The sequence below is a fragment of the Paenibacillus sp. WC2504 genome, from assembly GCF_052682475.1.
On the sequence record NZ_JBQZFH010000001.1, the window covers coordinates 3,614,358 to 4,075,730 of the forward strand.

407 protein-coding genes, 14 pseudogenes, 3 riboswitches and 1 other annotated feature (2 of these 425 running past the window's edge) are annotated in these 461,373 nt (G+C 44.4%); of the genes and pseudogenes, 341 read left to right on the plus strand and 80 right to left on the minus strand.

What is annotated here, in order from left to right; genetic code table 11:
• The 10 genes from ACUN27_RS16150 to ACUN27_RS16195 form a co-directional block, all read left to right on the plus strand.
• Positions 1 to 1,128 carry the 3' portion of a PAS domain-containing sensor histidine kinase gene (locus ACUN27_RS16150; RefSeq protein ID WP_326060038.1) on the plus strand. It extends 282 nt beyond the left edge of the window, so 1,128 of the gene's 1,410 nt are visible here — the last part of the coding sequence; its start codon lies beyond the left edge, outside the window; it ends in the stop codon at positions 1,126 to 1,128.
• Positions 1,129 to 1,347: 219 nt separating this feature from the next.
• The gene (locus ACUN27_RS16155; RefSeq protein ID WP_315950922.1) at positions 1,348 to 3,684 is read left to right on the plus strand and encodes a helix-turn-helix domain-containing protein; all 2,337 of its coding nucleotides are present in this window, start codon (positions 1,348 to 1,350) and stop codon (positions 3,682 to 3,684) included.
• A gap of 96 nt (positions 3,685 to 3,780) precedes the next feature.
• Positions 3,781 to 4,758, plus strand: coding sequence for an ABC transporter permease (locus ACUN27_RS16160; protein WP_315950921.1), 978 nt, complete (start codon positions 3,781 to 3,783; stop codon positions 4,756 to 4,758).
• A gap of 12 nt (positions 4,759 to 4,770) precedes the next feature.
• Positions 4,771 to 5,667, plus strand: coding sequence for a carbohydrate ABC transporter permease (locus ACUN27_RS16165; RefSeq protein ID WP_326060036.1), 897 nt, complete (start codon positions 4,771 to 4,773; stop codon positions 5,665 to 5,667).
• Between the two features lie 46 nt (positions 5,668 to 5,713).
• Positions 5,714 to 7,267 carry an extracellular solute-binding protein gene (locus ACUN27_RS16170; RefSeq protein ID WP_315950919.1) on the plus strand — a complete coding sequence of 518 codons (1,554 nt, stop codon included), beginning with the start codon at positions 5,714 to 5,716 and terminating at the stop codon, positions 7,265 to 7,267.
• An 80-nt stretch (positions 7,268 to 7,347) separates the two neighbouring features.
• Positions 7,348 to 9,060, plus strand: a complete 1,713-nt coding sequence (locus tag ACUN27_RS16175; RefSeq protein WP_326060032.1) for a hypothetical protein — start codon at positions 7,348 to 7,350, stop codon at positions 9,058 to 9,060.
• Between the two features lie 25 nt (positions 9,061 to 9,085).
• Positions 9,086 to 10,198 carry an oligogalacturonate lyase family protein gene (locus ACUN27_RS16180; protein WP_326060029.1) on the plus strand — a complete coding sequence of 371 codons (1,113 nt, stop codon included), beginning with the start codon at positions 9,086 to 9,088 and terminating at the stop codon, positions 10,196 to 10,198.
• Positions 10,199 to 10,280: 82 nt separating this feature from the next.
• Positions 10,281 to 10,703, plus strand: a complete 423-nt coding sequence (locus ACUN27_RS16185; RefSeq protein ID WP_445559195.1) for a MarR family winged helix-turn-helix transcriptional regulator — start codon at positions 10,281 to 10,283, stop codon at positions 10,701 to 10,703.
• 54 nt (positions 10,704 to 10,757) lie between these two features.
• Entirely contained in the window at positions 10,758 to 11,588 is an 831-nt protein-coding gene (locus ACUN27_RS16190) for an alpha/beta hydrolase (RefSeq protein WP_445559196.1), read from the plus strand.
• A gap of 58 nt (positions 11,589 to 11,646) precedes the next feature.
• A riboswitch (cyclic di-AMP (ydaO/yuaA leader) is annotated at positions 11,647 to 11,784 on the plus strand.
• Between the two features lie 86 nt (positions 11,785 to 11,870).
• Positions 11,871 to 12,254 (plus strand): hypothetical protein, encoded by a 384-nt coding sequence (locus ACUN27_RS16195; RefSeq protein ID WP_315950914.1) that lies wholly within the window; start codon positions 11,871 to 11,873, stop codon positions 12,252 to 12,254.
• Between the two features lie 51 nt (positions 12,255 to 12,305).
• On the opposite strand, the gene ACUN27_RS16200 is transcribed toward ACUN27_RS16195, so the two are convergent.
• Complete coding sequence (locus ACUN27_RS16200; protein WP_315950912.1) at positions 12,306 to 13,169, minus strand: alpha/beta fold hydrolase; 864 nt, start codon at positions 13,167 to 13,169, stop codon at positions 12,306 to 12,308.
• Positions 13,170 to 13,344: 175 nt separating this feature from the next.
• Between ACUN27_RS16200 and gudD the strand changes: the two genes are divergently transcribed.
• Positions 13,345 to 14,712, plus strand: coding sequence for a glucarate dehydratase (gene gudD / locus ACUN27_RS16205; protein ID WP_445559197.1), 1,368 nt, complete (start codon positions 13,345 to 13,347; stop codon positions 14,710 to 14,712).
• A gap of 91 nt (positions 14,713 to 14,803) precedes the next feature.
• Here the strand turns inward: gudD and ACUN27_RS16210 are convergent, their stop codons facing one another.
• On the minus strand, positions 14,804 to 16,303 hold the full coding sequence (locus ACUN27_RS16210; RefSeq protein ID WP_326060023.1) for a glycoside hydrolase family 26 protein: 1,500 nt from the start codon (positions 16,301 to 16,303) through the stop codon (positions 14,804 to 14,806).
• Between the two features lie 325 nt (positions 16,304 to 16,628).
• On the opposite strand from ACUN27_RS16210, the gene ACUN27_RS16215 reads away from it, so the two are divergent.
• From ACUN27_RS16215 to ACUN27_RS16280, 14 genes are all read left to right on the plus strand, one after another.
• Positions 16,629 to 17,660, plus strand: coding sequence for a LacI family DNA-binding transcriptional regulator (locus ACUN27_RS16215; protein ID WP_326060021.1), 1,032 nt, complete (start codon positions 16,629 to 16,631; stop codon positions 17,658 to 17,660).
• A gap of 5 nt (positions 17,661 to 17,665) precedes the next feature.
• The gene (locus ACUN27_RS16220; protein ID WP_315950904.1) at positions 17,666 to 18,490 is read left to right on the plus strand and encodes an ABC transporter permease; all 825 of its coding nucleotides are present in this window, start codon (positions 17,666 to 17,668) and stop codon (positions 18,488 to 18,490) included.
• A 35-nt stretch (positions 18,491 to 18,525) separates the two neighbouring features.
• Entirely contained in the window at positions 18,526 to 19,557 is a 1,032-nt protein-coding gene (locus ACUN27_RS16225) for an ABC transporter ATP-binding protein (protein WP_445559198.1), read from the plus strand.
• A 24-nt stretch (positions 19,558 to 19,581) separates the two neighbouring features.
• Complete coding sequence (locus tag ACUN27_RS16230) at positions 19,582 to 20,763, plus strand: extracellular solute-binding protein (RefSeq protein ID WP_315950900.1); 1,182 nt, start codon at positions 19,582 to 19,584, stop codon at positions 20,761 to 20,763.
• Positions 20,760 to 21,605, plus strand: a complete 846-nt coding sequence (locus tag ACUN27_RS16235) for an ABC transporter permease (protein WP_326060017.1) — start codon at positions 20,760 to 20,762, stop codon at positions 21,603 to 21,605. The genes ACUN27_RS16230 and ACUN27_RS16235 overlap by 4 nt, the downstream gene beginning before the upstream one ends.
• Before the next feature lie 36 nt (positions 21,606 to 21,641).
• The gene (locus tag ACUN27_RS16240; protein ID WP_326060015.1) at positions 21,642 to 22,490 is read left to right on the plus strand and encodes a DUF6454 family protein; all 849 of its coding nucleotides are present in this window, start codon (positions 21,642 to 21,644) and stop codon (positions 22,488 to 22,490) included.
• Positions 22,491 to 22,719: 229 nt separating this feature from the next.
• Entirely contained in the window at positions 22,720 to 23,289 is a 570-nt protein-coding gene (locus ACUN27_RS16245) for a TetR/AcrR family transcriptional regulator (RefSeq protein WP_315950895.1), read from the plus strand.
• Between the two features lie 87 nt (positions 23,290 to 23,376).
• Entirely contained in the window at positions 23,377 to 23,700 is a 324-nt protein-coding gene (locus tag ACUN27_RS16250) for an NIPSNAP family protein (protein WP_326060013.1), read from the plus strand.
• Positions 23,701 to 23,730: 30 nt separating this feature from the next.
• Positions 23,731 to 24,276, plus strand: a complete 546-nt coding sequence (locus ACUN27_RS16255; RefSeq protein WP_315950891.1) for an NAD(P)H-dependent oxidoreductase — start codon at positions 23,731 to 23,733, stop codon at positions 24,274 to 24,276.
• Positions 24,273 to 24,902 carry a DsbA family oxidoreductase gene (locus ACUN27_RS16260; protein WP_326060011.1) on the plus strand — a complete coding sequence of 210 codons (630 nt, stop codon included), beginning with the start codon at positions 24,273 to 24,275 and terminating at the stop codon, positions 24,900 to 24,902. The genes ACUN27_RS16255 and ACUN27_RS16260 overlap by 4 nt, the downstream gene beginning before the upstream one ends.
• A gap of 48 nt (positions 24,903 to 24,950) precedes the next feature.
• Complete coding sequence (locus ACUN27_RS16265) at positions 24,951 to 25,691, plus strand: SDR family NAD(P)-dependent oxidoreductase (RefSeq protein WP_445559199.1); 741 nt, start codon at positions 24,951 to 24,953, stop codon at positions 25,689 to 25,691.
• A gap of 70 nt (positions 25,692 to 25,761) precedes the next feature.
• Positions 25,762 to 25,998 (plus strand): tautomerase family protein, encoded by a 237-nt coding sequence (locus ACUN27_RS16270; RefSeq protein ID WP_127450801.1) that lies wholly within the window; start codon positions 25,762 to 25,764, stop codon positions 25,996 to 25,998.
• 273 nt (positions 25,999 to 26,271) lie between these two features.
• The gene (locus ACUN27_RS16275; protein ID WP_157320977.1) at positions 26,272 to 26,415 is read left to right on the plus strand and encodes a hypothetical protein; all 144 of its coding nucleotides are present in this window, start codon (positions 26,272 to 26,274) and stop codon (positions 26,413 to 26,415) included.
• A 187-nt stretch (positions 26,416 to 26,602) separates the two neighbouring features.
• Positions 26,603 to 27,475, plus strand: coding sequence for an NAD-dependent epimerase/dehydratase family protein (locus tag ACUN27_RS16280; protein ID WP_326060009.1), 873 nt, complete (start codon positions 26,603 to 26,605; stop codon positions 27,473 to 27,475).
• Positions 27,476 to 27,537: 62 nt separating this feature from the next.
• On the opposite strand, the gene ACUN27_RS16285 is transcribed toward ACUN27_RS16280, so the two are convergent.
• On the minus strand, positions 27,538 to 28,191 hold the full coding sequence (locus ACUN27_RS16285) for a FusB/FusC family EF-G-binding protein (protein ID WP_326060008.1): 654 nt from the start codon (positions 28,189 to 28,191) through the stop codon (positions 27,538 to 27,540).
• 534 nt (positions 28,192 to 28,725) lie between these two features.
• Here ACUN27_RS16285 and ACUN27_RS16290 point away from each other — a divergent pair.
• The 8 genes from ACUN27_RS16290 to ACUN27_RS16325 all read left to right on the plus strand — a co-directional run bounded on the left by ACUN27_RS16290 (position 28,726) and on the right by ACUN27_RS16325 (position 45,883).
• Positions 28,726 to 33,654: a chondroitinase-B domain-containing protein gene (locus ACUN27_RS16290; protein ID WP_326060007.1), complete on the plus strand. Its 4,929-nt coding sequence runs from the start codon at positions 28,726 to 28,728 to the stop codon at positions 33,652 to 33,654.
• Between the two features lie 120 nt (positions 33,655 to 33,774).
• On the plus strand, positions 33,775 to 34,902 hold the full coding sequence (locus ACUN27_RS16295; protein ID WP_315950879.1) for an alginate lyase family protein: 1,128 nt from the start codon (positions 33,775 to 33,777) through the stop codon (positions 34,900 to 34,902).
• Between the two features lie 85 nt (positions 34,903 to 34,987).
• Positions 34,988 to 37,312 (plus strand): helix-turn-helix domain-containing protein, encoded by a 2,325-nt coding sequence (locus ACUN27_RS16300; RefSeq protein ID WP_315950878.1) that lies wholly within the window; start codon positions 34,988 to 34,990, stop codon positions 37,310 to 37,312.
• Between the two features lie 205 nt (positions 37,313 to 37,517).
• Complete coding sequence (locus ACUN27_RS16305; protein WP_326060005.1) at positions 37,518 to 39,158, plus strand: ABC transporter substrate-binding protein; 1,641 nt, start codon at positions 37,518 to 37,520, stop codon at positions 39,156 to 39,158.
• Between the two features lie 115 nt (positions 39,159 to 39,273).
• Positions 39,274 to 40,206 (plus strand): ABC transporter permease, encoded by a 933-nt coding sequence (locus tag ACUN27_RS16310; protein ID WP_315951495.1) that lies wholly within the window; start codon positions 39,274 to 39,276, stop codon positions 40,204 to 40,206.
• A gap of 19 nt (positions 40,207 to 40,225) precedes the next feature.
• On the plus strand, positions 40,226 to 41,104 hold the full coding sequence (locus ACUN27_RS16315; RefSeq protein ID WP_315950876.1) for a carbohydrate ABC transporter permease: 879 nt from the start codon (positions 40,226 to 40,228) through the stop codon (positions 41,102 to 41,104).
• A 15-nt stretch (positions 41,105 to 41,119) separates the two neighbouring features.
• A complete protein-coding gene (locus ACUN27_RS16320; RefSeq protein ID WP_445559200.1) occupies positions 41,120 to 43,363 on the plus strand; it encodes a glycosyl hydrolase family 95 catalytic domain-containing protein in 2,244 nt (747 codons plus the stop codon).
• Positions 43,364 to 43,609: 246 nt separating this feature from the next.
• The gene (locus ACUN27_RS16325; protein WP_445560631.1) at positions 43,610 to 45,883 is read left to right on the plus strand and encodes a chondroitinase-B domain-containing protein; all 2,274 of its coding nucleotides are present in this window, start codon (positions 43,610 to 43,612) and stop codon (positions 45,881 to 45,883) included.
• 314 nt (positions 45,884 to 46,197) lie between these two features.
• Here the strand turns inward: ACUN27_RS16325 and ACUN27_RS16330 are convergent, their stop codons facing one another.
• Positions 46,198 to 46,824, minus strand: a complete 627-nt coding sequence (locus tag ACUN27_RS16330) for a nitroreductase family protein (RefSeq protein ID WP_445559201.1) — start codon at positions 46,822 to 46,824, stop codon at positions 46,198 to 46,200.
• A 134-nt stretch (positions 46,825 to 46,958) separates the two neighbouring features.
• Between ACUN27_RS16330 and ACUN27_RS16335 the strand changes: the two genes are divergently transcribed.
• A complete protein-coding gene (locus ACUN27_RS16335) occupies positions 46,959 to 47,768 on the plus strand; it encodes a hypothetical protein (protein ID WP_445559202.1) in 810 nt (269 codons plus the stop codon).
• Here ACUN27_RS16335 and ACUN27_RS16340 read toward each other — a convergent pair.
• Together ACUN27_RS16340 and ACUN27_RS16345 are read right to left on the minus strand one after the other, a co-directional pair.
• On the minus strand, positions 47,676 to 48,911 hold the full coding sequence (locus tag ACUN27_RS16340) for an MFS transporter (RefSeq protein ID WP_445559203.1): 1,236 nt from the start codon (positions 48,909 to 48,911) through the stop codon (positions 47,676 to 47,678). The genes ACUN27_RS16335 and ACUN27_RS16340 overlap by 93 nt on opposite strands.
• A 146-nt stretch (positions 48,912 to 49,057) precedes the next feature.
• The gene (locus tag ACUN27_RS16345; protein WP_445559204.1) at positions 49,058 to 49,531 is read right to left on the minus strand and encodes a MarR family transcriptional regulator; all 474 of its coding nucleotides are present in this window, start codon (positions 49,529 to 49,531) and stop codon (positions 49,058 to 49,060) included.
• 261 nt (positions 49,532 to 49,792) lie between these two features.
• Here ACUN27_RS16345 and ACUN27_RS16350 point away from each other — a divergent pair, with 261 nt between their 5' ends.
• Positions 49,793 to 50,668: a cation diffusion facilitator family transporter gene (locus tag ACUN27_RS16350; RefSeq protein ID WP_315950870.1), complete on the plus strand. Its 876-nt coding sequence runs from the start codon at positions 49,793 to 49,795 to the stop codon at positions 50,666 to 50,668.
• Between the two features lies 1 nt (position 50,669).
• Here the strand turns inward: ACUN27_RS16350 and ACUN27_RS16355 are convergent, their stop codons facing one another.
• Positions 50,670 to 51,341 (minus strand): SIMPL domain-containing protein, encoded by a 672-nt coding sequence (locus tag ACUN27_RS16355; RefSeq protein ID WP_315950868.1) that lies wholly within the window; start codon positions 51,339 to 51,341, stop codon positions 50,670 to 50,672.
• Positions 51,342 to 51,559: 218 nt separating this feature from the next.
• On the opposite strand from ACUN27_RS16355, the gene ACUN27_RS16360 reads away from it, so the two are divergent.
• The gene (locus ACUN27_RS16360; protein WP_315950867.1) at positions 51,560 to 52,342 is read left to right on the plus strand and encodes a phytoene/squalene synthase family protein; all 783 of its coding nucleotides are present in this window, start codon (positions 51,560 to 51,562) and stop codon (positions 52,340 to 52,342) included.
• 94 nt (positions 52,343 to 52,436) lie between these two features.
• Here the strand turns inward: ACUN27_RS16360 and ACUN27_RS16365 are convergent, their stop codons facing one another.
• Positions 52,437 to 52,646 (minus strand): alpha/beta-type small acid-soluble spore protein, encoded by a 210-nt coding sequence (locus ACUN27_RS16365; protein WP_127450781.1) that lies wholly within the window; start codon positions 52,644 to 52,646, stop codon positions 52,437 to 52,439.
• Between the two features lie 215 nt (positions 52,647 to 52,861).
• Here ACUN27_RS16365 and ACUN27_RS16370 point away from each other — a divergent pair, with 215 nt between their 5' ends.
• Genes ACUN27_RS16370 through ACUN27_RS16390 form a run of 5 tightly spaced genes read left to right on the plus strand, consistent with a single transcriptional unit; the run spans position 52,862 to position 57,719 of the window.
• Positions 52,862 to 54,346 (plus strand): M81 family metallopeptidase, encoded by a 1,485-nt coding sequence (locus ACUN27_RS16370; protein ID WP_445559205.1) that lies wholly within the window; start codon positions 52,862 to 52,864, stop codon positions 54,344 to 54,346.
• Positions 54,343 to 55,668, plus strand: coding sequence for an aspartate aminotransferase family protein (locus ACUN27_RS16375; RefSeq protein ID WP_445559206.1), 1,326 nt, complete (start codon positions 54,343 to 54,345; stop codon positions 55,666 to 55,668). Before ACUN27_RS16370 ends, ACUN27_RS16375 begins: the two co-directional genes overlap by 4 nt.
• 31 nt (positions 55,669 to 55,699) lie before the next feature.
• The gene (locus ACUN27_RS16380; RefSeq protein ID WP_445559207.1) at positions 55,700 to 56,551 is read left to right on the plus strand and encodes an SMP-30/gluconolactonase/LRE family protein; all 852 of its coding nucleotides are present in this window, start codon (positions 55,700 to 55,702) and stop codon (positions 56,549 to 56,551) included.
• Complete coding sequence (locus tag ACUN27_RS16385; RefSeq protein ID WP_315950862.1) at positions 56,548 to 56,937, plus strand: RidA family protein; 390 nt, start codon at positions 56,548 to 56,550, stop codon at positions 56,935 to 56,937. The genes ACUN27_RS16380 and ACUN27_RS16385 overlap by 4 nt, the downstream gene beginning before the upstream one ends.
• Positions 56,934 to 57,719: an IclR family transcriptional regulator gene (locus tag ACUN27_RS16390; protein ID WP_445559208.1), complete on the plus strand. Its 786-nt coding sequence runs from the start codon at positions 56,934 to 56,936 to the stop codon at positions 57,717 to 57,719. The genes ACUN27_RS16385 and ACUN27_RS16390 overlap by 4 nt, the downstream gene beginning before the upstream one ends.
• On the opposite strand, the gene ACUN27_RS16395 is transcribed toward ACUN27_RS16390, so the two are convergent.
• Positions 57,716 to 58,588 (minus strand): AraC family transcriptional regulator, encoded by an 873-nt coding sequence (locus ACUN27_RS16395; protein WP_326059982.1) that lies wholly within the window; start codon positions 58,586 to 58,588, stop codon positions 57,716 to 57,718. The two genes, ACUN27_RS16390 and ACUN27_RS16395, sit on opposite strands and share 4 nt — an antisense overlap.
• 176 nt (positions 58,589 to 58,764) lie before the next feature.
• On the opposite strand from ACUN27_RS16395, the gene ACUN27_RS16400 reads away from it, so the two are divergent.
• The 16 genes from ACUN27_RS16400 to ACUN27_RS16475 all read left to right on the plus strand — a co-directional run bounded on the left by ACUN27_RS16400 (position 58,765) and on the right by ACUN27_RS16475 (position 75,830).
• Entirely contained in the window at positions 58,765 to 60,486 is a 1,722-nt protein-coding gene (locus tag ACUN27_RS16400; RefSeq protein WP_445559209.1) for an amylo-alpha-1,6-glucosidase, read from the plus strand.
• 11 nt (positions 60,487 to 60,497) lie between these two features.
• Positions 60,498 to 61,256 carry an SDR family NAD(P)-dependent oxidoreductase gene (locus ACUN27_RS16405; RefSeq protein ID WP_445559210.1) on the plus strand — a complete coding sequence of 253 codons (759 nt, stop codon included), beginning with the start codon at positions 60,498 to 60,500 and terminating at the stop codon, positions 61,254 to 61,256.
• On the plus strand, positions 61,253 to 62,041 hold the full coding sequence (locus ACUN27_RS16410) for a creatininase family protein (RefSeq protein WP_445559211.1): 789 nt from the start codon (positions 61,253 to 61,255) through the stop codon (positions 62,039 to 62,041). Before ACUN27_RS16405 ends, ACUN27_RS16410 begins: the two co-directional genes overlap by 4 nt.
• Entirely contained in the window at positions 62,038 to 63,174 is a 1,137-nt protein-coding gene (locus ACUN27_RS16415) for a hypothetical protein (RefSeq protein WP_445559212.1), read from the plus strand. The genes ACUN27_RS16410 and ACUN27_RS16415 overlap by 4 nt, the downstream gene beginning before the upstream one ends.
• Complete coding sequence (locus ACUN27_RS16420) at positions 63,171 to 64,727, plus strand: FAD-dependent oxidoreductase (protein WP_315950854.1); 1,557 nt, start codon at positions 63,171 to 63,173, stop codon at positions 64,725 to 64,727. The genes ACUN27_RS16415 and ACUN27_RS16420 overlap by 4 nt, the downstream gene beginning before the upstream one ends.
• Before the next feature lie 48 nt (positions 64,728 to 64,775).
• Complete coding sequence (locus ACUN27_RS16425) at positions 64,776 to 66,086, plus strand: ABC transporter substrate-binding protein (RefSeq protein WP_445559213.1); 1,311 nt, start codon at positions 64,776 to 64,778, stop codon at positions 66,084 to 66,086.
• Between the two features lie 30 nt (positions 66,087 to 66,116).
• Positions 66,117 to 66,995, plus strand: a complete 879-nt coding sequence (locus ACUN27_RS16430) for a carbohydrate ABC transporter permease (RefSeq protein WP_315950852.1) — start codon at positions 66,117 to 66,119, stop codon at positions 66,993 to 66,995.
• Positions 66,988 to 67,818, plus strand: a complete 831-nt coding sequence (locus ACUN27_RS16435; protein ID WP_315950851.1) for a carbohydrate ABC transporter permease — start codon at positions 66,988 to 66,990, stop codon at positions 67,816 to 67,818. The genes ACUN27_RS16430 and ACUN27_RS16435 overlap by 8 nt, the downstream gene beginning before the upstream one ends.
• A 55-nt stretch (positions 67,819 to 67,873) precedes the next feature.
• Positions 67,874 to 69,862, plus strand: coding sequence for a right-handed parallel beta-helix repeat-containing protein (locus ACUN27_RS16440; RefSeq protein ID WP_315950850.1), 1,989 nt, complete (start codon positions 67,874 to 67,876; stop codon positions 69,860 to 69,862).
• Positions 69,863 to 69,899: 37 nt separating this feature from the next.
• A riboswitch (TPP riboswitch) is annotated at positions 69,900 to 70,000 on the plus strand.
• An 88-nt stretch (positions 70,001 to 70,088) separates the two neighbouring features.
• Positions 70,089 to 70,760 (plus strand): thiaminase II, encoded by a 672-nt coding sequence (gene tenA, locus ACUN27_RS16445; RefSeq protein WP_315950849.1) that lies wholly within the window; start codon positions 70,089 to 70,091, stop codon positions 70,758 to 70,760.
• Positions 70,761 to 70,900: 140 nt separating this feature from the next.
• Positions 70,901 to 71,242: a DoxX family protein gene (locus tag ACUN27_RS16450; protein ID WP_315950848.1), complete on the plus strand. Its 342-nt coding sequence runs from the start codon at positions 70,901 to 70,903 to the stop codon at positions 71,240 to 71,242.
• Between the two features lie 143 nt (positions 71,243 to 71,385).
• On the plus strand, positions 71,386 to 71,874 hold the full coding sequence (locus ACUN27_RS16455) for a MarR family winged helix-turn-helix transcriptional regulator (RefSeq protein ID WP_315950847.1): 489 nt from the start codon (positions 71,386 to 71,388) through the stop codon (positions 71,872 to 71,874).
• 129 nt (positions 71,875 to 72,003) lie between these two features.
• A complete protein-coding gene (locus ACUN27_RS16460; RefSeq protein ID WP_315950845.1) occupies positions 72,004 to 72,777 on the plus strand; it encodes a pirin family protein in 774 nt (257 codons plus the stop codon).
• 133 nt (positions 72,778 to 72,910) lie between these two features.
• Positions 72,911 to 74,437, plus strand: a complete 1,527-nt coding sequence (locus ACUN27_RS16465) for a spore germination protein (RefSeq protein ID WP_315950843.1) — start codon at positions 72,911 to 72,913, stop codon at positions 74,435 to 74,437.
• A 1-nt stretch (position 74,438) separates the two neighbouring features.
• Entirely contained in the window at positions 74,439 to 75,587 is a 1,149-nt protein-coding gene (locus tag ACUN27_RS16470) for a Ger(x)C family spore germination protein (RefSeq protein ID WP_315950841.1), read from the plus strand.
• A 12-nt stretch (positions 75,588 to 75,599) separates the two neighbouring features.
• Positions 75,600 to 75,830: a hypothetical protein gene (locus ACUN27_RS16475; RefSeq protein ID WP_315950840.1), complete on the plus strand. Its 231-nt coding sequence runs from the start codon at positions 75,600 to 75,602 to the stop codon at positions 75,828 to 75,830.
• A gap of 3 nt (positions 75,831 to 75,833) precedes the next feature.
• On the opposite strand, the gene ACUN27_RS16480 is transcribed toward ACUN27_RS16475, so the two are convergent.
• Positions 75,834 to 76,934 carry a GerAB/ArcD/ProY family transporter gene (locus ACUN27_RS16480; protein ID WP_315950838.1) on the minus strand — a complete coding sequence of 367 codons (1,101 nt, stop codon included), beginning with the start codon at positions 76,932 to 76,934 and terminating at the stop codon, positions 75,834 to 75,836.
• 130 nt (positions 76,935 to 77,064) lie between these two features.
• Between ACUN27_RS16480 and ACUN27_RS16485 the strand changes: the two genes are divergently transcribed.
• The 7 genes from ACUN27_RS16485 to ACUN27_RS16515 all read left to right on the plus strand — a co-directional run bounded on the left by ACUN27_RS16485 (position 77,065) and on the right by ACUN27_RS16515 (position 85,370).
• Positions 77,065 to 78,045: a hypothetical protein gene (locus tag ACUN27_RS16485; protein ID WP_445559214.1), complete on the plus strand. Its 981-nt coding sequence runs from the start codon at positions 77,065 to 77,067 to the stop codon at positions 78,043 to 78,045.
• Positions 78,046 to 78,223: 178 nt separating this feature from the next.
• Complete coding sequence (locus ACUN27_RS16490) at positions 78,224 to 78,706, plus strand: DUF2975 domain-containing protein (protein WP_315950836.1); 483 nt, start codon at positions 78,224 to 78,226, stop codon at positions 78,704 to 78,706.
• A 10-nt stretch (positions 78,707 to 78,716) separates the two neighbouring features.
• Complete coding sequence (locus tag ACUN27_RS16495) at positions 78,717 to 78,956, plus strand: helix-turn-helix domain-containing protein (RefSeq protein ID WP_326059954.1); 240 nt, start codon at positions 78,717 to 78,719, stop codon at positions 78,954 to 78,956.
• On the plus strand, positions 78,946 to 80,190 hold the full coding sequence (locus ACUN27_RS16500; RefSeq protein ID WP_445559215.1) for a DUF4153 domain-containing protein: 1,245 nt from the start codon (positions 78,946 to 78,948) through the stop codon (positions 80,188 to 80,190). Before ACUN27_RS16495 ends, ACUN27_RS16500 begins: the two co-directional genes overlap by 11 nt.
• A 78-nt stretch (positions 80,191 to 80,268) precedes the next feature.
• Positions 80,269 to 82,527, plus strand: coding sequence for an excinuclease ABC subunit UvrA (locus ACUN27_RS16505; protein WP_315950832.1), 2,259 nt, complete (start codon positions 80,269 to 80,271; stop codon positions 82,525 to 82,527).
• A gap of 153 nt (positions 82,528 to 82,680) precedes the next feature.
• The gene (locus ACUN27_RS16510) at positions 82,681 to 83,823 is read left to right on the plus strand and encodes an acyltransferase domain-containing protein (RefSeq protein ID WP_445559216.1); all 1,143 of its coding nucleotides are present in this window, start codon (positions 82,681 to 82,683) and stop codon (positions 83,821 to 83,823) included.
• A gap of 224 nt (positions 83,824 to 84,047) precedes the next feature.
• Positions 84,048 to 85,370, plus strand: coding sequence for a hypothetical protein (locus ACUN27_RS16515; RefSeq protein WP_445559217.1), 1,323 nt, complete (start codon positions 84,048 to 84,050; stop codon positions 85,368 to 85,370).
• A gap of 45 nt (positions 85,371 to 85,415) precedes the next feature.
• Here ACUN27_RS16515 and ACUN27_RS16520 read toward each other — a convergent pair whose 3' ends face one another.
• Positions 85,416 to 86,669 (minus strand): esterase-like activity of phytase family protein, encoded by a 1,254-nt coding sequence (locus ACUN27_RS16520; RefSeq protein WP_445559218.1) that lies wholly within the window; start codon positions 86,667 to 86,669, stop codon positions 85,416 to 85,418.
• Positions 86,670 to 87,090: 421 nt separating this feature from the next.
• Here ACUN27_RS16520 and ACUN27_RS16525 point away from each other — a divergent pair, with 421 nt between their 5' ends.
• Both ACUN27_RS16525 and ACUN27_RS16530 read left to right on the plus strand, forming a co-directional pair.
• Positions 87,091 to 87,366, plus strand: a complete 276-nt coding sequence (locus ACUN27_RS16525) for a hypothetical protein (RefSeq protein ID WP_445559219.1) — start codon at positions 87,091 to 87,093, stop codon at positions 87,364 to 87,366.
• Between the two features lie 134 nt (positions 87,367 to 87,500).
• Positions 87,501 to 88,844: a hypothetical protein gene (locus ACUN27_RS16530; protein ID WP_445559220.1), complete on the plus strand. Its 1,344-nt coding sequence runs from the start codon at positions 87,501 to 87,503 to the stop codon at positions 88,842 to 88,844.
• Positions 88,845 to 88,850: 6 nt separating this feature from the next.
• On the opposite strand, the gene ACUN27_RS16535 is transcribed toward ACUN27_RS16530, so the two are convergent.
• A complete protein-coding gene (locus tag ACUN27_RS16535; RefSeq protein WP_445559221.1) occupies positions 88,851 to 89,390 on the minus strand; it encodes a cupin domain-containing protein in 540 nt (179 codons plus the stop codon).
• A gap of 162 nt (positions 89,391 to 89,552) precedes the next feature.
• Between ACUN27_RS16535 and ACUN27_RS16540 the strand changes: the two genes are divergently transcribed.
• On the plus strand, positions 89,553 to 90,332 hold the full coding sequence (locus ACUN27_RS16540; RefSeq protein WP_445559222.1) for a class I SAM-dependent methyltransferase: 780 nt from the start codon (positions 89,553 to 89,555) through the stop codon (positions 90,330 to 90,332).
• Positions 90,333 to 90,370: 38 nt separating this feature from the next.
• Here ACUN27_RS16540 and ACUN27_RS16545 read toward each other — a convergent pair whose 3' ends face one another.
• The 8 genes from ACUN27_RS16545 to ACUN27_RS16580 form a co-directional block, all read right to left on the minus strand.
• Positions 90,371 to 91,438, minus strand: coding sequence for a Ger(x)C family spore germination protein (locus tag ACUN27_RS16545; protein WP_326059941.1), 1,068 nt, complete (start codon positions 91,436 to 91,438; stop codon positions 90,371 to 90,373).
• Entirely contained in the window at positions 91,428 to 92,528 is a 1,101-nt protein-coding gene (locus ACUN27_RS16550) for a GerAB/ArcD/ProY family transporter (RefSeq protein WP_315950817.1), read from the minus strand. The genes ACUN27_RS16545 and ACUN27_RS16550 overlap by 11 nt, the downstream gene beginning before the upstream one ends.
• 26 nt (positions 92,529 to 92,554) lie before the next feature.
• Entirely contained in the window at positions 92,555 to 93,871 is a 1,317-nt protein-coding gene (locus tag ACUN27_RS16555) for a spore germination protein (protein WP_445559223.1), read from the minus strand.
• A 127-nt stretch (positions 93,872 to 93,998) separates the two neighbouring features.
• Positions 93,999 to 99,056 (minus strand): OmpL47-type beta-barrel domain-containing protein, encoded by a 5,058-nt coding sequence (locus tag ACUN27_RS16560; protein ID WP_445559224.1) that lies wholly within the window; start codon positions 99,054 to 99,056, stop codon positions 93,999 to 94,001.
• 117 nt (positions 99,057 to 99,173) lie between these two features.
• Positions 99,174 to 100,847, minus strand: coding sequence for an extracellular solute-binding protein (locus ACUN27_RS16565; RefSeq protein ID WP_445559225.1), 1,674 nt, complete (start codon positions 100,845 to 100,847; stop codon positions 99,174 to 99,176).
• A 42-nt stretch (positions 100,848 to 100,889) separates the two neighbouring features.
• Positions 100,890 to 101,765, minus strand: a complete 876-nt coding sequence (locus ACUN27_RS16570; protein ID WP_127450708.1) for a carbohydrate ABC transporter permease — start codon at positions 101,763 to 101,765, stop codon at positions 100,890 to 100,892.
• 17 nt (positions 101,766 to 101,782) lie between these two features.
• Positions 101,783 to 102,721, minus strand: a complete 939-nt coding sequence (locus ACUN27_RS16575; protein ID WP_315951491.1) for an ABC transporter permease — start codon at positions 102,719 to 102,721, stop codon at positions 101,783 to 101,785.
• 261 nt (positions 102,722 to 102,982) lie between these two features.
• On the minus strand, positions 102,983 to 105,214 hold the full coding sequence (locus ACUN27_RS16580) for a helix-turn-helix domain-containing protein (protein WP_326059934.1): 2,232 nt from the start codon (positions 105,212 to 105,214) through the stop codon (positions 102,983 to 102,985).
• A 248-nt stretch (positions 105,215 to 105,462) separates the two neighbouring features.
• On the opposite strand from ACUN27_RS16580, the gene ACUN27_RS16585 reads away from it, so the two are divergent.
• The 3 genes from ACUN27_RS16585 (at position 105,463) to ACUN27_RS16595 (ending at position 108,388) form a co-directional block, all read left to right on the plus strand.
• Positions 105,463 to 106,230: an SDR family NAD(P)-dependent oxidoreductase gene (locus tag ACUN27_RS16585; RefSeq protein ID WP_315950807.1), complete on the plus strand. Its 768-nt coding sequence runs from the start codon at positions 105,463 to 105,465 to the stop codon at positions 106,228 to 106,230.
• 128 nt (positions 106,231 to 106,358) lie between these two features.
• Positions 106,359 to 107,423, plus strand: a complete 1,065-nt coding sequence (locus tag ACUN27_RS16590; protein WP_315950805.1) for an ABC transporter permease subunit — start codon at positions 106,359 to 106,361, stop codon at positions 107,421 to 107,423.
• Between the two features lie 2 nt (positions 107,424 to 107,425).
• Positions 107,426 to 108,388 carry a hypothetical protein gene (locus ACUN27_RS16595; protein WP_445559226.1) on the plus strand — a complete coding sequence of 321 codons (963 nt, stop codon included), beginning with the start codon at positions 107,426 to 107,428 and terminating at the stop codon, positions 108,386 to 108,388.
• Positions 108,389 to 108,528: 140 nt separating this feature from the next.
• Here ACUN27_RS16595 and ACUN27_RS16600 read toward each other — a convergent pair whose 3' ends face one another.
• Entirely contained in the window at positions 108,529 to 110,985 is a 2,457-nt protein-coding gene (locus tag ACUN27_RS16600) for an S-layer homology domain-containing protein (RefSeq protein ID WP_445559227.1), read from the minus strand.
• Between the two features lie 339 nt (positions 110,986 to 111,324).
• Between ACUN27_RS16600 and ACUN27_RS16605 the strand changes: the two genes are divergently transcribed.
• Positions 111,325 to 112,035, plus strand: coding sequence for a metallophosphoesterase family protein (locus tag ACUN27_RS16605; protein ID WP_445559228.1), 711 nt, complete (start codon positions 111,325 to 111,327; stop codon positions 112,033 to 112,035).
• Between the two features lie 166 nt (positions 112,036 to 112,201).
• Here ACUN27_RS16605 and ACUN27_RS16610 read toward each other — a convergent pair whose 3' ends face one another.
• The 6 genes from ACUN27_RS16610 to ACUN27_RS16635 form a co-directional block, all read right to left on the minus strand.
• Positions 112,202 to 113,305 (minus strand): GerAB/ArcD/ProY family transporter, encoded by a 1,104-nt coding sequence (locus ACUN27_RS16610; RefSeq protein ID WP_315950798.1) that lies wholly within the window; start codon positions 113,303 to 113,305, stop codon positions 112,202 to 112,204.
• Between the two features lie 16 nt (positions 113,306 to 113,321).
• Positions 113,322 to 114,479: a Ger(x)C family spore germination protein gene (locus ACUN27_RS16615; RefSeq protein ID WP_445559229.1), complete on the minus strand. Its 1,158-nt coding sequence runs from the start codon at positions 114,477 to 114,479 to the stop codon at positions 113,322 to 113,324.
• Position 114,480: 1 nt separating this feature from the next.
• Entirely contained in the window at positions 114,481 to 115,977 is a 1,497-nt protein-coding gene (locus ACUN27_RS16620; protein WP_445559230.1) for a spore germination protein, read from the minus strand.
• Between the two features lie 131 nt (positions 115,978 to 116,108).
• Entirely contained in the window at positions 116,109 to 116,714 is a 606-nt protein-coding gene (locus ACUN27_RS16625) for a hypothetical protein (RefSeq protein ID WP_445559231.1), read from the minus strand.
• Between the two features lie 12 nt (positions 116,715 to 116,726).
• Entirely contained in the window at positions 116,727 to 117,389 is a 663-nt protein-coding gene (locus ACUN27_RS16630; protein WP_445559232.1) for a class I SAM-dependent methyltransferase, read from the minus strand.
• 81 nt (positions 117,390 to 117,470) lie between these two features.
• A complete protein-coding gene (locus ACUN27_RS16635; protein WP_445559233.1) occupies positions 117,471 to 119,228 on the minus strand; it encodes a sulfatase-like hydrolase/transferase in 1,758 nt (585 codons plus the stop codon).
• Between the two features lie 197 nt (positions 119,229 to 119,425).
• Here ACUN27_RS16635 and ACUN27_RS16640 point away from each other — a divergent pair, with 197 nt between their 5' ends.
• The 3 genes from ACUN27_RS16640 to ACUN27_RS16650 all read left to right on the plus strand — a co-directional run bounded on the left by ACUN27_RS16640 (position 119,426) and on the right by ACUN27_RS16650 (position 123,360).
• Positions 119,426 to 120,871: an FAD-dependent oxidoreductase gene (locus tag ACUN27_RS16640; RefSeq protein WP_445559234.1), complete on the plus strand. Its 1,446-nt coding sequence runs from the start codon at positions 119,426 to 119,428 to the stop codon at positions 120,869 to 120,871.
• A 14-nt stretch (positions 120,872 to 120,885) separates the two neighbouring features.
• Positions 120,886 to 121,479 carry a TetR/AcrR family transcriptional regulator gene (locus tag ACUN27_RS16645; protein ID WP_315950783.1) on the plus strand — a complete coding sequence of 198 codons (594 nt, stop codon included), beginning with the start codon at positions 120,886 to 120,888 and terminating at the stop codon, positions 121,477 to 121,479.
• Positions 121,480 to 121,662: 183 nt separating this feature from the next.
• The gene (locus ACUN27_RS16650) at positions 121,663 to 123,360 is read left to right on the plus strand and encodes an S-layer homology domain-containing protein (protein ID WP_445559235.1); all 1,698 of its coding nucleotides are present in this window, start codon (positions 121,663 to 121,665) and stop codon (positions 123,358 to 123,360) included.
• 433 nt (positions 123,361 to 123,793) lie between these two features.
• On the opposite strand, the gene ACUN27_RS16655 is transcribed toward ACUN27_RS16650, so the two are convergent.
• Positions 123,794 to 124,561, minus strand: coding sequence for a class I SAM-dependent methyltransferase (locus tag ACUN27_RS16655; protein ID WP_445559236.1), 768 nt, complete (start codon positions 124,559 to 124,561; stop codon positions 123,794 to 123,796).
• 383 nt (positions 124,562 to 124,944) lie between these two features.
• On the opposite strand from ACUN27_RS16655, the gene ACUN27_RS16660 reads away from it, so the two are divergent.
• The 3 genes from ACUN27_RS16660 to ACUN27_RS16670 all read left to right on the plus strand — a co-directional run bounded on the left by ACUN27_RS16660 (position 124,945) and on the right by ACUN27_RS16670 (position 133,011).
• Positions 124,945 to 131,856, plus strand: coding sequence for an S-layer homology domain-containing protein (locus tag ACUN27_RS16660; RefSeq protein ID WP_445559237.1), 6,912 nt, complete (start codon positions 124,945 to 124,947; stop codon positions 131,854 to 131,856).
• Positions 131,857 to 131,975: 119 nt separating this feature from the next.
• Positions 131,976 to 132,386: a GNAT family N-acetyltransferase gene (locus ACUN27_RS16665; protein WP_315950777.1), complete on the plus strand. Its 411-nt coding sequence runs from the start codon at positions 131,976 to 131,978 to the stop codon at positions 132,384 to 132,386.
• A gap of 73 nt (positions 132,387 to 132,459) precedes the next feature.
• A complete protein-coding gene (locus ACUN27_RS16670) occupies positions 132,460 to 133,011 on the plus strand; it encodes a dihydrofolate reductase family protein (RefSeq protein ID WP_445559238.1) in 552 nt (183 codons plus the stop codon).
• 53 nt (positions 133,012 to 133,064) lie between these two features.
• Here ACUN27_RS16670 and ACUN27_RS16675 read toward each other — a convergent pair whose 3' ends face one another.
• Complete coding sequence (locus ACUN27_RS16675; RefSeq protein ID WP_445559239.1) at positions 133,065 to 135,131, minus strand: glycoside hydrolase; 2,067 nt, start codon at positions 135,129 to 135,131, stop codon at positions 133,065 to 133,067.
• Entirely contained in the window at positions 135,128 to 135,730 is a 603-nt protein-coding gene (locus ACUN27_RS16680) for a TetR/AcrR family transcriptional regulator (RefSeq protein WP_326059912.1), read from the minus strand. Before ACUN27_RS16680 ends, ACUN27_RS16675 begins: the two co-directional genes overlap by 4 nt.
• Positions 135,731 to 135,856: 126 nt before the next feature.
• On the opposite strand from ACUN27_RS16680, the gene ACUN27_RS16685 reads away from it, so the two are divergent.
• The 14 genes from ACUN27_RS16685 (at position 135,857) to ACUN27_RS16750 (ending at position 150,810) form a co-directional block, all read left to right on the plus strand.
• A complete protein-coding gene (locus ACUN27_RS16685; RefSeq protein ID WP_326059910.1) occupies positions 135,857 to 137,047 on the plus strand; it encodes an MFS transporter in 1,191 nt (396 codons plus the stop codon).
• A gap of 110 nt (positions 137,048 to 137,157) precedes the next feature.
• Complete coding sequence (locus ACUN27_RS16690; protein ID WP_326059909.1) at positions 137,158 to 138,057, plus strand: SDR family oxidoreductase; 900 nt, start codon at positions 137,158 to 137,160, stop codon at positions 138,055 to 138,057.
• Between the two features lie 138 nt (positions 138,058 to 138,195).
• On the plus strand, positions 138,196 to 138,870 hold the full coding sequence (locus ACUN27_RS16695) for a carboxylesterase family protein (RefSeq protein ID WP_326059908.1): 675 nt from the start codon (positions 138,196 to 138,198) through the stop codon (positions 138,868 to 138,870).
• A 109-nt stretch (positions 138,871 to 138,979) separates the two neighbouring features.
• Entirely contained in the window at positions 138,980 to 139,939 is a 960-nt protein-coding gene (locus ACUN27_RS16700; protein ID WP_326059907.1) for an alpha/beta hydrolase, read from the plus strand.
• 53 nt (positions 139,940 to 139,992) lie between these two features.
• Positions 139,993 to 140,493, plus strand: a complete 501-nt coding sequence (locus ACUN27_RS16705; RefSeq protein WP_315950769.1) for a CBO0543 family protein — start codon at positions 139,993 to 139,995, stop codon at positions 140,491 to 140,493.
• A 66-nt stretch (positions 140,494 to 140,559) separates the two neighbouring features.
• Positions 140,560 to 140,639, plus strand: a riboswitch (ZMP/ZTP riboswitch).
• A 50-nt stretch (positions 140,640 to 140,689) separates the two neighbouring features.
• Entirely contained in the window at positions 140,690 to 141,766 is a 1,077-nt protein-coding gene (locus ACUN27_RS16710) for a GNAT family N-acetyltransferase (protein ID WP_445559240.1), read from the plus strand.
• Positions 141,767 to 141,840: 74 nt separating this feature from the next.
• Entirely contained in the window at positions 141,841 to 142,938 is a 1,098-nt protein-coding gene (locus ACUN27_RS16715; RefSeq protein WP_445559241.1) for a Gfo/Idh/MocA family protein, read from the plus strand.
• Positions 142,939 to 143,057: 119 nt separating this feature from the next.
• Positions 143,058 to 143,858 carry a class I SAM-dependent methyltransferase gene (locus ACUN27_RS16720; RefSeq protein WP_315950766.1) on the plus strand — a complete coding sequence of 267 codons (801 nt, stop codon included), beginning with the start codon at positions 143,058 to 143,060 and terminating at the stop codon, positions 143,856 to 143,858.
• 230 nt (positions 143,859 to 144,088) lie between these two features.
• On the plus strand, positions 144,089 to 145,165 hold the full coding sequence (locus tag ACUN27_RS16725) for a metallophosphoesterase family protein (protein WP_315950765.1): 1,077 nt from the start codon (positions 144,089 to 144,091) through the stop codon (positions 145,163 to 145,165).
• 103 nt (positions 145,166 to 145,268) lie between these two features.
• Positions 145,269 to 146,291, plus strand: a complete 1,023-nt coding sequence (locus ACUN27_RS16730; protein ID WP_315950764.1) for an ROK family transcriptional regulator — start codon at positions 145,269 to 145,271, stop codon at positions 146,289 to 146,291.
• A 147-nt stretch (positions 146,292 to 146,438) separates the two neighbouring features.
• Complete coding sequence (locus ACUN27_RS16735; RefSeq protein WP_315950763.1) at positions 146,439 to 147,836, plus strand: spore germination protein; 1,398 nt, start codon at positions 146,439 to 146,441, stop codon at positions 147,834 to 147,836.
• The gene (locus tag ACUN27_RS16740; RefSeq protein WP_315950762.1) at positions 147,833 to 148,993 is read left to right on the plus strand and encodes a Ger(x)C family spore germination protein; all 1,161 of its coding nucleotides are present in this window, start codon (positions 147,833 to 147,835) and stop codon (positions 148,991 to 148,993) included. Before ACUN27_RS16735 ends, ACUN27_RS16740 begins: the two co-directional genes overlap by 4 nt.
• Positions 148,990 to 150,081: a GerAB/ArcD/ProY family transporter gene (locus ACUN27_RS16745; RefSeq protein ID WP_315950761.1), complete on the plus strand. Its 1,092-nt coding sequence runs from the start codon at positions 148,990 to 148,992 to the stop codon at positions 150,079 to 150,081. The genes ACUN27_RS16740 and ACUN27_RS16745 overlap by 4 nt, the downstream gene beginning before the upstream one ends.
• A gap of 123 nt (positions 150,082 to 150,204) precedes the next feature.
• Complete coding sequence (locus ACUN27_RS16750) at positions 150,205 to 150,810, plus strand: TetR/AcrR family transcriptional regulator (RefSeq protein WP_315950760.1); 606 nt, start codon at positions 150,205 to 150,207, stop codon at positions 150,808 to 150,810.
• 123 nt (positions 150,811 to 150,933) lie between these two features.
• Here the strand turns inward: ACUN27_RS16750 and ACUN27_RS16755 are convergent, their stop codons facing one another.
• The gene (locus ACUN27_RS16755; RefSeq protein WP_379171981.1) at positions 150,934 to 151,374 is read right to left on the minus strand and encodes a MarR family winged helix-turn-helix transcriptional regulator; all 441 of its coding nucleotides are present in this window, start codon (positions 151,372 to 151,374) and stop codon (positions 150,934 to 150,936) included.
• Positions 151,375 to 151,541: 167 nt separating this feature from the next.
• Between ACUN27_RS16755 and ACUN27_RS16760 the strand changes: the two genes are divergently transcribed.
• The 10 genes from ACUN27_RS16760 to ACUN27_RS16805 all read left to right on the plus strand — a co-directional run bounded on the left by ACUN27_RS16760 (position 151,542) and on the right by ACUN27_RS16805 (position 164,481).
• Positions 151,542 to 152,507, plus strand: a complete 966-nt coding sequence (locus ACUN27_RS16760; RefSeq protein WP_445559242.1) for a quinone oxidoreductase family protein — start codon at positions 151,542 to 151,544, stop codon at positions 152,505 to 152,507.
• Between the two features lie 220 nt (positions 152,508 to 152,727).
• Positions 152,728 to 155,334: a phosphoenolpyruvate synthase gene (ppsA, locus tag ACUN27_RS16765; RefSeq protein ID WP_445559243.1), complete on the plus strand. Its 2,607-nt coding sequence runs from the start codon at positions 152,728 to 152,730 to the stop codon at positions 155,332 to 155,334.
• Between the two features lie 321 nt (positions 155,335 to 155,655).
• Positions 155,656 to 156,132 carry an Lrp/AsnC family transcriptional regulator gene (locus ACUN27_RS16770; RefSeq protein WP_127450662.1) on the plus strand — a complete coding sequence of 159 codons (477 nt, stop codon included), beginning with the start codon at positions 155,656 to 155,658 and terminating at the stop codon, positions 156,130 to 156,132.
• A 25-nt stretch (positions 156,133 to 156,157) separates the two neighbouring features.
• Positions 156,158 to 157,741, plus strand: a complete 1,584-nt coding sequence (locus ACUN27_RS16775) for an ABC transporter substrate-binding protein (protein ID WP_445559244.1) — start codon at positions 156,158 to 156,160, stop codon at positions 157,739 to 157,741.
• A gap of 27 nt (positions 157,742 to 157,768) precedes the next feature.
• Positions 157,769 to 158,716 (plus strand): ABC transporter permease, encoded by a 948-nt coding sequence (locus ACUN27_RS16780; RefSeq protein ID WP_315950755.1) that lies wholly within the window; start codon positions 157,769 to 157,771, stop codon positions 158,714 to 158,716.
• 4 nt (positions 158,717 to 158,720) lie between these two features.
• A complete protein-coding gene (locus tag ACUN27_RS16785; protein WP_315950754.1) occupies positions 158,721 to 159,551 on the plus strand; it encodes an ABC transporter permease in 831 nt (276 codons plus the stop codon).
• A gap of 12 nt (positions 159,552 to 159,563) precedes the next feature.
• Positions 159,564 to 160,586 (plus strand): ABC transporter ATP-binding protein, encoded by a 1,023-nt coding sequence (locus ACUN27_RS16790; protein WP_315950753.1) that lies wholly within the window; start codon positions 159,564 to 159,566, stop codon positions 160,584 to 160,586.
• The gene (locus tag ACUN27_RS16795; RefSeq protein ID WP_445559245.1) at positions 160,534 to 161,553 is read left to right on the plus strand and encodes an ABC transporter ATP-binding protein; all 1,020 of its coding nucleotides are present in this window, start codon (positions 160,534 to 160,536) and stop codon (positions 161,551 to 161,553) included. The genes ACUN27_RS16790 and ACUN27_RS16795 overlap by 53 nt, the downstream gene beginning before the upstream one ends.
• A 2-nt stretch (positions 161,554 to 161,555) precedes the next feature.
• The gene (locus tag ACUN27_RS16800; RefSeq protein ID WP_315950751.1) at positions 161,556 to 163,163 is read left to right on the plus strand and encodes a gamma-glutamyltransferase family protein; all 1,608 of its coding nucleotides are present in this window, start codon (positions 161,556 to 161,558) and stop codon (positions 163,161 to 163,163) included.
• A gap of 745 nt (positions 163,164 to 163,908) precedes the next feature.
• Positions 163,909 to 164,481 carry a DinB family protein gene (locus ACUN27_RS16805; RefSeq protein WP_445559246.1) on the plus strand — a complete coding sequence of 191 codons (573 nt, stop codon included), beginning with the start codon at positions 163,909 to 163,911 and terminating at the stop codon, positions 164,479 to 164,481.
• Positions 164,482 to 164,490: 9 nt separating this feature from the next.
• On the opposite strand, the gene ACUN27_RS16810 is transcribed toward ACUN27_RS16805, so the two are convergent.
• Positions 164,491 to 165,294: a hypothetical protein gene (locus ACUN27_RS16810; RefSeq protein WP_315950749.1), complete on the minus strand. Its 804-nt coding sequence runs from the start codon at positions 165,292 to 165,294 to the stop codon at positions 164,491 to 164,493.
• Positions 165,295 to 165,387: 93 nt separating this feature from the next.
• On the opposite strand from ACUN27_RS16810, the gene ACUN27_RS16815 reads away from it, so the two are divergent.
• Positions 165,388 to 166,224, plus strand: coding sequence for an aminoglycoside phosphotransferase family protein (locus tag ACUN27_RS16815; protein WP_326059887.1), 837 nt, complete (start codon positions 165,388 to 165,390; stop codon positions 166,222 to 166,224).
• 50 nt (positions 166,225 to 166,274) lie between these two features.
• Here the strand turns inward: ACUN27_RS16815 and ACUN27_RS16820 are convergent, their stop codons facing one another.
• A complete protein-coding gene (locus ACUN27_RS16820; protein ID WP_445559247.1) occupies positions 166,275 to 167,183 on the minus strand; it encodes a LysR family transcriptional regulator in 909 nt (302 codons plus the stop codon).
• Positions 167,184 to 167,333: 150 nt separating this feature from the next.
• Here ACUN27_RS16820 and ilvB point away from each other — a divergent pair, with 150 nt between their 5' ends.
• The 3 genes from ilvB to ACUN27_RS16835 are packed head-to-tail and all read left to right on the plus strand — an operon-like array spanning position 167,334 to position 169,563.
• Entirely contained in the window at positions 167,334 to 169,079 is a 1,746-nt protein-coding gene (gene ilvB, locus ACUN27_RS16825) for a biosynthetic-type acetolactate synthase large subunit (protein WP_326059884.1), read from the plus strand.
• A complete protein-coding gene (gene ilvN / locus ACUN27_RS16830; protein ID WP_379171996.1) occupies positions 169,076 to 169,360 on the plus strand; it encodes an acetolactate synthase small subunit in 285 nt (94 codons plus the stop codon). Before ilvB ends, ilvN begins: the two co-directional genes overlap by 4 nt.
• Positions 169,357 to 169,563 carry a hypothetical protein gene (locus ACUN27_RS16835; protein ID WP_445559248.1) on the plus strand — a complete coding sequence of 69 codons (207 nt, stop codon included), beginning with the start codon at positions 169,357 to 169,359 and terminating at the stop codon, positions 169,561 to 169,563. Before ilvN ends, ACUN27_RS16835 begins: the two co-directional genes overlap by 4 nt.
• On the opposite strand, the gene ACUN27_RS16840 is transcribed toward ACUN27_RS16835, so the two are convergent.
• On the minus strand, positions 169,550 to 170,461 hold the full coding sequence (locus ACUN27_RS16840) for a LysR family transcriptional regulator (protein ID WP_315950744.1): 912 nt from the start codon (positions 170,459 to 170,461) through the stop codon (positions 169,550 to 169,552). The genes ACUN27_RS16835 and ACUN27_RS16840 overlap by 14 nt on opposite strands.
• 278 nt (positions 170,462 to 170,739) lie before the next feature.
• On the opposite strand from ACUN27_RS16840, the gene ACUN27_RS16845 reads away from it, so the two are divergent.
• The 9 genes from ACUN27_RS16845 (at position 170,740) to ACUN27_RS16885 (ending at position 179,874) form a co-directional block, all read left to right on the plus strand.
• A complete protein-coding gene (locus ACUN27_RS16845; RefSeq protein ID WP_445559249.1) occupies positions 170,740 to 171,723 on the plus strand; it encodes an SLAC1 anion channel family protein in 984 nt (327 codons plus the stop codon).
• Positions 171,724 to 171,769: 46 nt separating this feature from the next.
• On the plus strand, positions 171,770 to 172,678 hold the full coding sequence (locus ACUN27_RS16850; RefSeq protein WP_445559250.1) for a hypothetical protein: 909 nt from the start codon (positions 171,770 to 171,772) through the stop codon (positions 172,676 to 172,678).
• Between the two features lie 25 nt (positions 172,679 to 172,703).
• Positions 172,704 to 173,036: an ArsR/SmtB family transcription factor gene (locus ACUN27_RS16855; protein ID WP_445559251.1), complete on the plus strand. Its 333-nt coding sequence runs from the start codon at positions 172,704 to 172,706 to the stop codon at positions 173,034 to 173,036.
• 60 nt (positions 173,037 to 173,096) lie between these two features.
• Positions 173,097 to 173,350: a binding site (T-box leader), on the plus strand.
• Between the two features lie 79 nt (positions 173,351 to 173,429).
• Positions 173,430 to 175,097 carry a glutamine--tRNA ligase/YqeY domain fusion protein gene (locus ACUN27_RS16860; RefSeq protein ID WP_445560632.1) on the plus strand — a complete coding sequence of 556 codons (1,668 nt, stop codon included), beginning with the start codon at positions 173,430 to 173,432 and terminating at the stop codon, positions 175,095 to 175,097.
• Positions 175,098 to 175,143: 46 nt separating this feature from the next.
• The gene (locus tag ACUN27_RS16865) at positions 175,144 to 175,983 is read left to right on the plus strand and encodes a helix-turn-helix transcriptional regulator (RefSeq protein ID WP_445559252.1); all 840 of its coding nucleotides are present in this window, start codon (positions 175,144 to 175,146) and stop codon (positions 175,981 to 175,983) included.
• A 105-nt stretch (positions 175,984 to 176,088) separates the two neighbouring features.
• Positions 176,089 to 177,084, plus strand: a complete 996-nt coding sequence (locus ACUN27_RS16870; RefSeq protein WP_326059875.1) for a quinone oxidoreductase family protein — start codon at positions 176,089 to 176,091, stop codon at positions 177,082 to 177,084.
• A 153-nt stretch (positions 177,085 to 177,237) separates the two neighbouring features.
• Positions 177,238 to 178,185: a 5,10-methylenetetrahydrofolate reductase gene (locus ACUN27_RS16875; protein ID WP_315951488.1), complete on the plus strand. Its 948-nt coding sequence runs from the start codon at positions 177,238 to 177,240 to the stop codon at positions 178,183 to 178,185.
• A 174-nt stretch (positions 178,186 to 178,359) separates the two neighbouring features.
• Positions 178,360 to 179,271 carry an SDR family oxidoreductase gene (locus ACUN27_RS16880; RefSeq protein ID WP_445559253.1) on the plus strand — a complete coding sequence of 304 codons (912 nt, stop codon included), beginning with the start codon at positions 178,360 to 178,362 and terminating at the stop codon, positions 179,269 to 179,271.
• A gap of 15 nt (positions 179,272 to 179,286) precedes the next feature.
• Positions 179,287 to 179,874: a TetR/AcrR family transcriptional regulator gene (locus tag ACUN27_RS16885; RefSeq protein WP_326059870.1), complete on the plus strand. Its 588-nt coding sequence runs from the start codon at positions 179,287 to 179,289 to the stop codon at positions 179,872 to 179,874.
• A 57-nt stretch (positions 179,875 to 179,931) separates the two neighbouring features.
• Here the strand turns inward: ACUN27_RS16885 and ACUN27_RS16890 are convergent, their stop codons facing one another.
• Positions 179,932 to 180,549, minus strand: coding sequence for a TetR/AcrR family transcriptional regulator (locus tag ACUN27_RS16890; RefSeq protein WP_445559254.1), 618 nt, complete (start codon positions 180,547 to 180,549; stop codon positions 179,932 to 179,934).
• A 104-nt stretch (positions 180,550 to 180,653) separates the two neighbouring features.
• Here ACUN27_RS16890 and ACUN27_RS16895 point away from each other — a divergent pair, with 104 nt between their 5' ends.
• The 7 genes from ACUN27_RS16895 (at position 180,654) to ACUN27_RS16925 (ending at position 189,956) form a co-directional block, all read left to right on the plus strand.
• On the plus strand, positions 180,654 to 181,220 hold the full coding sequence (locus ACUN27_RS16895; protein ID WP_445559255.1) for a cysteine hydrolase family protein: 567 nt from the start codon (positions 180,654 to 180,656) through the stop codon (positions 181,218 to 181,220).
• Positions 181,221 to 181,264: 44 nt separating this feature from the next.
• Positions 181,265 to 182,476 (plus strand): multidrug efflux MFS transporter, encoded by a 1,212-nt coding sequence (locus tag ACUN27_RS16900; RefSeq protein WP_315950734.1) that lies wholly within the window; start codon positions 181,265 to 181,267, stop codon positions 182,474 to 182,476.
• Between the two features lie 28 nt (positions 182,477 to 182,504).
• Positions 182,505 to 183,158: an MBL fold metallo-hydrolase gene (locus ACUN27_RS16905; RefSeq protein ID WP_315950733.1), complete on the plus strand. Its 654-nt coding sequence runs from the start codon at positions 182,505 to 182,507 to the stop codon at positions 183,156 to 183,158.
• Between the two features lie 663 nt (positions 183,159 to 183,821).
• Positions 183,822 to 184,475 carry a hypothetical protein gene (locus ACUN27_RS16910; protein ID WP_326059866.1) on the plus strand — a complete coding sequence of 218 codons (654 nt, stop codon included), beginning with the start codon at positions 183,822 to 183,824 and terminating at the stop codon, positions 184,473 to 184,475.
• Between the two features lie 6 nt (positions 184,476 to 184,481).
• The gene (locus tag ACUN27_RS16915) at positions 184,482 to 185,525 is read left to right on the plus strand and encodes a LamG-like jellyroll fold domain-containing protein (RefSeq protein ID WP_445559256.1); all 1,044 of its coding nucleotides are present in this window, start codon (positions 184,482 to 184,484) and stop codon (positions 185,523 to 185,525) included.
• Positions 185,526 to 185,556: 31 nt separating this feature from the next.
• On the plus strand, positions 185,557 to 188,427 hold the full coding sequence (locus tag ACUN27_RS16920; RefSeq protein ID WP_445559257.1) for a beta-L-arabinofuranosidase domain-containing protein: 2,871 nt from the start codon (positions 185,557 to 185,559) through the stop codon (positions 188,425 to 188,427).
• Positions 188,428 to 188,453: 26 nt separating this feature from the next.
• Entirely contained in the window at positions 188,454 to 189,956 is a 1,503-nt protein-coding gene (locus ACUN27_RS16925) for a cohesin domain-containing protein (protein WP_326059862.1), read from the plus strand.
• A gap of 123 nt (positions 189,957 to 190,079) precedes the next feature.
• Here ACUN27_RS16925 and ACUN27_RS16930 read toward each other — a convergent pair whose 3' ends face one another.
• From ACUN27_RS16930 to ACUN27_RS16940, 3 genes are read right to left on the minus strand one after another with little or no spacing between them, the layout of a single operon-like run.
• Positions 190,080 to 191,054, minus strand: a complete 975-nt coding sequence (locus tag ACUN27_RS16930) for a sugar ABC transporter substrate-binding protein (RefSeq protein WP_445559258.1) — start codon at positions 191,052 to 191,054, stop codon at positions 190,080 to 190,082.
• Positions 191,038 to 192,687 carry a response regulator gene (locus ACUN27_RS16935; RefSeq protein ID WP_326059859.1) on the minus strand — a complete coding sequence of 550 codons (1,650 nt, stop codon included), beginning with the start codon at positions 192,685 to 192,687 and terminating at the stop codon, positions 191,038 to 191,040. Before ACUN27_RS16935 ends, ACUN27_RS16930 begins: the two co-directional genes overlap by 17 nt.
• Positions 192,684 to 194,495, minus strand: a complete 1,812-nt coding sequence (locus ACUN27_RS16940) for a sensor histidine kinase (protein ID WP_445559259.1) — start codon at positions 194,493 to 194,495, stop codon at positions 192,684 to 192,686. Before ACUN27_RS16940 ends, ACUN27_RS16935 begins: the two co-directional genes overlap by 4 nt.
• 264 nt (positions 194,496 to 194,759) lie before the next feature.
• Here ACUN27_RS16940 and ACUN27_RS16945 point away from each other — a divergent pair, with 264 nt between their 5' ends.
• The 12 genes from ACUN27_RS16945 (at position 194,760) to ACUN27_RS17000 (ending at position 207,384) form a co-directional block, all read left to right on the plus strand.
• Positions 194,760 to 195,794, plus strand: a complete 1,035-nt coding sequence (locus ACUN27_RS16945; RefSeq protein ID WP_445559260.1) for an ABC transporter substrate-binding protein — start codon at positions 194,760 to 194,762, stop codon at positions 195,792 to 195,794.
• A gap of 81 nt (positions 195,795 to 195,875) precedes the next feature.
• Positions 195,876 to 197,384: a sugar ABC transporter ATP-binding protein gene (locus ACUN27_RS16950; RefSeq protein WP_445559261.1), complete on the plus strand. Its 1,509-nt coding sequence runs from the start codon at positions 195,876 to 195,878 to the stop codon at positions 197,382 to 197,384.
• Positions 197,385 to 197,389: 5 nt separating this feature from the next.
• Positions 197,390 to 198,421 (plus strand): ABC transporter permease, encoded by a 1,032-nt coding sequence (locus tag ACUN27_RS16955; RefSeq protein WP_445559262.1) that lies wholly within the window; start codon positions 197,390 to 197,392, stop codon positions 198,419 to 198,421.
• Complete coding sequence (gene yjfF, locus ACUN27_RS16960; protein WP_445559263.1) at positions 198,411 to 199,382, plus strand: galactofuranose ABC transporter, permease protein YjfF; 972 nt, start codon at positions 198,411 to 198,413, stop codon at positions 199,380 to 199,382. The genes ACUN27_RS16955 and yjfF overlap by 11 nt, the downstream gene beginning before the upstream one ends.
• Before the next feature lie 167 nt (positions 199,383 to 199,549).
• Complete coding sequence (locus ACUN27_RS16965) at positions 199,550 to 200,590, plus strand: ABC transporter substrate-binding protein (protein ID WP_445559264.1); 1,041 nt, start codon at positions 199,550 to 199,552, stop codon at positions 200,588 to 200,590.
• A 117-nt stretch (positions 200,591 to 200,707) separates the two neighbouring features.
• Positions 200,708 to 202,147: an MDR family MFS transporter gene (locus tag ACUN27_RS16970; RefSeq protein ID WP_445559265.1), complete on the plus strand. Its 1,440-nt coding sequence runs from the start codon at positions 200,708 to 200,710 to the stop codon at positions 202,145 to 202,147.
• A 9-nt stretch (positions 202,148 to 202,156) separates the two neighbouring features.
• A complete protein-coding gene (locus ACUN27_RS16975) occupies positions 202,157 to 202,321 on the plus strand; it encodes a zinc ribbon domain-containing protein (protein ID WP_315950719.1) in 165 nt (54 codons plus the stop codon).
• Positions 202,322 to 202,523: 202 nt separating this feature from the next.
• The gene (locus tag ACUN27_RS16980; RefSeq protein ID WP_445559266.1) at positions 202,524 to 203,237 is read left to right on the plus strand and encodes an FHA domain-containing protein; all 714 of its coding nucleotides are present in this window, start codon (positions 202,524 to 202,526) and stop codon (positions 203,235 to 203,237) included.
• Between the two features lie 18 nt (positions 203,238 to 203,255).
• A complete protein-coding gene (gene murA, locus ACUN27_RS16985) occupies positions 203,256 to 204,548 on the plus strand; it encodes a UDP-N-acetylglucosamine 1-carboxyvinyltransferase (protein ID WP_326059846.1) in 1,293 nt (430 codons plus the stop codon).
• Between the two features lie 160 nt (positions 204,549 to 204,708).
• Positions 204,709 to 205,161: a MarR family winged helix-turn-helix transcriptional regulator gene (locus ACUN27_RS16990; RefSeq protein WP_315950716.1), complete on the plus strand. Its 453-nt coding sequence runs from the start codon at positions 204,709 to 204,711 to the stop codon at positions 205,159 to 205,161.
• A gap of 25 nt (positions 205,162 to 205,186) precedes the next feature.
• On the plus strand, positions 205,187 to 205,705 hold the full coding sequence (locus tag ACUN27_RS16995; protein WP_326059845.1) for a GNAT family N-acetyltransferase: 519 nt from the start codon (positions 205,187 to 205,189) through the stop codon (positions 205,703 to 205,705).
• Between the two features lie 104 nt (positions 205,706 to 205,809).
• Entirely contained in the window at positions 205,810 to 207,384 is a 1,575-nt protein-coding gene (locus ACUN27_RS17000) for a hypothetical protein (RefSeq protein WP_326059843.1), read from the plus strand.
• Positions 207,385 to 207,558: 174 nt separating this feature from the next.
• Here ACUN27_RS17000 and ACUN27_RS17005 read toward each other — a convergent pair whose 3' ends face one another.
• Positions 207,559 to 207,987, minus strand: coding sequence for a MarR family winged helix-turn-helix transcriptional regulator (locus ACUN27_RS17005; RefSeq protein WP_315950713.1), 429 nt, complete (start codon positions 207,985 to 207,987; stop codon positions 207,559 to 207,561).
• Between the two features lie 119 nt (positions 207,988 to 208,106).
• Here ACUN27_RS17005 and ACUN27_RS17010 point away from each other — a divergent pair, with 119 nt between their 5' ends.
• Positions 208,107 to 208,694 (plus strand): NAD(P)H-dependent oxidoreductase, encoded by a 588-nt coding sequence (locus ACUN27_RS17010; protein ID WP_315950712.1) that lies wholly within the window; start codon positions 208,107 to 208,109, stop codon positions 208,692 to 208,694.
• Positions 208,695 to 208,715: 21 nt separating this feature from the next.
• Here ACUN27_RS17010 and ACUN27_RS17015 read toward each other — a convergent pair whose 3' ends face one another.
• The gene (locus ACUN27_RS17015) at positions 208,716 to 209,672 is read right to left on the minus strand and encodes a hypothetical protein (protein ID WP_445559267.1); all 957 of its coding nucleotides are present in this window, start codon (positions 209,670 to 209,672) and stop codon (positions 208,716 to 208,718) included.
• A gap of 584 nt (positions 209,673 to 210,256) precedes the next feature.
• On the opposite strand from ACUN27_RS17015, the gene ACUN27_RS17020 reads away from it, so the two are divergent.
• The 5 genes from ACUN27_RS17020 to ACUN27_RS17040 all read left to right on the plus strand — a co-directional run bounded on the left by ACUN27_RS17020 (position 210,257) and on the right by ACUN27_RS17040 (position 215,402).
• Complete coding sequence (locus tag ACUN27_RS17020; RefSeq protein ID WP_326059835.1) at positions 210,257 to 211,018, plus strand: SDR family oxidoreductase; 762 nt, start codon at positions 210,257 to 210,259, stop codon at positions 211,016 to 211,018.
• Positions 211,019 to 211,152: 134 nt separating this feature from the next.
• The gene (locus tag ACUN27_RS17025) at positions 211,153 to 212,466 is read left to right on the plus strand and encodes a spore germination protein (protein ID WP_315950709.1); all 1,314 of its coding nucleotides are present in this window, start codon (positions 211,153 to 211,155) and stop codon (positions 212,464 to 212,466) included.
• Positions 212,463 to 213,542: a GerAB/ArcD/ProY family transporter gene (locus ACUN27_RS17030; protein ID WP_315950708.1), complete on the plus strand. Its 1,080-nt coding sequence runs from the start codon at positions 212,463 to 212,465 to the stop codon at positions 213,540 to 213,542. Before ACUN27_RS17025 ends, ACUN27_RS17030 begins: the two co-directional genes overlap by 4 nt.
• Entirely contained in the window at positions 213,529 to 214,581 is a 1,053-nt protein-coding gene (locus ACUN27_RS17035; RefSeq protein WP_315950707.1) for a Ger(x)C family spore germination protein, read from the plus strand. The genes ACUN27_RS17030 and ACUN27_RS17035 overlap by 14 nt, the downstream gene beginning before the upstream one ends.
• A gap of 131 nt (positions 214,582 to 214,712) precedes the next feature.
• Positions 214,713 to 215,402, plus strand: coding sequence for a YjgB family protein (locus ACUN27_RS17040; RefSeq protein ID WP_315950706.1), 690 nt, complete (start codon positions 214,713 to 214,715; stop codon positions 215,400 to 215,402).
• Between the two features lie 64 nt (positions 215,403 to 215,466).
• On the opposite strand, the gene ACUN27_RS17045 is transcribed toward ACUN27_RS17040, so the two are convergent.
• Positions 215,467 to 215,739 carry a hypothetical protein gene (locus tag ACUN27_RS17045; protein WP_315950705.1) on the minus strand — a complete coding sequence of 91 codons (273 nt, stop codon included), beginning with the start codon at positions 215,737 to 215,739 and terminating at the stop codon, positions 215,467 to 215,469.
• Between the two features lie 253 nt (positions 215,740 to 215,992).
• Here ACUN27_RS17045 and ACUN27_RS17050 point away from each other — a divergent pair, with 253 nt between their 5' ends.
• The 14 genes from ACUN27_RS17050 to ACUN27_RS17115 all read left to right on the plus strand — a co-directional run bounded on the left by ACUN27_RS17050 (position 215,993) and on the right by ACUN27_RS17115 (position 231,358).
• Positions 215,993 to 216,892 (plus strand): AEC family transporter, encoded by a 900-nt coding sequence (locus tag ACUN27_RS17050; protein ID WP_379175114.1) that lies wholly within the window; start codon positions 215,993 to 215,995, stop codon positions 216,890 to 216,892.
• A gap of 97 nt (positions 216,893 to 216,989) precedes the next feature.
• Entirely contained in the window at positions 216,990 to 217,583 is a 594-nt protein-coding gene (locus ACUN27_RS17055) for a TetR/AcrR family transcriptional regulator (RefSeq protein WP_326059828.1), read from the plus strand.
• Positions 217,580 to 220,273: a phosphoenolpyruvate synthase gene (locus ACUN27_RS17060; RefSeq protein ID WP_326059826.1), complete on the plus strand. Its 2,694-nt coding sequence runs from the start codon at positions 217,580 to 217,582 to the stop codon at positions 220,271 to 220,273. The genes ACUN27_RS17055 and ACUN27_RS17060 overlap by 4 nt, the downstream gene beginning before the upstream one ends.
• A 13-nt stretch (positions 220,274 to 220,286) precedes the next feature.
• Positions 220,287 to 220,712: an NUDIX hydrolase gene (locus tag ACUN27_RS17065; protein ID WP_326059825.1), complete on the plus strand. Its 426-nt coding sequence runs from the start codon at positions 220,287 to 220,289 to the stop codon at positions 220,710 to 220,712.
• Between the two features lie 232 nt (positions 220,713 to 220,944).
• Complete coding sequence (locus ACUN27_RS17070) at positions 220,945 to 221,142, plus strand: hypothetical protein (RefSeq protein WP_326059823.1); 198 nt, start codon at positions 220,945 to 220,947, stop codon at positions 221,140 to 221,142.
• A 186-nt stretch (positions 221,143 to 221,328) separates the two neighbouring features.
• On the plus strand, positions 221,329 to 221,658 hold the full coding sequence (locus ACUN27_RS17075) for a PadR family transcriptional regulator (protein WP_157320653.1): 330 nt from the start codon (positions 221,329 to 221,331) through the stop codon (positions 221,656 to 221,658).
• A gap of 16 nt (positions 221,659 to 221,674) precedes the next feature.
• On the plus strand, positions 221,675 to 222,541 hold the full coding sequence (locus tag ACUN27_RS17080) for a pentapeptide repeat-containing protein (protein WP_326060307.1): 867 nt from the start codon (positions 221,675 to 221,677) through the stop codon (positions 222,539 to 222,541).
• A 13-nt stretch (positions 222,542 to 222,554) separates the two neighbouring features.
• Entirely contained in the window at positions 222,555 to 223,799 is a 1,245-nt protein-coding gene (locus ACUN27_RS17085; RefSeq protein WP_326059820.1) for a serine hydrolase domain-containing protein, read from the plus strand.
• A gap of 39 nt (positions 223,800 to 223,838) precedes the next feature.
• A complete protein-coding gene (locus ACUN27_RS17090; protein ID WP_326059819.1) occupies positions 223,839 to 224,594 on the plus strand; it encodes a cyclase family protein in 756 nt (251 codons plus the stop codon).
• A gap of 350 nt (positions 224,595 to 224,944) precedes the next feature.
• A complete protein-coding gene (locus ACUN27_RS17095; protein ID WP_445559268.1) occupies positions 224,945 to 226,477 on the plus strand; it encodes a peptidase G2 autoproteolytic cleavage domain-containing protein in 1,533 nt (510 codons plus the stop codon).
• Positions 226,478 to 226,753: 276 nt separating this feature from the next.
• Entirely contained in the window at positions 226,754 to 228,943 is a 2,190-nt protein-coding gene (gene katG, locus ACUN27_RS17100; protein WP_445559269.1) for a catalase/peroxidase HPI, read from the plus strand.
• Between the two features lie 210 nt (positions 228,944 to 229,153).
• On the plus strand, positions 229,154 to 229,666 hold the full coding sequence (locus ACUN27_RS17105) for a DinB family protein (RefSeq protein ID WP_326059815.1): 513 nt from the start codon (positions 229,154 to 229,156) through the stop codon (positions 229,664 to 229,666).
• Between the two features lie 115 nt (positions 229,667 to 229,781).
• Positions 229,782 to 230,132, plus strand: coding sequence for a YciI family protein (locus ACUN27_RS17110; protein ID WP_315950688.1), 351 nt, complete (start codon positions 229,782 to 229,784; stop codon positions 230,130 to 230,132).
• Positions 230,129 to 231,358 (plus strand): RNA polymerase sigma factor, encoded by a 1,230-nt coding sequence (locus ACUN27_RS17115; protein ID WP_326059813.1) that lies wholly within the window; start codon positions 230,129 to 230,131, stop codon positions 231,356 to 231,358. Before ACUN27_RS17110 ends, ACUN27_RS17115 begins: the two co-directional genes overlap by 4 nt.
• A 65-nt stretch (positions 231,359 to 231,423) precedes the next feature.
• Here ACUN27_RS17115 and ACUN27_RS17120 read toward each other — a convergent pair whose 3' ends face one another.
• On the minus strand, positions 231,424 to 232,308 hold the full coding sequence (locus ACUN27_RS17120; RefSeq protein WP_315950686.1) for an AraC family transcriptional regulator: 885 nt from the start codon (positions 232,306 to 232,308) through the stop codon (positions 231,424 to 231,426).
• Between the two features lie 194 nt (positions 232,309 to 232,502).
• Here ACUN27_RS17120 and ACUN27_RS17125 point away from each other — a divergent pair, with 194 nt between their 5' ends.
• The 11 genes and pseudogenes from ACUN27_RS17125 to bshB2 all read left to right on the plus strand — a co-directional run bounded on the left by ACUN27_RS17125 (position 232,503) and on the right by bshB2 (position 240,078).
• Positions 232,503 to 232,841, plus strand: coding sequence for a hypothetical protein (locus ACUN27_RS17125; protein ID WP_326059811.1), 339 nt, complete (start codon positions 232,503 to 232,505; stop codon positions 232,839 to 232,841).
• A gap of 38 nt (positions 232,842 to 232,879) precedes the next feature.
• A complete protein-coding gene (locus ACUN27_RS17130) occupies positions 232,880 to 234,049 on the plus strand; it encodes an MFS transporter (RefSeq protein WP_326059809.1) in 1,170 nt (389 codons plus the stop codon).
• 99 nt (positions 234,050 to 234,148) lie between these two features.
• Entirely contained in the window at positions 234,149 to 234,460 is a 312-nt protein-coding gene (locus tag ACUN27_RS17135; RefSeq protein WP_315950681.1) for a DUF1806 family protein, read from the plus strand.
• Entirely contained in the window at positions 234,457 to 235,185 is a 729-nt protein-coding gene (locus ACUN27_RS17140) for a PIG-L family deacetylase (RefSeq protein ID WP_445559270.1), read from the plus strand. The genes ACUN27_RS17135 and ACUN27_RS17140 overlap by 4 nt, the downstream gene beginning before the upstream one ends.
• A 35-nt stretch (positions 235,186 to 235,220) precedes the next feature.
• The gene (locus ACUN27_RS17145; RefSeq protein ID WP_445559271.1) at positions 235,221 to 236,978 is read left to right on the plus strand and encodes a stalk domain-containing protein; all 1,758 of its coding nucleotides are present in this window, start codon (positions 235,221 to 235,223) and stop codon (positions 236,976 to 236,978) included.
• 126 nt (positions 236,979 to 237,104) lie between these two features.
• Positions 237,105 to 237,503, plus strand: a pseudogene (locus ACUN27_RS17150) (SDR family oxidoreductase); the annotation flags it as partial.
• A 231-nt stretch (positions 237,504 to 237,734) separates the two neighbouring features.
• Positions 237,735 to 238,100: a DUF2089 domain-containing protein gene (locus ACUN27_RS17155; RefSeq protein WP_315950676.1), complete on the plus strand. Its 366-nt coding sequence runs from the start codon at positions 237,735 to 237,737 to the stop codon at positions 238,098 to 238,100.
• Positions 238,101 to 238,112: 12 nt separating this feature from the next.
• Positions 238,113 to 238,538 carry a hypothetical protein gene (locus ACUN27_RS17160; RefSeq protein WP_445559272.1) on the plus strand — a complete coding sequence of 142 codons (426 nt, stop codon included), beginning with the start codon at positions 238,113 to 238,115 and terminating at the stop codon, positions 238,536 to 238,538.
• Between the two features lie 6 nt (positions 238,539 to 238,544).
• A complete protein-coding gene (locus ACUN27_RS17165; protein WP_445559273.1) occupies positions 238,545 to 238,889 on the plus strand; it encodes a hypothetical protein in 345 nt (114 codons plus the stop codon).
• A gap of 165 nt (positions 238,890 to 239,054) precedes the next feature.
• A complete protein-coding gene (locus tag ACUN27_RS17170; protein WP_445559274.1) occupies positions 239,055 to 239,399 on the plus strand; it encodes a YojF family protein in 345 nt (114 codons plus the stop codon).
• 22 nt (positions 239,400 to 239,421) lie between these two features.
• Entirely contained in the window at positions 239,422 to 240,078 is a 657-nt protein-coding gene (gene bshB2 / locus ACUN27_RS17175) for a bacillithiol biosynthesis deacetylase BshB2 (protein ID WP_326059799.1), read from the plus strand.
• Positions 240,079 to 240,162: 84 nt separating this feature from the next.
• On the opposite strand, the gene ACUN27_RS17180 is transcribed toward bshB2, so the two are convergent.
• On the minus strand, positions 240,163 to 240,522 hold the full coding sequence (locus ACUN27_RS17180; RefSeq protein WP_326059797.1) for a MerR family transcriptional regulator: 360 nt from the start codon (positions 240,520 to 240,522) through the stop codon (positions 240,163 to 240,165).
• Positions 240,523 to 240,626: 104 nt separating this feature from the next.
• Here ACUN27_RS17180 and ACUN27_RS17185 point away from each other — a divergent pair, with 104 nt between their 5' ends.
• Complete coding sequence (locus ACUN27_RS17185) at positions 240,627 to 241,337, plus strand: SDR family NAD(P)-dependent oxidoreductase (RefSeq protein WP_315950669.1); 711 nt, start codon at positions 240,627 to 240,629, stop codon at positions 241,335 to 241,337.
• A gap of 109 nt (positions 241,338 to 241,446) precedes the next feature.
• On the opposite strand, the gene ACUN27_RS17190 is transcribed toward ACUN27_RS17185, so the two are convergent.
• Both ACUN27_RS17190 and ACUN27_RS17195 read right to left on the minus strand, forming a co-directional pair.
• Complete coding sequence (locus ACUN27_RS17190) at positions 241,447 to 242,535, minus strand: M24 family metallopeptidase (RefSeq protein WP_326059794.1); 1,089 nt, start codon at positions 242,533 to 242,535, stop codon at positions 241,447 to 241,449.
• Between the two features lie 98 nt (positions 242,536 to 242,633).
• Complete coding sequence (locus ACUN27_RS17195; protein ID WP_445559275.1) at positions 242,634 to 243,536, minus strand: AraC family transcriptional regulator N-terminal domain-containing protein; 903 nt, start codon at positions 243,534 to 243,536, stop codon at positions 242,634 to 242,636.
• 194 nt (positions 243,537 to 243,730) lie between these two features.
• Between ACUN27_RS17195 and ACUN27_RS17200 the strand changes: the two genes are divergently transcribed.
• The 4 genes and pseudogenes from ACUN27_RS17200 to ACUN27_RS17215 all read left to right on the plus strand — a co-directional run bounded on the left by ACUN27_RS17200 (position 243,731) and on the right by ACUN27_RS17215 (position 246,113).
• Positions 243,731 to 244,711, plus strand: a complete 981-nt coding sequence (locus ACUN27_RS17200) for an oxidoreductase (protein ID WP_445559276.1) — start codon at positions 243,731 to 243,733, stop codon at positions 244,709 to 244,711.
• Between the two features lie 35 nt (positions 244,712 to 244,746).
• Entirely contained in the window at positions 244,747 to 245,007 is a 261-nt protein-coding gene (locus ACUN27_RS17205; protein ID WP_315950664.1) for a hypothetical protein, read from the plus strand.
• A 300-nt stretch (positions 245,008 to 245,307) separates the two neighbouring features.
• A pseudogene (locus tag ACUN27_RS17210) lies at positions 245,308 to 245,589 on the plus strand (aldo/keto reductase); the annotation flags it as partial.
• A 38-nt stretch (positions 245,590 to 245,627) separates the two neighbouring features.
• Positions 245,628 to 246,113, plus strand: coding sequence for a DUF1572 family protein (locus ACUN27_RS17215; protein ID WP_315950663.1), 486 nt, complete (start codon positions 245,628 to 245,630; stop codon positions 246,111 to 246,113).
• Positions 246,114 to 246,262: 149 nt separating this feature from the next.
• On the opposite strand, the gene ACUN27_RS17220 is transcribed toward ACUN27_RS17215, so the two are convergent.
• Positions 246,263 to 247,159: a LysR family transcriptional regulator gene (locus ACUN27_RS17220; RefSeq protein ID WP_315950662.1), complete on the minus strand. Its 897-nt coding sequence runs from the start codon at positions 247,157 to 247,159 to the stop codon at positions 246,263 to 246,265.
• Positions 247,160 to 247,372: 213 nt separating this feature from the next.
• Between ACUN27_RS17220 and ACUN27_RS17225 the strand changes: the two genes are divergently transcribed.
• From ACUN27_RS17225 to ACUN27_RS17245, 5 genes are all read left to right on the plus strand, one after another.
• Positions 247,373 to 248,077 (plus strand): SDR family NAD(P)-dependent oxidoreductase, encoded by a 705-nt coding sequence (locus tag ACUN27_RS17225; RefSeq protein WP_315950661.1) that lies wholly within the window; start codon positions 247,373 to 247,375, stop codon positions 248,075 to 248,077.
• 162 nt (positions 248,078 to 248,239) lie between these two features.
• A complete protein-coding gene (locus ACUN27_RS17230) occupies positions 248,240 to 248,842 on the plus strand; it encodes a histidine phosphatase family protein (protein WP_315950660.1) in 603 nt (200 codons plus the stop codon).
• 277 nt (positions 248,843 to 249,119) lie between these two features.
• Positions 249,120 to 250,226: a glucuronyl esterase domain-containing protein gene (locus ACUN27_RS17235; protein ID WP_445559277.1), complete on the plus strand. Its 1,107-nt coding sequence runs from the start codon at positions 249,120 to 249,122 to the stop codon at positions 250,224 to 250,226.
• 5 nt (positions 250,227 to 250,231) lie between these two features.
• Positions 250,232 to 250,480: a hypothetical protein gene (locus ACUN27_RS17240; RefSeq protein ID WP_445559278.1), complete on the plus strand. Its 249-nt coding sequence runs from the start codon at positions 250,232 to 250,234 to the stop codon at positions 250,478 to 250,480.
• Positions 250,455 to 251,744 carry a TrkH family potassium uptake protein gene (locus tag ACUN27_RS17245; protein WP_445559279.1) on the plus strand — a complete coding sequence of 430 codons (1,290 nt, stop codon included), beginning with the start codon at positions 250,455 to 250,457 and terminating at the stop codon, positions 251,742 to 251,744. The genes ACUN27_RS17240 and ACUN27_RS17245 overlap by 26 nt, the downstream gene beginning before the upstream one ends.
• A 362-nt stretch (positions 251,745 to 252,106) precedes the next feature.
• Here ACUN27_RS17245 and ACUN27_RS17250 read toward each other — a convergent pair whose 3' ends face one another.
• Positions 252,107 to 253,768 carry a histidine kinase N-terminal 7TM domain-containing diguanylate cyclase gene (locus ACUN27_RS17250; protein WP_326059778.1) on the minus strand — a complete coding sequence of 554 codons (1,662 nt, stop codon included), beginning with the start codon at positions 253,766 to 253,768 and terminating at the stop codon, positions 252,107 to 252,109.
• Positions 253,769 to 254,020: 252 nt separating this feature from the next.
• Here ACUN27_RS17250 and ACUN27_RS17255 point away from each other — a divergent pair, with 252 nt between their 5' ends.
• Together ACUN27_RS17255 and ACUN27_RS17260 are read left to right on the plus strand one after the other, a co-directional pair.
• Positions 254,021 to 254,329, plus strand: coding sequence for a hypothetical protein (locus tag ACUN27_RS17255; protein WP_326059776.1), 309 nt, complete (start codon positions 254,021 to 254,023; stop codon positions 254,327 to 254,329).
• A gap of 101 nt (positions 254,330 to 254,430) precedes the next feature.
• A pseudogene (locus tag ACUN27_RS17260) lies at positions 254,431 to 254,952 on the plus strand (SMI1/KNR4 family protein); the annotation flags it as partial.
• A gap of 174 nt (positions 254,953 to 255,126) precedes the next feature.
• Here ACUN27_RS17260 and ACUN27_RS17265 read toward each other — a convergent pair.
• The 3 genes from ACUN27_RS17265 to ACUN27_RS17275 all read right to left on the minus strand — a co-directional run bounded on the left by ACUN27_RS17265 (position 255,127) and on the right by ACUN27_RS17275 (position 257,474).
• The gene (locus tag ACUN27_RS17265; RefSeq protein ID WP_445559280.1) at positions 255,127 to 255,531 is read right to left on the minus strand and encodes a VOC family protein; all 405 of its coding nucleotides are present in this window, start codon (positions 255,529 to 255,531) and stop codon (positions 255,127 to 255,129) included.
• 152 nt (positions 255,532 to 255,683) lie between these two features.
• Entirely contained in the window at positions 255,684 to 256,673 is a 990-nt protein-coding gene (gene mraY, locus ACUN27_RS17270; protein WP_445559281.1) for a phospho-N-acetylmuramoyl-pentapeptide-transferase, read from the minus strand.
• Between the two features lie 123 nt (positions 256,674 to 256,796).
• Positions 256,797 to 257,474 (minus strand): MBL fold metallo-hydrolase, encoded by a 678-nt coding sequence (locus tag ACUN27_RS17275; protein WP_445559283.1) that lies wholly within the window; start codon positions 257,472 to 257,474, stop codon positions 256,797 to 256,799.
• Between ACUN27_RS17275 and ACUN27_RS17280 the strand changes: the two genes are divergently transcribed.
• From ACUN27_RS17280 to ytxJ, 4 genes are all read left to right on the plus strand, one after another.
• Entirely contained in the window at positions 257,473 to 258,048 is a 576-nt protein-coding gene (locus ACUN27_RS17280) for a TetR/AcrR family transcriptional regulator (protein WP_445559284.1), read from the plus strand. The two genes, ACUN27_RS17275 and ACUN27_RS17280, sit on opposite strands and share 2 nt — an antisense overlap.
• Before the next feature lie 87 nt (positions 258,049 to 258,135).
• Positions 258,136 to 258,696, plus strand: a complete 561-nt coding sequence (locus ACUN27_RS17285; protein ID WP_445559285.1) for a TetR/AcrR family transcriptional regulator — start codon at positions 258,136 to 258,138, stop codon at positions 258,694 to 258,696.
• 172 nt (positions 258,697 to 258,868) lie between these two features.
• Positions 258,869 to 259,348, plus strand: coding sequence for a DinB family protein (locus ACUN27_RS17290; protein WP_315950648.1), 480 nt, complete (start codon positions 258,869 to 258,871; stop codon positions 259,346 to 259,348).
• Positions 259,349 to 259,381: 33 nt separating this feature from the next.
• Positions 259,382 to 259,720 carry a bacillithiol system redox-active protein YtxJ gene (gene ytxJ / locus ACUN27_RS17295; protein WP_326059767.1) on the plus strand — a complete coding sequence of 113 codons (339 nt, stop codon included), beginning with the start codon at positions 259,382 to 259,384 and terminating at the stop codon, positions 259,718 to 259,720.
• A 49-nt stretch (positions 259,721 to 259,769) separates the two neighbouring features.
• On the opposite strand, the gene ACUN27_RS17300 is transcribed toward ytxJ, so the two are convergent.
• Positions 259,770 to 260,171 (minus strand): VOC family protein, encoded by a 402-nt coding sequence (locus tag ACUN27_RS17300; protein WP_315950645.1) that lies wholly within the window; start codon positions 260,169 to 260,171, stop codon positions 259,770 to 259,772.
• A 77-nt stretch (positions 260,172 to 260,248) separates the two neighbouring features.
• Complete coding sequence (locus ACUN27_RS17305; protein WP_315950643.1) at positions 260,249 to 261,469, minus strand: MFS transporter; 1,221 nt, start codon at positions 261,467 to 261,469, stop codon at positions 260,249 to 260,251.
• A gap of 117 nt (positions 261,470 to 261,586) precedes the next feature.
• Between ACUN27_RS17305 and ACUN27_RS17310 the strand changes: the two genes are divergently transcribed.
• The 3 genes from ACUN27_RS17310 to ACUN27_RS17320 all read left to right on the plus strand — a co-directional run bounded on the left by ACUN27_RS17310 (position 261,587) and on the right by ACUN27_RS17320 (position 264,668).
• Positions 261,587 to 262,429 carry a metallophosphoesterase gene (locus tag ACUN27_RS17310; protein WP_326059761.1) on the plus strand — a complete coding sequence of 281 codons (843 nt, stop codon included), beginning with the start codon at positions 261,587 to 261,589 and terminating at the stop codon, positions 262,427 to 262,429.
• A 231-nt stretch (positions 262,430 to 262,660) separates the two neighbouring features.
• Positions 262,661 to 262,831: a hypothetical protein gene (locus ACUN27_RS17315; RefSeq protein WP_445559286.1), complete on the plus strand. Its 171-nt coding sequence runs from the start codon at positions 262,661 to 262,663 to the stop codon at positions 262,829 to 262,831.
• 64 nt (positions 262,832 to 262,895) lie between these two features.
• Positions 262,896 to 264,668: a copper amine oxidase N-terminal domain-containing protein gene (locus tag ACUN27_RS17320; protein WP_326059757.1), complete on the plus strand. Its 1,773-nt coding sequence runs from the start codon at positions 262,896 to 262,898 to the stop codon at positions 264,666 to 264,668.
• Between the two features lie 120 nt (positions 264,669 to 264,788).
• On the opposite strand, the gene ACUN27_RS17325 is transcribed toward ACUN27_RS17320, so the two are convergent.
• Positions 264,789 to 265,349: a hypothetical protein gene (locus tag ACUN27_RS17325; protein ID WP_326059755.1), complete on the minus strand. Its 561-nt coding sequence runs from the start codon at positions 265,347 to 265,349 to the stop codon at positions 264,789 to 264,791.
• A 201-nt stretch (positions 265,350 to 265,550) separates the two neighbouring features.
• On the opposite strand from ACUN27_RS17325, the gene ACUN27_RS17330 reads away from it, so the two are divergent.
• From ACUN27_RS17330 to ACUN27_RS17455, 26 genes are all read left to right on the plus strand, one after another.
• The gene (locus ACUN27_RS17330) at positions 265,551 to 267,704 is read left to right on the plus strand and encodes a sensor histidine kinase (protein ID WP_326059753.1); all 2,154 of its coding nucleotides are present in this window, start codon (positions 265,551 to 265,553) and stop codon (positions 267,702 to 267,704) included.
• On the plus strand, positions 267,701 to 268,354 hold the full coding sequence (locus tag ACUN27_RS17335) for a response regulator transcription factor (protein ID WP_315950632.1): 654 nt from the start codon (positions 267,701 to 267,703) through the stop codon (positions 268,352 to 268,354). The genes ACUN27_RS17330 and ACUN27_RS17335 overlap by 4 nt, the downstream gene beginning before the upstream one ends.
• Before the next feature lie 432 nt (positions 268,355 to 268,786).
• Positions 268,787 to 269,608 (plus strand): SDR family oxidoreductase, encoded by an 822-nt coding sequence (locus tag ACUN27_RS17340; RefSeq protein ID WP_315950630.1) that lies wholly within the window; start codon positions 268,787 to 268,789, stop codon positions 269,606 to 269,608.
• Between the two features lie 209 nt (positions 269,609 to 269,817).
• Complete coding sequence (locus ACUN27_RS17345) at positions 269,818 to 270,165, plus strand: YrdB family protein (RefSeq protein WP_315950629.1); 348 nt, start codon at positions 269,818 to 269,820, stop codon at positions 270,163 to 270,165.
• 284 nt (positions 270,166 to 270,449) lie between these two features.
• Complete coding sequence (locus tag ACUN27_RS17350) at positions 270,450 to 272,213, plus strand: glycoside hydrolase family 2 protein (RefSeq protein WP_326059748.1); 1,764 nt, start codon at positions 270,450 to 270,452, stop codon at positions 272,211 to 272,213.
• Between the two features lie 162 nt (positions 272,214 to 272,375).
• Entirely contained in the window at positions 272,376 to 273,608 is a 1,233-nt protein-coding gene (locus ACUN27_RS17355; RefSeq protein WP_326059745.1) for a mandelate racemase/muconate lactonizing enzyme family protein, read from the plus strand.
• A 44-nt stretch (positions 273,609 to 273,652) separates the two neighbouring features.
• Positions 273,653 to 275,035 (plus strand): ABC transporter substrate-binding protein, encoded by a 1,383-nt coding sequence (locus tag ACUN27_RS17360; protein WP_315950626.1) that lies wholly within the window; start codon positions 273,653 to 273,655, stop codon positions 275,033 to 275,035.
• Between the two features lie 10 nt (positions 275,036 to 275,045).
• Positions 275,046 to 276,896 carry a sensor histidine kinase gene (locus ACUN27_RS17365; RefSeq protein ID WP_445559287.1) on the plus strand — a complete coding sequence of 617 codons (1,851 nt, stop codon included), beginning with the start codon at positions 275,046 to 275,048 and terminating at the stop codon, positions 276,894 to 276,896.
• Entirely contained in the window at positions 276,893 to 278,491 is a 1,599-nt protein-coding gene (locus tag ACUN27_RS17370; RefSeq protein WP_315950624.1) for a response regulator, read from the plus strand. The genes ACUN27_RS17365 and ACUN27_RS17370 overlap by 4 nt, the downstream gene beginning before the upstream one ends.
• A gap of 241 nt (positions 278,492 to 278,732) precedes the next feature.
• The gene (locus ACUN27_RS17375; protein WP_315950623.1) at positions 278,733 to 280,112 is read left to right on the plus strand and encodes an ABC transporter substrate-binding protein; all 1,380 of its coding nucleotides are present in this window, start codon (positions 278,733 to 278,735) and stop codon (positions 280,110 to 280,112) included.
• A gap of 22 nt (positions 280,113 to 280,134) precedes the next feature.
• Positions 280,135 to 281,076 (plus strand): carbohydrate ABC transporter permease, encoded by a 942-nt coding sequence (locus ACUN27_RS17380; RefSeq protein WP_315950622.1) that lies wholly within the window; start codon positions 280,135 to 280,137, stop codon positions 281,074 to 281,076.
• 18 nt (positions 281,077 to 281,094) lie between these two features.
• Positions 281,095 to 281,925, plus strand: coding sequence for a carbohydrate ABC transporter permease (locus ACUN27_RS17385; protein WP_326059736.1), 831 nt, complete (start codon positions 281,095 to 281,097; stop codon positions 281,923 to 281,925).
• 40 nt (positions 281,926 to 281,965) lie between these two features.
• Positions 281,966 to 284,617 (plus strand): hypothetical protein, encoded by a 2,652-nt coding sequence (locus tag ACUN27_RS17390; protein ID WP_326059734.1) that lies wholly within the window; start codon positions 281,966 to 281,968, stop codon positions 284,615 to 284,617.
• A gap of 91 nt (positions 284,618 to 284,708) precedes the next feature.
• Positions 284,709 to 285,767 carry an amidohydrolase family protein gene (locus ACUN27_RS17395; protein WP_326059732.1) on the plus strand — a complete coding sequence of 353 codons (1,059 nt, stop codon included), beginning with the start codon at positions 284,709 to 284,711 and terminating at the stop codon, positions 285,765 to 285,767.
• A gap of 17 nt (positions 285,768 to 285,784) precedes the next feature.
• Positions 285,785 to 286,180: a Rieske (2Fe-2S) protein gene (locus ACUN27_RS17400; protein ID WP_315950617.1), complete on the plus strand. Its 396-nt coding sequence runs from the start codon at positions 285,785 to 285,787 to the stop codon at positions 286,178 to 286,180.
• Between the two features lie 14 nt (positions 286,181 to 286,194).
• Positions 286,195 to 288,534 carry a helix-turn-helix domain-containing protein gene (locus tag ACUN27_RS17405; RefSeq protein WP_445559288.1) on the plus strand — a complete coding sequence of 780 codons (2,340 nt, stop codon included), beginning with the start codon at positions 286,195 to 286,197 and terminating at the stop codon, positions 288,532 to 288,534.
• Between the two features lie 350 nt (positions 288,535 to 288,884).
• Positions 288,885 to 289,787, plus strand: coding sequence for an ABC transporter permease (locus tag ACUN27_RS17410; protein WP_326060303.1), 903 nt, complete (start codon positions 288,885 to 288,887; stop codon positions 289,785 to 289,787).
• Positions 289,787 to 290,668: a carbohydrate ABC transporter permease gene (locus ACUN27_RS17415; RefSeq protein ID WP_315950615.1), complete on the plus strand. Its 882-nt coding sequence runs from the start codon at positions 289,787 to 289,789 to the stop codon at positions 290,666 to 290,668. Before ACUN27_RS17410 ends, ACUN27_RS17415 begins: the two co-directional genes overlap by 1 nt.
• Before the next feature lie 25 nt (positions 290,669 to 290,693).
• The gene (locus ACUN27_RS17420; RefSeq protein ID WP_315950614.1) at positions 290,694 to 292,220 is read left to right on the plus strand and encodes an extracellular solute-binding protein; all 1,527 of its coding nucleotides are present in this window, start codon (positions 290,694 to 290,696) and stop codon (positions 292,218 to 292,220) included.
• A 50-nt stretch (positions 292,221 to 292,270) separates the two neighbouring features.
• Positions 292,271 to 293,092 (plus strand): SDR family NAD(P)-dependent oxidoreductase, encoded by an 822-nt coding sequence (locus ACUN27_RS17425; RefSeq protein ID WP_326059728.1) that lies wholly within the window; start codon positions 292,271 to 292,273, stop codon positions 293,090 to 293,092.
• Between the two features lie 25 nt (positions 293,093 to 293,117).
• A complete protein-coding gene (locus ACUN27_RS17430) occupies positions 293,118 to 294,194 on the plus strand; it encodes a lactonase family protein (RefSeq protein ID WP_326059727.1) in 1,077 nt (358 codons plus the stop codon).
• A 48-nt stretch (positions 294,195 to 294,242) separates the two neighbouring features.
• Positions 294,243 to 295,235, plus strand: a complete 993-nt coding sequence (locus ACUN27_RS17435; protein ID WP_326059726.1) for a Gfo/Idh/MocA family protein — start codon at positions 294,243 to 294,245, stop codon at positions 295,233 to 295,235.
• A 134-nt stretch (positions 295,236 to 295,369) separates the two neighbouring features.
• Positions 295,370 to 295,813 carry a cell wall hydrolase gene (locus ACUN27_RS17440; protein ID WP_315950610.1) on the plus strand — a complete coding sequence of 148 codons (444 nt, stop codon included), beginning with the start codon at positions 295,370 to 295,372 and terminating at the stop codon, positions 295,811 to 295,813.
• A 145-nt stretch (positions 295,814 to 295,958) separates the two neighbouring features.
• Positions 295,959 to 296,312: a VOC family protein gene (locus ACUN27_RS17445; protein ID WP_326059724.1), complete on the plus strand. Its 354-nt coding sequence runs from the start codon at positions 295,959 to 295,961 to the stop codon at positions 296,310 to 296,312.
• A 53-nt stretch (positions 296,313 to 296,365) separates the two neighbouring features.
• Positions 296,366 to 296,746: an NUDIX hydrolase gene (locus ACUN27_RS17450; protein ID WP_326059723.1), complete on the plus strand. Its 381-nt coding sequence runs from the start codon at positions 296,366 to 296,368 to the stop codon at positions 296,744 to 296,746.
• Positions 296,747 to 296,844: 98 nt separating this feature from the next.
• Positions 296,845 to 297,219, plus strand: a complete 375-nt coding sequence (locus ACUN27_RS17455; RefSeq protein ID WP_315950606.1) for a YciI family protein — start codon at positions 296,845 to 296,847, stop codon at positions 297,217 to 297,219.
• 93 nt (positions 297,220 to 297,312) lie between these two features.
• Here ACUN27_RS17455 and ACUN27_RS17460 read toward each other — a convergent pair whose 3' ends face one another.
• Together ACUN27_RS17460 and ACUN27_RS17465 are read right to left on the minus strand one after the other, a co-directional pair.
• Complete coding sequence (locus tag ACUN27_RS17460; protein WP_445559289.1) at positions 297,313 to 297,744, minus strand: hypothetical protein; 432 nt, start codon at positions 297,742 to 297,744, stop codon at positions 297,313 to 297,315.
• Positions 297,741 to 297,947, minus strand: coding sequence for a helix-turn-helix transcriptional regulator (locus ACUN27_RS17465; protein WP_326060301.1), 207 nt, complete (start codon positions 297,945 to 297,947; stop codon positions 297,741 to 297,743). The genes ACUN27_RS17460 and ACUN27_RS17465 overlap by 4 nt, the downstream gene beginning before the upstream one ends.
• 200 nt (positions 297,948 to 298,147) lie before the next feature.
• Here ACUN27_RS17465 and ACUN27_RS17470 point away from each other — a divergent pair, with 200 nt between their 5' ends.
• Positions 298,148 to 299,227 carry a DUF4037 domain-containing protein gene (locus ACUN27_RS17470; RefSeq protein WP_445559290.1) on the plus strand — a complete coding sequence of 360 codons (1,080 nt, stop codon included), beginning with the start codon at positions 298,148 to 298,150 and terminating at the stop codon, positions 299,225 to 299,227.
• Between the two features lie 26 nt (positions 299,228 to 299,253).
• Positions 299,254 to 299,442, plus strand: coding sequence for a DUF5808 domain-containing protein (locus ACUN27_RS17475; protein WP_326059716.1), 189 nt, complete (start codon positions 299,254 to 299,256; stop codon positions 299,440 to 299,442).
• Between the two features lie 595 nt (positions 299,443 to 300,037).
• Here the strand turns inward: ACUN27_RS17475 and ACUN27_RS17480 are convergent.
• The gene (locus ACUN27_RS17480; protein ID WP_326059714.1) at positions 300,038 to 301,843 is read right to left on the minus strand and encodes an SgrR family transcriptional regulator; all 1,806 of its coding nucleotides are present in this window, start codon (positions 301,841 to 301,843) and stop codon (positions 300,038 to 300,040) included.
• Positions 301,844 to 302,149: 306 nt separating this feature from the next.
• On the opposite strand from ACUN27_RS17480, the gene ACUN27_RS17485 reads away from it, so the two are divergent.
• The 9 genes from ACUN27_RS17485 to ACUN27_RS17525 all read left to right on the plus strand — a co-directional run bounded on the left by ACUN27_RS17485 (position 302,150) and on the right by ACUN27_RS17525 (position 308,861).
• Positions 302,150 to 302,668 carry a hypothetical protein gene (locus ACUN27_RS17485; RefSeq protein WP_445560708.1) on the plus strand — a complete coding sequence of 173 codons (519 nt, stop codon included), beginning with the start codon at positions 302,150 to 302,152 and terminating at the stop codon, positions 302,666 to 302,668.
• A complete protein-coding gene (locus ACUN27_RS17490; protein ID WP_418936890.1) occupies positions 302,572 to 302,844 on the plus strand; it encodes a hypothetical protein in 273 nt (90 codons plus the stop codon). The genes ACUN27_RS17485 and ACUN27_RS17490 overlap by 97 nt, the downstream gene beginning before the upstream one ends.
• A gap of 88 nt (positions 302,845 to 302,932) precedes the next feature.
• Positions 302,933 to 303,733 carry a DUF5984 family protein gene (locus ACUN27_RS17495; protein ID WP_326059711.1) on the plus strand — a complete coding sequence of 267 codons (801 nt, stop codon included), beginning with the start codon at positions 302,933 to 302,935 and terminating at the stop codon, positions 303,731 to 303,733.
• An 82-nt stretch (positions 303,734 to 303,815) separates the two neighbouring features.
• Entirely contained in the window at positions 303,816 to 304,568 is a 753-nt protein-coding gene (locus ACUN27_RS17500; protein ID WP_445559291.1) for a DUF4184 family protein, read from the plus strand.
• Positions 304,569 to 304,632: 64 nt separating this feature from the next.
• Complete coding sequence (locus ACUN27_RS17505) at positions 304,633 to 305,763, plus strand: alpha-hydroxy-acid oxidizing protein (protein ID WP_445559292.1); 1,131 nt, start codon at positions 304,633 to 304,635, stop codon at positions 305,761 to 305,763.
• 161 nt (positions 305,764 to 305,924) lie between these two features.
• Positions 305,925 to 306,710 carry a DUF4362 domain-containing protein gene (locus tag ACUN27_RS17510; RefSeq protein ID WP_315950594.1) on the plus strand — a complete coding sequence of 262 codons (786 nt, stop codon included), beginning with the start codon at positions 305,925 to 305,927 and terminating at the stop codon, positions 306,708 to 306,710.
• 58 nt (positions 306,711 to 306,768) lie between these two features.
• Positions 306,769 to 307,578 (plus strand): VOC family protein, encoded by an 810-nt coding sequence (locus ACUN27_RS17515; RefSeq protein ID WP_445559293.1) that lies wholly within the window; start codon positions 306,769 to 306,771, stop codon positions 307,576 to 307,578.
• A gap of 186 nt (positions 307,579 to 307,764) precedes the next feature.
• Positions 307,765 to 307,896 carry an NAD-binding protein gene (locus tag ACUN27_RS17520; protein WP_445559294.1) on the plus strand — a complete coding sequence of 44 codons (132 nt, stop codon included), beginning with the start codon at positions 307,765 to 307,767 and terminating at the stop codon, positions 307,894 to 307,896.
• A 2-nt stretch (positions 307,897 to 307,898) separates the two neighbouring features.
• Positions 307,899 to 308,861 (plus strand): FAD-dependent monooxygenase, encoded by a 963-nt coding sequence (locus ACUN27_RS17525; RefSeq protein ID WP_445560633.1) that lies wholly within the window; start codon positions 307,899 to 307,901, stop codon positions 308,859 to 308,861.
• Between the two features lie 104 nt (positions 308,862 to 308,965).
• On the opposite strand, the gene ACUN27_RS17530 is transcribed toward ACUN27_RS17525, so the two are convergent.
• On the minus strand, positions 308,966 to 310,219 hold the full coding sequence (locus tag ACUN27_RS17530; protein WP_326060298.1) for a CynX/NimT family MFS transporter: 1,254 nt from the start codon (positions 310,217 to 310,219) through the stop codon (positions 308,966 to 308,968).
• Between the two features lie 6 nt (positions 310,220 to 310,225).
• Positions 310,226 to 310,909, minus strand: a complete 684-nt coding sequence (locus tag ACUN27_RS17535) for a FadR/GntR family transcriptional regulator (RefSeq protein WP_315950591.1) — start codon at positions 310,907 to 310,909, stop codon at positions 310,226 to 310,228.
• 167 nt (positions 310,910 to 311,076) lie between these two features.
• On the opposite strand from ACUN27_RS17535, the gene ACUN27_RS17540 reads away from it, so the two are divergent.
• Together ACUN27_RS17540 and ACUN27_RS17545 are read left to right on the plus strand one after the other, a co-directional pair.
• Positions 311,077 to 311,241, plus strand: coding sequence for a VanZ family protein (locus ACUN27_RS17540; RefSeq protein WP_315950590.1), 165 nt, complete (start codon positions 311,077 to 311,079; stop codon positions 311,239 to 311,241).
• A gap of 36 nt (positions 311,242 to 311,277) precedes the next feature.
• The gene (locus tag ACUN27_RS17545) at positions 311,278 to 311,637 is read left to right on the plus strand and encodes a hypothetical protein (protein WP_326059707.1); all 360 of its coding nucleotides are present in this window, start codon (positions 311,278 to 311,280) and stop codon (positions 311,635 to 311,637) included.
• A gap of 79 nt (positions 311,638 to 311,716) precedes the next feature.
• Here the strand turns inward: ACUN27_RS17545 and ACUN27_RS17550 are convergent, their stop codons facing one another.
• Positions 311,717 to 312,583, minus strand: coding sequence for a LysR family transcriptional regulator (locus ACUN27_RS17550; protein ID WP_315950588.1), 867 nt, complete (start codon positions 312,581 to 312,583; stop codon positions 311,717 to 311,719).
• A gap of 124 nt (positions 312,584 to 312,707) precedes the next feature.
• On the opposite strand from ACUN27_RS17550, the gene ACUN27_RS17555 reads away from it, so the two are divergent.
• From ACUN27_RS17555 to ACUN27_RS17565, 3 genes are all read left to right on the plus strand, one after another.
• Positions 312,708 to 313,988: an adenylosuccinate synthase gene (locus ACUN27_RS17555; protein WP_326059704.1), complete on the plus strand. Its 1,281-nt coding sequence runs from the start codon at positions 312,708 to 312,710 to the stop codon at positions 313,986 to 313,988.
• A 249-nt stretch (positions 313,989 to 314,237) separates the two neighbouring features.
• Positions 314,238 to 314,720 carry a DUF2975 domain-containing protein gene (locus ACUN27_RS17560; protein ID WP_326059702.1) on the plus strand — a complete coding sequence of 161 codons (483 nt, stop codon included), beginning with the start codon at positions 314,238 to 314,240 and terminating at the stop codon, positions 314,718 to 314,720.
• A 10-nt stretch (positions 314,721 to 314,730) separates the two neighbouring features.
• Positions 314,731 to 314,943: a helix-turn-helix domain-containing protein gene (locus ACUN27_RS17565; RefSeq protein WP_315950582.1), complete on the plus strand. Its 213-nt coding sequence runs from the start codon at positions 314,731 to 314,733 to the stop codon at positions 314,941 to 314,943.
• Positions 314,944 to 315,005: 62 nt separating this feature from the next.
• On the opposite strand, the gene ACUN27_RS17570 is transcribed toward ACUN27_RS17565, so the two are convergent.
• Complete coding sequence (locus ACUN27_RS17570) at positions 315,006 to 315,623, minus strand: TVP38/TMEM64 family protein (RefSeq protein WP_315950580.1); 618 nt, start codon at positions 315,621 to 315,623, stop codon at positions 315,006 to 315,008.
• A 204-nt stretch (positions 315,624 to 315,827) separates the two neighbouring features.
• Here ACUN27_RS17570 and ACUN27_RS17575 point away from each other — a divergent pair, with 204 nt between their 5' ends.
• The 16 genes and pseudogenes from ACUN27_RS17575 (at position 315,828) to ACUN27_RS17650 (ending at position 329,266) form a co-directional block, all read left to right on the plus strand.
• Positions 315,828 to 316,766, plus strand: a complete 939-nt coding sequence (locus tag ACUN27_RS17575) for an aldo/keto reductase family protein (protein WP_326059700.1) — start codon at positions 315,828 to 315,830, stop codon at positions 316,764 to 316,766.
• A gap of 82 nt (positions 316,767 to 316,848) precedes the next feature.
• Positions 316,849 to 317,398: pseudogene (locus tag ACUN27_RS17580) on the plus strand (zinc-binding dehydrogenase); the annotation flags it as partial.
• A gap of 436 nt (positions 317,399 to 317,834) precedes the next feature.
• Positions 317,835 to 318,350 (plus strand): nucleoside deaminase, encoded by a 516-nt coding sequence (locus ACUN27_RS17585; RefSeq protein WP_445559295.1) that lies wholly within the window; start codon positions 317,835 to 317,837, stop codon positions 318,348 to 318,350.
• 78 nt (positions 318,351 to 318,428) lie between these two features.
• Complete coding sequence (locus tag ACUN27_RS17590) at positions 318,429 to 319,460, plus strand: AraC family transcriptional regulator ligand-binding domain-containing protein (RefSeq protein ID WP_445559296.1); 1,032 nt, start codon at positions 318,429 to 318,431, stop codon at positions 319,458 to 319,460.
• A 50-nt stretch (positions 319,461 to 319,510) separates the two neighbouring features.
• A complete protein-coding gene (locus tag ACUN27_RS17595; protein ID WP_445559297.1) occupies positions 319,511 to 320,305 on the plus strand; it encodes an SDR family NAD(P)-dependent oxidoreductase in 795 nt (264 codons plus the stop codon).
• A gap of 123 nt (positions 320,306 to 320,428) precedes the next feature.
• Positions 320,429 to 320,848 (plus strand): HIT family protein, encoded by a 420-nt coding sequence (locus ACUN27_RS17600; protein ID WP_315950573.1) that lies wholly within the window; start codon positions 320,429 to 320,431, stop codon positions 320,846 to 320,848.
• A gap of 148 nt (positions 320,849 to 320,996) precedes the next feature.
• A complete protein-coding gene (locus ACUN27_RS17605; protein WP_445559298.1) occupies positions 320,997 to 322,379 on the plus strand; it encodes an FAD-binding oxidoreductase in 1,383 nt (460 codons plus the stop codon).
• An 18-nt stretch (positions 322,380 to 322,397) separates the two neighbouring features.
• Positions 322,398 to 323,345, plus strand: a complete 948-nt coding sequence (locus tag ACUN27_RS17610) for a helix-turn-helix transcriptional regulator (RefSeq protein WP_445559299.1) — start codon at positions 322,398 to 322,400, stop codon at positions 323,343 to 323,345.
• Between the two features lie 56 nt (positions 323,346 to 323,401).
• Positions 323,402 to 323,884, plus strand: coding sequence for a GyrI-like domain-containing protein (locus ACUN27_RS17615; protein WP_315950567.1), 483 nt, complete (start codon positions 323,402 to 323,404; stop codon positions 323,882 to 323,884).
• Positions 323,885 to 323,999: 115 nt separating this feature from the next.
• On the plus strand, positions 324,000 to 324,185 hold the full coding sequence (locus ACUN27_RS17620; protein ID WP_315950565.1) for a hypothetical protein: 186 nt from the start codon (positions 324,000 to 324,002) through the stop codon (positions 324,183 to 324,185).
• Between the two features lie 149 nt (positions 324,186 to 324,334).
• Complete coding sequence (locus ACUN27_RS17625) at positions 324,335 to 324,649, plus strand: AAA family ATPase (RefSeq protein WP_315950563.1); 315 nt, start codon at positions 324,335 to 324,337, stop codon at positions 324,647 to 324,649.
• Positions 324,646 to 324,840 (plus strand): hypothetical protein, encoded by a 195-nt coding sequence (locus ACUN27_RS17630; RefSeq protein WP_315950562.1) that lies wholly within the window; start codon positions 324,646 to 324,648, stop codon positions 324,838 to 324,840. Before ACUN27_RS17625 ends, ACUN27_RS17630 begins: the two co-directional genes overlap by 4 nt.
• Before the next feature lie 92 nt (positions 324,841 to 324,932).
• On the plus strand, positions 324,933 to 325,484 hold the full coding sequence (locus ACUN27_RS17635) for a DUF1349 domain-containing protein (protein WP_445559300.1): 552 nt from the start codon (positions 324,933 to 324,935) through the stop codon (positions 325,482 to 325,484).
• 27 nt (positions 325,485 to 325,511) lie between these two features.
• On the plus strand, positions 325,512 to 325,973 hold the full coding sequence (locus ACUN27_RS17640; protein ID WP_445559301.1) for an SMI1/KNR4 family protein: 462 nt from the start codon (positions 325,512 to 325,514) through the stop codon (positions 325,971 to 325,973).
• Between the two features lie 290 nt (positions 325,974 to 326,263).
• On the plus strand, positions 326,264 to 326,608 hold the full coding sequence (locus ACUN27_RS17645; protein ID WP_315950558.1) for a hypothetical protein: 345 nt from the start codon (positions 326,264 to 326,266) through the stop codon (positions 326,606 to 326,608).
• 21 nt (positions 326,609 to 326,629) lie between these two features.
• On the plus strand, positions 326,630 to 329,266 hold the full coding sequence (locus tag ACUN27_RS17650; protein WP_445559302.1) for a BclA C-terminal domain-containing protein: 2,637 nt from the start codon (positions 326,630 to 326,632) through the stop codon (positions 329,264 to 329,266).
• Between the two features lie 228 nt (positions 329,267 to 329,494).
• On the opposite strand, the gene ACUN27_RS17655 is transcribed toward ACUN27_RS17650, so the two are convergent.
• Positions 329,495 to 329,980, minus strand: a complete 486-nt coding sequence (locus tag ACUN27_RS17655; protein ID WP_326059686.1) for a heme-degrading domain-containing protein — start codon at positions 329,978 to 329,980, stop codon at positions 329,495 to 329,497.
• Positions 329,981 to 330,211: 231 nt separating this feature from the next.
• Between ACUN27_RS17655 and ACUN27_RS17660 the strand changes: the two genes are divergently transcribed.
• The 4 genes from ACUN27_RS17660 to ACUN27_RS17675 all read left to right on the plus strand — a co-directional run bounded on the left by ACUN27_RS17660 (position 330,212) and on the right by ACUN27_RS17675 (position 332,418).
• Complete coding sequence (locus ACUN27_RS17660) at positions 330,212 to 330,847, plus strand: 2OG-Fe(II) oxygenase (protein ID WP_315950555.1); 636 nt, start codon at positions 330,212 to 330,214, stop codon at positions 330,845 to 330,847.
• Between the two features lie 191 nt (positions 330,848 to 331,038).
• Positions 331,039 to 331,587: a hypothetical protein gene (locus ACUN27_RS17665; protein WP_315950554.1), complete on the plus strand. Its 549-nt coding sequence runs from the start codon at positions 331,039 to 331,041 to the stop codon at positions 331,585 to 331,587.
• A gap of 70 nt (positions 331,588 to 331,657) precedes the next feature.
• Positions 331,658 to 332,113, plus strand: a complete 456-nt coding sequence (locus ACUN27_RS17670) for a DinB family protein (protein ID WP_315950553.1) — start codon at positions 331,658 to 331,660, stop codon at positions 332,111 to 332,113.
• Between the two features lie 2 nt (positions 332,114 to 332,115).
• On the plus strand, positions 332,116 to 332,418 hold the full coding sequence (locus tag ACUN27_RS17675) for a hypothetical protein (RefSeq protein ID WP_445559303.1): 303 nt from the start codon (positions 332,116 to 332,118) through the stop codon (positions 332,416 to 332,418).
• Between the two features lie 76 nt (positions 332,419 to 332,494).
• On the opposite strand, the gene ACUN27_RS17680 is transcribed toward ACUN27_RS17675, so the two are convergent.
• The gene (locus ACUN27_RS17680; RefSeq protein WP_445559304.1) at positions 332,495 to 333,781 is read right to left on the minus strand and encodes a galactokinase; all 1,287 of its coding nucleotides are present in this window, start codon (positions 333,779 to 333,781) and stop codon (positions 332,495 to 332,497) included.
• A gap of 217 nt (positions 333,782 to 333,998) precedes the next feature.
• Between ACUN27_RS17680 and ACUN27_RS17685 the strand changes: the two genes are divergently transcribed.
• The 3 genes from ACUN27_RS17685 to ACUN27_RS17695 all read left to right on the plus strand — a co-directional run bounded on the left by ACUN27_RS17685 (position 333,999) and on the right by ACUN27_RS17695 (position 336,949).
• Positions 333,999 to 335,195 (plus strand): sensor histidine kinase, encoded by a 1,197-nt coding sequence (locus tag ACUN27_RS17685; protein ID WP_445559305.1) that lies wholly within the window; start codon positions 333,999 to 334,001, stop codon positions 335,193 to 335,195.
• Between the two features lie 40 nt (positions 335,196 to 335,235).
• Positions 335,236 to 335,853 carry an RICIN domain-containing protein gene (locus ACUN27_RS17690; protein ID WP_445559306.1) on the plus strand — a complete coding sequence of 206 codons (618 nt, stop codon included), beginning with the start codon at positions 335,236 to 335,238 and terminating at the stop codon, positions 335,851 to 335,853.
• A 79-nt stretch (positions 335,854 to 335,932) separates the two neighbouring features.
• Entirely contained in the window at positions 335,933 to 336,949 is a 1,017-nt protein-coding gene (locus ACUN27_RS17695; protein WP_445559307.1) for a peptidylprolyl isomerase, read from the plus strand.
• Here ACUN27_RS17695 and ACUN27_RS17700 read toward each other — a convergent pair.
• The gene (locus ACUN27_RS17700) at positions 336,936 to 338,396 is read right to left on the minus strand and encodes a hypothetical protein (protein WP_445559308.1); all 1,461 of its coding nucleotides are present in this window, start codon (positions 338,394 to 338,396) and stop codon (positions 336,936 to 336,938) included. The genes ACUN27_RS17695 and ACUN27_RS17700 overlap by 14 nt on opposite strands.
• 241 nt (positions 338,397 to 338,637) lie before the next feature.
• Between ACUN27_RS17700 and ACUN27_RS17705 the strand changes: the two genes are divergently transcribed.
• Together ACUN27_RS17705 and ACUN27_RS17710 are read left to right on the plus strand one after the other, a co-directional pair.
• A complete protein-coding gene (locus tag ACUN27_RS17705) occupies positions 338,638 to 339,093 on the plus strand; it encodes a VOC family protein (protein ID WP_315950545.1) in 456 nt (151 codons plus the stop codon).
• A 158-nt stretch (positions 339,094 to 339,251) separates the two neighbouring features.
• Positions 339,252 to 341,099 carry an S-layer homology domain-containing protein gene (locus tag ACUN27_RS17710; protein WP_326059674.1) on the plus strand — a complete coding sequence of 616 codons (1,848 nt, stop codon included), beginning with the start codon at positions 339,252 to 339,254 and terminating at the stop codon, positions 341,097 to 341,099.
• Between the two features lie 54 nt (positions 341,100 to 341,153).
• Here ACUN27_RS17710 and ACUN27_RS17715 read toward each other — a convergent pair whose 3' ends face one another.
• Positions 341,154 to 341,567 carry a MerR family transcriptional regulator gene (locus ACUN27_RS17715; protein ID WP_315950542.1) on the minus strand — a complete coding sequence of 138 codons (414 nt, stop codon included), beginning with the start codon at positions 341,565 to 341,567 and terminating at the stop codon, positions 341,154 to 341,156.
• 97 nt (positions 341,568 to 341,664) lie between these two features.
• Between ACUN27_RS17715 and ACUN27_RS17720 the strand changes: the two genes are divergently transcribed.
• From ACUN27_RS17720 to ilvD, 4 genes are all read left to right on the plus strand, one after another.
• Complete coding sequence (locus tag ACUN27_RS17720; protein ID WP_326059672.1) at positions 341,665 to 342,495, plus strand: SDR family oxidoreductase; 831 nt, start codon at positions 341,665 to 341,667, stop codon at positions 342,493 to 342,495.
• 200 nt (positions 342,496 to 342,695) lie between these two features.
• Positions 342,696 to 344,381 carry a hypothetical protein gene (locus tag ACUN27_RS17725; RefSeq protein WP_326059670.1) on the plus strand — a complete coding sequence of 562 codons (1,686 nt, stop codon included), beginning with the start codon at positions 342,696 to 342,698 and terminating at the stop codon, positions 344,379 to 344,381.
• Between the two features lie 178 nt (positions 344,382 to 344,559).
• The gene (locus ACUN27_RS17730; protein WP_315950536.1) at positions 344,560 to 345,225 is read left to right on the plus strand and encodes a GntR family transcriptional regulator; all 666 of its coding nucleotides are present in this window, start codon (positions 344,560 to 344,562) and stop codon (positions 345,223 to 345,225) included.
• 20 nt (positions 345,226 to 345,245) lie between these two features.
• On the plus strand, positions 345,246 to 346,934 hold the full coding sequence (ilvD, locus tag ACUN27_RS17735; protein WP_326059668.1) for a dihydroxy-acid dehydratase: 1,689 nt from the start codon (positions 345,246 to 345,248) through the stop codon (positions 346,932 to 346,934).
• A 63-nt stretch (positions 346,935 to 346,997) separates the two neighbouring features.
• On the opposite strand, the gene ACUN27_RS17740 is transcribed toward ilvD, so the two are convergent.
• The gene (locus tag ACUN27_RS17740; RefSeq protein ID WP_315950532.1) at positions 346,998 to 347,474 is read right to left on the minus strand and encodes a GyrI-like domain-containing protein; all 477 of its coding nucleotides are present in this window, start codon (positions 347,472 to 347,474) and stop codon (positions 346,998 to 347,000) included.
• 77 nt (positions 347,475 to 347,551) lie between these two features.
• Complete coding sequence (locus ACUN27_RS17745; protein ID WP_445559309.1) at positions 347,552 to 348,031, minus strand: hypothetical protein; 480 nt, start codon at positions 348,029 to 348,031, stop codon at positions 347,552 to 347,554.
• Between the two features lie 145 nt (positions 348,032 to 348,176).
• Between ACUN27_RS17745 and ACUN27_RS17750 the strand changes: the two genes are divergently transcribed.
• From ACUN27_RS17750 to gcvPB, 14 genes are all read left to right on the plus strand, one after another.
• Positions 348,177 to 349,145 (plus strand): helix-turn-helix transcriptional regulator, encoded by a 969-nt coding sequence (locus tag ACUN27_RS17750; protein ID WP_315950530.1) that lies wholly within the window; start codon positions 348,177 to 348,179, stop codon positions 349,143 to 349,145.
• Positions 349,146 to 349,181: 36 nt separating this feature from the next.
• Entirely contained in the window at positions 349,182 to 349,745 is a 564-nt protein-coding gene (locus ACUN27_RS17755) for an SF0329 family protein (protein WP_315950529.1), read from the plus strand.
• Positions 349,746 to 349,947: 202 nt separating this feature from the next.
• On the plus strand, positions 349,948 to 351,708 hold the full coding sequence (locus ACUN27_RS17760; RefSeq protein ID WP_315950527.1) for an ABC transporter ATP-binding protein: 1,761 nt from the start codon (positions 349,948 to 349,950) through the stop codon (positions 351,706 to 351,708).
• Positions 351,705 to 353,567, plus strand: a complete 1,863-nt coding sequence (locus ACUN27_RS17765; protein ID WP_445559310.1) for an ABC transporter ATP-binding protein — start codon at positions 351,705 to 351,707, stop codon at positions 353,565 to 353,567. The genes ACUN27_RS17760 and ACUN27_RS17765 overlap by 4 nt, the downstream gene beginning before the upstream one ends.
• Positions 353,568 to 353,737: 170 nt before the next feature.
• Positions 353,738 to 355,441 carry an amylo-alpha-1,6-glucosidase gene (locus ACUN27_RS17770; protein ID WP_445559311.1) on the plus strand — a complete coding sequence of 568 codons (1,704 nt, stop codon included), beginning with the start codon at positions 353,738 to 353,740 and terminating at the stop codon, positions 355,439 to 355,441.
• Positions 355,442 to 355,679: 238 nt separating this feature from the next.
• Positions 355,680 to 357,389, plus strand: a complete 1,710-nt coding sequence (locus tag ACUN27_RS17775; RefSeq protein ID WP_445559312.1) for a sensor histidine kinase — start codon at positions 355,680 to 355,682, stop codon at positions 357,387 to 357,389.
• A complete protein-coding gene (locus ACUN27_RS17780; RefSeq protein ID WP_326059656.1) occupies positions 357,367 to 358,590 on the plus strand; it encodes a response regulator transcription factor in 1,224 nt (407 codons plus the stop codon). Before ACUN27_RS17775 ends, ACUN27_RS17780 begins: the two co-directional genes overlap by 23 nt.
• 118 nt (positions 358,591 to 358,708) lie before the next feature.
• Positions 358,709 to 359,989, plus strand: coding sequence for an ABC transporter substrate-binding protein (locus ACUN27_RS17785; protein WP_445559313.1), 1,281 nt, complete (start codon positions 358,709 to 358,711; stop codon positions 359,987 to 359,989).
• Between the two features lie 69 nt (positions 359,990 to 360,058).
• Positions 360,059 to 361,012: a carbohydrate ABC transporter permease gene (locus tag ACUN27_RS17790; RefSeq protein ID WP_445560634.1), complete on the plus strand. Its 954-nt coding sequence runs from the start codon at positions 360,059 to 360,061 to the stop codon at positions 361,010 to 361,012.
• Positions 361,009 to 361,821: a carbohydrate ABC transporter permease gene (locus tag ACUN27_RS17795; protein ID WP_326059653.1), complete on the plus strand. Its 813-nt coding sequence runs from the start codon at positions 361,009 to 361,011 to the stop codon at positions 361,819 to 361,821. Before ACUN27_RS17790 ends, ACUN27_RS17795 begins: the two co-directional genes overlap by 4 nt.
• 20 nt (positions 361,822 to 361,841) lie before the next feature.
• Positions 361,842 to 364,988 (plus strand): glycoside hydrolase family 2 TIM barrel-domain containing protein, encoded by a 3,147-nt coding sequence (locus tag ACUN27_RS17800; RefSeq protein ID WP_326059651.1) that lies wholly within the window; start codon positions 361,842 to 361,844, stop codon positions 364,986 to 364,988.
• Positions 364,989 to 365,004: 16 nt separating this feature from the next.
• Positions 365,005 to 365,787: an SDR family NAD(P)-dependent oxidoreductase gene (locus tag ACUN27_RS17805; RefSeq protein WP_326059649.1), complete on the plus strand. Its 783-nt coding sequence runs from the start codon at positions 365,005 to 365,007 to the stop codon at positions 365,785 to 365,787.
• Between the two features lie 94 nt (positions 365,788 to 365,881).
• Positions 365,882 to 367,282, plus strand: coding sequence for an aminomethyl-transferring glycine dehydrogenase subunit GcvPA (gene gcvPA / locus ACUN27_RS17810; RefSeq protein WP_326059648.1), 1,401 nt, complete (start codon positions 365,882 to 365,884; stop codon positions 367,280 to 367,282).
• A 28-nt stretch (positions 367,283 to 367,310) separates the two neighbouring features.
• A complete protein-coding gene (gcvPB, locus tag ACUN27_RS17815; protein WP_326059647.1) occupies positions 367,311 to 368,870 on the plus strand; it encodes an aminomethyl-transferring glycine dehydrogenase subunit GcvPB in 1,560 nt (519 codons plus the stop codon).
• 230 nt (positions 368,871 to 369,100) lie between these two features.
• On the opposite strand, the gene ACUN27_RS17820 is transcribed toward gcvPB, so the two are convergent.
• Positions 369,101 to 370,231 (minus strand): helix-turn-helix transcriptional regulator, encoded by a 1,131-nt coding sequence (locus ACUN27_RS17820; protein WP_326059646.1) that lies wholly within the window; start codon positions 370,229 to 370,231, stop codon positions 369,101 to 369,103.
• A gap of 326 nt (positions 370,232 to 370,557) precedes the next feature.
• On the opposite strand from ACUN27_RS17820, the gene ACUN27_RS17825 reads away from it, so the two are divergent.
• The 19 genes and pseudogenes from ACUN27_RS17825 to ACUN27_RS17915 all read left to right on the plus strand — a co-directional run bounded on the left by ACUN27_RS17825 (position 370,558) and on the right by ACUN27_RS17915 (position 390,514).
• Positions 370,558 to 371,556: a radical SAM protein gene (locus ACUN27_RS17825; protein ID WP_445559314.1), complete on the plus strand. Its 999-nt coding sequence runs from the start codon at positions 370,558 to 370,560 to the stop codon at positions 371,554 to 371,556.
• A 34-nt stretch (positions 371,557 to 371,590) separates the two neighbouring features.
• Positions 371,591 to 371,839 (plus strand): hypothetical protein, encoded by a 249-nt coding sequence (locus ACUN27_RS17830; protein WP_315950506.1) that lies wholly within the window; start codon positions 371,591 to 371,593, stop codon positions 371,837 to 371,839.
• Between the two features lie 332 nt (positions 371,840 to 372,171).
• Positions 372,172 to 373,029, plus strand: coding sequence for an NAD-dependent epimerase/dehydratase family protein (locus ACUN27_RS17835; protein WP_326059643.1), 858 nt, complete (start codon positions 372,172 to 372,174; stop codon positions 373,027 to 373,029).
• 181 nt (positions 373,030 to 373,210) lie between these two features.
• Positions 373,211 to 373,456: an NUDIX hydrolase gene (locus ACUN27_RS17840; RefSeq protein WP_326059641.1), complete on the plus strand. Its 246-nt coding sequence runs from the start codon at positions 373,211 to 373,213 to the stop codon at positions 373,454 to 373,456.
• Between the two features lie 319 nt (positions 373,457 to 373,775).
• Entirely contained in the window at positions 373,776 to 374,585 is an 810-nt protein-coding gene (locus ACUN27_RS17845; protein ID WP_315950501.1) for an ElyC/SanA/YdcF family protein, read from the plus strand.
• A 101-nt stretch (positions 374,586 to 374,686) separates the two neighbouring features.
• Entirely contained in the window at positions 374,687 to 375,757 is a 1,071-nt protein-coding gene (locus ACUN27_RS17850; protein WP_445559315.1) for a hypothetical protein, read from the plus strand.
• Between the two features lie 128 nt (positions 375,758 to 375,885).
• Positions 375,886 to 376,596, plus strand: a complete 711-nt coding sequence (locus tag ACUN27_RS17855; protein ID WP_326059637.1) for an MOSC domain-containing protein — start codon at positions 375,886 to 375,888, stop codon at positions 376,594 to 376,596.
• A 323-nt stretch (positions 376,597 to 376,919) separates the two neighbouring features.
• Positions 376,920 to 378,851: a fructose-1,6-bisphosphatase gene (locus ACUN27_RS17860; protein ID WP_445559316.1), complete on the plus strand. Its 1,932-nt coding sequence runs from the start codon at positions 376,920 to 376,922 to the stop codon at positions 378,849 to 378,851.
• A gap of 119 nt (positions 378,852 to 378,970) precedes the next feature.
• The gene (locus tag ACUN27_RS17865; protein ID WP_315950496.1) at positions 378,971 to 379,267 is read left to right on the plus strand and encodes a phasin family protein; all 297 of its coding nucleotides are present in this window, start codon (positions 378,971 to 378,973) and stop codon (positions 379,265 to 379,267) included.
• A 6-nt stretch (positions 379,268 to 379,273) separates the two neighbouring features.
• On the plus strand, positions 379,274 to 380,950 hold the full coding sequence (locus ACUN27_RS17870; RefSeq protein ID WP_326059633.1) for an ABC1 kinase family protein: 1,677 nt from the start codon (positions 379,274 to 379,276) through the stop codon (positions 380,948 to 380,950).
• Between the two features lie 441 nt (positions 380,951 to 381,391).
• Entirely contained in the window at positions 381,392 to 383,305 is a 1,914-nt protein-coding gene (gene thrS, locus ACUN27_RS17875; protein ID WP_326059632.1) for a threonine--tRNA ligase, read from the plus strand.
• An 89-nt stretch (positions 383,306 to 383,394) separates the two neighbouring features.
• Positions 383,395 to 383,580 (plus strand): GrpB family protein, encoded by a 186-nt coding sequence (locus ACUN27_RS17880; RefSeq protein WP_326059631.1) that lies wholly within the window; start codon positions 383,395 to 383,397, stop codon positions 383,578 to 383,580.
• Positions 383,581 to 383,782: 202 nt separating this feature from the next.
• A complete protein-coding gene (locus ACUN27_RS17885; RefSeq protein ID WP_326059630.1) occupies positions 383,783 to 384,685 on the plus strand; it encodes a DUF2167 domain-containing protein in 903 nt (300 codons plus the stop codon).
• A gap of 52 nt (positions 384,686 to 384,737) precedes the next feature.
• Positions 384,738 to 385,367 (plus strand): hypothetical protein, encoded by a 630-nt coding sequence (locus tag ACUN27_RS17890; protein WP_326059627.1) that lies wholly within the window; start codon positions 384,738 to 384,740, stop codon positions 385,365 to 385,367.
• A gap of 383 nt (positions 385,368 to 385,750) precedes the next feature.
• Positions 385,751 to 386,158 carry a hypothetical protein gene (locus ACUN27_RS17895; protein WP_326059625.1) on the plus strand — a complete coding sequence of 136 codons (408 nt, stop codon included), beginning with the start codon at positions 385,751 to 385,753 and terminating at the stop codon, positions 386,156 to 386,158.
• A 346-nt stretch (positions 386,159 to 386,504) separates the two neighbouring features.
• Positions 386,505 to 387,452, plus strand: a complete 948-nt coding sequence (locus ACUN27_RS17900; protein WP_326059623.1) for a helix-turn-helix transcriptional regulator — start codon at positions 386,505 to 386,507, stop codon at positions 387,450 to 387,452.
• Positions 387,453 to 387,525: 73 nt separating this feature from the next.
• Positions 387,526 to 388,071 (plus strand): DinB family protein, encoded by a 546-nt coding sequence (locus ACUN27_RS17905; protein WP_315950487.1) that lies wholly within the window; start codon positions 387,526 to 387,528, stop codon positions 388,069 to 388,071.
• A 270-nt stretch (positions 388,072 to 388,341) separates the two neighbouring features.
• Positions 388,342 to 388,837: pseudogene (locus ACUN27_RS17910) on the plus strand (GNAT family N-acetyltransferase).
• 342 nt (positions 388,838 to 389,179) lie between these two features.
• On the plus strand, positions 389,180 to 390,514 hold the full coding sequence (locus ACUN27_RS17915; RefSeq protein WP_315950485.1) for a hypothetical protein: 1,335 nt from the start codon (positions 389,180 to 389,182) through the stop codon (positions 390,512 to 390,514).
• A 279-nt stretch (positions 390,515 to 390,793) separates the two neighbouring features.
• Here the strand turns inward: ACUN27_RS17915 and ACUN27_RS17920 are convergent, their stop codons facing one another.
• Positions 390,794 to 391,405 (minus strand): CAP domain-containing protein, encoded by a 612-nt coding sequence (locus ACUN27_RS17920; RefSeq protein ID WP_315950484.1) that lies wholly within the window; start codon positions 391,403 to 391,405, stop codon positions 390,794 to 390,796.
• A gap of 564 nt (positions 391,406 to 391,969) precedes the next feature.
• On the minus strand, positions 391,970 to 393,430 hold the full coding sequence (locus ACUN27_RS17925; RefSeq protein ID WP_445559317.1) for a YcdB/YcdC domain-containing protein: 1,461 nt from the start codon (positions 393,428 to 393,430) through the stop codon (positions 391,970 to 391,972).
• A gap of 327 nt (positions 393,431 to 393,757) precedes the next feature.
• Here ACUN27_RS17925 and ACUN27_RS17930 point away from each other — a divergent pair.
• A pseudogene (locus ACUN27_RS17930) lies at positions 393,758 to 393,898 on the plus strand (histidine phosphatase family protein); the annotation flags it as partial.
• Between the two features lie 524 nt (positions 393,899 to 394,422).
• Here the strand turns inward: ACUN27_RS17930 and ACUN27_RS17935 are convergent.
• Positions 394,423 to 394,554 (minus strand): hypothetical protein, encoded by a 132-nt coding sequence (locus ACUN27_RS17935; protein ID WP_279615879.1) that lies wholly within the window; start codon positions 394,552 to 394,554, stop codon positions 394,423 to 394,425.
• A 98-nt stretch (positions 394,555 to 394,652) separates the two neighbouring features.
• A complete protein-coding gene (locus ACUN27_RS17940; RefSeq protein ID WP_315950480.1) occupies positions 394,653 to 394,796 on the minus strand; it encodes a hypothetical protein in 144 nt (47 codons plus the stop codon).
• Positions 394,797 to 395,434: 638 nt separating this feature from the next.
• On the opposite strand from ACUN27_RS17940, the gene ACUN27_RS17945 reads away from it, so the two are divergent.
• Entirely contained in the window at positions 395,435 to 396,097 is a 663-nt protein-coding gene (locus ACUN27_RS17945) for a CPBP family intramembrane glutamic endopeptidase (RefSeq protein WP_326059616.1), read from the plus strand.
• A gap of 237 nt (positions 396,098 to 396,334) precedes the next feature.
• Positions 396,335 to 396,958 carry a hypothetical protein gene (locus ACUN27_RS17950; RefSeq protein WP_445559318.1) on the plus strand — a complete coding sequence of 208 codons (624 nt, stop codon included), beginning with the start codon at positions 396,335 to 396,337 and terminating at the stop codon, positions 396,956 to 396,958.
• 161 nt (positions 396,959 to 397,119) lie between these two features.
• On the opposite strand, the gene ACUN27_RS17955 is transcribed toward ACUN27_RS17950, so the two are convergent.
• Complete coding sequence (locus ACUN27_RS17955; RefSeq protein WP_445559319.1) at positions 397,120 to 398,088, minus strand: serine hydrolase domain-containing protein; 969 nt, start codon at positions 398,086 to 398,088, stop codon at positions 397,120 to 397,122.
• A gap of 130 nt (positions 398,089 to 398,218) precedes the next feature.
• Between ACUN27_RS17955 and ACUN27_RS17960 the strand changes: the two genes are divergently transcribed.
• The 9 genes from ACUN27_RS17960 (at position 398,219) to ACUN27_RS18000 (ending at position 409,583) form a co-directional block, all read left to right on the plus strand.
• A complete protein-coding gene (locus ACUN27_RS17960; protein ID WP_445559320.1) occupies positions 398,219 to 399,343 on the plus strand; it encodes a hypothetical protein in 1,125 nt (374 codons plus the stop codon).
• Between the two features lie 20 nt (positions 399,344 to 399,363).
• Positions 399,364 to 400,851: a glycan biosynthesis hexose transferase WsfD gene (gene wsfD / locus ACUN27_RS17965; protein ID WP_445559321.1), complete on the plus strand. Its 1,488-nt coding sequence runs from the start codon at positions 399,364 to 399,366 to the stop codon at positions 400,849 to 400,851.
• A gap of 19 nt (positions 400,852 to 400,870) precedes the next feature.
• The gene (locus tag ACUN27_RS17970; protein WP_445559322.1) at positions 400,871 to 402,427 is read left to right on the plus strand and encodes a hypothetical protein; all 1,557 of its coding nucleotides are present in this window, start codon (positions 400,871 to 400,873) and stop codon (positions 402,425 to 402,427) included.
• A complete protein-coding gene (locus ACUN27_RS17975; protein ID WP_445559323.1) occupies positions 402,427 to 403,677 on the plus strand; it encodes a glycosyltransferase family 2 protein in 1,251 nt (416 codons plus the stop codon). The genes ACUN27_RS17970 and ACUN27_RS17975 overlap by 1 nt, the downstream gene beginning before the upstream one ends.
• Before the next feature lie 26 nt (positions 403,678 to 403,703).
• On the plus strand, positions 403,704 to 405,791 hold the full coding sequence (locus tag ACUN27_RS17980; protein WP_445559324.1) for a cellulose biosynthesis cyclic di-GMP-binding regulatory protein BcsB: 2,088 nt from the start codon (positions 403,704 to 403,706) through the stop codon (positions 405,789 to 405,791).
• Positions 405,788 to 406,642, plus strand: a complete 855-nt coding sequence (locus ACUN27_RS17985; protein WP_315950464.1) for a GGDEF domain-containing protein — start codon at positions 405,788 to 405,790, stop codon at positions 406,640 to 406,642. Before ACUN27_RS17980 ends, ACUN27_RS17985 begins: the two co-directional genes overlap by 4 nt.
• A gap of 319 nt (positions 406,643 to 406,961) precedes the next feature.
• The gene (locus ACUN27_RS17990; RefSeq protein ID WP_445559325.1) at positions 406,962 to 407,849 is read left to right on the plus strand and encodes a fructose bisphosphate aldolase; all 888 of its coding nucleotides are present in this window, start codon (positions 406,962 to 406,964) and stop codon (positions 407,847 to 407,849) included.
• A 329-nt stretch (positions 407,850 to 408,178) separates the two neighbouring features.
• Positions 408,179 to 408,880, plus strand: a complete 702-nt coding sequence (locus tag ACUN27_RS17995; protein WP_326059599.1) for a Crp/Fnr family transcriptional regulator — start codon at positions 408,179 to 408,181, stop codon at positions 408,878 to 408,880.
• A 244-nt stretch (positions 408,881 to 409,124) separates the two neighbouring features.
• Positions 409,125 to 409,583, plus strand: coding sequence for a cupin domain-containing protein (locus tag ACUN27_RS18000; protein ID WP_315950459.1), 459 nt, complete (start codon positions 409,125 to 409,127; stop codon positions 409,581 to 409,583).
• A 565-nt stretch (positions 409,584 to 410,148) separates the two neighbouring features.
• Here the strand turns inward: ACUN27_RS18000 and ACUN27_RS18005 are convergent.
• On the minus strand, positions 410,149 to 410,496 hold the full coding sequence (locus tag ACUN27_RS18005; RefSeq protein ID WP_315950457.1) for a winged helix-turn-helix transcriptional regulator: 348 nt from the start codon (positions 410,494 to 410,496) through the stop codon (positions 410,149 to 410,151).
• A 195-nt stretch (positions 410,497 to 410,691) separates the two neighbouring features.
• Between ACUN27_RS18005 and ACUN27_RS18010 the strand changes: the two genes are divergently transcribed.
• The 13 genes from ACUN27_RS18010 to ACUN27_RS18070 all read left to right on the plus strand — a co-directional run bounded on the left by ACUN27_RS18010 (position 410,692) and on the right by ACUN27_RS18070 (position 427,853).
• The gene (locus tag ACUN27_RS18010) at positions 410,692 to 411,177 is read left to right on the plus strand and encodes a GNAT family N-acetyltransferase (RefSeq protein WP_445559326.1); all 486 of its coding nucleotides are present in this window, start codon (positions 410,692 to 410,694) and stop codon (positions 411,175 to 411,177) included.
• 261 nt (positions 411,178 to 411,438) lie between these two features.
• Entirely contained in the window at positions 411,439 to 411,759 is a 321-nt protein-coding gene (locus tag ACUN27_RS18015) for a hypothetical protein (RefSeq protein ID WP_315950453.1), read from the plus strand.
• Between the two features lie 308 nt (positions 411,760 to 412,067).
• A complete protein-coding gene (locus ACUN27_RS18020; protein WP_445559327.1) occupies positions 412,068 to 413,354 on the plus strand; it encodes an IS110 family transposase in 1,287 nt (428 codons plus the stop codon).
• 1,163 nt (positions 413,355 to 414,517) lie between these two features.
• Positions 414,518 to 415,612, plus strand: a complete 1,095-nt coding sequence (locus ACUN27_RS18025; protein WP_445559328.1) for an oxidoreductase — start codon at positions 414,518 to 414,520, stop codon at positions 415,610 to 415,612.
• Between the two features lie 235 nt (positions 415,613 to 415,847).
• Entirely contained in the window at positions 415,848 to 416,450 is a 603-nt protein-coding gene (locus ACUN27_RS18030) for an NADPH-dependent F420 reductase (protein WP_445559329.1), read from the plus strand.
• 334 nt (positions 416,451 to 416,784) lie between these two features.
• On the plus strand, positions 416,785 to 417,735 hold the full coding sequence (locus tag ACUN27_RS18035) for an alcohol dehydrogenase catalytic domain-containing protein (protein ID WP_445559330.1): 951 nt from the start codon (positions 416,785 to 416,787) through the stop codon (positions 417,733 to 417,735).
• Between the two features lie 2,032 nt (positions 417,736 to 419,767).
• On the plus strand, positions 419,768 to 420,871 hold the full coding sequence (locus ACUN27_RS18040) for an NADH:flavin oxidoreductase (RefSeq protein ID WP_315950446.1): 1,104 nt from the start codon (positions 419,768 to 419,770) through the stop codon (positions 420,869 to 420,871).
• 293 nt (positions 420,872 to 421,164) lie between these two features.
• On the plus strand, positions 421,165 to 422,667 hold the full coding sequence (locus tag ACUN27_RS18045; RefSeq protein WP_315950445.1) for a spore germination protein: 1,503 nt from the start codon (positions 421,165 to 421,167) through the stop codon (positions 422,665 to 422,667).
• 1 nt (position 422,668) lies between these two features.
• Positions 422,669 to 423,832: a Ger(x)C family spore germination protein gene (locus ACUN27_RS18050; RefSeq protein ID WP_315950444.1), complete on the plus strand. Its 1,164-nt coding sequence runs from the start codon at positions 422,669 to 422,671 to the stop codon at positions 423,830 to 423,832.
• Positions 423,832 to 424,080: a hypothetical protein gene (locus tag ACUN27_RS18055; protein ID WP_315950443.1), complete on the plus strand. Its 249-nt coding sequence runs from the start codon at positions 423,832 to 423,834 to the stop codon at positions 424,078 to 424,080. Before ACUN27_RS18050 ends, ACUN27_RS18055 begins: the two co-directional genes overlap by 1 nt.
• Positions 424,081 to 425,175, plus strand: a complete 1,095-nt coding sequence (locus tag ACUN27_RS18060; protein WP_315950441.1) for a GerAB/ArcD/ProY family transporter — start codon at positions 424,081 to 424,083, stop codon at positions 425,173 to 425,175.
• Positions 425,176 to 425,586: 411 nt separating this feature from the next.
• The gene (gene poxB / locus ACUN27_RS18065; protein WP_315950440.1) at positions 425,587 to 427,308 is read left to right on the plus strand and encodes a ubiquinone-dependent pyruvate dehydrogenase; all 1,722 of its coding nucleotides are present in this window, start codon (positions 425,587 to 425,589) and stop codon (positions 427,306 to 427,308) included.
• Between the two features lie 227 nt (positions 427,309 to 427,535).
• A complete protein-coding gene (locus ACUN27_RS18070; protein ID WP_315950439.1) occupies positions 427,536 to 427,853 on the plus strand; it encodes a DUF7674 family protein in 318 nt (105 codons plus the stop codon).
• Positions 427,854 to 427,866: 13 nt separating this feature from the next.
• Here the strand turns inward: ACUN27_RS18070 and ACUN27_RS18075 are convergent.
• Positions 427,867 to 428,142, minus strand: a pseudogene (locus ACUN27_RS18075) (C40 family peptidase); the annotation flags it as partial.
• A gap of 261 nt (positions 428,143 to 428,403) precedes the next feature.
• Here ACUN27_RS18075 and ACUN27_RS18080 point away from each other — a divergent pair.
• The 8 genes and pseudogenes from ACUN27_RS18080 to ACUN27_RS18115 all read left to right on the plus strand — a co-directional run bounded on the left by ACUN27_RS18080 (position 428,404) and on the right by ACUN27_RS18115 (position 435,888).
• Positions 428,404 to 428,802: a hypothetical protein gene (locus tag ACUN27_RS18080; RefSeq protein ID WP_315950438.1), complete on the plus strand. Its 399-nt coding sequence runs from the start codon at positions 428,404 to 428,406 to the stop codon at positions 428,800 to 428,802.
• Between the two features lie 97 nt (positions 428,803 to 428,899).
• A complete protein-coding gene (locus ACUN27_RS18085; RefSeq protein ID WP_315950437.1) occupies positions 428,900 to 429,343 on the plus strand; it encodes an ASCH domain-containing protein in 444 nt (147 codons plus the stop codon).
• Positions 429,344 to 430,603: 1,260 nt separating this feature from the next.
• Positions 430,604 to 430,789, plus strand: a pseudogene (locus tag ACUN27_RS18090) (HAD domain-containing protein); the annotation flags it as partial.
• A gap of 577 nt (positions 430,790 to 431,366) precedes the next feature.
• Complete coding sequence (locus ACUN27_RS18095) at positions 431,367 to 431,591, plus strand: S-layer homology domain-containing protein (RefSeq protein WP_445559331.1); 225 nt, start codon at positions 431,367 to 431,369, stop codon at positions 431,589 to 431,591.
• A gap of 217 nt (positions 431,592 to 431,808) precedes the next feature.
• Positions 431,809 to 433,380, plus strand: coding sequence for a spore germination protein (locus ACUN27_RS18100; RefSeq protein WP_445559332.1), 1,572 nt, complete (start codon positions 431,809 to 431,811; stop codon positions 433,378 to 433,380).
• A 15-nt stretch (positions 433,381 to 433,395) separates the two neighbouring features.
• On the plus strand, positions 433,396 to 434,496 hold the full coding sequence (locus ACUN27_RS18105) for a GerAB/ArcD/ProY family transporter (RefSeq protein WP_445559333.1): 1,101 nt from the start codon (positions 433,396 to 433,398) through the stop codon (positions 434,494 to 434,496).
• Positions 434,489 to 435,670 carry a Ger(x)C family spore germination protein gene (locus ACUN27_RS18110; protein ID WP_315950431.1) on the plus strand — a complete coding sequence of 394 codons (1,182 nt, stop codon included), beginning with the start codon at positions 434,489 to 434,491 and terminating at the stop codon, positions 435,668 to 435,670. Before ACUN27_RS18105 ends, ACUN27_RS18110 begins: the two co-directional genes overlap by 8 nt.
• On the plus strand, positions 435,667 to 435,888 hold the full coding sequence (locus ACUN27_RS18115; RefSeq protein ID WP_315950429.1) for a hypothetical protein: 222 nt from the start codon (positions 435,667 to 435,669) through the stop codon (positions 435,886 to 435,888). The genes ACUN27_RS18110 and ACUN27_RS18115 overlap by 4 nt, the downstream gene beginning before the upstream one ends.
• A 681-nt stretch (positions 435,889 to 436,569) precedes the next feature.
• Here the strand turns inward: ACUN27_RS18115 and ACUN27_RS18120 are convergent.
• Positions 436,570 to 436,826 (minus strand): annotated as a pseudogene (locus ACUN27_RS18120) (IS110 family transposase); the annotation flags it as partial.
• 53 nt (positions 436,827 to 436,879) lie between these two features.
• Here ACUN27_RS18120 and ACUN27_RS18125 point away from each other — a divergent pair.
• Complete coding sequence (locus ACUN27_RS18125) at positions 436,880 to 437,074, plus strand: diguanylate cyclase domain-containing protein (RefSeq protein WP_445560635.1); 195 nt, start codon at positions 436,880 to 436,882, stop codon at positions 437,072 to 437,074.
• 56 nt (positions 437,075 to 437,130) lie between these two features.
• Here ACUN27_RS18125 and ACUN27_RS18130 read toward each other — a convergent pair whose 3' ends face one another.
• Complete coding sequence (locus ACUN27_RS18130) at positions 437,131 to 438,783, minus strand: matrixin family metalloprotease (protein WP_445559334.1); 1,653 nt, start codon at positions 438,781 to 438,783, stop codon at positions 437,131 to 437,133.
• Between the two features lie 926 nt (positions 438,784 to 439,709).
• Here ACUN27_RS18130 and ACUN27_RS18135 point away from each other — a divergent pair.
• Positions 439,710 to 440,117: a DUF6210 family protein gene (locus ACUN27_RS18135; RefSeq protein WP_315950425.1), complete on the plus strand. Its 408-nt coding sequence runs from the start codon at positions 439,710 to 439,712 to the stop codon at positions 440,115 to 440,117.
• Positions 440,118 to 441,275: 1,158 nt separating this feature from the next.
• Here ACUN27_RS18135 and ACUN27_RS18140 read toward each other — a convergent pair.
• Positions 441,276 to 441,881 carry a TetR/AcrR family transcriptional regulator gene (locus tag ACUN27_RS18140; protein ID WP_379173981.1) on the minus strand — a complete coding sequence of 202 codons (606 nt, stop codon included), beginning with the start codon at positions 441,879 to 441,881 and terminating at the stop codon, positions 441,276 to 441,278.
• A gap of 207 nt (positions 441,882 to 442,088) precedes the next feature.
• Between ACUN27_RS18140 and ACUN27_RS18145 the strand changes: the two genes are divergently transcribed.
• The 6 genes and pseudogenes from ACUN27_RS18145 to ACUN27_RS18170 all read left to right on the plus strand — a co-directional run bounded on the left by ACUN27_RS18145 (position 442,089) and on the right by ACUN27_RS18170 (position 448,655).
• Positions 442,089 to 443,228, plus strand: coding sequence for a Gfo/Idh/MocA family protein (locus ACUN27_RS18145; protein WP_445559335.1), 1,140 nt, complete (start codon positions 442,089 to 442,091; stop codon positions 443,226 to 443,228).
• A gap of 98 nt (positions 443,229 to 443,326) precedes the next feature.
• The gene (locus tag ACUN27_RS18150) at positions 443,327 to 444,319 is read left to right on the plus strand and encodes an MFS transporter (protein WP_445560636.1); all 993 of its coding nucleotides are present in this window, start codon (positions 443,327 to 443,329) and stop codon (positions 444,317 to 444,319) included.
• A gap of 32 nt (positions 444,320 to 444,351) precedes the next feature.
• Complete coding sequence (locus tag ACUN27_RS18155) at positions 444,352 to 445,014, plus strand: NAD(P)H-dependent oxidoreductase (RefSeq protein WP_445559336.1); 663 nt, start codon at positions 444,352 to 444,354, stop codon at positions 445,012 to 445,014.
• Between the two features lie 64 nt (positions 445,015 to 445,078).
• Positions 445,079 to 445,678, plus strand: coding sequence for a nuclear transport factor 2 family protein (locus ACUN27_RS18160; RefSeq protein ID WP_326062845.1), 600 nt, complete (start codon positions 445,079 to 445,081; stop codon positions 445,676 to 445,678).
• A gap of 318 nt (positions 445,679 to 445,996) precedes the next feature.
• Positions 445,997 to 447,283, plus strand: a pseudogene (locus ACUN27_RS18165) (IS110 family transposase).
• A gap of 727 nt (positions 447,284 to 448,010) precedes the next feature.
• Positions 448,011 to 448,655, plus strand: coding sequence for a copper amine oxidase N-terminal domain-containing protein (locus ACUN27_RS18170; RefSeq protein ID WP_315956057.1), 645 nt, complete (start codon positions 448,011 to 448,013; stop codon positions 448,653 to 448,655).
• A 378-nt stretch (positions 448,656 to 449,033) separates the two neighbouring features.
• Here ACUN27_RS18170 and ACUN27_RS18175 read toward each other — a convergent pair whose 3' ends face one another.
• On the minus strand, positions 449,034 to 449,462 hold the full coding sequence (locus ACUN27_RS18175) for an Lrp/AsnC family transcriptional regulator (RefSeq protein WP_326062847.1): 429 nt from the start codon (positions 449,460 to 449,462) through the stop codon (positions 449,034 to 449,036).
• 610 nt (positions 449,463 to 450,072) lie between these two features.
• On the opposite strand from ACUN27_RS18175, the gene ACUN27_RS18180 reads away from it, so the two are divergent.
• On the plus strand, positions 450,073 to 450,558 hold the full coding sequence (locus ACUN27_RS18180; RefSeq protein ID WP_326062848.1) for a quercetin 2,3-dioxygenase: 486 nt from the start codon (positions 450,073 to 450,075) through the stop codon (positions 450,556 to 450,558).
• A 351-nt stretch (positions 450,559 to 450,909) separates the two neighbouring features.
• Complete coding sequence (locus ACUN27_RS18185) at positions 450,910 to 451,800, plus strand: alpha/beta fold hydrolase (protein WP_326062849.1); 891 nt, start codon at positions 450,910 to 450,912, stop codon at positions 451,798 to 451,800.
• A 422-nt stretch (positions 451,801 to 452,222) separates the two neighbouring features.
• Here ACUN27_RS18185 and ACUN27_RS18190 read toward each other — a convergent pair.
• Positions 452,223 to 452,472: pseudogene (locus ACUN27_RS18190) on the minus strand (MFS transporter); the annotation flags it as partial.
• A gap of 35 nt (positions 452,473 to 452,507) precedes the next feature.
• On the opposite strand from ACUN27_RS18190, the gene ACUN27_RS18195 reads away from it, so the two are divergent.
• The 5 genes and pseudogenes from ACUN27_RS18195 to ACUN27_RS18215 form a co-directional block, all read left to right on the plus strand.
• Positions 452,508 to 452,648, plus strand: a complete 141-nt coding sequence (locus ACUN27_RS18195) for a hypothetical protein (protein WP_379175087.1) — start codon at positions 452,508 to 452,510, stop codon at positions 452,646 to 452,648.
• A gap of 444 nt (positions 452,649 to 453,092) precedes the next feature.
• Entirely contained in the window at positions 453,093 to 455,831 is a 2,739-nt protein-coding gene (locus tag ACUN27_RS18200) for a LuxR C-terminal-related transcriptional regulator (protein ID WP_326062850.1), read from the plus strand.
• Positions 455,832 to 456,017: 186 nt separating this feature from the next.
• Positions 456,018 to 456,302: a hypothetical protein gene (locus tag ACUN27_RS18205; RefSeq protein WP_315956062.1), complete on the plus strand. Its 285-nt coding sequence runs from the start codon at positions 456,018 to 456,020 to the stop codon at positions 456,300 to 456,302.
• A 15-nt stretch (positions 456,303 to 456,317) separates the two neighbouring features.
• The gene (locus tag ACUN27_RS18210; RefSeq protein ID WP_326062851.1) at positions 456,318 to 457,019 is read left to right on the plus strand and encodes a hypothetical protein; all 702 of its coding nucleotides are present in this window, start codon (positions 456,318 to 456,320) and stop codon (positions 457,017 to 457,019) included.
• 101 nt (positions 457,020 to 457,120) lie between these two features.
• A pseudogene (locus tag ACUN27_RS18215) lies at positions 457,121 to 457,258 on the plus strand (DUF2306 domain-containing protein); the annotation flags it as partial.
• Between the two features lie 60 nt (positions 457,259 to 457,318).
• Here the strand turns inward: ACUN27_RS18215 and ACUN27_RS18220 are convergent.
• A pseudogene (locus ACUN27_RS18220) lies at positions 457,319 to 457,451 on the minus strand (LysR family transcriptional regulator); the annotation flags it as partial.
• Between the two features lie 156 nt (positions 457,452 to 457,607).
• Here ACUN27_RS18220 and ACUN27_RS18225 point away from each other — a divergent pair.
• From ACUN27_RS18225 to ACUN27_RS18250, 6 genes and pseudogenes are all read left to right on the plus strand, one after another.
• Positions 457,608 to 457,993 (plus strand): annotated as a pseudogene (locus tag ACUN27_RS18225) (MFS transporter); the annotation flags it as partial.
• A 229-nt stretch (positions 457,994 to 458,222) separates the two neighbouring features.
• Positions 458,223 to 458,765: a DUF1572 family protein gene (locus ACUN27_RS18230; protein ID WP_445559337.1), complete on the plus strand. Its 543-nt coding sequence runs from the start codon at positions 458,223 to 458,225 to the stop codon at positions 458,763 to 458,765.
• 36 nt (positions 458,766 to 458,801) lie between these two features.
• Entirely contained in the window at positions 458,802 to 459,350 is a 549-nt protein-coding gene (locus ACUN27_RS18235) for a GNAT family N-acetyltransferase (RefSeq protein ID WP_315956065.1), read from the plus strand.
• Positions 459,351 to 459,545: 195 nt separating this feature from the next.
• Positions 459,546 to 460,004 carry a Gfo/Idh/MocA family protein gene (locus ACUN27_RS18240; protein ID WP_445559338.1) on the plus strand — a complete coding sequence of 153 codons (459 nt, stop codon included), beginning with the start codon at positions 459,546 to 459,548 and terminating at the stop codon, positions 460,002 to 460,004.
• A gap of 335 nt (positions 460,005 to 460,339) precedes the next feature.
• Complete coding sequence (locus tag ACUN27_RS18245; protein ID WP_445559339.1) at positions 460,340 to 460,537, plus strand: NUDIX domain-containing protein; 198 nt, start codon at positions 460,340 to 460,342, stop codon at positions 460,535 to 460,537.
• Positions 460,538 to 460,873: 336 nt separating this feature from the next.
• Positions 460,874 to 461,373 carry the start of an ROK family protein gene (locus ACUN27_RS18250; RefSeq protein ID WP_326062855.1) on the plus strand. It continues 658 nt past the right edge of the window, so only the first 500 of its 1,158 coding nucleotides appear in the window; it begins with the start codon at positions 460,874 to 460,876; its stop codon lies beyond the right edge, outside the window.

Below are 461,373 nucleotides of genomic sequence, written 5' to 3' on the forward strand. Positions count from 1 at the left end.
TCCGTCTCGCCTTTGAAAGATACGGATGGAAACGTAGTCGGCTTTGTCGGTTTGGAACGAGATATTAGTGAAAAGAAAAGAGTGGAAGAGGAGCTTTTTGAGAGTGAGAAACAGTACAGGAGACTGCTTAAGCTTAATCCTGAACCCATTGTTTTGCATAAAGACGGGCTCGTCCTGTTTGTGAATGATGCCTGTTGTAATCTTTTTGGCGAAGCTTCATCCGATGAATTCATAGGAAATTCAATTTATGATTATTTCTGTCCAAAGGATAAGGAAGTCATCATTGAGCGAATTGAACAGATCATGCAGATGGATAACTACAGTGATTTTGTGGAGCGGAAAATGCGCAAGAAAGACGGCACGTTTTTTGATGCGGAAATATCCTCGATTTATGTTCACAAAAATATTGGGAATCCGGTCATGCAGAGCGTCATTCGCGATCTCACGGAGCGCAAGAAGTCGGAAGAAGCGATTATCCGATCAGAGAAACTGTCGTTAATCGGTCAATTGGCAGCTGGCATCGCGCATGATATCCGTAATCCCTTAACGTCTTTAAAAGGGTTCGTACATTTATTAAAAGCGAAAAATGCCGACTATGTTGATGTGATGATGGAAGAACTCGAGCATATCAATTATGTTGTGAATGAATTTATGACGCTGGCCAAACCACACTTGAGTTACTATCTGGAGAGTAATCCTCGGGAGCTTGTACAAAGTGTCATTGCCTTTCTTCAGCCACATGCTCATCTGTATAACGTGCAAATACAATTGGACATGGATCAGGACATCCCCGTCATTTATTGTATTCCAGACCAAATTAAACAAGTCTTAATTAATATATTGAAGAATGCGATTGAGTCCATGGTGAATGGTGGATTGATACAGATATCTGTAAGAAATGTCCTGGATGAACGATTGATTATTTGTGTCGAAGATCAAGGTGTAGGTATTTCTGAAGATAAGCTGACTCAGTTGGGGGAGCCGTTTTTCACGACAAAGACGAATGGCACCGGTTTAGGGCTAATGGTTTGCAAACGAATTATTCATGGACATGATGGAGATTTGACGATTCAGAGTAAGATTAACCATGGAACTACGGTACAGATCGAACTGCCAATAAAAAAATAGCGTTTGCGTCAGGAGCATATCCCTTCAGGTAGACAGCCGTTTACTTGTAGGGGTATTTTCCATTTGTCGGGCAGTTACCTTCTTTTTGTCAGGTTGAACAATCCCAATTGTTGCTTTATCATATGAGGAAAGGATTTACAATGGAAATTTGTAAGCGTTACCAATAAAGATGTGCCACATTGTCCAGCCTCTATTTTTCTAGGAGAAAAGGAGATAACCATGCAATTTTTACAAGGTAACATTTCGGCCAGATTCAAGGTGATTTATGGTGTTTTTTTCCTAATCATCATCTCATCCACCGTGTGGTTGTCCTATTTAAGCTCGAAAGGGGGCATGGAAGATCAGCTCCGCCGCACGAATACAGCGCTGCTCCATCTGAGTCAACAGAAGATTGAAATGATGCTACATGAAATAGATACAAGCACGATTAATTTCATACAAGAACCGGATGTCGAGTTATTCCTCAATGGCAGATACGCGAGCGATGAACTGCGGCTCAATTATTTCCGCATTTTGAATACACGGTTCAAGACGCTGATGTTTACGAACAGCAATATCTCCTCGTTTTATTTGTATTCTCTAGCGAACAAGAGCTTGTTGACTGATGTAACATACTCGGATGAATCCAGCTTCTACGATATGGCTTGGCATGATGCTTATGTCAGCATGAAGGGCTACGGCGAATGGCTCGACACCAGGAAGGTCACGGAGGTCAGCTCAGGACTGCAAATTGAGAAAAATATGATTACCTTGGTGCGTACTTACCCCCTAATTAGCTTACCGCAGTTTCGGAAGGGTGCCATTATTGTCAATGTCGCGGAAAGCACGCTTTCCAATCTCATTCAAGATGTGGATCAGCAAAGGGCAGGTCAAACGTTAGTTATTAATAACCAAGGGATGATTATTTCTTCGCAGAACAAAGAGCATCTGTTTCATTCCTTCAGCACGATTCCCGGCGCCCCCGAGTTAAGTGAGTTTAAGGATAACGGTTATATTACGACGCATACGAAAAGCGGAAGCTACACAACCTTTTATCTAACTTCCAGTTATAATGGTTGGAAATATATCAGTATTGTCCCTGATCCCGAGATGAACCGACCGTTAATGATTGTCCGCAATTTGCTGCTGGTTGTGACATCGGGAATGTTCTTGCTAGCAATTGTGCTTGTATTTGCAGTAAGCAATTACACGTTCCGGCCTCTCGAACTTTTCTTTCATTCCGTTGCGGGTAAGAAATCGGTTCGCTCCGGCGACCTTACCTATATGGAGCAGTTTTTCAAACAGATGATATCTGACAACGAATCCTTGCAGAAACAAATGAACGACAGCTTGCCAGCATTGAAATGGCGTCTGATCATGAGTTTGCTGATGGGGGACAAAACGAACTATGACCGGATGAAGCCGTATTTCCATACGCTCGGTATAGACTTATATCATAAACAATTCATCGTGCTCATCATTGAACTGGATCGTATCCAAGAGAATCACACACCGCGAGATGTTTATTTATTTACTTATGCCATCAGCAATGTTGCCGACGAACTCATTGCAGGCGTATGCAAGGGGACTTCCGTGGAATTGACCGATGGGAGAGTCACCGTCATCATGAGCTTCGAATCGGAGGATTCGCAAGGCAATCAAATTCAAGCTCTGCAGGTTGCTGATTTGGTGAAAAATTATGTAGGGATTCATTTTAAACAAACGGTAACCATCGGTGTTGGTAGTCCACAGACCAATCTGGAAGGCATCCAAACTTCCTATGAAGAAGCGCTGAATGCACTGAAATACAAATTAATTATGGGCGATAACACCGTTGTCTCCATCGACGATATTGCGGGCAGCAATTATAATGAGAAATTTTACAGGATTACGGCGTTAATTGATTCTGTCGTCAACTTGATTCGGGAAACAGATAAAAACAAGCTTCGATCGCAGCTGGATAAAATTTTTGGCGAGGTCGTGGTGGGTAATGTTCCTCCCGAGTTAATTAAGCAGATGTGCATTCAGATGATTATGAAATCGATTAAGGTCATTTCGGATAAAGGTCTGGAAATCAAAGAATTCCTGGATCCGAAGGAAAATATCTATGACCGGATTGAGAGCTGCGTCAAAGTCGCTGAACTGAAGAGCTACATGTCCGATTTCCTCCATCAGCTCATTGTGCGCACCGAAGAGAAGCGGCTCTCCAAAGGGCACCACGATACCATCGGGCAGGTTCTGGCGTATCTCGAGCAGCATTATATGGACAGCGATCTCTCGCTCAATCTGTTGGCGGCGCAATTTGAGCTAAGCGTTCCTTATTTAAGTAAACTCTTCAAGGAAACAACGGAAACGAATTTTATGGATTGTCTGATTCAGATCCGCATGGAGAAGTCAAAAGAGCTGCTGCTGGGTTCGAAACAGAAGGTCAACACCATCGCGGAGAGCGTAGGTTATAACAATGTTCAAAGCTTTATCCGTATTTTCAAGAAATATACAGGCCAAACACCAGGTGAATTCAGGGAAAATCTTAAAAAAGGCGAAGATGATAAAAATGGCGAATACGTATCCGGTTAAAAAAGGTGTGTATTTTTAAAAAGTGTCTATATGCCAAATCCATCCTAGAACGTTACCATAAGGGTGCAAGACATCGACCTGAGAGGAGGTAGGGACATGAAATCACGAACCGTCGGGGCTACCACCGCACAAGCCATTATCGGAAAGAAGGAGCAGACAACGAAGCTTAAACGGGCATGGAAGTATGTGAAGCGGGACAAATACTTGTATCTATTGCTGCTTCCGATTTTTGCTTACTATTTCCTATTTAAGTACACGCCGATGTTCGGTGAGATCATTGCCTTCAAGAATTATCGTTTCGCCGATGGCATATGGGGGAGTCAATGGGTTGGCCTGAAACATTTCAACAGATTGTTCACAAGTCCGGATTTTTTCACTGTATTAAAGAATACGCTTTTGCTGAATGTGTACAGTATCGTTTTCGCTTTCCCGGTTCCTATTGCACTAGCCATCCTTTTAAATGAAGTCCGGTTGGAATGGTACAAGCGAACGATTCAGAATTTACTCTATATTCCGCATTTTATCTCCTGGGTCGTACTTGGCGGAATTGTTATCGCGCTGCTGTCTCCATCCACGGGAATCGTAAACTTTACTTTGGTGAAGCTGTTCGGTATAGAGCCGATTTACTTCATGGCAAGCACCTTCTGGTGGCCGATTACGTTCATTTTGTCGGGGATCTGGCAGAATGCGGGTTGGGGAACCATTCTCTACCTGGCCGCCATGGCCGGCATTGATCCTCAGCTGTATGAAGCAGCGAAGATTGACGGCGCGAGCAAGCTTCGGCGGATCTGGCACGTTACACTGCCGGGTATCCGGTCCACGATTGCAATTTTGCTGATTCTGCGTGTGGGACAGATGATGGACGTTGGATTCGAGCATATTTTCGTATTGCAAAATAAAGCGGTTTCAGAGGTTGCGAATGTCATCAGCACCTATGTTTATCACGTAGGTCTTGAAGGCTCGCAGTACAGCTATACGACGGCGCTTGGTTTGTTTCAATCCGTCATTGGCTTGATTCTGGTGGTCAGCGTGAATCGATTAATTAAAGCCTTAGGCGAGAATGGGCTATGGTAGGAGGGGAATGCTGTGTCCGGCAGTCAGAGCTCGTCAATTAAACTGGTTTATGGCGTCATCTATGTATTTCTGGCGGTACTTGCCATGATGACATTGTTCCCGTTCATTCATGTGCTATCTACCTCATTAAGCAGTTCTCGGGCTATTATGTCAGGGGAAGTCTTCCTATGGCCGAAGGAAATCACATTCACTTCTTTTAAAAATTTGATTGAAGACGGCCAGCTGTTTCATGCCATGAAAAATACATTAATCATTACGGTTGTGGGAACTTCCATCAACCTAGTGGCAACGATCATGGCTGCCTATCCGTTAAGTCGTAAGCGGCTCAAGGGCAGGAATGTCCTGCTTATGATCATAACGTTCACGATGCTGTTCGGCGGGGGGATCATCCCCAACTATATTCTTATCAAGACGCTGGGCATCATGAACACGTATTGGGCGCTTTGGCTGCCTGGACTTCTGAGCACGTACAATTTTTTCGTCATGAAATCATTTTTTGAAGGATTGCCTTCGGAACTTGAGGAATCCGCAGCGATTGATGGAGCTAATGATCTGTTTATTATTTGGAAAATTATTCTTCCTCTCTCCATGCCGATTATAGCAGCGCTGACGTTATTCTATTCGGTAACCTGGTGGAATTCGTATATGAACGTTCTCATGTATATCACGAATTCGGGGAAGCTCTCATTGATGGTGAAGCTGCTGCAGATGATCGATACGACAAGTCAGAATCTGCTGAATACGAATGCAACGAACGGGAGCGAAGGCGCTTCTATGCAAACGATGGTAACTCCGGAGGGATTAAGGGCTGCTGCCATCATTATCTCGGTGCTGCCGATCTTGTGTGTCTACCCATTCTTACAGAAGTATTTTGTAAAAGGTGTCTTGATTGGTTCGATTAAGGGCTAATCGAAAATCCATGCTTATCATTCTTATTGCAGGAGGCGAAGAATTCATGATTAAACAAAAGCACGTAGCTTTAACGCTAGTCGCTTCTTTATTCACAATTGCAGCTTGCTCCTCTCCAACTAGCACGGATAACCCTGGTAAAGCGTCAGGAGAGAATAAGAAACTGGAAGTCAGTGTTTCTATCCTTGACCGCGGCCAAGTGGCGAGTGACGAAGGAACTTATGAGAGTAACCGGACGACCAAATACATCAGTGAGAAATCGGGTATCAATGTGAAGTGGGTTCCGATCCTGCGGACCGAATCAACGAAGAAGTTAAACACGCTCATCGCTGCCGGCGAAGCGCCGGATATGATGTGGGAATTCGGGCGTGATTACATGGCGACATTGAAAGAGCAAGGAGCCATTCAACCCATTGACGACTATATCGAGAAATACAGCACCTCCTACAAAGCTTATTTGAAAGCGCATCCGGAGCTGAAGCCATACACGATGTTTGATGGCAAAACCTATATGGCGACCAGCGCTCGGGGCATTGACGCCATTGCGAATCACGGAATGTGGATCCGCCAAGACTGGCTCGATAAGCTGGGACTGAAGGCGCCGACGACAATGGATGAGATGGTCAATGTGATGCGGGCGTTTAGGGATAAAGATCCTGATGGCAATGGTAAAAATGATACGTTGGGTGCTGCTTTTAACTATAACTACGCAGGTATTATTCAGGCGATGTATGCATCCAACAAGAGTAACTGGTATCTGGACAATGATAAAATCGTGTACGGCGGCTTAACGGATCGGTATGCCGATGTGCTTGCAGAACTTAAACTTTTCTTCGATGAAGGGCTGATTGACAAAGAATATATTACGGACAAGAACTTCCAAAAGGAAAGACAGCTGTTCGTGACAGGGAAAGCAGGCATCTACTTCGCGAGTTGGAACATTGGAGCCGAATACCGGGAATTGAAGCAAAATGTCCCTAATTCGCAGCTTGTCCCTTTAGAGCCGGTTTCAACGAAGTATGGGAAGTTCGGTTTGTATCAAGAACCGCCGGCAAACCGTTTGATTGTGTTTAATAAGGATATGAAAAATCCGGAAGCTGCAATCAAATTGCTGGATTGGTGGATAGACAAAAACTGGTTCGATGTCAGATTCGGCACGGAAGGTGTTCATTACAAGCTGGTTAATGGTGTCCCTCAAACGATTGATGCTGAGAAGAATAAGAAGGAAACGATCTATGCGCCAGAGTATGCCGTGCTCGATCAATGGAGTCCGAAGCCAGAGGATTTCGCCGTGATGGCGGCAACGGATGCAATTTCACAAGAATATGCCAAAGTGCAGGGTGAATCGCTCAAGGTGGCTATGAAAAACAAATACAGACGCGATATTCCGTTCAACCCAACATTCCCTGAGCTGAGCGAAACTTCTACGTCATATGGCCCATTGTCTGATGATATTGAAACAAAAGTCATTACAGGTGGTGCCCAATATACGCCGCAATGGGGGATGGAGCAGCTTCGCAAGGAATGGAAACGTCTCGGCGGCGATAACGTTGATAAGTTAGCGCAAGATTGGTATCAGAACAATGTGAAAGGCAAGTAAACTTCATTGAAGGCTAAGCAGCCTCCCGATTCGAACAGGAGTTGGGGGGCTATTTCATTCGAATAAGGGAGTGTAATCAAATGACAATGGATGCAAATAAGATGCTGCTTGATCAGCTTAATAAATGGCACGAAGACTATACGCCTGAACTGCGGATGGTTCGCAAGCCTTTTCATACGCCGGGTTATCACAGTACGTTAAAAGATGTAGCGTTTACTCACCCCACCTTGGCAGCTTGTGTTTATGCGCTGGGAATGCTGGACAGCCGTCAGCCTCATCATATCGAAAGAGCACAAGGCATACTAGAACAGGTAATCAGCCTGCAGGATCAGAATCCGGAGCATGCTACCTTCGGCATCTGGTCTTGGTTCTACGAAGAGCCGCTGGAGAGGATGGCTCCGCCAGACTGGAATTGGGCGGACTTCTGCGGAAAGCGGCTGGTGCTGGCCGAGCAGAGGCATTCCGATATCCTGAGCCCGGGTCTGCGCGAACAAATGAGGCATGCGCTTTATTGTGCATGCGACGCCATTATCAAGCGAAATGTCGGTCCTAGCTATACGAACATTGCCATAATGGGCGCCTTCGTTACGTTGCTTACAGGCGAGGTCTATGGCGAAGAAAAGTACTTGAATTATGGCTTGGAGCGGTTACGTCTTTTCAGCGAGTACACGAAACAGCTGGGAACGTTCCAGGAGTATAACAGTCCGACATATACGATCGTGGCGATACAGGAATTGTCGAGCATTCATACAGCGACCCGAGTTGCGGAAGCGAAACAGCTCAGCTCGGAAATGCTGGATGTGGCATGGGGGATGGTGGCCGAGCATTTCCATGTCCCCAGCAAGCAATGGTCAGGCCCGCACAGCCGTGCCTATCATACGATGATGACGCCGGAAGTTTTATCCTTCTTGCAGATTGCCAGCCGAGGTGAGTTGGACTTCATGCCAGTCGATCAACTGACATACAATCTGGATTGGTATGGCAATGATATTGGATGTCCTGAGAAGTACATACCGGCGTTCAAACGAACAGAGACAGCGGAACATGTACAAACAATTAGCAAAGACGAGGCTGGCGACATTGTTAACCAAGCAACTACGTATATGGAAGGGCCGGTTAGTGTGGGAACCTTCAGCAAAGATGTGATGTGGAATCAGCGCCGCAATTTGCTAGCTTATGTACGCAACGGTGATGCATCTACCTATATTCATTTGCGCCTGCTGAACGAAGGTTATGACTATTCTTCCGGTATCTATTCCAGTGTTCAAAAGGGGAAGGATGTGTTGTTCGGCATCGGATTTTGCACAAATGGCGGCAATACGCACATTGGGCTCGATCCCATTGATGGTGCCATCGAATCAGCGGACCTAAGAGTTCGCTTTGAGATTGGAGGAAGCCTGCATGAGGTTAGGGCAGAAGCTGTCTCGCGAGAAGCCGAAGCAGCTACAGTACACGTAGCAGAGCAGACGCTGCAGGTGAAAAAAATATTCGCAGCCTTTGACGGGGAACAGCCAAGCTGGGAGCTCAGGCAGGAACAGGATAAACTGTTCCTTGACTATGTTATCTACGCCGGCGAGCGGAAGAGATTTGCTTTTGATCGTATGCAGGAAGCGCTGCTTCTGTTTGCATGGCGTTTGGGCGAACAAGGAGAAGAGCTCGACACTTCGGCTTCCGTCTTAGAAGCGAACGCAGAGGTTCGGGCGGTATTCCGTACCCCTAACCGCTCGCCGCTTCAATTGACCTTACCGCTTAAACCTGCTGAGAAGATGAAAATGCTGCGGCCTCGTCCCTAACATTAAGAGAATGGAGTGATCACAGATGGCTAAAGGATCTACGATTCGTAACGAGTTCCATCCGTTTGTCGATGCCTACACGGGCCGATCTATGACTCGTTTGACAGCCCCGGAGCAGGTAAATCATCATCCTTATTTTTATTATAAAATGATTACAAACGACAATCGCTATCTCATTTACGCTAGTGAGCGAGAGGGATTCCGTCAGCTTTACAAGATGGATCTGAACGATGGATCGGCTCTGCAATTAACGGAAGGACCCGATATTCACGATTTCAGCTGCAGTCTGACGAGTGAAGATAACTACTTGATCTATTGCCGAGATCAGCGGATTATGCGATTGGATATGACGACGCTGAAGGAAGACGTTCTCTATACATCACCTGCAGGCTGGAAATCCAATGCGAATCCCGGCCTCAGCTCAGATGACAAGTATCTCGTTCTGGTCGAAATTAATGAAAAGGATGTTGTACCGGGCAAAGGGGACTGGTCCAACTTCGAGCCACAATGGGCAGCGAAGCCGCACTGCCGAATCATCTACCTGGATATCGAACGGCGAACCAGCCATATCGCGCATGAGGAGCTGGACTGCTGGCTGGGGCATCCGCAAATTCGTCCCAATGACCCATCAACCATTTTATTTTGTCATGAAGGTCCTGGGCATTTGATTGATGCCAGACTCTGGCTAGTCCAAAAGGACGGGACGCGGCTGCGCTGTGCGAAGGAACAGACGCATGATGAGCTCATCACACATGAATATTGGCTTGCCGATGGCTCTAGATTCGCTTATGTGTACAGACATAAAGATGATCTCTATCACGAAAGTATCCGTTTCATGGACTCGGAGACATTAGAGGAAGAAATCTGGATGAATTGCTCTAAGTATTGCCACTTTATTTCGAATGCCAATCATACGATGATCGTCGGGGACGGGCAGCTGCCCGAGCAGCACTTCATCTATTTAGTGGATGTAGAACGGAGGCAAGAAGAGCGTTTATGCTCCCATGGAACTAGCTGGAAGTCATACGGTAACACACAGGATGCTCATCCGCATCCGGCTTTTTCTCCAGATGGCACATTTATCATCTTTACCTCTGATATGGAGGGCGTTCCTTGTATGTATAAAGTGGATTTGTGACAATGTTCGAGGCAGCCGGCTAGTTGCATCGGCTGCCTCAAATATATTTGACATTAGTTTGATGTCAAACTATAATACAGATATGAAACCAAGAGACGCTGTATCAATTATTTCCAGAATTAGAGAAAAGACCAATCGGTTTATCATAGCCGAGATGGCGAAATATGGGGTCGACGATATTGCCATTTCACATGGGGATATTATCTTTGCTCTATTTAAGATGCCTAGATTGACTATGGCGGAGATTGCCAAGAAAATTGATAAAGATAAGTCTACAGTGACTGCACTCGTAGATAAATTGGTCCGTCTAGGATACGTGACAAAGGAAAGGGACACCGTAGATTCAAGGGTCGTCTATGTTGCCTTAACGCCAAAAGGGGAGGAACTGAAACCGGTATTTGAAACCATCTCAGAAAAAATGTTAGATGTATTTTACATGGACATTACGGATAAAGAAAAGGAAGAATTACTGAGAATTCTAACGAAAATTTATAACAATTTTTAAATTTTTTTAGACTAATAGTTTGATGTCAAACTATATAACGAGGTGAAACTTATCATGAAAGATTATACAAAAGATTTGCCAGATCATCGTGTGAAATATATCGGAGAGAATGATCTATTTATAGAAATTTTCGAGGGAGAGGAGCTACCGAAGGAAGCCTCCAAAAAACCTCCGCTTTTATTTGTACACGGTGCCTACACGGGCAGTTGGATGTGGAGCAAATACATCCCACACTTTATAAACAAGGGATGGAATTGCTATGTTATGAATTTGAGAGGTCACTACAAAAGTAGAGTGCTCGATTTGACAAATGTAACATTCGAAGATTATTTGGAGGATATGAAAGAGGTTTTGGCCGAGTGTGAGGCTCCACCGATACTCATAGGATTTAGCATGGGAGGAATTTTGAGCCAGAAGCTGGCTGAAACCAACGAACTTGCAGGCTTAGTGGTGATCGATACAAGCATAAGTAAGGAAGTTTATGAAGCTGTACCCTACAAAGAAATAGCTAGAAGGACAACAGGAGTATTAATGCCCGCACCATCCCGAGAAGAGAATTCCAGTATAGATGAATCAATGGATGACATTGATTTTCAGAGAAAGTATATAACTGTGGAGTCATTAAAAGCATTTAACGATTTTTATTTCTCTTTGGTGGCAAGCGGTGGGATATCGATAGACAGCAGTTTGATGGTTAATCCAGCCTTGGTTATTAAAGCAATTAATCGTGAAGAGGATGACCGGCGGGGAAAGGCGACAGCGGAGCATCTCCAAGCAGAGTATACAGGACTTTGGGATACGACTCACACCGGATTGCTTGTTGGGCAAAGATATATGGAGGTAGTAGATCGGATCATGTTATGGTTACAAGGGATGTATGACTAAGGACATAGAATAGATAAGAAAATATTACTATTGCTTCTCGGTATACATTGGAGTAAATTGATAAAATACGCTTAATTCTTTAGATTAAAGAAGCGGGGGAACCAAGTTTCCTGGGGTGAGTACACAAAGTGAAGTGTTAGGGTTAACTTTCAACCCGAATCCGTCAGCTAACTTCGTCAGCGTAGAAAGAAATGGATAGAAACATTCAATGGAACATTGTGATTTGAGGTTCTATTCCCTCGCTTCCTTTTTCTCTTCTAGAGAAAATAGGAGGAACTAGACATGCTGCTTATGAAAGTAACCAAAGAATGGAAGAATCTTTTTCCATGGAAGAGAGCCAACGATTCCGTACAGCGCCAACATGAGATTCTTCATTTGAAACAGCGGTTGGAGACGTACGACATTCAATTTCCGAATTTGGCTTACCGGCCATCAGACGTCGAAACACAGACGTTAATGGAAATTAGTAAAACGGTCGCTCAAAATAATGAGCTGCTTAACCAACTGAGTTCAGAAAAGGAATTAGCGGTTGAACAATCGCTAGCCCATCTCGTCGGAACCACTCTCCAAATTTTACTGGATCACCTTAACTTTATCGTAGCCATGGCGCATATTTTCAGTGGTCCGTATCCTTGCCTCAGAGCGTACATCAGCCATACGAATTAACGATTTTCAACAATAGAGAAGGAGCTTGCCTTACGGCAGCTCCTTTTTCGTTTATTTTCGCGCATAGATACGGCCAAAAAAGCACTTGATAAGCTCCGCAACTTGCTGACTTTGCTCTTCCAGAACAAAATGTCCCCCGCATAAAAAGTGAGTTTCCACACATGTTAATAGTTCTCCGAAAGCAAGAGCTCCTTGCACCGTAAAAATAAAATCATTTTTGCCCCAGGTTATAAGCGTAGGAGGTTGATAAGTTCGCAAGTATTGTTGCCAAACAGGGTATTGTTCGACGTTGGTCCGATAATCGTAGCCCAATTCCAACTGAATTTGGCTATTACCGGGTCGATCCAAAAATAACTGGTCCATTAGGTAACCATCGGGACTAATTCGATAGGGATGACACACGCCCGTTACATACTGCATTTTTGTAAAATGAAAGGTTGCAAGCTGGGCAAAGGCCGCTTCAGTTGCAGGATTTCGATCCGCCCAAAGTGCTTTGAAAAGATCGAACGGTTTCCCTAATCCGTCTTCACTAACCACAGCATTCTGAATAACGAATCCTAGAATACGATGCGGATTCCGTACAGCCAGTCTGAACCCGATAGGACCTCCATAATCATGGGTGTACAAAATATAGTGAGAAATACAGAGATTATCAATAAGCTTTTCAATCATAAGTGATAGATTCTCAAAGGTGTACGCAAATTCTTCAACGGAAGGCATACTGCTATTTCCGTACCCTAGATAGTCAGGAGCAATGACATGAAATCGGTCTGTGAGTTGAGGAATCAAATCCCTGAACATATGGGATGAGCTTGGAAAACCATGAAGAAGGATGATGGTTGGGTTGTACGGACTACCGGCTTGGCGAAAAAATAACTCCCAGCCGTCGATCTTCATTTTTTTATAATGAATCATCATTTCAACGTCCTCTCCAGCGAAGCGCATATTATTCCCTAACAAAAATATGTGAATAAAAGTTATTTAAGTACTTAGGAGCTAGATGACGTGGTACAATTTAACTTAAGTTATGCGAATTAGTTGTCATCTTCATTAAACTGGTATTCATCCATTGGAAAGGGAGAGATCAGCCATGAAACAAGAACTGCTAAATGAGCAATCGAGAAATCAAGCGTCCAGCACGCCAATTATTACCGAACTAAAAGTAATTCCAGTTGCAGGGCACGATAGTATGCTCTTCAATCTAAGTGGAGCGCATGCTCCATTCTTTACACGTAACATCGTTATCCTCAAAGACAGTGCAGGTCATACGGGCGTTGGTGAAGTACCGGGCGGCGAGAATATTCGTAAAACGCTTGAAGACACAAGCCCACTGGTTATCGGTCAATCGATCGGCCAATACAATAACATTCTTACTAAAGTTCGCAAGCAATTCGCTGATCGGGATCTGGGAGGACGCGGTTTGCAGACCTTTGATCTACGCATCACAATACACGCCGTTACGGCGTTGGAAGCGGCATTACTTGATCTCTTAGGTAAATTCTTGGATGTACCGGTTGCAGCATTGCTAGGAGAAGGTCAACAGCGCGATAAAGTAGAAATGTTAGGCTACTTGTTCTATGTGGGGGACCGAAATCGGACAAACCTTCCGTATCAGGGCGCTGAAAATGCTGCGAATGACTGGTTTCGACTGCGTCACGAGGAAGCGCTTACACCTGAAGCCGTGGTGAAACTTGCCGAAGCGGCGTATCAACGATATGGCTTTAACGATTTTAAGTTAAAAGGTGGCGTCCTGCGCGGTGAGGAGGAGATTGAAGCGGTCACTGCGCTGGCGGAACGTTTCCCTCAAGCCAGAATTACACTTGACCCTAACGGGGCATGGTCTTTAGCTGAGGCGATACACCTATGCCGTGATCAGCATCACGTATTGGCTTATGCGGAAGACCCATGCGGTGCAGAAAACGGTTATTCAGGCCGTGAGATCATGGCCGAGTTCCGGCGTGAGACAGGCCTTCCAACGGCAACGAACATGATCGCTACCGATTGGCGCCAGATGGGCCATACGATTCAGCTGCAATCTGTCGACATTCCGTTAGCTGATCCACATTTCTGGACGATGCAGGGCTCTGTTAGAGTAGCTCAGATGTGTCAGGAATGGGGGCTTACATGGGGATCTCACTCGAACAACCATTTTGATATTTCGCTTGCGATGTTTACCCATGTGGCAGCCGCAGCGCCGGGGAAAATTACGGCCATTGATACACACTGGATTTGGCAGGATGGACAGCAGTTAACCAAGGAGCCGTTTCAGATTGTTGGGGGCATGGTGGATGTTCCGAGCAAGCCGGGTCTGGGAGTAGAAATTGACATGGAAGCCATTGAAAAGGCGCATCAGCTATACAACCAAGAGGGCTTGGGAGCGCGTGATGATGCGCTGGCCATGCAATTTTATATTCCCAATTGGAAATTTGACCACAAACGACCTTGCCTTTTGAGATAGATAATAGATAGCCGCTGTTTCCTGATTAGAGGAAACAGCGGCTATTTTTGCCTATGTTCAGTGAAAATAAAATAGAAAACTCCAATTTCATTTAGTTTTTGCTGACAGCAGTGGGCTCCATCTTATCATTGTAAGCGACGGCGTACCAAGGTTCTGCCGCTGATTCCATATTCACTTGAATGTCTATTTCCCAGGGAGCCTCATAACTGACGCCAAGAAGCTGATTGCCTTGGTAAATGGCGATAGCAAATGGGGGTTCACCCCGTTCGTTCTCAAGCTTAGGATAAACAAGAACAGTTTGTTTGCCAGTAGGAAGAGATTGACCGGTAACAGGCGTATAGCGATATTGTATGGGGTCAACGCCTGTCTGAACCTTACCTAGGAACCAATCGGATTGGATGAGCCGTTGATATAAGCCGTCCATGAAGGGGTTCTCCCCGATATCATACACATAAGGCCCATTCGTTCGAATCGCTTGAGCTCGACTGAAGTTAAAGTAGGTAATCGCTTTTACCTGCGGAAACAATCGCGGCAGTAAACCGTACATATAGCCCAGTTGTCCTTCAGCCCAGCTCCAGTACGTTTGGTTCGTAGGCAGGTAGGTGTGAGCAATAGCGCCCTCTGAAATCATAATGGGCTTATGACGATAGCGCTCGTAGAGAGGAGCGAAGGTATCGATTACGGTTCCTTTTAGCTGCTCTTTATCTGCTGAATAGGGTGTGTTATACAAAGAGAAACCAACCCAGTCTACGTAAGAGTCCCCTGGATAGTAGTCATCAATCGTATTCGACGGCGAGAAATTAGGGGACCAAACCATCGCAACATTAGGCGCTTCTTCGGCCATAATGTCATGAACAAGGCGGAATTTCTCAATATACTGCTGGGGACTTCCATGCCATGGCACCCATGCGCCATTCATCTCCGAAGCATAACGCAAGAAAATGGGAATGCCGGAAGCCTTGGCTTCCCGGGCAAAACGGCGAACGTATTCGTCATCCAGCACGTCGTCTAAACCAAAGCGCGGCTCCCAACCGATCTGGAGTGCGCCGCCAAGCTCTTTGACTCTTTCCGCTGTTCGCGCGGGGAAATAGGTATTCGTATCGGTCTGTACCTTCCGCCAACCGACATAAGCCAAATAAAGGGCGTGTTTTCGCCCGTACACATCTTCAATCTTCGTAACATCGTACCCGACTCTGCGATCTGCCCCTAACATACCTATATAAGTCCCTGATGCTGGCTCAAGTTTTGCAAGATTGGTAGATTCCATTGTCATAGGAACGCGGAGATAAAGCTCCATATTCACTGAAGGAATTTTGATGCTAGACCAATCATAAGTTAGTGGCGATATCGAAGGAAGACCTGCTGAGTATGCTGTGATCCGATTTTGATAGACTGAAGCGGCTTCCGAATAACCGGATTGTGCGGATTTCTTCTCTTGGTTCTTCCAATAGGTTAAAATATCCGGCTGTTTGGGCTTGGGAGTAGAAGAGGAATTGGGAGGAGTCAGTGCGACAGCAGATTCTGATCGAGTTTGTTCGAGACCATCCAATTTACTTTCTATGACTACCAAAGTAATCACGATGCAACTCACTAGACTTAGGGCTCCTAATGTCCAGATAACCTTTTTAAACATGTGATAAGTTCCTCTCGTAAGGAAGATAGAAGCCTCCGTGGAATCAGTAAGTTAATTGTATGCCCAAAGCTGGGAGACGGTCAATGGAGTGGTCATTTCAGCTGCCGTTGTACAAATAATTCGTAAGGTTTACCTATAAATGGGCTGTTCCGAAAGTTGCGAGAACCTGGGGGCAGCTTCTTTGCCTTTACAATTACTTATCTTGCTGCTAACACAGCAATAATATTTCTAAGTTAAATTAAGTGTGTGGGAACGGTCTCACATACAGGAATGAGGTCGCATCATGGAGCATACGATTAAGGAAATTGCCCTGCGCGCCGGTGTATCCAAATCCACTGTGTCTCGCGTGATATCTGGCAAGGGCTATACCAGCTTGGAAGTACGCAATAAAGTGCTGCAGCTGATTGAAGAACTGCAATATAAGCCTAATGCCGTAGCAAGGGCAATGGTTTCACAAAGAACACATAACATTGGCGTTCTGATTTATCGCCGGCATCATCCGATTGCATCTCATCCATTTTATGGGAAAATCCTAGATGCTATTTTAATGACAGCTGCAAGCCTGAATTATTCCGTTTTCGTTACGACAGATCATGAAATGTCGCTGCGTTCGGCCGATTTTATGATGGAAAAAAGGGTGGACGGGCTAATCCTTATTAGCCGTTTGCAGCAAAATGTCATTGATTACATCGCAAACTTCGGAGTTCCCTATGTCATGGTCAATGGCTCCACGGATGTCGATGGTGTCATGCATATTGTGAATCAAGACGAGGAAGGCGGCCGAATGGTTGCTGAACATCTCGCAGATCAGGGTCATCGTCACATCTTCGTGATCGCTGGACCACAAACGCATCGCAGTCACAATTTGAGGCTGAAAGGCTTCAAAAATCATTTGAAAGAATTGGGGATTCCGTTCCCGTCAAGCTCGATCTTACAGGCATCGACGTCCACGTTTGGCGAGGGGTATGAGCTCATGCGTGCCCATTGGGAGCAGTTTCGCTCAGGCGGATATACATCGTTATTTGCCACCAACGACATGATCGCGCTTGGCGCGATGAAGTTTATGCTGGAACAGTCGGTACGCATTCCCGAACAAGTAGCGGTTGTCGGCTTCGATGATATCGACTTTGCCGCAATGTTTACACCCTCTTTGACAACGATCAGGGTCAATACAGAAGAGATGGGGATTCAGGCCTTCAGTTTGCTCGACAAGCTTATCCGCCAGGAAGCACACATTGAGCATCCCAAGCAGCTAGTACCCAAACTCATTGTCCGTCAATCGACTCAAACATTTTCCATTGAAAGGAGTGGTTAGTCCGCATGCGTTGGTATTTAAAAGCATTAGGCCCACGTAAAATCGTAGAATTTCTCATTCTTGTTGTGTTTGTCATTTTTTTCTTGGGCCCGCTGCTCAATCTCGCTATTCTGGCTTTTACCGGCAAATGGACCTACCCCGATATCTTGCCGCATGAGTGGTCACTGAAGTGGTGGACGTTTGTGTTCCAGCAAGAAGATATAGCAAAATCGATCGGTTTGTCTTTTGTCATCGCAACAATCGTAACGGCACTTTCCATTGTGCTTTGCATTCCGGCAGCTTATGCGTTTGCACGCATACGATTTCCACTTAGCAAGTTTTTCTTGTTCTCGTTTCTTCTGACACATGCTTTTCCAAAAATGGGACTTTACGTTTCGATTGCTGTGCTTTTCTTCAAACTCGGACTGATGAACACGTTAATAGGCGTTGTTTTGATCCATATGATTAACGTACTCATGTTCATGACATGGATTCCAACGGCTGCTTTCCGCAATGTGCATATGGCACAAGAGGAATCAGCCAGGGATGTGGGAGCGAGCCCGTTCCGCGTGTTCCGCAGTATTACACTTCCTATGGCTATGCCGGGAATTATCGTAGCTTCTATCTTTACATTCTTGAATTCGCTGGACGAAGCTCAGGGCACGTTCCTTGTGGGTATCCCAAACTATAAAACGATGCCGATTGTCATGTACTCGATTATTAGCGATTATCCGGCCTATGCAGGAGCTGTATTTTCCATTATTTTGACAGCGCCGACGATTATTCTCTTGCTGGCTGCACAGCGCTTTGTGAGCGCGGATATTATGTCCAGCGGCTTCCAACTCAAATGACGACAGATCCATTTATCAAATAGAAGGGGGCACACATGGACATTCAGCTTTCAGTTCAACAATTGACGAAACGCTATAAAACAGGAGAAGGCGTAACCGGAATTTCCCTTGATGTTCGTAAAGGGGAGTTAATTACTTTGCTTGGCCCTTCAGGCTGTGGTAAAACAACTGTTCTTCGCAGCATCGGAGGATTTCTCGATCCCGATTCCGGCGACATTCTTATTGAGGGTAAAAGTGTGCTTCAAGCGCCTCCTGAGAAACGTCCGACATCCATGGTTTTTCAAGGTTACAATTTATGGCCGCATATGACGGTGTATGACAACCTCGCATTCGGTCTTAAAATACGCAAGATCAAAAAGGCGGAAATCGATAAAGCCGTAAATGAAGTGCTGCAGTTGGTTCGCTTGCCTGGAGCCGAGAAGAAATATCCGGGCGAACTTTCCGGTGGACAACAGCAGCGTATCGCGGTTGCAAGATCACTGCTTCTGAAGCCGGCTGTTCTTTTGCTCGATGAGCCCTTCTCCGCGCTGGACGCTAAGCTTCGCCACGAGATGAGGGAAGAGCTAAGGGAAATTCAGTCCAAAACAGGCCTTACGATGGTATTCGTCACTCATGATCAGGAAGAAGCTTTATCGATTTCGGATCGTATTGTCGTTATGAATCAAGGGAACATCGAGCAAATCGCTTCACCACAAGAAATTTACGATGAACCAAGTACTTTGTTCGTTTCTCAATTTATCGGCAAAATGAACTTTTTGAAAGGGGTGATCGCTGCCGAACGCGTGACCGTCGGGCATCTAAGTTTTCCAAATTCAAAAAATCTGTCCGGGCATGTACATCTTGCCGTTCGACCTGAAGATGTGATCATAGAAAGTGAAGAAGGACACGGCCTTTCGGGTGTGATTAAACAAGTGATGGTGCTTGGGCATTATGCCGAAGTATCCATTGATTTACCTCAGTACGGAACAATCCGGGCGTTTCAACCAAGGGATTCTGTCAAGGATCTCCATACAGGACAACATGTAAAAGTAAACTTTGCCAAAATCATTGCATTTTCCGAAAATTAAACCCAAATCCAAGGAGGCATTTCCATGTTACGCAAGAAATCCGCGATTACGCTAGTCACTTTAATGACCGCTACGGCAGCTTTCATCTCCGGGTGTGGTAATTCTGCGACAAATGCAGGTTCATCTGCTGCTCCAAGCAACGCTCCAGTTAAAGCAACGGCAGATAGCAAAAAACCTGTTGAGTTTACCTTCTATTTTACGGGATCGCAAAATGTTAAAGATCTATGGGATACGTTAATCCCTATGTTTGAGAAACAAAATGCAGATGTGAAGGTAAAACCGGTGTACATTCCTTCAGGTACTGGCGCACAACCAACGTATGACCGTATTCTTGCTGCCAAACAAGCGAATAAAGGATCCGGCGATATCGATTTGTACGAAGATGGCTTGTCTAATGTCACTCGGGGACAAAAAGATGATCTTTGGGATTCCTTAGCAGTTGACAAAATTAAAAATCTAGCTGCTGTCGATGAAAAAACACTGAAAGATATCTCCAATCTCGCTATTCCTTATCGTTCATCTGCCGTTGTATTGGCTTATAACAGCGATAAAGTAGCTACACCACCAAAAACTTTGGATGAATTGTACGATTGGATCAAGAAAAATCCGTCCAAATTCGCTTATAACGATCCATCTACAGGTGGGGCCGGTAACTCTTTTGTAGCGACTGCCCTGTATAAGTTCTTGCCGGAGGAAGCGATTCATAATTCCGATCCAAGCGTTGAAAAAGGTTGGGATCAAGGTTTTGCTCTGCTCAAAGAACTTGGGAAAACCGTGTATGGCAAAGGGATTTATCCGAAGAAAAACCAAGGGACTCTAGATTTGTTAACAAGCGGTGAAGTTGATATGATTCCAGCTTGGTCCGACATGGTACTTGAGCAAGTCGCGAAAGGGCAACTACCGAAATCAACAAAAATGACGCAATTGACGCCAGGTTTTAATGGCGGACCAACATACTTAATGGTACCTAAGTTGTCAGAGAAGAAAGATGCTGTCTACAAATTCCTGGATTTCGTTCTTTCACCTGAGGCACAAGGCGTAGTTGTTGATAAAATGCATGGCTTCCCAGGCATCAAGCTTTCTAACATGTCCAAAGAAATTCAAGATTCATTCAAAGGTGCGTCCGAAGGATTCCGCTCATTCAATATCGGCGAACTGGATAAAGATATGACGAAGCGTTGGCAAAGTGAAGTTGCTGCGCAATGAGTAAACAAATGAAAATGGGGATATTCGGATTACTTCTGGTTATCCCCTCTTTTTTATTACTTTTCGTCACTGTCGTCATTCCTATTATCATTTCCTTTAAGGAAAGCTTGACGAATAAATCGGGCGGCTATGATTTATCCAATTACACGTATTTATTCACAGATAAGCTGATGCGCTCCAACATTATTTTTACCTTGGAAGTAACGGTTGTTTCCGTAATTCTCGTGTTGATTATCAGCTATGCATTAGCTGCTTATATGAGATTTAATACAGGTACGATGGTAAAATGGATACGTAAATTGTATATGATTCCAATCTTTATCCCATCTGTTATCGCGACCTACGGTTTAATCCAATTGCTTGGCAATCATGGATGGGTTTCACGCCTGCTGCTTCTGGTTAACGGTGGAGAGATGCCGCGTATTATTTTCGACATGAAGGGGATTATTATCGCGAATTTGTGGTTTAACATTCCTTTTACGACGATGCTGCTTGGTTCAGCTTTATCCGCAGTTCCTAATTCGATTATTGAAAGCGCGAAAGACGTAGGAGCACGTAAATTGCAAATCTTTGTCCGTTTCATTTTGCCGCTGACGTATAAAACATTGCTAGTGGCCGTTACTTTTGTGTTTATGGGCGTGATCGGTTCGTTTACGGCACCATTTCTCATTGGGCCCAATGCTCCGCAAATGTTAGGGGTTTCGATGGAACAGGTTTTCGGTGTGTTCCAGGAGAAACAATTAGCTGCGGCGATTGCTTTCTTTACGTTCCTGCTTTGTTCGGTAATGGGGTACTTTTATATTCGTAGTATGATTACAGAGGAAAGTGCTAGGGCTAGATGATTCAACGCAAATGAAGATTAACTGGAGACAATGCACATGGATGATCAGAAACTCATCGCGCGGTTCAGAAATCTAACACGCAGCACGAAATGGGTGCTAAAAAACCAAATAGAACTGCAGTTCAACAATCACCACTCTCAAGGGATGGTTCGAATCGGCGATTTCTTTTATATGTCATCGGTTGAACTTATTGAATGGCCAATCAGATATGACCAGTCTAATCAGGGTTATGATCGTACGCCTGGCAAAGGAATTGGGCATTTATTTGTCTTCGATGGTCAAGGAAGGCTCGTGAAGAAGACACCATTAGGTGAGGGTGACATGTATCATCCAGGTGGTATTGATTTTGATGGTACGCATATTTGGGTTCCTGTCGCAGAATATCGGCCTCACAGCCAATCTATCGTTTACAAAATTGATCCTCTTACTTTAAAAGCAGAAGAATCGTTCCGAGTTCAAGATCATATCGGAGGATTGGTCCGTGAGGGTCAGAATGGTAAGCTAATCGGCAACAGCTGGGGCTCACGCAGATTCTATGAATGGGATTCAAGTGGGCGGCAGCTACTGGACAAAGAAAATACGAGCCATTTTATCGACTATCAAGATGGGCATTATGTAGGTGATGGTAAAATGATTGTGAGCGGTATCTCTGAGCTAGTTAATCCTGCTAGCAAATCCAAGCCTTACGAGTTGGGTGGATTAGCACTAATAGATTTGTTTACATTAGAAACCCTTCACGAAATACCTATTACTGAATTTTCCCCACAAGGTCACGTAATTACCCGTAATCCTGTGTTCTTAGAGATATCTGGTGAAACGATAAGACTTTATGCCGTTCCAGATGATAATCATGGATCATTGCTGATATATGAATCGGCTATATAAAAAGATCGATGTGAAGAAGCACTCATTAGAGTGCTTTTTTCATTTATCAATAGGATTCGCCATGTGGATTGCACTTATACAATGGTACGAGCAGGTATCTGTAATCGAGATATTCAGTATCACGATTCTATATTATGCAGGATGTCTTCAATCATAGTATGATGAGTGGGCGGTTGAATATCTGAGGAAGAGAGGAGTTGAAACTCTATCTACTAAAAGGTAGAACGCGATGAGTAATCATAAGAATACCGCAGAGATTATTTTAGATACAGCCCAGTACATTGTGCAAGAAGTTGGGTTTAACGGATTCAGCTATGCACATATTGCGGAAAAAGTAGGGATACGGACAGCTAGCATTCATTACCATTTTCCAAACAAAGAGGATTTAGGAGAAGCGCTGATCACTCGCTATCACAAACATTCGATGTCAGCCATTGCTCAAATCGATATCGAAACCCAGAACAATTTAGAAAAATTGCGCAAATTCATCTTGATCTTTGATGGCCCAGTTCAGGATTACTGTACGTGTTTGAGTGTCATGCTTTCTACGGAACTAGCTACTTTATCAGCTAAAGTACGAGACAGGTTAGCACAGTTTTTCACAACAAACCTAACATGGCTAGAGCGTGTATTGGATCAGGGGCGTCGGGAAGGGCATATTAACTTTGAAGGTGCCGCGGATGTACAGGCCCACAAATTTTTGGCTTCCCTTCAGGGAGCACAGTTACTTGCAAGAAGTTTTCGCGATAAAAACAGGTTTGAAGTGATCGCCGAAGGATTAATTGCGAGCCTAACGTAAAGAGAAAAACGAGTGTTTTTTTAATGCATATCTACCTTTTAATAGGTAAATGGAATGAACGAAACTAGTTACTAGGAGGCGTAAAGGATGATATATGAGCTGAGGATTTATGATGTTAATCCTGGCAAGATGCAGGTTATTTTAGATAGATTCAGGGATCATGTTATTCAATTATTTAACAAACATCAGATGAAAATAACGCTTTTTTGGGAAGATTTCGATGAATCAAATAACCGGCTCTATTATATTATTGAACATGCCTCCATGGAGGATCGTAACCTGAACTATGATAGATTCCGCAACGACCCGGAGTGGATTGAAGTAAAACGACTTTCAGAACTTGATGGACCGCTGGTTAAAAAGCAAGAAAGCATCTTTATGAAAGATGTCCCCTTTTTCGAAAACAAATAAAAATCCAATGATCGAATAGGAGCAAATACAATGAAAATTTTAGTTATCGTAACTCACCCGAACATCGAAGCATCCAATTGGAACAAATCATGGGTAAATGAATTGAAAAAGCATGACGATATCACGATTCATGAATTACACAAAGAGTACCCAGACGAAAATATCGATGTAGCTAGAGAGCAGCAATTGGTCGAGGCACACGATCGGATTATTTTCCAATACCCGCTATTTTGGTACAGCACACCGCCATTACTGAAAAAATGGTTTGATAATGTCCTGCTTTACAACTGGGCTTATGGACCTGAAGCAACTAAAACAGTCGGTAAAGAATTTGGCTTTGCGATTTCCGCATATGGCACGGAAGAGTCTTATCAAGCAACCGGGTCCAACCGTTTTACAATCGAACAAATTTTGACACCTATGCAGGCGCTCACTCGCTTTATTAGTGGCACCTATCTACCTCACTTTGTACTAAACGATACTTCCGACGTGACGGATGAAAGATTAGCACAAAGCAGCAAAGACTTCGTAAACCATATTAAAACTGTGAGACCAGCTGAGGTGTTGACGAAATGAGTGATTTGCTGATTGACGTGTATATGGATACTAGTTGCCCATGGTGCCGTATGGGAACGACTAGTCTGTTAACCGCTCTAAAGCAATTGCCGGAAGATAAAAAGGCAACGGTCCGTTGGAATGCCTTTCAGATCAACCCAGGTATTCGTCCTGAGGGAGAAGATTATCGCCAGGTGATGATAGGGCGGTTAGGCGGAGTTCCTCAATTCGAAGCAAGGAAGCAGCAATATCACGAAAACGGGAATCGTTTCGGTCTTAAATATAATATGGATCTTGTCAAATATACGCCTAATACAACGTTATCTCATCAGTTAATCTCGATGGCGCCTGAGCACTTAAAAGTGCAATTGATTGAGAAAATATATACGGCTTATTTTGAAGAGGGCGTAAATATCGGCGATGCGGATGAACTTGCGAAAATAGGAGCTTCTGTCGGCGTCGGTGAAGCCGCGGATCTCAAAGAGCGACTTAATCAGGGTGAAGAACTGGATAAAGTAGAACTTGGACAGCGGACAGCTCAGAAACTCGGTGTCAGAGGCGTACCTTTCTTTGTGATTAATGAAGAATTCAGCTTATCCGGGCTGCAATCACCTGCAGAGTTTGTAAAATTGTTTGAACAAATGTAAGCCCGCTTGATCGATGAACATCTAGAACATCATAAAGGAGAATAACCAATGACGATACAAGGCAAAGTAGTAGTAATTACTGGCGGAAGCAGCGGTCTCGGGAAAGCGATGGCGATCGAGATGGTGAATCAGGGAGCGAAAGTCGTCATCAATGGGCGCCGCGAAGAGGCATTGGCTGAGGTTGCGAAAGAAATCGATCCCACAGGAAAAAGCGTGCGGTTCGTCGCTGGTAATATCGCCGATCCTAAGGTTGCGCAGCGCTTAATCGAAGAAGGGTTAACTCACTTCGGACGCATTGATACGCTGGTTAATAATGCTGGTATTTTCATGTCTAAACCATTTACGGAGTATACAGAAGAAGATTTTGCAACGTATTTATCCACGAATGTGGTTGGTTTCTTCCACGTTACCCAGCGTGCAGTGACGCAGATGCTGAAACAAGGTTCAGGACACTTCGTGAATATTACGACAAGTCTGGTTGATCAGCCGTCGGTAAAAGTGCCTTCCGTGCTTGCTTCATTGACAAAAGGCGGTCTGAAGTCAGCTACCAAATCATTGGCAATTGAGTATGCAGCAAGTGGTATTCGCGTAAATGCTGTTTCTCCGGGGGTCATCAAAACACCAATGCACGCTGTTGAGACACATGAAGCTCTTGCCGGTTTACATCCAGTTGGACGTATGGGTGAGTCTAAAGACATCGTGGACGCTGTTTTATACCTGGATTCTGCTAACTTTGTTACAGGTGAAATCCTTTATGTTGATGGTGGGCAAAACGCAGGAACTATGTAAATCTAGCAAATCAACCAATCTACTAGCAAATTAGATCCATCTAATTTTAATAGAAATGGGGAGAATATCGATGCCAATCGTAAATATCCAAGTGACCCGCGAGGGCACCACGCCGGATCGTCAATCCGTTACCGCTGAAGAGAAAGCCGCGATTATTAAAGGGGTCAGTGAAGTTCTGCTCAATGTTTTGAACAAACCATTAGAATCTACTTTTGTGGTTATAGAAGAAGTTGACACTGATAATTGGGGTTGGGGTGGACTGCCTGCCTTGGAATATCGCAAGAAACTTGCAGAGAAGTTGAAGTAATCGAAGGTTGTATTACATTGTCTAGTCATGCAATAAATACGCAACAAAGCTAAGTCGGTAAAGACTTTTGGAGTTTTCCAAGAAGTATAATGCCGTTACTTTAGGTCCATTAGATCAATTTATTAAATAATATATCACGCCAAAAGGAAGACATCGCCAAGGAACATGGCGGTGTTTTTTCTTTACAATAAATCTATTCCTCTTTTACACCAGGTGAACAAATGAAAGCTAAGATATAGAAGTACACCTGAGATATTGAAGGAGGATTATGGAGTGAATATCAATACCTACGCATGGGAAAATTTGATGTCTCATAATACGATGAAAAATGAACAAGTCATGAAACCGGAGAAAATAAAAGTAGAAAATGAAACTAGCTTTTTCACCAAATTGCTGCCTTTAAGTTTTATCCGTTAATGCAGTGAAATTCAAATTTGTCGCTTACATAATCCCGGAAGATTAACTTCGGGGATTTTTTGGTTTCTCTATTCGCTTATTCTTAGTGATACGCGCTCGCGGAGTAGGACTTTTTATCGCAAAGGAAGGTGTAGCATGTAGAATGACGAATAGATAACCAACATACAAAGTTAGGTGGTGTGAGATCATGAAAGTTCTTGTTACCGGTGCCGCGGGCAATGGTGGTCAAGCAGTATGCAGAGCATTAGTTCAAGCAGGCTACACGGTTAGGATGGCAGACATTATGCCTCCCCAGGCAGACGATTTGAGGGAACTCGAGTTTGTAAGGTGCGACACAAGAAGCCCTGGTGATGTGCGTTCTACGGTACATGGAATGGATGCTGTCGTTCATTTGGCAGCCTGGCATTGCGCGCATAATCCGCCAGTAAGTGATGAAACTATTTTTGCAGTGAACGTGGATGGAACCTTTCATGTGATGGAAGCATGCAAGCAAGCTGGAATTCAAGCTATCGTCTATGCTTCTTCAATGGCTTATGGCTGGGGATCAGTCTACGGGGTTAGTAAAGTTATTGGCGAAGATTTGTGTAAGACTTATCATCAAATGACGGGTGCCTCAATAGCGATGCTGCGTTATCATGAGTTTATTCCTCGCCCCTATCTAGAGTTCGGTGCTCGTTTGCTTCGCAATGGTGTGGATAGAAGGGATGTGGCTGAAGCTACAGTTGCTTCTGTGAAGGCCGTTTTGGAAAAAAAAGTCGGGCTATTTCGGACAATTGTACATACGAATCATGGTATGCCCGTGGATGTTATTCAAGATTTTAAGAATAAGGGTCCTACGTGGTGCGAGACACAAGTTCCAGGCGCCATTCAACTGCTGAACAAATACGAGATCGAATTGCCAGATCAAGTGGAACAACATGACCTATCTATGGCAGAAGAAATATTGGGTTGGAAACCTAGATATAACTTCCTTGAGTTTCTAAAAGACTTGAAAGCGCGAGATGAGAAGTGCCTCGATGTAACTAATCTGAAGGTGCCTTCTGAGATTCCTGCAATGTGATACCCGCCAGAAGCCAGAAAAAGACCGGGACCTTATGCAGCAAGAGGTCCCGGTTCTTTCATTTAACCGATCACAGTGTCAATAAACTTTTCTAACGAAGCAACATCCGTCAAATTCTTATTACATTCTTGACCATTCATACATAAATAGTTACCGACCGCTTTATAATAATCAGGCGTAGTATGAGCCGGCCTTTTCTTGGAGATTGCCGTAAAAAGAGCAAGTTCTTCATATCTATTACATAAAAAACAAAAGCCTTTTTTGTTAGTCGGGGTATATTTCCCCTCTACACCAACGAATTGCCCATTCAAATGATAGACAATGAACAGTTTATTCGTGGCTATATCGATCCAACTAAGATAGGTGACATACCGGTAGTCGATCGCTGACAAATCAGGCAGCTTAAGCTTTTTGTTCTTGGGGAACAGCTTCAGAATCTGCTTTGCGCTAATTGGCGGAAATTCCATCAAATGAGGCTCTAACGCTTTGAGATGTTTTTGAAAATCGTCCGCTGCTTGCAGCTTGAAAATGGCTTCCAGCATTTGTTTCTGGTTGTCTGTAGCGTCTGGGAATAGTTCAGAAATCTTCGATGCTGAGCTATACCGAACGGATTCCAATACTTTCGAATCTGCGTTCGTTTTCAGCGCATGCTCCAGAATCCCGGCTTGTTTTTTAATAAAATTGAATTGATGGTTTCTAATGAATGGTTCACACATATGGAACAGCCCCTTATTTTATAATCGTAAAATGAATAAGGTGCAAAGCCAAATCGTGGAACCGATCTATGCTGAATTAGGCGATGTTGTTACTGCTCAATTCTCGCCCATGCAAAGTATCGCCTCCAAAACAGGCTTTGCATGAGGCTGTGCCAATCTGGCAATCGGTTATTGCCATCGATACCAACTCCTTATACTTGCGATAACATCTATTATAAGAGACTCACGACGGTATTTCAAAGGAAAGTCTATGTATAATTAAAAATGACAGATACAGGATGAAGGAGCTGCCGGCGTGCAGCTCTTTTTTTGACACTATAACCCTTCAAATCATAGAGAATTCAGGCAGATCCCACAAATTAATGGTTCATATCCGATAATGAGCAGTGGTATTCGAGATTTTGACGATGAGTTTAGGTTTTGATGATTTATTGTTTGTAAGGGTTTACATATGATGTGTGTATTGGCTTTCACGCTAGTCAGCATCAACTTTGATGCCTAAAAGATCCATGATGATGAAGGGGTGATGTAAATTTGAACAAGGTATTCAAAGTTTCTTGGAAGCGAAAGATCAGCTTGATTCTCTCAGCAACTTTGATTTTCACAAGTTTGCCAGCAGGTTTCTCCAAAGCCGCTGCGATAGGTGAAGCGACCGGGACACCTGGTGGTGTCGATGCCAACTTGCTGAAATTGTGGCTGAAAGCGGATCCATCGAGTATGACACTAAATGGAAATGGTGAGGTGACGAAATGGAAGGATAGCAGTCCGCAAGGGAACGATTTCCTCAACGACGGGACGGTCGGAGACAAGAGTCCGCGGACGAAACCAAAGTATGTGGCATCCAATCCATCACTGAATTTCCAACCGTCGGTCCAATTCATCCGTTCAGGCAACGGAAGTCTTTTATTGGATAAAGACGGCTTATTTGCTCAGAATGAAGCCGTTGAACGGGCAAGTGCTTATGTGGTTGCAGGCGGGATCACATTATCCAATCAGACCTCGCAAATTTTCTATGAAAATTTACAAGGGACAGGAAAGTTCGGGGCTTATATTCCTTTCTTTTCAAGTACCTCACAAATCCTATGGGATTCGGGTTCTGTCACATCGGGTAATCCACGGCAAACAACGGGTTATTCAGTTCCGCCTCTTTCCTACAACAGCTGGGGCTTTCAGTATGAATCACGTCCATCTGTTACAAATAACGTCTATCAAGCCATTACTTTAGATGGGCAAACGATTGCAACATCGTCTCAGGCTCGACTTGCGATGGTTGGCAACGGAAGTAACCCGATGTCCCTCGGTTCTGCTGTCACGGGGGGTTCTGGCTATGATGGACAAGTTGCTGAGATGATCGTTTTTGGCGATTCGCTAAGCAGCATCCAGCAAAATCAAGTGCAAACGTACATGGCCCTCAAGTTCGGAACGCCACTGAGAGGGAAGGATTATGTATCAGCCGGTTTGTCGCCTCAGGTTGTGTGGCCCACAGCGGCCAATGCGGATTTTGGCCATAACATCGCAGGCATTGTTCGAGATCAGCAAGGCGCATTGGCTCAAGAAGCAAGCCGAAGCAGTGAAGGACCGGCGGCATCTCAGGTCATCGTTAGTGCGAAAGGAGCTTTAACGGATAAGCAATATCTTCTATGGGGAGATAACGGAAGTACAGCGCCATCGGTTCCTTACGGAACGGGCTTCAAGCAGTCGGCGCGGATGTGGAAAGTCCAGAACACCGGCAATGTCGGGACGGTGCAAGTCGCTTTCCCGGAAGCCATGCTCCCGTTAGGCGGATTGCTATTAACCAGTACGAGCGGTGATTTCAGCGACGCGGTACCACATCCATTGGCTCCGGTGGAACTCCATGGAGGAGTCTATTATGCAGCGGATACGGAGCTGGCAGACGGATCCTTCTTCACCTTTGCCGAGAAAATGCCGGAAATCCAGCTTTCTAGCCTTGACGTTTGGGCAGGCGGCCAAAAGTTAGGGTTGAACATACCATTTTCACCTTCCAAGATGGGTGGGTATGAGGTCATTGTCCAACAGGATGCAAGTCCTGTTCGGTTTGAGATGCAAGCTGGCGCAGGTATTTCGACGACAGTGAATCTGACGAACAACAATGGCATGAATCAGCCGGTGAGTGATTTTGCCAATGTGCCGCTTGCACCCGGCGTGAATAAAATTAATATTCGTTTGTCAAGTGGAGATTCAACGAATACTTATACACTTCAGGCCTATAGGCTATCCGCCAAAGGAACAAACGGTCAAATACCATTGAACGCAAGCACGGTTACCGCCAGTTCTTATCAGCCGAACACCACGAATATTCCCGCGAATGTGGTGGACGGGATTTGGGATAATGATGTCCGCTGGTCCGCTTCGGGACAAGGGGAGTGGCTGCAGTTCGATTTAGGGCAACCAGAGAAGGTCACCTATTTAAATATTGCTTTCTTGAATGCGCTCGATCGTCAAACTAATTTTGAAATTATTGGTTCGAATCAAGCGGATTTCCAGAATCCGACCGTTTTGCTTCCCAAGCGGTCAAGCCGTGTTCTAAAGGTCGGGGATGATATCCTTCAACCTTATGTGCTGAGTAATCCGGCATCCGTACGGTATTTGCGGCTGGTCGGATACGGCAATACAGCTTCGGGAAGCTCGGGCAATTGGAATAGTATAACGGAAGTTGAACTTTACACAGGTACTGCGCCTGATGTCGAGGAGCCCACTGTACCTAGCGGGCCGCCGCAAGCAGGTGATAAGCCGGTGGAACCGCTTCCTCCTGTTCAAGTGGTGAAAGTCAGCTCTTCGGATGACTTGCAGGTTGCGCTGGATCAGGCTGCGAAAGGGATGACGATTGAATTACAAAACGGTACTTATCAGCAAAAGGGACCATTCGTAGTGAAGGATATAAAAGGTACAGCCGCGCTGCCGATACGAATTATTGCTGCGGAGCAAGGCAAGGCAGTTATTGCCGGTGACAGCTACATGCATATCGAAAACTCCGAATACGTCGAAGTTGAGGGTCTCACCTTTCACTCGGGCGGCGGATCGGAACATGGTGAGGATACACTGCGGAGCAGAGCAGTCCCCGAAGAAAGAATTGCCAGTATGAGTGGCGTGCATCCAGGGGTGCAGCTGTACGATTCCAGCAATATCACAATTTTGCGAAATACATTTGCTTTGGATGAAACAGGTCAGAAATACCGTTTTACGAAGGTTGAGAATAACGTCAGCAAACAAATCTGGTGTGTCATCGGTGTGGAAAATAGCTGCCGTTACGGTGCCAATTATGACCCTAATGGAGCCGTCTACACGGGGGAAACATCACATTCGCCGAACACGGCACTGCTCACAGACAGCGGGACTGACCGGCATTATATTCGGGTTGAGGGGACGAGCAGTCACAACCGTATCGCCTATAATGATATCGGACCGAAGACAGGCTTTGGAGCAGTGATTACTTATGACGGTAAGGACGCGGTTTCACAATATGATGTGATTGAATACAATCACTTTCATGATATCGGTCCGCGAGTGAGCAATGGCTTGGAAGCGATCCGCTTAGGGCTTTCCGGATTATCATTGGCTCCTGGGCACGTTACGGTTCAATACAATTTGTTCGACGGGTTGAACGGGGAGGACGAAATCGTCTCGGTGAAAAGCAGTGACAACACAATCCGTTATAACACCGTCCTCAATTCTTATGGAGGAATGGTTGCCCGTCACGGTCATCGCAACAGCTTTTATGGCAACTTCATCATCGCGGATGGCAAGAAAGCAGGTACTAGCGGATTCCGCATTTATGGAAATAATCACCAAATTTATAATAACTACATGGAAGGGCTTACGGATGATGCGGTTCAGCTGGATGGAGGAACGGAAGACGCCGGGCCGGATGGGGGCACGAATCCGATCATCCGTTGGGGCACAGGTGCGAACGATTTCGCTGAGCTGAAGAGCCTTACGCCGGAAAGGCAGCAGGAGCTGCTGCGCGGGCATTGGAGACAATACGATGTACAGATTTATAACAATACCTTCGTAAATTTAAGTAATAAAGCATCGGCGGTAAAAATTGCACAGCGCACGTTCCAGCCGACGGGAACACAAATTTATAACAATTTGATTTTCAGTAACGCAGGGACTATTTTCAATGAGACAAAAGATATTACAGATGCAGGCCGGCCAACGTATGTCGGCAATATGGCCGATGGGATTGCTGCGGTGGCAGCGAATGCAACGGTTGTAAGCGCCACTTACAAAGGCGATCTGAAACTAATTCGCGGCAGCGACGGATTAATCCGTATATCGCCGCTAAGTCCTGCGGTTGATGCGGCAAAAGGTCAGTATATCGCTTCAGACGATATGGACGGTCAAAGACGGATACACACCGCTGATGTTGGTAGCGACGAGTACGAACCGTCGAGTGATTTGACACATCGGCCCCTTACTGCAGCGGATGTTGGACCTGCGGCTGGACAGAATCAGCCAGTGGAAGAAGTGACGCCAGAATTGAGCAGCTTGCAGCTTAGCTCGAATTTAACATTCGCGCCTGCCTTTCGCCCGGAAGTCACTTATTATACAGTGATGCTCCCAACGGGAATAAGCAACTTGAAAATGACACCAACATCGGCAAGTCAATTTGCTGAGATTCAAGTGAGCGTTGACGGCACAGTACGGCAAACCGTTCGCAGCGGCAGCGAAAGCGAACCGCTTGCCATTGCCGGGACTGGCAGTGTTGTACTAATCGATGTGTCGTTGCCAACCGGCGTTCATAAGACGTATAGCATTATGGTGCAGCGACCATCAAGCAGCAGCTCGTCATCGAGGAACTCTTCATCCGGTAATAGCTCGGCACCTGCGCCAGCGCCTTTACCGAATCCAGTTCCTGAACCGGCTAACCCGCTGCCTGTAAATCCTTCGCCAACCGCGCCGTCGCAGGAATCTTTTGCGGATGTGTCGAAACATTGGGCATCGGAAGAAATTTCTCGCGCTGCTGCCAAAGGCATCGTGAACGGTTACGCGGACGGAAGCTTCAAACCTGACGAACCGATGACAAGATTACAATTCGCTGCTATGCTGGTACGAGCATTAGGTTTGAAGGCGGAACCTTCGAAACGGACATTCTCCGATCAAGCGGATATTCCGGCATGGGCGGAGGGAGAACTGGGCGCAGCGCTGGCAGCTGGGATTCTGCAGGGATATGAAGACCAGTCACTACGTCCCAATGCATCCATTAACCGGACGGAAATGGTTGTTATGCTTGTAAGGGCCTATTCTCCAAAAGAGGAGGGGGCACTTTCAACCAAGTTTAATGACAGTTCTCGGATTCCAGCATGGGCATTGCCAGCGGTTTCGCGAGCGGTTTCCTTAGGGCTTATAAACGGTCGGGAGAATCAAACTTTTGAGCCGTTTGTTACCGCTACAAGGGCGGAAGCCGTTACAGTCGTCATGCGTATGTTGAATCGGCAGTAGTTTTGTGGTTTCTGCAATAAACGGCACATGGTATGCAGCAGATTTGGTTTCCTGGAGTTCAGGGGCCGATCTGCTGCATTTGGTGCTTTATATAATTTGAATAAAAAGGAGCTTGAGTGTATGCGAGGAAACTGCCAAGTAAACAGAGAGAATTGGGGTCAATATTTGGATTTGGAAGCGATCGTTCAAGAGGCTGAAGCTGCACTGACTTCTCCAAATGTACATATAACAGAAGCGATAGCGCTGCAAAGCCCCGGGAGTGCGCACGATTATTATTCAAACGGAGATTATTGGTGGCCAAATCCAAACACGCCGGATGGGTTGCCTTATGTTCGCCGTGACGGTGAAAGCAATCCGGATAATTTCCAAGAACATCGAATTTTGCTTAGACGTATGCGGTCCTTGGTTGCTTGTTTGACTTCCGCTTACCGCATAACGGGGGAGCAGAAGTATGCAGCGAAAGCTGTGGGGCTGTTAGAAGCATTTTTTGTAGATAAGAATACGCGAATGAATCCGCACCTGCTTTATGCACAAGCGATTCCTGGTATTTGCAACGGACGAGGGATCGGCGTCATCGATACGCTGCATTTGATTGATGTGGCGGCAGCTGTACACGTGCTGAATAGTGAAGATACCTCCTTACCTGATAAACAGGTCTTACATGAGGTTACTCTCTGGTTCGCAGATTATTTGCAATGGATGAACGAGCACCCGCAAGGGGTGGAAGAACGAAATGAACCCAACAATCACGGGATTTGTTGGTTCGTTCAGGCTGCTGCTTTCGCAAAGTTGACTGGTCATCATGGTATGCTGGATTATTGCAGAGAAGCATACAAGAGCCGATTGCTCGCGGAGCAGATGGATCTCGATGGCAGTTTTCCAAGGGAGTTGTCACGAACGAAGCCCTATGCGTATTCTCTGTTCACGTTGGATAATTTTGTTACTCTTACTCATATCCTCGCCACACCGGAAGATAACCTTTGGGAATTCCAACTTCCTGATGGGCGAGGCGTACAGAAGGGAATCCAATTTCTCCTGCCGTATCTGGAAAATAAATCATTGTGGCCTTATGGGGCTGATGTCGAATATGAGAAAGATTGGCCGGCCGCTATGCCTTTCTTGCTGTTTACCGGGCTTGCAAATGATTCTGATAGGCTGCTTGCCTTATGGAGAACGCTTGAGCATAACCCGCAGCAGGCCGAAGTCAGACGGAATATAGCGATCCGGCAACCGCTGCTTTGGATATGAGTTGTCATATCGGCAAGACGGTTCCACAAATTTTCGTTATAATAAATGAAAGCAGTTACATCATGGCGATAAGGGGTTAGTGCTAATGAAGTTTAATCGGATCCGGTTCAATAAACGCAGTGTCATCGTTACTTGGCTTACCTCTTATATTTCGGTTCTTCTCGTTCCGATTATCATTAGCGGAATTTTATATGCGGCTTCCTGGCATGTGGTCGAATCGGAGGTGAATCGCGCCAACAATAACGCACTGAAGCAGATGGAATTGGCAATCGACAACAGCCTGGGCGGTATTGAGCGATTGAGTTTGGAAATTTCGCTTAATAAACAAGTGAATGCTTTTATCAATACATCACAGCCGCTCACGGATAACGATTATTACGATTTAGTCACAATATCCAATGATTTGCGGATTTACCAGACAGCTAATGAGTTTATTGAACAAATTTATCTGTATTACAAAAATAGCGACACGGTCATATCCACGCGCAATCGGACAGATAGCCGCCAACTGTTTCAAATGCTGGACGGACAGACCCTCAAAGGTTATGAGGCGTGGAAGACGTATTTGGATAAACGCTACATCCAGGAATATACCCCCGTTACGATAACGGAGGATGAGAATGCCTATAAAGCCGTTCTCTTTGCCAAATCGGTTACGTTGGCGAATCGGGATCAGCCCGGAGCTGTGCTCCTGTTTGTTATGAGAGATTCCAAGCTGCTCGCCAATATCCCGCCATCCGAAGCAACGTCGGTAGCGGTGCTCGATAAAGAAAATCGATTAGTTGCTTCCAGTGGCCTTGAGCAAAGCCCTGACTTTCTCACCTATGACAAGTTTACGGGTGAAAATGGGCTATTTTATGGGGATGTAGCAAATAAACAAGTTGCTGTATCGTATACAACCTCGGCCAGGACAGGATGGAAGTACATGTCGATGATTCCTGCCGAGCGCTTTGACGATAAGATGAAGTATATGAAAAGCTTGGTCTATGCAAGCATTATTCTTAGTCTTCTTCTGGGAGGGCTGGTTACATTCTTGTTCCTGCGCAAAAATTACAATCCGATTCATCACCTCATTCGAAGTTTCTCGATGAAAGCAGGAATTTCATTTGCGGAGGGGACGAATGAATACGGTTTTTTGCAAGATGCGCTCAATAATACGTTTGCGGAGAAAGAGCAGGTGGACCGCCGGCTGCACCAGCATCGGGACGCCATTCGCTCCCATTTCTTGCAGGGGCTGCTGAAGGGCAATTTAGAGCAGGACATCCCTGTGCATGAATCGCTTTCGGCTCATGATATTCGGCTGGATTCCCCGCATTTTGCCGTGATTTTGTTCCACATCGATCATTTCGGCAAATTTCAGGAAGATGTCGCCATTGATCCGCAGAAAGTAAAATTGATGCAATTCATTCTTATGAATGTGGTAGAAGAAGTGATTGGCCTTCAGAACCGGGGCTTCACGACGGAAATTGACGATATGCAAGCTTGTATTTTTAATTTTGGATCCCAAGAGCCGGATACAGATGAGCTGCGCCGAGTTGCTGAATCGGTGAAACTATTCCTGCTTGATCATTTTCATGTGCATTTGACGGTGTCGATCAGTTCCATACATGAAGATCTGTTTGGTATTGCCGAAGCGTATCAAGAAGCTCTGTCAGCGATGGCTTATCGGCTTGTCAAAGGAAGCGGAGCGATCATTCGTTACGACGAATTACCGAGCTCCGAGGCTGTCCGGCAGGCTGGAAATTATTATTATCCGCTGCACGTGGAGCAGCAATTGATTAATTTCGTCAAGACTGGCGATTATGAGAAATCGAGCACGATCATTGAGCAAATTATTGAAACAAATGGTTCTAATTCCGTTTTGTCGGTGCCACTTGGCAAATGTCTGATGTTCGATCTTGCTAGTACAATGCTGAAAACAATGAATGAGATGGGTTCGCAAGGGAATAAAAAGTCCTTTATGGAACAATTCAACCCTGTCGAACGGTTATCCGAATGTGAAACTATAAAAGAAATGAAAAGAGAAATTCTTTCGATCCTCGAACAGGTCTGTGAGTCCATTCAAGCCGATCGTAAGCAGGAGTATAGTCCGCTAGGCGATCTGGTTAGCGCTTATGTGAAGGCCAACTATGCTGAAGAAAATTTGAACATTTCAATGATTGGAGAGAAATTTGGCATCACGCCTTCTTATCTATCCAAACAATTTAAAGCTCAAACCGGTGATGCTCTTCTTGATTTCATAAGCCGTACACGTTTGGAAGAGGCCAAAAAGCTGCTAACCGAACAACCGTTATCGATTATGGAAATTGCACGAAAGGTCGGGTACAACGATATCAATACGTTTAACCGGACGTTTAAGAAATTCGAGGGCATCACACCAGGGAAATACAAAGAACTGAAACCATTGTGATCTGATTTATGAAAGTCGTACAAGCTTGCTTGGGCGGCTTTTCATTTTTTGCATAGTGATTTTGGATTCTGATGATTGCCTTTTACGGATTTTAAAGGGGGATTTGCAGTTTTGACGATATTCAAAATGGCGGTCTACCCTCCATACTTAAGCCATGGTGCTGCAAGACGAGAATCAGCACTAGATGATACGAGGGGGATTACCTATGAGGAAACATTCCAAAAGAAAGTCAATTAGCATCGCGCTAAGCGTTGTAGTAGCTTCCAGCATGTTCGTTGCCTGTTCCAAAGTGAATACGGGGGCGCCAAGTGAAACAGGAACTGCGAAAACGACGGCAACGCCGTCAACCGCAGCTGGCCAATATCCGATTAGCACACAGGAAACATTAACTTCTTGGGAACAGATCGACACGAACCTGGCGTCATTCGTCCCTAACTTGGCTGAATCGCCATTCGGTAAGCGGTTAGAGAGCGAAACAGGGGTTAAGGTGAAATATACGCACCCGGCAGACGGTCAATCGAAGGACCAATTCAACCTGTTGATCGCATCGAACAATTTACCGGATGTCATTGAATACAATTGGGGCGGCGGCGGAGCGGCAGCCTATCCGGGTGGACCAGAGAAAGCCATTACGGACAAGGTTATTTTACCTCTGAACGATTTGATCGATAAAAATGCTCCTAATTTAAAGAAACTGCTTCAGCAGGATAAAGAGCTGGATAAAATGATCAAGACGGACAATGGCACCTATTACGCATTTCCTATGATTCGCCCCGACAACGGATTGGTATTCAGAGGACCGATGATCCGCAAAGACTGGTTGGATGAGTTGAACCTTCAAGTACCTACGACAATCGACGAATGGTATACGGTGCTCAAGGCGTTCAAGGAGAAAAAAGGGGCAACCGCACCATTTTCAGCGCAATACAGCAATGAATTGAATATCCAAGATGCCTTTATTGGCGCTTACAAAACAGCAAACCGTTTCTATATCGACGATCAGGGCAAAGTGAAATACGGCCCTACGGATCCTCAATTCAAGGATGCACTGGCTTTGCTGCACAAATGGTATGCCGAAGGATTGCTGGATAAAGACTTTGCGCTTAACACGGACTCCAAGTCGCTGGATACCAAATTGATGAGTGATGCGTCTGGTGCAACAGTCGGCTTATTAAGCGGAGGTATGGGCAGATGGATGGATACCGGTAAGAAGAAAAATCCGAAATTCCAGCTCGTTGCCGCTCCATATCCTACGTTGAATAAAGGTGAGCGCGCTTTCATCGGCCAACGTGACTTCAAATATAATCCTGCTGCAAGCAAGGCGGTTTCCGGGGATTCCAAACATGCGGAACTTGCCGTCAAATGGATGGATTACGCCTATAGCTCAAAAGGCAGCATGCTCTTCAATTTCGGTATTGAAGGCGAAAGCTACACCATGGATAACGGCGTCCCTAAATTTTCTGAAAAAATCACGAAAGATCCGAAATATAACTTGCAGCAAATGGTTTCCCAGTACACGAAGCCGAACGGTCCATTCCTGGGCGATAGCCGGAAAAGTTTCAATACGTTCAAAGAACAAGATGAAGCGATCAAAATTTGGGAACAAACGGACGCTGTCAAGCACGTGATGCCGCTCTTCTTGACGCCGACAGCGGAGGAAAGTAAAGAACTGGCCAAATTAAACACGGCGATTACGAGTTACAAAGAAGAGATGTTCGTCAAATTTGTAATGGGCAAAGAGCCGATCGACAAATTCGATCATTATGTGAAGCGGATCAAAGAGATGGGAATCGACAAGGTCACCCAAATCTATCAAGGCGCTCTGGATCGATACAATAAGCGATAATTAGTCTGCGGCCATGCTGGCGGAGGAAGGGACATTGCGTTCCGTCCTTCGGCCTAGCAGCGCCAAGGATGGAGAGGGTGATGCTATGAACACCATGATTTCCAAAACCAAACCGATGACAACCCTTGGAGAAAAAAGGAAATTGAACTTCGGCATTTTTCTGGATATTCGTAAAAACAAACTGCTTTATGTGATGCTGCTCCCTGTTCTGCTTTACTATATTGTATTCCACTATGCACCCATGTATGGTGCCATGATCGCATTTAAGGATTTCTCCCCGAGACTTGGCATTTGGGGCAGCGATTGGGTCGGATTCGAGCATTTCCGTGAATTCTTTACGGGCCCTTATTTCTGGAGAACGATCAAGAATACGGTTCTGATCAGCTTCTATCAGTTGTTATTCGGATTCCCGGCTCCAATTGTCCTGGCACTTTTGTTGAATGAATTAAAACATGCTTTGTTTAAAAGAACTGTGCAAACGATAACGTACATGCCTCATTTTATTTCATTAATTGTCATTTGCGGGATTCTCAAAGACTTCACTTCGAGTGAAGGGGTGATCAACGATATTGTCGCTTTCTTCGGCGGAGAGCGCGTGACCTTTTTGCTCGAACCCAGCTTGTTCCGTACGGTGTATGTATCGTCAGGCATCTGGCAAAATATCGGTTGGGGGACAATCATTTTCTTAGCCGCTTTAACCGGGATCGACCAAGAGCAGTACGAAGCAGCCAAAATCGACGGCGCTGGACGCTGGAAGCAAATGACGCATGTCACCTTACCGGGACTTATGCCAACGATCATTATTCTGCTTATCCTCGATATCGGCCGTATGATGAATGTCGGGTTTGAGAAAATCATTTTGCTGTATAATCCGGGTACTTATGAAACAGCTGACGTGATTTCCTCGTATGTCTATCGCGTTGGTCTGCAAGATTTCAATTACAGCTTCAGTTCAGCGGTGGGCTTGTTTAACTCGGTCATCAATTTTGTCCTGCTCATTTCATCCAACTGGTTAAGCCGCAAATTTAACGATACGAGCTTGTGGTAAAAAGGAGAGAGAGATCATCATGCTGAACAAAGCGAGCTTCTCTGAGAAATGTTTCGATTATATCAATACGGTGCTGCTGCTCTTGCTAATGATCCTTACTGTATATCCGCTGCTTTATGTGGCGTTTGCTTCCGTCAGTGACGCCGGAAGCCTGATGGGGCACAAAGGCATCTTATGGCGTCCCATTGGTTTCTCGCTTGATGCCTATACGAATGTCTTCCGCAATCCGATGATCTTAAAAGGCTATGGAAATACATTATTTGTCGTACTGATGGGCTTGGCGCTTAATATTACTCTGACCTCATTCGGAGCTTACGCTCTTTCGCGCAAGAGCTTGCAATACCGCAAGCCGCTGATGTTATTCATCATCTTCACCATGTTCTTTAGCGGAGGGTTGATTCCGCTCTACTTGACGGTCAAGGGAGTGGGACTTGTTGATTCCCTGTGGGCGCTTATCATTCCACAGGCTATTAATACGTTCAACTTGATTCTGATGAAGACCGCATTCGAAGCTATACCCGATGCGCTGGAGGAGTCGGCCAAAATGGACGGAGCGAATGATTTCGTCATTTTATTCCGAATCGTTCTGCCGCTTTCGATGCCCGTGATTGCCGTGATGCTGCTGTATTACGGTGTGAGTCATTGGAACTCCTGGTTCAATGCGATGATTTTTCTGCAGGAGCGTTCGCTCTACCCGCTGCAATTAGTGCTCAGGGAAATCCTGCTGCAAGGGGAAGCCAATGCGAACACAGGCGCTTCAGACGGGGATGCGGCAATGCTTGCCGCTACGTTGAAGTATGCAACGATTATCGTTGCGACAGTTCCGATTTTGTTCGTTTATCCATTTTTGCAGAAATATTTCGTCAAAGGTGCTCTTATTGGTGCCATCAAGGGATAAAGGAGGAGACTTGGCGTGAAAGAAAGCAAGGGCTCGGCGATTCACATGGAGGTAGATTGGGAGCGTTTCATGTCAGCCAACGATATGGAATGGGTAGTAAAGCCGGTTAGCTGGGATGAAGGGGCATTCCTTGGCAACGGATTACTGGGTACGATGGTTTATGGCGAGGAACATGCCAGCAAACGGCATGTGCTCCGCATGGTTACCGGCCGTACGGATGTGACGGCAAATCGGGTGGACAAACCGGGGTTTCCTCCTCGTGTTCCGCTCGGCGAGCTGGATCTGGAATTGGCAGGAAGAATCTATCATCCGACACATATGCGGGTTAGCTTGTGGAATGCTGAATTACTAGCTACGCTTACGACAACGAGCGGAGAGGTTAAACTTCGCTCGCTTGTACATAGTCTCTATCCGGTGATAGCTGTAGAGATTGAGACAACACCCGGGGAAAGCGCCGCCCGATGTGCTTGGTATGCCTATCCGGAAGTTGACCCTATACTGAAAAATGCAGACGGCGTGAATTTAAATCAATATATACCTTCGACGGAAGTGGAACACACGGAAGTAGCGGACGGAATCCATGTGTGCACCCAGCGCTATTCGGGTGAAGATGGCTGCGTGACCGCTTGGAAGGATGTACAGATTACTCCGAATCGCCGCATCTGTTGGCTTTCCGTAGCCAATGGGCACAATGAATCAGCGGTTGCCGAAGCGGTAGAGGCTGTGGCGCAGGCATCAGCAGCCAATTTTGAAGAGTGGGTGCAGGCCCACCGTGCTTGGTGGCACCAGTATTATCGTCAAAGCTTCGTTTCACTGCCGGATGGTCGTCTGGAAAGCTTTTACTGGATTCAAATGTACAAATTGGCATCGGCAACCAGACCGGATAAGCCATTGATCGATAATCAAGGGCCATGGCTCACATCCACACCATGGCCAGGTGTTTGGTTCAATATGAACGTGCAGATGAGTTACTCGCCGGTTTATACAGCCAATCGTTTGCATATGGGAGAATCGCTGGTTCGTTCATTAACGGACAACTGGGACAATTTGATTCTGAATGTTCCGGAAGATTGCCGGCATGATTCGGCTGGATTAGGGCGCAGCTGCAGTTTTGATTTGAGGGCTCAAGTCGAGGATGAGGTCGGAAACTTGACTTGGATTAGTCATAGTATTTGGCGGCATTACCGATATGCCATGGATGAAAAGATGCTGGGAGAAGTCTTATTCCCGATTTTAAAACGCAGCGTGAACTATTATCGGCATTTGTTAGAGGAGGGGACAGACGGTTTCCTTCATTTGCCTCCGACAATTTCACCGGAATACGGCTCATTCATGCGCACCACCGTGCGGGATTGCCATTATGATGTATCCTTGCTCCGCTGGGGATGCGAGACATTGCTTCATATTAGTCAAAAGCTGGCGATGAAGGATCCATTGATCCAGGAATGGGAAGATATTCTGAAGAAGCTGGTTCCGCTGCCCGTCGATGAGACAGGTTTTATGGTTGGGCAAGACATGCCGCTTGCTTATGGGCATCGACATTTCAGCCACTTGCTGGCGATTTTTCCGCTGCATCTCGTTAGCGGTGATACGCAAGAGGAGTACGAATTAATCGCCACTTCTTTGCGTCATTGGCTGAGCAAAGAAGGAGATCTGCGGGGATTCAGTATGACTGGGGCGGCTTCAATTGCCGCTGTTCTTGGTTGGGGGGATGAGGCATGGCGATTGCTGCAATCGCTTTTGCTCATCATCAAGCCGAATACCATGTATAAGGAAGCAGGACCGGTGATCGAAACACCGCTGGCTGGCGCCGAGTCGATACACGATATGCTGCTTCAGAGCTGGGGCGGCAAGCTGCGTGTGCTTCCGGCGGTGCCGGAAGCTTGGACGGAGCTGGCGTTCCATGATTTGCGAGCAGAAGGAGCCTTCCTGGTCAGCGCTGTACGCAAAGAGGGCGTCACCCAGTGGATCCGAGTAAAAAGTTTGGCAGGAGAGCCATGTTTGGTCAAGACGGGGTGGAAGGGGCTTGTACGCTGGAACATTATTGGGAATGACAACAATGTTCGAGTGTCTGGTGAATCGTTTATCGACGATGAAATAGCACTGGATTTGCATGAAGATGAAGAAGTTATTCTTTTTATTGGCGAAGCAGTACCCGATCTGCGTGTGCAGCCTGTCCAAGGAACCGACAAGGTATCGCGTTATTTTGGAGGACATAAGCCGTGGAGACTTTACGGCTTTCACTCTGGCCGATTGTGAGTAGAGCGTTAATCGCCCGAGTATAGAACACTAGTAAAAGTGGATAGCATCCGCGTTTGCTGGTGTTTTTTTTTGAAAATAAAGGTCTTTTTTGGAAATTGAGGATGAGCAGTTGTGATTTTAATGATGGATTTGAGAAAGTGATGATTATCATGGCCAGGATTGGAGGGTAAGATTGACATTGAGTGCGCACTCAACTTAATAATGTAAGCGTTTTAATTATGAATTTGGAGAGGGTGTGTGTTAATGAAAGTAGGCCGTTTTCTATGGACTGTACTCCTGATATCCAGTTTATTGTTCATGATGGTACCTCAAGCCGGTTTCGCCATAGACACGAAATTGACGATTTCATCGTCGAATGTCACGGCAAGCGCTGATGATGGCAACGTTCCCGCTAATGTCGTGGATGGCAATTTGGCAACTCGCTGGTCAGCAAGTGGGGATGGGCAGTGGATTCAGTTTAAACTGGATGCCGATATGAGAGTCGCATTCCTTAAGATTGCTTTTTTAAACGGTGACACAAGAACGTCCACCTTCGATATCCAGACATCGGCTGACAATATCAGTTTTACAACCATTCAGGCGAATGTGACGAGCAGCTTAAGTGCAGCTTTGCAAACATTTGATTTTCCAGATGCATACCCCGTCCGTTATGTCCGTATTGTTGGTCACGGCAACTCGGTTAATGCCTGGAACAGCTATACCGAAGTGGAGATTTACGGAGATTCCTCAAGCGCTCCTTCTCTCAGCACCAAACTTTCAGTCCCAGGCTCAGCTCTGTCTGCTAGTTCGGATGACGGGAATGTTGCGGCAAATGTGGCAGATGGCAACCTGACGACCCGCTGGTCAGCGAATGGCGATGGACAATGGATCCGAATTGATTTGGGAACGAAATCAACCGTTGCTTATTTGAAAATGGCCTTCTTGAATGGCGATACGCGAACGTCCACTTTTGACATACAAACGTCCCAAGATGGCATTGCCTACACAACGATCCAGGCGAACGTAACGAGCAGCCTGAACGCTGGACTGCAAACCTTTGATTTTACAGATGCCGCCTTAAGCCGGTATGTACGAATTGTCGGTCACGGCAACTCCGTCAATGCCTGGAATAGCTATACCGAAGTCGAAGTTTATGGCTACGTGCCTGTATCGACAGCTAGTGAATTTGCGCTAGCGCTAAATGCTGCGGTTCCCGGTTCCACCATCATTTTGGCAAACGGTAATTACTCACAAACGAGTGAATTCGTTCTCAATGGTAAAAACGGCACAGCGTCCAGCCCAATCCGGATTAAGGCAGCTAATCAAGGTCAGGCCGTCATATCCGGAGGCGCCGCACTGCAAATAAAAAATAGTTCAAATGTCATCGTTGAAGGGCTAAAGTTTGCGAACTTGGGTAAAACAGGGCTCCTGTTAGATGGCTCTAATAACATTCGAGTTACTCGTAATAGTTTTGCCTTGCAGCCAACGGGCACAGGTTTAATCTGGCTGCAAGTCAGCGGCGTCAACAGCCATCATAACCGGATTGATCACAACGATTTCGGGCCAAAAAGCGATACGGAACCGCTCATCGCTTATCAAGGGGACAACAACGGGCATATCTCTCAGTATGATGTGATTGAATACAATTATTTTCATGGTATTGGACCATGGGTGGATAACGGCAAAGAAACGATCAGACTCGGCCTGTCCGGCATTTCCTTGTCCAACGGTTATAATACGATTCAGTACAATTTGTTCGAAAACTGCGACGGAGAGCCTGAAATCGTTTCTGTCAAAAGCAGCAGCAATACGGTGCGTTACAACACTTTTAAAACGTCAAAAGGAGGTCTGACTTCCAGACACGGGCATAACAACTCGTTTTATGGAAATTTCTTTCTTGGCGACGGGGTTGAGTCTGAAGAAGCGGGAATTCGTATTTATGGGAACGATCATAAAATCTATAATAACTACATGGAGAACCTGACAGAGGCAGCAATCTTCGTAGATAGCGGCAATTATGACGGCGGTACCGGGGGGTATCCGGCTAATCCGTCCGATGACGATTTGAGAGCGCAATGGAAAGTGTACCGAGCACAGATTATCAACAACACGATCGTGAATAGTACCACGGGCATCGTTATCGGGAATGCGGGCAAAACTTACGCTCCGCAAGACAGCACAATAGCCAACAACATCGTGAAGAACACAACCGGTACCCTTTACCAGGAAAATGTAACCAGTAACACCACTTTCCAAGGTAATATCGGGTTTGGCGGCACGTTAACCAATAACGGCTCTCGCACAGCAGCGCAGATTCGTTCGATTAATCCGTTATTCACAACTGTCAATGGTTTGCAAAAACTTTCGTCTACCAGTCCGGCAATCAATGCTGCCGTGGGCAGTTATCCATTTGTCACGGAGGACATGGACGGTGAAACACGTTTGACCGCAGATGTCGGAGCGGATGAGCAATCCGGAGGCTCCGTATTTGTCAATCATCCGTTATCTGTAGCGGAGGTAGGGCCTTTATCACCGTAATCGCGTTTTGGCGTCTTATGCTTGTAGGCCTAACGGATACCACGAGCTGCTCAATCAACCCGGCCCCTGTAACGGACCTAGTAGCCGTTATTCTGCCAATTTGGCTAAATTTAAGAAGCTAACGGACTGAGGTGCCGTTATCTATTGAATATGATGCTGATTTCCGTAACTTCTTGGCCATTAGAGGCACGTGGGTCCGTTAGCTGCAATTCCTGACTCAAAAGCAGCGAATAGGGTCATTACAGTCCGTTAGCGCAAAAATCCCGGCGAGATCTATCTCGCCGGGATTTTTTTAGTAGCTTGCTTGTACCATTCTAGAAGCGATCAAAACTTGTGAATTCTCCAACCGGTTTGCGGTAGCCACGCGGTCTGCGTTTTTCTAAATCTTCTTTCCCTATCGTGAGGAGCAGGGCGGGAACATAATTGTCTGGTATATGCAGGATTTGACGCATCATTTCCGGATCAAATCCGATCATCGGGCAAGTATCCCAGCCCTTCTCTTTAGCAGCCAGCATGAAGAGCTGAGCCGAGAGGCTAGCATTTCGGATCGCCTCGTCGCGCTTAAAGCCGTCGCCTCGATTTTCATAAAAATTCGTAACATCTTCCACGGTCATATCATATTCCTGTTTGCTGATCACCCCAAGTTGCAGTAATCCCTCATTCAATCTGGCAGCGTCTTTATAAGCATCAAGGTTACCTAATACGAGAATAACCGCCGAAGCCGTTTGAACTTTATATTGTCTATAAGCCGCTTGGTAAACTTCCTCTTTTATAGCCGGATCTTTTACAATGATGTAGTGGGCATGTTGCAGGTTAAAAGCAGATGGGGCAAATTTCACCGTATTCAGGATATCAGTCAAATCTTCATTAGGAATTTCAATATTCGGGATGAATTTATTGGCAGACCTACGCTCTTTAACAATTGTTGAAAAATCACTCATGGATGGATGCCTCCTATAGGATGTACAAGACTAATAAGTATAAACGAATCATATGCCTATATTTGGATGAATGTCAATAATCGAAGTAACAATTTTCTGAAGGAGAACGTCTATAAAAGAAAGGGGGGTTGATTGTGAGAATTTGGATTGGTATATGGGCCTTATTCGTTGTCTTTACAAGTGGATGTTCGTGGGTTAACAGTAATTACATTCATGGGAACGCTGTGATCGATTGGGTTGATTTTGTTAAATTATCTGGAAATTCGTATGCTGGATTGTTTGAAGGTGTGATAAAAGACACAAATGATATCACCAATGAGGTGGTTGGTGAAGTTCATTTTAAAGTGGGGGATGTTGTTACTAATCCCCAATATCAGACAAAAGCAGGAGATGCTGCCTTTTTAGAAATTGGAACAAAATTGTACAAAGTCAAAGGCTTTGAATCATATCAATTAATAGCTGCGAAAGATGAGAAACGGATTAGTGGATACCGTCTATATGCGGGGGATGACTTTGCAAGAACGTTGAGGCGAAACTATGAAGATCTCCCTAAAGAAAAAATCGAGCGAGTAGAGCTCTATCATTTTGATGAAGTAAAGCCCTACAAAACCCTAAATGATAGCGAGAAAGAACAGTTTATTCAGTTATTGGAAAGTGGAAAAGTAACGGAGGATTATTATACCCAGAGCAAAGTAGGCGATCCGACCTACTATCTGTTTGTTATCTTTACCAATGAGCCGATTGCCAATTCCTTTATATTAACCGATGATGGAGGTCACGTTTCATTCTCCTCAACGCAAACAAGAATTGTTGACAATGAAATCCGTAAATTGATTTTACCATTTGAATGTTTAATTACCAGGTGCAGTCCTCCTATACAAAACAAATATCGCCGCAGCTATCAGAATCATCCCCATAAAAGCAGGTGCCGCATGGCCAAATGAGACGTAGATTTGTCCTCCGATAACAGGTCCAATCATTCGCGCTAATGCTTGAATAGACTGGCTGCCACCTTGAATCCTTCCTTGTTCACTAGCATCGACAGATTTGGAGAGCATGCCGTTGAACGATGGTCCAAAAATCGAATCTCCGAAACCGAATATAAACATTCCAGCGATAAAAAGAGGATAGTAAGTGAACAATGCCGATAATGCAATAAAGGTGTAGCCCATTATTTCCGAAACCATCCCAAGAATGGCTATTTGTGCATCCTTAAGTTTTATCAGAAGCTTCGGCATTATTAAACTTTGTGAAAGGATATCTTGGAATCCGATGATTGAGAACATAAGTCCGATTACTGCAGGCTTCCAACTGAAAGTATCCATGGTAAATTGAGAGAAAACGGCCTGTAAAGATCCGTTGGGAATCCACAGTAAGAATGCTGAAATAAGCAGCCTTTTTAAACTTTTCATGGAAAGTAGGTTTGCGAGTTGTGAAAATGGATTCAATCTTGCAAAGGTGATCTCTTTCAGCCTATTTTTCTTGTCAAGGCTCTCAGGCATATATAGCAATCCAAAACCAACATTCAATAAGGTGATAATAGCTCCAAAATACATGGGCGCAGCATATCCAAACTTGGCAAGTAAACCGCCTAGCGTTGGGCCAATGACCGTACCAACACCTACAACTGCACTAACCCATCCGAAGTATTTGGTTCTTTGTTGCGGCGGAATGATGTCTGCAAAATATGCGAAAATCGTGCTTATGCTTCCGCCGGTAATACCTTCAATGATGCGCCCGACAAATAGTATCCATAGGGCACCTCCTAAGCCAAAGACGAAGTACCCGATCGCGGAACCTGTGAGGCATAGTAAGAGCAAGGGACGACGGCCATATCTGTCGCTAAGCGCTCCAAGTACGGGAGCCGCAAAAAACACGCAGACTGCGTAAACAGAAGTCATCAGGGTAACAGCTATGGCTTGTTCGCTTGGACTATTTGTATAGGGCTGCACTAGGAATGGGACGACAGGTGCTATGATACTGAAGCCTATTCCGCAAAGAAACACAGACATTAAGCCGAATAGTAAAGCCTTTTTATCTATGGTTTGCTCTATGTTCTGTTCATTGTGTGATGGAATTGAAGACACATGAAGTCTCCTTTCAATATTGGTTTTTTTTGCTTCCTAGGAAACAAAATTATCACGATTTTGCTTCCTTGTCAACAAAATGAGAGCAATAAAAAAGCAGCCAACTCTTCAGAGAGTCCAGCTGCTTATGCTTTTAGGATTCAACTTTATTCCGACTTATCATACACACCTTTTTTCTTAATCTCTGCATCCAAATGCCTACTATAGGTTTCTATGAATTTAAGCATACTGTCAAATTGTTCATCGGTTACGTGTTCAAATACGGCTTTATCCCGCTCTTTAAATTCCTTGTGGAGCTCCTCGTGGACTTTATCAATTGCTTTGCCTTGCTCAGTAAGCCTGAAATAGATTTCTTTCTTATTTTCCTGCTTCTGATAGCTTTCGATAAGGCCCTTTTTTATGAGTTTCTTCGTTAGTTTACTTATGGCACCGCTAGTCATATAAAAGGATTCCGCAAGCTTGGTCACGTTGGAATCTTCATTTCTGCCAATGTATTCGAGGCAATGCACCTCAGTAGATGTATACCCCTTAAGACTAACTTCCATCTTTGATTTATTCAGCCAGACCATCTTATTGAATAAGTCCCTGAACCTCATGATGACTTGATCTTCTTTATGCATAGCTTGTCCTCCCAGCCCTTGGAGCATTAACAATAACAATATATGAAATTAATTATCTATCGAATTTTCATTATAAGCAATATATGAAAATGATCAAAACCCATAATAGATTGCTATAAGCCTAATCTTTTTGTATGAGGCAACTTTCTTTACCCCTACCTATTTTTTCACCCATATGAAAAAACGTTTCTCTAGACCCACACAAACTTCGGTTGATATGATTAGCTAGCGCATCGAAAAGCCGAGGGGAGTACAGGGGCTATGGAACAAGAGATGAGATATGAAAACTTAAAAATGGGAGAGCGTGGGGCTATCATCAGCATTGTTGCCTACATATGCCTTTCCGCCTTGAAGCTAGTTGTTGGACATTTTTCAGGTTCCGAAGCTTTAAAAGCGGATGGATTAAATAATGCGACAGATATTGTAGCATCAATAGCGGTATTGATCGGATTAAAATTAGCTCAAAAACCGGCGGACGAAAACCATCCGTATGGACACTGGAAATCAGAGACGATTGCCTCATTAGTCGCGTCATTCATCATGATGGCAGTCGGACTGGATGTATTTATCACCGCTGTCAAATCCATTTTTCAAGCGAAAGAGCAAGCTCCGGACCTCACATCGGTGTGGACGGGGATTTTCTGTGCGGTTGTTATGTATGTTGTGTATCGTTATAATAAAAATCTTGCCCAAAAAATTAAAAGTCAAGCCGTCATGGCGGCAGCGAAAGATAATTTATCCGATGCATTTGTAAGTATCGGGACTGTAATCGGCATCATTGGTTCCCAATTCCGTTTGCCGTGGCTTGACCCTTTGACCGCGGTATTGGTTGGATTTATTATATGTAAAACAGCATGGGACATATTCCGTGAAGCCTCACATCATTTATCAGATGGTTTCGATGAAGCCGCTATTCAAGCTTTTAAAGATACCGTGCTTCAGGTGGAAGGGGTCGAAAGTGTGAAGGACCTCCGCGCTAGAAATTACGGGAGCAATGCGGTTGTTGATGTTGTTCTTTCGATAAAAGCAGATTTGGAATTTCAAAAGGCACATGATATTGCAACAAAAGTGGAAAATGAGTTAAAGAAGACGTCCGAAGTTTTTGAAGTTCATGTCCATTACGAACCTGCTAAATGAATTAAGCAAAATGAAACCACACGCGTACCGCGGCTTTGATCGTTAATTGTCCAGGTTCAATAGGGGTTTCAACCGCACTTGCAGCAAACTTGGCAGTAGCCATGTAAGGTATTGGCCCTGCCGGCCGCGGAGATTCTTGGACTTGAGAAGGGATTGCACCAAGTGTCACACCTAGTGTATTTGCGATGGTATAAGCTTTTTGACGTGCATGTTGAATAGCTACCGATAAAGCTTGATTCTCATAAAATTCTGGATGTGCTATAGTAAACTGAATGCTCGTGACTTGATTCGCACCATTCGCAACGGCTGTATCAACAAGTTTTCCTGTCTGATCTACATGATCCGTGGTAATTCGTAGCAGATGGGTGATCTTATAACCTCGAAAGATTTGTTTCCCGTCCACATAATCATAAACGATTTCGATACGATAATCTTGCGTTTGTATCTTTTCTCGGGGGATGTTTAGACTCATCACGGATTGAATGATGTTGGATATGGCTTTGGCGTTTTCAGCCTGAATGGCCTGCAAGTTAGGACCATCCGTCACAACGCCAAGATCAACCACGGCCCGGTTGGGTGTTGCGGTCACAGTACCCTCACCTAGGACTTCGATGGTAGATGAGTGTTTTGAATACGAAGGAGATGCTGTCTTGTCAATGGGATACCCGTACATGGAAGGACTCCTCTCTAGTGGCAGTTATTACTCAATGTATGAGGATTTCCTCTGAAACATAACGGGAGGCTGACGGGGAGCTTCGTAGAGAAATGATCATAAAATTTGGATTGACAATGACAACGTGTGTTATCATGATAACTAGCTATCTAGAAGTTATATGCTAAACGATTACTTGGAGGGAGAATTTCATTAATAACGTCGTCCTGAATGATGCAATGACCATGTTGAAGGAAACAAGCCGTACTTTTTATATACCTATAAATAGTTTGGAATTAGGCTTGAAAGAGGCTGTCACATCAGCCTATCTATGTATGCGGGCTATAGACGAAATCGAAGATCATGATGAGCTCGCAGACTCTTTGAAAATTGAATTACTAGTCGGAGTACATCAAGCATTCCAATCTCCTAACCCGATGGGGGAGATACAAGAATTACTGTCACCGCATAAGGCGGTACTGCCTGCCGTTACTATGCAGCTAGATGAGTGGGCGCAGCTATGTCCAACTTCCGGAGCACCTATTGTATTTCAATACATCGCGAAGATGTCTTTAGATATGGCCGATTGGGTTAAAAGCGGATGGAATATCCATACGGAAGAGGATTTGGATCGCTATACGTACAGCGTTGCCGGCATGGTCGGTGAAATGCTATCCGAACTATGGCTGTGGCATGACGGGACACAGTCTGATCGAACGAAGGCGATTGGCTTCGGAAGAGGACTGCAAGCGGTAAATATTCTTCGAAATCGTGGAGAGGATCTGAAACGCGGTGTGGACTTTTTTCCAGACGGTTGGGGATTCAAGGAAATGCAACAGTACACGCGTCGCAATTTACAACTTGCCGACTCTTATATCGCAGACCTTAAGGAAGGTCCGGCATTGAAATTTTGCAAAGTGCCCTTAGCGCTCGCACATGCTACAGTTAACCTTATCGCGGTTGGTGGCAATAAACTGACAAGAGATGCGGTTCTGAAAATTGTGAGTCGTGTATCCGGATAAACGGATCGTACATAAATAGAAAAAAAGACTTCATTCACCAGGAGGAGGAAAGGTGAGTGGAGTCTTTTTTGTGTTTGCTGCTTAAGTTGCGATATTAACGTTGGAAACCTTGCAGTTGTTGTTCAGCCATTTGTACCAATCTTTTTGTGATGCTGCCACCAATAGAGCCTGCGTCGCGAGTCGCGAGATTCCCATTGTAACCATCTGGTGATAGAGGAATTCCCAGTTGTTGAGCTACTTCATACTTCATTTGATTTAAAGCTGCTTTCGCTTGAGGAACCACTAATGTACTATTGTTTGCCATGGAAAAAATCACTCCTTTTTTTGGTGTACTCCTATCATGCGGAGGGAGAGGAACTATTATGCATGCTTTTTTTGCAAAAAAGATTGGTAATTTTACCCTGGAACTAATTTTCTGGATGTAAAATATTTTTCTTGATATAAATAAAATTCGTATGCTACACTATTTCCAGAATATCTCAATTTTATTCCATTATTTGTTAGGTGGTGAACATTTGCATGTCAAGCCAGCTACGCATTGGAGTCGTCGGTGTTTACCATGAAACGAACACTTTCGCTCCTGTACAGACGCATTGGAATGATTTTCAACATTGTTTCACGCTTGGGAGGGATGCTTTCTTCGACTTATTTGAGCAAACCCGAACGACAATGGGAGGCATTATCGCTGCATCGGCAGAAGAGAAAGTTACCCTTTTACCGGGGCTTTACACGTCTGCGACGCCAAGTGGCATCGTGTCGGAAGAAGCAGCCGGGCTGCTTCTAGAACAGTTAACACGCTCAATTGCATCTGATCTTGATGGAATGGTCGTTATTCTTCATGGGGCTATGGTTTCCGAACCATGTTTCGACATGGAAACGGCCATATTGGAGGCTACCCGTAGTGTGATAGGTGAGCAAATTCCTATAGCGGTTACGGTAGACCTTCATGCCAATTTGGGCGAAAAGATGTCTCAATTATGCGACTTGCTCGTCGGTTATGATACTTATCCGCATATTGACGCCTACGAGCGTGGAGAAGAAGCGCTGCATCTCTTGATTCGTCAGATTCGCGGCGACATTAAGCCTGTCATGGCCATTGCCAGATCGAACATGCTCGTTGCACCGCAAAAAATGATAACGACAAAAGGGATTATGAAGGCCATCATGGAAGAAGCCTTTGATATGGAGAAAGATCCCGACGTTCTTAACGTGACTGTCTGTGGTGGATTTCCTTATAGTGATGTGCCTTTTGCAGGAATGGCGTTTGCAGTAACAACCAATCGGGATGAAGCATTGGCACAACATTATGCGAAGAAGTTGGCTAATCTTGCTTGGTTACACCGAGATGAATTTCTCGTCCAACAAGTTGAGGCTGAACAAGCGATCAGGCTAGCCATGGATGCCAAAGAAGGACCCATCCTTCTTGTAGAAGCCTCGGATAATGTAGGCGGAGGAGCTCCAGCCGATGGGACGCATTTGTTGCCTGAGCTATTAAAGCTTCCACTTCAGAGTTTGATCGTTATTCGTGATCGCGAAGCTGTTTCCATGGCATGTGAGCGAGGAGTGGGCAATGAAATTTCATGCGCTATAGGTGGAAAAAGCGATAGCTTGCATGGTAATCCGGTTGAAATTGAAGGAAAAATCAAGCTGCTTTTCGATGGTAAGTATACGCATAGAGGGCCATATATGAAGGGCACCGTGGCTTTTATGGGGAAAACTGCTGTCATTGAAGCTAATCAGGTTACAATTGTTCTTACAGAAGAACGAGTCCCCCCATGGGATATTGGACATGTCGAATCCATAGGCTTGAACCCGAAAGATTTTCATCTCATCGTGGTTAAATCAGCCGTCGCCTGGATTAGCGCATTTGGTCCTATCGCCAAGCAAGTCATCGAAGTAGATACCCCAGGATGTTGTACCCCCTCACTTCATCGTCTAACCTACCATCATGTTCCACGATCCGTCTTTCCATTTCAATTCCTTGAAAAGGAGCATTCCCAATGAACCGATACTTACAATCCATAGAGAGATTGCAAGAAGCAAAAGCTTATGTGGCGGGAGGTGTGGCAAGCAGTCTTCGAGCATCTATGAAACCGACGCCTTTGTATGTGCAAAAGGCCTATGGCGCAAGAATTTTGGATGTGGACCATCATGAATATATCGACTATATGTTGGCGTATGGGCCATTGATTCTAGGTCATGCTCATCCTGCATTTAACGAACAATTGTATGAGGCTATGCTAAAAGGAAGTACATACGGTTTGCAGCACGAGGGCGAAATCCGCTTGGGCCAGCGCTTAACCGAAATACTGCCCTGTGCGGACCAAGTGGCGTTCAGCGGATCGGGGACCGAAGCGGTGATGTTGGCTCTGCGGCTGGCGCGCGCCTACACGGGCAAGACCAAAACGGTCCGCTTTTATGGCCATTATCATGGGTGGTCGGATGCGATTTTCACGTCCTTCCCAAGCCCGGATTTTTCCTCATCTGGACATACAGAAGCGGCTGGATCAGAAATTATCCAGGGAACTGCGGGGCAAAGCCTAAATAGCCTGCAGGATCTCATTTTGCTGCCATGGAACGATTCTGAAGCGTTGGAGGCAACTTTAACGAAGCATCAGCATGAGATTTCGGCGGTTATCACAGAGCCGGTTATGTGTAATTCCGGTTGTATTGCTCCTAAACCGGGGTATATGGAGAAAATGAGGGAGTTAACTGCAAAATTTGGCATCGTATTAATTTGGGATGAAGTGATTACCGGATTTCGACTAGGTCTAGGCGGTGCTCACGAGCGTTTCGGCATTGTTCCAGATCTTGTGACGATCGGCAAAGCGATGGCAGGAGGGATTCCCTTAAGCGCGGTAGCCGGTAAGAGAGACATCATGCGCCTCATTGAGGAAGGAAAGGTTATGCATCTCGGGACATTAAACGGAAATGGCCTGGCTACAGCCGCGGGATTAGCTGTGATCCAAGAGTTGTCCAAATCGGATGGGCAGGCCTTCAAGGGCATGGAACATACAGCTACGCAATTGACAGAGGGAATTCGTTCGATTCTCAGAACGAACGGACTCCAAGCGGTTGTGAATCAACAGGGTCCTGTATTTCATCTCATGTTTATCGATCGCTCAGAGGTGTCAGATTTCGATACGTTCAACCTTCGAGATTCACAGCTATACACACGATTTGCCGAAGAAATGCTGCATGAGGGCATCCTCGTCCGTCCGAATGGACTTTGGTATGTGTCCACCGCACATGGGGAGAAGGAAGTTCAGGAAACACTGGCTGCTGTAGAAAAGGTTGCACAACGAATCGCTGCTCATCGTAGCTAAGCAGAGTGGGCACAGGAGGAGGCGGAAGCAAATGTTGTATGTGAGCCAGACTTTAACGGAACCCCACTTGTTTACCTCAGGGATTGAAGGGCCGGCCTGTGATCAACAGGGGAATGTGTATGCGGTGAACTATGCCAGAAGACATACGATCGGGAAAGTAACGCCAGAAGGGAGTGGCAGTATATTCCTTGAACTTCCTGCAGGAGCTACAGGGAATGCAATTCGCTTTCACCAGGGAAATATGTTCATCGCCGATTACACCGGACACCGAATTCTACGTGTGGACATGCAAACCCTTCAAATCCACACTTTTGCCGAGCAGCCTGCGATGAACCAGCCTAATGACCTTGCCGTCACGAAAAATGGCGTGTGGTTTGCAAGTGACCCGAACTGGAAGCAATCCAACGGGATGCTTTGGCGTATTGATCAGAACGGCAAATCTAAGCTGTTGGAAGCTGGGATGGGAACTACGAATGGCATTGAGGTCAGTTATGACGAACGAAGTTTGTACGTGAACGAAACGGTTCAGCGGCGGATTTGGCAATACGATCTTATAGGCGGGTATGATGTCAGCAGCAAACGATTATTTTATGAGTTTGCCGACTTTGGACTGGATGGCATGCGCTGCGATATCAAAGGGAATTTGTACGTTACTCGATACGGAAAGGGAACGATTGCCGTTCTTTCCCCGCAAGGGGAATTGGTAAGAGAGATTACGCTAAATGGCAAATTATGCACCAATGTAACATTTGGCGGAGCAGATGGACGTACTTGTTATGTCACCATGGCGGATACGGGAACGATTGAGAGCTTCCGAACAGAAACACCCGGTAGATGCTGGGCTCTATGGAACGACAACAATGGAAGGAGTGGTGCAAATTGAAACAACCCATTGCTACTGATGGAGCAAGCGGCAAGCCTTTTTCTTCCGCGATCCAAGCGGGAGGTTTCGTGTTCGTATCCGGTCAAGGCGGACTGGACCCTGCAACCGGACGAGTCGTAAGCACAGACTTGAAAGCCCAAACCCTGCAGACACTGGAGAACATTCGGCATATTTTACAAGAAGCAAACACTGCATTAGAGGATGTAGTGAAAGTGAACGTTTATTTAAAGGAACGATCCCATTATGAAGCATTTAACGAGGTGTACGGAAGCTATTTTGCTTATCCTTATCCTGCTAGGACGACCATCTATTGTGATTTGAATTTTGATATTTTGGTCGAAATCGATGTTATCGCACTTTCTCCAAAAAGGGTGGATCAGGAATGAGTATAACGGATAAATCGGGCCAAACCGTCAAATCGGCTGACCGCGTACTGGATATATTTGAATTGTTCGGGGAAGTGGATACACGTGAATTAAGTTTAATGGATATCACGCGCCGTCTGGAGCTCCCAGCAAGCAGTGTATTTAAAATTTTGCAGAATCTGGTCCAACGTGGTTATTTGGAGAAGGATGAGAACGGAAAAATGTTTCATCTGGGTTATAAAATCTTTCAAATCGGTGCCAAATATGCACAGCAGACAAACTTAACGACGGAGTTTCAATATATTGCTGCGCAGATCGTGGCGGAAGTAAATGAAGCCGTGTATTTAGCGATTCGGAGCGATAGGAATATCTTGTATATTGCTGAAAAACAGAGCACGCACCATGTCCGTTTTGTCTCGCATCTGGGTATGAAGCTGCCGCTCCACACGACAGCAATGGGAAAGTTATTTTTAAGTGCCATGCGTGATGACGATGTCGTGCAGTTGTACAGTGAGCAAGAACTCGGCCTTTTGACCGATCGGACGATTTCCGATCTTGAGAAATTATTGGAGCAGCTCCAGGAAATTCGCCGGGATGGCGTGGCTTTCAGCGAAGGGGAAGCGGTACACGGCATCCGTTGTACAGCCGCCCCCATCTTCAATGCGAATCAAGAAATGATAGCCGCGATGAGTATTTCCATTCCGACAACGCGGTGGAAGGAAGAAACATGGAGCCAGATGACGGAGCTGGTCGTGCAAGGGGCGAAGAAACTGACTTCGATACATTATTATCAAGCTACTTAACCATCGGTAAACTGCTTTCTCAATTCCAGCGGCGTGAAACCGTTCATTTCCTTAAATACCTTGTCAAAGTAATTAACATTACAGAAACCGGTGCGCTCCGCAATTTGCGTAATCGTGAGGTCTTTTTCGATCAATAAACGTTTGGCCATCTCTACCCGATAGCGGTTGATGTAGTTCATCGGGGAAAGTCCCGTAACTTTTTTAAATAAACGGGTAAAGTGAAAAGGGCTCAAATTGACCAGTCCGCCGAGAGTGTCGGTATAAATCTTTTGAGCGTAACTAGTCTCTATGAAATCAATGGCTGGTTTGAGCCGCTTGTATTGATCGAAGCTTTTGTTCAAGTCTTTCGACAGAGAGAGCTCTTGCTGATAGCTGCGAAGCATAGGAATCATCATGCGATACAGGGAAGATTTGATGATGAGCTCACAGCCAATCTCTTGTGCCGCGTACTCTTTGTAGGCAAGTTCAAAGTGGGTTGTCAGTTCGTTCCATAACGGATGTGAGGGGAGAATGGGCTCCAGGATGGGAGCAGTCTGAATGAAGCGGGCGTATAGGTGCTGTAATTCGGAATGCTCAAAAGAGCCGGATAACAAGGACATATCGAAGATCATCCCGTGGATGGTACTGCTCTTGCCGTTCAGCGACTGCATCGAATGAATCTTGCAGCTATTAATAAATAAAATAGCCGGTGCACGCACGACAAAGGAACGATTATCGATATGAATCTGCGCTTCACCTTCCATAAGCTGGATAAACTCAAGGTGTTCATGCCAATGAGGTCTAACCAAGTGAAAACAGCTAATGACTTCGGTCATTCGTAAAGGGAAACGTCTGCCTTCGAAGGGTTCAATTTTCTTCAAAGCATCCAAATCTGCTCACCCGCCTTATCTATTAGATGATTCTGAGTATATCATAGACGAATCCGTACCGAAACGAAGAAAAGAGCAAAATCATGTAATGAAAGCGCAATTTCTTCTATAGAACCTGATATCTGAAATAAGCCATAATAAAGTCAATAAAAGGGTTCATAGAGGAGAGAGCAAATTTGACGGGCAAGATGGCGCTGGATGTTCAGAAGCATTTACCAGATCTGTGGAAAGAGGGAGCACTGTTTGCTTTCTCCGGATATGACGGACAAACGGATTCAAATTCTCAATTCGTAGCAACGGTGGGGGCTGAAGAGATTAGCTTGCTATTTCATACACCGAAGCGCAGAAGGTTGCAATTTCCCGTCCCCCATTCAGGTGAGGTCCGAATCGCCACAGGAGATGTCCTGTTAAGCGAAATGGATGAAGGCCCGCTGCTAGCGGTGTATCAGAGTTGGCATACATTAATCGGGCTAGCTCCTTCGACCATTGATATCCGTTTAAGCTTTGAAGAAGATGAGGGGGGCAAAGTTTGGACCAAAGATGCCCTTGTCGTAACGGAGTCAGCAAACGGAAGGGATGTCATCGTACTGTTAAGAGGCAAGGAACGATGGGCCTTAGCTTACGGCAGCCATCTCGATGAAGCAGTCAGCCGGGTGATGAAGGGATTGACTTTCGATGCTTGGAAAGTGATGGAAGCCAGGCTGCAATTTTATGAGCATGTTCCCAGCCTCGAAGACCCGTTGAAAGAACGACTACTTAATAAGTGTTTTAGCGTAATGAAAGTCAATACACTTGCTCCTGAAGGCGTCATCCGCCAGCACTGGTCCACGCCTGATCGTGTTCCTCACCAAGCGATGTGGTTGTGGGACTCCGTATTTCATTCGTTTGCGATGAATAGGTTGAACCCTGAGTTATCATGGGAATTCCTGAAATCCGTCTTGGATACGCAGCGTGAAGATGGCATGATACCTCATACCTGCAAAGTTGACGGAACAGGTTCCAGCATGACGCAGCCTCCCTTACTGGCATGGGGTGTCTGGGAGAACTACCTGCATACGAAGCAAAGCAATTACTTACGCTATGCGCTCCCTATATTGGAACGATATTTAAATTGGGATATCACGAACCGCGACCGCAATGGAAATGGACTCCTGGAATGGATGATCGAAGGCAATCCGCTTTGCCGATCGGGAGAATCCGGGATGGATAACTCTCCTCGGTTTGATCGTGCAGCGATATTGGATGCCGTTGATTTCTCTGTCTTCGCCGCTCAGGATGCTCATTACCTCGGATTAATCGCGGATGAACTCGGAGAGACGGCAATAGCACAGCGTTGGCAGCAAAAAGCAGCTGATCTGAACCATCAGATTCAGCATATGCTCTGGGATGAGAGCGAAGGCTTTTATTATGATCGAGACATGGACGGAAACTTCTCTCGAGTGAAGGCAGTAAGTGGATTTTTGCCCCTGCTGCTAGATCATTTGCCTCAAGAACGAACAGAACGATTGGTATCCATGCTACAAGATGCTAGTCATTTTCAAACGAAATTCCCTATTCCAACAACAGCCGCCTCTGAACAAACCTACAGCACAGACATGTGGAGAGGTCCTGTATGGATGAATATGAACTATCTTGTCTATACCGGCCTTAAGAAGCAGGGGAGACGTACGGAAGCAGATCAACTTGCTCAGCAAAGTATCCAAATGGTGCAAAAATACTATGAACAATACGGCGTTATTTTTGAGTATTTTGATTCTGCGGACCTCGTACCGCCTTCCGAATGCGATCGAAAAGGTCCACCGACAGGTACGTATAATATTCGCCAGAAGATGGACGTTGTTAGAGATTTTCATTGGTCAGCTGCGTTGACAGCTTGTCTATTAATGGAACAGGCATAGGGGGAACCATTGTGGCTCAGTTAAGCGGAAAAGTAATTCTAGTGACAGGCGCGCTGGGCAAATTGGGTTTGTCGGCCGTTCGGATGTTTCTGGAACGTGGCGCCAAAGTTGTAGCGACTGATCTTGCTGCGCCCGAGGATGCAAACCTAAGGTTAAACGAACCGGCCATCGCTTCTTATCTCCCAAATGACTTATTGTACATCCAATCCGATGCGCGAGATGAGAAGCAGGTCAGCATTGCGTTTGAAAGTGTTCAGAGTCGATGGGGCCGCTTGGATGGTATATACCATAATGCCTATACACAGATCTCCAAACCCGCTATGCAGCTCACTTTAGACGAATGGAATCAAGTACTTCTAGGAACTTTGACGAGTACGTTTCTAATTAATAAATATGCTCTTCCGCTCCTGATTGAATCGGGTGGAGGCGTCATTCTTAATGCATCTTCTGTCTTAAGCCATAAAGTGAAACCAACTTGTCTAGCCTATGGCGCTGCCAAAGCAGGCGTCAATCAGATGACCCGAGTCATCGCTGCTGACTACGCCCACAAAGGTGTTCGGGCTAACGCTCTGCTCCCCGGTGATATCAAGACAGAAGAGGCACTACACACATTGCCGCCCTCCTTCAAAGAAGCGGTTGCCAAAATGACACCGCTTGGGCGCTCGGGTACGCCTGATGAAGTTTCGGAATTGGCTGCCTTTTTACTATCTGATTCTGCCTCCTATATTACAGGCGCTTTACTTACCATTGACGGGGGATTTGCGCTATGAATGATCTCTTGTTTCAGCACGGAACTCGCGAAACGTTAAAGCGGCAAGCCCAGGAGGGGTATGCCGTAGTGGTTCCACTTGCCGCTACGGAGCAGCATGGGCCTCATCTGCCGGTATTTACCGACAGTTTGATTGGCGAACATATCGCTTTTGAGGCCAGCAGGAAGGCAGCCGTGTCTACGAAGCTTCTCTTGGCCCCAACGCTTGTTATTGGGTGTTCGCAGCATCATTTGGCTTTCGGGGGTACGCTATCATTCACTTCGACAACTTATTTCCTCATGCTGAAGGAAATAGGTGAAAGTCTGATAAAAGGCGGGTTCCGCAAAATCATCTTTCTGAACGCACATGGTGGTAATGAATCCATGATGCATCAGGCAGCTCAAGATCTTGCCGTACAGCATGATATTTGGACCGCCTCCTCCTCTTACTGGAGTTTGTCCAGATCAGCTCTTGCAGAGCTTGGGGCTCAGGAGATGGGGAAGGTTCCTGGGCATGCCGGAGGTTTCGAAGCTTCACTTATCGCTTCTCTCGCACCGGATCTGCTGCGGAATCAGACAACGGATCGCCTGGTGCATCCTCAGCGGGCTTGGATTAATGCCGGTCCACCTGGTTCTTTTATCGGGAAACACAACTTCTTAACAGGCGTGGATGGTTATACGGATTCTGCTCATCAAGCTGATGCAGTTAAGGGATCCATGTACTTGCAAGCCATCATTGATTCAACGGCAGAGTGGCTTGTGCAGGTCGGTAATTGGATGGATGAAGGAGTGGAATCAACCCAATGAGCGAACGGACTAAACGGACTGAGCGGAAAAAAGTGGCTGCCATCGTAACGGAATATCGGCCTGATTCCCATGCGGAAGTGATCATCGGACGCTTGTTCGGCTTGTTCGGGTATGCACCACAGATCGAAGTGGTTTCGTTATATCTGGATCAGGTGCCATCTAACGACTTGGGTACGGCGGAAGCGCAACAGCGGGGTATTCCCATTTATGGTTCCATTATGGAGGCAATAGCCGCTCCCCATGCCGGGAGTCCGATTGATGGCGTCCTCTTGATAGGCGAACATGGCGATTATCCATGGAACGAGAAGCGTCAAAAGCTGTATCCACGCCGCTACTTTTTTGAAGAAACGTTCCGCGCTCTGGATCTATTAGGGTTGAGTGTGCCTATATTTAATGATAAACATCTCGCTTATTGCATGCAGGATGCAGAGTGGATATACCATGAGCTGATGAAAAGAGGACTGCCTTTTCTGGGGGGATCCTCTATTCCGCTTGCGCCTCAAGTTCCGAGTTATCCATCAGGAAAACTAAAACAGGTGAAAGAGATCTTCGTGGTCAGTTGGCTTGGCATCGAGTCTTATGGCTTTCATGGTATGGAGGTGCTGCAGGCTGCAGCCGAACAAAGAAAAGGTGGTGAAACGGGAGTCACTTCGATCCAAACGTTGGAGGGACGATCGGTGTGGGCGGCAATGGATCGAGGAGAGGTTCCCGAGGATTTAATGATGCAGGCATTAGGCTCGCTAAGAGATGTTCCGCCAGGGCATCCGAGAGATCATGTGGACGTACCTGTATTGTTCATTATTACCTATACGGACGGTTTGAAAGGTTACGTTCTTCAGCTTCAGCGTTTTATTCGAGAGTGGGGGCTTGCTTTCCGGGAAGCGAATGGCGAGGTGACAGCTGCTCGCTGTGATAGCGGTATGGGGCGCCCTTACAAGCATTTTGATAAGCTTACTGAGCAGATTGAGCAGATGGTGTTGACTGGGCGTTCACCCGTGCGTAAGGAACGGACTTTTATTACGACAGGAATGATCAATCTGGCCATGGAATCTCTACATCTAGGGAAAAAGATAGATTCACCGCAGCTTTGTTCTATTTCCTATACACATAGAGCGGAGGAGGAATCCATATGAGTATTTTTCCAAATTTATACTATTATAAGCCCAAGCAGGATCTGCCTCGTCAACCTCATCAGATTGAGGCTGATCTTTGCATCTATGGAGGTACTCCTGCAGGTGTGGCAGCAGCTATTCAAGCAAGCCGCATGGGTCTTAAAGCGGTGATTGCCGAATTCAGCCAGCATATAGGCGGAATGACTTCAAGCGGCCTCGGACGCACGGATGTCGGGGATATGGGAGCTATTGGCGGGATTTCCAGTGAATTTTATCAAGCATTGGGAAAGCACTACGGCAGCGATGAGCCGGATGGAAGAACTTGGGCTTTAGAGCCCCATGTGGCGGAGCGGATCTTCACGGAATGGTTGCAGCAAGCTGAAATACCGGTGTATTTTGAGCAGCATTTAGATTCGGTAGAGCTTCTATCAGGGCGCATCACGCAAATTAGAATGGAAGACGGCAACATATATACAGCACCTATGTTTATAGATGCATCGTATGAGGGGGATTTGCTCGCACGAGCCGGCGTTTCCTATCATGTAGGCAGAGAATCCAATACGGTGTACAAAGAGATTTTGAACGGGATCCATTTTGGTCATCCCAAACATAACTTTACAGCCTGGGTAGACCCGTATGTGATCGAAGGGAAGATAGACAGCGGGCTGCTGCCGGGCATATCTGATGCGCAGCCAGGCGTGCAAGGTCAGGGCGATGATTCGGTGCAGGCCTACAATTTCCGAATCTGCTTGAGCAGCAACCCGGATAATCAAATTCCTTACCCTGAACCGCCGAACTACAACCGCGACGAATTCGCCTTACTCGCGAGATATATTCGCAGTGGCGTTTGGGATGCTTTGAAGCTGAACAAGGTGATGCCGGGCAGCAAAAGCGACTTGAATAATTGGGGGGCTGTCTCGACCGATTATATTGGGCGTAACTATGCTTGGCCGGAAGCGAGCTATGCGGTTCGTGAACAGCTCTTCCAACAGCATCTTCACTATAATATGGGAATGCTTTATTTTCTGGCGAATGATGACACGCTTCCGGCAGCCATTCGAGCGCAGGTTCGAACGTGGGGGCTTCCGGCTGACGAGTTTACCACTACGGGTGGATGGCCGCATCAGCTCTATATTCGAGAAGCGAGGCGCATGATATCGGACGTTGTGATGACCGAGCATCATTGCCGGCATTTTAAAGTTGAGGAGGATTCCGTCGGATTAGCCGCCTACACCATGGACTCGCACAACTGCCGGCGATTGGTTCTGGACGGTCGGTGCATCAATGAAGGCAATGTTGAAATCAGTCCTAATGGGCCTTACCCGATTTCGTATCGAGCGATAATTCCAAAAGGGGAGGAATGTACCAATCTCGTTGTACCCGTGTGCTTGTCTTCCTCGCATATCGCGTATGGGTCCATTCGAATGGAGCCTGTGTTTATGATTCTTGGCCAATCTGCAGCTACGGCAGCCGCAATAGCGCTGCAGCACCAGTGCGCATTGCAAGACCTGGATTACGGACTGCTGCGTAAACAATTGCTGCTAGACGGTCAAATCCTTCATGCGAATTCATAAAGACATGTGTCAATGATTCGAAATTGTTCTTAATGGGAGGTCACACTCATGAGCAAAAAGACAACCGTTATTGGATTTATGGTAGCTCTATCTCTCCTCACAGCCTGTTCAACCGGTAAACCTGCGGCTACTGTACCTAGCGATTCAGGAGGAACGGCAACAGCAGCCCCTTTGAAAGATGTCACACTGAAAATCGGCTTACCCGGCGGTTATGACATCACCAGCCAGAAGATCATCACGAATTTTCAAGCGAAGTACCCGAATATTAAGCTGGAAATCGAGGAGACGCCATGGGCGGATTTTGTCACGAAAATCGTCACTCGTATCGCGGGGAATAATCCCCCTGATCTTTGGCTGCAAGAAAATGCGGTGGTTCTCGGATACGGGAAACGCGGGGTAGCGGAGAACCTGGCACCATACATCAAGCGCGATCTGAAAACCGACGACTATGTGAGTGCACTGACATCCGCTAAATTAGATGACAAAATTTACGGGATTCCACATGGCATCAACCCAGGAGCGCTAGCCTACAATAAACAAATTTTTAAAGAGAATAACATTCCTTTTCCGACGGACGACTGGACGTATAACGACATGATTGAATCGGCCAAAAAGCTGACGAAAGATACGAACGGGGATGGAAAACCGGATATTTATGGCTTTCAGGCAGGCAGCAATATTACGTTAGGATGGCTGCCCTGGATGAGGGCTTATGGCGGTTCCTCGCTTGATTTGACATTAACGAAAGCCACGTTCACAGATCCCAAGTCGATTCAAGGACTGACGGCATGGGCTGATACCATCAACAAGCTGAAGATTAGCCCTACGCGAGAAGCGGCATCCACCGGCAAGTTTTTCGAGAACGGGAAAGTGGCCATGACTTTTTTCCAATACGCCACACAAGTCTCTCTTAATAAAAATAAGCCGGACCTTGATTGGGACACCGTCAAAATGCCGATCGGCATGGATGGCAAACGCTTCGTTCCAATGGTTGTGAACCAATGGATTGTTTATTCCAAATCGAAACCCGAAGTGAAAGAAGCTGCCTGGACATTCCTCAAGTACTATTTGAGCGATGAGGGTCAAGGCTTGCTTTCTGAAAGCGGCACAAGCTTGCCCGTGAAGAAAACAGCACTGGCCGAGCTTGAGAAGTCCACGACGAAACCGGTTAACAAGAAGGCTTATACGAAAGGGATTGAAGAAGCGGGGGGCACCCTGGATGAGAACGCATCCTGGAACGAATGGCGCGCAGCAGCCGGTCCAATCCTGAACGATATCATGGATGGCAAGCGAACTGCGGAAGATGGCGCCAAAGAAATTCAGCAGAAAGTCCAAGGCGTACTCGACGAAAACAAATAAACCGGATTGGACTTGAAAAGAGGTGCTCCGATGCGCAAACAAGGCTGGTGGGGCTTCGTCTTCACCGTACCTTTTGTCCTGCAACTGCTGATATTCTTCTTGTTTCCCTTCGTATTTTCACTCTATTTAACGTTTACGAAGTGGGACCTATTCAACCCGCCGCAATGGATCGGACTGCGTAATTGGAGCCAATTCCTGCACCAGCAAGTTTTCTGGCTTTCGATGCGCAACGTCGGTTATTTTGCCATATTGTTCGTTCCGCTTCAGACATTCACTGCGCTCATTCTTGCCTATCTGCTCAATCAGCAGATCCGTGGCAAATCCTTGTTCCGGATGATTTACTTTCTCCCTGTGATCACGCCATGGGTTGCAGGGGGCATGATCTGGCTGTGGATTTACAACAATGAATACGGCCTGCTGAACTGGATTCTGCACACGCTCGGACTCCAACCTGTCGATTGGATACGCAGTGGGAAATGGTGGTTAGTCATTGGTTCTATTGCACTTGTTAACATCTGGAAGGGTGCCGGGTATTCCATGGTTCTCATTTTGGCCGGCATGCAGAATATCTCCGAAGAAATGCTGGAAGCGGCGCGGATGGATGGGGCGACGGGTTGGACGCTTTTTACCAAAATAACGATGCCGATCGTGTCCCCCATGGTGTATATGGTCATGATCCTTTCAACGATCTCTGCTTTCCATGCCTTTGATGTGTTTCTAGTCATGCTGGGTGATGTTATTTCTGTCGCCGACCGGAATATGGTGCCTAACATCTTGATCTACCGCGATTCCTTCCTGAATTTCAAAATGGGCAGCGCATCCGCAATGGCATGGGGACTGTTCCTCGTTATTCTAGCCATCACCATTGTACAGAAGGTAACGGAAAAGAGGTGGGTGCATTATGAATAATTCCTACACCAGCTTGAAAGTTACCGCTTATGCGATATTAGGTCTCGGGTCTGTTCTTATGCTTGTGCCTTTTCTATACATGCTCTCGACTTCATTAACAGCAGCTGGCTCGGAACTAACCTTGCCGCCCAAACTGATCCCGGACCCGTTCGTCTGGAAAAATTACCGTCAGGTATGGATTGAGGTCAACTTTCTGCAGTACACGATGAACAGCATCTTTGTCACGATCATGGATTTAATCGGCACCGTAGCTTCCTGTGCAATCGTAGCTTATGGGTTGGCGTTTTTCCAATTTCGCGGCAGGAACCTGATATTTTTGGCGATGCTTGGCACAATGATGCTGCCATCCCAAATTACGATGATTCCAACGTATTTTATCTGGAAATCCGTCGGTGCGCTCGATACGTATTATCCGCTCATTCTGAGGAGCTTCCTCGGCGGGGCTTTTGGCATCTTTCTGCTGCACCAATTTTACAAAACACTCCCGAAGGAACTGTATGATGCGGCTTGGGTGGATGGAGCGAACCCTTGGAAAATTTTCTATAAGATCTATCTTCCTTTAGCGAAACCTGCCTTGTCTGCACTAGCTGTATTCACCTTCATCAGCGCTTGGAATAACACATTAGAACCGCTTATTTACTTGCAAAATAAACAAATGTTTACCCTGCCTCTTGGGCTGTTGTTTCTGAAAAACGAAGTTCAAAACCGGATGACCCTGATCATGGCTGGTGCTGTCATCACCATTGTCCCCGTCCTTGTCGTGTTTTTATTTGCTCAAAAATACTTCGTCCAAGGAATCGCTTCAACTGGATTGAAAGGCTGACTTTACGGAACTCCAACAAATGGCCCGAATCGGGAAAAGGAGAGTGACTACAGCTATGTCTAAACAATCTAACCAATTACATGAAATGGAAGAAGCGGCTGCTCCAGTGGACGCAAAGGAAGCAGGGGAGAAGGAAGGATATAAGGAGCCATTATTTAGCCGCAGGAAATTGCTGACCACGCTAGGGTTAGGAGGAATTGCCGCTGTCTCCAGCGGATTATGGCAGATAGCAGGCGGGTCTACCGCTTTTGCCAGCGATCAATCCGTTACAAGTTCCGTATATGGCGTGGCGATTAAGAAACGTAAAACCGAGATGCTTGAGATTCTGGACATGAAATTCTGCGTCGCAGTTAAGTTGGAGGACCTGAGGGTCGAACTCGAGCCCGATCCTGCGCTCGCTTATTATGTAACGAACGAGATGCAGGAGGGCTTCTTCCGTTATGACCCGAACGACACTACATCCGTAGATAATACGGGAACCGTACTTGTGTCCTCTAACGGCAAGCGGTTCAAGCGGATCTACGGGGATACGCTGATTGCTTCTTGGTTCGGCACCAAAGGAGACGGCGTCACGAACGATACGCTGGCGTTACAGACAGCGTTAAATACCGCGTCAGGTCACAAATTGTTTATTCCCAAGCAGCGGACTGGCTTTTATTTAACAGGCCAATTGTTCATTCCGGGTCAAATTGCGATTGAATTCGAGCCGGGGACCGTCATACAAGCGGTAGATACACTGAGCAAAGTAGGGCCTGTCTATGAACGATTGATCCGCATCAAAACCGTTAAAGACGTGTATATCAACGGAAACGGCTCCACGTTACGTATGAACAAGGCGGCGTACACGACAGGCGAACAAGCCCATATTTTCGATATTAGCGGTTCGGAGAATATTATCCTTGAGAATATCAACGCAAATGACAGCGGCGGAGATGGATTTTATATCGGATATTTCGAATCGACGGTAGGTTTCTGCCGGAATATCGTGCTTCGCAATTGCCGCGCGGATAATAACCGAAGACAAGGACTCTCCGTGATCTCTGTAGATGGCCTCACCGTGGAGAACTGTCGCTTCTCCAATACGAAAGGAACAGCCCCGCAAAGTGGAGTCGATATTGAACCGAACGGCCAACTTGATTTGTTGAAAAATATTCGGTTCATCCAATGTGTGGCAGATGGGAATACAGGCCGGGGCTTCCTCGTCACTTTGCTGAAACCAACGGCTACCAGTGAGCCTATCGATATCGTTTTTGATAAATGCAAAACGAAAGGGAATTCGTTTGGTTTCTCCATGAATTATGGTGGAGATGGCACGAAAGCCGTGCAAGGCGAGATCAAACTGATTGATTGTATCGCGGAAAGTGAGCAATACGCCGGATTCTCGGACTTATCTTTCTCAGCCGACGGCGCGAAGCGCTCCTATATTCGGTGCCGGGCGATAAACTGTAACACAGTAAACCAGCCGGAAGACCCTTATGGTTACGGCTCCTCGTTCATCCTCACAACGGTGCCGTCGCAGGTAAGGACCTCTATCGGAAATGCGGTTTATACGGAGTGCGAATCCGTTGATACGCGTCAGGTTCCGCTGATAAAGCGAGGATTCTCGTTAAAGAAAAACAACGCAGAATTGCTGCGGAACGTCTCCTATTTGGGCTGTTCAGTCAAAGGTGGAGGCCAAAAGCTATATGCAATAGACCCCTCAGCCGAGGATATCTATGCCGTCAAACAACCGCTGCTTATTCATGCTTATCCCGCATCCGGATCCGTCACTTTCGATTACATAGGCTTCAAAATCACCAACGCCGGCGCATCCGCTGAGGTCACCCTGCTATTGCCAACAGCTAAAGCCAGTGTTTCGTATACTTTTTTTGTGGAAGCAGCATATCGGCTTAATTTGCAAACACAGCCTGGGAAGACAATTCTGACACCTAATGGAGGAAAGACCCTGATTGGAACCAACCTGCAGGGTAACTCTATTGTGCTGGTGGGCCGTTCAGATGGGCAGTGGGAGATTTCAAGCATGGTAGGGGATTGGCTGCAATAGCAGATTGTGGTAAGATTTGACTAGACAATTGAATCGTATTGAACACTAGGGGTGCTGTCATAGCTGAGAAAGACGTTGGTCTTAACCCTTACACCTGATCTAGGTAATGCTAGCGAAGGGAAGTGGTTGTTTGTCGTATGGGTACCTGTCATAACGCGGCCGCTTTCTATTAGAAAGCGGTTTTTTTGTTTTGACTACTAGAATTATTAAAAAAGGGGATAAGACAATGACTTTTTCTGAACGTTTATATGAGCGACTGCAACCGATATGGCGGAGGAACCACGCCCATCCGTTTGTTCAGGGAATGGGAGACGGTACGCTAGATCTGGAAAAGTTTCGCTTTTATATGATTCAAGACTATGTGTATTTAAAAGATTATGCCAAACTGTTCGCATTAGGAGCGGTCAAATCGGATGATTTGGCGGTTATGGGAAAATTTGCTGCTTTGCTGGACTCCACATTGAATGAAGAAATGTCCCTTCACAGAGCATATGCTGCTCGATTCGGCATCACAGTAGAGGAGTTGGAACAAGCCAAACCTTCCCCAGTTACGTTGGCTTACACGCATTATATGCTGCATACGGCGCAAAACGGATCGTTAGCCGAGCTAACTGCGGCACTTCTTCCTTGCATGTGGAGTTATTCCGAAATTGGCAAGGAACTAAGCCGATTGCCCGGAGTAAGCGAACATTCCTATTATGGGGATTGGATAAAAATGTACAGCTCGGAAGAGTTCGGAGCGTTAGCGCAGTGGTGCATCGGGCTGCTCGATCGGCTTGCCGAAGGAAAGCCGGAATCCGAGCTTATTCGGCTGGAAGAGATTTTTCTGAACACGACGCGATATGAATATCTGTTCTGGGAGATGGCTTACCGGATGGAAAGCTGGCCAGATGAATAGCTAGGAACAGGAATGAAACAAGGAGATTGCCGAGCGGCAGCTCCTTTTTTTTGTTCAGTTCTAAAATTATATCTTGACTAATATATATCCTAATAATAGAATAACTAACGTTATACTAAATATTAATAGGGGTGATTCACATGCATATTTTGTCCATCGTGCTTCAAATTATTTTAGGGATCGGGTTTCTGCTGTTTGGTTTCATGAAGTTTGGCAGCAAACAAATGGTAGACGAATTCAAGCGCTATCGGTTATCGCCGGGAATGAGGATTTTTACTGGTTTAGTAGAAGTACTGTCAGCCGCTATCATTATTATCGGCATTTGGGTTAGTCCATATGCCTTAATCGGTGCTATTCTTATGGCAATTACCATGTTTGTTGCGGCTCTGGTCCACTTGGTTCGCGTGAAAGATCCAGTTGCTAAAGCCATGATGCCCATCCTTCTTTTCATACTTGCTGTTATTGTCATTATTTTGAACTGAAGCAAGCTATTCATATGAACACATGTCTACGCAATTTTCTTACGAATTATGCTGAAGCAGAAGACCTTCGATTTTTTCTAATTGAATTTCCTACAGAAGTCGAATATCCTTGTGTATAAGAACGCAAATAAGGTGGTTGGCGTATGACTGAACGTGATAAAGAGGGTATAGAGCTTGATTTAAGACTTATACGTGTCATAAGAAACATGGTAAAAGAATTGTTTGGGAGCATGGAACGGAGCATTGATAGCTTTGACCTCAGTATCGAAACGTTCCAAATCCTTGAGTTTCTATACAATAAAGGTCCGCATCCCATACAGAAAATTAGCGACACTTTCTCGATACCAAGCGGGAGTATCACCTATGTGGTGGATAAGCTTGAGAAAAAAGGATTCGTGGAACGCCTTCCTATTCCAGGTGATCGCCGCAAGGTGAATGTGGCATTGACCGGAGAAGGTCGAAGCTATTTTGATAACATTTTTCCGACACATGTACAAGCAATCTCCGACGATTTGTCGTTTGTGACGGATGAAGAGAAGCTCGAACTCATTGTCCTCCTTAAGAAAATTGGATACGGCATTAAGAATCGTCAAAGTGATGCAAACGGACATGAAGATGATAAGAAGTCATAACCTTTGGTATGGCGCAAAAAAAGACCCTCTAACTGAAGAAATGAGGGTCATTTTTATCGATGAAAAATATCCTATTATTATAATATATATATAATACATTTATATCTGGTATAGATGGGAGATATGAAAATGAACATACAAGTTCTAAGCCCAGAGTTTCAAGGGAAAGAATCATTTGACGGAGGAAGAATTTATGCGCAGAAACCGCTAGGATTTTCAGGCCAAGGAGCTGCTACCGTGCGGCTCGGACCTCTTTTCTATTGGTCATGGGGGCATGCGGTTAAGGAAGGCGGCATTGGCTTTCATCCTCATCAGGGCTTTGAAATTCTAACTTACGGCATCAGCGGAAAAGGAACTCACCGTGATACGCTTGGCACAGAGAGTACACTTGCAGCAGGCGACGTTCAGTTGATGCAAACCGGATCGGGCATGCATCACGCTGAGACCGTCAATGCGGGATACGAAGGTTTTCAAATCTGGTTGGAACCATATTTGCAAGATGCGTTAAATCGCGAACCGGTGTACACCTTTTTCCATGACGATGAATTTCCTCGTAATACCCAGGATGGCGTCAACGTGAAAACGGTTGTCGGGGAAGGTTCTCCGATCCAAAAGCTTGTAACCGACGTTAACATGTACGATATCGAAATTGAAGCAGGGGCAACGTACGTTCATCGGTTATTGCCAAACCGTACGTTCGCAGCTTTAGCGTTTCGCGGCCAGTCTGGTATCCTATGGACGACTGAGGAGAATCGCGTTTCTTTTACAAACAAAGACTTTGCCATTGTACAAGCCGAAGAAGAAGTAGAAGTGAAGGTTCACGCTGAGGGTGAGAAGCTTCGGATGTTTATCGTCGAGATTCCGACGAAAGTCGAATATCCTTTGTATAATAAAGCAAGATAAGAATAGAGGACGGGGTAACAGCGATGTTACTTCGTCTTTTTTTGCACTTCCTGCCGCTCCATAAGCACTTTCCGTATAGGTTTCGCTCGATTCGGCATAATAGCAATGATTGTGCTCATTAGGAGGATCTTGCATGGGTTGGTTAAAAATAGGTAAATTCCGTTCACATAAATATCCTCCTGGTACGAAAAATTCCCTTCTGGAGGAAGACAGTCCTACTCCATTCACAGCGGATATTGAGCAAAACGAAAAGTTGCTGCAAGAAACGTTTGAGGATTGCTCCGACTTGGCTTATCGGAGGATAGATGTTAACCAGAATGTGCATTGGCTCATTGTTTATATAGAGAATTTGATTGATAAAACAACACTTGAAGAGAATGTTATTAAGCCATTGTTAATGAGTGTAACAAGTGATACATATCCGAAGGAATTCGGAGATTTGAAGAGCGAAATGATCTCCATCGGTACTGCGATTCGCACGACAAAAGTGTCTGAAGCTGTCACGAACATCTTAGAGGGTCACGCGGCTATTCTTGCGACGGGCAGCAGCGTCGTGACGACAGTTTCAATTCCCGGCACGTCCAAGAGAAGTATTGATGAAGCCTCATCCGAGCCCGTTATACGCGGTCCAAGGGATGGGTTTATTGAGCATATTTCAACCAACATCAGCCTGATCCGTGCCAGACTCAAAACTTCAAAGTTAAAAATGGAGTATATCACCCTTGGCGAGCTTTCCAAGACGCGAATAGCCATTACGTACTTGAAAGGGATTGCCTCCGAAACCGTTGTTGACGAAGTAAAAGCAAGATTGAAGCCAATCAAGCTGGAGGGTGTCCTTGACTCGGGGAATATAGAAGAATTTATTGAGGATCAACCGTATTCACCATTTCCCCAAGTTCACAGCACAGAACGCCCGGATGTGGTGGTTGCTGAATTACTTGAAGGGAAAGTGGCCATTCTTGTCGATACCACGCCTTTTGCTATTGTGGTACCGATGACATTCTGGACAGGTCTCCAGGCAAGCGAAGATTATTATATCCGTTGGCCAATCGCTACTTTTGTTCGTTGGATTCGCTTCCTCTTTATCATTTTTGCCATATTTGCACCGCCCATGTACGTAGCTATTACAACTTTCCACCAGGAGATGATCCCTACTAATCTTGTGCTGAGTATTGCCTCCTCAAGGGATGCTGTTCCTTTTCCTGCGATGATTGAGGCATTATTAATTGAAGTTATTTTTGAAGCCCTAAGAGAAGCAGGCATTCGTCTGCCTAAACAGATTGGCCAAGCCATAAGCATTGTCGGAGGTCTGGTCATTGGTCAGGCAGCCGTTCAAGCCGGATTTATCTCTGCGCCGGTTGTTATTATCGTGTCTATTACCGGTATCTCAGCCTTTACGATCCCGCGATACAGTTTCGCAAACGGGATTCGATTACTCCGTTTTCCAATGTTATTCCTAGCGGGGATCCTAGGCCTCTATGGCATTGTACTAGGGTTGCTAGCCATTATGCTGCACGTAACCAACCTTCGTTCATTCGGAAGTCTGTATTTTTCGCCAGTTGCTCCGCTTAAGCTTACGGCTTTGAAAGATGTCCTGATACGGATTCCGATTTGGGCTAAATTCCGCCCTTCCTTAAGACCGAATCAAGAGGGGGAATGAGATGAGCATACTCAAATATATAATTCTTCTTGTATTCTTCTTCATTAGCGGGTGCTGGGACCGTACGGAAATGAATGATATTGCTTTTGTTACGGCTACTGCACTAGACCTTGCGGATAATGGAAACATCATGTGTTATCTGCAAATCGCTGCGCCTACAACTTCCAAAGGCGCAGTTAGCGGTGGGGGGAGCAGTAATAATCAAAATTCATATGTCATATTTGCTGAAGGAAAAACGGGTAACGAGGTTCATCAAAAACTGCAGAAGAAGAGCGCTCATAGCTTGTTTTACTCTCACCGCAGCGTAGTATTTATTAGTGAACGTTTAGCTAGACATGGAACGGAAGATTTATTGGATATCTTTACACATGATCCCAGGAATCGTTTGAAGGCTTATATTATGGTAGTTAAAGACGGCGATGGGAAAAGCGAGCGGAAGATGGCGTCTCTTTTAAAAGAAATACCAAGTGAAGTAGCCAAAGAATTGCAACTTTCGGGAGATGATGTCGCCGTCACTTTACGAGATTTTTTTATTTCAACCGATAGTGAAGGGGTTCACCCCGTAGTAGGGTTAATTGAGCCTGAGATCGACTCCAATCAAGCACAAAGGCAAATTTATAGGGTTGCTGGCGCCGGCGTATTTAAAGATTACAAATTATCCGGTTTATTAGATGTCAATGAAACTTTAGCGTTTATGTGGGTGACCGACAAGCTGAAGTACGGCAGAATCACGGCAAATGTCCCGCAAAGCTCCGGGGAAGTCGGGATGATGTTAATCCATACCAAAGGTAAAATTGTTACGCACACTACAAAAGATTCCGTACAATTCAAAATTAAACTTGAAGGTCAAGGAAGTTTGGTTGAGAATACTTCAGATTTGGATATTACGGATCCGGACAATCTGAAACGAATTAAAAAGGCGCTGGAAGATGCGGCCAAAAAGCAAGTTCAAGATTTTCTGTCTAAAATCCAAAAGAAATATCAAGTTGACAGCGTGGGCTTCGGCCAAGAAGTTTATAAAAATAGCCCTGATCAGTGGGAGGCTTTGAAAGATCAATGGGATACGCAATTTCCAGAGGCGGAGATATCCATCGAAGTTCATATAACGCTAAATGGAGCGGGAATGGTACATTCTTCCTTCTATGAATAGGAGATTTAGAAAATGATCTTACAAATCGTAACTCTTATTATTGTAATGCTGGGTTGGACGTTGTATAAAGTTCGAATGTTTCTTAAGAAAAACCAGCCTGTAACGGCTGGTTTATATGGTTGCTTGATGGGAATATGTACGATTCTCGGCTCGTTATTGGCAGCCCATGTTGATATTCCAAGCACAACAGCACCTTTGAATACGATTTTTCAGCCGATTGGCAAGCTTATTCTAAACCGTTGAAGGCTAATGAACGGACTTCTTCCAGCGCCTTTTTGTGGAATCAATCAAGAGTAAGCCTAGCGGTAATACTAGATGTGTTAATAAGGCATAGCTAGGGTATGTATAATTCAAATAACTTGACAAATCGGTTGAATAATTGACAAAAATTGAAATCGAACCAAGCACGGACAAAATCGTTATTGGGATGACTAAGTCCTTATACCGTTTAATGTTAAAAAGATGCCCTAAACTTAAACAGATGATAAAAAAAGTTAGAGATATTTTGATAAAGCATCCCATAACCCAAATAGCTACCGCTAATGCCTCTAAACGTTCAAAGCTTCCTTTCAAACCAACATACTGAATCACGCTAAGCACGGGAAACGTCAATTTTTTCGTTAAAGGCCCAAAGACCATAATGAGCGGTATAATCGTAATCGCGAGAAGGCCTGAGATGGTAAACAATGAAATGAACGAAGCTTTGGTTGCTTTATTCGGTTGATTCATAAATGGGATAAGCCATCCCAATATAAAAAATTGACTTAAGTAAGCAGCAGGAAAAATGGACCCTTGAAGAACTGGTACGATGCCTTTGCTTAGAATTGGACGAAGCCTCTCCGGATCTGCCTCTGTAAGCATGAGGATCAAGAGGGGAATCAACAAAACAAGAATGAGCAAAGAGAGAGATTCATTCACTCTTGCGATAGCTTCGATCCCCATATAGACGGCAATCCCGCATAAAATGGCCAATGTTAAACTAATAACGATAGAAGGCGTTCTCATGAGCAAAACCGTGTTGATAAACTGTACATGTTGATTCAGGATAACGAAATCAAAATTGATCCAGGAATAAATATAATAGCAGCCCAAACATTTCCCAGGCCATTTCCCAATGATTTGACAGCTGTACTGAATAATCGACTGACCTGGATAACGTTTCGATAAGGTTGTCATCACCATAATCGTTAATGCTCCGATCAAAAACGCAGGAAGAATCGTTATCCAAGCATCTTGTTTTGATATCGTCGACATCAAGCCTGGTATGACAAGAATGACAGTAGGCGCTACAAATGAAAAAATTAATAAACATATTTGAGTTCCTGTTATTTTTTCGGCGGACTCCATAGATGTACTCCTTGAAAATCAGATCCTTCCAGTATTCCCTTCTTTCCTACAATAAATAAGTGAACAAAAGCCATTAGTGGGGTATAATTTTCTATAAAATGGCATGTTTATTGTGAAAAGGGGATGAATCATGAGTTCAGCGGGAAGCCAACATACGGTGCGGCAACCAAGCACGTCTAGTCCTACTAACAAATCCATGGACGCTGCAACAACTTCCGATCAAGCAAGTTATGACACAACATCTATCGCAAGCTTATCGCAAATGATGCTGCTTCAACGCACGATTGGCAATCAAGCTGTGGCTAATATGGTTCAAAGGCGAATCACGCCGCAAACGGCTCAAGGGACGGTCATTCAGCGATCGCTTGATGATGAGACCAAAGTCACCTGGACGCATATTAAGCTCAGTGCTTTATGGACGAAAATGAGGGATCGAAGCGAAGGGAAAGATGGCATGCCGAACTACGGGGGCAATATAAGGGATGCTATGGCAGATTATGTGAACACTGTACATACCGAGAGGGAGCTGGCAGAAATCATTGTCAATCGGGAGCCGTTCAAAGCTATCTTCCTGAACCCCAGAAAAAATCAGCAGGATGATGCCATTGCCGACCCTGGAGGAAACATAGACCAAGCAATTCAAGCGGTATTAGCAGCGTGTATTTTCTACCACGCAACGTTTGAGGAGAATGTAGCGGATATTCTTGCCGGAGGCATAAAAGCGAGTAAGGGCGGGAAAGGTTCAGGGATTAGCACACATGGTCGTGATAACGCTGCAGCTAACGCCACTTACAATAAGTGGAGTAAAGGTCATTCCTTTATTACGAAAAGCAGAGCCGAAGCCAATGGTTACAAAGAAAAAATGGCGCTGAAGAAACCGGCGAAAATTATTCATATTTTATCATTGCCGGCTTTTATCGACGATAGCTCCATGAAAGTGGATATTGATAGCAAAGCGGGACTGAAGTATGAAGGAGATCTCGACATGATTGGGGACGGCGCAAAGTTGAATGATAGAGCTCTCAAAGTCATCCATATGGGACTTAAACAAATGAATCGAACGGCACTGGATGCCAAAATTTTGGAAGTATATACAGCTAACTATGGCTGATTGTGAGTATAGAGGACGAAAGAGCATTTCCTTGACACGAGGAGTGCTCTTTTTCTGTTTATGACGATGAGAATTCAACTTAAGAATAAAAATATAGCTATAATCGGTAATTATTTATTGAAAAACGATAAATACTATGTTAAATTTAAATCGAAAATTAAGAAGTGAGGTGCATGTAATGAAACGAGGCTCAACCCTATTTTTAAAAGTTGTCTTAATTCTAATTGGAATTCCAGTGCTGGCATTGTGCATTTATTTGGTGCCAAAGATAGCGAACTATGCCGTAGAATTGTATCCGGATCATGGTTATTTGGATGCTCTGGTTATGATGGATTTGTATGCCACAGCGATACCTTTTTACTTGGCACTGTATCAAGCGTTTAAACTTTTGGGCTACATTGACAAGGGTACGGCTTTCTCAGAATTGTCTGTGCGAGCTCTTAAGATCATCAAATACTGTGCAATGACATTCAGTGGTTTGTATGTGATTGGGTTGCCGATTTTTTATCTCATTGCGGAGAAAGACGACGCGCCCGGCATCATTGTGATCGGGTTGGTTTTGATAGGTGCTTCCTTCGTCATTGCCGTATTCGCAGCAGTTCTCCAGAAGCTTTTGAAAGAAGCTATTGATATAAAATCTGAAAATGATTTGACGGTCTGAGGTGAACCCTATGGCAATTATTATTAATATTGATGTGATGTTGGCTAAACGAAAGATGAGCGTAACCGAACTGACGGAGCGGGTTGGCATCACCATGGCGAATCTCTCCATTCTGAAGAATGGGAAGGCCAAGGCGATTCGATTCTCAACATTAGAAGCGATTTGCAAAGCTTTGGACTGTCAGCCTGGCGACATTTTAGAATATCAAAGCGGCGGCGATACGGAAGGGGAGGACGAACATGGAGATTAGCAATTTGATTATTAAAAATTTGGCTAACCCTCATGAATTGGAGCGCCTGTATCGAAAAGATCCTGAAACTTTCAGAAAGTCTTTCACACAGGCTTGGGAACTAAACCCGGGTTCGCAAGTTCTCGCAATATGGTTCGAAAGACTGAATTTCAAGGAGTCGGCGAATACAGAGAAGTCATCCTTGTTCCAAAAGGATTTCATTTCCATGGGCATTTTAGCCCTTCTGGCCGGGTTCGTCAGCAGGTTCATTTTCCAGTTTGCTGAACAGCACGCCATAGCTCACTTGAACCTTGTTTTTGGCATACTGCCTTTTGTAGCTGCCTATTTCGTGTACAATAATTTTCCTAGAAAAAATATTCTGTATATCCTCATTGCATTATTTATTATCTCAGGCATTTATCTGAATACACTGCCCCTCGAACAAAATGACAGTATTGTCCTAGCTTATATCCACCTTCCCATTTTTTTATGGGTATTAGTAGGGCTTGCGTTTACAGGAAATGACTATCGCAAAGGCTTTGCAAGATTAGCTTATCTTAAGTTTAATGGGGAATTCGGCATTCTCTACGCCATTATGGCCATCAGTGGGGGGCTGCTAACCGCATTAACCATGCAGTTATTTCGATTTGTAGGCATGGATATAGCGGAATTTTATTTTAAAAACGTTGTATTATTCGGTGCTGCCGCTCTCGCCATCGTAGCTGCGTATCTGGTGTCAAGAAACCTTAAGCTTGCTAAGAATATTGCTCCCTATATCGCCAAAATCTTTAGCCCTCTTGTATTGGTCACCTTGGTAGCCTATCTCGTAACGGTGATTTCCGTGGGGAAAAATCCATTCATGGATCGCGATTTTCTCCTTTCCTTTAACGGTATACTCCTTGCTGTATTAGCCGTCACCATTTTTTCCATTACGGAGAGTGGCATGGACGAGAAAAAGAACATTTCGGATTACCTGAATTTTGCGTTAATTATCCTCGCGTTGATCATAGACAGTGTGGCTTTATCAGCTATTGTGTTCAGGCTGTCTTCGTATGGGATAACGCCCAACAGGATTGCTGTTCTTGGCTTAAATCTCCTTGTCTGGGCTAATCTAATATGGATTATGATCGCTTATATGCGTTTTCTGCAAAATAAGGCAGGGCTTTCAAGCATCCAGGACGCGGTTACTAAGTATATGCCGATTTATGGACTGTGGGCTGCTATCGTTACCTTTATGTTTCCTTTGATTTTTTAGTGTGAAGATTATTAAAAGAGTGAAGAATGGTACAATGTGTAGATAGATAGAAAATTTTGCTATAGGAAGGATGTTAGCATGAGCGATTTCCACCAGGAGTATATTGTAATTTCTGGAGCAAGGGAGAACAATCTCAAGAATGTATCCTTGCGCATTCCCAAGCGAAAGATCTCGATCTTCACCGGGGTATCCGGATCCGGCAAGTCATCCATCGTATTTGATACGATTGCTGCCGAATCCACACGATTGCTGAATGAGAATTTCAGCTTGTTCGTACGGAATTTTCTCCCACGCTATCCACAGCCGGATACGGACGCAATAGAGAACTTGAGCATGGCTGTTATTGTGGATCAGAAGCGGCTAGGCGGCGGATCTCATTCTACGATGGGTACGATTACCGATATTTCTCCCATTCTACGACTTCTTTTCTCCCGTGTAGGTCAACCTTATATTGGGCAATCCAACATGTTTTCTTTTAACGATCCACAGGGGATGTGTCCGGAGTGTAACGGGATTGGCCGCAGGCTGGGCATTGACATAAGCAAGGCGTTAGACAAGTCCAAGTCATTGAATGAAGGAGCAATTATGCTGCCGGATTATTCCGTGAACAGCATGGACTGGTCGATGATCATCCAGACGGGGTCCTTCGACCCCGACAAGAAGCTGAGCGATTATTCGGAAGCGGAACTGGATCAACTGTTGTACAGCAAAGCTCGGAAAGTAGAGATGCAATTCGCCGGCAAGGCTGTCAATATTACAGTGGAAGGTGTTTTCGAGAAGTTCACGAACAAGTACATCAAGCGGGATTTGAAGACGATGTCCGAGCGTACTCAGAAAGCAGTAACCCCGTATATCTCAGAGGGGACCTGCTACAGTTGTCACGGCGCTAGACTCAGTCAAGCTGCGCTTAATTGCAAAATTAATGGACACAACATTGCCGATCTCGCTTCGATGGAGGTCGGACAGCTGATTCGCGTCATTCGGGAGATCGACGATGCGGTTGCCGCACCGGTCGTGAAGTCGCTCACAGAACGGTTGCAGCATCTGGTGGATATCGGGCTTGACTATTTGACGCTGGATCGCGAGACGGACACATTGTCCGGCGGTGAGTCGCAGCGGGTGAAGATGGTGAAGCACCTGAGCGGTAGTCTGGTGGATGTCACGTACATCTTCGATGAGCCAAGCGTTGGCTTGCACCCCCGTGATGTGCACAGGCTGAATGAATTGCTCCAGAAGCTGCGAGACAAGGGCAATACGGTGATTGTCGTGGAGCATGATCCTGATGTGATTAAGATCGCAGATCATATCGTTGACGTTGGGCCACATGCCGGCAGCCGCGGCGGAACGATTATGTATGAAGGTAGCTATCAAGGCCTGCTGGCGTCGGGTACTCTGACGGGTACGCATATGAAGCGACCGCTCCAGTTGAAACACGATTGCAGGCAGCCATCCGGCCTGCTGTCGATCAAGAATGCTTCCTTGCACAACTTGCAGAACGTGTCTGTCGATATTCCAACCGGCGTGCTGAACGTCGTTACGGGGGTTGCCGGTTCAGGCAAGAGCACGCTGATTAACGAGGTGTTTCTCAGCGAGCATACGGATGCCATCGTCATCGACCAATCGGCCGTTGGCGTGTCAACCCGCTCGAATCCCGCAACGTATACGGGGATTATGGATGATGTACGCAAGGCGTTTGCTTCTGCGAACAAAGTGAACCAAGGCTTGTTCAGCTTCAACTCCAAAGGTGCATGCGAGAACTGCCAAGGGTTAGGTGTTGTGTACACAGACCTCGCTTTCCTTGATAGCGTGAAGCTGCCATGCGAAGTATGTGGGGGTAAAAGATTCAAAGAAGAAGTACTTGCCTACAAGTTGGACGGTAAGTCAATTGCTGAAGTGCTGGAAATGACTGTGGAGCAGGCCTTGGAATTTTTTGAGTTAAAAGAGGTTGTGCGCAAGCTGCAGGCGATGAGTGATGTGGGTTTGAACTATATTACACTCGGTCAGCCTCTTAGCACACTCTCAGGCGGGGAATGTCAACGCATCAAGCTAGCCAGTGAGCTGCATAAGAAGGGAAGCATATATGTGATGGACGAGCCTACCACTGGTCTGCATATGTCCGATATAGGTCATCTGCTGGGTATTATGAACCGACTAGTGGATGCTGGCAATACGGTCATCGTCATCGAGCATAATCTTGATGTAATCAGCCAAGCGGATTGGATCATTGATATGGGGCCAGATGGAGGAAGCAATGGCGGTCAAGTGGTGTTCGAGGGAACACCACAGCAGATTATCCATGCGGAGCACTCGATCACAGGAAAATACTTGAGAACTTAACGTAACCATCATGACCGGATTCTATTGCTAGGGACCTCCTACATGCTGTAAACTTGTTAGTTGATAGCTGTAACAACGTTTATGGGGTTACAGCTAGACTTACATACTAACACGGCTTATTTTGCAATTGTTTAATAGGAGAGGTGTACATTCATGGAACTTTTGTTACTATCCAAAGATTTAACCCAGCAGTACTGCAGGAAAATATTGATGCCTGAAGGAGCTACCGAACTATTGGTGGAAATCGCCAATAAACTGAACAATGATCACAAACTTTTAGATATTTATATGGATTTTTACAAAAATACGATTGAAAGTGGTCACTGGACAACGGTTTGGGAACCTTTAACCATTCACCCTTATGTAGAAGAAACGTTCGGAAATGAAGCTTCGTTGTTTTATCTGCATGCCGCCTTGCAAAGGCTGCCTTTTGCCGAGCAGAAGTATGCCGAATTGGGACTGAGTGAGGAATTATTCGTAGAAACTTTACGGGATATCGGCGTGTGGGTACAAAATGCCTATAATCTAGTGGGATATTATGCCATCAGAAATTTCAGCTGGATCTGGAGGCATCTCGAAGCCAGAATGTTCCGGATTGGCGGCATGCAATTCCTGGCTGCGAAATTTTCCGGAGTCGTCAAAGGTTTTTACAATGCGAAGGAAGAAAGATTTTTACTTTTATGCGGTGAAGGAATGGAACTGCGAGCAAACGGCGATATGCAAGGTGTATGTAAAAAAGAGAAGACAACCGATGGTTTTGTAACGGAATATATAGAAACGGAAGAGTACTTCATCGGACATCCCATTACTCCTATTGGCAAAGGACTTCAGGAGCAAGTTAAGCTTAAAAGAGATGAATGGGAAAAAGTGCTGGACAAAGATGATACGTTGCTTGAAATCCACATCCCAAGAGATACTGCATTTAATATGGAGTCTATCAAAGACACTTATTTAAAAGCGAAGGAATTTTTTGCCGCCTACTTCCCGGAAGTCAAGTATAAAGGCATGGTTTGCCATACATGGCTCTTTACTCCTCAACTTCGGGAGATGCTGCCGCCTACGAGCAATATTTTAAAGTTCCAACAGCAGTTCTACCTATATCCGACAGCGGGATCCGTGCGTTTCCTATGGAATTTTGTGTTTAATGAATTGACGGAGGTCAAAGACGCCAAACCTGATACCTCGTTAAGGAAACAGGTTCTTCAATATGTAGAGGAGGATAAAGAGATATTTGATATGAATGGGATATTTCTTGATTTATGCGGTGATTTTGGCAACGTATCTTACGATAAATGAAATTCCATTTATTGTTAGAATCAGTTCTGAAAAAGGAGTACTGACAACTGTCGGTACTCCTTTTTCCTTATCTGGCGTTACGATTGCTGTAGAGATGAGCAGAATTCAGATCAAGCGGAACAAAGGACAAGAGCGTGATCAAAGGGGAAACGCTCTTCCATGCTGGATATGGTATAGTAAAGATATTGACTACCATATACTCCCATCCTGAAAGGGCGGTTTGAATGACAGGAATGCGTTCGCAGGCTCCAATGCGGGGCGTGCAGAAAAAGGATAGCGAAAGCGGCGAACGAGCAGTTCCCAAGGTGGAGCGCAGCGCAACAACTAGCCATTGGATGCAGCTGCAGCGGACATTGGGAAACCGAAGAGTTGGAGAGTTGCTGCAAAGAGACATGCAGCTTTCTGCAGCGCCAACGGAAAACGTCGTGCAAAGGGCACCAGGTCTGCCAACGAAACAGGATTTGGATAGCGATGGGCTGACAGCCGGCACAAAGTTTGGGTTCGGTAAGACATCGTGGGGCAATCTCGGGGATGCGCTCGTCGTCTACGAGAAATTAGGCAATACGGATTTTGCAGCTCAGAAAGAGCAATTAAAGAAGATCGAACTTATTATTGGAGATTGGCGTGCTAGCTACAACCTGAGAGAAAGTAATAAGAAACTAAAGAAGAAGGACCCGGCTAAACTCCTTAAAGTTAATGAGATTTTGGAGAGTATCGAGCAGAGACGAGCTGTCATTCAAGAAGCGGAGGCACCATCGGATGGTCGAGATGGACGCCGTCGTGCAGAGGCTTTTAGCAAAAGAGAAGTAATGGCCCCTTTGACAAGACAACAGGAGATCGTGGAAGAGAAGAAAGAAATAAAAGCTTCCGAGACGATGGACGATTATTTGGAGAAGAGTGGGTACGAGCAAGACCGCAATTATATGTCATGGGGTAATGGTACGATTGCACACGTAAGTTGGAAAGCACATGTTGGCTCCGGTGATGCCAGCCAGCGTCTGGCAATTGCGCAGATGGTCAGTCCATTACTTAAAAGTTGGAAGGTCTACCATAAATTCGATATTACCCAAACTTCTAAGCCTATCGATAAATTTCTTACGGTATACCCTCCAAAAGATGAGGAAGAATGGGAGATTATTGTCAATATGCTTGAATCCGCATTAGGTGGCTTTGCAACTGTCGATGTCACCGGTGACATGCCAGTTGGGGAAACCGGCAAGGTGAATATGCGACATGGTCAAAATACGCCGCTTACTTCAAGTATGACCGAAGGCATTGATGTAATACCAGATGGTAAGGTTGGAGAATTTACAAAACTGGTTGGTCCTGCTGTGCAGAGCGGTGGTCTTCCTTTGTGGGAATTTGGAGGAAAGTTGTTCTTCAGTAAGGTAGAAACCACGGAACCTCCTTCTAGAGATAAACTGAATCCGAATACGATTTATATGGCGATTCTCGTGGATGGAAGGATCGTCCCGGATAAGAGGGAGGAGCCGAATCCCGCGAATGTCCCACTTCCGAAGGGAGTTAAGAAATTCGAGCGCCAATAAATAAGAAAAAGACCGCCGAATGCGGTCTTTTTTCTATAGAGATTTTCACTTCTTCTCAGGTGAAACGTCGAAGGCTAGAAGCTGTGTCACTTGCGAAGCGCCGAAATTGTTGTCAGAGACAAGAACAAGGCTGTCGTGCCCGTTTTGGAGCTTCGGTCCCCATGCCATGCCTTCCACATTGTCGAGCTTCGGCAAGCCTAGTGTATTAAGATCAAGCACCAGCTTCTTTGTAAGAGGCGTAAATTGGCCGGACGGTAAGGAATTAAGATTGTTCACATTAGTCGCTTGAGCGGCATCCGCTTCATAGATGCGAATATAATTGGAATAATTGCCGTCGGCGGCTTGCACGCCGGAACGCTCTAAGATGAGGAACTGGTGATCATTGATCGCAAGCATTTCCGAAACGCCGTTATCGGCGCTTTTGCCTGGTCCGGGTTTAGCCGGGATGGCGTCAATCGGATAAGCATACTGCGCGATGATGTCACCGCTTCGATTGTATTTCGTTATACGGGAATAAGAGCCAGCATCCACCGTCGAGATTTCTCCGTCTTGGTAGAGGGAGGCTTCCATGGAAGTAAAGTAGTATTTTCCGTCCGGAGAGAAGCTGCTTCCTTCGAGAGCGAGATTGTTGCGGAAACCTTTCTGCGTGGAGCTTCCGCTGTTGGCATCGATTTGGAAAGCTTTAGGAGTCAGGATGGAAGACAAATATTTGCCTTTTAATGTCGCTTGGCGGATGAAAGGGTTCAAGTTAAGCGTGCGATCGCCTTCGCTCGTATACCAGATCGTTTTGCCGTCAGGATCAAAACGGATCGATTCCAGATCAGGGACGATGCCTTGCTGATTAGCCGTGTAATCTTTTTTGTTTGGATAAGTGGTGCCATCCTCTTGTTTGAACTCCGTCATACCGGTTAGTTCGACGCCATAAAAACTTTTGGTATCGTATTTCAGCTTCGCACTGTAAAAACGGGCAGGAGCATTGTCTGAACGATCGTCACTGATCAGGATCCACTGATGCGTTCTTGAGTTGTAATCAATACCGGATAATCCGCCAACAAGCGTTTCCTCGAACTTTAGATCGTTTGCAATCCGTTGCTCACCGATAAACGTAAGTTGTCCGACCGTGTGATTTTGAGCATGCTTAGCTTGCTTATGAGGTTTCGCTGCTTTCGGTTGTTGGCCTTCCGTCATTGGAGCTTGTCCACCTGTTTCCGTCGTAGCGGCCGAAGCGGCAGTGAATGGTACGGAGGCCAGCAACAAACCGGCGACAGCACTTGCGGATATGAGCTTTCTTACCTTCACGTCAACACCTTCTCTCCCAAATTCATCCATCAGTAACGATGACACTCTCATTATATAGAAGTGCGTAAGAACGGGACAATAGGATATGGGAAAATTTACATAAGCTTAAATTGTGGGACTTTCATTTACTCGTGAGATATTTGCTCCGCTCTGCCGGAATTAGTTTATTAAAGGGATATCCTACCTTTATTTTAAGCGTGTTCTGACTCAGTAAGCCGGTTAACTGGAAAAACTCCAGTAAATTTGCTCAGACATCCCATCTTTCTAGCACAATCGTCTATTTTAACAGGAGAAATACTATTCATTCATGCAAAAACTATGTTATTGCATGGAATAACTGTATTATTTCCATTTAATACTAATAAGTTGGCTCTACCGTAGATTTGATCTGTAGCCTCCTAAACTAGGTCTATATTCACCAATGCCTCAACCTGAGGCAAATGACCTATTGTCTGATCTTAATCTTCATGGGAGTGGTTTAACGGATATTCATGTAGAGTTGCTTGAGGAGATAGAATACCTTGCTACGCCTGAAGATGTACTTATCAAAAAATGTTATGGGCAGAACTCTAAACTAAAAGAAATTGTTTGGCAAGAATGTCTGCAAGATGTCGAGGTAATATTTAATAAGCATGCAACAACGCAAGGACTGAAAATATTTAATTATTATCACTTGTTAACAGCAAAAGCTTCGTAAGTAAATGCTTAAAAACCAACTATTCGCACAGCGGGGCACTCAATCAATTCTGCTAATCGCTATCGTGGTAAATTGTGGTACTATAAATGATATCTGACCTATGTAAATCAGCATTAAGGAGGCCCGAGACCCGTATGCAAGCCCATGCATCTTCGAAATCAACCCGAGCGAGCGGTCCCTCGTTGGAGAAGCAATCCCCGTCTTCAAAAAGTGCGGATCAGCCATCTTCATCATTACGTATGCCGACGAATGCTTCCTCTGTTCTTCAGCTTCAGAGAACGATTGGCAATAAAGAGGTGGCGCGCATGATGTCGCAACAGCTGGCAGCACCAACCACGTCGATTGGGCAACCTGGTATTCAACGGAAATTAGTAGCCCAGTACAGCGACAGTTTGAAACGCAGCGCAACGACAAGCGATTTGTTGCAGGCTTTCGAGCTGATTGGGATGAAGAGTCAAATCCTTTCGGCCAAAGCAAATGCGCGCGTGAATCCTTATACGTTTAATGCGATATTGGAGCAGGAAATAGATGAAGCAGACTTTACCGTGCATTTAGCGAAAGATCAGTGGGAGCAGTCTCGAGACCAAATCAGCCAACTTGCGAGTAATGTCCTTCAAAAGCTGTATTTGGACCCAACGGTCTCCAATGACGACGGGGAGAATGAGATTTTTTATGATACGGTTGAAGATCATACAAGCAAGGAAGATATACTGCCGCGCTTGGAAGATCTGAAAACGCACATGCACATTTTTCCAGGTGATATGAAAACACGGCTATTGAATTACTATGCGATGGCTTCTTTATCCAAACCGGATACTCTTTTGACTATGGATATGGCCGCCATTGAAGAGATGGAGTCGTATCTTCTAAACTTCTCGAAAACCATTCTTCAAGAGGTGAAAACGTTGAACAGCCGAATCGCACAAGATGCAACACTTGTACGGTTGGCTCCTCAGATTCAAGATTATTTGAATACGTTCTTATATGTAAAAGCTGAAGATTTAGGCGCATTTCCTTTGAAGGAAGTGTCGGATAACTTAGCATTCCTCTCCCGGCGCATCGAGAGTTTAGAGGCGGATTTCAACGCTGAACCAAAGCCGGAGGTATACATTCATCAGCAAGCCACAGATGAAGCGCTCGATAAATATGTCTCCATGGTTCACAATAACTGGAATGCCGGGCGCGACAATCCAACCCGTAATACACCCGCCAAACATACGCATGTCGATGGATACAGCACAAGCATGATTTTCTCCATGCAAAATGGCAATAAGGATCTATATATTCATGGTGTCGTTGCCTTTCATATGGACAGCACGATGTCCTCCTCTGATGCAAGGGAAGCATTGGAAATCGAGGATCGCTCTCAGACATTGGCAAATTTCATACCTTACATGCCATCCGGTGATTCATGGATTACGAAGGATCAGTGGTATCTAAATAAAATAGCGCAGTATTTTACAGTTGATTTTCTATAAGTGTTATCACTCATATTTCTCTTTATAACCAAGCAGCCTGGCTAGGGGGGAAAGGATCTTAAAGACGGTTTTCTGCACGGGCCATGGTGGATTTACCACCTGAATTTCGTTCTGATAATTGAGCATTGGAAGAGACATCCGAACCAAGTTAGGCGTCCCTTTTGCGCTAAGCTTGCCGTCTCTTGCAAGAGCGAAATAGGTACGGAAAAATCCTTCAATTTCCAGTGCAGGTGTAAATTTTTGAATCGTATGCGCTTCTTCAGCATCTTCATTCCAGAAATAATGGGGGAGCCCCGCAGGAATCTCCAAGTGCTCTCCTGGTCCAAGAACGCGGGTTTCGCCGTTTATATGGAAGTGGATTTTGCCTGTAATCACTTCTAATGAACTTGTTTGTCTCGGATGAATATGTTCGGGTTCTCGTTCTTTCGAGGGGGGATTAAAGCTTTCAATTTCCAATAAGGCACCATTCGTCTCTTTCCCGGTCGTACGGAAAATCATTCTTTGTCCGCTGCGGGGATTCGTTATTTGTCTGTCAAGAGTTGTCATGACAGCCTCCTTATTTATGGTCATAGTCAGCTAACGCGGGAGTCATTCCTCGTTGTAATCCCAAGAAAAGACGACACCCAGCTTCATGGTATCCCTTCCAATTGTGTATCGTCAATACGCTCAGCCAATTAACAAAATTAAAATAATTGGGGAGGAATTTTTATGCCGATCAATTTTCACGATGATAAGAACAAGGCTACATATACGACAAGGATCGCTGACGATACTTGGGTGAAATTCATTGAGAAAAGGATGGAAGTTCGCAATAAAGTAGTGGCAGATATCGGTTGCGGCGGCGGCATATACACGAAAGCCTTTAGTGAGATGGGGGCAAGCCATGTTACTGGCGTTGACTTTTCAAAGGAAATGTTAAAAGGGGCTGCGGACAACTGTAAGGAAAAGGACAATATTACGTTCGTGTTAGGTGATGCTATTAGTTCCAATCTACCATTGAACACGTATGACATCGTGCTGGAAAGAGCCTTAATCCATCATTTAAATGATCTAGTGGCTTGTTTTAAGGAAGCAAATCGTACGTTGAAAACGAATGGACTGTTTATCATTCAAGATAGGACCCCAAAAGATTGTACACTACCAGGGGATGCCAATCACCTTAGAGGCTACTTCTTTGAGAAATTTCCTCAATTGATTGAGAAAGAAGTTGCTCGGAGACATACGTCAGATCAAGTGCAAATTGCACTTGCAGCAAATGGATTTGAACTGCTAAATGAGACGCAGCTTTGGGAAACAAGACGTGTTTATGAAGAGTTGGGAGCGTTGACACAAGATTTGCTGCAACGAACAGGGCGTTCTATTCTTCATGAAATTACGGATAGTGAGCTTCAGGAATTAGTCATATTCCTTACAAATAAGCTTGAACATACAACGCTTCCTATTGTCGAAAAAGATTCATGGACCGTATGGATAGCCACAAAAAAATAGAGGCTAGTAAGCCTCTATTACTTATTTGTTGCCCACAGTTAATTTTCATATACATCGCCGCTATTCGTGATTATGCATCCAATCGTCAGATCCGTTTCCAATTTAGGATAATAATCTTGACGCCAGTTCGCGAGCTGATCGAAGGGCAGCTTGTTCCTGAAATATTGCCCAGTCCCTAAAGCATCGGAACCTATCGTTTTTAGCTGACCGAAGAGTTCTTCATAACGCTTTATCATATCTTTGGCAAAGGCTTCCTCGATTTGTTTTTCATTCAAACCACCGTTGTTTTCAATAAGTTGCAAGGACAGCTGCATATTCATATGAAGTACGGGATGTTCATCACGCCAATCCGTATGTATGCGGTTTTTACATTTTACTATGGCTACGCTTGCCCGATTCGTTACTTGAACAACAGAACCTTGAAACAATTCTTCGTATAAGTTGATTAACAGTGATTGTTCCTTTTTAATTTCCCCTTTCATTTTCCCTTTGGCCATGACTGCAGACCCTAGGAACTCCAGCATTGTTGATTTTCCCGATCGCAGAATAGGGATGGTGACATCTTCCGTGTCAGAGTGCATAGCGCCAAAAATTTTCCAAACATAAGCTAAATTAATTTCAGGACTCCATCCTGCGTTTTTATTGAAAAAATTCATGAGTGCGCTTCCGTCCGTTTGGATGACACGACCTGTATGCGCTAGAAAAGCCCCGATTTCCTCCGAGGTGATGGCTACAAGCGCTTTGGTAGGGAGCTGCTGGCTTCTCGTGATGAAGGCTATCGCTTCTTGAATCCCATCTTCCGCAAGTGCACGATCTATTACGATTAATTGCACGTGCATAAAATCTATTCCGGCTTCAATATCTGTATCAATATCAGTAAGTGCTTTACTAATCGTGTCGGCTTCTTTGTAGTAAACTTTAGATGATAATCCTTGTTTTTCAGGATATGGAATTTGAATGTGAATTCTGTATTTACTCCCTTTCCCATAGGAAATACCCATGACAATAGGTAAAACCCGGTGATTAACGTCTTTAATATCCCAACAGCCGGTTAACAATACTGCGCATGTGAGTAGTAGAGCGCCAGTCTGAAGCTTACGCATCATTTTTGAAAACCTTCTTTCTAAACGCTCTTTGAATGAAACCACCTCGGAGATAGACAGCAATGGGGATCGCCAAGAAGACAAAGATACGGAACCCAATATCGGATGCGTAGATCTTCACGTAGGAACTCCAATTTGGAATCATCGCGGATGCAACAAACACAAGTAAGCATAGGACGGGCCTAATATATGTCTCTTTCCATCCTGGTATCATTTTGCGAACTAACACAGATGAAGCCCAAAGCGCATAGGAGGTTATTACTAGCACGAAAGCAAGCAGAGCAACGGCATAAAATAAAGAGATCCGATTAAATATGGACCATGTAAGATTGACGGTATCAATACTTGTTACCAGTGGGAAATTCATTAATGTTGCCGCGTTGACACCAAATACAAGCATTGGAATATAGATGATGACCACATACAGCACAGTCAATGGAATCATTGTAATCAGAAGAGGCTTCAACTGTACTTTTATAACAGGAGGCAGCATACCCAGAAGAAGAAAAGGGCAAATCGTAAATAAGGGAACGAGGAACTCAAAATGCTGCATAAAGTCAAAGCTTGTATTTACAAGTGGAAAGATGTTGGTCAACCTTGCATTAACGGAACATCCCAGTAGGGCAAATAAAAGAGCAGGGAAATGCAGAAATGACAATAAGGTGCTAGCTCTTAAGATACCTTGGGGGCCAATAGAAGCTCCAAGCAAGGTAATAGAAGAAAGTAATATCAAAATTGAAATTAACGGTGATCGGACCACGAATACGATAATCATGAGCTCAGCAAAGCCGCGAATTCCCATAACTCCGATCATGAGAATATACAGAATAAGTGGCAGAAGCAGGGCAGTACTAACCCATCTACCGAGAGGAAGAAGTAGATCAGCATAATCCAAATTCCCTGCTTTGTTCAAACCCTTCAACAAAATGACCATGAGGATTAATTCAATAAGCATGTACATAATGGCTGGTTCCCAATGTCCATATTTCGTCGTATGTAACATCGCTCTTGGAAACAGCAGAAATATGATACTGCAATGAGATCCGATGAAAAAAAAGGGGACTGTTAACATTGAAATCCATCGAGAACTCATAGGCTGGCGTCACTCCTTTTCAGTTGTTAGGTTTGTCTTAATTTTTTGAAATCAAAAAAATTCATGAACGGTATACCGAAGTGTTCAATTCTGCATACGTAGAAACAAATCGCTATAAAACCAGCGAACAAACCGAATACACCAAAAATGCTGGAGAGTACAACGATAACTGCTCTCATAATTCGTAGATTCATCGTGTTTAAGTAATTAGGAAAAGCAAAGGTGGCCGTAACGGAAATGGACAGCACAATGATGACAAGACTGCTTACCAATTTTGCATCGACAATGGCTGTTCCAAGAACGATGCCTCCGATGACTGTAATGGATGCTGCAATACTCTTGGGTAACCGCTGTGTGGATTCAATACTGATTTCGCTAACAATTAATAAAAAGGCCATTTCTAAAAAAGTAGGAAGCGGAATGCCGATTCGGCTGCTTGCTACAGAGAGGGCGAGTTCGATCCGCAGTGTTTCCGGATTTACGGAGACAAGAGCTACATAAAGACCAGGGGTCAACAAAGAGACTAGCAGGCTCATTAAACGTAAGGAACGGAGCGCAAACATAATGATCAGGGGAAGTTGCCTATCCCACTGAATGGAAATAAAGTCGCCAAATAGCAGGGGCAGCACGTAAGCCACGGGCTCTCCATCTATCAACAAGATGACTCGGCCTTTCATCATGGACGAAGTTGCTTGCATAGGGATTTCCGTTTTGTAAAAAGGTGATAACAAATCAAAACAACTGCAGCCAAGTATTTCCATCAGGTCTTGAGCTGTTTGTAAATCTCTGTGTGAAGCGTTCTGCAAATGACTTTTTACTTGTTGCAGCAGTTCCTTATTCACAAACTCTGAATGGTAAATCAAAGACGCCTCTTTCGTTGCTCCTCCAGTAAAAGTAAAACCTTCAGCAATTAAATAGGGTGAATTCAATGTTTTTCTAATGAGTCCAATATTCGTGGTTAACGGTTCCATGAAGGCGACGGCCGGAGCAAAAGGCATCGATTCGTTCTCGGGTTTTTCGATAGAACGGGAAAGAGAAGCGGGAACTCCTTGGAAACTGAATGCTTGTTCGCCCGTGGCATGAAGTAAAACTACCCGTCCCAGTTGAAGCTCACTCATCGCCTCAGGGCTCCAAGGCTTGCCAGCCAATCGCATGCAAATATCATCGTAGGAAACGTTTGACGTAATGCCGGAGTTCCAAATAAACATAATGGTTTCCTGCGAATTCACAACAGAATCATAGTAAACCAACCACATATATTCTGCTCCGAGCTGCAAACGTTCGATTTTCAAATCACGGTGTAGCTCTGCTTTTTTTCCTATGACCTCCAAAAAATTGCTCATGGCTAACCTCCCTGAGATAGTGTTTACTATAAAATGGGAATTATTCAGCGGGCTCCTGCAGGACGCAAGCAATCAAATAAGGGCCTATCATCCAAAAGCAGCTTTGGACAAAGGCCCTTATTCCTATTTACTTCCCAAATTTTTGCTGTAAAAATAGCAGGGCATCTTGAAGCATCTTGGCGGTCGCGCTGTCCACATACTTGCCGTCTTTAATAGCAGCATCAAAGAAAGTCGGATCTTTCAGTTGATTTTGGTTCACCAGTTTCTGAAGCACGGCGACCGCTGTCTGCAGGCTGTTATAGACGGTTTGGTTTTTGAAATAACCTAAATTCCATAATAACCGGACGAGATCATCCAAATGATCCAGATCCATGATGACCTTTAATACATAGGTACGTACAATCGTATTGCCCGCGCTGTCGGTTGCTGTTACTTCAATTGTATGCGAACCTAACCATAAACTAAGCGGTTGAAAGTTCATGTTAGGACTGACAACGATTCCGTCCAGTTGAACTTTTGATGAAGCTACTCCACTTAAAGCATCTGTGATACCAACATTCATGACAATCGGATCCGTCCAATAAACGGTTAACGGACCGGTTATGTTGATTTCAGGAGCTTGTGGATCATAACGTACTTCCGCAGAACGGCTAGCTTCTTGATTGCCAGCGATATCCGTACTGTAGTAGTGGATTGTGTTCACACCGTAAGTGTTTACTGTTACTGATGTTCCGGCGCTTGGCGTTCCACCGTTTAGGGAATAAAAGGTCTGTTGTACACCACTTAATGCATCATAGGCCGCTAATGTGACGGTTTGTGGTGTCCGCTGCCATCCCTCTAATGAGGAATGAATGGTAGTTGGAGCCGTTTTATCGATGCCTATAATCAAATCTTTGGGCACTTCCTCGTTATTCATCGTATCAATGGAGCGGTATTGGATTTGGTAAATCCCTTCATCGGCGAAAGTGATCGGCTGATCAGTGACAGCCTGCCAAGTCTCAGCTCCTCCCAGAATGCGGTACTCGGTCCGCTTGATGCCTACCCCGACAGTCGGATGTGCGACTGTAAAGGCGACCTGCACATTTTGCTTATTAAATGTGCCAGAACCCGTTGCTCCGTTCGCTGTCGCTGTGGTTACAGGAGGGGAGACGTCCCGCTTAGTTACTTGGAACGTTATCTCTTTGGTGTTGTTCGTACGATCCATCTCCGTGAAGCGCCCGATATCATTAATATTGACGCTTAATTGGTAGGTGGCTTCTCCATTGGGCACTTCCCAATACCCGTTTTCACCCCCTGCGTTCGTATACAGCGTAGCAGTGCCGCCAACTGGAATGGATTGATTGTACGTATCCGTATAGCCGAACGAACCCCCGTTCAAACCGAATACGGCTCCAGTAATTTGACCGGCAGGGGTGGGAAGAAGCCCCACATTTTTCACGGTGACATAGAAACGTACGCCTGTTTGCCCGGCATAAGGACCGGCTGGATCTGTTCCAAGGTCGGTTACGATTAAATCAGGGCCAGGTGTCAGGGGCTGGCGTTCCAAGCTCAAAAATTCAAACGATTGATGTATAACACGGCCGTTTTTAGCGACAACTTTGATGATATGGTTTGCCATGGGGAGGCCCGTTTTTTCGAAAACCAGCTTCTTTGCGCCCTGTGTGTTAGCTGTTTTCAAATCAACCGTTGCTTGCAGGACATCGTCTATATAAACATCTGCGACTCCCAAAGTAGACTCAATATCCGAATACCAACGAATTCCCGTGCCTCTAAAAGCCATGGCTGCGTAATCGCCAGGTGTTGACGTTTCATGAAGATCAGCACCATTTGCCCCTGAACCGAAGGTAGCAGAGGAGTAATACGTATTGGGACTGGAATGAACAACATTTGTCCACAGGTTCTGAGGCGTTTCATCCAAAAGACCTTCCGTCAGCTCGAACCAATCGAAGTAAGCAAACACATTATCGGTACTCTTGACAATGGAAAGCACAAGATTGCTTACGTCCGCAGGCATCATGACATTGTATTCGATTGTTGTATAGACGTTAGGCTCCGTTCCGGGCAAATCAATGGAGCGAATCAACTGATTGTTGATCGTGAGATTGACCTTCTTATTCGCTGCAGAGCTATATTTGAGCTTAAGAATATAATTGGTATTTGCTTTGACAGGAGGCTTCAGCAAATTCATTCTTCCTTGCGTGTAATACATCCCGACAAATGTGCCATGATGTGTCACACCTTCCAGCTCCGTTTGCTCCGATTCCACATGCAAAGCTCCCATAGAGGTCGTTGTAAAAGGGGAAGAAGGTAAAGTTAAGGATGATATGGCTATAGGGGCGCTCGGCAAGGATTCATTGCCCGAATCATCATAAGCGATAAGCGTATAAGAGTGAGCGCTTTCAGGACTCACATCTTGATGTGAGTAGCGTGTGACTGCTCTAGGAAGCTTTGCAAGCAATACGCCGTTATCGTAAAGCTTATAACCGGCCACTTCTGCATTATCCGTAGAGGGCTGCCATGTCAGCTTAATTTGTTTATAAGAAACGGCCCGCGCTTGCTGCGTAGGTGTACTCGGTATGGCATTCTCGTATGGCGTCAGGATGTATTGAACGGCTTCACCGGGCTGAATCGTTTCCGATAATTGCGCGCCCGAAGCGGCGTCAATGATACTAAAACTGCGAGCAGCCGCATACGTGTTGCCTGCACCAAAACGTTCTGCCGCATACTGAACGTTAGCAGGCAGGGTAACGTTCACATTCATCGTGACCGGAGTCGTTTCGAAATTCACAAAGTTAAGCAGAATTTTGTTGGATTTAGCTCCGGTACTGCTCACACCAAGCGTTGATGTATCCACCGCACGGAAGTAAGCTTTTTTCCCGGCAAGCTCATTCTGATTTGTATACACATAAGGGAGGGGTTTGCCATGCGTACTGTAGGCAAGCGCCAAGCGGCGGAAAATCTTCAATCGCGTTTCATCGGGCTCGCTCGCATTAATCCATGCTTCCGCATCGTCAGCAGAATTCATCACGATATCTTCTTTGAGCAGGCTGTACTCTCGGAAGTAGGCGGCATGCTGCATAATGTAATCCAGATAGCCAATCGTACTGCGCGTTTCGCGATCGAAGATGGAGGCGAAGCGATGGGTGAAGGTGTCATACCGGTTATTATCCGTATGAAAATCATTAGCACCGGTTTCACTCATCATCATCGGTTTAGCCAGTCCGTCCCCCTGATAATCCGGAAAGGTTTTCTGTGTCTCTACAAGAGCGCCGCCATCACCACTTGAAATGCCGCTTAACGTATAGCTGTGACCGTTTGTCAAATCGGTGTAATCTTCGATTTGCTTGCGATAGGCGGGATCTCGCTCCCAGCCATCCGGAATGCCTTTGGATGGCCAGTAGGCCCAACCTGGAGAAACCGCTTTCAACCAAGGGTTTAATAATGGCTTTTGCTCGCTAACATACTTGGCCAGCGCCAAGTCAGCGGCAAAGGCATTGTTGAACACACCAGGTTCATTATCCAGCTCCAGGTAGTCAAATAAATCTCCATTTTCTGCAATGAGATTATTGTAGTATTCTTTCAGTTTTTCCGGGACTACGCCGGCCGAGAGCTCCGGGTCTTTGATGTAGGTTCCGAAAGGCAGCAGCACGGGGGCTAAATTCAAATCCCGCAAGGCTGTCAGCCATTCACGCGAAAATTGGCTGCTGCGTATGACGTTTCCGCTGTAGGCAAGCCCCAGCCACTTCGTTACTTCCATCGTTTGCAAGTCACGGTCTTTCAACACATGCGACACTAACGCCGTTCCCAGACGGATATACCGGCCATGAATGGGTTCTGTTGCTGGAGCCGCCAATGCCTCAAGTTTGGCATAATCCCACTCAAACCAATGGAATTCATCGCCTGCAGTTCCGGCATACAAACCGCGATCCAAGGAGAGCTTCAGCTCATTAGGTCCAACCTTTAGCATTTCCTTAGGAATATAAAGCTCGTAAGTTTCTTTGAATTTCCGATTCGTATTTCCTCCGGTAAGGCCGACAATTTGAATTAATCCGGCCATCGTATCATTGGAAAAGACTGCTAACTGTGGAACGGATACATACGCATCCAAGCTCCTGAAGCTGAATTGCACACCATAATCCGGAATTGCGGCTAAGTTGTAAGTAATCACCATCGTACCGTTGCGGTTAAGCTTTAAGCCTTTGGATACCGAACTCCAATCAGTGCGGGTCGCCCAGTCCGAAGGGAGGTTGATGGATTCCGTAGAAGACGATGAATAGTCGCTAAATTCAGAAGAGAGCTGATCATCAAGCCCTATCCGCCAAAGCAACGAATACGCAGGAGTTGGCTCTACAACTTTAATTTGCGTGTAAAAGGTAGTTGAAATCAAGATCTTGCCTGCAGGTTGCGCTGAAGTCTCTTTTAACCGAACCTGAATTTGTCCGGTCGTGTAATTGATATTCTCCAGCTGGAGCGGGTTCATGGATACCGTTTGCCATGAGTTGCCGCGATCCGTGCTGTATTCATAGGCGGCTAGATCCGAGTACCCGGGAACAGGCGTCCACCCGAATGTGTTTGCTGTGTCGTCCTGGACGGGATTTGTTGGCGCATCCGGCAGCACATAAGGTGTTAAGTAAGCACCGGGTATCACTTGTTGGGCCATACCCGGGCCTTGCCAAGCGACAGCCAAATTATCATTCGAGGTGTTTTCTTTGTGCAGCGCCTCGATATAATATCTTTTGCCTCCTATTAACGGAATGATCACGGATTTCTGAGTAGGAGACTTGTTCCACTCTCTGGGCTTGGCGAAAACCGTGTTCCATGCGATTTTCTCTTTGTGCGCAGGATCGCCATCCGGGCTCAGCCATAGTTCTGAGCTGTCATCCGCAGCAATCCAGAAGGTGTAACCGCCGCTAACCGGCGGCGTCAGAAAACCATAAACGAGCGAACCATAAAGATCCCCGGTATTATTGGGGGTCTCAAAGCTGGTGAGTACCCTCGAACCCGAAGGAGGCGCCTTTACTGGGATTTGTTCGACTTTCCCGCCAGGAATATTGTTCCAATAATCCTGCGTGATACCTGTTCCCGCAGCACTGGCACGGCAAGCAGGGAAGAGAGGGAGCAGCGAGACAATGATTGCCGACAGAAGGATTGAAACAAGGAGTTTTGACTTGTGTAGGGATCTCATAATTACCTCCAAATGAATGAGATTATCAATAGGATTCCCTAATCCTATCCGGGGTCCACGTCATGTGTAGGCGGTGCTCCGACTCTGCTAACCTAAGAGCACCGCTACTCCTTCGTTTTATTTCAATTCATTCTGTGATTGTTCAGCGAATTTGTATAGATCATCAATGCTGAATATTTTGGTTTTGTTGTTCTCGTACCACTTTGCATAATAGTCATCGACTTGCTTGCCGCCGGCCTTTTCCCAAACATCTTTGGCATCTTTCACCGCTTGCTGTGCGGTATAGCCGGAGCCGCCTACCAAAGCTTTCAACCAAATGTCACCTTTGTCGATATTGTTGGACTTGCTGGTGCTTTTGACAATCGCTTGCAGGTCATCCGGCAAGACTGGCAGGAAGTCGTTACCGAGCGAAGGAACCGGACGATCTTTATTGATATAAATTTCTTTGGATTTGAGATTGATATCGAGCAGTTCTTTTTGCGTAGGCACTTCAGGGCGAAGATTCACGAGATACACTTCCGCGCATTTGCCGAGCAGTAAATCGGATCTCATCATGTTCAAATCGTCGGTGTAAAGCTCTTTCTTATTCTTCTCCGTGTCGATAGGCTGCAAACAGCCATTCGAGCCTTTTTGTGAGTGCGTACCTTCGATGCCGTTTTTCAGCAAACTGGCGTGTTCGGGATCCACCATCCAGTCTATATATTGCATAATCGCTTTCGGATCTTTGGCTTTGGCGTTGACGACACCGACCATTTGCACAGGTGTGCTGATAATCGGGCTGAATTGGCCGAACTGGCTTTTCGGTAACGCGATGGGAATGACCTTCGCCGTAGGGTTGTTTTTCTTCAAAGTTTCATAGTTCGAGATGGTAAACCAGGCACTGTCGATTGCAAAAATCCCCAATTTACCATTCATGAAATCCTGGATGCCTTTTTGTCCGTTTTTATCCGTGAGAAAGTCCTTATCCACTAAACCGTTGTCAAACAAACGTTTCTGAAATTCGACAGAGGCTTGGAGACGGTCCCAATCATGGACGAAAGCACCGTTTTGTTCAGCCCAATCGATCGAACGCCCAAAGATATGGCTAATCACGGAGAAGCCGACACCGCTCAGGTTGATACCGAACGTATCCTTTTTACCGTTGCCGTCCGGATCTTGGTTCACGAAGGCATTGGCCACATTGTATAATTCTTCCGTCGTCGTTGGGACTTGCAGATTCAGTTTCTCCAGCCAATCCTCACGGATTAAGAGACGATGATGTGGAGCCACGACATTCAAACGTCCAATTTCATACAATTTGCCGTCTTCCTTAGTTCCAATCTTGCGCAGCAAAGGATACTTTTCGAGAATTTGTTTGTAGGTCGTGCTGTATTTGTCAACCATCTCATCAATCGGCATCAATAGTTTCTGCGAATACCAGCTGTTTCTGTAATTGGCATCATACTCCAGAATCAAGTCCGGTGCGCTTCCTGAGGCAAACAAGGCATTAAATTTCGGGAACGACTCCCAGCGGGGGACGGGTGTATACTTCACATCCACGGGACCGTTCTTGTTGATCCAATCCACCCAACGATTTTTATCCCAGTTGCCTTCCTCCGGTGGGATATTTCCCCGATCATACACGGAAACGTTAATCGCTCCTCTTTTCGCAGATTCGGCTCCTGGGGTTGTATGGGGACTTGTTAATGCCCCTGGATCGTCTACTTTGGGAGTGGAGCAGCCTGCCAAGACGGCGGCACAGACGAGTGTGGCAAGTATGGCTTTCCGATGACCCTTTGGTACCATGAACATGGAAATACCCCCTTAGATAATTCGTTTTCAAGGTCTTCCGATTCATCCTTTAATCGCGCCGATCATAACCCCTTTGACAAAATACTTCTGCAAGAAAGGATAGACGATGAGCATAGGCACAATGAGAACAATTACGCCGGCTGCTTTGATGGATTCCGGAGTCATTTGCTGCAGATCATCCGGTCTTACGGAGTTAAGCTCTTGAAGAATGGATTGACTGGCGACCATTTGTTGAATCATTACCGCCAAGTTCATCCGAGTACTGTCATTGATAAACATGAGTACATGTAAGAAGGAATTCCAATATCCGACGCCATAAAATAATGTCAACGTTGCCAGCACGGGGAGGGATAGAGGGAGAATGATCCGCGTGAGAAGTCGCCATTCGCCACAACCATCCATGCGTGCTGCCTCTTCAAGCTCTTCAGGCACGTTCATAAAAAAGGTCCGAAGCACGAGCATATTAAATGCGCTGATCAGTCCGGGCATCCAGATGGCGCCGTAGGTATCCAGTAAGCCAAGGCTTTTTACAATCAGGAAAAGAGGAATTAATGGCGTCCCGAACAGCATGGTAAATACAATAGCCAGTGTAAAAAAACGACGCGCATAGAAATATTTCTTGGCTAACGGATAAGCCGCCATGATGGTAAACCACATGCTGAGCACAACGCCTACAACGGTAATTACGATGCTATTGCGGAAAGCTTTTACCATGTTCGTGCCTGTGTATAAGGCCTTATACGCCTCCATTGTCCAGCCTTGCGGCCAGAGAGAGACATGCCCGGATACAATCGCTTGATAGCTGCTTAGAGAGAGAGAAATGATGTGAAGCAAGGGAAGTACACAGCTTAATGCTGCAAGTCCCAGGAATAGATAGTTGCATGTATAAAAGATTTTCTCATCCCATGCTGGTTTCATGAGGGGAGGCTCCTTTCTTACCACAGTCCTTGATCGAATTTACGGGCAAGTTGATTCGCAAGGACGACGAAGGAGAAGCCGACCAGAGACTCAAACAACCCGACAGCCGTAGTTAAACTGAACTGTCCTCCCTGAACACCTACGATAAAAATATAGGTGCTAATGACACTTGAGACATCCGAAACAGCTGCATTTTGGAGGGTGTACACGTGATCAAACCCGACTTCCATGACGTTTCCCATACTCAGAATCAGCATGAGAATAATCGTGCTGCGAATACCGGGCAGGGTAACATGCCAGATCTGTCTCCATTTGGAAGCCCCATCGATACTAGCTGCTTCATACAGATGTGAATCGATAGAGGTAAGTGCCGCCAAGTAAATGATCGCTCCCCAACCGGCTTCCTTCCAGATTCCGGAACCGAGAAAGATCGCTATCCAGCTATGTTCCTGATACAAGAAGGCAGTGGTGTGACCCGTCCATAGCTCCAGCAGCCTGTTGATGATACCGGATTGCTGGGAGAATATCGTAACGACAATCCCTCCGACAATGACCCATGAAAAGAAGTGAGGCACATAAATCAGTGTTTGCACAATCTTTTTGAAGCGCATGGCACGAACTTCATTCAGTAAGATGGCAATGATAATTGGAAAAGGGAACCCGGTGATAATGCTTAACAAGCTTAAAGTGACCGTGTTACGGATAATCGTCAGGGTCTGCGGTTGGGTGAATAGTGTCTTGAAATGTTTGAGGCCAACCCAAGGGCTTCCCCATATGCCTTCCATTAAGTTATAGTTCTTGAACGCAATGAGGTTACCTAAAATTGGAAAGTACCGAAAAATAATAAAGTAAGCAATAACCGGGACAAACATCATTAATAAAGGCATATTTTGTTTAAGACGTCGACGGGGCTGCAGCAACTTGGCCTTATAGCGGGTAGATCTCTGAGCGGTCATCATGGGGACTGATTGCGTATTGTCTAACGGTGTATGCGGCATCGTGTGGCACCTCCTTTCGAATATTCATTGAACCATCACATGCTACCTTGCCATCGATGGATTCAATGTACCCTAGAAGCGCCATCCTTCTCAATATACATGAATTAGTGAGTAAACTATTTCAAATCCCTTGCTGTACAAGGCTTTCGTGAATGGGGGCAAAGGTGAATAAACAACAATTAACGATAGACATTTCTTGATAAAATAGCATTGCAACGCCTACTTCCGGTAATCGCCAGGCGTAACGCCCGTATATTTCTTGAAAGCGCGAATAAACGAAATGGCATGCGTGTATCCGACTTGAACTCCGATCTCCTGGACGGAGTAGCGACTGATTTGGAGCAAATGCTGCGCTTGTTCCATCCGGATTTTTACGAGATAATCGACGAACTTCTCCCCAAATTCCTCTTTGAATGCACGGCTGATCTGTGAGGCATGCAGCTGAAATTGCTCACTTAGCGAGGTAAGCGACAACTCAGGATCTGCATAATGAGTCTCCACATAACTGCGGATTTGGCGCATGACGGCATGACTGCTTCTGACTTCTCGAATATCAGCCATTCTCTTAGAGGCTTGATCTAATAAATGAAAACAACTGGCGTATAGTTCTTCAATCGTATCGAACTGTTGGGTAGCGTCATTGAGCTGAGGCAGTGCACTTTGCAAGGACTCCTGCAGCTCAGTTGAGAGTTCGATCATCTCCCGGTGCAAATGATAAGCAAAGTAATTCATAAGGTTCCGAATTTCATCGTAGGACAATAATCCGATCTTTAATTCCGTGAAAAATTGTTCCAAAGCCGGCTTCCAACCCTCGTCCCCCAAACGAAACGATTGAGCCAGCGATTTGATCAAAGGCAGGTGCTTATACATTTCCTTCTCTGTGGAAGCTTCAACTTCCCAGTGATATAGAACTCGATTCGTCCCTAAGGTTGATTTAAAGCGGAGCACGTGGGTGGCAGCTTCATAGGAATGAACCAGTTCCTGTACTTGTCCGACCACATGTCCGACACCCAGCGTAATGCGAAAATGCAGATGCTGTTCGACCCAGGAGCGAATATTTTCACATAAATTAGCTGCTTGCTTCTCACTGTTTTTAACATTCTCATCGGTAAATATCACAACACTTAGCCTGTGGGAAGCCATCCATTCCGCCCATACCGTGAGGCCCTGCGATTCAGCTGTTTCATAAACGACGCGGCTTAGTACAAATTTGAGCAATTCTTGATCCTTCTGAGAAAACATACGGCATAACTCCATATATTTATCCATTTCAATAACGGCCGCAGTAAGCTGACCGAAGCCGGTAGGCAAGTGCAGTCGATTCATCTCGGCTTTCCAGTCATCATATTCGACCGTCCGGTTGCCTTCCAGCCACTCTTTGAAAAAGTGCCTCCGCCTGAATACGATATCTTCCTCGTGCTGCTTCTCATAACGGCTGGATAATTCCATGAGGTTGCTGATGGCTCGATCAATATACTGGAATTCATCTTTTTTCTTACCCTCAATACTCATCGATTGCAGGTCGGAGATGGCATGAATGCGAGACATAATTAATTGAATGGGCCGGTAATTACGATGGGTCACATAGGTCATCCAGATACCGCCAAGAACAACCATAACCAGTCCCAATCCGATCCAGACATAGGAGAAAACAGAGGTGAAGGTATACAAATACCGATCATTAAGCCCACTGCGGTATTCCCAGTTCGTATAGTTGGAATGGATGCGGGTCAGTTCAGACCCTCTAAGCTTAGGTTCTGTAATCTCTTGTGCATTTCCGGAAGCCAACAGCTGATTGCCTGCGGGATCAAAGACTTGGATGAAACTGATTTTTGAATTGGACATATCTCGGATCATGCCTACAATAGCATCCATACTGATGTTGACTACAATGATGCCTTTTTGCCCCGATAAAAGAGGAAACTTTCGGACTAGCGAAATGACGACCTTACGTTGATCCATCTCGGTAAATTCTTTAAACTGCCGCTGGTTTGTCAGTTCATATTGCGAAGGGCTTTTGATCATTTCATCGATAAACGTTTTATCTCCGAAGCGGTCTGCCGCTATCATCGTGTTGGGACTAATCACCATTTGATCAGAAGCCCGGTAAAAATAAACGGAATCAATGAACTTGTTGTAATTCATCATTCCTCGAATTAATTCTGTAACTTCGTAGGCGGAGTAGTAAGGGTTTCCCTCCAATTTGTTATCAAAGAACTGGTCCATCCGCTGGTTAGTCTGCAGCTCTTTAATGACATATTCATCGATTGTTTTCAAGGTATAATCCACGGACTGCATGATATGTAAAGCATAGGTTTGATTTGCATTTTCAGCTTCTCTTTTGGACAAGTGGCTGATGGAAAGAATAATAAGCACAATGAGGACAGAAGTGATCATAAAAAATACAGGCAAATACGAGAATAAAAGTCGATAAAACCAAGGTTTTGTCATACTAACGCTCCTCAAAATTAATACATAATGCCCCGTAAATAACGCTTCTACCACGTTGTAGTGCGCTCACTGTCGTACGTTATATGCCAAATCATCGCGGATCATGCTTGTATTCGTGAATCCGATTGATGACATCTCAAGACTGTCCAATGAATGAATTGGGGAATTTTACACAATATTAAATTCTGAAGATAAGTTACGAATCGATTTCCATATCGGATTAAAGGGGTAGACAAAGGAGAAGTGAAATGGGAAAACTTGATGGCAAAGTGGCATTAATTACAGGAGGTAATAGCGGGATAGGATTGACAACCACAAAACTGTTCATTGCAGAAGGTGCAAAGGTCGTGATTACAGGCCGCAATCAAACCACGCTAAACGAAGTGGCCCAAGAACTTGGACCGAGTGTCCTGGCCTTTCAAGCGGATGCAACGGATCCGGCAAGCATGGACAAAGCGCTGTCCCAAGCCGTCGCTACTTTCGGAGGACTAGACATCGTATACGCGAATGCCGGCATTTCGTCAGCTACGCCATTAGGCAGCACAGAATTTTCCGTTTTCGATGAAGTTCTCAAAATTAACGTGACAGGCTCCTTCTTCACGGTACAATCCGCTTTGCCGTATTTGAAGGAAGGGGCTTCGGTTATTTTGACCGGCTCAACACGCGCAACGGACGGCGCGCCTGGAAGGGCTGCTTATGCGGCGAGTAAGGGTGCGATCAGCAGTATGGCAAGAGTGTTGGTCACCGAGTTGTCGCCGCGGGGTATTCGCGTCAACACGGTGGTACCAGGGGCAACTCGCACGCCGATCTGGAAGAAATCGACGCCGGAAGAAACCGCGAAGCTTGAGGGTGCTCAGGCGCGAACCATTCCGTTGAACCGAATGGGTGATCCGGAGGAGATAGCCAACGCGGTATTGTTCCTGGCTTCCGATGAATCCTCCTTCGTACAGGGAGCGGAAATTACTGTCGATGGGGGAGCGCGTTCAGCACCGTTGGGGGCACCTATATATCGTTGAAAGAAAAGAAACGGCGGCCTGTGTTATTGAGGCTGCCGTTTGTTCATGCTTGGGGGTTATGTCACGGATGGAAGCCGCCAATTGTCTTATTAGTGTCAAAAATATAGGTGCTCAGGAGTTTGGACATCATGAAAATTATTTTGAAGTGGGGATTGCTTAGCCTCTTTACAATAGCAGCCGTTTTCCTGATGAGTAATAGCAGCAAAGTCTTCATCCATGAGGAACCCGACAGGCTGCAGCTTGGCATCGGCTCTGAAACGACCCTCGAGCATGTAATCTCGCAGCTTCCTGAAAGCAAAATTGTTGATGCGAATAAAAGGATAATAGCTATTCCTTACGGCAAAGTCGATGCATATAGAAAGCTGGCCGCGGCACTGACCGGTGTGTATCAACCTAAAGCCATACCGCTGGAGAAGACAGAAATTTCATTTCGCTATTATTTGTTTTCCCTTAAAGAACTCTTACAAGACTACTCGCATGGTGATTTGGGTTTGATTCGCACTGGAGATTATGAGATTTCAGTTAAAAGTATAATTAAGGATTCAATCGTCCGCACGTGCACTTACCTAATACCGGGTCTAATCGCAGGTGTGTTGTTATCCGTTTGGCTATCGCTTCTGGCTTCGATGTGGCGGGCGATAGGAAGATTCATAGATTCAATACACGCGCTATTGAGCGGACTTCCGGACTTTCTGTTCATTGTTCTCTTACAGCTTATATCCATTTACTTGACTCGAATGACTGGGAGAAATGTTATCCTAGTCGCGCAATACGGCAATCATATTCCACTTTTAATCCCTTTTCTTGCAATTGCATTAATTCCTGGGGTCTTGATTTACGGTACTTTGCGATTGGCGATTGAACGCGAGATGACGCAGGAATACATCAGGACGGCGCTAGCCAAAGGCTTGGCATGGCGGGAAGTTCTTCTTCAGCACATCTGGCGGAACATCATGGTTGACCTGCTGACTGTGCTGCCCAAAGCGACGACTTTGGCGTTAGCAAGCATGGCGGTGGCGGAAGCGATGTGCGATATTCTTGGGCTCGGCGGCTACATTGTTAGTCCAAGAATGCAAAACATAAGCGCAACACCGATTTTTTGCATTGTGCTGACGATTTTGGCCATTCTTTTTCACATCCTGTATGCGATGCTCGGCAAGTTCTTTGTCTTGCAGAGCAGGGAGGGGGCATGACCATGAAAAAGAAATCCACGAAGTCGTTCTATTTTGCTTGCGCAGTTATCGTATTCATCGTTTTATTAGCGATATTCGGCGGGATGCTGAAGCCTCATGGGCTTGCGAACGCTGATAAAGTCGTCTTGATAACGGAAATCATCTATGGCAAAATGATTGGCAAAACACCACCCTACTCACCGAATGCCACTTATCTGCTAGGAACCGACCACAGGGGATTTGATATGCTGAGTTTGCTCCTGAATGGCTTGAAATACACCTTGGTGAATGCCGGACTATTAACGGCTTTCAGATTTATGTTTGCTATTCCGCTTGGCATGTGGTCGGGGACGACGGGCAGGGGAGCCGAGGGACTGCGGGTCATGCAATGGGTCATCTCGGCCGTGCCGGTGTTTTTGTTTGTATATCCGCCGCTATCAGGCTTATTCTTCGGACTTGGCTTAAATGAGATTGATAAAGCGAATCCGCATGATTTTCAGCTGTTTACGATCGTTTTTTTCGTCATGGTGACCGTTCTGGGCGTCTTTCCTTTGGCTTATCAAATTGCCGAAAGAGCTCGCTTCTACAATCGAAAACCCTATGTCGATGCATCCCAATTAATGGGCGGCACAGCTTTTCATAGAATCTTGAGGCATATCGTTACCAACATGCGACTTGAGTTGCTATTTATGGCGATAAGCGAATTTATCCTTGTGCTTTTCCTTATGGGACAGTTGGCGATTTTCAATCTTATTATTGGAGGTTCAGAAACGTTGGTGATGGTAGATAAGCTAGTGCCTGGGGAAGTGCCGTATCTTATCTATTTGACGAAAACAGGTGAGTGGACCGCGATGATTGCTTACGGGGCTAAGTATATCCAAGTTTATCCTTACATCGTCATAGAATCAGGAATTGCGTTCGCTTTGCTGATTCTTTCTTTGCAATTTTTCCTGTATCAATTCAAGAAACAGAATAAAGGAAACTAGAGTCCGCTATTTCTCTGTGGAGGACTAATAAGCCCCTGTAGTTCCGCTCATCGAGGAAATGGCTCATTTTCTTTAAATAGCGGACTCCAGTTCCTTTAGTAAAGCCTTAGTGATGTTAGTCTTTAGTACGCAGGTATACCTTAATTACCTAATGTAACGGTGCACCATGACCGCTGCATGGAAGGGGTAATAAGCTCGATGCTGAAGCTTTGCAAATTTTTCTTCGAATAGTCGAATGATCCATCGGCGTTTCGGGCAGCAGGCTCATAATGAAGCCGGAACTGGTCATCAATCCATATTTTGTCCTTCAATGCCTCGTCTTTTACACTCCATTTCGGCGGGAATTTGTTATCCGTATCAATGGTAATTTGAACTTTCAGGATATCGAGGTTATGGATGAAATCCTTGAGTTGGCCATCACTGGTATTCTGATATTTGTAACCGAATTGATCCGTCGCCTGGATAAAATATTTAAAGAAGCCGCTTTCGGTTTTCACACTCTGACCATTATTGTCACTAAATTTTAAAAACTCCCACACATACGGGTTACTTGCGAGGTAGTCGGAGCCTGTGATTTGTTCCGATTTTCCGTCCGCCTTGAGGATGGTATATACGGTATTCAAGTTGAATTGAAGTGTCGTATTTTTCAACGCTACCGCCTTGGCTACCGGCTCGGCATAATCGACGGTCACTTGTTGTTTAGTTAATGTTTTGGAACCGCTTGGCGTGTAAAACGTTACGTTAACGTTAAATAATTCCGTCGGCTGGATGCCGTATGCCTTATACACGGGAATCCCTGATGTATTTACGCTTGGAGCAGCCAGGATAGAATCGTTTGCATCGGCAGAGACTCGTTGAATGATCGAAATCCCCTTGCCTTTATCGTCTTTGAGTACCTTCGTAATATCGATTCTTCTGTTCTTGTCATCCGTTGCGATAATGTTGATTTCCTTGCCATAGTAAGCATATTTCGAATTCATAGCTGCAACATCATTCTTACTGCTGATTAAATTTCGCCCGAACAAATATTTACCTGCTGCAAAATGATCATCCAGCATATCCAGCTCGTACTTCATGAAGGGATCGTAATCCTTCCAGTTGTAAATCGCTAAATTTGAAGTTGACGAGGCTATCGACTCATCGGTGTTTTTATTAATTACGCTTGCTGTGATTGTATAATGCGAGCCATCTGGACTTACCGCTTTCTGGGTTGGTTTGAACATAAATTTATTCAAATCACCGCTTTTGTCTATAGGCAGCTGCCATGTTAGGACGTGATTGTCCGTGTCGGTGGAGCTGGTGGAGCTTTCCTCATTCCAAGGAATGTCAAAAATGCCCCCGGCACTTTGCAAACTAGGTTCACCGGAAACCCTTTCGAGCTTATATTTGATCATGTACGGAATATGATCGAGCGCAGAAGCCGCATTAAATGCTTTTCCATATTGGTCTTTAATTGTAAAAACGAATCCTTGTGGCTGTTCATTCTCTGCGAGTACAACCATCTCCTTGGTATTGACTTCAATGCTTGTGGGAATACGCATCGGTGCGATCTTATAAGTCTTACTCGCTGTTGCATCACCAATATGAGTAAGGCTAGCCGTGATGGAAGCTTCTCCTTCAGACTTGACCTGCTTAACGACAATTTTACCTAGTCCGGCATAGCTTTGACCGATCACCGGGTTATCGAGTACAAGGCCGCCTGAAGCGGAGATATCCAAGTAACCACTGCTATATAGCGTTTCAATTTGGCTCAGGGTAAACTCGTATTTGTCCGGTCCGGTCACTTTCAGGCCGATCACCGGCGATTGCCCCGTTGTTGAAATTTTTCCATTGGCGTCATAATAGTTATCCCCAACGCTGAGTTGAACGGTTTCATCCAGCTCAATCTTTGTTGGCAGCACGGTAATGCCAGGAGGTAAGCTCTCCACAGCGGTTTGACTGCTGGGAGCAGGTATCGTATGCGTCTGGAAAGCATGTCGCGCTTCAAAGCTGGCTAGCGCTAGTGTCTTACGCGTGGAGGGGGCTTTACCTCCGAAGCTTCCAACGGCTATGTTCGTCATAAGCTTGTTCTGAATCGCCAACGTGACATATCCTTTCGCCCAGTCGTCTACGGTCATGTCCGTCGTTGGTGTGACCTCGGAAACTTGCCACTTCAACCCGCGGACCAAGAACGCTGCCAGCTCTTGACGGGTTACTTGACCCGCCGGGTTGTAAAGCTTGCCACTCTCGTCGGCTCCGTTCGTCAGTCCGGCTGTTTTTAATGCTTCAATGTAAGGAAGGGCATACCCGTTAGCTGGGTCATCCTCATGCACATCGGCAAACGACGATTGTATAGCCGTTGTAGGAATCGGCAGTGCAAAGATCATCGCAGCAAACTTGGCAAACTGAGCCCGATTCATTTTCTCGTTTAATCCAAACGTATGGTCCGAGACGCCATCAAACATATTTTCTCGAATCAAAACGTCAAATTTGTCTAGGATATCCTGCGGTAAATCACTTAAATCATGAAATTTCTCTGATTGTTGTACCATTGAAGTTCGGTTTCCAGGAACGGCGTCATTCGACGCATGGATTACCGGGATTAAAGTTAAGCTCATGAGGACGAAAGATAATAATGATATAAGCCGCTTCATTCACGCACACCTTCTTATCCCAGATTTCAATACGATTGCATAACCTTGATCTTAGACAATTCGTTTTTGGTACACTTTTTAGATATACGATCCTATCCGCCCCTTTCTAAAATACTTACAAGCTTACATAGAAATTATAGTAAGATGGACTAAGAATTTGTAAGCGATTTCAACTGAAATAGTAGGCTAAATCAACCTTTTCTAAGGGCTTAAGGCGCCTAGATTCCGTAATTGCAGATAAGAGCTTTTCATTTTATACTAGTAAAATTGAAACCAGACATCAGTCATCAGGAGGAGAACGAGATGAAAAGAATGCTTGTCATTAGCGATATTCACGGAGAACTTGAGAAATTCGAACGTTTACTGGAAACTGCGCGCTATCATCCGGAAGAGGATCAACTGATCTTGCTTGGCGATTATGTGGATCGTGGGCCGAATGCCAGAGGAGTCATTGAAAAGGTGATCGCTTTAAAAGAAGCGGGAGCGCTCGTACTCAAGGGTAACCACGAGGACCTAATGATTAAAGCATTAACGACGCCGGAAGAACGTGCTTGGAGACGTTGGTCGCAAATCAATGGCGGCGATATGACGCTTAGAAGCTATGGGTTTACGGAAGCTGATTTCGCAGTCGATGACAACGCAGAGACGTTCATCAAACCAACGCTGCAATCGGAGATTTTATCCCAACACCTGGCATTCATAACGAATCTGGAACACTATATCGAAACGGATGACTATATCTTTGTACATGCCGGTGTACAGCCCGGAACTCCGATTTCCGAAACGGACCCGCATACATTGATGTGGATTCGCGATGAATTTCATACGGGTTATTTCGATAAAAAAATCGTGGTCTTCGGGCACACTTCTACAGATACACTGCATGGTGATATTGAGAACTTTAATGTCTACTTTGGTATGAATCGAATTATTGGCATTGATGGCGGGGCCGTTTACGGCGGACAGTTAAATGGTTTGGAACTGCCAAGCCAGCAAGTTTACATGGTGAAGTAAGTTTGAAAGATTCTCAGCATGGCGTTTTATTGTTCAACAAATGCTGACGGATGAGTGGATTCGAAATTATGCCGTTTGTGGAGAAAGCATTTCATGGCACCTTGGGCAGCAAATGGACAACCCCACGCAGCTACAATCAATTTCTCGGTGAAAAGCAAAGCCCCCGTCAGGGGGCTTTCGGCTGTTCAATTCGTTTCATGCGTTTTTTGACGGTCCCGATCATCCATAAGAGCACTGGGATAGCGATTAAGAAACATGGAAGTATCACATTTTTCCAGAAAGTAGGGAATGCTACTTCGGCTTGGTCCACATTTCGTGGGAATATGGCGATTACGAAGACGAGAGTACCGACAACCCAAAGCAGATAACGCCATTTCCGTATATGGAACAATTGAGCCGTTCCATAACTGGCCATGAATATGTAGAGGCATGCTTTAACGAAAACGGTGAAACTCACGCCAACGACGAGTACACTATCGAGATTTTGAATAAATTCCAAGACGGAAATGTATTGACTGAAAGAATATATGGGGTTCTGCAGTTTGCCTGGAAGGGTGTTATCCATAAGCAGCAACACATCGATCGTGGTGCTCACAATGATGACAGCTGCAATGCCGACACCCCACAAGCTAGAGGAAACCGCCTTCTTTTTTTCTGTAAGAAAAGCGATCAGCATCACGATCATGACAGATTCGCTCAAGAAGGAAATGGTCGGTATGCTCCCTTTTAACACAGGCATCCAACCCGTAGTTGGCAAGAGGGGGAACAGCCGCTCTATGCGTAAATCTTTAATAGATAGAAGCCTGTACAATAACACGTTAAAAATGACGATCGGACCGATGATTTCGCTGCAGCGCCCGACGATATGAATGCCTCCGTGCACCGCGTAGACAATAACCAACAACATGAACAAGATGATGACCCATAAAGGAGTCGTCACGAACAAGGTCAAATGTACGAAATCAGCATATTGGCGAAGGATGATACCAGCTACGATGATCCACATAAGCAGATAGGCGAAGACGATTGCCTTGCCCAGCCATTTGCCGATAATTCTTGGTACATATTCGATAAATGTTTGATCCGGGTAAAGAAGGCTTAGTTTGATCGCGATATAGGTGATGATCAGGGAAGCAGCACCAGCCAGGAGCGTTGCCAGAGGTGCGCCTTGTCTGGCTATTTTGAATGTCGGGTTGATCGTTATCAGCAAAGTCATTCCCATCTCCATTGAAAATAACAACCAAAACAATTGATATTTCGTCAGCTTCATCTCAAGCTCCTTAGGGTTAACTTTTATTGGGAGGCGCCCCTTGAAGTCCGATTCGCTTGATTTTCACATTCGAATGAACAGTAAGTTTGGCATCGGAAAATGCTTGCTCCCAGTGGGAATTTAATTCTGCCCATGCTTCAGGATGCTGCCTGGAGATTGCTTTTCCAAAATGGAAAACATCCACTTTGAACTGCTTTTGTGCTTTCTGCATCACGTCCAAAATCGCCTTTTCGATATGATTGTTCAACTCGATTTCGTAAGTTCTCAGAATCTCATCATTTCGAAAATCGACAGCTGCAGTGCTCTCCACTATAACAGCATTTCCTTTCACTTCAACGCCAATTGCCACATGCTCGCCTTCGATTTCGGTACGCACCTTGCTGCCCAATTGACTGATCGTAACGCTGTACGATCCTTCTCCGTTTGACATGGACACCGTGACAGGCATACGATCCGTTTCACCTGTGAGCCATAACCGATAAGCTGATTCCAACCTTTCGTAATAGCCGACTAATTGCAGTTTTCGGTTAAGAACCGCGCGGCCGTAAACATGCAACGTTTTTTTTTGGAGCTTCGAATCATATGACATCTCGACAGCAGGCAGTGTCGAACCGCTTCCTTCAACGTTTTGCTCGACTAATAACTCTAGTAACGAATTACCTGTTCTCTTGCCAATAATTTGTCTTAACTTTGAAAGGGCAATGACGGGCATTTTCTCCAGCTGATAGGACATTCGCATAAACTCAAGGGCGGTTCCCCCCTTGACAATCCATATATCCGATTTGAGTCGGCTGTCTGGATCCCGAGTGACCGAATCGATATCGTTTGAAATGCCGATCATTGCCGTCTTTTCGCCAATATAAATATTCTGGCGATGTCCACGGGTTATTCTTCGCGATAGTTTTAACTGCATGTCCAATAAGCAGTCGGACACAGTCTTACCTGTTCCAGTCTCGATGAAGTAAGACTGTTTCTCACCGCCGCCTGCTTCTTCGGACTTTTTCGGATTCATGAATTGTCCGATCAGTAATACTTTTTCCTCATCGAGCCGATCAACACCAGACCCCAATTCGAATAAGCGGTCGTTCAATTCTTTGTGATCCCAGCATCCGGTTAATGGGACCAGAAGCAGGAGGAGGAGAGCTTGCTTCAAGGCATATCGTTTGCTCCTCATATTACCTCCGTGTAGGCTTTCTGTGAATAAAAGCTTTAAGTGAAGTCATTTTTGGCCATGGAGCGCGTAAAAGAACATCCTTGATTTGGTCGGGTTGAAAAGGAGCGATCGGAGATAAATAAGCGACTCCGAACGACTCAAGCCTAGCCATATGGATTAAGATGATGATCGTTCCCATCGCAACTCCGAACAAGCCAAGAACTCCGGAAATAAGAAGAAGCGGAAATCTAAGAATTCGGAACGGGATGCTCATGTTGTAGCGGGGGATGGCGAAGGACGCGATCCCCGTTATGGAAACTATGATGACCATTGGGGCAGAGACCATTCCCGCCCTTACCGCAGCTTCCCCGATTACCAAGGCACCTACGATACTGACGGCTGAGCCGACAGCTTTCGGCAGCCGCACACCGGCCTCGCGCAAGCCTTCGAACAAGAATTCCATTAAGAGCGCTTCAATAACAGCTGGGAATGGAACACCTTCACGAGCCGACGTTATGCTGAGCAAAAAGTTTGACGGTAGCAGCTGCGGGTGAAATGTCGTAATCGCGACATATAAGGAAGGCAGGTACAAAGAAATGGAGAACAGGATAAATCGGGACCACTTCACCAGGGAGGAATATAGAAACCGCTCATAATAATCCTCGACAGCTTGAAATGCCGTCCAGAACGTCATCGGAACAAGCAGGGCTTGCGGTGATCCGTCCGTCAAAATCGCTACTTTTCCCTCCATCAGGTTAGCCGCCACGATATCAGGCCGCTCCGTATTCATGACTTGAGGGAAAGGAGTGAATGATTTATCTTCAATGAATTCTTCAATATAGCCGGAATCGAGCACGATATCCATTCGGATGGTGGACATTCGCTGTTTGACCAGTTCAACCAAGTCTGGACGGGCTCGTCCTTCCACATAAGCGATGACGACTTTTGTTTTGGAAAATGTGCCGAGAACGACGGATTCAAACTTCAGGACGGGGGTTTGAATTCGTCGTCGAATGAGACTCGTATTGACTTGAAGTGTTTCGGTAAAACTCTCTCTGGGACCGCGAATACTCACCTCGGACGCCGGTTCCTCGACTCCTCGCAGCTCCAAAGCGGCCGTTTCCAGAAGTATCGCTTCCGGTTCACCATCGATGAATACAGCCAAGTATGCCTGCAGAATCGATTCGGCGATTTCCTTCAGTCGGCATTCGTTACGAAGCGGACGTACGACCGCAAAATGCTCTTTCAAGATTGGATAGTCGACTGTGTCTTTGGCGCTGACGCCGGATTTTTCCACTAGCCATGACTGAAACAAAGGCGATGTGAATACGTTCTTATCAATCATTCCATCGACATAGACCATGAGAATTGTACATTCGTCAGACAAAACGACCCGTTGAAAGACGATGTCGAAACAATGAGCGAATACTTGGTGAAGCAACGCTTCGTTCTCAGCCAAGTCGGTGCTGATGGTATCCTGCGGATAGGTAACGGAATTTTTTGAGGATATCAAGCTCATGCAGCTCCAGTAATTTTTCCTTATTATCCTTCTTATGGTTTTTTCTATGCAAAGGTTTTGGGTGAAGGTGCGATTCTGGATCTGCATTAGTGGCTTATTCATTCGGGAGGAATGCGTTGAGATGCACGATATCAGAGAGAAGGAGAAACGCGTTCCATTAGGATGAAATGGGAAGAAGACAGCTGGGGATAGCGCTGCGGAATGATTTCAGTCATTTTAAAATCAGAATGCTTGGATAAATACAAAATAATATCCCGGTCAAGGATCGTAGGAACCTCCTGAGGTTCTAATCCGGTTGTGATCTTCGTATATAAGACGACCCACCGGCTGGAACATTGAAACAAATCATTTAATGTTGTACAAAAATCTTCTTCATCAGTTATATGATAGAGCACATCCAAGCAAACAACGAGATCCGCTCTGAAGAATCCGCGGTTAATCAGATAGCCGGGCTTATAAAGCATGAAGCTTTTGCTACTGTCATCCTTATAGATTTCCTTGCACAAGTTTATTGAGGATAACGCGACATCTAAACCTAAATATTGGGGATAATTCATCGTTTGCAGCTGATTACCATCCCCACATCCAAATTCAATCACGGTGGAAATCGCATGTTTTTGAATCAAATCATTGATTATTTGGGATTTGAATTCAGCCAATAACCCATAGGAGCCGCTGCCGGAATCGCCTCCTAACCTATAATTCTGGTCCCAGAAGTCAATATAATCAAAACTCATCCCGATTCCTCCTCAAGCCAATGCTCGTTTCTTTAGGACAGCGCGGAAACAATACAATCCACCCCATAAATCCGTGTAGAGCGCATCAGGAGGGAGAGTGAAATTTGTTTCGGAGAGGAAGTCTAGACCGGAATTGTGGACAATAGATTGAAACATGTTTAAGTCAACAGTCGGATAGTCAAGTGTGAGGATCAACAGTCCATCGTCTTTTAAGGTTCTGCTGAATTCTTTCAAGCTCAGGAGCATATCATTCGGATTTAAATGTTCGAGCACCGAAATACAGAAGATTTTATCAAAAAAGTCATTGGCATAAGGAAGTTGAGTGAGGCTTGCTTGACTTAGAATGGTTTCCGTGTAATCTCCCTTTCGTACAATCTCTGCCGCCTCTTCATTAATCTCCGAACGAATGGACTCAAGTAAGCTTTGGGTTGAAAGCACCCGCGAATCCCAATCGCAAGCATAGGCTTGCTTACATCTACGGCCGAGAACAAATTTAAAAGGATGGGGGATCCCGCAAGCCGCATCCAACGCGATGTCGGTATCTTCTATAAAGGAAGCGCACCACGCGTACTCATAGGTCCGGCTCCACCAAGTGTCGGGTAAACGGTAAAGAAATTCTTGCTCCATAGGATCAGACTGAATAAAAAAACGGGTTTGAAACAGGGGATCAAACATGTTGGAAGACCTCCTTTTTCCTCAAAGCAATCAATTCTGCAAACTATATATCTACGCTAAATTGGATGGCATTAGAAGGTGTTATTCTTGGTTCATTGGTTCTGGTGTCAAACGTTTGCGACCCCGTTGCTCCTCCAATAAGCGGGCCATATTGGATTGGACATATTTCGTTTGTGAATTGGACCAAACAGGATGAGCGAGATTACGCGTTTCGAGTGGATCTTCGGTTAAGTTGTACAACTCATATTCCTCAGGAGCGGGAACGGTTTTGCATGTAACTTGACTTGTAGTTTGATTAGAATCTGCACACAATTCGCCAAATAGCTGAATCGTCACATCGCGTACACCGGGATCGCTCCAGAACTGTTCATTATCGAAGTATCGGGTAAACTTCCATGTTTGACTCGGTTGTCCCCGGTGCCCAGGTAGATCGGCGATAACGGTCTCAATGTGGTTTGGTTGTATGACAGAGTTGTAAGCACGCCCTAAGGGATTAAATTGTTGTTGGCCTCGCGTGATATCGTCATCCGTCATGAAATAAATCGGTTCGTTCGCATAAGCGGCTCCCTTGTGCTCTGGGCGATTGAGCAAATATGGTGTTAAATCATGGCCAACGAAGGGACGAACTTCTGTGAAGCTGCTTTTCAGCCTGTTTTCAATGGCAGGAATATCTGCATTCGCAAGACCAAGCATGGTAGGGAGCAGGTCAAGATGGGAGGTTAGCTCTGAAAAACTTTGTTTATGCGGGAAAAGCCGCCTATTGTGAATGAAGAAAGGCACATGCAGAACTTCTTCATAGGCGCAGTACATTTTCTGTCGCAAATGGCCATGGGCGCCTAGCAGTTCGCCGTGATCCGAAGTGAAAATGACGATGGTATCCTCGTCGAAAGAAGAGCGGCTTAGGGCATCTAACACTTTCATGATTTGATGGTCGGCATTTTTTTGCAATTGATAATACAGCTTTCGATAAAATGGCTCATTCCCAATAGGCTGCAAAGCTTTCGGATAAGTATCTCTGTAACTGGCTTGACAACTTGGTTTCGTATGTAAAGATTCATGAATCGTTGGCGGAGGAGGGACTTCTGGCATTGGATCAACATGGAAATGGAACATGTTCGGCAGATTGGCGGTTAGCATCCCATAAAGTGTAATATCATGCGGATTTACGAAGGAGGCGACGATGAGCCATGGCTTGGTGTCAGGTTCTACACTTTTTTGATAGTCCAGTGCTTCAATCAACTTAACAGTCTCTGCGCTATACATGACATCCCTGCCGCTCATGCCCGTGGCTGACGATGAAGCGGAGTTATGGGGATTGCGGCCATGTGGTTCAGGTCCGATCCAGGAGGAGAAGCCGAAGGCGTTTAGCGGATCTGCGGACAAATAAAGCTGTTCCCGCTTTGGATCCGGTACACCGCTAGTTGGGTCATAACTGGGCATATCCGTATGCGTTCCTGGAACCAGAATATCTTCATAGGAAATATGCCATTTACCTTTGTAATACGTTTGATACCCGGCTTCGCGAAAATAGTTGCCCATTGTAGGCACCGTATTTGGCGGGAGCCAGAACATATCGGAATCGAAAGCACTCTTCGCGATGCCGTTCGTCTGCGAGACACCATGGAGGGACGGATAATGTCCGGTAAACATCGTAGTCCGGCTCGGAGAGCAGGCAGCACTGCCAATATAATGGCGGTGTAGCTCTATGCTATTCTTACGCAGCCGTTCATGCGCAGGGAGATTCGTGAGCCGCCAAGCGCAGATCTCCGGACTTTCGTAGGCTGGAGGATACCGCTCCTCATCGACAATGATCAGGAGGAAGTTCGGTTTTTTACTCATACATACACCTCCGAATTTACCTGTTCTAAACCTAGTTGTATGCGGAGAAGACGTTTACCATGCTGAATCCAATGGCAGATGTTTCCAACACAGCGAAGAATTTATGAGGAAATTATATGATTGACATAAGGAAAATAATGGTTTAATCTAACGTTGACTGATTTAGTCAATCAAAAAACTTTGTAGAGGTGAATGTTATGAATTTTGTGCAAAAAGCAGGCAAAGCTATCGTGATCGGCGGCAGCATGACAGGTCTAATGACGGCAAGAGTCCTCTCATCGTATTATGAAGAAGTACTGCTTGTCGATAAGGATGCATTTCCGCAACATCCCGCAGATCGGAATGGCGCTCCGCACGGTTTTCATCCCCATAGGTTCACACAACGTGGTAAAATGATTACAGAGCAGTTTTTTCCAGGTTACGAAGATGAACTGGTGGCGCTTGGTTCACCAAGCTCGCTTCATAAAACCGTTCATATGATGAATCAATATGGAACCGTGGAAGCACCTTACCAACGGAATGATGTGAAGTTCAGCCGTGCCGTGTTGGAGTGGGTGATACGTGATCGTGTAAGGAAGATTCCCAATGTACGACTGCTAGCGGAGCATGATGTCATTGGGCTGCATATGAGCCCGAATCATGAAGCTGTTACGGGCATAGAAGTCCGTCAGCGGGGAGCAGGCATCCAACATGATTACATGGCAGATCTTGTCGTGGATGCGAGTGGCCGCTCGTCCAAATTAACGCAATGGCTGAAGGAACTTAACTATGACGTGCCTTCCCCTGATCGGATGAAAGCAGCTATTGGTTATAGTACACGTCGCTATAACGTTCCTGCCCATATGAAGCATCTGATCGAGAAATGGGATGTGATTAACATCATGGGCCAACCGGCAAAGGGAACGTTTACAGGAGTATTTTCCTTTATCGAAAATCAAGTAGCTGAAGTGCTGCTGTACCGCCCAGGCGGGAATTATCCGCCAACGAATGCGGAAGATTTCGAGCGGGAGGTCGCTGGGCTTCCTAGCTCCCTAATTGGAGAAATCCTGAGCGAGCTTGAACCGATCACCCCACCTAAGGGTTTTCGCGTTCCTGAATTGTACCGTCACCACTATGACCAAATGGACAGATGGCCGGACGGATTGTTAGTATTGGGGGATGCATACTGCATTTATGATCCTATTTTTGGTCAAGGGATGACGGTTGCTGCCATAGAAGCGGAACTGCTGGACACTATGCTTCAGGAACAACAAAATCATCCTGAGCCACATTTCGAGCATAAGGTCTTACGTGCATTTCAAGAAAAAGCAATTACACCTGCTTGGTGGTTAAACTGCGCAGCGGATTTGCAGTGGGATGGCGTCGAATACGAGGCTGGCTCAGAACCGCTTAAGGGAATTGCATTTGGCAGCCGGTATATGAATTTGATCCTGAGAGAGGGTACGGCGAATCATAATTTCAAACTATTCGGTTTGTACTGGGGTGTTAATTCATTATCGTTGCCTCTGCAAGAGTTGTTTCAGCCACAGATGGTCAAGTCGGTTCTTGAATCTTCGGAGGAAGGGCAGCAATTACTCGCCGATCTGTTAAGTGAATATGAGCTGCCATTAGAAGAAGTTTTGATCAAATTGATTCCAAGTTAGGAGTGAAGGATGTCTTGTCTCCATTAAATGAAGAGCAACAGCTTCAGATTCGTGATGAACGCAGAGAGCAAATCATGAGCGCTGCGCTTAAGGTTTTTGCAAGACGGGGGATTATTGGGACGAAAATGAGCATGATTGCCGCTGAGGCCGAAATTAGCCATGGGCTGCTCTATCATTACTTTACGTCGAAAGAAGAGCTTTTCACAACGCTTGTTGAAAAAGCCATGCTGGCATCGGATGAAGCTATGCAAATGGTTTACAAGCTGCCGGGCTCGCCGATTGATAAAATAAGAGCGTTAACGCAAGACATGATGGATGAAGGCGGGACGGACTATTTTCTACTTATACATCAAGCGAGAACTTCAGATGGAGTGCCTGAGAAAGTCGTGGAGTTAATGGAGCGCTACTCCATGGATAACTATGTCAAGCAGCTGCGTGCCTTGTTCCGAGAAGGACAGGAAGCCGGTGAGCTTGCGGAGGGAGATTTGGACGAAATGATTGCGTCGTACTTATCGGTCCTTTCCGGTCTAATGGTGCTGAACGTGCAGAAAATTGGAGGCTACCAGCTTCCGAAAGTTGACGTGTTGTTAAGAATGATTACTCCTTAATAGATTAATAGGATAAGGTAAGCAAGGGCTATTTCCAAGTAGAAGAATCTACTTTGAGAGAGCCCATTTTTTTGTTGAAATCATAAAAAAATAACGTAATCTCGCAAAAAATATTGTGGTATAATTTGCTGTGTTACACCGGATTTTGCCAATACATACGGAAATAAATAAGGAGATTGAGACATGATTCTAAGGCAAAAGCTTATTGGGATGTTAGGTATGGTTATTTGTTCTGGGCTCCTGTTTGGGAATTCGGTACTAGCGGAGACAGGCAAATATCAGGACGTACCGGATGGTTATCTGTATAAAAATTACATCGAAGAGTTGTCAGCGAAGAAGTTGGTGGAAGGAACAGCGGACGGACAGTTTTCCCCTGATTCACCACTCACCAGAGAACAATTCGCGAAACTAGTCGTTATGGTGTTTGATTTACCTACCGCAGACGGAGGTTTGCCGTTTCAAGATTGTAAGGAGGCATGGTCCGTTCCGTACATTTTATCCGCTTACAAAGCAGGAATTATCCAAGGTACAAGTGAGGAAAGCTTCTCGCCAAAGCAGTATGTGAGAAAACAGGAAGCGGCCGTTATGTTAAGCAGGCTTTTTCCGGGGGTTGTGCAACAAAATGAGCAGGACTGGGCTGGAGGGGCATTGGCCTTCGTGCGGCATGACATTCTTCCCGGAACATTGCAGTCAATGTTGGAAGACTCGCAAGCCCCTCTAAGTCGTGGGGAAGCAGCGGCATTGCTCAGCCTTTCCCTGCATGTTAAGGAGCAAGGGAAGCCGGTACAACAACCCGGAACTGCTTCGGCTAGCCCTGATGGTGCGACTAAAGAGCATGCCCTGATTCTTGACCCTACACAAAAGAAAGAAGTTACGGTTAATGTTAATGCCGGTGAGCCGCTTTATATCCAAGCGGAGCTAAAGAAATATAAGACGTATGAGTTAGAGGCGCATGGAGAGAGTCAGTCCTCTTTTAACATGGAGCTGACAAATGCAGAAGGAACTCTCTTGAATGAAGGGAACGTCGCTTCCATGCAAGTTACGGCAGAGGCTGATGGTATCTTTTATGCAAAGATACGCACGGAACAGCAGAAGGGGACGTTTACGCTCAAGATCACTGAGGTTGGCCTGGATTCGGATCATCCTATTATCCTTAAGGCAGGGCACTTTGATCAACTTTTCCCAATAGAAGGGAACCTTTACTTTAAAGCCGTGGCGAGTCATGACAATCCGTTAATGGTTCAGGCTAAAGGGGCGATTAGTTATCAACTTGTTCAAGTGAGTAAGGAAAAGAATCCTCCGAAATCACACTACATTTATGATGCTTACGGTAAACTAACAGAAGTTAAGCCTCCACCTGAAGTCACGAATGTTGATTACTCATCTTCCACACTGAATGGGGAGCCTTTTACACTCAATTGCGAATGTGTAGTAAGGTTGTCAGCGCTAGCGAGCACGGACGTATCTTTCTCTGCAACAGACGGAAGCTCCTTAGATAAGGCTTATGTAATTGGATGGAGAAAAAGTGAATGGGAAACTGGTTATAAAGGTAACTCGATCGCAGGGATTTACTATCAATTAGGATTGGAGGAGGGAAAGGATTATACGTTAGAAATCAACGAACAAATGAAACCCATATTCGATAATAATAATTCACTTAGATATTATTATCCAACATATACGACTCCCGAGCTCGACAATACCGTAGTTGTAAAAAGAAAACTGACGATATTCGGACCTGACGGTAAAGAAGTGCTTGTCGACGATAAACTGACAGGACCTATTCCTTTCAAGGCTACCAAGGCAGGTATCTATGTTGTAAAACTGGAATCGGATGCTAAGGATCGCACGACGGAAATTCGGATGAAAAGTGCTAATTGATAACAGCTACAATCGGCAATTCTGTAAAGGAATTGCGTGAATTGCATGTTCATAGAATGTTTGAAGCTATTCAGGGGAACTGTGGTCCGCTATTTCATTAAAAAAGCACATTTTCCACTTGCTGAGGGAACTACGTTCCCCTATTTCACCGTTTTCACCCGAAAATCACTTCCTGGAGCTTAAATAAGACCCTGTAGGTTCTCCAAGAAAGAAAACGGCTCGATTTGCTCCAAACAGAGGCTTCCTGTTCCCTTAAAGAAAGCATTCGCCGGATATATCAGCTAGTTTTATTGAATTTGTTGGTGACAGGATAGAGAGAAGCCGACTGAAAAGTGAACAGGAGACGAGTAACGGGGTTAGTAAAGTAGAAACCACTTAATCCTGACGGAGTGTGATCCGTCAGGCTTATTTATGTCCCAAAGGGCAACGAAGCTTACTTTCGTACAGCTTCAAATACATACGACTGCTCCGCATGAGTCGGGGTTTTGGTAGGGTCAAAATCCGCTGACACAACCACATCGGTAAAACCTAAGCTTTCTAAAACAAGCTTAAATTCCTCGACGCCATACCAACGTAACGCATAACGCTGCAATTCAGTCTGGATTAACGCACCATTGCGCCACTTTTCATATTTGATATAAGAAACTTTATATTGATTGAATAAATCGGCCTCGATTTGTTTGCTTTCCATGGTGATGATGTCCCCATCAGGCAAGTTGAAGGTCGACGTGCCATGCCATTTACCACACTCAAAGTTCGTATCTGGCAAGAAAATATCAAGCATTAAGCGGCCACCTGGCTGAAGATGTTCGTAGAGGCGCCTTAAGGCTTCAAGTGACTCTGCTCTTTTTTCAATTAACAAAAATGAACCGGCCGGAATAATAATAGCCTCATATTGATCGGGCAAAGAAAGATCTTGCAGGCTTGACTCATATAGATTGGTAACTAAACCACGTTCCTTACATCGCTCACGACAAGAAGCTAACATATCGGGAGAATAGTCAACCCCGTCTACAAGAAGGCCTGATTCAAGAAGAGGAATGATTACACGACCGGAACCGACCATGGCTTCAAGTATACGTCCTTTACAAGACTTAAGTTTTCCCTGGTAATACTCCAAATCCCCATCAATTGACTGACCAATTTTTTTGGTGTGGTTATAGACTTCGGTACAAAGTTCTCCGTAATAACTAAACGACATACGCTTTTCCCTCCATGATTGGAATGAAAACAGAAGTTAACTCAATTATAAGTAGCTTGGAAAAATATGGTCAATGTGAAAAGTCAATTAAAACGAAACTTACCGCCATAGACGATAGGAGCACAACCGCCAACCCAAAAAAACACATACCACCATAATAATCTCCATTGTCTGTTTCCACTATCAGCAATAGAGTGAAGCTATCCGAATGAATGTATGTGCTTCCAAATAACGGTTATTAATTCGGTCGTCAAGCTTCCGTTCTTCGGTGAGAGCAGGTTGTTAACGAAACAGGCTGCTTTGATTACAAGTAGGGGGGGATAACTTTCACTGATTGTTCTGCTGGGATGATGTTTTAGAAGCTATCATAAGGAGGCACTAGGATGCTCACGCAACAAGCTTTGAAGAAAGTTGTAAGCGCTATTCTAACAATTGCTATGATGCTTACGCTTTTGAACCCATTCGGGTTCTCTGCATCGACGGCGCATGCCGCACAGGGAGAGATGTTAAGCCTTTTTGAAGTCGAAGTAAGCAAGCCAGTAAACGCAGTAGTTGACGTTTCTCATGCAACCATTGGGATTTCGTTGCCCTACAGCGAATCTTACCAAATGCTGAACGTAACGACGAATCCGGGCGTTACTCCAACCGTTTTCAGAAGCGATGAAACAACAGCAATTCCGTTCGCTACAGACGGCATCAACCTAGGCGATGCCAAGCTGGATCAATTTTCACCAGATGGAATATCGACGTACTATCTGGTGCTAACTGATAAGAGTGACAGCAGCAACAGTAAGAAATACACCATTACCGTAACTGTAGAGAAGGAACTGCCGGCGTCCATAGCCAACTCTATGGGTCCTAATGACAAATATTTACCGCTAAATATTAAATCAGGCGAGCGTGCATGGGACGTACTTGGCGCTTCCAAAATCGGATTTGGAAGCACAACAGGGTCTATTGAAGGACCTGGGAAAGCCTCGTCTTACAGCGGTAAGGATTGGTTTGAATCGGTTTATGACCGTTCCGGAGACTACCCGGCAGCTCAGAGCGTTCCTGACTCTTGGCTGGGTGATAACATGTATCTGCAAACCATCGGCAAAACAGATGTGAATGCGCTTACGAAGTACGGAATTGAAGCTAGTGCCGGACTGGACAAGCTAAACACGGACATTTTGCGGTATCATGAATTTTTACCTTTCAAAACGCCTGAAGGGGTGAGCCGTGACGATGGTGACCGGGGAGCGGTCAACAGTGACCGTCAGCGTCTCGAAATCAAGAGCAATACCAGTGCATCGAATAGCGATGCCAATAGTGTGGGCGGCGATATTATGACCCATCACTGGAAGCTGATGCTTCCTTCGGAAACGATTAAGTATCAGATGGATGCCGCTGAGAAGGAAGCCGGTGACTTCATTGCTCCGCGACGTTTCTTCCACATTTTTCAATTAAAGGCGATTGAAGGGGATGAAGCCGGGCAGCCGATAACGACGCTTACGCTTGTTTCCGTCAATGGCAAAGGCTATTTGGAATTCAGAAACAATCCGGATGGGCAAGAAGCACACCGAATTAAGCCGCTCTTCACGATTCCATTAGATCAGGTCGTCGACCGTTGGCTGGATATGGAAGTGACGATTCTTAACGCTGATAAAGGCTATGTCTACGGCAAACTTGTTGATGTGGCAAGCAATACAGAACTCTGGAAAGGCGGCATGACGGCGGAGACTTTGAGACGCCCTGAAGTCTTGAACCCGGATTCGGGGAAAAAGGAACGAGTCGATCTGCCCGCAGTACCTGGACAACAGAACCGTTCAAAATGGGGATTGTACCGGGGAATGTACAATACAGTGAATGAATCGGTTTATGCCGACGAATTCCAAGCTGCAACGATGTATTTATCCGATATTTACTTAATTAAAAGGGATGCAAGCACCTATGTGTTCCCTGATGGTTGGGATCCAAACAGCCAGCCTAAGGATATCGTGGCATGGGATAGGAAGCCAGTCGTTTCGGCGGCGCCAGGCACAGCATTCGAGAACTTGGGCTTACCGGCACAACTGGACGTAACCTTGAGCACAGGCAAGATCGAAAAGGTAAATGTCACGTGGAGCCCGGAAGGCTATAATCCGGATGGTACGGGAAATTACAAAATCATTGGGCAATTTGCCGGAACTGGCATTACGAATACCCAAAATATTAAGCCGTATGTAGAAGTCAATATTTCAGGCATTAAAAACTGGGCAGTTACACCATCTGCCGAAATTAAAGTCGTTTCTCAAAGTGGAGGCACCAAAAATAACTTTATCGACGACCAGTCGGATACGGCTTGGCAAGCGAACAGCTCGCTAACCAAGACAGAAGGGTATCAATACTGGGCTGCTGTTAAACTGGAAAAAAACATCGAAATTAGCCGGATTCAGCTTGAATGGACCAGCAACAGCAAGTTTCTAAAAAATTATCAGCTGTACTATACGAACGATGCTGCTGCATATGACGAGCTGAAGGAAGGCACTTCTGTCTCGCCAACCTCATCGGCAACGAGGAAGCCGCTTCTAACCGAGCATGGTTCTTCTTGGATCCTGATCCCCGGAGCGGGAAAAACGACGGATCTGAGCAACAACGAGAAGACCGATTTGACACTGAACCAAACGGTAAATGCGCAATATGTCCTGCTAGTTTCCGATCTCACACTCGATAACAGTGCCGGCTCCATCAAAAGCAATGTATTTAACATTATCGGTCAGCCTTCTCGATCGGTAGAGAGCGGTTCAGTAAATCTGTTGGCTCCATCCCGATTTACACCGCAAGCAGGGGTGAACCTCAAGGTTAGCTCCGAGCAGCCTGACCATCCTGGAGCAGACGCCCTGAAGACGGGTGGAGCCGGATTTTGGCGAAACTCTAGCTCCAATGTGTATAAGGAGAATTATGCGCCATCCTCCTTGGCGTTAAGCCTTGACTTGGGATCTCCGAAGACAGTGGATAAACTATATCTTGAAATTCCGAACGCCATTGCCAATATTCAGAAGAATGCTACTCGATTCGAAGTTTACTACTCCAATGATCCTCTTTCTTGGGCAAGCAGCCCAACTACTTCGGATGTAGCTAACAACTATGATTGGGAAGGCAACGGCTGGAAGCTGGCCGGAGGCACGGAAACCGAAGGCATGTGGTCCTTTGTAACCTACAACGGACAGCAATGGGGCTTTGATACCAAAACGTTCTTATACCCGTTCACGGCGCGCTATGTAATGATCAACACGGTATTGGTTGGTCCACGCGATCGTCGTACGGATGAGAATACGTCGGCCATGGGGTTATCCGGCTTGGTGATTTATGGAAAAGATCCGGCATCCAACGCTACGGCTCTTACACCATCCAAAGCTGTCTACAGCACTTGGGATCAAAGCGAACCAATCAGCACCACAGTTAGCCTTGCCAGCGGTCAGACGATTACGGGAATCACGAATGCTCAAGGCAAGGAGCTTGTTTTAAATACGGATTATAAAGTAACTGGGAATAAGGTTACCTTCGAATCCTCGTTCCTCGCGAAGCTGCCGCTGGGCACGAATGAATTTACTTTCCGTCTCAGCAGCGGCACACCTTCTATTTTTACCTTGGACGTGACAGCGCGTGGGCTTGGAGAGAATAGCAAAACCATCAAAATGAATGCCATTGATGGCGTTTCTCCATACAATGTTCTGGGAGGTGCGATGGGCACCGACGAGCCGGTTGAAGGAGTAACCAAGCGAATTCGAGATGCTTACCATGCTTATTATGGGGATCGTCCTGAAGCGAATCTAGCTGACAACCATGTCCAAAGCGTCTGGGACAGCACCCTTCAGAAAAACGTGTTCAAAGTTGTTGCCCAAGGCAGAGGTCTGAACAATGAATTCGAAGACAAAGTTCGGAACGGCGAATATGCACACAAAGGTGTTTTTGACTGGGAAAAAGGTTATGTCGTCGGCGGTGCAGCCATCAACGACAGACAAAGAATCGAGATTCGCCCGGATGAAGATTCGACCAAGGATTTTACGGCATATAATGGCGATATTGTTTCCTATCAATGGATGTGGAACATTCCGGATGGCAATCAGTGGAACCAGTCTAACTTCAGACATATTTTCCAACTAAAAGCTACGAATGCCCAGGCAGCCGATACCCTCTCGGGAGGCAACAGTGCCGGTGAGAATGGGGCGTATATTCTAGCCATGTCGATTACCGGCAAGGATACAAGGGAGCTTATCATCAACCATAACCGGTACGATGGCGATAAGACCCTTCTGAGAATCCCGTTGAAAGATATCGGCAGTCATTGGATTAAAGTTGAGCTTCAGGCATTAATCTCCGATTCCGGTTGGCTGACGATAAAAATCACGGATACCGTTACCGGTAAAGTCTACACCTTTGACAGCCCGGATGTGTACCAAACGTTTCCGAAACAAGGGGCTGGAGACGGTGTGAAGGACTTGTGGAGAAGACCGGAAAGAAGCGTCAAGGTCGGAAGCGCCAATGTCAACTTCGAGACCGAGTATCCGGCTACTTTTGACCAATATTTGCGTCCGAAATGGGGCATTTACCGCAGCTCTAACGGCGGTACCAATTCAGCTTACGACGCCGAGCTGCAGCTTTCTGATATCACGATTACCAAAGTTGCAACCGGAGTATCTTCTACGAACCTGGCGCTGAATAAAAAAGCGTACAATGTTGATTCGACGGCAGGTGCCAATCCGATGCAGCTTGCATCCGCTAATGCTAATGCTTATGGGAATGCCAACAAACTGACAAGCGGTGTACTTGAAGATCCTATGATTTGGAATGTAAACAACGTGACCAACTTGGATCAAATTGGAAATTACTCTTGGTTGGGTACGGATGGCGCTAGAAAAGGTAGTTTTGTTATTGACCTTGGTCAAGCTATGGATTTCAGCCAAATCAGGCTGCTTGCCAAGTCTACCAGGTTGAAAGGAGCGACCGTTTATGTATCCGATGATTTCAGCAATCATTCGTCGGCTGCTGAATTGGAAAACTTGACTTTCAGCCAGGTTGATCTCAAAACCGAAGAAGGTTATACCTATGCTACAGGAAACCTTAACGGCGGAGATGACTCAACAGATGCATCCTATGCGTTGAATCTTGGAAAGACTTACCATGCCAGATATATCAAAATCATGGTAGAAAACGCATCGGGCGGCAACGCAGGTACTGATTTAACGGGTCCTCCCCGGCTTACACAGGTTCAAGTCTTCAACGCACCGACGCCTCCACAGAATCTGAAAATAGCAACCAACGGTTCGTCTGCGGTTCTAAAGTGGGATTCTAGTGAGCGGAGTGAAGGCTTCACGGTTTATAACGGGACAGAAGTTGTTGCCGAATTGCCGGCAAATACGACAAGTTATGTACTGCCAAACAATTCGTCTGACACTACAGCAATCTCGGTAAGGTCAAAGGGAACAGATCCATATTCCCGCAAATTTATGATCTCAGCACCCACTTATCCAGTGCCTAGTGTACCTACGGATGTCAATCCTGTCATTGTTAGCATTGCACCGGAGAACATTGTGACCGTAGTAGGGACAGCACCGGTTATGCCGACCGTTGTGAGCGCTGTCTACAGCGACAGCTCGACCCAAAAGCTGCCTGTAGCTTGGAATCCCATTGATCCTATCCAATACGCGGCTCCAGGGAACTTTACCGTTGAAGGAACCGTTACTGGAAGCGTATATAAGGCTTTGGCTAACGTTGCTGTTACCTCAGGTTCGGTCACATGGCCGGCTCAATCCCTTCTGACCGTTTCGGAAGTTGGCGAAACGACGGCAACTTTGCGATGGACAGCAGCGCAAGCTGTGAGAGGGATAGCAGCATATAAGCTTTATACGGTTACCGGCAGCACGTATTCCGAGATCGTATCGGTCGGTGATGTTCTTACTTATAAGCTGTCGGGTCTGATGGAGGGAAGCAACTATACCTTCACGATTCAAGCCGTAGATAAAGATGGCGTTAGAAGCGTGTACGGACCGGCGGCTAGTTTCCGGACCTATAATAGATCAAGAGATTCTTCAGATACTCCAATTTCCACAGGTTCTGCAACAGCTCCTGTAGCGCCTAGTGGTTCCAATACGAACCCGGGCATTATTAATCTTGATAAGGATGCCAAAGTTACAAAAGAAACGGCGCCTGATGGAAGTACGGTAACAAAAGTCACTGTGGATGCGAAAGCGTTGGAGAAAGCCTTAGCTAACCCGCTCGTCATCATTGATGTGAAAGGCAGCGACTCGGCTATGAAAGTGGAACTTCCAGGCAATGCTCTTCTCAGTGCGACGAATAAACAAAGTAAATTGGTTATTCAATCGAACGGAATTCGTTATGAATTGCCAGCAACCCTGTTTGCAAGTATCCAGAAAGACTCTACAGTGGTCGTCTCGATAGCAAAAGTAACGGGCAAAGCTGGAGACGATGTGAATGCTGCGGTGAATAACCTGAATGCGAAGCAAGTGATTACGAACCCGATCGAATTTACGATCACAGTTAACGGTTCGGAAATCACGGATTTCGGGGGAGTTTATGTCGACCGTACCATTAACCTGGGTCAAGTGACCGTGGACCCCGCTACTATGACCGCAGTATGGGTTGATTCCAACAAGCAGGTTCACTTTGTTCCGGCTGTTGTAACAACAAAAGACGGAACTACGGAAATAACAATTCATTCGCCTCACAACAGCGTTTATACCGTTATCCAATCGGAGAAGTCGTTCCGTGATTTGCAAGGGCATTGGGCTAAAACAGACATTGAATGGCTTGCAAGTAAATTGATTCTAAACGGTATGACCGATGAGCAATTTGCACCTGAAGCTAACGTGACGCGCGCTGAGTTTGCGGCTATGCTGGTTCGTTCCCTTGGTTTAGTGGAAACAAAAGTAAACGTGTTTCACGATGTTCAATCCACGGATTGGTTTGCCGGAACCGTAGGCTCGGCTTCAAAAGCTGGATTGATCGATGGCTATGAGGACGGTAATTTCCAACCTAACGCCAATATGACTCGTGAACAAATGGTTGTGATGGTAATCCGGGCAATGAAAGTCGGCGGCATGGAAATGCAAGGCGATATCTCGGTATTGAACAAATTCGCCGACCGATCGGATATCGGGGAATGGTCGAAAGAAGCCGTTTCGCAGGCTTTGAAAGCCGGACTTATTCAAGGTATGTCCGACACCGTTTTCGCTTCGAAGGAACCTGCAAATCGTGCACAAGCTGCTGCGATTTTGAAGCGTGTGCTGCAGTTCCTGAGCTTTATTAACTAAATTCCTCCAGGTCTCAAAATAAGCAGCCGCCTTCGATTTCTCGAAGGCGGCTGTTTGGGTAAGAGGAATCCGAGCATATAGAAGGAATTTGTATGTATGAATAACGGAGGTGGAGAAGTGTGCGAATTATAACAGCGACAGAAAGAGACATTGATTTTATAAAAAGCAGAGATCACCATCTGAAGGAGAACTTAATTGCACCCAAAATCAGAGAGAACGAAATTTTCTTGTTCCGAGATGAGCGTGATGAAATCATCGGTTGGATGCGTTTTAGTTACTTCTGGGATAATACACCGTTTATGAATATGATTTGGTTCGACGAACCTTACCGTAAACAAGGGTTGGGGAAGCAAGTCGTCGATTTTTGGGAAAATCGCATGAAAGAGCAAGGCTTTGAACGGGTTATGACATCAACCCAAGCTGATGAAGAGGCGCAGCATTTTTATAGAAAATTGGGTTACAAAGACTCAGGATGCTTATTGCTGGATGATCAAGCTATGGAGATTATTTTTACGAAAAAGTTGATTTGATAGAACTATGACATTAATTGACATGGTTAATGTCTATACTAGGCAGTAGATCAACGAAAGGAGTTAACCATCCGTGACCCGTAAAATAATTTTAGATTTAGCTGTTACTTTAGATGGTTTTATTGAAGGAAGTAAGGGGGAAGTTGATTGGTGCGTGATGGACGCCGAGATGGGGTTCACGCAGTTCTTAAAACAAATTGATACCATCCTATATGGAAGAAAAAGTTATGATTTATGGGGGCAATATACGCCTGAATCTGAAAATGAAGAGACGGATCATGAAATTTGGGATCTCGTTCATAGTAAAGAGAAATATGTGTTTTCAAGAACACAAAATGGGACAGATCATAAAGCCATCTTCATTAATGATCATATTTTGGAAGAAGTAAATAAAATAAAGAATAAGCCAGGCCAAGATATTTGGCTGTATGGTGGAGCAAGTCTTATTACAACTTTTATCCATTTAGGACTAGTTGATGAGTTTAGATTATCTGTGCACCCTGTTATTCTGGGAGAAGGAAAGCCGTTGTTTACGGATATAAATCAGAGGCTAAACCTAAAATTGATTACTACCAAAACATTCTCCTCTGGCGTTGTGCAGCTAATCTATCATATGAATGAGTAATAACGAAAGAAGAACCAACCGTTATGCCGGTTGGTTCTCTATTTGTTTATATGCTACTTACGGGCAAGAAGCTTAACGTTATCTGCAGCATGGAAGATCGAACGCTGTTTTCCTTCATAAATAACAGCCGACACCGCCGGAATAACATCGTCCTCGACCTTGACTTCATGTTCGGAAAAGTTGGCAATAACCTTGAGATCAGTACCATACTGAGCGCTTTGAACAAGTCTGTCTTCGGTTAATACGGCGAAATTGCTCATTTGTTGAGTGACGGCTTGCTGATGGAAAGGGGACCATACTTTCAAATAATTAAGAATGCTGGCTTTCTCTTGCTCCCAAGTTGCACGGTTCAAGTGATACAACGGTGGCACATTGTACAAAAGGCCATATAGCATTTTATCCGCTTTATCACCCTTAATCTTATAGGTACCCCACTCCCAATGATTAGTCGTAATAATGGAGTTATTATAAACAAGCTTGTATAAAGGCAAGGCGTACATGGGGTCATTGTATACCTTTTCATACAGCGGTTTAATCGGTACTGACTTGCCGTAACGTTCCGGGATGCCGGATGCAGCGTAATATCCGCCTACATAGTAGGGGCTGTTTTTATTTTCCCGCATATCCGGGTCGCCCCAAGCGATGACGGGGCTCTCGATGCCTTGCGCATAAGCGATAACGCCACTCGCGTAATCATTACCACCCTCCGAGCCAACCACCATATGTTTATCCTTCGCAAAGTACCTAAACCGATCTAAGCGGGCCATCATGTCCTGAAGCTGTGTCGTCGGATGATCGGGGGAGAAATCGTCGTAGACATCGCCAGTTGCGTCTGAGTCGACAAACCACGAGTTGTAACCAATCCCGTCTTGAAGGATTCCCTCAACCCGCTGTTTTACACTAGGCATAGCTAAAGTTGGATTCAATTTTCGCCCCCTTTGAAGAAAGCCGGCAATCTTCGAACCATCCTTTTTGGCGATCGTTGCCTGATCATAAAGCGAAGGATCAGGGAAGAACGCCGTGTTCCATGAAGGATCGGGTTGCTCCTGAATGGAATGGTAGGAATCATATGGAGCTATTAAATATCCCGCCTTATTGGCTGCTTCAACCATTCGAGGATTGCTAAGACCGTCAGCCCAGTTGGGAAGTCCAATCCATGCTTTTTGAACGCCCGACTTCTGCATGTCGTTGATTAGATCGGTTGAATCCGCCTGTCCCCAAGTAGAAATATCGCCCGCGGCATCTTTCAGCACACTCTTGAGCAACAGCTTGTTTAAGTCGTACAGTTTTTGCTCGCTTAAATGATCAATGCCCTGATCCATCAGCTTCTGCGCCTCACTTCCCGGATTCGGAAACACGGCCTGTGAATAGAAACTTTTCAGTTTCATTCCTTGATTGAGTGCACTTAGGACAACTCTTTTCTGATAGGCGTCCAAACTGTTCTGTTTCGCGAGGTCCTTCAACACCTGCGCAAGTTCATCGCTACCTTCAGCTGTACCTGCGAGCAGCTTGACCAGCCACTCACCAAGAGCACCCGAGAGTAGCGGGCGGATTTTCGGCCACTGGACATCACGATCGGTGAGGATCGACTCGCTCCATAAGTATATCTGTGGCGCTCCGTACAGTTTTTGAATATCCGGATTATCTTTCGATTTGTCCGCAAGCGTAACGTATTTTCCGCTTTCTTCTATATAGCTTTTGTAAGGTTGAACCATTTGCTGTGGATCATTGCCCATAACATACAGGCGGAATCCATAGCTTTTATCTTTATTGATGCTTGGAAATGCGTGTGTAAATTGAAATTGAAGAGAAGAAGACGTATCGAAATGAACCTCATCATTGAATTTATTTGTAACCACATAAACCAGGGAGAAGGGGTCATTTTTCAAAGCAAAAAAGTCCATCGAGAACGACTCACTCCAAGTGTAGCTCTGATCATCCAAGAAAATCCGCCAATTCGTGTCGTCTGCCGGAATGATCTTTCCTTCGCCCAAGGGAAGTACGTAACTCTGTGCTTTCACTGAAGGCCATTGAAACTGCTCTGCGCCTATGGAATCGAAGTGAATATCGAGATAATTGTTTTTCTTGGCGATACTCACTTTAGATGGAGCTGTCTTCACCGTTGAGAAAAGGCAAAGGAGTCTCCTAGCATCCGCTCCACGACTTGTTGAAACGCCAGCTTCTTGTGCTTCAGCGTATCCTCAGACCAAATGAAAATACCTGGATCAAACATAAAATGAATGCCCATGAGCAAAATTTCCGCGGTTTCCTGCAGGTGCTGAATGCGGAAAATACCTTCCGCCACCCCTTGCTCCAATATGCGGATCACGTAAGGTACGCTTTGCTGGACCGTCTGTACAAGAACCTTTTGATGTATAAATGCGTTATTCTCATGGTGTAGAAACTCAAGCATCTTACTTTCTTCTTCACTAGGTTCTTCCGCCCATATGAGCTTATGGATCTTTTCTTCCGTCGTCAGATTGCTATCGGTTAAGACACGGATCGTGTTCACTTTCTCAGTGACCAAGCTGTCTATAATAGCTGTCATAATGTCACTTTTTGTCTTGAAATGATAATAAAATGTCCCTTGAGCCACACCTAATTTTTTGACGATATCACTGACGGCCGTTTGTTCATAACCCTTACTGCTAAAAAGCTCTAAAGAAGCATCTATCATTTCTTGCCGCCGAATTTCCGGTTTTTTGGATACTCTTGCCATGAATTTCATCCCTCTCGTTGTATCGCTACTATGATTGTATTGACTGACTGACTATTAGTCAATATAATAAGAACGTAAAGTAATAACTGACTGATTGTCAGTCGAATAATGAGGGGTGATGTTAAGATGAAACTCAGACTAATCTTGTACGTGATCGGATTCAGTGCATTTGCCGGATCTCTTGGACAAAATTTATATACTCCTTTACTGGCCGAGATGCAGAAGAGTTTACACACAACAAGTTATATGATGAGCTTGACGGTTTCTTTATTTCTGGTTGCTCTAGCTGTCATGCAGGTCGTATTTGGTTCATTAGCCGATACAAAAGGCAGAAAAAAAATTCTTATACCGGCATTAATTGTTTATGCCGCAGCGTCTTTTGGATGCGTTTTTTCCCATTCCATCGGTCTATTTCTTGTGTTCCGCGTCCTTCAGGGTATTGGTTCAGCAGCAATTCCCGTTGTTGGAGCTGCTGTTATCGGAGACATGTTCCGTGGAAATGAATTAGCAAAAGGTATGGCGACTTATCAGCTAATGCTGCTGCTAGCCCCTGCCGTCGGTCCGCTTCTCGGTGGTGTGATTGGAGAGAAATTTGGATACCAAGGCGTGTTTCTATTTTTAACAGTTATCATTTTATTATTATTGATAGCCAACGTGAAACTATTGGTTGAAACAAAACCTCAGGGATCGACTGCTACGCCTTTTGCTTTGAAATCTTTCGGTGTGACTTTTCAAAATCATCTTAGTGCAGTCGTCTTGATTTATGGTTTTGCACAAAGCGTTGTGTATTTAATTTATATCGTATTTCTACCGCATATCTTAGGGAATCATTATCATATGGCCGCAGGTAAAATTGGAGTCATTCTATTGGCTATGTCCGCTTCCACCATTGTTAGTATTAAAATCGGAAGCTGGATGCGGAATCAGCTAGGTAATAAAGCTAGTTTAGTATTCGCATTTTTGTTACAGTCATGCACAGTCATCTTGTTTGCTATAACAGCACACTTGTCTCTGCCAATGTTAATTGGAGATATCTGTCTATTTGGGTTCGCAATGGGGTTGACCGTGTCGCTTCCTGTGACCATTCTAGCCGAACAATTTCCGGAGGAGCGCGCGACTGCAATTGGCGTATACAATCTGGTTCGCTATTTGGGGATGGCGGTTGGCCCTGTGATTGGTTCTAGACTATATTCGGATACTGATTTAAAACCCTTGTTCCTAACCTGTGGGTTAGCGTTTCTAGGATTAGTCTTCTTTGGCGCGGCATGGATAGGTTTAAAACGTACAGTGGGACAAAGCTCATCAATTGCAAAATAAGTTGGATAGGAAAATAGGGGCGCTTGACTGCGGTCCTATTTTTCGAAATGGAACCATTGATTATATAGGCGAATACCCTATCGTACAAAGAAGTGCAGGGAGGACTCGCCATGATACCCATGTATCCTTATTTCGGTTATGAGACACGATGCCGTCTGCAGCCGTTAACTTTTCCGCCTCAACATCAAAACGTACAGCCCGGATTAGAATATGTTATGAACCCAACTCCGATTTCCGATAATCCTCAATACAAAGGAAGCGGTAAGTTGGCGGGCAAGGTGGCGATTATTACAGGTGGCGACAGTGGTATTGGCCGTGCGGTGGCAATCGGATTTGCAAAAGAAGGTTCAGATGTGGTCATTGTTTACTTGTATGAAAAAGAAGATGCGCTTGCAACGAAGCAAATGGTCGAGAATTACGGTGGTCGATGTTTGTTGATTGAATGCGATTTAAGACAGCCACTTGCAGCTAAAGCGGTCGTGAAACAGACCTTAGAGTATTATGGGAGGCTGGATACGCTTGTTTTGAATCAAGGGGTACAATTCCCACAAGAAAGCATTTTGGATATTACGGATGAACAACTGGAAGACACGTACCGTACCAATATATTTCCACTATTTTATATGGCGAAAGCTGCGCTTCCCTACTTGCAGCCGGGAAGTACGATCATTTCTACGGCTTCTGTTACTGCTTATGCCGGAGCGCCGCTGCTTGTCGATTATTCTTCAACCAAAGGTGCGATCGTATCTTTTACAAGATCATTATCTCTCCAATTAGTGAGTAAAGGAATCCGAGTGAATGCCGTAGCTCCAGGCCCGATCTGGACACCGCTTATTGTATCCAGTTACTCTGCGGAGTACGTAAAAACTTTCGGTATGGAAACACCGATGAAACGGGCTGGGCAGCCTTTTGAGCTTGCACCGACCTACATTTATTTGGCATCAGACGATTCGTCCTTTGTGACGGGTCAGGTTCTTCATGTAAATGGCGGCATTATGACGGAAACGTAAGGGGTAAATTATATTTGTAAGAACTGCCGCGTATATCGCGGCTTTTTTATTTCAAAAAATTCGGTTGCAGGAAATAGAAGAACTAGGATGGAATTAATTGTAAAATGAGTTTTAAACTTATAGTGGGGAGGGTTCAAAATGGCTGTATCCAATCATGTTTTTAGCAAAGAGAATCCATTTAAAGTGAATATGAATTATCAATTATACCTTCCGTATGCTGATGGAATAAACCGAGATGAAAAATATCCGTTAATCGTCTTTTTACATGGTGTTAAAAAGCGTGGCGAAGATATTAGTTTGTTAGATAACTATGGACTTACCTGGATAGCAGAAGGAAAAAGCGATTTTCCATTTATTGTGGTTACTCCTCAATGCCCTACAGACTCTAATTGGGTACAACAATTCTATTCCGTTAAGGCTTTGGTTGATGAAATTATCATGAATAACCCTGTAGATACCGAGAGAGTTTATTTAACTGGATTTAGTATGGGCGGAAATGGAACATGGGATTTTGCTTCAAGAGCACCTGAATTTTTTTCAGCCATCCTGCCAATTTCAGGGTGGTTTGAGCCGGAGCAAGCTAACCTGCTAAAGAATATACCAATTTGGGCTTTTCATTGTGTGGACGATGATGTTGTTCGAGTAACCGGGACAGAAGATATGGTTAGGTCGATCACAAATATAGGTGGAAACATCAGAGCGACATACTACTCCGAACTGGGTCACAGCCATAAAGTCATGGAAGAGACGTATAACAATCAAGAATTATATATGTGGCTACTGAAACACAAAAGAAATGCACGACTAGGGTAATTCCATTCAATCTAAAAAGTGACAATGAAAAGTAAGAGATTAATCTCCCATCAAATTGGTTAATAAATTGGGACCACAAAATGAAGCTAAATGAAAGGTGGTTCCAAAAATGAAGAAGAAAATCGTACTTGAAAAAGCAGCACAAGACTTTGTAAAAGCTACAGCTAACCCACCATTTCTTTTTGATTTAGGGCCGAAAAAAGGAAGGGAAACCGTTGACGAAGTTCAAAACGGACCTATCGCCAAGTTGCCTGTTGACGTGGAGAATTTAACAATCCCGGGAGGGCTCAAAGGGGACATATCTCTAACGATTATTCGTCCTCAAAACCATTCGGGCTCCTTACCAGTAATTCTTTACACTCACGGTGCAGGCTGGGTCTTCGGAAATGTCCATACGCATGACCGATTAATTCGAGAATTAGCGGTTGGGTCTCAATCCGCAGTTGTTTTTACAAACTACAGCCTGTCGCCGGAAGCAAGATATCCGGTTGCGATTGAGGAAGTATTTGCCGCTCTAAAATGGGTTGCCGAGCATGGAAAAGAAAAGGGATTACATTCAAACAACATAACAGTTGCAGGGGATAGTGTCGGTGGTAATATGAGCGCTGCCATTACCTTAATGGCCAAAGAGCGCGGAGGTCCTCAGATCCGCAAACAGGTGCTTTTTTATCCAGTCACTGATGCGTCGTTTGAGACGGAGTCTTATAAAGACTTTTCAACAGGATATTTCCTTCGCCAGGATGCTATGAAATGGTTCTGGGACCAGTATACAACTGATCCAGGAGAGAGAGCGGAAATAACCGCCTCACCCTTAAGAGCTTCCATAGAACAACTGAAAGGACTTCCGGAAGCACTTGTGATTACAGCTGAAGCAGACGTACTAAGGGATGAAGGAGAAGCATATGCGAATAAATTGAGAGAAGCCGGGGTTCGGGTTACAGCTGTACGCTTCCAAGGTACAATTCATGATTTCCTCATGCTCAACGCGCTTGCGGACACAGCTGCAGCAAGAGGAGCTATTCTGCTTGCAAATGCATGGATCCGTGAAAGTGAGAGAGCATACGTGTAAATGGATCTGGGAACAATACAAGTAAAACGATGCAATGTTACGGGGTATTCGAAATGATTTTCATTGCTATGGCTATATTATCTGTCCTTTCGGCATGGCGTTGGGGAGACTGGCGAAATTGGCAAAAATACCATGCAACAATGTTATATTTCTTGCTTGGAGACGTATTTTATATTTTGCTGACAAAAGATTACCCTCTATGGCAGCATCAGTCGAAGCCTCCAATTCATAGTGGGATAGGTACTGAAATATGTTGTTTAGTGGCATTTGCAGCTACAACGCTGATATTCCTTGGTTTATACCCAAAAGGAGTTGCTAAAGCAACATTATGGATAGGATTATGGGTCGTCATTTATTCCCTCATTGAAGTCATATACATGTTTACAGGAGCGATTAAACATTTTAACGGTTGGACCATGCTTTATTCCGTTGTATTTAATATGATCACGTTTCCAATGCTTCGTTTACATTTCAGTCGGCCAATACTTACGTATGTGATTTCCATAACACTCGCTTTTGGTTTATTAGTCCTATTTAAAGTTCCAATTAAATGATCGGTTCAGGAAATAAGTGTATTCATCTAGACGGCTTCATTTTTTATTTGTATAATAAAGGGAAATTCTGGTATGCGTAACTGGCGAAACGTAGAGGACTACGGGGGAGCGCGTATGTCATATAGCCGATCGCCTGGGCAGAGCGTTTGATCCAATGGGTCAGGTGCTCTTTTTTATTTCTGAGGAGATGATGTCGATGAAGAGGACAAGGCATGTCGGAGTTGTGCTGTACGATAAGGTTGATACGTTGGATTTTACCGGTCCTCATGATGTATTTGGGGTGGCTGGGTATTTGAGCAGCAATTTTCAGGTCTTTACGGTAGCCGAAAAGGCAACCCCATTGACAACCGTTAGCGGTATCACTATTACGCCACAATTTAGTTTTGATACTTGCCCTGCAATTGACATTCTCATTATGCCTGGAGGGTGGGGAGCTCGCACAGAAATAAACAATTTGCCACTGATCAATTGGGTGCGTGAAACGGCGAACAACGCCGAAATTGTGCTCTCCATATGTACAGGCGCTTTACTGCTGGCGAAAGCGGATTTATTGGAGGGGCTTCGTGTGACAACGAATCGGATGGCGTACGACCTTTTACAGGGCATGCTTTCACCTGGTACGACAGTTGTGAAGAATGTCCGGTATGTTGATAACGGAAGAATCGTCATGTCCGGCGGTGTAACTACAGGATTTGATGCGGCGTTACATGTTGTAGCAAGGTTGTCAGGTGAAGCATTGGCGATGGAAACAGCTGCACGGCTGGAGTACTGTTGGCAGGGCAAGCTGGACATTCGCAGAGCAGAACTGGCAGATGCAGAGTCGGTGCGAGAGCTTCTGGTTCATGCAGCCAGGTGGATTGAGCGGACGCATGGCTTTATTCAGTGGCGTGAGGAGAGGTTTACGCAAGCGTATGTGTTCGATTTGATTCGACAGGATGAGTTTTTTGTGGCGCACATGGAAGGAGTACCCGTCGGCTGTCTTTCCATTCAATGGAGGGACGAAGAGATCTGGGGCGAGCAATTCCACGAAAATGCTGGCTATGTGCATCGTTTGGCGACCTCTCGGGACTATCCAGGCATGGGGATAGGCACGCGGTTGCTCAATTGGGCGGAAAGCTATATCAGAGAACAAGGGAAATCTTGGATTCGCCTTGATTGTATGGCTGATAACAAGGCACTCAACAGATATTATACCCGTGAAGGATTCGCGTTTTGTGGACGCTATGAAGCTCAAGGATGGACCGCGCACTTGTATGAACGGCAGATCCTTTAGTAAAATAAAATCTAGTAAAACTTGTAAGTTTTCTATTATCATAGTGGCATTTAACGAAAGCGAGGAGAACGGTCATGTCATTGATAGAATTCGGTATTGTCGGCAGAGGGTGGAGAGCCGATTTTTATTTGCGGATTGCCAAAGCGCTGCCCCAGCATTTCGCCGTCCGTGCGATGCTAGTCCGTGACGAGGAACGCGGCAAGGAGATTGAAGATGAGTGGGGTGTGAAAACCTATCGTGATATGGAGTCTTTCGCTTCAAGCGGGCCAATTCAGTTCGCGGTCGTATGCGTCCCATGGGAGGCAGCGCCTTCCTGCACATTGGAATTAGCTGAGCGGGGAATTCCCGTTTTGACAGAGACACCTCCGGCTAAGGACATCGCGACCATGATCGACTTGTACGAATCCCTGAAAAAGCTGAAAGGACACGTACAGGTAGCCGAACAATACTTGTATCAACCGATGCATGCTGCGCGTATTTCTTTAGTGAGGGCCGGCAAACTAGGCGACGTTTCTCAAGTGCAAGTCTCGGCAGCTCATGGTTACCATGGCATTAGTTTGATACGAAAGTTGCTAGGCATTGACTTCGAGAATGCCGTCATCCGGGGACAGAGATTTACGTCGAATCTGGTGAAAGGTCCTGGGCGTAATGGACCTCCCGAAAGTGAAGTCATGGCTGATTCTGTCCAGGATATCGTTACACTTTCCTTCGGAAATAAGCTGGCACTGTTTGATTTTACAGGAGATCAGTATTTTTCTTGGGTTCGCAAAAATCGCTTCCTCGTTCGTGGAAACCGCGGAGAACTAACAGACGAAACGTACCGCTATTTGCGGGATTTCAAAACACCGATATACGGTGATCTGCGAAGAATCGATACTGGCCATAATGGTAACCTTGAAGGGTACTATCACCGAGGCATTACAGCAAATGATGAATGGGTATATGAAAATCCATTTGTTCCTAGCCGCTTATCTGACGATGAGATTGCTATCGCTACGAGTTTAAGCAAGATGGCGGACTATCTGCAAGGTGGGCCGGAATGCTATGGGTTGGAAGAGGCTATGCAGGATCATTATTTGTCTATTATGATGCAAGCGGCCATCGAGTCGGGGGAAGAGTTAACGACAACAACTCAGCCTTGGGCGCACGACGGTGCAAATGCTTCCTCCTAAATGAACGAGCATTAGGAAGTAAGAACAGGCATATTGGAACGAGCTATCCGTATATCTATGTTTTATCACAAGCTGGCTGCTGTTATCACAAGACAGAACGTCAGAGGAGCGTGACTGCTATGACTGATTATACGGAACGGAACCGCGAACACTGGAACGCCCGTACAGCCGTCAATGCCAAAAGATACGATATCTCCGGGTTTAAGGCAGGCAAAATTACCTTGACCCCAATCGAACGAGAGGAACTAGGCGATGTTTCCGGTAAGTCGTTGTTGCACTTCCAGTGTCACTTCGGTTTGGATACGCTCTCCTGGGCTCGTCTCGGCGCACAAGTTACTGGGGTAGATTTCTCCGAGGATGCGATTGCACTCGCCGAACGTTTGACCCAGGAAACAGGGTTAAATGCGCGGTTTCTCTGTTCGGACATTTACGAACTTCCTAAGGTGCTCGAGGATAAGTTCGATATCGTTTTTACGTCGGGCGGTGTTTTGTTTTGGCTCTCAGATCTTGATCGGTGGGCGAAGATTATCGCGCATTTCCTCAAACCTGGGGGGATATTTTACTTGCAAGAGGAGCATCCGTTTCTCAATGTCTTTGATGATGCTGCCCATGTGACCGAATTGCTCACACGCTATCCTTACTTTCACACGGAAGAGCCCGTTCGAATTGAGGGAATTATCCCACATTCTGATCCAGCAGCTAATCAGCAGGGGGTTGAATATGTCTGGAGCTACAGTTTCAGCAATATACTGAATGCCTTGATTGCTGCCGGCCTTCGATTGGATTATCTCCATGAGTTTCCACACGGAAACAACCAACGATTCCCATTCATGGAAAAAGGTGAGGATGGATGGTGGCGATGGAAAAACGCCGATAACCATATTCCCCTCACATTCTCGCTGCAAGCCACGAAAGTATGAAAAATAACATTTTCGAGGAAAAGCTTGAGAAATCAAGCTTTTTTTATTTTTATACTGAGTCAGTTTTGCCTGTAACTCAGGTCGGATCTTGTCGAGTTGTGTGAAAGTGTTGTGAAGAGACCTCAAGTTGTTCATATAACCTTAAGCTCCACCAAATCCCCTGCTGACATTCCAACGTTATGGTAGTTCATATCGGAATTCATCATGGAAGGAAATGGAGTGTGGCAGGAGTGAAAATAGAGTTATTGAAAGTTGGGTTATCGCTTGCTTTATTCACTGTTCCCCTCAACGGTAAGGAAGAAGAGAAGCCTAGATTATCCTTCCCCGTTATCAGTGATATTCACGTGCAGTCATGGGATAAGCAGTCCCAACACAAGTTCGCTGCCGCACTGAGTGACTTAAACGATCTGAATCCAAGTTCCGATTTGCTAGTTATTAATGGAGATTTAACAAACGGAATGTCATCTGACTATGAGGAATTAAATGAATTGCTGAAGTCAAATCCTCATCCGAAAAAGATTGCGTGGACAATCGGAAATCATGAGTTCTATCGAGCATGGTTCGATCCAAACCGAGTATGGCGGGCGGATTCATTCCCAAACAAGGAGACGGAACAGGCCTCCATATCCCGATTCTTACAGCTTACGGGTGAAAAGCAAGTCTATTATGACCAGTTCATTCAAGGGTATCATTTTATTTTTCTTGGATCAGAGCAATATCGGCAATCCGACGAGGCAAATCTGGAAGATGCCTATTTATCTCAAAAGCAACTGGACTGGTTGAGTATGAAGTTGAAGGATGATGTAGATGCAGGTAAGCCGGTCTTTGTTTTTTTGCATCAACCTTTACCCAATAGTGTGGCGGGCACGCATTTCTGCTGTACGAATAACAGAGCAATCGTTCAACATGAGGAATTGAAAAAAATATTATCAGGTTACCCGCAGGTGATCTTCTTCTCCGGCCATACGCATTGGGAATTGAAGTCCCCAGATACACTTGTCAAAGATAATTTCACCATGGTCAATTCATCGTCTGTGCAACAACCGTGGACAGACAACGGCCACGGCGGTGAAGTGGCATTAGGCCCAGAAGAAAGTGAAGGTCTGTATGTTGAGGTGTACAAGGATAAAGTGGCCATTAAAGGACGTGATTTTTATCGTCATCGTTATATTCAAGAGGCACAATTCTTAGTAGCATTGGGGGGAAATGACAAAAAGCCAGAACGCTTTCACATAGTGGAAGGATTGCCGCTAACGGAGCTATTTCATTGGTTAAACATGCTTGGAAAAGGCTGGTTTAAAGGTTAAGGGGCGTCTTGCCCTTTTTTGCAACATCTGATAAGATGAACCTAAACTTATTAAATTCATTTAATAAGTGGTATTGTTTTTAATAGGAAAGGTTCTGATCGATATGACAAATGTCTTTAAGACGCCGAAAGAGCTAAACGAACCGTTAATTTACCGTATCCGTGCAGGGCTCATCTTGTTAGGTAGTGCAACAAAAGCGGAGCTCAGTCAGAGATTGGGGATCAGCTTTCCGACGATCAGCAAATTTATAGCTCAGATGGAGAAGGACGGCGAAATCCGTTATACAGGTGATGATGATTCCAGCGGGGGCAGGAGGGCAAAGAGGTATACCTATGATCCTGAGTTCATGTTGGGACTGGCCATTTTCATCGAGAAAAATGAAACCAATTATTCGATATTCAACTGTCTTGGGCAGGTCAAAGAGCAGGGGACCAAACCAAGCGTCATACAACAAGATGCACAAATGCTTGGAGACCTTATTGAAACGTTGATCGAAAAATATCCAAGGCTTCGTTCCATTGCAATCGGAGTGCCTGGCGCTGTCGAAAATGGCAAAATCATTTTTATACCCCCGTATCAGCAGTACTTTAACTATGATCTGAAAGGGGAATTCGAATCCAAATTTCAGATACCCGTCGTGGTTGAAAATGATATGAATGCATCGGTACTTGGATATGCGTCGAACTACGAGATAGAGAATGAGTCGCTGATCTATCTGTATTTCGGCCAGAACGGGCCAGGGTCCGGCATTATGATTAATGGCGATGTTGTGCGAGGCAGCACCTTCTTCTCAGGTGAGATTTCATTCGTACCCCAGTATGATAATAGGACGTTTCTGCAAGCCTTGCAAAATGGGGGCAGCAACCATCGAATGTTATTAGCTGAAGATAATCAGATTGATGCGATCGCACGATTAATTGCCACATTCACTGCCATTATCAACCCTCGGACAGTTGTTTTCTGTGATGATGAAGTAGACGAAGTGCTTTTGAATAAGATTGTAGATAGAAGCTCGGCCTACATCCCGCAAGAACATTTGCCTCAACTCTTGAGGAGCAACTGGAGAGAGGACTACCTGGCCGGCTTGCAGAATTTAGCATTAAACTTGATGATTACGGATAGTTAATAGCAATCAGATTATTTTGGTATTGTTCGGGACGAAAGAAGCACTGCTAGGGTCATTCAGAGCAGGGCTTCTTTTCTATTTTATGGAATAAAACAGCTTGAAATCACGCATGATATAAACCGAGACTTGAGGAAGGGGGGAAGTGGCATGGAGCAGAGCATTCCAGCGGATGTTCACGAAAATGTACAGATGAATTATGATGCGTTACAGCATATTTTTCATAATTGTTCCGATATCGTATTTAGACCGTTAAAACTTATGGATCACTCAAATATTCTCCTCGTTTATATTGAAGAAATGACAGACTCAGATCGATTGGAGCAGATTATTTCGGCGTGTATGATGAGTCATGATTTTACAAGGCTCACACAGTATACGCCCGTTTTTGAATTATCAAAAATCGTAGCAGAAGTTTTGAAAGGCTGTACGGCTATTTTTTTGGACGGCAAGCCTTTTGCTTATATAGCAGACCTGACTGACTTCAAACAACGCGCAATTAATGAACCGTCTAATGAGGCTTCGATTCGTGGACCACGTGAGGGATTTACCGAAGATCTGAGAACAAATTTAAGCATGATTCGAAGAAAAATAAGCCATTCCACCTTAAAGTTCGAAATGCATCAAGCAGGAGATTTGACCCATACCGATTTTGTCGTAGCCTATATCGAAGATCAAGTGAAGCCGGAGCTGCTTCAGGAAGTCAGAAGCAGACTTCATTCTTTTCGAACGAATCAACTGCTGGATTCTGGCTATATCGAAGAATTTATCGAAGATAAGTCCTTATCCTTTTTTCCGCAAATCCAAAACACAGAGCGTCCAGACACCGTAGCCGCGAGTCTGCTTGCAGGCAGAGTAGCCATTATCGTCGATGGCTCTCCCAACGCTTTATTGCTGCCCATGACATTTTGGTCTGGCTTTCAAGCAGCAGAAGATCATTATGAACGCTTCTTATACGTTTCGGCAGTCAGAATTATACGTTTCTTGCTAACCCTCGTGTCTTGCTTACTACCTTCCGTGTATGTTGCGCTTACCACATTTCATCCGCAAATGATTCCACTAGCGTTAATGCTTAGTATATCAGTATCTAGAGAAGGCATACCGTTTCCAACCGTGATCGAAACTCTATTGATGGAACTGATGTTCGAGGGATTGCGGGAAGCAGGTCTCCGTCTGCCGAAAGCCATTGGTTCAGCTGTAAGTATCGTAGGCGCGCTGGTTATTGGCGAGGCTGCTGTGCAAGCAGGATTTATTTCAGCTCCGATTGTCATGATCGTTGCCGGAACAGGAATCGCATCGTTTGCTTTTCCGAGCTATAGTTTGGCATTACCGTATCGCATACTAAGATTTCCACTTCTTGTATTGGGCGGATTCTTAGGTTTGTATGGTGTTGCCATCGGGATCATGTTCGTTATGATTCATCTTGTGACACTGAAGTCATTCGGTGTTCCTTATTTAAGTCCGGTAACGCCAATTGGAAAAAAATTCTGGAAGGACACGCTTATACGAATGAACAGAAAATACGTATCAGCGTCGCGAAAACAATGAAGAAATTGTGTTTAATTCTGTCTTTGACAGTAACTCTGTTCATTTCCGGTTGTTGGGATAGGAATGAAATTAATGATTACGCTTTCTGGATAGGGACAGCCCTAGATCTATCGGAGAACGGTAAACTTACAAAAAGCGCTCAGGTTGCCGTTCCTGCTGATTTCAAAAGCAGTAAAGGAGGAGGAGGAACCGAAAAAAGGGCTAACATTGTACTTACAGCTTCCGGAACCACCATTGTTGATCTGACACAACAAATTCAAGACAAGCTTCCCAGGAAGGTTTTTCTTGGACACCGCAGGTCTATTTTTATTGGTGAAAAGCTAGCGAAAAAAGGTTTAGTTGATATTATGGATCAATTTACACGAAACACAGATACTCGGATGCGTACGGATATTTTCGTTGTCAATAATGGAGAAGGTAAAGACGTTTTGAAAATCAACAGTCCTTTTAGTCAGTTCTCAGCAATTGTGGCTGTTAATCAAGATCGGTTTTGCCGGTTAGGGGACACGGCTTTACGAGACGTCTTACTTGATATAGGGCGAGATGGCATCCGGCCATGCATGCCCATGGTTGAAATTACGCCGAATAATGAACAAGAGAAAAATGAGATCATCGAAGTGAAATCCGTAGCCATTTTTAATAAAAAATTGGCTATGGTCGGAGAAGTGAGCGGAAGAGAGTCACTGGAATTGTTCTGGGTGAAAGGTGTGTTAAAGGATCAATTTCTCACAGAAGAAACCGAGGAAGGCAGCATATCTTTATACGAATCCAACTTAAAAAAATCCATCCGAACTGAAGTAAATGGCCATACAATTAAAGCCTATGTGAAACTGGAGGGAAAAGGAAGAGTCCTTGAGAACAACACGGATATTGATATTTCCGTTTCGTCAGAACGTATCCCGTTGGAACGCAAGCTTAATGAAATGAAAGCCAAGAAAGTAGAAGCAACAATCAAGAAAATACAGCTTCAACTTGGCCAGGATGTGTTTGGGATCGGTGAAGAAATTCATAGAGACCATCCTTACCAATGGAAGGAACTTCGGGATAAATGGGATCAACTATTTCCGACTGTTGAAGTATCCGTGAATGTTAAATTGAAAATTCAGAATACGGGAGATATTGGCAAGCGTATCCCGGGAATAGGAGATAGAACGTGAAAATTACGCGTTGGCAATTGTTTTGGATGTTCACAACATTAGAAATTTCAATGAGTATTTGGCTCACGGTATCTCCTACGATTGAGACAGCTAGACAAGATGCCTGGATATCACTACTATTGGCAGGCGTAATTGGTATTATCGTGACAATGATTTTAGTTCTCGTTAGCCAGCGGCATTCGGCTTATACACTAGTCGAGTTTGCACAGAAGCTTTGTGGAAAATGGGTGGGAAAGTTAATCGCTGCATTGTATATTATGGTTTGGTTTTCAGTATCTGCAGACATTTTGCGAATATTCTCCTTATTTATTAAGCAATTTCTGTTTCACGATACACCGATTTGGGTCATCACAATCATGATGATCTCCGCTATGGTCTACATCAATTACGCGGGAAACATTGAAGCTATTGCTCGCTTCAGTGAAATGGCTGGACCCTTGCTGCTGTTAGGCATTCTCATTACTTTCGGATTAAATGTAACGAATCTGCACCCTGATTTAATTTTTCCTGTATTTGCAGACTCAGGGGTTATGGCAATATTGAAGGGTTCATTCGTGAACGCATCATTTCTAGGTGAGTCTATGATGATCATGATGTTAACGCCTTTTATCGTGAACTCGCAAAAGATGCTGAAGCCCGCGCTGCTTGCGATCTGTATTCCATCCTTGGTTGCTGTATTAACGGCAATTTTTGTTATTATGACATTTGGAACGAATATCGGCTCAACTTTAATTTATCCGTATTTTAGCATGGTTCGATTTATTAATTATTTAGAATTCATTCAAAATATGGATGTCTGGATTATGTTTATCTGGATTTTCAGCGTTTTCGTCAAGTTAGCCATATATTTGTTTATTAACAGTTATGGAACTGCGCAATTGCTTGGTGTTAAGAACTGGCGGATTCTCATCGGATTTGCTGCGATTGTCATTTTCGCAATTTCCTTAATTCCTGCGAATATCGTAGGTCTATTGGATTTCGCAAAGTTGGTATGGATTATTTACATTTTCCCAATTTTCATCGTGGGATTGCCGATCCTTTTATTGTTCGTTAGTTTCCTAAGAGGCCGCTCGCTCGCGCATGAATAACAGGTGATCCCTAAGAAATATAGATAATATCCGGGGATAGACGTTGAGTTGACTAATAGGACTATGAAGTGTATTTTAAAATAGATTGATCGTTCAATTCATAAGTGGGAAAGGAGGAACAGCATGTTTGGTGAATACAACAAGGTACAGCAAGCCGTTCTGGAAACAACGCTTAACATCATCATTCAGAAGGAACTACAAGCTACATCCATGGCGCTAATTGCCAAAGAATCCGGTGTATCGACAGGAAACATTTATCATTACTTTAAGAGCAAGGAAGATATAGTCAACGAACTCTATAAAGCAATTGTTACTTTTAATGGACATTATGTGCGCGAAGGCTTACAACAGGGCAAAACGATCCGTGAAAAGTTTGAGCTGGGCTGGAAGCGGGTCATTGAATTGGGTGAAAAATATCCGCAAGGGTTTCAATTCATCGAGCAGTATTCTTTCTCACCTTACATCTATGATGAGGTGAAGCGAGAGGTCTATACAGGTGGCTGGTGCGAACCGATGAATAAATTATATGAAGAAGCCATTAAACATAAGTTGTTCGTGCCGATGGATGCGCAAATGATGGTTCAAATGCATTACGGGTCATTCGTCTATATGTTAAAAGGTCAATCGTACGGGATATTTGAGTTAACGAATGAAAGTATCAACGAAGCCATCTGTTCCTGCTGGAATGCCGTTTCTCCTAAGGATGATACGGTAAAAGATCATGGATAGGTTCGATTCGTCGGACCAGCTTAGCTGCCCATGGTTTTAGAATTTCGATTTTTTGAATACAAAGGGACTTCTCTTTCAAATAAGAAAGTAATCTAAAAAATAGCCGCGTATCGCGGCTATTTTTTATTGCAAATTATGATTTAAAATTTTACCGGCAAGGGCGGTCAGTTGCAAACGTTCAGCTTGGGTTAGATTTGCGGTGATGGCATGGATTTGATGCTTAATCTCCTGACTAGCTACTTGAATAAGTTGCCTACCGGCAGGAGTCACACTCACATTAAATCCGCGTCGGTCGACGGGAGAAATGGTACGTTGGACGAGCCCGCGGCGTTCAGCGCGATCGATTAAACCGGTAATGCTGGATTTATCAAGGTTAAGGTACTGGGCTAGCTGCATCATGCTAGGTTCTCGATCCCGCAGAATGCCAAGCAAGCGAATTTGAATGATTGAAAGATCGTGCTCTGCTCCGACCTGGCCAAGAATAGAGTGAACGGCGAAAGAGAGTTGCACCAGTCCATCAAGGAACGATTGATCCATCGTATGGGTTGTTGGGTCATTATCCATTATTATTTCACTCCAAAAAATATATAAGATTAAAAGGACAGACAGCTTATGCGGCTGTGAATTCATCTTGTATTTTATCATAAAAGATATTGATTTTGTATGCCATGCGAGCTATATTGTTTGTGTAACAAACTAAATTTATGTGAAACGTGAAAGGAGGTCATTTTATGCATGCTGCTGTTGTGCGTTCGTTGGATACTGCTCCGAAATATGAAATTGTCGATACTCCCATACCTTCTGAAAAAAATGAGGTTCTTATAGATGTGATTGCTGCAGGTTTGCACCCCCGCGTGCGATCACAAGCCAATGGTTCTCATTATACAAGTTCCGATCAACTGCCGTTAGTTCCTGGCATCGATGGCGTTGGTCGTATGGCTAATGGTCAATTCATCTATTTTGTTGCACCTGACTCATCGATAGGGACGTTTGCAGAAAAGGCCGTCATTGACACTCGTCGAAGTGTAGCTTTGCCGGATGATGTTGATCCTATCCGGATTGCTGCGGCAATGAATCCAGCCATGTCGTCCTGGGTAGCAATCCGCCGTCGAATTGATTTTCAGCAGGGACAAAAGGTTCTGATTCTTGGCGCAACGGGGAATTCTGGACAGATGGCTGTGCAGATTGCAAAGCTTCTCGGCGCGAGCCAGGTGATTGGTGCTGGGCGAGATGAGAATCGCCTTAATGGCCTAAAGGATCTGGGGGCAGACGTGACAGTTTCCCTTGCGGGTGATCCGGAGGAAGCAGCTGATCGACTGGGGGAGATTGCCTCTGAAGTCGACGTCGTCATCGACTATTTGTGGGGCAAACCAGCAGAACTTGCGATGTTACCCTTGCTTAAAAATAGATCGGAGCGAAGCCGGGCATTGTCATGGATTCAGATTGGGTCCATTGCAGGTCCTACGGCTGCAGTGCCTTCCGTCGCACTTCGATCAGCCAACTTTTGTTTGCTAGGCAGCGGTCAAGGTTCAGTCTCGACCTCAGGATATGTGGCCGAGCTGCCATCTTTAATCGATGTGATTGCTGCAGGCAAGCTTGAAGTGAACTCGATATCTTTGCCGCTTTCCAAAGTTGAAGAAGTATGGAATGATGCTGTTTATGCCGGGCAGCGTGTTGTCTTTATCCCGACGAAGTAGGTGGAAGGCATCCGCGCAGATGCGGAAAATCAAAAAAGAACCTGATAAAAATATCAGGTTCTTCCGTATTGCATATAAGTGCACACGGTGTTATAATCGGAACACGAATGTTTTGTTGTTGGTTTTAGGTCAAACTTCATTCATCTTACACTCTAAGTGTACCATGTCGTCAATCCCTTGTCAAATGTTTTCTCAATTTAATGGTTAGGAGAGATGTAGAATGAGTTCTTTAGTTCTCGGTTTTCAGGAAATGGAGAAAACACAGCTTACCCTTGTTGGCGGAAAAGGTTTAAATTTAGGGGAACTATCAAAAATTCAAGGGATACAAGTACCAGAAGGATTTTGTGTGACAACTGTGGGATATCAACAGGCGATCGAGAAAAACGAGTCTTATCATGCTTTTCTTGAACGCCTAAACACACTGAAAGTTGGAGATCGAGATCAAATTAGTGAGATCAGCAGAAAGCTCCGACAACTTATTATAGAAGCCGAGATACCAAATGACGTAGTGAAAGAAGTTGCTCACTATCTTGCCAAGTTTGGCGAAGAACATGCCTATGCGGTGCGTTCCAGTGCAACTGCTGAAGATTTACCACATGCCTCTTTTGCCGGTCAACAAGACACCTACTTAAATATTAGCGGTAAAGAAGCAATCCTACAGCATATCAGCAAATGTTGGGCTTCTTTATTTACGGACCGTGCGGTCATTTACCGTATGCAAAATGGTTTTGATCACAGCCAAGTTTATTTATCTGTTGTTATTCAACGGATGGTCTTTCCGCAGGCTTCTGGAATTTTATTTACGGCTGATCCAATAACTTCTAACCGAAAGCAGCTATCCATCGATGCCAGTTTCGGGCTTGGCGAAGCGTTGGTCTCAGGCTTGGTATCTGCCGATTGTTATAAAGTACAAGATGACGAAATCGTCGATAAGCGGATCTCAATCAAAAAATTGGCTATCTATGGTCGAAAAGAAGGCGGGACAGAGACTCAGCCAATCGAACTTGATCAGCAAAAGGCACAAACCCTGACTGAACCACAAATTTTGCAATTGGCGCGCATCGGAAGACAAATTGAAGCCTATTTTGGATCTCCACAAGATATTGAGTGGTGTTTGGCTGATGGTACATTTTATATTGTCCAGAGTCGACCAATCACAACCTTATTCCCGATTCCTGAAGCGGATGATGAAGAAAATCACGTTTATTTATCCGTTGGGCATCAACAAATGATGACCGATCCCATTAAACCATTGGGATTGTCTTTTTACTTGCTAACGACGCCAGCACCCATGCGCAAAGCTGGTGGGAGGTTGTTTGTTGATGTAACCAATCATCTGGCTTCACCTGCCCGAAGAGATCACTTGATTAATGTGCTCGGACCCTCCGATCCGCTCATTAAAGACGCGTTAACGACGATTATTAACCGTGGCGATTTCATCAAATTGGCTCCAGATGAAGAAAAAAATCAGACTCCTGCTAACAGCAACAAAGTTATACCATCACCGTCACAAGTCGATTTCGAACCATCAATCGTTTCAGAATTGATTACAAAGAATCAAACGTCGATAAGAACGTTACAAGAAAGCATACAATCGAAATCAGGAGTGGCCTTACTTGATTTTATTCTGGAAGATTTTCAGGAATTAAAAAGGGTTTTATTTGACCCACAAAGCTCGGCTGTTTTTATGGCAGCTATGAATGCTTCATCAAGGATCAATGAAAAAATGAACGAGTGGTTGGGCGAAAAGAATGTTGCAGATACGCTTTCTCAGTCTGTAGCAAACAATATTACTTCGGAAATGGGTCTAGCGCTCATGGATGTCGCGGATGTCATTCGTCCTTATCCGGAAGTCATTGTATATTTACAGCGGGTAAAAGATGATAATTTTTTGGATGAGCTTGTTAAATTTGCTGGTGGACCGGAAGTCCGTGACGCCATCGATGCTTATCTTCAAAAATACGGAATGCGATGCGCCGGAGAAATCGATGTGACGAGAACTCGTTGGAGTGAAAAACCAATGACACTAGTCCCTATGATACTCGGTAATATCAAAAATTTTGAACCGAATGCTGCTTATCGGAAATTCGAGCAAGGGCGACAGGAAGCTTTGGAAAAAGAGAAAGAGCTTATAGATCGATTACAACATTTACCGGACGGGGAAGAAAAAGTTGAAGAAACGAAGCGGTTGATCAGCCTAATTCGAAACTTCATCGGTTATCGTGAATATCCCAAATATGGGATGATTAGTCGCTACTTCGTATATAAGTTGGCTTTACTGAGAGAGGCCGAACAGCTCGTGAAAGCTAATCTTATAAGAGAAAAAGAAGATATTTATTATCTCACTTTTCAAGAACTTCACGAGGTCGTACGCACGAATGAGCTGGATTATCAGATCATCAGCAAACGTAAGGATGATTACAAATTTTTTGAAAAACTAACTCCTCCGCGTGTCATGACGTCTGATGGGGAAATCATTGCAGGTGAGTATAAACGTGAAAATCTTCCTGCCAATGCCATTGTAGGACTACCCGTTTCTTCCGGAGTTATCGAGGGCAGAGCGCGTGTCATTTTAAACATGGAAGAGGCAAATATAGAAGAGGGGGATATCCTGGTCACTGCCTTTACTGATCCTGGCTGGACACCCTTGTTCGTATCTATAAAAGGACTAGTCACCGAAGTTGGGGGACTGATGACACATGGCGCAGTTATCGCGCGAGAATATGGCTTGCCGGCCGTTGTTGGCGTAGAAGATGCGACCAAATTGATTAAAGATGGGCAGCGCATCCGTGTGCATGGGACAGAAGGGTATATTGAGATATTGTAATAGCTTATTATCAAGTAAACTGGGATGTCATTAAAATCTAATGGCAATTCACGTTACCATGTGTGCCCCCGTTGATACGGTATTGGATAGAAGTCCACTATCATATCTGTGGGGGCATTTTTATGTAAACTAAACGTTATTAAAAGTAACATTAAAGACTTATTGAATAAAATTTTAAATTTTTATGTTACATATATTGACATCAACAAAAGGCAAGCGTACTATAATCTACAATAAGGTTCATACAAATTCGTACTATTTTTCAAAAAAAGTGATGTGAAGGTTCAAAGAATCATCTAGAAAGTACGAAAGGAGCGAAACATGGAAGAGAAAGTTAACCGACAACTTTATTCAGATCTAGATGATTTGGATTACAGAATTGTAAAGTTTCTAGAAGACAATGCGCGCATGCCTTTCACGCAAATAGCAACCGAACTGGGTGTTACAGAGAGAACGATTCGAATGCGAGTGCAGCAAATGCAAAGTGATGGAATTCTAAGTTTAGTAGGTGTCGTTAATCCTATAAAAGCTGGAATTCGGATGCAAGCTTTAATCCAAATCGCTGTAGATCAGAACAAGCTTGATCAAGTCGTAGAGGAATTAATGGATACATATGAGGCGCGGTTGGTCGTTCTAACATCGGGTGAGTATCAATTGATCATTCAAGTTTTCACACGCGATTATGAAGAACTCTCAGAATTTTTGATGAAGAAACTTAATAGGGTGGATGGGATTACACGAACTAATGTGATAGTTGAATTGAAAGTGCTGAAATCTCGCCTGAAATTTATTCGCTAGACTAATAGTAACGGAGGAGAAACCAATGTTCACATTAAGGGATATTCGTTTGTTATTAGCAACATCTCTAGTTGGCACAATGTTTACTCTTACTGCATGTGGCGATAGTTCTACTAATACGATGAGTTCTGCCAGTCCAACCCTAAGCACAACAACGGCAAGCAATTCGGCTCCATCCGGAAATAAAATACTCAAAATCGGTTTAAAAGCAGACCCTCCTAACCTGGATCCTTACGGCTCATCGGCTCTCGTTGATCGAATGGTTCAAAATAGCATTTTTGATAAATTATTCGACCTTGACAAGGACGGTAAGATTATTCCTATGCTAGCAGAATCTTATGAAGTGGATAGCGCCGGTAAAAACTATACGATTAAATTGAAAAGTGGCGTGAAGTTCCAGGATGGAACAGATTTTAATGCAGAGGTTGTAAAGTTTAACTTTGAGCGCAATAAAGAGGACAAGTCCAAACGCAAAAACGAGTTAAAGTTCGTCGATAAGATAACAGTTGTAGACCCAGCCACCGTTAAGATCGAGTTATCGCAGCCATTCTCACCTTTTATTTCGGTACTTACCGACAGAGCTGGAATGATGGTTTCACCGGAAGCTGTTAAAAAATACGGCGATGATTTCCTTAATCATCCGGTCGGTACTGGCCCTTTCATCTTCGTTGAGCACGTCAATGGCGATCATGTCACTTTGAAAAGAAATGATAATTATTGGAATGGGAAGCCAAAGCTCGACGGTGTCGAATTCAAAGTATTTACGAACGGACCTGCAGCGATTCAAAACTTGAAATCGGGGCAATTGGATTTGCTTGATGATCTTACAGTCGCCACCAAACTTATTCCGAGCATTAAGGAAGATGCCAATTTAACCGTTATTTCCAATCCGGGTATGGGATATCAAGGCATTCATTTAAATACAACCAAAGAACCGTTTACGAATAAATATCTACGTGCAGCTGTCGATCGTGCTATTGATCGCGACACGGTTATTAAAGTGCTGATGGATGGATATGCCAGCCCTGCCAATTCACCATTCGCTCCAGGAAACTTAGCATATGGGGATTCGGACAAAGTTGAAAAGCCAGTTCCTGCAACAATTAAAGATTTGCTCGCCAAAGGCGGAAAACCGGACGGTTTCTCCTTCAAGTTCCAGATTGGGACTTCTCCGTCCCAGGAACAGTTTGGAGCTGTCGTTCAAAACATGCTAAAGCCTTATAACATAACAGTGGAGCTAGAAAAAATAGAATTCGGACAGTTATTAGAAAATGGTGATAAAGGTAACTTCCAAGCTTTACAAATAGGCTGGTCTGGGCGTCCAGATCCGGATCAAAGTTTCTATGATTTCGTTGTAACAAAAGGGCCGCAAAACTATTCGCATTCATCGATTCCGGAGATTGACAAATTGGCAACCGAAGGAAGACAAGAATTAGATGATGCAAAACGTAAAGCTATTTACGATAAGGCAATGACAATTCTGCATGATGAAGCTAATTATGTGTACCTTTACCATATTAACAATGTATTCGGTCTTTCCAAAAAAATAAGCGGATTTAACTATGTGCCCGATGGTGTCTTCCGCACCGCAACGATAGATAAAAAATAATCACATGATATCAAGAGGTGGACTTGCATGAGTTTCTTAATTCGCAGAATTGTACTCACGATTCCAATACTCTTCTTGGTGTCGATCATGACATTTTCCCTGATCCATCTGATTCCGGGCGATCCCGCCCGGGTCATCTTGGGCCAGGAAGCGACACCGGAAACGTACCAAGCTTTAAGACACGAATTGGGATTGGATCAACCGATTGTTATTCAGTATGTGAACTGGTTAGGGAAAGTGCTCCGTGGTGATCTAGGAATGTCCATTACCGATCATGTTCCTGTGATTCAATTAATCTCTCAACGATTACCTGCAACGATAGAATTGACGATCGGAACATTTATCGTGGCAGTTCTCATTGCAATTCCTACTGGAATTCTTGCGGCGGCGCGACGAAAAACTTGGCTGGATTATACAAGCACATTTACAGCGCTTGGCGGAATGAGTGTGCCGAACTTCTGGCTTGGTATGATGCTTATCATTTTTTTTTCGGTAAAACACAATTGGCTGCCCTCATCGGGATATACACCGATTACACAAAATTTGGCACAAAATATAACGGCGATGATTCTCCCTTGCCTTGCAACTGGGCTTCGGGAGTCTGCTGTATTAATGAGAATGCTTCGTTCGAGTTTGCTTGATGTTGTAAATATGGATTTTGTAAGGACAGCAAAAGCAAAAGGATTAAATGAGTTTCGTACGATCATAGGGCATGTGCTGCGTAATGCGTTGATACCTGTTGTCACGACATCCGGCATTATGATTGCAGGTCTGCTTGGCGGACTTGTGATCACGGAATCTATCTTTTCAATTCCAGGCTTTGGTCGCTTGATCGTTGAATCTGTTTTCAAACGGGACTATGTTACCGTTCAAGGCGCCATACTCATTTCCGCTGCTCTGGTTGTTCTTGTCAATTTATGCGTAGACCTGCTCTACGCCGCTATCGATCCTCGCATCAGGGCTGGAGAGGGGTGAGGTAATGAAAGAGTTCAAGAAGTTTTTTCGCACAGGACTAGGATTGATTGGTGCTCTTATAATCGTTTCTTTACTTCTTGCAGCGATTTTTGCTCAACAAATAGCCCCGATTGATCCGAATGCTCAAGATTATAACCATATTTTAGAGAAGCCAGGTAAAGATCATTTTTTTGGTACTGACGATCTTGGCCGTGATATTTTCTCACGCGTTATTCATGGGGCGCAAATTTCTATTAAAGCTGCGGTAATTTCCGTTGGCATTGCTTTATTGATTGGCATTCCTATTGGTCTGTTATCTGGGTATTATCGCGGTTTTTGGGATGAGTGGATTGTTATGAGGTCTGTTGACGCCATGCAAGCATTCCCATTTCTCATTTTAGCCTTAGCTATAGCAGCGGTTCTAGGGACAGGCTTCGGTAATGCGATGTTGGCTATTGGAATCGGGTTTGCCCCTTCCTTTGTGCGTATTACTCGCGGTCAGGTTCTGGCGCTGAGAAGTCTTGAATATATTCAAGCTGCGAAGGCGATCGGAGTCAAAGATCGAAACATTATCTTTGGACATATTCTTCCCAATGCATTAAGTCCAATTATTATTCAATCCACCTTAGCCATGGCATCCGGTATTCTGGCTGAAGCTTCCTTATCTTATCTAGGTCTTGGTGTACAGCCGCCGGCACCATCTTGGGGAAGCATGTTGAATCAAGCTCAGGGCTTACTTTCAGCAGCTCCGTATGCCGCCTATTTCCCTGGGGCTGCGATCTTTCTTGTTGTTCTTGGCTTTAATCTACTTGGGGATGGCCTGCAGCAATATCTGGATCCAAAGGTAAAGGAATAGGAGGTGGATATCGTGAGCTTACTATTAGAGATTACAAATCTAAAAACAAGTTTCAAGACAGTTCACGGAAAGATTACTGTAGTGGACGGAGTGCATCTCAGCATGTTACCTGGACAAACATTAGGAATAGTAGGTGAATCCGGAAGCGGCAAGAGCGTGACAAGCTTGTCGATTATGGGACTTCTTCCGCAGACAGGATATGCTGAAGGTGAAATCCGATTCAATGGTCAAGATTTACTATCTTACTCAGAAAAGCAGATGCAGAATATTCGCGGTAACGAAATCTCAATGATTTTTCAGGACCCTTTAACATCTTTGAACCCTTTACATACCATAGGCCGTCAAATTCAAGAGTCAATCCGCATTCATCAGAAGATAAAAAAAGTCGAAGCAAAACAGAAAGTAATAGCTTTGTTAAAGGCTGTGGGCATGCCGCGACCCGAAGAAATTTATCATGAATATCCTTATCAACTATCTGGCGGTATGAGACAACGGGTGATGATTGCGATGGCTATGGCCTGCGAGCCGAAGCTGATTATTGCGGACGAACCGACAACGGCTCTGGATGTGACTATTCAAGCACAAATTCTTGATCTTATGCGGGAGTTAAAGGAGCATTCTGACACTTCTATTTTATTAATCACCCATGACCTTGGTATCGTAGCAGAAATGTGTGATCAAGTAATTGTTATGTATGCCGGGCAGGTCGTCGAGGAGACAGATGTAAATACATTATTCGATAACCCCAAGCATCCGTATACGATAGGACTTATGAACTCGTTGCCCGATATAAATAACGATAGGGAATACTTGGCTGCCATTCCGGGTTCTGTCCCGTTTGCCCATCAAATGCCCCAAGGCTGCAGATATTCTACACGTTGCAGCCAGGTGATGGAACAATGTTTATCAGAGACGCCGCCATTATTTACAAAAGCAAATCATAAATGTAGATGTTGGTTGTTCGCGGAAGGAGGGCTTGGGAATGAGCAAACCGCTCCTGGAAGTGAGGGGATTAACCAAATTCTTTCCTATTAAACAAGGTTTCTTCAATCGAAAGTATGGTTATGTAAGAGCTGTGGATGGTGTCCATTTTCAGGTCTCCACAGGCGAAACCTTGGGAATTGTAGGTGAATCTGGCTGCGGTAAATCAACGACAGGGCGGAGTATAATCAGATTAATCGAGCCGACCGCAGGTGAAGTATTATTCCAAGGTAAGGATTTAGCGAAGCTTTCCAATGAAGTCATGCGCAGAATGAGAAAAGACATTCAAATCATTTTTCAAGACCCCTATGCATCATTAAATCCGAGAAAAACAATCCGCCAAATCCTATTGGAACCGCTTCATGTTCATCAAGTGGGAACTAAAGCCGAGAGGATTCAAAACATTGAAGAGATGATAGAAATCGTTGGCTTGAAAAAAGAACATTTGGAACGTTATCCGCATGATTTCTCAGGCGGCCAAAGACAACGTATCGGGATAGCCCGCGCCCTTATCGTTAAACCGAAGCTCATTATCGCGGATGAAGCGGTTTCGGCGCTGGATGTTTCCATACAAGCTCAAATTCTAAATTTGTTGAAAGATCTTAAAAAGAAATTAAATTTGACTGTGATTTTTATCTCACATGATTTATCCGTTATCAAACATACTTGCGATCGTGTAGCAGTTATGTATTTAGGGAAAATTGTTGAGATTGCTGATAAGCAGGAGCTTTTCCGGAATCCATGCCATCCATATACCAAAGCACTTCTTTCAGCATTACCAGTCGCAGATCCACTAGCCAAAAGAGCACGCATTATTCTTAAAGGAGATCTGCCGTCTCCTACAAATCCACCTTCCGGTTGCTCGTTTCACACTAGGTGCGAGTATGCGAAGGATATCTGCAAATCAATTGCTCCCACGCTTACCGAAATCTATGCAGGTCAACTGGTTTCATGCCACTTTGTTCAAGAAGGAATTGATCATACAGCAACTTCACGAGGATACGTGGAGAAAAGAGGTTAAACATGAATTATGACGCGACTCAGTATCCTTATTCTTCGAGAAGACATACTGTTTTTTCGAAAAATGGCATGGTGGCTACTTCTCAGCCGCTCGCAGCCCAAGCAGGATTAGACATTTTGAAAAAAGGTGGCAACGCGATTGATGCAGCCATTGCTACAGCTGCCTGTTTAACAGTTGTCGAACCTACATCCAACGGCATAGGCGGAGATGCGTTTGCGCTAGTTTGGGTAAAAGATCAGTTGTATGGATTGAATGCCAGCGGGCCTGCGCCCAAGTCCATATCCATTGAAGCTGTAAAGAATGCGGGTTACGAGGAAATGCCGCAATATGGGTTTATTCCTGTAACGGTACCAGGGACTCCGGGCGCTTGGGCGGCTTTGTCCAAAAGATTCGGTAAGCTTCCTCTAACCGAAGTCTTGAAACCAGCCATTGCATATGCTGAACACGGGTATCCGATTTCTCCAACTCTTGGAAAGTACTGGGGAGCTGGATATAAGAAGTTCAAAGCGGAAGCTGTTGGTGAACAATTTCAAAGCTGGTTCAAAACTTTTGCACCGGAAGGAAGAGCGCCTCGCATTGGGGAGGTGTGGAAGTCACCGGATCATGCTAAAACACTAAGATTGATAGCGGAGACCGGGGCGGAAGAATTTTATCGCGGCGATTTAGCTGCTCAGATCGACCGATTTTCAAAACAGTATGGCGGTTTTATATCCAAAGAGGACCTTGCTGATTTTCATCCTGAATGGGTGAAGCCCATTCATGTTAATTACAAAGGCTACGATGTATGGGAACTCCCACCAAATGGACAGGGAATGGTCGCTTTGATGGCTCTAAACATCTTAAAAGGATTTCATTTTGCTGCCAAGGATAATGTTGAAGTTTACCATAAACAAATTGAAGCGATCAAGTTGGCCTTTGCCGATGGGTTACACTATATTACGCAGTTTGATAAAATGACGGTTTCGGTTGAAGATTTGCTTTCCGATAACTACGCAGACCGCAGGAGAGCGCTGCTTAACGATTTGGCTGCACAACCTGCAGCAGGAGATCCCCCAAGAGGAGGAACCGTTTATCTTTGTGCGGCAGATGATGAGGGAAATATGATTTCCTATATTCAAAGTAATTATATGGGTTTTGGGTCTGGTCTTGTCGTTCCGGGAACGGGAATTGCTTTGCAAAACCGGGGGCATAATTTCTCCCTTAATCCTGAGCACAATAATCGTTTAGAACCAGGGAAGAAAACATTTCATACGATTATTCCGGGATTTTTATCTAAGAATGGGAAAGCAATCGGTCCATTCGGTGTTATGGGCGGATTTATGCAGCCACAGGGTCATGTGCAGGTTGTTATGAATATGATCGATTTTCACCTTAATCCGCAAGCGGCACTAGATGCACCTAGATGGCAGTGGGTAAAGGATAAAACTGTCCTTCTGGAGCACTCCGTTCCGGAACATATCGCACAGGAATTGGTCAAAAGAGGACATAACATTGAATGGGCTTTGGATTCAGGCTCTTTTGGTCGGGGGCAAGTGATTATACGTGATGAATTTGATGTTTATGCTGGTGGAACTGAGCCAAGAACGGATGGATCTATTGCTGCATGGTGATTTAAGGATATGTCTGGTGATTTGAACAAATATTCTATATGAGGCCGCGTATATCGCGGTCTTTTTAGCATAGATTTTATATGTTTTTGGGCTTATGGGGAACTATGATCCCTTATTTGTGTGAAAAAGCAATTTTTCATCTAGTTAGGGAAACTACAGTTCGCTAATTCGCCACTATTGCTTGGAAATCGGGCCATGGGGAAGAAATAAGTCTCTGTAGTTCCGCTCAAGGGGGATGACAGCTCGGTTTATCTAAAATAGGGGACTCCAGTTCCCTTTCATTTGATAATTGGGGTAGGAGCACGTATTCATGTACGCCATTCTGTTCCATTATGTGGTAATATGTTGAGTAATTAGCTCCTATTTTATAAGGGAGGATAAGGATGAAGTACGCGGCACATTTGGGCATACTCTCGTCGTTAGGATCGATAACGCTTTGGCTGATTTTTGTCTCTTATAACCCGTACAATTCTGAGCAAGTAAGTAATGACGTTTTCCTGAGATCAGTTTTGTTTCTTTTAGTCCCTGCATGTTTAGCGTTGATAGGTTCAATAATTAACAATCGAATTATATTGTTCATAGCATTCATCTGGTCACTTCCTATAAGCCTCTATTTAGCTATGACACCCAGCATCTTTAAATTGTTCATCGTTACTTCAATTTGCTATCTACTTAGCGCCATATGGATGAGGAATCGTCAGAAAAAACAGCTGTAAGATTAACGTAGTATTCTGGAGGCGAGAAAATGTCAGTAAAAAAAGCCATACATCACATTGATAATGAACTAACAAGAACATTAAATGATTACTATTCTTGGTTAGATGTTCATTCAGATTTGCTTAGGTTTAGACCTAAGGTTGGTTGGAGTATAGAACAAATTTTAGAGCATGTCACATTAACTAACTATTTCCTATTAATTTTGATTCGAAAAGGAAAGAAAAAAGCTCTAGATCTTGCAATACCGATAAATCTAGATCACGCAGTTTCTAATTACGTATACAATTTAGGGGAGCTTGATCTAATTGATAAACATAAATCATTTGTCTGGATACGACCTGAACATATGGAACCAATTGGAGATAAGTCAATATCCGAAATAAAAAGTTTAATGGAAGAGCAGATAAATGAATGCAAAGAAATACTTAAAGAACTACCGAATGGAGAAGGCATTTTATTTAAAACTACAATGACAGTAATCAATCTTGGAAAGATTGATGTTTACCAGTATATTTATTTCCTATGTCAGCACGCCAAACGTCATATTTCTCAAATGGAACGTGTAAGAGATGAGTTTAGTAACTTCAAGATTGCTGAATAGAACCGTATATCAGTGGATTAGCGTAAGCATCTGATAAACTTGACGTTGATCTCCTTTCAACCGGACATAGCGGCACTGCATTTGAGAAGAGCCGTCGCCATCCAAATAGATGCCGTCTACTAATCTTCGGTCGCCTAATCTTTCAAGAATGGCTGCTCGGAACTCTGCAATTGTACAATTCGTAGGGGTAACAACCATGTACACGTTTTCTTGGCTATCATAAACAATGGCCGAACGCATACGACTTTCGTCATAAGCTGGCATCTCCTCTAGAATCATATCGTTCTCCCAATCCAAACGATCGTTAAGTCTCATGCTGACGCCCCCTTGAGCCCAATAATGGTGCTTATCTGTGACGGACAACTCGCCGGCATGTGTGACTACTTGAATCGAGAAGTGTTTCGTGATGTCATCCCATACGAGTGTTCCACGTTTTAAATTTGTGTCTATACCAGTATTGTACCAGCCAGAGCCATAATCGCCTGGTAAACCTTTCAGAGGTTGATCGTTGAGAACCGCAATGCTCAACAAAGCTCCTTCCCAGAAGAATCCCCCGTTGATACCGTAGAAAGGAGTCTTCGTTACATTCGTATCGATGGCTTGAAGTCGAATATTATCCGGAGTAGTTCGTATTGTATGTAAGAGGACACCGTTAGAAGCTTTTTGTTTTTCATAATGATAATGATGGGGTAGTTTGAAGTCTTTCTGATAGTAATTAATGAATGAAACAAGCAAAATTGCAAGAGCCATAAGCATAAGGTGATAACGGTTGAATTTTGTTACTAACAGTTGCGAGATTCTCGAAAGGTTCACTTGTTACTCCTTATTGGATCATTCTATCGATGTCCCAAGAATATCATGAACTAGCAATAGATGTATATAAAAGGCTGAGGGAGGTGTTTGATATTGCTTGGTAAACGTATTGGTTTGGGTTCGAGTTGTGAAGTATACGAATGGATGGACAGCAATAAAGTTGTCAAACTTTTCAATTTGGACACGCAAGCGGATGCTGTTCAACGTGAATTTCGCAACTGCTATATCGCCTGGGAGAATGGACTTTCAACAGCCCGTCCCTTTGAACAAGTTAGCTGGGAAGGAAGGCACGGTATCGTTTTCGAAAAGATCGAAGGAGAAACGTTTTTGGATCGAATATTTGAGGGACTGTATGCTTTTCGAACGTTTGATTTTAACGAACCAGATCATGGTCTGCGAAAATTAGCGGCAGTTCTGAATGATATTCATCAGATCAAAGTCACCGGCATAGCTACCGAGCAAATTAAGCATTTAAAATCGATTATTGGTCATCCGGCCGTGTTTACGGACGACGAATTATCTGCGATTCATACCTACATGGACCAGCTGCCTGTACAACGTCAATTCTGTCATGGCGATACGAACCCAGGGAATGTCATCATAAAAAATAATAAAATGTATATGGTCGACTGGATGCATGCTATCATCGGCAATCCCGCCGCGGATGTCGCGGAAGTTTGTGTAATGATTGAATTTGCTGTATTGCCGCCAGAAACCCCAACTGCTGTCAAAGATTTCTTTGAGACTTCACGACAAGTCGCCCTTAACATTTTTATAGATGAGTACTGTAAGTTATCGGGGCATACTGAGCAAGAAATACGAGCCTGGTATATACCGGCTGCTGCTCGTTCCATCTCATCGGGAGCATTGGCCGAAGAACAAGTTGCAAAGCTTGTATCTATGATACGAAATGCTCTATATGCTTCCTAAAGAAGGCTGCCGGTACAGAACCGGCAGTCTTTTACGCAGCCAAAGAATGATCAAGCATCATGATTGGTCTCGTTAGAATAACTATCCAGTACGAATGACTTGAACATTTGGGCTGGGAAATTTAATTCTCTATCTTTATTTACAATAATGCCATGGGTGGAGAATATCCCGGTAGGCAAAGGCAACGATTGGAAGTCACCTTCTTCCAATTCTTTTTCAGCTGCTATTTTGGGAATTAAAGCAAATCCAATCCCACACTTCACAGCTTTTTTAATCATTTCAATACTAGGATATTGAATCGCACCACTTGTTTCAACCCCAGTCTCCTCTAAGATCATGTTGGCATGTGTATGGTACAAGCAGCTGTTACCAAAGCTGATCGCGGCTTCATGGTTTAGCACTATTAAACCATCCGTTTCCACTTTTTCCGTCAATTCATGTGAGGCAATAAAAATCAATTCTTCCTGCAGCATAGGGTAAAAAATTAGGTCTTCTCGCCCAGGATCTCGAGGTACAATCCCAAAATCAACAACATACTGAGAAACATCGTCAATAACATCTTGATGGTAGCCCGTTTCCAGCTTGAATTTAACCATTGGATAATCAAAGCGAAATTTCTCGATAAGCGATGCCATTCTCGTCACAAAAAAAGATTCATGCATACTTAAGTGAATGGTCCCTCTTGGTTGATTCGATTCATTCATGGCTTCTTCCAAAGTCAGCCCTAAATGGACAAATTGATGTGCAAACTTGGCAAGTTTGAGGCCTGCTTCCGTTGGCTTTACTCCTCTTGATAAGCGGTAAAAAAGTTTCTGACCACATGCCCGCTCAAGTAATTGAATATGGTTGGTAACCGTAGACTGAACATATCCTAATTTCTCTGAAGCACGATTAAAGCTTTTTTCCTCCATCACGGCAATAAATGTCTTGAAAAATCTCCCCTCTAGCAAGTCAATCATAAGTTTCTCTCCCTTTAGTTATCAGGTTTCGAAATAACAGATATTGAATCTTTCCATAACTGAAATAGATGAGCCTATGATAACATAACGTCTAAGCAACGCAAACGGATTGAAAGTTTTTTATTGGAGGGAATATGGGAGGGAGATAGGATGAAGACGATTGAGGGGCTGCATGCAGAGAAAGAATGGTTTACCAAGCTATTGAGGAACGACAGGGTTACAGGTTCCGAGGCAATTGTCAGAAGTTTGCTGATTGAAGGTGTGGAGTGTGTCTTTGGAATTCCTGGAGGAAGTGTTCTGAACATTTATGATGCCATTCATGATCTTCCGGAATTAAAACATATTTTAACGCGACATGAGCAAGGAGCTATTCATGCAGCAGACGGTTATGCACGTGCTACTGGAAAAGTTGGGGTTTGTTTTGCAACATCGGGACCTGGGGCGACGAATCTGGTTACGGGAATCGCCACCGCGAATATGGATTCTGTTCCATTAGTTGTGATTACAGGCAATGTTTCTACGGCTTTACTTGGAACGGATGCTTTCCAGGAAGCGGATATTACTGGAATCACAATGCCGATTTCAAAACACAACTTTTTAGTCCGTGATGTCAATGAACTGCCGAAGATTATTCATGAAGCCTTTTATATTGCTTCTACTGGTCGTAAAGGCCCGGTCTTGATCGATATTCCGAAAGATATAACGAGTCAACAAATGGAATTTCAATATCCATTAGAAATACCTGAAATTCGCGGCTACAAGCCATATGTTCAGCCGAATCTTACGCAAATCGAAAAGCTGCTCATGGCGATCGAAAAAGCGGAGTGTCCTGTTATTCTGGCCGGCGGAGGCGTTATCTATTCGGATGCTTCCAAGGAGCTGCTCGAATTTGTAGAGAAAACCCGAATCCCCATTACAACAACTTTACTTGGATTGGGAGCTTTCCCAAGCGCACACGAATTATGGATGGGCATGCCGGGTATGCATGGAACATACACAGCGAATAAAGCTTTGCAAAATTGCGATCTGCTTATCAGCATTGGCGCACGTTTTGACGACAGAGTAACAATGAAAACTAGCGGATTTGCTCCAAAGGCGAAAGTAATTGCTCATATCGATATCGATCCCGCAGAAATCGGGAAAATCATGCAAACGGCGATCCCTTGTATCGGCGATGTAAAATCAGTACTACAAAAGGCTAACGTTCAAGCGAAACCGGCCAAATCAGAGGCGTGGTTGACTGAAATTCAGGAAAACAAAAGAGAGTTTCCACTTCGCTACACGGATTCAGAAACAACTCTAAAACCACAATTCGTTATTGAAATGATCAGTGAAACCAGCAATGGTGAAGCAATTATTACTACGGATGTGGGCCAGCATCAAATGTGGGCCGCTCAATTCTATCGATTTAAACACCCGCGATCGATGATTACCTCAGGCGGACTCGGGACCATGGGGTTTGGTTTACCGTCCGCGATAGGGGCACAAGTAGGCAACCCTGAGCGACTCGTGGTGTCTGTCAACGGTGACGGAGGGATTCAAATGTGTACACAAGAGCTTGCGATTTGTGCAACGCATAACATCCCCGTGAAGATCGTTATTCTGAATAATCAGGTTTTAGGCATGATCCGGCAATGGCAAGAAATCATTTACGATAACCGGTTCAGTCATATGGAGCTATCAGGCAGCCCAGACTTTGTAAAATTAGCGGAAGCCTATGGTGTTACTGGCCTAAGGGCAACCAATAAAGATGAGGCTCGAGAAGCGTGGAAAAAAGCGATGGATATTCAAGGCCCTGTACTGATTGATTTTGTGGTTAGCCAGGAAGAGAATGTTTATCCGATGGTTGTCCCAGGAGCAACGATAGACGAAATGATCATGGGGGACGAAAAATGAAACGGCACACGATTTCTGTACTTGTAAACAATCATCCAGGCGTTCTACAGAGAGTTGCGGGATTATTCGGGCGTCGCGGCTATAACATTGACAGTCTCCGCGTAGGTAAAACGCAAGATCCTGAATTGTCACGCATGATCATTGTGACGTCGGGGGATGATCACACGTTTGAGCAAATACAAAAGCAGCTAAATAAACTCATCGACGTTATTCAAATTGTTGAATTACCTGATACAGCATCAGCCCAATCAACAGAAATAATGGAGGTAGATATACCATGAAAACTCTTCATCATGATACGGAGTTCGACAATGCTATGTTATTTTATCACTATGTAATGGTTATGAAGGAGGGGAAAATGATCGGAGGGGGCCTTATTGAAGCCTATAATGACTACGAGATACAAATAGGCAACAAATTATATGCACGTAAAAACACGAGTTTTATTGAAGCGCCGGCTCCTCAAGCCCCTATTTCTCTGTGATTATCTCTTCCGCCAGCTTTAATTCAGCAATATGATTGGATAATAGGTCCATGAATAAACGGGTAGCTTGACTTAGGTATTTATCCTTATGATGGATGATGGCAATTTCCCTGCTCAGCGTAGGATTCTCGATTTTTATTGCTTTTAGCTGCGTGTCGTTGTACAAATTCAAGTATGTTCTGGACAGGGCAGTCACTCCGGCACCAGATTTGACAAGTCCTATAATGGTTTCGATGGCGGTCGTTTCGATGATGGGTTCAATATTAAAGCCAGAAGTACTGCTTGTTAAATCAATAATTTGCCGGCATTTGTGAGTTTGAGGAAACATGATGAACGGATACTTGTTAATTTCGTCAAAGTTTATGCTTTCTCGCACTGCCAGGACATGGTCCTTAGAGACCGTCAAATAAATATCTTCTTTGTATAGAGGATATTTGACAACCCGATCATCTTCAACAGGAAGAATGGTGATGGCCAGATCGATCTGATTTTGTATGACTCTCTCCACAACATCGTCAAAATTAACGATTTTGATCTGTACTTCAGGATAGACTTGGTGAAAATCGATCAACAAGGACGATACGAGCTGCGTGAGCTCTCCGGGTAATGCACCTATGGATAAAGTTCCACGTGTGACCTTTTGGAGCTCCATAATTTGCACTTTGACATTTTTTATGGATGAGAAAATGACTTTGCATTCGTTTAAAAGAATGTGGCCGGCTTCTGTTATGGCAATTTTTTTACCGATTCGGTCGAATAAGGGGACTCCAAGCTCATCTTCCAGCATCTTGATTTGATGACTAAGGGTCGGCTGGCTCATACCCAGTTTCTCCGCAGCCTTTGTGAAATGCAATTCTTCACAAATTGCCGCGAAATACTCGAGTTGTCGAAACTCCATCTAGGTTACCTCACTTTGATGTTCATCTGGACGTTATTAGGATGTACGATGTATAAATGATTCATTTAACGAATGATAACAATAGAATATTGAATATTGATCCTTTTCATCAATTCATTAATAATGTTACTTATGTTGGTGGAAGGAGTGATTTTATCATTTATACAACGTATACCCTGAAAATGCAAGATGAACGAAATCGTTATTTTAACATCTACCTTTTAATAGGTAAAATAGAAGGAAATAAATCAAATTTTAGAAAGTAGTGACTATTATTCATGCAAACCATAACTGCCGTACAAAAACAAAAAAGCATCGGTTCCGTTCAATTTTTACCCGTTAATCTATTTGCGTCGGTTATGGGAATATCAGGACTGGCATTGGCTTGGAGACAAGCAAGTAAGCTATTTGGTGCTCCACTTGTTATCGCTGATATGATTGGGATCATTGCAGTTCTAGCATTTATCATATTAAGCATAGCTTATATTTCGAAATGGGTTCTATACCCACAGAAAGTCAAAGCCGAATTCGTTCATCCCATCATGGGCAATTTTTTTGGTACGATCACGATTGCTATTCTATTGCTATCTTCCGTAATAGGTACTTACAGTCATATCGTAGGGCAAGTGGTTTGGGTAATCGGAACCGTAACGACATTAGTGCTTTGTTTTATCATTGTTACACGCTTGTTGAATGGGAATATTGAGCATGGTTACGCGGTGCCTGCTTGGTTGATTCCTGGGGTAGGGACCCTGGATATTGCCGTTGCCGGCGGGTCAATGCCATTCCCATGGGCACATGAAGTTAATTTGATTTCGCTAGCGATTGGCGGAGTTGTTGCTCTGATTTTTCTTACCATGATCTTATCCAGATTGATCCACCATGCTCCTATGCATTCGGGTTTAACACCCTCCATGCTTATTATGATTGCGCCGTTCGAGGTTGGTTTTCTCGGTTATGTGAACTTCGAGCAACGAATTGATCAGTTCGCGTCCATTTTATATTATTTTGGCTTGTTTCTGTTCATTGTGTTGTTCTTCAAAGTATTCAAAAAATCGATCCCGTTTGGAGCCTCTTGGTGGGGCGTAAGCTTTCCTCTTGCAGCACTCAGTAATGCCGCTTTGCAATATGCTATGTTTGTGAATTCCTGGCTGTTAATTGCCGTCTCCGCCGTTATTCTGGTCGTGCTTAATATCGTATTAATCGTATTATTTATTCGCACGTTGAAGGCTTTATTTAATGGGAATTTACTAAAAGGTTAATAATAGAACTGTCATAGTTAGGATTTGTCGAAAGGAGACGATTGAAATGATCTGGAATACGCTACGATCAAAAAGATTTTTGTCAGCATATTTGTTAGTTATTCTGATGCTTGTTGCAGCAGTCGTGCTAAATCAGAGAGATATACTCTTCCCGGAAATCGCCGGTATGGCGATGGGGGTTATGGTTTTTCCTGTCGCTCATTGGATCAAGAAGCCTGTTCATCTGTGGCTTGCTCCAACCATAGGTGCATTCATTGGTACTGCATTGAACGAGTTGACTCTTATGACGCAGCCGAAAATATTGCTTGGTCTTGTGATTATTGTCATTCTCATGCACTTATTTCGCGTCAATTTTGGACCGACGATTCCTGCGACTTTGCTGCCGATTTTCTTAGGCTTGCATGACTATGTTTTTGCAACAACTACAGCTGTATTTACGTTTGTGATTATGTTAGCCGCTTTTAGAATGAGAAAATCAGAAAATTTGCCTGAGGGCTCTGAAAAGTTTCGCAAAAAAACAGACACGGTGATCATCACCATTATTTTAGCGCTTTGGATTGGACTGGCTTTCGTAACGAACTTGGAAGTGATAGTGGTTCCACCGGTATTTGCCCTCATTTTCGAAGTGTTTCATACAAAGAATTTTCATTGGAAATTGATTCCGCCGCGTCTAGCCGTATTGACGGCAACAGCCATTCTTTCAGTAGGGGTCTTACATTTATTAGCAGGATCTATTATTTGGGTTGGTGTCATCAATGTTGTGATTACGCTCATTCTCTGTAAATGGTTTAAAACACCTGTTCCCGTTGCCTTTGGTGTCTCACTGATGCCACTTATATTCCCGGCCTGGGGGACATGGGGGTTTCCAGTAGGTGTTTTTGCCACAACAGGTGTGTTGATGTGTATTTCTGCGGCATACCGAAAATTAAGAAACAGACAAGCAGTACAAGAATAAACCAACCAGAAGAGAGTGCCGTGTCATGAAAAATGAAGATATGCTCGCTGTACTGAAAGCTTTATCGAATGAAACCCGGCTCAATATCCTCTGCTGGCTGAGTGAACCGGATAAATTGCACAAGGATTTGCCCAGCGAGATTCAAGTTGAATTTCCTGGAGGAGTTTGTGTGGCGGACATTCAAGAAAAAGCCGGTTTAGCACAGTCCGTGATCTCCACCTACTTGTCTTCCATGCAAAAAATCGGATTGTTGGAATCGCGTCGTTATGGTCAATGGACATATTATCGACGTAATGAGGGAGCTATCGATAACTTTTTGGAGGACTTTGCCGCGGGGATGCAAGCCAAGAAATTATAGGGTTATAAGTAGAATACCAGTTTACAAAAAAGGGAATCATTTGATATTATAAGGTCAATATTGAACGCGATGATTAGAAGAGTAATGGAAGATGATCTTGCACAGAGAGCTCCGGCAGCTGAAAAGGAGTAAAGAGCTTTTCCACGAAACAAGTCTATGAGCAGCATGTCGGAACCTGCAAGGGGGGTGGCATGACGGGCGCTCCCGTTATTGAGCTAGAGTATAAGCATTGCCTGCAATGCCGTACTTGAAGAGGTTAATATGGCGACATATTAATGAACCTGGGGTGGTACCACGAAAATTTCGTCCTCAAGACTGAACGTCTTGGAGGTGAAGTTTTTTTTATTTTCAAACCACTTTTGCGTTTATTAGGAGGAGTCTGAATTGAACAAGATGCAGGAACATTTGGCGGACAATTTTATCTTAAAGTTAATTCATGAGGAAATGGGAGAAAAAGCATTCGGCAGGGAGATGTGCACAAGGTTTCCCCCTGAGCCCAACGGCTATCTTCATATTGGAAGCGCCTACGCCATACACACGAATTATACGATTGCCTGTAAGCTCGACGGGACGTTTCATTTACGCTTTGACGACACCAATCCTCTGAAGGAGGATATCAAATATGTGAACGCGATTATAGAGGATATCCAATGGCTTGGTTACGATCCGGGGGAACATATCTACTATGGCTCGGACTACTCGAACGAGATCTACAACGCCGCAATCACTTTGATTAAACGTGGGAAAGCCTATGTCTGTGATTTAACGCCAGAGGAAGTAACCGCGTATCGAGGCACATTGACGGAACCAGGCATAGATAGCCCATATAGGAACCGAACCATCGAGGAAAATCTAGAGCTTTTGGTGAAAATGAAAAATGGCGAATTCCCGACTTCATCTAAAGTGCTTCGCGCCAAAATCGATATGCGTTCATCCAATTTGAATCTAAGGGATCCAGTCATTTATCGCATCATTCATGCGGAGCATTATAGAACGGGGGATGACTGGTGCATCTATCCCATGTACGATTTTGCTCATCCTATTCAAGACGCCATTGAAGGTATTACTTTTTCTTTATGTTCTATTGAATTCAAAGATCATAGGCCTTTATATGAGTGGGTCTTGAATGAGTTGGAGATTCCTGAGCCTCCGCGGCAAAGGGAGTTCGGCCGGTTGAACTTAACTGGTGTCGTGACGAGTAAACGGTTTTTGAGGCAGCTGGTAGAAGGGGGATATGTGGATGGTTGGGCTGATCCCAGACTTCCCACCCTTCGAGGATTGCGAAGAAGAGGTTTTACACCAGAAAGCATTCGCACCTTTATTGAGGAAATTGGCAGCATTCGAACTCAGAGCACGGTAGACATTTCCCTATTGGATCATTGCCTGAGACAGGATTTGAAAGAAAAGACCGTCACGGTTATGGCTGTTCTTAAACCCTTGAAGGTGGTCATTACCAACTATCCGGAAGATGCCGTAGAAATGTTATGGATTGAAAACAACAGTGAAAACGAGGCGCTTGGAAAGAGAGAAGTTCCTTTCTCTAAAACCATTTATATCGAACGTGAAGATTTCATGGAAGTACCCTCTAAGGGTTTTCACCGGCTTAGTCTCCATGCTGAAGTAAGGTTGAAGGGAGCCTATTTCATTCGGTGCGAAGAAATCATACGGGATCACGCTTCGGGAGAAATTACAGAACTCCGTTGCACCTATGATCCAGAGACCAAAAGTGGTTCAGGATTCACCGGGCGTAAAGTAAAGGGTACGATCCACTGGGTTTCAAGCGAGCAAGCCGTTAAGGCTGATATCCATCTCTATGAGAAACTGCTGCTTGACCAGGAAGTTCCGAAAGACAGTGAAGATTGGATGAAACTGATTAATCCTAACTCGATGGTTACCATAAATGAAGTTCTCATGGAACCTTACATTCAAAAAGCACACCCGGAACAAAAATTCCAGTTTCTGCGGCATGGTTATTTTTCGCTGGAAGCCAAAAGCAGCGATAGACTTGAGTTTAACCGTGTCGTACCATTAAAAGATGCTTGGAGCAAAAAAGAGAAATGAACAAAGAAAGGCATCCGAGTGCTTCTACAAATCGAGGAGGGATTGCATGGGTGCTGATAACAACAAGCTGAAGGTTTTGGGAGACTACCTGAAGTCAAGAAGGGAGCGATTGCACCCGGAGCAAGCGGGTTTTCAGCATTCGTATGGACGGAGGAGAACCCCGGGACTTCGGAGGGAAGAGGTCGCTATTCTGGCAGGTGTTAGCGCAACCTATTACACATGGCTGGAGCAAGGACGAGAGGTGACAGCTTCCAGGGAAGTTATAGAAAGCATTGGAAGGGCGCTTCAATTATCCTCAGATGAAAGGCTGCATTTACTGCGTTTGTGGAGTCCAGAAAACACGGGTGCACCTCAGAGACAAGAACAAATAAAGCCTGAATGGCAAAGTATTATTGACCACTTGGCTTTTCCCGCATATGTCGCGAATGACAGAACAGAAGTCATCGCCTGGAACCAAGCGGCTTGCGAGATCATCACCGATTTTTCATCGATGTCCAATGAAGAGCGTGTCCTCATGAGGATTTTTTTCATGGACTCCTATTTTCGCAATCATATGAGGAATTGGGACGAATTTGCGCGATATTCCGTAGCGGTCTTTCGATCTTATTTAGAACGTAATGATGGTGATGTTTGGTTTAAAGAAACGGCAGAACGATTGGCAGCCGACTGTTCTGAGTTTGACTCGCTTTGGCGTATGCACGATATCCAGTTGAAAAAGACGAGCCAATTTCTTCTAAATCACCCTGGAGCGGGCGAGTTGGCCTTTGAAATCAACTCCTTCGTCAGCATGAATGCCGATTCCGATCTACATTTCTGTATTTTCACACCGATAACGGGTACGCCAACGGAGAAGAGATTAAAGGATTTTCTTGATAAGGTTTTATAAGTTCAACGTAGCCTAGTAATCTGGTTACCCGTATAAACATACTGTGGTTACCTCCTTTTAGGTTGACTATACTGAGTTCATAGTCAACCGAAGGAGGTTTTTTATATGAAAGCTATTGTGATCGATCGACCGTGTGAGGCTGCAGACCTTGTCGTGAGGGAGCTGCCGGAACTCCAACCAGCACCAGGCATGCTCACCATTAATGTTGCCTATGTAGGAATTGGATATGTGGATGTCCTGCTGCGCAGAGGGGAATTTGGGTCTCTTATCCCTATGCCGGTTGTACCTGGACTCGAGGTATCGGGGTACGTTAAAGCAATAGGAGAAGGCGTGAAAGGCTTCTACATCGGACAGCCGGTAGCAGCGATGACACTAATGGAAATGGGCGGATATGCGTCGGTAGCCCAGGTAAAGCCGGAGTTGACAGTCCCTTTGGATCAATTGGGAGGGGAGCTTGATATGGCATCGGCGGCCGCAGCTATCGTCAACCTGACGACGGCCTACATGACAATCAGGAACGTAGCCAGAATGCGAGCAGGAGAAAACGTGTTAGTTCACGCGGCAGCAGGGGGGCTGGGCAGCTTCTTGGGACAAACAGCGAAAGTTTTCGGAGCAGGCAAGGTCTTTGGCACAGTCGGGAGTATTGAAAAGACAAAGCTAGCCACTTCTTTAAGTTACGATGAGCTGTTGATACGATCTGATTTCATTGAGCCAATCAATAAGATGATAGGTCCACGCAATGTCGATATCGTTCTGGACCCGGTAGGCGGCGATATGCGTATTCTTAGCCAAAAGCTGCTGCGTCCAATGGGACAAATCGTAATGCTCGGAAATGCTAGCGGCACAGAGGATGTCCCGCAATCTTCCAACGATATTTGGTTATCTAACAAATCCATGAAAGGGTTTAATATTGGGGCATATAGCCAATCTGCTCCTGCTGAGGTTGGTAAATCGGCGAAAGAAGCGCTAACTCTGTTGGCAAAAGGCCAGATCAGGGCGGAAATATTCGGAGTCTTCACTTTGGAGAAAGCATCCGAAGCTCATGAGCTTCTTGAGGAGAAGAACACGGTGGGTAAACTTTTGCTGAAAGTCGGAGGGTAGTTGCTAGGGCTTTGCGAGCTTCTTGTTATAGTTTAAAGCTATAACAGGATATAGGAATAAAAAGTTACCTTTTCCAGGATAGTCAATGCTATCATTACAGTTATAGCGAAATTGAGGCATGGGGTATCATAGTTCTGGAGGGTAAAGCTGAATATGCTAAAAGAGAAAATACAAAGTAAAGAGGCGGGCATTTTGACCTATGGCATGACGCCTCCGAAGATAACGAATACCTCAGATAAGGTAGCTGAGATTGCACGGAAACAAGTTGAAAGAATAAATGACCTCGATATAGATGCATTAATTTTGTATGATGTTCAGGAAGAAACGGATCGAGTTGAACAAGAAAGACCCTTCCCGTATTTGCCAACGATGGATCCTGCAACCTATAGCGATGAGTATTTAAATCAATTGCGAGTTCCCCAAATTATATATCGTTGCGTCGGCAGGTACAGCGAAGAACAATTCGTGAATTGGGTAAAAGCCGATATGGAACAGGATCGATACTCTGTTTATGTGGGTGCTTCTTCCAGTAAACAAGAGATTAATTTGGAACTTTCTGATGCTTATGATTTAAGCAAGAGATTAAATAACAATTTAACTTTTGGGGGAGTCGTCATTCCTGAAAGACACATGAAAAAGAATGATGAGCACTTAAGAGTGAATCATAAGACGCAAAATGGATGTTCCTTTTTCGTCTCGCAAGCCACCTATAATGTGGAGGCATCGAAAAATTTCTTATCGGATTACTATTATTACTATACAAATAATGGATTAGAAATGGTGCCAATTCTGTTCAATCTCGCGCCGTGCGGTTCCGAAAAAACATTAGAATTCATGAAATGGTTAGGAATCAGCATTCCGACATGGCTAGAGAATGAATTGCTGTATTCAAAAGATGTACTGGACAAATCGATCAGATTGTCACTAGGCATCTTTGAAGAGATTTTAGAGTTTGCATTGGAAAAAGGGATTCCGATTGGATGTAGTGTTGAAAGTGTCTCGACAAGAAAAGTTGAGATCGAGGCATCTGTTCAACTCGTCAGAGATATAAGATCTATGTTGGACAAAAAATTGAAAAGAAACGTGCTGACTTCGATCTAGTAACGTGAGGTTAACGTTTTATAACGCAACAGGGAGCAGTTCTGCCGCGGCAGGATTGCTTCTTTTAATTTATCAAGAATCATGCGTGTTCCCGATTGACATTTCCTGAATATGGGAATATGATGAAATAAAAATGAATGAACGATTCATTCATCCGAAAGGAGTCAGATCTTGATGGAGCAATTGAAAACCAAGCCGTGGAGTGTGTCGGGGAAATATGTGCTTATTACAGGAGCGACTAGCGGTATCGGGCTTGCGGCAGCCAAGGAACTGGCGGTTCGAGGAGCAGATTTGGGAATCGTGGCGCGAAGCCAAGTTAAGGCGAACGAGACTGTCGAACAGATCCAGAAGTTGACTGGAGGCCAAACGAAAGTAGACGTCTTTCTGGCAGACCTTACCGATCAGCTGTCGATTCGCAGCGCAGCTTCCGAAATTTTGACGCGGTGTCCCCGGATTGACGTGCTGGTTAACAACGCAGGTGCGATGTTCGTGAAGCGGATCTTGACCCGAGACGGTATTGAGAAAACTTGGGCGGTCAACCATCTCGCACCCTTCCTGCTAACGACACTACTCCTTGATCGGCTGAAGATGAGCGGTCAAGCACGAATCATTACCACGTCTTCCCATGGGCATAAGATGGCGAAAACAGGCATTGTTTTTGATGATTTAACCGCTGAGAAGCGCTATAGTTTCCCTCAAGTCCTATTGGGAGGGGCCAATTTCCGGTATGGAGAGACGAAGTTAGCAAATATTTTGTTCACGACAGAATTGGCCCGTCTCCTTGAGGGAACCGGAGTGGTCGCGAACTGCTTTGATCCGGGGCTTGTCACGACTAATTTTAATCAGGATAACGGCTTGCTGGCCCGGATGACGATGGCGGTCATGAAACGATTCTCCCGGCCAGTGGAAAAAGGAGCAGAGACGCTCGTCTGGCTTGCGGATTCGAATGACATTAGTGGAGAGAGCGGTAAGTACTATATGGATATGAAGGCAGCGATTCCTTCGGCTGCTGCCCTTAGCGGGGAAATAGCACAGAAGCTATGGGAAGTCAGCGAGTTTCAAACTCAGCATTTGAAATTAGGATAGAGGAGAGTCACTAAGATGTCGCAAACGAATCACACAACGGAGAGCAAGAACGATGAAAGGCGAGAGCAAATAAAAAAGGCTGCGCTTAAAGTGTTCGCAAGCAAGGGAATTGCCGGCACGAAGATCAGCATGATTGCTGCGGAAGCCCAAATCAGCCAAGGTCTTACGTACCGTTATTTTCAGTCCAAAGAAGAACTGTTCACACTCCTCGTTCAGGATGCTGTAGAAGAGGCACAAACATCGATACGTAACGTACCGTTACTTCCCGGAACTCCACTAGAACAATTCAAAGCGCTGACATGGAGCATGTTGGACGACACCAACAAGCACTATTTCTTGCTTATTCAGCAAGCTCAAACTGCGGAAGGCGTGCCGGAGCAAGCTAAGTTAGCAATTTCGCGGTATCGTCCCCAGGATACGATGGATTTGTTAGTTCCAATCTTTGAAAAAGGGCAGGAACTTGGTGAATTTGGAGAAGGTGAACCACGACAAATGCTCTTCCTTTATTTTTCCGTTGTCACTGGGTTAATGATACAAGAGACTCATGCGGGTAAGGGGTATTGGCAGCGGGAAGTGAACCGGTTGATCAAGCTCTTGACCTGATTGTTAGAGAAACCCTCGCCATATCGTGGTGAGGGTTTTTCGTTTGTTTGGTCCCACTCAAGGAAACAAATGAAACGTTAATCGGATTTGTTCCAAGAACGACTCCGGTGAATAGCCGCGCTCTTCTTTTTGAAACGAATAAGAATCACTGCTTAAAGCCATGAGAAGCATATCCGCCTTGAAAATATGGTTAGGCTGGGGCTGCTGCCCGCTGATTAATGCAATTTCGTCGAAAAGCTCGACCAACAGCTGCTGCAATTCGAGATACAGAGGACTCTGTGTTCGAGCTCGAGTTCGATTCGTTGAAGCGGAGTCCTCAACGCCTTTAAGCAATTGGGATTTCTTCTCCCTGAAAGCCATAAACAACTCGAGAAGACCATTTAATCTTTGGCTTGGCGGTGCTGAGCGGTTTTCCTGCATATACGCTTCAATATTTTCGAAGAGGAGAACGATGTTCTCTTTCATTAAATCCAGACACAGCTCACCCTTGTTGCGATAGCGGCGATAGAGCGTACCTGGACCGATCTGTGCTTCTGCGGCAATCTGGTTCATACTAACTTGTTCGACGCCATTCTGATCGAATAAGCGATAAGCCGCTTCCAAGATGCGCTGGCGATTCTCCGCGGCGTCGCGGCGTTCCGTACGAGGGGGTGTTTCTGAATCAAAGATGATCATCATCACTTCCTATTCGTTATCTTGACAAGTGGAGAGGTCTCCGTTTATCATAAATGGAGAGGTCTCCGTTTAATAGTATCATAAGGAATAGGAGTGTTCAATACATGCCGAATAACGACAAAAGCTCTTTGTTGATCATGGATTTACAGAATGGTATCGCCTCTCGTTTCGCAGAAGAGGATCTGATTCCGTTCCAGAAAGCGATCGAAGCTGCACGCAAGAACGACATCCCGGTTATCTATGTGCGAATTGCGTTTCGTGAAGGTTACCCTGAGCTTAACCCGCGCAATAATATGGCGGCAAGAATTTCGCAATACGGCGGCATGACGACCACAGATATTGCGACGCAAATTCATGACTCTGTAAGGCCCGAGCCAGGTGAGCCTATCGTTACGAAGCTGCGCGTCAGCGCATTCTCCGGCAGCGATCTGGAGATCATCCTCCGGTCCCTTCAAATTGACACCTTGATTCTTACTGGAATTGCTACAAGCGGTGTCGTTCTGTCGACTTTGCGAGAAGCGGCGGATCGTGATTATCAGCTGAAAGTTCTTGCAGATGCTTGCCTGGATGGTGATCCCGAGGTGCATCGGGTTCTCGTTGAGAAGGTATTCCCTCGTCAAGCAGAAGTTCTGACGACAGAGGCTTGGATCCATTCTTTAGGAGCACAATAAGAAACAAACACAGCAGCAGGAAGATGGAAAGAAGGCTGGTTTCGATGCCAATTTGGAAAAGAAATTTAATTGTTTGCTGGTTTGGCATGTTTGTAACAGGCGTGGGCATGAGTCAGATTGCGCCTGTTTTGCCGCTTTTTATCCAACATCTAGGTGTAAGTCAATCGAGTTTAATTGCCCAATATTCGGGCATTGCCTTTGGGATTACTTTTATTATTTCCGCTATTTTCTCACCTATTTGGGGGGCAGCGGCGGACAGATTTGGGCGGAAACCCATGTTATTGCGAGCAAGTTTAGGGATGGCTCTCGTGATTGGCAGCATGGGCTTTGCCCCCAATGTGTATGTGTTGATCGGGCTGCGATTGTTGCAGGGCATAATAACCGGGTATGGGACGGCCTGCACCACGTTAATTGCTACGCAAACAGAGAAGGACCACGCAGGTTACGCATTAGCTACCTTGTCAACGGCAAGCATTGCAGGTTCATTGCTAGGACCCCTCATAGGCGGATTTCTCGTAGAGAATTTCGGCATGCAAAATGTCTTTTTTATCACAGGTGGGCTGATGCTGCTTGCTTTCATTACGACGGCCATGTTCGTGAAAGAAACATTCACGCGCGAAGACAGACAAGTGCAAAGTGCCAAGGAAATTTGGACGCTTATTCCTGAGAAGAGCCTGACGATAACGATGTTTGTTACCTTTTTTATTTTAACCGTGGCGCTTTATTCCGTTGAACCGATTCTCACGGTCTATATTTCCCAGCTGACCGATCATCTTAACCATGTAGCTTTGATTGCGGGGCTTACATTCTCAGCATCGGGATTGGCGAATATCTTTGCTGCACCAAGGCTGGGAAAGCTGTCCGATCGCATAGGGGCGCACAAAGTGATGTTGATTTCACTGATTGCGGCTGGCATCATTTTCATTCCTCAAGCTTTCGTAACCAATCCCTGGGAGCTGATGATTCTTCGCTTTTTGTTAGGGCTCACGGCAGCAGGTTTGACCCCCACGGTCAATATATTGATCAAGAAAATCACACCTTCCGCGATAACCGGCAGAGTTTTCGGTTTTACCATGTCGGCAGGTTATTTAGGCGTTTTTGCAGGTGCTATTTTAGGCGGACAGGTAGCGGCTTGGTTAGGCAGTAGATATGTATTTCTCGTCACGGGTGCCTTGCTGCTGATCAATGCGGGCTGGGTCTATTTTAACGTGTATAAAAAGATTCAGGCCAGAAGAAAACTGACAATTATCCAGTAAAATTGAGTAATCAAAGGGGTTTGTTCTTATGAAGATTAAATGGTTTGGTCATTCATCTTTCCTGCTGACTTCTGAATCGGGAACGAGAATTCTCATCGATCCGTACTATAAATTTCTTGGTTATCGCATGCCGGTTCCGATTGAATCCGATATAGTTGTCGTTACGCACGATCATGCTGATCACAACAAAGTGCAAGCTGCTTCGGGTGATTATTTGCTGGTGAAGGAGCAGAAATCATATAGCCGCGGCGATGTGAGCATCGACGGATTCAAGACGTTCCACGACAAGGTGAATGGCAAAAAACGAGGGCCTAATCTTATTTTTCGATTCAAAATAGATGGACTGACGATCTGTCATTGTGGTGATCTGGGACATCTTCTTACCGAGGAGCAAGTCCGGGAAATCGGCAAAGTGGACATTCTCATCGTTCCTGTAGGTGGAAAAATGACGCTTGACGGCGCGGAGGCTGTTCAAGTGATGCACCAATTGCAGGCGACTGTTGCCATCCCGATGCATTATCGTACAAAAGCATTAGGCATTCTCGGAAGACTTGTTTTTGCAAAGGTAGATAAGTTTATTGAGGCTGCGGGAACGCACAGGACAGATGTGAAGACTTTGCAAGTGTCAAAGGAAAACCTCACTCAATTCGCAGGCATCGTAACGATGCAGTATGAAGGGTAGCCACATAAAAACAAACTGAAAAAGTGAAAGTTTATAATTACCAGGAACGAATGATTTCTCTATAGCGTATGAACTTAAAAGTCGCACCGTTGCGGCTTTTTTTGTTCTAAAAAAATCAATTTTCGAAATAAAATATTCCATTGAGTTTTAAACTCATTTTTCCTAGAATTGGTTAAAACAGACGCCATAGGTTAGCGAAGAAGCAGGAGGGAGGGAGTTTTCCAATGCTTGCACGATCGCTTGTAGACGATTAACGGGGACAAGTAAGGTGGACATTTTTTAGTTGAGTGGACTATTTAAAGGTAAGACAAGAAAAGTCCACAAAACCAAAAACTTTTGAATGTTTTAATGTAAGCGCATTCTATATACTACGGGTAATAAGAGATGGGAGGTTTCCTATGTAAAAATTAAGTGTTTTATAACCATATCCATAATCCTCAGAGCTATTTCCTATCCTTCTATGTAAAGATCCATTACCACATCAAGTCAACATTCACTTGGATTGCTGTACTTAAGCATGAACAAACATCTACGTTGGCAACCTACAACTACCCACATCCATCGCTATGTGCATTAAAGGAATTTTTTATAATTTTAGCAAAAATAAGGATAAAGTATTACTACAGGAGAGGAGGTTCTGCTCTCGAGAAGGGGGAATTTACTTTGGCTGCTACCAGGAAAGAAAATCAGCATGTGGCGCTTTGGAAAGGGTTATCGATCGTATCGTTTGTTTTGTTTATTACGACGTTATTGATTGTCTTCCTATATAAAGGGCGCGACATACCTGTTGCCACTGTAGATGGTGTAAAGATTAGCCAAGATCAGCTATATAAAGCGCTTGTCGATTACGAAGGTCCGAAAATACTGGAGAAACTTATTTTAGAGGACTTAATTATGAAAGAGTCCAAAGCGGCGGGGGTGGTTGTGACCGAAAGTGAGTTTCAAGCCTCCTTCGATAAAGTCAGAACTTCTTATGCCACGGAAGATGAATTTCTGGAAAATTTGAAGAAGGACGGTTATACGGAGCAATCGCTGCGTACGGAGCTCAGAACTCAGCTGTATATTCGTAAACTGCTGGAGCCTCGCGTGACGGTTGACGACAATGAAGTTAAAGCGCATTATGCAGAGCACATGTCGCATGATACGGCGTCCAATACCAAAAGTGAAGCGCAAGTTATTGCTGAAATTCGAGATGAATTGGTGAATAAAGAAATTCTTGATCTCATGGAGCCCTGGTTTGAAGAACTTCGCTCCAAAGCTAATATTGCGATATCGTTACCGGGGATCCAAATGATTTCCCCAAAAGGAGGAAGCTAAACAACAATGATAACCTACTCATTGAAGCGAACGGTTTCTATTGTTAATATTCTTGTTATTTTTGCCGTGAATTTGCTGCTTGGTTTTACGGATATCACGCCTACTGCTCATGCTGCTGGAACGACGGACGGATTAATTGCGTGGTATAAGTTTGATGATGTGAGCGGAAATGTGATTAAAGATGCTTCAGGAAAAGGCAACAATGCAACAGCAGCAGGAGAAACGTATAGCTTTACGGATTGGGAGCAGGGGAAAGCGATTAGCTTGAGCGGTGGAACGAGTGCATCGGGTGCTAATGTCAAGCTGCCAAACGGGATATTAAATGGTGTTACCAATTTTACAATATCAACCTGGGTGAATATGCGTGCGACAACGAGTTACATGCGTATTTTCGATTTTGGTTCCGGCAACACGACCAGCTACATGTATTTAACGCCTACCGGGAATAACGACGGAGCAAAAGGCCTGGCTTTCGGTATTACGACGAGCGGTTGGTCCAATGAAGAGAAGGCGCAAAAAGGCACAGCATTAACGACAAATATTTGGAAACATGTAACTGTTGTTTTAAATGGGCATACGGTTACTCTTTATGAAAATGGGTTGAAGGTCGGGGAGAACACCTCGTTGACTTTGAATCCATCCAGTCTTGGCGCAACGACGGCGAACTATATTGGGAAAGGCCAATTTGCTGATCCGACAATCAACGCTTTGTTCTCCGATTTTCGTATTTATAATAGAGCGCTGGATGCTTCCGAGGTTGCCGGGTTAATCAATAAGCCGGACAGCGAATTAGTGGCAGCTGATATGGCCGCCCTTCTTGCAGGAGTTAACCTTAGAACAGTAGACACAGATCTCTCATTAATAACCAAAGGGCCGTACGGTTCCGATATTACATGGCAATCCAGCAATACAAATGTGATTGCGAAGGATGGCAAAGTCACTCGTCCTGCTCCAGGTCAGTCGGACGCAGCCGTTACGTTAACGGCAACTGTGACGAAAGGAGCAGCACACGATTCTAAAGTTTTCGAAGCTGTAACTGCAGTTAGATAAGGATGCTATTAGTTTGGGGAACATTAGCGCAGTGACCAAGAATTTGGATTTGCCAACGGAAGGACGCAACGGTTCTGTTATTACTTGGCAATCTAGCAATACCAGTGTGATCGGTCATGATGGTACGGTCATTCGACCAACGCCTCGGTCAGGCAATGCTGTAGTGAATCTGACAGCCACGATTAAAAACGGGAACGCGAGTGATACGAAAACCTTCATCGTGACGGTGTTGGAAGAACCATTCGTGTTGACATTAAGCAGTATTGAAGACGTAAATGTCGATACGGTTATTGGCACGACGCCAGTCCTGCCGAGTAGTGTCATTGCGGTCTATAATGACGAGGAAACGACAAGACAGCTGAGCGTAAAATGGGATGATATGAACCCGGCGGATTATGCGGCTGAAGGTTCTTTCACCGTGCAAGGGACGGTTGAAGGAACGGGCATCAAAGCTGTTGCCCACATTAAAGTGAGAACACTGAGCTTCCATTCAGAGTTCAATATGAGCAGTTTGCAGGGCAGCCAAACGCTTACGGCTACTGTAACAGGGACGAATAAGGGCAGTGCAGCTGTTTCTTCTTTGGTAACGCTAGCGCTTTATGATGCTGCCGGTAAATTGGTCGACAAATCACAAGTGAGCAAAAGTGTGACGCATGGTGCACCTGTCACCTTATCCACAAACCTTACTTTACCTGCTAATGTAACAGGTTATACAGCCAAAGTACTTGTCTGGGATGGCACGGATTTGCAAACTTCCCATTTGCAGCCTCTTAGTGGCGCAGCAGAATTGACAAGCGCACCAGGGGTTCCTGTAGGAATGACAACGTCCCCGTCATCGACTATTCCACAAATTGAGATTGCATGGCAGCCATCTCCTGAGGCAGCAAGCTATGACCTGGAAGTGGACGGCACAACCATTAGTAATATCACAAGTCCATTTATCCATCAGGGATTGCTCTATGGCTCCAAGCATACCTATGCGGTGAGAGCTAAGAACACCTCAGGTGTCAGTGCGTGGAGTAAATCCATCAGCGCAGACGTGACCTCAACGCCGGGTGAGGCCAACCTTGTCGTACAGCCATTTGGTTTAAGTGATGTGACATTGCAAGACAGTATTTTTACAAAGCTAAGAGACAGTGAATATTTGTATCTGGATGGATACAACTTGGATAAATTGCTGTATGCCTTCCGGGCAGCTGCGGGGCTTGATAACAAAGGAGCCACAGCAATGGGAGGCTGGGATTCGGCAGCGGGCAAATTAAGAGGTCACTCGACGGGGCATTTCTTGTCTGCTTTTGCTCAAGCTTATGCCAGCAGCGGCGAGGCGAAATGGAAAACGAAAATCGACTACATGATCGATGAATTAGCGAAAGTTCAGGATGCATTGGCCACTCAACCTAATGGTATGGAGAAATCGAATCTCGGAAAAAGCAATCCTGCTTTAGTAGGGAATAACTCTCCAGGATATCTTAGTGCCTATGGCGAATGGCAATTCATTTTATTAGAGAATGGTGCTATGTACAACGGTACCGAGACTGATTTTAATACGATCTGGGCTCCATACTACACATTGCACAAAATCATGGCGGGCTTACTGGACAGTTACAAGGCTACTGGAAATGCTAAAGCTTTGAGCATCCTAGTGAAAATGTCGGATTGGGTGGATGGCCGATTGAGCAAATTGCCGCAAACCACATTAAACAGCATGTGGGGCAGATACATCGCCGGCGAGTTTGGTGGCATGAACGAAACTTTAGCAGAGATTAGTGCAATTACAGGGAACAGCAAATATTTAGCAACAGCCAAACTGTTTGATAATTCAAAGTTATTTACGCCAACAGCAAATAATCAAGACACATTAAACGGCATTCACGCTAACCAGCATATACCACAAATTATTGGAGCTTTGAAAGTATACGATCAAACGAATGACCCTTCCTACTATAAAGTAGCTCAAAATTTCTGGGGCATGGTGACGAATCATCGTCAATTCAGTAATGGCGGCAGTGGTGTAGGCGAGTTGTTCAAGGAATCGGACAAAATTGCTTCCTACATTCTGGAAGGCGGCACCAGCAAAAACAGTCAAGCCGAGGATTGTGCAACATATAACATGCTGAAACTAACTAGAGAGTTATTCTTCCACAATCCGGATGCCAAATATATGGACTATTATGAGCGAGGGCTGTATAACGGTATTCTTCCTTCCAAAGATCAAAGCGCTTCCAACAATGGTGTTGTTTACTTCATGCCATTAGGTCCGGGAAGCACGAAGGGATACGGCCGTACCAGCTTTACCTGCTGTGCAGGAACGGGCTTGGAAAGCCAAACCAAATACCAAGACTCCATTTATTTCCGCTCCAGCGATAAGAAATCTTTATACGTCAATTTGTATATGCCATCCACCTTGAATTGGGCTGAAAAAGGAATATCCGTTGTGCAAACAACGAACTTCCCAAGTGAGGAAGGCAGTACGCTTACTGTAAAAGGCAGCGGTCAGCTGGATATTAAGCTTCGCGTACCTTACTGGGCTGTTAAAGGCTTCACAGTCAAGGTAAATGGGGTTGAGCAAACGATTACGGCAACACCAAGCACGTATGTCACGCTAAGCAAAGTATGGGCAAACAACGACAAGATTGAAATTTCCATGCCGTATAGCTTACGTGTAGAAAAAACGCCGGACGATCCTGCGATGGGCAGCATATTCTATGGTCCGCTTCTCATGGTTGGCAAAAGCAGCAGCACGAAGTTTATCAACTTGAATTTGAACGAATCTGATCTTTCACAATCTATCACACCAGTGGCCGGCACACCGCTGAATTTTACAACGAACGGAGTTACGTTAGTGCCTATGTACACCGCTTATAATTTTGCCTATCATGCTTATTTCAAACTTAATCAGTAATGAGTTATCGAGAAGGAGGGGAACGTGTGTCTAAAAGAATCATTTCTGTTGTCGCAACTTTGGCAATGCTCATCTGTATGCTGGCGATTATTCCTGCGCCAAAAGCAGCAGCATCTGGAGCAATGACTGAGATCAATCACGTAGAAACTGCGGTAGACCAAACAACACAAAAGGTTACTTTTCATGGAGAAATCAGTCTTGGCAAGGGGAAAGATGTCACGATAATGGTCAACAATCCTCAAGGACAACTCGAGTATTTGAACCAAACCAGCAGTGGAGAGGGTGGACATTTTACTTTTGCGTACTCGCCAAACGGTTGGTTGGGGGGGGCGTATACGTTCAAAATCGGCGGTGAAGGCGTAGCACTTCCATATGCCGGAAGCTTCCAACTCGCAAGTACGGGATCACCGTCGGCAACATTGACAGGACCATCTTCTGTCCTAGGCGGTCAGCCTGTCGACTTGAAGCTGGGAGTAAGTAATCAATCCTCTGCATTCTCTATTTTGAATGTCGTATTGAATTATGATCCGAATCTGTTGCATTTTGAAACAGTGACGGATAATGGACTTGTCTCTTTGGCGGAGACGTCGATCGGTTCGCTGAAAGAGAACTTCAAGGTGCTCGTCACAGGAGTGAAGCCGGAAAAAGGTCAAGTTTTAATCCTGATGTCCAGTATTGGATCAGGGAATGAGGTAGCCGGCGGTGATTTAATTAGCCTGCATGCAAAGGCTAATCAAGTAGCCACATCCGTCACGACGAATGTTTATGTGTCTGATGCCGCCGTATCTTCAAACGGTGCTAAGGTAGATCTGGATGGAGCTTCCTTGTCGCTTCAAATTCAAGTTTTGGATAAAGAAGCGTTAAGCACTCTGATTGCATCGGCTCAAAGCCAGCATGATGCGGCTGTTGAGGGAATTCAAATCGGTCAATATCCAAGCGGTTCCAAACAAACGTTGCAGCTCGCTATCAACGACGCGAAAGTTGTTCGTGACAATGCGGCAGCAACGGAAGCGGAAGTGCAATCAGCTCTGAGCAGCTTAGATGCAGCATTAAGAACATTCATTAACTCGGTGATCACTTCAACCGATCCTGAACCAGGTCACGCAGACAAAGAAGCCCTTGGCGCATTGCTGGTCAGCGCTCAGAGCAAGCTCGATGCTGTTGTCGTTGGTACGAAGGTTGGTCAATATGCAAGTGAATCCAAAGCGACTTTACAGGCAGCGGTTACACGTGCAAAAGCTGTATTCGATAACGCTTCCGCAACTCAAGCCCAAGTGGATGCTGCGAAAGATGAATTGGCTTCAGCGCTGCAGGTGTTCTCGAACAGCATCATTACGTTGGTGCCTGGCGCAACGAAAATTACGATTAATGACTTGTCCATGATCGCTAAGTACTACGGAACTACTTCGACAGACGCGAACTGGAGTCAAATTGAGAAAGCAGATATGAACAATTCCGGTTCGATTGACATTCAAGATCTGGCAGTAGTTGCTAGAATGATTATCGACGAGTGGCTGACGGAAGAATAAACAAATAATAAGAGGCTGTCCCAGCGGTGTAATAGCTGGGGCAGTTTTTTCTTTGCATCAACGAATCTACTCGTTCATACAGAAAAGAACCCTTCCAGCCGTTCATGACCGGAAGGGTTCTTTTTATTTCAATGCAAGAGAATCTTTTGTCATTTCTTTATTGCCGGTATCCATATAGACAGGTATCGCTTCACCACGTGCTGCACGCAGCAATTGTCCGATAATATAATCGCCCCATACTTGTTCATTCTGAGAGATAACAGAGGTAATTTGACCGTTGATAAGGGCTTGTTTCACATTGGGCATCATCCCGAAGGACAGAGCATTCCGCTTCAAGCCTTTGGCTTTCCATAACAGGATCGAAGCCGAGCTGGATAAAATATCAAGCGTAATGAGCGTGTCAAAGTGCGGGTGGTCATCGATCATACGCTCCATGTCAGACAGTGCCTTGTCGGAGGAGCCCTCATTATATCCCACTTCAAGCACTTGAATAGCCGTATTACGAGTCAAGTAGTCGAGCATGCCGGAAAGCCGGTTTTTCTGAATAGGTGTATTAGATATGCCTGATTCAACAAGCACCATGCCTTTGCCTTTCATGAGCTTGCTGACGACTTCACCCATTAAAGCCCCGCCTTTGTAATGATCTGGACCAATATAGGAAAGGCGGCGGCTTAAGGGGGCGTCGGTTTCGAAACAAACAACAGGAATACCGGCTTCCACAGCTTTATTGATTGCAGGAACAAGTGCATCTGGGTCAATAGGAGCAATCGCAATACCGTCTACCTTTTGTTTTATCATGGTTTCCATCATGCGTATCTGCTGTTCTAAACTAATCTCTTCCGGCGCTTTGACAATTAACTGAACGGAATTGGAAGCAGCCGTCTTCTCGGCAAGTTGCGTAATGACTTCATAAAAAGAATGCGCCATTGGATATATAATCCCGAATGTATATGCGGGAGGACGTTCACTCTTTTGTGGTGAAGGGGTTACCGTAGCGAATAAGGAACCAGTTGAAGAATTAGCATCCGAACAGCCCACGGTTGTAAATAGTGAGAAAAACACGAACAAGAGAAGGGATTTCTTAAGAGTAACTGACAAAGCCCTTATGCTCCTCTCTCTCAGAAGCAGGTAGGTCTTTGCTCAGCTGGCCGCTTTTGCGAAATTCTCTTGTTGTCATACCCGTTACTCGCTTAAACAGGTTTGAAAAGTAATGAGCATCGTTATAGCCAACGAGGAAGGCAATCTCATAGGATTTGGCCTGCGTCGTCTGAAGCAGTTCCATCGCTTTGCGAATTCTTGTTTGCGTTAAGTATTCGATGAAGGTTTGGCCATTTTCCTGGCTGAACACTTTACTTAAATGGCCTGAGCTTAAATTGACATGATCAGCAGCGTCTTGCAGAGAAAAATAATCTTTATCATAATGCTCGTGGATGTATTTTTTCACTTTAATCAGCATATCCCCATGTTTGTCAGATGCTTCGGAACGCCATTGCCAATATTGTTCAGCTAATCTGATTAAGTAGGTGCGCGATTCATCCAGGGTCCTTATTAATTCAATAGCTTTCTGCAATTCCTGAAGGGTCATGTCGAAGTTTGCTATGTTGGGGTAAGAATCCCTCGCTGATCGAAATACTTCCAACGTCAAATCGTTTAAAATATAGTAGCCGATAAGCGAAGAGTGCCATTCCGTATGCTGAAGAGTGGAAGCGAAAGAATGAATAAAGGTATCTGCATGTGCAGGAGAGCCGATCTTCAGAAATTCTACAAACTTTGCCCGGTCTAAGAAGAGAGACTGTTCAAAAGAACCGTTTCTGGACTCCAGCATCGCATGGCGATTCTGACGAGATAAACGGCGCCAGTGCATGTCTTCCATCGCTTCCAGGAAAGAAACATGAATGCCCTGCATCCGGTCTTGAACACTTCCGATGCCAACGGAAATCGAGTAGGAGAGATGCTCCATGGACTGATTTTGCACCTGCTGAACCGTTTCTAGTGCTTGTTTAATTTGCTCTTGCGATTCATACTTCAGTATCCATACGCATTCCGTCTTACTTCGCTTGAACACCAAGTGGTTGTTCCCTTCAAGCTTAAGATTCAACAGATGCTCGGCTTGCTTCATATCCTCAGAGATGCCATCCGGTGCAGAATCGGAAGGAGCTAGTTTGCGGAAGTCTGCGGTTACCACAACATAGTAACGGGAGAGAAGATTCAGGTTCAGTTTAGAACTCAAATGAACGGCTTCCGACGTTGTAATAAATCCGCTGCATAAATCGTTCAGCAGCTTACTTTGCGATAAACCGGTTTGCTTTTTCTCTTCCAGCTTCAATTGCTCGATCTCCAATTTCTCCAGACGCGCTGCATCGATCTTGTCGCTCACTTGACGTAGGGTTTGGAGCAAATCCGCTGAGCTGATCGGCTTCGTGCAATATTCTTCTACGCCCAAACGCAGAGCTGTTCGCGCATATTCGAAATCCCCATGCCCGCTCAAGATGACAATCTTGATATCCGGTGAATTTCTCCTAACAAAGGAACTGAGTTCCAAGCCATCCATGAAGGGCATCTTAATGTCCGTAATGAGAATATCAGGCTGATACTGTTCGATCATCGGCAGCGCAACTTCACCGTCGGAAGCATCACCACAGTAAATAAATCCCTCTTGTTCCCATTGGATCGTATCACGAATCGTTTCGCGAATTAAAATTTCATCGTCAACTAGCAGTACTTTTTTCATGGCATGTTACCTCCTGTCAGGGGGATTCGAATGGAAACGGTCGTTCCCTCGTTTTGAATACTGTCGATCCTTACACCATATTTGTCCCCGTAATATAGTTTAATTCTTTGTTGTACATTATGCAGGCCGAACCCTCCGGATACTTCATTGCCGGTTTCCTCTGGAAGTTGATCGTTCGCTAAATACTCACGCATCTGTTCAAGCTTCTCCGGCGACATTCCGATCCCGTCATCTTCCACCGTCAGTACAATATCTTCCTCGTTCTCTATCAGGCCGCTGATGCGAATCATGCCTTTCCTTCGCTTGTTTTTTAAACCGTGATATAAAGCGTTTTCTACAATGGGCTGCAGGATCATTTTCAAGATCGGATACGGGTTTAACCGGGAGTCAATCTGAATCTCATAATCCAAAATATCGCGGTAGCGCATTTGTTGAATGACTAAATAACTATGCACGTGCTCGACTTCTTTATTAATGATAATCCAGTCTCTGCCTTTGCTTAAAGAAATTCGGAACAGCTTGGATAGTGATTGCACCAACTGAATGACTTGATTATTCTTGCCCGCTTCTGCCATCCAAACGATGGAATCCAGTGTGTTGTACAAGAAGTGGGGATTAATTTGCGCTTGCAAAGCTCGTAATTCCGATTTTTTAATTTCCTCTTGCTCCTTAATGCTTTGTTCGAGCAGTTTGCGGATTTTGCTAAGCATGATGTTAAAGCTTTTACCCAATAAGGCCACTTCATCATTGCCTTTGGGAACGACTTTGGCTTCCAGGTATCCGGAAGCGGCAAGCTGCATTTTACTTTTTAAAAGGTGAAGAGGGTGGATCAAGCGGTTTGAAATGAAAAAATGAAGGGATACGGCAAAGATAAAACTTAACACAACCGTAATGATGATGAGCTGTCGAATCGAATTTGCTTCTTCAACAATTTCTTGAAGCGGCACGTAGCCTACGATACTCCAGCCTGTCATCAGCGAAGGAGCTACGTAGACGAATTTCGGTTTGCCTTCGGTTGAGTCGATGTAATTCGTGTCAGTTCCGTTAAGAATGTGTGTTAAGTCTGAGGGGAGCGGAAGTTTGACAGTTGCTTTTAACGTTGATGGCTTAAAGATAGGGGTGCCCGATGAATCGACAACAAAGTAGAACCCTGTCTGACCGATCGTAACGTTATCGCAAAATTGTGTGACCACTTTATCATCGACGTCAATGACGATAAAGCCAATGACTTCGTGTGTAATTTGTTGTTTCACAGCGGCCATAATAGAAATCACATTCGTGTTGCTATACTGAAAACCGTCGATTCTGTCCAGCGTTGAGGCTTCGGAAGGAGGGACAATCAAGACCTCATCCGGATTTTTAGTCAAATGAGTCAAGTGCTGGTTGCGCAGTGGATTTTTCTCAAGCTGGAACAACCCCTTCCTCTCACTAATGCCACGGCCGTACAAGTTAATCATGGTTATATTGAGAACGCTATCATATTGGTACGTTTGCCTGTAGGAATCCATGGTTCTTAGGATTTGTTTGGTATCCTCGTATGTATCTTCTTGGGAGAATAAGAATCGAAGCACTTGTGTGTTTTTGCTAATCTCAAGCAGCTTTCTCGTATCAATAAATTGCGTATCCAGATCACGGGCAAGCTGATCTGCGGAAAGCATGGCGGCTGCTTTACTGTTATTGAAAACCGTTTTAAATGATTTCTGGTAGGAGATAAGTCCAACCGCAATCAGAGGAATACAAGTCAGAATGATAAACATGGTGAGCAATTTGGTTTGCAAGCTCGAGGAAATCCATTGGATTAATCTCATAAATGGTTAAGTAACCTTTCTAATGCGGAGATAGTTGCCTCTATCTTACTATAACAAATTGTGTTGCATGCGGAAATGGTAACGTATACATACAACCACAAATAACAATTTACTCTTATAAAAACAAACTTTTCTCGAAAAAGTCAGGGTAAATCACTAAAAAATTTACAAGAAATGAGCGTGAAACTCCGTATAAAAGGCACGTGAAAGCGTTTTATAATGAGGTCACACCGAACAAGAGGTGAACGATGGGGAGGAAAAAACATGATTATTACGAAAAAAATGGGGGTTCTCGTTGTGGCTTCCTGTCTAATGCTGCTTTCAGCAGCTTGCGGGAACAGCGCTACCACAGGATCAAGCACAACGGCTCCAGCAGCAAACGCAGGAGCTACTGCAGCGCCAGCAACACCGGCGGCAGGGAAGAAAATCTCGCTTGGTTTTGCTCAGGTTGGAGCGGAAAGCGGATGGCGAACAGCGAATACGAAGTCGATTCAGGATTCAGCCAAAGACGCCGGTTTTGATTTGAAATTCTCCGATGCACAGCAGAAGCAAGAGAATCAAATCAAAGCTATTCGTACTTACATTCAACAAAAAGTGGACGTTATTGCTTTCTCGCCGGTTGTTGAGTCCGGTTGGGATACGGTGTTGAAAGAAGCGAAAGATGCGAAAATCCCGGTCATTCTGACAGACCGTGCGGTTGATTCCAAGGATACCTCTTTGTATGTAACTTTTATTGGCTCTGATTTCGTAGAAGAAGGCAAGAAAGCAGGCAAATGGGTTTCCGATAAGTTCAAGGATGCGAAGGAAGATGTGAACATAGTTGAGCTTCAAGGAACAACAGGTTCCGCTCCGGCTAACGATCGCAAAGCCGGTTTTGCTGAAGAGATCAAAGGAAACTCTCACTTGAAAGTCATTGCCTCTCAAACAGGCGATTTCACTCGGGCAAAAGGAAAAGAAGTTATGCAGGCGTTCCTGAAAGCTCATAAAGATATCGATGTGCTATATGCCCATAATGACGATATGGCGCTTGGAGCCATTCAAGCGATTGAAGCAGCTGGCCTCAAACCAGGTCAAGACATTACCATTATTTCCGTAGATGCGGTTAAAGACGGTATGACAGCTGCAAGCGAAGGTAAAATCAACTTTATCGTAGAATGTAACCCATTACTTGGACCTCAATTGATGCAAGCTGTCAATGATGTGATTGCCGGCAAGCAAATCGAGAAACGTATCGTAACCAAAGAGGGCGTGTTTACTTCGGAAGACGCGAAGAAAGTTCTTGCTGACCGCCAGTATTAACAACTAAAGAGAAAAGAAGAAAGCCACTCCATACAAGTAGCCGGTGGAGTGGCTTTTCTCTATATGGAGAGGAGTCCTTCGATGAGTGAACGTCAGCCGATCTTGCAAATGTCGGATATTCACAAACAATTTCCAGGTGTCAAAGCGCTGTCAGGTGTTAACTTCCAGTTGTTCCCCGGTGAAGTTCACGCTCTGATGGGAGAGAACGGGGCTGGAAAATCAACCTTGATTAAAGTTCTCACCGGTGTATATGCCATTGACCAAGGTTACGTAGAAATGGATCAGAAACCTATCAAGATCAACAGTCCTTTGGATGCGCAGCATGCGGGTATCAGCACGGTGTACCAGGAGGTCAACCTGTGTCCGAACCTTTCTGTAGCGGAAAATATGTTTATTGGCCGCGAGCCACGTCGCTTCGGTCGTATTTTATGGAAGAAAATGAACCTGGATGCTGTGGATCTGCTGAAGAAAAGAATGAACTTGGAAATTGATGTGACACTGCCTTTGCATCACTATTCGGTCGCTGTGCAGCAATTAATTGCGATTGCGAGAGCTGTCAGTATTTCCGCTAAGGTGCTTATCTTGGATGAGCCTACGTCCAGTCTGGACCGAGGAGAAGTTATGCAGCTGTTTACCGTCATGACGAGACTGAAAAAGGAAGGCTTAGCGATTCTATTTGTGACGCATTTTATTGATCAAGTGTATGAAATCTCAGATCGAATAACCATTCTTCGTAATGGAGAATTTGTTGGAGAGTATATGGCTGAGAAGCTCTCCCGCATAGATTTGGTTTCCAAGATGATTGGCAAGGACCTGCATGTGCTGGAGGAACTTCCGAAAAGCGCGAACGTTCAAAGAATGAAAGCGGAGGCATTAATTGAGGCATATTCACTGGGGAAAAAGGGCTCCATTGAAGCCACGGATTTGACCATTCATAAGGGTGAAATCATTGGTTTGGCAGGGCTTCTGGGATCCGGAAGAACCGAGTTTGCGAGGTTGCTCTTTGCAGCGGATCGCGCCGATTCCGGTAAGCTGAAGTTCACGGATTCGGATGATCCGATCCACTCACCGAGGCAAGCGATTGACCAGGGTATCGCTTTCTGCTCTGAGAACCGCAAAACGGAAGGCATCATTGACGATTTGACCATTCGGGAAAATATCATCCTTGCCCTGCAGGCAACTCGTGGCTGGTTCAATACAATTCCCCGCAAGCGGCAGAATGAAATTGCGGACGAATATATCCGCGCTTTGAATATTAACCCGCCGAATCCGGAACATCTTATCAAAAATTTGAGCGGTGGCAATCAGCAGAAAGTATTGCTTGCCAGATGGCTGCTCATGAATCCTAAGCTATTAATCTTGGATGAGCCAACTCGGGGTATCGACATCGGGGCCAAAGCGGAAATTCAGAAGCTTGTCCTCTCCTTGTCTCAAAAGGGCATGTCCGTGCTCTTCATTTCTTCCGAGCTCGAAGAAGTGCTTCGCGTCAGCGAACGTATCGCCGTACTGCGGGACCGTAAGAAAGTGATGGAGATGTCTGGCGAAGACATGAGTCAACGTAATGTCATGAAAGCGATAGCGGGAGGCTGAGGAACATGGTTAAGCATCATTTGTTTTGGCCGGTAAGCGTGTTAGCCGTGCTGCTTGTGTTCAATTTCATTTATTCGCCCAGTTTCTTCTCGATTCAAATGAAGGATGGGCACTTATATGGAAGTTTAATTGATATTTTGAATTTCGGATCTCCGCTCATTCTCGTGGCTATAGGAATGACCTTGGTCATTGCAACGAAAGGCATTGATCTTTCCGTTGGCTCGGTGGTGGCCATTTCCGGTGCGCTGTCTTGTCTAACCATTAGCAAAAGCAGTGATCAGAACGGCGTAGGCGTACTCCTGCTGTCGCTTGCGATTTCACTCGTGTTATCGCTGCTGCTCGGTTTGTGGAACGGCTTCCTGGTTGCGAACGCGGGCATTCAACCGATTATCGCGACGTTGATCCTGATGGTCGCCGGACGAGGGATTGCCCAGCTGATCACGGGAGGGCAAATCATCACCATCACGAGCTCAACGTACAAATATATTGGCGCAGGTTCTCTAGCCACTTTGCCGTTCTCCATCTTTCTGGTTACTATCGTGTTTGCTGCAGCAGCTGTATTGACGCGCAAAACAGCGCTCGGACTGTTTATTGAATCGGTCGGCTGCAAACCAACAGCGAGCCGATTAGCGGGCATCCGCTCTCGTACGGTTATGCTCGCTGTCTATATGTTCTGCGGCATATGTGCGGGAATTGCCGGTTTGATCTTGAGCTCAAACGTGTCCAGCGCTGACGGCAACAACGCTGGTTTGTGGTACGAGCTGGACGCGATTCTTGCCGTCGTCATCGGCGGTACGTCGCTGAATGGGGGAAGATTTTACTTAACCGGTACGCTGATCGGAGCACTTATCATTCAAACGCTGACCACTACGATCTATATGATTGGTGTTCCGCCTGAAATTACGCTGGTCGTGAAAGCTTTTGTCGTGCTGGCTGTCTGCTTAATTCAATCTGAGGCCTTCCGCCAATCCATCGTTACTCGCTGGAAGAGTCGCCATTATCCGGCCGAACGGGAGGTCAAAAGCCATGTTGCTTAATCGTAAATATATTCCAATCTATGTAACGATCTGTTTATTCGCCTTGATGTATATCGCAGGTTCTTTCCGGTATGCAGGCTTTTTCTCCTTGCAGGTTCTGTTAAATCTGCTCATCGATAATGCCTTTTTATTGATAACGGCTGTGGGGATGACCTTCGTCATTGTTTCCGGCGGGATCGATCTATCGGTCGGTTCCGTGATCGCCTTAACAACCATGATCTCGGCTTCGCTGGTGCAGGCAGGCTGGTCGCCCGTCCTTGTTATTCCGCTTGTACTCCTCTTAGGCGCGCTGTTCGGGTGGGGAATGGGAGCTATCATCTACTATTTCAAAATCCAACCTTTCATCGTCACGTTGGCCGGCATGTTCTTAGCGCGAGGGTTATGTTATGTGATCAGCATTAACACGATTACCATTGATAATCCGATATACACGAGCATAGCCCAGACCAAAATTCCGCTGCCTGGCGGCAGCTTTATTTCGATTAGCGTCATCATCGCTTTGCTTGTTGTTGCAATAGGCATGTATATGGCCCATTATACGCGCTTCGGACGCAATGCATATGCCATTGGAGGGAGCGAGCAGTCGACGATCCTGATGGGCTTGCCTGTTGCTAGAACGAAGATGGGCGTATATGCGTTCAGTGGTTTCTGTTCTGCGTTAGCTGGTGTAGTATTCACATTCTACATGCTTTCTGGCTATGGCTTGCATGCCATGGGGATGGAGTTGGATACCATCGCTGCTGTTGTGATTGGCGGTACGCTTCTGACAGGGGGAGTTGGTTATATCGCTGGCACCTTCTTTGGGGTTCTGATCCAAGGGGTGATTCAGACAATCGTAAGTTTCGAGGGAACACTTAGTTCGTGGTGGACGAAAATTGCGATCGGCATGCTGCTTTGTTTATTTATTTTACTTCAAAAGGCATTAAGTGAACGGAATTGGTTTACCAGAAAAAGCATGTAATCGGTTTTACCCGAGGCTTTGAAGGGCAATGAACAATTGTCTAGCAAAGTCTTTTTGCTTGCATATTGTTACTTTATTGAAAGCGTTTTATAATACAACCAAAGGAAATGGAAGGAAATTTCTGCTAAAAGGGGATTCCAATGCTGGGAAGATCATTCCGCTCATTAATGAAAAGCAAATTGTTGATTATTCTGTTTTTGGGCATGATTCTAATTCTATACATGTTTGATTCTATGCATAATTCCTCCACCGGTTTTCCATCCAGCGAGGAGAAAACAGCTGCTAAAAACGTGGTGAATCACAGTGACCAAGATCAGGGGCTCGTTCGTCCGATCGTACTGGGATTCTCACAGTTGGGATCAGAAAGCGCATGGCGGAATGCGAACACGATATCTATTCGAGAAGCAGCGGAGGAAGCAGGCATCGAGCTGCATTTTGAGGATGCGGATCAATCGCAATCCAAGCAATTTGAAGCGATTCGGACTTTTATCAAACAAAAAGTAGATGTGATCGCGATCGCACCTGTTATCGAGTCAGGCTGGGAACCGATCTTAAAAGAGATCAAACAAGCTGGCATTCCGTTAATTATTCTGGACCGATTAGTTAATGTAAGTGATCCTTCCTTATATGTGACTTATATCGGTTCAGATTTTTATGAAGAGGGCCGCAAAGCCGGGAAATACGTGATTGATAAAATGAACAGCCGAAAAGATACCGTCGGCATCGTTGAGCTTGTCGGCACGGAAGGGTCGACCCCCTCGATTGCCAGAGGGAAAGGATTTCGCGATGTCATTAAGGAACATGAGAACTTTAAGATTTTAAAAAGTGAATCAGCCGATTTTACGTTTGCGCAGGGGAAGCAAGTCATGAAGTCCATTCTTAATAAGATGAGTCATGAAATTAATGTTTTGTATTCACATAATGACGATATGGCTTTAGGCGCCATCGAGGCGATTGAAGAGTTCGGACTTCGTCCCGGAAAGGATATTATCATTATTTCTGTAGATGGCACGAACAAAGCATTTGAGAAAATGGCTGAGGGCAAAATTAATAGTGTCGTGGAATGCAATCCTTTGCTAGGTCCTAACTTGATGCAAGCTGTCAACGAACTTATGCAAGGACGGAGCTTGCCGAAAAGAATTGTAACCCCTGAGAGCGTTTTTACGGAGACGATGGCATTGGAGGAGGTTGGCAAAAGGAAATACTGACCTCATACCTATATTGACTATTGGGGATGTAGTTGTATAATACATATATTAACAATAATTGCACTATACAATCATTTCCATAATAACCATTCGTAAGCAGTGAAAAGGGGAGATGAAGTGACGAGCAGCTCATCCGGCCGATCGGCGTTCTGGTTCATTATTTTAGCTGTCTTTTTCGGGAACTTTATGTCGATTCTCAGCTCGACCACAATCAACGTGGCATTCCCGATATTTATGAAAGACTTTGACGCTGAGCTCGGCAAGGTTCAGTGGATGATTACCGGATTTTTGCTCGCTACGGGAGTTATTGCTCCGATTGTGGGCTATTTCGGTGACCGATTCAGCTATAAACGGTTGTATATTTTCGCACTGTCGGGGTTTACGCTGTTTTCTGCCCTTTGCACGGTAGCTTGGAGCATTGATTCACTCATCCTTTTCCGAATCCTGCAAGGCGTATTCAGCGGTTTAATTATTCCAACGACACTGACAATGATTTATCAATTTATCGAAAAAGACAGACAGCCGTTCGCAATGAGCTTATGGAGCTTGTCCTCCATGCTGGCGCCGGCATTCGGACCGACCTTGGGAGGTTTGCTAACGGAATATTTCGGCTGGCAGTCGTTATTTCTGCTTAATTTGCCTCTCGGAATTGCAGCTGTCGCCGTGGCGTTCAAATGCCTGCCTTATCATAGTATCAACACATCGAAGACGTTTGATTTTCCGGGATTTATTACCGTTCTGCTCAGCAGCTCCTTTATTATTCTTTCGTTTACCGAAGGGAACGGCTGGGGATGGACCGATTGGAAAACACTCGTCTGTTTGCTTGTTGGGACTTCGGCGCTTATTTATTTTATCCGCAGGGAGCTGCGTCTGGCTAATCCGCTGCTTAACCTTAGCGTGTTTCGAACGAACCGCTTTACGTACAGTTTGATCATCAACTGTATCATTACGGCTTCGTTATACTCGGGCACTCTATTGATTCCCGTATTTGTGCAAGACGTCCAGCATTCGACCCCGCTGGTTACAGCTCTCGTGCTGCTGCCCGGTTCGCTCGTCATGGCGCTTTGTTCCCCTGTAGTCGGCAAGCTCTACAGCCGAACAGGGCCTTTTCCGCTCATCATGGGCGGTGTAGCGCTGCTAATCGCGTCCAATTGGGAGTTGAGCCATATTAGTTTGCATGCTTCCCACGTGTATGTCGCGGGTTGGATGACCCTTCGTTATGTCGGGATTTCCATGGCCTTCATGCCGGTTATGAATGCAGGGATGTCGTCTATTTCAAAAGAGAGGTCGGGGCATGCCTCGTCTGTGACGAACTGGGTCAGGCAAGCAACAGGGGCGCTTTCGATTGGAGTTTTCAGCTCCCTGCTTGCTGCAAGGTCGTTTGTTCACCAGAAAGGGCTGAGTGGAGATGCGTCGTTCATCCGTGATCAGAGCATGACGTTAGCAGTTCAAGATGTGTTCTTAATTGCCGTATTTATTTGCATTGTGGCAATTCCGCTTACTTTCGTACTGAAAGAGAAACGAAATAAGCCTCAACCGGCGGTTCTTCAGGAGTAATTAATTTCAATGAATGGTACGGGTCTTAGTAAGATTTTGGATATCGAATACAATCACTTTCTATTCGTTTCTTGCTTGAACTGCGGCTTTGTAGAAGTCTATAACCCGGATGTATTGAAAGGACATAAGTCAGGTAAGTTAGGAACCATAATGGATATTTTATTTGGAGGTTAGTCTTGAATTAAGATCCTCAGCTCATTTGCTGTGGGTCTTTTTTTGTAATCAATGATAGATTGCTCTCAAATTGGTTAAAACTGATTTCTATTACCGAAATGTGAGCGAGGCGTCAGTGTCAAGAGGTTTTCATCCGTCTCATTTTGGGTTACGATAATTGTTGGGGTATTTTTCACTAGAAGAAGTAAAGCTGCATCAGCAAATGGAGGGAAGCATACTGGAAAACTTTGCATGCTTATACATCGTACGCGGCGAACCTTATCGACCGGGCACCTGCGTGAATCTCAGTGAGGATGAAACACTGGTCGGCCGGGTATCCAATCAGTTAACTCCGGATTTAGCCTTTACGAACGCTTTTATTTCTCGTGAGCATTTCGTCATTCGTAAGGAACAAGACAAGGCTGTGCTATACGATTTAGGGAGTCGTCATGGAACTGAGATCAATGGCGTGCTGCTAACGCCACACACCCCATACACGTTGAAAAATTTCGATATCATTAAGCTCTCTAAGGGGATGACCGTCATCCACTTTTCTTATATGTTTGCCGATCAAACCTTAGAATTCGAACCGCTCAGCATCACCAGTCATCTAGAAATGCCTGAACTGCCGCTTACGATTCATTGGGAAAGAAGAGAATGTGTCGTGGAGGGCAAGCGAATCCTCATGTCCGAGAAAGAATATTTACTGATTCGTGTACTGCATGATCATGCCAACCGGCTCGTTCCGCTCGAGGAAATCAAATCCAAGGTATGGCCGGAACGGTCAACGGGTGCAGAAGGCTTCTCCGATGTGACATTGGACGAACTGAATGCCCTGATCTATCGGGTGCGAAAAAAATACGGGAAAGCTACCTTTTTGATTAGCGCGGTGCGCGGTAGCGGTTATATGCTCGAAACAGAACTGAAATCGTCATAAGGAAAGAAGGGACACTTCTTGAAATATATACAGGCTGAGTATTCTGGCTCACTTAACGGAACCGTACATATTCCTGGAGCGAAAAACAGCTCCCTTGCTTTACTTGCCGCAGCTTGTCTGGCAGACAATATCGTCACATTAGAAGGCATCCCATTAATCGATGATGTCCGTATCATTGCCGAAATTGGCCGTGATATCGGATTGAAGCTGCACCAGGATGGCGGACAAGTTATCATTGATCCGCGATGGATTCACAGTTCTGTGATCGATCCAGGCAAAGCTTCGAGCTATCGGGCGTCTTATTATTTTGCAGGATCTCTACTATCCAAATTCGGCAAGGTCACCATCGGGTTGCCTGGTGGGGATGATTTTGTTTCACGGCCCATTGACCAACATATTAAAGTCTTCAAAGCGCTTGGAGCGCAGGTCCATCTCTTCAAAGATTATTACGTCGTCGAAGCTGCCGAGCTGAAAGGTGCCGACATTTTTTTCGACACCATTACTTCTGGCGCTACGATTAATGCCATGTTAGCTGCTGTGCTGGCCAAAGGGCGGACACAATTGCATAACGCAGCGATGGATCCTGAAGTTTGCGATACGGCAAATTTCCTTAATCGATTAGGCGCACGCATCTATGGTGCAGGAACGGAACATATCCGCATTGAAGGCGTCTCCTATTTGGACGGGGGAACGCACACGGTTATTCCAGACAGGCTGATTGCCGGAGCTTTTCTGATGGCAGCCGGACTTCATGGGGGACAGGTTACAGTCATGGACGTCATCCCGGAGCATCTTGGTTCATGTCTAGCGAAGTTGCAGGAAATAGGGATGCACGTGGAATGCGGCGAAAACCATATTACGGCATATGCAACGAATTCACTGAAAGCGACACGTATTCGTACAGGCATGTATCCGAGTTTCGCTACCGATTTACAGCAACCCATGACTGCACTTCTACTGCAAGCCAAGGGTAAGAGCATAGTAACAGATCGTGTCTACCCTAAGCGGCTCGCTCATGTTGCGCAGCTGCGGCGGCTCGGCGCCGAGATCGAGTTGCGGCAGGAAAGTGCCTTTATTACGGGTGGACGCCCCTTGCAAGGCGGATGGGTACATGCCTCCGATGTGCGTGCAGGCACTTGTTTGCTGATGGCAGGATTAGCGGCAGAGGGACATACATATATTACCGGTGTTGAACACATTGAGCGCGGTTATGAAGACGTTATTGGCAGCTTCAGATCCATAGGGGCCAAACTTTCGATGCATGAGCTGACCGCGCAGGAGCACCTTGACCAGATTCGTGAATCTCAATGAAGTAGATACAACCGGCAAGTCACAAACATCGCCATCGAAATTGGCGGTGTTTTTTTATTTAACTAAAACAAATGGCGTGCATTATGTTGCAAATACAACAAAAATGTTGTACTGTTTTTACACCGCATATGAAAAATACATGAGTAGTGGAGTCAAGATGATGAAAGAAATTTTACGTGAAGTTGGAATGATTGCTCGAGCGTTAGATTCTATTAGTAATATTGAGTTTAAAAAATATGATCTTACAAAGGGTCAATATTTGTACCTTGTCCGAATCTGTGAAAATCCGGGAATTATTCAAGAAAAGTTAGCTGAAATGATAAAGGTAGACCGAACGACAGCTGCCCGTGCGATTCAAAAGCTGGAGATGAATGGATTTATTGAAAAGACGGATGATCAGAACAACCAAAAAATCAAAAAGCTTTTTCCAACAGAGAAAGGAAGAACGGTTTACCCGTATATAAAAAGGGAGAACGATTACTCCAATAATGTCGCACTGTCCGGACTCTCCGATAGTGAAATAGAAACCATTTTTAACCTACTGCAAAAAGTCAGAAAAAATGTTGAAAAAGATTGGGAGTTTGTAAAAAAAGGAAACAAGCGAAATTATTGATTTGGAAAATTGGAGGAAAACCATCATGACTACCTATATAAAGCGATGTACTTTCGAGGAACTAGGATTGCTGCAAGAAATTAGTATAGAAACATTTACAGAGACTTTCAAGGATCAAAATTCGATTGATAATATGAGAGATTACCTCGATAAAGCATTTAATTTGAAACAATTAGAAAAAGAATTGTCAAATATCTACTCAGAATTTTATGTTATTTATTCGAATGAAGAAGTGGCAGGGTATTTAAAGGTAAACATCCTCGATGCTCAGACGGAATTAATGGGAAAAGATGCTTTGGAAATCGAAAGGATTTATATACGGAAACATTTTCACAAACAGGGGCTTGGTAAATATCTATTAAATAAAGCTATTGAAATTGCGAAACAACGGAAGAAAGAGAAGATCTGGCTAGGGGTTTGGGAACAAAACGAGAACGCAATAGCCTTTTATCAAAAAATGGATTTTGTAAAAACAGGAGCCCACTCCTTTTATATGGGGGATGATGAACAAATCGATATTATCATGACCAAAATACTTAACTAACATTTTCACTGGGAAATTTTCACTTTTTATGGTAAAGCAAGCAACCTTTCCTGATTTCAAAAGTCTAATGTCTTAGAATGATTGAGAAGATGGAGGCAAAGATCATGAGAAATCGAAAGGTTGCTGTGATGCTGTTGGCTTGCTGCTTTGTTATCTGGAACGGCCGGTCTCTGGCGGAGGCCAGCTCTGTTGGTGAACGGGTTGGTGAAGTGGTATCCACCGATATCGCCGCTTATGTCAATGGGAAGCAGATACCATCCATGAATATCGCGGGTGAAACGGCTATAGCGGTAGAGGATTTACGCGAGAGCGGCTTCGATGTTTCGTGGTCGCCGCGCGCGAGGACGCTGCGGATCGCTCCGAAGGCGGTAGGGGAGCAGGCTCCAGTGGATACGACGCTAAGGAGGGAACCCGCCACGCTTCCGATCGGAACGCACCTGAAGGATGTGCTGTACACGGACATCCAAGCCTATTATGGCGATACGCCGGTTCGTTCTTTCAACATTGACGGGCGGACGGCCATCCTCCTGAACGATCTCTATGCCTTCGGTACGGTAACTTGGAACGAGGTGGAACGCACAATCCAGTTCCAAGCGAAGCCAATTGCGGAGTCGGGAACGCAGGAAGCCTGGCGGGAAGCGGGAGCGAACCTAATGCTCCACTCGGTAAAGAATGTTAGCTTTTCCCTGGATTTCAGGGAAGAGGGACAGTTTTATGAGGATGAACAGGTGGGGTTCGGAGAGAATGGCTTGCCGTATATGAAGCTGGATTTTTTCGCTGACAAATTTGGGTTCGCGAAGCATATAGACCGGAAGAACACTGAGCTTAGCGATGGTCTCTATTCTTTCTCCATTCAACCTGGGAGCGAACAGGCGATCACGTATTGGGGCGGGGAGGCTGTGCACACGTCTGAGTTGATCTTCCCTCCGCAAGTGAAGGATGGAGACATTTATTTGTACAGCATAGATTTGGAGCGTTTATTCGGATACATTGGTAAATGGAACCAGGATTCTCGGAATCTTTTGATTCGGTATACGAGCTACGATGTGAAAGATTATGGCCTCCCTACTCAAGAGCCCAGCGACAAGCTGACCGTGAAGGCTGTTGTGACGGAGCCGCCGTGGGACTTCTCGTTAAACGGAGGAATGGCCCTGAAGCTGGATAACGACAATATCTTCGGCAATCTCAATACGGCAATGCAGAAAACAGGAGCTGCCGATGAAAGAGTCTCCTGGATGGAGGCACCGATTCGACTGCATCTAGGAGATAATCGGATTACTACTGAGTTAGCTCAAGGTGATCGCATCTTGTACTCGGCTTCCTACCCAGTAAAGACTAGCTATGAAGCCGTTCCACTGAATGTTGGTATCCCTGGTTTCAAGCTGGATCAGACTGAAGTGGGCTATATCAAAACGGATGCCTCGACTAATACGCTTACTGGAAAGGCGGATTCGAGCTTTGCGTATGGAGTCTCCAAGTTTGAAGAGGGTCAAGGTCTCGTTACCAGAGCTTCTTCTCCGGTACAGGTGGAAGTGAAGGACGGCAAGTTCCAGATGCCCCTTACTTTAAGCAATGGCAACGGATTGTATCAAGTGCAGTTATATCGTCCGGTAGCCACACCGCGGGGGCCGGGTTACAGCAACGAAGGCTATTTCTATGTCATGTTGTTGCAACCTTAGTATTGCCATCAGCTAGGTTCTCCTTGTTTTCAGGGACCAAACGGTACGGTGACCATGGAAGAACATTAAGTGCTATTCTGACCGATATGTACGGGTGGGGGTTTCACCACATCGATTCCTAACAAAAAGCCACTTGTGGATTGTTATTTCCAGCAAGCGGCTTTTTTTGTCATTTTAATAGAATACTCTTCTCATCAAAACATCCAACGCATGTTCAATTTCTTTCAAATCTGCTTCGGTTACGTTTCCGATTTTCTGGACGAACTGAGATTCAACTTGCTGAAAAATGTCGCCCATCATCGCACTTCCTTCTTTCGAAAGGCGGATCGATTGCTTGCGACGGTCTTCAGTATCGGTAATCTTCTCGCACAATTGTTTTTCACTTAGTTTTCTAAGCTCACGGCTTGTATTTGGCATAGACATATGCATACAGTCACTGATTTCGCTGAGCGTAACGGGCTGGCTGACGGAAATGTATTCTAGAATCTTATATTGAACGGGAGTAAGCGACTCTGATCTCACATCTTTGGTCATTTCATGCGTTACTTGGTGGACTGCGGCCGTGAAGGACACGAATTTCTGGAATAGGACATTGTTCTCCACATGATCACCTCATATAAAAATAATAGCAAAATAATTATCAATAAACAATTATCATTTGACAATAAAAAATAAAGTGTGCTACGCTTTACTTATCAAAAGATAAGTAAAGGAGTGTTGAAATGAAAACATTGATTATTTACACACATCCCAATCATCAAAGTTTAAGTTATGCCTTTTTACAAAAGGTCGTTCAAGGAAGTAGGGAGAATCCGAAAATTAGTGAAGTGAGGGTTTTGGATCTATACGAGGAAGGATTTAATCCGGTCCTGGTTTTTAATGAACATAAGCGTAGGAGGGATATGCACGCCGACCCTGATCTAGCCATCTACAGGGAGCAACTCAGCTGGGCCGAAAAAATTGTCTTTGTATATCCGATCTGGTGGGGGCGACCTCCAGCCATGCTTATGGGTTATATCGACCAGATGTTTTCTTCCGGTTTTGCCTATAAGGATAAGGGAGGGATGCTGCCGGAAGGGCTTCTGAAAGGGAAGTCGGTGGTGTGTATTTCAAGTATGAAGGGACCGGTCTTATATCCGCTGTATTGGCTGAATAACGCTCACAAAGTTTTGATGAAAAAAGCACTCTTTAACTATGTAGGAATTAAAAAGGTTAAGTTTTTTGAATTTGGGAGTATGGAGAGTCCACGAGGTAAACAGCAGCAGAAATTAGAGAAGGTTTATGACTATTTCAAAACAGTGGAACGTTAACCTTAAATGACTGCCGCAGTTTTAATATTTGCGTTTTTTTATTAATTGCCGCAGAGAATCAACGGCCAGACTAATTCCGATTAGGATTCCTGAGAGAGCTACGATTAAAGCAAAATACTGAAAAACCGAATAATCTTGCATTTTTCTCCAGGAAATAGGACCTTTTAAATCTTCAATCACTTGATTCATTCCGTATATGCCACTTATTACCGTATAGATTGTTAAAATGCGAAGCAAATAACTGGCACGTTTATTCGTATAATTGGACTGATATTCAAATAGATCGTTGAGAGTCCGTTTAACTTCAACAAACAGCTCATCATTCCCATAGAATTTGCGCAGCTGAAGGAAGATTTCTTTTCCTTGGGACTGGGAAACGACTTCAATAAAATAATATTTGGCAGAAAAATCAGTAATGGAACGAATCAGTTCTTCAATTTTACCCTGGTTCTGCTCCAAACGAACTTGTGAGTATTGGTTGGAAATTTTGAGAAGCACGATTTTGTGAAACAAATTAAGCAGTAGTCCATAATAATACTCACCGTACATTTTATTGGCTATTTTAACCGCGACAGCATGAGATTGTTTCGTGATACAAGAAAAGGCATTTTCATCCGTAATAAAGTAAGTATCCGGCCCCCACCTGTCATAAGCGTGCAGCTCGCTGTATGATTTTATATAGTTCAAATTTGTTGCACCGATGAATGGCTTGCCTTCTTTATTCAACCCGTCGATGCGTGCAGCTCGATAAATATCTACTAAAGAAATTTCTGAGTCTTCTACCAGCGAGTAAAAACATGCCACATACATGCATTCATCAAGAAAGAATGGCAGTTTCTCAAAGTAGACCTTGTCCAACCGTCCATGGTCTAGGAACGCCGAGGTATTTGGCCCTAGGATATGAAAAATAAACGATTCACTTTCTTTAAAGGTCAGATCGTTATATTGAATGTAGGATTCGTCATCTTGCTTATTCATATTTTGAAGTACTCGAAATCGCTTCGCGAATTCAAGTGCCAACGAATAGTTGACCTCCTCGCATTTTAGTTCCGTGCGAATCGTAATGAATCCAAGATCAAAAGGACAAAATATAACGTCAATTGAATGAATTGTAAAAGCTAAATTGTAAAATGGCGAGTGAAGGGAGCATACGATATTCAGCTGTTTGGAATAACGCCTAAACCCCTTTTCATTATCCTCCTCATGTGGAAATAAGAAGCTGCTTGTGAAAGGAAGATAATATCGCTCCATTTCCCGGTGAGACACCTGGTATTCGGCTCCATAATACCTATCTTCTTGCTTTGTCTCGCTAATAAAAAAAGGAATAAATTCATCTTTGAGCAATTGTTCCTTAAACTGATTTTGAGAATTTAGATTGATGGAAAAAGGGAAGATAAATTGGTGCAATGCCACTTGCATTCTTTTTTCGGTTAACGCTACACGGTTCTCCACTTCTAAACCCCCATATTTCAAATTATGATAGGTAATATTCCCTAATTAGGGTGAAAATACAAAATGTGGTCTGAAAAGACTTGAATTTAAACATTGAAAGAGGGATTAGGATGAAGTTGTCAGGCAATGTGGTACTTATTACAGGCGGAAGCGGAGGAATTGGATTAGCTTTCGCTGAGCGATTCGCCAAGTTAGGCAATCAAGTGATTGTCTGCGGAAGACGTGAGGATGCCCTACAACAAGCAAAAGAACAGATCCCTGGTCTTATTACTCGTGTATGTGATTTGGATAACGAATCCGATCGCTTAGCTTTATTTGATTGGGTAACATCGAACTACCCTGAAGTTAATGTGCTTGTGAACAATGCTGGGATACAACAGCGATTTAACGTTTTAAAAGTAGATGCAAGGAATAACTGGGGCTACTTCAACAAAGAAATCACCAGTAATTTGGATGCGCCGATCCATCTAGCCTTACTATTTGTACCGTTTTTTGCTTCCAAAGAAAAGGCGGCAATTATTAACGTTACTTCAGGACTTGCTTTTACGCCTTTCGCGATTGCTCCTATCTATTCGGCTACGAAAGCGGCGCTTCATTCATTTTCGATGAGTTTGAGACAACAGTTGTCGGATACATCTATTGAAGTCATTGAGGTTGCACCTCCCGCGGTTAATACAAATTTAGGTGGGGCGGGGTTGCATACAACCGGGGAACCGCTGGATGCTTTTGCTGATGGAATCTTCGAAGGCTTGAACGAAGGTAAGCAGGAAATTTCATACGGCAGCGCTATCGCTCGTTTACGCATGTCACGAGACGACATCGATAAGGCTACTGAAGCACTTTGGAATGCTACAAGAAGTATGATTGAGTGAAAGAGACCACGAGGCAGCCGATTATCGGCTGTCTTTTCTGTGAGATTTTCATGAAACGCCTAAGCCTTTATTTTGCATAAAAGTTCCAATCACCGCTCAAACTATGACCATGTCTAACATTAGGGGTTTAATTTATGCTTAATTCGGTTCAGGAAATTAAATCCATATTCGCTGATCACGATGATTTATTCATTCAGGAAGAGCAATTTGATCAAACAGCCCTATTTCTTATAGGGTATAAAACGCTCATAGATTTCACGAAATCAAATTTGTATATTCGGCAAATGGCGAAAATGTCATCAACCGTACATGAATTATTCACGAACCTCAGTGATCAACTTGACGTTGATACGGATCAAATGATTAAAGCAGTTGTAGAAGGCAAATTAGTACTTTTGTCCGATAAGGAGCGCAATGCCGTTCTGGAACCAGTCAGCCGCAACCTAAGCCGAAGTATTGATCAGCCCAAAAATGAAAGTATCATTCTTGGTCCTATGGATGCTTTTGGTGAAGATATTGATATAAACGTAGGGTTACTTAGAAAGTGGCTGAGCACGGAACGTTTGTGCCATAATTCTTATCTTGTTGGAGAACTGGCTAAACGAAGAATTTCAATGCTGTATATTAAAGGAAAAGCACCTAATGCACTTATTGAAAAAGTAGATCGACATTTAAAAGAAATTGAATCGGATATCGAAACGATTAATGACCTCAATAAGCATTTTGGTCAGCGCAAGTTCAATCCCGTTAGTTATTTATTCTCAACGGAAATTCCGAATCAAGCCATTGAATCGTTAAAAAAGAACAGAATTGTTCTTTTTTTAGATAATTATCCCTTCGCACTTGTTTTTCCTCATCTCTTTCTGGATATGTTGAGTACAGTAAACGACCGAAATTTCCCTAATGGGTTGTCAGTAATGATTCGAGTATTAAGGGGACTGGGAGCATTGGCAACACTTATACTTCCTGCGTTATATGTTGCCTTAACGTCCGTTAACCCTGATGTTTTAAAAGTCGATCTCGCCTTGTTTATCTCTGAAAGTAGAGAAGGCATTCCATTAACACCTATCATTGAAACTCTTACAATGGTCGTGATCGTTGACTTAATCATTGAAGCAATTGTGAGACTCCCGAAAAGCGTTGGTCCTGCGATTACCATGGTTGGAGGAATCATACTTGGCCAGGCAATGGTGGAAGCGAAATTAGTCAGTAATCTATTGGTTATTGTAATTACCGCGATGCTGATAGCAAGTTCATCGGTTGTAGGCGTGCAAAATTCCTTGTACATTCGTGCATTAAAGTACCCCATTTTAATCTTGGCATCTGTCTACGGTATTCTTGGAGTATTTGCCGGTTTAACTTTTGTATGCATATATTTGGCGAGTTTAACGTCATGTGATATTCCGTATATGACTTTTCGCATAAAAGGAAAGGGCGACTCAAATTGACTTCAAGGTTACAGATAGGTTTAGTTTTTATCATCATGCATATGGGATTCGGTTATTTACAGTATCCTAGTCTCATATATAAATTAACGAAATCCGGTCATTGGGGAGTAGTTCTTTCCTATGGATTGCTACAACTGATCTTAATCATGATCTGCAAGAAAGGATTAGATTATTTCCCTCAAAAAGATATGATTGATATTTTTTTGAAAATGGGAAGATGGGTAGCATTCATATTTTTAATCCCCTATGCACTCAATTTAACGGCGCTGATTGCGATGAGTTTTCGGCACCATGCTGAAGTCATTGCGTCGATTTTTTTAATTCGGACACCTATTTGGGCTATCATGATTCTTCTCCTCGTCATTTCAACGTATACAGCTATAAAAGGTTTAGGCACGATATTACGTTCTTCCGTTTTTATTTTTTTAATCGTTAATATTATGGTGGCCTTTGTTATTATTACCTCGTTTGTGAATTTTGATTTTAAGAACGCTTTTCCAATTTTACCGCCATCTCTTGATTTTGTGCCGAATATAAATTTTCTCTATCTTTTGGGATTTTCGTCTTTATTTCTAGGATTTGTACCATCCAGAACCAACTTAACGACCGGTCAACTTTTTGGGGCATGGGCTTACGTGATCTGCTTCTATCTAACTGTTGTGTATATTCCCCTTTTTATCTTTGGGCAAGAAACGGTCGACACCTTTTTTTTTCCTGCCAAAGAAGCCGCGGATTCCGTTGATATGAATTGGTTTGTATTCAATCAGCAAACCATGTTTTTTGGTATGTCAATGGTCGGGTTCACCATTATATTAAATGCGGTATTACTATGGATGATTAGCCAAATCATACAGAAATTATTCAATTGGCAAAAGAAAAAAGCCTCTTATTGGATTTACGTCTTTTCACTTACCGCATTCCTATTGGCTATCTCAATTCCGAATTTGGACTTGATAGAAAAATTTGCCTTATGGAGTGCAGGAGCTAATGCACTTTTAATCGTTATTCTTCCATTTACCATTTTTATCTATGGTGTTTTTGCCGGTGGGGGGAGGTTGGACCATGAAAAAAAATAGATATTATATGAGTGCTTTTGTTCTTATGTCTCTAACCCTTCTTGTCGGATGCTGGGATGTTAAAGAAATAGATAAGCGCGACATTCCTTTAATTATTGGGATTCGCAAGGAAAACGATAATCAATACAAAGTGACATTGTATATACCAATTACGGAGAAAGGCAGTAAATTATCAAGAACGATAACTCAGAAAGGTACAAACGTTTCTAGCATTTTGGAACAACTGAAAACAAATACGGAAGATGCCTTGTACTACAAACAGGTACGTTTAATTATCATTCAAAACAATTTGACAAAGGAAAAAGAGGATGTCAGTGAAGTAATTAAGTTTTTAATGAAATCTAAAGAAATACCTCCAGTAGCTTTACTAGCTATAACAGATGAAAACATAGAGAAAATGTTTTCATCTATTAATGAAAAACTTGATGCGCACGCAACCTCTGTCATTGACTATTTTCATAAAGGGGCCGATTGGGCACCGGAGATCTCGACTACACGTATTTGGGAAGTTTATCGGAGCTTATTCTCATATACAAAAGATATCGCCATTCCGGTTGTTAATGCTGGAAAAGATACATTATTAAGCTTTGAGGGATCCGCGGTATTGAAAAACGGAAAGATAATCGATCAAATTAGTCCGAGTGAAAATCAATTCGTGAATTTGTTTCAAAACCAACCTGCTAAAGGAAAGGTTGAGAGTCTGGGTTATGCCAGCATCATGGTGAAAAATAGTTCATTACAAATAAAATCGTCAAAGAAAGCTGACGATCTGATGGTATCGAGTGATTTATCTTTAAAAATAGAAGTCTTAGAAAAAAAAGAAGGCGCAACGAATGATCAGATCCAAAGAGAGCTAGAGAAGCTAGTTGAAAAGCGATTTTACAATTTGTTTGAACAAGCCCAAAAAAACAAAACAGATATATTCGGATTTGGCCAACACTTCCGGAATCAAATTCCTTATGATGAATTAAAAAACTGGAGAGAAGACTATTATCCTAAATTAAAAGTAAATTTTCAGGTCCATGTCAAAATGGAATAAATGACTTCGCCAGCCGTTTGCAAGTTAGCCTTACATAAGTTGCTCCATGCCATATTTTTTTGCAACAATTTTAATTCTTCTATCGTCTGAATATTTGTAGTGATTCAAACTTTCAAGAGAGAAGGCAACTTATGAAAATTTATCGTAAAAAAGCAGCGGTTTATCCAATGTTAATAGCAAGTATGCTGGTGTTCACGGCATGCACATCAAATGAAAAACCAGCAGCGAGTGCTGCTGATCCAATAGCTAGCTCATCTCCTAGTCCAGTTGTAGAAGCTACATCAACACCTTCAGCTACACCTAGCGCAACACCGGCGGTTTCTTCCAAGCCGGCATCTACGCCTAGTGGTAACGTGAATGTAACACCTGTATCGTCAGAAACGACATCGGTGACTAAGCAAATTAAAGATATGCTTGAATTAGCGAAGTCAGGCAAGGTGGCGGGTATTGAGTTTGCCGCAGAAACTAAACTTATTGATGACGTGGAGAAAGCTTGGGGGAAAGCGGATCATACAGATGTCGTGGCGAGCAGTATATATGCGACCTACTCTAAGAAAAATGCAGTCATTGGCTTCAATAAAGGCGATCAAATTATAGATATTCGTTCCAGCGATCCAAAACTGCAAACCTTAACGTTGAACCAAATTGAACAAGCGCTAGGAAAGCCATCGGATACAAAAGTAAACGGGGATGACACGATTTATATTTATAAAGCATCCGATATGTTTCAATTAAAATTTATTATTCCTAAATCAAGTGGGAAAGTAGACCATATTTCCGTGTTTGATACCAAACATTCGGTCAATAACATGGCAGGCTAAATAAAAAACAAAGGGGCTCGGTTCGCCCCTTTGTTTTTTTATTTTTCTGAGACTCGACGCTATCCTATTCTAAGAATCTGGAACCTTCCGGCAAAACAGCATCCTTATCGACGGCAACTAATCCTACCCCTCCGGGGATATAGGCTGCTACCGTATTATCATCAACATTTAAATAATAGCCCGGAACATAAGTACCATGTACATACGTTTGGATAAAACCATTACTGTAAGTATAGGGGGGCGTATCTGCCGTCTCAGTTGCAGCACTAATGACACTCGGAACCATTAAACTCGAACTTGCAAGAAGCAGAATCAATTTTGTTTTGAATGAACTCATATTGTACACTCTCCCTACGGTATGATTTATTTGATTGCTATAATTCATCTGTAAACCAGTTGGGATATATTTGAAACACCTTGAGAAGAAATTTTTGGAAATGAAAAATTTATTACTTTTACCTATAAAGTTAATTTTAATTATATATTAGACCAATAAAGAATTTGGATATATGATGTATGAATTAACCAATCAAAGTCGTTCAGAAATAGCTCGACCAAAGGAGGTCATTGTCATTAGCAGTTATGTATCTTTGTTTGGGACCGTAAGTGTACCCATTCTGCTGGCTTGTTTTCTCGGTTATCTGTATCAAAAATTTAAGTCACCCGATACGAAGGTGCTGGCAGACTTAAGTTTGTTTGTGCTTTCACCATGCCTGATTGTAAGTGCCGTATCGAGCAGCGAGTTAAATAGCTCCTCTTTTGCTCATATTGCCATATTTACCGTTATTCAGACTGTTCTCTGTTGGGCGGCTTCCCTTGCTGTTGGAAAATTATTTCGATTTAATGCTCCATCATTACGGGCAATGGAACTGACGACGATCTTTGCCAATTCGAATAATTACGGGTTGCCTTTGCTGCTTCTTGCATTTGGCAATGCTGGCTTCGCCATTGGCGTCACGAATGTTATCCTACATATCGTCCTTGTGAATACACTTGGTATGTACATTGCCTCGCGGAGTTCCTTTAGTCCGCGGCAAGCCGGTGCCAAAATGCTGCAGAACCCACTGATTTATGCTGCTGTTATAGGACTAGTCCTGTATATATTCAAAATTCCGCTGCCCAAAAGCTTGCATGCCGGTTTGGAGCTGATTGGCGGGGCTTATGCTGCCATCGTTTTGCTTATGCTGGGTATGCAGCTCAAAAAAACAAACTGGCGCGCGAGCATGCGACGCGAACTTTGGATTTCGATCATCATGCGAATTGTAGGTGTGCCGCTTTTATCTTTGCTAACCATAAAAATGCTTGGACTTCATGGTCTTGAAGCCTCCGTTTTATTCGTTCAGTCATCCATGCCTTCCGCTATTAATTCTGTCGTGCTTATGGAGAAATACGGAGGCGATAAGGAACTTGTTTCTGTCAACGTAGCGATGACGACGGCAGCTAGCTTTCTATATCTTCCTGTGCTGATCTATTGGTCAGCCGGATTCTGAGCGGAGCTTTTCTGCTTGCGATTTGTAATCCTGTTAGGTACAATGGAAACCAGAAAAGCAAAATTGGTTTCCATTGCGGATAGGAGGAATCGTACGTATGGATGATTCGATCCGGTTGCGTATCGTTCAGGAGGCAGCGGATCTGTTTAATGCCAATGGTTATCGCGGCGTAACGCTAAGCGTGCTGGCGACACGTCTTGGGATGAGCAAGAAGACGCTGTATTTGTATTTTAGCGGAAAAGAAGAGATTGCCGAAGCTGTGCTGGAATCTGTTTTGAAAGCGATTACACTACTTGTGAAGGAGCAAATGCAGTCTTCAGATCATCCACTTGATATTTTCGAGCGCGTATTTATGGGGATCAGGGGAGAACTTGCCAAGCTGCATCCGTTATTTTTAAACGATATCCAAACCTATATCCCCGAATTATGGGCTAAACTGGAGGCATTTCGCAGTGCTCAGCTCACATTCATCGAACAGCTGCTCGGGCGAGCCATGCAGGAAGGGCATATCCGAAACGTTAATCCCAAACTGTTAACCGCGATCATGCTGGAAAGCATTGAACGCATGGCCCGCCCGGATGTGGCCGCCAAGTACGGAGTTACGATGGTAGAGATGGGCGAAACATTGTTTGGTCTGTTTATGCACGGTCTTCGCACAGACTCATGCAAAGGGAGGAGCGAGCACCCATGAACAAGAACGATTATGTGCTTGATTTTAACCAATTGGATAGAAGCAGTCTTCCACTCGTAGGAGGCAAGGGCGCGAATTTGGGGGAAATGACGAAGGCGGGTTTCCCCATCCCCGCAGGCTTTTGTGTCACCACAGATGCTTACCTTACTTTTCTGAAGCAAAGTGAGGTTATGGATGAATTTTTCCAACAATTAAATGGCGTTGAGGCGGATCAGCTAGGGGAAATTACGGTGCTCGGGCAGTCCATTCGTGAGCATCTGGTAAGCATGCCGGTTCCTGATGACATTCGGACCTCCATTGTTCAGGCTTGGCAGCAGACCGGAGCGGATCAAGCCTATGCGGTGCGATCGAGTGCCACGGCAGAGGATCTGCCGTCTGCTTCTTTCGCCGGTCAGCAGGATACGTACCTGAATGTGCGAGGGGAAGAAGCGCTGCTACACGCCGTACGCAAGTGCTGGGCATCATTATTCACCGATCGGGCGATATCGTACAGGGCTCGCAACGGCTTCGATCACCGTGCTGTACAGCTATCCGTCGTCGTACAACGCATGGTTTTCCCGGAGGTGTCCGGCATCATGTTCACCGCCGATCCGATTACGGGTAGCCGAAACACGGTGTCGATTGACGCGAGCTTCGGTTTAGGAGAGGCGCTTGTGTCCGGGCTTGTCTCCGCTGACCTCTATCAGGTGCGGTCTGGGAAGCTGTCCACGAAGACGGTCTCCCGCAAGAAGCTCGCTATCTTCGCATTGGCGGAGGGGGGCACCGTGACGAAGGAACTGCCGGAGGCAGAGCAGGTCATGCAGGCGTTGGATGATGCGCGGATCCTGGAGTTAGCAGCTATCGGCGAGAAAATTAAGCGGTATTACGGCTCAGAGCAGGACATCGAATGGTGCTTTGCGCAAGGAAACTTCTACATCGTTCAGAGCCGACCGATCACCTCGTTGTATCCGCTGCCGGAGTTGAGCATTCCGCCGGGGGAAAGTCCGCACTTGCTCTTATCCTTCGGCCATCAGCAGATGATGACGGATGCAATGAAGCCTATGGGCTTGTCTGTGCTTCGAACGCTGTTTCCTTTCGGGAAAACGGGCATTCGGGAGATGAACGAGCATACGACGGCGGTTGGAGGAAGGGTCTATGTAGATATTACAAAGCTGTTGACGCTGAAGCAGGCCCGTGTTATTTTGCCGAAGGTATTGTCCAACATCGACGAAATGATGGGCCTTGGCGTGGCGGAGATTGTGAAGCAGGAATCGTTCGTTCAACATCTGCCTTCAGCCCCTGGCGTGAGAAAAGGCGTTATCGGCTTTATTCGTCCTGTGCTGCTGAAAGTGTTGCGCAAGCTGCTCTATGCTCCTGTTTCCGATGCACATCCTGAGGTTAATGCGTACATCGAGGCATCGATCCATAAGGGAGAAAATCAGCTTTCCAGAGTATATGGTCCAGAGCGGATAGTCCGAATTCAGGAGCATATAGGTTCGCTGTTATTGACCATTTTCCCACAGTTGATCCCTTATCCGCTGGCAGGAATTGTTTCGTCGCGTTTGGTGAATGCACTGTCCATGAAATGGTTGGGCGATTCCGAGGTCGTCCATGTACTGAACCGAGGACTGTCAGGTAACATTACGAGTGAGATGGGACTCATGATCGGCGATTTAGCGGATGCGGCTAGACCCTACCCGCAAGTGACAGACCTGATCCTGCACGGCGATCCGCTTCTATTTAGGGAAAAGCTGCAACAGGTAGAAGGCGGCAGTGTATTCGGTGAGCAATGGGATCGGTTCATGAAACTTTACGGCATGAGGTGCCCTGGTGAAATCGACATTACGCGCCCCCGGTGGTGTGAGGATCCAAGCACGCTGCTGCCCTCAATTGGCAGCCATATGCGGAGCATGGAGCCTGGGGAGCATCGTGCCAAGTTCGCCGAAGGCGCTCTACAGGCAGAGGCTGCGGCTAACGACCTGTTAAATCGGCTGCGTGCTCAACCTTTTGGCAGGTTGAAGGCGAAGCTCATGTCACGGCTAGTGAGCGCGTTCAGAGGGTTGATGGGGCTGCGGGAGCATCCCAAATATTTAATGATGCAGCATTTCTACCTTGTGCGCAAAGGATTACTTGACGAAGGGAACTCGCTGGTCAAGAAGGGTGTGCTACAGCGGGCGGATGATGTATTTTATTTGTCTCTCGACGAGCTGCTGAAACTGGCTGAAGGCGAACGTCCATCCGGTGTTGCGGCGCTGCTCGAGCAGCGGATGGAGGAACTGAAGCGATTCCGGGGCATGAAGCCACCAAGGTTGATGATGAGCGAGGGAGAAATCGTTATCGGCCGGCGTAAATGGCAGGATGCACCAGAGGGTGCCTTCGTGGGAACACCTGTATCCGCTGGCGTCATAGAGGGTATCGCCCGTGTGGTCCTGCGGCCTGAGGAGGCGAAGCTGAACAAGGGTGAGATCATGATCGCCCCTTTTACGGACCCGGGCTGGACGCCTCTGTTCCATTCCGCCGTCGGGCTGGTTATGGAGGTCGGCGGTTTGATGACCCATGGCGCCGTAGTAGCCAGGGAATACGGGCTGCCGGCGGTCGTTGGCATCGATGGAGCGACGACCCTCATCCACGACGGAGACCGAATTCGTTTGGACGGGACTCGCGGCTATGTCCTGGTGCTAGAACGGAGCGACTTAATGGAAATTAAATGAGGAGGTTGATCAAATGGTTCCAAAACATATACTATCAGCAGCAACCATAGTCATAAATGAACGTAATGAGATTTTATTGATAAAAGGACCTAAACGAGGATGGGAAATGCCAGGGGGCCAGGTTGAAGAGGGTGAATCATTGAAGGATGCGGCAATAAGGGAAACGAAAGAAGAGAGCGGAATCGAAATTGAGATAACCAAGTTTTGTGGCATTTTTCAAAATGTAAACGCTAGTATTTGTAACACGTTATTTTTAGGAAGGCCAGTTGGAGGAGAATTAACCACGACGTCGGAGTCCTTAGAAGTGGGATTTTTTCCAATTGAAATAGCGTTAGAGATGGTAACGTGGGGGAATTTTAAACAACGAATTGAATATTGCTTGAATGAAGAACATCATCCTTTTTATGTTGAGTTTTCTATTCCGCTTAAGGATTGTTAAACCCAATAGAAAATATAAAGGTGGATCCGCAGCCAAGTGCTGTGGGTCTCTTTTTTTGACTAAAAAAAGCCTTATAATGATTATCCGATGTTATCTAATGATTATTGACTGCTGAAAACACCAATATTGTAAGCGTATACAATTGGCTTTCTGATGATTGTATTCGGTTACTCCATACGATGCTATGATCATTTTATTCAAACGCACCATGCAGAAAGGAAGGTCGTCTCTCATGAAGGCAACGACAGTGGACGCGGTATCGGAGCAGTTGGCTAGCGCGGTAGTCGCTGCCGATTCAGAGAGGCTACTGCGGAATATTGACTCATTGAAATCAAAAACGGCGTCATCTATGCTCCGACTGGCCCTGGGCTCGGCATGGACATGGCTACGGTTAATGCCTTGCTGCGCAGAGCTTTACAGATTTGATTGAGTCGCCGGTTACCCATACTGGCAGCTTCTATAAGCGAAGAATAGGCCATCCGGGATTTATCCGGTGGCCTATTCTTCGTGATGTGACATTTAGTTCGTATGAGAAAGGGACATTTGTAGTATAATCAAAATAGTACCTTGACAGACACAGTAATGTGTTTTATTATACAGTCATGGAGGTGATTGTATGAGCGAGAACAAGATCACATCCGACCTGTTACGCGGACATACGGATACGATGATTTTACGGCTCTTGTCCGAAGCTGATCGTTACGGTTACGAGATTGTCAAGCTGATCGCCGAGCGTTCAAGCGGCGAATATGAACTGAAGGAAGCCACGATGTATTCCAGCTTCCGGCGGCTAGAAGCAGACGGTGACATCGAGTGGTATTGGGGCGATGAGTCACAGGGCGGACGGCGTAAATATTTTAGGATAACGGAAAAGGGCAAGAACACTTACGATCGCAACAAAAGCAACTGGGAGTATGCCAAACGCGTTTTAGAAAACTTAGTATGAGGAGAGATTTAATATGATGAATCCCAAATTGACGGATTATCTGAACAGCGTTTTTACGCCATACGATGGTGTAAAAAGTGTCTCCGAATTAAAAGACGACCTGCATACCGATTTGCAAGAACGATACCGTGAACTCAAAGCGGATGGCAAGGACGATGAAACAGCGTTTGCGATGACCATTGAAAGTATCGGCGACATCGAGCAAACAATTCTGGAGGTCGCCAACCTCTCCCGTTCGCTGGAACGGCAAGTGCTGACAAACTTTAATGGAAGCAACTTGTCGGAAAGCGATTTTGCAGGCGTTACGGCTCATAAAGGACAGTTTAAAGGCAGCTCGCTGCAAGGTTCCGACTTCTCCGGAGCAGATTTGACGGGCAGTTCGTTTAAGGCCAGTGACGTGCGTGAAGCTAATTTTGACAGCGCGAATTTGACGGACTGCAGTCTGTCTGCGCTTGACCTGTCAAATGCAAGTTTTGATAAGACGATTCTTGTCCGTACCAATTTCAACAAGTCGGGGCTTGACGGTGCCAAATTCACGGGTGTCAGACTGATCGACGTGACGTTGTCAATGACCGATCTTCGAAAGACGATTTTTGAAAGCTGTCGATTTGAGGGAGTTGATTTCAAATACACAGATCTCACCCGGCAGCGTTTTGACGGTCAGACGTTTATCGGCGTTAAGTTTGACAAAGCCGCTTTAACTGAAGTCTCATTCAGGGGCGCTACATTTAACAATGTTTCATTCCAGCCCGGGTTTACTCTCACGAATAAATACTATCGAATGATCAAAACCGTTATCTTTGACGAGGCAACGATGGATAAGTTGACCTATGCGGTGCTCAAAGGTATGGGAGCCGATGTATCCAAGGTTACACTTCGATAAGGAGGGAAATCAAATGAACAAGATCATAACGGGACAAAGTAACAGCGGCTTCTCCAAAGCAGGGCTGAATAGATTGCACGATGTGCTGGCACGGCATGTTGACTCCGGGAAGATTCCCGGCCTCGTTGCTCTGGTCAGCCGGAATGGTGAAACACACGTCGAAGCGCTCGGTACGATGCGCCATGACGGTGGCGCACCGATGACCCGGGACACGATTTTCCGGATGGCGTCCACTTCCAAGCCGGTTGCAGTCGCGCCAGTGATGATCCTGCTCGACGAGTGCAGGCTGCGGCTGGATGATCCGGTAGATGCCTGGCTGCCTGAACTTGCCAACCGAAGGGTGCTGAAACGCGTTGACGGCCCGCTGGACGATACGGTGCCGGCGAGGCGGCCGATCACGGTAAGGGATTTGCTGACCTCCACATTCGGGCTCGGCATGGATATTACGCTGCTCGGTACTCCGATTCTGAGTGCGATCTTCGAGCAGGGGCTCACGCCCGATCTGCCGACGCCGATGCCCGAACCGGATGAGTGGATGCGCCGCCTTGGTACGCTTCCATTGATGTATCAGCCCGGAGAGCGCTGGCAGTACCACATCAGCAACGATCTGCTCGGCTTGCTCGTCGCCAGGGTCACGGGTCAGACGTTTGAGACGTTTCTGCGCGAACGCATTTTTGACCCGCTAGGTATGAAAGATACCGGCTTTCATGTGCCTGCCAATAAGATCGACCGGATGCCGCCTCTTTACGCGCCGAATCCACAAACTGGCGAGTTCAACGTGTGGGACGAAGCCAAAGGGGGACGCTACAGCCAAGATCCGGCGTTCCAGGGTGGCGGTGGTGGACTGACTTCCACCGTCGACGATTTTCACGCTTACTTCCAGATGCTGCTGAATCAAGGGAAACACGGGACCGAACGGATTTTATCCCGGCCTGCCGTCCAGTTGATGACCACCAACCGGCTCACACCTGAGCAACAAGCCGTCCGTAACGCCATGGCGACCAACAATGTCCATTTGTCATTCGGGCAAGGGCAGCATGGCGGCTGGGGATTTGGGATGGCGGTACGCACTTATCGTGGCGACTACGCGCCCATCGGCCAATTTGGCTGGGACGGCGGAAGCGGTACCTCGACTTACGCTGATCCAGTCAACCAACTCACCGGAATCCTGCTCACTCAGGTGGGCATGTCAACTCCGGATTCAGCGAGGGTTATCCATGATTTCTGGACCACGGTATATCAGGCCATTGAGGATTGATAGTTTAAATTCATTGAACAATATGAGGTGTGAAGTATAATGAAACTTTATGATTTAAGTGTTCCTATCAGTCCCCAAATTCGTGAACCACTTCCAGCTAAAATTGATTACTCCACCCATGAAGAGGGAGCAATACAAGCAGCTGCGGCGCTCGGGCTCGCACCTGAGAATTTTCCAGAAAAGAAGGCATGGGCTACAGAGACAGTAACATTAAATACGCATTCGGGGACGCATGTGGACGCGCCATGGCATTACTGGCCTACATCGGAAGGTAAACCCTCCAGAACAATTGACGAGCTTCCGTTGGAGTGGTTTTACTCAGATGGCGTGCTGCTTGATTTCAGCAGTAAGCCGCCGGGTTATGAAATCACGAAAGATGATCTCATCACAGAGTTGAAGCGGATTAACTATACTTTAAAACCATTCGATATTGTACTCATTCGCAGTGATGCAGATAAACGATTGTACCACGAGCATTATGCGTTCCTGCATGCTGGTGTTTCAGCTGAAGCGACATTTTGGCTGCTCGAATGCGGAATTAAGGTTGTTGGGACGGATGGCTGGGGCTGGGATATTCCATTGAACCTGCAAGCCGAGGATTACCGAAATCAACCAAGAGACGGTGTCCTGTGGGCAGCCCACTATTTAGGTAAGGATCGGGAGTATTGCCAGATCGAAAAACTTGCAAACCTGGATCAACTGCCGAAGCCTTATGGTTTCAAAGTGTCCTGCTTTCCAGTGAAGATCGAGCGAGCAAGTGCCGGATGGGCAAGGCCAGTTGCAATTTTTGAATAAAATACCATGCCGCGTGTAAAGCACCGTGCGTTCTAGTTAGGCCCTCAGCTACTGCTGTGGGTCTATTATTTTTTAAAAGATAGGCAATAGATTGTGATAATTCCACTAGTCGCCACCTGCAAGTGATGGATGCGTCCTTTGCTGCTAGAAAATAGAATGTATTATTTAGTAGTTTTTGGAGGTGGCTTATGTCGCATAAAGATAAAGAAAAAAATAAATGCCGCCCCTGTCCTCCAGGGCCAGCAGGACCCCGAGGGCCTCGTGGAATTCCGGGACCTCGTGGACCACAAGGCCCCCCTGGACCGGCGTTTGCTCCCGGTTGTAATGCGCAATCTTTAGGTCCGTGTTCATTGGCCGAGGGTTCTTCCACGAAATCGATCGGGTTCGCTTCCCATGCCGAGGGATCCAAAACAGTCGCCTATGGCTTAGCCTCACACACGGAGGGTACGCAAACCAAAACAACGGTCGATGGGATAAATGCGCATGCGGAAGGTGAAGGGAATACAGCGAGTGGAAGAGCCTCCCATGTAGAAGGTGGAGGTGTGGATTCGATCGGCAGACCTTTCCCTAATCTGGCAAGCGGAAATTCTTCCCATGCCGAAGGTCTTGGCAATATTGCAAGTGGCTTGGCTGCACACGTGGAAGGGATAGTTGCCATAGCAAGCGGGGATGGTGCCCATGCCGAAGGTGCGGAGTCAACAGCAAGTGGTTTCGCTGGACATGCCGAAGGACAAATCGCTAGAGCCATTGGGGATGCGTCCCATGCAGAAGGATTTAATACAACAGCCAGTGGATTAGCTTCACATTCAGAAGGACGGTTAACAACAGCCAGTGGAAGGTCATCGCATGCCGAAGGTTTTACAACAACAGCAAGTGGAATTGCCTCACATGCGGAAGGTCAAGGTACAACGGCTGGCGGAGTAGCTTCTCATGCAGAAGGAGAAGGAACTACGGCTAGCGGAGAAGCATCGCATGCGGAAGGAAGTTCTACGATAGCAAGCGGTGTTGCGTCCCATGCGGAAGGGAATGGGACGCAAGCAAGTGGACCTGTCTCCCATGCCGAAGGTGCCGGTACGATAGCAAGTGGACTAAATTCTCATGCAGAGGGGATACTAACAACGTCCAGTGGTACGTCCTCTCATTCGGAAGGAATACAGACAAGCACTAATGGACATATAGGTGCCCATATTATGGGAACAACCGGTAAAGCGGACAGTGATTTCTCCTGGTTTTTAGCCAATGGACTTAATGATGATGGAACCGGAAACAATTTGGCGGCCAAAATCATTGGTTCAGGCATAAATAATGGGAAGGGTTTTGCGGATGTCGGTTGGTTTGGAGGCGGTGCTGACTTCGCCGAGATGTTTGAAACCATGGATGGTCAGCCTATCGATGTTGGATACATGGTGACTTTGGATGGAGACGGCGATCGAATACGAAAAGCGAAATCGAATGATCATTTTTTGTTAGGCATAACGAGTGCAAATCCTTCTTTCCTGGCAAATAGCGGTGAACTGAGATGGAAGGACAAATTTATGACCGATGAATGGGGCAGGGTCCTACTGCAAAATGTTCTCGTACCAGCAGTGGTTGATAAAAAAGGAAAAGTCATCATTCCCGAACATATGGAAACCCGTCCGCGGATTAATCCCAACTATAATGCTGCGCAAAGCTACAAATCAAGGTCGCAGAGGCAGGAATGGGTCGCCGTGGGCTTATTAGGACAAATTCTTGTTCGAGATGACGGGACATGCCTTCCAAAGGGATATTGTAAGCCTAATGATGAAGGGATTGCTACCTCTTCAACTGTAGGATATCGGGTTATGAAGCGCACGGGACCCAATCAAAATTTAGTATTGGTACAACCTGTTCAGTTGGGATGAAACGTAAAGGATTGTCTTTCGGATTTGGATCTAAAATTCCTAAGCTGTGGACAAGGTGCTGCAGCTTTTTTGCACTTTCTAGGCGAATACTTTCGTCTGGAAAGTAAGCTAACGAGCTCGTGATGAGATACTAATTTTCAGTATTGCTTCATATGTATGAATTAGGACAAGAATAGGGATCGATTGGCAAAAAAAAGTTGATTTTTATTCCAATTAGCTTTATAACTGTATTTAGAACAATTATTATTTAAAATTAATTATTGTAGGGGTGATACTATGGATTTGACTTCCGGTAGCGAAGGCAAATGTCCGTTTCCACACGGCAGCGCAACTAGTCACAAATCAAGCGGTACGACGAATAGAAACTGGTGGCCCAATCAGCTCAACTTGTACATACTTCATCAACATGATCAGAAATCCAACCCGATGGGTGCGGATTTTAATTACGCAGAAGAGTTTGCAAAGTTAGATTATCAAGCGCTTAAGCAGGATCTTAAAAGTCTAATGACTGATAGTCAAGATTGGTGGCCTGCTGACTATGGACATTATGGTCCATTTTTCATACGTATGGCTTGGCATGCTGCAGGTACATACCGTACAGGTGACGGTCGCGGCGGTGCCGGAACCGGAAACCAGCGGTTTGCTCCTCTGAATAGCTGGCCAGACAATGGAAACCTCGATAAAGCCCGTCGACTGCTTTGGCCCATTAAGCAAAAGTATGGCAATAAGATCTCGTGGGCGGATTTATTCGTTTTAACAGGTAATGTGGCAATTGAATCCATGGGGGGCAAGACCTTTGGTTTCGGTGGCGGCCGAGTGGACGTGTGGCATCCGGAAGAAGATATCTACTGGGGTGTCGAGACAGAATGGTTAGGGGATAAACGTTACACTGGTGATCGCGAGCTTGAGAATCCGCTTGCTGCTGTTCAGATGGGTCTTATCTATGTAAATCCAGAGGGCCCGAACGGTAAACCAGATCCACTTGCAAGTGCACGCGACATTCGCGAAACGTTCAAGCGCATGGGAATGAATGATGAAGAAACCGTCGCGCTCGTAGCCGGCGGCCATACATTCGGCAAGGCACATGGTGCAGGAGATGCTGCGCATGTGGGTGCAGAACCGGAAGGTGCTCCAGTTGAAGCGCTGGGCTTAGGTTGGATCAATACGCACGGTTCCGGTAGAGGTCGTGACACGATTACCAGCGGTATTGAAGGTGCTTGGACTGCGAATCCGACGCAGTGGGACAATGGCTTCTTTGATATGCTCTTTGGATATGAATGGCAGCTTACGAAAAGCCCGGCAGGCGCTTATCAGTGGGCTCCGATAAATCCTGATAAAGAGCACCTCGCACCGGATGCGGAAGATTCGTCCATTCGCGTTCCGACGATCATGACGACAGCGGATTTAGCATTGCGTGAGGATCCGGCATACGAGAAGATTTCTCGCCGTTACCATGAGAATCCGGAAGAATTTGCAGATGCTTTTGCTCGCGCGTGGTTCAAACTTACACACAGAGACATGGGTCCTCGTGTAAGATACCTAGGTCCGGAAGTTCCTGAAGAAGTACTGATCTGGCAAGATCCTGTAGATGCTGTAAATACCAAATTAACGGATGCGGAAGTGGAAGATCTTAAAACAAAGATCCTAAACTCCGGTCTTACAATCAGCGAACTGATTAAAACGGCGTGGGCTTCGGCAAGCACTTTCCGGGGTACGGATATGCGCGGCGGTGCGAATGGTTCCCGTATTCGACTGGCTCCTCAGAAGGATTGGGAAGTGAATCAGCCTACACAACTTAATAAAGTACTTGCTATTCTGGAATCGATTCAGGTTGAACTTGATAAGAAAGTAAGTTTGGCTGATCTGATTGTACTAGGTGGTAGCGCTGCCGTTGAAAAAGCTGCACGGGATGCAGGTTATGATGTTACGGTTCCTTTCACTGCTGGCCGCGGCGATGCCACTCAAGAACAAACGGATGTAGAAAGCTTTGCCGTACTAGAGCCGGTGGCCGATGGTTTCCGCAACTACCAGAAGAAGAATTACAGTGTAAATGCTGCAGAACTCCTTATAGACAAGGCACATCTGCTTAACCTTACTGCGCCAGAAATGACTGCGCTTGTAGGCGGTATGCGTGTTCTGGGTACAAACTTCGATGGGACAAAACATGGCGTGTTCACCGAGCAAGTAGGCAAACTGACGAACGACTTCTTTGTTAATTTGCTTGATATGAGAGTGCAGTGGAAGCCTGTTAGCGGTGGCATTTACGAAGGATCTGATCGTCAGACAGGTAAAGTCGTGCGCACGGCGACGATCGTTGATCTCGTATTCGGCTCAAACTCTATTCTACGTGCCATTGCTGAAGTTTACGCTCAAGATGATAACAAAGAAAAGTTTGTACGTGAATTTATATCAGCTTGGGTAAAAGTAATGAATGCAGATCGTTATGAGCTAACTAACAATCAGTAGTTAAAAAGATTCAACCAAGTTTTCTAATAACTTGGTTGGGTCTTTTTTTTATTTTAAAATACACTTCAACTTGACGGCAGCCATTGACAATAGAACGGTCAATTCGTATGATCCAAGTAGATTGTAAAAAAATGTGAATAGAGTTATACGTGGGCTTATCCGTTATTAGCGGTTGCTGTAAATAACTTGGATTAGTGGGGAGAGGATCTGATGTTGAACAATTGTGCGGCTATTATCGAACAATACATGGAGAATCTGGACAAGTATTCGATAGAGCAGCTGCGATATAAAAGCGAGGAAGACGTATGGTCAATCGGGCAAATGTATATTCATGTGATCGAAGTGGCGAAAGAATATATCGGGCATATTGAAACATGCACGAAGGCAACAAGGGAAGAGTCAGAAGGTAGAACAGAAGACGGAATGAAAGCGATTGCAGAAAAAGAGTGGCCCAATATCCGTGTGAAACTTGACCAACCGCCCAATGAGACAAGAAATCCCGAAAGTAAGGATGAAATCATAGCCGGACTGGAGCAAGTTCAAGTGATGTTGGCCTATTGGGCAACCCGAATAGAGGAAGCGAATCCAACATGCAAGGTTCGCCATGGCTGGTTCGGTTGGCTAAACGCCCGTGATTGGTTTGAAATGGTTGGTATGCACAGTAGGCACCATCTGCGGCAAAAAGAAATCCTGGACGAGAAACTGGCGGAGTCAGGGATCTGACAGCCCGATATAATAATTTTTTTTGTTTGATGTAGAAATTCAGTGAATTGGCTCGTCATTATTGTGAAGGCGGCATGAAGCTATTCCAATATGAACGTTGAGAGGAGCAGTAACGATGAATTACACACTGATCATGTATGAAACAACAGAGGATTTCGCCAAACGAACCGACCCGATACACAAGGAGGCTTATGCGGCAAGCTGGGCTCATTATGTTACAGCTTTGCGCGAATCCGGCATTGTTGTAAGCAGCGCAGGTCTCCAGTCACCGGAGACGGGGACCACGCTCAGCCGCAAAGGCGGTGAATTGCTTGTTCAGGATGGTCCGATCACGGAAACGAAGGAGCAAATCGGCGGTTTGATCATCATTGACGTGCCGGATATGGATCACGCATTGGAATGGGCGGCACGTTGCCCTGGCAGCTCGGTTGAGGTTCGTCCCAACCTCAAACCGATTTCAAAATGAGCGGGCAAGCTTACCCAATCATCGAACAGACGGCCAGGGAATCCTACGGCCGTCTGGTTGCCTTCCTGGCTGTCCGCTTTCGTGATCTGGCGGCAGCGGAGGATGCGCTTGCGGACGCGTTTCTGTCCGCGTTGGAGAAATGGCCAACGAGCGGAGTGCCGGACAAACCCGAAGCATGGCTGCTTACGGCTGCGAAGCGCCGGTTGATCGATGGCACCCGGCATGCCCGCGTGCAAGCCGGCGCCGAGCATGCCTTACTATCCATAGCAGAAGAGGCTAGTCACCGTGTCGAAATCGAGATGAATTTCCCGGATGAACGGCTGAAGATGCTGTTTATTTGCGCACATCCCGAAATCGATCCTGCTGTTCGCACGCCGCTTATGCTTCAGTCCGTGCTTGGCCTTGACGCGGCCCGCATTGCTTCAGCTTTTATCGTTAAACCGGCAACGATGGGGCAGCGGCTCACTCGTGCTAAAGCAAAAATAAAGAATGATGAAATCAAATTTGATTTGCCCGGTGAGGATGAATGGCCGGAGCGCCTTGGAGCCGTACTTGAAGCTGTCTATGCAGCTTATGGAAGCGGTTGGGAGGATATAGCCGGCGTTGATCCTCGCAGGAAGGGGCTTGCCGAAGAAGCGATATTCCTGGGGAGACTGATTGTACGATTCATGCCAGGGGAACCCGAAGCACTGGGATTGCTTGCCCTAATGCTGCACTGCGAAGCGCGCCGTTATGCACGCCGCGATGAGACCGGGCACTATGTTCCAATATCCGATCAGGATCATTCAAGCTGGTCGATCGGAATGATCGAAGAGGCTGAGCATTGCCTCCGTATGGCCGCACATGGAAATCGCATCGGGCGGTTCCAGCTTGAGGCGGCAATTCAATCGGTGCATGCTCAGCGAGCTTGGACGAACCGTACAGAGTGGGAAGAGATTGCTCTGCTGTACGAGGGGCTAGTTAGCATTGCTCCAACGATTGGCGCAATCGTAGGTCGCGCAGCAGCGGTTGCTGAAGCGTTCGACGCAGAGGCGGGAAAGGCGCTGTTGGATGATATACCGGCAGAAGCGGTTAAGAGCTATCAGCCATATTGGGCGCTGCGCGCTCATTTGTTCAAAAGGATGCAGAGGTACGATGAGGCTCGTGCCCTATACAGCCGGGCCATAGGACTGTGCACGGATCCATCCATTCGAGCATTTCTGGAGAAACAATCTAACGAATGTTAGTTGATTGTACGGTGGAAATGAAAACAGGGAGTAGATTGCCGCAATGGCAACTGCTCCCTGTTGTTTTAATTTAACTGGCTTTTACGATACTGAATGGGCGTAAAACCTGTGATCTTTTTGAAAATCCGACAAAAATAAGGAAAATTAGGTATGCCAACCAATGAACCAATCTGTTCAATAGATTTTGATTCCGTTTTCAATAACCAACAAGCCTGTCTTACTCTACGTGCAATGACATATTCGGTGATACTTCCCCCTGTTTCGGTCCGAAATAACCGCGATACATGATTTTTGGAGAGATGCAGTTCCTTTGCTAATTCAATCAAGTCAAAAGGCTCCGTAAAATGTTCTTCGACCCAATTCATTATTTTTTCGGCATGGCTATCTGGACGTGCTACCCCTCCAAAACCTCCAATGTGCAGTGAGCTAAGATAGTCTAAAATGTTGAGAATCAACATCGACGCCGTCTCGTGGTCTTCACCCTTTTCGTTCCACCCCGTAACCAATTCGTTGAATCGTTCCAGAATGCCTAACATATACGTAGAATCCCGATCCTCGCGGAACACCTGATTGGACATTTGTTCCTTCCATACCTGATCAAAAAAGCGAGACAGGACAGTAAAGTTTTTGAGATGAGGTGCAACGATTGAGGGTTCAAAGGTTAGAACCGTTCGTACATATGGATTTTGAGGATTGGCATCAAATTGAATGCGATGCAGCTGGAAGGGTTGTAAAATCACTACACAGCCAGCCTCTAAATTGTAAATCTTGCGGTTAAGGGTCAAGGTCCCCTTTCCTTGATGGACAAATAAGACTTCGATCCCTTTATGATAATGGTAAGTTAACGGAGGACACTCGTAGGACACGGCCCTATATTTAAGTCTTATTCCCCGGTTGTTAAGGACATGAAATACTTGTGCACGTTCATCCATTTGTTTTGTGTTTTTCAATGATGATCACCATCCAGCCAGCTTTTCAAAATATCAATTGAGTGCTATTTTGTGACGGAAGAAGATAACTATTTTAGCCGAAAAATAAGCTATGATAGGAATGTCGATACCTTTTAATTATACTTTGTAGCCATTCTTGGTGGCAATGTTGCTTGCAAAGATTATGAATCACATCCTACGGAGGTGGATATAGAATGACTTTCCCTTTATCGACTCTAAAAGAGGACGAATACAGCGAGTTACTGGATGGAATCAAAGATATATTGAGAGAATGCTATCAGGTACCCGAAGACGAGGCGATGTTAGTCATTCATGAAGGCAGTGAAAAAGCGCAGGAGTTGTTAAAAGATTATTTGCCTTACATAGATTCCATTTATAAAACGATTTGTGGCATTAGGGACACACTAGAAAATCATATGAATCTAGTATTTCAGGAACAAGAATTGCCAGATAAAATGATATATGAAGCAGCTGCCTGGCACGCGTTTGAATCTGTAAGATGTTACTATAAAAGCACGGCAACTACCATGTAACGGCAATTTCGACTACATATGAGGAAGGCGAAAATCAGATGGCAAGAAAAACAACCTATGTGTACATGTCTATGTATTACTCGCTTGTCTTTATGGCGCTAGGCGCTTTCAGCAATTATATTCCGATCTATTACAACGATATCAATCTTGATCATTTTCAGATTGGTTTGCTCTCGACAGCGGGAGCGATTACCGCAATGATCGCTCAACCGCGATGGGGATTGGCCGCCGACAGAGCGGCATCGAAAAACCGTCTGCTGCTTATAGCGCTGCTGCTTACCTCAATTCTCGTATGGACGTTACCGGCGGCAGGCAGTCAATTCTGGGTGTTATTTGCGTGCACAGTAGTGTTCGGGGCCGTCCAATGCGTGATTAACCCGCTGGGCGACACGATTACGCTGGAGATTTCCCGCAAGTCGGGATTTAATTTTTCCCGCATCCGCACAGCGGGATCCGTCGGTTATGCTTTGATGGCGGTTATAGCCGGCTGGCTGCTGGACCGTAATCTGCATTATATGTTCCCTTTGTTCTCCGGGCTCGTGTTCGTTGCTTTTCTGCTGGCTTGGGGCATCCCTAAGGTGGAAGGCCATCAGCACAAGGCGAAGGTACAACTGAAACAGCTGTTCACCAGCAGAAAGCTTGTTCTGATTTACTTATACACGCTCGTGGTAAACTGTACGCTGGGCTTTTTTACGACATTTCAAGCCGTTTATAGTAAAGAGCAGGGAATGAGCACAGCGCTGATTGGCATTGGGGTCAGTATCGGTTCGATCAGCCAGTTTCCATTTATGCTGTTTTTTCAGCCGCTTTACCGGAGGTTTGGGATCTTTAAGATATTGCTCTGCTCCGGGATTATTCTTGCCGTACGATGGTTGCTGTTCAGCGGTTCGCTAAGTCCAGCCGTTTATCTGGCGACGTGGGTGCTGCATGGCGGGACGTTCATGCTCTTTTACTTATGTCTGGCTGAGTACGTGAGCACACATGTGCCCAAAGAGTTGAAAGCAAGCGGCCAAATGATGAATTCTTTGACGATGAACGCCATCAGTCGCACATTAGGTTCGTTGTTAGGCGGACTGTACGCCGGCTGGTTTGGTATTCGCTCAGGATTTATGGTCTGTTCTATCATCTGTATTGCAGCAGTGGCGTTGTTTTGGTATTATTATCGGCCGAACGATGGGGATCAACTGGAAATGGAAGCGTCTGTTTGAGATACAAAACTGGCGTCTGTATTTTATTTAAATAATGAGCTGTGATACGATTATATAGAAATAGCATTTTAAATATTTTCAGAAAAGAGAGTCAAAGCAATGATCAAAATAAACCGATCAAACGTAGAAAAAGAGCTTCAAGCTTTTATTGGTACTGATGTTTATATTCACAGTGAAGCAACGTCTTTTGTATTCGTACGCAATTTCAAGGTCAAGGTTACCCATGCGTTTGTAGCGGGGGAAGGTCCATTTCGTGCCGCTCTCCGATTTGACGGGCATGGATGGCTTCGAATGGAAGCGCTAACGCATTATGAGATTGATGCAAATGGTCGTCTTTTATTGGCTGGTTATGATGACAGAGGTCGGATGAATGTTGCCCTGCATGTAGGAAAAGAGCCGTTTCCAGAATGAACAAGCCACAAAATACACCATCGAAAAAGCTGTTAGCGGTGTTTGCTCATCCCGACGACGAGTCATTTATTTGTGGAGGTACTCTCGCCAAGTACGCCAGTGAACAGGTTGACATTACACTAGTAAGCGCAACGCGCGGAGAAATGGGACGACGTATGGGCAATCCGCCTTACCTCAATCGTGAAACGATGGCAGCTGCTCGTGAAATAGAACTACGGAATGCCTGCGATAGCTTGGGAATACGGCAGTTGCAATTTTTGGATATCCGCGATAAGACCGTTGAGTTTGTCGATGAGGATAGTTTGACATCACGCATTGCAGCTATTATCCAAGAAATTGACCCTGATGTCGTGCTTACTTTTCATGAGAAGCTGGGTGGTCACCCCGATCATTGTGCCATTGGGAAAGCGACGACAGCTGCTTTTGAAAAAACCGGCCAACGGGGATCCTTGTATTTTATTACGTTCGGCGATGCGATGGAGCGTCCGGAACGATATGGGTATGCCCGTAAAGATGTCGTCAAAATTGATGTGCATGCGCACCTGGATGCCAAGCTTGCCGCGTTTCGTGACCACCGGTGCCAGACTGAAATAGACGAATGGGTATGGCTGCCCGACCAAGAAGCAAAAGCGAGATTCGGTAACTATGAATATTTTTTGAAAGCGGATAGGGCTTCTACGGTATTGAATCAACATGATTTGTTTGGTCGTCGTATAGAAATCTGAGTATTGAAGGGTCAACTCTTCAGGAGGAAATAGGATTGAATTGTAAATATAGCAGGAAATTACTTGCTTCTGTTGAATTAAGTGTAAGCATTCAGCATCCAAGCTGTCTGATTACATTTCAGTTGTCCAGGAGGAGTTATGCAATTCAAGTCCAGTTTTTCCCCGTTAGATTATTTTCATTTCTGTTAGCTTTCTGTTTGATTGTCAGTTTTGTCCCGAATGGTAGAGCTTTCGCTGATTCATCGTCTTTCCAATATAAGCGATTCCCGGAATTAACCGTAGGAATTTCACGCCCTGAGATTGGATTTACATTTGTCACTACGACTTTCAAAGTCGAAAACGTTTCTTTCCAAATGCTGTTGGATAACCAAGAGGTCAAGGGAACTTGGGATCAAGATGCAAATAGCTATACATACTTGCCGCAAGTAGATTTGAAACCTGGCGAACATCATGTAGATCTGTTCATCAATATGTCCGGCTATCATCCAATGTCGGAAAGCTGGACGTTTATCATTGCCAAAAAAGCTGACACTTCAGTGACAGCATCTCCCACAGCCGAGCAACAAAAAGGGCTGAACGCCGTAAATGATTACCGAAAATTATTTGGTCTTCAGCCACTACATTGGAGCCAGGAACTGTCGCAAGCCGCTCAACTCCATGCTTCTTACTTGCATAATAATCAAGTGGACGCTCAAAAAGTTTCTCTCCATGTCGAAGACAACGCCAAAGCAGGCTACATCGGAGAAACTCTGACGCAGCGCGCTCGGTATGTCAATTATACCGGCTTGGGGATGGGGGAGGATGCATCCTACGGCTGGAGCAATATAACTGACGCGATTGACAGCTTGTTTGATGCACCTTACCATCGCATTCCATTTCTCATGCCGGAAGCGACCGAAATTGGGATTGACCGCGAAGGCAGCTATGTGGTCATGGATTTTGGCTTCAAACAGCAAGCATCAACACAGATGATCGTATCACCGGCACCTGGCGACCGCTATGTTCCAATTGATTTTAATGGACATGAGTCTCCTGACCCGCTACAAATTCATCGCGGTGCTGCCAGCTATCCAGTAGGTTATCCGTTGTTGGCTGTGATCTCCGGCCAGAACGTAACAAACATCATGCTGGATGAAGCTTCTCTAGTGGACAGTGAAGGAAAAGCGATCAGCATCTTACACGATACGCCCAACAGCGATAAAGAGTTGGATAATGCCGTTATGCTGATCCCGACGAAACCCTTGCTTCCGGACTCGCGCTACACCGCTCATGTCAAAGTATCGTTCATGGACAACGGTCAAGCAAAAACTTTGGACAAGGACTGGAGCTTTCAAACGGAACCTGCTCCATCTGTTGGCAAGCAAAAGCTGCATGAGGACTCGGAGCTTTATATCAAACAATTGCAAATGACTGGGGATGTACCGCACGTTGTTACATTTAAACTCCAGGAAAGTGCCTTTACACTCGATGGGATTAAGCTGACTGCCCGCATGGAGCCGGTTATTATCGATGGATCTTCTTACTTGTGGGTCAGGGATCTGGCTGGGGCCCTTGGTGCTTCAGTCAGCTGGGACGAGTCCAAGCAAGCGGCTATTTACACGAAAAAAGGTAAAACCATTACCTTCTTTACCAATAAAGCTGCGTATGCAGATGGAAATCAGGAGCGGGAAACGCAGACACCGGCGAAACTCTATAATAATACTACATTGATACCCGTGCGCCTGATGTCTGAAGTGCTGGGAGCAAAAGTGAAGTTTGACGATACGACAAAAGTGATTACAATTACTTATTAGTGTTGGCAAATTATTCATCCTACACTTGGATAAAACATGAAGGATTGGCAAGTATATGCGAAGGAATTAGCAGAAGCTCAAATGTTTTTCTGAAACCCCGTGTTCAAAAAAAATTTGAAGGTATTTGTCATGCAAGCTCTTCCCATCTTCCTCGAAAAAGGAAAAGGCGTCATCATCAACACAGCTTCAACAGGCGGTTTTAGTGGTGCTCATGCAGGCGTTGCCTATACGGCTTCTAAGTATGCTGTTATCGGGATTACGAAAAATACCGGTTTTATGTATGCTCAAAAAGGGATTCGTTGCAACGCGATTGCGCCAGGGGCGACGATTACAAATATCGCTTCAACCATGACTAACGTGAACGAGTTCGGTGCTTCTCGAACAAAGGTTACCCAAGGTGTCATTCCGCGCGCTGGTCAACCGGAAGAAATTGCGCAAGTAGCTCTATTCCTCGCATCTGACGAATCAAGTTTTGTTAACGGTGCAGTTATCGCTGCGGACGCAGGTTGGACGGCCGGCTTCTGAGGAAGTTCCTCAGAAATTTTATATAAAAAGGTTTATCTTTGAATCCGAGTATTGCTTGCTTCTGAGCAATACTCGGATTATTTGTTTTCAATCGAATTCTGCGATTTATGATATTCAGTATATTTAATAATAAAATTAATAAAATTAATTTTACGTTTGTAATTATTAATAATTATTGATTTATATTTTAAAATTAATGAATTATAATTTAGAAAAAGAAAGGGGCCGAGTATGAAATATCCCATCATCACACAGTGTCCTGTATGCGACCATCATTTGCACGCCGTCAAGCTGGAATGCGGACATTGCCGGACAACCATAGAGAACACATTTGAATTATCCAATCTGGCTCTACTCTCGCCCGAACAACTCCATTTTGTGATTACCTTTTTAGTGAACAGGGGCAACATTAAGGAAGTGGAGAAAGAGCTCGGAATATCTTACCCGACGGTGCGCGGTAAGCTCAATGATATCATTTCAGCCCTCGGATACGATACGCGGAAGAAGCCAGAAGTCGATGAGAAGAAGGTCATTGCCATGCTGGAGAACGGCGAAATCACTGCGGATGAAGCGGTCAAAATGCTGAAGGATGAATAAGGAGGAATAACGATGAAAGATGAAATCAGCAAAGTGTTGTCCATGATGCAGGAGGGTAAAATTGATTCGGTCAAGGCTTCTGAGTTGATTGACGCACTTAAGGAGAAACAAACGGCTCCTACTTCGCATACCGTGCAGATGCTGGGGAAACCCAACGTTTCGAAGAAACTGTCATCGACTTCCGGTGGTTATTTAGATAAGACATTGAAAATACGGGTAACTTCTCACGAAAATGATAATGTGAACATCAATTTGCCGATTAAACTTGTGAAAGCTGTACTCGCAGCGGGGCACAGCATCGCGTCCAATATTCCGCAGGCTGCGAAGTATGTGAAGGATATCGACCTTCTAATCGATGCCATAGAGAACGAGCTCGACGGGCAAATCATTGACATCCGCTCCGGTGTATCAGACACCGTCACCGTCGTGATTGAGTGACAGGTCATGATGATTGTGAAGGTTAAGAGTAAGGAGCACGCTTTTACGATTCCTGTCCCTTATACAGTCCTGCACATGGGGAGCGGTATTCTGACTTCCAATTTAATTCACCGCATATTGAAGGATTGGTTGAACAAATTCGGGGGAGATTCGAAAGGGCAATTGAATCGGAAGCATGATTTCGAAATGGACAGCAGTCGGTTCGGGATCGAACTGGTGTTGTCGATTCTCCAAAACCGAAATACGAAGCAAGCCATTAGACAGCTCATCAAGGAGCTGCAGCGTTACAAAGGGACGGTTCTGGTCGATGTCAAAGCTCAGGACGGCACGGAAGTGTTGATTAAACTGTAAGCGAGTTTTTTAAAATCAATGAATGCCGCATAGGATGTGGCATTTTTTTTATGTCTTCATTCTCTTGTCGATATGGTTTCGCAGGCAAGATATGCTAAAATAATGTCATATCGGTTAAACTTCTTCGAAGCACGATATCTATTTAAGGCAATTGGAGGGAAGTATATGCAGCTTATCGACAAGATGAAAGTCCAGCAGTTTATCGATATCCTTATTAATCAGGATTTATATATTCATCTCGAGATGACAACGGGGGCTTATGCCGCGCATCTGGATTCTACGAAACATCCGGCCGCGACCTTTATTTCGAACGCTGTTATTCGTTATTCTCACGGCTCGATTTCGGGCAATGGACCTTATCGCGTCGGCTTGAAAACGGAGCAAGGTTGGGTTTATTCCGAAGGGCTTACTCACTATGAAGAAACGGATTCCGAAAGGCTTATCCTTGCGGGGCATGATACGGCGGGAAAACTTGTCGTGGCGCTGCAATTAAGCCGGGAACCGTTCTAAGGTAAAGGAGGATTGAACATACATGGAACGACACATTCTAGTTGTACTTCCACATCCGGACGATGAAGCATTCAGCGCGTCAGGAACGCTTGCCATGCATCTTAGCCAAGGATCAGAAGTCACTTACGCTTGTTTAACTTTAGGCGAAATGGGCCGCAATATGGGCATACCGCCTTTCGCCAATCGGGTCACATTGCCTGTCATTCGCAAACAGGAGCTTGAAGCTTCTTGCCGCGCCATTGGCATCCAGGATCTCAGGATGCTCGGCTTTCACGATAAAATGATCGAGTTCGAGGATAAAGCCAAGTTGGATGGAAGAATCGAAGAACTTATCAAAGAGCTTAATCCGTCGTTAGTCATTACTTTCCACCCGACCCTAAGTGTTCATCCCGATCACGAGGCATGCGGAGCGGCGGTAATCCGAACCATTGGTAGAATGCCTGCCGACCGAAGGCCAACTGTGCATTGTATGGCATTCGCCAAAAATCATGAACAAGAAATAGGTAAACCCGATATCGTTCATGATGTAAAAAGCTTTTTGGAACAGAAGATGGCTTCTATTCAATCCCATAAGTCTCAATTCCAAGCCGCAGAATTATTAGGTAACAAGAAATTATCCGATCCTGAAATTTTGGCACGCTTCGGAACGGAACGATTCTGGACGTATCGATTCTCATAAAACATAGTTGAATGAAGAGATGAAGGCAGCCGGCACAAGTCGGCTGTCTTTAGTTCTTTAACGGGTGAATAGTTACATACGATATTAATAATTTTCCCCGCGATAATAGCGCTTCAACTTTTCTTCCAAATGAACGAGCTGCGCTTCTTTCTCAGCAATATCATTTAACAGCTTTTCCTTCTGATCTTCAATTAGTTTGATTCGCTCAGGCAGGGTTGAAGTTCCTTCGTTCACTTTGTCATAATACGTTTTGATGTCCTCCACACTCAACCCCGTTTCGCGAAGGCATTTGATAAAAATTAGCCAGTTCAGATCATTTTCCGTGTAGAGACGGTTATTCTGCTCGTTTCGGGCAGCAGGTTGCAACAGTCCCTTTCTTTCGTAAAATCGGATCGCTCCAATATTGATTCCGACTTTCTTTGCCACTTCTCCAATCGTTAACATACAAACCCTCTTTTTATGAAAAATTAATTGTTGACCTACACTTAGTGTAGCATAGTAACTTTTAAATAGTTAATAAAATTCAAATGAAAGAAAGAAGGATTCGCATGAAAAAGATCGCTTTAGTGACTGGAGCAAATAAAGGAATCGGAATTGAAATCGTTAAGCAATTAGGCGAAGCAGGCTGGAAAGTCATCCTTGGAGCACGTAGTGTCGAACGCGGTGAAGCAGCTGTTTCCGAGCTAACTTCCATGGGGTTGGACGTAGAATTTGTGCAAATTGACATGCGAGACTTGAAAACCATCGAAATTGCAGCCGATACGATCAACAAGCGTTATCCGGAATTGAAGCTTCTGATCAATAACGCAGGTATGCCAGGCGCTTTTTCCCGCTCTTTTATGGAAACCAAAGAGGAAGATCTGAGGAATGCGTTCGAAGTTAACTTTTTCGGGACCTTTCGTTTGAACCAGCGGTTATTCCCTTTAATCAAAGATAACGAAGGTACAGTCGTCAATGTATCGACCGATATGGCTTCACTGGACCATATGCAAAATGCTGAGTTTACTTTAAATGCATTCGATTATAACTCATCGAAAACGGCCAACAATGCCATGACACTTTCAATGGCTTACGAAGTTAGAAACAGCAGAGCGCAAGTATTCGCGGTAACGCCTGGGTTCACATCAACAGATCTTAACGGCAATGCCGCAGGTGGTAAATCGAAAGAAGCTGCTGCTGCGATTATTGTGGGTTATGCGACAGATGGCAAACGTCATAATGCCGAATTCTTGGATGAGAAGGGCATTTACGCCTGGTAACTGTCAGCCATTGAAAGTAAAAAACTCTTGCTGCCTTTACATGGCGGACAAGAGTTTTTTATTGCACACAAGATACACAAGCCGGCATCACCTGCCTATGTTTGAAACATTACCCTATGACGGTAAGTCCCTTAGGGAAAGAGGTTAACACCTCGACGCCGCTGTCCGTGACGAGCACATCATCTTCAATCCGCACACCGCCGACGCCCGGAACGTAGATGCCCGGCTCAATCGTGAAGACCATGCCGCTGCGCAGCAGTTCTTGGTTTTGGCCGTGTACGGACGGATATTCGTGCACATCCATACCAAGACCGTGCCCGAGTCGGTGCATGAAATGCTTCCCGTAACCGGCGCCTGTGATGTGCTCGCGCGCCGCGTGGTCCAGGCTGGCGAGCGTAGCGCCGGGACGAGTCGCTTCAATGGCCAGCAGGTTCGCCTGCAGCACCGTTTGATAAATTTTCGCTTGTTCTTCCGATATATCGCCAACCGCGAACGTTCGCGTAATATCGGATGCATATCCGTCTGCATAGACGCCGAGGTCGAATAAAAGCAGCTCTCCTTCGCGGACGGCCCGTGAACCCGGAACGCCGTGCGGCATCGCAGATTTCTCACCCGCCAGTACCATCGTCGAGAAGGAAGGTCCGCTCGCACAGAGCTTCTTCATCTGGTACTCCAGCTCCGCCACAAGTTCAATTTCGGTAACGCCTGGTTTCACTTGAGCGATGCCGGCTTGCAGAACATCCTCAATGATCCGTACCGCATGCTTCATGCGAATAACTTCATCCGGAGTCTTAATGACGCGCATCTCGCGCAGCGGCTCGTCGATATCGGCATAGACGGCTGCACCGACCGCTTGGCTTATTGCCTCGAACCGGCTAACCGTCATATAGTCCTTCTCCAGTCCCAGCGTTCGAATGCCGGATGGCAGAAGCTTGCTGAGAATTTCATAGGGATTATCGGTGTCCGTATGAGTATGGATTGCCTTTACGGTCGATGCGGCTTGCGCTGCTTCAAGATCCAGAGCCGGTACGATTAGCAGCGGTTCAGCGCCGCGTGGGATTAGCAAACCGAGAAAACGTTCATGTGGGTCGCTCGCAAACCCGGTCAAATAATACACATGTTTCGGCATCGTAATCAGCACAGCATCAATCGCTCGCTGATCCATATAAGCAACTAGTTGTTCAATTCGAGTATTCATGAAATTCATCAATCGTCCTTTCGGCGTTTACTGACACTGGGTTAATTTTCACATAATGAACTCATTATAATGTCAATAAGCGTCGGGTGACAAGGTTGTCACACATTCAACGTTCGCAGACGTTTGATATCTTGAATAGGCGAGAGACCGAACATTCTAGTATATTCTCGGCTAAAATGAGAAGGGCTCTCGTAACCTACCCGGAATGCGACTTCAGCAGCCTCAGTAGGTTCGCTTAATAAAAGGCTTCGAGCCGCTTGCAATCGCAGGTGTTTTTGAAATTGAATTGGGCTCATTGCGGTTATATCTTTAAAATGTCGATACAACGAGGGAACGCTCATATTGGCTATTTCCGCAAGATCATCGATACGCAATGGTTTTTCAAAATTTTGTTTGATATGGTCGATGGCATGGATGATTCGGTATGCACCGCTCCCATCCTTGACGATCTGTTCCAATGCGATCCCGTGATTTCCTTGTATAACGCGAAACAGAATTTCTTTTGTAATGAGCGGCGCAAGTAAGGGGATCTCTTCCGGGTGATCCAGCAATTGCACGAATCGTTTAACAGCATCCAATAATGCCTCTTCCATTTTTCCGACAAATAAACCTCGCTTTGCGTGTTCTTCCGGATGTGTCTGGATTTTGGACTCCTGAATGACCTCGAGTATTTGTTCTGGTGTAAATTTCAGCTTGAGCGCGAGATAGGGAGCTTCTGGGGAAGCTTCGATAACTTGGCTGATTACTGGCAAATCGACGGAGGCGGCAATATATTCAGCTGACTCATAGCGATAGAGTTCCTGAGCTAACGTGACTTCCTTTTTACCTTGAAAAACAAAACAAATTGAGCGGTCATGTACCCCGTGAGTGGGGGTTGTCCTTTTATCTTGACGAAAGAGAATCAAAGATGGAATCGAAGTGGGGTGCGAGCCGTTATTTTGTCGTGAATGACGTTCTATAAGATTAACAATATGTTCACGCAGTTCGAGTTGGCGATCCATAATCTCATCCTCCTTAACATACCCGATAGTTGTTCCAATCATAATATACAGTCACTTTCAACTGCAATGGATGTGATAGGAATAGGCAATCAATTGAGATGAATGTTATACCGATCGGTCCTAAATCCGTTGCATAATGTAGAAGCTGAAGCCAAGGCTTTCATGCTAAAACAACAAACGGAGGAGATATCCTTATGGCAACGAAGCAAACTCCTATTAGCTCCGGTTTTGGAGCAACATCAACAGCAGCCGAGGTCATCCAAGGGATCGATTTAACTGGTAAAATCATTGTGGTTACTGGAGGCTATTCCGGCATCGGGTTAGAAACCGTTCGTGCATTCCACTCCGCAGGGGCCAAAGTTATCGTGCCCGCTCGAGATATAAATAAGGCTAAGGCTGCTCTCGCTGAAATGCCGGATGTCCTTATAGAGGTCATGGATTTGCTTCACCCCGCATCCATCGATGCTTTTGCAGATCGTTTCCTTAGACATTTTGACAAGCTGCACATTCTTGTCAACAATGCTGGCGTCATGGCTGCGCCGCTAGCTCGTGACGAACGCGGCTATGAATCCCAGTTTGCAGCTAATCATCTTGGACATTTTCAGCTGACCGTACGTCTTTGGCCGGCGCTGGTTCGCGCGGAAGGAGCGCGTGTTGTAGCCCTATCTTCTTATGGCTATATCAGAGGTGAAGTTGACTTTGATGATCCTCATTTCGAACATCGGGAATACCATCCTTGGGCTGCTTATGGTCAGGCAAAAAGCGCAAACGCTTTGTTCGCTGTGGCACTAGACTCGATTGGGCAACGTCATGGCGTACGAGCTTTCTCGGTCCATCCAGGTGGCATTGCAACGGATTTGCAGAGACATTTGTCACAGACGGAATTGGATGCTGTTAAACTTTTTGATGAAAACGGTAAGCCAATTATCGATCCTGAGGGTGCAGATAGGAAGACGCCACAGCAGGGTGCGGCAACAAGCGTATGGTGTGCGACTAGTCCTCAATTGGATGGCTTGGGAGGCGTTTATTGTGTGAATTGCGAGATTGCCCCTTTGTTACCGACCGATGAATCAATGGAAAGATTTGGCGTACGACCACGCGCCATCGATCCTGTTGCCGCTGGCCGCCTATGGCAGCTTAGCGAGCAGCTCACAGGCTCAAAAATCAAGCCTTAATAAGCTTGCAAATGACTATAGTTATATCCATGTTTATGGCTGCGATTGAAATGACGATTATTTCAACCGCTATGCCTAGCATTGTCGGTGAAATGGGAGGATTCACTACTGCTTCGAATATGTTCATGCGTCTATTAGGTAGCTCAGTCGGCGCTGCTTTGTTAGGTGGAATATTGAACTTTAGATTTAAAAGATTTGTATTAAGCTCTGATAATCCGTTGGGAAATGCCGTTTCGATAAATTCGATTAACCAAGTATTAGACTCTTCGAAAACGCATCAAATCCCGGCGGTTTGACAATTGCTCTTCACAGTGTCTATTGGGGGGTCTTAGTACTCGCTGTAATTACGATGCTTGGCACATTATTTTTACCTTTATAACAAAATACGGGATGATGAAATTCTAGCTATCATTTTATTAGATGCACAACATCTCATATCTGTATTATGAATGATTGCTAGTTTCAATGTATAGTAGAGATGAGCATTTCAACATAACAAAAGTATTAGTACTTGTGAATTGATATGTAATCCTACCTTTTAATAGACGGACCAACTTCATCAAACGGACTTTCGCAAAACGGATCCTCGACTTAGCGGCGAAAACCTGGCATCTAATATGCGTATCGTTGAAGCTTTAACTCAGATTGCTGATGCAAGAGGGGTCAAACCCTCACAGTTGGCATTGGCTTGGACGATCGCTCAGGGGTGTGTCCCGATTCCCGGAACTCGTCGGATTTCATACCTGGAGGAAAACGCTGCTGCCGCAGATATTGTACTAACACAAGATGAGTTAAGGCAGATTAATGAAGTCGCGCCAATAGGCATCACTGCTGGTGAACGTTATACTAAGGCCAATATGTCATATGTGAACATTTAAGAAGTGTATCTTACTATAATCTCAAATGAGGTGTTTATATGAAAGAGATAAAAAACATGTTAAATGACAGATTTGAGGTCATTGAGCGAAGGATCGTTTTGGTTTTGGAGCAGCTAAACGATGAACAAGTAAATTGGCGTCCTAACGAGTCAAGTAATAGTATTTCGAATTTAATCGTTCACATTAGCGGCAATATAAACGATCGTATTGGCAAAGGAATGAATAAGATACCGTTCACGAGAGACCGTGATGGGGAGTTTGAAGTGCATTTTATATCGAAAAATGATTTAATCGAGAATATTAAGACTTCATTTCATGAAGTTAAAGAGACATTAATGGCAATGGATAACGAAGGATTATTGCAAACTCAAAAAACAGGTAATCGTGAACAAACCAACTTAGAGATTTTTATTCAGAGTGCAACTCATTTCTCGGAACACATGGGGCAGATTTTATATATTGCGAAGATATTGAAAGATGAAGATTATTTGACAACAACTGTTCCAAAGAAGAAACGGATTTAAGTGAGATTTGAAAAGAGGGAGTCTCCGCTATAGCCCAATTCATTGTCATTGGAGAAGCTCTGCGCAAGTGTACCTCTTACTAAGGCTGCCATTCGGCAGTCTTTTTTCATCTATTGGACTTACAGACAATGTGGTAGACTATGTACCGGTTAATTCTGCTGAGATCGTATTTCCTTAATGATTTCTAAAAACTGATTGGCATCCTCAGAAGGATATAAGGGATACATCAAGCCATAGGGGATTGCGAAGTCCAAGTCGCTAGGAATTGTTACTAGGGACGGATGAATATCTGCCCATACATCTAAAGTTAGTAAGACAACACCACTTTCCTCACATCGATTAAAAATATCAATATCATATAGACGCGGAATATCTTTAATTCGGATTTTAGGGTGATTCTTTATCATAAAATCACGAATTTCATCAATTACTGCGCTACCTCCACCATTTACTACAGCCAATTCCTCTCCATACAAATCATTCACAGATATTGTTTTTTTAGAAGCCAGCCGATGGTTTCGAGATAAAGCAAAGCAAAAACGATTAGTTCCCAACTCAAGTACTTGGAAATATTCCTTTAAATTCTCTGTATGGATAGGCCCTACGATGAAATCATAGTTTTTGCCGATAGTACGATAAGTGGTTGGGAGTGTATGTGAATCATCCTCAAAATGCACGATATTGATTTTGAATTGCGGGAATTGGTTGCTGACTTCATTCCACATATCCAGCAAAACCTTGCAGGGATTAAGCATAGAGGTTCCCACGCGAATTACAAGTTGATTTGCTTGTACGAATTGACGCATTCGCAGCAAAGCTTCTTCGAAATACTGCACCATAAATGTCGCATCCTTGATAAAGGATTTTCCCGCTTTGGTCAGTTCAATTCCATGATTAGTGCGGATCAAAAGAGGCATGCCTACATGTTTTTCCAATAGATTCATTTGCTTCATCACAGCGGTAGGAGAAATAAAAAGTTTTTCAGCTGCTTTTGAAAAGCTACCGGACTCTACGACCTGAATAAATGTATTCAATTGTTCTAGCATTCTATGACCCCTTTTGCATAAACCAATAGTTGATACCATGCTAACTTATTTGAACTTCCGTATCAAGTTCTTCAACTGTAACATTAGAGATGAAAAGAGCAAAGCACTTTGAAGCTTGCTGATATCATGCATTGATTTCATTTTCAGGACTGCTGGATCGGTTTCTTCACAGAAGCGGTTAGGCTAATCTCCTACAAGAAAGGAATATTTATTATGGAAATTCGTAACAAGGTCGTTTTTATAACTGGAGCATCTGCTGGTATCGGCTTAGGCACAGTAAGACAATTTGCTGCTGCCGGTGCTAAATTAGCACTAGTAGCCCGATCTGCCGATGTACTAAATCATCTCGCCAAGGAATTACAGAACCAGGGTATTGATGCTGTCGCTATGCCTGCTGACGTGAGTGATCCCAGGCAAGTACAACGAGCCATCGAGGAAACGGTGCTCCACTTTGGCCGCCTGGATGTGGTCATCAATAACGTAGGACAAGCTGCAGTTGGCAAGGTTGCTGACCTAAATCCTGATGACTTCCGCAAGATCTTCGAACTCAATGTACTAGGACCGATAGCAGCTATGCAATCTGCGATCCCTGTCATGCGAAGGCAAGGGGGAGGTATGATCATCAATATAAGCTCTGTGGTATCCAAGATGCATATTGCTGGATTGGGTGCTTATGCTGCAACCAAAGCTGCTTTGAACATGATTTCCGATACAGCACGAGATGAGTTAGCCTCAGATCATATCCGTCTAATAACCGTTTATCCGCGCTCAACCGCAACGGATTTTGGCAAGAACGCTCTAGGGGCTCATGAGCAGCAACAACAAGGTTCTTCTTCTCCAAAAGATACTCCTGAAATGGTCGCAGAGAAAATTTTGTTTGCAGCTTTAAATGAGTCAGACGAGCAATATATGGATTAATTATCAAAAGAAGTAGGCAGCCAGCAAATGGCTGCCGTTTTTTGAATTAACGGGCAAAATAAACCCTTTGTATCTTTTTGATGATCTAGAATTGTTTTATAATCTAATTAGATAATTGACTAATTAGACTGACATCAAAATGGTCCCTGGTGGAGTGATAAAATGAGCACTGATTTTTACCTTGTTAGACACGCGATTAAAGAAAAGGATGCTGGTGATGTCTCCATCTCAGTTGAAGGTTTAGAGCAAGCGCATGTTACAGCAAGATATCTAAATAAATTTCCCATATCAAGAATATTCAGCAGTCCGCTAAAAAGAGCAAAACAAACAGCTCAGATTATCGGAAAGGCAGCCAAAATACCATTTGTCGAGGATATTCGCTTACGAGAGCGTGCTAATTGGGGGGACCTGCCAGGACAAACCTTTGAAGAATTTGTAGATATGTGGAACCAATGTACGAGGGAAAGAGACTTTTTGCCACCTATCGGAGATTCTGCAAGGAGAGCAGGCGAACGATTATCTTCATGCTTAATAGAATTATCAGTTGAATTTCCATGTGAAAGTATCGTTATTGTTACTCACGGCGGATTGATAACAGACTTTTTGTTAAATGAATTCTCTCAAGATGAGCTTAATCATACACACTCCAATTTTATAAATGAACAAAGCAATTTGATTGCAGAATGCTCTATAACTAGAATTAGTTGTGTTGGTAAAGAATTTAAATTATTTGAGTTTGCTAACATTACTCATTTATCTTGTTAGACACTGTTGCAAGGAAAGAGGAGGAAACATGAACGACTTCCTACGACTTTCTCTAAAAACGAGGATTTGCCGCGGCAGAGCCTAATTCGTAACCTTGTTCTTTCACTCCCAATAAACCTTCGATTACGTCACCTGCAATCACACTTAGAAAAAGATGGAATTAATAACCTATAAAAATGAAATAGCCCCCTAATTCATACGAAGTGGATCCGTAATAAGGTTAAATCAAGATTTTAACTGCTGAAGCGAAGAAATAAATACGAGGGGGAGGAATCGGATGGAGGAGAGAAAAAGATCACTGCCAGAGCTTTTTGAAAGCAGCAATGGCCGTCGTGTTAAGACTGTTGAAGATTGGAGAAGTTTCAGACGTCCTGAAATTATCGAATTATATCGTGAATATGTGTATGGAAGAGAGCCGGTTGGCCGTCCCGATTCCTTACGATTTCATGTCGTGATGGAAAGGCTGGTTATGCAGGGAACAGTTGTACATAAACAGATCGATATCAAATTTAAAGGGCTAGGCGGCGAAGGACTTATTCGTTTACAGCTCTATATCCCAGTAACCGAGTCAAGGGTACCTGCTTTTATCTACGCGGCAATCAAAGGTCAACGTGTGTCAGAAGTGGAAGTAGAGGAATGTTCGGCTTATTGGCCGGTGAAGGATATTGTTTCCCGAGGTTATGCGGCTGTTTCCTACCATGTGGAAGATTTGGACCCGGATTTTTATGATGAAGGCTATCAGAATGGGGTCCACGGTGTATTCGATTCGCCAGATCATTCACGATCGCCGGATGCCTGGGGAGCTATGTCCGCATGGGCATGGGGCTCGAGCCGTGTCATGGACTATTTGGAGACGGATTCCCGTATTGATTCAGAGCGGGTAGCCATTGTCGGTTATTCCAGAAGCGGTAAAGCCTGCTTGTGGGCGGGTGCGTTGGATGAGCGATTCGCCTTAGTTGTCAGCAATGATTCCGGCTGTTCGGGAGCAGCCATTTCGCGAGGCAAGACAGGAGAGAGGCTCTTGAACATTAACCGTGGAAATCCGCATTGGTTTAACGATAACTATAAGAAGTTTAATGAACGGGAAGATGAACTGCCGATAGATCAGCATCTATTACTGTCGCTCATTGCCCCCCGTCATCTCTATGTAGCCAGTGCTTCAGAAGACAATTGGGCTGATCCTGAATCCGAGTTTTTAGGTTTACTTCTGGCCCAACCGGTCTATACGCTTTATGGATTCAGCGCTTTAGATACTGACCAGATGCCGCCTGTGAATTCACCTGTGTGCAGCGAGAGAGTGGGCTATCATCTCAGAGAAGGAAAACACGACATTACTCGCTATGACTGGAAGTGCTTTATGGACTTTGCAGATAGAACACTTTAGCATGAATGTGGGCTGATGATGCATTTATCACGATAAGGGAGCAGACGCCGCGGTTAATTGTTGATGAGAAGAATAATACCTATGATATTTGGGCAAAAAATGGTAGTACTATTCTGCGTCAACAAGTGATTAAGGAGGAGGAACATGCGCTCCGGACGGTCCAGATTAAGAAATTGGATAGAAAAACGATCACCCGCCCAAGTGATTACTGGTTATTATTTTTTGGCCATGATAATTTCCATTGTATTATTTAGTATCCCTGCTGTACAAAAGCCTGGCGTTCATGTTTCTTTCTTCCAAACAGTCTTTACCGCAGTAAGTGTTGCAAGCGATACGGGACTTGCCGTATTTAATGTTGCAGAAACTTACAGCGTCTTCGGTTATTTTGTCATCATGCTGGTTTTGCAATTTGGGGGAATCGGTATTATGGCGATGAGCACTTTTTTTTGGCTCCTGTTTGACCGACGAATCGGATTAAGCCAGCGCCGTCTCATCATGGCAGATAATAATCGGTTTGAAATGTCAGGTCTCGTACATATGATGAGAGAAATATTAGTGATTACCCTTCTTACAGAGCTTATTGGGGGACTTATTTTCGGGATCCGATTCTTAGCGTATTATGATCGATGGCAGGATGCGTTTCTTCAGGGCTTATTTGCCTCAGTCAGTGCAACGACGAATGCCGGTATGGATATTACCGGACAATCGCTGATTCCGTATGCGAACGATTACTTTGTACAGCTGCTTACAGTTGCATTGATCATTTTCGGAGCTATTGGTTTTCCCGTGTTAATTGAAGGAAAGGCGTTTATCACCCATCTTAGAACAAGGTCTAAAGAGATCTTTCGCTTTTCGCTTTTTACAAAAATAACGACAGTTACTTATGGATTTCTTCTTGTGCTCGGGACGATCCTTATGCTGCTATTTGAGAGCGATCATTTTTTAAAAGACATGCCTTTGATGGAAAGGTTTTTCTATGCTTTTTTCCAAACTGCAACAACGAGAAGCGCAGGGCTTACAACGATGGACATTAATCATTTATCCGTACCAACACTTCTCTTAATGAGTTTATATATGTTTATCGGCGGTTCTCCCAATTCCGTAGGCGGAGGAATCCGTACCACAACGTTTGCTTTAAATATGCTTTTCATTTATCAGTTCTCGAGAGGCTATCGCTCCATTAAGTTATTCCGAAGAGAGGTGCATCAGGAAGATATTCTGAAAGCACTCGCCATTTTTCTTCTCGCCACTGTACTATGCGTGATATCGGTTATTGCCATCTGCAATGTGAATCATGAACTGCCGCTAATCGCGATTATATTGGAGGTATGCTCTGCCTTTGGTACTGTGGGCTTATCTCTTGGCGTTACGCCGGATCTTGGCATGTTCTCTCAATGTCTCCTTATGGTGCTCATGTTTCTCGGAAGAATTGGCTTAACCACTTGCTTCTTCTTTCTTCGGGGCAAGCAAGACGACCCCAAATATCGTTATCCAGTCGAACGGATCATGACGGGATAGAGAAGAAACCAGCAAACTTTTGTTTGCTGGTTTTTTGCACGTTAAAACATATTTGCCGCCAAACTGTTGGTGTATCTATAAAGATTATTAAATGGGATGCTAATGATTATTGGTTAATAAAAACGGACTTGTAGCACATGGAAAGCCCGCTGATTAACGATTCGAGAAAAAGTCGCTTTAAAGATTGTATCCATTTATTCAATTGTAAGAAATAATGAGATAAGTTTTACACCTTACTTGGGTATTAGAACTATAAGCGATCTTTTGTAGAGGAAATGAAAGAACGTGCACGAGCTTGGAGAGGAATGATATGAAAGCAAAAAAAGATTGAACTAATAGGTGAACGTTAGTTCAATCTTTTTTTATCTTACAACACTGACGATCCGATTTCGGCCTTCTTCTTTTGCTTTATACAAAGCTTTATCTACAGATTCAAGCAATTCGTTTAAATATGTATGAGGACTTCTTAGACTTTCCATAGTGAAATTATTTATCGTTAGTAATCCAATACTGATTGTAATCGATAAAGATTGAGGTGAATTTTTAACGATCATCTTATTGGATTCAACGGTGGATTTGACTCGCTCAGCTAAGAGATTTGCCTGTAATTGACCCGTTCGCGGTAAATAGATGATAAATTCCTCCCCGCCATAACGAGCCAAAATATCCGTTTGCCGTAGGGTTTGTTGGATTGCTGTCACTGTGCTAATTATCATTTGATCACCGACTAAATGGCCGTAACTGTCGTTGATGAACTTAAAATAGTCGATATCTAATAAAATTACTGAGAACGGGATTTGGTGTTTGATATTATTCACTACTTCTTTCTCTAACTTTTGTGTCAGGTAAAGGCGATTATAAATACCTGTCAGACCATCCGTTATGGCCATCTTTTCGAGTTTCCGGTTTGTTAGAGAGAGTTCATCTTGTTTGATAATTAATGATTGGTTGCGTTCTAGCAGGATTTCGTTCTGAAAATTCGTTTCATGAATAAGACGATAAAGTTCACTCACATCTTGAAATGTGATAACTCGTCCCACTATTTCATTATCAACGCTGATAGGTGCCGTTTGTATATTGACATGTTTTCCATTATGGAACTTCATTTCGATCTGCGTTCTCTTCAAAGGGTGCTTTTGATACGTTTGAAGGAACAAGTGAATATTGCTCCTAGATTGCCCTTTAGAGAGAAGGTTGGCCATATCAAAATGGGATCCTATACGGAAGTCAATATGAGGAAGTAGAGAGCGATTTATTTCCACAACTACTTCATTATCATCGAGTACCAGAATCCCATGATCTATTGTGTCTATAATATCTTGATGAGCTATTTTCACAATATCAAATGCTTTATCGCGATGAATGGCTATAACAAAGAAAATGACAGAAAGTAATATGCCTAATGATGTCAACCCTGGAATGGCGGGTAAAGGTAAATTAAGGACAACATTAAAGAAAATATCTAATAATATGAAAACGGTCATTACCGTAATTCCTTTAAACACGTGCTTGACCTGCGTTTTGATACGTGGCGCCTTGTCGGATAGTAATGCTCGACTCATAAGATATAACGAAACGGCAATATAGCCAATTAAGACCGTAATGAGATACCAAAAAAGGGGTCCATAAGACCTGTGGATGTAATTACCTTGCAAAGGTAGAACGAACTTACCATTTGGATTGGCTATGACGCAGATTGCTACGAATAGAGCCGGAACAAAAAGCAATATTGATATTTTTTTTCTCAGAAATTGTGCATGTCCAGTGAGAAATATAGTGAAAAGAAGCCAACCGACGGCAATCAAGCACATGTCGATAAAAGATAGTTTTAAATAAAATAATTGAACTTTGGGAGTGTCCACCGCTCTAATGGCAAATTGGCAGATAGGCCAGAACATCATACAAAAATGGAATGTTAAATAAACTTTGTGCAAAATCGTGATTGTAACGGAAGCAAATACATAGACAAATAATGCAAACAAAAGTAAAAACAAAGTTAAGTCAATAAACGACAAAAAATCCATTTTACACCCTCTAAAGTAATAATAATATTCTTATAATTACTAGCTTTGGGCCAAAAGTCCTGCTTCATTTTACGAATATATTATATAAGTGAGAATATCCCAACTTTTCGTTACCTAAAGTGGTATAAACGCTCTCTGGCTTTGACAGTTTTCTCATTTCATTGTGTTGTGCTGTGATATGATAATTTTTGGAATAAAAGGATGAAGCGAGGTTGAAATCGTGATAGGGAAAGGGAAGAGAGGAGCATCATTATGAACAAAAAAGCGTTAAGCATCATATTCCTTGTCATAGGCGGACTTGCATTGCTGCCTTATCCTTTCTTGATGATTGCAAACATCATGCAGATAGCTGGGGTTCGGTCGGAAGGCGATAGCGCCCTGTTATTATTTGTCGTATACGCATTTGTAATCGTGTCCAGCCTGTATTTGATTACGTATTTGGTGTGTTTGATTCTCGCGATCGTCAAGCGAAAGCAAGGAATGTTACTCATTTCGGCCATTCCACTTTTTCATTTGCTGTTGGTTTTTGTGTTGCTTTTAGTTTGGTTCTTATTTGATTAGGAAATTGGATTAGAGGATGAATACTTGTTAAATTGTGAAGCATTTAGGCAGCTGGTTATTAAATTAACTTAGGTTCTCAAAAACTGGGGGTATACCTTGCCATGGAATATTTTATGAATTTTAATCTTGCCGACTTTTGGGAGAAAAGTGACTATGCATTAAAAGCCTATGTGGAAGATTATCCATCAGACGAACTTATTAAATCAATTGAAAACGAATTGAATTACAAATTACCGACTTCTTATGTAAGTCTAATGAAATTACAGAATGGTGGAATACCGAAAAATACTTGTTTTCCCACTACGAGTCCTACATCATGGGCGGAAGACCACATTGCAATTACAGGTATTATGGGTATCGGTCGAACCAAAAACTACTCGTTATGCGGAAATCTCGGGAGTCAATTTATGATTGATGAATGGCAATATCCAGCTATTGGCATAGTAATTTGCGATTGTCCGTCTGCTGGTCACGATGTAATCATGCTTGATTATCGAAAGTGCGGCAAAGACGGAGAGCCGGAAGTAGTGCACGTAGATCAAGAGGGTAATTATCATATTACGTTTCTGGCGAAAGATTTTGAAACTTTTATTAGGGGACTAGTCAATGATCAAACATATGATTAATGTAGGATGATAGCTAAGTCTACTCTAAAGGTTTATATATTCTTCGATCATAAATAAAGAAGAAGTTAGACAAAAAAAGAGACCATAGCTCGATGTTATGGTCTCTTACTATAAAGCTGTCAGTAAAATAACTAACTACGAAATTTCACCTCATTCAACTTTAACTGTTCGTCAAAGCCTACCGCTGAACCGTTTGATCGCATCCTCGGTCACCGGTGTGAAGAGATTAATCAGGTTACCGTCGGGATCGCGAAACAGCACAGCACGGTTCCCCCATGGCATCGTGGTTGGTTCTTTTACCCACTCGACGACAAACGGCTTCAAGCGTTCGTATTCGGCATCGACATTGTGGACGTGAAACTCGAGGATGATGGTGCGATTGTCGGCCGCCACGGCGGAACCAGTGCCGAACAGTTGCACTGTCTGGGAGTGGCCGATCGCCAGTGTGCATGATGGCATAACAAATTCGGCAAAGACAGGTGCGGGGCGCTCCGCAGAGACACCCAAAACTTTCTCATAGAACTCAACAAGACGATCCACGTCGTCGGTAATGATGCGTACAGAAGCAAAATTCATGAAATACCACCCTTCCTATAATAAATGATACAAAACTGCATCACATCTTTTTGTGTTAAAAGACTTCGCATCTATCTTCCACTCCTTTCGGTTACTTATTCCGATTATATAAAAACGCTACTGACAACAGTATGTCAGTAGCGTTTAAACATTTATAGTGCATATTTCCAAATAAACCAACAGATAAGAGCAGACATCCAAGAAATGAACCCAAATATCATGACGATCTTATTCTCGCTCCAGCCATATTTCAAACTGAAATGATAATGAATAGGTGCCATTTTAAATAGTCGCAATTTCGTGCGTTTATAGTACCAGACTTGCAAGATGACTGAGAATTGTTCAGCTAGATAAACCGAAAACAGGATTGGAATTAATAACTCTACCTTTTCAATTATTGCTAAGAAGGAGAGGGAGCCTCCAATAGCAAGCGATCCTGTATCCCCCATAAACGCTTTGGCCGGGTAAATATTATAGAAAAATAATCCAAGCAGACAGCTTATCATGACGAGGGAAAATATTTGTACTTCCTGTTTGTTTGAGATTAGAAAAAAGAAAAAATAAGTGGGTATTGCAACATTAATCAATAGCCCGTCTAAACCGTCAGTAAAGTTAATAGCATTTGCAGATCCAACCACAAAAAATGACATGATAATTATGTACGCATAAACGGGCAAGTGCAGTTGGTAACCACTGAACAAAGATATTTCGCTTGTCAGATTAAAGGAATTGAACAAAGTGACCAGTAAAATTCCGGTAAATGCGAATTGAAACACTAATTTTGTCCGTCCCGAAATGCCCGATGGATCTTGCTTCGCTGCCTTTTTGAAGTCATCCATAAACCCGACTGAACTGAATAAGAGAAATGTAACGCTCAAAAAAAGCATCAATGGTGCAGGGTGAAATTGTAAGGAAGTTGCCACACCGATAAGCAAAATGAGGCCAGCCATCAGCGGTGTCCCTTGCTTAGCTTGATGGTCAGGAGGAAGCTGAGAGCGAATGGGTTGAGTAAGCTTCAAGGTTCGAAGCCCCCAAATGAGAAGTGGTGTAAATAACGCTACAAGCAAAAAAGAAAGACCCGATATTCCGAATATCCCCAGCAATCTGAAAGCCCCTTTCCCTTGTCCGAAATGAAAAATCATGAAAAATCAGATATGAATCTATACCAACTTTACACAAAGATTCAAAGCCAAAAAAGAGAAGATTAGAATGCTTTTTTTTCATATTTATGTGTATCCGACAATAAGCGGCTGCCTGATTCTTTTCTATATCCTGTCCGTCAAAGCAGCAATCCTCTCTCTGATATTGCCGCGTAATCGCCCACCATGGTAGCAGATGACATTTTCAATGTCATACATCTTGAACTTCTTCAATGATTGAAGCGCAGTTCTCAAATCCGGTGTTAAGGCTTCAACGGGGCCTTTGAGTTCTCCATTTTCGATCACCATAGCATCTCCCGCGACTAACGTCTTACTGGGCAGATGATAGAAACAGACATGCCCAGGTGTATGGCCTGGCGTGTGAATCACTTTGATCCCACCAGCAAATGGCAGTGTTTCTCCGTCTACCTTTATACGATTAACATTTGCACTCGTTGGCTTAACGAAAGCTGCATTAAAATCGCTTTGCGTCTTCTTTGGAAGTGTAGCCAACAGACCGGCTAGTCTTTCCAGTTGTACTTTTAGCATCGGCTGCTTCCCATTTATAACTGCCTGATCCTTTTCATGTGCATAAACTAGAAGCCCCGGAATATCCGCTTTAAAGGTTGGGAGGCCTCCGATATGATCAATATCTTGATGGGTTAAAAGGATGGTGCTTAGTCGTTGTCTAATGCCCGCTCGCTGGATAAGCTCAAGGATTCCCGGGGCAGATCCAGGCATACCAGTGTCAATCAGTATCGACTCCTTTGTGTCGAACAAAACAGTCGGACAGATCGTCATCATGATGAAAATGGGGACTAAAGTATTGAATGTACGAAATACACAAACTAAGCAGTCACTAATCAACGCTTTTTTGCAGTTAGTTTCTGAAAAGGATTTCGAAAAAATAAGAATAGCGGATATTTCCCAAAGAGCACAGGTGAATCGTGCTACATTCTATGCGCATTTCAATGATAAGTACGAGTTATTGGACTACATGCTTGGAGACTCCGCTTCAGCTGCTATTGTGGAATATACATCAGGTACTGTGAAATTCAATCAGGAGAGCATAAAACAGCTCGTTTTAGGTGCATGCTATTTTTATCAACAACCGAAAATAAAATGCCGCAGCAGCTATATTGGTTTGGTCGTACCACAATTGAAAGAAAAAATGTTAAATGAGTTGAAGATTTATTTGATGAAAAGCTTAGGAAACACGCAAACAGAAATCGAAAAGACCTTTTATGTGCCTGTTTTTGCTAACATGATAAATGAAGGTGCACTTCAATGGGCTTCTGGCAACGTTTCAATGAATCAAGAGGAAGTAGCGAGGAGAGTCTCATTATTAATATTTGGAGGATATCAGCCTCCGAGTTAAGATAGTATACATTGCGGAGGAGGAGTTGAGCTGATAAACAGCTTTTTCCTGCTTGACTTTTTACCTACTAGTAAGTAATATACAGATATGAAGAACAGAAAAACACAAATTGTTGACCTGGCGCTGCAGCTTATTCGAGAAAAAGGTTATGTTGCCATCAGTTACGACGATTTATCCAAGCAACTAGGCGTAACTAAGGCAAGCATTCATTATCATTTTGAAAAGAAGGAGGATTTAGGCTTAGCCCTAATGGGGAAGGTGCAAGAGAATTTGGAACAGTTCTTGAAGCTGATTAAGAGCTCTGTAATGACTGTCGAAGAGAAGTTGACGCTATATTTTGAAAGACAGTACGCACCCTTGTCCAGCGACGAAATATGTCCTATTTCTTCTCTACAATCTGATTTTGCATCCTTGCCAGACGTTATACGAGTAAAGGTACAGGAATTAAGTGAATTTGAAATTAAGGTAATAACAACTATTTTAACGGATGAACAAGGAACTAAACCAGCAAACCAATCCAAAGATATTGAAGCTGTAGTCTATACTGTACTGTCATGTTTAAAAGGTGCTTTGCAATATAAGCGAGCATTAGGCAAAGATGTGTTATCGCTCGTTCAGACACAAATTAACCGTCTAGTTAAATCATAAAAGGCGGTTTTATTATCATGTAAAACTTATCTACTAGTAAGTTAAATTTCGAAAAGGTGGTGAGGCTCAGCGTCGCAAGTGAGTAAATAAGGAAGGTCATGAAGTAGTGTAATCGAAACTGTGAAAAAATATTACTGTTAATAAAAATGCTAACTTAAGGGAGAGACTATATATGAGAAAAGAATTTGTATTTCACCTTTATAATGTTGAGCATGACAATTTTTTGAAATTGCTAGCTAAATGTCCTGAAGATCAAAGGAAAACCATCCCAGATGGTTTCAACACAAGCCTTTATTGGCATTTAGGCCATGTGCTTCGAGTTACTGAATTTCATGTATTTGCACTTGCCCAACAGCCAACGCTCAAAGTCGTGCCTGATCTCTACTATGACCTGTTCGACTATGGAACAAAGGCAATCGATTGGAGTCAAGATCAACAAAAACAGATGCCTGACTGGGATACAATGATTGAATTATTGAAACAACAACGCGAGCATCTCTATAATTCCACGAAAGACAGATTAGAAGAGTCAGTACCTGAAAACTTTAAAAAGGCTGAAAATTTCGGAGAGCTTGTTCTTACAACCGCGGCACACTTATCTAATCATAACGGCGTTGTAGCGGCAATGCTGCAAGTACTGCAACAAAAGTAATTATTTCTTTTTTATAAGAGGAGATGACTTTCTATGGTTTGGAGAGAAATATCTACACTGGAAGAATGGAATGAATTATTTATGAAATCATCTGAACGCGGACAAGTTATTTTAAAGCATAGTACGACTTGCCCCGTTAGCGCGAATGCGTTAAAGGAATACGAAGAGTATTTAACAAATAATCCGAACCCGGATATCGATTACACACTTGTTAAAGTGATTGAATCCCGTCCGGTATCCAACCAGATCGCTGACGATCTGAGCGTGAAACATGAATCACCGCAAATGATCTATATCAAGGATAAAGCCAAGTACTGGGCTACCTCCCACTGGTCCGTAACGAAAGCACATATGTCGGCGGTACTAGATTAAAAGAGACAAAAAACACCGGTGACCTTAATCAGGTGACCGGTGTTTCCTATTAGCGTTTAGGCATTTTGCTCTCATCCATGTACAACAGGTTCCAGCGGTGACCGTCCAAGTCGGCAAAGCCTGCGCCGTACATCCAACCGTCCGTTTCACTTGGCTTCCCAAAGATACTTCCTCCGGCAAACTCTACTTTTTGAATAAAGGCATCTACTTCTTCTCTGCTGTTAGCGCCAATAGAAAATATGACTTCTGCGTTTTGGGAAGTATCTGCGACTTTTGAACCTGTAAATTGCTCAAAAACTCCATCCGGGAACAGCAATATCGTTGTTTGGCCTACAGAAAGCTTGGCTCTCTCGTTCCCCATACTCACTGCTTGGAATCCAATCTCATTAAAAAAGGCGGTTGACCTCTTAACATCTTTGACCGGCAAGTTAATCCAAATGTCTTGTGACATGGTTATAGCCTCCTGGAATATATTTTCAACTACTCCTACTATACTCTATTTCTGGCAGTAGAAGCGAATTGAAACATTTACGACGGCTCGGATAAAGTCCGCATTTTTCGAAGTGATGGGAATAGAAACATCCAGAGACCAGCGATTGCAATCGTACCGAGACCACCGACGAATACGGCTGGAACTGCTCCAATAAATCCGGCTAAAGTCCCCGACTCAAACTCTCCCAACTGATTAGAAGTACCGATAAAAAGGGAGTTAACGGCATTGACCCGCCCCCGCATTTCATCCGGAGTTTGTAGTTGTACGAGAGATGACCGAATTATGACGCTAATCACATCTGAAGCACCGATGAAGAATAACGCCACAAGGGAAATGAATAAATGGCTCGAAACGGCGAAAAGCATAGTCGCTAATCCAAAGACGGCGAGGGCTGCAAACAGAATGTAGCCAACAGCTTTCTTCAGTGGATAATAGACCAAGACTATCGACATTAACAAAGCACCGATGGCTGGTGAGGTCCTCATTAATCCTAGTCCCCATGGTCCCGTATGTAGAATATCCTGTGAAAATATTGGTAATAAAGCGGTTGCACCACCCAACAGTACAGCAAAAAGGTCAAGTGATATCGTCCCAAGGATGATCGGTTGGCGGTAAACAAACATGATGCCAGAGAAGAGGGAACGTAGAGATACCGGCTCGGATTTGCGCACTATAGGCGTTGAACGGATGAAGAAGGTTAGGACACCCGCGGTTAAAAGGGCTAGCGACGCAGCCGTATAAACGAAAGATGAGCCTGCCCAATAAAGTAATCCCCCCATCGATGGTCCAAGTATCTGCGATAATTGTCCGACCGAGGTGTTCCAGGATATCGCTTGTTGAAGGAATTCCTTTGGTACTAATTGAGGCAATAAAGCTGAGGAGGAAGGACCTTCGAATGCGCGGCAGGCTCCTAGAACGGCTGCCATTAGTAAGATATGATGCTGACCTAACGAATTTGTAAGACTACCTGATAAAAGCAGTAAGGCGATAAGGCCCTCTACGATTTGGCAGAGAAAAACAATATATCGCCGGTCATAGCGGTCTGCGAAATGCCCAACGACCAAGGTCAACAGAACCATGGGGAGAAATTGGGCTAGTCCAACAAGACCGAGACTGAAGGCATCATGGGTCAACTCATACATTTGCCAACCGATTGCTACAGACAGCATCTGAAAGGCAATTGAGGATAACATCCGGGATACCCAATAGTTCTTATAATAGGGAATTTGCTGAATTGAACTGCTTGCTGAGGCCAATTGTATGACACATCCTTTCGACTACTAACTCATAAATTGTATTATATGCCTTACTCAAAAAAGAAGTCTATAACCATATTATTTTGCTTATGGCGTCTCCGAAAGGGTGATTTATTTATGAGAGCAGGGGAAGTCCGCAAGTCTAAGCCCCGTCTGTATTCGTTTCCTGGTCAGGTCCTTTGGCCAAACCACAAAACTACAGCTGCCCAGACCGTCAATTTTTCGATCATTGGTGACTGTCATGTCGGCTATTCGAACAGCCTGAGTATTTTTAAAAGCATACTGCCTAAAGCCGTTCGTCCCGGCAGTACGAGGTTTGTTATTTTTGGCGGAGATAACAAGCATGGGTCGAAAGGCACTCAGGCGGACAGCGATTACCAGGCGTTCAAGGATGCTGTGACGAGCGCGCTCGGGACCAGCATTCCCTACAAGGCATCCATCGGTAATTGGGAGGAAGATACGCGGGAGCAATTCCGGAAATATTTGAATCCGGTGCTTGGGATGACGAATTTTCCAGGAACGGGTAGCAGAGTAAAGTATGTCTGGCTTGATAATGCACCGGGCAAGTTCAGTTATGACAGCATATCCCTACTAAAATCGCTTAGCGCTAACTATTACTACTTGATCGATTGTCACTGGCCGCTACGTGTGAACGGCATTACGGTGGACTCCTCACATGTGCTGAGCGCAGAGGAGACGGGGCATTTCTTCAATGCGATTCCCGCAAGCGTCCGGGATAAAGTGCTCGGCATTTTTACGCATCATGCGCACACGTTCTTTGAAAATACCTCCACCATTTATACGGGATTTACTAAAACGAGATTCTATGTTTGCGGCTGTTCCGGAGCCTACAACTGCCGATGCAACAGTTCTGCATGCGGGAGGGGGTATTACAATGCGTCGCTCACCCTTCAAGGCAACCAGGTTACTCTCTCCAGCGTAACACCCGGCCGAATGTGAGCTTAATAAAGATTCCAAAAAATGAGGCGTTTACTCTACCGAGTGAACGCTTTTTTATTTAGCAGGTTGTAAGACGAGGTTATTAGGTAAGTGATTTATGATTCCCGAAAATCTTCCTAGGTATTTCCCGAATTTATCCCAAACATTTCCCAACTGTGCCTCAAGATAAGTGAATTACACGTGTTGTATGATAAATCCAGCAAGCAAACTCAATAGTTGGAGGTAATAAAGATGATCAATGTGAACAAAGGATTGAAATGGATTTTAGGGGCTGCCATTCTTGCATCAATGGCTGTTCCCGCAACGGTTAGTGCAAAGCCGGAAGCAAAAGCAGAGGCAATGAAAACCACAAAACCGGGAGTGATATTGGCAGCCAAACCAGAAGCGAGACCAGAGGCGTAAAGAGCCGTTTACTGGAAGTATTTGAATAAATACAAGTAAATTACAAAGGGAGAGAATTGAATCTATGACATTGAAGTTCAACAAGCGAAAACAAACTTCAGCCATCACATTTTTACTGGCGGGCTGTTTGGGGTTCGGTAGTATCGCCGGTGCTTTTGGAGAGACGCCTCCTGCAGGCGTGCAGATTAAGGAGTTCAGTCTGCTTGATACGTCATCTGATATCGTAGGTGCAGCTGATTTTACACCTGAAGGCAACAAAGATGGTCACTTCAAGCTGCGGCTGAATCTAGCTCAGAATACGGTTATTAATTCCGTCGTATTACGTTCCACGGATGCATATGGCAAGGATAATTACCAAGGGGTATGGAGAACCAACCATGTAACAACGGGGTGGCTGCTCGGCATTATGCAGGATAAAACCGTTACATCGTCAAGCGGTACATCACATGAAAGCATCATCATTAACCCAGGATTTCGTAAGGATATTAAAGAGCCCGTGGGTGAATTCGAAGGAGAGCTTAACTTAGACCTCTACGCCAGCGATAACGGCACGATCAAGGAAACGCAATATTATGTCTTAGAAATCTTGACTCCGCAAGGTACCGTCGTTTCCAAACCGATAAAATATAAAAGTCCAATGACAACAGGGGAGGGTACTAGCTCTTCAAGCCCGACACCGCAACCTGTACCCACACCTCAGACCCCAACCCCAACTCCAACTCCAGCTCCAACTCCAGATAGTCCGTTAATTCACGTGCTTTTTAATGGTCAAGAGATTCAGTTTGATCAAGTCAGTACCGTACTGAAAGATGGTTCAACACTCGTTCCATTCCGTAAATTATTTGAAACGCTTGGTTTCGTGGTTCAGTGGAAAGAAACTGAAGGGTCCCAAAAAGCGATCGGAATCAAAGATGGACTTACGATTGAATTGACAATTAACAGTACCACCGCAGTCGTGAATGGAAAAAACGTGAGCTTGGATGTCCCTGCTCAAATCGTGAATGGGAGCACCTTAGTCCCGCTTAGATTTGTAGCGGAAAACAGTGGGTACAAGGTGTCGTACTCCAGAAATGGTAACGAGGCAACAGTTCGGATTGATGAAGCTGATGAGGCTTCAAAGCCACCAACACCAACACCAACTCCGGTGCCTTCCCCTGCTCCAATCCCTGATCCAGTGGTAGAGGTGGCTGAGCCGTATGTCGTTAAAGGGTATGTGCGTGACGCAAAAGGGCAGCCTCTCTCTGATATTGTTGTTTTCGCCGATAACACAATGCTTTACGACAGCAATATTCTTGGGGTTACTGATGAATCAGGACACTATCGGATCGAGCTGCCTCAGGTAGCTACATCATGGCATATGGGTGCTGATGTAACTAAGTCCTTTAACGAAATGGATTACACTTTCCACTTAGACGCTGATAAGGATCTTCCGTTTTCGGGAAGTACTGGAGCCGTCCGCAATTTTACCTGGAGCAAATTTAATGGACTGATTTATATGTATCCGAATTTTACATCATCGGACGATTCGCTGCCGGAGTTTGATATGAGCGATCTGGAAATCACGCTGACACCCGTCGGTCCACTGCTCGATGGTAGTAGCGGTCAAACGATAACGAAACGCGGAGGTCCGGTTTCAAATGGAGCGGGTATTGATCAAATACCAATTGGACGTTACAAGGCTACTGCGAGATGGGTACCAGAAGGGCATGCGCCAATTTCCTTACAGATTAGTGATTCTACCGGCAAATATGCAGCGTCAGTTGAATTCGAATTCGGTCCTCCAATAGGAGTATCTACAACCAATTATCTCGCTGAACTCAACGTTAAGATACCTTAAATCGTGATTCAAACATGCGATTAGGCTGCCGAAGGGCAGTCTTTTTGCATGCAGTACAGTTAAGCCTTCCTAATATGCAAAAAAAACTCTGACCTCACGGCCAGAGTACCTTGCTAGTAATTATGCGGTTAATTCCTTTGTATTCACCTTAGTGTAAAAATTTCCTGTCCATATCATATAGCCCATTCCTACATACACCAAGCCCCAGAAGAACGCAAACCATTTCTCAAGCCCGGGCATACCGAACGATATGAGCATGAGAATAAAAAGGATAACCGTCCAACGTGGAAATACTTTAGCTCTGTAAGTAACAATCATTAGGATAATAGTTCCAAGCAGCATCCCCATGCCGGAGAAAGCACCTGTGATATCAACGAACAGCTGCCCTTTTTTCGCATATTCGCCGTATGCAAACAAACCGTAAAAGTTAGAGGCAACAAGCAAATTACCGATCATGATAAGCAAACTAGAAATAAATCCCAAAACGCCGGTCTCCTTAGATTGTGCCATATATAGTGCGATAGAACTTATTGCCATCAGGATACAAGCGATAAACCCGCAAATTACTTCCGGCGTACTGTCATCTCCCCAGATGAGCGACGATGGTGTCATTCCAATTCGAACAATGCCTGCTATGAAACAAAAAAATCCGAGTGATTTCACAACTTTGTCTACAGTCATTTTGACCAACCTCCAATATTTATTGACTTCCTTGTTACGAATTGTACCAAATGATTGTTCCTGCCAACGAGAGTAACCCCTACCTAGTAAAGACAGGAAGATTTATGGGTAGATCCGGGAAGCAAGCCGCAAGTCATATACAGATTCAGAGGCAACGGTTATAATTTCCATATAGCTTTCATTGGTCATTTAGGAGGAGAGATGAGACTCTTAAGAATGAAACTGAGTAGTCAAATGGAGCGGCTATTGCAGGTGCTTATGGTTGCGATTAGTGCCATTTTTGTTATTTTCTTCATAAGCAGTATTTCAGGCTATTATGAAACGTTGCGCGATCAATGCATCCTGCAGTCATGCGGTCGATCGGCTCCAGTTCCGCCGACAACCATAGAAGTTCTGAATAAGTACGGTTTAACGGTTGATTCCTATGCAGCGGCTTTGGTCGCGATAGACAGCGGTCTTGCCTTTCTCTTTTATACGGGCGCCGGTATCATACTCTGGAAGAGCAGGCGTGAGATGATGGGCAAGCTTGCTATGCTTGCGCTCGTTGCGTATGGTACTACGTTTCCCTCGCTCGTCTATATTGCATCTGAAGGGAGCAAGGCGCTGCAGAGGTGGCCGGATGCCATCAGTACGATCGGATGGTTAACGTTATTTTTGTTTTTCTTATTATTTCCGAGCGGAAAGCTAACACCATTCTGGACACTCTTCGTTTGGATCCCGTTTAGCTTACTACAGATTGCCAGCTTTCTATTTCCGGATACCGGTATCGATTTGCAACAATGGTCCTCAACTGCGAGGTTTTTGTATTATTTAACTGCCATCGGCAGTATGATTTATTCGCAAATTTATCGATATAGGAAGGTTTCTAATTCTGAGCAGAAGCAGCAGACGAAATGGGTTGTCTATGGCGTTACCATTTCGTTTCTTGGTTTTTTCGGAATAGGTGCCTTTTTTGTTTCAGATGCGGCTTTCAGCCCGATATCTTATATGTATTTAACCATCGCTTTACATATTTTTGTCTCCATTATTCCTTTGACGCTCGCATTTGCCGTCCTTCGTCATCGTTTATGGGATATCGATCCGCTCGTCAATCGGACCCTTGTCTACGGCGTGTTGTCCCTTGCCATTGTACTCGTCTATTCTGCTTCTGTACTATATTTAAGCAGCGTGTTTCGTACGGAGAAAAGCTATATCATCTCCCTGATCGCCACCTCCATCGTCGCTATTCTCTTCGCTCCGCTTAAACAATGGCTTCAGCGTATCGTGAATCGCTTGATGAAAGGCAGACACGATGATCCGTTTGCAGTGCTTGTCGAGTTGGGAGATAGTCTGATAAAACCGATGGCGCCCGAAAAAGTGCTAGATGCCGTTGCTCGAAGCATTCAAGATGCGCTTCGGCTTCCGCATGTCAGTATCTCAATCGGAATGAACGGTCAAGAGACGATGGCGATATCCGTCGGTGAAAAAAAATACGATTTGCACGTATTTCCTCTTATTCACAGCGGTGAAGAGTTAGGTTCGCTCTGGTTGTCGAGTCGTTCGCCAGGAGAGGCATTCAGCTCGGAAGACAGCAGATTGCTGGATGTTTTGCTTCGTCAAGCCGTGCCAATCGCCAAAAATATAAAAATGACCGCTGGAATGAAACTTTTGGCCAAAGATTTACAGGAATCCCGCGAACGTCTAGTGCTTGCTCGTGAAGAGGAGAGAAGGCAAATCCGTAGAAATCTTCACGACGAGCTTGCTCCGCGTTTGATGTCGCTCGCGTTTAACGCAGCGGCTGCTGAGCAGTATATTCGAAAAAGACCGGATACGGCGATCGAACTACTGGGAGAGCTAAGGCAGGTCATCCGAACGACCGTTAACGAAATCCGTACAATGGTACACGATTTGCGTCCACCGACGCTGGATGAATTTGGGCTGCTTGGCTCAATTGAGGCACGTATTGACGAGATCTTAAAGACCTCCTCGCAAATGGCAGCTACACGGAATCATGATCCAATTCGTGTGAATCTACACGTGCTGGAAGAGCTTCCAGCTTTACCAGCAGCGGTGGAGGTCGCGGCGTATCGTATTGTAACAGAGTCTTTAGTTAACGTGATAAAGCATGCTGAGGCAAAGGCTTGCGATGTATATATTCGGTTGACGCCGGCGCAAGAGCTGCAAGTCGAAGTTATCGATAACGGGAAGGGCATTCCTATTCCGATAAAGCCATCAGTAAATGGGGGCATTGGATTGACCTCAATTCGCGAGAGAGCGGGAGAGATCGGCGGTCAATGCCTAATTGAAAGAATGGAATCGGGCGGTACGCGCGTCATGGCGCTGCTGCCGTTATTGCGTGGGGAGGAAATAAAGTGAGAATATTGCTCGCAGACGATCATCCGCTATTTCGTGGAGGCGTGCGAAACTTAATCGGAACTACAGAAGATTTGCAAGTCATAGGGGAAGCGTCGAACGGGGAAGAAGCCGTGCAGCTGGCTTTTTCCTTATTACCTGATGTCATTGTTATGGACATTCGGATGCCCGGTATTAACGGGATTGAAGCGACGAGGATGATTAGGGAGAAGCAGCCGGAACAAAAAATACTCATCGTAACGATGCTAAAAGACGACAAGTCCGTTTTTATGGCCATGCAAATGGGAGCACGAGGTTATGTGCTTAAAGATGCCGGGGAGATGGAACTGCTGCAGTCCATTCGAATCGTAGGTGGCGGCGGGGCAGTATTCAGCTCGGATATCGCTTCACGCATGATGCATTATTTTACGATGCCGAAGCAATCACAGCCATTAAATCCGGCACTCTCCGAACTGACGGGCCGAGAGACGGAAGTGCTTGAGCTGATCGCGGACGGTTACTCCAATGGACAAATTGCAACCCGTCTGCATTTGAGTGCGAAAACGGTCGCCAACCATGTTACGAATATTTTAAATAAGCTTCAAGTTCAAGATCGTCATGAAGCCAAAAAGGTGCTGAGGAACTTTCATGATGCATCGGATTTTGAAAGGTAATGTTGTTTGTGTCTCATGCAGCAAGAAAGACTTTGTCATTACGACGGGGTCTTTTTTGCGTTAGCCTAAACGTCGTCTCCTACTTAGAAGGTATTGTGTCCATAACGACGAGTATTTTAAACTAATTTATTAATCATTTTAGACTGTGTAGTCTGTAATTAACGTTTTTCTGATTTCACCACCACTTAAATCAGCTGAATATAAGGGAAGGGCATTAACAAGAATTCCCGGTGTGTGCAACCCACTGTTGGATTGACAACAATAGTGTCATACGTTACTATTAGAATGAACATTCGATCTAAGTGAGAGCGTGCATGGTTGTGAGGCCTACCCATTGCTTTGTCATTTCTAGATTGAATGTTCGATAGAATAGTGCTCATCTAAGACTGAAAAAAATCAGTTGTGCAAATAATATTTGGAGGAGATTTAATCATGAATAAGAAAACTATTTTTATTACAGGAACAAGCTCAGGATTGGGAAAACTAACGGCGATTCATTTTGCGAAGCTTGGCTGGAATGTGGCCGCGACGATGCGTACGCCTGAGAAGGAAACCGAGCTTACAACCTACGATAATATTAAAATCTTCAAGCTTGATGTTACGAATGTGGACCAAGTCAACTCGGCTGTAAACGATGCGATAGCAACCTTCGGGAAAATCGACGTTGTTGTAAACAATGCAGGGATGGGATCGTACGGGGCGTTGGAATTAGCCGAAGAGAGTACCATCGATTGGCAATTTGCCGTGAATGTCCGCGGCCCGATTAACGTCATTCGTAAATTCTTGCCTCATTTCAGAGCGGTAGGCGGCGGGATGTTTATTAATATTAGTTCTTTCATGGGTGTAACCACGGCAGTACCGCTAGGTTCCCTGTACAACATGTCCAAGTTTGCTTTGGAAGGTTTGACGGAAGGTCTTTATTACGAGCTCAAACAGCTGAACATCGAACTTCGTCTTATTGAGCAAGGCGGTTCCAAGGGTAATAATTTCGTGCATAGCGTCATCTGGAATAAAAACGAGAACATTGATGCTTATAATGATTTAGAAAATAAAGTAAGCCATATGATGGCAAATTCCCCTGAAGATCAACTGGATGATCCGCAAACGATTGTTGATGCTATTGCTGCTCAAGCAACCGGTGAAAGCAATCAATTCCGTACGATCGTTGGTGAGGCAGGAAAAGGCTTGATGGCCCTTCGTAACTCGGTTCCAATCGAGCAATATCTGGAGACGATTGCGTCGAACTATAAATGAGTCGAAGCTTAAATATTAGTTAAAACAGTAAGGATCTTGTCAAAGTCTATTTGACAAGATCCTTATTTTAATTTTGAGAGATTACAGGAGCTCTCTTTTTTCCTCAACGCATGGGAATTTATGGATTATATGATCTTGAAATGATAAATTTTAAATAAACTTTAATAAACGAAACAGCAGTTATATTCATTTATAAAGGAGTAATATCCATGTTTGTTTCATTCAATCTAGTTATCCGGTTCTTACTTGAACTGTTTCTTCTCGGTTCTTTGGGTGTCTGGGGGTATCATCTTGGTGGTGGAACTTTTGCGAGATTCATCCTTATGCTATTGCTTCCATTAGCAGCCGCAATCATATGGGGACTATTTATTTCTCCAAAAGCCAGGTTCTCTCTACCAATATCCTTAATCGTTTTCATCGAGTTTTTGCTTGTCGGAGCAGCAGCTTACGGATTAATTTGGTCAGAGCATCTTCTTACCGCCGTAATCTACGCAGTGACTCATATCGGAAATCGGGTTCTGCTGAGCATTTTCTTGCACAAGAAGAAGGATGGGTAACGATGATTATGACTCAAAAAGAAATGCTGTTCATCGTGCAATCACAACTCTGATTGGCGGTGCAATTTTGAAGGACTTGAACAGTCATTGTAAATGAATTTCTTCAACGCTTGTTCAATATAACAGCAATAACCATATGTTCGACTCTTTTATTCGTAACTTATTAATTAACTAATAAACTTGTTGTTGACAATATGCCAGCAATTTATCATAATGACACCAATAGTTCTTTTATTTATTATTTAGTTAATTATTAAGTTAATTAAAAGGAGAGTAACCAGAACATGACCAGCACGCATAAGTATGTTAAAAATTATCCGCGGCCACTATGGGTCCGCGACGAATGGCAATTGTTGAATGGAGAGTGGAGCTTCCGCTTTGATGATTCGTTCGAAGGAGAACGGAATAACTGGAACAGTGATCTCAACGCAGATCGGACCATTCAAGTTCCTTTTACATACGAAACTAAAGCAAGCGGAATCGGCGAGGAGAAGTTCCATCCATGCGTATGGTACGAACGGATCGTGTCTATTCCGGAAGAGACGAAAGATAAGCGCATCATGCTTCATTTTCAAGCTGTCGACTATTTAGCTAAGCTCTGGGTGAATGGCGTTTATATCGGCTCGCATGAGGGTGGATATTCCGCATTTACTTTTGATATTACGGATGCTGTGGAGGCAGGCGGTAATAACCGCATTTCCGTCCGGGTTGAGGATGGAAACAGTACGATGCAGCCGCGCGGCAAGCAGCGTTGGACCGACAAGAACTATGGCTGCTGGTATGTGCAGACGACAGGGATCTGGCAGTCCGTATGGCTGGAATATGTCGATGCTTACTATGTAAGCCATGCGAAGATCACACCGAAGCTGGAGGAAGCGTCCGTTTCGTTCGAATATGAGCTGGGAAGCACCGTTCGATCTTTCGAAGGAGTCACGCTGCAGACAATAGTCCGATACGATGGCAAGCTGATTCGCTCGACCGAAACGAATGTAGATAGGAAGTTTGTGAAGGTGGATTTAAGCGTCATGAACGATGTAGGTGAATGGAAAGTCTACGTTTGGCATCCTAATCATCCGAATCTGTATGATGTGGAAGTTGTTCTAAAGAAGGACGGGCAGCCGGTCGATACGGTCTACACCTATTTCGGCATGCGCCGCATTCAGATTAAGGGCAATCGGGTACTACTTAATAATCATCCATATTATCAACGTCTGTTGCTCGATCAAGGGTATTGGGAAGATACTCATCTTACACCGCCATCCGAAGAAGCTCTGATTGAAGATATCGAGAATACATTGGCCCTCGGATTTAACGGTGTTCGTAAGCATCAGAAGCTGGAAGATCCTAGGTTCTTGTACTGGGCCGACCGCAAAGGACTCCTGGTATGGTCGGAATTCGGATCCACGTATGAGTTCGGAGATGATGCGGTACATCGGTTCACGAAGGAATGGATTGAAGTTGTGCGCCAGCATTATAATCATCCGAGCATTGTCACATGGGTTCCGTTCAATGAATCGTGGGGAGTTTCGAGCATCTCTACGGACCGTAAGCAGCAGCAGTTCACTGAATCGATCTATCATTTGACTAAATCATATGACCAAATGCGGCCTGTCATTGTGAATGACGGTTGGGAGCACACCGTATCGGATATTATAACGCTGCATGATTACGAGGAGCTAGGAGCAGTATTCGAAGCTCGGTATAAGGATCAAGAAGTGCTGCTAAGCAATAAAGTTCCGCATGACAAACATCGATATCCTTTTGCTAACGGTTATAGCTATAAGGGGCAGCCGGTGATTATCAGTGAATATGGCGGCATCGCGTTCAAGAGCGAGGAAGGTTGGGGTTACGGCAACCAAGTCAAAAATGAAGAAGAGTTTTTGGCACGTTATGAAAGTATTACCCAGGCTATCAAAAACTTGGATTATGTTAGCGGCTTCTGCTATACGCAGCTGACCGATGTGCAGCAAGAAGTGAATGGGTTATTAACCATTCAGCGTGAACCGAAGATTGAGATGGAGAAAATCAAAAAAATCAACTTGAAATAGAAGTTGTAATATCCTGAAGAAGCACTGCTACGGTTTGTTGGCAGGCTTCTTTTTTTATTTCCTAAGGATGATTCCAATTAACTATTGACAATACAGTTCAATTTGATAAACTTGGTTCAAAATGACGAACAAAATTTTAGGGATAAACGGAGGCGCTTTCCTATGACATTGGATGCTGAAACGACCATTCAGGAAGTCAGAATCATCGAAATAGCCGATCATAACCTGCAAAATGAGCAAAGGTACGTGGAAATTGTTTGCTATGGAGGATTAACGGGGCATGCTGGACCGTTGGACGGGCAATATCAATTTCTTGCCGTCAAAAATCGGCTTCATGTGTTTAACAAGTTTCTTGCCAAACGTCATATTTTTGATCCCGAAATTGAGTTTGCTGCCCTGTGGGATGCTGTCTATCCGGAACATTCGCTGTCATCGTACGAGCAAGGGAAAGATCCGTTAAGCGGCGACAATAGTTGGCGTTCGCACCGTACGTCCAGACATTCCGCAACAGGGGAAATCATTACGGCTTTCAGCGCAATCGATATTGCCATATGGGATTTGCGGGGCAAGGCGAGCGGCAAACCTGTGCATCAGCTACTGCTGGGCGGACGCACCGAGCTTGAGGCTTACGTCAGTTGCATGGGCAGTAAGACACCACAAGAAGCAGTGGAGAAGGCGACCACTTGGTATGACAAAGGTTTCAAGCGTCATAAATGCTTCCTTCCGCACAGACCGGTAGAAGCTGCAGGAGTTAAGAACAATCTTCATATCATGGAAGCGCTTCACCAATCGTTGCCGAAGGACGCGCAGGTGATGTATGACTTAAGCCGGTTAAGCGATCAGCTGGACGATCCATCCACCAGGACCCAAAGGTTGTCTTGGGTTAACGAAATGGTCAAGGAAATGCTGAACTACCAGCCGGTTTGGATCGAAGAGCCAGTGTCGCCAGATGACTTTGAAGGATACATGAGGATCAAACAAGCGAATCCATCGGCGATACTGGCGGGCGGGGAGCATCTTTATACCCGTTGGAGCTTGAAGCCATATCTGGATAAAGGACTGCTGGATTATGTTCAATGTGATCCGGAATGGTGCGGCGGCATCTCCGAAGCGATCGCGATCTGCAAGATGGTTGAAACTTCTTACCCTAATGTTCGCGTAGTTCCGCACGGTCATATGGTTTTGGCAGCATCGCAAATTATCGCAGCGCAGTCCGAGATCTTATCTCCGTTTACCGAATATTTATATCAGGTCATTCCCGATCGAAACCGTTATTTTACCTATTCCCCGGAGCCGGTAAACGGGATTTTGACCGTGCCGCAAGACCCTGGAGTGGGGCCGGCGCTTGACGATTCCAAATATCAAATCATTCGAATGTATAAGGATGAAGAATAGTCGTACGTACCATTTTTTTTCAAAGTGGAAGGGAGTTTATGACCATGAACCTTAGACCAGTCATGATGCTGGCAGCAAGTGTTCTGACAATGTTCCTTCTCGTAACCGCATGTTCCTCTGACGAGCAGCTGGCTGATAAGCAAGAAACGACGGCTGCTCGTCATAAGGTTAAAATTGATATTTGGCACTGGACAGCAGAGCCGGGAATGAAACCGGCGTTCGAAGCGTTTAATAAGTCGCAGGCCAATATTGAAGCTATCTTCCATCAGTTTCCCAGCACCTCGAACATTCCATCCCAAATTAATTCTTTTCTGATTTCCGGCGAATCCATTGATGTCACGGCACAGTTTAGTCCGGATGACCTTAGGGAGAGGGTGAAAAATAATTTATATTTGCCTCTCGATGATTTTCTGGAAGAAAACCATATCGATTATGAACAGACCTTCGGCAAAGCTATAAACGATTTAACCAAAATCAATGGGCATTATTACAGTGTTCCTTATGGGGTTAATAAATTTGCCGTGTTTTATAATAAACAATTGTTCGATGAAGCGCATGTCCCTTACCCTAAAGCGGATTGGACGTGGGAGGATTTTATGAAAACTGCCAAGCTTCTGACGAAAGGAGAGGGTCCGGATAAAATATATGGCTCCGTCATCTATCCGCTGGACACAAACATCGGCTGGAGTACGTTAGCCATTCAGACACTTGGCTTAAACGGCATGTATAAGAACGATCACGAAACGAATTTTGATCATCCCAGCTACAAACAAAGCCTTCAGTTATTTATCGATATGCAGAATAGAGATCAATCCATTATGCCACTCACCGAATTTCCTGGGCAAAAGCTTGACATAGGGACGAATCGGACGAGTTTGTTCTTCAAAGGGAAATTCGCGATGTTTATTGAGCCTATTTATAATATTTGGAGAAGTCGTCTTCCTGAATATAGACATGATTTCCAAATGGGAGTCGTGCAGATGCCAAGAATTGACGCTAATGCTCCTACAGTTTCCCCGATCACCTTTAGTGACATGAGTATTCCGAGAAATAGCAAACATCCGAAGGAGGCGTTTGAGTTCATTCAATTTTACTGTTTGACGCGTCCCGATGAAACGGTGGCTCCGAAAGGAATGATGCCTGCGGCTGCACTCTCTGACCCCCAAGTCATCCAATCGGTCAATCAGTTGATTTACAGTGCGCCCGGGGTTGATGAGCGAGAAGCCAAGCAAGTGTTCGAAGATCCGAATACGCGATATGTGACTCCGGAGACAACCATTACGGTCGCCAAGAAAGAAATATTGCAGGTGGTCAGCGAAGATGTCACCAAGGCATTCCTCGGAGAATGGAGTGTAGATGAGGCATTAAAGGATATGAAACAGAGATCCGACGCATGGATTGCTTCCAAAAATCAGCAGCAAAATTAGCATTTTATGAATGCGCTCTCAGACCTTGCTGCGCAGAAATCCGGTGATTGGCATGAAATTAATCGATTGGCTAGGGATAAAAAGCAGCATCCATCGTAAAATTTTTATCTCGTTTATGTTAGTTATGTTATTACCGACAACCTTAATTAGCGTAAGCACCTATTATTTCTCCATTGACTTGCTGAAGCGCAAAGTCAGTGAGTCTTTTCTGGATAATCTTGCTTACAACAAGAACATCATCGGTATGGAGTTTAAGCAATTCGAACAAATCGCTGATTATATTCTCTATAATTCGGATATTCAGAAGGTGCTTTCTCCAAGTTTCAAATCGCCTTCCATACAAGGGTATTATGATCTGCAAAGCGCGCAGCAATCGCTTAATAATTTTACTATGCAAGCATTTGCTGTTTCCAATGTGGCTTCCATCCAGATTTTTGGGGACAACGGCATCATTCTTTTTACCGGAGCTTCAAGCGATATTTATCCGGACGACAAGAAGTTCAAGGAAAAGCTCTGGTATCGGCAAGCGGTTCAGACGGATCAGCCCCAGTTTAGATTCGGTACGTTGAACGAAGAGTCAGACGGATCAACTGGATCAGGGAATACGTACAGTCCTTCCATGATCAAGACCTTTCGCAATAGCGCCACATTAGAGAAACTTGGAGTCATTTACATTAAAATCAGAAGAGATTTGTTCGACAGCTTGTTTGAAGACAGCAATATGAAGAAAGCCGGGAAGTTTGTGGTCCTCGATGATAACGGGCAAATCGTTTACCATCCCGATAAAAGCATGCTGCTGAAGCTATTTCCAAGCGTGGATAAATTGAGAGAGCAGCAGGGAGACCACGGTTCGTTTATTACCAAGGACGGGCAGCTAATGGTGTATTACCACATTGAACGCTACGGTTGGTGGTTAACGGACAGCATTCCTCTCAGCGAGCTTCTGAAAGATAATAAAATTATTTTTAATATTACGATTGGCATTGTATTGATTTGTTTCCTATTATCAGGAATTATTTGGTATTTTGTGGCGTCCGGTATCGTCCACCCGATCAAGAAGCTGGCATATGTCATGCGAAGCGTGAAAGAAGACGGATTGGCCGTTAAATCCGAATATACGGGCAAGGATGAAATTGGCCTCTTAAGCTCGAGTTTTAACTATATGATCGAGAAAATTCAAGAGCTGATCTCCAGGATGGTTGAGGAGCAAGCAAAGAAAAAGGATATGGAGTACCAGTCGCTGCAAGCTCAAATTAATCCCCATTTTCTATATAACACGCTTAATTCCATCCGCTGGATGGCGATGATTCAAAAGGCGGACAACATTAAAGAAATGGTGGAGGCACTCGGCCGACTGCTCGCGAACAGCACCAGCAAAAGCGGGGCCATGATTACGATAGAAGAGGAACTGGCTATCGTCAAGGATTACATCAAAATCCAAGAGGTCAAATACTCGGACAAATTTCAAGTTGATTTTGACATCGATCCTAAGCTGCTTCAGGTCAAATGCGTGAAGTTCATTTTACAGCCGTTTATAGAGAACGCGATTTTCCATGGGATTGAGCCTAAAAGCGGTACCGGCTGTATTCGTATTCAGTTGAAGCTGACTGGGAATGTGGCGGTCATAACCGTTTTTGACGACGGGGTAGGGATGGATGTAGAGCAAATCATGTGTGAGGGACATGACAAGGGTAACGGTAGACGCTTCAATGGGATAGGAATTAAGAACGTTGACGAACGGCTGAGGTTGACATATGGGGATGTTTACGGCGTCACCATTCAAAGTGTAAAAGGGCAATTTACGTCTGTAACGATTCGATTTCCTGTGGATGCAGATTTCGAGGCAGGAGGACTCCTATGATCAGTGTAATGATTGCAGATGACGAAACGTTGGCCAGAGTTGGATTGAAAACGATGATTCCCTGGGAGAAATACGGGTTTAATTTAGTGGCAGAGGCGGAGAATGGCAAAGTAGCCATGGAATTAGCCCTGCAATTAAAGCCGGATATTATCATCACCGATATCAAGATGCCGCTAATAAACGGAGTGGAGCTTATTTCCGCTTTACGTGAGCAGTTGAAGGATACGAAATTTATCGTATTAAGCTCCTACGGCGACTTCGATTATGTAAAAGAAGCGATGCTGATCGGTGCCGAGGACTACATATTGAAGCTGGAAATGGAACCGGAGCCGTTTGCCGAACTGCTGAACAAAGTCAAAGGGAAGATTGAAGCCGAACGAAGCAGGCATAAGGAAGAGCGCGCAGACGAATGGAACAAAAGGCGAAATTTACCTGCGTTGCGGGAAAAATTGTTCCAAAACCTGCTGTTCAGCTACTATCTCAATGAAGATGAAGTTCAAGTGCAATTCAATTATCTGGATATCAAGCTGCATCCTGAGAATCTGGTATGTTTGTTAGTTCGAGTGGAGAACAGGGAGTTATATGAAAAATACGGAGTAGACGACAGGTATGTGCTAACCTATGGCGTCACGAATATGATTGAAGAAGTTTTGCAAAATTATCCTCCTGCTTACGTCACCTCAACCAATTCCATGGAGTTTGCCATTATTCATTCTATCAAGGCCGGTTCAGAGTCTGAAACGAAATATGCTGCCGAGAAATTAGCCGTTCATGTAGAGAGCGCATTAAAAACATGTTTTAACTTCAAATGCCGAATCGGGATCAGCGGGTCATGCAGCCGACTTCGAAAGCTGAAGTCGGCTTATCGCCAGGCAAGTGCAGCGCTTGATCAAGGCTTTTCGGAGCTGAAGCGCACCATTCATCATTATCAGCGGCAGTTAGATGCCGGCCATACGGTTAGCTTTGAAGAGGAGTTTAAACAAATCGAGAAGGCCTTTCACGTGCTCGATGGGGAGATGCTTACGGAAGCATTCGACCAATTTGTGAGGAAAATCGATGACAGCCGCTTTAACAAATCGGAGGAGTCACTGCGTGGCAGCTGCTGGACACTGACTTTTATGGTGACGGTTTGGGAGAAGGAATTCACGGGTGAAGATTCGGATAGGACCGCACCTTTGGCAAGCTTAGAGCAGTTTCGTACACTGGATGATTATCGAAACTGGATTCTGGAGCTAAAAGACAAGGTAATTTCGCTGCTGCATCATATCGACGACGGGAAAAATATCGTAGCCCGCGCCAAGAAATATATGTTGAAGCATTACGATCAGGATATCTCCTTAAAGTCAGTTTCTCAGCATCATAACATTTCCCCGAATTACTTGAGCTCTCTGTTCAAAAGAACAACGAATGAAAACTTTATTGATTTTCTCATTCACGTCCGGATTGAGCAAGCTCAGCATTTGCTTAAAAACAGCAGCAGTAAGATTTATGAAATCGGCATGAAAGTCGGCTATCCAGATGCCTATTATTTCAGTAAAATTTTCAAAAAAGTGACCGGTTTAACGCCTCAAGAATATAGAAATTTTCAGAAGTGAAACAGCCCCATGCGGGTTGTTTTTTTATAATGAATGCAGCTCATGCGTTAATAAAACAACGGATCGTGAATAAAGACAATGCTCGAAATTTACATAGTTAGTACCTTCGGATTCTGCTTAACTGGATGGCTTAATTTGTAATATAAAACAATGGATGCCTTTAGATATCACATTTTAACATCCTTTTCGGCTTTCTATAATGAAGACATGAACACATAACTTTGCGAATAGGGGAGTGAGCATGTTGAAAAATTCAGCTTTTAGAAGAGTAAAGCGTTATTTCGTACCTCTAATGCTTATCGGAAGCACGATTGCAGCAATGGGTTGCCAAAGTCAAAGTGCGGGCACGGCTGCCAAGTCATCCGATGCAGCGCCGGGGCAGACCGTGCTGAATGTCTACAGCTGGACGGTTGAGGATAGCATGAAGCCATTTTTCGAAGCATTTGAGAAGAAATACCCGAATATCAAAGTGAAATATACGAAAATGGCGGATTCCAATCCGGCTACGGCGAATTCACTGCTGACTTCAGGTGAAGCCATCGACGTTATCCCGCAAGCCTCGGTTGACGATATGCGGGTCAGGGCTACAAGTGGCATGTACGAGCCGTTAGATGAGTACCTGAAAAAAGACAAAATGGACTACAAGCAAATTTTCGGAGATTCCATTAATGAGTTGGAAACAGTGAATGGAAACCATTATGCACTTCCATACAGTATGGCAACCTACGGTCTTTACTACAATAAAGCCATGTTTGATAAAGCCGGGATATCGTATCCAACCGATGACTGGACATGGGACGATCTCAGGGCGGCAGCGCTCAAATTGACTTCAGGCAGCGGAGCTAATAAAATCTATGGCTTCTTACCGGACTACACCGGCCAATGGGCTTTTCCCGCTATTCAACAGCTCGGTCTTAACTATGTCTATAAAAATAACGGACAGGAATCGAATTGGGACAATCCTGCCTTCTTGAACGCCTTGCAATATTTTTATGATATGGAAATGAAGGATAAATCGGCGTGGCCGATTTCGGAATACAAGGCGCTCAAGATCGATACCAATCCTCACGCCATTTTTATGCAGGGGAAGGCTGCGATGTATATTCAGCCGTCATTTATCGTCAAGTACAGCTCGCAGGAGTCCTATGGTTTTACCAATTTTGAGTACGGCGTTGCCAATCTGCCAAAAGTGAAAAAAGAAGACAGCTTGAGCAATGTGTACTATTTAAGCGATTTCAGCATACCAGCAAGTGCACCCAATAAAGAGGCGGCCTGGACGTTCCTCAAGTTTTATTGCTTGGAGGCACCGGAAATTTTCGCTCAATCTAAAGCGATGACGCCTGCCAATCTTCCCTCCTTGGATGCTTCTGTCAATGAAAAGGTAGGCAAAATCATTTTTGATTACCCGCATTTTGATCAGCCTACAGGCATGAAAACATTTATTACGAATAAGCTGAAGCTCACCCCATACTTGACGACAATTAACACGGCAAAAGCCGAAATGATGGATATGGTTAAATCGGAAATTACTTCTTGCTTAATGGGCAATCAAACCCCGGCGGAGACCATAGCCAAATTGAAAAAGCAGTCCGATGAGTTAATCAAAAAAGCAGGGAAATAGGAGATGTGTGGAGGAATGCTAGATGGAACTGGCAAAGAAGAACTCACTCATAGCACCTAAACGCAAAAAGAAGATTCGTAAGGATATCCTGCATGAAAATATAGCGGGCTGGCTGTTTCTTTCCCTTAATTTAATCGGTTACATGATTTTTAAATTAATTCCGATTATTCTTTCGTTGATTTTTAGCTTTTGCGAGTGGAACTTGGTATCCGGCTTAAAAGGAATCAAATTTATCGGATTTAAAAATTATATCAATTTGTTGACGGACGACGTATTCATTAAATCCTTGGTAAACACCATTGTTTACGCAGCAGTTACGGTTCCGTGTTCTGTATTCCTTGCTCTGATTCTTGCAGTAGTACTAAACGATAAAATCTTCTTTAAAAGCTTAGTTCGTTTAGGATTTTATTTACCTAATATCGCTTCGATGGTTGCGATTTCCGTGGTGTGGAGTATTTTGTACATGCCCACGTTCGGTCCAATCAATCAGTTTCTGATTTCAATTGGGATCGAACACCCGCCGGGCTGGCTGTCTTCGTCCCAGTGGGCCCTAATCTCGATTATCATTATGAGCGTTTGGCAGGCTGTTGGGTACAACGCCGTTATTTTGCTGGCTGGGCTGCAGAGCGTCCCCGGTACATTGTACGAATCGGCGGAAATCGACGGAGCAGGCCCGTTGCGCAAATTTTTTCAGATTACGATTCCAATGCTTTCTCCAACATTGTTCTTCGTAACGGTGATCTCCATTATAGGGTCGTTTCAGGTGTTCACCCAGGTGAACGTCATGACGCAGGGAGGGCCAGGTACTTCTACCTCAGTGCTGGTTTACTATATCTACAAAGCTGCCTTTACGTACAACAAGATTGGATACGCCAACGCGATCGGATGGGTGCTGTTCATCTTGGTCTTCATTTTTACGACGCTGCAGTGGAAGTTTTCCAATAAAGACTCGCATGTAAACTAGAGGGAGAGGAGGATCCAGATGAGTGCGAGATCTTTTAAATTAACGCAAAAAACAGTTTTGACTGTAGTTATGCTCTTACTTTCCCTCCTATCCGTTATGCCTTTTATCTGGATGCTGTCTGCATCCTTCAAGCCAACTGCGGAAGTATTCGAATTCCCGGTCCGATGGATACCTAAAACGTTTATTTGGGATAACTATACAACCGTATGGTTCGCTCGTTTTCAAACGTATTTCTTAAACTCGGTCAAGGTTTCCGTGGTCAGTGTCGTCGGAGAGGTGATTACAAGCGCACTTGCGGGATATGCTTTTGCGAAAATCAAGTTTAAGGGCAGAGAGCCTGCCTTCGTCATGTATATCGCCACCCTGATGTTTCCGCACCAGATGCTATTGGTTCCAAGATTTGTTTTATATCGTTTAATGGGTTTGTACAACAGCCTGTGGGCGTTGATGCTTCCCGGTATTTTCAGTGCTTTCGGCACCTTTTTATTTCGGCAGTTTTTCACGACGATACCGGATGAATTGATGGAAGCTGCGAAGTTGGACGGCTGCAATCATTTTAAAACGTTTACAAAAATCATACTTCCGTTATCCATGCCGGTCGTTTCTACGCTAGTTATTTTTTCGTTTGTCGGTTCGTGGAACAATTACGAAAATGCGCTGGTCTTCTTAAGCAACAAGGATAAATTCACCATCCCGCTTGGCCTGCTGCAGTTTCAAACCGAGGAGCAGACGAATTATGGCGCCATCATGGCGGCATCCGTACTCTCGTTGCTGCCGATCTTTGTTATCTTTTTGAGCTTGCAAAAATATTTTATTGAAGGAATTGCTACAGCCGGTTTAAAGGGATAAACAACTAACCATGCATATAACGAATTGGAGGAGATCGTCCGTGTCACAAACAAATCAATCGAATAAATTGCCTGACATCATCATTGTACAGGATCATCAAACATCGCTAGGTTCAGAGCCATCCGTCCAATGGGCGAGGCAAACCTTGATCGACACGTTGGAAAGTCGCGGAGTGGTTGTCGCATTTGAACAGAAGAAGGCCGAGCAATCCGCCAAGGTGCAAATTATTATTTCCGGTAACGATTCCCCGACTGCCATCGCAGTAAGCAGTGAGCTTGGCGTTGCTTTGCCGGAGGAAGCGGAATCGCTTGCGATTCTTGCCGCAAAAGGGAAAATCGTACTCACCGCACCAGATGGACGCGGGCTTGTGTACGCTCTTCTTGAACTGACGGATCGAATTCAGCATGCTACCGGTGACATAACTGGGGAATTGCTGGATGTTAAAACACTTATCGACAAGCCGGCCAACGAGATTCGGAGCGTAACTCGTTTATTCGCTTGCGAACCGGAAGATAAGCCATGGTTTTACGATAAGTCGTTCTGGGATGGCTATTTGACGGAACTGGCGACACAGCGGTTTAACCGCTTCACCCTGTCTTTAGGAATGGGGTATGATTACGGCCACGATCTGAATGTACACGACAACTATTTTTGCTTTGCATACCCGTTTTTGTTTGATGTGCCTGGCTACGAGGTGAAAGTGCTTGAACTGTCGGAAGAGGAGAGAAGGCTAAACTTTGAAACGCTCCATTACATCGGCCAGGAAACCAAACGGCGGGGGATGCATTTTCAGCTTGGACTTTGGAATCATTCCTACATGTTTACGGAAAGTCCGAATATGGACTATACGATTGCCGGTCTCGATAAAAAAAATCATGCTCCTTATTGTCGTGATGCGATCAGCCAGCTGCTGAACGAGTTTACTGAGATCGACGGATTGACTTTCCGCGTACATTATGAAGGCGGTATTCCAGAGCCCGCTTACGAATTTTGGCGCGTTGCGCTGGCAGGAACGAAGGACATAGGCCGCAGGGTCGAAATCGATATGCATGCGAAGGGCATTAATGACGAGTTGATTGAGATTGCGCTTGACACCCGTCAGCCGATATTTATCTCGCCCAAATATTGGGCGGAGCATATGGGCCCAAGCTATCATCAGGCGGCAATCCGGGATAACGAATTTTCTCTGCCGAAGAACCAGACGATGGATATGCAGGCGATTACCGCATGGTCGCGCCGTTTTACACGGTACGGGTATGCCGATTATTTGCAGGATGATCGCAAAATAGGCATTTTGTTCCGGCTGTGGCCAGGAACTCAGAAGCTTTTAATGTGGGGGGACCCCGCGCTAGCTGCTGGCTACGGACGGCATGCTCATTTTAGTGGAACGCAAGGTATCGAGCTGTGCGAGCCGCTGACGTTCAAGGGACGTAAAGGCTCGGGCTCGGAGGGCGGAAGGGAGCCATATCATGCCGAAGAGCTGAAGCTGCCGAACCGGGATTGGCAGAAGTATAAATATACGTACCGGTTGTGGGGACGGCTGCTCTATAACCCGGAAGCAACTCCTGACATATGGCGCAGATATTTGCGCTACGAATTCGGCGAGGCGGCAGACAGCTATGAATCGGCGCTTGCGTTCGCGAGCCGCATCCTGCCTCTGGTTACCGCAGCCTATTGTCCGTCCGCTGCGAACTTCGTTTATTGGCCAGAAATGCATACCAACCAGCCGATTGCCGATCCGGACCTGCCGTCGCCGTTTGGCTTCGATACGCCAAAACCGGGAACGTTCGGTGCAGCTAGTCCGCTGGATACTGCCTTATTTTATCGAATCGACGATTTTGCCGACGATATTATTCAAGGTTTCCGTCATGGGAAGTATTCTCCGCTTGAAACAGCGGATCGACTGGAGTCCATGGCGACAACGGCCGCTCAATATTTGTCCAAAGCTGTAGAGCTGGCCGTAGATTCACAAGCTCCGAATTTTCAGCGGTTTGTTACGGATACCCGCATGCTGATCCATATCGGCCAGTTCTTCGCGAACAAATTCCGGGCAGCGTTAAGCTACGCTTTGTCCGAGCGAACAGGGGACACGGCTCAACTGGAACGGGCGTTGGATTTTTATAAACTGGCCAGAGAGCATTGGGTCAAGGTCATTGCCATTTCGCAGGATAAATATAAGGCGGATATAGCATTTGGCAATTCTGGAGCGGTTAGAGGACACTGGGCGGACCGGCTGTCTGCTATCGAAGCGGATATTCAGGCTATGGAACGCCAACTGCAGACAGCTCGGACAGATGCCAGTCGGACGGTAGATACCGGAAAGCTGCTGGCTGCCATGAAAGTGCTGACCGCTTCTCCTGTTGACCGCAGGCAGCTATTCGTACATGAGGCGCCGTCTCATTTTACCAAAGGCGACAAGCTTGGTGTACAGCTCGACCTGCCGGGTGCTTCCGATGGCCTGAAAGTGGTGCTGCATTATCGGCATGCCAACCAAAGCGAGCATTATGTTGTCACAGAAATGAGTCGGGACGGTGCGAGCTTTGTTGCCGAAATTCCGGCAGCTTACACCAAGTCGCCTTTCGGCATTCTCTACTTCTTTGAGGTTGTTGAAAGCGACAGCGGAGCCCGGCTATATCCCGGCTTGAACGAGGACATCTCGAATCAGCCGTATTATTTCGTCCAAAGCCGTTAATTCATATCTCCAAGCTTCGCAGCAGGAAGGTGCTGCGAAGCTTTTCATCACAATCCATGCACTACTTTAACGCATAATGGGAGGGATTCAGGTGAGTTCAAAGCAAACGACGGGAAAAAACGGCATTATTGACTGCGATGTTCATGTGTACCCTAAATCTCGGGAAGAGCTGAATAAGTATTTACCACAACCATGGAGGGACTGGTATCGTCCGTTGACGCGAGCCTACGGCAACATTCAGGGAAACCGTGTGGATGCCAAGCCGCCAAACGGTGGAGGGGCGGGAACCGATCCCGACTTTTTACGGGAGCAGTTGATCGACGAGTACGGAATCGATTACGCGATTTTGCTGCCCCGCGCGATGTTGAACAACCTGCCGGACCCCGATATGGCTTCCGCAGTAGCCGCTGCCTATAACGATTGGCTTGCCGATACATGGCTGGATAAATATAATCATGACGGCGTGTTCAAAGGCTCGCTGTATATCGCTACCCAGGACCCTATCGGAGCGGCTAAAGAGATTGAGCGATGGGCTGGCCATCCTCATTTCGTACAGGTGATGACTGATTCCGGGGCAAGGGCGCCCTTTGGTCAGAAGCAGTATCATCCGATCTATGAAGCCTGTGAAAAATATGGCTTTCCGTTGGCAATTCATCCCGGTACGGATGGAATGGGCATTAACCATCAGCCAACGCCGGGCCATCCTACCCGCTACATTGAATTTCATACGTGCTTGTCGCTTGCCTTCCAGGCGCATCTGGTCAGTTTCTTGACCGAAGGGGTTTTCGTGAAGTTTCCTAAATTCAAAATCGCGCTTGTCGAAGGAGGCGTATCCTGGCTTGCCCCATTAATGTGGCGGCTGGATGCGGAATACAAGGGACTCCGCTATGAAGTGCCTTGGCTTGAAAAGCGGCCGAGCGAATTTTTACAAGACCACGTGCGCATTACGAGTCAACCAATCGAGCGACCGGATGACGACAAATATTTGTTAACGATGTTGGAAGCGATGGATGCCGAACATATTCTAATGTTTGCCAGCGACTACCCGCATTGGGACTTCGACTCGCCGAGAAGAGCGTTTCCGAAGCTTCCGGCCGAGCTTCATCAGCGAATCTTTTATGAGAACGCGAAGGAGTTTTACAACCTTTAAACAGGAGGCTGCCGATCATGGAGCGATTCGTAGTATGTAAAGCGACCGAATTGATGCCGGGAGAACGAAAAATCGTTCAAGTTGGCGGAAGGTCGATTGGCGTATTTAACGCAAACGGGGAGTATTACGCCTTGCGCAACAGCTGTCCGCATCAGGGAGCACCTTTGTGTGTGGGCAGATTGACGGGGACGACGCTGCCGTCGATGCCTGGCAGCCACCGATATGGCAGGGAAGGCGAAATATTGGCCTGTCCTTGGCATGGGTGGGAGTTTGATGTCACCACGGGGAAATCACTATTTAATCCTCATCAATGTTTGGTCAAAAAATATGATGTGGCTGTAGAGCCGCTGGAGGAAAGTCTCGAAACCTTCCCGGTGTCTGTTGAAGAGGAGCATGTTGTTCTGTATGCCTAAAAAGGAGGAGGAACATGAGATTCAACCTCACCAGGAGGCGAATATTCAGCAGCCGGGCAGCATTGCTTCATCGCATGATGATGCTGACCTTGGCTGCCTCTATCCTGCCGACTATACTTGTAGGCATCAGCAGTTATCTCTTCTCCACTTCGACTCTGCAGAACGAAGTCAACCGCGCCCATGTTCAACTGCTGGAGAATACTTCGGCCACGATTGACCGGGATTTACAAAACATGCAAGATAGCACCTTGCAGATGTTATTTCATCCTCTATTTGCAAATGAAGCTTTACAGCGGGGCGTTAAGGGCAATGAATTTGAACTTAACTTGCAGGTTTCGCAGTTTTTTTCAACTTTTCAGTATAATCATAAGCAAATTCTTGATATATCCATGTACATTAAAGACAACTATCTGCTTTCTTCCTCTTACGGTTTATTTAAGGTTGCCCCGGTGTACGACCACAACAGGCTAAACGATGCGATGGTTTCTCCGAAGGAGCTAGAGTGGACCAACACCGTTTTTCGCATCCGGGAGAACGATGAAGCTAGTGGCGTTACCTTTATATGCAAACTGCCTCTTCAAGCGCCTAATCCAATCGGGCTAATGCTGGTCCGTATTGATCAGAAGTTGTTTCAGGATTCTCTTCAACGCTCGACCGTGTATCCGGGTCAGATGACAGTGATTGTCGACCAAGAAGGAAAAACCGTTGCCGCTTCTTCCACTTTTACGCTTCCTAGCGAACTGCTCCAAACGATTCGTCATAGAAATATATCCGATCATAAGCTCAATTATAATTGGAACAACCGTGATTATCTGGTTACGACGTTAACATCTCCCTATACCGGTTGGCAGTATATCGATCTGATCCCGACTCAAGAATTAAATGCCAAATCGGCGGGAATCGGTGTCATCACAGCCATAGTCTTGGCTGTCGTACTTCTATTGGCGTTTGTTCTCACGCTTCTCGGAACGCAATGGATTTACCGTCCCATTGCCAATCTTATGAATTACCTGAACCGGGAGGCATCCGGTGGCAATAATGAGGGAGAAGACGAAATGGGTTATATGAAACAAAGCTGGCAGGCTTTAAAGCATGAAACGAGGCAGTTGCAGCACCAACTATCTATTCAACTGCCTATGCTGCGGGAATCGTTTGTCTTACAGATGCTGCACGGGCACTATTTGCATTACACGCAAAGCGAGTTGGAACAGTTGTTCGTGCGGTACGGGATTCCCCACCAAACCCGATTTGCGGTTTTTATTATGGCTTATGACAGAAGCGGTCCTGATATTGCGAAATTTTATGAGCAAGATCGTGATCTAGTTATTTTTGCTATGAAAAATATCATTATGGATATGGTGCAAACGAATGTACGGTCGTTTCTTGGGGTTACTGTCAATTGTTTAAACGATCAGATGGCTGTACTGCTCTGGCATCATGCGGAAGCGGATCATCAAACCGTGTATGAAACATTAGAGGTATGGGAGAATTCTGTGAGGGCATTTGTTGAGGAGCTCCGAAATATACTAGCCAATTATTTACGGCTGCCGGTAACGGCAGGGCTCGGCGGAGGAACGAGCGAGATCGGCAATCTTCCGTTTGCGTATCGGCAAGCGCTTTCGGCTCTTACTTCACGTCTTGTCGTTGGTGGAGAGCAAGTGATTGCTCCGGATAACGACTTCCTCAAGTCGAATGAAGGTTACCGTTACCCCATTGAGCTGGAGCGGCATTATGAGGAGTCTTTGAAGCAGGGAGATCTTCAGGAAGCGGAACGGATGCTTTATGAGTTTTCGAAATATGTCATCGGTGCGACCCATGTTGCCAAGGTGATTCAAATGTCGTACACGCAGCTCCTGGGTACGACGATACGCACCATGTATTTGCTCGGCATCGAACCCAACACTTTATTTAAAGGGGAAGAACCCTACGACTACTTACGTAAATTTCAAAACATGGATGATTTAAACCGATGGTTTCTCCAGCATTTGATAACACCAATTGTGCAGTTCGTACGAAATAAAACGATTGTAGAGCACGGGCAAATTATCGACAAAGTGACCGCTTTTATCCACGATCATTACCATCAAGATATTTCCCAGGATCAGTGCGCGCGTAATTTCGGCGTCAGCCGAACCCATCTCAGCAAGCTGTTCAAAAAATTCAAACAGGTTGCCTTTAGCGATTATTTAACACAGATCCGGATTGAGAAGGCCAAAGAGCTGCTTTGTGAAACCGATATTCCCGTCGCTGACATTTCTGAGAAGGTAGGTTATCTCCATACGCAGAACTTTATCCGTGTTTTTAAAAAGATGGAAGGGATCACTCCCGGACAATTCCGTGAGGAACGCGGGTAGCCAAGCTGCCGTGTTGAACGACCCTCTATGCAGCTGGAGATCAGATAAACTCCCGCTGCATAGGGGGTTTTTGCTTAAGTAGAGCGAGTACTCGTTTTGTGACGCGGGGTCGGGCTGTCACAGAATGAGCATGCACAAATGGCTTATTGAGAATTACTGGAACCATCCCTAGAATACAGTTTGCCGGCATGGAAATTCAGTAAGCATGGAGCAATGGATGGCTAGGTGACAATCAAAATTGTATAGAAAGGATGAGCGTATTGCCAGATCAACCTAGAAGCGCGGTATCCGCCGAAGATTTAAAGAGGCCACTGCAGACGAAACAGGCAAGTAACCGCTTTCTAAACTGGCTGAAAAGTTGGAAGCCGACATGGAAGCAAGAAAAGTATCTGTATGTTCTCGCGCTGCCGGGACTGTTGTATTTCCTTATTTTCAAGTACATCCCGTTATGGGGGCTGTCACTTGCCTTTACCGAGTACTCTCCTTACCTAGGTTTGTTCAAAAGCGAGTGGGTCGGATTCAAGCATTTCCAAAGTTTTTTTGCCAATCCCGATTTTTGGCTGCTATTCCGCAATACTTTAGCGATCAGCTTCCTAAATATCATCTTATTTTTTCCAATGCCTATCATTATTGCTTTGCTCCTGAACGAGCTGAAAAACGCGACCTTTAAAAAATGGGTGCAAACCTCTATTTATTTGCCTCATTTTTTATCTTGGGTCGTTATCGTGGGGATCTGTTTTCTGACCTTAAGCGGCAGTGGAATTATCAATAAGCTGGTCGTCGAATCGGGAGGGCAGGCCATCAATTTTTTAACGAATCCCGAAACCTTTTGGGGCATGTTGACTGCCCAGACGATTTGGAAAGAAACCGGTTGGGGAACCATTATATTTTTGGCGGCTTTAGCCAGCATTAATCCCGAGCTATATGAAGCGGCAAAGATTGACGGTGCGAACCGATGGAAGCAAATGCTGCATGTGACGATTCCGGGCATAAAAGGAACCGTGATTATCTTATTAATTCTCCGTTTGGGCCAGGTGCTGGATATCGGATTCGAGCATATTTACTTGATGTCCAGCTCGGCCGTGACAGAGGTTGCCGATGTCTTCGATACTTACGCGTACCGGGTAGGGATTCAAAACGGCCGATTCAGCTTTGCGACCGCTGTCGGCATTTTCAAATCGGTGGTTGGCTTGATTCTTGTTCTATTGGCAGATCGAGCGGCTAAGAAGCTGGGAGAGGAGGGCGTGTACTGATGAAACTGCGTTGGGGCTCGCGTGTGTTTGATTTTTTTAATTATGCGATTCTTGGACTGATTGGGTTATCGACCTTGCTGCCGTTTCTTTATGTTATTCTCGTTTCGTTTACCGATCCTGTCGAGTATCAGACCAGTCCCATTGTCATCTTTCCCAAACATTGGAGCTTGGCTTCGTATGAGTTCATTCTGTCAACACGGACCTTTTTGAACTCACTTAGCGTAAGCGCAATTCTGGCAATTGTCGGTACGGCCTGCAGTCTCATATTGACAAGCGGACTTGCGTATACCCTATCTCGCAAAAAGTTCAGACTGAAGCGGGTGTTCATGATTGGTATTTTGTTCACCATGTTGTTCAATCCGGGGATGATTCCGAACTATTTGCTGGTCAAGGAGTTGGGGCTGGTCAATACCATATGGTCGCTTATTCTTCCGGTGCTGAGCAGCGCCTGGTATGTCATTCTGATGAAAAGCTTTTACCAGGAAATTCCTGAGGAGCTGGAAGAGTCAGCCAAAATGGACGGATGTACGGACATCGGCGTATTTTTCCGGATTATGCTGCCTGTTTCTGTAACGGCGCTTGTCGCTTTCGGCTTATTTTTCGCCGTGGCTTATTGGAATACTTATTTCAATGCGGTGCTGTACATTAACAAAGATACGCTTCGCCCAATGCAGGTCGTATTGCAAGTGCTGCTCATTCAAGCATCAACACAGGTAGGCGATCCGTCTGTTGCGCAAATGCTGCAGAGCGATCAGATGCTGCCACCGGAGACGATCAAAATGTCGGCAGTTGTTGTGGCTTCCTTACCGATTATTATCGTTTATCCGTTCTTGCAAAAATATTTTGCCAAAGGCATGATGGTCGGTTCTGTGAAGGGTTAAGTTCAATTTTAAGGAGGTCATACAGATGAATAGATGGTTAAAAAGAATGTACCTTGGAGCCGCATCGGCGGTTGTTCTGCTTGCTGGCTGTAGCTCTCCGCAAGGAGCGAACAATTCGTCGGGCGGTGCTGCGGGCAATCAGGAACCTACGGAGATCAATATACTGACCACAACCTACAACTCGGCTCCCGGTAATGATCTGGACAGTTTGAAGCAAATCAACGAGAAATTTAATGTCAAAATCAATGTGACCTACGTTCCGGCCAATAATTATCAGGACAAATTGAACGTCATGCTGGCCTCGGGTGATCTACCCGATGTGAGCCTGGTTTGGGACATCAATACGCAGGCATTTGCCAACGCGGCAAACCAAGGAGCATTCTGGGACTTAACGCCGTATATCAAGGATTATCCTAATTTGGCAGCATATCCGGAGCAAATTTATAAAAATGTCTCCTTTAAAGGGAAAACCATGGGGATTCCGCGTGTTCGCCCCATTGACGGGCATCAGTCGCTGCTCATCCGCCAGGATTGGCTAGATAAACTAGGATTGAAAGCGCCAACGACGATGGATGAGTTTTATCAGGTTATGGAAGCCTTTACAAAGAATGATCCTGATGGTAACGGCAAAAACGATACGTACGGATTTGTCGGTCAAGGCACACCAACGTTATCTAATTATTTCTTATCGATGTTTGGCGCGGGTCTGCAGCATTATGTGGATGAAAACGGCCAGGTGCAGCCTAGCTTCTTCAATCCCAAAATCAAGGATGCGATGGCCTTTTGGAACAAAGTGAACAAAGCGGGCATTATGGTGCCGGATCTTCCTTTGCTGCAAACGAGCCAAACCCGCGATTTTATGACTCAAGGCAAAGTCGGTATGGGTTTTAGTAACGTGTATGACGGCCATTTGTATTCCGATGACTTAAAGAAGGTCAATCCGAACGCGATTATCAAGCCTTATTTGTTCCCAGCAGCGCCAGACGGTAAGGTTTATATGGAAGCGGCACCGGGTTCGTTCGGTATTTTCATGATCAATAAAAAGGTTAGCGAACAAAAAATGAAAAAAATTCTCGAAGTTTACAACTATACGGCCACGAGAGAAACGTACAATTTGGTTGCTTACGGTATTAAAGGCGTCGATTACAACGAGAACGAAGCAGGGGACATCACCCAGACAGACGAGGGTAAAAAGAAGGGCTATGCTTTCGATACTTCGGCGCAATGGGTATCGAGCTACTATGATAAATACGTAAAAGCGGATTTGCCGGGAATGACGCCGGAAACGAAGGCCTACAACCACAAATTGGTTGACACTATTTCAACCGTGTCCGTCCCGAACCCGGCGCTTGGGCTTGTCACTCCGACGGCCTTGGAGAAAAGTGCGGATTGGAATAAAAAAATCAACGATATGATAACAAATGTCATAATAGGCAAAAACAGCTTTGAAGATTTTGATAAATTTGTCCAAAATTTTAAAGACGACCCCTCGTATCAGAAGCACTTAAAGGAGCTCAATGACTTGTACAAGGAAAAAACTGCGAAAAAATAAGAGAAATCTCTTCGGTTTATTCATTCTAAATTTTAAGGAGGCTTATCAATATGGGTACAAGATTACAGGGCAAGGTAGCTGTTATCACAGGCTCGTCATCTGGCATCGGAAGAGCGAGCGCGGAGGTGTTCGCTGAAGAAGGAGCACATGTCATTGTCAATGACGATGGCGGACGTGAAGGTTTAGGGCAGAAGGTTGTCGATGGCATCAATGCGAACGGTGGTTCGGCCGTTTATGTTCAGGCGGACGTATTCAAAGGTGAAGAACTAAAGCGGCTGATTAATTTTGCATATGAGAAATTCGGCAAATTAGATATTTTGATGAACAACGCCTACAGAGGGCACACCAATTCCATATTAGAGCAAGAGGAAGCGGATTGGGACAGGGTATTCGCCTCTTCGGTAAAAGCTGTATTTCTGGGCAGCAAATACGCGCTACCCGGTATGATAAATGCAGGAGGCGGTTCCATCATTAATACCGCTTCGGTCCACGGGCTGCTAGGGGGAAGAAGGCACTCCTCCTATGACGCTGCAAAGGCAGCGATCATTAATCTGACGCGCCAGATGGCGGTCGATTACGGGAAGTACGGCATTCGGGTCAATTCAATTTGTCCGGGTCGGATTGTGACGGAAGGGAAGATCGATTTCCTGGAAAAATATCCGGAGGAGGTTCGCCGGCAACAAGCAGTCTACCTGCTGGGGCGGCCGGGAACGATGCGCGAAGCCGGTCTGGCCGCACTGTTCCTGGCATCGGACGATTCCTCCTTCGTCACTGGCCATGCTCTAGTCGTAGATGGCGGCTTGACCGCTCAGCTGGCGGATAGTGTTTCTGAGCCGCTTGAGGAAGGTCTTGGCCTTGCCGGCTCCAAATAAATAAGCATAAATAGGGAGAATATTTATGAATAAGCACGCAGCGATTTTTGCTTATATCGGCACGCAAACTGACGGCAGCAGCAGTGAAGGGATATATGTCTATAGCATGAATCCGTCTACTGGTGAACTGGAATATTTGAGTTCGGCTGCGGCTGGAATAAATCCTACTTACTTGGCGATCCATCCATCGAAACGGTATCTTTATGCAGCCAATACAATTGAAGGCGAGGGTCTGATCAGCTCCTTCTCCATTGATCCCCTCAAGGGACGGCTGACGTTTATGAACAGTCAGCCCTCTGGGGGTTCTAAGCCCGTTCACTTGCTTGTAGACGGGACGGGCAAATTCGTGCTTGCCGGTAATTTCGGCGACGGCAGCGTGTGTGTTCTGCCGATCCAAGCGGACGGCAGTCTTGGAGCGATGACGGATTTCATCCGTCATTCCGGCTCCAGCGTCCATCCGACGCGGCAGCAGGGACCTCGCGTTCATTCGGTCACGCTTGATCCAGCCGGCCGATATGCAGTTGCCGCTGAATACGGAGCCGACCAGCTGCGGGTTTATCGGCTGGATGCGGAACGCGGGAAGCTGCTTCCATCAGCCGTCCCGTCGATGACTGTAGCAGCGGGTTCGGGGCCTCGTCATGCTGTCTTTCATCCCAATGAACGTTGGGTTTATGTAATCAATGAGCTAGGCAATACGCTGATGAACTATGATTATGACTCGGACCAAGGCATCCTTCATCTTAAGGAAACGCATGCCACGCTGCCGGAAGGGTATGCCGGACCGAGCTTCTGCGCCGATGTTCATGTCCATCCGGACGGAACCTTTGTCTACGGCTCGAACCGCGGGCATAACAGCATTGTCATTTATACGGTTGAGCCTAATACGGGTAAGCTCCAGCTTGTAGGCCATGAGCCGACTCTAGGCAGAGCGCCTCGAAGTTTCATCATCGACCCGACGGGTCGCTACTTGTATGCGGCGCACCAGGATACGGACAACATCGTCGCTTTTAGGCTGAACCGTCAGACCGGTACGCTGCGTCCTACCGGATACAGCATCAAGGTGCCGATGCCGGTATGTATCAAGATGATTTCGCTGCTTTAATTAGGTATGAAACTGCCGTTGATCCAAGAAGATTGAGAGGACCTATGCATGGACTCATTAGTAAAAATAGCTATAATCGGATGCGGAAGCTTGATGTATCATTTTGTATACGATTGCCTGAAGAGGATTCCATTCAACTTAATCGCTGCCTCTCATGAAAATGAAGGGGAGCTGACCCGGTTTACGAACCGGTACCGGGTTCCGAAAGCATATACGGATTACCGGGAAATGCTGGAGCAGGAGCTGCTGGATGCCGTTATTTGCTTCACGGACGATGAATACGCTCATTTCCGTATTGCTGAGGAATGCCTGCAAGCTAATGTTCATGTGTTTATGGAAAGGCCGGCTTGTTTTTCGATCGAGCAGGCGGAACGGCTCCTTGAGCTGCAGCGGCGTACGGGGAAATATGTGGTGTCACGCTATAACAAACGGTTTACTACTGCATATATGATGGCGAAGGAAATCATCCAAAGGGAGGAATTTGGCAGGATTACGATGTTTCTGTCCAAATTCCAAGGCTCGGACAGCGCGTCGCATGAGCTGTTCCTGTTCAATCATGTGAGCCATCATCTTGATTTGGCTAGATTTCTGCTGGGCGAGATAAGATCGCTGCATGTCGATCAAATCAAGCTCGACGCGCACAAAATCGGATTCAATATTTCATTTGTCGCGGAGTCCGGTGCTATTGGTGTCATCCAATCGGGATCCCTGCAAAAGATTGAATATCCGATGGAGCGGGTGGAAATCACCGGAGTCGGTACGAACGTCATTGTAGACAATATCCGGCATGTTGCGTACAACCGTCCTGCCCCCAAGCGGGATGGCTTCCAATTTGCCAAGTTGGCGGATGGCGGAGACACACTGATGTGGAATCTGAATCACGGCAACTTAAGTAATTATTCCTATTACGGTTTTGAGCAACAGCTGTATGAATTTATAGACAGTCTCCAGAAGCAGACGGTTCCAGAGCCTAACATGGAGGATACCATTCTTACGGTAAAACTATTGGTGCATACTCAATCTTTATCGCAAAACAAATGATTGAAGGAATGAGAACCCGCTCCGGCGGGTTTTTCGCTTTGAGACCGAGGAATGGCACTCTAAATATTTTGACGGCGTAACACTTCCGCTTTGCCTACAATATGATGAGTTTAGAAAGATAAAGAGGTGATCTAATGGCAGTCGTAAAAGCCAGGAAACAGGATATTGATATGTTGGCAAGGTTGCTGCGAGCGGAAGCTGAGACTGAAGGCGAAATGGGCATGCTCCTTGTTGGAAATGTTGGCATTAACCGAATTAGAGCGAATTGCTCCGATTTTAAAGGAATCCGGACCATTCCCCAAATGATTAACCAGCCACATGCGTTCGAAGCGTTGCAACATGGTTTGTACTATCAAAACGCGCGAGAGAGAGAACGCCGTCTGGCGCAACGGTCCGTGAATGGGGAGCGTAATTGGCCAGGCAAATTCTCCTTATGGTATTTCCGACCAGGTTCGTTCGAAAATCCCGGGCCCTGTCCGTCAACTTGGTATAATCAACCGTTGGCAGGACGATGGAAGAAGCACTGTTTTTATGAACCAACAGCCAAAGAATGTGAAAATGTCTATAATACGTTTTAATTTAGACAAGGCCATCCTGCAAGGATGGTCTTTTTGTTTGCCGTTACAAAGTGAGAATTTTGTTAATCTTAAAAAAGATTTAACTGTTTCATGTCGAATGTATACTCTATGAATGGACAAGCTCTTTATGATTAGGAGGTCTGAAATGAAGGTTAAACGAATCGTCGCCAATATAAATACGCAGGATATCACGGCAGCTAAATGCTTTTACCAGGATGTACTTGGTCTTGACGTAATGATGGATCATGGTTGGATTAAAACATATGGTTTAGACGAAGAGATGAGCATTCAAATTAGCTTTGCTTCACAGGGTGGCTCAGAAACGCCTACGCCTGATCTATCGATTGAAGTCGATGATTTCGATGCTGCTTTGGAAGGCATGAAGAGAGCTGGATTTCCGATAGAATACGGGCCTATTGATGAACCTTGGGGCGTTCGACGATTCTATGTTCGCGACCCGTTTGGTAAGCTTATTAACATTCTTGCTCATGAAGATTGATGCAATATGGTAGAATTTTTAAGGGACACTGGTAGAGAAGGTGGTTAAAAAACTTGATTGCCGAAGCCATTATTATACAAAACAACGTTGTGCTAATGGTAAAACAATACGTTGAACGGGGGGATATTGTTTGGAATTTTCCTGGAGGTGGCATTAAAGAAGGGGAAAGTCCTGAACAGGCGTGCATTAGAGAAGTTAGAGAAGAGACGGGATTTGATATTCAACTGAAAGGTTTGTTGAAGGAAAGAAACAAAAAGTATAGTTTCATCGGTGAGGTAGTTGGAGGAGATTTATTTCTCGATACCGACAATCAAGATAACCTAGATATAATTGAAATTGCATGGATTCCCCTAACAGAGCTTGAGAAATTTGATTTTATTACTTTGCCCATGCTTGAGTTAGCAATAAAGCGAGTTCCATATGGCATTTCTTAAAATATTTTATGGGTATGTCGATTAGTCTATATACCGTTCGTCGACTAATTAGAGGCAAGAATGAATGCTTCAATCCAACGTTAGAGGAGACCTTAATAATGAAATTCCTATGTTTAGGTTACTTGGAACCCGAGAAAATGGATGCCCGCCCAAAGCATGAGATTGATACCATTATGAGCGAATGTTCGCATCACCTGGAAAATTTTTATGATAGCGGCCAAGTTGTTATCGATGCAGGTCTCTCATCCGAAACGAAATGCTTGCGAAGAACAAATGGGAAAGTGAAAATAACCGATGGTCCTTTTATCGAAACGAAGGAGATGATTGGTAGCGCTTTTCTCATAGAAGCACAAGACATGGAGGAAGCCATCCGAATTGCTTCCTTACATCCTACCGTACAGGTTGCTTCGGGCGAGCAATTTGGATGGGGGATTGAGATTCGTCCAATCCACTACTTCGAATCGAGAGATTAGAGCAAAAATAAGGAGTAGTTCTGCTATTATCGCAGATGCTCCTTATTCTCATTAAGCTATTCCAGTAAATAACTTGTAAATATTACGTCGTATTCACATCTCTTTATAGTACTTTACACGGTAATAAACGTTAAATCCGAGGATAAACATATAGGCAAAGGCCAGTATCAATACCGTTATTTTATCTATGCCCATCAAGGCAAAAGCTAATAGTAAAGCTCCAAATAGAAAAACAATCATGTCATAGGCTTTAGCTTTTGCCCGATTAGCGATTGCCAAATTACGCTCATCATTTTTTTCAATCTCCATCTGCTTTGCTGCGGCAGGATTATTCTTCATAAGGTGACGGTTAATTATTTCTCCCATACCGTGACCGAAAATCCCACAGCCAAGCCCCACACAGATATAAGGCAACGCTCGCAGTATACCTTGTGGATCTTCAATCGTTTTAATGGAGATTATACCCATTGATAATAGTGCTACGCCTGCAAAGGAAAGAAAATAATACGAAATAGGATTTTTCATACACTTTCATCCTCCTCATAAATAAAGATTTCTTCAATACTCATATTGAAATAACGAGCAATTTTGAATGCTAAGAGGATCGATGGGTTATAGCGTCCGTTTTCTAGCGAACCAATAGTTTGCCTTGACACTTCAAGAGCTAATGCTAATTCTTCTTGCTTGATACCGCGTTGCTTACGGATTTCTTCTAAGCGGTTGTTCAGTGCGTATACCCCCTTGTGGAAAGTTAACTTTCCATAAGTGAAGTATATTGTGCGTAGTAAATGATGTCAATCGTACTTTCCATTTTGGTAAATTACTAAACAAACAGAAGTTAAATGGATACCAAATTCGGAGTTGAAATCGATTTAACTTTACCTAGAATGTAACCTCGCCAACTTCTTACCGAAAGGAGTATCACAAATTGAGTAGCCACATCCCCGGGATTCTGTTAAGCCGTTTGTTCCATGAGCACTATATCGCGCCGCGTCTATCGTCCACTATGCCAGCACTTTCATACGCTTCAGCACTTGTTGGTCCTGGTAGCGAAGTGCTTGGTTTCGATACATCGATGTCATGTGATCATGATTGGGGACCTCGTGTGCTAATTTTCATCCGTGAGTCCGATATTACTCAAAAGGAAGCTATTCTTGCAGCACTTCAGCATGAGGTTCCGATATCGTTTTATAACTATCCCGTCGATATTTATCAGACAATCGTGACGACGGTACCGAGGTACTTCGGTAGAAGACTTGGTGTCAACCCTACTAAATTGTTTGAAGGATTGAATCTGGTCGACTGGCTGACTATTCCATCCCAAACTTTGGCAGAGCTTTCGGGTGGGGCCATCTTCCGAGATGATATCGGTGAGTTAACGACTGTTCACCAACAATTGATATATTATCCTAAGGATGTATGGCTGTTCTTAATGGCATCCGTATGGAACAGGATTGGGCAGGAGGAGCATTTGATGCCTAGAGCAGGCTTTGTGGGAGATGAACTCGGGTCTGCTCTAATTGCATCTCGTCTAATACGGGACGTAATGAGTGTTTGTTTCCTAATCGAGCGTCGCTATACCCCTTATCCGAAATGGTTCGGTACTGCCTTCCGGCAGCTTACTTGTTCATCCGAGTTGTTACCTCATCTGCAAAAGGCGCAAAACACAAACGAGTGGAGAGAGCGAGAGCAATCGTTAGCAAAAGCTTATCAGATCGTCGCGTTGATGCATAACGAACTACAGATGACCGAACCGCTTGACTCTGAGGTGAAGTTCTTTTATGATAGGCCTTTTTCGGTTATTGGCGGTGGTCGTTTTGCGGAAGCACTGGTGAGTAAAATTGAGGACCCAACGCTGCGCAAGCTTGCTGCCTTTGGGTTTGGTGGCATTGATCAGATCAGTGATAACACCGATTTTCGTGCCATCTCCGAACGTTTCCAAACATCTGGAGAGATAAACCCACTTCGAGTTTTCTTCGATCGCTTGGGTAATGAAAGGGATCAATGAACTTAATGATACTGGAGACATAGACTATGGATGATAAAGACCGTAAACATTATAAACTTGGGATTTTCTACTACAATCCAGATAATAAGTCAATTTTTGTTCCTAAACGATTAGGACTAGGTTGGACAATAAACTTCGCTCGTCCGATTAGTTGGATGATTATTCTTGCTATAGTTGGTTTCGTGATTTTCAAAGTGTGGGTGACGAAATCATAATTTAGAGGGCTGCCGAGAGGTAGCCCTTAAGGATTATTGAATTAATGAAAAATAAATGCAATAACCATTCGGATGGTGAAGCGACGGCAATAGAGTTGGGGACATTTGATAGACACTACATTTAAATATTGATATAATTGCTACAAGGATATCTTCATTTAATGTAGATATTCAGTTTCTAAATAAACCTAATACAACTAAACGCGAAGCACGCGCACTAACTCTCTAAGAGGGTTAGTGCGTTTTTTTTGTTTCGGGAAGGGAGAAAAACATGAATGTCATACTAATAATTGCTGCTTACAAGTTTATGTTATGGTCTGAGCGGTTGATGTGGCAAGTTACATCAGATATTGATGAAGATACAAGGGGAACTAAACTCCGGTTCTTATATAACATTATAGTCCCGGCAGCTTGTATTATGTCGCTCCTAGCTGCACCTTTTAGGATATTGAAGTATGCTGTAGATAGATCCTAAAGGAAGTTCGGCAATCCAAAGAAGGAAGAACGACAGATGTCGGTTGCCAAGAACATGTCTGAGTGAAGTCCGCGTAAATCGCGGGCTTTTTTGTTATCGGACCAGATGAATATCTTTTGATCAACTTTCAAGCCAAAGTTGTTTAAAATCAATCCAACCGTTAGAGTTGAACGAAGCGCCTCTAACCGAAGGATGCATATAAGTATTCAGCTGTCGATGATGCAGGAAAATGATATGACACTCTTCCCTGAGACGTGTCTCGATATCGCGCATGTGGCTTCTGCGGATTTGAATGCTTTCAGAGCCAAGAGCCAAGTCGATCTTGGAAAGAATCCAGCATTTGAGTGAAGGAGTTAGATAGGTACTGGAGATGCATTCCTCATGTTCATACATGTCAATCTCGCAGACATCATCTTCGGCTAGTATGATCCCCGAAATAGTGAAATCAGCGCTAGATATGATTTTAGGATCTAAAACTTGCGACCAATTCGCCAAAAACAGCTCGACTGCAATGCCAAAGTTAGTCATGCGCGTTACAATCCATCGTCCGTCTCTTTCATACTTTTCGTGTACAACAAGTCGAAGCTCGCTCCCGTCGTAGCTGGATTGGGACAGTGCATGATAGATTTCCGAATCGGTTGCAGTTTTGCGCTCATATTGCAAACTGTCTTCAGGACGCAAAAAATAAGCAGGCAGCACGCGTTCTCCGCCTAGTTCGGCCTGCATAGCCACTGGATCGAGCATGAGACTTACGGCTTTGCGGAAGTTCTCGTTCTGTGTCCATCCCTCTTTATTGCCGTTCCATGTCAGCATGGTGCAGCCATCGCACAAGCGGACGAGAGATTGCCAATTTTCTTCTGGGTTCTCTTCCTGCACCAACTTATCCCCGTCATGAGTTTGTATCACGGAGGGCAAGCCGATTGTAGACTCCTGTTGGCAATCTTCCGGCATGATGATGATATCGACGTCATCCAAGAAGGGTCTTCCCGCATAGAAGGAGGTATTGGCAGCTAACTCGATGCGATGTGGAGAAAAGGAGATTAGCTGGAAAGGTCCTGTGCCCGTCGGCAGTCGCCAATAGTCTTCTTCCATGTGTCCGTTCAAATCCAGAGGTAAGATGGAAGAAGCGGCTGAGCATAAAAAACGGTCAAAAATTCGATTGGATTGCGAGAGTACAAAACGCACAGTACGCGGTCCTAGAGCTTCAACAACCGAAAGGTTTCTCATCATCCAGCGGTTAGGCATGTTTTGAGCGCGAAGTCGTTCGAAGGTAAAGACTACATCCTGAGAGGTCAGTTCACGACCCGTATGGAACAAGACACCTTTACGTAAATAGAAAGTCCATTCCATTGCCTGCGAATCTGCGTTCCACGTATGAGCTATTCCGGGAACTATCCGATCTACCGTCTCGTCATACGTAACTAGTCGATCGAAGATTTGACGAATGATGTGTGAGTCGAAGGCATAATTCACTTTAGCAGGATCGAGCGTTTGGACGCTACGGTAGACGGGAAAACGAAGCGTATCGCATTCAGTAAGACCTCTCACCGTTTCCTTCTGATAGCCGAATCTTCCCTGCAGCCATTCGATGAACTTGAGCTTGGCTTCTGTTCCTTCACCGTACATGCTGAGCACTTCGAACGATGTGCGATAATCGCCTTGATCTGCTTTGGACGTAGCCAGGTTGAGCAAGAATTTTTCTTTATGCACCTTGAAAATGATGTGGGATCGATTGCCTCGACCGCGGCCAGGCAGCCAATTTATGAGACACTCTTCCTCTAATTTCTTCAGCACAAGTTTCACGTTCCTTGACGTGCAGAATAGCGCTTTTGCCAACTCTTCCAGAGTTACCTCCACAGCTTCGCCATTTGAGTTTTCACCGCCAAAACGGTCATATAAAGTCAAATAGCGTTCAGCTATCAGCATACTGATCACCCCTTTGGTTGCTAAAAACACAGAAAATCATAATTGATTATTGAAGTATAACACTTTAGGATATTTGAGACTACGGCACAATTTCTTTCTTATAAAATGATATGGAAATTAACTACTTAAGTTAGGTTAGCTTCATAAAGACCAGATAGTTTTTATGCAAATATCTCCTCGAATAATCCAATATATGGTATGTTCTATTTGGGAGGGAAACTAATGCTTTTATACATTGTCGGACAAGTAGCGATTTTCTGTTTTTCTTAGCACCATGGGGTTGAACTTAAATAAATGGGGGTTCGAATGATACAGGACGATGAGAAATGGTTTTATAAGCAGGGTCATCAGGAAAATGGCGCTTTCACAACGGAAGAAATGAATAACCTGATTCAAAAATGCGAATTGAAGCTGGTTACAAGTGTTAAGCGATTTGGACAAGAATGGAATGCTGCGGAATCGTTCAAAGAGCTGCATTTCGGAAAATTAGCAAATAGCATTGGACGTCCCTGGTCCCGCTATTGGGCACGAGGACTTGATATGTTAATCCTAGGATTTCTAATGGGTATTCTTATGAGTATTTTACCGACGATTTCCTTCAATACCCGTTTAGATGGATTTTTTCTGGGAATTACGACTTTTATTCTATCCATCCCATTTGAAGCATGCCTTTTAAAGTTGTGGGAACCACCCCCGGTAAATGGATCCTTGGCATCAGCATTCGGGATTTGGAGGGTCAGAAACCGAAGTTTAGAAAGGCCTTTAAACGAAGTGTGCTCGTATGGTGGCGAGGGCAAGGGGCGGGCTTACCGATTGTCTCTCTAATCTTTCATTTGAGAGGTTATCAGCAATTGCAATATGATCTGGGCATGACAACATGGGATCGGGATTCGGAAGTTGTAGTATCTCACCGGACAAAGAGTTGGTGGGGGGAACTGTTAGTTTGGTTAGCCGCTATTCTAATAATTTACTTTAGAATTAATAGCTTTTTGCCCCGATAAGGTCTACTGGTAATTATTGAGTGAAATAACACGGATGTAGCAATGATCCTTCCATTATTTTCTATTCTGTTCTCATGGAGAAAATCTTATGTTAAAGTTTGTACTTAAAAACCCTTTTGAGATACCTCCTTGGGGGGAAGAAAATAATCTTATGCTTCATTGGTTTGGATTAACAGACTCTTATTATTGGTTTGACTTTGGTGATGTAAAGTTATTGCGCTACAGTGATGGGTTTGTTAACCAGTACAAATTAAATAAAAATCTTCCGTACAATGATTATCAATTCGCTCGAGTATTTTGGGACTTAACGGATATTATCCTCAATGTTTTAAACCCAATACCTGATAGTGTCTTTGATAACATTCGTACATTTGGTGATTTTGAATCGTACTTTCGGTCTTTATCGGACTGGGTAGAGAATCAGTGGAACGAAAGTGACGAGGATTTCGAAAACATATACTTACAAGCAAGAAAATGGATTGATGATAGGAGACTAGATTTTGGTTATCTAATCGGCGCACCAAATCTATATTTTTTCAAGAACAAAGACAAAATTTATATTAGATGGATAGCGGATTACAAGGATGAAAATGGGATATACATATGGGAAACTATGAAGGGTGAGTACGTTATTGAATTTGATAAATTCATAAGTGAGTTACAGCTTTCAATAAAGAATTTTGCAATTAATATGGAAACTCAAATTAAGTTTGTGCTCGAAAATTCGATCAAAAACGTGTTCATAGATAAGAAGAGGTTGCAAGAAAATAACAATGAGTTCCTCGAGGAAGTGAAGAAATACGAAAAGATATTGTCATCTGTGCCTGAACAGACTGACTGGGATGACGTATTGTCTAAAGTAAAAATAATTAAAGAGCCATTAAGTTAGCGGGGAAGTGTTTCGGTACTTCATTTAAGGCAAGTTTCCAACGTCTAGACTTCTTCAATAAGTAAAAAGGAGTATGCAAGCGATGCCCTTTACCTTCTCGCACCCAGCTTTTGCTTTTCCTTTAAAATTCATCAACCCTCGATGGTTCAGTACAACTGGCCTCGTTCTGGGGAGTATGGCCCCTGATTTTGAATATTTTCTCACTTTGGAACCGCATCAGGCGATTGGCCACTCGTTCACGGGATTATTTCTTCAGGGGATCCCGTTATGTTTATTGTTTGCATATCTTTTTCACTTTTATGTTAAGGAATCGCTTGTCCTGCACCTGCCATCAATCTTAGAGATTAACCGGAGAGGGTACGATCTATTATTATCATGGGGTCTGTACACGTTTCGGGACTGGTTTGTTTACATCTTATCTGTCATCATCGGCTTTCTCTCACACATAACGCTTGATGCATTCACGCATGAGAGTGGTTATATGGTTCGGAATCTTATCATTTTACAGAATATTGTTGTTGGGAACCTACCGGTTTTTAAAATATTGCAGCATACTCTATCGATGATAGGGATATTGATTACAGCTGGCGTCATAGGATTGACTCTGTCTAAGACAGTATCCAATAAAAAAATCGTTTCAACTATTACGTACAAACAAAAGCTGTATTATTGGAGTTTTGCTATAATGAGCGCGGTCTTCATTACAATATGCAAGCTAATATTTGCCTCAAGTGGCAATTTCATTGGAATCTTGGTCGTAGCGCCAATTTCCGGATTTTGTTTAGGAATACTGCTGATATCCTTATTTTGGAATATGAAGAGGCATCGGACATAATATATGATGCAAATCGGATACCCGTTGCCGATACATCATATAGTAGGGAGGAGGGAGGGGTTGCATGAATTTTGGAAGCTACATTCAAACGGCACGTATTCGAGAATGTAACCAAACACGGCGGATGCTTATTACGTTTGAGCAATGGGAACAGGAAGCACGAAGGCTTCTTGATCCGCGGTCTTTTTCATATGCTTCAAGTGGCGCCGGCGAGGGGACAACTATTCGGGCAAACCAGGAATCGTTCCAACGTTGGCGAATTGTTCCAAGGGTACTAAGGGACGTAGCCGATCGAGACCTTTCGGTAAGGCTTTTCGGGAAGACGTTTCCGTTCCCCATTGGTTTTGCTCCTATTGGAAGGCAAGCGATGTTTCACGAGATGGGGGAAGTGGCATCTGCAAGGGCGGCAGCGATTTTGGGTATTCCCTTTATTCAAAGCATGGTTTCTTCGTATTCCTTGGAACAAGTAGCCGTTGCGCATCCAGGCAGTTGGTTTCACTTGTTTATAGGGCAAGATCGCGACGTATTAAAAAGTTTAGTACTACGCGCGGAAAGAGCCGGTTTTTCCGCCATTGTTCCCACGCTTGACCGACCAGAGGAAGGGTGGAGAGCCCAGAATTTATCATTGTGCGTTTCTCCGTTTATGTTCCATTTCGGGCTTGGGAACTTTATCTCAGACCCGATCGTAAAGCAAAAATATGGCCTCCCACTAACACCTCAAACAATGCGTTATTTGACAAGCGAACCACATATATCCGTTGAGGATTTTCGCTATATACGCTCTCTCACGAAACTTCCAATTATAGTTAAAGGGGTTCTACATTCAGAGGACGCCAAAATGCTAATAAATTACGGGGCAGACGGAATTATCGTTTCCAACCATGGTGGACGACATTTGGATGGAGCCATCGCGGCATTAGATGCATTACCTTCCATTGTGGACGTTGTTGGAGCACGCATTCCTGTTATGTTCGATAGCGGAATCCGATACGGGGCGGATATTTTTAAAGCACTGGCCCTTGGGGCAAAAATGATATTTATCGGACGTCCATATCTCTATGGTCTGACTATTGCTGGCGAAACTGGAGCTCGACATTTTATGGAAAATTTAGTAGCCGATTTTGATTTGAATCTCGGGATGGCTGGCTTAAAAAATTTAAGTGAGCTGCTTCCCAGTACATTATCCAAACAATAGCGCAGGAGCTGCATTCAAGCAGCTCTTGTTTTGAGTCCATTAAGTATATGGAAGGATAATGGAATAACCCGGAAAAGAAATAAGCATTTTCTTGCTCATTATCTGGAACAAAATGTAAGTTTTGCACGTCAATAATGTATACTTTTTAGGGAGGTTTTAAATTGCTCAAAAAGTTAATGATATTTGCCTTTGCTATAAGCATATTGTCAGGTTGTTCAACTATAAAAGGCATTGACCAGCCGAAAGGAACATTAAAAAATAATGCTGATGTGGTTGATATTCACGGAAGTGTTTCTAATCTTTTCAAGATGGATGACTTTGTAAAAAAAGTTAATGAAAAAGAAAACGTCTCTATTAGTATTTCTCATTATACGATTGAAGGCGACCCTATTTATCACAACATCAAGTACCGCGATGGCAGATTCGAGCTTCAATATGATACTACGCAAGATAAATTTGGAGCAGGGAAAGTAACAACATACTCCTGTGAAAACTTTGAAAAAACCGAAACGAATACAGAAATGAAATATACCTTAAAAGGTTGCTCTAGTGATGTGCAAAGCATCGATGTTCTAAACCTTTCATATGACGTATCGAAACAAGACCTGTTTCAATTCCAACTTAAATATGGTGATAATCAAGCAAATGAGATTAATACGATAGATATGAAATTGGTGAAGGACCTAAAAAATGGTCAAATGGAAGGTGTGAGTGATTTTCAGCTGAGTAATGAAGAACGGCAAAACATCTATAAAAAAATGGTGTTATCCAATTTCCTAAGTGAAAAGAAATTTGCAACATGCACGGAGAAGCCAGATTTCTATTTAAAAGTTAAAATCAATGGTGCGGTTCGTGAATATAACTGGTCAGATTGCACAACTAATGAGGACAATAAAATAATGACGGAATTAGCTAATACAATTATTGAGATTGTTAATTCGAATTAAATTATTGATACAATTTTACAATCTAAAAATTGTAAAATCAGAAAGGTGCGTAGATTCCATGATAACACACTTCTTACAGCTTCAATTAAATACAGTTTCCGTGCAAGGCGTTAAACAATTTTATCATGGACAATTACGTTTCCCTATTGTATACGAATCTGATAATGAAATAGCCTTTCAGCCGACGGAATACTTTACATTATCTTTTATAGAAACCGCTGAGTCTCTAGCTCCAGCCCATTTTGCCTTTGAAGTCCCTTATTCTGAATTCGAAAACGTTGTAAATTGGCTCCAAAGTGCAGGGGGTGTTACCCTTCTAAAATGGCCGGATGGCAGAATTATCGACGATTTCGAAACTGGAATGAATGTTTACTTCAGAGACGGAGATGGCAATTTATTAGAGATTATTACACATCATTACATCAAGGAAGGAATACTAGCTCCTTCTGGTGAGTTGAAAATATTGTATCTTAGAGAGATCGGGTTCCCAGTCGATAGCGTAATTGATTTTAGGAAGTTTTTCGTTGAAATTTTTAATTTTAAACTTGATAAGGTATCGGATAACTTTACTTTTGCTATAGGCGGAACATCACATGCGGTTGTTACTTCTAAAAAACGAAAATGGATTCCAATTGCAATGACTGCTTTGCCTCCGACGATGAAAGTAGTTTTTGGGGTAAGTAGTTCTGATTTTATGGATAAGGTCAAAATAAGCTTATCTGCAAAATGTATACATTTTGATGAAAACAAAGAAGATCGTCAGCTTAATTTTAAAATAAATGAATACAACTTCTATTTAAGGCTTACAAATTTTCCAGAAGAAGTACCTACGCTTTTAAATCTACCTTACTCAAGATTACAACCATAATAGTAACTGAGAACGAGAGTTCAATAATATACATGAAAAGGCAGCCAGCCCAAGTGGATTGGTTGCCTTTTGTTCCTCCTGGCCCCAACGATTGGCTCTGCAACAGTTGTATATATTCAGTTTATAAAGCTATTTTATTCTATACAAAAGTCATCAATAATATTGTGGATTACAGGAGGAACTAATATGAAAAAAACAATCCTAGTTAGTGGGGCTAGTTTCGCAGGCCTCTCCACAGCCTACTGGATGAAAAAAATGGGGTACAAGGTCACCGTTGTTGAGATCTCCAAAGGTCTCAAAAAAGCGGCACGCCAGTAAATATCGGCAAAAATACCGTCGACATTGTAAAACGTATGGGGCTGCTCGACCAAATCAAGTCGAACAATATAAACATGGGATTGATGGAATTTAAAAATGCAGATGATGTTACTGAAAGAATGGAGTTACGTGAGGAGCATTCTGAAGATGAATATGAAATTGAGCGAGATGTTTTGCTGAATATCATGTTCGAAGCTGTCAAAGATGATGTCGAGTTTATTTTCGGCGATAGCATCGTTTTGTTGAAAGAAGAAAGTAACGGCATCGACGTAGCTTTCAAATCGGGTCAAAACCGCTCGTATGACCTTGTATTCGGTTGCGATGGAATTCATTCGATCGTCAGAAAATTGTGTTTCGGTGAAGAGGCTGAATTTTCGCATTTTCTGAAAACTTATTTCTCCATCACGATCGTGAATAGCTTGTTGATCCGGGAGAATACGACACAGATGTACAATGAGCCGGGCAAGGCTATCATGCTGAACGCCTACAATAATAAAACCGATATTGTTCTCTGCTTTTCTTCTGATAAGGAAATTCCTTACGACTACCGAAACGAAGAACAGCAGCGGAATATCATTTTGGATCAGTTTTCTGGACTAGGCTGGCGAACGCCTGAATTACTGGAAGAAGTGAAGAACTCTAAGACTTTTTACTTTGACAAACTGTGCCAAATGAAAATGCCGTCATGGACAAAAGGCAGGGTAGCGCTAGTCGGTGATGCTGGATTCTGCGCTTCTCCAGCTGCTGGCATGGGTGGATCACTAGCCATAGATGGGGCGGCCGCTTTGGCTGATGCTTTCCAAAAGTGCCATGGAAATTTTGAACTTGCGTTCGAAGAATACAATAAGTGTTTCCGTCCTTTCATCGAAGAAGTGCAAGCAGCCGCGGAAATGTCTGTAGATTTTCTTGTCCCTCGAACGGAAGAAGCCATTCGTAAAAGAAATTCGCGAGGACCATTCGCATAGGTCTACGGAGCGAACTGGAGGGTAAAGTTTATTCAAAAAAACGGCAGCCGATCATACGATCAGCTGCCGTTTCTATATCAATGAGCTTATCCGTCAAACTAAAATCAAGAGACGGAATATTTCTCAGTCGGTTCAGACTCCTGCGAATTCACAAAGCGGTTACGGGCAGCCCCCATACCAAATGCAAATATTAGTAAGCTGGAGACAATTAGGAGCATTAATGGAAGATCCCAAGTCCCTGTGATGTCATGCAGCCAACCGAAAAGCATTGGGCCAATGGCGGCCATAATATAGCCTACGGTCTGGGCCATACCGGACAATTCAGCTGCTTCTTGAACGGTACGAGTTCGTAGACTGAAGAAAATCATAGCTAACGTAAATGAAAATGCCCCGGCGATGCCTATAATGATCGCACACAGCGGTACTAATGCATTGGTGTTCATAAACAAGCCGCCTATACCAAGCAGATAAAGCACAGCGGTTAATAGGACCAGTGGCCTCTGGTTGCGCATGCGTCCTGCGATGATTGGTACAAGGAGTGTGAACGGCAGCATGGAAAATTGAAGAAGAGATAGCATCCAACCGCCAACATCTTCCGACATCCCGCGGCTGACCAAGATTTCCGGAAGCCAGGCAGCTAGCATGTAAAAAATGATAGATTGTAAACCCATGAAGGCTGTTACTTGCCAAGCAAGCTTGGAACGCCACAAGTTCGGCTTTTTATCATTAGCAACAACCGTGACTACAGCAGTTGCTGGTTTCGTGTTGCGTAGACGGGGGAACCAGCTAATCATGGCCAGGATCGTCAGCATGCACCAACAAACTAAAGCACCTTGCCAGCCGAAGCCCGCATCACGCGCCAGGGGAATGCTGATTCCGGATGCCAGTGCTCCGCACAGATTCATAGAAACGGAATAAACGCCTGTCATTAACCCAACTTGATGGGAAAAATCCCTTTTTACGAGACTGGGTATAAGCACATTGCAGACGGATATTGCAAGTCCAATCAAAATTGTTCCTGCAAACAATGTTCCGGCACCGTGAAGTGAACGGCATACCGTTCCCAGAAACAGAAAGATCAATGCACTAAAAATGACACGCTCCGTGCCATAACGCCTTGCCAGTTTGGGAGCGAATGGCGACATGAAAGCAAATGCGAGTAAAGGGACCGTCGTCAACATGCCTGCAACCGTATTTGAAATTCCGGTTGATTCCCGAATATAGCTAATTAAAGGGCCAACTGAAGTAATTGGCGCCCGCTGATTGGCAGCGACCAGAATAATACCGAGGACAACTAACCATCCTAGTGTCAAGTTTGTAGAGCTCTTTATATGAGCCGCTGGTTGTAAGTGTTTCATCATATTTTAACCTCTCTGTTGCTGAAAATGTTCTTTGGAATGTTCGATGTAGATACGTACGGTTTCCGCAGCTTGTGAACTGTCATGTTGTTTGATGGCGAGAAGAAGCATCTCATGATTTTGCAAATAATAACTGTGAGAGCTTAATTCCATAACATCCGATATGGTTTCGCGAACGCCTTCGGTCATATGATTATAAAGTTCCATCAGTAAGGGATTATGGGAAGCCGCGATGATTGAGCGGTGGAAAGCTATGTCTGCAATGGCATATGCTGCGTCGTCACGGCTATGTACGGCAAGCTTGCAAGACTCTATGTGTTGCTGAATATCCTCCAAATCTTCTTCTGTTCGCCGAGTAGCAGCTAGAATCGCCGCTTCACGCTCTAGTGCATGGCGAACCTCGAGCGTTTGCAATATGTCACTCCTTTGAATCCGTTTTTTTAGAACAGGGCCAAGGGCGCTGGATGAGGATACGTAAGTTCCATCACCTTGCCTTGTCTTTAATAATCCTGAATGAGTTAATGCACGCATAGCTTCTCTTAACGTATTGCGACTGACCTGAAGTTCTTCCATTAGCTCAGGCTCAGTAGGAATCTTCATCCCAACTTGCCACACGCCACTCTCAATTAATTGTTCGATCTGCATGGATGCCTGCTCGGCAAGTGACAGTCGGTTAGTCTTATTCAACATAACGTCCGCTCCTCTTAAACGTAGGATGATTGGTCCTTTACAGAATATCACTTCGTTTGTGGAATGACAAGACCGTAAATGAAATGAAATTTAACCAAAAACTTTAATAATACCCCGATTATTTATTAAATTGTTTTCCGTATCCTTATTAGAAGTGGTATAGAGAAGTGGAGATCACGGGGAATGAGCTTACTCTTGAACTTTTGCAGGTCTTTTTTTCCATGGGGAATTTTAATGTCGATGATATCATCCTGAATATTTTTGGAGGTCTACTTGGATACTGTTTTTTAAGGTTGTTCCTCCAAAAGCCCTCCCCTAAGAGATCTAACTGAATATGCTAAAGTACAAGTTCCTTGGGGGTGAAGATATTGATTCAACTGAACGGAATCGTAGGTGGAAAAGCTCCAATTGCAGTGGGAGCCCGAAAAACGGTACTCCTCCAACAGATCGTAATTCGAGTAAAAAATCGCCAAAAGCTCATTTTGAAAAACCTGAATTTTTTATTTAATAACGAAGCTTTTGCTATCAAAATTGAGGCTGAGCCCTCCCCAGGTGTATTTATCGCAAGAGGCGGGGCAGGCGACTTAAGCCCAAATAAGGTGCTGGTTAACAATAGAAGTGGTTCGGAAGTGACGATCTTTCTGTTAATTAGTGCTGTAAATACAGCCAATAACACCAGAGCTTTGAGTCGTTCTGACAGCTGGCGCCTGCTACTTCAGCGTAAGTAATGTTGACTAAGATTACGTTAACGTAGAACAAAGCAGGCGCATTAGCGTCCTGCTTTGTTTATTAAGGGATCAGAATATTTTACGGTAAAAATTCAAGTAGGCGTTTTGAAGCTGCTGAAAGCGGCACGCCTTTAAGTGTAGCAATTCCAACGTGACGCTCCGGAACGGGAGGGGTCAGAGGTATTTCAACCAGTTTGCCTGAAGATAATTCTTCCGTTACATAATTGCGCACAATAAAAGTAAGACCAAAGCCACTTTGTGCAAACTGTACAAGAAGATCAAGGCTGCCTAATTCAAACTCTGGCTTCAGTCGTACACCGTGAGATATGGCAAACTCGTCAAGAAAATTTCGTGTACTGCCTCCTGGTTCAAGGAGCAGCAAAGGGTATTGATGAAGCTCCTCCAGAGGGAATGGTTTTTCTGCTAGCGCTGCATAATCGTGATTTCCGACAAGACAATCCTGCTGGGGAGAACTTATACGGAAATTAATGTTAGGATCACTCGTAGGTAAGTTCACGATTCCAAAGTCAATTTTCCCCTCCTTCAGAAGTGTGATGGTTTCAGGTGTTGTTCGATTGGTCACGCGGATCTTGATGTCAGGGAACTGCTTGTGGAATTGTTCCAAATGCCGCAGCAGGTAATGCTTGCAGAGTGTATCGCTTGCACCGATGTTAATCTCGCCGTACATAAGCTCTTGCATTTCAGCGATTTTTTTCTCGCCAATTTCAATAAAATGGATCGCCTGTTCTACGAATTTGAAGAGCACTTCACCTTCAGTAGTTAATGTTACGCCTTTGGTAGTTCGAAAAAAAAGCAGTCCGCCAAGGCTCGCTTCCAGTTGCTTCAGTGTGTGACTAACCGCTGGTTGCGTGATGTGAAGTCTTTCTGCGGCCTTCGTCAAACTGCCGAATTTAGCCGTCCAATAGAAAACTCGATACCATTCCATATTGAATTCCACAGCTATTACCTCTGTTTATAAGATGAGTATTATTTATATCAATTTTACTAATGTTATTACCACAAATTATAATCACTGATGTTGACCAATACAAGTGACGGAGGCGAGGAATTTGACGATTACGGCAATCGTAGGAGCAAATTGGGGAGATGAAGGAAAGGGTAAAATGACGGATGTCCTTTCTGCAGAATCGTCTTATGTTGTGCGATATCAAGGCGGAAGCAACGCGGGGCATACGATTATTAACAATTACGGAAAATTTGCGCTTCATATGCTCCCTTCAGGAGTTTTTTATCCAAATGTGATGAATGTGATTGGTCCTGGAGTTGCGTTAGATGTGGATGCTTTCACAAGAGAACGGGAAGAGTTACTTGAAAGAGGGGTTCCTGAGCCGCGTTTATGCGTGTCGGATCGTGCTCAAATCGTACTTCCTGTACACCGATTATTAGATGAGCTGGAAGAAGAACGGTTAGGTGCTCGCAGCTTTGGTTCGACAAAACGCGGAATTGCGCCTTTTTACATGGATAAATATGCAAAGCTTGGCATTCAAGTATCGGATTTGTACGATAAAGAGAGGTTATTATTGCGATTAAAACAGTCACTAGAGGCAAAGAATGTCCTACTTGAGAACCTGTATGGGCGGGAACCGATTCAACCAGAGGATTTGCTAGCGGAATTATTAGAGCAAGCCGAGAAACTCCGTCCATTTGTTTGCGATACGACCACCATGCTACATAAGGCCTATGTGAACGGAGAGTCGATACTGTTAGAGGGCCAACTCGGAGCACTGCGCGATCCAGATCATGGCATTTATCCTTATTCAACATCATCTTCCACGCTTGCGGGATTTGCTCCCGTTGGTGCAGGCATACCTCCTTATGCTATTTCGAAGGTCATGGCCGTGGTCAAATCCTATTCAAGCTGCGTAGGTACAGGGCCGTTTGTATCCGAATTGGATGGAACAGAAGCGGATGAACTGCGACGATTAGGAGGGGATGCGGGGGAGTTTGGCGCAACGACGGGTCGACCTCGCCGTGTTGGTTGGTTCGATGTTGTGGCTACTCGTTATGGCTGCATGATACAAGGTGCGACGGAAGTTGCTTTGACGAATCTTGATGTGCTTGGATACTTGGATACGATTCCCGTTTGCATTGGATATGAATTACAAGATGGGACAGTAACAGCCGATTTTCCAGTAAGCGCCAAGATTGATAAGGCCAAGCCAATCTTGCAACACTTTAAGGGTTGGAAATGTGATATTTCAAAAGCGCGTTCTTTCGACGAGCTGCCTATCGCTGCTCAGCAATACGTCGCGTTCATTGAATCTGCCATTGATGTGCAAATAAAGTATGTTTCAGTAGGGCCTAGACGCGAACAACTGATAGGCATATAAAAAAATCTTGCCCAGGGCTGCCGACATTAATGTCGGCAGCCTTTGTTGAGGTATAACGCAAAATGCCATCACGTCCGAAACTGATTGAAAATCAAGAGTACCAGTATGATGATGGAAAATAGCATATATTATAAATATTATTGTGCCCAACTAACAATAACAATGTAATTTAAAACGATATTAATTTATTGATAAACAATAAATTATATGATAAAGTCATTTTATAAATAAATTAGCGAGGTGCTCTTAATGAAACGGGGAACAACACTTTTTTTGAAGATAGCAGTTATTCTTATTGGAATTCCTATTCTTGCTTTGTGCATATTTTTAGTGCCTAAGTTCGGGAATTTTGCTGGAGGATTATATCCAGATTTCGCTTATATGAAACCACTCGTATTAACCGATATGTACGCGGCAGCGATACCATTTTACATTGCTCTGTATCAGGCTTTTAAACTGTTAAGTTATATTGATAAGAACCAAGCGTTCTCGGAATTATCCGTAACGGCTTTAAAGAATATAAAATACTGTGCCATTACAATCAGTGTTTTGTATCTGCTAGGTATGCCACTTTACTATCTCATTGCGAGGAGAGTTGACCCTCCAATAATCACAGTCACCGGGTGGGTCATTATTTTCGCTTCTATCGTGATTGCCGTTTTCGCTGCAGTTCTTCAAAAACTTTTACAGGAAGCAATTCATATAAAATCTGAAAATGATTTAACAATCTGAGGTGAATAACATGGCGATTGTCATCAATATTGATGTGATGTTAGCAAAACGGAAAATGAGCGTAACGGAGCTTGCGGAGAGGGTCGGAATTACGATGGCTAATCTTTCCATCCTGAAAAATGGGAAAGCAAAAGCGGTTCGTTTTTCAACATTAGAAGCGATATGTAAGACTTTGGATTGTCAGCCAGGAGATATTTTGGAGTACAAAAGCGAGAAAAACTGAAATTAAGAAACGGCAGCCGTTGGGGCTGCCGTTTTCTTATTTACTACCTGAAACATGGTTGCTTAAACCCATCGTTTCTTGAGCCAGACGCGGTATATGACATAGACGGATACCAAAAAAAGGACATACACTCCGACGGACAAAACGAGCTTGCTGGTGCCAGCAAATAGATTGCTGCCGATGAACGCAAACAAGAGCATTGCAGGAATTTTGCCCAATGCGGAGGCTACGGCGAATGTAACGACGGGAATGGAAGTAATGGCAGGAATGACATTCACGACAGCCTGAGGGATAACCGGGATCAGTCGTGCTAGCAAAATCGTCAGGAACGGATTTTTTTCTATCGCAACTTGGAGCTTTTCCAGCTTTTCATACTTGGACAAGTAAGCACGACCCTGTTTTTGAAATAAGTAGCGTGTGAGCCAAAATACAATGACAGACGCGACTGAGGCAGCAGTCCAACTGATCAAAGCGCCCATCAATGGACCGTACATAAACCCGAGCAAGCCGATAACTATTTTGTAAGGGATGATAGGTACGATAATAAAACCGAGCGCGGCCAAAAAAATAAGCAGAACGGGCGCATCTCCATGCTGCATCCAATTCAAAATTTCGTCCTTGAATACATAAGTAGTGAATATGAGCACGAGGTACATGCAGATGGTCAACCATTTCTTCATTTGGTGAGGTGTCTCCCTTGGTCTGAATCTTTCATCTTGCCTTGCTAATTATACTTAGTGTAACACAACCATCCCATTTTCAAAGAGTTTACTTACTATACTGTCGTAAAGTATGTAAATAAAATTTCAGTACTTTTAAAAGGATACGGAGTGTTTTATCATTAGGGGGACAAGTCAGCAGATCACAATGGAGGGATTGGGCACATGAAATACCGGAAATTAGGCAAATCGGGACTAAAGGTTAGTGAGGTTAGCTTAGGCAGTTGGCTTACATATGGCGGTTACGTTGAAAAGAAAAACGCAGTAGATTCCATTCACAGCGCATACGATCTCGGTATCAACTTTTTCGATACAGCTAATGTGTATGAACGTGGAGAAGCTGAGAAAGTGGTAGGAGAGGCGCTCAGCGGTTACTCCCGCGATTCCTATGTACTTGCGACAAAAGTGTTTTGGCCTATGGGGTCTGGTCCCAATGACCGGGGATTGTCCCGTAAGCATGTTTACGAGCAATTGCATGCCAGCCTTAAGCGTCTGAATACGGATTATGTCGATATCTATTATTGCCACCGCTTTGATCCAGAAACTCCTGTAGAGGAAACGCTTCGCACCATTGATGATATGGTGAGACAAGGCAAAATTCTGTATGCTGGAGTCAGCGAATGGACTGCTGTACAAATGGCGGAAGCACTAGCAGTAGCTGATAAATATTTGCTTGATCGCATCGTCGTCAATCAACCGGTCTATAACATGTTCAACCGCTATATCGAAAAAGAGGTAATTCCGCTTGGCGAACAGAAAGGCATCGGCCAAGTCGTATTCTCGCCACTTGCGCAGGGTCTTCTCAGCGGGAAGTATACTTCGATCTCCGAAATTCCTGCAGATAGTCGTGCCGCCAAACTGGAAGGTATGAGAAACGGGATCACAGAGGAGAAAATCGCCAAAGTCGGACAGCTCAATGGCATTGCTAAGGAGCTGGGAATCTCTGTAGCCCAACTCGCATTAGCTTGGATTTTGAGACAGCCTAATGTTGCGAGTGCGCTCGTGGGTGCAAGCCGTCCAGAGCAGGTAGAGGAAAATGCGAAGGCATCTGGTATCGAGCTTTCAACGGATGTAGTAGATAAAATTGAAGCTATTTTGGCTTAAAAAATAAACATTTGGTACAATAAGAAAGAAACTTGAAACCGGCCTCAATGGCCGGTTTTTTGTTTATAATTGATTATCTGATATCGAGGAGAAGCATGGCTTTGAAAGCAGCCCTAAAGACGTGTTGAAAGTCGCTTATAAAAACATACGGCCCCCAGAGGATAACGAAGTCCTTGTGCGAATGTTGGCACGACCGATTAATCCATCTGATTTGATACCGATTAGAGGTTCTTACTCAATTGCGGGGAGAAGGAACGTGGCAAGAATTTGTTAAAACATCAGCTGGCTTCGCCGTGCCTATTCCTAGCTCTATTGATCATTTTACTGCTGCCCAGCTATATATAAATCAAATTACAGCATGGGTCATTTGTACGGAAGAGTTGGCACTAGGACCGGACGATGTATTGGTAGTTAATGGGTGCGGCTCTGCGTTCGGGCACATTTTTGAACAATTATCAAAGGTTCTGGGTTTTCGGCTAATCGCGGTTACGAGAAATCATAAGTATACGGAAGCTTTACTTAGACTTGGTGCCGCTTCTGTCATTAAGACCTCTGAAGTCCCCTTACAGAAGACCCATATGGATTTAACGAATGGACAGAGTGCTGATGCAGCCATTGATTCTATAGGAGGAACCAGAAAGTATCGACAGAAACTTGGAAAGAGACATTCAATCGTTTGATCACGTTACTAATTGAGAAAAAATTAAAACTTATGGGGACTGATTCTCATTACGATTTGAGTTTGCGTTCGATGTGGTGCAGAGCAGAGATTATTGGCTTCCATTGGTATCAGAAACCCACACGATGCCTCTGTAAGTTGAAATATGGTACCAATTGACACCCTGAGGAGAAATCCACTTTTCAAAAGATAGCGCTTTTATTGCATTTGCTTACTCCCCGCGCCAAGCCAGTCCTGTGAATAGCATTCCCACAGCAATGATAATCTTCATATCTATTCCCATCATTTCACACACCTTTCATTTTTTTACTGAATGATTGTATAGACAGGAATTGCTGAATGCATATCGAAAGTTTAAAATACAATTGTTTTTAAAAGGGGACTAGGTCATGCTGGATGATCGCAAATTTTTATTAGAGGCATTTCTTGAAGCTGAGAAAGCCAAAGAGGCAGGTACCTATCCGATTGGAGCAGTTATCGTGGATTCCGACGGTAAAATGATTAGTAGGGGACATAATAAGGTCTTTACGCAAATAGATACAACTGCTCACGCTGAGGTCGATGCCATTAGAAACGCTGGAGCAAAAATGCTCGATGCTGAGACCAAGAAATTTCTAAAAAAAAGCTATACCCTGTACACTACTTGTGAGCCTTGTCCCATGTGCAGTTGCACAATTCTGTTAACTTTCAGTATTAATCGGGTCGTTTGGGCTGCAAATGATCGAGACATGGGGGCGATGAGAAAGTTTGTAGAAGGACCGCATTTTCAAGACCGTTTTAGCAAAATTTCTATTGAAGCAGCACCTTACAGGGATTTAGAGATTCGTCAGAGGAAAATGCTTGCTGAGTGGTCTATAAAAAGAGGGTATATAGATACTCACTGGCAACATCATAATGATGATTAGAAGTCATAGTAATTATTCTAACCCTATTTTATTATAGGAGGTAATACCGCATATTGCATACCACCCTGGAGGTTAACCATGAAGAAAGTTACAGCAGCCGATCAAGTGAAGCTCGCGCCAGGGTTCTGGTCCAGTCTGCTCTTCATAGGGATATCCCCTCAAGAAGTAGCTCGGCATGCCCGTCTACCTCTGACTATTATCAATGACCCCGTCATTACGACGGCCCAATACTATGCGATCTGGCAAGCTTATGCCGAACTTGTTGGCGATGCCGCCACGGCTATCGTCAAATTGGCCACTGCATTCGAGACAGCGCAATATCCACCGGCCGCTTTAGCAACCTTCCATGCCCGAGATTTCCGAGATGCTCTTACGCGAATGTCTCGTTACAAACAAATGTGTCCTCCCGAAAACTTGTGTTTGCGTGAAGAAGGAGAACATGTTGTCGTCGAACTGGATTGGCAGCATGCCGTTGAGCCTGGACCGCCGGTACTAGTAGGCATTACACTTGCTTATCTCCTGGAACTCGGACGACGAGGAACCGGACGTCCTCTCCAAGCTCATTCTGTTGAGCTCGTCCATGATATAGGCAACTCGAAAGTTCTCGAAGATTTTTTCGGCTGCTCTGTTCGGGTAGATGCCTCTGGCAACCGGCTTACGCTATACGGTAGTGATCTGGAACGTCCTTTTGTTTCTTATAATGCAGAACTTCTCGAGATTCTAACTCCTACTTTGGATCGTCATTTGGATGAACATCAGAGCAAACGTAAGATCAGCAATAAAGTGAAATGGATTCTGTCGCGCTGCCTTTCGCGAGGGCGTATCGACATTCAAACCGTAGCTAATGAGTTGGGAATGAGTGATCGCAGCTTGCAGCGACGTTTGACAGAAGAAGGAACAAGCTTTAAGCAGTTGTTGGTGCAAACCAGGCATGAGCAGGCACTCAATTATTTGGTAGACCCGTCGCTGGAGATCAAAGAGATCGCTTTTCTCGTCGGCTACGAGGATCAGAATTCATTCTACCGGGCTTTCCGTTCGTGGGAAGGAGAAACTCCCGCCAATTGGCGTATTGCGCAAGAACATTGGCGTTCCTCGCTAGTTACCGAATAGACGAAACCAGCTATCATAATCTGTATTCACAACATAAGGAGTGTAGACAGATGGATATGGGTTTAAGAAATAAAACGGCATTAGTGACGGGCTCTACCAAGGGAATCGGTAAGGCGATTGCTTTAGAACTTGCCAATGAAGGTGTTCATGTTCTCATAAATGGCAGGAGCAATGAAGAGGTTGAGCTTACAGTGAAGGAGATTCAGGCGAAATTTCCTAACACTCAGCCTAAAAGTGCCGCAGCCGATCTTGTAGATGCGCAGCAAAGAGAAGCTTTATTCATGAGGTTCCCCCAAGTCGATATCTTGGTCAATAATATGGGCATCTACGAAATTAAGTCCTATGATGATTTAGATGATGCCGAGTGGGAGAAGTACTTCCGCACGAACGTGCTTGTCGCGAACAGTTTGACGAAGTTGTATCTGCCTTCCATGTTAAGCGGCGATTATGGGCGCGTCCTCTTTATCGCAAGTGAGGAAGCCATCATGCCTTCGGGATTGATGCCTCATTACGCTATGACCAAATCGATGCTCCTCTCGTTGTCCAAAAGTCTGTCAAAGCTGACCAAAGGATCAGAAGTCACCGTGAATACGATCATGCCCGGGCCGACGCTCTCCGAGAATGTACAAATGATCATCGAAAGCATGTATTCGAACGAAGAGATGACCTTCGAGGCGAAAGAGAAGGATTTTATGGCGAAGAATTTGCCGCAATCCGAAATCCAGCGGTTCATACGACCGATAGAGATAGGTAGACTAGCTACATTTATCTGTAGTCCGTATGCCTCCGCGTTCAAAGGCTCGCCTATCCGAATGGATGGGGGAATGGTACCGACAATATTTTAATGAACAAACTCTGTGTAAGTAGACAAGCCTGTCGTAGACATGGAAATTATATACATGGGAATATAGGATTGGTATAATATCGTTATCCTTTTATTCCATTTCTATCGAACAGGAGTGTCAGACATGAGTTCAATTTGCAATTACTGCAGTAAAAACGAAGCACTGAACAATCTTATGATCGAAATCGGCCAGTTACGTGTATCAACCTTGTATTTATTTAAGGAACAGACGTACCGGGGGCGCTGTATTGTCGCGCTGAACGAGCATGAAACAGAGTTTTTTCATCTGCCACAGGAGAAGCAAGACGCTTATATGCGTGATGTAGCGCAAGTGGCAGCAGCGATTGAAAAAGCGTTCCAACCGGATAAAATTAACTACGGTGCATTTGGTGATACAATGCCGCATGTACATTTTCACATCGTACCGAAATATAAAGATGGCTACACCTGGGGAAAAATGTTTGAAATGAACCCAGCGGGAAATCTTCTTCTAACTGAGGAACAATACGGGGCACTTATTGATCAAATCAAAAGCCATCTCTAAATGTTCGATCCGCAGAAATTGCGGATTTTTTATTTTTCGGAATATTACGATTTAAACAAGGTATTTGCCGTTACTAGGACAGGTGTCCCTACATAGACATATGCTGATGAGAAAGGTATATGCCATGAACAGGGATGGTGTAAAATAGATGACCCAAAGCCGGAAAAAAGCAGGTACACGATTAACCGGAAGGCTCGTATTTCCGGGGAATCCGACATACCATGCAGCCAGAATGGAGTTCAATAGACGCTTTTCCAAATTTCCAAAGGTCATTGTTTTTTGCAGGCGAACTCAGGATGTGATCAACGCAGTCAAATGGGCTCGCGAGCGGGGCGTACGGCTGCGAGTGCGCAGCGGCCGGCACAGCTATGAAGCGTTTTCGGCTGTCAATGGCGGAATTATTATCGATGTGAGCGAGATGGATAAAGTTAAGGTTGATCGGAAAAATAGGGTAGCCATTGTTCAAACGGGAAATCCACTTGCTCGTGTTTACAAAAAGCTGTGGATTAAGCGTGTCGCGCTGCCGGCTGGGACTGCGCCTGACGTAGGCGTAGCCGGGCTTACACTGGGCGGCGGCATTGGACTTTTGTCCCGGAAATATGGACTTACGTGCGATAACTTGAAACAAGTGAAGATGGTCGTAGCTTCGGGGCGGTATGGAGCAAAGACCATTGTGGCAAACAGGAGGCAGTATGCCGATCTGTTGTGGGCATCACAAGGAGGCGGGGGAGGAAACTTTGGCGTTGCTACAGCCTATACGTTTCGGGTTAGACCTATTTCAAAGGTTTCTATATACAGCGTCACATGGAATTGGAGCGATTTGGAGAAGGTGTTACCGGTTTGGCAGCGTTGGGCCCCATCCGTCACGAACCGCTTAACCTCAACCATCGAGGTGTCTGCCAAGCAGGTAGGTACTATTGTATCAACCGGGCAATTACTTGGAGGTGCTGAGGAGTTGCGCAGCTTGATTAGACCGCTCTTGCGTGCAGGCAATCCGGTGAAAGTGCTGGTGAAGACAGTGCCTTTCATTGAAGCAACTAAATTTTTTGCCGAATCGGACTTACATTTGGAGCCGAAATTTAAAATAAGCGGGGCTTACGGGTTTCAACCATTGCCTCGTGAAGGAGTGCGAATCATTCGTGACTTTTTGTCCAAAGCACCCAATAGGAATTCTACCGTGTGGAGTCAAAGCTTAGGTGGTGCAGGAAGCGCGGTGAGTCGAATATCGCCTACTGCAACGGCCTATCCGCATCGAAAAGCGGAGACCATTAATGAACTGTCAGCTCGCTGGAGGAATAACCGCGAGCAGCAACGGAATATTCAATGGGTGGAAAGATTCCGCAGAGCGTTACGTCCTTTTGTTAAGGGGGATTATGTGAACTTTCCCGATTTGCAGATGAAAAACTGGCCAAAGGCGTATTATGGTGTGAACTTAGGCAGATTGAAGCAGGTGAAACGAAAGTATGATCCTCATAATGTGTTTCGTTTTGCTCAGAGTATACCGGTAGGTAGTAAGGTAAGAAAACAATAATCTAGTGAGGTTTTTCGTATGAAAATTGACCGCTTGCTGGCCATGACGGTGCTGCTTTTGAATCGCGGGCGTGTCAGTGCCAAAGAATTGGCTGATCGTTTTGAAGTTTCGACAAAGACGATTTATCGTGATATGGAGACCCTGAATCAATCGGGTATTCCAATTGTGGCTTATCAAGGCATTTCCGGTGGATTTGAAATCATGGAACCTTACGCCATGGCTCGGCAATTCTTAACGCTCGGTGAAATTGAAGCGATCGTCGCGGCGGTAAAAGGGATACATACCGCCGTGGATGATCGTATATTTGATACTCTGCTGGATAAAGTAAAGGCGCTGCTCAGTCGAGTAGATCGCCTTCAAATGGAGCAGCAGGGAACAGGACTTGTTTTCGATTTCAATCCGTGGGGGCAAGGACCTGGTGCACGGGATAAAGTGAACAGCTTGAGGCAGGCGATTGAGCATACACGCAAGGTTAGTTTCAAGTACTTGAACATGAACGGTATGGAAAGTGAGAGAGTCGTCGAGCCTGCCGCATTAATTTTAAAAGGATACCTATGGTATGTACAGGCTTATTGCACACTTCGAAGTGAATTTCGAGTGTTTCGATTATCTCGTATACAGGAGTTGCGGGTGTTGGAGCAAACCTTTGTTAGAAAACAAGCCCCTTCGCTAGAGGGCTATGCGTGGGAGTCGGATTGGTCGAATACGAATATGGAAGAGATGACATTTCTATTCCATTCGAAAGTTCGGCATCGTGTGGGGGATTCCTTCGATCCGGGACAAGTTAAAAGACAGGAGGATGGTTCCTTACAGGTAAAAGGGCGCTTCGCCGAAGATGAATGGCTTTACAGCATGCTGCTGAGTTACGGTGAACATGTCAGAGTCGAAGCACCGATCCACGTAGCCGAAGAAATGGTAAATCGGGCACGAAAAATTATGGAGCGCTATCAGAAACTGGACAGATAGGTGTCCACGTTCTCCCTGTATATTGATGATAAATACAAGGAGACGAGGTTGAATTTATGCGTACATATATATCCGAGCAACCAGCAATAACACTAACAGGTGTTCAAGTACGAACAACAAACGCGGAGGAAGCGGGCCCAAATCGGCGATTGCCGAAACTATGGGAAACATATTTTCAAAGTCAAATCACGTCACAAACCCCGACAATCAATTCCCATTTGATCTATGCGCTCTATACGGATTATGAAAGTGATGCTACAGGCGCGTATACCACACTGATCGGGCACGAAGTAGCCAGCGTTAAGTTGCGGGATGAGGACAAGTTCCATACCGTTGAAGTGCCAGCGAGCAAATACTTGGTATTTACAACAGAAAAGGGCCCTGTTTATGAAGTGGTTGCACAGGCGTGGGGGAAAATTTGGGAATATTTTAAGGAATCAGAGGAAGTAAGGGCATTTACGGGAGATTATGAGCTGTATGACGCCAGAAATTTAGATCCCGAGCAAACACAGTTGCAGATTTTTATAGCAATTAAATAGATAAAAATGGCGCCTAATGTAGGACGTTCTTTTTATTGTTGAAAGATGCGATTTGCTTCTCTTTGTTTAGAATGCGATAATGTAAAAACACCAAATTTTAGGAGGTAAAAGAGCAATGAAATACATTGTTGATTATCAATTCACCAAACCTGATCAGGGGGTAAAAATAAACAAAGGATCCATTCAAATTGACATCGAGAGTGATGTGGAGTCGGAGATCATAGAAAAAGCCAAAGAGATCGTTATGGAAAAAGAAGGTGCGACAGAAGTGAAAGTAGGTTTAATAAGTCCGGAATGTTAGGCCGCTCATACGAAGCGGCTTTTTTAATGAATAAACACGAATGTACCACAGAGTGGGAACTCGCAGAGAATGTATTAGAAAGCGCTTTCCTGTCCCGGAATGTGCTACAATTACATAGACCATACTGGCGAAGGAGTTTAAAAAAAGCCATGGGCATTAGGGATTATCTAATTGAAGGCGTTTCCGGAACTGGTAAAACTTCGGTCTGCAATGAATTACAGCGGCGCGGTTACCATGCCATTCACGGTGACCGAGAATTAGCTTATCAAGGCGATCCAGAAACAGGTACTCGGACGGATGGTGTTACGCACGAGCACCATATATGGCACGTAGATAAAGTAAAAGATTTGGTCGCCAATCAAGATGAGGCGGTAACATTTTTCTGCGGTGGTTCCAGGAAGATTTCGAAATTCTTAGATTTATTTGACGGTGTATTGTCCTCGAGGTCGATCTTGACACATTGAACAGGCGGCTTGACAAACGACCGGAAAATGAGTGGGGGAGTAAGAAAGCGGAGCGGGAACTCATTGCGCGATTGCACCAAACGAAAGAAGACATTCCGGAAAACGGAATGATTATCGACGTTACTGCACCGATCACGGACGTCGTTGACGAGATCATCCGTCTAAGCGAAGCAAATAAATGCCAGGGGTAGAAGTTATTTAAACTATAGATGGGTGGCGATGGTTAGGTATGAACCTTTTTAATAGCTGCGTGGGGAAAAGTCTACATTCTTCCCTTCAATGGATGAATGAACCACATGAATGGACATTTTCTGAACAAAGTGCACTTATAATTACTGCGCCACCTCGTGCAGACTTCTTCCATAACCCAACAGAGGAAACGAGGAAAAATTCTGCTCCATTCCTGTACACGACAACAAGTGAAAATTTTATTTTAACCACTCGGGTTAGCGTAGACATACGTGACCGAAATGATTCCGCATGCCTGATGGTCATGGCAGACGAGAATAACTGGGCCAAGTTATGTTATGAAGATTTTAGAGGTCGACCTTCCATTATTAGTGTTGTAACGAAAGATATTTCGGATGATTGTATCGGTGACTATGTTGGAAATGTAAAACCTTTCTTCAGAGTGTCTCGATATGATAATTGCATAGCTTTTCATTATTCTCTTGATGGTAATGATTGGGCCTTAGTGCGTTATTTTGGAATGAAGAATAGTCAAAGGTTAAAAGTTGGTGTAGTTGCTCAGAGCCCAGTTGGTGAAGGATGTGTAGTGAAGTTCGATTACTTACAGCTCTTTCCCAATACGAATAAAGATGTAAATAATATTTGATTACCCCTTAAGGAAGTAGGTTGGTTAGTGAGACGGGAACATTTATTAAAGCTCCTGCAAGAGAAGGAATTGTACACGGATCGTCCTTTCGATGGGTGTAGCGAAGCAGAGATAAAGCTACTGGAGCAAGAAATGGGAGTCAGGTTACCCGAGTCCTATCGTCATTATTTACTTGCAGTCGGCCATTATTCGGGAAGATTGTTCCAAGGCACAGACATGCAATTCTCACAACTAAAAGAACTTCAGGATGAGGCAAATGAGTTATTACGAGAGAATAATAACCCGGTCGTGCTGCCTGCTAGCGCTTTTGTATTCTCTATTCATCAGGGCTATGAAATTAGATTTTTTAATTTGGATGAAGGGGATAATCCTCCTGTCATGGAATGGTACGAGGGAAGCATGAAGGGGATAATTAAGCTCTATGATTCATTTGAAGAGTTTCTTGCCGATTTGATATATCAGCATTCAGTTATAAAGTGGCTTGATTAGACTAGGGAGCAATAGTGAATAATAATTAAACACATATACGAAAACACCAAAGTCAGAAACTAGAAGCTGCCGTGAGAACGGGCAGCTTTTTCGCGTTGTTTAGCAACTAGTTTTGATAGGATTTACTTTGGAATTTACCACTTTGTGGAAAAATTTAGGTAGTTCTTTCTTTTAAGTCCAAGCGATCTCTTAAGAATTTGCATAGTTTAGAAGTAGTATTTACTAGCTAGTAGATATATTCTGCAAACTAGAGTTAATTTCAACCATATGAATAGGAGGGAAAAACATAAATGGCTGTCTTATCAAGCGGTCCGATAGAAAACAATGCTATCAGCGGTATGAGGCCCACTCAACAGGTAACTATATTAATAGATAATAGCGATACTGTTAATTCTGCAACTCTTATCATACAAGGATATATCTTAAATGGCACGAGAACGCTATATGTACTTGACGTTTTGGATGTCTTTCCAAATCAAGTACTAACCAAAAATTACTTTGCAAATTTCGATAGATTTGAATTCATATTTACAACAGGAGGCACCGCTGCAGATCAGACTGGAGTCTCTGTATGGGGGAAAAATGCATCCGGACAGTTAGTTACAGCACATCTGCTTGTTACATCTGAACTTTAAAAATTGGAGGTTATCTATTATATGGCTATTTTATCGACTGGACCTATTGATAATAGTTCTGTCAGCGGAGTTAGACCAACTCAGCAAGTATCGCTCATTATTGATAATCGGGATACCGTCAATTCTGCTTCTGTGGTCATTCAGGGTTATGTTTTAGACGGCACAAGAACGTTATATGTTCTTGATGTATTGGACGTTCTACCAAATCAAGAGATAACTAGAAATTACTTTGCTAATTTTGATAGTTTCGAATTCGTATTTACAACAGGAGGTACCGCTGCAAAACAAATCCAAATTTCTGTTTGGGGAAAATCGGCCTCAGGAGAAATAGTTACAGCGCATCGGATTGTTTCATCTGAACTCTTTGGAGATAACACAGGAGCTACAGGACCTGCAGGAATTACAGGTGCAACCGGGGCAACAGGAACTACAGGTACTACCGGAGCAGCAGGAACAAACGGTGCAACAGGGGCAACCGGTGCAGCAGGAGCCGCCGGTGCAACAGGGGCCAGAGGTGCAACGGGTGCTACGGGTGCAGCAGGAACAAACGGTGCAACCGGTGCTACAGGCGCAGCAGGAACGAATGGTGCAACCGGTGCAACGGGTGCAGCAGGAGCCGCCGGTGCAACAGGGGCTAGAGGTGCAACGGGTGCTACGGGCGCAGCAGGAACAAACGGTGCAACTGGCGCTACGGGCGCAGCAGGAACAAACGGTGCAACCGGCGCTACGGGTGCAGCAGGAACGAACGGTGCAACCGGTGCAACGGGTACAGCAGGGACAAACGGTGCAACCGGTGCTACGGGTGCAGCAGGAACAAACGGTGCAACCGGTGCAACGGGTGCAGCAGGGACAAACGGTGCAACCGGTGCTACGGGTGCAGCAGGAACGAATGGTGCAACCGGTGCTACGGGTGCAGCAGGGACAAACGGTGCAACCGGTGCTACGGGTGCAGCAGGAACAAACGGTGCAACCGGAGCTACGGGTGCAGCAGGAACAAACGGTGCAACCGGTGCAACGGGTGCAGCAGGAACGAACGGTGCAACGGGTGCTACGGGTGCAGCGGGAACTAATGGTGCAACGGGTGCTACGGGTGCAGCGGGAACTAATGGTGCAACGGGTGCTACGGGTGCAGCGGGAACTAATGGTGCAACCGGTGCTACGGGCGCAGCAGGAACGAACGGTGCAACCGGCGCTACGGGTGCAGCAGGAACAAACGGTGCGACGGGTGCTACGGGCGCAGCAGGAACAAACGGTGCGACAGGTGCTACGGGCGCAGCAGGAACAAACGGTGCGACGGGTGCTACGGGCGCAGCAGGGACAAACGGTGCAACCGGTGCTACGGGTGCAGCAGGAACAAACGGTGCAACCGGTGCTACGGGTGCAGCGGGAACTAATGGTGCAACCGGCGCTACGGGTGCAGCAGGAGCTAATGGTGCAACGGGTGCTACAGGTGCAGCAGGAACAAACGGAGCAACAGGGGTTACAGGTGCAACAGGAGCTGACGGTGTAACCGGAGCTACGGGTGCAGCAGGAACAAACGGTGCAACGGGTGCGACAGGAGCAGCAGGAACAAACGGAGTAACAGGGGCTACAGGTGCAACAGGGGCTGACGGTGTAACCGGAGCTACGGGTGCAGCAGGAACAAACGGTGCAACCGGTGCAACAGGAGCAGACGGTGTAACCGGAGCAACGGGTGCAGCAGGAACAAACGGAGCAACCGGTACTACGGGCGCAACAGGAACAAATGGAGTAACAGGTGCAACAGGAGCTGACGGAGCAACCGGTGCTACAGGCGCTACAGGCGCAGCAGGAACCAACGGTGCAACAGGGGCTACAGGTGCAACAGGAGTCGACGGTGTAACCGGAGCTACGGGTGCAGCAGGAACAAACGGTGCAACGGGTGCGACAGGAGCAGCAGGAACAAACGGAGTAACAGGGGCTACCGGTGCAACAGGGGCTGACGGTGTAACCGGAGCTACGGGTGCAGCAGGAACAAACGGTGCAACGGGTGCGACAGGCGCAACAGGAGCTGACGGTGTAACCGGTGCTACGGGTACAGCAGGAACAAACGGAGCTACCGGTGCTACGGGCGCAACAGGAACAAACGGAGTAACAGGGGCTACAGGTGCAACAGGGGCTGACGGTGTAACTGGTGCTACGGGTGCAGCAGGAACCAACGGTGCAACTGGGGCTACCGGTGTGACTGGAGCTACAGGCACTACAGGTGCAACTGGTGCCACAGGTACAGCTTTCACGAACATTAACAGCTTTGCCGCGAATACGGCTGGTTCCGTTATCGCTGTTGTCCTTGGCGGAACTAACGTTCCACTCCCTAACAATCAACTGCTTAATGGCGGCATTACTGTCAACGGCTTAAACGATACATTTACGGTGCCGTCAGCCGGAGACTATATGATTTCGTATCAAGTAAATGTTACGGCCGCTTTGTTGGTCAGCACGCGATTGTTAATTAACGGAACACCATCTACGCCTACCATTATTGCACCTGTAGCTTCTGTATCTGAATTTAATAACTTGGTCATATTGAGTCTAGCTGCAGGTGACACAATCACACTTCAATTATTTGGATTACTCGGTGCCGCGACGTTGCTTAGCGGGGCTGCTGGCGCTGCTCTGACCATCATTAAGGTCTCTTAATTTCGTGTCATTTAGAAGCTTTTCCAGCCAAATATCATTTTAGGATTTATGTAATCTTCTAGGCTCTTTCGCTTCCCTAAGGGAAAACGGAAGAGCCATTTTTCATTACAAAAAGATTCGTTCTCGATTCGGGAAAATTTGAAAAGGCCAATCTGCCTTGGCAAACTGACCTTGTAAGTTTTTTTCCTTTTTAGCTGAAGCACTTGCAATTCGAACCTTTTCCAATGATTATTTCCCCAAAAGTAATTCCTTTAATACGGAAGTAATCATGTTGTGATCTTCTTCACCAGGCAGTCCTGATACCGAAATTGTGCCTACAATACCTTCATCCTTCAAAATTAACGGAAAGGCGCCACCCTCAGCCTTGTAATCATTCGGATTGAGGCCGGAGGCTTCCACTGTCGAAGCGGTCGATTTCAGTAATACGTGCATGTAATAGGAACTATGCCCAAAATGTTGGACAACGTTATTTTTCCATGTCACCCATTCGTCGTTATTTGAAGATGTGCCGTTCATTCTGCTGTAAAATAACAGCTCATTGTTTTTACGAATATTGACGACGATTGCTTTATTCTCTTTCATTGCCTTTTCAATAATCCTGTTCCCAACCCTGTAAGCAGTCTCATTCGTAAAAACGGAAAACTGGAGATCTATTTCTTCCTGTAGCAAAGTCATTAGTAAATCGTCGTATTTATCCAGAGTGAGCACATCCATTTCAAATAAATTATCATTTCCTGTTTGATATTATACACGCAAAGGATAGTTTTTAACTAGAAGTTATACGGAATTTAAAAATATAATAGAAAGCTTCGTTTGTTCTAAAATAAAGCGTAATAGAATAATTTTTATAGAATATGAGGAACATCTGATTCCACGAAGAACTGTTTAAATCGACTGACATCATGCAGAGTACTTCCTCAGTAATCAATAATGGAGGTTGCAACGATGGCCATTATAGAGCAGACGATTTTTAATTCATTTGGAAACAAAATTATTACTAAGGACAGAGAGATTCCTATTGTCGGCAGAATGGATGAACCGCTTATTTTAATTTTGGACAATGTATTAAGCTACACAGAGTGTGACGCTTTGATAGACTTAGCTAATAATAGAATGAAAAGAGCTAAAATCGGCAAGTCTCGAGTAGTAAGCGATATTAGAACAAGCAGCAACATGTTTTTTGAGGAAAGCGAAAATGAAATGATTCAAAGAATTGAGGCCAGAATTTCTGAACTCATGAATATACCGATATCACATGCGGAACCGCTGCAAATTTTACAATATAAAGTAGGGGAGCAGTATCATCCTCATTTTGACTATTTTACATCCGAAAATGTTGTTAACAATCGGATCAGCACTTTGGTGATGTACTTAAATGACGTGGAAAAAGGCGGTGAAACGCATTTCCCATCGCTTCGTTTCTCAGTAACGCCGAAAAAAGGTAGTGCCGTCTATTTTGAATATTTTTATAATGATAGTCGCTTAAATGAACTAACATTACACGCAGGAAATCCAGTTGAAGTCGGGGAGAAATGGGTAGCGACCCAGTGGATGAGAAGACAGAGACATCGCAACGTTTAAAGAAAGAGAGTGGAGTTTGCAGCGATGCAGCTCCTTTTTTATTTTTTAATACAAACATGCCGTAGAATGCCGTTTAGGAGAAGAGCAATACAACATTTTAAAGATACCAACATCTGGTATAATAGGGTTGAGATATTGCACTGAAAAACGATTTTCTTTGTGGAAGATTGTCAGAATTTTGGAGGTCCATTATGAACGTGAAACCTCATGTAATTTCAATTGCTGCTATATCAGGAGGTGGGAAGACTACCATTACCAATCAGTTACTAGGTAAATTGAATAATTCAAAAGCATTGTATTTTGATGAATATGACTTTAAAGATTGTCCTGAAGACATTTGTGATTGGGTTAGTAGAGGAGCTAATTATAACGAATGGAATCTGGCCCCTTTAATTAAAGACATCCAAGAATATCTTAAGAATGAATCTATTGAATATATCCTTCTGGATTATCCATTTGCATATTTAAATGATTCTATGAGTGGATACATTGATTTAACAGTTTTTATTGATACCCCATTGGATATCGCGATGGCGAGAAGGATTTTACGAGATCAAAGTGAGAACTTGGTTTATGATTTGAATAGTGACTTAAACAACTACCTAGTCCGTGGAAGAGATGCTTACTTAGAAATGCAAAAAAACGTAAAACCGAATTCTGACATTGAAATTAATGGATTGTTGCCTGTTAATTTGATTGTCGATCAATTACTAGTAGAGTTGAGACACATAGGATTGTAAGTACAGGGCGTTACGCTAACGGATATAAGCAGCTTCAACTAATCCGTGAGACGAACAGGAGGAAACAAATATGAAAACAATTAAGTGCATGATGGACCATCTTTACTGGGCGGACGGACGCATCTTGGACGCGCTCGAGGAGAGTGAGACGAAGAACAAGGACCTGTTGAAGCTGGTTCGGCACGTCGCGGTCGCGGAACGAGTCTGGCTGTCCCGATTGCAGGGCAAGGGCACCACACAATATTTACTCTGGGAAGAAGCGGAAAATCTGGAGGAGATCCGGACGATGTTCGAAGAAAACGCCGAGCAATATCGCGTCTATGTTGAAGGGCTCGAGGAATCCATGTTGGACGAGATGATCGACTATGCGAACCAGAGCGGGGTTCCGTTCAAAACGTCAATTAGGGACATTCTATTGCAGGTCCTCTTACATGGTCAATATCACCGGGGACAGATCAACCGGGCACTTCGGATTGAATCAGCAGAGCCTGCCCAAGTCGATTACATCACGTTTGCGAGGCTATAACAGTGCCTAACAATGAAGTGAAGACATTGAGCGAAAGCATTATCTTTACTATTAATTGTAAGGATGTGTATCTTAAAGAGTACACGCTTGATGATCTCTATCAATTTCATTCTTTAACCTGGCAACCTGAAATATATGAGTACTTGCCTGGTTGGAACGTATCTAAAGAGCGACGTAAAATATGGTTGACGGATTATGAAATAATACAAAAATGCGGGTTTAAATTTCAAAGCGTTATTGAAATAGATAACGAGAGTTATAATTACTACAAGCTTGATAAAAATGAGTGGAAAGCTAAGGTTTAATTCATTTGCATGCTCCCTTAACGATAGACAACCTCTCGTATAAGGGAGCATACAATTGACCATTAAACCCTCGAATCTACAAGAGTGTATTCAAACAGACCGCTCCGATTTCACGTACGCTGATCTTGAACAGTTCCGTCCCAGTCGTACGCCCGATTAGTTCCCGATATTCCGCTACTGCCGCATGTGGCAGAACGGCGAGAATGACGCCTGCGAAACCGCCGCCATGTACTCGGCAAGCACCGTCGCCCAACTTGTTGATGAAACGCTCGGTAATGGCGAGTGTAAGTGCAATCCCCTGTTCACGGGATACCGATTCTTGGTTGATGTTCTGCAGCCATTTCCACGAGGAATTACCTGAAGCAGTAATATATTTCAGCACGTTCTGCCATTCGCCCGCCTTAATTGCCTCTACCTGCTGCCCAACACGGTCATTTTCATCCAGATAATGGAGGACCCGCAGCACCGCGCGATCTCCGGCAGTTTCGCGGAGTTCCGCGAGCCGGTCATAGATCATCTCTGCCGTCAAATCGCGGCATACCTCTGCACCAAAGGCTTGTGCCACCGCCCGCATCTCGTTCGGAATTGATGCATAATCCTTCGTGAGATCAGCATGATTACCGCCTGTACTGACAATGACAAGGCTGTAACCTGCTGCTTCAAAGGTACCTGGAACACGCTCAATCTGAGGTTCTGCCGGATCTTTGAAATCGATTGTGATCATGCCACCGTGCGAGCAAGCCATCTGGTCTAGCATTCCTGACGGCTTGTTCCAATAAAGATTTTCAGCATACTTGCCAATGCGCGACATCATGACCGCATCCATATCTCCGTTGTTATAAAACGTACTAAGCATTTGGCAGATCAGAATTTCGAAAGAGGCCGAGGAGCTGAGTCCTGATGCTGGAAGCACGTTACTGCTGATGCTAGCATTAAATCCGCCAATTTGATACCCGTGCTGTTGGAAACCATGTGCAATACCGCGGATCAAAGCAGCCGTCCCACCCTCGCCAGACTTAGGTGCTAGATCATCCAAATGGATGACGGACATGCCCGGATACCCTTCGGAAATGACCGAAATAACTCCAGTGTCTACGGTTGCTGCAGCCGCAATCGTATCTAACTGGATACTAGCTGCCAATACTTTTCCATTGTTATGGTCTGTATGATTGCCGCCTATCTCAGTACGCCCCGGAGCACTGAAGTATTTCAACGACTCCTTATCTCCATATTGCGCACGATATCCTTCCATACACTTCCGGTATCTGTCAATTTGTCTCTCTCGTTCTTCGCTTCCGTACATTTGGTCCAGTAGCTGTTGTGCCTGAAGCGAATCAAAAAACTGCTCGAAATGATCGTTCATTTGAATGTTCCTCCTGGTTCTAACTGTTTGAATAGTAATTATCATACCCATTGTACCGAAAGACAGCGCTCTCAGATAGATATTTATGAAAGAAATCGATCTTTATCAATTTCTTAGCTTCATATCTAATCAGAATCCATGGACAGGTTTGAAATTTTTCGATAAAATGCTCTGAAAGGTTTTTGCTCCTACCACCTAGTAGAAGGGGAAGTGCTGGATGAAAGGCAGTTTGAAGAAGCTTCCCATTGCTTGGCAATTGACCTTGCTGACTTCGCTCATTGTCATTCCCATGCTTCTAATCATGGTCACGAATTATTTCCGCTCTGTCGAGGTGGTAAAGCGTGACAACAGCAATTATGTACAGGGAGGCATCTCCCAGTTGAAGCAGACCATTGCGGCCAATAGCGAACACATTATTCGCATTTTGGATACGGTTGCTTACAATGGACAGACGGTTCAAAACTATTTTTACGTGTCAGATCCGGTTGAGAAGTTTGAAGCGTACACGCAATTGAGGAATTATTTGTCGGATATGATGGGCATGAAGGATGGTCTGTTGGACATCATGCTGGTCGGGAGAAATAACACGAAAGTCAACATTCAAGGCAATCTGAATGATCTGATGCCAATTGTCGATGAAATCCCGGACCAAACACTGTTCTATTATGCGGGCTACAGAGAGATTGATTTCGTGGCAAAAACAATGCCAGTTCTTGTTGTAGGAGCGCCCGTGTATTCTACAACGGAGTTTAGTGAAGGCAACAAACGTCTAGGTACGGTGCTGATGACAATTTCGATTAAGTCTTTGTTTGATGTGAATTTTCCAGACAAGCTATTCAACGGGGCGAAGGTATATATGTCGGATCGCATGGGGCATGTTTTTTTTACCAATGATCCATCCACGCGGCTTGGCAGCCTTATTCCCGAACAGGTATTGGCGGGTTCGAACCGAAAATATCTCGTTCAGAAAGATAGCATTCCCGATCTGGGAGGGGAAATTGTCATCGAAATACCTAACGAAATCTTGCTCAGGGGTATCAATGATATTCGCAAGCAGCAGTTGATTCTGGTCGCAGTAGCTCTGCTTTTGTTAATTGTGCCGCTTCTTTTTGTTATCAATAACATCCTGCAGCCGCTAAAAAAAATGATGCGCCTGATAAATGAGATGCGTATGGGGCAGAAAAATCAATTAAGCAAGCGCATTCAAGTCGGCGGCTACGCGGAAATGACGGTGATGACGACGCGTTTTAATGAAATGATGGCTGAGATTGAGGAATTAACCGAACACTTGGTTGAGGGCAAACGCTTGCTGTACGAGTCTGAACTGGTGAAACGAAGAGCGGAGCTTGCCTATTTGCAAAGCCAGATTAATCCTCATTTCCTCTATAAGCAATCATCCTTCTTCCGAACCTAATGAGACGCACAAACTAACTTCCGACCCTGCATTTGTAAATGTGGGATCAGGGAATCTTGGACGCACTTCATTAAACGGGTATAAGTTGCTGCAAGACTCTCCGGCGATCGGTTCCGGCGTGTTCGTCAACAATAACGGCGGCAAAGATTTCTGGGGCAACTCCGTGGCGTCCAGCGGATCGACAAATCGAGGGGCCTATAATGGTGCGGGCATTGCCAGCGGATTCACATCTTCCTATTACAAAATCATCAGCAGAAACAGCAGCAAAGCCTTAAGCATTCCGGGAAGTTCCAATACCGATGGTGTTCAACTGCAGCAGCTTGCTTATACCGGAGGGGACAATCAACTGTGGCAAATTGCGTATGTAGGCGGCGGTAATTATAAAATAGTCAGTAAGCTAAACGGTAAAGCGATTGATATATCCGGGTATTCCACCACGGACGGGGCTTCAATTATTCAATGGCCATATAGTGGAGGAGACAATCAGCAGTGGAAACTTTCCGCTGCATCCGCTGAAGGCTATTACAAACTCATTAGCAAGCTAAGCGGAAAAGCCGTCGATATTTCGGGAGGCTCGACAGCCGATGGCACGCCGATCATTCAGTGGCCGTTTAGCGGCAGCTACAATCAGCAATGGGAGCTTGTCCCAGTGTCATAACGAAAGCGAGCACCTAAGGGCTCTCCGTTCAGCTTGGCGGGGAGTCTTATTTTTCTAAGGGAAGGGAAGTGGTTCAGGCATGAAGGCTACTAAGCGAAACATATCCGTGCAAGTTAGCCGTATTTTTCTGGGTTTACTTGTTCTCACTTCTTGCACTACAAGCGTTCCAGCTGATCAGGGTGAAACGTCGTCGCAGGCCGGTCGTTTACAATCGGAAGTCCGAATTGTAGCAACCGTCAACGGCGAGCCCCTGACGATGGAAGAGTATGGGCTTGCGAGGCGGTTATCCACTCCCCAAACCGGGTCGCAGGAGGGACGGAAGGCCGATGAACTCGAGACGGCGATTCAGGTAAAGGTCTTGCAGCTGGAAGGGGTGAAGCAGGGACTGCTCGCATCCGCTTCCTTCGCAGATTTCCATGCCCAACTAGACAAGGAAAACGAGCGGAGAGCGCAAGCAGCAGAACAAAAGGCAGTCATCTATGGCCCCAAGCGATTTTCGGACCAAACGTTCTACGCCGATGAGTTCGCCCAATTGGAAAATGGCTTAAAAAGAATGGCCGCACAAACGATGGACACATCGGAAGAAGCCCTGCAGCTAGCCTATCAAAGGGACTTAGCGGTGTATACGATCCAGCCAACCATCCGGTTGAAAGTCTGGAAACTGCCGATCAGCTCAGAGGCAGGAAGCGATTTGAAACGCATGCAGGCGCTGCACAAGGAAGCAGTCTCCGGCGCCAAACTTGAAGTAATTGTCAATGCAGCGGAAGCTGCGCCGATACAAGTCATCGACGAGATGATAACTGAGGAGAATAAGCGCAGCTTATTGAAATATCGGGAAGCCGTATTCGAGCAGGCGAACCGATTGCATCCGGGCGAGTACAGCCCTATTTTTGTCGATCAGAGCAGTTATGTCATGGTCTATTGCGACAGTCGGCTTGAGGAAGGAGTCAAAGCCTTCGCGAAGGTTCGGGATGAAGTATACCGCAAGCTCGTTGACCAAAAGTTTCAGTCACACTGGGATCAGCTCCGAGCAGCGGCAGATGTTCAAGTGAATGCTGCTGAGCTCGGCAGTCAGGCAACTTTCACTGAGCGCTGATTCGCAGCGGGAAGCTTGTAAGCATCGCACTCTTGGCGTCCTCGTGCTGAAGCGTGCCATTTTCGCCATCCTTCGTGTAGCTGATGCTCATCGGAAGTTTGATTTCAACAGAATATTCGCCAAAAGGGACTTGCTTCCCGTCGAAATCTTTCTGATCCCAGATAAAGTCAAACGAATGTACTTCGCCGCTTGCCAATTTCGCATCAGGCGAATCGATTTGACCGGACCAAACAAGCGTCAACGTACCATCTGTCTTGTCCCGACGGGAGATGTCGATTTTGAAAGCAGTTGGCTGCATTGTTAACGCCTCCTCACTCCCATTCCGGAATATGAATTCAATACCGACTTGTTTTCCATAAGGTTGAAAAGCTTCACTAGAGATATTACCGGCCTCGTTCTTAACATGAACCGTCAAATCAAACGGATAATTTCGCGACCCGGATCCGAGTTCAGTAATTGTTTTCGTTTGATTGATTACTGTAATCGGTTTTACCTCTACCTTCGTTGGAGGAACGTAAGCATCAGGATCCTGGTCCTTTTTCACAGCGTATATCCATGAATCACCGAGCCACGAACTATGAATATGATGCCAGCCGCTTCCATGCTCGAAAGTATTAATGGTTTGAGGAGCAAGTGAGCCAAGTACGCGGGCCGCCTTGTTAGGATGTTCGTAAACAACCGCCGTTTGGTCTAATCGAAGGGTCGTTTCTTCGCTGCGTAAGTCCGCAGGATTTCCGACTTTCGGGTTTACCCAATGGGGGCCATCCCAAGTATCCACATAGTACCAATCGTTCCATACAATTTTGGATGTGAACCATTGCGGGGCAAGCCAGCCTGCCACATGACTGCCTGCGTCTGGCGAATCGAACATTGGAGAAGTTGTCGGTAGTTCAAACGACATGCCTGAGCTGTTCGCACCATATGTCTGCACATCGTCAATGATGGGGTGCTGCGGACGCATCCACCGATAGCCGAGCCAGGTTTGAATCAAATAATTGCCATCATCGGCATACAGGACGCGCAGCAGTTGAGGAGAAACGGAACCCGCGCTTCGAGCGCCAGAGCTGTGGCTCTGGTCATTATAGAAGTTCTCCATACCGGTCAACAGGAGATGTTGATAGTAGTCTTCCCGAAACTCGGGATTTTGCAGGTGAACCCAGCGATCGCCGTCAGTCGTCTTAATTTCGAACCAGACAGCCTCATGAGTTTGAATCAATTTACGATCCCAGCTTGGTTCAGCTCCATCGACCTTTACGACTTGAGGTGAGGCGAAATATAGCCGCTGACCTTCGATCGAATCATACACTGGCGTAAGTTGTTCATTTAAAACGAGTTCAATCGGTAATGGAAGCAGCGCGGAATTCGAATCAGCGGCTTGCACACCTTTGTCGAGGACCAATCCGCTAAGCAGGATTAGGGATAGTAAAGTAAGCGTTTGTTTTCGCATACAAGGTTTCCTCCAATGCTCTTCAGAGTCGAATTACAGGATATATACATTAACGCAAGTGGGGATCAAATGTTTCGGCCATTTATTGATCGAAATTGGTTCCTAGTAGAAGATGTAAAGTATGCAATTATGCGAATAATAGCATCTGCGAGTTAATCGTTTGGAAGGAATTAGCATTTCTTGTTAGAATCAATATGAAGATGATCTGCTAATAAATTTATACATATAAGGAGATAAAACTATGGCAAAAAACAAATTATTAAGAATGGACAATGTTGGCATTGTAGTAGAATCACTTGATGACGCAATTTCTTTCTTCGAGGAGATTGGCTTGAAGCTGGAAGGGCGAGCTACAATTGAAGGTGAATGGGCTGGTCGTGTAACCGGGCTAGGTTCACAGTGTGTGGAGATTGCTATGATGATTACCCCAGATGGCCACAGCCGAATTGAACTTTCGCGATTTCTCACCCCACCTACGGTATCAGATCACCGAACTGCTCCTGTAAATGCCCTCGGTTATCTGCGCGTCATGTTCACTGTTGAAGGCATTGACGAATTGGTATCCAGACTAGTCACTAAGCATGGTGCACAGCTCGTTGGGGAAGTTGTTCAGTATGGGGACTCGTATCGGCTCTGCTACATACGTGGAAAAGATGGACTTCTAATCGGTTTGGCGGAACAACTCGGGAACAAATAACGGGACGTCTCGTTCAATTCATTGCTTTTGGAAAATAATTAGGAAAAATCTCTAGAGAAATTCGATTGCACCCTCTCATAATTATCCACCCTGCCGAATTCATTTGATTGATCATTAGTTATCATGAATCATTTTAATGATAAGGGAGAGGGAACGGGATGTTGCATTCGAAAAAGGTAGTCGCAGCAGGACTTGCACTCGTCATGATGCTAGGCAGCGGTACGGCGGTAATGGCAGAAGGCTATAACAAAAACAAAGGCAAACACGATGACGATCGGAAGGGTAATAACAAGATCGAATTGCATTTGACGTTCAACGATTTGAAGAACTCGGAATGGGCGATGCGTTATATTGCCAGCCTTGCTTCCAAGCGGGTGTTTGAAGGCTATGACGACGGCACTTTTAAACCGCAGAACACGGTGTCCCGCATCGAAGCGATCACCGCGGCTGTTCGTTTAATGGGGCTGCGCGATCAGGCGGAATCGCCGGCTAAGATGAGTACAAAGCTAAATTTTAAAGATGCCAACCAAATTCCAGCATGGGCTGTCGGCTACGTAGCCGTCGCTCTGGAGAATGACCTGTTCTCCGAAAGCGATGACATGGTCAACCCGCAAAAAGTCAGCGACCGGCTGTGGGCAACAACACTACTGGTGAAAGCGTTGAAACTGGACGCCGATGCCAAAGCCAAGATGAATACGGTGCTACCGTTTACAGACGCTAAGCAAATTCCTGCAGGCTCAGTTGGTTATGTCGCTGTCGCGCGGGAGCGGGGACTTGTCGATGGCTTTGAAGACAATACCTTCAAACCGAACCAACCGGTAACGCGTGCACAACTTGCCGCGCTGTTGGATCGCGTCGGTGGACAGCTGCCGGATCAGGACAACAACTCGTTGACAGGCACAGTGAATGCAGCTGTAACGGGCAGCACGCTGAACCTGACACGCTCGGGCAGCACGTATTCGTATGCGCTGCATCCGGAAGTGTTTGTTTACCGGAACGGCGCTAAAGTCAACGTTTCTGCGATTCAAGTAGGCGATCAAGTGAAACTCAGCCTCTTCAACAATCAGGTTGTGTTCATTGAAGTGACGACACCGGTGAACTCTAACCCGAATACGGTGCTATATAACGGTACAGTCAGTGTGCCGGTTACAAATAATACATTGACGATTACGAATGGCTCGCAGTCATCTTCGATGACGCTTGATCCGAACGTTGTCGTGTACAGAGGCGGTACAAGAATCACCGCTTACGACCTTAGGGTGGGCGATGTTGTCAGCTTGAGCATTGCGAACAATCAAGTGACCTACATCTCCGTAACGACATCCGCCACACCTGTAACAAACAGCGGCACGGTCAGCGCGATTGTGAACGATAACGTACTGCAGCTGATGAAAGCAGGAGTGAACACAACGTATACACTGGATTCCAATGCTGTCATTTACCGCAACAATGTTCAAGTTAGCCGCTCTGCGCTGCAAATCGGGGACGTGGTGAACATCAGCACATCCAATAACTTGGTCACTTATGTTCAGGTGACACAGATGGCGCAAACGCTCAGCACTAGTGCAACACTGAACGCTGCGGTTTCCAACAATGTGCTGCAAGTGACTTCGACAAACAGCAGCAGTCCTGCCTACTACACGGTTTCTCCTGACGTGGTTGTTTACCGTAACGGAGTGCGCGCCACATTGTCAGATCTTCGCACCGGAGATGTCGTCAACTTGCGCACGTCGAACAATCAAGTGATTTACATCGAGGTTACGCGCAACGCAGGCGTTGACCAGTCGTTTGATATTTACGGGTATTTGAAAAGCACAACCGTTAACGCACAAGGTGTGATTGCGACGATTACGATCTCCCAAAACGTTAACGGCACTGATCAAAACACACTCTATAATGTATCGCCGAGTGTCAGCTTATCTGGGAACTTGGGCCTATTCAGTGAAGGCCATCTCGTTGAATTGATCGGTTCGAATAATCTCGTCACTTCGATCGTTGTGAAGTAAAACAGAAGGGCTGCCCAAGTGGCAGCCCTTTTTTCGATTCTAAAATATTCGATGCTAGATATTCATTCGAAGACGTAAATCCGCCATCATAGCCTCAGCTTGCTGTGGGTCTTCATTCAGCAACTTCCTGTATGTCAGCATCCAATTCAGCGTTACAAGCATTTGATCGTATTCGTCCTTCTTACGCTCGATTTCATTGATTTTCTGAAGAATCCATTCTATTACTTCTTGGTTCGTGCGAGCATTCGTATCGTGATCCTGCAAAATCGTTTTCAGCTCAGCTAACGAACAGCCGATGCCTTGAAATTTCTTAATCAGCCTTAACCGTTCAATGGCTTCGTCCGAGTAGTTGCGGTAATTATTCTTCTCTCGCTGAATATGCCTGCTGTCCAGCAAACCCTCTTTCTCGTAAAAACGAATGGTGTGGGGGGTTAAACCCATCAAGTCTGCTAATTCTTGAATTTTCAAATCATATTCCACCTCCAAACGCTTGCCTTAGAGTTCACTTCATAGTTTAGACTAGAGTCATATCTTCGTCAAATACTTAAGGAGGCATAAAACGATTATGCGAATATTTGTTACAGGTGCAGCAGGTTATATTGGTACAGCAGTTGTCCGCGAACTCATCGGTGCGGGACATCAGGTAGTTGGTTTGACACGTTCAGAGAGTGGTGCTCAAGTATTAGAAAGCTTGGGAGCTGAGGTAGCTCGCGGTGTTTTAGAGGATCTGGATTTACTTCGCAGCCGTGCAGCAACTTCAGACGGCGTTATTCATCTGGCTTTTAACCACGATTTCACTAATTTCGCCGCATCACTAGCAACGGATCTTCGCGCCATTGAAGCAATGGGAGAGGTGCTTGCAGGCACCAGTAAACCACTTGTTATCACAGCTCATGCGAATGGTAAAGCATCGGAAGATGCAGCCCTTTCGTTTATAGAAAAAGGTGTGAGAGCATCGATCGTATCGCTAGCACCATCCGTTCATGGAGAAGGAGATAAAGGCTTCGTGCCGCAATTAATCCGGATCGCTCAGGAAAGAGGCTCTTCAGCTTACATTGGAGACGGCACAAACCGTTGGCCAGCGATTCATCGCTTGGATGCGGCAGTTTTGTTCCGCCTCGCTGTAGAATCTGCGCCGGCTGGTTCGCGACTGGATGGCGTGGACGATGAAGGCATTCCGTTCAGTGACCTTGCCGAAGTCATAGGCCGCCACTTAGATGTGCCGGTAGTCAGCATCCCGCGTGAAGAGGCACAAGCGATCTTCGGTTTTCTAGGCATGGTCGCGTCGCTTGACTTAGCAAGATCAAGTGAAGAGACGAGGGAACTACTCGGCTGGAAGCCTGTCCAACAGGGACTTCTCGCAGATCTGGAGCAAGGACATTATTTCTCGAAATAGCGTTTGATAAATACGGAATCGGTCGCAGTAAGAAGTTTCAGCTTAATTTCAGCGTGGACTTGCAGAAATTAAGCTGATTTTAACCGGGAAATTATTCCAGTTTAAGGGTTCGTTCATGTAAAGTTCAGGAAGCACGCCTATACTTCATTATGTCGAGAGCAAGTGGCATACCGAAAATGATCGGAGAGGTGAGGAGTAGGATGAGAAAACAACTTATGGTATTGATGGGTGCCGCCATTTTGGCCGCATCCACAAGCGGAATCGTGCTTCCGCGCGGAGCTTATGCGGATGAAGCGGTAACTGGTGTAAATACAACGGCGCAGACGAATGCAGAGAAACCTGATACGCAGGTGGCAACTATAGATTTTAGCACCATGTTCTTGAACAACTGGCTTAGCAAACTCGATGTGCATACAGCAGAAGCTGCCAAGATAAATACGAGCGATTTTAGCGATTTGATACATAATGGATCGAGCTTGGCGACCGCTTCAGGTCTTGCCTTATCGGAGCTGTCATCGTCGCTTATTGAGCAGTTCGGGATTGATACTAGCAATGAGGTTAAGCAAGGGACTCTTACGGACGAAGAAGCTGCTAATCTTCAGCAGCAGTTCAAAGAGGGTATAGCGAGCTGGGTTCAGCAATCTTGGCCAGGGACTAATGCAACTTCATACCTGCCTAAGGATGGAAAAAGCATCATTCAAAATCGCTTGAACCATATCATCTCAGATGCTGCTACGGCTTCAGCTGTTGCGGAAACCGATATCAGGCAGGCTCTTCAATCCGGGCAATCGATTGTTGAGGCAACAGGGATGGATGCGCAAGCATTAAACAGCGTATTGAACACCTTGCTGGGTGGAGATTTGGATGCTGCGGTTAGTGCGGGAAGCCTGAAAGTCGATCAACGAGACCAGCTTGCAATTTCCGGGGCAGATCAGATCTGGCAGGTCATTGAGAAGAAGGGCTACGACGAGCAAACGACGCCATGGATGGAGAAGTACGGCCAGGCACTGCTGAATAAGAAGCTGGATCCGGACATGATGATTCAAGCTGCAGCTGCTTTTGCGGGCAAAGATTATAAGGATATCACGGATGGATTAGCCGCAGGCCAAAGCTTGGTTACGGCTTCCGGTCTCGCATCTTCAGATTTATCAGCGCAGCTTATGGATGCAATAAGCCGAGACTTGGACAATGAATGGAATGCAGGCAATCTCTCCGCACAATTGCGAGATCAGTTGAAGAAGAGTGCGGCTGAGGCGATTGACAAAGCCATTGACTTAGACGGATACGGCCAAGCGGCTAGTGGCAGCAGCAACCATGCGATTGCGGAAGAAAGCATTCAAGCTCTTGTCGAAGACAGTGCGAATTATGCAGAAGCTGCCGTAACTGATCTGCGCCAGTCTTTGGCAGATGATCATACACTAGTAGAAGCAACGGGCAAAGACGAGAATGACTTGAGCAGCTATTTGCAGCAGAATGCACATGCTTATATCGAGCAGGCGGTGCAGAAAGGCTGGCTCAACGCTGCTGATCTAGCGGCGACCGAGTCGGAAGCTGATAGCCTCGTGCTGGATGCCATCAACCGCCAGGGCTACAAAGATCAAGTGGATGCGAAGCAATATATGGCGAACCGCTCGGATCGGGTTATCGATGATGTGGCTTCAGTCTCCGGAATCGAAACCGCTGACCTACTTAAGAATCTGGACGGAGGGCAAAGCATAGCTAAAGCAGCTAATCAGGATCCGGACTCACTCTTATATAACCTGCTGAAAAAGGCTAACCAAGATATCAACGGTTTTGCCGCTGCGGGTGCCATCAGTAAGGAAGATGCAGCAAAGCTCAAAGTGGATTATGGTGCTTGGGCAGTAAAATATCTTAGTGCAAACTAAGTTTAAATAGAAGTGACGGGTAATCCGCAATGACGGATTGCCCGTTTTTTATTTAAAAGACTCACTCAATTTTTCGCGCCTTACAATCCCGACAGTCTGGAAAATAAATATCTCATTGCATCCAACTCCGAAATGCGATATATTGCATATACATATAGCAACAAAAAGGAGATTGCTCATGCCAATACCCCATAATTTCTCTTCACCTACTCGAATATCAGCGAAAGAACGAGCATTAACTCAAATTCAGAGATGGATCATTGAAGGGACACTTGTGCCGGGCGAAAAATTAATTGATGCTGAACTCGCAGAATCTTTAGCTGTTAGCAGAACTCCAATCAGGGAAGCCTTTCAGCTTTTGGAAATGCAAGGTCTTGTCTCGATGTTTCCGGGCAAAGAAACAAGAGTAACGAATATAGAAAAAGATGATATTCTTAAGCTTTACCCGACACTCGCTGCCCTCTATTCTTTGGCTGCCGAATACGCGGCAAACCTTATTACCCTTGAACAGATTGAGGACTTAAAAGCAATAAATCAGCAATTCGCCCAAGCCATCCACAATGGACAGACCTACCAAGCTATGGAACTTGATGAGCAGTTTCATAATTTAATTGTTGATGTAGGGGATAATGCGTATATCGCGTCATTCAGTACATCATTGCAAATCCATATAAGAAGATTTAAGTATGTCTTTTTAAAACAGCCAATTACGGGAACACTTGCTTCAGTTGAAGAGCACGCATCAATCATTTTAGCTTTGGAGGAGAAAGACGCTGAAACAGCTGCCGCACATATGAAACAAAACTTAATAAGACCTATGCATGAACTGTATGCCCTAATCTAATATTGAAAGGATTGATGTGAATGTTTGATCAAAAAGATTTAAGAATTCGAAGCAAAGTTATCAGTGAGGGAGTCAATCGCGTTCCTAATCGCGCTATGCTTAGGGCTGTAGGTTTTAAAGACGACGATTTCAAGAAGCCGATGATTGGGGTAGCCAGTACGTGGAGTGAAGTAACCCCATGTAACATGCATATTGATTCGTTAGCGCTTGCAGCGAAGAAGGGAATTCAACTTCATGGTGGTGCTCCTCTGATTTTTAACACCATTACGGTTTCAGACGGAATATCGATGGGGCATGACGGGATGTTGTACTCTTTACCAAGCCGTGAAGCTATTGCAGACTCTATTGAGATTGTTACGAATGCCGAGCGTTTCGATGCACTTGTTGCTATAGGCGGATGCGATAAGAATACACCAGCATGTTTAATGGCCATTGGCCGACTGAATTTGCCTGCGGTTTATGTGTATGGGGGAACCATTCAACCTGGAAAGTTAGATGGGAAAGACGTTGATATTGTTAGTGCTTTTGAAGCAGTAGGCTTATATCATGATGGAAAAATGACGGATGAGGAGCTTCACAACGTAGAGTGCAACGCTTGTCCTGGAGCTGGTGCTTGCGGAGGCATGTATACAGCTAACACAATGGCATCTGCGGCAGAAGCATTAGGCATGAGTTTACCAGGATCATCTTCCACATCAGCGGTATCACCTCAAAAAGCATTGGAATGCGAAAAAGCCGGTGAGCAAGTACTCGAACTACTTGAGAAGGGGATTTATCCCCGTGATATCATGACAAAGAAAGCATTTGAAAATGCGATAACGCTTGTAATGGCACTCGGTGGCTCTACGAATGCCTTCTTGCACCTTATTGCGATTGCACACTCCGTACAAGTGGAGTTAACCTATGATGATTTCGAACGTATTCGCGTCAAAGTGCCGCACATAGCAGATCTTAAACCGAGTGGAAAGTATGTCATGCAGGACCTAAGTGATGTTGGGGGTGTACCGGGTGTGATGAAGCTTCTTCTTGAACAGGGTCTTCTCCATGGGGATTGCATGACGATTACTGGAAAAACTTTAGCAGAGAATCTGGCAGCTTCAGAACCTTTGCATGAAAATCAGGACATTATTCGACCTTTTGATAATCCCCTAAAAACTAGTGGACCGTTGGTCGTTCTAAAGGGAAATTTGGCGCCGGAAGGTGCAATTGCCAAAATGTCAGGAATGAAAAAGGCTCGTTTTACTGGTCCTGCACGCGTATATGACAGCGAGGCAGAGGCTACAGAGGCGATAGTACAAAAGCAAATCCGCAAAGGAGATGTGTTAGTTATTCGATACTGCGGACCGAAGGGTGGACCTGGTATGCCAGAGATGCTTTCAGTTACCGCTTTAATTGTCGGGAAAGGATTTGGTGGAGAAGTTGCACTCATTACGGATGGCCGATTTTCAGGTGGCTCACACGGTTTTGTAGTAGGCCATGTAGCGCCAGAAGCGCAAGTAGGTGGACCCATTGCTCTTCTGCAAGAAGGTGACAACATTACCATCGATAGTGAAACACAAGAAATTTCCTTTGAAGTTTCAGATGAAGAGTTAGCGAAACGCAAGAGTGAATGGGTTCAGCCACAATTGAAATTTAGTCATGGTGTTCTCAGTAAATATGCCAGATTAGTTTCATCTGCTTCCAAAGGGGCCGTTACAGATTTATTCTAAGCAGGCTTTAAACTCAGGTATAGCAAAAGGCAGCCAACAAAATGGCTGCCTTTGTCATGCTGATTATTTTTTAACCACTGGCACCCAAAATTCGCCGTAGAAAGTGCCGTCACGGTTATCTTTGCGATAAGTCGCATTTGGACCACCGATGTAAGCATAATCTGTGATTTGAGACAAGACTTCGCCAAATGCACGGTAAGTCAACTGATCAAATAAAGATTCCTTTTCGCCATTTCCTGCGACCACGATGTATTCACTCTCTGGAAACTCGATGATACGCGTTGCGTCAGTCACTGATTTTCCAGCTTCTACTGCGAAATAATTCCATGGTTTTCCTTGATAGACCTCATTGACAGACCATTCGCGATCATCTTTTGCAGCGTCTTTGAGCTTATTAAAACGCCCGTCAGCTTTAAGTTTATCCCAAAACTCGGTTTTTTCTTTTTGCATAGCCGGCATGTCTTGAAAATTCGACTGGATTGAAAAACCATAAGCGGTTAATGTGAATGATTTTTTGTGTTCAAGTGTGTATTCTGCCATGTGAATGCTCCTTTTATCCGATATAATTTTTGGGAAGTCAGGCTCCATTGTATTGATTTTGAAAGATTTGACAAGGATTATTTTTCAACTTTCATGACACGAAGCCACATTTCCCCGTAGAATTCACCTGTATCAATTGCTTTAACGAATGTTGAGTTACCAGGACCAACGTATTTATATTCTGTGATTTCTTGGAGGAGGCCCCCGAAAACTTTGCCTGTGATTTCGTCAGCAAGGCGGTCTTTGTCAGCGCCTGTGCCAGGCACGACAAGGTAATCGCCAGCGAGGAATTCGAGGACAACTGCGCCTTCTACGTTGAACTCGCCCATTACGCCGAAGCCGCGCCAAGGCTTGCGGTCGAGGTTGTAGTTGATTTGATATTCTTGCCCGCCAGCGAGTGCGAGAAGCTCAGCAAGCTTGCCGTTTTCTGTGATTTCAGCTTTCTTCGCTGCAGTTTTTGCTGCATTTCCTGCCCAGTCATTGTAGTCATCAAATGAAACACCAAAAGCCGTCATTTTGTAGTTTTCTGAGATTGTTTTAATGGAGTAGTTAGTCATTTTGTTCTCTCCTTTGAGGGGGTTATTGTTTACAAGACTGATCTTATTAGTCAAATGTATCAAAAAGTGATACTTTTTATTGGACCCGAACATGTAAATACGTTTGTCCTGACATTTAATGCTACATTTTTGATATAATAAAATCATGAAAAAAACAGAACGAGTGAACCTGATCATGCGTTACATCAATAACCGTGCGCACTTTACAATTGCTGAGATACAGCAAGAGTTCAAGATTTCCCGCGCGACGGCGATCCGCGATATCAACGAGATTCAAGCGATGGGTTTTCCGTTGACGTCCGAGCTTGGGCGTGGTGGCGGATACTTTGTCCTGCAAAATCAGTATCTGCCCGCTGCCCGCTTCACGCCAGAAGAGTTGAAAGCGATTTTTATCAGCTTTATCGCCTCAAAAAATTCGCAGCTGCCTTATCTCCATAATCGCCGCTCAATCACTGAAAAACTTATCGGTATCGCGTCGCAAACTCAGCAAGACGAGCTGATCGAGCTCAATAATATCTTGCTTTTCGAAAATACAAATCCCGCAAATCCGAATCTTCTGGAGCTTGATGATGCGGCGCCTGCCGAGCTAAACCAGCTGATTTCGCTTGCTGTGCGAGATAAACATTTACGTGTGACTTATGAAATGAATCTGGGCTGGCCGCAGTTGCTGGATGTTTATTTACTACATATATTTAATTCGAACGCTAAGTGGCTGGTCGAGGTATATGATTTTGATACGGATGAGTTTCGTTATTTGCCTGTTGAGATGCTGAGGGATTCGGCCATTTCTAAGCAGGAGATGAAGTGGACAGAACAAGAGATTTTGGACAAGAAACTGCTTCGTGCACGTGAAGCCAATCTAGTTGTGAAACTTGATACCATTGGGATTCAGCGCTATAAGCGTATGCACCCGCCTGGGATCATTTTGTCCTTAACGGGGATGTTTCAGTCGAGCGGGACTTTCAATGTTCAGTTGGATGTGGCAGATAACGAGGCGCTTGCGTATTATGCGGATTGGCTTTTGTTTTTGGGAAAAGGGGTCGAGTATGTACGGATTCCTGATGAACTGCGTGTGATTTTGGAAGAGCGTTTAGCCGCTTTGCGATTTAACTGAGCTTTAATAGGTGTTTTGTAATATTAGGAGGACGAAATGGCCTGGAGTAAATTGAAACAACAACTGGAGAGTTTTCTCAGTCCTGCGCTGCATGGAAGGGTCGAATACCTTTCAACGAGCTATCGCTATTTACCGGACAAAGCAGGACTTTGTTATATCGCAGTTGATAAAAAAAACGTACTCAACATGAGTGATACATTAATCAGATGGTATCAGACGGAATTGGAAATAAAGAATGATTCAGATATCCAAATTCCTATCAGCAATGATGAAATCGAAGCGGTCAGAAAAGAGACCAAAGGGAATGTTCCGGAGGATCGTTTAAAAGTGATAGCGAGAAGTAGAAAAATATCGGATTATGCAAAAGAGCTTTTTTCAGCACAGTCAACCTTAAGCAAATCAAATTTTAACGTCATTGCTACTAAGTTTTTATCCATTTCTATAGAGGAAAGCTTAGAAAGCAACGATATTTTATTGAATATTTTAGCTTTAGTAGACAGAAGAGTTGGAAAAAAGCGAATGATGAACATGACCGATAAGATGAAGTTAAAGCATCCGATTGTGCAGTATTTTTTTGAACTACGACTTCGTACCTTATAATCCGAATCAAAACCGCCATAATGGCGGTTTTTTTTATGCTCCGATTGCAGAAGAAGTATTGCTGCGCTTTGCTGATTTGAATAATTGTAAGATAGCTGCAACATAATATTGTTTATTACCAGAAAACGGAACTAAAACCGCAATAGCAGCAATGACAAACGCTCAGTACTTCCATTATATAAAACGGGGGATTGCTTTACTGATGTTAAGAATCTTTACAAAACTAAGATTAAAAGAATGGATTCAAGTCCTGATCAGCCTCGTGTTTATTGTCGCACAGGTGTATCTCGATCTGAAGCTACCGGATTATATGTCCGAGATTACCCGACTGGTACAGACACCAGGCAGCGCCATAAGCAACATTTGGATTCACGGAGGATATATGCTGCTCTGCGCGCTTGGAAGTTTACTGTCAGCCGTCATTGTAGGATTCTTTGCCTCCCTTATCGCAGCGTCGTTCTCACGGCAGCTTCGCACTTTGCTGTTTAACAAGGTAGATTCTTTTTCGATGGAAGAAATCAATCGATTTTCTACCTCCAGCTTAATCACACGTTCTACAAACGACATCACGCAAATTCAATTGCTGGTAACAATGGGATTACAACTTATCATCAAAGCACCTATTATGGCGGTATGGGCGGTCACAAAAATCGCGGGCAAGGGCTATGAATGGTCACTAGCAACCGGATGCGCAGTGTTGATTCTGGTTGTTGTAATCGCTTTTATTATGATTTTTGTATTACCGAAATTCCGAAAAATGCAGACCCTTACGGATAACATGAACAAGGTTACCCGTGAAAACCTCACCGGAATTCGCGTAGTTCGTGCCTATAATGCTGACGATTACCAAGAGGCAAAGTTTGAAAAAGCCAACGAGGAACTGACGGCGACTCAACTGTACACAAGCCGTGGTTTGGCATTTATGCTGCCAGTGATGAGCATGATCATGAGCGGCTTGTCACTTTCGATTTATTGGATTGGCGCATATCTGATCGATTCGGCGCAAGTAACAGATAAGCTTACTATTTTTTCCAACATGGTTGTATTTTCATCCTACGCCATGCAGGTCGTGATGTCATTTATGATGTTGGCCATGATGTTTGTCCTGCTGCCAAGAGCAGCCGTGTCAGCTAAGCGTATCAATGAGGTGCTGGATACACAGCCGATTATTGCCGATGGTTCACTAACCGAAGGGAAGCCAGGGTCGTTCGGTGAGGTCGAGTTCAAAAATGTTAGTTTTAAATATCCCGGAGCGGCGGACTATGTTTTACATAATGTCAGTTTTTCAGTTAAGCAAGGTGAGACCGTCGCCTTTATCGGTTCCACGGGCAGCGGCAAATCGACACTCGTCAATCTGGTTCCACGCTTCTTTGACGCCACAGAGGGCGAAGTACTAATTGACGGCGTGAATGTGAAGGAGTATGCCGAAGAAGCCTTATACAATAAAATCGGTTATGTTCCGCAAAAGGCTGTACTGTTCAGAGGTACAGTCAGTTCAAATGTGGGATACGGCGATAATGGAAAAGATGCCACTACGGCGGATCAAATAAAAAAAGCCATTTCCATTGCTCAGGGAACGGATTTTATTGAAGCAATGGAAGGGCAATATGACGCGGCCATTTCTCAAGGCGGTACAAACTTGTCAGGAGGCCAGAAACAAAGGCTGTCTATTGCCCGCGCTATTAGCCGAAACCCGGAAATATATATTTTTGACGATAGTTTTTCCGCACTGGATTACAAAACGGACCGTGTGCTGCGCAGCGCACTAAAGAAAGAAACGGCAGGGGTTACAAGCATGATTGTCGCGCAGCGTATCGGTACCATTATGGATGCTGACCAGATTATTGTACTCGACGATGGTAAAGTGGTCGGGAAGGGGACGCATAAAGAGCTTCTTGCGACTTGCGATGTTTATAAAGAAATTGCGATGTCACAACTTAGTGAGGAGGAGCTTGTGTCATGAGTGAAAACACCAAAAACAGGCCAGCAATGGGTGGCCCCGGCGGTATGGGAGGCCAAGGCAGGATGGGCGCCCCAGTTGAGAAATCGAAAAATTTCAAAGCGACCTGGATAAAATTGATACGGTATTGTAAGTCTTATCTACCAGCTATCCTAATTGCACTTGTGATGGCTGCCGGCGGTACTGTGTTGCAGATTATTGGACCCGATAAAATCAAGGACATGACGAACGAGATTGCCAAAGGGCTTCCCGCCATGATCAAAGGTGTGCCGGTGCAGGGCAGTATTGACATTCATACGGTTGTAAACATTGCCTGGCTTCTTGTGTTCTTCTATGCAGGCTCAACGATCTTGAGTTTTGCGCAGAGCTATATCATGGCGACCGTAACACAGAGAATATCAAAATCAATGCGTACGGATATTTCTCAAAAAATCAACCGCTTGCCCCTCAAATATTTCGACAGAACGAGCAATGGCGATATACTCAGCCGCGTCACAAACGACGTGGATGCCATTGGGCAATCCATGAACCAAAGCATCGGACAGTTGGTTACCGCAATTGCGATGTTTGTTGGCTCGCTTATTATGATGTTTTATAACAGTTGGATTCTGGCCTTGACCGCTGTGGGCTCAAGTCTAATAGGCTTTGCTTTGATGATGATCATCGCAAAAATATCACAAAAATTTTTTATCGCCCAGCAAGCGGGGCTCGGAAGCATCAACGGACACATTGAGGAAATCTATGCTGGACACCATGTCGTGAAGGTTTATAACGGCGGCAAAGAGGCAAAGAAAACCTTTGAAAAATTCAATGGAGATCTGTACCAAAGCGCATGGAAGTCGCAATTTTTATCGGGCTTGATGATGCCGCTGATGGGCTTTATCGGAAATATCGGGTATGTAGCCGTTTGCGTGGTAGGCGCAGCTTTAGCGTTGAACGGAAGCATTTCTTTTGGGGTCATTGTCGCGTTCATGCTGTATATCCGCCTCTTTACGCAGCCGCTTTCACAGTTGGCGCAAGCAATGAACAATCTGCAGAGGACAGCAGCGGCCGGAGAGCGCGTCTTTGAATTTTTGGATGAGCAAGAGCTTACTGACGAGAGCCAAAAGGTAAAAACCCTGCAAAACGTAAAGGGCAATGTTGAGTTTAAGAACGTTAAATTTGGGTATGTGCCTGAAAAAATAATTATCCATGATTTTTCGATTCAGATAAAGGCAGGACAAAAGGTAGCTATTGTCGGCCCAACTGGCGCGGGCAAGACCACTATCATCAATCTGCTCATGCGGTTTTATGAGTTGGACGGCGGCGAAATCCTGCTGGATGGCATGCCGACTAATCAGGTGACGAGGGAAAATGTCCATCAGCAATTTGGAATCGTATTGCAGGATTCATGGCTGTTCGAAGGCACAATCAAAGAAAATATCGTTTACAGCAAGCAAGGCGTTACGGATGAGCAAGTCGTCAATGCCTGTAAGACCGTCGGCCTACACCATTTCATTAAAGTTTTACCTGATACATACAATACCGTTTTGAACGACAAGGCAAGTCTGTCTGAAGGGCAAAAGCAGCTTATTACCATTGCGCGAGCAATGATTCAAAATGCGCCGCTACTCATTCTGGACGAAGCTACCAGCTCTGTAGATACCCGAACCGAACGCATCGTGCAAACAGCCATGGAAAAACTAACGGAAGGTAGAACCTCTTTTGTAATCGCGCATAGGCTTTCGACTATCAAAAACTCCGATCTGATTCTGGTCATGAAAGGCGGCGACATCATCGAAAGCGGCAATCATGAGGAGTTGTTGGATAAAGGTGGATTCTACGCGGAGCTCTATAACAGCCAATTTGAACAATTGGCGTAGTTATTCCAAACAATAAGACTACTCTGACCGAACAAAATGACCCCTCGACCCCTAACAACTCTCAGTAGGCAACAAATTACCTATCCATCACTAACAACTGTCGGTTCTCTCACCTGTTCTCCATTCGGTACAATGAAAGCGCATACTGCTTTCGTAAAGGAGAATTGATCATGAACTTTGACCTGAACGTTGTACCTTTCAGCCGGAGAGAATCCTTCTTAGCGATTTCGATTCTGCCTGAAGCCCAAGATAGACAACAAGGCCTGTATCTGCGCACCGTTCGTGGCGGAGACGATAAATTCGGCGAAGCGTTTCATATCGAAATGTTAGATGAAAGGGGTCAATCCGTGTCATTCGAGGCAACAGCTTGCCCAGAGCAGATCCGGTTGGAATCGCCGACCGGCTTAAGCGCTGAGATTTGTATCTCTAATCGCCGAACATTTCGGATTCGTACGAATGACTGTGGAATTCGTTTAACTTTCCGCACGGCTGCGTACGATTATGCGTATCAAGCAACTTCCAGCAGCTGGGAAGTGAACAGTTTCACCCATGAATGCAGGTTCATGCTGACAGCGCTAGTTGGTGATTTGAAGATGGAAGTGCCATGGGACAAAATCAAAAGCTCCTACGTAATTGCAGACTTCTTACCTGACAGCAAATCGGGCATTGCTGAGTTTGCGGTAGAGGAATTTCACACCGTGTGGGAACCGCGCATGACATGGGAATCCTACGATGACGCAGTGAAGCAAGTAAAGGAAGAGTTTAATGAATGGCTGGATCGCTCTCTGCCTCTGCCTGAGCGCTGGCATGAAAGTAGGGAACTCGCGGCTTATATCACTTGGTCTTGTATCGTTCCGGCAGAAGGGTGCCTGACCAGGCCGGCGATGTATATGTCGAAGAACTGGATGACGAATATTTGGAGCTGGGACCACTGCTTCAACGCGATGGCGCTTGTTCGCCATGATCCGCAGCTGGCATGGGATCAATTCATGATTTTCTTTGACCGCCAGGATGAGAGCGGTTTGCTTCCGGATTTTATCAACAACAAGTTTGAACTGTGGAACTGCAACAAGCCGCCGATACACGGTTGGACGCTGTCTTGGATGATGGCCAGAACGGATTATATTAAGGAAGCGCAGCTTAGGGAGGTCTATGAGCCGCTATCCAAATGGACGAAATGGTGGTTCCGCTACCGCGACGGCGACGGAGATGGCATTCCGCAATACAATCACGGGAATGATTCTGGCTGGGACAACAGCACAGCTTTCAATACTGGCATTCCTGTAGAAAGCCCGGATTTAGCGGCCTTTCTCATTCTCCAAGCAGAACTGCTTGCTGAGATTGCGGGACTGCTCGGACATGCAGAAGATGCAAAAGAATGGCGACAACTTGCAGAGGGCACACTCGATAAAATGATTAGTCATTTCTGGAAGGATGACCGCTTCAGGGCCTGCCGCTCCGGCACGCACGAATTGTCAGAAGGGGACAGCCTCCTCCTGTTTGTTCCTATTCTTCTGGGCAAACGTCTACCTGAGCAGATCCGCACAGCTTTGCTGAAGGGGCTACGGGAGGATGACCGTTTCTTAACCCGTCATGGTTGGGCGACTGAAAGCGTGAAAAGTCCATTCTATCATCCGGACGGCTATTGGCGTGGTCCGATCTGGGCGCCGTCAACGATGTTACTCGTAGAAGGAGTAGCTGCAGCGGGTGATCGCGAGCTGGCAGAAGAGGTGGCGCATCGATTCTGCCGCATGTTGGATCGCAGTGGAATGGCCGAGAACTTTGACGCGATTACGGGACAAGGCTTGCGTGATCGGGCTTTTACATGGACATCGAGCGTATTCTTAATTTTAGGTAATGAGTACACCAATTAAATGAAATCTGCACTTCCTCCTGTTATAAAAAATAGCAGAGGGGAGGTGCTTTTGCCGTTTCGGGGGTCCATCTCAAAAGGGTGAAGCCATTGTCAGTTACTCGGACTTGCATGGATGGAAGATACATTGTTCGCTGAAAGTGTTCCATGCTACACTTAAGAGTAAGATTTTTCAGAGAAGCTGGAAGGAGGGTGCGATCATCAAAGGTTATTTGCATAAGCGTTTTAACTTCCGCCTTTTGTCTAGCTATTATCGAAGCATGCTAACGAAGCTGCTCTTCTGTTTTCTCATTGTGACGATTATTCCGCTGCTCTCTCTTGGGGCTTTGTCTTACTATCAATCTGCGAAGGTTATTAATTCTCAATTTGGCAAATACGGGGAGAACGCTGTGGCGCAGTTGGAGCAGCAGATGAGTTCTTATTTGAACCGGATGAATCAGACGACAGAGACCGTTTATTCCTATTTACTTGATCCTGCGAGGGTTGATCTAGGGGATCAGGTTCCGACGACCTACAAAGAAATTATGGATAAGAATGATTTCGAAGTCCTTCTGAAAGCGCTTAAAACCGATCGGACGACAGGCATCTACATTATCACCAGCTCTGGTTACTATTATGGAGAAAATAATCTCGATGTATCGAAGCTTAGCCATATCCCAGCTTGGCAATCCATGTCCGAGGCGAATAAAGGGAAGTACTGGTTGGGATTCTATGCTCAGAATCATGGGATGAAGGAAACGGAAGATTCCGGGATGACAGTTCTAGGCCTAGCAGTGCCGATTAACAATCCATACGGAGCGCTGCGGGGCAGCAAAATTCTTATTGAGGAAAATGCGGAAGATTTGCTTCATATGTTCAGGCTGTTTGAAAATGATACGAAGGCTCATCTCCGCATAGCAGATCCGTCGGGCCGCATTATCTATGAGACGGCAGCTGCCTTCACACCGCAAACCAGGGATATTGTTTGGAACAAAACACTTGCGGCAAATCAATGGACGATCGAGGCGAGGTTGCCTGCCCATTCGTTTTATCGCTCCTCCAGCATTATAAGATCGAATACGATTATGGTTGCTGTTGCTTCATGTTTGCTGGCCTTCGGACTTGCGTATCTATTCTCTACCCGATTAACTGCGAGGATTCGCCGTCTTAAGGATGCGATGCAGAAGGTCAGCTTCGGAAAGCTGCATACGAGGACTCTGGTCGAAGCCAAGGATGAGCTGGGCATTTTGGATACAAGCTTTAACAATATGGTGGGTGGTATACAGACTTTGATCAGCGAGGTTGAAAGCAGCGAGCGGCTCAAGAAGGAAGCGGAGTTGAAGGCTTTTCATTATCAAATTAACCCGCATTTGCTTTTCAATACACTCAACTCCATCCAATGGAAAGCCAGACTTCAGGGAGCGGAGGATATACGCCAGATGCTATACCATCTCACGATGGTGCTAGAAGGAAATCTGGATATCTCGCAGGAGCTGATACCGCTAGGTCGCGAGCTGCGAATGATTGAGCATTTTCTGAAAATTCAAGAAATCCGTTATGGTCCCGTATTCGAGTATGAACTAGCTTGCGATAAGATGCTCGAGAGATATTTAATTCCCCGCATGACTTTGCAGCCGTTGTTCGAGAATATTTTCTTCCATGGCTTTGAAGACGGCGAAGGCGTGATCCGTTTAACCGTTCGGGATGAAGGCACATATTTACGCCTTACATTATCCGATAATGGAGCAGGGATTCCTGCGGAAAAGCTAAACCAACTGCTTCGGCCAAGCGAGAAGAAACGCAAGGGCAGGGGCGGCTTGGGAGTGCAAAATGCAGATCAGAAATTCAAGCTGCATTTTGGCTTGCAGCACGGGCTAACTGTGCAATCTATCCAAGGTGAAGGAACAACAATCATCATAGAATGGCCTAAGAAGGAGGAGAGTCCGCATGGAAACAATCAAGACCATTAAGGTAATTATCGTAGATGACGAGAGTATCGTCCGTAAAGGACTTCGTTCTACGGTTCCTTGGGATAAATACGGAATGGAAGTGGTGGCGGACGCCTCGAATGGCCGCAAAGCTTGGGAAGCCTTCCTGGAGCATCGGCCTCAAGTTGTCATTACTGACATTGTTATGCCTGAAATGGATGGAATTGAATTATCACGCCGAGTTAAGGAAACAGCTCCCGATACGAAGATTATTTTGCTCAGCTGTCACCGGGATTTCGAGTATGCGCAGCAAGGAATAAAGCTTGGAGCAGCTGGTTATCTCCTCAAAACCGCCTTCGAGGATGAAGAGCTGGAAGGCATGCTGGCGAAGTTTCAACATGAGCTTACGATGACTCCTTCGGCACCGGCGGTTGCCCAATCAATTGGCAGTGAAGTTGACGATGAGCGACTGGGTACCCTGCTCTATGCCTGGCTGAATGGCCATAATGACAAATTTATTGGGGAGATGGAGAAACGAACGCATGATGCGTGGTCTTTCCAGGGTGAACCGGTTTATGTCTATCTCATCAAGACTTCCGGATGTGAAGCATCGTGGCTTAAACGGTTAAAGGATGCGATAGAAGAAGATCCACAACTATGTAAAGGGGCAGTCGTTCCTTATGGGGATGAGCGTTGCTACTATTTATTGCCCGAATCCCTTCTGAATGCTTCGAAGAGCTTACTTGTGGAGAGAAAGAGCGAGAACGCGAAGCTGCAGTGGGCCAGAAAAGGACCGCTTACAAGCACACAGGAACGTCTTGATGCGTTCTTAGCGCTGCATAAAGCAGCGGAAATAGAGAAAATCTATGGCGTAACAGCTGAAGATTGGCCGGAACCGATCTGGAAAGCGGTTAAACTGCTGCATGACAATCCAGCGGCCGAGTGGTCTGTCAGCGATGTGGCGGGTCAGGTTGGTCTCAGCCGTAGTCACTTTTCTATTATTTTTAAGAAGACGCTGGGAGACAGTTTCGTGGCTTTTCAGTACAAACGCAAGCTTAAGCTTGCTTACGGATTATTAAAGGATACGCCGCTTACAATGCAGGAGATTGCTGAGCGTACGGGGCTTGGAGACAGCAAATATTTCAGCAAATGGTTCAAACGCTGCACAGGCCAAACGCCAAGTCAGTACCGCGCCGAACATAAGGACGGCACACTCCGAACATATGGACACCCATCTCGGTGAATCGAACAAAAATGCTCAAACATTCGAATAGTTAACGGTTTTGAACCGCTTTCATTTTAGTTATGATGAAAGCGGTTCAATTATTATCTACTCATTCACGGAGAGGGGAGCTGACAGCATGAACAAGAAACTTTCACTCATTGTTCTTACAACAGCAATGGCGGTAACGACGCTTTCAGCATGCAGCAGCAATAACGAGGGTACGACTAGCAAAGCGACACAACCGGCGAAAGGTAACGATGCTGCTACAGAGAAGACGCTTCGATTCGCTACATGGGATACCGGGGATGCGCTGAAGATCGAGCAAGATATAGCGAAGAAGTTCGAAGTCAACCATCCCGGAACGAAGGTTCAGGTAGAAGCATACGCCGACGGTTTCGACCAGAAGCTAGCTGCGGGCTTCGGCGCTACGAATCCTCCCGATGTGATGTACATGTGGGATTTCCCAACGTATCATCAATCGCTTGAACCCCTGGGCAGCTATGCCGACGGGGACAAAGACTTGAAGAAGGATGATTTCTACAAAGGTTTGTTCAATTACGCAACGATTGATAACAAACTCTATGGAATCCCGGCTGGTTTCACGACTCGGGTCGTGTATTACAACAAAAAGATGTTTGATGATGCCAAGATTCCTTATCCGAAGGACGGCTGGACATGGGACGATTTCCGGGAGATCTCCAAGAAACTGACGGATAAAGCCAAGAAACAATATGGGTTCGGTGTTCGAGCGGATAATGATACGTACGATCTGCAAGGGTTTGTATGGAGCAATGGCGGCTCCTATATCTCTAATGACGGCAAGACGATTAACGGGTTTATGAACAGTAAAGCAACAGCCGGAGCCATTCAAATGTTCGGCGATATGGTCAAGAACGGTTCGGCCGTACTGAGCGGAGGCAAAGGACAGCAAAGCGGTGAGGATATCTTCAAAGGAGGCAAGATTGCAATGTGGGAAAGCGGAATCTGGCCGTTGGAGTCGTTCAAGGAAGCAGGGATTGATGTAGGCACAGTGGAGATGCCGGCATTTCCAGGCAAACCGGTCAAAGGCGTGATTGCTGAATCTGCTCTATCCATTGCAAAGGATTCCAAACAGAAGGATCTCGCTTGGGAATTTATCAAATATTATGTTTCCAATGAAGCGATCAAGATGCGCGTAGCGGATTTACCGGTCAGAGTAAGTGTCGTCAATGAGCTTAAGAAGGATCAGGACCCTCTGTACAAGCCGTTTTACACGATGCTGCAGCGTTCGGATAATTCACCGGCTTTCCTGCTTAATCCCAAGTGGAATGAAGTAAACCGTCAGCTATCTTCGGCTGTAGAAGCTATCGTGCTTGGCAGCAATGCACAGGAAGCGCTGGATCAAGCTGTCAAAGACAGCGAGCGTTATTTGAAATAAGATTTCTACAGAAAGAAGGTTAGGGAGATGGCTCAAACCTACCCGCAGCAAGCAAACGCAGGGAAATCAATGGCCAGCCTCAAGCCTAGAAGGAAACCAAGTTGGGGTGGGGTAGCTCCCTACCTCTTCATTTTCCCATGGATCTTCGGATTCCTAGTGTTCACTTTAGGGCCGTTGTTATTTTCGCTTGTTATTTCGTTTTTCGATTGGCCGATTGTAGGTAAAGTACGCTTTATCGGTTTAGGCAATTATGTGGATATGTTTACGAAAGACCCGCTGTTCTGGAAATCGTTCTGGGTGACGATCAAATTCGCAGCACTGTTTGTTCCGCTAAATATAGCGGTTGCGCTTGGACTAGCGATTCTACTCAATCAGAAAATTCGCGGCAGTGCAATTTTTCGAACCGCATTTTACCTGCCCTCCGTGATCTCAGGTGTGGCTCTAGCTATGATCTGGTCTTGGGTGTACAGCGGCGATTACGGTATTCTGAATTATTTTCTGTCGATCATCGGCGTCAACGGTCCAGACTGGTTGAATAGCAAACAATGGTCGCTGGTGGCGATGGTAATTGCCAGTCTATGGGGGCAAGGCTCGATGATGCTCATTTTTCTAGCAGGACTCAAAGGGATACCGAAAGATCTATACGAATCTGTTTCCATCGATGGGGCGGGTAAGCTCAGACAATTCTTCAGCGTGACGATTCCGATGCTCAGCCCGACCATTATATTCAATCTGATTACGTCCATTATCGCGGCGTTTCAACAGTTAACTCTTGCTCTCCTGCTTACCGGAGGCGGTCCGCTGAAATCAACGTATTTCTATGCGATGTACATGTACGAGAATGCTTTTAAGTTTTTTAAAATGGGTTATTCCGCGGCTAACGCATGGTTCATGTTCCTGATAGTCCTCAGTTTGACATTCCTTGTATTTAAGTCATCCGAGGCTTGGGTGTTCTATGAAGGCGAAATGAAGCAAAAATCACAGAAGAAAGTGAAATCCGGCGGAAGGAGGCGGTCAGCATGAAAAGGATCATCGTCTACACGATGCTGATTATCTGCTCGCTGCTGTTCGTCGCTCCGCTGTTTTGGGCGGTGACGACGGCGGTGAAATCACCTGCAGAGCTGTACCTTTTCCCGCCCAAATGGATTCCTTCCGTATGGAAATTCAGCAATTTCACTGATGCATGGACGATTCAGCCTTTTAACCTATTTCTGAAAAATACCGTTATCGTAACGTTGATGTCAACGCTCGGCCAATTGATATCCTGTACGCTCGTAGCCTATGGATTTGCAAGATTCCAATTTAAAGGCCGCGATCTGTTGTTTCTGATTGTGCTTGCTACGATGATGATCCCTTGGGAAGTTACTATGATTCCGCAGTATATGGAGTTTAACTACCTGGGCTGGATCAATACGCTTAAACCGCTTATTGTTCCGTCTTGGTTCGGTTCGGCTTACTTTATCTTCTTGCTGAGACAGTTCATTCTGACACTTCCTCGCGAACTGGATGAAGCCGCAACGATTGACGGGGCAAATAAGCTTGCTATTCTTGTGCGAGTCATTGTTCCGCTTATGGGACCATCGCTCATCTTAGTTGGTGTCTTCCAGGTTATGAGCTGTTGGAACGATTATCTGGGACCGCTCATTTTCCTTAATGATCAATCAAAATATACGCTGACGCTTGGATTGTCGCAGTTCAAAGGGATGTTTGGCGTCGATATGCAGTCCATTATGGCAATCACTTGCCTGATATCCATCCCGCCGCTCGCTGTATTCTTCTTCGCGCAGCGCTACATTGTCGGTGGTATCGCGGGAACGGGGATTAAGGGGTAGATTCGAGAGGAGTGACAACGATGCGTAACGAGAAAGCAACACGTGATTGGGATAATCTTGCGGTTCTGGAGCGCAACCGCGCGAAGAGCCGCGCGTATTTCATCCCACATTCCGACCCGGCCGGAGCTTTGAACTATGACCGAGGGAGTTCCCCTTGGTTCAAATCATTGAATGGCCGTTGGAAGTTTCATTATGCGAAGGGGCCTGAATGGGCGCCGGAAGATTTTTACTTAGAAAATTATGACATGTCGGGTTGGGATGAGATTCAAGTTCCGAGCCATTGGCAGTTGAAAGGATATGGAAATCCGCATTATACGGACTTATATTATCCGTTCCCGGTTGATCCACCGCATGTGCCTAACGATAATCCGACGGGCAGCTATGTGCGAGAGTTTGAGCTTCCACCGCATTGGGATGGAAGAAAACTGGCCGTGAAATTCGACGGCGTGGATAGTGCCTTTCACGTATGGGTCAATGGGATATTCGTCGGTTACAGCCAAGGCAGCCGATTGACCTCAGAGTTTGATTTGACGCCATATGTGAAGCAGGGGATCAATCGTATGGCGGTTCGCGTCTACCAGTGGTCAGACGGCAGCTATTTGGAAGACCAGGACATGTGGTATATGAGTGGTATTTTCCGAGATGTGTATCTGATTTCGGAGCCAGCCTCGATTCGGATCGTGGACTATCGCATCGTTACCGAATTGGACGCGGACTATAGCGATGCGACTTTATCTATTCAAGTTGAATTGCATGGAGATGCTCTGCAAGGGGAACTCCAGCTAAAGCTGCTGGATCATGAAGGCGCATATGTTGCTTCGGCTGTAGAGCAAATCAATGCCGGCAGTGCGGAACAGACGATTTTATCATTTTCGATCCCAGTTAAGAAGCCTGCACTTTGGAGCGCTGAAGCTCCAACACTTTATCATTTGACGATTTGTCTCGTAGATCAGAACGATAAAGCCGTGGAGGCAGTTGCCCAGCGGGTTGGCTTCCGCAAGATCGAAGTACAGGACGGCCAGTTTTTGGTGAACGGCAAGGCCATCCTGCTGAAAGGCGTAAACCGGCATGATCACCACCCGGTTACGGGGCGCACAGTGACACTGTCGACCATGATTCAAGATGTGAAGATGATGAAACAGCATAATATCAATGCGGTTAGAACCGCTCATTATCCGAATGATCCGCGGTTCTACGATATTTGTGATGAATATGGCTTATATGTCATGGAAGAAACCGACTTGGAAACGCATGGCTTCGAGCCTTTGGGCAATATTTCACGATTAAGCGATGATCCTGCCTGGCAGGAAGCTTATGTCGATCGCATACGCCGTATGGTGGAACGGGATAAGAATCATCCTTCTGTTCTGTTCTGGTCACTAGGCAATGAGTCCGGCTTCGGCTGCAACTTCCGTGCGATGTCGGCCTGGTGCAAACAAGCAGATCCAACGCGCCTCATCCATTATGAAGAAGACCGTGAAGCGGAAGTGTGCGATATAGTGAGCACCATGTATTCTTCTGTGGATAAGATGATTGGCTTCGGACAGCTTGTGGATCATCCTAAACCGCATATTCTATGCGAATTCGCCCATGCCATGGGGAATGGTCCAGGCGGACTCAAGCCGTATTTTGATACCTTCGATGCTTATCGAAGACTGCAAGGTGGTTTCGTTTGGGAATGGATCGACCACGGAATCCGTAGGAAGACTGCGGATGGCAAAGACGATTACGCCTACGGCGGAGACTATGGCGATGTGCCGAACAACAGCAATTTCGTCATCGACGGTCTTGTTCGTCCGGATCGAATACCTTCCCCAGGTCTAATTGAATACAAGAAAATTATTGAGCCTGTAAGGGTCGAGTATCTAAAAGATAATCGCATACGCATCATGAATCGCTATGATTTTGTTACGCTGGATCATCTCTGTGCTGATTGGAGTGTGAAGGTAGAAGGGCGGACAGTTCAAAGTGGCGTGCTTGCTCTGCCGCGAATTGGCCCAGGTGAAAGCGTAGAGGTACACGTTCCTGTAAGAGCAGATGTGCAATTCGTTTTAATGGAGAAATATGCGGAGCGCTGGTTGAATATCGGCTTCACGCTTGCAGCAGATTGTATCTGGGGTAATCGTGGTCATGAGGTAGCATGGGCGCAGCTCGCTTTAGAAGCAGCCTGGAGCAGTGAGCAGACGAGAAATGTCGGAGTAAGCGCCAAATCATCTGCTTACGAAACAGCCAGTCTGACTAACCGGAGCTTGTCCTGCACAGAGAAAGGGCGCAAGCTCATCCTCGCAAACGATTCATTCCGAATCACCGTAGACACCCGGTGTGCAGGAATAGGTTCGCTTCGAATGAACGGCCAAGAGCTAGTGAACACGGGGCCGCGCCTACATTTTTGGCGTGCGCCGATTGATAACGATATGTATGTCTTGCCTGACTGGTACAAGGCGAATCTCAATAGACTTACTGAACGAATCGATGATTGCCGTTGGGAGCGATTGGACGAAGGGACGATTCGTATCACTTGGAAGTCTCGCATTGCACCACCTGTTTTCGACTGGGGCTTCCAATGTGAAACGGACTACACCATAACGGGCTCAGGTCTTATCGTGATCGACGTGCACGGTGTTCCAGAAGGTAAGCCGCCGGCCATGTTACCGAAGATTGGACTCCAAATGGAGATACCTGGGGACATGGACGCCGTGAAATGGTACGGACGTGGTCCAGGGGAGAGTTACTCCGACAGCAAAGAAGCAGGACGGTTCGGTGTGTATCAGGGATCTGTAGATGAACTTTTCACGCCTTATATTTATCCGCAGGAAAACGGCAATCGGACCGATGTAAGGTGGGTATCCATCACAGACGGCGCCGGAATCGGACTGCTCGCGGTTGGAGCACCAACACTTGAATTCAGTGCACGACGCTATACCGACGCTGACTTAGAAGCAGCCAAGCATGCTAGTGAACTTTTTCCACGTGATTACATTACACTCAACTTGGATTACAGGCAGAATGGTCTAGGCAGCAACAGCTGTGGACCCGCGCAGTCCCAGGAAAACACAGTCACATCAGAAGAATTCCGTTTCAGGATTCTGCTTAAGCCCTATTTATCCGAAGATACCTCACCTGAGCGGTTGAGCCATCATATGAAATCTGAAGTGAATAAGCTATAACAGGAGGATACAAAGCATGCTTCATACACAAGACGTTTTAAACTTATCGGGAAAAATAGCGGTTGTGACAGGCGGTGCCTCAGGCATTGGCCTTGCGACCGCTGAACTGTTAGCCAGCTTTGGAGCTTATGCCGTTATTCTTGATATTAACGAAGCACAAGGTGAACAGGCGGTAAATGGCATCAGACAGCAAGGCGGACTAGCGAGTTTCTACCGCTGTGATGTGTCTTCCTCCGCAGAATGCCAGCGTGTTGCAGCAGAAATTGATGCAGCACATGGACGAATTGATATTTTATTCAACAATGCTGGAATTATTCGCCGTAAAACGGTCGTTGAGCTGGAAGAACGCGATTGGGATCTAGTGATTGATGTCTCTTTGAAAGGCGTTTATCTGCTATCCAAATCTATCATCCCAATCATGGAACGTAATGGCGGAGGCAGCATCATAAACTCAGGATCCGGTTGGGGTCTTAAAGGCGGAGATCGCGCTGCTGCCTACTGCGCTGCCAAAGCTGGTGTTGTAAATTTAACGCGGGCTATGTCTATCGATCATGGCGTCGCCAACATTCGTGTGAACTGCGTATCACCAGGCGATACGGACACGCCGCTGCTGCGTGATGAAGCGAAGCAGCTGCAGCGAAACGAGGCTGAATTCCTAATCGCCTCAGCCGGAGGCCGCCCGCTGGAAAGACTCGGAACACCGCGAGATATTGCTAATGCGGTCCTATTTCTGGCGAGTGACATGTCTTCCTGGGTAACGGGAAGCGTGCTTGTTGTAGATGGTGGAGGCATTGCCTAAGGGAGATTCGCATCTAGCAAGCTAGGCAGTTAAAAATCTATGAAATCGAGTTTTTAAACTACTTTTAAAAGTACGACGAATGGAGGCGTTACCTTTGCCTAATAACAGAACTTATGCCCATCCTTATATACCGAATACCGTACCTGAGGTTCGTGATGCGATGCTGAAGGAAATAGGCCTGACCCGGATCGAAGAACTTCATGACGCCATTCCGGACAGCTTGAAGCTGAATCGGGAGATGAACCTCCCGCCAGCCATGACGGAATATGAGCTGCGGCGCCATATTGATGGCCTGCTCGCCAAAAACAAGCACGGTGCTGCTTATTTGAATTTCATCGGAGCAGGCTGTTGGCAGCATTTCATTCCAGCTGTTTGTGATGAAATTAATCAACGATCCGAGTTCGTTACTGCGTATGCCGGCGAACCTTACGAAGATCACGGACGATTTCAAACTCTGTTTGAATACCAAAGTTTAACGGCTGAGTTGGTCGATATGGACGTCGTTAATGTCCCTACCTTTGACTGGGCACAAGCGGCATCAACAGCGATTCGAATGGCGGGGCGCATTACCGGCCGCAGTGTTGCCCTAGTTCCCAAGTCAGTTGATCCCGACAAAGTCATGATTATTAACAACTACTGCACGCCTGTAATGGAACTGCGTTTTATAGAAATTGATGAGGCAACTGGCAAAATGGACTTGAATGATTTGCGCAACAAGCTTACTAACGAGGTAGCTGCGGTATACTTCGAAAATCCCGGTTATCTTGGGATTATCGAAGACCAAGGGCACGAGATTTCGGAGCTTGCTCATTCCGTAAAGGCTATCTCCATCGTTGGTGTGGACCCCATCTCACTCGGTGTTCTTCAACCTCCTAGCCAATATGGTGCAGATATCGTCTGTGGTGATTTGCAGCCGCTCGGGATGCATATGAACTACGGTGGTGGGCAAGCCGGATTTATCGCGACGCGCGACGAAGAGACGTATGTGATGGAATATCCTTCTCGTTTGTTCGGCATCGTGCCAACAGAGGTTGAAGGCGAATATGGCTTCGGTGACGTGGCCTATGAGCGCACATCCTTCGCGCTTCGTGAGAAAGGGAAGGAATCCGTCGGTACCCAAACTGCATTATGGGGCATAACTGCAGGTGTATATCTGTCCTTGCTTGGACCTACCGGTATGCAAGAGGTCGGCGAGACCATCATGCAGAAGTCACAATATGCGGCCAAAAAACTCTCCGCCATTCCAGGTGTTTCCCTGCGGTTCGCAGAGACAGCATTTTTCAAGGAATTTGTTGTTGATTTCAACGATACAGGCCTAACTATCGCTGAAATTAATGCGCGCCTTTCTGAAGCGGGAATATTCGGAGGCAAAGATTTGTCCGGTTCTTTCCCTGCTTGGGGACAATGTGCCCTCTATTGTGTTACTGAAATTCATTCACAAGCTGATCTTGATCGTCTTGCAGACACCATTCAAACCATTGTTCGCCAACCGTGATCAACATAAATAGAAAGGATGGAACGCCATGAAACGAATTCGCAGAGACCATAAAGTCCGCAATTTTCATCAAGCCAAATGGGATGAGCCGGTTATATTTGAACTTCACCGTCAAGGTGAGCGAGGGGTCATTCCGCCGGCAACGGAGGCTGGTATTACAGCTGAGGTAGGAGATGGAATAGGACGTATTCCTTCTTCTATGAAGCGAAGATCGGCGCCGGCTTTACCCGAAATTGGCCAAGCGAAGGTCCTTCGTCATTATCTGCGCCTATCCCAAGAGACACTTGGTTCCGATTTGAATGTTGAGATCGGACAAGGCACTTGCACGATGAAGTATATTCCTCGCATCAACGAAATGCTTATCCGTACGCCCCATTTAATGGAACTGCATCCCTTGCAGGAGGCCGATTCCGTTCAGGGCATGCTGGAGATTTTCTATAAGCTGGACCTTGCTATGCGAGAGATCAGCGGGATGGATGCGTTCTCATTCCAACCGAGCAGCGGGACGCAAGCCTTACTAGCGATGGCTTCCATCGTTCGCGCCTATCATGATTCGCGGGGTGAGGGGGATCAGAGGGATGAGATCATTACGACGATTTTCTCACACCCTTCCCAAGCGGCGACAGCGGCAGTGAAAGGCTACAAAATCATCACACTGCATCCTGATGAAGATGGCTTCCCAGACATAGAAAAACTGAAGAGTGTAATCTCCGAGCGAACAGCTGGTTTTGTTGTTGCGAACCCGGAGGATACGGGCATCTATAACCACCGTATTCGCGAGTTTACCAACATTGTCCACGAAGCCGGTGGAGTATGCTTCTACGATCAGGCCAACGCAAACGGCTTGCTTGGCATTACGAGAGCGAAGGAAGCGGGCTTCGACATGTGCTTTTTCAATCTGCATAAGACTTTTGCAGCACCTCATATGTGCGGTGGGCCAGCGACAGGTGCACTAGGTGTAAGCGAGGAATTGAAACGCTTTTTGCCTGGACCGCTTGTGGATTACGACGGAAGCCGTTATGTGTTGAAGTCTCAGACGGCAGACAGTATCGGCAAAGTTCGCAGCTTCCACGGGGTTGCACAGACTGTTCTGCGTTCCTACGCTTGGATTCTGAGCCTCGGTCCGGATGGACTGAAGCAAGTCGCTGAAATCGCGGTTCTAAACAACAACTATCTGTATCACAAAATCCTGCAAATTCGCGGAGCGAGCGCACCTTATATCAAAGGACGCCGTCTCGAGCAGGTTCGCTACAGCTGGAAGCAGCTTACCGATGAGACAGGTGTCACGACAGAAGATATCACTCGCCGCATGTGTGATTTCGGTCTACACTACTGGACGTCCCATCACCCGTATATCGTGAAGCAGCCGTTTACCTTGGAACCGACAGAGTCGTATTCCAAAGAGGATCTGGACGAATACATCCATGCGCTGGAGCATATTTCGAATGAGGCCTACACACAACCGGAAATTGTGAGGTCAGCTCCGCATAACAGTACTGTCCATCGGAACGATGAGTCTTCGCTAGACGATCCGAAGCAATGGTGCATTACTTGGCGGGCGTATTTGAAAAAGACTCAGCTGGTATAAAGAGAGGCCCCGTGTGGGGCCTTTTCTGTTTATGATTGATATTTGCATTTTCTACAACATTTTACACGTCAAAAGACTAAATTGCAGCTTCAGGTTGCAGTTTGTAACCTATTGTATTAGTGATTAAAAGGTGTTTAGACTAGCTGGTTTCGCATTTAGTAGATAGTAGAAATATATGCTGGTAAGGTGAAGTTATTTATTTTATGAAGTAACAAATGTGTAGTTGACTTTTATGATTGTTCACCTTGGAACAGATTTGCCAAAAAAATCTTCTTCACAACCTCTCTCCTGCTTCTTACACCAACTTTGTCAAAAATATTGCTGAGATGCTCCTGAACTGTATAAGGCGAAATGGAAAGTTTTGATGAAATTTCTGATGAACTGTTGCCTTTAGCCACAAGATGAACAACTGCATTTTCTTGCGGAGTCAATCCGTAAGCAGTTGTCTGAAATTTGATGAGATCGCGTTGCATGGCAGGCCCAAGAATAATTCCAATTTTTCGATTTCTATCATCATCGGCGCTCATTTCATAGGCTTTGATGGTTATCCAGCGTCCACTCCGACCATAACGAGCAAGTTCGGGTATGATTTCGAAATCATTTTCGGTTTGCATCGACTGCGATTTTTTGAGGGCACTAACTACTTGTGTAATGTAAACAGGAAGTTCAATGCGGCACCACTCAGGATGAAGCTCTCCTAATTCATTTAACCAAAGTAAGGCAGCATTTGTATAAGACTCGATGTAACCGATGGGATTGTAAATAAGGAGACCCGGGATGTCTAATTCCTGCATAGTATCAGTTGGCTCTATAGAGGCAAGCTGTTGCTGCAATGCCGTGCGAAAGGCTGTACCAATATGGGGTGCAAGCTTTGCTAGGAGCCAGGCATCTTGCTCGGAATAGGGAGTTGTGGATTTTTCACGAGCTAGCACCATCGTGCCCCACATATTTTTTCCGGTATACATGACGGCACGGATTTCGTCGTTAAGGCCGATCGGTTTGTATAGCATTTGATGGCGGTAGGCTTGACCAGTATTTCCCATTGTTGCTTCCGATAACCGGTCCACTGGAAACCGGGAATTCATTAATCGCCTATAAGCTGGAAGGTAGTCCTCAAAATATAAATGCTCAAGAAAAATATGCTCCACATCGCTTACAGCATGATTATGTACACCTCTCCGCACATTTGACGTGATTAATCCTGTTGCAGGATCAACCGTTTGAAAGCAACAAAGATCGGATTGCATAATGGGGTGCAATTTGCTAATGATTTCAAGACGTAATTGCTGATCGTCTAATCCAGAGTAACACAAGCGCTTTATTTGAACCAACACTCGTTGATAATTCCCGTTGAATTTCATCACTTATCGTCTCCCCTAACACAAGACTACCCCCAATATATTGGTATACAGATTGTATCATTCTTGGGTTTATAATGAAATAAGTAAAGAGGACCTTTGTAGAATCTTTACAAGGTAGTATAAAAGGCGCTGTGAAAGCATTGACTACATATAGTCGTATTCGATCGGCGCGAATATCAAAGTGGGCATTTTTCCTTCGAGAACAAGAAAAAGGTTCTTTGGGATAAATTTATGGAAGGGGTGATACACAAAGTTTCAATGGAAATTGCTAAATATTAGGTGAGATAAATTTTGCTACTTGATTGATTAATATTTGGAGGAAATCAATGTCTGTTAACCCATTATCAAAGGCTCAATTATATCAGATGTTATCACCTAAGGTTCAAGAGTTTATTCTGTTACCAACAGAACAGTGTAATTTTAGATGTACGTATTGTTATGAAAATTTTGAAAAAGGTAGAATGTCCAAAGAAACTATAGAGGCTTTTAAACAATTACTTGCTACTAGAATGCCAGAATTAAAACATTTAACATTGAGCTGGTTTGGCGGAGAACCTTTAGTGGCAAAAGATATTGTAATGGATATTTCCTCTTATGCTTTGGAGTTATCACAGAAGTATAATGTGGATTTTCACGCAGGAATGACAACAAATGCCTATATGTTAAATAATGAGCTATTTAAAGCTCTTTTAGAGGTAGGCGTTAATGCTTATCAAATTTCGTTAGATGGATTTGGAGAGGTACATGATCAGACTAGAAAGAGAGCCGATGGCAAAGGAACGTTCAATCGCATTTGGAAGAACTTATTAGACATTCGTGATAGTGACCAGAAGTTTACAATAAAATTACGGATCCATCTTGATTATGATAAGGTAAGTAACATTGAGCCCCTTATCAGAGAACTGAGAGAACATTTTGTAGATGATCCACGTTTTACCATTATGCTTAAACCTCTGGCTAAACTCGGAGGTAAGAATGATGCAAATATGGATGTGATTTCAAGGCAAGACGAATCCACGATCTTAGAAGAATTATACTTGCGTCTCTATGGTCATAAAGTGGAGCATGAATTTCTAAAGGATTATGTATGTTATGCTGCAAAACCGAACTCATTAATCATACGTTCTGATGGTTCTTTAGGGAAATGCACTGTGGCATTAAATGATTCTCGTAATGCGATCGGTCAATTACTTTCTAATGGCACCATACAAGTAAACCAACAGTTATTACAAAATTGGACACGAGGAATTAGTAATAATGATCGTTCGGAATTAGCATGCCCTTTAGCAAGTCTTCCAGACACATTATTAATGAGTGGAATCTAAAATAATTTGATTTTATTCAAGGAGGAAGAATAAAATGGCTAATATAAATATTAACTCACATCTTAAAGATATTACACTTGATGAACAAGGGAGAGTTGTCATTACTAATGACGTAATTGCTCAACAATTAGAGAAAGTCGGTGAAATGATAAAAGCAGGACATTTTGCAACAGAGGGTGATGATACAAATAATGGTGCTTGTATACCAATAAAAATAAATGTTGGTTGTCCCAAAGGGGACGTTATCAAGATAAGAGAAGAGGTTATTTTTAATCGTCTCTAACTTTTCGTTTATATTGATACTCCTGGCAGCCGAACAAATCGGCTGCTTTTTTCGTTGAACTAATGAGCAGGTTTGATTAATTATTTCGCGAATAAACAAAATGAGCATAACAAACTAATGTTAGCATTAAATCAATATGCTCTCCATTCAACTGGGGAATATGAAAATTAAAATTTAACAGAAGAGAGGTCATCTATTTTAATCGATTGGAACGTTTGTTCGCTAAGCTATAAAACGTGGCTGCGGCGAAATTGATCGGCAACCTCATTAAGCAATTGGACAATAGAGCCAGGTATTAACTGAATTTGCAAAATAATTGGGAGGAAAAATCCATGAGAATTTTTGTTGCTGGGGCTACTGGAGCTGTCGGACGTATTTTGCTTCCAAAATTGATTCGCGCAGGTCATGAAGTAATTGGAATTACGCAAAGTGAGAGTAAGAAAACCATAATCGAAAAAACGGGAGCAAAAGCAATAATCGCTAATGTCTTTGATCGTGAGTCATTACGATCCGCATTAGATGAATCTCAACCCGAGGTTGTCATTCATCAATTGACTTCTTTGAGTAGCCGCAATTTTTCTGGCAATACAAGGATACGTATAGAAGGCACACAAAATTTAGTCGATGCCGTTATTTCGGTTGGTATCAATCGCATCATCGCACAAAGCATCTCTTGGGCATATGAACCGGGAGAGGGACCGGCAATCGAAGATGAATCCTTGCATTTAACGGCTGAGGAACCTCGAAAATCGACAATTGATGGCATTTTAGCATTGGAAAGTGCTGTGTCAAAAATACCGCAACATGTAATTTTACGCTATGGAATGTTCTACGGTCCAGGCACTTGGTACGAGCATAATGGATTTATGGCAAATCAAATACATCAAAGACAGATACCCGCTACCGAAGGGGTCACTTCTTTTCTTCATGTGGAGGATGCCGCTGAGGCAGCACTTTTGGCCTTACAATGGCCTTCTGGACCAGTGAACATCGTCGACGACGAACCAGTAAGAGGAACTGACTGGCTGCCGGTTTATGCACAAGCCTTAGGAGCACCTATCCCTGAAACTTATTCGAATAGCAACACTTGGGAGCGAGGGGCATCGAACAGGAAGGCCCGAGAGGAGTACAGCTGGAAACCGCTGTACCCGACATGGCGGACAGGTTTTAGTGTCAGTCTGGCTAGATGAAATCAATTCAATGTTAGAACATTGATGAACGTAAGTTTAATTAACGAGGGAGCAGATCGCCATATGGCAGCTGTTCCCTTATTTCGTTGACGCAAAGGGAGATTAGTGTGGTCAACTTAAAACTATTTCCACTAATTTCCGTCTATAATTAAGTAGTCAATATTCATAAGGGGGCATGACATTGCCTAAGTTAATTGGCGCAGCAGCAGTTATTTTAGATTCTGAGGGGAAAGTATTATTGGTAAAACATAGCTATGGCAAAAATAATTGGGATCTGCCAGGAGGAAAAGCTGAGGAGGATGAATCAGCGCAGGAAACTGCAAAAAGAGAGGTTCACGAAGAAGTAGGGTTAAAAGTCAGTAATGCATTAGATCACGAAAGACAGCATCTTTTCCATACTGTGGGTCCAAGACAATGGATTGAATAATTGATTGTTATAGAACGTTAGAGCAAAACAAAAAGCAGTGTCTATCTATCTCTTGAGGAGAGTGTGGAATTGAAATTTTTGAATAACGGATATTTAAATGGATTATATGCTGTATTATTAGCCGTGATATCAATTTTCACAGGGGAAATCGTAACTTTTATTATGCTCGGATTCGTATTTATGGCTTTATTGAACATTAACTCTACATTGCAAAAGATAGTTGATAAAAAAGATTAAGACAACTAATCTATAGAATTTGGTTCTTAGCTAACGAAATAACAAAAAAGATATATCAGTAGGTATTTATGGAGGTCAATAAATGGATCTACATAAAATTGCAAAGAACATAAATTTATTAAGTGACTTTCTTGGTATAAGAGATATAGACACATTAACCAGTGATGCTCTAGAAGAAAAATATCAATTTTCACAAGCGGATTTACTAATATTATTCGGTGCTAGTATAGTATATGGTTGTGACGTAGTAGGTGAAGCCATTTCTAACAATATTGCCAAGAATTTTATGATTGTTGGTGGAGAAGGACACACAACAGAAAGCTTACGAAGAGCTGTCCATAGTGTTTTACCCGAAATAGTAACTACAGGCAAGATGGAAGCAGATATTATAAGTGAGTATATGAAACGAAAGTACGATATTGACAATATATTGATTGAGCGTAATTCAACAAATTGTGGAAATAACATAACTTACGCATTAGATGTTATAAAACAAAATAATCTTTCCCTAAACAATATGATTATTGTTCAAGACTCAACGATGCAATGTAGGATGGATGCTGGTTTTCGTAAATATCTCCAAGATGCAAGAGTTGAAGTAATAAATTTTGCTTCGTATAAGGTTAGGGTTGTATTAAAAAATGAAAAATTGGTATTTGAACCGTCAGATATTTGGGGTATGTGGGAAATAGAAAGATATATTTCATTATTATTGGGAGAAATTCCGAGATTATTAGATGATAGTAATGGATATGGCCCTAATGGAAAAAATTTCATTGCACACGTTGATATTCCTAACGATGTATTGAAAGCATTTGAAGAATTAAAAGTGGAATATGGAGACTTGGTGAGAGTTGCAAATCCTGTGTATGCTTCAAAAACGCTTGATTAACGGTAAATTATAGATCCATTACGGTAACTGGGGGATAAGTACAATAAAAGATGAAGCAGCTTGTTTGTTTGGGGGTTATAGTTGTACTGCTGAGTTCTTGTGTGACTGAGAAATTGCAGATTTCTACTAAGATCGAATTGGAAGAAAACTCAGATATTATCTTGGATTCATCGAATAGCTGGACTACCAGTCGATTGGAGGGAATCCATGGTGTCGGCTGGGTCTCCAATCATGAGATTGAGTTTGTCCAATCGGTGAAAATCGGGACAGACGAACATCATGAGTCTATATTCAAAAATACGAGGGGGATTAAGGATATTATCTCTGGAGAAGTAAGAGGAGAAAAACCTGACATTTCCTACGATATCTATTCAGTATCTCCTGATGGCAGGCATATCTATGTGAAGTTGAATCATATGGAAGATGAGAAACTGGTTGCGGAGCATCGGATGCTCAGCCGCGATGGTGGAGAGACAAAGGAAATAGCTAATCAGGCGATTGCTGGCAGCGCCATATGGCTGGATAATGTGCATGTATTATATACGGGTGGAATTGGTGATGGGGGCGTCGTGCAGATTGACCTGCAGGGGAATATTACGCCGATGCCTGCATTAAGTCAATTAATGGAACATAAGGATACGGGTACCAGAAACATAGAGCAAGTAACGAAAATAGGTGAACGTTTATATTTTGTAGAAGGTAGTGAATTTAGTTATATCGAGACGTCGCATCTGGATAATCCTGTAATTCATAGGTTATACGATAAGAGCGTAAATCGATTCTATCCCGCGCCAGACGAAAAACAAATAGCTGTTGTAACGACAGAGGGTAGCCAATTCGGCAAGACAAAAAGTGAGCTTCTACTCCTTGATCCCGATGGAAATTCTATAGGTAATCATTTGGAGTCGGGGGAATATTTCAACAGTATATCTTGGTCACTAGATCAATCGAAATTGACTTATGTAGTGATGAAAGAATACCCAAAGAAATATGAGGTCCATGTGGTCGATATGAAGAGTGGCGAAAATAAGATGATTTACAAAAGCGGCAACCGAGCGGCGAGCAGCGAAATGTACTGGAGTCCAAACAGTAAACTAATGATGTTCATAGTTGACCGATCCCATTCAACTTTGGAATCTAAGCCCGATACGATTATTTATGAGTTCAAATGATCCTCTGGTTATAGCTAATGGAACATTAAAGTTCAGTGACACAGACTAGATTGTAACTTCGAGGTGAAGAATGAACCATGTTGTTGATTTAACTAAAAATATTGTTATGTTATGGAGGCGAAAAACTTTTGCTTGTTGGAAAAATTAGTGAAATAACACGTTATCCTGTAAAATCATTTGCCGGAGAAACTTTGGACGCTTGTAGAGTGGATACATATGGGTTGTTTGGAGACCGTTTCTGTGCTTTTTATGATGAAACAAAAGAGGGTTGGAATCGTTTTATTACGGTTAGAGATATCCCTAAAATGCTCGGTTATACGGCTAGACTACTTAATAACGAAATAAGCGTTACATCTCCAAACGGAGAAATTTTTAGCTGGAATGAAGAACTTTTAAAAGAAATTCAAAGATACACCAATAGAAAAGTATCTAAGGCGGACTATAAAGCCCCAAACCCTGAAGACCCCAAACTTATGTCTGTTGATCTTGCTAGTATTCTTATTATTACAGATTCTTCGTTACGCAGACTTGAATCGATATGGGGAAAGAAATTAGATAAACGCCGGTTTAGAGCTAACATTATCTTGTCATTAAATGAAAATAATTTTGATGAAACGGATTGGATTAGAAAGCAATTATCCTTTGGGGATGTAAAATTAAAAGTAGAATCTAGTTGTGAGCGATGTTCAATAATTACGCTTGATCCCGATACATTAGAACGTGATGTCACTCTGCTAAAGAAAGTAAATGAGCAAATGAATTTATGCTTTGGTTTATATGCATCTGTTATAAAGCCAGGTCAAATTCGTACTGGTCAGAAAGTTTATTTGATTGAATAAGCTCGAATTACGAGGAACATTAGTTTATACATTTCTGTTAAACTATTTTATTAAACCTAAATTAGGAGCGGGCTGATTACATACAATGTAGATTGTAGAACTTTATATTTCTTAGATTTTAGCTCCATAGCCCGTTGCTATGGGGTATTTTTTATCCATTGAACTATCGGCAGAGAAGTTCCATTATATGGTATATTTAGGTTTGATCAAATAGGTGCTTATTGTTCCATTCAATTCAGGGAAATCTAATACCAATATTTTTCCTTTACCGTTTACACTAAGAATAATACATCACCATATTTCCTTGAAGGGGGACATTTGTTTTGGATGCACAGTTTCTAGATTTATTGGCTCTGGAATATGATACGGAAGAAAAAGTTGTAACAGAAATCATCAACCTTGAAGCGATCTCCAATCTTCCCAAGGGAACTGAGCATTTTGTCAGTGATTTGCATGGGGAGTTCCAGGCTTTTCAGCATGTATTAAGAAACGGTTCGGGTACCGTAAAAGAGAAAATCAAAGCCTTATTCCGTGGGGTTTGGACGGAGCAAGAAATCAATGATTTTACGGTGTTAGTTTATTATCCGGAAGAAAAAATACAATTGGTTAAAGCGGATTTATGCAATAATCAAGCCTTGAATCGATGGTACAGACACACGATTGAACAAATGCTTATGCTCATATCTAATTCCTCATCCAAATATACGCGTTCAAAATTGCGTAGAGCTCTGCCGGAGCAGTTTGTATATATTGTAGAAGAACTTTTATACAAGACGGATACGACCAACAATAAGGACCCTTATTATGAGGAAATATACCGGCAAATTATTTCCTTGGGCCAGGCGGATAAGCTCATTATCGGGCTTGCTTATACGACCCAACGCCTAGTGGTTGACCATCTTCATGTGGTCGGAGATATTTATGACCGCGGGCCTGACCCTGATAAAATTATGGACACGCTGATCAATTATCATTCTGTAGATATTCAGTGGGGGAACCATGATGTCCTATGGATAGGCGCCTATGCGGGTTCCCTGGTCTGCCTTGCGAATATTATCCGGATCTGCGCCAGATACGACAATCTGGACATCATCGAAGACGTATATGGCATCAATCTTCGCCCATTGCTGAATTTGGCAGAGAAGTACTATCATGACAATCCGGCCTTCAGACCGAAGCTGCAGACCGAGCATAACAGTTCGGAGCAGGAGATCCTGCAAATTACCAAAATTCATCAAGCCATTGCCATGATCCAGTTTAAGCTTGAAATCCCTATTATCAAGAGACGTCCATTCTTTAATATGTCTGAAAGGCTTTTGCTTGAACAAATCGATTACGACAAAACTGAAATAAAAATCGGTGATAAAACGTACCCGCTGGAAAACACCTGTTTCGCGACCGTAAATCCGCAGCAGCCTGAAAAATTGCTGGAAGAAGAACAGCAGGTTATGGAAAAGCTGCTGTTCTCCGTTCAGCATTCCGAAAAGCTGGCCCGGCATATGAATTTTTTTATGAAAAAGGGTAGCCTTTATCTAAAATACAACGGAAATTTGTTATTTCACGGCTGTATTCCTTTGGATGAAGAAGGAAACATGGAAGAAATGCAAATTGAGGACAAGACGTATTCGGGCCGTAAGCTGCTCGATGTTTTTGAATATTATTTACGTTACGCCTTTGCGCATCCAGAAGAGACGGATGATCTGGCAACGGATATGGTATGGTACATCTGGACAGGGGAATGTTCCTCGCTATTTGGAAAGAGAGAAATGACCACCTTTGAACGATACTTTATCCAAGACAAAGAAAGCTATAAAGAGAGAAAGAATCCTTATTACTATTTGCGTGAAAATGAGGAGATCTGCCGGAAAATCCTGCTGGAGTTTGATTTGAATCCGGATCATGGACATATCATAAACGGTCACACACCAGTTAAAGAAATTCGTGGAGAGAATCCCGTTAAGGCAGATGGGAAAATGGTGGTCATTGACGGCGGTTTTTCCAAAGCCTATCAATCCACAACGGGCATCGCCGGATATACATTGTTGTATAATTCCTTTGGCATGCAGCTCGTTGCCCATCAGAAATTTAAATCTAAAGAAGACGTGTTATGTAACGGCACGGACGTATTGTCTGTAAAAAGACTGGTGGATAAAGAACTGGAGCGGAAGCTGGTGAGGGAAACCAATGTCGGGGAGAATCTGCTGCAGAGGATCTCGAATTTGAAGAATCTCCTGGAATATCGCTACATGAAATGAAACAACGTTTTTTTACGTTTGAAAAAAGAGATTATCTTTGATTTCTGCTCCACATACATACCATTGGCATCTAATGGAAATCATAATGCTTAATAATTGTTTGTAGAGGAGTGTTGTAAATGAATGATTTGATCAAAAATGCAGTTTCGCTCGGTCTGGGAATCACGATTGTGACCAAAGAAAAACTGGAAAACTACGTTAAAGAGCTTGTGGTAAAGGGAGAAGTTGCTCCTGAGGAGTCGAAGGCTTTAGTGGCAAAGTTGATCAAGAAAGGGGAGGAGCAGCAGGACGCTCTTAAAGAAATCGTACGCGTACAGCTTCAGAAGCTGCTGGTTGATTTGCACCTGGCGACTGAGGATGATATTAAGCGGCTAGATCAGCGTATCGACCAAATGGAACACAAGCTACAGGCATAGTTGATTATGAGGAAAAGGATACGGCAGTTTCAACGATACCGGGATATTGTTATTGCTTTGGTTCGCCATGGGTTTGGCTTCTTGGTAGAAGAGTCAGATCTGCTGCAGCGTCTTCGTATTCCAATTCGAAGATTTCGAGTGGATGACGATGCAGACCGTAAATCGCTTGGACTGCGAATTAGGGATGTCGTTGAAGAACTCGGTCCAACCTTTATAAAATTGGGACAGATCGCCAGCACCCGTTCTGATCTCCTCCCGGAAGACATTGTTAAGGAGTTGGAGAAACTTCAAGATGATGTGAAGCCCATCCCTTACAAACAGGTACAAGATATTATTGAGGCTGAATTAGGCCAAAGTATCGAGACTGTTTATGAGCGCTTCGAGGAGCAGTCACTTGCAGCGGCATCCATCGGGCAAGTGCACCATGGCGTGCTCCACACTGGAGAACGTGTGGCTATCAAAATCCAACGACCTCAAGCCGCAGAAGCAATCCGAATCGATCTCGAGATTCTAGCTGATCTGGCTGCGATAGCCGAGCGACGTTTTGCATGGGCACGCCGAATTCAAATGGAGGTCCTCATTGAGGAATTCGGCAGATCGCTCTTAAATGAGCTGGATTATACCAAAGAGGCTAGAAATGCGGAGAAAATAGCTGAGCAATTCAAGTATGTAGCCCATATCTACGTGCCGCCGATTTATAGCGATTACAGCTCTAAAAAGGTTATGACAATGCAGTATATCGAAGGTATTCGGCTGTACCAAGAGGATCAACTCATCGCACATGGGTATGACCGGGCGCGAATTGCCAATCGACTCATTCAAGCATTGTTTCATCAGATATTCGTTGAAGGTTTGTTTCACGCCGATCCTCATCCCGGGAACATCGTCATATTGCCGGGCGAAGTGATCGCTTTGCTTGACTTTGGCATGGTGGGCCGGCTTACGGCGGAGTCCAAATTTCATTTTTCCTCATTGATTATTGCTCTTATGCGCCAGAACACCGATGGGGTGATTAAAGCGATTTACCGGATCGGGCTTATTGACGAGGAGCTCGATATGGCGGAGCTGCGTTATGATATTGAGGAGCTTAGAGAGCGATATTTCGGAGTCCCTCTTAGTCGTGTAAGCCTGGGGGGAATCGTCAACGATCTGTTCGAAGTGGCGTACAAGTACCATATTCGCATTCCGTCGGATTTCATCTTATTAGGGAAAACGCTGATAACGATTGAAGGGGTAGTCACGAAGTTAGATCCTACGATCAGTATCGTAAAGATAGCGGAACCCTTCGGCCTCCAACTGCTGTTGGAACGACTGCGCCCGAAAAATCTGACAGCAAGTTTACTTAAAGATGTCACGGATTATGGGTCTTTGCTAATTGATTTTCCAAGACAGTCCCGAGAGTTTTTTTCACAGATAAAAAAAGGGAAACTGCATATGAATATTAGCGTCACTGATGCCTACGATTTCCTGCGCAAGCTGGATCGCATTGGCAATAGGATCACATTCGGCATCGTTCTCTTGTCCTTCAGCCTCATTATGATGGGACTCATCATCGGCTCTTCCATTGTTGGCCGGAAGCATTATTTCTTGCTCAACGTGCCAACCATTGAAGTTGGGTTTATACTGGCATCCTTAATGAGTCTTTGGCTGCTTTTTTCGATTTTTAAATCGGGCAGATTCTAGATAAAGAACTTCGTCAGAGCTTGAAACTTTTATATAATAATTCTTTCCCTTGACCTTCAAGAGCGCGACTATGTAATATTAAACCAGTTAACACAACATAAATAAGGCATTGACCAAAGACATGATTTCCTTCACGAACTGTCCAGAGAGAGAAGTTTAGGCTGAAAGCTTCTCCTGTTACCGGCTGTGAAATTACCCCTTTGTAGCCGTGTCGTTGAACCCGTCGATCTGTTCGTCGCGGCAGTAAGCGTCACCGTCTTATCCCCGATACTGGATACCAATAAGGATCTTGTAACTGCTACTTTGGAGAACAGCCAAAGCATGACATGTTGAAGGTCAAATTAGGGTGGAACCACGAGCTGAACGCACTCGTCCCTTTGTGGGAGAGATGCGTTTTTTTGCGTTCAAAAATAATGAATAACTAGAAATGGAGGCTAAATCATGGAGATCAATGTATCATTGCCAGATGGAACAATTAGGAGGTATCCACAAGGTACGATAATCGAACAAGTGGCGGAATCTATTAGTCCAGGATTGAAGAAAAATGCGGTAGCTGGAAAGATCAATGGCAAACTCGTTGATCTTGATCACCCGATTGAGCCTAATAGTCTTGTCGAAATCGTTACTCTTGACAGTAAAGAGGGCCTGGAGATATACAGGCACAGTACGGCGCATTTAATGGCCCAATCGATTAAACGCATATATGGAGATAGGGCAGTCAAGCTCGGAATTGGACCGGTCATCGAAGATGGATTTTACTATGATATTGATATAGAACAACCTCTGTCTATTGATGATCTTGCAGCTATTGAAAAAGAGATGGAGAAAGTAATCCAAGAGAACCTGCCAATTGTTCGCCGGGCTGTCAGCCGCAGTGAAGCAATTACAGCTTTCGAGGAGCTCGAAGAACCATTAAAATTAGAACTCATTCGCGACCTGCCAGATGATGCCGTCATTACCATTTATGATCAGGGTGAGTTTTTTGATCTATGTCGGGGGCCGCACCTTCCCTCTACTGGTCGGATAAAGGCGTTTAAGCTGATGAATGTGGCGGGAGCCTACTGGCGTGGAGATTCTAATAATAAGGTGCTGCAGCGCATTTATGGGACTTCATTTCCCAAGAAGTCACAGCTTGAAGAGCATTTGCATGTTATTGAAGAAGCCAAAAAGCGTGACCACCGCAAGCTTGGTAAAGAGCTTGAATTGTTTATGTTCTCTGAAGAAGCACCTGGAATGCCGTTCTTTCTTCCGAAAGGGATGAGCATTCGTAATGAGCTTGAGAACTTTGCGCGTGAATTACAGAGACAGCGCGACTATGCTGAAGTACGTACACCGCTTATGATGAATAATCGTGTTTGGGAGCAATCGGGACACTGGGATCATTACAAAGATAACATGTACTTCACGAATGTTGATGAAACAAAGTTTGCACTTAAACCGATGAACTGCCCGGGACACATGCTTATTTTTAAAAACAGCTTACGTTCCTATCGGGAATTGCCTATACGTCTTTGCGAATTCGGCCAAGTTCACCGCCATGAACTTTCCGGAGCGCTTAACGGAATGATGCGGGTCCGTACCTTCTGTCAGGACGACGCCCACCTGTTCGTTTTGCCTGAACAAATTGAGGATGAAATTAGCCGTGTCATTGCCTTGATTGATCATGTTTATCAAGTACTCGGCTTTAAGTACAAGGTCGAGCTATCTACCCGGCCCGAAGATTCGATGGGTTCAGAAGAGCTATGGCAGCAGGCTGAACAATCTTTGCAAAATGTCCTGGATAAACTTGGTATCGATTATCATGTCAATGAAGGCGATGGGGCATTCTATGGACCCAAGATCGATTTTCACATTTTAGATGCGCTTAAAAGGAGCTGGCAGTGTGGGACTATCCAACTGGATTTCCAGATGCCCGAGAAATTCGATCTTTCTTACATCGGAGAGGACAACCAGAAGCATCGGCCAGTCGTTATACATCGTGCTATTTATGGATCTATTGAGCGATTTATCGGCATGTTAACCGAACATTTTGCCGGAGCTTTCCCGCTATGGCTTGCGCCCGTCCAGGTGAAGTTATTGCCGGTTTCGGAGAACTATATCGACTATGCCTTGCAAGTGAAGAAAGCACTGGAAGAGACAGGTATTCGGATTGAAGTAGATGTGAGAAATGAAAAACTCGGGTATAAAATTCGTGAAGCCCAACTCGAAAAAGTACCGTATATGCTCGTTCTCGGTGAGAATGAGAAGAATTCCGAAAGTGTGTCCGTTAGGAAACGGGGCGAAGGAGACCTTGGATCAAAAAGTATCCAGGAAATTATTGGGCAAATTAATGAAGAACTACGTGCAAAAAAGTAAGTTGCAAACCGATCACAATGATAAATTCACACTCAGGAGGGTCATTTGAGTGAACGTTATAGGATAACTAGCAAAACATTATTCGCCATTTGGCGGTTAGGGATTATCTCCGAACGCATCCCGATGAAGCAAATAGTTATGGGGCTTTAAAAGAAAGCCTTGCCAAACAGTTCCCAAGGGACATTGAAGCATATATGGACGGTAAAGATGCGTTTGTTAAAGAGCTGGAAAGTAAAGCGTTAAATTGGTATAACATGAGGGGAACGTTGAATTAACAAAGGTAAAGAGCGAATGGCTCGAGAAAATGAAATTAACATACTTGTACTAGAGGCTGCCGGCATGATTGGCAGCCTTTGGTACGTTAACGGAATCTATTTCCACCTATCTCCTTTATCTCCTTTATGAAAATTTAATTTTTTACATTTTGGATTATTTTGTATGATCAAGTTAACACATTTATAAATTGGAGGCGTAATTTTGAAAATACGTGTACTCAGTATCCTAGTAATACTCTTGCTTAGCACTCAAACGAGTGTTTTTGCAGAAGAAGAACAATCCAAACATACTTATAATTGGGTTTCAGGTGGAAAAAATGTAGAGCTAGGAAAAATAGCAAGCTTGGATCTTGGCCAGGATTTTGTTTTTCTAAATGGTGAAGATACAAAAAAAATGATGACGGACTACAAGGATATTCCTTCAGGACGTGAGATTGGCAGTGTGTATCCGACAAACCCTAAGGAGCAATGGACGGTAATTTTTGAGTATGATGAATCTGGGCATATCAAGGATGATGAAAAGAAAACTATTGATGATGCTGCCATATTGAAAAGTTATAGTGATAGTACGGAAAAGGCGAATGAAAAGCTTCCATTAGACCACCAACTTCATGTAACAGGCTGGGATGTAAAACCATTTTATGATGAGAAAACACATGATTTAACATGGTCGATGGGCGCGGAAGACGCTAAAAAACAACCACTTATAAACTACGATGTCAGGCTTTTGACACGCACAGGTTATATCTCGGCTATCCTCATTTCGGATCCTTTGAGCCGTGAACATGATAAACAAGTCTTGGCTTCTCAAATCCTTCCTAAAATTTCGATGGTTAATGGTCAGAAATATGAAGACTTTAACAGCAGCACAGACAAAGTATCTAAATTCGGTTTATCCGCCTTGATATTGGGGGGAGCTGGTCTTGCTGTAGCTAAAAAAGTTGGACTACTTGCTGTCGGTTTACTGTTACTGAAAAAGTTTGGGGTATTTATCGTTATTGCCTTGGCGGGGAGTTGGAAGTGGATAAAGAATTTAATCACGACCAGAAAAAGAAATCCGAACGCAAACAGTTCTGAAATCAGTGAGGAAAAGCATCAGGTATAGACCTGAAGAATGTTTAAATTGTTTTAGTATTGAAATTTAGGAGGAACAAATTATGAGTGAATTCACCGCAGGAAGCTTGATACGAAATTCATATCGCGACACAGTCCAAAAACATAATCCCCTGCTTGTCGAAGAACTGAATGAGCAGTGGGCCGTGTTTTTCACCTCAGGGACAGGTGTCAGCGAGATCGTTCCGACAGATGTTACGGGGATATCGCAGCATCTGCCGGTGCTGTACTTCTACAATTTTGAGGATCATGGCTGGGGCTTCACCCTTCTTCATCAGGGGGAAGCCGTTTCTACGTTCGACTTTTCGTATGAGCAAGAGGAGGTCGACCTCATGAATTATGTCCGGGACAAATTTCCGGATCAGGATGAGGTAGAACTACTATATATTAGCCCTGATTCAGAGTCCTTTAGAGCGTCCATGATTATGGAGATGGAGCAGCAACGAAGCGGGATTGACCGGGTCCAGGCAATGCTGAGGCAGCTGGACGTGGAAGCTTTTAAGCTTTTCGAGCTCGGCACCGAGGAGATGGAGCAGCTTCGACACCTTTTCGATGCGGAGACCATCGCACAACTCAAGCGCCGACACGCCATGGTGGATGACTTCAAAACCATTCTGGGTATCGAAGAGATGAGTTGGCTCCGCGCAGATCGATTGGAGCAGCTTCATTCATAAAACTTAAATGATTAGCGGAAAAAACGACCAGTTCTTTACTTACTCTGGCCAAAACGAGGATCTTGTTAAGATCTATAATTTCGCTGAGTGGTGTTATTATCAATATCGAAGAAGTAACTATTTATATAAGGCTATCTGTGTTGGGTTTTATGAACATTTAGTTGTCAATGAAAGTACTAGAAGAGAGATATCATACAAAGTTAATCCGGATATTTTCGAGAATGTTAAAACGTTATTCGAATGGATGTTACGCAATAATAAAGGGCTCTATGCTCAGGAGGAGTTGCATTGAAGCAGCTCTTTTTTGATTTCATCATTCATATAATGGAGATACTTTCGATGTGTAGTTAATATTGATTGTAGAGTTAAGGGAGCTACTGTAAATGTACAAACGAACTTTGATTGTCATAGTGTTTTTAACTATTATCACTTTAGGGATATTTTATTCGTTACCCTTGAACCATCCATTCCCAGTTGCTATAGAAGATGTTGAAAAGATTGAGTTTCACGAGTTAGGAAAATTAAATGCGCGTGAAGCAACTTATGAAGAAACGACACAAATCATTGAATGGTACAACGCCATGCATTCGTTTAAAGCAAATAGTACTTTAGCAGGTACAACACCAAACGCAGGAATAAGTATTAGTTTGAAGTCAGGAAGATTAATAGGTATTACAGCATTAGGTCAGAGAGGGAGAAACCTTGAATTTCAAGCCAAAGGTATAGAATACCCTTATTTTGCAACGCAAGATGATTTGTATAAGTTGATTCTTTCTATTGGTGGACCTTAGAACATCTTTTAAATAATCATATTAAAACCATATATTATAAAAGAATGGGGCACCGTACGATGAATATGTCTTTTCAATTAGAATATCGAGGCTGGCTAGATATAACTTTTCGTAATGAAGAGAAAGAATTCCTAATTCCAGGATCAACCAAACTTCTGCTGAATGTAGTAGGATATATGGTTAGTAAGGGTTATATAGCCAGCGAGATCTCGCTGGCTTTTTTTATATTTTAATAAAAAAATTCTTAGGAGGAGGTTTCGATCGGCTGTCAATTCCATGCTAACGTGTAGTTTGCTGTGGTAGAATGAGTAGATGGAGTGACAGGACGGACACGGGGGGAACAGTAATGAACAAGACCGATCGGCAGCTCGCTATAATGCTTGAGTTGCAACGGAGCAAAGTACTGAGAGCAGAGGATTTGGCATCTATATTTGAGACTAGCGTGCGGACGATATATCGGGACATACAAGCTCTAAGTGAAATGGGTGTTCCGATCCTTGGGGCTCCCGGGCAGGGTTACTCCCTAATGGAAGGATATTTTCTTCCACCAGTCGGGTTTTCTGCTGAAGAGGCAGTAACCATGCTTATGGGTACTGACTTTATCGAACAGAGGTTGGATGGCGATTATGCAAGTGCAGCTCAGGCGGCACGACGCAAAATTGAAGCTATTCTGCCAGAAACAGTACACGATGAGTCGAAGCGCGTCCGGGAAACAATGCGGCTTCTTCAGGCCCGCGATCCTGTAACTAACTTGAGGGAAAAGGACTATCTCGGACAAGTGAGGCGGGCAATTATGGAGCGCCGCAAATTACTTATGACGTATCTGAAAAAAATGCCGGAAACAGACGGCAATCGGAAGAGTACGCGTGAGGTCGCTCCATATGGATTGGCGCTTATTCAGGGAAATTGGTTTTTGATTGCACGTTGTGACTTGCGGCAAGAAATTCGGCATTTCCGATTGTCACGAATGACAGAACTAACCGTATTGGAGGATCGCTTTCTCACTCCAAATGGATTTAATCTTAACAGCTACCGTCCGTCAGACGACCGTAACATACGGGTGTTGGTTCTGGCTCATCCTGAAATTGCGGACAAAATCGCTGAGACTTGTCATTATTATATGGAGTCGACTGAGGAGCGAAAGGACGGTCTTATTGTCAACTTTCTTGTCCGACAGCCGGAGGAGCTGCTGTCTTATATCCTCGGCTGGGGCGGGGATGTCGAGGTGTTGGAACCGGAGTCTCTCCGACATCGGATTCGGGAAGAGGCCGAAAAAATCTTAAAACGCTACTGACACGCTATTGTCAGTAGCGTTTTGTTATATTTGGATTATATCCAAGAATAAATAATGAGGAGTTGTTTGATTCATGAGAAGTACAGCGGAAGCATTACAGGCATTTGAGACAATAATAGGACGTTATTTAATGGAACTGGAAAGCCTCGATATGGAGCAGCTGATAAAAAAGCCGAACGAAGAGGAATGGTCGATTGGTCAAATGTATATGCATCTAATTCAATCGGCACAATTCATGCATTTGCACAATGTTGATCAATGTTTGGCTGGAAGCGAAGCAACAGTAGGCACTATGGAGGAAAAAACGGAAAGGGGCAAGGGAGCCTTTGAACTGGGAAGTTTTCCTCCTGTGCGGATTCAGGTACCTGCTTCACCGCAATACACCCCGAAACAGCCGGAGAGTAAGGAGCAGCTGAAGGAAGGATTTCTCAGTATCGTAGAGCGGATGAAAAATACTGAACCCACTTTGAGTAAAGTACCCGAGAGCAGAAAAATTCTTCATCCTGGATTCGGCGCACTAAACGCCAATGAGTGGTTTTTGCTTATAGAGATGCATTACAGGCATCATTTATCGCAGTTGGAGCGTTTGAAGAACTTTTGGGAAATAACGTATAAGTAACTATGGAAGAATTGGGCGACGCGATGCAAGTTCTTGTCATCAGTCAACTTGTCGGCTGACAAGAATATAGTCCCATTTCTTGCCGCGTAAACGCAGCCTTTTATGTAGCTAAGGCCCTTAACCCTTGTGGTTGAGGGTTTCTTGTTCTGAACAGTAAAAGAAAGAAGGGTTGGGCAATCACTCTATTGAGAAAAATTTCTTGGGGTACGAGGTCGATCTTTTTTTGTTATAATTATACATATCCTATCTAATCGTCTGGGGGAAGCTACCTTGAAAGTACTAGAAACAGAACGGCTGATTCTTCGGCAACAATCAATTGAAGATGCGGTTTTTATCCTTGAGCTATTAAACGATCCTTCTTGGATCCAGTACAATAGGCGATAGAGGCGTGAGAACCATCGATGAAGCGCGTGAGTATATTTTAAACGGTGCTCTAAATATGTATGCCCGTTTGGGTTTCGGGTTTTATTTGACAGAGTTGAAAGATGAAGGTATTCCGATCGGCATCTGTGGTTTAGTAAAAAGAGATTTTTTAGAAGATGTAGATCTTCCTAAATTTTGGGGGAAGGGATACGCCTATGAGGCTGCTTCCGCAGTGATGAGTTATGCGCAGTCCGTTTTAGAGTTAAAACGCATTGTGGCTATTACCTCTGAAGATAATCATACGTCGGCCAAACTACTAGAAAAACTAGGTTTGCATTTTGAAAGCATGATTCGATATGAGGGTACAGATGAAAAAGTCCGCTTATTTGCGATTAACTTCTAAAATAGATATAAGATAAAATTGAATAATACGACTGTAAACAATTGTACGAGATCAAGAGATGTTTTTTCATTTGATAAAAGCTACTCTCAGAAGAATATCTCGCTGAATCAAAAACTATCTCAATATCGATTGTCAAGAATATAGACCGATAAACATCCGCAGAAACTGCGGTTTTTTATTTTATCTGAACAAAACGTAAAACAACTGCATTAATTCGTAAGAGTATGAGAAGGCTGCCGGCATTGAACATGGTTTTTTCTGTTTATTGGGAAAGAATGACAACTTTTTTCGATTTTCATAGTCTAACGACTTAGAATGAATGTCGAGATGGAGGCAAAGATCATGAGAAATCGATGGATTGCTGTGATGCTATTAGTTTGCGGCTTCGTTATGTTGGACGACCGGTGTCGAGCGGAGGCTAGTTTAGAGCTTCCTCATCCAGGTGAGGATACGATTACTTTACTGGAGAATACTTCTGTTTACGGTGATCAGCTGAAAGAGGTAGGGTTGCTGGGGCCACAGACGTTGAAAATTTTAAAAACAAGGGAGGTTCGATGGGGACATGGCGAGGGCTACAAAAGACCAATTTATTTAGTCTCCACATGGCTTGGTGATCGATGGATTGCTCCTAATCGTGCTCTACTGGGAAACCCGCAGCCGTTCGTGAAGAAACTCGATCTCAGTGGGATCGAATCGCTCTATAATGATCCTCTGCTGACAGAGCCAAGTGGCGGGCAATTGGCGCCTCAAATTGTGACCACGAAAGCGAAATGGGATAATCTTTATTTAATAGAAACGAGATCTGGGGACAAATGGATTCGTCCTATAAATCCTTTTTTAGAAGGGATAAGAGAAGTTCAGGAGGACGTGGAATTGTTAAATCTCACACCACTGATGCGACATCCATATGGTTTGGAAACAGGCTCCAGTCTATCACCACAAACTGTAAAAGTTAAAGAAGTATGGAACAATTGGCATCAAATCGATTCCTGGCTAGGGCCTGTCTGGTTTAAATTGTACGAGGCGGATGCGGTAGATGCGCGCCACATTTTGGATGTCAACTTTGGTTATCAGCACATAGATGAAAAAGATCCTAAGCTGACACATATGACTGTAAACGTAAATCTTGGCCCGAAGTGGCGTGAAGTCAATGAAGCTATGACTATCGATTTTAAGTTCAATTGGTATAATAAAAATGGAGAGCGAGTCGCGGCCTCTAGAACAGGTCGCGTTGAGCTAAACGGTGCTGAGAAGCACTCTGTTGATTTATTGGTGGATGGCAGCTTGGATCAGTGGTATGCTTACGCAACGGTACAGATCGTTAGGATAAACGATAAAAAAGCCCCTGAACTTGATGCTTCTGCAGCAATGGACATCGTCGATCCTGAGCATCCCAAATTTCGGCTTGGAAATGTAAGTGTGAGACAAGACGGAGAATTTAGTATTATCAATGGGCAGTTTGAGCTTGATACGAAGGGGTCGCATCAAGTGAAAGGACGAATCACTTTCACGGATCAAAAGAGTCAAGTGATGGGAACGGTACCGCTTGAATTGATTACCGATGCTGATAATCCTAGTAAAGGGATACCTTTTTCATTCGAATGTGTCTTCTCCGGCAATTTGAAGTACTACGCAACCGTTAAGCTCGAAGTCGATTCGATTACTTCGCTGAATTAAAATACAAAGTAGATCGCCAGGCGGTCCTGATATTCCGCTCGATGACGTATGGAACTATTTGAACGTGTTTACTCGGTGGAATTTTATTTCCTGCAGTAAGTGCGCGAAGTTATAAGATCGGATGGTTAGCTGTTTCCTTTTTCCTTTCGAGTAAGAAATAAGGGAATAGCTAACCAATATAATGAGGCACTTCATGTAATTTCATAACTGTGTCGGATGACAAGAACATGATAACAATCCGCGGCGCGTTCTGCACTCTTTTTTGAAGTCCTTGATCTACTAGCCAGTAAATTCCTGTACCCACTCGCCGTTATAGTAAGCTATTCCGATTTGGGTGTAGCTGCTATTTAGGATGTTGGCACGATGACCAGGACTGTTCATCCATTGGTTCATCACTTCCGTCGGGCTTGTCTGGCCTTTGGCGATGTTTTCCCCTGCAGAGTTATATGTGACCCCGAATGCAGTCATCATATCAAACGGGGATCCATAAGTCGGAGACTGATGATCAAAATAATTATTGTTGTACATATCCTGAGCCTTAGCCATTGCTACTTTCGATAGACTACTGTTCAAACTAAGGGAATTCAAGCCTGCTTTCGTTCTTTCTTGATTCACAAGATCCAAGACTTGCTGCGCAGATTGGGAAGGATTTACGGACTCTTGCGGATTGGCGGACTGTTGTGGATTTACGGCTTGATTCGCTGGGCTTTCTACCGGTGAATAATTGCTTTGGAACCAATCCAGCCAATTCGAAGCTTCATTGGGTGCTTGTTTAATCGTAATCGGTGAGTTCCCTGCACCCGCAGTAGAAATGGATGAGGCTTGAGTTAAGGTTGACGATGAAGCAGCATTAGGAGCATGAGTTTCAAGCTTCGTTTGTTTAGCATTCATTTGATTGTTTGTCGAATTATGACTCGAACAACCTGAAACTAGTAGTAATGCTGCTATTATGACCAATGGTTTAATAACAATCCCTCCTAAACCGTCAAAGTGTAAGGTTATCAAATAAAGGTTTTGTAAAGTTCCATTGTTTTATTCAGATCACAATTAAATTAGACCCGAATAAAAGATGACTTAGCAGCCCGACTTCTTTTTCTTCGGGGGATATCGTTGATGGTCCGGACGTACCGGATTCCTCAGATCACAAATAGAGTCAAATCCTCTGAAGAAAAAGTGGTTTAATGACAGACTCATTCTTTAAAAAAGGGAGTAATCCCTCTTGAATATAGGTTTTCCACTAACTTATGGTGATTTTTAGTTTATTTTCATTAAATTCTTCAATTGGACATTAATCTGAATATAAAAATATATAGTATTTTCGTAGTACCGATTACCTCGCTAATTATCTCTGGGTAAAAATTGTTTTATTGTTCGGTATGAAATGAATAAATGCAAAAGACGCGGCTTAAGAAGCCGCGCTTTTGTGAGCAAGCAAATGGGATAGCCTCTACACAATTATTTCCTCGATTCGATTTGATTTACAGTAAATAATTTTCCCGTTGAAAAGTCCCTCCATACAGCATCTTTTGCATCCAAAAAATAATTATTGTAGCTGGCTTTACGTACAAGGGAATAAACCAGAACAGGCTTTACCGGATCTTCCGTAATCGTAACTAGATTAGTCTGAATGATCTCATCCTCCTTTTTGTTAATCAGGTTCAACGGAGGTGTATAGTAGGTTGGGATTACATCGTACGCTTTCAGAAGCATTGATTTTAGTTTTGGTTCATCGAACTGTGGGATGTCTGCAGGTAATGTGCCTTTCAAGGAGTTGTTAACTGAGATAACTTCGCCGGATTGAATGTCGATCATAATGGAGACGTGTCCGTAATAAATCCCAGATAAATTTGCAGTATAAATCAACAAGTAAGCTTTATCACCCATTCGTGTCGGCAGCGTTAAAGAAGATTCTTTGATTGAATACAGCGTGAGTGCTGAAGCCACTTGCGGTAGCACTTTTTTAAGATAATCACCTGATATTTGCTTAGCCTCATCCTCGACGATAAGGTGTTTGCCCTCTAGTGGACAACTATTAGAAAAAGAAGTTAACTCGCCGGTGCTCAGTTGTATTTCCACAGAAGACGAGCAGTATTCCGTTCCTATTGGTTTTCTCCAGATTACTTTCCAAAAGGGTCCGCTTAAATTGCTATTGAGTCCTTCGACTACCTGATAAATAAGTGGATTTAGTGCATTTGTTGGAATCACAGCTAGCTCGATCGCTCTCTTCAATGCTTTCTCTGCGCTGTCGACTGGTTGTACGATCTCTTTGTTGGTTGATGACATCTTCGTATTTTGTTCTAAAGCCGGTTGATTCATGCCGCCGTGGACTTTTCCGGTAACTGCATCGACTTGCCAATTATCCGATAATACAGTTTCATAAATGCCTATTTTCTTTTCGCCTTTGTTTAATTGTTCCGGGAATACTTGGGAGAACGTCGGAACCAACTGCTCGGTGAACTTCGCGCGTGCCTCTTCTACTGAAATTACAGGCTCGCTTTCTGGAAGTTGAACGTTTTTGTCCCACAAAATTTGTTTGTCTACAACCTTCCCAGTTTTATCGATATCAAGATTGATATAGTTACCTGGATACCGAATACCATCAATGGCTCGGATATAACGAATATTGTAAAAATTCGGTTTTACAAACGTATTCTCTTGATAGTCAACAAACATGAGTTGATCTTTCGCAAAAGGGTACTCCTTTTCGATATATTGCGTCGCATACTCTTGAACCTGAATCTGAACCTGATCGAGCCTGACTTCAGATGTTTCGGCATTCGCCGCCAATACTACATTGCTTGCCAGAAGTAATGTAAATAGGCTGGCCAATACAAAGCAAGTGTTTCGTCTCTTTTTCATAAAACCTCCACTTTTTGGGATTTTTATATCATAAATGTTAGACGTAATTATTTCCAATTAGTTTCTTTCATTACATATAATTTCCAAAAAAATTCCTTCCACAAGATCAAACCAATTAATGGATTCATTTGATCACTCCTATTACATTTCAAACGGTAACCCCTAAGCCTCTTGTCTTCCACACTATCGCATGTGTTATGGAATCAATGTCGCAATCAGCCTAACCCTGGTTGAACTAGTAGGGGCGAAACTGAATAGCTTTCGCATCCAGTTCCAACGGGCAGAAACCTTCGATCCCCTGCTACCGCTATCTTATGACTTCACAAAAAAGAGGTCGGCCAGAAAGATCTGGTGACCTCATAGTACGAACGGGAGGATAGTACTTTACCGGGTGGGGAATCTAATTCTGATTGCCAGAATAGATCGATATCGGTGATAAAAAACATATTAAAAGAACACTCTGGGAAGAAAATAGCTATTGGAACACATGGACTTGTAATGACTTTAATGATGAATTATAAATAATTATTCATCAATTCTCTCGTAGCCCCCAACTGCAGGACATTTTAAAAAGTGTTGGTAAAGATACATATAAGTATTCAAATGAAGAGATAATCACTACTGTTGATCAATTTCTACCTAGTCAAAACTGTGAGGGAGCTGCTTTAGGTTATTTCTCTATTATTTCTGATCCAGAAAATGAAATTAAGTGGGTTCAAAGCTACGTTAAAAAGAAAAGCTTATTTAAAAATAATTACTTTTTCACATCAAAACAAGGTGAAAATTGGATTCAGAATGAATTTATTACTAAATGGATACTATAGAAGCTATCATTAAAGAAATTGTAATTGAAGATAGCATTGAAAATGAGACGTAAGTAGGTACGTCTCATAATACATTTACTGTTATTAGATCGGCACGGGTCCATTGTGCTAACGGTGAACGAGAGTGCAAAACAAAGGACAGATTACCGCGGCCGGCAACTGTCCCTTGTTTCATTTAAGGCCTGTGAGATTGACTCTCGGGCTTTTTTTCAATTCCAGAGGGATTTACTTGTCCTCTTCTTCATTTGACTCTGATTTGGCAGCATCTTTAGTATACTCATCCTGATCGCTACCCCAAACATAATCGTAGTTAGTTATATCAGGTTTGTAATCAGAATCGTTTTTCTTTATATCCATGGGAATATCAATCCTTTGCTAATTAATTAGGTAATTGTCCAGTGCTTCTAGTTGATTTCTAATTGTAGGTGAAAAGTCCGTCATTAAAGCTTAGCTAGTTACGGTTCATCAATATATTCTTCTTCGCTCGGAATACTGTTCAAAAGGTTATTATCTTGTTTCTCATTTTGCTCGGTATCGCAGTTAACAATACACTTCATTATTTCTTCGGAGTTGTCTTGAATATTAGTGTACTCAACCATCCATGTACCTCCTTTCATCGAAATTAGATTTTCCAATATCAAGAAAATTATTCGATTAGTCGTTGGGATGCTTCCATTAAAGTAACGGGCAGCGCAGCCAAAATATTTGAAAATAAGATGCGGTTCACCGCAATGTATCTAAGCACAAAGTAAAGTTGCACCACAAGGTATACATCTGTGTATAAAGGACAAAACCACTCCTGACAATGGAGTGGTTTCTTCAATTTAACTTCTCTTTTATTTAATATTATTTCCCATTAGGTTCGTAATAAGTTATCACTAGGTCTGTCTTTCGTAAACAATTCCTCTAATCCTGTCTTCACATAAAATGAACAAGAAATCCTAAGTTGCCTACACGGCTAAATAGAACAATATCACAACTAAGGAGAAAGTTATTTAATTTAAAAAATGGCTTTCCTTCTTAAAAAATATCGAGCGACATTTAAACATCGTCGTTAGCAAAAAGAGTAAGCTAATGGTGTAGTAATCAGAAATCTGCATAGGATCAACAAATCCAGTCTATAACTTTATTTTCTTCGGACAGGTACTATATTATGTTAGTACTATATTTAGGAAACTCTTCCCGTTATGATATCACTATCTGATTCTTGGCAAAATTCTCGGATAGGGAGATGAATATGAACCGCTATGTGCTAGGACTAGCCCCATCTGTATTAGTGGCACTTGGACTTCATGTTGGACATAGTGTAATACTTACGTTTGCGCTCTTTTACAGTTGGTTAGGAATTATACCTTCTATGGATTACCTTGTATGTCGAAAAAATAGTCTGGCCCGTACGATCGGCGATTGGGGACTTACTGCATCCGCTCGTCAAATGATAGTTGGACTGAGCTTGGGAATCTCTTTACTAATTACTCTCCTGATTGGCGCTAATTATTTGCATGACATGTTATTCGATATCGAGCGATTGAGAAGTTTGTTAGAAAAGTGGGATTTCTCAGGTGACCAGTCCGTTCTATTGCTACTCATATTGGTACTGCTCAATCCGATTTTAGAAGAAATCTATTGGCGCGGATACTTATATCACAGGATCGGACAAAAGCTTGGTTCTGCGGAAAATATGCTTCTTGCTTCTTTTTGGTTTACCTCTTATCATCTGGTCGTCATAATACCGGTATTCAGTTGGCCACTTAACGTTGTTGCTGCGATTCCTATTTTTGCAGCAGGTGTACTATGGGGATGGATTCGCCATCGTACGGGATCGGTGCTCATTCCGATTATAAGCCATATGTTTGCCGATCTTGGAATCGTAATCACATATATGCAATACGTACAGTAATATCTTTCTAGCAAGTACGATTAGATGCTCTTGAATTGATTGTTGAAGATAGCCGGGAGCAGGGAATAGATGATTAGATAATCGCGTTTAAAGACAAAATAGCCTCCAAGCTCAACATAATTCACCATTCCCAAAGCTGCCGCTTTATTCGGCAGCTTTGTTACGTTAAAGGGAGGATAATGGAAATAATTTGGAGAATAAAAAGCGATGTGAACTGAGGAGGAATTATTTATAGACATGTTTAGTCTTTTTAAGCGCTACTTCAAATTATCCAAGTCTCCACATGTCAGTATTTCGATTGAGGAGCAGCTAGAAAACTTAGGTAGAGTAGGTATTACACTCAAAGGGAATATAGAAATCAGGGATATATTAACTTTCAAGATAAAGTATTATGAGGAACGCCCTTACATTCATCTTCTTATGAGAATGGGAAGTGAAATAGACAGCGACGGAGAGTTTATCAGTGATGGGTATCCAACTAACGACGCTTGGTGCTTTGATCGCGAATGCATTGAGGACCATGGGGACTATGTTCAAAGATTAGAACGGATTGCGGTTATGCTTGAGCCAGAATTGAGCGTAACCGATATCAAGGATTACGAGGATATTCAAGAAGGTAAGGTGTGGATTGCCTTTAAAGCTAATGGTACAAGCTATCGTTATTCGCTTTCTGTGCAGGACGATTGGCTGAGCCTCGAAATCTTCATAATCTTTTCTGAATTACTTGCTGAGAGCGGTAGCAGTAAAAGATTCTTTTACGCTGATACCGGTAATGAAATATTAGTCGTACTTATTGAACAGAACCAGTTCCACCAATTAAACGAATTAATAAATATCTTCGTACCTTCTACCCAGGCATAGGTGTTCAGTTCAGTAAATCTTACGGTGAAATTGCGCTGACAGATTGTTTGCTGCTTTCGCTAACTCGAAGGCAAATCGTGCCATTCCTCAAGAATTATGAGGATATGAACGCTAAACAAAAAAGCAGTCCAAGCTGAGGGAATCAGCTGTGGACTTCTTTTTCATTTCAAGCACGCTTGCGCGGCAAGCATCGGCGCAATATGATTGCGGAACACAAGGAGCGGAATCTTGCTCTTCTTCCGCTCATCATGCGTTAACACGACGACGGTATCCAGTCGTGGAATGATGTAAATCGCCTGCCCACCGAAGCCGTAGGCGTTGTAGTAGTCCATTGGTGGCGAAGAGGGAGAGGCTGCGTTCGCGTCAGCCTCATACGTATCGACCCACCAATGCCAGCCGTAGAAGCCGCGGCGCGGCGGTACCGGTGCAGCCGGGATGGCGGGAGCGCTGGAGCTGGCGACCAGCGCCTTTGAGATGAGGGGCTTGTGCTCCCACAAGCCCTCCTGCAAGAAGAGACGGCCGAATTTCAGCATATCGGCCGGTCGGAGCTGGAGACCGAATCCGCCGGTATGAATACCTTGCGGGTCGGTCTCCCAGGCGTAGTCCGCGATGCCAAGCGGACCGAAAAGCTGTTGCTCCGCATACTGGGCAACGGGCATGCCTGTAACTTGCGCTAAAATCGCAGCAAGCAGCTGGGAATTGCCGGAGTTGTATTCCATGCGGGTGCCAGGTGCTTCCGACAGCGGTTGTGCCAGGACGAAGTCGACCCAATTGGACGTTCTGGTCATCTGTGGGAAAGAATTCTGACCGCCAAATTCGGTCCAGTCCATGCCGGAGGACATCGTGAGCAGGTGTCGGATTTTCATTTCCCGCTTCCGCGGATCAGCGTCTTGAAGAAGCTGGGGGAAGAATGCTGAAACCGGCGTTTCGGGCTCGGGCAGCAACCCTTGATCCATGGCGATACAGATCAGCGCCGATAGAACACTTTTTGTGCAAGAATTAATGCGCGTTATTTCGGTTTCTTTTAGTTCGTCGCGATAATGTTCAAAGATTCGTTCACCTCGTTGTTCAATGAGGCAGCTTGCTAAATGCAGCGGTGCGAGTGCGGCAGCCATCTGTTCCAATCTCATGCCATCCGTCCTTTAATTACCTTTTGAGTGAAATGCAGCGTGTGTTACACTAGGGCTAACTATGGTATCCTACGATTATACCATCCCGCCATGCAGTCAGGAAAAGATTGCGATAGGAGTTCTTTAGCTAATGAGCATGAAGCGAAACCTTTTGTTGATTTCCCTCGCCTTCGTCATGACACTTTCAGCTTGTGAAGCTTTGCCTGTATTTGGAAAAGAAAAGCTTGCCCGCAAGCCCATCTCTGGTTATGGCCAGCTTGTGCCCGTCACGGAGCAGCGTAATGCGCTTCAGCACTTTATAACAGAAACATTAACCGGACCTCATGGTACGTATACCAACTTGCAAGAGACCGATCAGAACAGCGAAGTCGCAACCGGTCATGAAGTACTTAGCGAGTCAGCCGGACTGCTCATGCGTTATTATGCCTTAACCGGGCAAAAGGATAAGTTCGAAGCCCAGTGGCAGCTTGCCAAACGCACGTTTGATGCGCCAACCGGTCTTAGCTACCGGTACAGCCCTAAGCTGAATAAAAAATTCACCGTTAACGCTACAGTGGACGACTTTCGAATCCTTCGCGCGCTGGACGAAGCGGGGAAAGCTTTTCAGACAGACGCTTATAAGAAGGACTTGGCGTACTACGGAGATAAATTATATACCTATAACGTTTCTCAGAGCCGTCTGCATGATTTCTATGACGAGACTTACGCAATGACGAATTCATTTATTACGTTGTGCTACATAGATGTTGCTTCTATGGAGCTGCTTCCTGTTTCGGACCGGAAGAAGCGTGCGCTTGAAACGGACATGCTTGAGATAATGCATGGGGGCTATTTGTCGGATTCGTTCCCTTTTTATCAAACTCGGTATGATTTTAAGTTGAAAGCCTATCAATCCGAGCAGATTAATTCGGTGGAGTCGCTACTGACGATCCTGAACCTAGCTGAAATTGGAGAAGCCAAGCCAGCCAGTTTACAATGGATAAAAGCTCAGGTTACCGCGGGCACGTTGGTGGGCGCTTATGATCGAAACGGGAAGCCGTTAAACGATGTCCATTCGACGGCGATTTATGCCATCACGGCCATGATCGGTTCCGTTACTAAGGATCAACAGCTATATAACGAGAGTATTACGAAAATGAACGCGTTTCAAAATCATACCCAAGGAAGCCAGCTGAACGGAGGCTTCGGGGATGAGCTCGCGCAGCAAGCCTATTCGTTCGACAATGCCATGGCTTTGCTTGCTTATGTTTATTAATAAAGGAGTGAGTGCTTGTCGTGACGAATCGCTTTTTGAGAGGACTGCTACGCGTGATGACACCAGCTGCTGCCGCGGCGGCCGGCGTATTGGTCATTACAGTGCTCGCCCTGTTTGTTTATCCTTATATCGGTATTGCGGATAATGGAGACTTTTTTCGAGTTTTGTATAGCAATGGGCTTTACATCAACGATCCGACATATGATAGTCAATATCTTGGATTTTTCGTCAAAACGTACGGAATTTTTCAATATTTCAACGAAAATCAGGCAACTATTTTCTCGACTCAATCGTCTTTTGTAAAAGCGGCTATTGGCCTAAATCAGTTGTTCCACCCAGGCACAACTACATTTGATATTCGCTATCAAGCGGCTTTGTATCTCGGACTTTATACGGCTGCGATATATTTGCTCGTTGAAGCATTGACTTGGAAGCTTTCCAAGCTTCGCGGCTATGTGATTGCGGGAATCGTTGTTTTTGTGTTTGGCGACACCGGCTACACAGCTTATTTTAATTCCTTATACGGTGAGAGTGTAATGCTGATTATGACGATGTTCATGGTAGCAAGCGGACTCCTGTTATACCGGAGAAGATATAACGATTACGTGATGCTTGGCATATTTGTGGTCAGCACCATGATTTTAACGGCAAGTAAGCAGCAAAACGCCCCAGTTGGGATTTTAACAGCCATATTCGGGGTATTTTTTATTTATATTCGAAAAAGCCGATCGTATCGCGCCATAACGGCAGGACTCCTCGCAGCTCTGATTGGTGTTGGAGTGTGCACCTATGTGCTGATCCCAAAAGAATTCGTCAATATTAACAAGTTTCATGCGATGACTCGTGGCGTATTGATGGGCTCCACAGATCCGGAAAAAACGTTGAAAAGCTTTGGCATTGATAAGCAATATGCGATTTTGAACCGCAGTGAGTACTACGAGCCTTATAAATCGTTTGATGTGGATTCTGCACAGTTTGAAGAACAGTTTTTTAGTAAATACGGCTTTGTTTCCATTCTTCGCTACTATGTCGCACATCCCGGACAAGCGGGGCAGATGCTTAATATCGCGGCGAGAGACGGCTTTAGTATCCGCCCCATGGCGATGGGGAACTATGAACAGTCCGTTGGGAAGCCTTTTGGTGCGCACACGGTATTCTTTTCTGGCTATAGTTTGCTTAAGCAGGCGCTGGCGCCGAAAACGTTTGGCTTTATTTTACTTTGGACTTTACTCATTATAGGGCTTTATGTCCCATCGTTTGTTCATGCGATTCGCTCGCAACAGTGGCGTAAAGCAACGAAGCTGCCTATTGTGATTTTATTGATTTCAATGGGGTTATCGGGGATTTTCGTTTCCATTATTGGAGCGGGCGATGCGGATTTAGCGAAGCATGAATTTCTTTTTACACTAACCTTTGATCTTGTTTCTTTGCTTACAGTAAGGGATTTGATTGCTAAACAATTATGGAGCACAGAATCGGAGAGTAAACAAGTTGGGGCTGCGATGTAAGGCATAAGGAGGGAGCGACATGCGAAAAGTATACCTCTTCGTCACACTTCTCGTTTTATTATGTACGTTAAGCGTGCCAAGACTGACTTCAGCCGCAGAAAGCACAAACGCAAAGGATCCTGTACTGCTTCTCTATGACAGCAAAGCGCTTAGGACACCGCTGGCAGGAAATGTTGAAGCTCTGCAGCGCCTTTTAGCGGGCTTCTCTACACCAGTTACAATGCTGAGCTTAGAGCAATATAAAGAGGGGAAGCTGCACAGCTTTAATAAAGTGATCCTCGTACGAAATAAATCGGATGAATTGAATCTTCCTGATGCTTTTTTACAAGACTTGAAAGCTTACTCCGGTAAGTACATGCAAATTGGAAGCGGCCTTCCAAATACGATTCAACAAGCACTGCACCTTCAAGAACAGCATACGGTGGATGATACGATCAACTTGAAGATTAGTGATCTGAACCAAACTTCCATTGCTGTTAGCAACATGGCATGGGTGACCTCGTTTGAAGGAAAATCGTATGGGACAGTGAAATCCTCCAAGCATCCGGCCGAAGCACCGTACAGTATTACAAGCGGCAACTATGGGTATATCCCGTACTTGTCAAAAGGCAACCTGTCAGAACTGGCAGCTTCCTATGTGTTGAAAGATTGGCTGGAAGTTTCCACGGCTCCGCAGCATTATGTATTAATTAGCGACATTTTTCCATTTTCAAATCTGGAACTCGTGAATGCGATGGCGGATCAGCTGTATGAAGCAGGCATTCCTTTTGTAGCCAGTATACAGCCGGTATTCAGTAATTGGGACTACCCGGCGATGCAGCGTTATATGGAGACACTTAAGCATTTGCAAGCCCGCAATGGCAGCATTATTGTTCAAACGCCGATTGTTGACTCTACAGATTCTCCGGATGTGAATAAGCTTCGGAACGAATTGGGCTCTTTTCTTGATCATTTAGCAAGATTAGGGATCGTACCGCTTGGCGTCAGTGCTGAGATGTATTGGACTTATGATAAACATTATGCGATAGATGGACTTTCTTTTTTTGATTCAGGTCTAATTCTTCCTAACCAAGCCGTTCAATTCCGGGATCCTTCCGATACCGCCGTGGCGTTCCACTCAACAGCATATACGATTGATGCCAATGAGCTTTTGCGCTATATGGATGAAGGTAATAGCCTGAATCCGCTGCCAATGAATACGGCCATAGCGTACAGTTTTCCTAACGATGCCTCGAAGCTGGAGACTCTGCTTACGACGTTAACATCTAGCTGGACAACGTTTGATGATTATAAAAATGGGGGGCACTCAGTTCAAACGTCAGCTAGTAAATTTAGCTCACAGAACGGGCATTTGCTAATGAATGGTCAGGAGGTTCATCTTAATAATCAGATTCAAGATGTTGATGCGGCGCATGTCTATGTGCAGCAAGAAGAAAAAAGTTTAAGCGGACTTTTCTCCGTGCAAAATAAAATACTAATTGTTTTAATCGGAACAACGCTTTTCTTATTCGGTCTTTTCCTTATCATTGGACACCGAATGTACAAACGAAAATACATGCAATCGTGGAGACAATGATGACACTTGCTGACATACTAATGCTGATTGCTGTGATATGTATCTGGTCACTCCTGCTGATTAATATCATTCTGATTGTGGCAGGCTATCTGTATTACATGCAGATTGAGAATCAACCGGTTCCTCCGATTAAAGGGGAACCTCCTTTCATTTCCATCATGGTGCCGGCTCATAATGAAGGCAAAGTGATTACGCAAACCGTTGAATCACTTCTTGCTTTAGATTATCCGCATGATCGCTACGAAATAATTGTGATTAATGACAATTCCTCGGACAATAGCAGAGAACTGCTTGCTAAGCTTCAAGCGAAGTATCCGGAGCGTCAATTGATCGTGTTGAACACGGATGCTGTCACGGGAGGTAAAGGCAAATCCAACGCCTTGAATCTGGGATTCAAGCTAAGCCGTGGCGAGCTGATCGCCATCTACGATGCGGATAATACGCCGGAAAAGAAAGCGCTGCTTTATCTCGTCGCCGAAATCACGCAGGATCCAGGACTTGGCGCGGTAATCGGCAAATTTCGCACTCGAAATCGGAATGCGAATCTATTGACGCGTTTTATCAATATTGAGACGCTTTCGTTCCAATGGATGGCTCAAGCAGGGCGTTGGAAGCTGTTTAAGTTATGTACGATCCCGGGTACAAACTTTCTGATGCGCCGCGAAATCGTTGAGCGAATCGGCGGTTGGGACGTGAAGGCGATTGCGGAGGACACGGAAATTTCATTCCGCATTTATTTGATGGGTTACAAAATTAAGTTCCAGCCTAAATCCGTTACCTGGGAGCAGGAGCCTCAGACGGTCAAAGTATGGTTCAAGCAGCGGACAAGATGGGCGAAAGGGAACATTTACGTCATAGTAAAAAATATACCACTGCTGTTCCATCCGGATGCGCGCCGTATTCGCTTTGATATTTGCTATTTTCTATCCATTTATTTTTTATTGCTGACCTCGCTTGTCATGTCGGATTTGTTGCTGATTCTACACGCATTGGGCTATGTTAGCACGACCATTGCAAGCTTTAGCTCATTTTTGTGGGTACTGGCGATCACACTCTTTATCGTGGGCACTTTCGTTACGCTCGTCACGGAAAAAGGAGAAATGCGGCTCTCTAACGTGTGGATTATTGTTTTGATGTACGTGTCTTACTGCCAAATGTGGATGGTTGTGGCGGCTTACGGCATGTATACCTATCTGAAAGACGTCATTTTTAAGCGAGAAGCAAAATGGTATAAAACCGAACGCTTCTAGGGCAGCTAGGATCGGAGTTGACGACGATGTGGAATCGTAGTGATGTGAGAGTAGCATTAAGTATTTTTCTATTTCTGGGGTTATTACTACCGACAGTTCAAGCAGAGAACCTGTCACCTGCCGCCGGGCAAATGCAAACGCATTTGTCCGATACGTCTTTAACCGGCGGCATTACATATACACAGCAGTTTTTTCGTGTAGAGAACTATTGGAATGTGACCAGCGTTGACATTCATCTGGACTACCAGCTGTCACAGCTCCTACAAAATGAACGCTCCTCCGTCACGCTCTATATGAATGGAACGCCGTTTCATTCTTTTCGACCGCAGCTGGGAGAGAAGGCGCAGCAGCAGCTGAATTTGACCGTGCCGGCTTCAATGATAATCAAAGGCGTCAACACGCTCATGGTGCAGGGTCACCTTGAGACGAATGCGCCAGTCGCGCAGAATGCTTGCCTGCCCACCGATAATCGCGATAATTGGCTGCAAATCGCAAAATCCTCAAGAATCGCCGTGAATTATACCAGTGACCCGATTCAGGACAGCATACAGGATTTTCAACGGCATTTTATTGGGCAAGATTCGGTTACCAATGGTCAAATTGCGATAGCTGTAGCACCGGAAAACACGTCTCCTGAGTTGGAGGCGGCGACCTATGCGCTATCTGGCTTAGCTAGAGTAAATCAAGTGACGGATAAACCGATTCCGCTTACGACTTATAGCAGTGATCTGACGAAAACTAAGCAAGCGCTCATTCTTGTCAGTCTCTATGAGCATTTGCCTGCGGAAGTGAAGGCTGTGATCAAAGAGGGAGATGTGGCACAAAAAGCCGTTCTTCAGCTTCTAGATCTGAATGGGGTCAAAACGCTGATCATTACGTCGAACGATGCCACGCTTCTCATTAAGGCCGGTCGGCTGGCAGCGAACCAAACGCTGCTTACGCAAATTAATGCGCCGCAGAAAGAAGTACTGGCTTCCACGGAAGTGGACACGCCGGCTGTCAATGTTAGCCGTACCTTGCCGCTGACGGAGTCCGGAGATAAGCTTGTCGGTGACCGTCACCGGGAAAAAGCGTATTTTATTTCCTTGCCGGGCAATCGTTCCATTGCAGACGGCAGCAAGCTGCGATTCAACTTTCGATATGCGCGGAATGTTGATTTTGAGCGTTCGTTGGTCACGATTCTCGTGAACGATACGCCGATCGGGAGTAAAAGACTTTCCACAGAGCTCGCCGACGGCGATCATATGGAGCTTACGATTCCGAAATCCCTGAATATCTCAGGAAATTTTACAGTAAAAGCAGCATTCGACCTTGAGCTTAAAAATAATAGTTGTCTGGCTAACGAAGATCAGATGCCATGGGCCTTTGTCGAGAAGGATTCGCTGCTTCAATTGAATACAAAAGACAGAACGGAGCTGTTGTTCAACAACTATCCGTATCCGTTTCTACGTGATGGCAGCTATAACCAAGTTACGGTTGTATTGCCGACAACAAGGGACGTGTACTTGTATCAATCGTTAACAAACGTTTTCAACCTACTTGGCCGCTATGCGCAGACGAATACAGGCAATGTGCAATTTGTTGCAGGCAACCTCCAATCTGAGCAGCTCAAAGGCCGTCAAATTATTGCGATAGGCAGCTATGAAGACAACGCTGTGATTGCGGCGAATAATGATAAGCTTTATTTCCGTTATGGAGCTGGGGGACAAGGTTTTATCTCTAACGAAAAACTCAGCATTGAATCTGGCTATGGTATGCGAATCGGTTCTTTACAATTGATTGATTCTCCCTATCAAAGCGGTTTTGGCCTTATGGCAGTAACGGGCAGTCGTCCGGAATATGCTTACTTGGCCTCCAAGCTCATCGGCTCGGAAGGCTCGCTATGGCAAGTGTTTGGGGATGGCGCTATCACGGATGCAGATGGCAACGTGCAGGCGTATCGCTTTAAGAAAGAAGCTGCCTCAGCTCCATCCACTGCGCTTGATGAAGTACTGGCGCGTAAAGATGTTCTCGGCTTTATGGCAGCGGCAGGACTTGTCGCCTTGCTTATTATCCTCTCGCTGATTTTAATGATTCGTAAATATGCGAAGAAGAAGCGGAGGGGTCTGCGATGAATCGATTACGAAGCAGTATGATCTCGGACGGCGGCTTTCTGTTGTTTTTGCTAGCGTGCTTTGTAAGCATCATTTTCACCGCGGGCAATCCGAATCTGTACCTGCAAAATATTATTTTTCTCAATGTGGCTTTTCTCATTGCCGTTATTACGTACTTTACGAATGTTACGACAGGCTTGATTCTAAACATTCTGTTCATTTTCGGCTATGGGACGTACACCCTGTACCAAACGATTGTAGCTGGCGGCTTAATCGGGACGCAGAATTATTTTTGGCTCATTTTGACTCCGATCTTTACACTTGCAACTTGGCTCATGACGCTCGGGAATCGGCAATTGCAGTCGGAGAACGAACAGCTAATCAAAGTGAATCAATCCTTGGCAACCGTCGACTTGAAGACAAGCTTAAAAAATGCGCTTTCTTTTCAATCCGATGCAACCGTATTTATGGCACTTTCCGTCCGGTATCATATTCCCTTAACCTTGATGGTGATCAGCGTGAAGTATTGGGATGAAATTAAACGGATGATTGGCGAAGAACAGCTGATGGAAGCGGTCCTCGATCTTTCCAGAATGAGTCAAACGAATATTCGCACGAACGATTCGCTTTATTTGCTGAATAAAGAAAATCCGATGTGGGGCATGCTGCTAATTACGGATCGGCCAGGGGCGTCTATCGTCATTGATCGCTTGAGAAAGAGTGTTGAAGAACGTAATCGCGGCGAATACGCGGAGAAATACAAGGTGGAACTTGTTTTGAAAATGGGTGCAGTTGAGTTCAATTCGGCTGAAATCAATAATCCCCTGGAGTTTATCGTACAAGCGAAAAAGCAGCTAGAATACGACGTGTAAAAGGAAGGTCTCGGCGAAAGCTGGGACTTTTCTTTTTTGTGTAATGTGCTACAGTCAATCTAATAGGAAAATTCATTATCTATTCAGATTCAGAAATGGATAACATTTCCGATGACGAAATCATCGAAGCGAAGCGGAAAGTAAAGGCGGGACTATCTCACGGCTATAAGAGCTATATTTACGTGGTTTTTGTAAACGCTCAATCTGGGGAGATTGTTTCAGTTGATGTTTAAGAATTAGAAAAATTCACTTTTTTTATAATATTGACTGTCATGAGGTACAATACAAAAAAACAACATTTCAGGGAGGAACTTCGTACATGAACAGGAAACAGATGGAACGAATCCGCACGGGTCAAGGGTTCATAGCAGCGTTGGACCAAAGTGGAGGTAGCACGCCGAAGGCACTTCAGCAATATGGCATCGAGGCGACCCGTTATTCTGGCGAAGAGGAGATGTTTACGCTGGTGCATGAAATGAGGACACGCATTATCCAAAGTCCTTCGTTTGATGCGGAATTCATCATAGGAGCCATTCTGTTCGAGAACACTATGGACCGGAAGATCGATGGGCTGTTCACAGCCGATTACTTATGGGAGAAGAAAGGCATCGTGCCTTTTTTGAAGATCGATAAGGGGCTGGCAGATTCAGATGACGGCGTGCAAGTACTAAAACCGATTCCCGATTTGGACGGATTACTCCTGCGAGCGGTCGAGCGCAACATTTTCGGAACTAAGATGCGTTCGGTCATTCACGCGGCGAATCCGCAAGGGATTGGCAAGGTAGTGGAGCAGCAGTTCGAGCTTGGTAAGCAAATTTGGTCCGCAGGACTTGTACCCATCATCGAACCAGAAGTCGATATTAACAGCGTGGACAAAGGGGAATCGGAACGGATGTTGAAGGATGAAATCCTCAAACAGCTGTCCGCTCTTGCACCCGATGTGACTGTTATGCTGAAGCTCTCAATCCCAACCGAGGACAATTTCTACCGTGATCTGATGGACGAGCCACACGTCGCTCGGGTCGTCGCACTGTCTGGCGGATATGACCGGGAAGAAGCCAACGAACGGCTGGCCCGGAGTCACGGCTTGATTGCTAGCTTCTCCCGTGCACTGGCTGAAGGTTTGTATGATCAACAGTCGGATGAGCAGTTTAACGAGATGTTGACTCGATCCATTCGGTCCATTTACAAAGCTTCAATCTCCTAAAAGAGACGACACGTCAATTAGAGGATGCCCCAAAGTCATAAGGATGACTGAAGGGATCCTCTTTTTTGGGACTTCTTCTTGTTCCAGTTTTGGTTGATTGAGCGTGTAGATCATAGCCGTATCATTTTTTCATCAACCGTTTGAATGTAAATTGGAATTTCATTATAGGTCACACATAGCAAAAATGTTCTAATGCTATCATGAAAAACAGGGGATACTTTAGTTTAGTGGTCTTCTCCATTGGGATGAATGAAATCGCATTGTACGTATGAACTTCATTGTGCATAGTTCCATTAAACTTGTTTTAGATTAGAATAAGGAGATGCTTAATGCTGGACACTAAAAAACCATGGAGTTTATCGGAGTTCAAATTATTTGAATCTCTTCCAAAGGAAGATTTAGAGCAAATTGATCAAATGGCACCCCGAACAAATTTTTCGTCTATTTCTAAAGGTACTCTAATTCAAACACCAGAAGTTAATAGTAAGGGTTTGTCTATTGTTGTTGAAGGAAGACTTCGATTGTTTAAAACAAATTCTGATGGAAAGCAATATACTGTAGGTATACTAGGGACAGGTGGTATGTATGGAGAAAGCAAATCATACTCATTTGGAACAAACGGTAATTATATGGAAGCCATGGTGGATACAATTATTTGCTCCATAAATCAAGATAAATTCGACCAATTTTTGAGCATGCGTCCTGAACTCGCTTTAAAACTGTTAGAGGAGCTCAGTAATCGATTACGTGACAGGGACGAAGTATTGGAGCGTCTGGCGTTAAGTGATCTTCGTGGTAAAGTTCTTTTTTTTCTAACTAAACTATCTAAAAAATTTGGCGTAGAAGAAAACGGGTATCAAAGAATAGAAATTCCCCTAACCCATCAGGAATTGGCAAACATGATTGGTGCTACTAGAGAATCAGTGTCGCTTGTTTTACAAGAATTCTCTAATGAAGGTGTTATTATTACTGGTAGAAAATCAATCATGGTTCAGCTGGAGATGGCGGAAGAACGATTAAAAATTACATAATTTAAACATGGCGTAACAACTTGAATTAAATGGACTACATTTTAACTGCAATAGACTTTACTTGATCTACCCGAGTAGACCTTTTTGCTAGACTCGAGTAAGACAGAACCGAGTTTCCTGTAAGATAGATTACAGAATAAAAGGAACGTTTAGCTCTATACTAGGGGAGCAGATAAGAAGAGCTTGTCAATAGCCGTTGCTACAGCAATCAATGAAAAAAATTATAAATTAGGAGGCATAATAGATGTCAAAAGTATTAGATGTGATGGGTCCACGTATTCAACTGGTTACTGATTTAACGGAAAATAAGGATTATTCCCTTATGAAGGCTGAAGTTCCAGCAGGTGTTATCGTGCCTGTTCATAGTCATGAAGATCGTGAGACGTTTGTAGTTCTCTCAGGGGAACTTGAAGCGTTCACGGAAGACAGTTGGAAAACGGTTAGGGCTGGTGAAACAGTTGATATTCCAGGACATGTAAAGCACGCTTGGAGAAATTCCTCTAGCGAGACAGTAACATTACTAGTCGTATCGACAGTGAATATGGGAGAATTTTTCAATGAAATTGGTCGCCCGGCTGACACTGTTCCACCAGGCCCGCCTTCACCAGAAGCTTTACAGCATTTTGTTGAAGTAGCTATAGCATATGGCTATTGGCTTGGAACGCCTGAAGATAATGCGTCTATTGGTATTAAGTTAGGTTAATATTTTTATCAGCGAACATTAATTAAGAGAAATCCGCTTTAAAAAGCGGGATTGTTGACAAACCCTATCTTAGTTACTAAATACGGTTATTAATGACCATTCCAAGTGAAACAAAAAAAGATTGCCTATTATCCGGCCTTTCTGGCCAGGTGGTTGGCAATCTTTTTTATGTTCTTGGCAATGGCCGCCATCATCAACGCTTGTTCTTAGACTTTTTCGCGTCCCCGAAACCGGCAATAATGAAGTACGTTTGAGCTCTTTGGCATCCGCGAAACTTCGCTGTTTGGTTTGGCGACGCAGCCATTACAAATACTTAGGCGATTTAGCCTCATCCATTCTTTACTATCTTCCCAGACATGTCGGATGATGAGGGGACACTCGGGATGAGTGAGGCTTAAGGCTGAGGTTAGTGATCTTATTATTAAATAGTGGTAACCATACTTTAATAACTTAAAACAAGGTTTTTGAGGACATAGGTTAAAAGTTAATTCAACTACTATGAATAACTATAGAATAAATCGGAATTTACATTCAAACGGTTATATTTGAAACTTTGATTTTAAATTTACTCTATATCTAGAATTTGATACTCATCTTTAGTGAGTGCTTTTTCTGCATATTCTCCACCCCAGGAACAAAGCGCTCTCAACATAGGCTCAAGCGATTGACCAAGTTCAGTAGTTGAATATTCAACTTTAGGAGGTACTTGTTTATACATGTTCCTACGAATGAGTCCGTCAATCTCTAATTCTCTAAGTGTTTGAATGAGCATTTTTTGAGAAATGTTTTGAATAAGTCTTTTTAACTCGCTAGTTCGCTTGGGACCTTTTATCAAATGGTATAAAACGAGCCCCTTCCATTTGCCCCCGATTACCTCCAAGGTAATCTCTAAGTCGCAATAATATGTCTTCATGTATGATTTAACATCTCCCGAGTTTAATTGTAACTATTTGGTTACTATGTAACAAAAAAGTGTCTACTTTTTATATTGTTTCTTTTGATTCATAATATAATACAAGCTTAAAGTATTCAAACTAATAGTAGGTTAACAACGAGAAGAAAACAACCATTTAACTGTTTGATTAGATTTATGGCAGGAGGGATCGTATTGATTACTTTATATGATAGGAGTTATAAAGAAGAAATTATCAATTTAGTATTACATGTTCAAAATTATGAAAATAATTTAAATATTAAAATCGAGGAACAACCCGATTTGCTGGATATTGAAACGTACTACCTACATAATGGGGGAAACTTTTGGGTTGCTTTAGATAAAAAAGAGGGCAAGGTCATTGGTTCAATTGGATTGATGAATTTATCAGATGAGATTGCAGTTTTAAAAAAGTTTTTTGTATATGAGGAATATCGTGGTAAAGAGTTTTCTATTGGGCAAGGGTTGTTTAATGTACTTGTTGAGTACGCTAAAAAGCAGAAAATTAAAATAATTGTTCTTGATACACCATTCATTGCAAAAAGATCTCATCGCTTTTACGAGAAAAATGGATTTATTCTAATTAACAAAGAGGAATTGCCAATTCAATATGATTATCCTGATAGAATTTCCTCGTTATATCGACTTGATATCGATTAGGTTCTCACTGCAGCACGATGCGTTTTTATATGAAATTTGTAGGTATGATATCGAAAATATGAAAGATATCATACTGAACGTTAGAAGGTGTAGATAAAATTGAGGAAGCTCCTTAATATCTTTCGATCTACCAGAAAGTTAGAGAATGATAATCTTCTTTTCTGTGCGAATAGAAGTGATGTCAGAATTAAGCATTAGTACAGATGAATATAAAGTTCTGATGCTAATTGACCTATTCTAACAGATAAAGCGGGGATTGGTATGCGAGAAGAACTTGTATTGAAGCATATGGTTGGTGGTACGTTTATACATACAGGAAAAGATAAATTGGCTTATACGGTTACAACAAATGGTGATTATTGGGAGATTGCAATCCACTTGTCACCAGAAGTTGATATCCAAAAGATTTTGAAATGGAACAGAGAACTGAATCTATCTTTGTTTCAGGGACTTAATGATCAAACAATAAAAATTTGGTTATACACTAAGAACAAAATCGTACAGTATAATGAGCAAAACCGATTGTTAACGATAATTGCTGAATCAAGAATTGAATATATCCCATGTAATTATTCAATGTAAAAATATAGATTCAAGAGATTAGTGCTCCGTTGGATGTACACCTGTTTATGAGAGATAATTCAGATTTGCCTATTAAGCTATAAAGTAAAAAGATGCGCGCAGAGAAAAAAGCATCACATCATTCAGCTAACGAGAAACGTTTGTTTAAAACACAGCATTTGGAGGCTGCCGGCACGATCGGCAGTCTTTTGCTCACCTAAACATTCCTGTATAGCCTAAGAAATGGGCTTTGTCAAAAAAGGAGCGCCTCGGTATGATGGGTTTGTCGACGGGTAGATACCCAACACCATCAAGGAGGCGCTCTTATTATGAAGTTTAAGCAATCAGACGGTCAAAATCAACGTATTGAACGAATTACTACTTCACATCTTGTTGTGGGCATTGATATGGCAAAGGAAACTCAAGTAGCTCAAGCTACAAATTTTCGGGGAATTGTCCTTACAAACCAGCATCTATCATTCAAAAACACTATCCAGGGATTTGAGAAATTACAGCGTTGGATGGAAGGTTTGCAACAAAAACATCGACTGAAGGATATCATAATTGGCATGGAGCCGACGGGACACTACTGGTACAGTTTAGCTAACTGGCTTGCCCAGAAAGGCCTAAACGTCGTTTTAGTTAATCCAGCAACGACGAAACGAAACAAAGAGAACCGAGATAATTGTCCTTCCAAGAGTGACCCAAAGGATGCCCTTGTTATTGCGGATGTTGTTAGCCGTGGCTATTATTATGAATACATTCGGCAAGCAACTCATTTTCAGAGGTTACGAACCCTAATGAATGATCGAGAATTTTGGGTTACAAATAGTGTTCGGATGCAGAATCGGATCATACGCTGGCTGGATATACGCTTCCCTGAGTATGCTTCTGTGTTTAAAGATTGGACCTGCCCACGCTCCATAGCTACACTCAAAGAGTTCCCGTCTCCGTTGGATCTAAAAGGTCAATCTACATCAGAAGTTATTACAGGTTGGCGAAAATATATGAAACGAGCTGGCGGCTCCACAGGTATTCAGAAGGCAGCTGAGCTACTCTCTAAAGCGGTTCAAAGCGTGGGGGAAACTGTAGCGCTGAATGAGGCCAAACAGGATCTGCATCGCTTACTAGAAGAGTACGAGCGTATTGACGGTATATTGAACCAAATAGCAAAAGAAATCGCGGCTTTGCTTGGTGAGATCCCGATTGCTAGCCAGCTTCGTTCCATTAAAGGTTTGGGCACGATCTATATTGCAGCAATTCTGGCTGGTGCCGGTGATCTGACGCAGTACGTTCACGGTCGTCAATTGCTACGAAAAGCCGGTTTAAATTTGGCAGAAAGCATGTCTGGAAAGCGTAAAGGCCAGATCATACTCTCCAAACGAGGAGATTCCACACTCCGAAAATATTTGTATCTGGCTACCTTAACATTAGTGGGAACAAATCCTATATTTAAGCAATTACATCTGAATAATGTGCAAGTTAAACATATGAGTAAGCAGAAGTCGATATTTAAACTGCTTGGAAAACTGGCACGAATCTTAGTTGGCTTGGTGCATTCCGAGGAGTCATTCACTCCTGAAAAAACAGTCATTCCGTATACCCACGCTGCCTAACATCTTCGAACTAATGTAAATTGATTCATTCGCAGGACTTCAAAAAAGAAAGCACGGAGGACCGAGTTCGTTCTTCATAAGGGCACAGACCCATCCGCTAAACGCTATCGGTCTCCACACCTTGGATAGGTGTAACGAAGGAATGTAAGGGCGTCGACCCGTAGAGCCTTGGGATGGTCAATCTCCAAGGGATTGTGGAGTATGCGTGCAGTAGATTATTGAAATGGGGAAATGTTCCAATGTTTCTTCTGTTCCCGCATGCCATAGAAGGGTTCATTACGGTCTCAACAACCTAGTATTCTTAAGATTACTATATTTCAAGGTGATGAAATCCTGCGAATGAATGAGTTTACGTGAAATAAACCCTTAAAACTGAGGGACGAAGAACGAGAGCTTAATAAACAAAAAGTAGAGGCTGCCGCAAATAGGCAGCCTCGTTACGTTAACGGGCAGACATATTGGGAACAAACATCCATGACACGTGCAGAACAAACATATTCGCTAGGGACTACATGGTAACCAGATAACGGAAAAATAGCGTCAAGAAATGGAATCAGCAAGCTGCGATATATTTTTTTCCAAACTGTAATTCTTGCTTCATTGTATTTAAGAACTTCTTCTGTTTTTGCCGCGATTAGTGAGTTTCCATTCGATTACTAGTTGGTTTGATATGAAGGTTCTAGGTCTTGTTCCTCTGGATCGAACCATAATTGCAAGTGATTTACATGTAGAATAGCAGCTATGCCCCTTGAAAGACATAATTATAACTTTTAGGTTACTATATAACTTCAAAGTAAGTACTGTTCAATTTGGAACTTATGCTCCATAATGAGTTTTGTGAGAAGCGAAAATAAAAAGTAAGATGCTTCTAAAAATAAAGGAGGTGTTCCTAATCTTATTGTATGAATAAGAGGAAAAGCTTACAAGTTTAATTGAGGACAGAATTGTTGCTGGCTTGAACCTGTTGGTGAATGGGGCAGCAAATTAACAAATACGAATAGTTTTAATAGTAAAGTAGTGGTCGTCAATTCATTTATTCTTGTAGAAATCCTTGAACTTAGGAACAGATTATTCATAATCGAAATCATTGTCGAGCCGTAGACCTTAGAGATTTAGTGATTTTTTGGAAAAATAATTTTTTGACATTAAAGGAGATACTTATCATGACAACACTTAAAAAACTTCTTTCCACATATAATCTAGGAAATCTTACCTTGAAAAACCGAGCAGTAGTTGCCCCGATGACTCGCATTTCTGCCGAAATGAATGGAAATGCAACCGATAGAATGGCGCGATATTATGAAAGCTATGCTGCGGGTGGATTTGGTCTTGTGATTACCGAAGGAACATACACAGATGAAGAATACAGTCAAGGATTTAGTTTTCAACCAGGAATCGCAAATGTTGGGCATGTCGAAGCATGGAAACAAGTAACTGAAGCTGTTCATGCTAAGGGTGGTAAAATTATAATGCAAATTGCCCATACTGGTGCTCTCTCTCATTATCCAAAAGGGACAGTGGCTCCTTCGGCTGTGAAGCCAATAGGTGAGCTATCACCAGCATTTGGAGCTGAAGGCGAGTATGCAACGCCAAAGGAACTTACACTAGAAGAAATCAAAGCTATCATAGCTAGTATGGCGGAAGCAGCTTTAAGAGCCGAACGAGCAGGGTTCGACGGGGTAGAGATTCACGCGGCAAGCGGTTATTTATTGGACGAATTTTTGACGGATTTCACAAATCTACGTCAAGATGAATATGGCGGATCAACTGAGAACCGTGTGCGTTTTGTAACCGAAGTTATTAGAGCCGTCAAGGAGAAAGTTAGTCAACGTTTTGTTGTCGGCGTTCGAATATCGCAGGCTAAATCCAATCACTTTACGCACAAGTGGGCGAACGGTGAAGAAGACGCCCGAATCATTTTTGGAGCCATTGGCGCAGAAAAGCCCGATTATATCCACACTGTTGAATATAATGCCCATGCACCGGCCTTCGGGGATAGCGGTTCAACACTAGCTGAATTAGCAAAAAAATATGGAAATACGACTGTTATTGCTAATGGGCAACTGGATCAGCCAGAGGATGCCGAAAGGGCGCTGGAGGCAGGTTCGGATTTGATTTCACTAGGAAAAGCCGCACTAGCTAATCATGACTGGGTGTTCAAAGCAGAGAAAGGTCTTCCGATGGAATCAGCTTTAGAAAATATTTTGGGCCCTACACCTAATCTAAAGGACCAAGAATTGTATGGGTATGCGAAGTAAAGAATATCTTTATTGAAGAATAATAACGAGACTAATATAAATAAGGATAAAGGCAGTGACGCAAAGCCACGGACCTTTACACTGTTCAAGTGATGACCGCTGGGTTACCCCAATAACAAAAACACGGCCTACGGGTCGTGTTTTTGAACTAGCTTCATGTTCTTTAGTGAATGAGGGGCACTTGTTTCAGTTACGACTAGATAAAAATAAATTAGATAATACCTGGGGGTGCGTAATGAAATTTGGCTTTATTGGAGCAGGAGTCGTTGCTCAAACGCTGGCGAAGCATCTGTTGCTACACGGCCACGAAGTCATGCTGAGTAATAGCCGTGGTCCCGAAACGTTGTGGGAGCTGGTAAGTTCGCTCGGTGCTGGCACGAAATCTGGAACGCCTTCAGAAGCAGCTGAGCAGGACTACGTCATTTTGAGCGTAGGGTGGTCGCAAGTTCCTGCAGCTTTGTCGATGGTTCCTGATTGGACAGGCCGCGTTATTATTGATGCTACCAACCGTTTTGACAATATGGATTCCCTTGGTGACTTGTCAGAAGTGAATTCCAGTGAAATCGTAGCGCAATATGCTCCTGGCGCTCGTGTAATTAAAGCTTTCAACACGGTTCCGATGCAATGGATTCAGGATTATACGGAAAAGAAGCCGAAGACGGTCCTTTTCGTATCAGGAGACGACAGCCCGACAAAACAAGTTTTCCTAGAAATCTGGGAGGGAATTGGTTTTGCATGCATTGATCTCGGCTCCTTAAGCCATGGCGGTAGTCTTCAGCAAATAGGCGGTCCTCTTGCTGGGTTGAATTTGAATCTCTTGGAGAAATTCATCGTTTGAAGCAACATCTAAGGGTTGATACGCTATAACATCTGCAATCTCTACTTCTCATCGCTAAAGCGGAGAATTTTCGGAGATATCGGGAGAACTTGAACGTCTGGTTGGCCGAAAACCAATGACATATAAGGAATTTTTAGAAATCAAGTATCCACTTTCTAAAGTTGAAGATTGATATCTGACTCGAGATTAACTAAAGATAAAAAATGAAAATATAGGGATGGAAATAGATGATTCGTTGCTTTCCTATCCCTGTAGTCAAGGAGAATGAGAAATGGCACGCATAGGAAAACGCATCATCCAGTATCGCTTCGGCGATCCTCAAGAGGTTCTTGAGGTGGAGTCCGCGACTTTTGACCAACCACTTGCCGAAGGCGAGGTGCTGGTAAGGATCACAAGGAGCGTGATTCATCCAGGTGATCTTCAGCTGATTGCCACAAAGTACTCCGATTCGTCTGGAAAGCTGCCCGAAGGTCGGTTGCCTGGCCTCGAGGCGGCAGGAGTCATCGAGGATGCCGCGCCGGGTGCACTGGATGGAACCGGTTTGACGATGGGCATGCGCGTGGCGTTCTTCTACCCGGGAGCATGGCAGAGCTATGTAGCTGTGCCCGCCCAGGCTCTGGTGGCATTGCCCGATGAGATGTCAGACGAAATCGCGACCCAACTGCTCATCAATACCATCACAGCCCGGCATGTGCTTCGAGCGGGCTTGCGTGAACTAGAGCCGCGCCCGAGGCGGCTGATTCAGACCGGCGCATCATCTTCTGTGGCCAAAATGATCACTTACTTTGCGCTTCAGCAGGGAATCGACCCCATTCGCCTTGTACGCTCCACCCATTCTGGCGAACATTTGGAAAGGGAGCTGCCTGGCGGAAACATAATCGCAACCGACGTGGATGGCTGGCAGGCTGAGGTCCGCAAAGCAGCCGGAGAAGACATCATGCTGGCGGTTGACGGGGTCGGCGGCGACATGCTAACCGGACTATTCGACCTGTTGGCTGTCAAAGGCCGCATCGTTTCCTATGGCTCCTTGGCGGGTGGACCGTCAGACATGACCGCTTTAACGGTAAAGTCGCTTACACTGGTCGGGGCAACGATCATGACTTGGCAAGAAGATACGACGGCAGATGAGCGAATGCAAGACGTGAAAGCCGCCATCGAGGTGGGAAGCAATTCGAAGCCCATGCTCTCAAGCTATAAGGAATTCGATCTATCCGAAATCAAGCATGCCGTGGAAGCTGTTGCTGCGCCTGGGAAAAAAGGCAACGTCGTTTTGAAATTCGAATAGCTGCTCTTGCGGCGCTGCTGCACCCCGGGGTGCAGCAGCGCCGTTTTTTAACATGCAAGAAAACCAGTCTGGTTTCGTTGAAAGGGGAAGTTGCGTTTATCAAAGTGAATGGATTTTTGAAGGAAATGATAGGTTTATGGCGTATCCTCTCCAGCATGATCGTGTTACGATCTAGATTGAAGGTGTACTGATGCGGAGATGAGGAGTGTAGATTCATTTCTGTTTATATCCAGAGGGAAGACGATATAATCATATGGCAAGATTTTAAATTGGGGCCCAGCGGGAAGCGAGGAATGAAACTTAGTGACTCAGACCTGCAAGTAGCAGAAATCCTCCGTTGAAACTTTCCTGCGGAGGTCCTGTATAGATTAAAATCAGTTCTTGACACGCATTGTGGTATGCGGTTAAGAACTGATTTTTGGGTTGTAAAGGTTTGCTGTTTGTCCGTGATTTTGAGAGTGAACCGAGGTCATTTGTAGTCGAATTTTACTATTTGCGGATACCGCGTTATTTTTCATCCTTATCATTGTCATACGGTTCGCGATCTTCTTCGTAATACATGATATAAACACCTCCTTGAGCTTATAATAACTATATTATAGATGATGTTTGTGAATGGAGAATCAACCTGATTATAATGGAAATGTAAAATTTAAAACTTAGTAAGTTTCATTCCCTCATTAATGAATGAAAAATGTTAATCAGTTCACTATTCGCTGATTTTAATATTTCCCCATTAATTTCTTCTGTTTCTTTCGCACTTCTATATAGTAACTCACTCTTAACAATCGTTCAGTAAGGTAGATTACAAGTAGAAAGTAATTTCTTTAAGTCAGTCGGTTCGATTTCAGAACGAACATATATCACTTGGGACTAATGGTAAACAGATAACGGAGGCTCAAAATAGCAGTTAAAGATGTCTTCCAATTAAGGAGTGATTGATGATGGAACAAATAATCAGCTAATTTTTGTGCCGCGCAGTACTAGCGGAAAAGGTTACATTGTTCCTGCCTTGAGTATTGCTGCAACATTTATTGTGTATACGTATTATAAGTATCTAACATCGATTATAGATGAAGTATTATCTATTCCATTAGAATAGCTTCTTCTGTTTTTGCCGTAATGATTAGTATATTGTTAATGTCTTTGGTTGTTTTTGTCCATGGATCGACAAGTCAAATATATTTTGTTGAACTAGCAGAAAAGAATTTTCCAACAGCTAGAGATTTCATAAGCTTTCGTATGAATCAAAAAGTCCAAGTAAAGAAATAATGAGTGTGATGCTCATATCATTGAAATCAAGAAATATTAAAATGAACTATTGAGTCGAAGAGACTTCAGCATACTATGATGTCCTGAAATGTATTCTAAGGAAGCAATGGTGTAGTATTAATATTACAAAAGTGAATTATATACATTATAAGAAGTTCACTAAAATTTTCTGTAGTTAAGCTGATTTTATTGTCTTCTATTTAACCAATCCAAAGTAATCTATCTTACAGAACAATAAATAGACATAAGCTACTATATGTATGAGTTAAGAAAAATAGTGAGAAGGGATGAAGTCTTATGATTAGAATGTTCCATCAGATTATTGAGTGGTTTGATATGAAGGTTCTTGACCTTGTTCCTCTGGAAAGAACCATAATTGCAGGTAATTTACATGTAGATTAGTAGCCATCTCCCTTAAACGACAAAATTATAACTTTTGGTTACTATAAAACTAAAAAGTAATTTCAATTTGGAACATACGCTCCATAATGAGTTTCGTGAGAAACGCAAATAACGTGAGAAACGCAAATAAAAAGTAAGATGCTTCGCTGGTTTGAACCTGTTGGTGAAAGGGCAGCAAATTAACCATTACGAATCGTTTTAATGGTAAAGTAGCGGTCGTCCATTCATTTATTCTTGTATAAATCTTTGAACTTTGGAACAGATTATCATAATCGAAAACATTGTCGAGTCGTAGACCTTAGAGACTTAGTGATTTTTTAGGAAAAATAACTTTTTAACATAAAAGGAGATATTTATCATGACAACACTTAAAAAACTTCTTTCCACATATAAACTGCGAAATCTTACCCTGAAAAACCGAGCAGTAGTTGCCCCGATGACTCGCATTTCTGCCGAAGAGAATGGAAATGCAACCGATAGAATGGCGCGATATTATCAAAGCTATGCTGCGGGTGGATTTGGTCTTGTGATTACCGAAGCAACATACCCAGATGAAGAATACAGTCAAGGATATAGTTTTCAACCTGGAATCGCAAATGTTGAGCATCTCGAAGCTTGGAAACAAGTAACTGAAGCTGTTCATGCTAAAGGTGGTAAAATTGTTTTGCAAATTGCTCATGCTGGTGCTCTCGCTATAGGTAACATTTATAAAGATGGGACAGTGGCTCCTTCGGCTGTGAAGCCTTTAGGTGAGCAACCACCAGCATTTGGAGGTAAAGGCGAGTATCTAACGCCGAAGGAACTTACACTAGCAGAAATCAAAGCTATCATAGCCAGTTTTGCGGAAGCAGCTTTAAGAGCCGAACAAGCAGGGTTCGACGGGGTAGAGATTCACGCGGCAGCCGGATATTTATTGGACGAATTTTTGACGGATTTCACAAATCTACGTCAAGATGAATATGGCGGATCTACTGAGAACCGTGTGCGTTTTGTCACCGATATTATTAGAGCCGTCAAGGAAAAAGTGGGTCAACGTATTGTTGTCGGCGTTCGAATTTCGCAGGCTAAAGCCAATTACTATGTGCACAAGTGGGCGAACGGTGAAGAAGACGCCCGAATCATTTTCGAAGCCATTGGCGCAGAAAAGCCCGATTATATCCACGTCACTGAATATAATGCCCATGCACCGGCCTTCGGGGATAGCGGTTCAACATTAGCTGAATTAGCGAAAAAATATGGAAATACGACTGTTATTGCTAATGGGCAACTGGATCAGCCAGAGGATGCCGAAAGGGCGCTGGAGGCAGGTTCAGATTTGATTTCACTAGGAAAAGCCGCATTAGCTAATCATGACTGGGTGTTCAAAGCAGAGAAGGGTCTTCCGATGGAATCAGCTTTAGAAAATATTTTGGGCCCTACACCAAATCTAAAGGACGAAGAATTGTATGAGTATGCGAAGTAAAGAGGTTAAAGAACTAGTGCCTTGTTGAAACGACATCATTGGTGATTGGGGAACAACCTTACAGCAGGTAAACACTTTTCCTAATTGACATACAAGCAGTAGCACAGGCGATCGCTTCTCGAAATACAATCGAGAGGAGGTCGCCTATTTTAATTGGCATTTTAAAAAATAAACTTTGAGTTATGAATGAACATGAACATACTTCGGAGTACTATTGCTAATACTACAGGAAACACTAATATTTGGATAATTATCCAATGTTCATGTGATCTAAGGGAGGAGGGACAATAGAATTGAACCAAGTACCGGTAACATCATCTGCGGCTATGAACTTAGAGAAACTTCAGCAATTTTACTCCGAGAATGAATTACTAATCGTTAGAAACCTTATCCATTCGGATGTGAACTGTGGAGCATTCATCGTATATTTAACGATCCTCGTGGATGAAAAAAGATTAAATGAACAAATCATCCGTAAAATTAACTTGGATTTATCAGCGAATAAAGATCAAGGACAAGTACAAAAAACGATCCTTGATACCCTATATTCGCTAGGCGATGTACAAGTGCTTACGGATATGAATGAAATCGTCAGTCATGTTGCTGATGCCAACTTCGTTATTTTTATGGATGGACATTCTGAAGGTTATGCCATGAGTTTGCCAGGATACGAGACTAGAGCAATAGGTGAGCCACAGCTTGAACTTAACGTACGCGGTCCGCGAGAAGGCTTTTCTGATGATTTGCAAATAAATTTAGGTATGGTTTTTCGACGGATGAAATCATCAAATCTGAAAGCCAAATTGGTTCATCTAGGACAAGAGAGCCAAACGAAAGTGATGATCCTCTATCTTGCGAATGTTGTTAATAGCGAAGTTTTGAATGAGCTGATGCGTCGAGTTGAAGCAATAGAAATTAATACGCTTGTGGATAGTACACAAATTGAAGAATTGATTCAAGATAGTACGTTTTCACCATTTCCTCAGATATTGGATACGGAGAGACCCGATCGTGTCGTCACAGCAGTAAATCGAGGGAAAATCGTAATCATGATGGATGGGTCACCAAACGCATTAATTGCACCTAGTACATTTTTTGAAATGCTACATCCTTCAGAAGATCTATACGAACGATTTTACTTCGCTAATTTAATGCGTGTCATACGCTTAATCACTTTGTTCATTTCTTTGATGGGTCCTTCACTCTATATAGCCTTAACCACGTTTCATTTAGAAATGATTCCAACGCCACTCATGATGACGTTTCTCTCTTCAAAAGCAGGGATACCATTTCCTACATTCATTGAAGCGATCATTATGGAAGTATCTTTTGAGGTGCTAAGGGAAGCGAGTTTACGTTTACCACGCGTTGTGGGGCAATCAGTCAGTATCGTAGGTGCTCTTATTATTGGCGAAGCTGCTGTACAATCAGGGATTGTTTCACGTCCGATGGTCATTGTTGTTGCGATGACGGGTATAGCTTCCTTTACAGTTCCTTACTTCAGTACAGGTATTTCATTTCGCATATTACGGTTTCCGTTAATGATTCTTGCGGCCAATCAAGGTATGTTTGGAGTATCTGTGGGTTTGTTTCTGATTATCTACCACTTATGTTCCTTAAGATCTTGTGGCGTTCTTTTTCTAGATCCGCTTGGATCGGATAAATGGAAGAATGTTTTTAAAGAAATTATACTATTCCCGGTTAAATTTAGAAAAGCATCATCTCGCCAAGAGGTGCGAATAGGGGAGGTTTCTAAACGTCCAACCAATTATATGACCGGAAAAGAGTGGGATTAATATGAGACGTGTTGTTGGGTATGTAATATTATGTATAATTGTGATTCTAACTGAAGGATGCTCGAGTGATGCTTCAGAAATCAGTGATATTGCACTAGATACGGCAGTAGCTATCGATTATGACCAAAAATCAAAACAATATACATTTACAACATTTTGCGTTTTGCCTTCAAACTCGAGTCAAGAAAAAACAGGAGCATTTACCAAATGGATTACAAGTGAAACAGGAAGTACGCTATTAGAAGCAGGTAAAAAAATGCGTGCTCATGCTGGTAAAAATGTTATTTTTCAGCATAATAAATTTTTCATCATTGGTGAGGATGCGGCACGGTACTCTTTATACGAGGTAGTAGATTACTTAACACGAAAACGTGAGTTCCGAATTACATCCTACCTGATCATATCCAAAGGTCAAGCCTCGTCTAAATTAAAATTTAAAACCGAGTCCGGAGATATCATTTCAGATGATCTACTGGGTCAAATCCGAAATAATAAACTTCTCGGCCAGAGTTCTCCAATCATTTTAAAAGACTTTGTTAACTTATACGCTAATCCTCATCGGGGATTTGTGACAGCCAGTTTAGTTGTAAACCCATCTCAAACTAAAATCAAAGATGTACTTGTATTGAGTGGTGGAGCAGTGATTTATAAGGAGAGGTTGGTTGGATGGTTGGATGGAAAAGATATTGTAGTGGTTAACATCTTATCTAATAAGAAAATATGGAGAAACCTAGAATTTCCTGAAAATATTAAGTCGAAATCTGACTTCGATTTTACTTCTATATTTCATGTTATCAATTCTGAGATTCAGAGTGAATTTAGAAATGGTATGCCAGTTATGAAAGTTATTATGAAATTTAATGTAACGGTCGAAAGTGTGAATCAGAATATAGACGTTACAAATTCGGAAGTCATTAAACAGATGGAGGAAGCTGCTACTGAGCATATGGAACAAGCATTAAAGAATAGCCTGGATCATTTTCAAAGGGATTTGAAAGTAGATATACTTGGATTTTCAGATATTTTGATCCAACATCAGCCAACTGGATGGAAAACCATCCAAAAGGAGTGGGAAAATATATATCCTAATGTACCTATTGAAATTCATGCCTCAGTTATAATTGACAAAGCGGGTATGACCACGTCCATTGGAGGGGCGCATTAATGGTAAATAGTTTTTTTATGATTGGTTCTCTTATTTATGGAATTGTTTTATTAATCCATTTACTCAAAAAGTCATCAGTATCTGATGCTATTTGGATGTTTGTATTATGTTGTTTTATTGGGGGCTATTTTACCCCATATTTTGGGGAAAAATGGCCAACAGTTGAAAGTATGTACACTATTTTGTATACACCACTATCCGACTATATCTATCATGATCTATTGAATAAACAAACAGGTGGGATGTAAATGGCAGGTTTAGAAAAGATATCTCATATTCAGTTTAGCTTTCTATTATTCGGATTTATTTCAGGATTTGAAGGATTATTTCTGTCCGAAGCAAAAGTATTAAAGCAGGACGTATGGATGGCTAATGTTTTGAATATTTGTATTGGTATTGGTGTACTATCCCTCATTTATTATGTTCATCGTCAGTATCCGCAAATTAGTTTAGTGGAAATTTGTAATAAAGTATTGGGGAAATGGGTCGGGAAATCTATACTTTGTATCTATCTTTTATATAATCTTGAATCCACTTCTGGAGGGCTTAGGGCGATGACTATGTCCTACAGAACAATCATGTTGCCAAATACAAATGCAAATGTACTGATCTTTACTTGTGTTATTTGTTCTACATATGGCGTTTATATAGGACTTGGCACTTTAGTACGAATGAACATGGTTATCTTGCCATTTTTTTTAATCGGTTTCCTTTTCACTTGCCCATTTGTTTTTCCAGAGATTCAAACCAATCCATTCCTTCCTCCGTTTCAAAGTAATTTATCTGAAGTCATCGCGCAGAGCATGTCCATATTTACATTTAACTTCTCTCAAGTCATTACATTTGGTTTTTTAATGTCAAGAGTCGAACGGCCGCGAAAAATATTTTTAAGTTCTATGATTGCTATTATTATGTCAGGGCTTTACATGCTAATTATTACTTATTTATGTCTTGGCTCATTAGGGTTCAACTACATAAGTACGTCAATGTTTCCATTTTTTTCAACCATACAATTGGTGAAATTCGGAGAATACTTGGAGAGAATCGAAGTCATGAATATCGGATTATGGACGGTTCTTACATTACTCTCTGTCATTGTTACGCAATATGTGTTTACACTAGTGTTAGCAAACATTTTAAATATAAAGAAAAAGAAACCTCTTGTATTTGTAGTTGGACTGCTATTTTTTGCCCATACTTGTAGAAGTTATATCCGAACGGCTGATCACTTCACATATGGAGCAAAAATATTCACTATTTCATCGCTGTTCCCATGTATCATCTTTCCGATTTTATTAGCTGTTTTTACTATGATCAGAACACGTAGTAAGAAACCTATATAATTCGAAATTTTACGATGTTACATTGAATGCAAGGAGTTGGACATCTAAATAACTCTTCTTTGCATGAAGAAATGCATAATTAAAAACGACGATCGCGGAAAGTTAAGACCAAGTTGCCAAGCCCCTATACCGCGTAGTCGATGGTCAATAACCAGTTGGCATTTCGCTGCCCTCGCACGTGCGTCCTCAAACCAAACCATATGTTTGTGTCCTTGCTCATCCCAATAACTAGAATAGGGGAATAGTAGCCGTTTTTCACCATGATGGCAATAACCAATGCATCTTTTTTATCGTTTATGGCAAGGCTGAACCAGTTTTAAGATTAAAGCCCAACAAACCCGATCGTAGTGAAATCAAGAATATACTGCTCATATTATGGCAAAATAATAAAAACAATAAGGAGTGATTCCCTTGAAAAGAACGATAGCTGATTCCATCGTGGAATCCCTTCTAAACGCCGGCGTAAAGCGAATTTACGGCATTATCGGCGATTCGCTTAATGCCTTGCTTGATGCGATCCGTCGTTCCGGAAAAATAGAATGGATCCATGTCCGCCACGAAGAGGTTGCAGCGTTCGCGGCTGGCGCGGATGCCACCCTAAGCGGAGGAATCGCCGTATGTGCGGGTAGCAGCGGACCTGGTAATTTACATCTCATTAACGGTTTGTATGATTGCCATCGAAACCGGGTGCCAGTACTTGCGATTGCCGCTCATATTCCGAGCAGTGAAATTGGCAGCGGCTTTTTTCAAGAGACACGTCCTGACATGTTGTTTCAGGAATGCAGCTTCTTTTGTGAAGTCGTAACCGGACCGAGGCAAATACCTCGAGCTGTTACGATGGCGATGCAAACCGCGACGGCAAGGGCGGGAGTGTCTGTCTTAGTACTTCCTGGTGATGTAGCCGCTTTCGAATACGACGAAAGCCCGGTTCCAGAACGCGTCATCCATTCCACCCGGCCAATTGTCTGCCCTTCTACAGACGAATTGAAGACGCTTGCCGACTACTTAGACAAAGGCAAGAGGATCACCTTGCTGTGCGGTGCTGGCTGCTCGGGAGCTCATGCTTCGCTAATGAAGCTGTGCGAGAAACTGCAATCCCCGATGGTCATAGCGCTGCGAGGAAAAGAATATCTGGAATATGACAACCCGTATTCCGTCGGATTAACCGGCCTCATCGGATATTCATCAGGATACCACGCCATGATGGAATGCGATGTCTTACTCATGCTGGGTACCGATTTTCCATACCGGCAATTTTATCCGCAAGAAGCGACCATCCTTCAGGTTGATTTGGATTCCTCCCGACTAGGCCGGCGAACGCCGCTCGCATACGGGGTATGCGGAGACATAAAGACGACGGTCGACACGCTGTTACCCTTTTTAATGGAACCGCACTCCCCCGATCACCTGCAGCACTTTGCAGCACATTATGCCAAAGTTCGCGAGGAACTGGACAACCTTGCAGCTCCCGGACGAGCTCCTATTCATCCACAATTCCTCATGAAGGTAATCAGCGATCTCGCAGATGAGGATGCCGTTTTTACTTGCGATGTTGGGACGCCGACTGTGTGGGCTGCCCGATACTTGAGCATGAATGGAAAAAGAAGGCTACTTGGCTCGTTTAACCACGGGACAATGGCGAACGCCATGCCCCAGGCGATTGGGGCGCAGGTTGCGCAACCGGGACGCCAGGTCATATCGCTGTCTGGGGACGGGGGACTCACTATGCTGCTCGGAGATCTATTGACCCTTCGTCAGCATAAGCTCCCGATAAAGATCGTTGTTTTTAATAATGGTGCGCTTGGATTCGTGGAATTGGAAATGAAAGCTGCTGGCTTTTTAGAATTCGGAACGGAACTCGACAATCCTAACTTTGCGGCACTTGCTCAAGCCATGGGAATCGAAGGAATTCGCGTCGAGGATCCGAATGACTTGGAAAGCGCCGTTCGCCGAATGATCGAACACAGCGGTTCTGTAGTACTAGACGTTGTCGTCAATCGTCAGGAGCTGGCGATGCCGCCGAAAATCAACCTCGAGCAGGCTCGCGGATTTACGATGTGGATGCTGAAAGCCGTTTTGAATGGACAAGGCAACGAAGTCATCGAACTGGCGAAAACCAATCTCCTTCGGTAATAAATAGGAGTACTTTGGACTCCTACAACTGACTGGTCACACTGCCTTAGTCGCAAGTTTAAATAGCCCCCATCTGATTGTCAGATGAGGGCTATTACGCTTGCGTTAATACAAATAGAATTACAGCTAGTTACATCGCAAATATATCTAGTATGTATCGGAATTTATTCGATTTGGTGCCTATGTCCGCTTAATGAGGTGGAGACTTTGAGCAATCGGCAGTTTTAATGGTATTAAGCGAGAATAGAAACATCAAACTGTTAGAGAGTATTTTTGATTATTTCGAAGAAGTATCTAGTTGTAAAGATAATCACTTAATTAACGTTTTTTCAGTTACAGTATTGGAATCACTGGGTAACGACAAAACATTTCTTGGGGTTGCACAAGAATATATGGGACCTAAAACCATGCAACTTCAATTAGAGGCTGATAGAGGATTAGGTAGAAGCTATCTTATGTACCAAGAACATGGGATGTTCTGCCATAGGAAGAAGACCTCCTTCAGTTGGAGAACTGAAAGAGGTCTTCTGAACTTAGCAGTATAGTTAACTAAGCGAGTCAGACCATGTGGATTACACGACGGGCTGTTTTGTAATTCTTACTCCACCAGCCAGAGTTCATATCTGAAATCGTAACACCAGGGGTGCCATAGGTGTGCAAAACCTTTTCATTCCCCATGTAGATACCAACATGATGAATTGTTGAGTAGAAAAAGACAAGATCACCCGGTTGAAGCTGATTTCTAGCAACGTATGTTCCTGTTTGTGACTGCTGCTTTGACGAACGGGGAAGATTGATTCCATTTTTGCTATATAAATAGGGTACTTCGCTGGAGTAACTCGTCTTCCCTTTCGGATTTATGCTGGATACTCCTATTTCGGCGCGTTCATTTGGGTAGTTGTTTTTATCTCTCTTGGTAAGGTCTTAGGCCCAAAATGGGAGCAATATCATCATACGATTAACCGGAATTTGATTTACATTGGGGTAATCGTTGCTTTCGTAATAATGATGGTTTATTGGTTTCGGAAGAATAAGGTTAAATTCACTAATCTGCTCACAAAAAATCTCCAGAAGGTAATATTTCATTATCATTCCATGGGGAAAGTAAAGTTTGTCGTTCTAGGTGCTTTTACCGTCTTTGCCGTGTGTCTATCTCTCGTGATTGGTATGATTCAAGAATTTTTAGAAAATGAGTTTACTCTATTTGATGAGATCGTTAACTTTATCATTCACGAAATGTTCGATCCCAATTGGAGTGCTTGGATGAATTGTTTTGCGCTCTTAGGTTCGTATTATGTATTCTTCCCTTTGATTGGGTTAACAACGATCCTGATTATTTGGAAGGGCAAAGAACGCCTATTAGAATTAATGTGCTTTGCTTTTGTTATTGTCGGGGGTGAAGCGCTGGATGAAGGATTGCGAGCCTTATTTCATCGGTGGGGCCTTCCGTTGATCAACAATTCCCATACACATTCCCGAGTGAGCAAACGTTAATTTCATGGACGGTGTGCGGTTTTGCAACGTATTTGGAAAGTCTAGAGAATGTTTGGGGAATAGTACTTCATTATGAACAGTAATGGAGCGTATAGGAATGAAAGTATTATCCATGATTCAACCGTGGGCGACTCTGCTTGTCCAAGGCGAGACTCTCTATGAAACAAGATCCTGGAAGACCCGGTATCGCGGACCGTTGGCCATTCATGCAAGCCAGAAAGTCGATAAGCAGGCCTGCAAATATGAACCCATTCGTTCTTTACTCGCCAAGAATGGCTATAAGGAACAAAACCTCCCTACGGGGGTTATCCTTGCAACTTGCGAGCTTACGAATTGTTATCAAGTCATCGACGCTAATCATACGTCAGCCATTCTGGATTGCGGGAAGGTCGTGACGGGGGACGACTTCCTGTTAGGCGATTACAGTACAGGTTATTTTGCGTGGGAAATAGCGGGTTTCCGTCTGCTGAAGCCCTATATTCCCGTGAAGGGAAAACTGGGACTATGGGAATATCCGATAGGCGAAGAGTTGATGATATGACCTATGTAAACAATCAATAAATGGAGGTTCTGACTTGACCAATCACTTATTTTGTATTTTCTCCTTATGAAATTAATTAAGGTGGTTTACAATTGAAAAATCGGGTAGTCATGGCCCCCATGTGCCAATATTCCGTATATTAATTCTCAGCACCGAGCTATATTACAAATACAGGTGAAATCATAGATGTCGAGCCTGGAAGTTTGTCAACCGACAAGATGTCGGGTGACAAGAACATTATCTCATTAAGGTCGCGTAAATCGCGGCTTTTTTGTTTTATGGACAAAGTTCTTGTCAAAACCAAATGACAAGAACTTTATCCCATTCCCGACAGACGGCTTGAATCGGATTGGTGTATGAACGAAAACTTCGTAATCTGGCCGTACTGATTAAACTCCCTCGGTATGATTTAAATTCCTCACGCAAGCTCGTCTATTCGCAGGATTTCATGGATTAGATATCGGCGGTGAATGAAAGATAACCGAGATACATAAGAATGTTTCGTTAAAAAGGCATGCGGGAACAGAGGTGAGGTTTATTCATCCAATACATTCCAAATGCTGCACGTATTCTCCACAGTACCCTTAGCGATTTTCACTCCCATGTCTCGACAGGTCAATAGCCCTTTCATTCCTTCGTCATATCTATCCAAGGGGTGGAGGTCGGTCTTTCTAACGGAATGGGTCTGAGCCCTTTTGTTTAACGTATCCCGATACTCTGCGCTTTCTTTGTTCTCCTGCGAATACGCCAACTTGCGTGAGGTTTGATTTTTAGGCTACTAGTTCAAAGATTTTAATCGGGTTGTAGGCTTCGGTACTACGAACGACTCCGACTAACAGTCTAGCTAGCTTCCTGTGGTGCTTTTTTATTACTTGTTTTTAAAAAGTGAAATGATCCTTCGTGCCCGGGTGGATGGTGGTTTTGAATAATTAGTGAGATAATGCAACTAAGAAAGAAATGGAGGAATAAAAAAGTTGATGGAAAATTCAAATAGTGTAGTCTCAGTATCATGCCACGATTGCGATGTTGAAGGCTACATAGAAAACATTGCACAAAGCGAAGTGTCCTTTTGCCCCAAATGCGGGAGTAAGAATATAACTGTTATCGATAACAAGAAGTCGCTCAACTAAGCGGCTTTTTTTATTGCGCTAGAGGGAGAGAAGGCTATGAAGCTAATATTTCTAGATATTGACGGAGTAATGAATCATCGAAATTTCATGGTCCGCAGTAGATTACACATGATTCAAGAAATTTTGCCCGGTTGCTGTTCCTAGTTTACGCGAAGTGATCAAACGGACAGGCCCCAAGATTGTTCTTTCATCGACGTGGAGAAAAGGACTATCGATCAAAGAAATGAAGAAGCTGTTTTCCTGGTATGATCTCGATAAGAGCGTGATCGGTAGAACACTAGTGCTAACCCCTCGTCATATGAAATACAAGATTTAAAATTGGAGAATGGAAAATTGCTTTACTTCAAAATGGCGGAACAAATTGAAGAATTGGCGAGTAAGACAGTAGGGATTAATAATTATTCATTTATTGGCGCAGTTGTTGGGGCTACTTATCCGGAAGAGGCAAGGAAGATACGAAATACTACCACATTCAATTTTCCTAGTTCCTGGCTTTGGGGTACAAGGTGAGAAAGCTGAGGATTTAGGTGTATTTTTTTGATTATAATGGTATTGGTGCAGTTATATCCTCCTCAAGAGGCATTATTTACTCGTACATGAATCAAAATGAAGATTGGAGAAAAACAACAGAAACTGACATGTTCAGATATATAACAGCAGCGACAAAAGCTAAAGAACAAATTAATGAGGTTAGATTCAATAAAGTTATGTAGTTGGCTATTACGCAGATGGATAACGATAGTGAAGGAGCTTGTCTCGCGGAATCCCGTTTTTGTTTTGTTCATTCATTAGAATTTTCATCGTAATAGATGATCGTACCTGGGTTCCGAGTTAAATTCATACTAAATAACGATTGAGCTTCCTCAAATGAGTTTGAGATTTGATTTATTTCAGTGTCAGCTTTTGCGACCTGGCCGCAGCCGAAATTTACGTCTTGCAATCCCAAGGCGGTTGCCCACATCGCCGATGCTCGGGATTACGTCGAGCAGATTCGTCAGGTCGGCGTCGGCTTCCTGGACGGCTATGAGGACGGTACTTTCCGCCCGTCCAAAACGTTGAGCCGTGAGGAAACCGCAATCATGATCTACCGATTAATCTCGTATTGGGATCAAGAATAATGAAAGAGCCATCCAAGTAATATCTTTGATGGCCATTTGCCTTGTGCTTTTTGGTCTTTCATTTCGATTACTTCAAAAATTGATCACGTTTAGAGGTTATCGTAAAGTCACAAAAATATTCAAGCGATAGCCTCATTTTTGCATAAAAACGCATCAAATTAAGAAACCTAGAGGTTAGACAACATTGGGAGAGATTTCCTCGGAAGGAAAGTAGTCCATGATTAGAAATTTCAAGAGACTCATGCAGAAAAGGGCTGGAGAGGAACATCTGGGAGAATCTCTCCCGACTCAGCAGCACTCGTTGTTTCCAGATCTGAGCGACAACCTGCAAGTATTTCAGTCGATTTATTCGAAATGTGCCGATGTTGTATTCCGAACTTTTGTCATTAGCGCCGACTCAAAGATGGCACTTATCTACATCGAAGGATTGGCGAATTCAAGCGGTATCGAAGAAATGGTAATAGCCCCTCTCATGCAGCTCGGTGAAACGGAAACTGTTACTGTAAAGCAGATAAAGGAGAGAAAAATTTTCGTAGCCCAGACCAGTTCCGTCGAAACGTTCGAGCAGTGCATAGAAGCTATTTCGACCGGGCTTCCAATTTTGCTTTGCCATAACGAAACAGTCGGAATTTCACTAGGGTTAAATAAATGGGAGCAGCGTGGTATCGAGGAACCGAATTCTGAGATCATGATCCGCGGCTCACGAGAAGGCTTTACCGAAACGCTGTTAACGAATTTATCGCAAATCCGTCGTATCATTAAAAGTCCGCTGCTCAAGATTCAAATGCTAAAAATCGGAGAGTACACCAAGACAAAGGTAGCGATCGTCTATATTGAAAGCCTCACTGACGAAACGCTTATTCAGGAAGTCACCAATCGGCTGTCTCGCATTCAGATAGACGGAATCTTGGAGAGCGGGTATATCGAGGAATTGATTGAAGACAATCCGTATTCTCCTTTTCCACAGCTGCTTTCAACAGAACGACCGGACGTTACCTGTGCAGGCTTGCTCGAAGGGCGTGTTGCGATTTTAACGGAGGGAACGCCAAATGCTTTGATTGCACCTACAACGTTTCCATCCTTACTGCAATCCGCGGAGGATTACTATCAACGGTTTTGGAGCGGGACGGCAATCCGCTGGCTGCGATATACATTTTTTTTTATTTCTTTATTTCTTCCATCCTTATATGTGGCTGTGCTTACCTTTCATCAGGAGATGATCCCCGGCAATTTGATCTACAGTATGTCGAGCTCAAGGGAGTCTGTTCCTTTCCCAGCATTCGTTGAGGCGCTTATCATGGAGGTCACTTTCGAAGCGCTGCGTGAGGCAGGTACCCGGCTTACCAAGCAAGTGGGCTCAGCAGTCAGCATTGTCGGTGCTCTTGTCATCGGTCAAGCCGCGGTTCAGGCAGGGCTTGTCTCAGCACCCATGGTCATCGTCGTAGCGGTAACCGGTATTGCGTCTTTTATTATTCCAAGGTATGTATTGGGCATTACCATTCGGCTGTTGCGATTTCCAATGATCTTTCTGGCAGGGACTTTAGGCCTGCTTGGTGTAATGCTAGGCTTTATAGCCATGTTGATTCATTTGAGCAGCCTTCGTTCCTTCGGAGCTTCGTATTTATCTGTCATTTCGTCATCCAATTCCAAGGAACTTAAAGATGTTTTAATACGCGCACCGTGGTGGAAAATGGATAGCCGACCTCAATTTACAGGTGAGTATAACAAGTTCCGCAGTGCAAGTGATCAAAAGCCGGGTCCCGAGCATGATGGCAGTATCAATCCATAGATGAGGAGGCTATTTATGTTAAAGACAGAAAAAATTTCCCCTTTCCAAATAGCGCTCATCATGCATCCAGTTATTCTGGCTACAGGCTTTCTGGCTTTACCGACGATAACCGCACAGTATGCCAAGAATGATTTGTGGATGACCAGCTTCATCGCCATTATTCCTGGAATGGTTTCGATCTTTTTGGCAGTTGGGCTTCATAAGCTTTATCCAAAGATGACGATTTCTCAATATAGCGAACAAATTGTTGGTATTTGGCTTGGCAAACTGATCGGCTTATGCTATTTTCTTTATTTCATGTCCTCTACAGGCATGATTCTGCGGCAATATGCTGAATTTGTATCTGGCAACTTTCTATTTAGCACACCATTAGCCATCATTATAGGGACCATCTTGCTGCTTTCTGCATTTGCCGTAAGGGGTGGAGTGGAAGTGATCGCAAGATGCGCCGTAATATGCACGTATCTATTTATTTTGCCTTTGTTCTTTCTAGCTTTCCTTGCACCCGATTTGGATATCAAAAACATATACCCGATTTTCAGCAACGGGGCAGTTCCTGTATTAAAAGGTTCATTAACTCCACAAGGTTGGCTTGCCGAATTTTTTATTATTTCTTATTTTCTGCCTAGTGCAAGCCAGGTGGAGAAAGTAAAGAAATGGAGTATCATCTCACTTATTGTGGTTGTGATCAGTATGACTTACGTCAATCTGATAACCTTATTTTTGCTTGGTCCTGATCTTCCTAATAAAATTTACCCCATATTAATCGCAATGCGATATATTAGCCTAGCCGATTTTTTTGAAAATTTAGAGTCAGTACTGCTTGCGATGTGGGTATTAGGCAATTTTGTAAAAATTTCAGTCTTTTTTTATGTCGGTGTGATCTCCTATGCACATATGTGTAAGTCGTCGGATTATCGTCCTACCGTTTTACCTTTAGCTATCTTAGTTTTTTTGTTCTGTTACTGGGACATACCGAATTTCCCTGTATTAGCGAATCATAATAAACTCGTGGCACCTTTCGAGCTTTTTTTAGTGTTTCTGGCGATACCGCTTTTCCTGCTGAGCATTGCCCTCATTCGTAAAGGCAGGAGGAGGGGCTTGTCAAATGAGTAAGCGACTGATGAACAGCCTGCTCCTCCTCATCCTTATACTTCCGATTACCGGATGTTGGGATCGAACAGAACTTAACGACTTAGCCATTATCACGGCTATGGCCATCGATTCAGAAGAGGATAAGCAGGTTAGAATAACGATCCAGTTTATTATTCCGCAAAATCTAGCCGGTGGTATATTAACAAGCGGTGGAGGAGGCAGACGCACAACTATACGCATGGCGAAAGGAATCGATATCGCGAATACACTAGCCAACCTTCAACAGATTCTCCCGCGAAAGCTATTCTGGGGGCAATGTAAAGTCATTATTTTCAGTGATTCGCTTGCAAAAGCGGGCCTTAAGGAACATTCCGATTATCTAGTGAGACAACCGCAAATCAGGGAACGCGCTTATGTATTTGTAGCGAAAGGGAAAGCTTCCGAAGCCCTTCGGATGATTCCGCCGTTGGAAAGAAGTTCGTCAGAGGTTATTCGTGAACTGGCAAAAATGCCTATAAGCTATGCGGTTACTGTCGAGCAGCTTAGCATCATGTTAAAGTCGAGGTCCAAAGCGGTAGCGCTTCCGCTTGTCTATATTTTACCTCCAGTCGATCCAAAGGAGCCTACGCAAACGATCCCCTACATCAAGGGAACAGCTATCTTTAAGAACAGTAAGATGATCGGTGAAATATCGGAAATAGAAACCCGCGGACTTCTGTGGATAAAAAATCTAATTGAAAAATATACGATTACGTTCAAACTTCAAAATACCGACGCACTGATCTCACTTACACCTGTAAAAGCGCAGGTGAAACTTCTCCCCTCATTAAAAAACGGAAAATGGAAAATGACAATGAAAGTAAAAACAAGCGGGGATATCGTTCAAAACGGGTCAAAGCTGAATCCGCTGGAGCCGGCTATTTTGGAAGAGTTAAACCATCGTTTCGAGGAGGAAGTAAAAGACCGGATAGAATCCTCGGTGCAGGATGTTCAGAAGAGATTCAAAACGGACATATTCGATTTCGCCAATGTTTTTTATCGAAAATACCCGAAACAATGGGAAGAAGTAAAGGAAGAATGGGATGAGATGTTTGCTCATATCGAGGTAAATGCGGTGGTTGACGCACATATTAACAGACCGGGACTAGTCAATTGGCCTGGGGGACTTACAAAGGAAGAGGTCCAAAAACAATGAAGTGGTCCGTTTTCATTCCTGTTGCCTCGGCTTCGTTCTGCATCGTATTGCTGGAATGGCCCAAGTTGAAGCAAAAGCCGGTGAAAGATAAAGTCGCTTTTGCGGCAATTTTGTTGGCTGTCTTGCTGCTGTCCATGTTCGATTTACCTAATACTCCCGGTCCTATAAGCTTCCTGAACGCGCTATTTAAGCCGTTTAAGCCGCTCGTAGAACAATAGGATCATATATTAACGACAATGGTCAGGATGGGTGAGTAGGCTGCCAGATTGTTCAAGGATAACTGGGTAGAGCATCTACGGAACTTAACACGCCTCCAGTAGTGACTATAAATGTCGGAACTATTAGTATTACGCTGGAAACTAACGGAGATGGCGTTCATGCTAAAAAGTCTTATAATTGCGGTTTTTCGTTTTATCTCGAATTCGAAAGACATCCTCATAACACCGCCAGAGAACCACGAAAACGCTGTTATAACAGTAGAATCGCCTAGTTTCTGAATTTTGCTATTTTTATGTACAGCAGCACTAGCGGTACCTGGATTTTTTACAAATTCTACACTGCAAGAAATGATTGAATACATGCGAAAACTTGAGTGGAAGGTGGACGAGTTAAATGGTATTTGAGAGAGGGGGGAGGTAATATCGCGGCAGCCGGCCATGTGACGACGGCTGCCTTTCTCAGAAAACAAGCTGTTATCTTTGAAATAATGGGAGAGGATAGAGTTCCAAATATGTAACTTTTAATGAGGGAGAATTAATAACTATTGAAGCATTATACAAAGGAGTTCAAGAAGATTGTAGTCGACGATGATGCGTGTGCCGCTGGGGGCGCGCGCATTTTTTTTGTGTGGGGGGAAATCGGAACAGATTCTTGTCATTTATCGGAATTGTAAGCATGTGTTGCTTGGCAAGATCGATGAGCAGATGAGCTCTACGCACACCAGAATGCCGCTTCATTGATTTCTGCCATCCTTTAATGACATCGTCAGGACTTAGTTTACAAGGGTCAGTCGGGAGCGGAAAAAGCCTTAGGGTTAACAATGAACCCTTACAAGTTAAGATCTTAAAGACTTGTCTCAGTTCAGGAAGACATTGTCTACCCAGCGGTGAATCTGGTTAACGGCACTTACAAGTCGTTTAACGACGGTTTCTCGGTTATGTTAGGGTAATCCCTTCAAGCTGACGGAAGCAAGATATAAAGGCCGAAACAATTGTTACGGCAAGTATGGGATATGCGTCAATTGAAGAAGGGGATACAACGGATACATTAATTAAGAAAGCAGACAAAGCAATGTACGTTACTAAGAAAACAGGGAAAACAAAATTGTTGGATTTTCGCACATATCTCAGAAGAGCAGTTTTCTTATGCCTATACGAAAAGAAATCTTTCTTATTATTTTTGTAATCTAGCCCACCAAATGTTGTTATCGTCACCAGTGCCTCTCCAAGCGATTAGCGAATTTATAATCGAAGGGAAGTAGAGGTTCCAAAACCGAACTCTAGCTGGATTTGTCCACCGAATTCATTTGATGATGTATCCATGATTGACACATAAATAGCTAAATCATCTTCGATTCCTTTCCAAGCTAGGAGAATGTTTTTTCCATAACGTACCGCAGATATCCCTCCTGATGTACCTATGAATTCATTTCTACCTCCAGTGGTTGTGGGAGTATAGTACTTGATCGCTTTTTGCTCACTCCACAAGCCGCTTCCATTTAAGTCATTCATAGCCCAGTAAATATGAGAATCACCGGGGAGACCCTTCCAGAACATATACAGTTTTGTGTCCATTCCAACAAGGGCAGGTGAATCTGTTGTACCTCTACCCCCAATCTCTTGCTGTTCACCAAAATTAGTCCACGCGTTTAATTTCGCCCAGAAAATTCGATAGTCGGTACCTAAACCTTTCCAAGCAATATAGACCTTCCCGTTCACAGAAGCGAGAGTAGGGCGTGTACTCGTTCCAACAGCGTACCTAGTCTGAGGTGTCCATTGATTATTCCAAAATACAGACCAAAAGATGCTATTATCACTTCCAATTCCTCTCCAGGCCATCACCGGGATACTCGCTGTATCTCCAAGTGGTAGATGTTCTGTGATTGCTGGACTATGTGAAGATCCTATACCAGGAATAACACGCTGCGGAGACCATCCACCAACCAAATCTGATTCGTAAATGGTGTGGTCATCTCCAATACCTTTCCATACCATTTTTACGAACTCCGAACCAGTGCCGTCTATGCGGCTTTCGAAATACGAAACCAGGGCGGGGGCATCACTTGTACCGCGATCGGTCAAAGGAGGCTGCCTTTTCCACCCATACATCATACGAAGAGACTCAATTGAAAAGGGGTCGATCCCGATAGCTGTAGTGTCTATAGTTGGATACATAATCGATGATTGGGATTTAGAATGAGAAAGTCCTAATACATGACCGAGTTCATGAAGGGCTACATTATATAGATTGTTATGATTTAGCAATGGTCGATAAACATCAGACCACAAATCGGTGGAATCAAACCGAAGGAGGCCACGCTCATCACTCGAATCAGGAAATCCTCCACTGGCAACAGTTCCTCCAACAGTGCCAAATTTATTATTAATAGTTCCATCGTTGTTTGTGAAGTACACCTTAATGTCAGCGATTTGAGCTGCTGCAGCAGTAAGGGCAACGTGAGTAAACGTAATATTGGAGGAGATGCTTTGCCAATCATCAAAAGCTTTTTTAATGAGATCATACGGCGTTTTTGAAATAGGACCAACCCACTGGCAGCCTATTGTGTTAATCGTGACAATTAAGTTGCTTTTCTTCCAGCGGCCTTTAGAAGGACCAAAAACTAAAACGTGCATCCCGCTTGTATGTTGTACAGAGTTGCAAAACGGTTTTCTAGCGAGTCGAACGTTGTTCTCTAATTGTTCCACTTCAAGTACAAGTAAGATTGGGTTGCCAGAAGTGTCCGTTTCCAAATGGATGCCGGCAGCATCGATCGCAGTCTTTAATGATGGAGATATATCCTGTTCATTTCGAATAACACGTACATCTTCTGGATGGAGATAACCTTCATCTTTTAGTAAGTTCTGTAGTCTGCCCCAAGTTGCGGTGTCGGTCATATTTAGTCACCCCAATAATAGTAGTAGGACTCGACTCATCCCAAGTGTAATTATAGAATCTATCGCTTGTAGAAAGCAGTTGAATCCTGTCAGCTGTCGAAAGAAAATAAAGTTTTAGACTGAGAAATAAAGTTATAGACTAAGAAAATAAAGATGTAGACTGAGAAAAAAAGTATTAGACTCACACGGCAGCGTTAAACTAACGGGCAGCATAGTGAAGTAACGGGCAGCATAGTGAAGTAGATTCATGCTCATCAGAACATAAAGGTAACAATGATAATTTAAATGGTTTAGAGAAAAGCAGGTCAAATTTCCAGACAAAACTTATTAAGAAGGGGCCGTCACCTCAGGATGTACCAATGATCCACCTCCTAAAGGGGTTTCGGAAATTAAATATAATTCAGGAAATTTAACCCTTAAAGCTTGGTTATCTAATGTGCCTGGGGATAGCAAGCAACACCCAGCTGTTGTATATGTTCAGGAGGATTTGCTTTCGGAATAGATGATTGGATCGATGCAAAAAAATTTCAAGACGCAGGATATATAGTTTTAGCCCCAATGTTAAGAATGGAGAACGGAAATTCGGGAAACTTTGAATTTTTTTTTGGTGAAGTTAACGATGTTATTTCGGCTGGAGAATTCCTTTTACGGTGCAGCACCAGATCAAGAAGAATTTTTAATGGAGGGCAATCATTTTACTTCCTTAGATAAATCAATTCTTAATAGTATTGATAAATTCAATAAAATGTAAGCACTTCTTGGATCTTTGAACTAACGAAGAACGTTAGCACAATAAACAGGGAGTAGATTGCCGTCGCAACTACTACCTGTTTTCATTAAAACAACGGATAGGCTTGCATCAAAGTGTATGCTAATTATGGTAGTATAATGGTAACTAGATGAAGATATGAAACGAGGTTACTCTCATGCAGAAAAATCGTAAAGTCTGTTTATATGGTTTGGAACAGCTTGCACTTATTATAAAAACTAAGTCTGGAGTTTTTTACTATAACCAGGTCGGCGGCTATTCTTGTTTGCAACCTTCAGTAGAAGGAATACTTACAATACTTGATGATGACACAAAGCAACTTTTGAAAGACCTGTCTAATTTTTGCTTAAATAAAACAAAGTTAACGATAGAAGATGCAAATTTTTTAGACGATTTTTTTCGAACTAACAAAGTAGGGAAATTTCTGTCAATAGATAGAGAAAAACTGGATGACTCAATGGAAGCGTGGCTCAATGTAATTATTGATATTGAAACGATTGATAAAGCTTTTATTAATAGATTTGATGAAGATGAAGGAATATTGACTTGGAGTAACAGTGATTAGGTCAGCAAACATAAAACTAACGGGGAGCAGTTTGCCGCACGCGGCAGCTGTTCCCTGATTTTATTAAACAACATGCAGTGGTGTCGGGTGACAAAAACATTATCTCATTAATTGCCGCGTAAATCGCGGCTTTTTTATTTTATGGTATCAAGTTCTTGTCAAAACCCAATGACAAGAACTTGATACCATTCCTGATTTTGACAAGAACTTGATCTCATTCTAGATTTTGACAAGAATTTGATCTCATTCCCGACGGCTCCAGGTCGGAGATTTATTAATTGGCCAGTGGAGAGAGTGTCATTTCTCAACTAACGGGGAGGATAGATAAAATCTTCGTTATTTATTACCTTTGAGGTAAAGAATCATAATAGTTAAAATTATTAGTCCTATAATTAATAAAGGACCGAGACCTGTGATATACACAATGTATATTTTTATATTAAGGATAGCGTTCACAATAAGAACTATTAATAAGGAGATACACAATAAAATGATTAGAGGCATGTTCTTATTTTTACGCAAAACAACCAGCCCCTTTTATAGTAAATTACTCATACAGTTAGGAATAAAAAAACAAGCAATAAAATGGCGTCACCATTATAAAATTATCTGTTATAAAACATTATGCGAATCACATCTTGTACTATTATGGAAAGCATACAATGTTTTTTCTTCAACTTAACTGTTCCGTACTTATATGTCTCAATGGATGGATTAAATAAATTGATGGTGAATATTCAAATCAATCACTAGTTTTGAAAGATAACAAAAGCTATTGACGGGCACGATAGTTAAAACATCGAAAGGGATGCCGAACGGCACATCTTCGCTGCACTAACGGGCAGCATTGTGGAATAAAAAAGGGGTGTATTTCAACTGGGAACTATATAGCAGAATAAACAGGGAGCAGATTGCCGCGGCAATCTGCTCCCTGTTTTCATTAAAGTAAAGATAATACAAAAACTTCGAGAGAGGGAAAGTAAAGTTTTTTCTTTAAAATAATTATCTTAGCTGCAATTAATCTCTTTACTACTTTTACTCATTCTTAATGCTGAAGCAACTCATGAGTAGGCAGCAACCAATGTTTCAGACATAGAACAGCCACCTACTTTGCGTAGCTGGCTGTTTTTTTGCGTTTTTAATGCAATACCATGTTCATCACTTATGGAATAGCGGCTCAATAAACACGTGAAAGAGCTTGTTTTTAATCTCTTCTGGTGAATAACCGCGATGCTGTCTTTGGAAAATATAAACATCAGGACGCAATATCGCCATAATGGCATCCGCCGTAAAAACAGGATCGAGGTCGAGGTTCTCGGTATTCTTCGCGACTTCGTTCAATAATTGGACGATAACGGAATGAATGGATTCGTAATGCTCTGAATAGAAAGGGACGTTTTGCTGCTCATCACCGCCACTGTTCGCCTGGATGGCTGCAAGAACGGGAGAATGCGTCTCAAGTGACTCCAAATGATACAGAAGTACGGTTTCCAAACGATCTTTAATTGGGCTGGAAGTATGGTCTCCTAAAAACGATTGGATCCGATCGTAGTTCTGGATGCAGCTTTCACCGATGAGATCCCAGCACAATTCCCCTTTGTTGTTATAGCTTCGGTAAAGTGTGCCTTGACCGACTCCAGCTTCTCGGGCGATCTGACGCATGCTGACATGCTCGACCCCATATTCGGCGAATAAAGCAGCTGCCTTTTCTAAAATGACTTGTCTGCGTTTTTCCGCATCTTTGCGAAGGTTTTTCTCCAACATTATATTTCCCCCGTTTTTTAATATTATCCATTTGACAACCGGACCGTGATCCGGTTATATTGTTTAACAAGCGGACCGCAGTCCACTAACGAGCTCGAATAACTCTTATTAGAACATATCTTATCCATCTTGTACAGGTGGATCAATATCGTTAGGAAATAGAGTCCGAGATTCGCGATTGCCAATTAGATTAGAGGAGGAACTAAAATGTCCAATCATCAACAGCAAGCCAATCATAAGAAAATCGGTGTAGGTATTATCGGAGCAAGTCCGTCCAACCCAGGGTGGGCTGTCGCAGCGCACATCCCGGCGGTTCAAGCCTTGCCTGACTTCCAACTGGTTGCGGTGAGCACGAGCAACCGCGAATCCGCGGATGCGGCTGCCGAAGCGTTCGGTGTTCCTGGATTCGATAGTTACCAGGATTTGATTCAGCAAGTGATTGCTATTAATGTGCAATACCATTACGATATCGCTCGAGCTGCTATTGAAGCAGGCAAAATGGTATACAGCGAATGGCCGCTTGGCATGTCCACGGAACAGGCGCAAGACTTGGCGGACCGTGCTAAGGAGGCTGGCGTTCGGACGTTTATCGGCTTGCAGGCGCGTTACTCTCCGGCAATCCAACACGCCCGCGATTTGATCACTCAAGGCTATATCGGCAACGTACTCGCAACTACATTATCCGGTACGGCCTTGATCTGGGAACCCGTCACGATCCAAAAATTCGCTTATACGTACGACGTGAACGCCGGCGCGACCATGTTGGCGTCCGCAGGACTTCACGCGATCGACGGGCTGAATTACGTGCTCGGCGATTACGATAACGTGTCCGCGAAGCTTGAAGTCCGTCACCCTGAAGTTCAAATCACAGATAATGGGACGACACTCAAAGTGACGGCTCCGGATCACATGGCCATTATCGGCACGCTTGAAAGTGGCGTATTGGCGACAACCTTATACCGCAGCGGAACTTCGCGGGACTTCGACTTGCGTTGGGAGATTATCGGCACGGACGGCGAGCTTGTCATCACCGCTGATTTTAACGGAAATATGCAAAATACCGAGCTGAAATTGAGGGGCGGCAAAGGTGAAGACAAAACGCTCGGCGAGATCGTCATTCCAAGCCAATACACCGAAGATATCAAATCGATTCCCGAAGGGCCGGCAAGATCAAGCAACATCGGGAAATTTTACGCGAGCTTGGCTAAAGATCTTCGCGAAGGCACGAATGAAACGCCGGACTTCGCTCATGCTCTCAAACGCCACCGGTTATATGACACGATCATGACGGCTTCCCGTACCGGAGTCGAGCAAAAAGTGAATGAAACGAACACTATATTTCATTAAAACATAACGAGTAAGATGCAACCGGAGAGGAGAGAATATTTCTCCTTTCCGGCAAACATCCAGAAAGCGGGAGAAATTCATGAAATAAAGCTTTTGCCATTTTGGGCGCGTTGGGTTCTGGCGGTTTCGCGGCGGGATCAATCGTTGGCGGGCTGCTGACGGACTCGCTCGGTTGGCGATCCTTATTTTTCTTGAACGTCCCGCTCGGGATTGCGATCATAATCGGGTTAGTGTTTGTTAAAGAACGGCCGATGGAGCAAAAGATCAAGCAATCCATTGATTTGCCCGGCGCAATTGCCGTGCTGTTAGGCATATTCATTCTCGTATACGGGTTATCCATGCCTGATGTCGATGGCAGTTGGTCGACCACGAAAATCGTAACCTTAATTGTCGGAGCGCTTATTCTGGTCGGATTCGTTTTCATCGAGAAATACGCCAAAAACCCGCTCATGCCGCTCCGGTTGTTCCGTATCGGTTCGCTAGTATCATCGAATATTATCGGATTCTTAATGTATTCTTTCATGACCGCATTTATTTATTTCTCAACTTTGTATTTCCATGCGCTTGGCTATTCTTCTTTAATAACGGGCTTGGCTTTTCTACCGCTCGGTTTATCGTCCGTTCTAGCTACGCAAATCACGCCTTACTTCATGCGTATATTCGGAGCGAAAATGTTGTTGATTGTTTCGCAGCTCGTTAATGCACTCGGCTTGTTCTGGTTAAGCACCATGTCCATGGACAGCGTCTATGCTGCATTTATTTTACCGGTCTTCATTCTATTAGGTCTCTCGACAGCAGCCGGATTTACGGCTATCATCGTTGGTTCCGTAAGGGATGTGCGACTTGAGGAGCATGGCGTGGCAGGCGGTATCGTAAATACGTTCTTACAACTAGGAGGCAGCCTCGGATTGTCTATTCTGGCTACGGTCGCGAGCTCGGTGACGGCTTCGGCAACCGATGCATCGTCCAACGAAGCGATGCTGTCGGGTTTTCAAACAGCATTAGTCGTTGGACGATGCTTTGCATTATTCGCTTTGCTCTTGGCCTTACTCAGCTTGAGAAAAAAAAAGGCAGCGTTGCAGCAAGCTTAAAAAATTGTTAACCACACCAAGGAGGAACCGACATGAATACGAGCGCAACAAAAAAAGAAGTGCTGGAAGCCTATCATTTTAGACACGCAACGAAAGCATTTGACCCAACCCAAAAAATATCCGAAGACGATTTCCGGTTTATCCTTGAAACAGGGAGATTATCGCCTAGCTCCAACGGTCTGGAGGCGTGGAAATTTCTAGTCGTTCAAAATCCGGAACTTAGGGAAGAGCTTCGGCCATTCGCTTACGGCGCGTACAATCAACTGCCAACCGCGAGTCACATGGTCGTTATTCTTGCTCGTAAAGGACTTATCCCGGAATCCCCTTATATTTATGAACAGCTGACAAAAGTTAAAAAATATCCCCCTGAAATGGTGCGAAACAACGTGGGAGCATGGCACGATTTCTTCGATTCGTTCCACCTCGATAACGAACAAGCGAGAACAGCTTGGGCTTCTAAGCAAACCTATATCGCACTAGGGAATATGATGACTTCCGCGGCGATGATCGGAATCGATTCTTGTCCAATCGAAGGCTTCGTTCCTGATAGAGTCAACGAAATTTTAGCAAAACGAGGATTGCTCGGAGACGACGATTATGAAGTAAGCGTTATGGTCGCTTTCGGTTATCGGGCAAAAGAACCGCGTGATAAAACAAGAAGAACGATGGAACAAGTATCCGAATGGATTCTGTAACGTCCGTAAAGCCATAACCATGAACAAACAATTTAATTAGTATATAAACAAAGGACGTGACGATATGTTGAAGAGAAAAATGTTTCAAACAAGTTTGATTTTGGGGTTAGTTATTTTAACTATTATTATTTCGGGATGCACGGATCAAAATAATCAGGCACAGCAAGCAGCTCAAGACCAGCAAGCAGTGCAAATCACTGAACTTGAACAGAGATATCATAAATTAGAAGACGTTGAAGAGATCAAAGAATTGAAGGCCCGTTATTTCCGTTTTATCGATGAAAAAAAATGGTCGGAATTTGCCGAGCTTTTTACACCTGATGCCAAAATTGAAATCGATGGCAATGTATTTACCGGCGGGGAAGCATTCGCCAATGGGGCGGGAGCTGTCATCGGTGCGGCGCCTACGGTTCACCACGGACATATGCCCGAGATTGATTTGATCGATATGGATAACGCGAAGGGAATCTGGGCAATGGAGGATATGTTGACCTACCCTGCCACGAAGGACGCTCCACCAGGGCATGATGGGTATGGTTCATATCGCGAAACATATAAGCGTGTGAATGGTGTCTGGAAAATTAACAGTTTGGTTCTAACCAGATTCCGTATGGACCCTCTCGCAAACTGGGATCCTAATACAAATCCTGTAACTGGGAAGTAACTCGAAATCTTTATTATATGATCAATTCTGATCGTTAAATTTCCTAATGGGAAAGAGCATAATATCATGTGGGCTGCCAATCTGGCGGCCCTTCATTATGCATACGGGAGTTGGGAGTTATCTTAGTTGAAGTGTGATAAAGTATGGGTATATTCAAGGTTGGTTGAGATGACGGCGAAGGAGAAAAATAAGGCAGAAGCGTTAAGCTAAACATTCCTGTATAGCCTAAGAAATGGGCTTTGTCAAAAAAGGAGCGCCTCGGTATGATGGTCTTGTCGACGGGTAGATAACCAACACCATCAAGGAGGCGCTCTAATAATGAAGTTCAAGCAATCAGACGGACAAAATCAACGTATCGAACGAATTACTACTTCACATCTAGTTGTGAGCATTGATATGGCAAAAGAAACTCAAGTAACTCAAGCTACAAATTATCGAGTAATTGTCCTTACAATCCAGCATCTATCATTCAAAAACACTATCCAGGGATTTGAGAAATTACAGCGTTGAATGGAAGGTTTGCAACAAAAACATCGACTGAAGGATATTATAATTGGCATGGAGCCAACGGGACACTACTGGTACAGTTTAGCTAACAGGCTTGCTCAGAAAGGCCTAAACGTCGTTTTAGTTAATCCAGCAACGACGAAACGAAATAAGGAGAACCGAGATAATTGTCCTTCCAAGAGTGATCCGAAGGATGCCCTTGTTATTGCAGATGTTGTTAGTCGTGGCTATTATTATGAATACATTCGGCAAGCGACTCATTTTCAAAGGCTACGGACCCTAATGAATGATCGGGAATTTTGGGTCACAAATAGTGTTCAGATGCAGAATCGGATCATCTGCTGGCTGGATGTACGCTTCCATGAGTATGCTTCTGTGTTTAAAGATTGGACCTGTCCACGCTCCATATCTACACTTAAAGAGTTTCCGACTCCGTTGGATTTAAAAGATCAATCTACGTCAGAAGTTATTACAGGATGGCGAAAATATATGAAACGAGCTGGTGGCTCCACAGGTATTCAGAAGGCAGCTGAATTACTCTCTAGAGCGGTTCAAAGTTTTGGGGAGACAGTAGCGTTGTATGAGGCCAAACAGGATCTGAATCGCTTACTAGAAGAGTACGAGCGCATTGACAGTATATTGAACCAAATAGCACAAGAAATCGCGGCTTTACTTGGTGAGATCCCGATTGCTAGCCAGCTTCGTTCCATTAAAGGTTTGGGCACGATCTATATTGCAGCAATTCTGGCTAGTGCCGGTGATCTGACACAGTACGTTCACGGTCGTCAGTTCCTTCGAAAAGCCGGCTTAAATTTGGCAGAGAGCATGTCTGGAAAGCGTAAAGGCCAGATCATAGTCTCCAAACGAGGAGATTCCACTCTTCGAAAATATTTATATCTAGCCACCTTAACATTAGTGGGAACAAATCCTGTATTTAAGCAAATATATGAGAATAATGTCCAAGTTAAACATATGAGTAAGCAGAAGTCGATATTTAAATTGCTTGGAAAACTGGCACGAATCTTAGTTGGCATGGTGCATTCCGAGGAGTCATTTACTCCTGAAAAAAAAGTCATTCCGTATACTCAAGCTGCCTAACATTTTTGAACTAACGTAAATTGATTCATTCGCAGGACTTCAAACAAAGAAAGTACGGAGGACCGAGTTCGTTCTCCAAAAGGGCACAGACCCATCCGCTAAACGCTATCGGTCTCCACACCTTGGATAGGTGTAACGAAGGAATGTTGGGGCGACGACCCGTAGAGCCTTGAGATGGTCAATCTCCGAGGGAATTGTGGAGTATGCGTGCAGTAGAGTATGATATGGGGAAATATTCCATATGTTCCTCTGTTCCCGTATGACCAAAAAGGTTAACTTTACGTTCGCTGCAACTTAATATCCTTACGGCCGCTGTATTCCAAAGTGATGAATGAAATCCTGCGAATGAGTGAGTTTACGTGAGATAAATCCTTAATACTGAGGGACGGCGAACGTTAGTTCAACATATTATTGAGCAATTTACCTGGCGGTAGCTGCTCAAATTCTTTAAGTTATAAGCTAAAGGGCAGCATAATGATCTGTAAATTAGGGGAAAAAGGTAATATATGTGTTGCGACGAAAGGTTTAAGAGTTAGAAGACTTTATGAATTTGCTTCATGGTGACAACTAACAATAGACTAATGCGATGGATAAAAATTTTTTGCAACAATTTCAACCAATCATGCGTTTGAGGTACTGTAAGCGAAAACTAAGCTCAACGAGGGGATAGAAACTCACGTAAGTAATAGAGAAAAATTATGGGGAAACAAAAAGAGGAGGAATTTACTTGAAGAAGAAATTATTAATTGCACTTGGACTTACTGGTGTTATCGCAGCATCTGTTGCTATTGGCGCTTATGCGGCAACGGATATTAAATTATTTATAAACGGGAAAATAGTCAATGCGGATTTGCAGATCGTAGATGGATCCAGCTATGTTCCTTTGAGGGTTGTTTCTGAGTCACTTGGAGCTAATGTAAAGTGGGACGAGGACAAACGGGAGATTAGTATTACGGGACAAATGGGTCAAGTAGGCCAAACCGTCTATGAGAATACCCAATATGGCTTCCGTTTCACGCTGCCCGACAGTTGGAAAGGGTACACGATCGTAACGGACAAATGGGAAGGTCGTTCTGTAGGGGATGCGCAAGGCGATGAGGTTAGCGGCGCGAGCCTCAGTATCCGCCATCCCAAATGGACCGCTGAACAGCCTAGACAGGATATCCCTATTTTTGTCTTTACTGTCGACCAATGGAACGAGCTTCAGCAGGATAAATTCCACATTGGCGCAGCGCCTTTCGGCCCAAGCGAACTGGCGCGCAATGACAAATACGTGTTCGCACTTCCGGCGCGCTATAACTTTGCCTACCCTGATGGCTACCAAGAAGTGGAAGATATTTTGAAGAGCAATCCGATTCAACCGATAAAGTAATCAAATACTTCAATAAAAGATTACCCTTTGCCGTATACGGCCTAGAGAACTAACTCCACAATTAATTAGCGAGGACAAGCCATTGTGGGTAAGCAATATGTAGACAAATGTTGTTGAGCTAACGGAAACGTAGTGGAAAATACTAACATTAGAGCAGCCGGCCAGAATGGTCGGCTGCTTTTTCATTGAAGTAAAAGGGCTGGATACTTCCAAATATGTATGAATATTAAGTTGACTAGCTCTCAACAACGCGTTCGTTTTAGGCCGTCAGCGTCTTTTGCGTTTGCCTTGAAATGGATAGTTGAATGATGACTCTGAGGAAGTTGAAAAATTCCCTAACGTAGTTATGTACGACGGACCTGAGGCTAGAAAGTTAGACTACTTGACGTGTTCGATCGATAGACTCAGTTTATAGTTGCCGTACCTCAGCACTTCCTCCAACAGCTTGTTCAGCTCAGAACTGCCGTTTGTTAGAATGCGCAACCAATAGCATCCTTCTCCGCCTACGCGATGTACTTCCTTCACAGACTCCGTCAACTGGACGAAGCTCCGGAAGGCTTGATGAGATTGGTTTGAATAAATGAACACGGTTAGAAAGGCATGAATGTTAAGTCCGATCTTTTCAGGATTCCAACGCAGCGTATATCCATCGATAACTCCGAAGTCTTGCAATTTGCGAATTCGCGCACCAACCGCCTGCCCTGTGAGGTGGACGCTCTCTCCAATCTCCTTGTGGGTAAGGAGCGCATTGTCGAGGAGCGCATATAGAATCCTCAGATCAATATCATCAATAGCTTGGTTGACCATTCGGGTCTTCTCCTTTCACTGTGTAAGTAAACCCGTCTAAATACATTCATTAAGTTATATACCAAGCTCACGCGCTAGCGTTATCATTGATATTATTACAAATTAATCATAAGGAGGAATGCACATCAATTTATTCGTCATGCGGCTTTTTGGTTGAATATGCAGGGAGTAACTTTTCTGATAAACCAGATGTTCAGTGATAAGTTGGCAAAGGAGATTCAAACCTCCATTATCTTTCTGACATAACCATTATTGCTATGTCAGACGAAACATATTACGGACAAAGCTTGCCATAAACCTATCAAGTCGACATTCCCGGAAAACGGTGATTGTGTATGAAGTAGATGGCTACCTTATGGATGCGCGGGGCAAGCAAAGCATGTGCTTGTGGTGTCTTCGTTAGGCGGAATCATATGCTTTCGGTTCTTCAATAGAGGAACTTGCTAATTCGTTTTGCCTTTTTGTTTATGCGGTAAGAAAAATTATATATATCAAAATGAATAGCCCAAGGGAACAACTCCTTACAAGGCAAGTAGCTATAATAAACTTATCAGCCGGTTAGCAAGTTAAGATTCATCAAGAATTCTCACTAAGAAGGAGCCTACAAAAGATGAGTAATCAAAGCAAAGCAAATGTGATGTACAGAAATAATAACAATAAAAATACATTCCTATTTCTTAGTGACGTAAATTCAATATTGGTAAGTGGGGACGATACGAACGGAGAGTTTTGCGTCGTGCATTGTGCTGTCAAGAAAGATGATGGACCTCCACTGCATTTGCATGAAAAAGAAGATGAATCTTTTTACGTTCTGGATGGAGAAATAGAGTTGACGCTAGGTACGGAGACTATTTTGGTGAAAAGTGGAGAATATGTTTTCGCACCGCGCGGCATTCCACACACTTTCAAAGTAAAATCAGATACAGCTAAGTTTCTGGTTACCGCGTACCCTGCAGGATTTGATTCTTTTGTGAAGGAACTTGGTGTTCCTTATGTTGAAGGGATGGAAGCTCATATAGAGCCACCTACTCCTGAGGCTATGCAAAATTTGTTATCAGTTTCCAAAAAGTATCATATTACTTATCCCGGTCTTTAATTTAGAGATAATATCCCAAATAAATGGCAGTTTTACGGCCAATAACCGAAAATAAAATGTAATCGGCCTGTGAGGCTATTGGTTATCTAGTGGAAACAATAGGCTACAGGTCGATGATTTTTGAGTAGTCCGGATCAAGCGGTAGGCTGGGGAGTTGCAGTTATTGACCGGTACATCAATGTCTGCATATTCGCTAAATGTTTCGTCATAAGCAAAGGTCGAATATTTTCACGAAGTATAGGTGTTTAAGCGTCCAGTGCTTTCTATACGAAGATGTGTAAACAAAGAAATGTAATATGAAATACGTACGGCTATTTTGTTTTTAAAAATGAACTGAAAGAGAGAATTTACATGACTTCATCTAATTTTCAAGCCTCCATTGATACACCAGTTATGCACGAGCTCGTCATTAATGGTATACGACAAGTTTATCATATTGCAGGAGAAGGTCCGATTTGTCTTGTTCATGCAGGAGGCCCTGGTTTTCATTGGGGCTATATGCGTATGCCATTGCTAGAAAAATCCATGACCGTTATCTATTTGGAGGCAGTAGGCACAGGAAATTCCGATAACCTTCCAGACGGAAACTACACGATGCCGAAATACGCTTACTTCGCTCATAAAGTAGCAGAACATATTGGAGCGCAACAGCCATTTTTCCTAGGTCACTCGCATGGCGGTTTCGTAGGCTTACAATATGCACTTGATTATCCGGACGAACTCGGCGGCCTCATCCTCTACAGCTCGGCTCCGTGTATGAATCAAGATCTTGGAATGGAGCAGGTTCAACAACTCGAGAATTTCACCCAGCGTTGGGCGGATCTTCCGGAAGCTCAGGATGCAAAGCAAGCATGGATGGACATGATTACGGGAAAAGCGCAGGATAGAGAAGCCATATTGAAGGTTTTGGGGCGCTTGATGCCTGCTTTCTTCGGTAACTATTGGAAACTTACGGAAGGTATCGACGAGTGGCAAGCAAGTATGGATTTCTCCGTTGATCCGAATCGCAAGCCGTATATGTGGGATGTTCGTGCAACCTTAGAAACAATTCAAACCAGAACCCTGATTTTAGTTGGAGAGTACGATTTTAACTGCGGGCCGCGTTGGGCCAAAGAGATGGATGAGAAAATCCCAGCTTCGCAGCTCGTAATGTTCGAACAAGGTGGGCATTTGAACCATGTGGAGATGCCCCAAGAGTTTGTAAAAGCAGTGATTGATTTTGTTTCACAAGCCTCTAAATAATAAACATATAACTCTTAATTATAAACTTTGCTCATTTCCATAAACTCCTGAAAGTACTTAGGGTAGAAGAAGGATCTGCAGGAAGAACTAGCTATCCTAAAAAAGGCGCTGCACATCTTCAGGAATTAAGGACCATAAATAGCTAACTCTATACCAAAAGCTGCCGGAATTGTGCCAGCAGAAGTGGAGTGTTAAAAATAATCTTATTTAAAAAATGAAAAGAACAATATATTGTCGAGTGACAAGAATATAGACCCATTAATCTTCCGCTGAAAATGCGGATTTTTTATTTTATCGGAACCACTGATTGTCAGATTCTGGTTGAACTAACTGAATGGGAAGCTAAATAACAACACCGATGTGCAACGGAGCCGCGTCACGCTAAAGGGCATAATAAACGAAGTATATTATAATCTTTCTGCGAGGGAGATATTACTATATCTAGTGCATAATGGTATATTGAAAAGATACCATAACAAAGCGAGCGCAAAGCCTGTGGTCCTCTGTCCCAGAGCACGTTCGGCAAGTCGCCCTGCCCGAGTTGCCGCAAATGCTCCAGCAACACCTGCGAGACCAAATGCCCAATCGCGGTGTGTGAAAGAGATACTGGAGGCGAACTCAGGGGTAACACAGGGATGTCCAAAATGTACTAAAAGCAGTAAACAAAAGCAAGCGAAAATGGCTCGGATACGTTAAACTATTGCGGTATTTATCCGGATGAAGGCCCGACAGCAGTTCGCGAAGAGGTAGGGGAATACGGTCCTTATAAACAAACCGAACGAGCGAGCGTTTACCATGTCTTTATTAAGAATCTAGTCGCGCGGGGATTAGCATATCCTTGCTTCTGAGATGCGGAAGAGCTGCCAGCAAATCCGTGCTAAACAGCAAGCAGTGAAGCTCAATCCGGGCTATTATGGCAATGAGCCGCTCCGGCGACAGGAAAGCCGTTGTCCAATGATATAAATGTGCCTACATAAACCAGAGCGAAAAAGCATGAGAAATCAAGCTTTTTTTTTTTTATGTAGGTGAATTTGTGTCATCCAACTTCATACCATTGATATGTTATCTGCTTAAAAGTATTGAAGGTCAAAAATGAGAAAACGAGAGCATTTAAGAGCAAAGCGTTTCTCCATAGAGGGAGTTATGTAACGGAGTAAAAAGGATTATTTTCCTTGATGTCGAAATAACACTTATTCCTGCTGGACTACAATTGAATGTTATATAAAAAGGCATAGGATGGGTTAAACAATGATGTTGGATGAGGTAGACATAAATGATTTGCGTGTGACGCTATGAATATTACAATTTTATCGACGAAACTGTATAAGCCCTTGTTACGGACTAGAGTTGTCCAAAGGTCGCGCCTGATCGAGCAGCTGAATGAGGGCCTGGACCGTAAGCTGACCCTTATCTCTGCCTCTGCCGGCTTTGGTAAGACTACGTTAATCAGCCAGTGGGTTACCGATTGTGAACGTCTCGTCGCATGGCTGTCGCTAGATGAAGGAGATAACGATTCTGTACGCTTCCTGGCTTACCTTGTCGCTGCTCTGCAGACGATTGAGGAGAACATTGGAGAAGGTGTGGTTCGTGCACTCCAATCCCCGAGCTCGCCGTTAACCGAATCGATTCTAACGGTTCTACTCAATGAAATCTCAGCACTCCCGTACAAATTCGTTCTCGTCCTTGACGACTACCATGTTATTAGTGCCAAACAAATCGATGATTGGCTCCTCTACCTGCTCGAGCATCTCCCACCGCAGATGCACCTCGTCATCGCAACCCGTGAAAATCCGCAACTTCCGCTGAGTCGGTTACGCGCACGGGGCCATCTTACCGAGTTGCGTAATGCCAATCTACGCTTTTCGCCAGGGGAAGCGGCCGAGTTCCTAAACCAGGTGATGGGTCTGGATATGACGCCGGGCGAAATTACTGCGCTAGAGACCCGTACCGAAGGCTGGATTACAGGGCTTCAGCTTGCAGCGCTTTCGATGCAGGGGCGCGGGGATATACCCGCGTTTATTCGGGAATTCGCTGGAGATAATCGGTACATCGTGGACTACCTGGTCGAAGAGGTCCTGCAGCTTCAGCCCGATTATGTCCGGAACTTCTTACTTCAGACTTCCATTCTCGACAGTCTGCATGGCTCGCTTTGCGATGCCGTCACCGGTCAAGAGGGAGGTGCCTTGCGATTAGAGTATCTGGAGCAAGGCAACTTCTTTGTCATTCCGCTGGATGACAGGCGCCAATGGTATCGCTATCATCAACTGTTTGCAGAGGTACTTGTTATGCATTTAAAGGCGGATCAACCTGATCACGTAGCTGAGCTGCATCGGCGCGCGAGTACATGGTTCGAGCAGCATGGCTCGGTGGCCGACGCGATCCGCCACTCGTTGTCTGCCGAGGATTTTACGCGAGCGGCGAACCTGATTGAAAAGGCGATTTCGGTTCTCAAAAGGAGCAGACAAGAGGCTGTGATGCTGGGCTGGATGAAGGCGCTCCCGGATGAGCTGGTCCGTTACAGGCCTGTGCTCAGTGTGTGGTATGCCGGGGCATTACTGGCAGGCGGCGAATTAGAGACCGTTGAGGACCGGCTGCGAGACGCCGAACAGTGGCTGGAAACAACGGCAGACATACGTGAGCGGCAGGAAAACCAACCGGCTCAGAAGGTCGTCATGGACGAAGAGGAATTTCACCGGCTCCCAGGTTTGATTGCCGTGTACCGAGCCGGACTGTCCTTGGTTCTCAGCGACGTACCCACCGCTATTATGCAAGCAAGATTGGCGCTCAGCCTCTTGCATAAGGACGACCGACTCCTTAATGGAGCCGCAATTGCGCTATTGGGACTCGCATGCTGGAGGAATGGGGAGCTTGAGGAAGCGAGTCGGATGTTCGGCGAGGGCTTATCCAGTGTGCAGCAGGCCGGGGCTATATCTGACGCGATCAACGGTGCGATCGCTCTGGCTGAAATATTGATAGTGCAAGGCCGGCTCCGCGAGGCGATGCATACTTATGAGCGGGGCTTGCAGCTTGCGGCGGATCAAGGCGAGCCTAATCTGCGGGGAACGGGAGACATTTATGTGGGTATGAGCGAGCTCTACCGTGAGTATAACGATCTGCATGCCGCTGAGCAGGTTCTACTGAGAAGCAAGGAGCAGGGCGAACACACCGGGTTCCCGCAATATAATTACCGTTGGCGCGTCGCAATGGCCAGAATTCGGGAGGCCCTAGGAGATCGGAACGGCGCGCTCGAGTTGCTCCAGGAGGCTGAGCACTTGTATATGAGCGATTTTTTCCTGGATGTGCGTCCTGTTTCGGCGTTGAAGGTACGGGTGTGGATCACGCAAGACAGGCTGGGCGAAGCGCTCGACTGGGCACGGGAGCAGGGGCTGTCCGTCAATGAAGACCTTAGCTACCCACGCGAATTCGAACATATCACCCTAGCCAGGGTGCTCCTGGCCCGGAATATGAGCGACCGTGAGGGCCGCTTCATGCTTGAAGCCGTGAGACTTCTAGAGCGTCTCCTTCAGGCAGCGGTGGAAGGTGGGAGGACAGGAAGCGCAATCGAAATCCTAATCGTCCAAGCCGTCGCTCACCATATGCAAGGCAACACTTCTGAGGCACTTGTACCGCTGGAACGTGCCCTGAATCTGGCAGAGGCGAGGGGGTACGTCCGAAGCTTCGTGGGCGAAGGGCAGCCTATGGCGGTTCTTCTGGAAGCGGCTGCGAAAAAGGGGATCACCCCAAACTATGTCCGGCGACTTCTGTCAGTCTTTTACAAGGATGAAGGCGGAGCTCCCTGTAAACAAATTGTGAGCAAGCGGCCGGTTCAACCTTTGAGTGAGCCGCTGAGCGAACGTGAACGCGGCGTGCTTCGGCTTCTCGAAACCGACATGAGCGGTCCGGACATTGCTCGCGAGCTTAGGGTATCCGTCAACACCCTGCGTACTCATACCAAGAATATTTACGACAAGCTTCAAGTGAACAGCCGCCGGGCGGCAGTCCGTCGTGCTGAGGAGCTCGATTTGTTATAGCGATTCTAATACGTTCCCACTTAGCCTAAGCTGGATTGCTTGGGCTTTTTTTTGCAAAACTTCCTATAAAAATCACCACATATGGTGATGCCGGCTCACCAAATGAAGCTGTATCTTAGGAATACGAAAGGAGTGCATGAATTTCAGTGAAGATGTAGCCATTGAAGCCGATGAAGGAGGTTAAGCATGAGTGAAACACAAGAATTAACGAAAGAACACCCCGAGCCTGAGCGCTACGAAATTCAGCTCAAGGGCTATCTGGATGCCGGATGGCACTGCTGGTTTGACTGGCTAAGCCTCACCCATGAAAGCGACGGAACAACTGTCCTCATTGTTCAGATAGCCGATCAACCCCCATTAAACGGCTTGTTTAGAAAGGTGCGCGATCTCGGCCTGCCCTTATGTCAGTCATCCCAAACAGGCGAACGGGCTGGGTGGCTCCGCGAGCATGAATCACAATTATTCGAGTAAAGAGGGACCAAACACATGAACACGAATCGAGAAACTTCAAAAGTGAAAGGCAGTCGCAGCGTGCACGCCAAGCGGCGAGCTGCAATAACAGTCCAACAGCTCATTCGCAGCTCCGGCTTAGTAGCTATGGCATCTGGAATGCTGTTCATCGTCATTCAGACGATCCATCCAGCCGATATTCTTTCGTCAGTCACCACTGGGCGGTGGGCCATCGTCCACTGTTTAGGCGTCGCCATGTGCTTCCTTGGCCTGATCGGCATTGCGGGAATCTACGCTAGGCAAGTGGAAGAAACCGGTTGGCTGGGTTTGGCGGGTTATCTCCTGCTAAGCCTATTCTATGTGCTCACCATGGCCTTTCAATTCGTGGAAGCCTTTATCTCGCCGGTGTTGGCGACCCATGCACCGAAGCTTGAGGAGAGCATCTTGGGAATCGTGATCGGGACCGTCAGCGAGGTGAACCTTGGGGCCATCGCAAAGGTATTTATGCTGACAGGAATCATGTATTTACTCGGCGGACTACTGTTTGGAATCGCTGTAATACGTGCCGGCATCCTATCGCGTTGGGGGGCTGGATTGCTTGTGTTCAGTACCGTTTTACCCCTCTTATTGTCTTCGTTGGTTCATCACCCATACGATCGGCTTTTTGCAGTGCCGATGGGAATAAGTTTGGTTTGGATGGGATATTCTCTCTGGCGCGAGCGGCTTGAGATAGGCTGATCGCAAACGAATGTCTGCACAGAAAATCAAGACCCCGGCGTGCCTCGGCAAAAGAAGGCTCGACAAAGCGGCTTAACGCCTCACTTCTCCTTCTAAGCGTCATTCCGCTCTCCGCGGGAGTTGGCGTATTCCAGTTTGCACCGGGTTTCCGGCGGCGCAGTCAGGGCTGTCACCGCACGGCCGGGCAACTCCTTGTTGTATGCGGCCTGTTGGTTGGGCTTACAGGGCTGTGGATGACGCTGTTCTTATGTTCGGCCCACCGGGTGAACTCGGCAAGGGCTTATGCCAATTCGAGTGTGACGTGTTCCGGACTCATTGAGTCGCAACTTTCTCCGGTTCGATCAAATAGAGAGACCCCTAGATCCTCCTCCACGCGCTTAGTGTCAATTGAGTAAGATGAAGACTTCCTGCAGCTTTGGTCACATGCTGCATACGGGCGACGGCGAGAAAATACTGCAGCTGAAGCAGTTCCATATCGTCCATCTCGATCATTACTTTAAGTGAATGAAGTTATAGTATAAAATGCGTTGGAGTATTTGAACGGGTTCAATTATGATTTATTTAGACAACACAAGGAGGGAGTCCAAAATAAATGCTCGGAGTAGATGGTTGATGATATCCGTGGGCCTTGGGATACTCTTGAACCATTTAAATTCTTCGATGGTTGCTGTTGCGATAGCCAGACTGCAAAATGTGTACCGCCTTGATTTTTTAACGTTGTTTCTTGGATTATTTTTTCATTCTACATTTCGAGCGCGATCGCTCAACCCATGATGGGTAAGGTCAGTGATTTATTCGGCCGCAGGAGGATATTTCTTGCCTGTCTTGCAGTTTCCTTTGTTGCATCATTACTAGCTCCGTTATCACCCAATTTTGGATGGCTTATCGCAGCGTACGTTATGCAGTCGATCGGAACGAGCATGTTGGTTGCGGTCGGAATGGCGATCGTACGAATTCATATTTCGGAGAATCAACTGGCCGAGTTTAATCGAAGATATTCCATAAGCAATACCAATCTATTTACTTTCGACGGCAAACAAGGGTTCGACCTCTCTACACAAGATTTTGCGCCGGCTGTACGCTTTATGTAACCACCCAATCGATGGAACAGGATATCGTTATTCAAGTTGGGGGTTACGCACATGTAACTCTTGAAGGCGTGCTGCGATTACCGCAAAGCTGAATCTAAAAACAATGTTTGGAGTGAGTCCTATAATTGAGCTGATTAAAGACGTAATGGAAGACATGAATAAGCAACTCAGCCGAATCGAACGAAGTCTGAATCTGCTAAACGAAGAGCTAATCTGGAAACGATTGAATGATTCCACAAATAGTATCGGGAACATCTGTCTCCATTTGGCGGGAAACGAATATCAGTATTTTGTCAGCGCAATCGGAAACGAACCGTTCATCCGAGAGCGTTCGCGCGAATTTACGACGGATGAGGGGATATCAAAGGAAGAACTGACGGGTCTTCTACGCGAAACTCGATCCAAGTCGGAAAGCGTATTGTACGCCCTGCATAATGATGATCTATCACGGGAAGTTACCATCCGTTACGATCTCGAGGACTGGAAGCGAATGCACCGAATCGAGACACCTGTCCATGAAGCCAGTGATACAAAAGTAATCCGCCGACTACTTGTTCAGGTTTCCACACACTATGGATACCATGTGGGGCAGATCGTCTTGCTAACCAAGATCTTAACTCTTACGAATGAGCATATCACGGGGCAATACCACTAAAGTCAGTTAATTAGAAACATAGAGGGAATGATATTAGTGATCAAACTTGAACCTTTCGAACGTAATGATATTATTCAACTTATGGAATGGATCGATTCGCCAACGCTATTATTCCAATGGGGAGGCCAAACGTTCAGCTTTCCTTTAAATGAGCAACAACTAGAGAATTACATCAAAGAGTCCAATACCAATGCGGTCCAATCTCTAATCTATAGAGTGGTACATGAATCCAATAATGAGACCATTGGGCATATCAATTTACAAATTGATTGGATAAATAGATCGGCAAGGATAGGTAAGGTATTGATTGGAAACAAAAGCTCTAGAGGATTAGGCATAGGACAATTAATAGTAAAAAAGGTTTTAACCATTGCGTTCGAAGAATTAAAATTACATAGAGTGAGTCTGGGCGTGTTAGATTTTAATCATTCCGCAATTGCATGTTACGAGAAAGCAGGGTTTGTAAAAGAAGGACTTACCCGAGACAAACGAAAGATGGGCAACGAATTCTGGAGCGTGTGGGAAATGAGCATTTTAGAGAATGAATGGCTTGAAAAAGAACAATCAATAACGATTCAACCTTAAAAGATATAGAATAAAATGCTTAAGCCAAAAAATTATTTTACTTGGGATATTATTATCATTTAATTTCGGATCGCATCTGGTGGTTAGAGTAGTTGAAAAACATCTCATATGAAGCTGCCACCAAAAAATAAATATCCCAAAAGCCCAAAAGCGCTATTTTGCCCTGCCTTTGGGGCTTTTTGTTTTTAGAACGATATGAAAAAGATTAGAGTTGCCATCATAGGACAAGGGCGCAGCGGTCGTGATATACATGCCAATTCTTTAAGTCAGATGAAGGAGCAATATGAAATTGTTGCAGTAGCTGACATGCTGGAAGAGCGGCTGGAAAGAGCCAAAAAAGAGCTGAATTGTGATGTGTACCGTGACTACAAAGATCTGTTTAAGAGAAATGATCGAGGATTTCATGTATTGTCTGAGAAACCGCTTGCCAGAACGGCACATGAGGTTGATATTTTAATTGATAAGGCGATGAAAACAGGGAAATTGCTTGCTATTTTTCAGCAGTCCAGGTACGCACCCGCTTATCGCCAAGTGCAGGAAAATATCAAATCCAGCGTGATTGGACAAGTGGTTCAGGTCAATATTGCCTACAACAATTTTGCAAGAAGATCATGGATCGCGCGAATACGGCTGGAGATGCCGAGGACTACGTAAAGGTCATCCTGTATGGCCATGGGTGTTCTGTCATTGATATAGAAATTTCTTCCTGCTGCGCATATCTGAGTTTCACTTATAATGTCCAAGGGACTAGAGGCGGAATCAAAGGGAGCACAATACATCTGGACATTTCAATCAGGAGGAAGCGGGAGAACTGAAATTAGTGACAACGCCTATGGTCAAAAAATGGTACGAAGAGATCTGGGACATCCCCGCCGAACAGGGGAAAGATGTATTCCCTTCGATGGCAGTTGTCACATATTTCCATCGAATTTCATGGGATAATTTATCTTGTAAACACTTACAAAATAGTATAAGGAGTTGAAAAAACATTGGCTCATAAACTTGCGGCTGGAATCGTGATTATAGAAAATGAAAAGGTACTTTTGGTAAAAGATAAATCTGGGTGGAGTTTGTCGAAAGGCTCAAGTGGAATGGGTGAAACATTCTTAATGGCCGCAGAACGAGAAGCATATGTTTGCCAAAGAATCGGCTGCCATTTTTTATACTTAATTTATCAATATCAATAAAAATACAAAAAATGGAATTGAGTAAAACTTAAATATCAACACTTACCAAATTTTATTTTATATTGAATTTGAATCGACAAAAAACGATCAATTAGAACAAGAAGAATCTATTAGGTATATGTGTGAACAATATGCAGGGCTCACATGGTCACCCGAGAGAAATCAATGCTTGCTTTAGATATATCCTATGATTTCAGAACAGATATGAAGGAGAAAAAGGTCGAATTTAGATGGAAAATATATCCATAAAAATGATTGACAAATATTCCCTCCAGTTTTAAGATTTGTATCAAGACACTTTGTTAGTCATCTTAACTATCAAAGGGGGTGAGTAAAGTGCTTGGACGCGGTCAAACTGGAAATGCCAAGTTAGTTAAACAAATGAATCGACATGTGCTTATAAGTCGGCTTAGGGAAAATAAGCGAGTATCCCGGGCGGATTTGGCTAAGCTTACTGAATTAAGTCGACCATGTGTGTCCTCTTTAGTGGATGAAATGATACGAGAAGGCCTCATCAACGAGGTCGGCATTGGTGAGTCCAAGGGAGGAAGAAAACCGATTTTACTTGAGTATAATTTTAAAGCTAAAGGTGTGATTGGCGCTGTATTTGAGGGTAGTACCCTACATATGTCCATAGCAGATCTTAGTGGTGAATTGCTTTATAATTACGAGACCCGTTTATCCCAGCCGACCAATGGGGAGACGGCGATTCACGCGCTGGAAGTTGGTGTGAAGTCCCTTCTGAAGCAAAGTGGATTTGATAAAGAACGTCTTCTAGGAATTGGGGTCGGACTTCCGGGTATCACGCAACGTACGGATGGAACGATTAGTTATGC

Bases quoted from the DNA above. Each gene is read 5' to 3' on its own strand.
- ACUN27_RS16155 (WP_315950922.1), top strand. From the start codon at position 1,348: ATGCAATTTTTACAAGGTAACATTTCGGCCAGATTCAAGGTGATTTAT.
- ACUN27_RS16160 (WP_315950921.1), top strand. From the start codon at position 3,781: ATGAAATCACGAACCGTCGGGGCTACCACCGCACAAGCCATTATCGGA.
- ACUN27_RS16170 (WP_315950919.1), top strand. From the start codon at position 5,714: ATGATTAAACAAAAGCACGTAGCTTTAACGCTAGTCGCTTCTTTATTC.
- ACUN27_RS16175 (WP_326060032.1), top strand. From the start codon at position 7,348: ATGACAATGGATGCAAATAAGATGCTGCTTGATCAGCTTAATAAATGG.
- ACUN27_RS16180 (WP_326060029.1), top strand. From the start codon at position 9,086: ATGGCTAAAGGATCTACGATTCGTAACGAGTTCCATCCGTTTGTCGAT.
- ACUN27_RS16185 (WP_445559195.1), top strand. From the start codon at position 10,281: ATGAAACCAAGAGACGCTGTATCAATTATTTCCAGAATTAGAGAAAAG.
- ACUN27_RS16190 (WP_445559196.1), top strand. From the start codon at position 10,758: ATGAAAGATTATACAAAAGATTTGCCAGATCATCGTGTGAAATATATC.
- ACUN27_RS16195 (WP_315950914.1), top strand. From the start codon at position 11,871: ATGCTGCTTATGAAAGTAACCAAAGAATGGAAGAATCTTTTTCCATGG.
- ACUN27_RS16200 (WP_315950912.1), bottom strand. From the start codon at position 13,169: ATGATTCATTATAAAAAAATGAAGATCGACGGCTGGGAGTTATTTTTT.
- gudD (WP_445559197.1), top strand. From the start codon at position 13,345: ATGAAACAAGAACTGCTAAATGAGCAATCGAGAAATCAAGCGTCCAGC.
- ACUN27_RS16215 (WP_326060021.1), top strand. From the start codon at position 16,629: ATGGAGCATACGATTAAGGAAATTGCCCTGCGCGCCGGTGTATCCAAA.
- ACUN27_RS16220 (WP_315950904.1), top strand. From the start codon at position 17,666: ATGCGTTGGTATTTAAAAGCATTAGGCCCACGTAAAATCGTAGAATTT.
- ACUN27_RS16225 (WP_445559198.1), top strand. From the start codon at position 18,526: ATGGACATTCAGCTTTCAGTTCAACAATTGACGAAACGCTATAAAACA.
- ACUN27_RS16230 (WP_315950900.1), top strand. From the start codon at position 19,582: ATGTTACGCAAGAAATCCGCGATTACGCTAGTCACTTTAATGACCGCT.
- ACUN27_RS16235 (WP_326060017.1), top strand. From the start codon at position 20,760: ATGAGTAAACAAATGAAAATGGGGATATTCGGATTACTTCTGGTTATC.
- ACUN27_RS16240 (WP_326060015.1), top strand. From the start codon at position 21,642: ATGGATGATCAGAAACTCATCGCGCGGTTCAGAAATCTAACACGCAGC.
- ACUN27_RS16245 (WP_315950895.1), top strand. From the start codon at position 22,720: ATGAGTAATCATAAGAATACCGCAGAGATTATTTTAGATACAGCCCAG.
- ACUN27_RS16250 (WP_326060013.1), top strand. From the start codon at position 23,377: ATGATATATGAGCTGAGGATTTATGATGTTAATCCTGGCAAGATGCAG.
- ACUN27_RS16255 (WP_315950891.1), top strand. From the start codon at position 23,731: ATGAAAATTTTAGTTATCGTAACTCACCCGAACATCGAAGCATCCAAT.
- ACUN27_RS16260 (WP_326060011.1), top strand. From the start codon at position 24,273: ATGAGTGATTTGCTGATTGACGTGTATATGGATACTAGTTGCCCATGG.
- ACUN27_RS16265 (WP_445559199.1), top strand. From the start codon at position 24,951: ATGACGATACAAGGCAAAGTAGTAGTAATTACTGGCGGAAGCAGCGGT.
- ACUN27_RS16270 (WP_127450801.1), top strand. From the start codon at position 25,762: ATGCCAATCGTAAATATCCAAGTGACCCGCGAGGGCACCACGCCGGAT.
- ACUN27_RS16280 (WP_326060009.1), top strand. From the start codon at position 26,603: ATGAAAGTTCTTGTTACCGGTGCCGCGGGCAATGGTGGTCAAGCAGTA.
- ACUN27_RS16285 (WP_326060008.1), bottom strand. From the start codon at position 28,191: ATGTGTGAACCATTCATTAGAAACCATCAATTCAATTTTATTAAAAAA.
- ACUN27_RS16295 (WP_315950879.1), top strand. From the start codon at position 33,775: ATGCGAGGAAACTGCCAAGTAAACAGAGAGAATTGGGGTCAATATTTG.
- ACUN27_RS16300 (WP_315950878.1), top strand. From the start codon at position 34,988: ATGAAGTTTAATCGGATCCGGTTCAATAAACGCAGTGTCATCGTTACT.
- ACUN27_RS16305 (WP_326060005.1), top strand. From the start codon at position 37,518: ATGAGGAAACATTCCAAAAGAAAGTCAATTAGCATCGCGCTAAGCGTT.
- ACUN27_RS16310 (WP_315951495.1), top strand. From the start codon at position 39,274: ATGACAACCCTTGGAGAAAAAAGGAAATTGAACTTCGGCATTTTTCTG.
- ACUN27_RS16315 (WP_315950876.1), top strand. From the start codon at position 40,226: ATGCTGAACAAAGCGAGCTTCTCTGAGAAATGTTTCGATTATATCAAT.
- ACUN27_RS16325 (WP_445560631.1), top strand. From the start codon at position 43,610: ATGAAAGTAGGCCGTTTTCTATGGACTGTACTCCTGATATCCAGTTTA.
- ACUN27_RS16330 (WP_445559201.1), bottom strand. From the start codon at position 46,824: ATGAGTGATTTTTCAACAATTGTTAAAGAGCGTAGGTCTGCCAATAAA.
- ACUN27_RS16345 (WP_445559204.1), bottom strand. From the start codon at position 49,531: ATGCATAAAGAAGATCAAGTCATCATGAGGTTCAGGGACTTATTCAAT.
- ACUN27_RS16350 (WP_315950870.1), top strand. From the start codon at position 49,793: ATGGAACAAGAGATGAGATATGAAAACTTAAAAATGGGAGAGCGTGGG.
- ACUN27_RS16355 (WP_315950868.1), bottom strand. From the start codon at position 51,341: ATGTACGGGTATCCCATTGACAAGACAGCATCTCCTTCGTATTCAAAA.
- ACUN27_RS16360 (WP_315950867.1), top strand. From the start codon at position 51,560: ATGACCATGTTGAAGGAAACAAGCCGTACTTTTTATATACCTATAAAT.
- ACUN27_RS16365 (WP_127450781.1), bottom strand. From the start codon at position 52,646: ATGGCAAACAATAGTACATTAGTGGTTCCTCAAGCGAAAGCAGCTTTA.
- ACUN27_RS16370 (WP_445559205.1), top strand. From the start codon at position 52,862: ATGTCAAGCCAGCTACGCATTGGAGTCGTCGGTGTTTACCATGAAACG.
- ACUN27_RS16375 (WP_445559206.1), top strand. From the start codon at position 54,343: ATGAACCGATACTTACAATCCATAGAGAGATTGCAAGAAGCAAAAGCT.
- ACUN27_RS16380 (WP_445559207.1), top strand. From the start codon at position 55,700: ATGTTGTATGTGAGCCAGACTTTAACGGAACCCCACTTGTTTACCTCA.
- ACUN27_RS16390 (WP_445559208.1), top strand. From the start codon at position 56,934: ATGAGTATAACGGATAAATCGGGCCAAACCGTCAAATCGGCTGACCGC.
- ACUN27_RS16410 (WP_445559211.1), top strand. From the start codon at position 61,253: ATGAATGATCTCTTGTTTCAGCACGGAACTCGCGAAACGTTAAAGCGG.
- ACUN27_RS16415 (WP_445559212.1), top strand. From the start codon at position 62,038: ATGAGCGAACGGACTAAACGGACTGAGCGGAAAAAAGTGGCTGCCATC.
- ACUN27_RS16420 (WP_315950854.1), top strand. From the start codon at position 63,171: ATGAGTATTTTTCCAAATTTATACTATTATAAGCCCAAGCAGGATCTG.
- ACUN27_RS16425 (WP_445559213.1), top strand. From the start codon at position 64,776: ATGAGCAAAAAGACAACCGTTATTGGATTTATGGTAGCTCTATCTCTC.
- ACUN27_RS16430 (WP_315950852.1), top strand. From the start codon at position 66,117: ATGCGCAAACAAGGCTGGTGGGGCTTCGTCTTCACCGTACCTTTTGTC.
- ACUN27_RS16435 (WP_315950851.1), top strand. From the start codon at position 66,988: ATGAATAATTCCTACACCAGCTTGAAAGTTACCGCTTATGCGATATTA.
- ACUN27_RS16440 (WP_315950850.1), top strand. From the start codon at position 67,874: ATGTCTAAACAATCTAACCAATTACATGAAATGGAAGAAGCGGCTGCT.
- tenA (WP_315950849.1), top strand. From the start codon at position 70,089: ATGACTTTTTCTGAACGTTTATATGAGCGACTGCAACCGATATGGCGG.
- ACUN27_RS16450 (WP_315950848.1), top strand. From the start codon at position 70,901: ATGCATATTTTGTCCATCGTGCTTCAAATTATTTTAGGGATCGGGTTT.
- ACUN27_RS16455 (WP_315950847.1), top strand. From the start codon at position 71,386: ATGACTGAACGTGATAAAGAGGGTATAGAGCTTGATTTAAGACTTATA.
- ACUN27_RS16460 (WP_315950845.1), top strand. From the start codon at position 72,004: ATGAACATACAAGTTCTAAGCCCAGAGTTTCAAGGGAAAGAATCATTT.
- ACUN27_RS16465 (WP_315950843.1), top strand. From the start codon at position 72,911: ATGGGTTGGTTAAAAATAGGTAAATTCCGTTCACATAAATATCCTCCT.
- ACUN27_RS16470 (WP_315950841.1), top strand. From the start codon at position 74,439: ATGAGCATACTCAAATATATAATTCTTCTTGTATTCTTCTTCATTAGC.
- ACUN27_RS16475 (WP_315950840.1), top strand. From the start codon at position 75,600: ATGATCTTACAAATCGTAACTCTTATTATTGTAATGCTGGGTTGGACG.
- ACUN27_RS16480 (WP_315950838.1), bottom strand. From the start codon at position 76,934: ATGGAGTCCGCCGAAAAAATAACAGGAACTCAAATATGTTTATTAATT.
- ACUN27_RS16485 (WP_445559214.1), top strand. From the start codon at position 77,065: ATGAGTTCAGCGGGAAGCCAACATACGGTGCGGCAACCAAGCACGTCT.
- ACUN27_RS16490 (WP_315950836.1), top strand. From the start codon at position 78,224: ATGAAACGAGGCTCAACCCTATTTTTAAAAGTTGTCTTAATTCTAATT.
- ACUN27_RS16495 (WP_326059954.1), top strand. From the start codon at position 78,717: ATGGCAATTATTATTAATATTGATGTGATGTTGGCTAAACGAAAGATG.
- ACUN27_RS16500 (WP_445559215.1), top strand. From the start codon at position 78,946: ATGGAGATTAGCAATTTGATTATTAAAAATTTGGCTAACCCTCATGAA.
- ACUN27_RS16505 (WP_315950832.1), top strand. From the start codon at position 80,269: ATGAGCGATTTCCACCAGGAGTATATTGTAATTTCTGGAGCAAGGGAG.
- ACUN27_RS16510 (WP_445559216.1), top strand. From the start codon at position 82,681: ATGGAACTTTTGTTACTATCCAAAGATTTAACCCAGCAGTACTGCAGG.
- ACUN27_RS16515 (WP_445559217.1), top strand. From the start codon at position 84,048: ATGACAGGAATGCGTTCGCAGGCTCCAATGCGGGGCGTGCAGAAAAAG.
- ACUN27_RS16525 (WP_445559219.1), top strand. From the start codon at position 87,091: ATGCCTCAACCTGAGGCAAATGACCTATTGTCTGATCTTAATCTTCAT.
- ACUN27_RS16530 (WP_445559220.1), top strand. From the start codon at position 87,501: ATGCAAGCCCATGCATCTTCGAAATCAACCCGAGCGAGCGGTCCCTCG.
- ACUN27_RS16535 (WP_445559221.1), bottom strand. From the start codon at position 89,390: ATGACAACTCTTGACAGACAAATAACGAATCCCCGCAGCGGACAAAGA.
- ACUN27_RS16540 (WP_445559222.1), top strand. From the start codon at position 89,553: ATGCCGATCAATTTTCACGATGATAAGAACAAGGCTACATATACGACA.
- ACUN27_RS16545 (WP_326059941.1), bottom strand. From the start codon at position 91,438: ATGATGCGTAAGCTTCAGACTGGCGCTCTACTACTCACATGCGCAGTA.
- ACUN27_RS16550 (WP_315950817.1), bottom strand. From the start codon at position 92,528: ATGAGTTCTCGATGGATTTCAATGTTAACAGTCCCCTTTTTTTTCATC.
- ACUN27_RS16555 (WP_445559223.1), bottom strand. From the start codon at position 93,871: ATGAGCAATTTTTTGGAGGTCATAGGAAAAAAAGCAGAGCTACACCGT.
- ACUN27_RS16560 (WP_445559224.1), bottom strand. From the start codon at position 99,056: ATGAGATCCCTACACAAGTCAAAACTCCTTGTTTCAATCCTTCTGTCG.
- ACUN27_RS16565 (WP_445559225.1), bottom strand. From the start codon at position 100,847: ATGTTCATGGTACCAAAGGGTCATCGGAAAGCCATACTTGCCACACTC.
- ACUN27_RS16570 (WP_127450708.1), bottom strand. From the start codon at position 101,765: ATGAAACCAGCATGGGATGAGAAAATCTTTTATACATGCAACTATCTA.
- ACUN27_RS16575 (WP_315951491.1), bottom strand. From the start codon at position 102,721: ATGACCGCTCAGAGATCTACCCGCTATAAGGCCAAGTTGCTGCAGCCC.
- ACUN27_RS16580 (WP_326059934.1), bottom strand. From the start codon at position 105,214: ATGACAAAACCTTGGTTTTATCGACTTTTATTCTCGTATTTGCCTGTA.
- ACUN27_RS16585 (WP_315950807.1), top strand. From the start codon at position 105,463: ATGGGAAAACTTGATGGCAAAGTGGCATTAATTACAGGAGGTAATAGC.
- ACUN27_RS16590 (WP_315950805.1), top strand. From the start codon at position 106,359: ATGAAAATTATTTTGAAGTGGGGATTGCTTAGCCTCTTTACAATAGCA.
- ACUN27_RS16595 (WP_445559226.1), top strand. From the start codon at position 107,426: ATGAAAAAGAAATCCACGAAGTCGTTCTATTTTGCTTGCGCAGTTATC.
- ACUN27_RS16600 (WP_445559227.1), bottom strand. From the start codon at position 110,985: ATGAGCTTAACTTTAATCCCGGTAATCCATGCGTCGAATGACGCCGTT.
- ACUN27_RS16605 (WP_445559228.1), top strand. From the start codon at position 111,325: ATGAAAAGAATGCTTGTCATTAGCGATATTCACGGAGAACTTGAGAAA.
- ACUN27_RS16610 (WP_315950798.1), bottom strand. From the start codon at position 113,305: ATGAAGCTGACGAAATATCAATTGTTTTGGTTGTTATTTTCAATGGAG.
- ACUN27_RS16615 (WP_445559229.1), bottom strand. From the start codon at position 114,479: ATGAGGAGCAAACGATATGCCTTGAAGCAAGCTCTCCTCCTCCTGCTT.
- ACUN27_RS16620 (WP_445559230.1), bottom strand. From the start codon at position 115,977: ATGAGCTTGATATCCTCAAAAAATTCCGTTACCTATCCGCAGGATACC.
- ACUN27_RS16625 (WP_445559231.1), bottom strand. From the start codon at position 116,714: ATGAGTTTTGATTATATTGACTTCTGGGACCAGAATTATAGGTTAGGA.
- ACUN27_RS16630 (WP_445559232.1), bottom strand. From the start codon at position 117,389: ATGTTTGATCCCCTGTTTCAAACCCGTTTTTTTATTCAGTCTGATCCT.
- ACUN27_RS16635 (WP_445559233.1), bottom strand. From the start codon at position 119,228: ATGAGTAAAAAACCGAACTTCCTCCTGATCATTGTCGATGAGGAGCGG.
- ACUN27_RS16640 (WP_445559234.1), top strand. From the start codon at position 119,426: ATGAATTTTGTGCAAAAAGCAGGCAAAGCTATCGTGATCGGCGGCAGC.
- ACUN27_RS16650 (WP_445559235.1), top strand. From the start codon at position 121,663: ATGATTCTAAGGCAAAAGCTTATTGGGATGTTAGGTATGGTTATTTGT.
- ACUN27_RS16655 (WP_445559236.1), bottom strand. From the start codon at position 124,561: ATGTCGTTTAGTTATTACGGAGAACTTTGTACCGAAGTCTATAACCAC.
- ACUN27_RS16660 (WP_445559237.1), top strand. From the start codon at position 124,945: ATGCTCACGCAACAAGCTTTGAAGAAAGTTGTAAGCGCTATTCTAACA.
- ACUN27_RS16680 (WP_326059912.1), bottom strand. From the start codon at position 135,730: ATGGCAAGAGTATCCAAAAAACCGGAAATTCGGCGGCAAGAAATGATA.
- ACUN27_RS16685 (WP_326059910.1), top strand. From the start codon at position 135,857: ATGAAACTCAGACTAATCTTGTACGTGATCGGATTCAGTGCATTTGCC.
- ACUN27_RS16690 (WP_326059909.1), top strand. From the start codon at position 137,158: ATGATACCCATGTATCCTTATTTCGGTTATGAGACACGATGCCGTCTG.
- ACUN27_RS16695 (WP_326059908.1), top strand. From the start codon at position 138,196: ATGGCTGTATCCAATCATGTTTTTAGCAAAGAGAATCCATTTAAAGTG.
- ACUN27_RS16700 (WP_326059907.1), top strand. From the start codon at position 138,980: ATGAAGAAGAAAATCGTACTTGAAAAAGCAGCACAAGACTTTGTAAAA.
- ACUN27_RS16705 (WP_315950769.1), top strand. From the start codon at position 139,993: ATGATTTTCATTGCTATGGCTATATTATCTGTCCTTTCGGCATGGCGT.
- ACUN27_RS16710 (WP_445559240.1), top strand. From the start codon at position 140,690: ATGAAGAGGACAAGGCATGTCGGAGTTGTGCTGTACGATAAGGTTGAT.
- ACUN27_RS16715 (WP_445559241.1), top strand. From the start codon at position 141,841: ATGTCATTGATAGAATTCGGTATTGTCGGCAGAGGGTGGAGAGCCGAT.
- ACUN27_RS16720 (WP_315950766.1), top strand. From the start codon at position 143,058: ATGACTGATTATACGGAACGGAACCGCGAACACTGGAACGCCCGTACA.
- ACUN27_RS16730 (WP_315950764.1), top strand. From the start codon at position 145,269: ATGACAAATGTCTTTAAGACGCCGAAAGAGCTAAACGAACCGTTAATT.
- ACUN27_RS16735 (WP_315950763.1), top strand. From the start codon at position 146,439: ATGGAGCAGAGCATTCCAGCGGATGTTCACGAAAATGTACAGATGAAT.
- ACUN27_RS16740 (WP_315950762.1), top strand. From the start codon at position 147,833: ATGAAGAAATTGTGTTTAATTCTGTCTTTGACAGTAACTCTGTTCATT.
- ACUN27_RS16750 (WP_315950760.1), top strand. From the start codon at position 150,205: ATGTTTGGTGAATACAACAAGGTACAGCAAGCCGTTCTGGAAACAACG.
- ACUN27_RS16755 (WP_379171981.1), bottom strand. From the start codon at position 151,374: ATGGATAATGACCCAACAACCCATACGATGGATCAATCGTTCCTTGAT.
- ACUN27_RS16760 (WP_445559242.1), top strand. From the start codon at position 151,542: ATGCATGCTGCTGTTGTGCGTTCGTTGGATACTGCTCCGAAATATGAA.
- ppsA (WP_445559243.1), top strand. From the start codon at position 152,728: ATGAGTTCTTTAGTTCTCGGTTTTCAGGAAATGGAGAAAACACAGCTT.
- ACUN27_RS16770 (WP_127450662.1), top strand. From the start codon at position 155,656: ATGGAAGAGAAAGTTAACCGACAACTTTATTCAGATCTAGATGATTTG.
- ACUN27_RS16775 (WP_445559244.1), top strand. From the start codon at position 156,158: ATGTTCACATTAAGGGATATTCGTTTGTTATTAGCAACATCTCTAGTT.
- ACUN27_RS16780 (WP_315950755.1), top strand. From the start codon at position 157,769: ATGAGTTTCTTAATTCGCAGAATTGTACTCACGATTCCAATACTCTTC.
- ACUN27_RS16785 (WP_315950754.1), top strand. From the start codon at position 158,721: ATGAAAGAGTTCAAGAAGTTTTTTCGCACAGGACTAGGATTGATTGGT.
- ACUN27_RS16795 (WP_445559245.1), top strand. From the start codon at position 160,534: ATGAGCAAACCGCTCCTGGAAGTGAGGGGATTAACCAAATTCTTTCCT.
- ACUN27_RS16800 (WP_315950751.1), top strand. From the start codon at position 161,556: ATGAATTATGACGCGACTCAGTATCCTTATTCTTCGAGAAGACATACT.
- ACUN27_RS16805 (WP_445559246.1), top strand. From the start codon at position 163,909: ATGTCAGTAAAAAAAGCCATACATCACATTGATAATGAACTAACAAGA.
- ACUN27_RS16820 (WP_445559247.1), bottom strand. From the start codon at position 167,183: ATGATTGACTTGCTAGAGGGGAGATTTTTCAAGACATTTATTGCCGTG.
- ilvB (WP_326059884.1), top strand. From the start codon at position 167,334: ATGAAGACGATTGAGGGGCTGCATGCAGAGAAAGAATGGTTTACCAAG.
- ilvN (WP_379171996.1), top strand. From the start codon at position 169,076: ATGAAACGGCACACGATTTCTGTACTTGTAAACAATCATCCAGGCGTT.
- ACUN27_RS16835 (WP_445559248.1), top strand. From the start codon at position 169,357: ATGAAAACTCTTCATCATGATACGGAGTTCGACAATGCTATGTTATTT.
- ACUN27_RS16840 (WP_315950744.1), bottom strand. From the start codon at position 170,461: ATGGAGTTTCGACAACTCGAGTATTTCGCGGCAATTTGTGAAGAATTG.
- ACUN27_RS16845 (WP_445559249.1), top strand. From the start codon at position 170,740: ATGCAAACCATAACTGCCGTACAAAAACAAAAAAGCATCGGTTCCGTT.
- ACUN27_RS16850 (WP_445559250.1), top strand. From the start codon at position 171,770: ATGATCTGGAATACGCTACGATCAAAAAGATTTTTGTCAGCATATTTG.
- ACUN27_RS16855 (WP_445559251.1), top strand. From the start codon at position 172,704: ATGAAAAATGAAGATATGCTCGCTGTACTGAAAGCTTTATCGAATGAA.
- ACUN27_RS16860 (WP_445560632.1), top strand. From the start codon at position 173,430: ATGCAGGAACATTTGGCGGACAATTTTATCTTAAAGTTAATTCATGAG.
- ACUN27_RS16865 (WP_445559252.1), top strand. From the start codon at position 175,144: ATGGGTGCTGATAACAACAAGCTGAAGGTTTTGGGAGACTACCTGAAG.
- ACUN27_RS16870 (WP_326059875.1), top strand. From the start codon at position 176,089: ATGAAAGCTATTGTGATCGATCGACCGTGTGAGGCTGCAGACCTTGTC.
- ACUN27_RS16875 (WP_315951488.1), top strand. From the start codon at position 177,238: ATGCTAAAAGAGAAAATACAAAGTAAAGAGGCGGGCATTTTGACCTAT.
- ACUN27_RS16880 (WP_445559253.1), top strand. From the start codon at position 178,360: ATGGAGCAATTGAAAACCAAGCCGTGGAGTGTGTCGGGGAAATATGTG.
- ACUN27_RS16885 (WP_326059870.1), top strand. From the start codon at position 179,287: ATGTCGCAAACGAATCACACAACGGAGAGCAAGAACGATGAAAGGCGA.
- ACUN27_RS16890 (WP_445559254.1), bottom strand. From the start codon at position 180,549: ATGATCATCTTTGATTCAGAAACACCCCCTCGTACGGAACGCCGCGAC.
- ACUN27_RS16895 (WP_445559255.1), top strand. From the start codon at position 180,654: ATGCCGAATAACGACAAAAGCTCTTTGTTGATCATGGATTTACAGAAT.
- ACUN27_RS16900 (WP_315950734.1), top strand. From the start codon at position 181,265: ATGCCAATTTGGAAAAGAAATTTAATTGTTTGCTGGTTTGGCATGTTT.
- ACUN27_RS16905 (WP_315950733.1), top strand. From the start codon at position 182,505: ATGAAGATTAAATGGTTTGGTCATTCATCTTTCCTGCTGACTTCTGAA.
- ACUN27_RS16915 (WP_445559256.1), top strand. From the start codon at position 184,482: ATGATAACCTACTCATTGAAGCGAACGGTTTCTATTGTTAATATTCTT.
- ACUN27_RS16935 (WP_326059859.1), bottom strand. From the start codon at position 192,687: ATGAAAAAAGTACTGCTAGTTGACGATGAAATTTTAATTCGCGAAACG.
- ACUN27_RS16940 (WP_445559259.1), bottom strand. From the start codon at position 194,495: ATGAGATTAATCCAATGGATTTCCTCGAGCTTGCAAACCAAATTGCTC.
- ACUN27_RS16945 (WP_445559260.1), top strand. From the start codon at position 194,760: ATGATTATTACGAAAAAAATGGGGGTTCTCGTTGTGGCTTCCTGTCTA.
- ACUN27_RS16950 (WP_445559261.1), top strand. From the start codon at position 195,876: ATGAGTGAACGTCAGCCGATCTTGCAAATGTCGGATATTCACAAACAA.
- ACUN27_RS16955 (WP_445559262.1), top strand. From the start codon at position 197,390: ATGGTTAAGCATCATTTGTTTTGGCCGGTAAGCGTGTTAGCCGTGCTG.
- yjfF (WP_445559263.1), top strand. From the start codon at position 198,411: ATGTTGCTTAATCGTAAATATATTCCAATCTATGTAACGATCTGTTTA.
- ACUN27_RS16965 (WP_445559264.1), top strand. From the start codon at position 199,550: ATGAAAAGCAAATTGTTGATTATTCTGTTTTTGGGCATGATTCTAATT.
- ACUN27_RS16975 (WP_315950719.1), top strand. From the start codon at position 202,157: ATGAATGGTACGGGTCTTAGTAAGATTTTGGATATCGAATACAATCAC.
- ACUN27_RS16980 (WP_445559266.1), top strand. From the start codon at position 202,524: ATGGAGGGAAGCATACTGGAAAACTTTGCATGCTTATACATCGTACGC.
- ACUN27_RS16990 (WP_315950716.1), top strand. From the start codon at position 204,709: ATGAAAGAAATTTTACGTGAAGTTGGAATGATTGCTCGAGCGTTAGAT.
- ACUN27_RS16995 (WP_326059845.1), top strand. From the start codon at position 205,187: ATGACTACCTATATAAAGCGATGTACTTTCGAGGAACTAGGATTGCTG.
- ACUN27_RS17000 (WP_326059843.1), top strand. From the start codon at position 205,810: ATGAGAAATCGAAAGGTTGCTGTGATGCTGTTGGCTTGCTGCTTTGTT.
- ACUN27_RS17010 (WP_315950712.1), top strand. From the start codon at position 208,107: ATGAAAACATTGATTATTTACACACATCCCAATCATCAAAGTTTAAGT.
- ACUN27_RS17015 (WP_445559267.1), bottom strand. From the start codon at position 209,672: ATGAATAAGCAAGATGACGAATCCTACATTCAATATAACGATCTGACC.
- ACUN27_RS17020 (WP_326059835.1), top strand. From the start codon at position 210,257: ATGAAGTTGTCAGGCAATGTGGTACTTATTACAGGCGGAAGCGGAGGA.
- ACUN27_RS17025 (WP_315950709.1), top strand. From the start codon at position 211,153: ATGCTTAATTCGGTTCAGGAAATTAAATCCATATTCGCTGATCACGAT.
- ACUN27_RS17035 (WP_315950707.1), top strand. From the start codon at position 213,529: ATGAAAAAAAATAGATATTATATGAGTGCTTTTGTTCTTATGTCTCTA.
- ACUN27_RS17040 (WP_315950706.1), top strand. From the start codon at position 214,713: ATGAAAATTTATCGTAAAAAAGCAGCGGTTTATCCAATGTTAATAGCA.
- ACUN27_RS17045 (WP_315950705.1), bottom strand. From the start codon at position 215,739: ATGAGTTCATTCAAAACAAAATTGATTCTGCTTCTTGCAAGTTCGAGT.
- ACUN27_RS17055 (WP_326059828.1), top strand. From the start codon at position 216,990: ATGGATGATTCGATCCGGTTGCGTATCGTTCAGGAGGCAGCGGATCTG.
- ACUN27_RS17060 (WP_326059826.1), top strand. From the start codon at position 217,580: ATGAACAAGAACGATTATGTGCTTGATTTTAACCAATTGGATAGAAGC.
- ACUN27_RS17065 (WP_326059825.1), top strand. From the start codon at position 220,287: ATGGTTCCAAAACATATACTATCAGCAGCAACCATAGTCATAAATGAA.
- ACUN27_RS17070 (WP_326059823.1), top strand. From the start codon at position 220,945: ATGAAGGCAACGACAGTGGACGCGGTATCGGAGCAGTTGGCTAGCGCG.
- ACUN27_RS17075 (WP_157320653.1), top strand. From the start codon at position 221,329: ATGAGCGAGAACAAGATCACATCCGACCTGTTACGCGGACATACGGAT.
- ACUN27_RS17080 (WP_326060307.1), top strand. From the start codon at position 221,675: ATGAATCCCAAATTGACGGATTATCTGAACAGCGTTTTTACGCCATAC.
- ACUN27_RS17085 (WP_326059820.1), top strand. From the start codon at position 222,555: ATGAACAAGATCATAACGGGACAAAGTAACAGCGGCTTCTCCAAAGCA.
- ACUN27_RS17090 (WP_326059819.1), top strand. From the start codon at position 223,839: ATGAAACTTTATGATTTAAGTGTTCCTATCAGTCCCCAAATTCGTGAA.
- katG (WP_445559269.1), top strand. From the start codon at position 226,754: ATGGATTTGACTTCCGGTAGCGAAGGCAAATGTCCGTTTCCACACGGC.
- ACUN27_RS17105 (WP_326059815.1), top strand. From the start codon at position 229,154: ATGTTGAACAATTGTGCGGCTATTATCGAACAATACATGGAGAATCTG.
- ACUN27_RS17110 (WP_315950688.1), top strand. From the start codon at position 229,782: ATGAATTACACACTGATCATGTATGAAACAACAGAGGATTTCGCCAAA.
- ACUN27_RS17115 (WP_326059813.1), top strand. From the start codon at position 230,129: ATGAGCGGGCAAGCTTACCCAATCATCGAACAGACGGCCAGGGAATCC.
- ACUN27_RS17125 (WP_326059811.1), top strand. From the start codon at position 232,503: ATGACTTTCCCTTTATCGACTCTAAAAGAGGACGAATACAGCGAGTTA.
- ACUN27_RS17130 (WP_326059809.1), top strand. From the start codon at position 232,880: ATGGCAAGAAAAACAACCTATGTGTACATGTCTATGTATTACTCGCTT.
- ACUN27_RS17135 (WP_315950681.1), top strand. From the start codon at position 234,149: ATGATCAAAATAAACCGATCAAACGTAGAAAAAGAGCTTCAAGCTTTT.
- ACUN27_RS17140 (WP_445559270.1), top strand. From the start codon at position 234,457: ATGAACAAGCCACAAAATACACCATCGAAAAAGCTGTTAGCGGTGTTT.
- ACUN27_RS17155 (WP_315950676.1), top strand. From the start codon at position 237,735: ATGAAATATCCCATCATCACACAGTGTCCTGTATGCGACCATCATTTG.
- ACUN27_RS17160 (WP_445559272.1), top strand. From the start codon at position 238,113: ATGAAAGATGAAATCAGCAAAGTGTTGTCCATGATGCAGGAGGGTAAA.
- ACUN27_RS17165 (WP_445559273.1), top strand. From the start codon at position 238,545: ATGATGATTGTGAAGGTTAAGAGTAAGGAGCACGCTTTTACGATTCCT.
- ACUN27_RS17170 (WP_445559274.1), top strand. From the start codon at position 239,055: ATGCAGCTTATCGACAAGATGAAAGTCCAGCAGTTTATCGATATCCTT.
- bshB2 (WP_326059799.1), top strand. From the start codon at position 239,422: ATGGAACGACACATTCTAGTTGTACTTCCACATCCGGACGATGAAGCA.
- ACUN27_RS17180 (WP_326059797.1), bottom strand. From the start codon at position 240,522: ATGTTAACGATTGGAGAAGTGGCAAAGAAAGTCGGAATCAATATTGGA.
- ACUN27_RS17185 (WP_315950669.1), top strand. From the start codon at position 240,627: ATGAAAAAGATCGCTTTAGTGACTGGAGCAAATAAAGGAATCGGAATT.
- ACUN27_RS17190 (WP_326059794.1), bottom strand. From the start codon at position 242,535: ATGAATACTCGAATTGAACAACTAGTTGCTTATATGGATCAGCGAGCG.
- ACUN27_RS17195 (WP_445559275.1), bottom strand. From the start codon at position 243,536: ATGGATCGCCAACTCGAACTGCGTGAACATATTGTTAATCTTATAGAA.
- ACUN27_RS17200 (WP_445559276.1), top strand. From the start codon at position 243,731: ATGGCAACGAAGCAAACTCCTATTAGCTCCGGTTTTGGAGCAACATCA.
- ACUN27_RS17205 (WP_315950664.1), top strand. From the start codon at position 244,747: ATGGCTGCGATTGAAATGACGATTATTTCAACCGCTATGCCTAGCATT.
- ACUN27_RS17215 (WP_315950663.1), top strand. From the start codon at position 245,628: ATGAAAGAGATAAAAAACATGTTAAATGACAGATTTGAGGTCATTGAG.
- ACUN27_RS17220 (WP_315950662.1), bottom strand. From the start codon at position 247,159: ATGCTAGAACAATTGAATACATTTATTCAGGTCGTAGAGTCCGGTAGC.
- ACUN27_RS17225 (WP_315950661.1), top strand. From the start codon at position 247,373: ATGGAAATTCGTAACAAGGTCGTTTTTATAACTGGAGCATCTGCTGGT.
- ACUN27_RS17230 (WP_315950660.1), top strand. From the start codon at position 248,240: ATGAGCACTGATTTTTACCTTGTTAGACACGCGATTAAAGAAAAGGAT.
- ACUN27_RS17235 (WP_445559277.1), top strand. From the start codon at position 249,120: ATGGAGGAGAGAAAAAGATCACTGCCAGAGCTTTTTGAAAGCAGCAAT.
- ACUN27_RS17240 (WP_445559278.1), top strand. From the start codon at position 250,232: ATGTGGGCTGATGATGCATTTATCACGATAAGGGAGCAGACGCCGCGG.
- ACUN27_RS17245 (WP_445559279.1), top strand. From the start codon at position 250,455: ATGATAATTTCCATTGTATTATTTAGTATCCCTGCTGTACAAAAGCCT.
- ACUN27_RS17250 (WP_326059778.1), bottom strand. From the start codon at position 253,768: ATGGATTTTTTGTCGTTTATTGACTTAACTTTGTTTTTACTTTTGTTT.
- ACUN27_RS17255 (WP_326059776.1), top strand. From the start codon at position 254,021: ATGAACAAAAAAGCGTTAAGCATCATATTCCTTGTCATAGGCGGACTT.
- ACUN27_RS17265 (WP_445559280.1), bottom strand. From the start codon at position 255,531: ATGAATTTTGCTTCTGTACGCATCATTACCGACGACGTGGATCGTCTT.
- mraY (WP_445559281.1), bottom strand. From the start codon at position 256,673: ATGATTTTTCATTTCGGACAAGGGAAAGGGGCTTTCAGATTGCTGGGG.
- ACUN27_RS17280 (WP_445559284.1), top strand. From the start codon at position 257,473: ATGATGAAAATGGGGACTAAAGTATTGAATGTACGAAATACACAAACT.
- ACUN27_RS17275 (WP_445559283.1), bottom strand. From the start codon at position 257,474: ATGATGACGATCTGTCCGACTGTTTTGTTCGACACAAAGGAGTCGATA.
- ACUN27_RS17285 (WP_445559285.1), top strand. From the start codon at position 258,136: ATGAAGAACAGAAAAACACAAATTGTTGACCTGGCGCTGCAGCTTATT.
- ACUN27_RS17290 (WP_315950648.1), top strand. From the start codon at position 258,869: ATGAGAAAAGAATTTGTATTTCACCTTTATAATGTTGAGCATGACAAT.
- ytxJ (WP_326059767.1), top strand. From the start codon at position 259,382: ATGGTTTGGAGAGAAATATCTACACTGGAAGAATGGAATGAATTATTT.
- ACUN27_RS17300 (WP_315950645.1), bottom strand. From the start codon at position 260,171: ATGTCACAAGACATTTGGATTAACTTGCCGGTCAAAGATGTTAAGAGG.
- ACUN27_RS17310 (WP_326059761.1), top strand. From the start codon at position 261,587: ATGAGAGCAGGGGAAGTCCGCAAGTCTAAGCCCCGTCTGTATTCGTTT.
- ACUN27_RS17315 (WP_445559286.1), top strand. From the start codon at position 262,661: ATGATCAATGTGAACAAAGGATTGAAATGGATTTTAGGGGCTGCCATT.
- ACUN27_RS17320 (WP_326059757.1), top strand. From the start codon at position 262,896: ATGACATTGAAGTTCAACAAGCGAAAACAAACTTCAGCCATCACATTT.
- ACUN27_RS17325 (WP_326059755.1), bottom strand. From the start codon at position 265,349: ATGACTGTAGACAAAGTTGTGAAATCACTCGGATTTTTTTGTTTCATA.
- ACUN27_RS17330 (WP_326059753.1), top strand. From the start codon at position 265,551: ATGAGACTCTTAAGAATGAAACTGAGTAGTCAAATGGAGCGGCTATTG.
- ACUN27_RS17340 (WP_315950630.1), top strand. From the start codon at position 268,787: ATGAATAAGAAAACTATTTTTATTACAGGAACAAGCTCAGGATTGGGA.
- ACUN27_RS17345 (WP_315950629.1), top strand. From the start codon at position 269,818: ATGTTTGTTTCATTCAATCTAGTTATCCGGTTCTTACTTGAACTGTTT.
- ACUN27_RS17350 (WP_326059748.1), top strand. From the start codon at position 270,450: ATGACCAGCACGCATAAGTATGTTAAAAATTATCCGCGGCCACTATGG.
- ACUN27_RS17355 (WP_326059745.1), top strand. From the start codon at position 272,376: ATGACATTGGATGCTGAAACGACCATTCAGGAAGTCAGAATCATCGAA.
- ACUN27_RS17360 (WP_315950626.1), top strand. From the start codon at position 273,653: ATGAACCTTAGACCAGTCATGATGCTGGCAGCAAGTGTTCTGACAATG.
- ACUN27_RS17365 (WP_445559287.1), top strand. From the start codon at position 275,046: ATGCGCTCTCAGACCTTGCTGCGCAGAAATCCGGTGATTGGCATGAAA.
- ACUN27_RS17370 (WP_315950624.1), top strand. From the start codon at position 276,893: ATGATCAGTGTAATGATTGCAGATGACGAAACGTTGGCCAGAGTTGGA.
- ACUN27_RS17375 (WP_315950623.1), top strand. From the start codon at position 278,733: ATGTTGAAAAATTCAGCTTTTAGAAGAGTAAAGCGTTATTTCGTACCT.
- ACUN27_RS17380 (WP_315950622.1), top strand. From the start codon at position 280,135: ATGGAACTGGCAAAGAAGAACTCACTCATAGCACCTAAACGCAAAAAG.
- ACUN27_RS17385 (WP_326059736.1), top strand. From the start codon at position 281,095: ATGAGTGCGAGATCTTTTAAATTAACGCAAAAAACAGTTTTGACTGTA.
- ACUN27_RS17400 (WP_315950617.1), top strand. From the start codon at position 285,785: ATGGAGCGATTCGTAGTATGTAAAGCGACCGAATTGATGCCGGGAGAA.
- ACUN27_RS17405 (WP_445559288.1), top strand. From the start codon at position 286,195: ATGAGATTCAACCTCACCAGGAGGCGAATATTCAGCAGCCGGGCAGCA.
- ACUN27_RS17415 (WP_315950615.1), top strand. From the start codon at position 289,787: ATGAAACTGCGTTGGGGCTCGCGTGTGTTTGATTTTTTTAATTATGCG.
- ACUN27_RS17420 (WP_315950614.1), top strand. From the start codon at position 290,694: ATGAATAGATGGTTAAAAAGAATGTACCTTGGAGCCGCATCGGCGGTT.
- ACUN27_RS17425 (WP_326059728.1), top strand. From the start codon at position 292,271: ATGGGTACAAGATTACAGGGCAAGGTAGCTGTTATCACAGGCTCGTCA.
- ACUN27_RS17430 (WP_326059727.1), top strand. From the start codon at position 293,118: ATGAATAAGCACGCAGCGATTTTTGCTTATATCGGCACGCAAACTGAC.
- ACUN27_RS17435 (WP_326059726.1), top strand. From the start codon at position 294,243: ATGGACTCATTAGTAAAAATAGCTATAATCGGATGCGGAAGCTTGATG.
- ACUN27_RS17440 (WP_315950610.1), top strand. From the start codon at position 295,370: ATGGCAGTCGTAAAAGCCAGGAAACAGGATATTGATATGTTGGCAAGG.
- ACUN27_RS17445 (WP_326059724.1), top strand. From the start codon at position 295,959: ATGAAGGTTAAACGAATCGTCGCCAATATAAATACGCAGGATATCACG.
- ACUN27_RS17455 (WP_315950606.1), top strand. From the start codon at position 296,845: ATGAAATTCCTATGTTTAGGTTACTTGGAACCCGAGAAAATGGATGCC.
- ACUN27_RS17460 (WP_445559289.1), bottom strand. From the start codon at position 297,744: ATGAAAAATCCTATTTCGTATTATTTTCTTTCCTTTGCAGGCGTAGCA.
- ACUN27_RS17475 (WP_326059716.1), top strand. From the start codon at position 299,254: ATGGATGATAAAGACCGTAAACATTATAAACTTGGGATTTTCTACTAC.
- ACUN27_RS17480 (WP_326059714.1), bottom strand. From the start codon at position 301,843: ATGCTGATAGCTGAACGCTATTTGACTTTATATGACCGTTTTGGCGGT.
- ACUN27_RS17485 (WP_445560708.1), top strand. From the start codon at position 302,150: ATGATACAGGACGATGAGAAATGGTTTTATAAGCAGGGTCATCAGGAA.
- ACUN27_RS17495 (WP_326059711.1), top strand. From the start codon at position 302,933: ATGTTAAAGTTTGTACTTAAAAACCCTTTTGAGATACCTCCTTGGGGG.
- ACUN27_RS17500 (WP_445559291.1), top strand. From the start codon at position 303,816: ATGCCCTTTACCTTCTCGCACCCAGCTTTTGCTTTTCCTTTAAAATTC.
- ACUN27_RS17505 (WP_445559292.1), top strand. From the start codon at position 304,633: ATGAATTTTGGAAGCTACATTCAAACGGCACGTATTCGAGAATGTAAC.
- ACUN27_RS17515 (WP_445559293.1), top strand. From the start codon at position 306,769: ATGATAACACACTTCTTACAGCTTCAATTAAATACAGTTTCCGTGCAA.
- ACUN27_RS17520 (WP_445559294.1), top strand. From the start codon at position 307,765: ATGAAAAAAACAATCCTAGTTAGTGGGGCTAGTTTCGCAGGCCTCTCC.
- ACUN27_RS17530 (WP_326060298.1), bottom strand. From the start codon at position 310,219: ATGAAACACTTACAACCAGCGGCTCATATAAAGAGCTCTACAAACTTG.
- ACUN27_RS17535 (WP_315950591.1), bottom strand. From the start codon at position 310,909: ATGTTGAATAAGACTAACCGACTGTCACTTGCCGAGCAGGCATCCATG.
- ACUN27_RS17550 (WP_315950588.1), bottom strand. From the start codon at position 312,583: ATGGAATGGTATCGAGTTTTCTATTGGACGGCTAAATTCGGCAGTTTG.
- ACUN27_RS17560 (WP_326059702.1), top strand. From the start codon at position 314,238: ATGAAACGGGGAACAACACTTTTTTTGAAGATAGCAGTTATTCTTATT.
- ACUN27_RS17565 (WP_315950582.1), top strand. From the start codon at position 314,731: ATGGCGATTGTCATCAATATTGATGTGATGTTAGCAAAACGGAAAATG.
- ACUN27_RS17570 (WP_315950580.1), bottom strand. From the start codon at position 315,623: ATGAAGAAATGGTTGACCATCTGCATGTACCTCGTGCTCATATTCACT.
- ACUN27_RS17575 (WP_326059700.1), top strand. From the start codon at position 315,828: ATGAAATACCGGAAATTAGGCAAATCGGGACTAAAGGTTAGTGAGGTT.
- ACUN27_RS17585 (WP_445559295.1), top strand. From the start codon at position 317,835: ATGCTGGATGATCGCAAATTTTTATTAGAGGCATTTCTTGAAGCTGAG.
- ACUN27_RS17590 (WP_445559296.1), top strand. From the start codon at position 318,429: ATGAAGAAAGTTACAGCAGCCGATCAAGTGAAGCTCGCGCCAGGGTTC.
- ACUN27_RS17595 (WP_445559297.1), top strand. From the start codon at position 319,511: ATGGATATGGGTTTAAGAAATAAAACGGCATTAGTGACGGGCTCTACC.
- ACUN27_RS17600 (WP_315950573.1), top strand. From the start codon at position 320,429: ATGAGTTCAATTTGCAATTACTGCAGTAAAAACGAAGCACTGAACAAT.
- ACUN27_RS17605 (WP_445559298.1), top strand. From the start codon at position 320,997: ATGACCCAAAGCCGGAAAAAAGCAGGTACACGATTAACCGGAAGGCTC.
- ACUN27_RS17610 (WP_445559299.1), top strand. From the start codon at position 322,398: ATGAAAATTGACCGCTTGCTGGCCATGACGGTGCTGCTTTTGAATCGC.
- ACUN27_RS17615 (WP_315950567.1), top strand. From the start codon at position 323,402: ATGCGTACATATATATCCGAGCAACCAGCAATAACACTAACAGGTGTT.
- ACUN27_RS17620 (WP_315950565.1), top strand. From the start codon at position 324,000: ATGAAATACATTGTTGATTATCAATTCACCAAACCTGATCAGGGGGTA.
- ACUN27_RS17625 (WP_315950563.1), top strand. From the start codon at position 324,335: ATGGGCATTAGGGATTATCTAATTGAAGGCGTTTCCGGAACTGGTAAA.
- ACUN27_RS17635 (WP_445559300.1), top strand. From the start codon at position 324,933: ATGAATGAACCACATGAATGGACATTTTCTGAACAAAGTGCACTTATA.
- ACUN27_RS17645 (WP_315950558.1), top strand. From the start codon at position 326,264: ATGGCTGTCTTATCAAGCGGTCCGATAGAAAACAATGCTATCAGCGGT.
- ACUN27_RS17650 (WP_445559302.1), top strand. From the start codon at position 326,630: ATGGCTATTTTATCGACTGGACCTATTGATAATAGTTCTGTCAGCGGA.
- ACUN27_RS17655 (WP_326059686.1), bottom strand. From the start codon at position 329,980: ATGGATGTGCTCACTCTGGATAAATACGACGATTTACTAATGACTTTG.
- ACUN27_RS17660 (WP_315950555.1), top strand. From the start codon at position 330,212: ATGGCCATTATAGAGCAGACGATTTTTAATTCATTTGGAAACAAAATT.
- ACUN27_RS17665 (WP_315950554.1), top strand. From the start codon at position 331,039: ATGAACGTGAAACCTCATGTAATTTCAATTGCTGCTATATCAGGAGGT.
- ACUN27_RS17670 (WP_315950553.1), top strand. From the start codon at position 331,658: ATGAAAACAATTAAGTGCATGATGGACCATCTTTACTGGGCGGACGGA.
- ACUN27_RS17680 (WP_445559304.1), bottom strand. From the start codon at position 333,781: ATGAACGATCATTTCGAGCAGTTTTTTGATTCGCTTCAGGCACAACAG.
- ACUN27_RS17685 (WP_445559305.1), top strand. From the start codon at position 333,999: ATGAAAGGCAGTTTGAAGAAGCTTCCCATTGCTTGGCAATTGACCTTG.
- ACUN27_RS17695 (WP_445559307.1), top strand. From the start codon at position 335,933: ATGAAGGCTACTAAGCGAAACATATCCGTGCAAGTTAGCCGTATTTTT.
- ACUN27_RS17700 (WP_445559308.1), bottom strand. From the start codon at position 338,396: ATGCGAAAACAAACGCTTACTTTACTATCCCTAATCCTGCTTAGCGGA.
- ACUN27_RS17705 (WP_315950545.1), top strand. From the start codon at position 338,638: ATGGCAAAAAACAAATTATTAAGAATGGACAATGTTGGCATTGTAGTA.
- ACUN27_RS17710 (WP_326059674.1), top strand. From the start codon at position 339,252: ATGTTGCATTCGAAAAAGGTAGTCGCAGCAGGACTTGCACTCGTCATG.
- ACUN27_RS17720 (WP_326059672.1), top strand. From the start codon at position 341,665: ATGCGAATATTTGTTACAGGTGCAGCAGGTTATATTGGTACAGCAGTT.
- ACUN27_RS17725 (WP_326059670.1), top strand. From the start codon at position 342,696: ATGAGAAAACAACTTATGGTATTGATGGGTGCCGCCATTTTGGCCGCA.
- ACUN27_RS17730 (WP_315950536.1), top strand. From the start codon at position 344,560: ATGCCAATACCCCATAATTTCTCTTCACCTACTCGAATATCAGCGAAA.
- ilvD (WP_326059668.1), top strand. From the start codon at position 345,246: ATGTTTGATCAAAAAGATTTAAGAATTCGAAGCAAAGTTATCAGTGAG.
- ACUN27_RS17740 (WP_315950532.1), bottom strand. From the start codon at position 347,474: ATGGCAGAATACACACTTGAACACAAAAAATCATTCACATTAACCGCT.
- ACUN27_RS17745 (WP_445559309.1), bottom strand. From the start codon at position 348,031: ATGACTAACTACTCCATTAAAACAATCTCAGAAAACTACAAAATGACG.
- ACUN27_RS17750 (WP_315950530.1), top strand. From the start codon at position 348,177: ATGAAAAAAACAGAACGAGTGAACCTGATCATGCGTTACATCAATAAC.
- ACUN27_RS17755 (WP_315950529.1), top strand. From the start codon at position 349,182: ATGGCCTGGAGTAAATTGAAACAACAACTGGAGAGTTTTCTCAGTCCT.
- ACUN27_RS17760 (WP_315950527.1), top strand. From the start codon at position 349,948: ATGTTAAGAATCTTTACAAAACTAAGATTAAAAGAATGGATTCAAGTC.
- ACUN27_RS17765 (WP_445559310.1), top strand. From the start codon at position 351,705: ATGAGTGAAAACACCAAAAACAGGCCAGCAATGGGTGGCCCCGGCGGT.
- ACUN27_RS17770 (WP_445559311.1), top strand. From the start codon at position 353,738: ATGAACTTTGACCTGAACGTTGTACCTTTCAGCCGGAGAGAATCCTTC.
- ACUN27_RS17780 (WP_326059656.1), top strand. From the start codon at position 357,367: ATGGAAACAATCAAGACCATTAAGGTAATTATCGTAGATGACGAGAGT.
- ACUN27_RS17785 (WP_445559313.1), top strand. From the start codon at position 358,709: ATGAACAAGAAACTTTCACTCATTGTTCTTACAACAGCAATGGCGGTA.
- ACUN27_RS17790 (WP_445560634.1), top strand. From the start codon at position 360,059: ATGGCCAGCCTCAAGCCTAGAAGGAAACCAAGTTGGGGTGGGGTAGCT.
- ACUN27_RS17795 (WP_326059653.1), top strand. From the start codon at position 361,009: ATGAAAAGGATCATCGTCTACACGATGCTGATTATCTGCTCGCTGCTG.
- ACUN27_RS17800 (WP_326059651.1), top strand. From the start codon at position 361,842: ATGCGTAACGAGAAAGCAACACGTGATTGGGATAATCTTGCGGTTCTG.
- ACUN27_RS17805 (WP_326059649.1), top strand. From the start codon at position 365,005: ATGCTTCATACACAAGACGTTTTAAACTTATCGGGAAAAATAGCGGTT.
- gcvPB (WP_326059647.1), top strand. From the start codon at position 367,311: ATGAAACGAATTCGCAGAGACCATAAAGTCCGCAATTTTCATCAAGCC.
- ACUN27_RS17820 (WP_326059646.1), bottom strand. From the start codon at position 370,231: ATGAAATTCAACGGGAATTATCAACGAGTGTTGGTTCAAATAAAGCGC.
- ACUN27_RS17825 (WP_445559314.1), top strand. From the start codon at position 370,558: ATGTCTGTTAACCCATTATCAAAGGCTCAATTATATCAGATGTTATCA.
- ACUN27_RS17830 (WP_315950506.1), top strand. From the start codon at position 371,591: ATGGCTAATATAAATATTAACTCACATCTTAAAGATATTACACTTGAT.
- ACUN27_RS17835 (WP_326059643.1), top strand. From the start codon at position 372,172: ATGAGAATTTTTGTTGCTGGGGCTACTGGAGCTGTCGGACGTATTTTG.
- ACUN27_RS17845 (WP_315950501.1), top strand. From the start codon at position 373,776: ATGGATCTACATAAAATTGCAAAGAACATAAATTTATTAAGTGACTTT.
- ACUN27_RS17865 (WP_315950496.1), top strand. From the start codon at position 378,971: ATGAATGATTTGATCAAAAATGCAGTTTCGCTCGGTCTGGGAATCACG.
- ACUN27_RS17870 (WP_326059633.1), top strand. From the start codon at position 379,274: ATGAGGAAAAGGATACGGCAGTTTCAACGATACCGGGATATTGTTATT.
- thrS (WP_326059632.1), top strand. From the start codon at position 381,392: ATGGAGATCAATGTATCATTGCCAGATGGAACAATTAGGAGGTATCCA.
- ACUN27_RS17890 (WP_326059627.1), top strand. From the start codon at position 384,738: ATGAGTGAATTCACCGCAGGAAGCTTGATACGAAATTCATATCGCGAC.
- ACUN27_RS17895 (WP_326059625.1), top strand. From the start codon at position 385,751: ATGTACAAACGAACTTTGATTGTCATAGTGTTTTTAACTATTATCACT.
- ACUN27_RS17900 (WP_326059623.1), top strand. From the start codon at position 386,505: ATGAACAAGACCGATCGGCAGCTCGCTATAATGCTTGAGTTGCAACGG.
- ACUN27_RS17905 (WP_315950487.1), top strand. From the start codon at position 387,526: ATGAGAAGTACAGCGGAAGCATTACAGGCATTTGAGACAATAATAGGA.
- ACUN27_RS17915 (WP_315950485.1), top strand. From the start codon at position 389,180: ATGAGAAATCGATGGATTGCTGTGATGCTATTAGTTTGCGGCTTCGTT.
- ACUN27_RS17920 (WP_315950484.1), bottom strand. From the start codon at position 391,405: ATGAATGCTAAACAAACGAAGCTTGAAACTCATGCTCCTAATGCTGCT.
- ACUN27_RS17935 (WP_279615879.1), bottom strand. From the start codon at position 394,554: ATGGATATAAAGAAAAACGATTCTGATTACAAACCTGATATAACTAAC.
- ACUN27_RS17940 (WP_315950480.1), bottom strand. From the start codon at position 394,796: ATGGTTGAGTACACTAATATTCAAGACAACTCCGAAGAAATAATGAAG.
- ACUN27_RS17945 (WP_326059616.1), top strand. From the start codon at position 395,435: ATGAACCGCTATGTGCTAGGACTAGCCCCATCTGTATTAGTGGCACTT.
- ACUN27_RS17950 (WP_445559318.1), top strand. From the start codon at position 396,335: ATGTTTAGTCTTTTTAAGCGCTACTTCAAATTATCCAAGTCTCCACAT.
- ACUN27_RS17955 (WP_445559319.1), bottom strand. From the start codon at position 398,088: ATGAGATTGGAACAGATGGCTGCCGCACTCGCACCGCTGCATTTAGCA.
- ACUN27_RS17960 (WP_445559320.1), top strand. From the start codon at position 398,219: ATGAGCATGAAGCGAAACCTTTTGTTGATTTCCCTCGCCTTCGTCATG.
- ACUN27_RS17970 (WP_445559322.1), top strand. From the start codon at position 400,871: ATGCGAAAAGTATACCTCTTCGTCACACTTCTCGTTTTATTATGTACG.
- ACUN27_RS17975 (WP_445559323.1), top strand. From the start codon at position 402,427: ATGACACTTGCTGACATACTAATGCTGATTGCTGTGATATGTATCTGG.
- ACUN27_RS17980 (WP_445559324.1), top strand. From the start codon at position 403,704: ATGTGGAATCGTAGTGATGTGAGAGTAGCATTAAGTATTTTTCTATTT.
- ACUN27_RS17985 (WP_315950464.1), top strand. From the start codon at position 405,788: ATGAATCGATTACGAAGCAGTATGATCTCGGACGGCGGCTTTCTGTTG.
- ACUN27_RS17990 (WP_445559325.1), top strand. From the start codon at position 406,962: ATGAACAGGAAACAGATGGAACGAATCCGCACGGGTCAAGGGTTCATA.
- ACUN27_RS17995 (WP_326059599.1), top strand. From the start codon at position 408,179: ATGCTGGACACTAAAAAACCATGGAGTTTATCGGAGTTCAAATTATTT.
- ACUN27_RS18000 (WP_315950459.1), top strand. From the start codon at position 409,125: ATGTCAAAAGTATTAGATGTGATGGGTCCACGTATTCAACTGGTTACT.
- ACUN27_RS18005 (WP_315950457.1), bottom strand. From the start codon at position 410,496: ATGAAGACATATTATTGCGACTTAGAGATTACCTTGGAGGTAATCGGG.
- ACUN27_RS18015 (WP_315950453.1), top strand. From the start codon at position 411,439: ATGCGAGAAGAACTTGTATTGAAGCATATGGTTGGTGGTACGTTTATA.
- ACUN27_RS18020 (WP_445559327.1), top strand. From the start codon at position 412,068: ATGAAGTTTAAGCAATCAGACGGTCAAAATCAACGTATTGAACGAATT.
- ACUN27_RS18025 (WP_445559328.1), top strand. From the start codon at position 414,518: ATGACAACACTTAAAAAACTTCTTTCCACATATAATCTAGGAAATCTT.
- ACUN27_RS18030 (WP_445559329.1), top strand. From the start codon at position 415,848: ATGAAATTTGGCTTTATTGGAGCAGGAGTCGTTGCTCAAACGCTGGCG.
- ACUN27_RS18040 (WP_315950446.1), top strand. From the start codon at position 419,768: ATGACAACACTTAAAAAACTTCTTTCCACATATAAACTGCGAAATCTT.
- ACUN27_RS18050 (WP_315950444.1), top strand. From the start codon at position 422,669: ATGAGACGTGTTGTTGGGTATGTAATATTATGTATAATTGTGATTCTA.
- ACUN27_RS18055 (WP_315950443.1), top strand. From the start codon at position 423,832: ATGGTAAATAGTTTTTTTATGATTGGTTCTCTTATTTATGGAATTGTT.
- ACUN27_RS18060 (WP_315950441.1), top strand. From the start codon at position 424,081: ATGGCAGGTTTAGAAAAGATATCTCATATTCAGTTTAGCTTTCTATTA.
- ACUN27_RS18070 (WP_315950439.1), top strand. From the start codon at position 427,536: ATGGTATTAAGCGAGAATAGAAACATCAAACTGTTAGAGAGTATTTTT.
- ACUN27_RS18080 (WP_315950438.1), top strand. From the start codon at position 428,404: ATGGGGAAAGTAAAGTTTGTCGTTCTAGGTGCTTTTACCGTCTTTGCC.
- ACUN27_RS18085 (WP_315950437.1), top strand. From the start codon at position 428,900: ATGAAAGTATTATCCATGATTCAACCGTGGGCGACTCTGCTTGTCCAA.
- ACUN27_RS18100 (WP_445559332.1), top strand. From the start codon at position 431,809: ATGATTAGAAATTTCAAGAGACTCATGCAGAAAAGGGCTGGAGAGGAA.
- ACUN27_RS18105 (WP_445559333.1), top strand. From the start codon at position 433,396: ATGTTAAAGACAGAAAAAATTTCCCCTTTCCAAATAGCGCTCATCATG.
- ACUN27_RS18110 (WP_315950431.1), top strand. From the start codon at position 434,489: ATGAGTAAGCGACTGATGAACAGCCTGCTCCTCCTCATCCTTATACTT.
- ACUN27_RS18115 (WP_315950429.1), top strand. From the start codon at position 435,667: ATGAAGTGGTCCGTTTTCATTCCTGTTGCCTCGGCTTCGTTCTGCATC.
- ACUN27_RS18130 (WP_445559334.1), bottom strand. From the start codon at position 438,783: ATGACCGACACCGCAACTTGGGGCAGACTACAGAACTTACTAAAAGAT.
- ACUN27_RS18135 (WP_315950425.1), top strand. From the start codon at position 439,710: ATGCAGAAAAATCGTAAAGTCTGTTTATATGGTTTGGAACAGCTTGCA.
- ACUN27_RS18140 (WP_379173981.1), bottom strand. From the start codon at position 441,881: ATGTTGGAGAAAAACCTTCGCAAAGATGCGGAAAAACGCAGACAAGTC.
- ACUN27_RS18145 (WP_445559335.1), top strand. From the start codon at position 442,089: ATGTCCAATCATCAACAGCAAGCCAATCATAAGAAAATCGGTGTAGGT.
- ACUN27_RS18155 (WP_445559336.1), top strand. From the start codon at position 444,352: ATGAATACGAGCGCAACAAAAAAAGAAGTGCTGGAAGCCTATCATTTT.
- ACUN27_RS18160 (WP_326062845.1), top strand. From the start codon at position 445,079: ATGTTGAAGAGAAAAATGTTTCAAACAAGTTTGATTTTGGGGTTAGTT.
- ACUN27_RS18175 (WP_326062847.1), bottom strand. From the start codon at position 449,462: ATGGTCAACCAAGCTATTGATGATATTGATCTGAGGATTCTATATGCG.
- ACUN27_RS18180 (WP_326062848.1), top strand. From the start codon at position 450,073: ATGAGTAATCAAAGCAAAGCAAATGTGATGTACAGAAATAATAACAAT.
- ACUN27_RS18185 (WP_326062849.1), top strand. From the start codon at position 450,910: ATGACTTCATCTAATTTTCAAGCCTCCATTGATACACCAGTTATGCAC.
- ACUN27_RS18200 (WP_326062850.1), top strand. From the start codon at position 453,093: ATGAATATTACAATTTTATCGACGAAACTGTATAAGCCCTTGTTACGG.
- ACUN27_RS18205 (WP_315956062.1), top strand. From the start codon at position 456,018: ATGAGTGAAACACAAGAATTAACGAAAGAACACCCCGAGCCTGAGCGC.
- ACUN27_RS18210 (WP_326062851.1), top strand. From the start codon at position 456,318: ATGAACACGAATCGAGAAACTTCAAAAGTGAAAGGCAGTCGCAGCGTG.
- ACUN27_RS18240 (WP_445559338.1), top strand. From the start codon at position 459,546: ATGAAAAAGATTAGAGTTGCCATCATAGGACAAGGGCGCAGCGGTCGT.